This window comes from Turneriella parva DSM 21527 (assembly GCF_000266885.1).
In the GTDB taxonomy this organism is placed as follows: Bacteria; Spirochaetota; Leptospiria; order Turneriellales; family Turneriellaceae; genus Turneriella; species Turneriella parva.
Genome location: NC_018020.1, coordinates 515,266 through 976,638, shown reverse-complemented (window position 1 = coordinate 976,638; position 461,373 = coordinate 515,266). Strand labels below are relative to the sequence as shown.

At 53.7% G+C, this 461,373-nt stretch carries 452 protein-coding genes, 2 tRNA genes and 1 pseudogene (2 of these 455 cut by a window edge); 238 read left to right on the top strand and 217 right to left on the bottom strand.

The window, feature by feature from the left end:
- Together TURPA_RS04630 and TURPA_RS04625 are read left to right on the top strand one after the other, a co-directional pair.
- On the top strand, positions 1-90 hold the 3' end of the coding sequence (locus TURPA_RS04630) for a hypothetical protein (RefSeq protein WP_014802127.1). Its footprint begins 1,239 nt before the window's first position; the window shows 90 of its 1,329 coding nt (coding positions 1,240-1,329); the start codon falls outside the window, past its left edge; it ends in the stop codon at positions 88-90.
- A 9-nt stretch (positions 91-99) separates the two neighbouring features.
- Entirely contained in the window at positions 100-780 is a 681-nt protein-coding gene (locus TURPA_RS04625; RefSeq protein ID WP_041948304.1) for a FecR family protein, read from the top strand.
- Between the two features lie 8 nt (positions 781-788).
- On the opposite strand, the gene TURPA_RS04620 is transcribed toward TURPA_RS04625, so the two are convergent.
- Genes TURPA_RS04620 through TURPA_RS04610 form a run of 3 tightly spaced genes read right to left on the bottom strand, consistent with a single transcriptional unit; the run spans position 789 to position 5,507 of the window.
- A complete protein-coding gene (locus tag TURPA_RS04620; RefSeq protein WP_014802125.1) occupies positions 789-1,343 on the bottom strand; it encodes a tetratricopeptide repeat protein in 555 nt (184 codons plus the stop codon).
- Positions 1,340-3,829 (bottom strand): efflux RND transporter permease subunit, encoded by a 2,490-nt coding sequence (locus TURPA_RS04615; protein WP_014802124.1) that lies wholly within the window; start codon positions 3,827-3,829, stop codon positions 1,340-1,342. The genes TURPA_RS04620 and TURPA_RS04615 overlap by 4 nt, the downstream gene beginning before the upstream one ends.
- A complete protein-coding gene (locus tag TURPA_RS04610; RefSeq protein WP_014802123.1) occupies positions 3,822-5,507 on the bottom strand; it encodes a motility associated factor glycosyltransferase family protein in 1,686 nt (561 codons plus the stop codon). Before TURPA_RS04610 ends, TURPA_RS04615 begins: the two co-directional genes overlap by 8 nt.
- 38 nt (positions 5,508-5,545) lie before the next feature.
- On the opposite strand from TURPA_RS04610, the gene TURPA_RS04605 reads away from it, so the two are divergent.
- The 6 genes from TURPA_RS04605 (at position 5,546) to TURPA_RS04580 (ending at position 13,847) form a co-directional block, all read left to right on the top strand.
- Positions 5,546-8,302, top strand: coding sequence for a chromosome segregation SMC family protein (locus TURPA_RS04605; protein WP_014802122.1), 2,757 nt, complete (start codon positions 5,546-5,548; stop codon positions 8,300-8,302).
- 6 nt (positions 8,303-8,308) lie between these two features.
- The gene (locus TURPA_RS04600) at positions 8,309-9,217 is read left to right on the top strand and encodes a DMT family transporter (protein ID WP_014802121.1); all 909 of its coding nucleotides are present in this window, start codon (positions 8,309-8,311) and stop codon (positions 9,215-9,217) included.
- 74 nt (positions 9,218-9,291) lie between these two features.
- On the top strand, positions 9,292-11,637 hold the full coding sequence (locus tag TURPA_RS04595) for a beta strand repeat-containing protein (RefSeq protein WP_014802120.1): 2,346 nt from the start codon (positions 9,292-9,294) through the stop codon (positions 11,635-11,637).
- Positions 11,638-11,730: 93 nt separating this feature from the next.
- Positions 11,731-12,276 carry a hypothetical protein gene (locus TURPA_RS04590; RefSeq protein WP_014802119.1) on the top strand — a complete coding sequence of 182 codons (546 nt, stop codon included), beginning with the start codon at positions 11,731-11,733 and terminating at the stop codon, positions 12,274-12,276.
- A 28-nt stretch (positions 12,277-12,304) separates the two neighbouring features.
- On the top strand, positions 12,305-13,003 hold the full coding sequence (locus TURPA_RS04585) for a class I SAM-dependent methyltransferase (protein WP_014802118.1): 699 nt from the start codon (positions 12,305-12,307) through the stop codon (positions 13,001-13,003).
- Between the two features lie 214 nt (positions 13,004-13,217).
- Entirely contained in the window at positions 13,218-13,847 is a 630-nt protein-coding gene (locus TURPA_RS04580; protein WP_157210396.1) for a hypothetical protein, read from the top strand.
- 115 nt (positions 13,848-13,962) lie between these two features.
- Here the strand turns inward: TURPA_RS04580 and TURPA_RS04575 are convergent, their stop codons facing one another.
- Positions 13,963-14,382, bottom strand: coding sequence for a type II toxin-antitoxin system VapC family toxin (locus TURPA_RS04575; RefSeq protein WP_014802116.1), 420 nt, complete (start codon positions 14,380-14,382; stop codon positions 13,963-13,965).
- Positions 14,379-14,618, bottom strand: coding sequence for an AbrB/MazE/SpoVT family DNA-binding domain-containing protein (locus TURPA_RS04570; RefSeq protein ID WP_014802115.1), 240 nt, complete (start codon positions 14,616-14,618; stop codon positions 14,379-14,381). The genes TURPA_RS04575 and TURPA_RS04570 overlap by 4 nt, the downstream gene beginning before the upstream one ends.
- A gap of 120 nt (positions 14,619-14,738) precedes the next feature.
- On the opposite strand from TURPA_RS04570, the gene TURPA_RS21410 reads away from it, so the two are divergent.
- On the top strand, positions 14,739-15,359 hold the full coding sequence (locus TURPA_RS21410; RefSeq protein WP_014802114.1) for a TetR/AcrR family transcriptional regulator: 621 nt from the start codon (positions 14,739-14,741) through the stop codon (positions 15,357-15,359).
- Complete coding sequence (locus TURPA_RS04560; protein ID WP_014802113.1) at positions 15,359-16,204, top strand: sterol desaturase family protein; 846 nt, start codon at positions 15,359-15,361, stop codon at positions 16,202-16,204. The genes TURPA_RS21410 and TURPA_RS04560 overlap by 1 nt, the downstream gene beginning before the upstream one ends.
- Positions 16,205-16,213: 9 nt before the next feature.
- Here TURPA_RS04560 and TURPA_RS04555 read toward each other — a convergent pair whose 3' ends face one another.
- Entirely contained in the window at positions 16,214-17,479 is a 1,266-nt protein-coding gene (locus TURPA_RS04555) for a U32 family peptidase (RefSeq protein WP_014802112.1), read from the bottom strand.
- 139 nt (positions 17,480-17,618) lie between these two features.
- On the opposite strand from TURPA_RS04555, the gene TURPA_RS04550 reads away from it, so the two are divergent.
- Entirely contained in the window at positions 17,619-18,146 is a 528-nt protein-coding gene (locus tag TURPA_RS04550; protein WP_014802111.1) for a hemerythrin domain-containing protein, read from the top strand.
- A gap of 99 nt (positions 18,147-18,245) precedes the next feature.
- Positions 18,246-19,367, top strand: coding sequence for an SAM-dependent methyltransferase (locus tag TURPA_RS04545; RefSeq protein ID WP_014802110.1), 1,122 nt, complete (start codon positions 18,246-18,248; stop codon positions 19,365-19,367).
- Positions 19,368-19,378: 11 nt separating this feature from the next.
- Here TURPA_RS04545 and TURPA_RS04540 read toward each other — a convergent pair whose 3' ends face one another.
- On the bottom strand, positions 19,379-20,158 hold the full coding sequence (locus TURPA_RS04540) for a lysophospholipid acyltransferase family protein (RefSeq protein WP_014802109.1): 780 nt from the start codon (positions 20,156-20,158) through the stop codon (positions 19,379-19,381).
- Positions 20,159-20,324: 166 nt separating this feature from the next.
- On the opposite strand from TURPA_RS04540, the gene TURPA_RS04535 reads away from it, so the two are divergent.
- The 3 genes from TURPA_RS04535 (at position 20,325) to TURPA_RS04525 (ending at position 23,109) form a co-directional block, all read left to right on the top strand.
- Positions 20,325-21,191, top strand: coding sequence for a hypothetical protein (locus tag TURPA_RS04535; RefSeq protein ID WP_014802108.1), 867 nt, complete (start codon positions 20,325-20,327; stop codon positions 21,189-21,191).
- A 77-nt stretch (positions 21,192-21,268) separates the two neighbouring features.
- Positions 21,269-22,447 carry a hypothetical protein gene (locus TURPA_RS04530; RefSeq protein WP_014802107.1) on the top strand — a complete coding sequence of 393 codons (1,179 nt, stop codon included), beginning with the start codon at positions 21,269-21,271 and terminating at the stop codon, positions 22,445-22,447.
- Positions 22,448-22,482: 35 nt separating this feature from the next.
- Complete coding sequence (locus TURPA_RS04525; protein WP_041948301.1) at positions 22,483-23,109, top strand: hypothetical protein; 627 nt, start codon at positions 22,483-22,485, stop codon at positions 23,107-23,109.
- A gap of 4 nt (positions 23,110-23,113) precedes the next feature.
- Here the strand turns inward: TURPA_RS04525 and TURPA_RS04520 are convergent, their stop codons facing one another.
- Positions 23,114-25,144, bottom strand: a complete 2,031-nt coding sequence (locus TURPA_RS04520; RefSeq protein ID WP_014802105.1) for a SpoIIE family protein phosphatase — start codon at positions 25,142-25,144, stop codon at positions 23,114-23,116.
- On the bottom strand, positions 25,137-26,126 hold the full coding sequence (locus TURPA_RS04515; RefSeq protein ID WP_014802104.1) for a phosphate/phosphite/phosphonate ABC transporter substrate-binding protein: 990 nt from the start codon (positions 26,124-26,126) through the stop codon (positions 25,137-25,139). Before TURPA_RS04515 ends, TURPA_RS04520 begins: the two co-directional genes overlap by 8 nt.
- Positions 26,127-26,281: 155 nt before the next feature.
- Here TURPA_RS04515 and TURPA_RS04510 point away from each other — a divergent pair, with 155 nt between their 5' ends.
- Positions 26,282-27,157, top strand: a complete 876-nt coding sequence (locus TURPA_RS04510) for an alpha/beta fold hydrolase (RefSeq protein ID WP_014802103.1) — start codon at positions 26,282-26,284, stop codon at positions 27,155-27,157.
- Here the strand turns inward: TURPA_RS04510 and TURPA_RS04505 are convergent.
- The 4 genes from TURPA_RS04505 to TURPA_RS04490 form a co-directional block, all read right to left on the bottom strand.
- Positions 27,147-28,274 carry a fatty acid desaturase family protein gene (locus TURPA_RS04505; RefSeq protein WP_014802102.1) on the bottom strand — a complete coding sequence of 376 codons (1,128 nt, stop codon included), beginning with the start codon at positions 28,272-28,274 and terminating at the stop codon, positions 27,147-27,149. The genes TURPA_RS04510 and TURPA_RS04505 overlap by 11 nt on opposite strands.
- 73 nt (positions 28,275-28,347) lie before the next feature.
- Entirely contained in the window at positions 28,348-29,460 is a 1,113-nt protein-coding gene (locus TURPA_RS04500) for an FAD-binding oxidoreductase (protein ID WP_014802101.1), read from the bottom strand.
- 155 nt (positions 29,461-29,615) lie between these two features.
- Positions 29,616-30,518: a hypothetical protein gene (locus TURPA_RS04495; RefSeq protein WP_041948300.1), complete on the bottom strand. Its 903-nt coding sequence runs from the start codon at positions 30,516-30,518 to the stop codon at positions 29,616-29,618.
- Complete coding sequence (locus tag TURPA_RS04490) at positions 30,519-30,701, bottom strand: hypothetical protein (RefSeq protein ID WP_014802099.1); 183 nt, start codon at positions 30,699-30,701, stop codon at positions 30,519-30,521.
- 162 nt (positions 30,702-30,863) lie between these two features.
- On the opposite strand from TURPA_RS04490, the gene TURPA_RS04485 reads away from it, so the two are divergent.
- From TURPA_RS04485 to TURPA_RS04370, 25 genes are all read left to right on the top strand, one after another.
- Positions 30,864-31,157: a BolA family protein gene (locus TURPA_RS04485; protein ID WP_014802098.1), complete on the top strand. Its 294-nt coding sequence runs from the start codon at positions 30,864-30,866 to the stop codon at positions 31,155-31,157.
- Positions 31,154-31,564 (top strand): ArsR/SmtB family transcription factor, encoded by a 411-nt coding sequence (locus TURPA_RS04480; protein WP_014802097.1) that lies wholly within the window; start codon positions 31,154-31,156, stop codon positions 31,562-31,564. The genes TURPA_RS04485 and TURPA_RS04480 overlap by 4 nt, the downstream gene beginning before the upstream one ends.
- Positions 31,565-31,575: 11 nt before the next feature.
- Positions 31,576-32,223: a dihydrofolate reductase family protein gene (locus tag TURPA_RS04475; protein WP_014802096.1), complete on the top strand. Its 648-nt coding sequence runs from the start codon at positions 31,576-31,578 to the stop codon at positions 32,221-32,223.
- A 3-nt stretch (positions 32,224-32,226) separates the two neighbouring features.
- The gene (locus TURPA_RS04470; protein ID WP_014802095.1) at positions 32,227-32,643 is read left to right on the top strand and encodes an SRPBCC family protein; all 417 of its coding nucleotides are present in this window, start codon (positions 32,227-32,229) and stop codon (positions 32,641-32,643) included.
- Complete coding sequence (locus TURPA_RS04465; RefSeq protein WP_014802094.1) at positions 32,643-33,260, top strand: VOC family protein; 618 nt, start codon at positions 32,643-32,645, stop codon at positions 33,258-33,260. The genes TURPA_RS04470 and TURPA_RS04465 overlap by 1 nt, the downstream gene beginning before the upstream one ends.
- A gap of 15 nt (positions 33,261-33,275) precedes the next feature.
- The gene (locus tag TURPA_RS04460; RefSeq protein ID WP_014802093.1) at positions 33,276-33,758 is read left to right on the top strand and encodes an SRPBCC domain-containing protein; all 483 of its coding nucleotides are present in this window, start codon (positions 33,276-33,278) and stop codon (positions 33,756-33,758) included.
- 3 nt (positions 33,759-33,761) lie between these two features.
- Positions 33,762-34,238, top strand: a complete 477-nt coding sequence (locus TURPA_RS04455; RefSeq protein ID WP_014802092.1) for an SRPBCC family protein — start codon at positions 33,762-33,764, stop codon at positions 34,236-34,238.
- A gap of 1 nt (position 34,239) precedes the next feature.
- The gene (locus TURPA_RS04450; protein WP_014802091.1) at positions 34,240-34,599 is read left to right on the top strand and encodes a DUF1428 domain-containing protein; all 360 of its coding nucleotides are present in this window, start codon (positions 34,240-34,242) and stop codon (positions 34,597-34,599) included.
- A 13-nt stretch (positions 34,600-34,612) separates the two neighbouring features.
- Positions 34,613-35,017: a DoxX family protein gene (locus tag TURPA_RS04445; RefSeq protein ID WP_014802090.1), complete on the top strand. Its 405-nt coding sequence runs from the start codon at positions 34,613-34,615 to the stop codon at positions 35,015-35,017.
- Positions 35,014-35,127, top strand: coding sequence for a VOC family protein (locus tag TURPA_RS24305; protein WP_425358587.1), 114 nt, complete (start codon positions 35,014-35,016; stop codon positions 35,125-35,127). Before TURPA_RS04445 ends, TURPA_RS24305 begins: the two co-directional genes overlap by 4 nt.
- A gap of 25 nt (positions 35,128-35,152) precedes the next feature.
- Positions 35,153-35,635: a GNAT family N-acetyltransferase gene (locus tag TURPA_RS04440; RefSeq protein WP_014802089.1), complete on the top strand. Its 483-nt coding sequence runs from the start codon at positions 35,153-35,155 to the stop codon at positions 35,633-35,635.
- 1 nt (position 35,636) lies between these two features.
- Complete coding sequence (locus TURPA_RS04435; protein ID WP_041948299.1) at positions 35,637-35,924, top strand: YdeI/OmpD-associated family protein; 288 nt, start codon at positions 35,637-35,639, stop codon at positions 35,922-35,924.
- The gene (locus TURPA_RS21405) at positions 35,921-36,652 is read left to right on the top strand and encodes a DUF1801 domain-containing protein (protein WP_014802088.1); all 732 of its coding nucleotides are present in this window, start codon (positions 35,921-35,923) and stop codon (positions 36,650-36,652) included. Before TURPA_RS04435 ends, TURPA_RS21405 begins: the two co-directional genes overlap by 4 nt.
- Positions 36,649-37,038: a DoxX family protein gene (locus tag TURPA_RS04425; protein WP_014802087.1), complete on the top strand. Its 390-nt coding sequence runs from the start codon at positions 36,649-36,651 to the stop codon at positions 37,036-37,038. The genes TURPA_RS21405 and TURPA_RS04425 overlap by 4 nt, the downstream gene beginning before the upstream one ends.
- 15 nt (positions 37,039-37,053) lie before the next feature.
- Positions 37,054-37,506, top strand: a complete 453-nt coding sequence (locus TURPA_RS04420; RefSeq protein ID WP_014802086.1) for an SRPBCC family protein — start codon at positions 37,054-37,056, stop codon at positions 37,504-37,506.
- Positions 37,507-37,624: 118 nt separating this feature from the next.
- The gene (locus TURPA_RS04415; protein WP_014802085.1) at positions 37,625-38,110 is read left to right on the top strand and encodes an SRPBCC domain-containing protein; all 486 of its coding nucleotides are present in this window, start codon (positions 37,625-37,627) and stop codon (positions 38,108-38,110) included.
- Complete coding sequence (locus TURPA_RS04410; RefSeq protein ID WP_014802084.1) at positions 38,107-40,698, top strand: efflux RND transporter permease subunit; 2,592 nt, start codon at positions 38,107-38,109, stop codon at positions 40,696-40,698. Before TURPA_RS04415 ends, TURPA_RS04410 begins: the two co-directional genes overlap by 4 nt.
- A gap of 65 nt (positions 40,699-40,763) precedes the next feature.
- Positions 40,764-41,621, top strand: coding sequence for an outer membrane lipoprotein-sorting protein (locus TURPA_RS04405; RefSeq protein ID WP_157210394.1), 858 nt, complete (start codon positions 40,764-40,766; stop codon positions 41,619-41,621).
- A gap of 77 nt (positions 41,622-41,698) precedes the next feature.
- On the top strand, positions 41,699-43,054 hold the full coding sequence (locus TURPA_RS04400) for a hypothetical protein (protein ID WP_014802082.1): 1,356 nt from the start codon (positions 41,699-41,701) through the stop codon (positions 43,052-43,054).
- A 20-nt stretch (positions 43,055-43,074) separates the two neighbouring features.
- The gene (locus tag TURPA_RS04395; RefSeq protein WP_014802081.1) at positions 43,075-44,478 is read left to right on the top strand and encodes an MATE family efflux transporter; all 1,404 of its coding nucleotides are present in this window, start codon (positions 43,075-43,077) and stop codon (positions 44,476-44,478) included.
- A gap of 75 nt (positions 44,479-44,553) precedes the next feature.
- Complete coding sequence (locus TURPA_RS04390) at positions 44,554-45,810, top strand: EscU/YscU/HrcU family type III secretion system export apparatus switch protein (protein WP_014802080.1); 1,257 nt, start codon at positions 44,554-44,556, stop codon at positions 45,808-45,810.
- Positions 45,807-47,891: a flagellar biosynthesis protein FlhA gene (locus TURPA_RS04385; RefSeq protein ID WP_014802079.1), complete on the top strand. Its 2,085-nt coding sequence runs from the start codon at positions 45,807-45,809 to the stop codon at positions 47,889-47,891. Before TURPA_RS04390 ends, TURPA_RS04385 begins: the two co-directional genes overlap by 4 nt.
- Positions 47,891-49,156 (top strand): flagellar biosynthesis GTPase FlhF, encoded by a 1,266-nt coding sequence (gene flhF, locus TURPA_RS04380; RefSeq protein ID WP_014802078.1) that lies wholly within the window; start codon positions 47,891-47,893, stop codon positions 49,154-49,156. Before TURPA_RS04385 ends, flhF begins: the two co-directional genes overlap by 1 nt.
- Before the next feature lie 13 nt (positions 49,157-49,169).
- On the top strand, positions 49,170-50,024 hold the full coding sequence (locus tag TURPA_RS04375) for a MinD/ParA family protein (RefSeq protein ID WP_014802077.1): 855 nt from the start codon (positions 49,170-49,172) through the stop codon (positions 50,022-50,024).
- 25 nt (positions 50,025-50,049) lie between these two features.
- Entirely contained in the window at positions 50,050-50,559 is a 510-nt protein-coding gene (locus TURPA_RS04370; protein WP_014802076.1) for a hypothetical protein, read from the top strand.
- Between the two features lie 27 nt (positions 50,560-50,586).
- Here the strand turns inward: TURPA_RS04370 and TURPA_RS04365 are convergent, their stop codons facing one another.
- Positions 50,587-51,450 carry a DMT family transporter gene (locus TURPA_RS04365; RefSeq protein ID WP_014802075.1) on the bottom strand — a complete coding sequence of 288 codons (864 nt, stop codon included), beginning with the start codon at positions 51,448-51,450 and terminating at the stop codon, positions 50,587-50,589.
- A gap of 20 nt (positions 51,451-51,470) precedes the next feature.
- Positions 51,471-52,961, bottom strand: a complete 1,491-nt coding sequence (locus TURPA_RS04360) for a hypothetical protein (protein WP_014802074.1) — start codon at positions 52,959-52,961, stop codon at positions 51,471-51,473.
- 348 nt (positions 52,962-53,309) lie between these two features.
- On the opposite strand from TURPA_RS04360, the gene TURPA_RS04355 reads away from it, so the two are divergent.
- From TURPA_RS04355 to TURPA_RS04345, 3 genes are read left to right on the top strand one after another with little or no spacing between them, the layout of a single operon-like run.
- A complete protein-coding gene (locus tag TURPA_RS04355) occupies positions 53,310-54,464 on the top strand; it encodes an OmpL47-type beta-barrel domain-containing protein (protein WP_041948296.1) in 1,155 nt (384 codons plus the stop codon).
- A 10-nt stretch (positions 54,465-54,474) separates the two neighbouring features.
- On the top strand, positions 54,475-55,122 hold the full coding sequence (locus TURPA_RS04350) for a DUF1175 family protein (RefSeq protein WP_014802072.1): 648 nt from the start codon (positions 54,475-54,477) through the stop codon (positions 55,120-55,122).
- A gap of 39 nt (positions 55,123-55,161) precedes the next feature.
- On the top strand, positions 55,162-55,704 hold the full coding sequence (locus TURPA_RS04345; protein ID WP_014802071.1) for a hypothetical protein: 543 nt from the start codon (positions 55,162-55,164) through the stop codon (positions 55,702-55,704).
- A gap of 39 nt (positions 55,705-55,743) precedes the next feature.
- Here TURPA_RS04345 and hslV read toward each other — a convergent pair whose 3' ends face one another.
- From hslV to TURPA_RS04315, 6 genes are all read right to left on the bottom strand, one after another.
- Complete coding sequence (gene hslV, locus TURPA_RS04340) at positions 55,744-56,274, bottom strand: ATP-dependent protease subunit HslV (protein ID WP_014802070.1); 531 nt, start codon at positions 56,272-56,274, stop codon at positions 55,744-55,746.
- Positions 56,275-56,285: 11 nt separating this feature from the next.
- Positions 56,286-57,260 carry a DUF2804 domain-containing protein gene (locus TURPA_RS04335; RefSeq protein WP_014802069.1) on the bottom strand — a complete coding sequence of 325 codons (975 nt, stop codon included), beginning with the start codon at positions 57,258-57,260 and terminating at the stop codon, positions 56,286-56,288.
- Positions 57,261-57,286: 26 nt separating this feature from the next.
- Entirely contained in the window at positions 57,287-58,726 is a 1,440-nt protein-coding gene (locus tag TURPA_RS04330) for a glutamate synthase subunit beta (protein WP_014802068.1), read from the bottom strand.
- On the bottom strand, positions 58,719-63,371 hold the full coding sequence (gltB, locus tag TURPA_RS04325) for a glutamate synthase large subunit (protein WP_014802067.1): 4,653 nt from the start codon (positions 63,369-63,371) through the stop codon (positions 58,719-58,721). Before gltB ends, TURPA_RS04330 begins: the two co-directional genes overlap by 8 nt.
- Before the next feature lie 187 nt (positions 63,372-63,558).
- Entirely contained in the window at positions 63,559-64,215 is a 657-nt protein-coding gene (locus TURPA_RS04320; RefSeq protein WP_014802066.1) for a phosphatase PAP2-related protein, read from the bottom strand.
- A gap of 6 nt (positions 64,216-64,221) precedes the next feature.
- A complete protein-coding gene (locus TURPA_RS04315) occupies positions 64,222-65,118 on the bottom strand; it encodes an AEC family transporter (protein WP_014802065.1) in 897 nt (298 codons plus the stop codon).
- 227 nt (positions 65,119-65,345) lie between these two features.
- On the opposite strand from TURPA_RS04315, the gene TURPA_RS04310 reads away from it, so the two are divergent.
- Both TURPA_RS04310 and TURPA_RS04305 read left to right on the top strand, forming a co-directional pair.
- The gene (locus TURPA_RS04310) at positions 65,346-67,388 is read left to right on the top strand and encodes a hypothetical protein (protein ID WP_014802064.1); all 2,043 of its coding nucleotides are present in this window, start codon (positions 65,346-65,348) and stop codon (positions 67,386-67,388) included.
- 17 nt (positions 67,389-67,405) lie between these two features.
- Positions 67,406-68,200, top strand: coding sequence for an Ig-like domain-containing domain (locus TURPA_RS04305; protein ID WP_014802063.1), 795 nt, complete (start codon positions 67,406-67,408; stop codon positions 68,198-68,200).
- A gap of 134 nt (positions 68,201-68,334) precedes the next feature.
- Here the strand turns inward: TURPA_RS04305 and aroC are convergent, their stop codons facing one another.
- Positions 68,335-69,441, bottom strand: coding sequence for a chorismate synthase (aroC, locus tag TURPA_RS04300; protein WP_014802062.1), 1,107 nt, complete (start codon positions 69,439-69,441; stop codon positions 68,335-68,337).
- Positions 69,442-69,569: 128 nt separating this feature from the next.
- On the opposite strand from aroC, the gene TURPA_RS04295 reads away from it, so the two are divergent.
- The 3 genes from TURPA_RS04295 (at position 69,570) to TURPA_RS04285 (ending at position 71,119) form a co-directional block, all read left to right on the top strand.
- Positions 69,570-69,803, top strand: a complete 234-nt coding sequence (locus TURPA_RS04295) for a hypothetical protein (RefSeq protein WP_014802061.1) — start codon at positions 69,570-69,572, stop codon at positions 69,801-69,803.
- Between the two features lie 6 nt (positions 69,804-69,809).
- Positions 69,810-70,136: a type II toxin-antitoxin system PemK/MazF family toxin gene (locus TURPA_RS04290; protein ID WP_014802060.1), complete on the top strand. Its 327-nt coding sequence runs from the start codon at positions 69,810-69,812 to the stop codon at positions 70,134-70,136.
- Positions 70,137-70,249: 113 nt separating this feature from the next.
- Positions 70,250-71,119 (top strand): metal-dependent hydrolase, encoded by an 870-nt coding sequence (locus TURPA_RS04285; RefSeq protein WP_014802059.1) that lies wholly within the window; start codon positions 70,250-70,252, stop codon positions 71,117-71,119.
- A gap of 11 nt (positions 71,120-71,130) precedes the next feature.
- Here the strand turns inward: TURPA_RS04285 and TURPA_RS04280 are convergent, their stop codons facing one another.
- From TURPA_RS04280 to TURPA_RS04270, 3 genes are all read right to left on the bottom strand, one after another.
- Positions 71,131-72,360, bottom strand: coding sequence for a cation:proton antiporter (locus TURPA_RS04280; protein WP_014802058.1), 1,230 nt, complete (start codon positions 72,358-72,360; stop codon positions 71,131-71,133).
- 62 nt (positions 72,361-72,422) lie between these two features.
- Positions 72,423-73,232: a sterol desaturase family protein gene (locus TURPA_RS04275; RefSeq protein WP_014802057.1), complete on the bottom strand. Its 810-nt coding sequence runs from the start codon at positions 73,230-73,232 to the stop codon at positions 72,423-72,425.
- A 1-nt stretch (position 73,233) separates the two neighbouring features.
- The gene (locus TURPA_RS04270; protein ID WP_041948294.1) at positions 73,234-73,578 is read right to left on the bottom strand and encodes a hypothetical protein; all 345 of its coding nucleotides are present in this window, start codon (positions 73,576-73,578) and stop codon (positions 73,234-73,236) included.
- A 176-nt stretch (positions 73,579-73,754) separates the two neighbouring features.
- On the opposite strand from TURPA_RS04270, the gene TURPA_RS04265 reads away from it, so the two are divergent.
- The gene (locus TURPA_RS04265; protein ID WP_014802055.1) at positions 73,755-74,285 is read left to right on the top strand and encodes an OmpA family protein; all 531 of its coding nucleotides are present in this window, start codon (positions 73,755-73,757) and stop codon (positions 74,283-74,285) included.
- Positions 74,286-74,356: 71 nt separating this feature from the next.
- Here TURPA_RS04265 and TURPA_RS04260 read toward each other — a convergent pair whose 3' ends face one another.
- Positions 74,357-74,992 carry a hypothetical protein gene (locus tag TURPA_RS04260; RefSeq protein ID WP_157210393.1) on the bottom strand — a complete coding sequence of 212 codons (636 nt, stop codon included), beginning with the start codon at positions 74,990-74,992 and terminating at the stop codon, positions 74,357-74,359.
- A 192-nt stretch (positions 74,993-75,184) separates the two neighbouring features.
- Between TURPA_RS04260 and TURPA_RS04255 the strand changes: the two genes are divergently transcribed.
- From TURPA_RS04255 to TURPA_RS04245, 4 genes are all read left to right on the top strand, one after another.
- Positions 75,185-76,543 carry a cytochrome P450 gene (locus tag TURPA_RS04255; RefSeq protein WP_014802053.1) on the top strand — a complete coding sequence of 453 codons (1,359 nt, stop codon included), beginning with the start codon at positions 75,185-75,187 and terminating at the stop codon, positions 76,541-76,543.
- A gap of 52 nt (positions 76,544-76,595) precedes the next feature.
- Positions 76,596-77,804: a serine hydrolase domain-containing protein gene (locus TURPA_RS04250; RefSeq protein WP_014802052.1), complete on the top strand. Its 1,209-nt coding sequence runs from the start codon at positions 76,596-76,598 to the stop codon at positions 77,802-77,804.
- A gap of 51 nt (positions 77,805-77,855) precedes the next feature.
- Entirely contained in the window at positions 77,856-78,023 is a 168-nt protein-coding gene (locus TURPA_RS23335) for a hypothetical protein (protein WP_014802051.1), read from the top strand.
- Positions 78,024-78,109: 86 nt separating this feature from the next.
- Entirely contained in the window at positions 78,110-79,423 is a 1,314-nt protein-coding gene (locus tag TURPA_RS04245) for a lactonase family protein (protein ID WP_169314399.1), read from the top strand.
- Between the two features lie 12 nt (positions 79,424-79,435).
- Here the strand turns inward: TURPA_RS04245 and TURPA_RS21400 are convergent, their stop codons facing one another.
- The 3 genes from TURPA_RS21400 to TURPA_RS04230 all read right to left on the bottom strand — a co-directional run bounded on the left by TURPA_RS21400 (position 79,436) and on the right by TURPA_RS04230 (position 81,320).
- A complete protein-coding gene (locus TURPA_RS21400; protein WP_014802049.1) occupies positions 79,436-79,936 on the bottom strand; it encodes a cupin domain-containing protein in 501 nt (166 codons plus the stop codon).
- 4 nt (positions 79,937-79,940) lie between these two features.
- Positions 79,941-80,513 (bottom strand): RNA polymerase sigma factor, encoded by a 573-nt coding sequence (locus tag TURPA_RS04235; protein ID WP_157210392.1) that lies wholly within the window; start codon positions 80,511-80,513, stop codon positions 79,941-79,943.
- Between the two features lie 183 nt (positions 80,514-80,696).
- Positions 80,697-81,320 carry a DUF1554 domain-containing protein gene (locus tag TURPA_RS04230; protein WP_014802047.1) on the bottom strand — a complete coding sequence of 208 codons (624 nt, stop codon included), beginning with the start codon at positions 81,318-81,320 and terminating at the stop codon, positions 80,697-80,699.
- 244 nt (positions 81,321-81,564) lie between these two features.
- Between TURPA_RS04230 and TURPA_RS21395 the strand changes: the two genes are divergently transcribed.
- On the top strand, positions 81,565-83,544 hold the full coding sequence (locus tag TURPA_RS21395) for an adenylate/guanylate cyclase domain-containing protein (RefSeq protein WP_014802046.1): 1,980 nt from the start codon (positions 81,565-81,567) through the stop codon (positions 83,542-83,544).
- Between the two features lie 48 nt (positions 83,545-83,592).
- Positions 83,593-85,554, top strand: a complete 1,962-nt coding sequence (gene mnmG, locus TURPA_RS04220) for a tRNA uridine-5-carboxymethylaminomethyl(34) synthesis enzyme MnmG (protein WP_014802045.1) — start codon at positions 83,593-83,595, stop codon at positions 85,552-85,554.
- A 4-nt stretch (positions 85,555-85,558) separates the two neighbouring features.
- Here mnmG and TURPA_RS04215 read toward each other — a convergent pair whose 3' ends face one another.
- A complete protein-coding gene (locus TURPA_RS04215; RefSeq protein WP_157210391.1) occupies positions 85,559-88,234 on the bottom strand; it encodes a hypothetical protein in 2,676 nt (891 codons plus the stop codon).
- Between TURPA_RS04215 and TURPA_RS04210 the strand changes: the two genes are divergently transcribed.
- Positions 88,174-89,415, top strand: coding sequence for an addiction module protein (locus tag TURPA_RS04210; protein WP_014802043.1), 1,242 nt, complete (start codon positions 88,174-88,176; stop codon positions 89,413-89,415). The two genes, TURPA_RS04215 and TURPA_RS04210, sit on opposite strands and share 61 nt — an antisense overlap.
- A 65-nt stretch (positions 89,416-89,480) precedes the next feature.
- On the top strand, positions 89,481-90,428 hold the full coding sequence (locus TURPA_RS04205; RefSeq protein WP_041948290.1) for a hypothetical protein: 948 nt from the start codon (positions 89,481-89,483) through the stop codon (positions 90,426-90,428).
- Here TURPA_RS04205 and dtd read toward each other — a convergent pair whose 3' ends face one another.
- Entirely contained in the window at positions 90,429-90,869 is a 441-nt protein-coding gene (gene dtd, locus TURPA_RS04200; RefSeq protein ID WP_014802041.1) for a D-aminoacyl-tRNA deacylase, read from the bottom strand.
- 45 nt (positions 90,870-90,914) lie between these two features.
- A complete protein-coding gene (locus tag TURPA_RS04195) occupies positions 90,915-91,466 on the bottom strand; it encodes a hypothetical protein (RefSeq protein WP_041948289.1) in 552 nt (183 codons plus the stop codon).
- A gap of 79 nt (positions 91,467-91,545) precedes the next feature.
- On the opposite strand from TURPA_RS04195, the gene TURPA_RS04190 reads away from it, so the two are divergent.
- The 3 genes from TURPA_RS04190 (at position 91,546) to TURPA_RS04180 (ending at position 93,803) form a co-directional block, all read left to right on the top strand.
- A complete protein-coding gene (locus TURPA_RS04190; protein WP_041948288.1) occupies positions 91,546-92,514 on the top strand; it encodes a DUF4421 family protein in 969 nt (322 codons plus the stop codon).
- Positions 92,515-92,666: 152 nt separating this feature from the next.
- Positions 92,667-93,317, top strand: a complete 651-nt coding sequence (locus TURPA_RS04185; RefSeq protein WP_053332114.1) for an esterase/lipase family protein — start codon at positions 92,667-92,669, stop codon at positions 93,315-93,317.
- 12 nt (positions 93,318-93,329) lie between these two features.
- Complete coding sequence (locus TURPA_RS04180; RefSeq protein WP_014802037.1) at positions 93,330-93,803, top strand: SRPBCC family protein; 474 nt, start codon at positions 93,330-93,332, stop codon at positions 93,801-93,803.
- Here TURPA_RS04180 and TURPA_RS04175 read toward each other — a convergent pair.
- Both TURPA_RS04175 and TURPA_RS04170 read right to left on the bottom strand, forming a co-directional pair.
- On the bottom strand, positions 93,794-95,233 hold the full coding sequence (locus tag TURPA_RS04175) for an NAD(P)H-binding protein (RefSeq protein WP_014802036.1): 1,440 nt from the start codon (positions 95,231-95,233) through the stop codon (positions 93,794-93,796). The two genes, TURPA_RS04180 and TURPA_RS04175, sit on opposite strands and share 10 nt — an antisense overlap.
- Positions 95,234-95,235: 2 nt before the next feature.
- Entirely contained in the window at positions 95,236-95,934 is a 699-nt protein-coding gene (locus TURPA_RS04170) for an SDR family NAD(P)-dependent oxidoreductase (RefSeq protein WP_014802035.1), read from the bottom strand.
- Positions 95,935-96,124: 190 nt separating this feature from the next.
- Here TURPA_RS04170 and TURPA_RS04165 point away from each other — a divergent pair, with 190 nt between their 5' ends.
- Positions 96,125-97,657 carry a cryptochrome/photolyase family protein gene (locus TURPA_RS04165; RefSeq protein WP_014802034.1) on the top strand — a complete coding sequence of 511 codons (1,533 nt, stop codon included), beginning with the start codon at positions 96,125-96,127 and terminating at the stop codon, positions 97,655-97,657.
- A 23-nt stretch (positions 97,658-97,680) separates the two neighbouring features.
- On the opposite strand, the gene TURPA_RS04160 is transcribed toward TURPA_RS04165, so the two are convergent.
- The 3 genes from TURPA_RS04160 to TURPA_RS04150 are packed head-to-tail and all read right to left on the bottom strand — an operon-like array spanning position 97,681 to position 98,580.
- Entirely contained in the window at positions 97,681-97,905 is a 225-nt protein-coding gene (locus tag TURPA_RS04160; RefSeq protein WP_014802033.1) for a TIGR02450 family Trp-rich protein, read from the bottom strand.
- Between the two features lie 25 nt (positions 97,906-97,930).
- Positions 97,931-98,329, bottom strand: a complete 399-nt coding sequence (locus TURPA_RS04155) for a type II toxin-antitoxin system VapC family toxin (protein WP_014802032.1) — start codon at positions 98,327-98,329, stop codon at positions 97,931-97,933.
- Positions 98,326-98,580 (bottom strand): type II toxin-antitoxin system Phd/YefM family antitoxin, encoded by a 255-nt coding sequence (locus tag TURPA_RS04150; protein ID WP_014802031.1) that lies wholly within the window; start codon positions 98,578-98,580, stop codon positions 98,326-98,328. Before TURPA_RS04150 ends, TURPA_RS04155 begins: the two co-directional genes overlap by 4 nt.
- A 121-nt stretch (positions 98,581-98,701) precedes the next feature.
- Between TURPA_RS04150 and TURPA_RS04145 the strand changes: the two genes are divergently transcribed.
- The 4 genes from TURPA_RS04145 to TURPA_RS04130 all read left to right on the top strand — a co-directional run bounded on the left by TURPA_RS04145 (position 98,702) and on the right by TURPA_RS04130 (position 101,672).
- Complete coding sequence (locus TURPA_RS04145; RefSeq protein WP_014802030.1) at positions 98,702-99,520, top strand: SDR family NAD(P)-dependent oxidoreductase; 819 nt, start codon at positions 98,702-98,704, stop codon at positions 99,518-99,520.
- A 2-nt stretch (positions 99,521-99,522) separates the two neighbouring features.
- Positions 99,523-99,723 (top strand): 2-hydroxymuconate tautomerase, encoded by a 201-nt coding sequence (locus tag TURPA_RS04140; RefSeq protein WP_014802029.1) that lies wholly within the window; start codon positions 99,523-99,525, stop codon positions 99,721-99,723.
- A 48-nt stretch (positions 99,724-99,771) separates the two neighbouring features.
- Positions 99,772-100,053 carry a hypothetical protein gene (locus tag TURPA_RS04135; RefSeq protein WP_014802028.1) on the top strand — a complete coding sequence of 94 codons (282 nt, stop codon included), beginning with the start codon at positions 99,772-99,774 and terminating at the stop codon, positions 100,051-100,053.
- Positions 100,054-100,304: 251 nt separating this feature from the next.
- Complete coding sequence (locus TURPA_RS04130) at positions 100,305-101,672, top strand: flavin monoamine oxidase family protein (protein ID WP_014802027.1); 1,368 nt, start codon at positions 100,305-100,307, stop codon at positions 101,670-101,672.
- Positions 101,673-101,678: 6 nt separating this feature from the next.
- Here the strand turns inward: TURPA_RS04130 and TURPA_RS04125 are convergent, their stop codons facing one another.
- The 9 genes from TURPA_RS04125 to TURPA_RS04085 form a co-directional block, all read right to left on the bottom strand.
- On the bottom strand, positions 101,679-102,860 hold the full coding sequence (locus TURPA_RS04125) for a class I SAM-dependent rRNA methyltransferase (protein ID WP_014802026.1): 1,182 nt from the start codon (positions 102,858-102,860) through the stop codon (positions 101,679-101,681).
- A gap of 13 nt (positions 102,861-102,873) precedes the next feature.
- The gene (locus TURPA_RS21390; protein ID WP_053332113.1) at positions 102,874-105,051 is read right to left on the bottom strand and encodes a SpoIIE family protein phosphatase; all 2,178 of its coding nucleotides are present in this window, start codon (positions 105,049-105,051) and stop codon (positions 102,874-102,876) included.
- A 220-nt stretch (positions 105,052-105,271) separates the two neighbouring features.
- Positions 105,272-105,481, bottom strand: coding sequence for a hypothetical protein (locus TURPA_RS04115; protein WP_014802024.1), 210 nt, complete (start codon positions 105,479-105,481; stop codon positions 105,272-105,274).
- A gap of 219 nt (positions 105,482-105,700) precedes the next feature.
- Positions 105,701-107,914: a DNA/RNA helicase domain-containing protein gene (locus TURPA_RS04110; RefSeq protein WP_014802023.1), complete on the bottom strand. Its 2,214-nt coding sequence runs from the start codon at positions 107,912-107,914 to the stop codon at positions 105,701-105,703.
- Positions 107,911-108,240: a nucleotide pyrophosphohydrolase gene (locus tag TURPA_RS04105; RefSeq protein ID WP_014802022.1), complete on the bottom strand. Its 330-nt coding sequence runs from the start codon at positions 108,238-108,240 to the stop codon at positions 107,911-107,913. Before TURPA_RS04105 ends, TURPA_RS04110 begins: the two co-directional genes overlap by 4 nt.
- A 2-nt stretch (positions 108,241-108,242) precedes the next feature.
- Positions 108,243-110,102, bottom strand: coding sequence for a tetratricopeptide repeat protein (locus tag TURPA_RS22460; RefSeq protein ID WP_169314398.1), 1,860 nt, complete (start codon positions 110,100-110,102; stop codon positions 108,243-108,245).
- A gap of 124 nt (positions 110,103-110,226) precedes the next feature.
- Entirely contained in the window at positions 110,227-110,370 is a 144-nt protein-coding gene (locus tag TURPA_RS23330; protein WP_014802020.1) for a hypothetical protein, read from the bottom strand.
- Complete coding sequence (locus tag TURPA_RS04095; RefSeq protein WP_014802019.1) at positions 110,367-110,648, bottom strand: hypothetical protein; 282 nt, start codon at positions 110,646-110,648, stop codon at positions 110,367-110,369. Before TURPA_RS04095 ends, TURPA_RS23330 begins: the two co-directional genes overlap by 4 nt.
- Positions 110,649-110,844: 196 nt before the next feature.
- Positions 110,845-111,273, bottom strand: coding sequence for a GxxExxY protein (locus tag TURPA_RS04085; protein ID WP_014802017.1), 429 nt, complete (start codon positions 111,271-111,273; stop codon positions 110,845-110,847).
- Positions 111,274-111,392: 119 nt separating this feature from the next.
- Between TURPA_RS04085 and TURPA_RS04080 the strand changes: the two genes are divergently transcribed.
- The gene (locus TURPA_RS04080) at positions 111,393-111,596 is read left to right on the top strand and encodes a type II toxin-antitoxin system HicB family antitoxin (RefSeq protein ID WP_014802016.1); all 204 of its coding nucleotides are present in this window, start codon (positions 111,393-111,395) and stop codon (positions 111,594-111,596) included.
- On the top strand, positions 111,593-111,799 hold the full coding sequence (locus TURPA_RS24300; protein WP_014802015.1) for a type II toxin-antitoxin system HicA family toxin: 207 nt from the start codon (positions 111,593-111,595) through the stop codon (positions 111,797-111,799). The genes TURPA_RS04080 and TURPA_RS24300 overlap by 4 nt, the downstream gene beginning before the upstream one ends.
- On the opposite strand, the gene TURPA_RS04070 is transcribed toward TURPA_RS24300, so the two are convergent.
- Together TURPA_RS04070 and TURPA_RS04065 are read right to left on the bottom strand one after the other, a co-directional pair.
- Positions 111,760-112,431, bottom strand: coding sequence for an N-6 DNA methylase (locus TURPA_RS04070; protein ID WP_014802014.1), 672 nt, complete (start codon positions 112,429-112,431; stop codon positions 111,760-111,762). The genes TURPA_RS24300 and TURPA_RS04070 overlap by 40 nt on opposite strands.
- A 67-nt stretch (positions 112,432-112,498) precedes the next feature.
- Positions 112,499-113,530, bottom strand: coding sequence for a zinc-dependent alcohol dehydrogenase (locus TURPA_RS04065; protein ID WP_014802013.1), 1,032 nt, complete (start codon positions 113,528-113,530; stop codon positions 112,499-112,501).
- A 109-nt stretch (positions 113,531-113,639) separates the two neighbouring features.
- Here TURPA_RS04065 and TURPA_RS04060 point away from each other — a divergent pair, with 109 nt between their 5' ends.
- The 5 genes from TURPA_RS04060 (at position 113,640) to TURPA_RS04040 (ending at position 117,621) form a co-directional block, all read left to right on the top strand.
- Entirely contained in the window at positions 113,640-114,191 is a 552-nt protein-coding gene (locus TURPA_RS04060; protein WP_014802012.1) for a TetR/AcrR family transcriptional regulator, read from the top strand.
- A gap of 238 nt (positions 114,192-114,429) precedes the next feature.
- Positions 114,430-115,809 carry a hypothetical protein gene (locus TURPA_RS04055; protein ID WP_014802011.1) on the top strand — a complete coding sequence of 460 codons (1,380 nt, stop codon included), beginning with the start codon at positions 114,430-114,432 and terminating at the stop codon, positions 115,807-115,809.
- A gap of 77 nt (positions 115,810-115,886) precedes the next feature.
- The gene (locus TURPA_RS04050; protein ID WP_157210390.1) at positions 115,887-116,339 is read left to right on the top strand and encodes a GNAT family N-acetyltransferase; all 453 of its coding nucleotides are present in this window, start codon (positions 115,887-115,889) and stop codon (positions 116,337-116,339) included.
- A 29-nt stretch (positions 116,340-116,368) separates the two neighbouring features.
- Positions 116,369-116,815, top strand: a complete 447-nt coding sequence (locus TURPA_RS23325; RefSeq protein WP_014802009.1) for a hypothetical protein — start codon at positions 116,369-116,371, stop codon at positions 116,813-116,815.
- A gap of 5 nt (positions 116,816-116,820) precedes the next feature.
- Positions 116,821-117,621, top strand: coding sequence for an adenylate/guanylate cyclase domain-containing protein (locus tag TURPA_RS04040; RefSeq protein WP_014802008.1), 801 nt, complete (start codon positions 116,821-116,823; stop codon positions 117,619-117,621).
- Between the two features lie 4 nt (positions 117,622-117,625).
- Here the strand turns inward: TURPA_RS04040 and TURPA_RS04035 are convergent, their stop codons facing one another.
- Genes TURPA_RS04035 through TURPA_RS04025 form a run of 3 tightly spaced genes read right to left on the bottom strand, consistent with a single transcriptional unit; the run spans position 117,626 to position 121,293 of the window.
- Positions 117,626-118,492 (bottom strand): NmrA family NAD(P)-binding protein, encoded by an 867-nt coding sequence (locus TURPA_RS04035; protein WP_014802007.1) that lies wholly within the window; start codon positions 118,490-118,492, stop codon positions 117,626-117,628.
- 8 nt (positions 118,493-118,500) lie between these two features.
- Positions 118,501-120,669 (bottom strand): SLC26A/SulP transporter family protein, encoded by a 2,169-nt coding sequence (locus TURPA_RS04030; protein WP_014802006.1) that lies wholly within the window; start codon positions 120,667-120,669, stop codon positions 118,501-118,503.
- Positions 120,670-120,714: 45 nt separating this feature from the next.
- The gene (locus TURPA_RS04025; RefSeq protein ID WP_014802005.1) at positions 120,715-121,293 is read right to left on the bottom strand and encodes a hypothetical protein; all 579 of its coding nucleotides are present in this window, start codon (positions 121,291-121,293) and stop codon (positions 120,715-120,717) included.
- A gap of 162 nt (positions 121,294-121,455) precedes the next feature.
- On the opposite strand from TURPA_RS04025, the gene TURPA_RS04020 reads away from it, so the two are divergent.
- The 6 genes from TURPA_RS04020 to TURPA_RS03995 all read left to right on the top strand — a co-directional run bounded on the left by TURPA_RS04020 (position 121,456) and on the right by TURPA_RS03995 (position 125,788).
- Positions 121,456-121,932 carry a hypothetical protein gene (locus TURPA_RS04020; protein ID WP_014802004.1) on the top strand — a complete coding sequence of 159 codons (477 nt, stop codon included), beginning with the start codon at positions 121,456-121,458 and terminating at the stop codon, positions 121,930-121,932.
- Between the two features lie 95 nt (positions 121,933-122,027).
- Complete coding sequence (locus TURPA_RS04015; RefSeq protein ID WP_014802003.1) at positions 122,028-123,026, top strand: NAD-dependent epimerase/dehydratase family protein; 999 nt, start codon at positions 122,028-122,030, stop codon at positions 123,024-123,026.
- 1 nt (position 123,027) lies between these two features.
- On the top strand, positions 123,028-123,810 hold the full coding sequence (locus TURPA_RS04010; protein ID WP_014802002.1) for an SDR family NAD(P)-dependent oxidoreductase: 783 nt from the start codon (positions 123,028-123,030) through the stop codon (positions 123,808-123,810).
- A gap of 233 nt (positions 123,811-124,043) precedes the next feature.
- Positions 124,044-124,520 carry a rubrerythrin family protein gene (locus tag TURPA_RS04005; protein WP_014802001.1) on the top strand — a complete coding sequence of 159 codons (477 nt, stop codon included), beginning with the start codon at positions 124,044-124,046 and terminating at the stop codon, positions 124,518-124,520.
- A gap of 30 nt (positions 124,521-124,550) precedes the next feature.
- On the top strand, positions 124,551-124,727 hold the full coding sequence (locus tag TURPA_RS04000; protein WP_014802000.1) for a rubredoxin: 177 nt from the start codon (positions 124,551-124,553) through the stop codon (positions 124,725-124,727).
- Between the two features lie 95 nt (positions 124,728-124,822).
- A complete protein-coding gene (locus TURPA_RS03995; protein ID WP_014801999.1) occupies positions 124,823-125,788 on the top strand; it encodes an NAD(P)/FAD-dependent oxidoreductase in 966 nt (321 codons plus the stop codon).
- Between the two features lie 5 nt (positions 125,789-125,793).
- Here the strand turns inward: TURPA_RS03995 and TURPA_RS21385 are convergent, their stop codons facing one another.
- Positions 125,794-128,103 (bottom strand): putative bifunctional diguanylate cyclase/phosphodiesterase, encoded by a 2,310-nt coding sequence (locus TURPA_RS21385; RefSeq protein WP_053332112.1) that lies wholly within the window; start codon positions 128,101-128,103, stop codon positions 125,794-125,796.
- Positions 128,104-128,338: 235 nt separating this feature from the next.
- On the opposite strand from TURPA_RS21385, the gene TURPA_RS03985 reads away from it, so the two are divergent.
- From TURPA_RS03985 to TURPA_RS03965, 5 genes are all read left to right on the top strand, one after another.
- Entirely contained in the window at positions 128,339-128,935 is a 597-nt protein-coding gene (locus tag TURPA_RS03985; RefSeq protein WP_014801997.1) for a thioredoxin family protein, read from the top strand.
- Between the two features lie 225 nt (positions 128,936-129,160).
- Complete coding sequence (locus tag TURPA_RS03980; protein ID WP_014801996.1) at positions 129,161-129,595, top strand: arsenate reductase ArsC; 435 nt, start codon at positions 129,161-129,163, stop codon at positions 129,593-129,595.
- Positions 129,596-130,636, top strand: a complete 1,041-nt coding sequence (gene arsB / locus TURPA_RS03975; protein WP_014801995.1) for an ACR3 family arsenite efflux transporter — start codon at positions 129,596-129,598, stop codon at positions 130,634-130,636.
- 49 nt (positions 130,637-130,685) lie between these two features.
- Positions 130,686-131,021 (top strand): ArsR/SmtB family transcription factor, encoded by a 336-nt coding sequence (locus TURPA_RS03970; RefSeq protein ID WP_014801994.1) that lies wholly within the window; start codon positions 130,686-130,688, stop codon positions 131,019-131,021.
- Positions 131,012-132,166: an ATP-grasp domain-containing protein gene (locus TURPA_RS03965; protein ID WP_014801993.1), complete on the top strand. Its 1,155-nt coding sequence runs from the start codon at positions 131,012-131,014 to the stop codon at positions 132,164-132,166. The genes TURPA_RS03970 and TURPA_RS03965 overlap by 10 nt, the downstream gene beginning before the upstream one ends.
- 3 nt (positions 132,167-132,169) lie before the next feature.
- Here TURPA_RS03965 and TURPA_RS03960 read toward each other — a convergent pair whose 3' ends face one another.
- A complete protein-coding gene (locus TURPA_RS03960) occupies positions 132,170-132,454 on the bottom strand; it encodes a hypothetical protein (protein ID WP_014801992.1) in 285 nt (94 codons plus the stop codon).
- A gap of 123 nt (positions 132,455-132,577) precedes the next feature.
- Here TURPA_RS03960 and TURPA_RS03955 point away from each other — a divergent pair, with 123 nt between their 5' ends.
- Complete coding sequence (locus TURPA_RS03955) at positions 132,578-132,913, top strand: STAS domain-containing protein (protein WP_014801991.1); 336 nt, start codon at positions 132,578-132,580, stop codon at positions 132,911-132,913.
- A 17-nt stretch (positions 132,914-132,930) separates the two neighbouring features.
- Here TURPA_RS03955 and TURPA_RS03950 read toward each other — a convergent pair whose 3' ends face one another.
- A complete protein-coding gene (locus TURPA_RS03950) occupies positions 132,931-134,439 on the bottom strand; it encodes a flavin-containing monooxygenase (protein ID WP_014801990.1) in 1,509 nt (502 codons plus the stop codon).
- A gap of 154 nt (positions 134,440-134,593) precedes the next feature.
- Here TURPA_RS03950 and TURPA_RS03945 point away from each other — a divergent pair, with 154 nt between their 5' ends.
- The 4 genes from TURPA_RS03945 to TURPA_RS03930 all read left to right on the top strand — a co-directional run bounded on the left by TURPA_RS03945 (position 134,594) and on the right by TURPA_RS03930 (position 137,899).
- Positions 134,594-135,334, top strand: coding sequence for a DUF3592 domain-containing protein (locus tag TURPA_RS03945; protein WP_157210389.1), 741 nt, complete (start codon positions 134,594-134,596; stop codon positions 135,332-135,334).
- A 166-nt stretch (positions 135,335-135,500) separates the two neighbouring features.
- Entirely contained in the window at positions 135,501-136,325 is an 825-nt protein-coding gene (locus tag TURPA_RS03940; RefSeq protein WP_014801988.1) for an AAA family ATPase, read from the top strand.
- A 66-nt stretch (positions 136,326-136,391) separates the two neighbouring features.
- Positions 136,392-136,631 carry an addiction module protein gene (locus TURPA_RS03935; protein WP_014801987.1) on the top strand — a complete coding sequence of 80 codons (240 nt, stop codon included), beginning with the start codon at positions 136,392-136,394 and terminating at the stop codon, positions 136,629-136,631.
- Positions 136,632-136,714: 83 nt separating this feature from the next.
- The gene (locus tag TURPA_RS03930) at positions 136,715-137,899 is read left to right on the top strand and encodes a hypothetical protein (RefSeq protein ID WP_014801986.1); all 1,185 of its coding nucleotides are present in this window, start codon (positions 136,715-136,717) and stop codon (positions 137,897-137,899) included.
- Positions 137,900-137,908: 9 nt separating this feature from the next.
- On the opposite strand, the gene TURPA_RS03925 is transcribed toward TURPA_RS03930, so the two are convergent.
- Genes TURPA_RS03925 through TURPA_RS23320 form a run of 4 tightly spaced genes read right to left on the bottom strand, consistent with a single transcriptional unit; the run spans position 137,909 to position 141,353 of the window.
- Positions 137,909-138,535, bottom strand: coding sequence for a hypothetical protein (locus TURPA_RS03925; protein ID WP_014801985.1), 627 nt, complete (start codon positions 138,533-138,535; stop codon positions 137,909-137,911).
- 37 nt (positions 138,536-138,572) lie between these two features.
- The gene (locus TURPA_RS03920; protein WP_014801984.1) at positions 138,573-139,664 is read right to left on the bottom strand and encodes an S-adenosylmethionine:tRNA ribosyltransferase-isomerase; all 1,092 of its coding nucleotides are present in this window, start codon (positions 139,662-139,664) and stop codon (positions 138,573-138,575) included.
- Positions 139,665-139,718: 54 nt separating this feature from the next.
- Positions 139,719-141,164, bottom strand: coding sequence for a putative glycoside hydrolase (locus tag TURPA_RS03915; protein ID WP_014801983.1), 1,446 nt, complete (start codon positions 141,162-141,164; stop codon positions 139,719-139,721).
- Positions 141,165-141,203: 39 nt separating this feature from the next.
- Complete coding sequence (locus TURPA_RS23320) at positions 141,204-141,353, bottom strand: hypothetical protein (protein ID WP_157210388.1); 150 nt, start codon at positions 141,351-141,353, stop codon at positions 141,204-141,206.
- Between the two features lie 243 nt (positions 141,354-141,596).
- On the opposite strand from TURPA_RS23320, the gene TURPA_RS03905 reads away from it, so the two are divergent.
- From TURPA_RS03905 to TURPA_RS03895, 3 genes are all read left to right on the top strand, one after another.
- Positions 141,597-142,382 (top strand): SDR family NAD(P)-dependent oxidoreductase, encoded by a 786-nt coding sequence (locus tag TURPA_RS03905; protein WP_157210387.1) that lies wholly within the window; start codon positions 141,597-141,599, stop codon positions 142,380-142,382.
- Between the two features lie 48 nt (positions 142,383-142,430).
- The gene (locus tag TURPA_RS03900) at positions 142,431-143,324 is read left to right on the top strand and encodes a TolB family protein (RefSeq protein WP_014801980.1); all 894 of its coding nucleotides are present in this window, start codon (positions 142,431-142,433) and stop codon (positions 143,322-143,324) included.
- 124 nt (positions 143,325-143,448) lie between these two features.
- Positions 143,449-143,952, top strand: a complete 504-nt coding sequence (locus tag TURPA_RS03895) for a gamma carbonic anhydrase family protein (RefSeq protein WP_245536825.1) — start codon at positions 143,449-143,451, stop codon at positions 143,950-143,952.
- An 11-nt stretch (positions 143,953-143,963) separates the two neighbouring features.
- Here TURPA_RS03895 and TURPA_RS03890 read toward each other — a convergent pair whose 3' ends face one another.
- On the bottom strand, positions 143,964-144,500 hold the full coding sequence (locus tag TURPA_RS03890; protein WP_014801978.1) for an OmpA family protein: 537 nt from the start codon (positions 144,498-144,500) through the stop codon (positions 143,964-143,966).
- A 62-nt stretch (positions 144,501-144,562) separates the two neighbouring features.
- On the opposite strand from TURPA_RS03890, the gene TURPA_RS03885 reads away from it, so the two are divergent.
- Entirely contained in the window at positions 144,563-144,868 is a 306-nt protein-coding gene (locus TURPA_RS03885) for a DUF3467 domain-containing protein (protein ID WP_014801977.1), read from the top strand.
- A gap of 87 nt (positions 144,869-144,955) precedes the next feature.
- Here the strand turns inward: TURPA_RS03885 and rsfS are convergent, their stop codons facing one another.
- From rsfS to TURPA_RS03865, 4 genes are all read right to left on the bottom strand, one after another.
- Positions 144,956-145,576, bottom strand: a complete 621-nt coding sequence (gene rsfS, locus TURPA_RS21380) for a ribosome silencing factor (protein ID WP_014801976.1) — start codon at positions 145,574-145,576, stop codon at positions 144,956-144,958.
- Positions 145,573-146,721 (bottom strand): LCP family protein, encoded by a 1,149-nt coding sequence (locus tag TURPA_RS03875; RefSeq protein WP_014801975.1) that lies wholly within the window; start codon positions 146,719-146,721, stop codon positions 145,573-145,575. Before TURPA_RS03875 ends, rsfS begins: the two co-directional genes overlap by 4 nt.
- Before the next feature lie 247 nt (positions 146,722-146,968).
- A complete protein-coding gene (locus TURPA_RS03870; protein WP_014801974.1) occupies positions 146,969-147,430 on the bottom strand; it encodes a GNAT family N-acetyltransferase in 462 nt (153 codons plus the stop codon).
- A 70-nt stretch (positions 147,431-147,500) separates the two neighbouring features.
- Complete coding sequence (locus tag TURPA_RS03865) at positions 147,501-148,061, bottom strand: SPOR domain-containing protein (protein ID WP_014801973.1); 561 nt, start codon at positions 148,059-148,061, stop codon at positions 147,501-147,503.
- A gap of 139 nt (positions 148,062-148,200) precedes the next feature.
- On the opposite strand from TURPA_RS03865, the gene TURPA_RS03860 reads away from it, so the two are divergent.
- On the top strand, positions 148,201-150,897 hold the full coding sequence (locus TURPA_RS03860; RefSeq protein ID WP_041948286.1) for an OmpA family protein: 2,697 nt from the start codon (positions 148,201-148,203) through the stop codon (positions 150,895-150,897).
- On the opposite strand, the gene TURPA_RS03855 is transcribed toward TURPA_RS03860, so the two are convergent.
- Positions 150,894-151,472: a hypothetical protein gene (locus TURPA_RS03855; protein WP_014801971.1), complete on the bottom strand. Its 579-nt coding sequence runs from the start codon at positions 151,470-151,472 to the stop codon at positions 150,894-150,896. The two genes, TURPA_RS03860 and TURPA_RS03855, sit on opposite strands and share 4 nt — an antisense overlap.
- Positions 151,473-152,369, bottom strand: coding sequence for an ion transporter (locus TURPA_RS03850; protein ID WP_014801970.1), 897 nt, complete (start codon positions 152,367-152,369; stop codon positions 151,473-151,475).
- Between the two features lie 121 nt (positions 152,370-152,490).
- On the opposite strand from TURPA_RS03850, the gene TURPA_RS03845 reads away from it, so the two are divergent.
- Entirely contained in the window at positions 152,491-153,426 is a 936-nt protein-coding gene (locus tag TURPA_RS03845) for a hypothetical protein (RefSeq protein WP_014801969.1), read from the top strand.
- 56 nt (positions 153,427-153,482) lie between these two features.
- Here the strand turns inward: TURPA_RS03845 and TURPA_RS03840 are convergent, their stop codons facing one another.
- The 3 genes from TURPA_RS03840 to TURPA_RS03835 form a co-directional block, all read right to left on the bottom strand.
- A complete protein-coding gene (locus TURPA_RS03840; protein WP_014801968.1) occupies positions 153,483-154,046 on the bottom strand; it encodes a hypothetical protein in 564 nt (187 codons plus the stop codon).
- A gap of 84 nt (positions 154,047-154,130) precedes the next feature.
- Positions 154,131-154,529, bottom strand: coding sequence for a hypothetical protein (locus TURPA_RS23315; protein WP_014801967.1), 399 nt, complete (start codon positions 154,527-154,529; stop codon positions 154,131-154,133).
- On the bottom strand, positions 154,526-161,590 hold the full coding sequence (locus TURPA_RS03835; protein ID WP_169314397.1) for an FG-GAP-like repeat-containing protein: 7,065 nt from the start codon (positions 161,588-161,590) through the stop codon (positions 154,526-154,528). The genes TURPA_RS23315 and TURPA_RS03835 overlap by 4 nt, the downstream gene beginning before the upstream one ends.
- Before the next feature lie 439 nt (positions 161,591-162,029).
- Here TURPA_RS03835 and TURPA_RS03825 point away from each other — a divergent pair, with 439 nt between their 5' ends.
- Positions 162,030-163,175 (top strand): ACP S-malonyltransferase, encoded by a 1,146-nt coding sequence (locus TURPA_RS03825; protein ID WP_014801965.1) that lies wholly within the window; start codon positions 162,030-162,032, stop codon positions 163,173-163,175.
- A 40-nt stretch (positions 163,176-163,215) separates the two neighbouring features.
- Here TURPA_RS03825 and TURPA_RS03820 read toward each other — a convergent pair whose 3' ends face one another.
- Together TURPA_RS03820 and TURPA_RS03815 are read right to left on the bottom strand one after the other, a co-directional pair.
- The gene (locus TURPA_RS03820) at positions 163,216-164,025 is read right to left on the bottom strand and encodes an STAS domain-containing protein (RefSeq protein ID WP_014801964.1); all 810 of its coding nucleotides are present in this window, start codon (positions 164,023-164,025) and stop codon (positions 163,216-163,218) included.
- 35 nt (positions 164,026-164,060) lie between these two features.
- The gene (locus tag TURPA_RS03815) at positions 164,061-165,071 is read right to left on the bottom strand and encodes a hypothetical protein (RefSeq protein ID WP_014801963.1); all 1,011 of its coding nucleotides are present in this window, start codon (positions 165,069-165,071) and stop codon (positions 164,061-164,063) included.
- Positions 165,072-165,157: 86 nt separating this feature from the next.
- Between TURPA_RS03815 and TURPA_RS03810 the strand changes: the two genes are divergently transcribed.
- The gene (locus TURPA_RS03810; protein ID WP_169314396.1) at positions 165,158-167,806 is read left to right on the top strand and encodes a chemotaxis protein CheW; all 2,649 of its coding nucleotides are present in this window, start codon (positions 165,158-165,160) and stop codon (positions 167,804-167,806) included.
- A gap of 26 nt (positions 167,807-167,832) precedes the next feature.
- On the opposite strand, the gene carB is transcribed toward TURPA_RS03810, so the two are convergent.
- Entirely contained in the window at positions 167,833-171,198 is a 3,366-nt protein-coding gene (gene carB, locus TURPA_RS03805) for a carbamoyl-phosphate synthase large subunit (protein WP_014801961.1), read from the bottom strand.
- A 159-nt stretch (positions 171,199-171,357) separates the two neighbouring features.
- Between carB and TURPA_RS03800 the strand changes: the two genes are divergently transcribed.
- The 4 genes from TURPA_RS03800 (at position 171,358) to TURPA_RS03785 (ending at position 175,308) form a co-directional block, all read left to right on the top strand.
- Positions 171,358-172,122: a hypothetical protein gene (locus TURPA_RS03800; protein ID WP_041948283.1), complete on the top strand. Its 765-nt coding sequence runs from the start codon at positions 171,358-171,360 to the stop codon at positions 172,120-172,122.
- An 80-nt stretch (positions 172,123-172,202) separates the two neighbouring features.
- Positions 172,203-173,087 carry a phosphatase PAP2 family protein gene (locus TURPA_RS21375; RefSeq protein WP_014801959.1) on the top strand — a complete coding sequence of 295 codons (885 nt, stop codon included), beginning with the start codon at positions 172,203-172,205 and terminating at the stop codon, positions 173,085-173,087.
- A 58-nt stretch (positions 173,088-173,145) separates the two neighbouring features.
- The gene (locus tag TURPA_RS03790) at positions 173,146-174,318 is read left to right on the top strand and encodes a hypothetical protein (protein WP_014801958.1); all 1,173 of its coding nucleotides are present in this window, start codon (positions 173,146-173,148) and stop codon (positions 174,316-174,318) included.
- 81 nt (positions 174,319-174,399) lie between these two features.
- Complete coding sequence (locus tag TURPA_RS03785; protein ID WP_014801957.1) at positions 174,400-175,308, top strand: hypothetical protein; 909 nt, start codon at positions 174,400-174,402, stop codon at positions 175,306-175,308.
- A 3-nt stretch (positions 175,309-175,311) separates the two neighbouring features.
- Here the strand turns inward: TURPA_RS03785 and TURPA_RS03780 are convergent, their stop codons facing one another.
- From TURPA_RS03780 to TURPA_RS03760, 6 genes are all read right to left on the bottom strand, one after another.
- The gene (locus tag TURPA_RS03780; protein WP_014801956.1) at positions 175,312-175,734 is read right to left on the bottom strand and encodes a VOC family protein; all 423 of its coding nucleotides are present in this window, start codon (positions 175,732-175,734) and stop codon (positions 175,312-175,314) included.
- A 38-nt stretch (positions 175,735-175,772) separates the two neighbouring features.
- Complete coding sequence (locus TURPA_RS03775; RefSeq protein WP_014801955.1) at positions 175,773-175,964, bottom strand: hypothetical protein; 192 nt, start codon at positions 175,962-175,964, stop codon at positions 175,773-175,775.
- Between the two features lie 60 nt (positions 175,965-176,024).
- Positions 176,025-176,168: a hypothetical protein gene (locus TURPA_RS23310; RefSeq protein WP_014801954.1), complete on the bottom strand. Its 144-nt coding sequence runs from the start codon at positions 176,166-176,168 to the stop codon at positions 176,025-176,027.
- Between the two features lie 43 nt (positions 176,169-176,211).
- Complete coding sequence (locus tag TURPA_RS03770; RefSeq protein WP_041948282.1) at positions 176,212-178,074, bottom strand: tetratricopeptide repeat protein; 1,863 nt, start codon at positions 178,072-178,074, stop codon at positions 176,212-176,214.
- Between the two features lie 326 nt (positions 178,075-178,400).
- Entirely contained in the window at positions 178,401-178,637 is a 237-nt protein-coding gene (locus TURPA_RS21370) for a (2Fe-2S)-binding protein (protein ID WP_014801952.1), read from the bottom strand.
- Positions 178,638-178,708: 71 nt separating this feature from the next.
- Positions 178,709-179,089, bottom strand: coding sequence for a clan AA aspartic protease (locus tag TURPA_RS03760; protein ID WP_014801951.1), 381 nt, complete (start codon positions 179,087-179,089; stop codon positions 178,709-178,711).
- A 124-nt stretch (positions 179,090-179,213) separates the two neighbouring features.
- Here TURPA_RS03760 and TURPA_RS03755 point away from each other — a divergent pair, with 124 nt between their 5' ends.
- A complete protein-coding gene (locus TURPA_RS03755) occupies positions 179,214-179,555 on the top strand; it encodes a hypothetical protein (protein WP_041948281.1) in 342 nt (113 codons plus the stop codon).
- Positions 179,556-179,557: 2 nt separating this feature from the next.
- On the opposite strand, the gene TURPA_RS03750 is transcribed toward TURPA_RS03755, so the two are convergent.
- Complete coding sequence (locus TURPA_RS03750) at positions 179,558-180,310, bottom strand: hypothetical protein (protein WP_014801949.1); 753 nt, start codon at positions 180,308-180,310, stop codon at positions 179,558-179,560.
- A 135-nt stretch (positions 180,311-180,445) separates the two neighbouring features.
- On the opposite strand from TURPA_RS03750, the gene TURPA_RS03745 reads away from it, so the two are divergent.
- The 8 genes from TURPA_RS03745 (at position 180,446) to TURPA_RS03710 (ending at position 187,014) form a co-directional block, all read left to right on the top strand.
- Complete coding sequence (locus tag TURPA_RS03745; RefSeq protein WP_157210385.1) at positions 180,446-180,913, top strand: hypothetical protein; 468 nt, start codon at positions 180,446-180,448, stop codon at positions 180,911-180,913.
- Positions 180,888-183,575: an MSEP-CTERM sorting domain-containing protein gene (locus TURPA_RS03740; protein ID WP_014801947.1), complete on the top strand. Its 2,688-nt coding sequence runs from the start codon at positions 180,888-180,890 to the stop codon at positions 183,573-183,575. The genes TURPA_RS03745 and TURPA_RS03740 overlap by 26 nt, the downstream gene beginning before the upstream one ends.
- A gap of 78 nt (positions 183,576-183,653) precedes the next feature.
- Positions 183,654-184,037 (top strand): hypothetical protein, encoded by a 384-nt coding sequence (locus tag TURPA_RS03735; RefSeq protein WP_014801946.1) that lies wholly within the window; start codon positions 183,654-183,656, stop codon positions 184,035-184,037.
- A gap of 60 nt (positions 184,038-184,097) precedes the next feature.
- On the top strand, positions 184,098-185,135 hold the full coding sequence (locus tag TURPA_RS03730; RefSeq protein WP_014801945.1) for a hypothetical protein: 1,038 nt from the start codon (positions 184,098-184,100) through the stop codon (positions 185,133-185,135).
- Positions 185,136-185,207: 72 nt separating this feature from the next.
- Complete coding sequence (locus TURPA_RS03725; protein WP_014801944.1) at positions 185,208-185,591, top strand: hypothetical protein; 384 nt, start codon at positions 185,208-185,210, stop codon at positions 185,589-185,591.
- Positions 185,588-185,866 carry a hypothetical protein gene (locus TURPA_RS03720; protein WP_014801943.1) on the top strand — a complete coding sequence of 93 codons (279 nt, stop codon included), beginning with the start codon at positions 185,588-185,590 and terminating at the stop codon, positions 185,864-185,866. Before TURPA_RS03725 ends, TURPA_RS03720 begins: the two co-directional genes overlap by 4 nt.
- Positions 185,863-186,306 (top strand): GNAT family N-acetyltransferase, encoded by a 444-nt coding sequence (locus tag TURPA_RS03715; protein ID WP_014801942.1) that lies wholly within the window; start codon positions 185,863-185,865, stop codon positions 186,304-186,306. Before TURPA_RS03720 ends, TURPA_RS03715 begins: the two co-directional genes overlap by 4 nt.
- A gap of 21 nt (positions 186,307-186,327) precedes the next feature.
- On the top strand, positions 186,328-187,014 hold the full coding sequence (locus TURPA_RS03710) for a ClpP family protease (protein ID WP_014801941.1): 687 nt from the start codon (positions 186,328-186,330) through the stop codon (positions 187,012-187,014).
- A 3-nt stretch (positions 187,015-187,017) separates the two neighbouring features.
- On the opposite strand, the gene TURPA_RS03705 is transcribed toward TURPA_RS03710, so the two are convergent.
- The 10 genes from TURPA_RS03705 to TURPA_RS03660 form a co-directional block, all read right to left on the bottom strand.
- Entirely contained in the window at positions 187,018-188,214 is a 1,197-nt protein-coding gene (locus tag TURPA_RS03705; protein WP_014801940.1) for an HD-GYP domain-containing protein, read from the bottom strand.
- A 112-nt stretch (positions 188,215-188,326) separates the two neighbouring features.
- On the bottom strand, positions 188,327-188,584 hold the full coding sequence (locus tag TURPA_RS03700; protein WP_014801939.1) for an EscU/YscU/HrcU family type III secretion system export apparatus switch protein: 258 nt from the start codon (positions 188,582-188,584) through the stop codon (positions 188,327-188,329).
- A gap of 36 nt (positions 188,585-188,620) precedes the next feature.
- Entirely contained in the window at positions 188,621-189,178 is a 558-nt protein-coding gene (locus tag TURPA_RS03695; RefSeq protein ID WP_014801938.1) for a hypothetical protein, read from the bottom strand.
- A 42-nt stretch (positions 189,179-189,220) separates the two neighbouring features.
- The gene (add, locus tag TURPA_RS03690; RefSeq protein ID WP_014801937.1) at positions 189,221-190,198 is read right to left on the bottom strand and encodes an adenosine deaminase; all 978 of its coding nucleotides are present in this window, start codon (positions 190,196-190,198) and stop codon (positions 189,221-189,223) included.
- An 86-nt stretch (positions 190,199-190,284) separates the two neighbouring features.
- Positions 190,285-191,199 (bottom strand): patatin-like phospholipase family protein, encoded by a 915-nt coding sequence (locus TURPA_RS03685; protein WP_157210384.1) that lies wholly within the window; start codon positions 191,197-191,199, stop codon positions 190,285-190,287.
- Positions 191,178-191,903: a HesA/MoeB/ThiF family protein gene (locus TURPA_RS03680; RefSeq protein ID WP_014801935.1), complete on the bottom strand. Its 726-nt coding sequence runs from the start codon at positions 191,901-191,903 to the stop codon at positions 191,178-191,180. The genes TURPA_RS03685 and TURPA_RS03680 overlap by 22 nt, the downstream gene beginning before the upstream one ends.
- 10 nt (positions 191,904-191,913) lie before the next feature.
- Entirely contained in the window at positions 191,914-192,900 is a 987-nt protein-coding gene (locus tag TURPA_RS23305; RefSeq protein ID WP_014801934.1) for a hypothetical protein, read from the bottom strand.
- Positions 192,901-192,915: 15 nt separating this feature from the next.
- Positions 192,916-193,404: a HEAT repeat domain-containing protein gene (locus TURPA_RS03670; protein WP_014801933.1), complete on the bottom strand. Its 489-nt coding sequence runs from the start codon at positions 193,402-193,404 to the stop codon at positions 192,916-192,918.
- A 34-nt stretch (positions 193,405-193,438) separates the two neighbouring features.
- The gene (locus TURPA_RS03665; RefSeq protein WP_014801932.1) at positions 193,439-194,404 is read right to left on the bottom strand and encodes a polyprenyl synthetase family protein; all 966 of its coding nucleotides are present in this window, start codon (positions 194,402-194,404) and stop codon (positions 193,439-193,441) included.
- A 50-nt stretch (positions 194,405-194,454) separates the two neighbouring features.
- Positions 194,455-195,444 (bottom strand): SPFH domain-containing protein, encoded by a 990-nt coding sequence (locus TURPA_RS03660; RefSeq protein WP_014801931.1) that lies wholly within the window; start codon positions 195,442-195,444, stop codon positions 194,455-194,457.
- A 288-nt stretch (positions 195,445-195,732) separates the two neighbouring features.
- Between TURPA_RS03660 and TURPA_RS03655 the strand changes: the two genes are divergently transcribed.
- From TURPA_RS03655 to TURPA_RS03630, 6 genes are all read left to right on the top strand, one after another.
- Positions 195,733-197,016 (top strand): lectin-like protein, encoded by a 1,284-nt coding sequence (locus tag TURPA_RS03655; RefSeq protein ID WP_014801930.1) that lies wholly within the window; start codon positions 195,733-195,735, stop codon positions 197,014-197,016.
- A gap of 57 nt (positions 197,017-197,073) precedes the next feature.
- Positions 197,074-198,006 (top strand): lipase secretion chaperone, encoded by a 933-nt coding sequence (locus tag TURPA_RS03650; RefSeq protein ID WP_014801929.1) that lies wholly within the window; start codon positions 197,074-197,076, stop codon positions 198,004-198,006.
- The gene (locus tag TURPA_RS03645; RefSeq protein ID WP_014801928.1) at positions 198,003-198,443 is read left to right on the top strand and encodes a CBS domain-containing protein; all 441 of its coding nucleotides are present in this window, start codon (positions 198,003-198,005) and stop codon (positions 198,441-198,443) included. Before TURPA_RS03650 ends, TURPA_RS03645 begins: the two co-directional genes overlap by 4 nt.
- Positions 198,444-198,606: 163 nt before the next feature.
- Entirely contained in the window at positions 198,607-199,452 is an 846-nt protein-coding gene (locus tag TURPA_RS03640; protein WP_014801927.1) for a hypothetical protein, read from the top strand.
- Between the two features lie 118 nt (positions 199,453-199,570).
- Entirely contained in the window at positions 199,571-200,902 is a 1,332-nt protein-coding gene (locus tag TURPA_RS03635; RefSeq protein WP_157210383.1) for an adenylate/guanylate cyclase domain-containing protein, read from the top strand.
- 40 nt (positions 200,903-200,942) lie between these two features.
- A complete protein-coding gene (locus tag TURPA_RS03630) occupies positions 200,943-201,185 on the top strand; it encodes a lipoyl domain-containing protein (RefSeq protein ID WP_014801925.1) in 243 nt (80 codons plus the stop codon).
- A 30-nt stretch (positions 201,186-201,215) separates the two neighbouring features.
- Here TURPA_RS03630 and TURPA_RS03625 read toward each other — a convergent pair whose 3' ends face one another.
- From TURPA_RS03625 to arsC, 5 genes are read right to left on the bottom strand one after another with little or no spacing between them, the layout of a single operon-like run.
- Complete coding sequence (locus TURPA_RS03625; RefSeq protein WP_014801924.1) at positions 201,216-201,578, bottom strand: hypothetical protein; 363 nt, start codon at positions 201,576-201,578, stop codon at positions 201,216-201,218.
- A 32-nt stretch (positions 201,579-201,610) separates the two neighbouring features.
- Entirely contained in the window at positions 201,611-202,495 is an 885-nt protein-coding gene (locus TURPA_RS03620; RefSeq protein ID WP_014801923.1) for a DMT family transporter, read from the bottom strand.
- Positions 202,495-203,178, bottom strand: coding sequence for a 5'-methylthioadenosine/S-adenosylhomocysteine nucleosidase family protein (locus TURPA_RS03615; protein ID WP_014801922.1), 684 nt, complete (start codon positions 203,176-203,178; stop codon positions 202,495-202,497). Before TURPA_RS03615 ends, TURPA_RS03620 begins: the two co-directional genes overlap by 1 nt.
- Complete coding sequence (locus tag TURPA_RS03610) at positions 203,175-203,840, bottom strand: phosphopantothenoylcysteine decarboxylase domain-containing protein (RefSeq protein WP_014801921.1); 666 nt, start codon at positions 203,838-203,840, stop codon at positions 203,175-203,177. The genes TURPA_RS03615 and TURPA_RS03610 overlap by 4 nt, the downstream gene beginning before the upstream one ends.
- Before the next feature lie 26 nt (positions 203,841-203,866).
- Entirely contained in the window at positions 203,867-204,274 is a 408-nt protein-coding gene (arsC, locus tag TURPA_RS03605; protein ID WP_014801920.1) for an arsenate reductase (glutaredoxin), read from the bottom strand.
- A gap of 120 nt (positions 204,275-204,394) precedes the next feature.
- On the opposite strand from arsC, the gene TURPA_RS21365 reads away from it, so the two are divergent.
- Positions 204,395-206,719: a putative bifunctional diguanylate cyclase/phosphodiesterase gene (locus tag TURPA_RS21365; RefSeq protein ID WP_053332110.1), complete on the top strand. Its 2,325-nt coding sequence runs from the start codon at positions 204,395-204,397 to the stop codon at positions 206,717-206,719.
- Between the two features lie 36 nt (positions 206,720-206,755).
- On the opposite strand, the gene TURPA_RS03595 is transcribed toward TURPA_RS21365, so the two are convergent.
- Genes TURPA_RS03595 through TURPA_RS03585 form a run of 3 tightly spaced genes read right to left on the bottom strand, consistent with a single transcriptional unit; the run spans position 206,756 to position 210,563 of the window.
- Positions 206,756-208,012, bottom strand: a complete 1,257-nt coding sequence (locus TURPA_RS03595; protein WP_014801918.1) for a hypothetical protein — start codon at positions 208,010-208,012, stop codon at positions 206,756-206,758.
- 53 nt (positions 208,013-208,065) lie between these two features.
- Positions 208,066-209,019, bottom strand: a complete 954-nt coding sequence (locus tag TURPA_RS03590) for a hypothetical protein (RefSeq protein ID WP_041948279.1) — start codon at positions 209,017-209,019, stop codon at positions 208,066-208,068.
- A 59-nt stretch (positions 209,020-209,078) separates the two neighbouring features.
- Positions 209,079-210,563: a tetratricopeptide repeat protein gene (locus TURPA_RS03585; RefSeq protein WP_014801916.1), complete on the bottom strand. Its 1,485-nt coding sequence runs from the start codon at positions 210,561-210,563 to the stop codon at positions 209,079-209,081.
- A gap of 81 nt (positions 210,564-210,644) precedes the next feature.
- Between TURPA_RS03585 and TURPA_RS03580 the strand changes: the two genes are divergently transcribed.
- Genes TURPA_RS03580 through TURPA_RS03565 form a run of 4 tightly spaced genes read left to right on the top strand, consistent with a single transcriptional unit; the run spans position 210,645 to position 213,770 of the window.
- Positions 210,645-211,310: a hypothetical protein gene (locus tag TURPA_RS03580; protein ID WP_014801915.1), complete on the top strand. Its 666-nt coding sequence runs from the start codon at positions 210,645-210,647 to the stop codon at positions 211,308-211,310.
- 7 nt (positions 211,311-211,317) lie between these two features.
- Entirely contained in the window at positions 211,318-211,833 is a 516-nt protein-coding gene (locus tag TURPA_RS03575) for a DUF4833 domain-containing protein (protein WP_053332109.1), read from the top strand.
- A gap of 45 nt (positions 211,834-211,878) precedes the next feature.
- On the top strand, positions 211,879-212,451 hold the full coding sequence (locus tag TURPA_RS03570; RefSeq protein WP_041948278.1) for a LysE family translocator: 573 nt from the start codon (positions 211,879-211,881) through the stop codon (positions 212,449-212,451).
- Positions 212,448-213,770: a TolC family protein gene (locus tag TURPA_RS03565; protein ID WP_014801913.1), complete on the top strand. Its 1,323-nt coding sequence runs from the start codon at positions 212,448-212,450 to the stop codon at positions 213,768-213,770. The genes TURPA_RS03570 and TURPA_RS03565 overlap by 4 nt, the downstream gene beginning before the upstream one ends.
- A 21-nt stretch (positions 213,771-213,791) precedes the next feature.
- Here TURPA_RS03565 and TURPA_RS21360 read toward each other — a convergent pair whose 3' ends face one another.
- On the bottom strand, positions 213,792-214,397 hold the full coding sequence (locus tag TURPA_RS21360) for a TetR/AcrR family transcriptional regulator (RefSeq protein ID WP_014801912.1): 606 nt from the start codon (positions 214,395-214,397) through the stop codon (positions 213,792-213,794).
- 54 nt (positions 214,398-214,451) lie between these two features.
- On the opposite strand from TURPA_RS21360, the gene pdxH reads away from it, so the two are divergent.
- Positions 214,452-215,081, top strand: coding sequence for a pyridoxamine 5'-phosphate oxidase (gene pdxH, locus TURPA_RS03555; protein WP_014801911.1), 630 nt, complete (start codon positions 214,452-214,454; stop codon positions 215,079-215,081).
- Between the two features lie 41 nt (positions 215,082-215,122).
- Here the strand turns inward: pdxH and TURPA_RS03550 are convergent, their stop codons facing one another.
- A complete protein-coding gene (locus TURPA_RS03550) occupies positions 215,123-216,259 on the bottom strand; it encodes an ATP-grasp domain-containing protein (protein ID WP_157210382.1) in 1,137 nt (378 codons plus the stop codon).
- Positions 216,260-216,400: 141 nt separating this feature from the next.
- Here TURPA_RS03550 and TURPA_RS03545 point away from each other — a divergent pair, with 141 nt between their 5' ends.
- Both TURPA_RS03545 and TURPA_RS03540 read left to right on the top strand, forming a co-directional pair.
- Positions 216,401-218,638, top strand: coding sequence for a zinc metalloprotease (locus TURPA_RS03545; RefSeq protein ID WP_014801909.1), 2,238 nt, complete (start codon positions 216,401-216,403; stop codon positions 218,636-218,638).
- On the top strand, positions 218,638-219,294 hold the full coding sequence (locus TURPA_RS03540; protein ID WP_014801908.1) for a hypothetical protein: 657 nt from the start codon (positions 218,638-218,640) through the stop codon (positions 219,292-219,294). Before TURPA_RS03545 ends, TURPA_RS03540 begins: the two co-directional genes overlap by 1 nt.
- Positions 219,295-219,321: 27 nt before the next feature.
- Here the strand turns inward: TURPA_RS03540 and TURPA_RS03535 are convergent, their stop codons facing one another.
- Entirely contained in the window at positions 219,322-220,830 is a 1,509-nt protein-coding gene (locus TURPA_RS03535; protein WP_014801907.1) for a hypothetical protein, read from the bottom strand.
- Positions 220,831-220,938: 108 nt separating this feature from the next.
- Here TURPA_RS03535 and TURPA_RS03530 point away from each other — a divergent pair, with 108 nt between their 5' ends.
- From TURPA_RS03530 to TURPA_RS03510, 5 genes are read left to right on the top strand one after another with little or no spacing between them, the layout of a single operon-like run.
- Complete coding sequence (locus TURPA_RS03530) at positions 220,939-223,683, top strand: cation-translocating P-type ATPase (RefSeq protein WP_014801906.1); 2,745 nt, start codon at positions 220,939-220,941, stop codon at positions 223,681-223,683.
- Positions 223,684-223,716: 33 nt separating this feature from the next.
- Positions 223,717-226,110 carry a glycogen/starch/alpha-glucan phosphorylase gene (locus TURPA_RS03525; RefSeq protein WP_014801905.1) on the top strand — a complete coding sequence of 798 codons (2,394 nt, stop codon included), beginning with the start codon at positions 223,717-223,719 and terminating at the stop codon, positions 226,108-226,110.
- Positions 226,107-230,270, top strand: a complete 4,164-nt coding sequence (locus TURPA_RS21355) for a 4-alpha-glucanotransferase (protein ID WP_014801904.1) — start codon at positions 226,107-226,109, stop codon at positions 230,268-230,270. The genes TURPA_RS03525 and TURPA_RS21355 overlap by 4 nt, the downstream gene beginning before the upstream one ends.
- Before the next feature lie 5 nt (positions 230,271-230,275).
- Complete coding sequence (locus tag TURPA_RS03515; protein WP_014801903.1) at positions 230,276-231,091, top strand: hypothetical protein; 816 nt, start codon at positions 230,276-230,278, stop codon at positions 231,089-231,091.
- Positions 231,088-231,705 (top strand): hypothetical protein, encoded by a 618-nt coding sequence (locus tag TURPA_RS03510; protein WP_014801902.1) that lies wholly within the window; start codon positions 231,088-231,090, stop codon positions 231,703-231,705. The genes TURPA_RS03515 and TURPA_RS03510 overlap by 4 nt, the downstream gene beginning before the upstream one ends.
- Here TURPA_RS03510 and TURPA_RS21350 read toward each other — a convergent pair.
- Positions 231,673-232,239 (bottom strand): TetR/AcrR family transcriptional regulator, encoded by a 567-nt coding sequence (locus TURPA_RS21350; protein ID WP_014801901.1) that lies wholly within the window; start codon positions 232,237-232,239, stop codon positions 231,673-231,675. The genes TURPA_RS03510 and TURPA_RS21350 overlap by 33 nt on opposite strands.
- A 104-nt stretch (positions 232,240-232,343) precedes the next feature.
- On the opposite strand from TURPA_RS21350, the gene TURPA_RS03500 reads away from it, so the two are divergent.
- Positions 232,344-232,889, top strand: a complete 546-nt coding sequence (locus TURPA_RS03500) for a dihydrofolate reductase family protein (RefSeq protein ID WP_014801900.1) — start codon at positions 232,344-232,346, stop codon at positions 232,887-232,889.
- On the opposite strand, the gene TURPA_RS23955 is transcribed toward TURPA_RS03500, so the two are convergent.
- The 18 genes from TURPA_RS23955 to TURPA_RS03415 form a co-directional block, all read right to left on the bottom strand.
- Complete coding sequence (locus TURPA_RS23955; protein ID WP_014801899.1) at positions 232,858-235,038, bottom strand: M3 family metallopeptidase; 2,181 nt, start codon at positions 235,036-235,038, stop codon at positions 232,858-232,860. The two genes, TURPA_RS03500 and TURPA_RS23955, sit on opposite strands and share 32 nt — an antisense overlap.
- A 64-nt stretch (positions 235,039-235,102) precedes the next feature.
- Positions 235,103-236,926, bottom strand: a complete 1,824-nt coding sequence (locus TURPA_RS03490) for a glycogen debranching protein (protein WP_014801898.1) — start codon at positions 236,924-236,926, stop codon at positions 235,103-235,105.
- Positions 236,923-238,569 (bottom strand): glycogen synthase, encoded by a 1,647-nt coding sequence (locus TURPA_RS03485; protein WP_014801897.1) that lies wholly within the window; start codon positions 238,567-238,569, stop codon positions 236,923-236,925. Before TURPA_RS03485 ends, TURPA_RS03490 begins: the two co-directional genes overlap by 4 nt.
- Entirely contained in the window at positions 238,566-240,977 is a 2,412-nt protein-coding gene (locus TURPA_RS03480) for a carbohydrate porin (protein ID WP_014801896.1), read from the bottom strand. Before TURPA_RS03480 ends, TURPA_RS03485 begins: the two co-directional genes overlap by 4 nt.
- A 13-nt stretch (positions 240,978-240,990) precedes the next feature.
- Complete coding sequence (locus TURPA_RS03475; protein ID WP_169314395.1) at positions 240,991-243,501, bottom strand: alpha-amylase family glycosyl hydrolase; 2,511 nt, start codon at positions 243,499-243,501, stop codon at positions 240,991-240,993.
- A gap of 92 nt (positions 243,502-243,593) precedes the next feature.
- The gene (locus TURPA_RS03470; protein WP_014801894.1) at positions 243,594-246,098 is read right to left on the bottom strand and encodes an alpha-amylase family glycosyl hydrolase; all 2,505 of its coding nucleotides are present in this window, start codon (positions 246,096-246,098) and stop codon (positions 243,594-243,596) included.
- 118 nt (positions 246,099-246,216) lie between these two features.
- Positions 246,217-246,480, bottom strand: a complete 264-nt coding sequence (locus TURPA_RS03465) for a DUF2442 domain-containing protein (protein WP_014801893.1) — start codon at positions 246,478-246,480, stop codon at positions 246,217-246,219.
- Complete coding sequence (locus TURPA_RS22450) at positions 246,461-246,697, bottom strand: DUF4160 domain-containing protein (RefSeq protein WP_014801892.1); 237 nt, start codon at positions 246,695-246,697, stop codon at positions 246,461-246,463. Before TURPA_RS22450 ends, TURPA_RS03465 begins: the two co-directional genes overlap by 20 nt.
- A 23-nt stretch (positions 246,698-246,720) precedes the next feature.
- Positions 246,721-247,929 carry an extracellular solute-binding protein gene (locus TURPA_RS03460; RefSeq protein ID WP_157210381.1) on the bottom strand — a complete coding sequence of 403 codons (1,209 nt, stop codon included), beginning with the start codon at positions 247,927-247,929 and terminating at the stop codon, positions 246,721-246,723.
- Positions 247,930-248,012: 83 nt separating this feature from the next.
- Positions 248,013-248,840, bottom strand: a complete 828-nt coding sequence (locus TURPA_RS03455; protein ID WP_014801890.1) for a carbohydrate ABC transporter permease — start codon at positions 248,838-248,840, stop codon at positions 248,013-248,015.
- Positions 248,837-249,745: a carbohydrate ABC transporter permease gene (locus TURPA_RS03450; RefSeq protein ID WP_157210380.1), complete on the bottom strand. Its 909-nt coding sequence runs from the start codon at positions 249,743-249,745 to the stop codon at positions 248,837-248,839. Before TURPA_RS03450 ends, TURPA_RS03455 begins: the two co-directional genes overlap by 4 nt.
- Positions 249,746-249,765: 20 nt before the next feature.
- A complete protein-coding gene (locus TURPA_RS03445) occupies positions 249,766-250,137 on the bottom strand; it encodes a type II toxin-antitoxin system VapC family toxin (protein WP_217157613.1) in 372 nt (123 codons plus the stop codon).
- On the bottom strand, positions 250,134-250,430 hold the full coding sequence (locus tag TURPA_RS03440; RefSeq protein ID WP_014801887.1) for a hypothetical protein: 297 nt from the start codon (positions 250,428-250,430) through the stop codon (positions 250,134-250,136). The genes TURPA_RS03445 and TURPA_RS03440 overlap by 4 nt, the downstream gene beginning before the upstream one ends.
- 21 nt (positions 250,431-250,451) lie before the next feature.
- The gene (locus TURPA_RS03435; RefSeq protein WP_014801886.1) at positions 250,452-251,561 is read right to left on the bottom strand and encodes an ABC transporter ATP-binding protein; all 1,110 of its coding nucleotides are present in this window, start codon (positions 251,559-251,561) and stop codon (positions 250,452-250,454) included.
- A 144-nt stretch (positions 251,562-251,705) separates the two neighbouring features.
- A complete protein-coding gene (locus tag TURPA_RS03430) occupies positions 251,706-254,030 on the bottom strand; it encodes an Ig-like domain-containing protein (protein ID WP_014801884.1) in 2,325 nt (774 codons plus the stop codon).
- A 128-nt stretch (positions 254,031-254,158) separates the two neighbouring features.
- Positions 254,159-254,488, bottom strand: a complete 330-nt coding sequence (locus tag TURPA_RS03425) for a hypothetical protein (protein ID WP_041948273.1) — start codon at positions 254,486-254,488, stop codon at positions 254,159-254,161.
- A 35-nt stretch (positions 254,489-254,523) separates the two neighbouring features.
- Positions 254,524-255,540 (bottom strand): zinc-dependent alcohol dehydrogenase family protein, encoded by a 1,017-nt coding sequence (locus TURPA_RS03420; protein ID WP_014801883.1) that lies wholly within the window; start codon positions 255,538-255,540, stop codon positions 254,524-254,526.
- Positions 255,541-255,649: 109 nt separating this feature from the next.
- Positions 255,650-256,237 carry a hypothetical protein gene (locus TURPA_RS03415; protein WP_014801882.1) on the bottom strand — a complete coding sequence of 196 codons (588 nt, stop codon included), beginning with the start codon at positions 256,235-256,237 and terminating at the stop codon, positions 255,650-255,652.
- 90 nt (positions 256,238-256,327) lie between these two features.
- Here TURPA_RS03415 and TURPA_RS03410 point away from each other — a divergent pair, with 90 nt between their 5' ends.
- The 11 genes from TURPA_RS03410 to TURPA_RS03365 all read left to right on the top strand — a co-directional run bounded on the left by TURPA_RS03410 (position 256,328) and on the right by TURPA_RS03365 (position 266,552).
- The gene (locus TURPA_RS03410; protein WP_014801881.1) at positions 256,328-258,067 is read left to right on the top strand and encodes an N-acyl-D-amino-acid deacylase family protein; all 1,740 of its coding nucleotides are present in this window, start codon (positions 256,328-256,330) and stop codon (positions 258,065-258,067) included.
- A 220-nt stretch (positions 258,068-258,287) separates the two neighbouring features.
- The gene (locus TURPA_RS03405) at positions 258,288-258,524 is read left to right on the top strand and encodes a hypothetical protein (RefSeq protein ID WP_014801880.1); all 237 of its coding nucleotides are present in this window, start codon (positions 258,288-258,290) and stop codon (positions 258,522-258,524) included.
- Between the two features lie 12 nt (positions 258,525-258,536).
- Positions 258,537-258,878 carry a type II toxin-antitoxin system PemK/MazF family toxin gene (locus TURPA_RS03400; protein WP_014801879.1) on the top strand — a complete coding sequence of 114 codons (342 nt, stop codon included), beginning with the start codon at positions 258,537-258,539 and terminating at the stop codon, positions 258,876-258,878.
- A 288-nt stretch (positions 258,879-259,166) separates the two neighbouring features.
- Positions 259,167-259,415 (top strand): FeoA family protein, encoded by a 249-nt coding sequence (locus TURPA_RS03395; RefSeq protein WP_014801878.1) that lies wholly within the window; start codon positions 259,167-259,169, stop codon positions 259,413-259,415.
- Complete coding sequence (feoB, locus tag TURPA_RS03390) at positions 259,415-261,490, top strand: ferrous iron transporter B (RefSeq protein ID WP_014801877.1); 2,076 nt, start codon at positions 259,415-259,417, stop codon at positions 261,488-261,490. The genes TURPA_RS03395 and feoB overlap by 1 nt, the downstream gene beginning before the upstream one ends.
- Positions 261,491-261,761: 271 nt before the next feature.
- Positions 261,762-262,985 carry an exo-beta-N-acetylmuramidase NamZ family protein gene (locus TURPA_RS03385; RefSeq protein WP_053332106.1) on the top strand — a complete coding sequence of 408 codons (1,224 nt, stop codon included), beginning with the start codon at positions 261,762-261,764 and terminating at the stop codon, positions 262,983-262,985.
- A 587-nt stretch (positions 262,986-263,572) separates the two neighbouring features.
- The gene (locus tag TURPA_RS23300; protein ID WP_014801874.1) at positions 263,573-264,169 is read left to right on the top strand and encodes a hypothetical protein; all 597 of its coding nucleotides are present in this window, start codon (positions 263,573-263,575) and stop codon (positions 264,167-264,169) included.
- Between the two features lie 150 nt (positions 264,170-264,319).
- Positions 264,320-264,475: a hypothetical protein gene (locus TURPA_RS23295; RefSeq protein WP_157210379.1), complete on the top strand. Its 156-nt coding sequence runs from the start codon at positions 264,320-264,322 to the stop codon at positions 264,473-264,475.
- A 63-nt stretch (positions 264,476-264,538) separates the two neighbouring features.
- Positions 264,539-264,790, top strand: coding sequence for a type II toxin-antitoxin system Phd/YefM family antitoxin (locus TURPA_RS03375; protein WP_014801873.1), 252 nt, complete (start codon positions 264,539-264,541; stop codon positions 264,788-264,790).
- Positions 264,787-265,194, top strand: a complete 408-nt coding sequence (locus TURPA_RS03370) for a PIN domain-containing protein (RefSeq protein WP_014801872.1) — start codon at positions 264,787-264,789, stop codon at positions 265,192-265,194. Before TURPA_RS03375 ends, TURPA_RS03370 begins: the two co-directional genes overlap by 4 nt.
- A 92-nt stretch (positions 265,195-265,286) precedes the next feature.
- Positions 265,287-266,552, top strand: coding sequence for an adenylate/guanylate cyclase domain-containing protein (locus TURPA_RS03365; RefSeq protein ID WP_014801871.1), 1,266 nt, complete (start codon positions 265,287-265,289; stop codon positions 266,550-266,552).
- A gap of 52 nt (positions 266,553-266,604) precedes the next feature.
- Here the strand turns inward: TURPA_RS03365 and TURPA_RS03360 are convergent, their stop codons facing one another.
- Positions 266,605-266,925 carry a winged helix-turn-helix domain-containing protein gene (locus TURPA_RS03360; protein WP_014801870.1) on the bottom strand — a complete coding sequence of 107 codons (321 nt, stop codon included), beginning with the start codon at positions 266,923-266,925 and terminating at the stop codon, positions 266,605-266,607.
- Between the two features lie 102 nt (positions 266,926-267,027).
- Between TURPA_RS03360 and TURPA_RS03355 the strand changes: the two genes are divergently transcribed.
- Genes TURPA_RS03355 through TURPA_RS03335 form a run of 5 tightly spaced genes read left to right on the top strand, consistent with a single transcriptional unit; the run spans position 267,028 to position 274,171 of the window.
- Positions 267,028-268,413 (top strand): glycosyl hydrolase family 18 protein, encoded by a 1,386-nt coding sequence (locus TURPA_RS03355; protein ID WP_014801869.1) that lies wholly within the window; start codon positions 267,028-267,030, stop codon positions 268,411-268,413.
- A 34-nt stretch (positions 268,414-268,447) separates the two neighbouring features.
- The gene (thrS, locus tag TURPA_RS03350; RefSeq protein WP_014801868.1) at positions 268,448-270,460 is read left to right on the top strand and encodes a threonine--tRNA ligase; all 2,013 of its coding nucleotides are present in this window, start codon (positions 268,448-268,450) and stop codon (positions 270,458-270,460) included.
- 22 nt (positions 270,461-270,482) lie between these two features.
- A complete protein-coding gene (locus TURPA_RS21345) occupies positions 270,483-271,571 on the top strand; it encodes a GGDEF domain-containing protein (protein ID WP_014801867.1) in 1,089 nt (362 codons plus the stop codon).
- 17 nt (positions 271,572-271,588) lie between these two features.
- Positions 271,589-272,206 (top strand): hypothetical protein, encoded by a 618-nt coding sequence (locus TURPA_RS03340; protein ID WP_014801866.1) that lies wholly within the window; start codon positions 271,589-271,591, stop codon positions 272,204-272,206.
- Complete coding sequence (locus TURPA_RS03335) at positions 272,207-274,171, top strand: excinuclease ABC subunit UvrC (protein ID WP_014801865.1); 1,965 nt, start codon at positions 272,207-272,209, stop codon at positions 274,169-274,171.
- On the opposite strand, the gene TURPA_RS03330 is transcribed toward TURPA_RS03335, so the two are convergent.
- From TURPA_RS03330 to TURPA_RS03320, 3 genes are read right to left on the bottom strand one after another with little or no spacing between them, the layout of a single operon-like run.
- Positions 274,127-274,522, bottom strand: a complete 396-nt coding sequence (locus TURPA_RS03330) for an iron-sulfur cluster assembly scaffold protein (RefSeq protein ID WP_014801864.1) — start codon at positions 274,520-274,522, stop codon at positions 274,127-274,129. The genes TURPA_RS03335 and TURPA_RS03330 overlap by 45 nt on opposite strands.
- A gap of 1 nt (position 274,523) precedes the next feature.
- Positions 274,524-275,090 carry an SCO family protein gene (locus TURPA_RS03325; RefSeq protein ID WP_014801863.1) on the bottom strand — a complete coding sequence of 189 codons (567 nt, stop codon included), beginning with the start codon at positions 275,088-275,090 and terminating at the stop codon, positions 274,524-274,526.
- Positions 275,087-275,578 (bottom strand): copper chaperone PCu(A)C, encoded by a 492-nt coding sequence (locus tag TURPA_RS03320; RefSeq protein ID WP_014801862.1) that lies wholly within the window; start codon positions 275,576-275,578, stop codon positions 275,087-275,089. Before TURPA_RS03320 ends, TURPA_RS03325 begins: the two co-directional genes overlap by 4 nt.
- 53 nt (positions 275,579-275,631) lie before the next feature.
- Here TURPA_RS03320 and TURPA_RS03315 point away from each other — a divergent pair, with 53 nt between their 5' ends.
- Complete coding sequence (locus TURPA_RS03315; RefSeq protein WP_014801861.1) at positions 275,632-275,997, top strand: hypothetical protein; 366 nt, start codon at positions 275,632-275,634, stop codon at positions 275,995-275,997.
- A 49-nt stretch (positions 275,998-276,046) separates the two neighbouring features.
- Here the strand turns inward: TURPA_RS03315 and TURPA_RS03310 are convergent, their stop codons facing one another.
- Complete coding sequence (locus TURPA_RS03310) at positions 276,047-277,360, bottom strand: aminotransferase class I/II-fold pyridoxal phosphate-dependent enzyme (protein ID WP_014801860.1); 1,314 nt, start codon at positions 277,358-277,360, stop codon at positions 276,047-276,049.
- 237 nt (positions 277,361-277,597) lie between these two features.
- On the opposite strand from TURPA_RS03310, the gene TURPA_RS03305 reads away from it, so the two are divergent.
- The 6 genes from TURPA_RS03305 to TURPA_RS03280 all read left to right on the top strand — a co-directional run bounded on the left by TURPA_RS03305 (position 277,598) and on the right by TURPA_RS03280 (position 283,163).
- Entirely contained in the window at positions 277,598-277,960 is a 363-nt protein-coding gene (locus TURPA_RS03305) for a response regulator (protein ID WP_014801859.1), read from the top strand.
- A 58-nt stretch (positions 277,961-278,018) separates the two neighbouring features.
- Entirely contained in the window at positions 278,019-279,134 is a 1,116-nt protein-coding gene (locus tag TURPA_RS03300) for a hypothetical protein (RefSeq protein WP_014801858.1), read from the top strand.
- Between the two features lie 30 nt (positions 279,135-279,164).
- Positions 279,165-281,060: a Kelch repeat-containing protein gene (locus TURPA_RS03295; RefSeq protein WP_014801857.1), complete on the top strand. Its 1,896-nt coding sequence runs from the start codon at positions 279,165-279,167 to the stop codon at positions 281,058-281,060.
- A gap of 79 nt (positions 281,061-281,139) precedes the next feature.
- Entirely contained in the window at positions 281,140-281,634 is a 495-nt protein-coding gene (locus tag TURPA_RS03290; RefSeq protein WP_014801856.1) for a hypothetical protein, read from the top strand.
- 77 nt (positions 281,635-281,711) lie between these two features.
- Positions 281,712-282,287 (top strand): sterol desaturase family protein, encoded by a 576-nt coding sequence (locus tag TURPA_RS03285; protein WP_014801855.1) that lies wholly within the window; start codon positions 281,712-281,714, stop codon positions 282,285-282,287.
- Positions 282,288-282,350: 63 nt separating this feature from the next.
- Positions 282,351-283,163 (top strand): class I SAM-dependent methyltransferase, encoded by an 813-nt coding sequence (locus tag TURPA_RS03280; RefSeq protein ID WP_157210378.1) that lies wholly within the window; start codon positions 282,351-282,353, stop codon positions 283,161-283,163.
- Here TURPA_RS03280 and TURPA_RS03275 read toward each other — a convergent pair.
- Positions 283,150-283,773: a TetR/AcrR family transcriptional regulator gene (locus TURPA_RS03275; RefSeq protein WP_014801853.1), complete on the bottom strand. Its 624-nt coding sequence runs from the start codon at positions 283,771-283,773 to the stop codon at positions 283,150-283,152. The genes TURPA_RS03280 and TURPA_RS03275 overlap by 14 nt on opposite strands.
- A gap of 115 nt (positions 283,774-283,888) precedes the next feature.
- On the opposite strand from TURPA_RS03275, the gene TURPA_RS03270 reads away from it, so the two are divergent.
- Complete coding sequence (locus tag TURPA_RS03270) at positions 283,889-285,565, top strand: flavin-containing monooxygenase (RefSeq protein ID WP_014801852.1); 1,677 nt, start codon at positions 283,889-283,891, stop codon at positions 285,563-285,565.
- 10 nt (positions 285,566-285,575) lie between these two features.
- Entirely contained in the window at positions 285,576-286,010 is a 435-nt protein-coding gene (locus TURPA_RS03265) for an SRPBCC domain-containing protein (RefSeq protein WP_014801851.1), read from the top strand.
- An 8-nt stretch (positions 286,011-286,018) separates the two neighbouring features.
- On the opposite strand, the gene TURPA_RS03260 is transcribed toward TURPA_RS03265, so the two are convergent.
- The 3 genes from TURPA_RS03260 to TURPA_RS03250 are packed head-to-tail and all read right to left on the bottom strand — an operon-like array spanning position 286,019 to position 288,249.
- Positions 286,019-286,636, bottom strand: coding sequence for an NADPH-dependent F420 reductase (locus tag TURPA_RS03260; RefSeq protein WP_014801850.1), 618 nt, complete (start codon positions 286,634-286,636; stop codon positions 286,019-286,021).
- Positions 286,633-287,430 (bottom strand): DUF481 domain-containing protein, encoded by a 798-nt coding sequence (locus TURPA_RS21340; protein WP_014801849.1) that lies wholly within the window; start codon positions 287,428-287,430, stop codon positions 286,633-286,635. The genes TURPA_RS03260 and TURPA_RS21340 overlap by 4 nt, the downstream gene beginning before the upstream one ends.
- A 6-nt stretch (positions 287,431-287,436) precedes the next feature.
- On the bottom strand, positions 287,437-288,249 hold the full coding sequence (locus TURPA_RS03250) for a type 1 glutamine amidotransferase domain-containing protein (protein ID WP_014801848.1): 813 nt from the start codon (positions 288,247-288,249) through the stop codon (positions 287,437-287,439).
- A 135-nt stretch (positions 288,250-288,384) separates the two neighbouring features.
- Here TURPA_RS03250 and TURPA_RS03245 point away from each other — a divergent pair, with 135 nt between their 5' ends.
- From TURPA_RS03245 to TURPA_RS03195, 11 genes are all read left to right on the top strand, one after another.
- Complete coding sequence (locus TURPA_RS03245) at positions 288,385-288,744, top strand: winged helix-turn-helix transcriptional regulator (protein ID WP_041948271.1); 360 nt, start codon at positions 288,385-288,387, stop codon at positions 288,742-288,744.
- Positions 288,745-288,850: 106 nt separating this feature from the next.
- A complete protein-coding gene (locus tag TURPA_RS03240; protein ID WP_014801846.1) occupies positions 288,851-290,584 on the top strand; it encodes a thiamine pyrophosphate-binding protein in 1,734 nt (577 codons plus the stop codon).
- 21 nt (positions 290,585-290,605) lie between these two features.
- A complete protein-coding gene (locus tag TURPA_RS03235; protein WP_014801845.1) occupies positions 290,606-292,285 on the top strand; it encodes a long-chain-fatty-acid--CoA ligase in 1,680 nt (559 codons plus the stop codon).
- A 53-nt stretch (positions 292,286-292,338) separates the two neighbouring features.
- Positions 292,339-293,241 (top strand): NAD-dependent epimerase/dehydratase family protein, encoded by a 903-nt coding sequence (locus tag TURPA_RS03230; RefSeq protein WP_014801844.1) that lies wholly within the window; start codon positions 292,339-292,341, stop codon positions 293,239-293,241.
- A gap of 132 nt (positions 293,242-293,373) precedes the next feature.
- Positions 293,374-293,661 (top strand): nitrogen regulation protein NR(II), encoded by a 288-nt coding sequence (locus TURPA_RS03225; protein ID WP_041948270.1) that lies wholly within the window; start codon positions 293,374-293,376, stop codon positions 293,659-293,661.
- Positions 293,662-293,778: 117 nt separating this feature from the next.
- Entirely contained in the window at positions 293,779-294,303 is a 525-nt protein-coding gene (locus tag TURPA_RS03220) for a GGDEF domain-containing protein (RefSeq protein ID WP_053332105.1), read from the top strand.
- A 64-nt stretch (positions 294,304-294,367) separates the two neighbouring features.
- Complete coding sequence (gene rplS, locus TURPA_RS03215; protein ID WP_041948893.1) at positions 294,368-294,817, top strand: 50S ribosomal protein L19; 450 nt, start codon at positions 294,368-294,370, stop codon at positions 294,815-294,817.
- Positions 294,792-295,502: a ribonuclease HII gene (locus tag TURPA_RS03210; RefSeq protein ID WP_014801842.1), complete on the top strand. Its 711-nt coding sequence runs from the start codon at positions 294,792-294,794 to the stop codon at positions 295,500-295,502. The genes rplS and TURPA_RS03210 overlap by 26 nt, the downstream gene beginning before the upstream one ends.
- A 133-nt stretch (positions 295,503-295,635) precedes the next feature.
- The gene (locus tag TURPA_RS03205; RefSeq protein WP_169314394.1) at positions 295,636-296,541 is read left to right on the top strand and encodes a 3-hydroxyacyl-CoA dehydrogenase family protein; all 906 of its coding nucleotides are present in this window, start codon (positions 295,636-295,638) and stop codon (positions 296,539-296,541) included.
- A 3-nt stretch (positions 296,542-296,544) separates the two neighbouring features.
- On the top strand, positions 296,545-297,039 hold the full coding sequence (locus TURPA_RS03200) for a hypothetical protein (RefSeq protein WP_014801840.1): 495 nt from the start codon (positions 296,545-296,547) through the stop codon (positions 297,037-297,039).
- A 1-nt stretch (position 297,040) separates the two neighbouring features.
- Positions 297,041-298,450: a high affinity choline transporter 1 gene (locus TURPA_RS03195; protein ID WP_014801839.1), complete on the top strand. Its 1,410-nt coding sequence runs from the start codon at positions 297,041-297,043 to the stop codon at positions 298,448-298,450.
- 207 nt (positions 298,451-298,657) lie between these two features.
- Here the strand turns inward: TURPA_RS03195 and TURPA_RS03190 are convergent, their stop codons facing one another.
- The 9 genes from TURPA_RS03190 to TURPA_RS03150 form a co-directional block, all read right to left on the bottom strand.
- Positions 298,658-299,185, bottom strand: a complete 528-nt coding sequence (locus TURPA_RS03190) for a hypothetical protein (protein WP_014801838.1) — start codon at positions 299,183-299,185, stop codon at positions 298,658-298,660.
- Positions 299,182-300,612: a hypothetical protein gene (locus TURPA_RS03185; RefSeq protein WP_014801837.1), complete on the bottom strand. Its 1,431-nt coding sequence runs from the start codon at positions 300,610-300,612 to the stop codon at positions 299,182-299,184. Before TURPA_RS03185 ends, TURPA_RS03190 begins: the two co-directional genes overlap by 4 nt.
- 2 nt (positions 300,613-300,614) lie before the next feature.
- Positions 300,615-301,973: a tetratricopeptide repeat protein gene (locus TURPA_RS03180; RefSeq protein ID WP_014801836.1), complete on the bottom strand. Its 1,359-nt coding sequence runs from the start codon at positions 301,971-301,973 to the stop codon at positions 300,615-300,617.
- Positions 301,974-302,357 (bottom strand): hypothetical protein, encoded by a 384-nt coding sequence (locus TURPA_RS03175; RefSeq protein ID WP_014801835.1) that lies wholly within the window; start codon positions 302,355-302,357, stop codon positions 301,974-301,976.
- Positions 302,358-302,450: 93 nt separating this feature from the next.
- Positions 302,451-303,950: a glycosyltransferase family protein gene (locus TURPA_RS03170; RefSeq protein ID WP_014801834.1), complete on the bottom strand. Its 1,500-nt coding sequence runs from the start codon at positions 303,948-303,950 to the stop codon at positions 302,451-302,453.
- Between the two features lie 14 nt (positions 303,951-303,964).
- Positions 303,965-304,573, bottom strand: a complete 609-nt coding sequence (gene metW / locus TURPA_RS03165; RefSeq protein ID WP_014801833.1) for a methionine biosynthesis protein MetW — start codon at positions 304,571-304,573, stop codon at positions 303,965-303,967.
- A 14-nt stretch (positions 304,574-304,587) separates the two neighbouring features.
- Positions 304,588-305,718: a homoserine O-acetyltransferase MetX gene (gene metX / locus TURPA_RS03160; protein WP_014801832.1), complete on the bottom strand. Its 1,131-nt coding sequence runs from the start codon at positions 305,716-305,718 to the stop codon at positions 304,588-304,590.
- 41 nt (positions 305,719-305,759) lie between these two features.
- Positions 305,760-306,551: a hypothetical protein gene (locus TURPA_RS03155; RefSeq protein WP_014801831.1), complete on the bottom strand. Its 792-nt coding sequence runs from the start codon at positions 306,549-306,551 to the stop codon at positions 305,760-305,762.
- The gene (locus TURPA_RS03150; protein WP_014801830.1) at positions 306,552-307,199 is read right to left on the bottom strand and encodes a hypothetical protein; all 648 of its coding nucleotides are present in this window, start codon (positions 307,197-307,199) and stop codon (positions 306,552-306,554) included.
- 82 nt (positions 307,200-307,281) lie between these two features.
- Between TURPA_RS03150 and TURPA_RS03145 the strand changes: the two genes are divergently transcribed.
- Positions 307,282-307,617: an STAS domain-containing protein gene (locus TURPA_RS03145; protein WP_014801829.1), complete on the top strand. Its 336-nt coding sequence runs from the start codon at positions 307,282-307,284 to the stop codon at positions 307,615-307,617.
- Positions 307,618-307,762: 145 nt separating this feature from the next.
- Here TURPA_RS03145 and purB read toward each other — a convergent pair whose 3' ends face one another.
- The 3 genes from purB to TURPA_RS03130 all read right to left on the bottom strand — a co-directional run bounded on the left by purB (position 307,763) and on the right by TURPA_RS03130 (position 311,160).
- Complete coding sequence (gene purB, locus TURPA_RS03140; protein WP_014801828.1) at positions 307,763-309,067, bottom strand: adenylosuccinate lyase; 1,305 nt, start codon at positions 309,065-309,067, stop codon at positions 307,763-307,765.
- A gap of 77 nt (positions 309,068-309,144) precedes the next feature.
- A complete protein-coding gene (locus tag TURPA_RS03135) occupies positions 309,145-310,143 on the bottom strand; it encodes a fatty acid desaturase (RefSeq protein ID WP_014801827.1) in 999 nt (332 codons plus the stop codon).
- Between the two features lie 69 nt (positions 310,144-310,212).
- Complete coding sequence (locus tag TURPA_RS03130; protein ID WP_014801826.1) at positions 310,213-311,160, bottom strand: hypothetical protein; 948 nt, start codon at positions 311,158-311,160, stop codon at positions 310,213-310,215.
- Between the two features lie 133 nt (positions 311,161-311,293).
- Here TURPA_RS03130 and TURPA_RS03125 point away from each other — a divergent pair, with 133 nt between their 5' ends.
- On the top strand, positions 311,294-312,355 hold the full coding sequence (locus TURPA_RS03125) for a hypothetical protein (RefSeq protein WP_014801825.1): 1,062 nt from the start codon (positions 311,294-311,296) through the stop codon (positions 312,353-312,355).
- Positions 312,356-312,357: 2 nt separating this feature from the next.
- Here the strand turns inward: TURPA_RS03125 and der are convergent, their stop codons facing one another.
- The 3 genes from der to trxA all read right to left on the bottom strand — a co-directional run bounded on the left by der (position 312,358) and on the right by trxA (position 315,694).
- Positions 312,358-313,713 carry a ribosome biogenesis GTPase Der gene (gene der, locus TURPA_RS03120; protein WP_014801824.1) on the bottom strand — a complete coding sequence of 452 codons (1,356 nt, stop codon included), beginning with the start codon at positions 313,711-313,713 and terminating at the stop codon, positions 312,358-312,360.
- 40 nt (positions 313,714-313,753) lie between these two features.
- Positions 313,754-314,848, bottom strand: a complete 1,095-nt coding sequence (locus tag TURPA_RS03115; protein WP_014801823.1) for a site-2 protease family protein — start codon at positions 314,846-314,848, stop codon at positions 313,754-313,756.
- Between the two features lie 78 nt (positions 314,849-314,926).
- The gene (gene trxA, locus TURPA_RS03110; protein WP_014801822.1) at positions 314,927-315,694 is read right to left on the bottom strand and encodes a thioredoxin; all 768 of its coding nucleotides are present in this window, start codon (positions 315,692-315,694) and stop codon (positions 314,927-314,929) included.
- A gap of 72 nt (positions 315,695-315,766) precedes the next feature.
- On the opposite strand from trxA, the gene TURPA_RS03105 reads away from it, so the two are divergent.
- The 4 genes from TURPA_RS03105 to TURPA_RS03090 are packed head-to-tail and all read left to right on the top strand — an operon-like array spanning position 315,767 to position 318,589.
- Complete coding sequence (locus TURPA_RS03105) at positions 315,767-316,600, top strand: alpha/beta fold hydrolase (protein ID WP_014801821.1); 834 nt, start codon at positions 315,767-315,769, stop codon at positions 316,598-316,600.
- A gap of 60 nt (positions 316,601-316,660) precedes the next feature.
- Positions 316,661-317,071 carry a hypothetical protein gene (locus TURPA_RS03100; RefSeq protein WP_014801820.1) on the top strand — a complete coding sequence of 137 codons (411 nt, stop codon included), beginning with the start codon at positions 316,661-316,663 and terminating at the stop codon, positions 317,069-317,071.
- A gap of 39 nt (positions 317,072-317,110) precedes the next feature.
- Positions 317,111-317,476, top strand: a complete 366-nt coding sequence (locus tag TURPA_RS03095) for a hypothetical protein (protein WP_014801819.1) — start codon at positions 317,111-317,113, stop codon at positions 317,474-317,476.
- Positions 317,477-317,527: 51 nt separating this feature from the next.
- Entirely contained in the window at positions 317,528-318,589 is a 1,062-nt protein-coding gene (locus TURPA_RS03090; RefSeq protein ID WP_014801818.1) for a class I fructose-bisphosphate aldolase, read from the top strand.
- 28 nt (positions 318,590-318,617) lie between these two features.
- Here the strand turns inward: TURPA_RS03090 and TURPA_RS03085 are convergent, their stop codons facing one another.
- Together TURPA_RS03085 and TURPA_RS03080 are read right to left on the bottom strand one after the other, a co-directional pair.
- Positions 318,618-319,079, bottom strand: coding sequence for a Crp/Fnr family transcriptional regulator (locus TURPA_RS03085; RefSeq protein ID WP_014801817.1), 462 nt, complete (start codon positions 319,077-319,079; stop codon positions 318,618-318,620).
- Between the two features lie 3 nt (positions 319,080-319,082).
- Positions 319,083-321,137, bottom strand: coding sequence for a Na/Pi symporter (locus TURPA_RS03080; RefSeq protein WP_014801816.1), 2,055 nt, complete (start codon positions 321,135-321,137; stop codon positions 319,083-319,085).
- A gap of 185 nt (positions 321,138-321,322) precedes the next feature.
- On the opposite strand from TURPA_RS03080, the gene TURPA_RS03075 reads away from it, so the two are divergent.
- Complete coding sequence (locus TURPA_RS03075) at positions 321,323-322,264, top strand: bifunctional enoyl-CoA hydratase/phosphate acetyltransferase (protein WP_014801815.1); 942 nt, start codon at positions 321,323-321,325, stop codon at positions 322,262-322,264.
- A gap of 90 nt (positions 322,265-322,354) precedes the next feature.
- On the top strand, positions 322,355-323,539 hold the full coding sequence (locus TURPA_RS03070; protein WP_014801814.1) for an acetate/propionate family kinase: 1,185 nt from the start codon (positions 322,355-322,357) through the stop codon (positions 323,537-323,539).
- 45 nt (positions 323,540-323,584) lie between these two features.
- Here the strand turns inward: TURPA_RS03070 and TURPA_RS03065 are convergent, their stop codons facing one another.
- Entirely contained in the window at positions 323,585-324,412 is an 828-nt protein-coding gene (locus TURPA_RS03065) for a hypothetical protein (RefSeq protein WP_014801813.1), read from the bottom strand.
- Between the two features lie 130 nt (positions 324,413-324,542).
- Here TURPA_RS03065 and TURPA_RS03060 point away from each other — a divergent pair, with 130 nt between their 5' ends.
- Entirely contained in the window at positions 324,543-326,636 is a 2,094-nt protein-coding gene (locus tag TURPA_RS03060) for a TonB-dependent receptor plug domain-containing protein (protein ID WP_014801812.1), read from the top strand.
- A 28-nt stretch (positions 326,637-326,664) separates the two neighbouring features.
- Here TURPA_RS03060 and TURPA_RS21335 read toward each other — a convergent pair whose 3' ends face one another.
- The 3 genes from TURPA_RS21335 to TURPA_RS03045 are packed head-to-tail and all read right to left on the bottom strand — an operon-like array spanning position 326,665 to position 330,059.
- Positions 326,665-328,362, bottom strand: a complete 1,698-nt coding sequence (locus TURPA_RS21335) for a SpoIIE family protein phosphatase (RefSeq protein ID WP_014801811.1) — start codon at positions 328,360-328,362, stop codon at positions 326,665-326,667.
- A gap of 3 nt (positions 328,363-328,365) precedes the next feature.
- Positions 328,366-329,298 carry an ABC transporter substrate-binding protein gene (locus TURPA_RS03050; protein WP_014801810.1) on the bottom strand — a complete coding sequence of 311 codons (933 nt, stop codon included), beginning with the start codon at positions 329,296-329,298 and terminating at the stop codon, positions 328,366-328,368.
- An 8-nt stretch (positions 329,299-329,306) separates the two neighbouring features.
- On the bottom strand, positions 329,307-330,059 hold the full coding sequence (locus tag TURPA_RS03045) for a PhnD/SsuA/transferrin family substrate-binding protein (protein ID WP_014801809.1): 753 nt from the start codon (positions 330,057-330,059) through the stop codon (positions 329,307-329,309).
- A 149-nt stretch (positions 330,060-330,208) separates the two neighbouring features.
- Here TURPA_RS03045 and TURPA_RS23070 point away from each other — a divergent pair, with 149 nt between their 5' ends.
- From TURPA_RS23070 to TURPA_RS03030, 3 genes are read left to right on the top strand one after another with little or no spacing between them, the layout of a single operon-like run.
- Complete coding sequence (locus TURPA_RS23070; protein ID WP_014801808.1) at positions 330,209-330,412, top strand: heavy-metal-associated domain-containing protein; 204 nt, start codon at positions 330,209-330,211, stop codon at positions 330,410-330,412.
- A 7-nt stretch (positions 330,413-330,419) separates the two neighbouring features.
- A complete protein-coding gene (locus TURPA_RS03035) occupies positions 330,420-332,609 on the top strand; it encodes a heavy metal translocating P-type ATPase (RefSeq protein ID WP_014801807.1) in 2,190 nt (729 codons plus the stop codon).
- Positions 332,610-332,667: 58 nt separating this feature from the next.
- Positions 332,668-334,509 carry an AMP-binding protein gene (locus TURPA_RS03030; protein WP_014801806.1) on the top strand — a complete coding sequence of 614 codons (1,842 nt, stop codon included), beginning with the start codon at positions 332,668-332,670 and terminating at the stop codon, positions 334,507-334,509.
- Here the strand turns inward: TURPA_RS03030 and TURPA_RS03025 are convergent.
- Genes TURPA_RS03025 through pyrE form a run of 4 tightly spaced genes read right to left on the bottom strand, consistent with a single transcriptional unit; the run spans position 334,487 to position 336,821 of the window.
- Complete coding sequence (locus TURPA_RS03025; protein ID WP_014801805.1) at positions 334,487-335,353, bottom strand: DMT family transporter; 867 nt, start codon at positions 335,351-335,353, stop codon at positions 334,487-334,489. The genes TURPA_RS03030 and TURPA_RS03025 overlap by 23 nt on opposite strands.
- 1 nt (position 335,354) lies before the next feature.
- A complete protein-coding gene (locus TURPA_RS03020) occupies positions 335,355-335,729 on the bottom strand; it encodes a hypothetical protein (protein WP_014801804.1) in 375 nt (124 codons plus the stop codon).
- A complete protein-coding gene (locus TURPA_RS03015; protein WP_014801803.1) occupies positions 335,722-336,231 on the bottom strand; it encodes a DUF4199 domain-containing protein in 510 nt (169 codons plus the stop codon). The genes TURPA_RS03020 and TURPA_RS03015 overlap by 8 nt, the downstream gene beginning before the upstream one ends.
- Before the next feature lie 2 nt (positions 336,232-336,233).
- On the bottom strand, positions 336,234-336,821 hold the full coding sequence (gene pyrE, locus TURPA_RS03010; RefSeq protein WP_014801802.1) for an orotate phosphoribosyltransferase: 588 nt from the start codon (positions 336,819-336,821) through the stop codon (positions 336,234-336,236).
- Positions 336,822-336,916: 95 nt separating this feature from the next.
- Between pyrE and TURPA_RS03005 the strand changes: the two genes are divergently transcribed.
- The 4 genes from TURPA_RS03005 (at position 336,917) to lysA (ending at position 339,553) form a co-directional block, all read left to right on the top strand.
- On the top strand, positions 336,917-337,330 hold the full coding sequence (locus TURPA_RS03005) for a MamS/MamX family magnetosome protein (RefSeq protein WP_014801801.1): 414 nt from the start codon (positions 336,917-336,919) through the stop codon (positions 337,328-337,330).
- Between the two features lie 102 nt (positions 337,331-337,432).
- Positions 337,433-337,506, top strand: a tRNA-Arg gene (locus TURPA_RS03000).
- A gap of 128 nt (positions 337,507-337,634) precedes the next feature.
- Positions 337,635-338,225 (top strand): peroxiredoxin, encoded by a 591-nt coding sequence (locus TURPA_RS02995; protein ID WP_014801800.1) that lies wholly within the window; start codon positions 337,635-337,637, stop codon positions 338,223-338,225.
- A gap of 50 nt (positions 338,226-338,275) precedes the next feature.
- Positions 338,276-339,553: a diaminopimelate decarboxylase gene (lysA, locus tag TURPA_RS02990; protein ID WP_014801799.1), complete on the top strand. Its 1,278-nt coding sequence runs from the start codon at positions 338,276-338,278 to the stop codon at positions 339,551-339,553.
- A gap of 55 nt (positions 339,554-339,608) precedes the next feature.
- Here lysA and TURPA_RS02985 read toward each other — a convergent pair whose 3' ends face one another.
- Genes TURPA_RS02985 through folE form a run of 3 tightly spaced genes read right to left on the bottom strand, consistent with a single transcriptional unit; the run spans position 339,609 to position 341,864 of the window.
- Positions 339,609-340,292: a hypothetical protein gene (locus tag TURPA_RS02985; RefSeq protein ID WP_014801798.1), complete on the bottom strand. Its 684-nt coding sequence runs from the start codon at positions 340,290-340,292 to the stop codon at positions 339,609-339,611.
- A 2-nt stretch (positions 340,293-340,294) separates the two neighbouring features.
- Complete coding sequence (locus tag TURPA_RS02980; protein WP_014801797.1) at positions 340,295-341,305, bottom strand: metallophosphoesterase family protein; 1,011 nt, start codon at positions 341,303-341,305, stop codon at positions 340,295-340,297.
- Positions 341,306-341,318: 13 nt separating this feature from the next.
- Positions 341,319-341,864, bottom strand: a complete 546-nt coding sequence (folE, locus tag TURPA_RS02975; protein ID WP_014801796.1) for a GTP cyclohydrolase I — start codon at positions 341,862-341,864, stop codon at positions 341,319-341,321.
- A gap of 153 nt (positions 341,865-342,017) precedes the next feature.
- Here folE and TURPA_RS02970 point away from each other — a divergent pair.
- The 7 genes from TURPA_RS02970 (at position 342,018) to TURPA_RS02940 (ending at position 346,789) form a co-directional block, all read left to right on the top strand.
- Positions 342,018-342,089, top strand: a tRNA-Pro gene (locus tag TURPA_RS02970).
- A 73-nt stretch (positions 342,090-342,162) separates the two neighbouring features.
- The gene (gene cysS / locus TURPA_RS02965; RefSeq protein ID WP_014801795.1) at positions 342,163-343,590 is read left to right on the top strand and encodes a cysteine--tRNA ligase; all 1,428 of its coding nucleotides are present in this window, start codon (positions 342,163-342,165) and stop codon (positions 343,588-343,590) included.
- Positions 343,591-343,620: 30 nt separating this feature from the next.
- Positions 343,621-344,370: a TrmH family RNA methyltransferase gene (locus TURPA_RS02960; RefSeq protein ID WP_014801794.1), complete on the top strand. Its 750-nt coding sequence runs from the start codon at positions 343,621-343,623 to the stop codon at positions 344,368-344,370.
- Between the two features lie 43 nt (positions 344,371-344,413).
- Positions 344,414-344,644, top strand: a complete 231-nt coding sequence (locus TURPA_RS02955; RefSeq protein WP_157210377.1) for a hypothetical protein — start codon at positions 344,414-344,416, stop codon at positions 344,642-344,644.
- A 6-nt stretch (positions 344,645-344,650) separates the two neighbouring features.
- On the top strand, positions 344,651-345,826 hold the full coding sequence (locus TURPA_RS02950) for a sensor histidine kinase (protein ID WP_014801792.1): 1,176 nt from the start codon (positions 344,651-344,653) through the stop codon (positions 345,824-345,826).
- Positions 345,823-346,455, top strand: a complete 633-nt coding sequence (locus TURPA_RS02945; protein WP_014801791.1) for a response regulator transcription factor — start codon at positions 345,823-345,825, stop codon at positions 346,453-346,455. The genes TURPA_RS02950 and TURPA_RS02945 overlap by 4 nt, the downstream gene beginning before the upstream one ends.
- Before the next feature lie 58 nt (positions 346,456-346,513).
- Entirely contained in the window at positions 346,514-346,789 is a 276-nt protein-coding gene (locus TURPA_RS02940; protein WP_014801790.1) for a hypothetical protein, read from the top strand.
- A gap of 28 nt (positions 346,790-346,817) precedes the next feature.
- Here TURPA_RS02940 and folE2 read toward each other — a convergent pair whose 3' ends face one another.
- Complete coding sequence (gene folE2 / locus TURPA_RS02935; protein WP_014801789.1) at positions 346,818-347,645, bottom strand: GTP cyclohydrolase FolE2; 828 nt, start codon at positions 347,643-347,645, stop codon at positions 346,818-346,820.
- A gap of 152 nt (positions 347,646-347,797) precedes the next feature.
- Here folE2 and TURPA_RS21330 point away from each other — a divergent pair, with 152 nt between their 5' ends.
- Entirely contained in the window at positions 347,798-348,970 is a 1,173-nt protein-coding gene (locus TURPA_RS21330; protein WP_014801788.1) for a peptidoglycan DD-metalloendopeptidase family protein, read from the top strand.
- Here TURPA_RS21330 and TURPA_RS02925 read toward each other — a convergent pair whose 3' ends face one another.
- Positions 348,971-349,378, bottom strand: coding sequence for a hypothetical protein (locus TURPA_RS02925; RefSeq protein ID WP_014801787.1), 408 nt, complete (start codon positions 349,376-349,378; stop codon positions 348,971-348,973).
- A gap of 55 nt (positions 349,379-349,433) precedes the next feature.
- Here TURPA_RS02925 and TURPA_RS02920 point away from each other — a divergent pair, with 55 nt between their 5' ends.
- From TURPA_RS02920 to TURPA_RS02885, 8 genes are read left to right on the top strand one after another with little or no spacing between them, the layout of a single operon-like run.
- Positions 349,434-350,072 (top strand): AMMECR1 domain-containing protein, encoded by a 639-nt coding sequence (locus TURPA_RS02920; protein ID WP_014801786.1) that lies wholly within the window; start codon positions 349,434-349,436, stop codon positions 350,070-350,072.
- A 16-nt stretch (positions 350,073-350,088) separates the two neighbouring features.
- On the top strand, positions 350,089-354,492 hold the full coding sequence (locus tag TURPA_RS02915) for an alpha-2-macroglobulin family protein (protein WP_014801785.1): 4,404 nt from the start codon (positions 350,089-350,091) through the stop codon (positions 354,490-354,492).
- The gene (locus TURPA_RS21325; protein ID WP_014801784.1) at positions 354,492-355,190 is read left to right on the top strand and encodes a VanW family protein; all 699 of its coding nucleotides are present in this window, start codon (positions 354,492-354,494) and stop codon (positions 355,188-355,190) included. The genes TURPA_RS02915 and TURPA_RS21325 overlap by 1 nt, the downstream gene beginning before the upstream one ends.
- The gene (locus TURPA_RS02905; protein ID WP_014801783.1) at positions 355,187-355,906 is read left to right on the top strand and encodes a YfaP family protein; all 720 of its coding nucleotides are present in this window, start codon (positions 355,187-355,189) and stop codon (positions 355,904-355,906) included. The genes TURPA_RS21325 and TURPA_RS02905 overlap by 4 nt, the downstream gene beginning before the upstream one ends.
- A 39-nt stretch (positions 355,907-355,945) precedes the next feature.
- Positions 355,946-356,638 (top strand): hypothetical protein, encoded by a 693-nt coding sequence (locus TURPA_RS02900; RefSeq protein ID WP_014801782.1) that lies wholly within the window; start codon positions 355,946-355,948, stop codon positions 356,636-356,638.
- Complete coding sequence (locus TURPA_RS02895) at positions 356,635-358,662, top strand: transglycosylase domain-containing protein (RefSeq protein ID WP_014801781.1); 2,028 nt, start codon at positions 356,635-356,637, stop codon at positions 358,660-358,662. The genes TURPA_RS02900 and TURPA_RS02895 overlap by 4 nt, the downstream gene beginning before the upstream one ends.
- Positions 358,550-359,665, top strand: a complete 1,116-nt coding sequence (locus TURPA_RS02890; protein ID WP_483756776.1) for a peptidylprolyl isomerase — start codon at positions 358,550-358,552, stop codon at positions 359,663-359,665. Before TURPA_RS02895 ends, TURPA_RS02890 begins: the two co-directional genes overlap by 113 nt.
- 15 nt (positions 359,666-359,680) lie before the next feature.
- The gene (locus TURPA_RS02885; RefSeq protein WP_014801779.1) at positions 359,681-361,204 is read left to right on the top strand and encodes a spiro-SPASM protein; all 1,524 of its coding nucleotides are present in this window, start codon (positions 359,681-359,683) and stop codon (positions 361,202-361,204) included.
- Between the two features lie 19 nt (positions 361,205-361,223).
- On the opposite strand, the gene TURPA_RS02880 is transcribed toward TURPA_RS02885, so the two are convergent.
- Entirely contained in the window at positions 361,224-362,378 is a 1,155-nt protein-coding gene (locus tag TURPA_RS02880) for an MBL fold metallo-hydrolase (RefSeq protein WP_014801778.1), read from the bottom strand.
- Positions 362,379-362,418: 40 nt separating this feature from the next.
- A complete protein-coding gene (gene smpB, locus TURPA_RS02875; RefSeq protein ID WP_014801777.1) occupies positions 362,419-362,862 on the bottom strand; it encodes an SsrA-binding protein SmpB in 444 nt (147 codons plus the stop codon).
- Between the two features lie 324 nt (positions 362,863-363,186).
- Between smpB and TURPA_RS02870 the strand changes: the two are divergent.
- The 4 genes and pseudogenes from TURPA_RS02870 to TURPA_RS02855 form a co-directional block, all read left to right on the top strand.
- A pseudogene (locus TURPA_RS02870) lies at positions 363,187-363,429 on the top strand (RNA recognition motif domain-containing protein); the annotation flags it as partial.
- A 159-nt stretch (positions 363,430-363,588) separates the two neighbouring features.
- Positions 363,589-363,921, top strand: coding sequence for an MliC family protein (locus tag TURPA_RS02865; protein WP_014801775.1), 333 nt, complete (start codon positions 363,589-363,591; stop codon positions 363,919-363,921).
- 37 nt (positions 363,922-363,958) lie between these two features.
- Positions 363,959-365,224, top strand: coding sequence for an oxygenase MpaB family protein (locus TURPA_RS02860; RefSeq protein ID WP_014801774.1), 1,266 nt, complete (start codon positions 363,959-363,961; stop codon positions 365,222-365,224).
- A 94-nt stretch (positions 365,225-365,318) separates the two neighbouring features.
- Positions 365,319-366,032: a hypothetical protein gene (locus TURPA_RS02855; RefSeq protein WP_014801773.1), complete on the top strand. Its 714-nt coding sequence runs from the start codon at positions 365,319-365,321 to the stop codon at positions 366,030-366,032.
- Here the strand turns inward: TURPA_RS02855 and TURPA_RS02850 are convergent.
- A complete protein-coding gene (locus TURPA_RS02850; RefSeq protein WP_245536804.1) occupies positions 366,029-367,348 on the bottom strand; it encodes a hypothetical protein in 1,320 nt (439 codons plus the stop codon). The genes TURPA_RS02855 and TURPA_RS02850 overlap by 4 nt on opposite strands.
- 300 nt (positions 367,349-367,648) lie before the next feature.
- On the opposite strand from TURPA_RS02850, the gene TURPA_RS02845 reads away from it, so the two are divergent.
- The 8 genes from TURPA_RS02845 to TURPA_RS02805 all read left to right on the top strand — a co-directional run bounded on the left by TURPA_RS02845 (position 367,649) and on the right by TURPA_RS02805 (position 376,180).
- A complete protein-coding gene (locus tag TURPA_RS02845) occupies positions 367,649-368,209 on the top strand; it encodes a MarR family winged helix-turn-helix transcriptional regulator (RefSeq protein ID WP_014801771.1) in 561 nt (186 codons plus the stop codon).
- Positions 368,202-368,843, top strand: a complete 642-nt coding sequence (locus TURPA_RS02840; RefSeq protein WP_014801770.1) for a transglutaminase-like domain-containing protein — start codon at positions 368,202-368,204, stop codon at positions 368,841-368,843. The genes TURPA_RS02845 and TURPA_RS02840 overlap by 8 nt, the downstream gene beginning before the upstream one ends.
- A 74-nt stretch (positions 368,844-368,917) precedes the next feature.
- Complete coding sequence (locus tag TURPA_RS23290; RefSeq protein WP_157210376.1) at positions 368,918-369,310, top strand: hypothetical protein; 393 nt, start codon at positions 368,918-368,920, stop codon at positions 369,308-369,310.
- Positions 369,311-369,504: 194 nt separating this feature from the next.
- Complete coding sequence (locus TURPA_RS02825) at positions 369,505-370,518, top strand: MbnP family copper-binding protein (protein ID WP_014801767.1); 1,014 nt, start codon at positions 369,505-369,507, stop codon at positions 370,516-370,518.
- A 2-nt stretch (positions 370,519-370,520) separates the two neighbouring features.
- A complete protein-coding gene (locus tag TURPA_RS02820) occupies positions 370,521-371,735 on the top strand; it encodes a methanobactin export MATE transporter MbnM (RefSeq protein ID WP_014801766.1) in 1,215 nt (404 codons plus the stop codon).
- 7 nt (positions 371,736-371,742) lie between these two features.
- Positions 371,743-372,795 (top strand): transporter, encoded by a 1,053-nt coding sequence (locus TURPA_RS02815; RefSeq protein ID WP_014801765.1) that lies wholly within the window; start codon positions 371,743-371,745, stop codon positions 372,793-372,795.
- Positions 372,796-372,865: 70 nt separating this feature from the next.
- Positions 372,866-374,413, top strand: coding sequence for a CsgG/HfaB family protein (locus TURPA_RS02810; RefSeq protein ID WP_014801764.1), 1,548 nt, complete (start codon positions 372,866-372,868; stop codon positions 374,411-374,413).
- A gap of 51 nt (positions 374,414-374,464) precedes the next feature.
- Complete coding sequence (locus tag TURPA_RS02805) at positions 374,465-376,180, top strand: mucoidy inhibitor MuiA family protein (RefSeq protein WP_014801763.1); 1,716 nt, start codon at positions 374,465-374,467, stop codon at positions 376,178-376,180.
- Positions 376,181-376,235: 55 nt separating this feature from the next.
- Here TURPA_RS02805 and TURPA_RS02800 read toward each other — a convergent pair whose 3' ends face one another.
- Positions 376,236-377,216, bottom strand: a complete 981-nt coding sequence (locus TURPA_RS02800; RefSeq protein WP_014801762.1) for a Gfo/Idh/MocA family protein — start codon at positions 377,214-377,216, stop codon at positions 376,236-376,238.
- Positions 377,217-377,220: 4 nt separating this feature from the next.
- Positions 377,221-378,675, bottom strand: coding sequence for a hypothetical protein (locus tag TURPA_RS02795; RefSeq protein ID WP_014801761.1), 1,455 nt, complete (start codon positions 378,673-378,675; stop codon positions 377,221-377,223).
- A 135-nt stretch (positions 378,676-378,810) separates the two neighbouring features.
- On the opposite strand from TURPA_RS02795, the gene rseP reads away from it, so the two are divergent.
- On the top strand, positions 378,811-380,331 hold the full coding sequence (rseP, locus tag TURPA_RS02790) for an RIP metalloprotease RseP (RefSeq protein WP_014801760.1): 1,521 nt from the start codon (positions 378,811-378,813) through the stop codon (positions 380,329-380,331).
- 88 nt (positions 380,332-380,419) lie between these two features.
- On the opposite strand, the gene TURPA_RS02785 is transcribed toward rseP, so the two are convergent.
- Genes TURPA_RS02785 through TURPA_RS02770 form a run of 4 tightly spaced genes read right to left on the bottom strand, consistent with a single transcriptional unit; the run spans position 380,420 to position 386,743 of the window.
- Positions 380,420-381,739 carry a sodium/glutamate symporter family protein gene (locus tag TURPA_RS02785; protein WP_014801759.1) on the bottom strand — a complete coding sequence of 440 codons (1,320 nt, stop codon included), beginning with the start codon at positions 381,737-381,739 and terminating at the stop codon, positions 380,420-380,422.
- A gap of 21 nt (positions 381,740-381,760) precedes the next feature.
- Positions 381,761-384,649, bottom strand: coding sequence for an excinuclease ABC subunit UvrA (gene uvrA / locus TURPA_RS02780; RefSeq protein WP_014801758.1), 2,889 nt, complete (start codon positions 384,647-384,649; stop codon positions 381,761-381,763).
- The gene (locus TURPA_RS02775; RefSeq protein ID WP_014801757.1) at positions 384,646-385,494 is read right to left on the bottom strand and encodes an acyl-CoA thioesterase; all 849 of its coding nucleotides are present in this window, start codon (positions 385,492-385,494) and stop codon (positions 384,646-384,648) included. The genes uvrA and TURPA_RS02775 overlap by 4 nt, the downstream gene beginning before the upstream one ends.
- 22 nt (positions 385,495-385,516) lie before the next feature.
- On the bottom strand, positions 385,517-386,743 hold the full coding sequence (locus TURPA_RS02770; RefSeq protein WP_014801756.1) for a metallophosphoesterase: 1,227 nt from the start codon (positions 386,741-386,743) through the stop codon (positions 385,517-385,519).
- Positions 386,744-386,830: 87 nt separating this feature from the next.
- Here TURPA_RS02770 and rnc point away from each other — a divergent pair, with 87 nt between their 5' ends.
- Positions 386,831-387,595 (top strand): ribonuclease III, encoded by a 765-nt coding sequence (gene rnc, locus TURPA_RS02765; protein WP_053332101.1) that lies wholly within the window; start codon positions 386,831-386,833, stop codon positions 387,593-387,595.
- Positions 387,596-387,742: 147 nt separating this feature from the next.
- Here rnc and TURPA_RS02760 read toward each other — a convergent pair whose 3' ends face one another.
- The 4 genes from TURPA_RS02760 to TURPA_RS02745 form a co-directional block, all read right to left on the bottom strand.
- A complete protein-coding gene (locus TURPA_RS02760; protein ID WP_014801754.1) occupies positions 387,743-388,165 on the bottom strand; it encodes a type II toxin-antitoxin system VapC family toxin in 423 nt (140 codons plus the stop codon).
- Positions 388,162-388,458 (bottom strand): type II toxin-antitoxin system Phd/YefM family antitoxin, encoded by a 297-nt coding sequence (locus tag TURPA_RS02755; RefSeq protein WP_014801753.1) that lies wholly within the window; start codon positions 388,456-388,458, stop codon positions 388,162-388,164. Before TURPA_RS02755 ends, TURPA_RS02760 begins: the two co-directional genes overlap by 4 nt.
- A gap of 99 nt (positions 388,459-388,557) precedes the next feature.
- Positions 388,558-389,574: a quinone-dependent dihydroorotate dehydrogenase gene (locus tag TURPA_RS02750; protein ID WP_041948265.1), complete on the bottom strand. Its 1,017-nt coding sequence runs from the start codon at positions 389,572-389,574 to the stop codon at positions 388,558-388,560.
- A gap of 52 nt (positions 389,575-389,626) precedes the next feature.
- Positions 389,627-392,218, bottom strand: coding sequence for a penicillin-binding protein 1A (locus TURPA_RS02745; protein WP_014801751.1), 2,592 nt, complete (start codon positions 392,216-392,218; stop codon positions 389,627-389,629).
- 82 nt (positions 392,219-392,300) lie between these two features.
- Here TURPA_RS02745 and TURPA_RS02740 point away from each other — a divergent pair, with 82 nt between their 5' ends.
- Complete coding sequence (locus TURPA_RS02740) at positions 392,301-393,233, top strand: glycerophosphodiester phosphodiesterase family protein (protein ID WP_014801750.1); 933 nt, start codon at positions 392,301-392,303, stop codon at positions 393,231-393,233.
- Positions 393,230-394,030 carry an XAC2610-related protein gene (locus TURPA_RS02735; RefSeq protein WP_014801749.1) on the top strand — a complete coding sequence of 267 codons (801 nt, stop codon included), beginning with the start codon at positions 393,230-393,232 and terminating at the stop codon, positions 394,028-394,030. The genes TURPA_RS02740 and TURPA_RS02735 overlap by 4 nt, the downstream gene beginning before the upstream one ends.
- 21 nt (positions 394,031-394,051) lie before the next feature.
- Here the strand turns inward: TURPA_RS02735 and TURPA_RS02730 are convergent, their stop codons facing one another.
- Entirely contained in the window at positions 394,052-394,924 is an 873-nt protein-coding gene (locus tag TURPA_RS02730; RefSeq protein WP_014801748.1) for an early set domain-containing protein, read from the bottom strand.
- Between the two features lie 143 nt (positions 394,925-395,067).
- Between TURPA_RS02730 and TURPA_RS02725 the strand changes: the two genes are divergently transcribed.
- Positions 395,068-398,553 carry a tetratricopeptide repeat protein gene (locus TURPA_RS02725; protein ID WP_014801747.1) on the top strand — a complete coding sequence of 1,162 codons (3,486 nt, stop codon included), beginning with the start codon at positions 395,068-395,070 and terminating at the stop codon, positions 398,551-398,553.
- On the opposite strand, the gene TURPA_RS02720 is transcribed toward TURPA_RS02725, so the two are convergent.
- Positions 398,505-399,758 (bottom strand): TCR/Tet family MFS transporter, encoded by a 1,254-nt coding sequence (locus TURPA_RS02720; protein WP_014801746.1) that lies wholly within the window; start codon positions 399,756-399,758, stop codon positions 398,505-398,507. The two genes, TURPA_RS02725 and TURPA_RS02720, sit on opposite strands and share 49 nt — an antisense overlap.
- A gap of 185 nt (positions 399,759-399,943) precedes the next feature.
- Here TURPA_RS02720 and TURPA_RS02715 point away from each other — a divergent pair, with 185 nt between their 5' ends.
- Together TURPA_RS02715 and TURPA_RS02710 are read left to right on the top strand one after the other, a co-directional pair.
- Positions 399,944-400,330: a hypothetical protein gene (locus TURPA_RS02715; protein WP_157210375.1), complete on the top strand. Its 387-nt coding sequence runs from the start codon at positions 399,944-399,946 to the stop codon at positions 400,328-400,330.
- Between the two features lie 43 nt (positions 400,331-400,373).
- Positions 400,374-403,316, top strand: a complete 2,943-nt coding sequence (locus TURPA_RS02710; RefSeq protein WP_014801745.1) for a BamA/TamA family outer membrane protein — start codon at positions 400,374-400,376, stop codon at positions 403,314-403,316.
- Here the strand turns inward: TURPA_RS02710 and TURPA_RS22445 are convergent.
- From TURPA_RS22445 to TURPA_RS02645, 14 genes are all read right to left on the bottom strand, one after another.
- Positions 403,294-404,679 (bottom strand): transposase, encoded by a 1,386-nt coding sequence (locus tag TURPA_RS22445; protein ID WP_157210374.1) that lies wholly within the window; start codon positions 404,677-404,679, stop codon positions 403,294-403,296. The two genes, TURPA_RS02710 and TURPA_RS22445, sit on opposite strands and share 23 nt — an antisense overlap.
- Positions 404,589-405,638, bottom strand: coding sequence for an IS481 family transposase (locus TURPA_RS02705; RefSeq protein WP_014801227.1), 1,050 nt, complete (start codon positions 405,636-405,638; stop codon positions 404,589-404,591). Before TURPA_RS02705 ends, TURPA_RS22445 begins: the two co-directional genes overlap by 91 nt.
- Positions 405,639-405,690: 52 nt before the next feature.
- Positions 405,691-406,638, bottom strand: coding sequence for an HNH endonuclease signature motif containing protein (locus TURPA_RS21320; protein WP_014801743.1), 948 nt, complete (start codon positions 406,636-406,638; stop codon positions 405,691-405,693).
- A 17-nt stretch (positions 406,639-406,655) separates the two neighbouring features.
- Positions 406,656-407,273, bottom strand: a complete 618-nt coding sequence (locus TURPA_RS23285) for an HNH endonuclease (protein ID WP_014801742.1) — start codon at positions 407,271-407,273, stop codon at positions 406,656-406,658.
- A gap of 164 nt (positions 407,274-407,437) precedes the next feature.
- Entirely contained in the window at positions 407,438-409,759 is a 2,322-nt protein-coding gene (gene hsdR, locus TURPA_RS02685; protein ID WP_014801741.1) for an EcoAI/FtnUII family type I restriction enzme subunit R, read from the bottom strand.
- A complete protein-coding gene (locus TURPA_RS02680; protein ID WP_014801740.1) occupies positions 409,756-410,763 on the bottom strand; it encodes a Fic family protein in 1,008 nt (335 codons plus the stop codon). Before TURPA_RS02680 ends, hsdR begins: the two co-directional genes overlap by 4 nt.
- 79 nt (positions 410,764-410,842) lie before the next feature.
- The gene (locus TURPA_RS02675) at positions 410,843-412,183 is read right to left on the bottom strand and encodes a hypothetical protein (RefSeq protein WP_014801739.1); all 1,341 of its coding nucleotides are present in this window, start codon (positions 412,181-412,183) and stop codon (positions 410,843-410,845) included.
- Between the two features lie 315 nt (positions 412,184-412,498).
- Positions 412,499-413,776, bottom strand: a complete 1,278-nt coding sequence (locus tag TURPA_RS21315) for a DUF6161 domain-containing protein (RefSeq protein ID WP_014801738.1) — start codon at positions 413,774-413,776, stop codon at positions 412,499-412,501.
- Between the two features lie 18 nt (positions 413,777-413,794).
- The gene (locus TURPA_RS02665) at positions 413,795-415,072 is read right to left on the bottom strand and encodes a restriction endonuclease subunit S (RefSeq protein ID WP_014801737.1); all 1,278 of its coding nucleotides are present in this window, start codon (positions 415,070-415,072) and stop codon (positions 413,795-413,797) included.
- Positions 415,073-415,136: 64 nt separating this feature from the next.
- The gene (locus tag TURPA_RS02660) at positions 415,137-415,925 is read right to left on the bottom strand and encodes a hypothetical protein (RefSeq protein ID WP_014801736.1); all 789 of its coding nucleotides are present in this window, start codon (positions 415,923-415,925) and stop codon (positions 415,137-415,139) included.
- A 13-nt stretch (positions 415,926-415,938) separates the two neighbouring features.
- Complete coding sequence (locus TURPA_RS23735) at positions 415,939-416,118, bottom strand: hypothetical protein (protein WP_169314393.1); 180 nt, start codon at positions 416,116-416,118, stop codon at positions 415,939-415,941.
- Positions 416,119-416,137: 19 nt separating this feature from the next.
- Positions 416,138-417,592, bottom strand: a complete 1,455-nt coding sequence (locus TURPA_RS02655; RefSeq protein ID WP_014801735.1) for a class I SAM-dependent DNA methyltransferase — start codon at positions 417,590-417,592, stop codon at positions 416,138-416,140.
- A 51-nt stretch (positions 417,593-417,643) separates the two neighbouring features.
- Positions 417,644-418,300, bottom strand: a complete 657-nt coding sequence (locus tag TURPA_RS02650; RefSeq protein WP_014801734.1) for a hypothetical protein — start codon at positions 418,298-418,300, stop codon at positions 417,644-417,646.
- The gene (locus TURPA_RS02645; protein WP_014801733.1) at positions 418,284-420,512 is read right to left on the bottom strand and encodes a DUF262 domain-containing protein; all 2,229 of its coding nucleotides are present in this window, start codon (positions 420,510-420,512) and stop codon (positions 418,284-418,286) included. The genes TURPA_RS02650 and TURPA_RS02645 overlap by 17 nt, the downstream gene beginning before the upstream one ends.
- A gap of 146 nt (positions 420,513-420,658) precedes the next feature.
- Here TURPA_RS02645 and TURPA_RS02640 point away from each other — a divergent pair, with 146 nt between their 5' ends.
- Positions 420,659-422,413 carry a hypothetical protein gene (locus tag TURPA_RS02640; RefSeq protein WP_014801732.1) on the top strand — a complete coding sequence of 585 codons (1,755 nt, stop codon included), beginning with the start codon at positions 420,659-420,661 and terminating at the stop codon, positions 422,411-422,413.
- Between the two features lie 213 nt (positions 422,414-422,626).
- On the top strand, positions 422,627-422,923 hold the full coding sequence (locus tag TURPA_RS02635) for a hypothetical protein (protein ID WP_014801731.1): 297 nt from the start codon (positions 422,627-422,629) through the stop codon (positions 422,921-422,923).
- A gap of 61 nt (positions 422,924-422,984) precedes the next feature.
- On the opposite strand, the gene TURPA_RS02630 is transcribed toward TURPA_RS02635, so the two are convergent.
- The gene (locus TURPA_RS02630; RefSeq protein WP_157210373.1) at positions 422,985-423,866 is read right to left on the bottom strand and encodes an NADase-type glycan-binding domain-containing protein; all 882 of its coding nucleotides are present in this window, start codon (positions 423,864-423,866) and stop codon (positions 422,985-422,987) included.
- 70 nt (positions 423,867-423,936) lie between these two features.
- Here TURPA_RS02630 and TURPA_RS23280 point away from each other — a divergent pair, with 70 nt between their 5' ends.
- From TURPA_RS23280 to TURPA_RS02615, 4 genes are all read left to right on the top strand, one after another.
- The gene (locus tag TURPA_RS23280) at positions 423,937-424,077 is read left to right on the top strand and encodes a hypothetical protein (RefSeq protein WP_157210372.1); all 141 of its coding nucleotides are present in this window, start codon (positions 423,937-423,939) and stop codon (positions 424,075-424,077) included.
- Between the two features lie 31 nt (positions 424,078-424,108).
- Entirely contained in the window at positions 424,109-424,411 is a 303-nt protein-coding gene (locus tag TURPA_RS02625) for a hypothetical protein (protein ID WP_014801729.1), read from the top strand.
- Positions 424,412-424,564: 153 nt separating this feature from the next.
- Complete coding sequence (locus tag TURPA_RS02620; protein WP_157210371.1) at positions 424,565-425,011, top strand: DUF6573 family protein; 447 nt, start codon at positions 424,565-424,567, stop codon at positions 425,009-425,011.
- Positions 425,012-425,063: 52 nt separating this feature from the next.
- Positions 425,064-425,777 (top strand): DUF932 domain-containing protein, encoded by a 714-nt coding sequence (locus TURPA_RS02615; RefSeq protein WP_014801727.1) that lies wholly within the window; start codon positions 425,064-425,066, stop codon positions 425,775-425,777.
- A 34-nt stretch (positions 425,778-425,811) separates the two neighbouring features.
- Here TURPA_RS02615 and TURPA_RS02610 read toward each other — a convergent pair whose 3' ends face one another.
- The 10 genes from TURPA_RS02610 to TURPA_RS21310 all read right to left on the bottom strand — a co-directional run bounded on the left by TURPA_RS02610 (position 425,812) and on the right by TURPA_RS21310 (position 434,514).
- Positions 425,812-426,555, bottom strand: a complete 744-nt coding sequence (locus TURPA_RS02610; protein WP_014801726.1) for a hypothetical protein — start codon at positions 426,553-426,555, stop codon at positions 425,812-425,814.
- On the bottom strand, positions 426,545-426,856 hold the full coding sequence (locus TURPA_RS02605) for a hypothetical protein (RefSeq protein WP_014801725.1): 312 nt from the start codon (positions 426,854-426,856) through the stop codon (positions 426,545-426,547). The genes TURPA_RS02610 and TURPA_RS02605 overlap by 11 nt, the downstream gene beginning before the upstream one ends.
- Positions 426,853-427,992: a restriction endonuclease gene (locus TURPA_RS02600; protein ID WP_014801724.1), complete on the bottom strand. Its 1,140-nt coding sequence runs from the start codon at positions 427,990-427,992 to the stop codon at positions 426,853-426,855. The genes TURPA_RS02605 and TURPA_RS02600 overlap by 4 nt, the downstream gene beginning before the upstream one ends.
- A gap of 448 nt (positions 427,993-428,440) precedes the next feature.
- The gene (locus TURPA_RS24295; RefSeq protein ID WP_083847692.1) at positions 428,441-428,746 is read right to left on the bottom strand and encodes a tyrosine-type recombinase/integrase; all 306 of its coding nucleotides are present in this window, start codon (positions 428,744-428,746) and stop codon (positions 428,441-428,443) included.
- 6 nt (positions 428,747-428,752) lie between these two features.
- Positions 428,753-429,802 (bottom strand): IS481 family transposase, encoded by a 1,050-nt coding sequence (locus TURPA_RS02595; protein ID WP_014801227.1) that lies wholly within the window; start codon positions 429,800-429,802, stop codon positions 428,753-428,755.
- A gap of 86 nt (positions 429,803-429,888) precedes the next feature.
- Positions 429,889-431,481: a bifunctional N-acetyltransferase/class I SAM-dependent methyltransferase gene (locus tag TURPA_RS02590; RefSeq protein WP_083847691.1), complete on the bottom strand. Its 1,593-nt coding sequence runs from the start codon at positions 431,479-431,481 to the stop codon at positions 429,889-429,891.
- 204 nt (positions 431,482-431,685) lie between these two features.
- The gene (locus tag TURPA_RS02585; protein WP_014801722.1) at positions 431,686-432,084 is read right to left on the bottom strand and encodes a hypothetical protein; all 399 of its coding nucleotides are present in this window, start codon (positions 432,082-432,084) and stop codon (positions 431,686-431,688) included.
- A gap of 22 nt (positions 432,085-432,106) precedes the next feature.
- On the bottom strand, positions 432,107-432,775 hold the full coding sequence (locus TURPA_RS23275) for a hypothetical protein (protein WP_014801721.1): 669 nt from the start codon (positions 432,773-432,775) through the stop codon (positions 432,107-432,109).
- Positions 432,762-433,058: an HNH endonuclease gene (locus tag TURPA_RS02575; RefSeq protein ID WP_041948258.1), complete on the bottom strand. Its 297-nt coding sequence runs from the start codon at positions 433,056-433,058 to the stop codon at positions 432,762-432,764. The genes TURPA_RS23275 and TURPA_RS02575 overlap by 14 nt, the downstream gene beginning before the upstream one ends.
- Complete coding sequence (locus TURPA_RS21310) at positions 433,030-434,514, bottom strand: transposase (RefSeq protein ID WP_157210369.1); 1,485 nt, start codon at positions 434,512-434,514, stop codon at positions 433,030-433,032. Before TURPA_RS21310 ends, TURPA_RS02575 begins: the two co-directional genes overlap by 29 nt.
- Before the next feature lie 240 nt (positions 434,515-434,754).
- On the opposite strand from TURPA_RS21310, the gene TURPA_RS02565 reads away from it, so the two are divergent.
- The gene (locus tag TURPA_RS02565; RefSeq protein ID WP_157210368.1) at positions 434,755-435,591 is read left to right on the top strand and encodes a spermidine synthase; all 837 of its coding nucleotides are present in this window, start codon (positions 434,755-434,757) and stop codon (positions 435,589-435,591) included.
- 21 nt (positions 435,592-435,612) lie between these two features.
- Here the strand turns inward: TURPA_RS02565 and TURPA_RS02560 are convergent, their stop codons facing one another.
- A complete protein-coding gene (locus TURPA_RS02560) occupies positions 435,613-436,119 on the bottom strand; it encodes a TlpA family protein disulfide reductase (RefSeq protein ID WP_014801718.1) in 507 nt (168 codons plus the stop codon).
- Between the two features lie 97 nt (positions 436,120-436,216).
- On the opposite strand from TURPA_RS02560, the gene TURPA_RS02555 reads away from it, so the two are divergent.
- Positions 436,217-436,492 (top strand): hypothetical protein, encoded by a 276-nt coding sequence (locus TURPA_RS02555; protein WP_014801717.1) that lies wholly within the window; start codon positions 436,217-436,219, stop codon positions 436,490-436,492.
- Between the two features lie 6 nt (positions 436,493-436,498).
- Here TURPA_RS02555 and sigJ read toward each other — a convergent pair whose 3' ends face one another.
- From sigJ to TURPA_RS02525, 6 genes are all read right to left on the bottom strand, one after another.
- Positions 436,499-437,491, bottom strand: coding sequence for an RNA polymerase sigma factor SigJ (sigJ, locus tag TURPA_RS02550; protein WP_014801716.1), 993 nt, complete (start codon positions 437,489-437,491; stop codon positions 436,499-436,501).
- Positions 437,488-438,111, bottom strand: a complete 624-nt coding sequence (locus TURPA_RS02545) for a hypothetical protein (RefSeq protein WP_014801715.1) — start codon at positions 438,109-438,111, stop codon at positions 437,488-437,490. Before TURPA_RS02545 ends, sigJ begins: the two co-directional genes overlap by 4 nt.
- 50 nt (positions 438,112-438,161) lie before the next feature.
- Positions 438,162-438,566 (bottom strand): type II toxin-antitoxin system VapC family toxin, encoded by a 405-nt coding sequence (gene vapC, locus TURPA_RS02540; protein ID WP_014801714.1) that lies wholly within the window; start codon positions 438,564-438,566, stop codon positions 438,162-438,164.
- Positions 438,566-438,760, bottom strand: coding sequence for a type II toxin-antitoxin system VapB family antitoxin (locus tag TURPA_RS02535; RefSeq protein ID WP_041948257.1), 195 nt, complete (start codon positions 438,758-438,760; stop codon positions 438,566-438,568). The genes vapC and TURPA_RS02535 overlap by 1 nt, the downstream gene beginning before the upstream one ends.
- 103 nt (positions 438,761-438,863) lie before the next feature.
- Positions 438,864-439,172: a DUF1272 domain-containing protein gene (locus TURPA_RS02530; RefSeq protein ID WP_014801712.1), complete on the bottom strand. Its 309-nt coding sequence runs from the start codon at positions 439,170-439,172 to the stop codon at positions 438,864-438,866.
- Between the two features lie 3 nt (positions 439,173-439,175).
- Positions 439,176-439,832 carry a hypothetical protein gene (locus tag TURPA_RS02525; protein ID WP_014801711.1) on the bottom strand — a complete coding sequence of 219 codons (657 nt, stop codon included), beginning with the start codon at positions 439,830-439,832 and terminating at the stop codon, positions 439,176-439,178.
- 110 nt (positions 439,833-439,942) lie between these two features.
- Here TURPA_RS02525 and TURPA_RS02520 point away from each other — a divergent pair, with 110 nt between their 5' ends.
- The 3 genes from TURPA_RS02520 (at position 439,943) to TURPA_RS02510 (ending at position 441,434) form a co-directional block, all read left to right on the top strand.
- On the top strand, positions 439,943-440,185 hold the full coding sequence (locus TURPA_RS02520) for a DUF2191 domain-containing protein (protein ID WP_014801710.1): 243 nt from the start codon (positions 439,943-439,945) through the stop codon (positions 440,183-440,185).
- The gene (locus TURPA_RS02515) at positions 440,182-440,613 is read left to right on the top strand and encodes a TA system VapC family ribonuclease toxin (RefSeq protein ID WP_014801709.1); all 432 of its coding nucleotides are present in this window, start codon (positions 440,182-440,184) and stop codon (positions 440,611-440,613) included. The genes TURPA_RS02520 and TURPA_RS02515 overlap by 4 nt, the downstream gene beginning before the upstream one ends.
- 92 nt (positions 440,614-440,705) lie before the next feature.
- Positions 440,706-441,434 (top strand): SinI family restriction endonuclease, encoded by a 729-nt coding sequence (locus TURPA_RS02510; protein ID WP_014801708.1) that lies wholly within the window; start codon positions 440,706-440,708, stop codon positions 441,432-441,434.
- Here TURPA_RS02510 and TURPA_RS02505 read toward each other — a convergent pair.
- Positions 441,431-442,675, bottom strand: coding sequence for a DNA cytosine methyltransferase (locus TURPA_RS02505; RefSeq protein ID WP_014801707.1), 1,245 nt, complete (start codon positions 442,673-442,675; stop codon positions 441,431-441,433). The two genes, TURPA_RS02510 and TURPA_RS02505, sit on opposite strands and share 4 nt — an antisense overlap.
- Positions 442,676-443,038: 363 nt before the next feature.
- Here TURPA_RS02505 and TURPA_RS02500 point away from each other — a divergent pair, with 363 nt between their 5' ends.
- On the top strand, positions 443,039-443,665 hold the full coding sequence (locus TURPA_RS02500; protein WP_157210367.1) for an HNH endonuclease: 627 nt from the start codon (positions 443,039-443,041) through the stop codon (positions 443,663-443,665).
- Between the two features lie 65 nt (positions 443,666-443,730).
- Here TURPA_RS02500 and TURPA_RS02495 read toward each other — a convergent pair whose 3' ends face one another.
- The 4 genes from TURPA_RS02495 to TURPA_RS02480 all read right to left on the bottom strand — a co-directional run bounded on the left by TURPA_RS02495 (position 443,731) and on the right by TURPA_RS02480 (position 447,029).
- Complete coding sequence (locus tag TURPA_RS02495; protein WP_014801705.1) at positions 443,731-444,039, bottom strand: hypothetical protein; 309 nt, start codon at positions 444,037-444,039, stop codon at positions 443,731-443,733.
- 95 nt (positions 444,040-444,134) lie between these two features.
- Positions 444,135-444,812 carry a hypothetical protein gene (locus TURPA_RS02490; protein ID WP_014801704.1) on the bottom strand — a complete coding sequence of 226 codons (678 nt, stop codon included), beginning with the start codon at positions 444,810-444,812 and terminating at the stop codon, positions 444,135-444,137.
- Positions 444,813-444,840: 28 nt separating this feature from the next.
- The gene (locus tag TURPA_RS21305) at positions 444,841-445,821 is read right to left on the bottom strand and encodes an HD domain-containing protein (protein ID WP_014801703.1); all 981 of its coding nucleotides are present in this window, start codon (positions 445,819-445,821) and stop codon (positions 444,841-444,843) included.
- A gap of 599 nt (positions 445,822-446,420) precedes the next feature.
- On the bottom strand, positions 446,421-447,029 hold the full coding sequence (locus TURPA_RS02480) for a transposase (RefSeq protein WP_014801701.1): 609 nt from the start codon (positions 447,027-447,029) through the stop codon (positions 446,421-446,423).
- Positions 447,030-447,133: 104 nt separating this feature from the next.
- On the opposite strand from TURPA_RS02480, the gene TURPA_RS02475 reads away from it, so the two are divergent.
- A complete protein-coding gene (locus TURPA_RS02475) occupies positions 447,134-447,622 on the top strand; it encodes an FUSC family protein (RefSeq protein WP_014801700.1) in 489 nt (162 codons plus the stop codon).
- Positions 447,600-448,655 carry a hypothetical protein gene (locus TURPA_RS02470; protein WP_014801699.1) on the top strand — a complete coding sequence of 352 codons (1,056 nt, stop codon included), beginning with the start codon at positions 447,600-447,602 and terminating at the stop codon, positions 448,653-448,655. Before TURPA_RS02475 ends, TURPA_RS02470 begins: the two co-directional genes overlap by 23 nt.
- On the opposite strand, the gene TURPA_RS21300 is transcribed toward TURPA_RS02470, so the two are convergent.
- From TURPA_RS21300 to TURPA_RS02435, 7 genes are all read right to left on the bottom strand, one after another.
- On the bottom strand, positions 448,645-449,196 hold the full coding sequence (locus TURPA_RS21300) for a TetR/AcrR family transcriptional regulator (protein WP_014801698.1): 552 nt from the start codon (positions 449,194-449,196) through the stop codon (positions 448,645-448,647). The genes TURPA_RS02470 and TURPA_RS21300 overlap by 11 nt on opposite strands.
- Positions 449,193-450,176, bottom strand: coding sequence for a fatty acid desaturase family protein (locus TURPA_RS02460; protein WP_014801697.1), 984 nt, complete (start codon positions 450,174-450,176; stop codon positions 449,193-449,195). The genes TURPA_RS21300 and TURPA_RS02460 overlap by 4 nt, the downstream gene beginning before the upstream one ends.
- 68 nt (positions 450,177-450,244) lie before the next feature.
- Positions 450,245-450,784: a class I SAM-dependent methyltransferase gene (locus tag TURPA_RS02455; protein ID WP_014801696.1), complete on the bottom strand. Its 540-nt coding sequence runs from the start codon at positions 450,782-450,784 to the stop codon at positions 450,245-450,247.
- An 83-nt stretch (positions 450,785-450,867) separates the two neighbouring features.
- A complete protein-coding gene (gene gatC, locus TURPA_RS02450) occupies positions 450,868-451,188 on the bottom strand; it encodes an Asp-tRNA(Asn)/Glu-tRNA(Gln) amidotransferase subunit GatC (RefSeq protein WP_014801695.1) in 321 nt (106 codons plus the stop codon).
- Between the two features lie 18 nt (positions 451,189-451,206).
- Positions 451,207-451,926, bottom strand: coding sequence for a hypothetical protein (locus tag TURPA_RS02445; protein WP_014801694.1), 720 nt, complete (start codon positions 451,924-451,926; stop codon positions 451,207-451,209).
- 1 nt (position 451,927) lies between these two features.
- Positions 451,928-452,962 carry an ABC transporter permease gene (locus TURPA_RS02440; RefSeq protein ID WP_014801693.1) on the bottom strand — a complete coding sequence of 345 codons (1,035 nt, stop codon included), beginning with the start codon at positions 452,960-452,962 and terminating at the stop codon, positions 451,928-451,930.
- Positions 452,962-453,966 (bottom strand): ABC transporter permease, encoded by a 1,005-nt coding sequence (locus TURPA_RS02435; protein WP_014801692.1) that lies wholly within the window; start codon positions 453,964-453,966, stop codon positions 452,962-452,964. The genes TURPA_RS02440 and TURPA_RS02435 overlap by 1 nt, the downstream gene beginning before the upstream one ends.
- Positions 453,967-454,207: 241 nt before the next feature.
- Between TURPA_RS02435 and TURPA_RS02430 the strand changes: the two genes are divergently transcribed.
- The 3 genes from TURPA_RS02430 to TURPA_RS02420 all read left to right on the top strand — a co-directional run bounded on the left by TURPA_RS02430 (position 454,208) and on the right by TURPA_RS02420 (position 456,409).
- On the top strand, positions 454,208-454,654 hold the full coding sequence (locus TURPA_RS02430) for a hypothetical protein (protein WP_245536803.1): 447 nt from the start codon (positions 454,208-454,210) through the stop codon (positions 454,652-454,654).
- An 88-nt stretch (positions 454,655-454,742) separates the two neighbouring features.
- Positions 454,743-455,420 carry a SanA/YdcF family protein gene (locus TURPA_RS02425; protein WP_014801690.1) on the top strand — a complete coding sequence of 226 codons (678 nt, stop codon included), beginning with the start codon at positions 454,743-454,745 and terminating at the stop codon, positions 455,418-455,420.
- Positions 455,421-455,500: 80 nt separating this feature from the next.
- The gene (locus tag TURPA_RS02420; protein ID WP_014801689.1) at positions 455,501-456,409 is read left to right on the top strand and encodes an HDOD domain-containing protein; all 909 of its coding nucleotides are present in this window, start codon (positions 455,501-455,503) and stop codon (positions 456,407-456,409) included.
- Here the strand turns inward: TURPA_RS02420 and TURPA_RS02415 are convergent.
- Positions 456,376-456,858, bottom strand: a complete 483-nt coding sequence (locus TURPA_RS02415) for a tetratricopeptide repeat protein (protein ID WP_169314392.1) — start codon at positions 456,856-456,858, stop codon at positions 456,376-456,378. The genes TURPA_RS02420 and TURPA_RS02415 overlap by 34 nt on opposite strands.
- Positions 456,859-457,074: 216 nt before the next feature.
- Between TURPA_RS02415 and TURPA_RS02410 the strand changes: the two genes are divergently transcribed.
- The 4 genes from TURPA_RS02410 to TURPA_RS02395 all read left to right on the top strand — a co-directional run.
- Complete coding sequence (locus TURPA_RS02410; RefSeq protein WP_014801687.1) at positions 457,075-458,484, top strand: EAL domain-containing protein; 1,410 nt, start codon at positions 457,075-457,077, stop codon at positions 458,482-458,484.
- A gap of 78 nt (positions 458,485-458,562) precedes the next feature.
- Positions 458,563-459,708, top strand: coding sequence for a glutamine-hydrolyzing carbamoyl-phosphate synthase small subunit (carA, locus tag TURPA_RS02405; protein WP_014801686.1), 1,146 nt, complete (start codon positions 458,563-458,565; stop codon positions 459,706-459,708).
- 94 nt (positions 459,709-459,802) lie between these two features.
- Complete coding sequence (locus tag TURPA_RS02400; RefSeq protein ID WP_014801685.1) at positions 459,803-460,606, top strand: hypothetical protein; 804 nt, start codon at positions 459,803-459,805, stop codon at positions 460,604-460,606.
- Position 460,607: 1 nt separating this feature from the next.
- A protein-coding gene (locus TURPA_RS02395) for an aldehyde dehydrogenase family protein (RefSeq protein WP_014801684.1) crosses the window boundary here: on the top strand, positions 460,608-461,373 show its start. It continues 776 nt past the right edge of the window; 766 of the gene's 1,542 nt are visible here — the first part of the coding sequence; the start codon lies at positions 460,608-460,610; its stop codon lies beyond the right edge, outside the window.

Sequence of the window (461,373 nt, the reverse complement as noted above, 5' to 3'; positions counted from 1 at the left end):
GATAAGGTGAACATTGATTTTGCGATGAACGCCAATGCCTTTAAGCTCGACACGTTTTTCAGCGCTGTGTCGGCACGTTATCACTACTAGAGAGGTAATATGAAAATGCACGCGAACCTGAAACAAGTTTTTGCTGCCATCTTGCTGTTGGCGACAGGCACACTTTGTGCGGTTGAAGGGCGCGTGACATATCTCTCGGGCAATGCGGAAATTAAGAGTTCAGGTAAAACCACCGGGTTGAAATTGGGCACAGTGCTCAGAGAAGGCGACACGGTCGTCACCAAAGCCAAGGCCAAAGTTGGTGTGCAAATGTCTGATGGGGCATCGTTTTTCATGAACCAGAATACCTCGCTCGAAATTCGCCCCGGTTCGCAATATTACCAGACCGACGGTGCAATCAGTATGCTGTTCAGAAAGTCGGGCCGCGATGCTTCGGGTAAATGGGCGATCAAGACCCCGGTCGTGACTGCCGGCGTGCGGGGTACTGGCTTTACCGTCGAAGCGAGCAAGTCGCAGACCCGACTTGTTCTTTTTACCGGCAAGGTTATTATGACTGATTTTGTGCGCGAGACGGGTTTGCAGAGTGACCCGAACCTGATGATGCAAGACTTTTTGAATGATATTGAACTCAATGCCGGCACGGCCTTGCGCTACGATGGCAGCGATGTCAAAAAAGAGAAGATCGATCTCAAGGGCGAGCCGATGAAATCGCTGCACGACGAACACCAGCAGCATGAAAAATCAGACAGCTGGAAAAAAGCCAACCAAGACCTGAAATAGCGGCGCGATTAGAATTCGCTTTCTTTGCTCGCGCCAACGACGCGCAGGTAGCGGTCAAACGACCGCATCGACTCTTCGTTCAGGCCTTTCAGTTCATAAATAACTCCCAGATTGTACCAGGCAGAAGCCATACGGTTGTCGCGCGCCAAGACACTCCGAAAATGTACCTGGGCGCGGTCGAGATCGCCGAGCAGCATCGCGGCGAGCCCCATGTACTGCTCACCGTCAAGAGCAAGATAGAGTTGTTTTCCCGTGCGCTTGAAATCGCGAGTGGCTTTTTCGAGACGCACGTAGGCCGTGCGGGTATATGCGCGCGCCAGTTTCAGATCATTGGTCTTCACCGATAACAGATGTTTGCCGCAAAGAAACCAGGCATAGGCACTGATGTGGTGGTTTTCGAGCAGGCGGTCGCATTCGCTGACGAGGGTAGCGTTATCTGCAGATGCGGCCGCGGCTTCGATTTTGGCAATGGCCTCTTTTTCAGGCTTCAGCTCGTAGCTTTGGCCGCGCAGCGAAAAGGTCAGAATAAATCCGGTAACAGCCCAAACCGCCGAGCGCTTCAAATCTCAGCCTCAAGCTTTTGAAAGAATCGCGCCAGAGCGGGAAAAAGCAGCCGGTACGCGTAAAAAATACACAGCATGCCCACAAAGGTCACGAAGCCAAACGAGGCGAGCCCGACGTGGCTTGAGATCGTCAGCGACAAAAACCCCATAGCCGTGGTGAAATTCGAAATGAATATCGAGCCGCCGGTACTGGTCATGATGTGGTTCACCTGAGAAAGACCCAGTTCACGCGCGTGTGAATAGAGATAAATACCGTTGTCGATGCCGACACCCAAAAGAATCGGTATCGCGAGCAGATTGATGTAGTTAAATTCGAACAGCCAAACGTTCGCAATCTGGTGGCTCACCCCGACGAGCGCAAAGAGCCCCAAAAGGCCGGCGATCAGCGGCGCGAGAATCAGCGTCACACCCGCAACGCGGCGCGTCATCGACAGCACGATGATCGCTATGACAATTGCAATGAGTAATATTTCACGCAACAGATCGCTCATCACTGTCTGCAGAATATCGTCGAGCACGTAGAGGTCTGAAATACCGCGGTACCGCTTTTCAGGCGGGCAGCTCTTTGCATCGGTAATCGGAGCGCTGCACGCTTCGCGGTAGTTAGCTGCAAAATCGAGAACACCGCGCCGCATCGCGCTCGTGTCGCGCGTGAAAATATACAAGAAGTAATTTCCCTTCACAATCAGGTGCTGCTTAAACGCCTCGGGAATATCACTTACTGTCGGTGGCGGGGCTGAGGTCATCGCCAGACCCACGCGAATCTTGCGCAAATTCTCAGTGTCGAGCTTCAGCAAACTGTAGACTTCTGCCTGCCGCAGCTGCTGGTGAATAGCGCTCAAGATCTTTTGTTTCGCAGCTGTATTTGCCGGTATCAGGTCGCGTATGCTGTGAAACTCACCGCTGCCGGCGCGCTGCCGCAGATTCTCTTCTGTCGCCGCGAGTTCGGCCAGGCTGTCGAACTGGTAAATCACCATGTGGCGACGGTTCTCCATAATCGTGAACTGCGCATCTTCTGAGGTGAGTGCAGTCTTGCGCGCCGTTCTGTCGACCTGATCGAGTTCAAAGAAGTCATATTCAAAGGGCGGATTCACCACCGTCACGATGCCGATGACCGAGATCATGGCAATGAGCGTCACGTGCCAGCCGCGTATCTTGCGGGTCTTTTCAAGCATATGCGATGGTTCGGTCGTGCCCTGAGAGAATTTCTCTGTCAGAAAAACCAAAGCCGGAAAATACAAGATGAACGCGATAAAGAAGAACACAATGCCCGAGAAGGCGATCTTGCCAAATTCAGCAAAGGCGATAAAACGCGAAAAGCTCAACGTCAGAAACACCGCGGCGGTGCTGATCATGCCGAAGCTGAGCCCGCGAAACAGGTTGCGCATTGTTATTTCGAGAGCCTGGGTCATGCCGCGCTGTTTAAGCCTTTCACTTTTGTATCGGGCGAACAGGTGAATGCCGTAATCGACGCCGAGTCCGAGCAGAATTGCGGTCAAAAAAGAGCTGATGATACTGATCTGGCCCATGAAGTACCAGGCGGTAAAGTAGGTGTAGCCAAGCGCCGCGATCACCGGCAGTCCGATCACGAGAATGACCCGCATCGAACGAAAGAAGATGATGAGCGAAGCTGCCAGAATCAGCAGAGTAATCGTCGTCGACTGGTTGATATCTTCTGCGAGCTGTTTTTGTTTGGCGACATCGTCGGCGTACCTGCCGCTGAAATGCAGTTTCAGCGCATGTTCTTGGGCGTAAGGTGTGAGACTGTCTTTAAGCGTCGAAATGAGCGACTGTGAAAATTGAATATTGTCGGGCGCGGTCTTGAGCGACAGTAGAATCGAAATCCGCTTTTTTTCGGCGTCAATGAATGCGTTGCCGCTCAGATATTTCTTGCGGTATTTGTTGAGAATGTCACCGACATAAAAGCGCGACGGGGCCGCCTGTTCCAGATCTTCGAAGTATGGGTTCTCACTGCGCTTTGCCTGGTCGATCGTCGCCTTGAGACGGGCATAAACCTTCTCGAGGTCTTCGATCTCTGCATAATACAAAGAATATCGTTGCAAAAAGCCGCCGGGCACTTCATAGATCACGCGGCTGGTGTTGGTCTTAAGAAAATCGTTGGCGGCCACTGTTGCCTCGAGCTGTCGCGCAGCCGAAAGCAAAGTTTCTTCGTCGAGTCTGGCCTCAGATGAAAATGAAACGACGAGAACACCCTTGATGTCAGAGCGTTCGCGTAACGCCTGCAGCCGCTGCAGCGACTCGGTTTCTTTGGGCAAAAGATTCAGCAGGTTTGTGTCGATGCGAATGCGGCGGCCATAACGGTAGCCGATGAACGAAGTGACGATGAGCAGCGCGAGCACGAGCCACGCATACCGTCTGATATGAAAAAGCCAGAACGGCCAGAAACGGTCGGCGGCGGCGCTGATGATTTTCGCCAGTGCGCCCTTTGGCGTCTTCTCTGGTGTTGGCTGCAGGTATTCAGGCATTGGCCCCCAGCTTCGTCGCAAGTTTGCGCAAGAAGTTTTTCTGCCGTGTGCGTTGTTTCGTGAGCAGCGCGGGGCGGCTTTCGGGCGTACGTGTCGCTTTGATGGAGAACTTTCGGCCTACATAGCGCATGAAAGAAAGTGATTCAGCAGGCAGCTCGTGCCGGCGCGCTGACGCGATGCGCTTGCTGATCTCGCCGAGTTTTTCCGTGTCGACAGACAGAAGTGCTGAGTTCAAATAAGCTTTCAGCAAAACCTGCAGATCACCCGCCGGGGATGCCTCAATTTCTGAAAGCCGCTCGGCCCCGGGAATCTGCAGACCGTCACCCGTAGCATTGGCAACCTTGTTGTCGATGCGCTGCATTGCTGTCACGAACCAGTCGCGGTAAAGCGAGAGTATATAGTCAGTCACGATGGGCCTGCCGGTCAGCGAAACTTCGCGCTTGGTGTGGCGCCGGCGTAGCACCCGCTCGTTAATATTCTCAAGCGGCTGCAGGCGATTGGTCGTGCGCGCGAGCCATTCGTCGGTATGGTGCGTGCCCGGGGTGTGTATCTCGCGGTTCGTGTAAGCGAGATCTTGTCCAAGAAAAATGATGCGGTCGAACTGCATGAGGCGCAGAAGATCAAAGATCGAAGTTGCAACCGAGCCGCCCGACTGCAGGTCGCCAGGTATCAGCTCGCCGGCACCCGCAAAGATTCGCTGCTCTTCGAGGTAGTCGCACCCGGGGCTGACGACGCGGCGGTCATCGATGTATTGCGCGGTGAATGAAATTGCCATTTCGCCCCGCCAGTCGCGCGCCACCACAGGGTTCGAGACCGCATCGCAGACGAGCAGAGGAAAGTTACCCGGCTTGCCGCGCGGCAACAGGCCAAAATGTTTCGTCGTGTGCGCCTGGCTATCGAGCGAAAACACCAAATGAGGATTTATACCCGAACGCACGAGCACACGGTATGCCGAATCGGCGCACGCGATGAAATATTTATCTTTCACTGCCTTCAGATTCTCAATGGTCGACCGCAGCGACGGCCCGGTTGAAACCAGAATAGCTTCAGAACCTTTGCCGAGCCCAAAGAGTGCAGAGACGGGCCTTGCAGAAGAAAGCAGCGGCAACTTGCTGAGGGCGTTAAATACCCAGCGCTCTTCGAACTCCAACCTTGTAAAAAGATCAGAAAAGCGCGATGCCAGCTTTTGTTTAAAGTCGGCGATTGCCTGGGCGTAAAAAGAGCTATTCAGTTCGACGCTGCCGCGGTTTTCGAATGCCCTGTAGCCGATGAAGTTTTCGACGTCGAGCCGCTCAACGAGCTCGGCGATGACCGTGGCGTTTTCGGGAACAATGACTGCCACATCGGCGAAGATGTCGGGGCGGGCTTTTTTGAGTGCAAGGTACAGTTCGGTATCGGCCTCGAAGGCGATGATTAATCCCCCCTGGCCGTCCCGGGTGTTCAGCTGTTCGACCAGCATTTCGAGCATCGGCAGATGGCCGACCCCGGCGACGAGGGCCAGCATACCCGGTTTTAGCCTGAAGGTGCCGATGTGGCGTTCGGCTTCGCGCACGGGGTCGCGGGGGCTGACGAGCGAATGGCCTTTTAGCTTTTCGGTGTCGGCGAAAATAGAAAACCGGCCATCTTCATAGCCGAAACGGTAGGTGGCGAATTTTCCCGTAACTTGGCCGAGGGCCATAAGGTGATGAGAGAACTGAGCACACGGCTTCAAGCATAATGCTACTCAAAGAACTCGAAATACTCGGCTTTAAGTCGTTCGCCGACAAGATCAAGGTGTCGTTCAGCACTTCGGTCAGCGCCGTTGTCGGCCCGAACGGCTGCGGCAAGTCGAATATTCTCGATAGTCTCAAATGGGTGCTGGGCGAGAAATCGGTCAAGACCATGCGCGGCGAAAAGATGGAAGACGTCATCTTCGCTGGCACGAGCACCCGTAAACCAGCAAACTTCGCGCAGGTTTCTCTCACATTCGACAATCGTCTTCGCTTACTAAAAATCGACACCGACGACGTCAAAGTCGGCCGCCGGCTTTACCGCGACGGCCAGAGCCAGTATTTCATCAACGATAGCCGTGTGGCGCTCAAAGAGATCGAAGACCTGTTTCGCGACACGGGCATTGGCAAGTCGTCTTATTCGTTCATGGAACAGGGCCGCATGGACCAGATTCTGTCGAGCAAGCCCGAAGACCGCCGCCTCATATTCGAAGAGGCTGCCGGCGTTTCGCGCTTTAAGGCGCAGCGCGAAGAAGCTGAGAAGAACCTCGAGAACACGCAGCTCAACCTCACCCGCATTCAAGATATTCAGCGCGAGCTCGAACGCGAGCTCAAGATTAAAGAAGCGCAGGCGAAAAAGACCGCCGAGTATAATTCGCTCATGGCGAAATATAAAGACCATGACCTCAAGATTCGCTACCTGATGGTGCGCGATTCAAATGACAAGCTCGAAGACCTGAAAGAAAAGCTCAGCCGCCGTCATGGCGAGAAAGAAAAGATTCAGCAGAAGCTGATTCAGATGCAAGAGCGCCTGGCCGCGCTTGACGAAGACGAACGCACGCTTAAAGAAGAATTGCACAAGAAAGACACGTCGAGCCAGATGGCGAATCTGCAGATTGCGCAGCTCGGCCAGAAGATCGAAGAAAAAGAAACGCAGAAGGCCTCATTCTCGTCACAGCTCGCCGGCCTCAAAGAGCGCATCGGCAAGTTCGAAAAGCGTATCAAAGAACTCAAGGCCGAGGCCGCCGAACAGAACCAGTTCACGTTGAAGCTCGATCTGAAGGTGTCAGACATACAGAAAGAGATTGCGCGCCTGCAAAAACGCATCGACGAATGCGCAGAAGAATCGGCCGCTGCCGACGCCGACTTGCTGCGCCTTGAGGCTGAAAAGGCAGAGGCAACCAAGAAACTCAACGAGGTTCATGCCCGCCAAGAAGAAACGATTCGCGAGCTGCTCGACTCACTCAAAGCCGAAAAAAGCCGTTGGGAAAAAACCGCCAAAAACCGCGAGCAGGCATTTACTGAGATAGAGCTCTATTGCAACGAGACATCCGCATCGCTTGAAGCGATTCTCGCTGCGCCAGACGACCACCTACCGCAGATGCGCAAAGATCTGCAACGCGTCAAAGACAGCCGCATCTTCGAAAAGATCAGCGAGAAGGCACACCTGCTTGCCGAGATGAGCCGTGGTCTCTATGAGATCTTGTTCGAGAAGGGCGGAGTGCACTCACGCAAAGAAGAGCTCGACGAAGAGATTACCGCACTCGAGAAGCAGATTGACCTGACGACCAAAGAAAGCGCGAGGCTGACTGCCCGCAAGCTGCAACTCGCCGACGAAACATCTGCCAATAAACAAGAGCGTGAAAAGCTGCTCGGTGATATCAAATCACTGAATGTCGAGATCACGAGCGTTAAAGAGAAAGAAAAGAACCTCGCAGGCCAGATCGCCAACGAAGAGAGCAATATGGGCTTTGTGCGGGCTCAGTTTACCGAAATTGACCGCTCCGTTGTGCAGCTTGCACAAGAACAGAAAAACCTCACGCGCGAAGTTGAGAAACTCAAGAGCAGCATCGAGAAAGAGACGCAGCGCATTGCCGGCATCGAGCGCGATATTCAAAAGGCTGAAGAGAAGCGCCGCGAACTTGTGCAGACGATGAAGAACGAAAGCGGCAAAACCGATGAAGTCTTTACGGCGATCAACGAGCTCGAGGGCAAAATCGGCGCACTCGGCGGCTCGCGCGATATTCTGCTGCAGAATATCTACAACGATTATACATTAACCTGGCAAGAGCTCTCTGCACAGTTTACCTCGGGCAAGATGCAACTTGCCGATGAAAAAGAGAAGTTGACCGAACTGCAGCGCGGCATTTCTGCCCTGGGGCAGATTAACCAGCTTGCCATCGAAGAGCACCGGCATATAAAAGAGATGTACGACCACCAGCAGACGCAGGTCGACGATATTCTCAGGGCGCAAGAAGACATCAAAAAGGTGATGGCAGAGATTCAGGCTAAATCTGAAACGCTGTTTCGCGAATCTTTCGAGCAGATCAACCATAACTTCGCCGAAATATTCGGAAAACTCTTCAACGGTGGCCAGGCGAAGCTCGACCTGCTTGAACCCGACCGTCCGCTGGCGAGTGGTATTGAAATTGAAGCCACGCCGCCGGGTAAAAAGACCAAGTCGATGAGGCTGATGTCAGGTGGCGAGAAGGCAATGACTGCAATTGCGCTCATGTTCGCCATCTACATGGTGCGCTCTTCGCCGTTCTGCGTGCTCGACGAAATAGATGCACCGCTCGACGAGCAGAACGTCGGGCGTTTTCTCACGCTGCTCGATGAGTTCGCGCGAAACACGCAGTTCATTCTCATCACGCACAATAAGAAGACCATGGGCAAGGCGCAGGTTCTTTACGGCGTCACTATGAACGAACCCGGCGTCAGCACACTGCTCAGCGTCGAACTCAGCAAAGCCGTTGTCGGCTAGGGCAAAGTGCGAAAGGCACTTTACCGACCCGAGACGATGCTGGTGCTCTGCACAGTCATCTGGGGTGGCACTTTTCCCGCGGTCAAAGTTGCGCTCTCTTTCACGACACCCTGGATCATCGTTGCGTTTCGCTTCGCCGTTGCCGGTATCATTTTTGCGGTACTCTATCGCCGCGCGGCATTTCGTGTGGCGCCGGTCATTTGGCTGCGCGGCGCCATTCTCGGCTTCTTCTTTTTCATCGGTTTCACCCTGCAATCGATGGGGCTTGAATACACGACAACGTCGCGCTCCGCGTTTATCACTGAATTGCTCGTGCTGTTTACGCCGATTCTTTATTTTATTCTCTACCGGCGCCTGCCTTCGCGCTACACGCTGGCTGGCGCAGTGCTCGTGCTCGCAGGGCTCTATTACCTGACTTCGCCTGAAGGCTTCATGGACTGGAACTATGGCGACTGGCTCACCCTCGCGTGTGCTGCAGCCTTCAGCGCCTACATTATCGGCGTTGGTGCGTGGAGTAACGCCGAAACGCGCAGGCCGCTCGCGACTTTGCAAAGCCTTACCGTCGCTTTTCTGGCTTTACCCATGGCTTTCGGCAAGGGCGTCTATGTGCCCCCCGCGCTCGACCTGTGGCTAGCGCTCTTGTACCTGACTCTGCCGGGAACGGTGTTTGTGATCATGCTGCAGATGCGCTTTCAACCGCTCACGACACCCTCGCGTGCGGGGGTTATATTTGCGCTCGAACCGGTATTTGCGACAGCATACGCTTTCTTGCTTGCACTCGAGCCTTTCAGTAATCGCGGTGTCTTCGGTGCAGTTATCGTTACCGCAGGCGTGGTCTGGTCTGAGGCAGGGCATTTGTTCTTCTTAAGCGCACCGCACTCTAGTCAAAGTCAGAAAGAATTACCCCCTGATTAGGGGGGGTGCTTCAGATTCATATCGGTTGACGCGGTCAACTTCACAGCTTCGGTTTCAGCCGTAGAAATCGTACTATGGCCCGCAACGCATTTTATCGAACGATCTTCTTTTTGATCGCCGCACTGCTTTTCGCCTGCAAAGATTATTCTACGAGCGACATTCTCAATCTCAAATTTCCCAGCGGCGGCACGAAGGGTCTCAGGATCACCGCGCCGTCGCCGATTACCGTGGGGCAACCATTCACAGTGACGATAACGGCGACCAATACTGTGCGACCTGAAGGTATACAGCAAGAATACCAGAACCCGGTAAACCTCACGCTGCAGGTTGGCGGCGGTACACTCTCGAGTGTCACGGGCGGCGGATGGTTTTTGGGCACGCAGAATTTTACCGTGGTGTACAATAATCCGTCGTTGAGCCTTAACTCGACAGAAGTGATTCTGTTGAGGGTGACAGATTCAACCGATGCCTCATTCACCACTGTCAGCAATAACATCACTGCAAGCTCGCAGGTGGTGTTCAATCAATTCAAACTTGTTGCGCCTGGTACTGCGTTCAAAGGCCAGCCGTTTGATCTGACGATAACCGCGACCAATTCAGATAATACCACCAACACGGCGTACAATGGCACGGTCAACCTGAGTACATACCTCGTCGCTGGAACAATCACTCCTTCTTCGGTTACAGGTTTTGTCAACGGGGTTGCTACCGTTTCGGTCACGCTTTCCGATTCTTACACGAGCCTGCAGCTGAGAGCCGTAGACTCGGTCACGGCGACTCTGAGCGGACTGTCGAATACGTTTCAGGTCTACTTTGATAGCGTAGCGCTCGCGGCATTTGCCCAGTCCGCGGCGGCAATCCGCGTGACGTGGAACTATCCCACAGGTACAACGCAGGCACTGGTGTACCGCGATTCTGGCAGCGGGTTTCAGCTTCTGAGTACCATCTACCTGCCGACGGCAAACTATACGGATACCGCCGGACTAATCGCCGGCCAAACTTACAGCTACCGGGTCATCGTGCAGGACAATCTGGGCACCTTGCAGTACCAGGCGACGACGACTGCTGTACCCAGCGGCTGTACGACCTCAGTCGCGGGAACAGTGACTTCAGAAACGTGGACACCAGCCCAGAGCCCTTACTGTGTCACGGGAAATGTCTCGATTACAGGTGCCCTGACGATCTCGGCGGGTACGGTTGTCCTGGTAAACCCGACATTCTCGATAACGGTGGCGAGCGGTGGTGCTTTAACCGCGCAAGGCACTCAGAGCGCGCAGGTCGTCTTCACCTCAGCCAACGCCTCACCCACGCCGGGCAATTGGGGCGGAATTATTTTTGCCACAGGGGCCGTCGGCAGTACGATAACTTCAGACAATTACAGTAGCGGTAGTCTGCTGCAATATGTGATCGTTGAATACGCTGGTCCCGGCATTACGACGGCTGAGTCGCTCTATCTCGACAATTGCACCATTCAGAACAATCGCACGACAACCACAAATGGCGCAGGCATCTCGGCGAATCAAGCTGCTGGCAAGCAGATCGTCCTGAGAAATACGCTCATCCTCAATAACACCGTGGCCACGACTCTCTACGGTGGTGGCTTGTACGCCACACAGCGGGCAGCAATTTACTCTGCTAAGTTCTTTAACAACTCTGTAACGCACGTGGCCAATTTTCTTCGAGGTGGTGCAGCCTATCTTGCCGGCGACGCCAATATCATCACCTCGTCCCAGTTCATCAACAACTCATTGAGTTCGGCACAGAGCAATCATCAGGGTGGCGCACTCTACATTGTGGGCGATTTTAATGTGATGACCGGTAATACCTTTCAGGGTAATTTTATTTCTCTGACAAATACCGCTCACGGAGCTGCAGCCTACCTGCTATCCAATAACAACAATGTCATCAATAACATATTTTCAGGCAATACGGCGACAGCCGTGACAGCCGGCTCATTCGGCGGAGCGCTGGTAATCAACGGCTTCGGTAACACGCTGACGCGCAATACCTTTTCTGGCAATACCAGCACTGGCAACCTGAGTAATGGGGGAGCGCTCACGTTCGGGAACAACAATACAGTGACATACAATCTGTTCACGACAAACGCAGCTGTCAGAGGTGGTGCCATATTCGCAACCGGCACTACAGCGACTGTCAACCATAACCAGTTCGTCTCTAACACGGCCACGAACGGAAACAACGTATTTTATGCAGCCGCAGGTACTTTAAACTTCACAAACAACCACTGGGTTGGAGCCGTTTCGGGCCAAACGGCAATGGGCATCTGTGATGGCAGCAACACTGGCGGCAGCTGCGGAACCAGCAGCGGCACAATCGATGCTTCCAGTGCCCGCGCGACCGCATGGCCACTATGTAAAACCTCACCCTCAGACCCCGATTGCGTCGGGGCGAATTTCTGACAGCCGCCAGACCTCGACGAGCTCGGAAATGCTTAACCAGTGTAATCGCTGCTTTTCTGTTGACTCACTGCCCATAAGGTTTGCGAATGCTTCATGTCGAAGTCTATCATAACCGGTTTAATGTTCGCAACTGTATTTTCGCTGCAAGTATTCGCGCAGACCGCATCCGCTCAGCCGCAATCTGAAGGTGAGAATCCGTACAAACGTCGGCCACACGTTGTTGGCATTCAGGCCTCGAGTATTGGCGGGCTGGGAGTCACATACAAATATGCGTTTGGTGAGTTGGTGCACGCCCGCCTGACAGGCATGGCGTTTCCTTCGAAGTCACAGTATTCAACCGAGACTTTCTATAATATCGGCACAGATGTGCATTTTAATATCTTTCAGGTCGTTACCGGGCCGAACACATACATGCGTAGCTACATTGCCCCCGCGATTTCATATTGGGGTTACAGCTATAGCCAAAGCAGATTCAATACCCAGTATATTCATGCGGGCGTGAACCTGGGTTTCGAGCTCGTGCTCGCCTCGAGGTTTAGCGTGCATGGCGAGCTCGGCATGGGCTACTATGAATACGGTTACAATTACGGCTACACTACAGGCATCTCTGGTGGTTTGGGTATAGGATTGTTATTTTAAGAAGATTATTTTTTAGCTACGCCAAAACATGAAGGCCGACAATCCCATTATTGACCATTTCTCAAACACCGCAAAAGCATATGACGAGCGCAACCAACAGCTTTCAGCCATTTCAGAGAACATGCATTTTCTCATTCGACTGGTGCTCAAAGACGCACCGCTACGCGCGCGCGTGCTCTGTGTCGGAGTCGGTACCGGCGCCGAAATTCTGTCTTTAGCTGAGACGTTTCCCGAATGGACATTCGTGGGCGTCGACCCTGCGCAGGGAATGCTCGATGTCTGCCGCGAAAGACTTGCGGCAGCTGGTGTCTCTGGCCGCTGCGAACTCGTGCACGGTTACGTTCACGGGCTACCGCTGCGCGAGGACTTTGACATCGCCCTAAGCGTTCTGGTCGCGCATTTCGTGAAGCGCGGCGAAAGGCTCGACTTCTATAAGGCGATGTCTGATCGCCTGAAGCCCAACGGCATGTTGATCAACACTGAAATCAGCTTCGACCTCGATTCGCCAGAGTTTACGCCGATGCTCAAGAACTGGCAGGCGGTGCAGGCGCTCATGGGCGCCACACCTCAATCAATCGCCAACCTTTCGGTGCAACTGCGCGAAATGCTGACAGTCTTGCCGCCTGCAGAGACAGAGAGTATTCTGAGGGCCAGCGGTATTCGGCTACCAGTGCGGTTTTTTCAAGCGTTCATGATTTGTGCGTGGTATGGGGTGAAGGGAGTCTAGCGAGCTGCCCGTACACGCAGCGCACCCGCTACAAAATTTAAATTGACGCTCGTCGCTTATTTCTGCCGCATATATCATGCTCCAGCGATTCAGATTTGCTTCTGTTACGGCATTCATACTTTTCACGGCTTCTCTCCATTCAGTCCAAGTGATCTATGAGCGTGGAGACGGCGCGTTTGCATCCAGGCCTGTTCTCGGGCCAGAGGAGATTGATGTGCCAGCAGGTGCATTGGTCGAGTTTGAAACGGACTGGAAACACGAGAAAAAAAAATGGGACGGCAAAACGCGTTATGGATCGCACTTGCGTAAAATCACCAACAAGGGCACTCACATGATTATCGCCTATTTGCGCACATCGCCAACTGCAGAATCACAGATTCGCGTTTTTCCGGGTACGAGCGAAAGCGTGAAGGGAGATCTGCTCGCGCTCGAAGCGGCGCCAGAACCACTCGCCGCTGCAGATTTGCAGTTTCGCTGCAATGTCGTAGTCGAACGCTCTGACAATATGCACAACGGCAAGGGCCGCCCGTCTGCTAGTCTCGGCAAAGAACAATTTTCGCTGCGTCTTGGCGAAATGATCATCTTTGATACCGATTGGCAGCACGAAAAGAAGAAGAGCGCCAAGGGAAAATACTACGGGCCACACTTGCGTCGTCTGACCGGCACTACGTCGGGGGCGCGCGTCAACGTGCGCACAATTTCACCATTGCCAGCCGAAATGGCAAAGCGCGTCGGCCTTGGAGTACGAAAGATTATCGATAAGAGCTTTCAGGGCACTGAGCTGCAGCCTGGTGTGCCGATGGAATTTCAGGCAGATTTGCTTTCTCTACGTTGCAGTAGGTAGTTTACCGGGTAGCCGAAAGATCGAATCGTAATCAGGGTTTCTCTAAAAAGTCCCAAACCGCCGCTGGTCAGGCGCTGCGCGCAAGCAGAAGCCGGCCTGAATAGGCCATGAGCTTCTAAGATTTCAAGTAGACGTGTTTGATCGAAAGGTGCTTAAGCTGGCCTGCAAAATCCCGGTCGAAAGTCATGACGGGTAGCTGGCTTTTTTTCGCGTAATGCGCAAGCACTGCGTCTCCGTAGTCTTTGACTTTGTCTGGCCAAAACGCAAACTCTTCGGTCTCGTCGGTATTCACTGCATAGTTGATTCCCGGTGAGCTGAAAAGGTCTCTGAGTAGCTGGCCAATTGTGGGCTTTGGTACGCGGTAGACCCGATCTAATACGTAAACCATCTCGACCTTAACGCTCTCAAGAATAAAAAACTGAACAGTTCCATTGGAGCATTGTTCAAAATAAGGCTGCATTATTGCCTGTTGTTGCGTATTACGATCGGTAACGTACGAGAGTATGCAATTCGTGTCGATCACGTAAGATTTCATTTGCCAAATTTGCTCTTGAGATAATTGTCACGAGCGGCGGCGATATCTGCATCGATATCACCCGGTCCCGTTTTGATGAAGCCGCGGTATTTCAAAATCGGTGATTCTGCTTTTTTGACGACAACCTTGCCACCCTCAACTACCCATTCGATTGCGCTGTTGATCTCCAGGTGCATGCGGTCTCGAATCCGTTTGGGAATCGTGACTTGGTATTTCGAGGTAATCTTGGACGTCATTGTCCTTACAGTATCAGTACGTGGTAAGGAATTGTCAATAAAAAGCATTTCTAAACAAGCATTGAGATTTGAATTATAAAAAGTGACTAGTCACTATGTATAGAGCCAATAAACCGCCCTATGCGGCAGACCCAAGCTGAGCGGCGCCAACAGACCCTGAAAAAACTACACGCTGCGACCGTTGCGTGCATTGTGAACAAGGGCTTCAGTCGCCTCACCACCACCGACATCGCCGAAGCTGCGGGCGTTTCGCAGGGCGCGCTCTTTCGCTATTACCCCAGCAAGACTGCTGCCGTCGCCGGCGCCACGCACTATCTGTTTGATAAAGTTATTCGCGATTTTAACTGCTTGCTGGGCGAGGCGTGCGAACCCGATCTCATGCGCATCGTCGACGACCTTGAAACCTGGTTTCGTTCGGCGGATTTCATAGCGGTCTCAAGACTTTTTGCCGAATCGTCGGCCGATGCCGATCTCAAAGAAGCAATTCAGCCGATCATCGAGCAGCATCGCCTTAACACGCATGCGCTGATCGGGCAGGCGTTTCCGGCAGAGTCGCAGGCGATGCTGCGCAGCGCGGCGCACGCAGTCATTTACCTGATGCAGGGAATTGCCACTGAAAAGCACCTGATCGCCGACGATTTCATCGAGCGCGAAATTATGCGGCTCGTGCGCACCTTCGTTGCGCTCATCGCTGCGCAAGGCAACGCAAACTTAAGCGATTCAATAACCGGGAGAAAATAATGGAACAGCTGATTCAATATATTGAAGAAGAACCGACGATTCTCGCGATACCTTTCTACATCATCACCATGGGCATCGAGAATCTCGTGCTGTGGAAACAGAAACGCGCATACGAAGTCGCCGACACAGCCGCAAGTCTCTCCGGTGGGCTCGGCAGTCTCGTCGTGCGATTTTTCTGGAACTTTGTTTTTATCTGGCTCTTGAAGCTCTGTTACGATGCCGGGCCGAAACACTTTGAGAGTACGCCGGTCTGGGCCGCGTGGATTGTGCTCGTTGTTCTCGACGACTTCGCGTTTTACTGGATGCACCGTCTGGCGCACGAGATCCGCTTTTTATGGGGCACGCATGTCGTGCACCATTCAAGCCAACGTTACCATTTGGCAACTGCGCTCAGGCAATCGTGGACAGCGCCGATCATTGAAACACCGTTTTGGTTACCCGTCGCCTTTGTGGGATTTCCCCCGCACTGGATTCTGATACAGATGTCGGTGAGTCTTCTTTACCAGTACTGGATTCACACCGAGACGATTCGCACCTTGGGCCCCCTGGAATATGTCATGAACACTCCCTCGCACCACCGCGTGCACCATGGCTCGAACCCAGAATACATCGACACGAACTACGGTGGCATCTTCATAATTTGGGACAGGCTCTTCAAGACATTCGTACCCGAGACGCTGCCGGTGCGCTATGGCCTGACCAAGAACCTTGCGACGCACAACTGGTTCAAGATTCAATTTCACGAATTCGCCGATATGTTTCGCGACGCGTGGCGCGCACCGAAGCTCAGGCAAAAGCTGCGCCAGCTTTTTGCGAGCCCGACGGCTTTGGCGAAATCAGAATAACTCGACCGATTATTTGGGCGCTGCAGCGGTCAAATAATCGGTCATCACTCGCGCGAGAAATGCATTTTCCGGTACGGCAAACGGCAGGTACATACCCACCTCGCCGATGCCACCGCTCAGCACAGTGTGTTCGCTGCCATTGCGCAGAATCTTACCCGCCGTTGCCAACTTGGATTCAAATTGTCCCGGAAAAAAAACTTCGAGTTCGTCACCTTCGGTGAGCCGGGTTTTCAGGTCAAACCATGCGATACCGTCGGCATCCTGGCGTTTGACGCAGCCGGCGTAGTGGTGTGACTGGTAGTGCGTGTTCCCTTCTTCGTTTTGGAAATCGCGCTCATCTTCAGGCACCCGATCTTCCATGCCCCGGGTCAGAAAACCCGAGAAATACTTGCGCGACGCCACCTTGTCGAGTTCGGTCAGTAACCGGCGGTCGAACGATTTGCCGTCACGAATATCGTCGAGCGCGCGCCGGTATGTGCGCGCAATCATTGCGGCGTAGTAGTCATTCTTCGTGCGGCCTTCGACCTTGATCGAATCGACGCCGATTTCCGTGAGTTCATCGAGAAATTCGATCGCGCGCAGGTCTTTTGAATTCATGAGAAAAGTGCCTTCGTCAGAGCTGATGAGCTCCATTTGCGCATCTTCTTTCTCGGGGTTCATGAGATAGACCTGGTACTGGTCGCGGCACGCGTTGTTGCACGCGCCCTGGTTGGCGTCGCGGTTCTTGAAGTAATTGCTCATGAAGCAACGCCCGCTGTGTGCAATGCAGATCGAACCGTGCACAAAGACCTCGATCTCCATGTCGGGGCAGCGCTGGCGGATTTCCCTCACTTCTGCGAGCGTGACCTCGCGCGAGAGTATCACGCGTTTGGCCCCGAACCTGTGCCAGAACTCGACCGCCGCGAAATTCATCACGTTTGCCTGTACCGAGATATGCACCGGCAGGTCGGGAAAATTATCGCGGGTGATCATGATGAGACCCGGATCAGCCATGATGAGCCCGTCAGGTTTGAGCTCCGCCATGGCCTTGAGGTAGCGCAGGTAGCCGGGCACCTTCGAGTTGCGCGGTATCGCATTGACGGTGAAGTAGATCTTCTTGCCGCGCGCGCGCACGAATTCGACCGCCTCGCCCAGGTTGTGCAGGCGAAACTCGTTTTCCCGCGCGCGCAATGAGTAGCGGGGTACGCCGCAATAGACTGCATCGGCACCGTACTCAATGGCAACCCGAAGCTTGTGCGGGCTACCGGCAGGCATGAGGAGTTCAGGTATTTTCATTTGGGCGATGCCATGCCAGCGCAAACCGCGGGCATGCAGAGACTGGCCGTCAACCTAATTAAAGATATAACGCTCCATAAGTCGAGAATTGTTTGACAGGCTGATCGCTCCGCTCTATTCGTCGGCTACTGAGGTGTTCATGAAAACAGCTGACCCCAATTTCATCGGCAACGCGATTCCCGAGTACAGTAACGTGCAGGTGATGAGCTACCTGATCGCGACGCACCACGAATTCACCCGCAACATTATGGAAGAGATCGACGACCTTATTGTGCTCGCTCAGAAAGAAGTACAAGAGCCGCCTGAAGAGCTCGCCGAGCTCGCGGCGCTCTGGAAAAAATACCACCGCGACATGGTGATGCACCTGCACGACGAAGAGCAGATTCTGTTTCCCTGGATTCGCGAGCTCGATCACTCGGGCAAGAACCGCGACGAAGTCGCGCGCACCTACACCGGGCCGATTAAGCACATGCTCGAAGAGCACCAGCACCACGAAGAAGAGATTGAGCGTGTGAAAAAACTCGCTGACCAGCTTTCAAAAAAGGGCGGATTTATTCCCGTGCTCGCAAGGCTTTCTTACAAACTGCGCCAACTGACGAATGACCTCGAAGAGCACATGCAAATCGAGAGCGAGTTGCTTTTTCCCAGAATTCTCAAAGGCAACTAAGAAATTTAACAGCGTTAAATAACTGACGCCAGCGTCAGTTATTGCGAACGTTTGTTCAATTGAGTGTTGCCAGCAGGTCTCGCGTACAGTCTATCATTTATGAGAATAGCAGATTTCGTTCGCGTAAAGAAGAACTCTTTAACCCGGCGCTACCAACAGAAAACAGTACCCATCACGCGCGTTGTCGAAGACTACATCGCGGGTGATATAGACCTTACCGTCGACACATTTGCAAAGCTTTTGAAGCACAAGCATGAAATATTTGATTTCAGGTTTGTATCTTCACACTACAGCTTCTTGCTGACGAAATTTCTCCCGCAGGTAATTATTCATTCTAAAGCGCAAGACACGCGCATCGCGCAAGACCACTACGATATTGGCAACGATTTCTTCTCTTGGTTTCTCGGCAAACCCATGGTCTACACCAGTGGTATTTACAAGACGGGCAGAGAAACGCTTGAGCAGGCGCAGCAGAACAAGATTGACCTGATCGCCGAGAAGATTCTCCTTCAAAAAGGCGACAAAATGCTCGATATCGGTTGTGGTTGGGGCACGTTGCTCTATAACTCCGCTAAAAAATACGGCGCGCAGGTTACCGGCGTCACGATTGCAGAACAGGGTTACCAGTATATCAGCGAGCAGATCGTGAAACAGAAGCTTCAGGGCAAAGTTAACGTTTTGAAAATCGACTACCGTGACATACCGAGACAGAAGTTCGATAAAATTACCTGCGTTGAAATGGCCGAACACGTGGGCGTGAAAAACTTCAACAAGTTCATGAAGCAGATTTATAACCTGCTCGACGACGACGGTATCTATTACCAGCAGGTAGCAGGCCTCAAAGCGGGCCTCTGGAACATGGAGAGCCTCGTCTGGGGTCTATTCATGAATAAATACATCTTTCCGGGGGCAGATGCGAGCATGCCGCTGAAGTGGTACGTCGCTAAACTCGAAAAGGCGCGTTTCGAAGTGCGCAGCGTCGAGACGATTGGCATTCACTATTCCCGCACACTCAACCAGTGGCATGAAAACTGGCTGAGCAACGAAGACAAGATTCTCGGCGCGTATAGCCCCTACTGGTTCAGATTGTGGGATGCATTTCTCGCCTGGTCGACCAACATCGCCGAAGAGGGCCATGCGACCTGTTATCAGATTGTTGCGCATAAGAACCGACCAAAGTTCAATCGCAAACGGTTTATCGGAAAGAAGACTTTCGCTTAAGCGAAAGTCTTTTAAGCCCAGCGCGAGAAATTCTGTGAGATGAAATCCACCACTTTCTGGTGGGTTTCTTTTTCTCTTTTATCTACGTCGATTGCTTCACCAAACGCAATATGAATGCGCCGCTGGCGCTTCAACGGGCCGAACCCTTTGAGAATGCGGCCATTGCTCCAGAAGTCGGTTTTGAGTGCGACCGGCAGAACCTTGACCCCCGCGCGTTTGGCGAGTTTGGTGCCGAGCGAGTTGAAATTCTCAGGCACGAATGATTTTTGTCTCGTGCCTTCGGGAAACAAAATCACAGACAGGCCGCCTTTCAGGCGCTTCTCGCCTTCGCGCAGCACAATCTCCATATCTTCGCGTGCATTTTCGCGGCCGACGACGATCGGGTTACGCGACTTCATGATCTTGCCAAAGAAGACGCCGCGCATGAGTTTCTCTTTCACGACGAACGTCGTCGGCTTAATCGGCGTCACGATGCAGGGCAAGACGAATGTTTCGAGTGCGCTCATGTGGTTGGCGATGATGACCAGTGGCCCTTCGGCTTTGCGCAGGTTATCTATCCCGCTGATTTCGAAACGCCCGCCCACGGCCTCAATGGCACGCATGACATCGAGCGAGGTTTCGGCCCAGTTGTCATTACCATAACGATTCTCTTCTATCAGTTTGCGTGATTTAAAAACCGTGCCGACGAAGCGTGCGTAGAGCCACCAGCGCGAGCGCAGCAGCGCATAGTCTTGCCAGTCGGTGCGCTGGTCGGCAGGGGTGGCATAGGTGTCACCCTGAAAAAGGTTCATGTAAATTAGATGCCGGTTTTACCCGGCGGGTTGCAATATTAATCCTGTTGCTGAACGAGTGTTCACTACTATGTTTGGCAACTGAATGATGCAATGCTAAAATTTTTGGCGCTCTTATGGTCTGGTGCCGCATATATGTGTATCAAAATGTGAAGAGGATTCTTCGATGAAAAAAGTTCTGATCTTTCTGGCCACTCTCGGCTTTACCGGGGCGGCTTTCGGAGCGACGACCACGATCTACGTTCACGGTTTTCATTTCTCGGTACAAAAGACCGAAACGGCAAAGACCTGCCAGGGCAAATCGACCTGCACCAGCTACTGGGGTGTTCAGGATAATTCGACCCCAGTCGTGCACACCGGCTACGACGGCCGCTTTAACCCGACAGTTGCCGGCGCAGAACGCGGTTCAACACGCCTCTTGGCAAACCTGAATGCGCATTGCCGCCGCGACCGCGGCCAGTCGTGCCGCATCGTCAACCATTCAATGGGCGGATTAACCACCGGTTTCGTTTTGGCGAACTATAACAGGTCAAATATCTACAACGTGCTCTACGTCACTTCGCTCGTTTCAGCCGAAGGCGGTTCTGAGCTGGCGAACATCGGCAACCCGGTGCTGCAAACACTCAACGTGATCACTCTCGGCCTGTCGAATTTCTTTCTGAACTTTCCCGACGCGGTGAATGTGCTGAAGACCAGCGCAGCGCGCGCGTCTTATGACCACAACCTCACCAACGGCACGCCTTTCTATCATCTCGCAGGCAACACCCCAGAGTGGTATATCAACTGGATTTTCCCCGGCAGCCACGATACGGTGCTCGCGATGCATTCGACCTGCAGCTATCGCAACGTTGTCAGCTTCTCGCGCTGCGGCGGTGAAAGCGTCACCACCGGTATTTGGCCGTTTCGCAGCACCAAGTATTATTCTGCGCATTCGAACCATTACCAGCACCCGCGCCACAGTGCAGCTGGCGTCGCGATTAAGCACCTCGACTACCCGAACCGCTCAGATATAGCGCGCGCAGCGCCGAACTGATTGCCTTGGGGGATGTCTAAAAAGTCGCGAGCCGCTCCTGAGCGGCGACTTATTAGACATTCCCGTGGCTATTTCTCATGATCCATCGTAAAAATATCTTTATCATTGCAGGTGCTGCGGTAGCGCTGCTGCTTCTGGTCTTTTGGCTGTTCGGCAGCCGCAGTAGTGAGAGTTCTGCGAGCAGTGAAGCGGCGCGGCGAAAGCGCATCAGCGGCTTCGACGACCCGACGCAAGAGCTGGCTGAACTGGCAAAAAAATCTGATGTACCGTTTGCCAAGGTGCTCATGGATTTTCGCGAATGGGCGCAGTACCCTCCCGATTCGAGGCCCCTGACTGCTGGCGATGTCGATCAGGTGCGGCATGAAATTATTGAACTACCCATGCAGCCCATGCCGATCATTGAAGACGGCAAACCACAAGAGCCCGTGCACTCGTGCGTTCTGCAGGCTGAAGCGCATACGGTTTACGAAGACCAGACGCACGAGACGCAGCTGAGATGCCAGAATCTCAAAACGGGAAAGTTTGTGTTGCCCGATATCAAGGCCACCAAACTCACGCGCACCGCAGCGAGTGTTATTTTTCCCACACCGCCGCCCGATGTTGTCAAAAACGATGCGAAGTCTCCCATTTCAGTTTCATTCTTTTTCAAACCACGGCAAAGCGATTGGGGCGATATGGAGCTCACTGTTGACTTTGCGTTGCCCGAAGAGAAGACGTCTTATATCCACCAATTAAAAACGCATTTCTTTTCGTCGCCGCAGGCCCCGGCAAAATTCACCGGCAAGTTTCATGAACGGCTTGAGAATGGTTCACTCATTGTTTCAGCCGAAGTGCAGGTGCGCCTTTCGGGTTCTTACCGCATCGAGGCAAATTTGATGGCCGATAATCCCGAGCCGCTGGCGCATGCGCGCACCGACGTGAAGCTTGGTGGTGGCACGCAATGGGTCGATCTGCTGTTCTTCGGCAAAATTCTGCGTGACCGGCGTATACCCGGCCCCTACGTTCTGACCGGGCTTCGCGGGCAGCAGATGAATCTGCCGATCAGCCCCGATGACCTGAATTTACCGCCCGAGCAGGTCGAGCGCATTCTGGCAAACACTCAGCAGACCGAACCGATTAAACGGGGTATTCTGCCGTTTCTCGGCGAATACCGTACTGAAAAGTACCAGCTGAGCCAATTCTCTGACGCCGAATACGATTCTGAATTCAAGAGCGAGCGCATCGCAGAGCTAGAAAAGCTCGCCAACACTCCATGAGAGTGGGGAGCGCTATTCTGCTCACCAGTCTTACCATGGCTGTCTTTCAAGAGACGCCAGCGCAAATCGACGGCTCGGGCACTGAGATACCTGCCGCGACGCGGCTCAGAGATTATCTGCTGCGCAGCCGGTATCCCGAAACGAACCGGCTGCTCAAGAGCGACGATCCTTCGCTTTTTGAAACGCCTCTTTTAGCGGGCGATGCTTCGGCCGCCGCAACTATTACGGCGTTCGCCGGTGAAAAGTTACACCATGGTTCGCTCAGAATATTCTTTCGCGTCAGCGTGCGGCAACCTGGTTTTTACAGCTTTCGCACGCAGCTGATGGCAGAGACCGGCAGGCCACTCGTCGAGGCGCTGCTGCACCAAAGTCTTGGCGCCGGCGAACACCAACTGTACTTTTTCGTCTATGGCAAAGCGTTGCGAGATGCCGGCGCAAGCGGGTCTTTCGTTTTGCCCGGCATTGTGGGTGAAAAGCTGCCAGAAGACGGTATCACCGGTGCCGCGCAGCAGGGCGCGCTTTCGGCGCTGCGCTTAACTTACAAGACGCAGCCTTATCGATCAGCGGTTTTTACCGACAAAGAATGGACCTCGCCTGAAAAGCAAGCGACGATCAGGCGCCTGCAACGAGAGATTCGGCAAGAAAACATGCAGAAACGCTAATGCGTTAACCGAGAGATATGCGCACGAGCGACAGGTCGTCGGTGCGCGCTCCGGCCTTGTCGATTTCGGCACGAATTTTATTGAGATCGCCGCGCGCCGCCTCGACAATCTTCACGAACCTTTCGTCATCTGACTCGATGCTGCCGGCGATTTCGAGGTCGTCTTTGCCGTCAGAGCCTGCGAACAGCATGTCGCCCGGTTTCATGTGCACGTAGTGAACGCGCGCCGTTTTGTTGCCGGTCGTTGAGCCGAGTTTTGGCGTCCGCTGTGCATCTTCGACAAATCTGGCGCGGCCTTTGCGAAACAATACCAATCGCGGATGTTCTGCATTAATGTAATATGTCTCGCCACGGGCAGTATTGGTCAGCCCGAGAATCGCAGACATGTTCATCGAGCCTTTGAATAGCGTGAAAATATGGTCGAGCTCGCGGTAAACGCTTCGCAGCCACGTTTCGGGTTTCACTGAAGCAGATTCAGATTTGTATCTGGCCAGAATTGACTGTAGTGTTACCCCGCAAATCAACGCGCCGGCTGCACCCTGGCTCGATTTGCCCATTGCATCGCCATTAAAGAAAAACAGCCACTTGGTTTTTGTGCCCTTGAAGAGCAGCGGAGCAAACAGTGTATAGTCGCCGCCAATCTCGCCCGATTGCCCTTTAAAGTTGAACTTCTTTTTTTGCTCCATGTAGAATGAGGCCTGTAGCTTGCCGATTTTCAACTCTGAAGCGGTCAACGGGTTCAGCAGCAGCGACATCAGCAGATAGTCACCTTGCTGCATCTCTTCAAGTTGTGTGACGTGGTTGAGCGCGACGCCCAGGTCTTGTGTTCGCTCTGAGATGATTGTCTCGAGATTTTCATTGGTGTCGCGTATGTATTGAATGCGCCGTTCGAGTTCGGCAGCCATTTCGTTAAACCCCCGCGCCACGCGCCCGAGCTCGTCGTCAGAGACGCCGTCGACGCGAGTCTTTAGATCTCCGGCACTAAAGCGCGTCATGGCTTCTGACACGGCCGAAGCATACCCCGCAATGCGGTAGCCAATCTTGAATGAGAGCAAGACACCGAGAAAAATAACAAGCAATATCAGGGCGAATGCGCCCCAGAAAAGTGTATAGAGTAAGAACCGAGGGTACGAAGGTTTAAGGGCGACCGCGATACCCGCATTCTGTACATCAGCGGCGGTTGGGGTGGCGATGGGCACGAAGCGAAAATCCATCGTGTCAGATTGTTCGCTGCCATTGCGGTCTTTGAAGGTCACACGGCGTGAAATCGAATAGGTGCGGTTCGTTGCCGCATAGTTTGTATCGGTGATTTTTTCGAGGTCACCTGCGTACGAAGCTGCCACGAGCTTGCCACCTGCGCCGATAAAGATACCCGACTGCGTCAGGTCTGAAAGTGTGCGCGCAAATTGATGGTCGAGTACATACCCGGCGGTGATGGCCCCGATGCGGTCGTCGTCGAAGTAAACCGGCACGGTATTTTGCAGCACGACCTGGTCTTTTTCGAGGGCGAGCGCGGCCGTTGTCTCACCTTTTTTAAGCGCGTTCTCAATCGCGGGTACCTTGCTCTCGTCTTCGCCGAATTCCGAAGGTTTGTGGCTGCGCACGACAACGACACCCTTACGGTCATAAATTGTGATGCGGTTTAAAGACACACTCGATTGTACCTGCCGGCAGACACGCAGAATCGGGCCGACGTTTATCGTGTCAGCCAGCAGCTCTTTCTTTATATACATATTCTCAGAAAGAATGCGCGCATAGACAAGTGTCGTCCGTTCGTAAAAATTGTACGCGTTTTTTGTCGACACCATTTTCTGCACGAGTGTCGCTTCGATCTGGTTGCTGATCTGAAAGAACAGCAGCAAGAATATCATCGAGAGAACAAACAGCATCGGCAAAACTGCCGTGAGAATAATGAAATTGATCTTTGACGCGACCGAATATTTTTCGATGCGGCGTTTTATCCATCCCGGTACGCTGACTCGTTCGTCGAGAAGCTGCAATAACCGAATCGCCAGCGATGGTTTTGGCTCACTCATTCGGTGCCTCGGCCGGCTTGCGGTAATTGCCCACAGCGCGGCCCGTCTGCCGCACGATATCGTAAATGCGCGGCGAGTGCACGACATAACCCGAATAGGGAAAGCCAATCTGGTTATTCAGAATTTTCTCGCCCGCCTTGCTGAGACTGTCTGCTTTGAGCGACACCAGAATTTTTCGCAGGTTTGCCGCTGTGGGGGCGCGCTTGCGTTTGCTCACCACAATTGCATCGTATGGAATCGGGTCGGTCTTCAATATCACGCGCACTCCCGGAGGGTTCTGCGGATAGTTTTCCTGAATATAGCCGTCCCATGTGGCGCCTGCATCCACCTTACCGCCGACGACTGCTTCGACCACGTTCGGGTGTGAACCGAGAAAATATATCTTCGAGAAATGCCGGTAGGGGTCAATACCCTTGTTCAAAAACAGCGCCAGCGGATATTTATAGCCAGAAGAAGAACCCGTTTCGACAAAAGCAAACGATCTGTTCTTCAGCGCAGCAAGGTCGGCAAATTCTTCGCGCGCCAGAATGATTCCCCGGTAATAATTTTTGCCGCCGAGCTGTGCCGACGCCACATAGTCAGAGTCTTTGTCGATGCGTTCATCAAGTGCATCGGCGTACGCTCCCGGTGAAAACGACGCGATCTGCACAATGCCGCGCCTCAGGTCGGTCACGAGCTCGCGGTACTCTTGCACAATGATGAGACGCACTCGTGACTTCAGTTTGTCTGAAAGGTATGCCGCCAGCGGCTGATACGCGACGCGCATTTTTGCGGGGTCTCCCCACGGCGTGACACCGAAGTTGATCGCCTTGGAATCGGCGGTCGTTGGTTCGTCGTTGCGCGCCGACAGATCGAGATCGCCATAGACCTCGTCTTTTTTGCCGGCTGCTATTTCTGAAACGTCAGTGTGCCCCTCACCACGGCAACATAGCGCCAGAAGACAAAATAAGAAGGGGGATCTCAGAACGCGCGACAATCTCATACCCTTAGCTCAACCGCTTACCCAAAACGTACTAAAAAAACAACCAAAATGGACGCGGGCTTACTCAACCTCTAAAAATGAACAAGGCGTCATGTTCTTGACCGTGCAAGAACCTCTTTAATCTCTGAATTCACATACGCATTGAAGGGGCAAACATGAAATCAGAATATATCTCGGTTCCCGTATCTTACGGAAAAATCAGCATGCAGGTCGCCGGCCCTGAGTCTCAGAAGGCGATCCTCTTCATTCATGGCTGGCCTGATTCGCACGATACCTGGTCACACCAGATGGAACATTTTTCGAAAAAGTACCGTGTCGGCGCGATCGACCTGCCCGGAGTCGGCAATTCGGATGCGCCCCCGCAGCGCAAAGGCTACCACATCGATAACATTCTGCCGGTGATCGCCGCAGCAATCAGGGCGCTCAAGTCGCCCGAGGTTCATCTGGTCGCACACGACTGGGGCGCAATCATCAGCTGGGTTTTCGCTTCGCGTCCAGAATACGCGAGACTCATTACCTCGTACACTGCGGTGAGTGGCCCGCACCCGGCGCTCGCGCGCGAGAATCTGTTCGCCAAGTTCAAGTCGCTGAACCCCGGCAAAATTATCGAAGGCGTGCAGCAGGCTGCGAAGTCGTGGTACATCTACCTTTTTCAGATGCCGCAGGTGCCCGATTTTATCTTCAACAACTTCGGCCGCCTTGTGTGGCCGCGCGCGCTGATGCAGGGCGGCGTGCCGCCCGAAGACCCGATGCTCGAGGCTTCGCAAGACGACATTTCCCGTAATGTGGTGAATCCTCTGAATCTTTATCGCGAGCTTCTGCAGGGCGAATGGATTGAGATGCCGACGAGGATTGATACCCGTCTTCAGGTCATTATACCCAACCACGACCTGGCAATCACTCCCGAGATCTATTCGAACGTCACTGACGTGGCGCCGCAGGCACAGCTGCACTACGTCGACGCCAACCACTGGGTGCAGCGTTCGCACCCGGTGTTGGTGAATGAGTTGATAGAAAAATTTATCCGGTGAGTGCGTCGCCCTGAGCTGGTCGAAGGGCGCTTTGCGCAATTGTTAGAGAATTCTTACCAAACAAACTATCGGGCAGTGAATACCTGAAGATACGCTTCAGCACTTCGCCGTACTGTTTCACAAAGCTGCCGGTGTTGTAGTGCTGGCCATATTTTTCGCAGATGGCGCGCACTTTGGGGGCCATCTCTGCGTAGCGCCACGCGGGAATATCGGGAAACAGGTGGTGTTCGATCTGGTGGCTGAGGTTGCCGGTCAAGATGTGAAACCACCAGTCACCCGTGAGATTTGATGAACCCTTAAGCTGGCGCAGGTACCACGCGCCGCGGCTCTCGTCGATCACTTCTTCTTGCTTAAACGTCTCGGCGTCGCTGGTGAAATGGCCGCAGAAGATGATTGCATGCGCCCAGACATTGCGCATCAGGTTAGCCGCAACGTTGCCGGTCAGAACCGGTATGGCATTCAGGCCTGCAGTCGCAGGAAAATACAAATAGTCCTTCGCGGCCTGTGCAAATATCTTCTTTAATACAGGCACGAGTTCTTCAAGCGTCAGCTCTTTTTCGCCATCTTTGATGCGGTCGGTCTCGAGGTCGTGCAGAGCGACACCGTATTCGAACAGCAGCGAAAGTGCGGTATTGGAGATCGGCTGCAACAGGTGATGGGGTTTCCAAGGTTCGTCGTCGGTGAGGCGCAGAATGCCGTAGCCCAGGTCACGGTCTTTGCCGACGATGTTCGTGTATGTGTGGTGCAGATAGTTGTGCGAATGGCGCCAGCCGTCTGAGTGTGAGGCGGTGTCCCATTCATAGGTTTGCGAGTGGGTTTCAGGGTCGTTCATGAAGTCATATTGGCCGTGCATGATGTTATGCCCGATTTCCATATTCTCGAGAATTTTCGCGATACCGAGCGACCATGTGCCTTTGAGCCACGCCGCAGGGTTTTGCCCCTCGGCCTTTAGAAGTTCACGGCCAAGCAGTTCATAGTCACGGCACAGCTGAATAATGTCGCGAATATACTTCGCGTCTTCTTCGCCGACTTTTGCGAGCGTCTCGGCGCGCACCGCGTCGAGCTCTGCCCCGAATGATTCGATTTCTTCTTTGCTCAGTTTTCGGTTCGTTTTCATTGTTTTCTCCTGTTTTGTCCCCCACCGCCCTTACGGGCACCTCCCCCGCATGCGGGGGAGGTTGGGAGGGGGACTAGATATCCATCTCTACTTTTCCCACTGCCTGGCTCACACAGAGTTGAATATCTTCTTCACCCTGCGTGACTTTTCCCGTTAGTATATTCTTTACGGCACCGGATTTTTTATGCGCCTTGCACTCGTGGCAGATGCCGCGGCGGCAACCGTGTTTGGGCTTGAGCCCGGCAGATTCTGCTGCGACGAGCAGGTTGTCTGTTGTGACAAGTTCGGCTGCCGAGCGCAGAAAATTGACGACCGATGCCTCGGCGGTTTGCTGCGGCAGCGTGTAGAATTCACTGTGTACAGATGCGAACTTCTTTGCGGCAAAACCATCTTGCAGGTTTTGCACAAAATCGCCGGGGCCGCAGAGGTAGATTGCGGTCTTTGCCTGCGACAGCTCTGAACCGAGTAGTGGTGCGAGAGTTTCGAAATTTAGCCGGCGCTTTTCGCTGCCATCTGCTTCACTGAAAAAGAAAATCGGATAAAAATTCGCATGGGTCTCGGCCAGGTGTTCGAGCTCAGCACGAAAGATGACAGACTCAGCCGAGCGCGCCGCATGGTAAAAGTATATATCCTCCTTATTGCCGGCACTCAGAAGTTCGCGCGCCATTGCGTAAACGGGAGTGATGCCGCTGCCGGCAGAGCAGAAGATATAGCCTGAAGCCTCTTGGTCTGCAATAACAAAATCACCCTTGGGCACAGAAATTTCGAGGCGCGTGCCGACGAATGCGTGGTCGTGCAGGTAGTTTGAAACGAGGCCCGCATGTTGGCGCTTGACGGTGATGCGCAAAGGTTCGCTTGCAAAGCCGCCGTTGACAGACTGCGCAGGCGCCCCAGTCAGGGAGTATTGCCGCACGTGGCGTACGCCACGAATTTCGACGGCGACATCGATGTGCTGGCCTGCACGAAACGCGGGGTAGCCAGAGGGCGGCATGAGGCTCAGCGAAATCGTGTCGGCGGTTTCTGCCGCGCGGTGTGTGACGAGCGCGACCGGGCGGTACATCGATTGCGCAACGCCCGTGTAGCGCAGGCCGCCGGGGCTAAAGAGGCCCGTACGCGCAAAGCCGGGCAGAAAGCTTTCGAAGAGCTTAAAAGTATCCATCAGCGAGGTCTGAGCAGTTTGGTTCATTTATCCCCCATTTCAAAACCAAGTTAACAGTGTTAGATATAATGTAAACAATTGTTTATTCTTTCTTGGGTTGTTCGGTTGCCTATGGATTTCTATATCAGGGGTGGTTTCGCCCATCTAGGGCTGACCTGGCGCTCTTTCAGAATTGAATGATGTTATTGGTACACGCAGCGAAAGCCAAATTGGGCGCTGGTGTAACTGGCGTTCTGGCCGAAATCGAGGTGGTAGATACCCGCCTGTGCGTTGTTGCTGTAGTGGCCACCGCGCGCTGCATAGCCATTGGAGCCGTCAGTTGCCGGCCAGTAGAGGCCGATGCCGTTCGCAGAATTCAAAGCAGTTGTGTTGCTCTTGAAGGTATTTGCAGGCATTGAAGTTGTTACCGTCTGCGTGTTGAGCTCGACATAGCCACCCGCGCCAGAGCCCGCCCGATCAGAGGTGAGCTGCCAGTCGATAAATTCTTTCGCGTTGCCCGAAAAATCCCATATGGTCTGACCGTTCGCCAGCACGTGCGTGCGCCGCTGGTCGTTGAAGACAGTGCAACTTTGCCCGGTACCATTGCAGGCGTCATCATCTGAGCTGGCAGCGAGTGTCGCCCCGGGTGTCCCGTCTGTATGGCCGCGGTTGATCGCGCCTGAGTTTACCGTGCCGGTCGACCAGTTTGTCGCTGTTGCTTCGATGCTTCGCGCAATCGTCATCCACTCGGCATTGGTGATTAGGTGGTATTGACCGCCCATCGTTGCACAGGCTGTTTTCGCATCGGTTTGCGTGATGCTGACCCAGGGCAGGCCAGCCGCAGCTGAGATCGGTGCTCCCGAACATGTGCCGTTGCACTTCATTTCATACTTTGAAACACAGAAGTTCGCGGTCGTGCCCACGGCGTTGTTGAAAGGCACAGGAATAAAATTCGCGGGGCAATTGGCATTGCTCACGATTGTAATCAGCGAAGCCTGGCTCGTGCCTGCGGTGTCGCTGACCGTCACGACTGCCGAGCCAATCGCACTCGGGGCGGTATAGACAGAGCCCGACACCGAGCCGCCGCCGGTGAAAACCTTAAACAACTAAGGGGGATTTCCCCCTGTCACCGAAAATTGCAGCGTCTGCGATTCTACGACCGTGGCGTTTACTGGTGAGAGCCGCAGCGGGCCCTTTATCGACGTGGCCGCAAGCAATTCGTCGGTCGATGTGTTCTGGCAGCGAGTCAGCACAAAAAGCAGCAGGCAGTGCGTTGCAAGCGTTCTCATTGCGACATCCGTTCGGTGCGAGCGTCACTCAGCCAGCCACGGCGGTAAATCATAATTTTCACGAGTGGGCTCTGTATGCCGTTGAGTGCTTTTGGTTTTCACTTGACGGTTTGTGCCCATCGCCTTAATTCACCTAAAGGTTAATTAACTAATAGGTTAATAATGGAAAAGGCAGAAAACACCTCATTCAACCGCCAGGTTCGCCTCGAGAAGCTGCTGCGCGCTGCTTTTCCTGCGGCAGCCTTTCAATTGTTTGATGACTCGCGTGAACATGCCGGCCATGCGCATGGCCAAAGCGGCGAAACGCATTACCGTCTGCGCATCGTCGACGACAGTTTTCGCGGTGAGTCGCGCGTGCAGAGCGAGCGTCGAATTTTCAAGGCGATCAAACCCGAATTCGACGCCGGCCTGCATTCGTTTGTGATAGAAGAGGTTTCTGCGAGGCCACCCACATGACAACAACGACCTCAGGCGGCGATCATTTGAGCCTCACGTTCGCGGCGCTCGCAGACCCGACACGGCGTGCGATGCTCACGCGGCTCGGGCAGGGGCCTGCAACGGTGACAGAGCTCGCGAAACCCTTTTCGATCAGCGGGCCGGCGATCACGAAGCATCTTAAGGTGCTTGAAAAAGCCGGGCTCATCACCCGCGAAAAAGAGGCGCAGTGGCGCCGCTGCCGCATCGAAGCGCAGCGGCTCAGAGAGGCGAATGAATTTATCGAGAAGTACCGCAAGTTTTGGGAAGACAGTTTTGACCGCCTTGAAGTTTATTTGCAGAAGCTGCAGGCAAAGGACGCACAGCCTGCGATAAAGGCGAGCGCTGAACCCGGTGTCACGGGCGGCACTGAAGGTGAAGGTATTTAGGGGGAGCTACAATGGGTAAGGTTAAGGTTGCAGCATTTGCGGTTTCTCTCGATGGTTTCGGAGCTGGCGTGAACCAGGGCCTGGAAAATCCCCTGGGTGAACGTGGCCCGGAATTACACAATTGGTTTTTTCCCACGCGTACTTTCCAGTCAATGCATGCCGGTTCAGACCAGGGAACAACAGGTATAGATAATTCGTTCGCTGAAAAATCTTTTGAAAACGTCGGCGCATGGATTCTCGGACGAAACATGTTTGGACCGATTCGCGGCTCATGGCTCAATGACGACTGGAAAGGCTGGTGGGGTGAAAATCCTCCATATCATGTGCCGATCTTTGTGCTGACACACCACAAGCGCGAGCCGCTGCGTATGGCTGGCAATAATACGTTCTACTTTGTAACCGATGGCATTGAGTCAGCGCTTCAACAGGCCAAAGCTGCTGCGGGCAATAAAGATGTGCGCATCGGTGGCGGCGTTTCTACAGTCAGGCAATATCTGCAGACAGGCGCCATTGATGAAATGCACCTGGCATTTTCGCCGGTGCTTTTGGGCAGGGGTGAGAGCCTGCTGCAGGGGCTTGATCTGCCGGCTTTGGGTTTTTCGAAAGTTGAGTATACCATGGGCGAAGGTGCGCTACACCTGCTCGCAAAGAAGGAGTAAAGAATGGACAAAACAATAATCACCATTGAGGTGCAGGTCGCTGCCCCGGTGCAAAAAGTTTGGGATTACTATAATAAGCCGCAGCACATCACGCAATGGAATTTTGCGCACGAATCGTGGCAATGCCCGAGCGCTGAAAATGACCTGCGCGCCGGCGGTAAGTTGAAATCACGCATGGAGGCCAAAGACGGCAGTTTTGGTTTTGATTTTGAGGCGACGTACGATGAAGTTATCGACCATAAACGCATCGTCTATACCATCGCCGACGGCCGTAAGGTCGAAACCGATTTCGCCGAGGTCGGGGGCAAAACCCGCATTGTCACCGTTTTTGAGGCTGAGTCAGAAAATCCCGTCGAGATGCAGAAGGGCGGCTGGCAGGCGATTCTGGACAATTTCAAAAAATACACGGAGGCAAACTGATGGCAACGAAAAAGGCAAAGAAAAAGCCTGCAAAAAAAGTGGCGGCACCTAAATCTAAAAGCGGCGCCACAGGGCTCAAGTATGTTGGAGCGAAACCTCACCAGATTACACCGTTTTTGATGTTCAACGCGAACCCCGAAGAAGCAGCCAGATTTTACGCTAAGATTTTCAAGAATTCAAAGATACTCAGCGCGAACCCGATGCAGGCAGACTTTGTGCTCAATGGCCAACGGTTCTTCTCGTACAACGGCGGCGATCATCCGAATTTCAAGTTTAACTGGGGTGTGTCGTTCATGATCAGCGTGGAAACGCAAAAGGAAGTCGATTACTACTGGAATGCGCTCACGGCCGACGGCGGTGAAGAGAGCATGTGTGGTTGGGTGAAAGATAAGTTTGGCCTCTCATGGCAGGTAACGCCGAATATTTTGCTCAAACTTATCTCACATAAAGATAAGGCAATTGCTGACCGCGCGCAGCAGGCCATGTTGAAGATGAGAAAAATTGATATCGCTGCGTTGAAAGCAGCGGTTAACCTCACCCCCCAACCCCCTCTCCGAAGACGGAGACCCGAAACGGGTCACCTTAAGGAGAGGGGGAGCGCTTCGGCGCGGGGGTGAGGCAAACGGGAAAGTATGGAAAACATTAACTATCGCGAACTTCTTAATCGCGAAATTGTGCTGACGCGCGTCATTGCGGCCGAGAAGAAAATGGTCTTTGAGGCTTTCTCAACAGCCGAAGCACTCGGCGAATGGTTCGGCCCCGCTGGGTTCACTACTACCACGTTCGAATTCGACTTCAAGGTCGGTGGCCGCTGGCGTTTTGAATTTAAAGGGCCCGATGGCACCATTTATGGCAACCGCATTGAATATGCTGAAATATCACCATTCGACCACATTGCCTTTCACCACGGCTCTGACGTCGATGACGACCCCGGTCGGTTCTTCGTCACCATTACGCTCGATGAGCAGCAAAACAAGAAGACCGTAGTCTCGCTGCGGCAGTTGCACCCAACGGCCGAGCGGCGCGCTGCGGTGATTGGTTTCGGCGCGGTCGAATTCGGCATGCAGACACTCGACAAACTGGCGGCATTTGTTGCGAAGAAATCAAAGGATTGAATCATGGAAAAGAATTTCGAACTAAAATTAGAACGCGTACTCGATGCACCGAGAAACCTCGTCTGGCGCTGCTGGACCGAACCCAAGCACCTCATGCCCTGGTTTTGCCCCGCACCCTGGAAAGTGGTTGATTGCCGTATCGACCTGCGGCCGGGCGGCGAATTTTTCAATGTGATGCAATCGCCAGAGGGTGAAAAATTCCCCAACGACGGAGTGTTTCTCGAAATCGTGCCCGAATCGCGTTTGGTTTGGACCAATGCCTTCAGGACCGGCTGGTATCCGAATCCCGGGGCAAATCCCATGCTGACGACAATCGTGCTCGAGTTTGAAGATTCGGGTAATGGCAAGACCAATTACCGCGGCATAGCGAGGCACTGGACACCTGAGGCGACTGAGCAGCACGAGAAGATGGGCTTCTATGACGGCTGGGCGGTGGCAGCAGACCAGCTCGTGGCCTATACCAAGACGATGGGGGGATGACATGAGCTACATTGACGGATTCGTTATTCCAGTGCCGTTGGCGAAGAAAGATGCCTACTTCGAAATGGCCAGGATGGCTAAGGCACTCTATCTAGAATGCGGTGCACTGCGTGTGGTCGAGGCATGGAACGATGACTTGCAGAAAGGCAAGATCAACGACTTTCGCACGGCCGTGATTGCCGAAGCAGACGAGGGTGTTGTTTTTTCCTGGATTGAATGGCCCGACAAGGCTACCCGCGATGCAGGTAACCAGAAAATCATGAATGACCCGCGTATGGCCCCGGCCGGGGGACTGCCGTTCAGCGGTGCCCGCCTGATTTTCGGGGGCTTTTCCGTTTTTTCAGATACTGATAATACATAGGAGAGAAACACCAATGAACATAACACCGACAAGAAGAGCTTTTTGGGCCGGCTGGATAATGAGCGGCCTCGCGATTGCATTCCTCACCTTTGACGGCGTACTCAAATTCTTTCTCGACAAGATGCCACCCGAAGCGCTGGCCGATTCGGCGAAGCTCGCGTACCCGATGAACATCATGCCGGGCATTGGCGCGACGCTACTGGTCTGTGTTCTGCTCTATGCGGTACCGCGCACCGCGATTCTCGGGGCGATTCTTCTCACGGGGTATCTCGGCGGGGCGGTTTCAGCGCACGTGCGCATCATGAATCCATGGCCAAGCCACATACTTTTCCCGGTCTATTTCGGTATTCTCATCTGGCTGGGGCTCTATTTGCGCATGCCGGAATTCCGCAATTTTCTCCCATTGAGAAAACCATGAGACTCAACACTGTCGAGATGGCGATCGCTGACATGCCGTGGGGCGATTATTGGGGATGCTTCAGGGATAAGTTCGGCATCGGCTGGATGATTAATATTCCGAGTAATTGATTCCGCTGCCGGACGACCAATTTCCATGAGTAATGCGCCGGCCACAAACTTAACCTTTGCCGTCCGCCGACTGGGGCGTGGCGATGTCGGTGCATTCCGCGAGCTCAACCGGCTCTTTGCCGAGGCCTTCGACGATGCCGTCCACTACCAGCAGGCGCCGCCATCAGATGCTTATCTGCAGGCACTGCTGGCCAAACCGCATGTCATTGCCCTCGTTACTCTAGTCGAAGGAAAAATGGCCGGTGGTCTCGTCGCCTACGTGCTCGATAAATTTGAAAAGGAGCGCAGCGAAGTGTATATTTACGATCTCGCGGTGCTTGAGCAATTCAGGCGCCGCGGCATTGCGCGGTCGCTTATTGTTGAACTCAAGAAAATCGCCGCTGATATTGGTGCATGGGTAATATATGTTCAAGCCGACAAAAACGCAGAAGATTTTCCGGCGCGGCAGCTTTATGAATCAATGGGTGAGCGAGAAGATGTTTTTCATTACGATATCGCTATAGATTAACGTGTCAAAACTGGAAAACGCAGAAAGCCTCTACTTCGCCAATCGGCAGGCGCTCAGAACATGGTTCGTTGAGAACCATGTCGAAGAATGCCTTTGCTTTGGTTTTATCGACAGCGCGCCGCGCAAGATTTCTGATGCCCGAAAATGGTTTTTGCAGAGACTGGGCTCAGCGAAAACCACTGCGACGCGAGAGAAGCGTATGGAGTTTCTGATGAAATTACTGGATATCGAGATCAAGCCTGCCAAGTTACGCCTTGCCTTTACGAAGGGAATTTTACCCGACCGATGAAAAAAGTCTGTGCCAACGGCCACTCCTTTGAAAAATCGAGCGACTGCCCGGTTTGTCCAGTTTGTGAGAGGGCGAAAAAACGCAATGATGATTTTCCCAAATTGGGTTCACCGGCGCAGCGCGCCCTCGCCAACGCAGGCATCGCGACACTGCGCGATCTGGCCCGCTGGCGCGAGCCGGATCTAATGGCGTTACACGGCATGGGGCCTAAGGCGATGCTCGCCCTCAAAGTTGTTATGAGAAAGCATAGACTGGCATTCAATACAAACCCCAAAAATCTGAAACCAGGCATAACGAAGAGCAACTCGCGCCGAGAGAAGCCAGTTGGAGCAGCTACGGTAAACGCATATCTTGCAACTTTGCCGCGCCCCATGCGCGATGTTCTAAGAGCGATGCGTGCCACGATTCGCGGGGCAGCGCCCAAAGCTGAAGAGAAAATCAGCTACGGCATACCCACTTACAAACTGAATGGTCCGCTTATCCACTGGGCAGCCTTCAAAAGCCACGCCTCGCTGATCGGGATTGATAAAGGGCTACTGAAGCATTTTGCATCTGAACTCAAACCGTTCAAGGCAGCCGGCTCGACCATTCGCTTCACTGCTGAAAAGCCACTGCCGGTGGCATTGGTTAAACGAATCGTGGAGTATAGGGTGGCGCAAAACTTACGACAGACAAAGCTTCGTGAAACCATGAAATCCTCAAACAAAATAAACGGAGAAAACAAATGAACAAAGAAAAAATCAGGTTGATAGCGTATTGGGTGTTTACTGTGCCGCTCGCCGGCAACTATGCGATGGCAGGTGTCATGTACCTGCAGCAGGGCCCGCAGGTTGTCGAAGGCGCACAGAAAGCAGGATATCCCCTTTTCTTTTTCTCGCTGCTCGGTGTGTGGAAACTGATCGCCGCGGTCGTTCTGGTGATACCGCGTACGCCGCTATTCAAAGAATGGGCCTACGCTGGCATCTTGATAAACCTGACCGGTGCAGCGTTTTCAAACTACATGGTCAACTTTGGCACTGAACATGTCGTATTTCCGCTGGCCTTTCTGGTTGTCGCTGCGTTGTCATGGCACTTTCGGCCAGCAAGCCGTCGGTTTGCAGGGCCTCTGATCTGAATTAGATTACAGAAAATGGTCACCGCCGATTCTGAACTCGTTATCGAACGTGTCTTTGATGCTCCCCGAGAGCTCGTTTTCAGGGTTTGGACGACGACCGAAGGTATGCTTGAGTGGTGGGGCCCGACGTTCTGCCCCGCCAAACAGGTCAACATGGACATTCGGCCCGGTGGGGCCTGGCGTTGCTGCCTCGATTCAGAGGTTTATGGCGGCGACCTGTGGCAGCATGGAGTCTTTCGCCAGGTTAAACCTTACGAACTTCTCGAGTTTACTTTCGTGTGGGAAGCCGAAGGCGACATGGGTGTTGAAAACGTTGTCACGATTCGTTTCTTTGACGAGGGCGGCAAGACACGCATGCATTTTCGCCAGGCGCCATTCACTGCAGTTTCGCAGCGCGATGCCAATAACGGCGGCTGGTCGAATATGTTTAACCGGCTCGAAGATTATCTGAAAAGAGTGCGGCCATGAAATGGAACCTGAAAGCCGCCATCCGATACCAATTCGCGGAAAATGCTTTACAGGCTTACATTGTAAGCCGTTTCGCTCTTGTTTCTGCTTCATGCAGAAATGCAAGGTGGATTAACTGATGAGTGCAGATTCTTTGGTGGCACCCGACGATTCGCCGCATACAATCGTCAACACGCGAACTATTACGTATTCACGCGAATCGGTGTATGAAGGCTTCGCGAAGCCCTCGCTTCTCGCCGAGTGGTGGGGGCCGAACGGCTTTAAAAATACGTTTCATGAGTTTGATTTTAAGCCGGGTGGTATATGGCGTTTTACCATGCACGCACCCAATGGCAGTGATTTTGAGAATTTCTGCCGCTTTGTTGAGATCAGGCAGAACGAGCTTATCGTGTTCGACCACATCGAGCCCGTACATGCGTTTCGAATGTCGATCGAAATTACCAAAGCCGGTATGGGTACTCAAGTGAATTTTGTCATGACTTTTGTATTGCAAGAAGAGTATGAACGGGTTAAAGATTTTGTTCGAATAGCCAACGAAGAAAATTTTGACCGCCTTGAAGCGGTGTTGCAAAGAATAAATGAGGCTAAAATAGGGAACAGATGAACAAGACGACCGAACAAAAAGAGCGATTCATCGATCGCTGGCTAAACAAATACACGAAACTCATGACTGCAATACCAGAATTCTCGCATCGCCGCCGCTGGAGTATTCTTGGTTTCTTCGCGGCCCTCACTGTCGCGCTAAGCTTCGGCCTGGGTAATCTGAAGGTTGACCAGACATTTGACACCTGGCTCGACGCCGGTGATTCTTCGCTGCTCGACTACCATCGTTTTCGCTACTTCTTTGGCTCGGACGAATACGTACTTATTATGTTTAAGCCCGCCGGCAAAGAGGTGTTCGAGGCAGAAACCCTCAAAAAGGTAAAGGCTCTTGAAGATGAGTTGAACAAGAAGCGCATAGAGAAAGATTCGCCGCTGGGGCGCATTACGCGCATTCGCACGATTGTCAGCGCCGACTTTCTCGAGTCGAAAAACGATACGCTCAAGAACCGCAAGTTCATCGGGCTTACGATTCCCGACAATAAACTGCTCGCAGAAATAAAGAAGGTTGCATTCGCGCAGCGCGATTTTCCCGGCAGCTTCTTCTCAAAGAATTCGGAGTTCGGCGCGATCATGATTCTCACCGACTACGGTGCCCGAATCCAGAAGAGCAAAGAGCCTCAGAAGGCCGCTGGGTCTGCCGACGACTTCGACTTTTCTGAAAACAAGGCCGCGAAAAAAGACCGCAATAAGGTGCCGAAAATGGAGAGCGCCGACCCAACCGATTATATGGCATTTAACGCCGAGCTCGAAAAGGTGCTGAAGGCGCACAACTGGGCCAACCCAACCGTCGGCGAACCCTCGTCGCAGGTCATGGACTACCTCATAGGCGGCGGCCCCTGGGTGGCGTCGTTTTTCATGAATATCATGATGACGCAGATGGGCATGATCATGGGCCTCGCCCTGCTTTTGATACTCGTGACTCTCGCGATCGCCTTTCGTTCGCTTTCGGCGATGCTCTGGCCGACGCTGATTATCGCGCTGTCGGTCGTCTGGACCCTCGGCCTGATCGGTCTGGCCGATGTAACCATGACGATGATGATCAACATAGTCGTGATTCTCAACCTCACAGTGGGCATCTCGAGTTCGGTGCACATTATCTCGGGCTACAAATATTTCAACGTGACGCTCGACAAAAGGCCGGCATTGACGAAGGCCTATGAAAAGTCAGGCATTTCGATCATGTTGGCGACATTGACAACTCTTGCGGGCATGCTTTCGCTGATTGTCGTACCCATCGTGCCGATCAGAAATTTCGCCGTTGCGGCTTCGTGCGGCATTCTGTTCGCGTATATCGGCACCATTTTCTTGTTACCGGCCCTGCTCGGTATCTGGGCGCCGGGCGCTTCGCGCGACAAAGCAACGGGCGAAAAAGTACAAGGTGTGTTTGAGCGCCAGATTCAGCGCTTTATCGGCTTCATCATGGCGTCGACGCAGGCGAGGCCTAAGTTTATCATCGCGCTTTTCAGCGTCATTATGATTCTCAGCCTAACGGGGTATCCCCGGGTGATTGTCGATACGAATTTTCTCGAGTCGGTAAAGCCCGGTTACGGTTTCAAAGAAACTTTTGAAACGCTCGATAAGCATTTCGGCGGCACGACAAACGTTGAGATCGTCATCAATACCGGCAAGAACGATGGGCTAAAAGATGTGCAGCTCTTAAACGCAATGGACCAGCTCGCTGAGCGCGCGAAAAAAGAGCGGCCTGATTTCGTGACCAAAACAACGTCTCTTGTCAACGCCGTAAAAGATGCACACAAGAACCTTATGGGTCGCGGCGCTGTAAAGGCAGGCACAGAATCGCCTTTCTATTCGATACCCGCAGACAACCAGAAGCTAAAGCAGGTGCTGCTTCTGTATGATTCGGCCGACCCTGAGTCGCGCAAACTTTTCGCCGACGATGATTGGGAAAAGGGACGCATTACGCTGCAAGTCGTGAACAAGAGTTCTTTCGAATATGTAGAGTTCTTAAGCCAGGTTGAAGGCTGGCTCAAAGAATACCTCGAACCTCTCAAGAAAGGTAATGCCGATTTCAGCTATTACGCAACGGGCGGAATTCCCATCATGATGAGACTGACCGGCTTTTTGACCCAGTCGCAGATTTCGTCATTCGGCCTTGCGCTTGTTGTGATCACGATCATCATGTTTCTGATCTATGGCACCATACGCTTTGGCATCATCGCGATGTTGCCCAATATCTTTCCGATATTGGTGACGGTCGGCGTGACCGGGTGGGCGAAAATTCCACTCGATTCAGATACGCTGCTGGTGCTGCCGATTGCGATCGGCATCGCCGTCGACGATACGATTCATTTTCTCACGCACTACCGCGGCGAGCTGCACGCAGGCCATGACAGGCTAGATGCAATCAAGACGACCCTCAGAGAAGTGGGGCAGGCGATGATCTTCACCTCGGTAATTTTGTCCGTAGGTTTTCTGATTTTTCTGCCTTCGGTTTACGTTCCCTTCAGAAACTTCGGAATGCTCTCGGCAATCGCCATATCGAGCGCACTCTTCGCCGACCTGTTCTTCTTGCCGGCGCTACTCACCGTATTCGGAAAAACCAAAAAGGTAATAGGAGCACACTCATGACTGAAATAAAGACTCCCCACCCCCGTCCCCTCCCCGCATGCGGGGAGGGGTGCCTGAAGGGCGGGGTGGGGACATTGCTTGCCTTGCTGCTGATTCTTCCCCTTGCAGCCCAGCAGCTGAAAGAGCCAGCCAAGGCGAAAGAAATTGCGCGCAAGATGATTAAGCGCGATGACGGCAAAACCTCGTACAACCTGACGAAGGTCATCACCTGCGCATTTGAGGCGCAGGGTGAGAAGCGCAAGTGCAGCGGCCAGGCACGTACCAAGTCATTCGAGTCGATCAGCAAAGACGTCGGCCCGGCGCTCGAAGACACGATTGGCCTCAGCGTTATCAGCGAACCCGCCGACGAAAAAGGTTCGGCCTTTTTGCAGAAAGATTACGAACAGGCGGGCAAAGACACTGAACAATGGATGTATCTGCCAGCGCTCAAGAAACTCAAGCGCATCGTTGCCGAAAGTTCAAACTCTCCCAAGACCGGTACGCTGTTCGGTTCTGAGATTGCTTATGAAGACATTGAGAAAGTTCGCCTGAGCGATTACAACTATTCGTACCTGGGCGAAGAGAAGGTCGACGGTAAGGATTGCTATATTCTTGAGTCGTTTCCGACTGCTTCACGTGCGCCCAAATCGTCGTACGGTCGCGGTGTTCTGTGGGTTGATAAATCCACCTTTATCGCGGTCAAGTCTGACTCTTACGACCGGCAGAACCGTTTGGTCAAAACCTTTTTCTCAAAAGACATTCAGGTCGTGGGCGGTGTTCACGTTGCGCGGCAGCTGATTGTTGTGAACCATAAGAATAACCGCATGAGCCTTATGAAACTCGAAAAGGTGAAGATAAACTTGCCGATACCCGAAGCGTTGTTTGATACGCGCGCGGTACAAGACAGCGCGTTTCGTGAAAGCCAAATGGGCAGTATTCGCTAGTGTCTGACGCGATCTATGTCCCCCTCCCGACCTCCCCCGCAAGCGGGGGAGGTGCCCGATAGGGCAGAGGGGGACACTTGAAGAAATTAGCTATACTGCTGTTGGCGAGCAGAATTCTCTCTGCGCAAGAGTTCGAATTTGAGTCGCCGGCCGAAACCAAATCGGCAAGCGACGACTTCGAATTTGAAGAACCGACAGAACCTGCGAAACAAAAAGGTGACGGCAAGTTTACACTGCCGGTGCGCGGCAAGGCAGTCATGGAGCTGGGCCGCCAGATTGATAATCGTTTCGTTTTTCTCGGGCCTTTCACGGCGCTGACGCTCGACCACCAGGCTTCATGGGGCCAGATTTATGGCGAAGGTTGGGCGCGCTATAACGCCGCGTACCGCATCGAGAACGATAGCAGCTACACGCGTAACGGCTATGAATTCGAAGCGCTGATGAGCGAGCTCTATTACCGCAAGTCATTCGATAATGTTTCTATCTCGGTCGGCAAGATCATTACAGTGTGGGGCAAGGCAGATATTTTACCCGTATCGGATGTGATCTCGGCGCGCGATGCGACGAAAGCGTTCTTTGCGCAGCCACAAGAGGCGCGCATCGGGCAAAACACGGTCAGGGTCGATTGGTTTTTGCCGAATCAAGAGCTGCAGCTGATTTTTATTCCTTACCCGGTGTTCACGCGCTATACCGACCGCGATCATCCCTATTCACTGATACCTGGTGTGGAGATACATCGAGCCTCAGACTATGGCCGCGAAGTCGAGGGCGGCGCGCAGTACACCGCATACTTCGGGGGCGGTGCAGTCTCGGTCTTTGCCGGGCGGTTCTATAACCGCGACCCGCTGTTTCGCATCAACCCGCAGAACTTTCGCTTTGAGGCGCAGCACGCGGCGTACAACACCACGGGCTTTTCTGCAAATTTTCCCTTTGCGGGTCTGTTGTTAAAGGCAGAAGGCGCATACCAGTTTGGCCGTCTCAACCAGACAGTGGCGCAGCTGCCCAACCCGGCGACGGGTGAGCTCATCAGCATGCCTGCCGATGTGAAGAAAGCCGATGTCGTCGGGGGCACGCTCGGGCTCGACTACAATACCACTGCATATGGCAGTCTCATTCTCGAATACTCTGTCTCGGCGCCGACGCAGCGCGACCCCACGCTCGTGCGCGATACCGCGATGCACTCGTATGCCCTCGGCTGGTCGAAGAACTTTCTGCGCGATACGCTTAGCTTCAATTCTTTCGCATTTACCTTTCTCAAATACAGCAACCTGCTGATTCGTTTCAACCTGACGTACAAGGTGACCGATGCTATCGGCGCGTATGTACAATATACCGGGGTAGTGATCGCCTCGGGCGACCCTGATCTGAGAATTTTCGACAAGTACGACAGGGTTGACCTGCAGCTTTCATACGCATTCGACCTGGCCAAATAAACCACCATAAAGAGAGATTCATGTCTGAACCTGTCACAAACCTCGAACCCATGGCTGAACTGCCCGCGAGCCGCGCCGGCCGATGGAAGGCTATCTTAAAGATCGCGTGGCCGCTTATCGTCGCCAATAGTTTTTGGAACCTGCAGATGACAATCGATCGTCTGTTTCTCGCTGATTACGCCACCGAAGCGATGGGCGCAGCTGTGGCCGTCATGGGCGTCTTCTGGACTCCCATGGCGCTCTTACAACAAACAGCCTCTTACGTCACGACCTTCGTGGCGCAGTATTTCGGCGCAAACCGCAACGCAATGATAGGCCCGGCTGTCTGGCAGGCAATCTATGTGAGCATCATCGGCGGTTTGCTTTTTATCGGTTTGATACCATTTGCCGGTAGTGTGTTCGGTGCGATGGGGCATGCGAGCTCCATGCAGCGCCTTGAAGTTGACTATTTTGTCGCGATGTGCTTTTCGGCGCTGCCGACGGCGGTCGTCGCTGCCGCGAGCGGCTATTTCACCGGCCTTGGGCGCACGCAGGTGATCATGCAGATTAATGGCGTGGGTCTTGTCGCCAATGCCATTCTCGATTATTGCATGATTCTCGGGAAACTTGGCTTTCCCAAAATGGGAATCGCCGGTGCGGGTTATGCCACAGCGATCGGCACCGCGATCGCGGCGCTCTACGGCATGTATCTCGTGTTCAGCGACCGTGAGCGCCGCGAATATGGGCTGACCACAGGCTGGAAATGGAATAATGAACTCATGGCAAGGTTTATCCGCTTTGGCGTGCCGAGCGGCATGCAGTGGGCGCTCGAAGGCCTTGCGTTCAGCATCTTTCTGATATTCATCGGCCGCATGGCAGACGGCAGCGCCGCGCTTTCAGCATCATCGATTGTCGTGACCATCATGATGCTGTCGATTCTGCCAACGCTGGGCATGGCACAGGCAACTTCAGTGCTCGTCGGCCAGTTTCTGGGGGAGAAAAAACCCGACCAGGCCGAGCGCGCCGTCTGGGCCGGCTGGCAGGTCACCGTCATGTACATCTTAACGGCGGGTCTGACGTTTGTTCTTTTTCCCGGGTTTTACCTCAGCTGGTTCGCCAACAAGAACGACGCCGAAATGTGGGCTAAGGTCAGTGTTATCGCGCCGTATCTTCTCATGTTTGTGGCGACGTTTACGATTTCAGACAGCGTCAACCTGATCTTCTCGTTTTCGCTGAAGGGCGCCGGCGATACGCGCTTTGTGACGATTGTGGCGTTGATACTTCCCTGGCCGCTGATGGTTATGCCGGCTTGGCTCTTTCAAGACAAGCCTGGTGCAGTCTACTGGGCCTGGGGCGCCGCAACGGTTTTCAGCATTGTGCAGGCTTCGGTCTTCTGGCGCCGTTTCGTCGGGGGCAAGTGGAAGCAGATGTCCGTCATTAACTAAAGTCCGCAGGACCCTAAGTTAATGACTCGCCTCTAAAGCCTTGACAGCCCACGCATTCTGTATTATGTCGCATTATTGCGCTACTGGTGCATTCTATCCTTAATTGCGCTTTGGCGCCCGATTCACCGGCTCTTCGGCGGCCGGCCCGACGAACTGTTTCCTGACCTTCAGTACGCATCGATATCCTCACCTGCTTTGCCATTCGTCAATGAGGATCTAGACCTCTTGGCGATGTTTGCGGCCGAAGACGAGGGTCGCACCGAAGACCCCACCGAAACCCGTCGCCGCCGCGAACGCGAAAAAGGCCGCGTACCGAAAAGTGCCGAGATACCCGCCGCGCTGGGTTCGCTCGCTGGTCTCATCGTTCTATTCGCCAGCGCCGGCTGGATTCTCTCTTCAATCGCGCGCCTCGCAAAAGTTTACATCGGCAATTTTTCGAGCCTCGGCGCCATCAACGAAACCACACTCATGCCCATGGTACTCATGATTTCGCGCGAACTTTTTTTTATGCTCGCGCCGTTTTTTGCGGCTGTCATGATCATGGGCATTATCGGTAACCTGTCGCAGACTGGTTTTATGTTTTCGCTCGAACCGCTGCGTCCAAAACTCTCGAATATTTCTTTCAGTTTCAACCGCATGGTTGAGCGCATATTCTTTTCGAAGCAGATATATATCAATCTGCTGAAAACGATCGTGAAAGTTGTGCTGATTGGGCTTGTCAGCTACCTCATGATCAGCGACGATTTTTTGAGCATCATGAAAACCGGCCGCATGGGCGTGGGCGAGGCGCTGCGCACGCTCGGGTACATGTGCTTCAAGCTCGCTCTTGTGCTCATTGTCATCTTGCTACTGATGTCGATACCCGATTACATCTTTCAGCGCTCGCAGTTCATCGAAAGTCTGAAGATGACGAAGCAAGAAGTGAAGCAAGAATACCGTGAGCAAGAGGGTGACCCGCAGATAAAGGCACGGCAGCGCCAGCGCATGCAAGAAGCTCTGCGCAGTTCAATGCGCCAGGCAGTCGCCACAGCCGACCTCGTCATCACGAACCCCACGCACTATGCGGTAGCGATCAAATTCGAACTCGATTTCGAAGGCACGCCGCCGAAACTTGTGGCAAAAGGCGAAGATGAAATTGCGCGCATCATTCGTGAAGTGGCCAGGCAGAATGAAGTGCCGCTCGTCGAAGACAAGCCACTCGCGCGATTCATTTATGACAATGTCGCTTTGAATCAGATTCTGCCGCATAACCTGTTTGAGCTTGTCGCCAAAATCGTCGCGGCGCTGCCTGCGCTTACCGAGAAAATTACGCGTAACCGGCGGGTCGCATGAAGAAGTGGTACCAGCAGGGTGATATTATGCTCGGCGTCGCGGTAATCGCGGTTGTCGCGATGCTGATTGTTCCTTTGCCCGCGCTGCTGCTCGACTTTTTGCTGGCGATCAGTATTATGATTTCTATCGTCGCGCTGTTGACGGCGATGTTCAATCGGGAAATTTCAGAATTCTCTGTTTTTCCGACGCTGTTGCTCGTGACCACGGTCTACCGCCTGGCACTCAACGTGTCGTCGACACGGCTTATTCTGGCAAAGGGCCCGGCGTTTGAGGGCCAGCTGATTCGTGCGTTTGGTGAGTTCGTCGTCGGCGGCAATTATGTCATTGGCTTCGTCGTGTTCATTATTCTCGTCTTGGTGCAGATGATGGTCATCACGAAAGGTGCCACGCGAATCTCAGAAGTGTCTGCCCGCTTTGCGCTCGATGCGTTGCCAGGCCGACAGATGGCCCTCGAAGCCGACATGACTTCGGGTCGAGTCACTGAAGAAGAGGGCACGCGGCGAAAAGAAGCCCTGCAGCGCGAAGTTGATTTTTACGGCCAGATGGATGGTGCGACCAAGTTCGTTCAGGGTGATGTGCGCGTCGGGCTCATCATCACCGCGATTAACGTGATCGGTGGGCTCATTATCGGAATGGCGATGCGGGGTGAAAGCCTGCAAACCGCGCTGAAGACCTATACGCTGCTCACGATCGGCGACGGCCTCGTGGCGCAGATACCTTCGCTGCTGATTACCGTTGCGACAGGTATGGTAGTGACGCGTGCCGGCGCGAAGAATAACCTCACGACCGAACTTTCGTCGCAGATGTTTCAGAACGCCCGCGCACTCTATATTACTGCTGGCGCGCTGTTTGTCGCATCGCTGGTGCCGGGGTTTCCGAAACTTTCACTCTGGGTCATCAGTTTGTTTCTGGGCTTTCTGGCCTACAACATGCGCCAGCAGAAAATGGCCGAGAGCCAAAAGCAAGAAGCGATTCAAGAGCAGCAAAAAGTTGGCTCAACAGAGCGGTTTCTCGATGAGCTCGCTGTCGATCCGCTAAAAATCGAAATAGGATTTAACCTCGTGCCGCTGCTCGATCGAAAGCAAGGTGGCACTCTGCTCGACCGCATCACCAACCTGAGGCAGAAAATGGCCGCTGACCTCGGTATGATTGTGCCGCCGGTTCGCATCAACGACAACCTCGACCTCGACGGCAACGAATATGTGATTCTTATCGGCGGCATCGAGGTCGCCCGCACCAAAGTGTACCCTGAATACCTCGGCGCGCTCACGAACCCCAACGTGCGCGAAGAGATTCAACCGACTTCGGCAGACATGGTTGTCAACGACCCTGCGTTCGGCCAGCGCGTTGTGCTGATCGACCCCGAGAAAAAGCGCGAAGCTGAAGAGAAGGGTTATGTTGTGATCGATGCGAGCACGATGATGATCACGCACCTGCAAGAAACTTTCAGGGCCTACGCGCCGCAGATCATGGGCCGCGAAGAGGTCAAGCTGCTCTTAGACAAGACGAAACAAAAATACCCGAGCGTGGTCGACGAAGTGACCAAACTTTTTCCGAACCCGGGGGTATTGTTGTCGATCTTGCACAATCTGTTGAGAGAAAATGTCTCGATACGCAACCTGCCCGCGATTCTTGAGACGCTGGCCGATTATGGTGGCCGGGTCAATAATGCAGAGCTGCTAACCGACATGGTACGCCAGCGCCTTGCCCGGCAGATCGTCGCACCCTATCAAGATAAGAATAAGGCCATCTTCGCCGCAGTCATCGACCCGCAGATTGAATATGACGTGCGTGGCAGTATCACCATCGACGACCGCGACGGACGAATTCTCGCGATCGACCCACACTATCGCGAGCGACTGCGCAGCGTGCTCTTGAACGCATATAACACGATGCAAACGCAGGGCCGGTTTCCGCTCTTTGTCTGCGGCTCTGAGGTGCGTTCGAGTATAGCCGAAATCATTTCGCGTGAAACATCGACGCGGTCTTTCGCGGTAATTGCGTACGAAGAAATTCCACGCGATGCGAAATTTTTTGAACTGACAAAAGTGATTCTTGATACCAGCGAGGTAAATGCCTGATGCAATATTTCACCGAACGGGGCGATTCTCACGCTGAAGTTCTCGCGAAGGTTCGCAACAAATATGGCAGCGGCCCTGACGTGTTAATTTCAAACCAGCGCGAAGTGCCTGTGAAGAGCGTGTGGGGTAAAATTACCCGCGCAAAACAATGGGAAATAAGCGGCGCGATTCTTGAGAAGAATAAGGTTCAGCCCAAGAAGAAAGATGAATCGATCGACAACAAGCTGAAGTTGCTTGAAGAGATGCTGAACCGTACTTCGCCGAAGCGCAGCGCTCTGCCCGATCAAAACGGGCCGGTTACCCTCAGTCGCGAACTGACGCCGCAGCTCAAAAAAGAAGTGATGCCGATCAGCATCACCCCGCCCTCGGGTGAGCAAATACGCAAGCTCGAAGCCGAAGTGGCCGAACTGAAGGCGGCTCTGAAGAGCAAGGGCGGCCCCGATCTCGACCTTGTCAAAGAGCGCGAACTGATGTCGCTCTACGAGCATCTCGTGACAATCGGGTTTAGCTCGCCTTTTGCCGAGAGCATCGCCATGCGTACGCGGGCGCAGATTGCGCCGACCGATTACAAACTGCGCAAAAAAGTGCATGCAAAGGCACGCGAGATTCTGGGCGAACATGTGCGCACGACGACAACGGCCTCGCAGAGAATTATCACTCTCGTCGGCCCGACGGGCGCAGGCAAGACAACGACCCTTGTCAAAATGGCCGCGCGCCTGAGCGTTTCACAAAAGCGCAAGGTTGAGCTGATCACGATCGACAACTACCGCATCGCCGCAACCGAGCAGCTCAAAGTTTATGCGCGCATTATGGATATTCCCTGCCGGGTGTGCCGCAACCCCGACGAGCTGAAGGTGGCAATCGAGCAGAGCGAAGCCGAGTTTATTTTTGTCGATACGAGCGGTTCGAGCCCGGCAAATCAGGAATTTCTGGCGCGGCAAAAGACCTTTTTCGAGGCGATCTCGGCGCAGCACGACATCGAAACGCACCTCGTGATACCTGCAACAACCCGCCTGCAAGACGCCCGACTGTTGTTCGACCGCTTTGAGCTCTTGGATTACAGCCGTATCATTATCAGCAAGATCGATGAGAGTTTTAGTTTCGCGCCGATCGTCGAAGTGGCTGACACGTGGCACAAGCCGTTCTCGATGCTCACAAACGGTCAAGATGTGGCCAAAGACTGGCTCGACGCCGACCGCTTGCTCATTTCTGACGCCCTGCTTAAAAAATGGCTTGATGAAACAGACCTAATTGATCGAAACTAAAAGAAGAGGCTCAATGGATCAGGCAAGCACGCTCAGAAAAATGGTCGGTAAGTCAGACCCAGGCACTACCACACAAATCATCACGCTCACCAGCGGTAAGGGGGGTGTGGGCAAATCAACCATCTCTGTGAACCTCGGGCTTGCCCTCGCAACTGCCGGTAAGAAGGTGCTGCTGTTTGACGCCGACCTGGGCCTCGCGAACGTCAATGTGCTGCTCGGCGTCGTGCCGAAATTCAACCTCTATCACGTCATCAAGGGCCATAAAGAGCTCGAAGACATTATTATTCGCACACCCGAAGGTCTCGACATTATCGCAGGCGCCTCGGGCTACAGCATGCTCGCCAACCTTTCTGACAAAGAGCGGGGCACACTGGTCTCGGCCTTTGAAAAACTCTCGGGCTATGACATTATGCTGATCGATACCGGCGCCGGCGTTTCGTCGAACGTCGTCGGCTTTACCCTGCCGGCCGACAAGGTGATCGTCGTGACGACACCCGAGCCGACTGCGATTACCGACGCATATGGCATTATCAAATCGATCGTGCTCGTCGCGCCCGACAAAAACCTCAAGCTGCTCGTCAACCGTGCGCAGTCGTCACTCGAGGGGAAAAAGGTTGCTGAGCGCGTGATCAATATCTCGAGCCAGTTCTTGAATGTGCGAGTCGAAAATCTGGGTTTCATCTACGACGACGACAATGTCTCCAAATCGATTCGCCGGCAGAAACCCTTCTACCAGCTTTTTCCCGGTTGCAAGGCGGCATCGTGCCTCGACATCGTCGCGTCGCGCATTCTCGAGCAAGAGCTGCCGAAGCGCAACGAGTCGGGTGTCGGCGCCTTCTTTAAAAAAATCTTCAGCCCTGCCATGTAACATGGTGCTCGCGAGGTCGTGAACAATGCCTGCTTTTTTCACGGCCGCACACATTCGCCTGAGCATTCTGCTCGCCGTATTGGGCGCCATGGTCGCGCTCGTGTTCACGATAATTTCTGACAGCGGCGCCGTCGCGCTGGTATTCAGACCACTCGTCAGCGGCCTCTTGATGTTTGTGCTCGGCAGCGGTCTTTATGCATTGCTCGCGAAGAAAGTTCCCGAAGCGATTGAGGTGATTGAGAACCAACCCGACTCTGAAACTCTCGGTCTCGGTGAGAATTCAGACATGTTGCCCGAAGGCGACACGGGTGGCAGCGAACTTGCAGCCGACGGTGAGGATTTTTCAGGTACTGGCGAGGGCATGGGAAATTATGACTCGGCGCATTCTTCTGCGGGCAGCGCCAGCTCGATACCCCGCAAGGCCGGGGTGACCATCGGCAAAGAAGAGATCGTCGTCGACGGGGTGAAATTCAAGAACCAGCCCGAAGTTATGGCCGAAACCATCAAACAACTGATGGATCAGGATAAAGAATAGAATTTAGCGCTTGATGCCCAGAGGGCATCAAGCGCGCCTCAAGATCGTCACCGCCAGAAGCGCAATCAATCCGCCTATGAGCGTCGTTGCCTTCACCGGTTCGTGAAGGTAGAGCGCCGCGATTAAGAGCGCGGTAGCAGGCACGATAAAAACATAAGAGCTCGCGCGGGCCGACCCCAGTTGTTTGACCGCAAAGAAGTAGACGGTCGTCGCGAACGCGTTTGAGACGACTCCCAGGTAGAAAACGTTTAACCAATAGTTGTAATCATGCGCCGCCGGTGTACGGGAGAAATCCCCCCCGATGAGAGTCATGCAGATTACCGCGCCAAAGACATTCACATAGAATGAATAGACGACGATCGAGGTGGCGCGCGTCGCTGCGTTGGTTGTGAGCGTCACGAGCGCGTAGACGAGCGATGCGACGAGAAACAGCAGGTTGCCCGAGAGCAGCATCTGTTCGTACGAGAGGTGCCAGAACTCAATCAGAATCGCACCGCCAGCTACACCGAGGGTCAGACCCAGAGCATCGCGGGCTCTCAAAGTATGGCGAAACAAGACTCGGGTCAGAAAGTAGGTGAAGATCGGGTTCATTGAAGTTACCAGAACACCCGCAGCACCCGCGAGGCCGGTTTTGAGGCCAATGAAAAACATGAAAGTATAAACCGTCATGATACCGGCACCGAGCGCGGCCCACAATGCCTGCGCAAGCGTCACCCTAAAGCGGGCACCTGTCAGTGTCACGAGGGGCGCGAGGGCGATGGCAGAAAACAGGTATCGCCAGAAGAGCGTGATCTGCGGCGGGGCCGTCGACGCTATGAGTTTACCCGAAGTCCATGAGGCGCTCCAGATAACCATAGCGAAAATGAGCAGCAGCTCGTTGCGCAGTTTCACGACTGAATTTGTGGTGGCGGTCAGAGCCGCATGCGCTGCTGCAGCAATTTGCCGTCGCGCAGATAGATCTGGCGAATACGATCGGCTTCGTTTTCACTCAGGCCCCACACGCGCTGCAACGCGGCGATTTGCCATGATCGACCGCGGCGTGAGGCGGTGACGAGCCTCAGCGTTGTGGTGAAATAGCCGGGTTTTGCGAATGCTTCTTGCCCTTGCTTTTTCAGCACGTAAAAATCACGATCGGGGTAGAGTCTGCCGAGCGCCGTGAAGATGAGATTGCGCTCGGGTGATTCTTTGTTCTCGGGCAGGTTCAGCAAATCGTTCACGCGTTTCTGCATGCGGTCGGCAAGGGTCGCATCGAGCCTGTAATAGGTGAGTGCCTTCTTGAGGTTTGTGCGCACATCTGCAGCCGAATAGCCGGGGTAGGGTCTCTGGTCGAGTTTCACGATATCGGCTTCGCGCGCGAGCGGGTCATACCCGTCGGTGACAACAATGCGTCGCCGCTGCGAACCGCCAACAGCCACCGCGCGCCCGAAAGCGCTGCCGAGCACCCTGAGCGAGAGATCGATCGACGCAATTATCTGGCGGTTACCACCGGCGCGCCCACGCAGTGCCTGAAACTTGCCGATCATCGACTTATCCTGCGTGTTGACGGCGTGCCGGGTCAGAAAGTCGATAATCGCGATGCGTGCCGCCGGTTTTACCGAAGTTTTGCCTGCAAGGCCCAACAGGTAAGTGATACCATTCGAGCGTGCATCCGCAATGTTCTGCACTGCCCGGTCTTTGGCTTCAGGCGAGCCATCGCCCGAGAGGTAGTCGATGAGTGCCTGTTCGGGGTCTGTTTCGTTGGCGGTAGCTGCCGCCGGCTCGGCTTTCGCCGGCTCTGCGCTCTCGCCTTTGTCTGTCGAAATGTCTTCAAAGCTGATCTTTGCGCCCTGCCCGAGCGGTAGCGAAAAGTCGATCGGGCTGTAACTCGAGCGTTTTTGGCGTTTCAGAATCTTGCCCAAAGCATCGATCGTCATTTCGTCTTTGTTCGGGTCGCGCCCCATCTGCTGCCTGAGCAACCGAACGGCTTCGGGATTGTCTGATTCGCCGAGTGCCTGAATCTCTTCGCGAGTGAGGCCGCTGAATTCCTCTGCGTTTTTCGCCGCGGCCTCGACGATGAGTTTGTCGATGGCCTCTCGGTTAGATTCGTTGCGCTGTTTCATCAGCCCACCGATTGCCTCTGCGCGCAGGTAGCGGTTGTTGACGTTTTCAGTCAGCAGAACCTGCGAGCGCGGCGAGGGAATTTTGCCGACTTCGGCGAGCGCCTTGCGCTGCATGTCATAATCAGGGTCTTCGTCTTTCGTGCGAACCGTGCCTTCGAGCGCGACCCAGCCCTTCTCTTCGTTTGCCGCAGCTCGTTTCGCCGCCTCTTGCAGCTCGATCTCGTTGCGCACCTGACGCGCCGCGCAATTGACCGACGCGAGCAGCGTGCCGCCCACGAGCATCATCCTGAGAAATTGTGACATAAGACGCCCGCGCATGCTATATTATCGGCCAAATCATGGGGGGGATTGACCCCGTTTACGTGTCAATTTATTTTGCCATCTGGGCCACGAGGCGGCTCATATGGCAAAATAAATTGACATTGTGTGACTAAACCCGCGACTCGCAGTTAAGTCATCATACCCGGCGGGACGATACACTAAGGGTACTCTGAAAGACTGGTTTGCTTTTTGGTTTCGGCGGCGCAGCCGCCGAAACCAAAAAGTCGAAAACCGTTCTTTCAGAGTATCTTTATCAGAGTAAATCCCACGGGGTTTTGAAATGCAAATTTTTTTAGAGAGGAACCTATGCTACTGAACATGACACGTACCATGAAAATAGCGTTTCTGGTTCTTGTTGCCTCAGCTTCGTGGCTGATAGCTCAAGACCTGGATCCGTCTGGCCTTGATTCGGCCGATAAAGCTGCGCAAGACGCAGAGAAAAAAGTCGACGAAGCTGAAAAGGCGAGCGACGGGGCCGTTACGGCACCGGCGGCGACTGATCGCGCGGCAGGCAGCTCAGCACCTGCGGCAACAGCTGACTCACAGGTTGGCAACCTTTACAACGACGGCAAGAACACCTATGCAACGTCACAGGCCAAATTCGAACTGACTGCGACCGATAACATCTCGAACCTCGATTACATCGAATTCAAGATCAACGAAACCCAGTCATTCTCAGTGTACGGTCATCCGTTTTCACTCGAAAAAGAAGGCCCGCACAAGATTACTTACCGTTCGGTCGACCGCGTCGGTAACCGCGAAGAAGATAACATCTTCAACGTGATTATCGATAACACCGGCCCATACATGAACTTTGCACTGAACAAAGCGCCGATTATTATCGATGGTAAGCGCTATCTGGCACCGGGCACGAAACTCGAAATTCGCGCAACCGATAACTATAGCGGCGTGAAGAGCGTTGAGTACTCAACCAATGGTTCTGACTGGCAGCCATACAAAGACGGCATCGTGCTCGATAAGCCGGGTGCTGCGCAGCTGAAATACCGCGCAATTGACAACCTCGGCAACAAGTCAGAGAACCTCAGCGGTTTCTCAACTTCAAGCCCAGGCCAGGGTGCAAGCCCAGAAGACCTCGCGGTTATCAACTCTCTGTACGTAGAGAATACTCCTCCTGTCGTGATGATCACGCCAGCAAAACGCTGGATCAACGTCGACGGCAAGAAATATGCAATGCGTGACAACAGCTACCTCGTCGAGGCACAAGATGCTGAATCAGGTGTCGCGAATATCTTCGTAAAGGTTGACGGCGCTGCAGAATGGCAAATTTACAGCGGTAAGCTGGTATTCCAGACTGAAGGCCCGCACAGCATCGAAGCGAAGGCGTCAGACAAAGTTGGCAACGAATCTCAACCGGTTCGCGTTGACTTCATCGTCGATGACAATCCGCCAAAATCAACAATTCGCCCAGTCGGTGGCGCAACTGTTGAAAAGCCGGCAGAGCCAGCTGCTGCACCAGCGAACTGATCATCTCCCGATGATCTTTCGAAAAAGCCCCGCGTTTGCGGGGCTTTTTTTTACCCTGAATCTGGCATGCACGCCGGCCTACGCGGATAACCTGAAGTTAAGTGCTGACTCGCAACAGAAATTTCGCGCGTTCGTAGAAGCCTTTACCCCGCTTGTACTGCGCCTTGAGCCAAAGGGTGCAAACTACCGTTGGCACGCAAGCAACCGCGATTGCGCCGGCCTGGTTCGTTACGTTTTCTGGGAGGCCATGCAGCAGCATGACGATCGGTTTTATGACAGGTATCCGGCGATGCGGTCGGTCAATGCTCTGGCGAAATCAAAACTTCTGACCGAAATTGCATCGGCCTGGCAAAACGGCAACCTAACGGCCCAGCAGCTGATTCAGCATAGCCATCGCCTTGCACGCGTTGCGCGCCCGGCGCGCCTCAAGACAGGGGATCTGCTCTATTTTTATTCTGCAGAATTGAAGATTCGGCATGTGATGATGATAGTACGGGCAGGCGCAGGCGTGCTTGCGGTTTACCACACCGGCGATGCGCGCGCCGAGCTGCGAATTCGCACGCTACCTGACCTGGAGGCATTGCCCGAAAGCCAGTGGCACCCAGTGGCAGAGAACCCCGTTTTTCAGGGTGTATTCAGGCCCCAGTTTCTTGATTGATTTGATTGTCATTCTGTGTGACTCGTAAAAAGTGAGGGAATGTTCAGAATTTCTGTCGCACTATTTTGCGCTTTGGCTGTTGTCGGTTGTGGCAAGAAGAAGCTCGATACGCCCGAGGCAGCGTTGGCGGCCGTGCAAGACGCATACATTCGCCGCGACGCCAAGGCCTTTGTAGCCGTGCTCTCAAAAGAAACCCTGACAGAACTCGAAGAGAAAATCGAGGGCATGCGCTCGATGTTCCAGTCGATACCTGAAAACCCGCAAGCCGCGCAGGCCTTTGAGCACATGGCCAAGCAGATGAACATGTCGGTTTCAAAGTTGAAAGAGCTGACAATCGAAGATTTTATTGGCTATATGATGCGCAACGAAGGCGCGGGCAGTGAAACTACGCTTTTGCCAAAAGAGATGCTGCCTCCGGCTCAGGTATTGCGTCGCACCGAAAAGGGCAACAAGGCAACTCTCTACTTTGCCGACGACGAAAAGTTATCTTTCATCAAAACGGATGCCGGCTGGCGAGTGCATTTGGATGCCGAGAACGTTGCCGTCGGCAGAATTCCCGGTCAGAACGAAGAAAACGAGTAGGCTAACTATAGCTGCCCCGCCGGTTTTCTGCGGGGTAGATTAAAGAGTTTCGAGCCGGATATTGCCGTTGGTGTACACGCAGATTTCAGAGGCGATCTGCAAAGATTCTGTGCAAATTTCTGCGGCCGGCAATGTCGTTTTCTTCAAAAGTGCCCGTGCTGCAGCGAGTGCATAGTTTCCGCCTGAACCGATGGCGATTACGCCTTCTTCGGGTTCAATCACGTCGCCATTGCCGGTGAGCAAGAATATCTTGTCTTTGTCGGCTGCGATCAGCATCGCTTCGAGCCGCCGCAGCATTTTGTCTGTGCGCCAGTCTTTGGCCAGTTCAACCGATGCGCGCGTCAGGTTGCCGCCATAGGCCTGTAATTTTTCTTCGAGCTTTTCGATGAGCGTAAACGCGTCGGCCGTCGCCCCGGCGAAACCTGCCAGAATCTTGTCAGAAAATAACTTTCTGACCTTTATCGCGTTACCTTTCAGAATTGTCTGCCCGGCACTGACCTGGCCATCGCCGGCCATCGCGGTCTGCCCGTCACGCCGCACGCAGATAATGGTGGTCGAGTGTATCGCCATACTTAAGTTGCTTACCAGAGGGCCAGGTGGTCTTCGGTGACCCCGTAGCCTGAAAACTTTTCGAGCTGGCCGTCAATCTTGATCTGCCCGTCGAAAATGCCGTAAGGTTGTACAAACTGGCTGCGCAGAATGCCGATGTTGAGATTCTCACCGCGCGCGCCAAATGGTCTAAAGCGGGCTTCAAAGACATTGTCACGCGTCAGAATACGCCAGATCGACTTATCGGCAGGCCTTATATAGTGAAAATGAGCGGTGCTGAGCGCGGTCGGTTTGCCGTCGACCCACAATGCGTTCTCGATACCGTTGTTGAACTTGTCGACAAGGTTCACGCCGATGGATTTACCTGTTTCGGTTTTGCCGACAAGCGACAACCAGTTCCACTCTGTTTTGCGCGGGGGATATCCTTTCGTGTAATCTGAAATACCGCAATCGCCTGCAAAGCGCTGCCTGCGGCCCTGAAAGCTAAATTCGCCCTCGGCTGCCATGCTCATTTCTTTGTATGTGAAGTGAAACGGACGGTTGGCATCGCTCGGCGCTATCGTGCTCAGGCCGTTGCCCTTGAGCGCAAAGGTCGCGCTGAGGTCAAATTCGCCTCTGATGTTCACGACGATCTTTTCTTTCGTCGGCAGCATCTCATATGGGCCCAGGCGCCAGCTGTCAGAGAGCGTGGCATCGAACGCGTTGCCGAAGCCCAGCGGCAGAGTCAGTTTGTGCTCGTGAAAATACTTTTCTGCCGGTATATACACATAGCAGAATGCCGATGCAATATAACCCGCGTCGACGATTGCCATGCCAGCATAGAAATCTCTGCTAAAAAAGCCAAGGTATATCCACGCTTTGCGCTCGCTGCGGCGGCGGGGAAAAAGCCTGCTGTTGAAATCCCACTCGCGGGTAGTTGTGTCGGGAACAGGGCCTTCGTAAAGGCCGTACACGTTCTCTTCACCGGGTACAGGCAATTTCAGGCGTTGTGGTTTGAATTCAGACATACAACTCTTCTCGGCTGTCGCCTGCCTTATTTGGCGGCCATCAGATAGGCATTCACTGCGTTGGCACACTTGCGACCTTCGGCAATCGCCCAAACGATCAGACTCTGGCCACGGCGCATATCGCCTGCCGCGAAAACTTTGTCTACTGTCGTGCGGTGCGCGCCGGCATGGTCGCCGAAGTCTGCTTTCACGTTGCCTCGGGCATCGAGCTGCAGGCCGGCCTTTTCGAATTGCTCGATGAGTCCGCCTTTTTGCGGGCCAAGAAAGCCCATCGCGAGCAGCACCAGGTCTGCCTGCAGTTCAAATTCAGAACCGGGTACATCGACAAACTTGCCGTCTTTCATTTCTACTTTGACGCAAGACAGGCTCTTGACATTGCCTTTGCCGTCGTCGTTGAAGCGCAGCGTGTTGATCGACCACATGCGCTCAGCGCCTTCTTCGTGGCTCGAAGAAGTTCTGAGTTTCATTGGCCAGTAAGGCCACGGCGTTGAAGCTGCGCGTTCAGCCGGCGGCATCGGGAAAAGTTCGAGCTGGCTGACGCCCTTGGCCTTGTGGCGGTTTGACGTGCCCACGCAGTCAGAACCGGTGTCGCCACCGCCAATCACGACGACGTTCTTGCCGGTCGCTGAAATGGCATTGGCCACGTCGATACCGGCATTCTTGCGATTGTTCTGCGGCAGAAACTCCATGGCGAAGTGAATACCTTTAAGTTCGCGGCCGGGTATCGGCAGGTCACGAGGAGCTTCAGCGCCACCCGACAGAACTACCGCGTCATATTGCTTGAGCAGCTCGTCGGCTGTGATATCTTTGCCGACATTCACACCTGTTTTGATCTCTACACCCTCGGCGGTCATCTGTTCGGCGCGACGGTCAATCTGCCATTTTTCGAATTTAAAATCGGGTATGCCAAAGCGGATCAATCCGCCGATCTTCTCGTTCTTTTCATAGAGCGTTACCGAATGCCCCATACGAGCCAGCTGCTGAGATGCAGCCATGCCTGCGGGACCCGCACCGATCACTGCAACGCGCTTGCCGGTTTTGTGCTTCGGGGGTTGCGGCTTGACCCAACCATTCTTGAAGCCCGTATCGATGATGAAGCGTTCGATACCTTTGATGGCAACGGCCGGTTCATTGATACCCAGAGTGCAGGCCCCTTCGCACGGTGCCGGGCACAATCTGCCCGTAAATTCGGGAAAGTTGTTGGTCGAATGCAGGTTCTCGAGCGCGTCTTCGTAGCGGCCACGAAAAACCAGGTCGTTGAACTCGGGAATATAGTTATCAACCGGGCAACCGGTATCACCATGGCAGAACGGAATACCGCAATCCATGCAACGGGCACCCTGTACTTTTGCCACATCGGGCTCAAACGTGTGTTCGAACTCTTTGTAATGTTTTACCCGCTCTGCAACTGGGTCAGAAACCTGCGATGCCCGGGCGAATTCTTTGAAGCCTGTCGGCTTACCCATGTTTGCCACCCTTAGCGGCGCCTTCGCTGCCCACCTTTAACTTAGATTCGTCGACCATTTCATTCTCTTTCTGCGCCTCGTCTGCGAGAGCTGCGAGCGCCTTCTTGTATTCGCCGGGGATAATTTTTCTAAAGTTCTTGATCTGGTTTTTCCAGTCGCCGAGAATTTCAGCAGCACGCTTCGAGCCGGTATATTCTTTGTGGCGCGTAATCATGTGCAGCAGTTCATCGGCATCGCGCTCGTCGGTAACGGCTTCGATGTCGACGAGTTCCATGTTTACGAACTTCTCGTGTACATTCTGCGGATCCCACACATACGCGATGCCGCCAGACATGCCTGCGGCAAAGTTTCGCCCGATTTCACCGAGAACGACCACGCGGCCCCCCGTCATGTATTCGCAACCATGGTCACCGGTACCTTCTACGACTGCATGCACACCTGAGTTGCGCACACCGAAACGCTCGCCCGCACGGCCTTGAAAGTAGGCCTCACCCGAAGTCGCGCCGTAGAGGCAGGTATTGCCGATGATGATATTCTCTGTTGCGCTGTAGCTGGTTTTTTCTGGCAGGCGCACGACAAGTTTGCCGCCCGAAAGACCTTTGCCGCAGTAGTCGTTCGCCTGACCCGAAAGCTTCAGAGTCACGCCTTTCGCGAGAAAGCAGCCAAAACTCTGGCCTGCAGTGCCCTTCATATTGACGGTGATCGTATCGTGTGGCAGTCCCTCGTCGCCATAGCGTTTTGCCACTTCGCCTGAGAGCATTGCGCCGACGGTACGATCGACATTGGTTACCGGCAGGTTGATTTCGACCGGCTCTTGCTTGTCGAGTGAGCGTTTGGCCATCTCGATTATGCGGTTGTCAATCTGCTTGTCGATTTCGTGGTTCTGTGCCTTCGTGCGGTAGAGATCTGTCTTGTAGACAGGTTTCTGCATCGTCAGCAGTTTGCTGAGGTCGAGGCCGCGCGCTTTCCAATGGTCTTTGGGTCGCGCGGTGATCAGTTTTTCTGTGCGACCGACCATGTCGGTGAGCTTTCTGAAGCCCAGGCGAGCCATATATTCACGCACCTCTTCGGCGATGTAGAACATGAAGTTCACGACATGCTCTGGTTTGCCGTTGAACTTCTTGCGCAGCTCAGGGTCTTGCGTGGCGACGCCGACCGGGCAGGTGTTCAGGTGGCATTTGCGCATCATGATGCAGCCGAGAGTCACAAGCGGCGCCGTGGCGAAACCGAACTCTTCTGCGCCCAAAAGTGCGGCAACAACAACGTCGCGCCCCGTTTTCATCTGGCCGTCGGCCTGCACGTAAACGCGGTCTCTGAGGCCGTTGACAACGAGCACCTGGTGCGTCTCAGCGAGACCGAGCTCCCACGGGGTGCCGGCGTACTGAATTGAGCTGATGGGTGAAGCACCAGTGCCACCGTCGTGGCCGCTGATCAGAATATGGTCGGCGTGCGCTTTCGCGACGCCTGCAGCGACCGTACCGACACCGCTCTCTGACACCAACTTGACGCTGATGCGCGCACGGGGATTTATATTTTTCAGGTCGAAAATCAGCTGTTTCAAATCTTCGATCGAATAGATGTCATGGTGCGGCGGTGGTGAAATGAGCGTCACACCCGGCGTTGAGTGGCGTACTTTGCCGATGATCTTGTCGACTTTAAAGCCAGGCAGCTGCCCGCCTTCGCCGGGTTTTGCACCCTGTGCCATCTTGATCTGCAGTTCGTCTGCATTGATAAGATAGTTGGCTGTGACACCGAACCGACCCGAGGCCACTTGCTTAATTGCTGAACGCAGGCTGTCGCCGTTCGGCAGAGTCACAAATCGTTCGGCGCTTTCGCCCCCTTCACCGGTATTGCTTTTACCGCCGATGCGGTTCATCGCAATCGCGAGGTTGGTGTGTGCTTCCCACGAAATGGAGCCGAAGCTCATCGCGCCGGTTGCAAACCGCTTCACAATTTCTTTCGCCGGCTCGACCTCTTCAATCGGAATCGGGGTCGCAGCATAGTCGAACTCGAGCAATGAGCGCAGCGTTACACGGCGCTTGCTCTGGTCATCGATCGCCGCAGTGTATTCTTTAAAGGTCTTGTAGTCAGAGTTGCGCGTGCTAATCTGCAACTTCGCAACGGTAGTCGGGTTCCACAAGTGGGCTTCGCCGTCTACACGGTAGTGGTAAAGACCGCCCGATGGCAGAATACCTTCGCGCAGGTCGCCGAAAGCTTCTTCGTGGCGGCGGCGTGCCTCTTCTTCGAGCATCTCGAGGCTGACACCTTCGACCCGGCTCGCGGTGCCGGTGAAGTAGTGTTCAATAACCTCTGAGTCGAGACCGACGGCTTCGAAAATCTGAGCTCCGCAATACGATTGCAGAGTTGAAATACCCATCTTGCTGAAAATTTTGTAGAGGCCTTTACCGATTGCTTTGCGGTAATTTTTCTCTATATACTTTTCTTCTTTCAGCTCGGGCATGAAGCCGATTTTGTAGAGGTCGTGCAGGGTCTCATACGCCAGGTATGGATTGATGGCGTTCGCCCCATAACCCAACAGCAGTGCAAAATGGTGAACTTCGCGCGCTTCACCCGTTTCGATCACGATACCCGTGCGTGTTCTCAGCCCCGCTTTAATAAGGGCGTGGTGCACGGCGGCGACACCGAGCAGGCTCGGAATCGGGGCGATTTCACGGTTCACACCGCGGTCGGTGAGAATGATGATGTTGAAACCGAGGCGAACAGCTTCGCAGGCACTTGCGCAGATGCGGTCGAGCTGAGTGCGCATGTCGTTCTTCTTCGCCGGATTAAAATGCAGGCTGAAAGAGCGCGCCGAGAACTGGCCTTCGGCGATTTCTTTCAGCTGGGCAAGCTGGCTGTTTTCGAGAATCGGGTGCGGCAGCTCAATGCGGTGTGCATGTTCTGGCGTTTCGTCGAGCAGGTTTTGCTCAGGGCCGATGTAGGTCGTCAGCTCCATCACGAGTTCTTCGCGAATCGCGTCGACCGGAGGGTTCGTCACCTGCGCGAAGAGCTGCTTGAAATAGCGGTAGAGCAGCTGTGGTTTTTCTGAAAGCACTGCCAGTGCGGCATCGGTGCCCATGGAACCTACGGCTTCTTGCCCTGTGACGACCATGGGTTTCATGACCGTCAGCAGGTCTTCTTTAGTGTAACCGAAAATACGCTGGCGTTCGAGCATGGTTTTGTGCTCGGGCGTCGGCGATTCTTTGGGCTCTGGCAGGTCGGCGAACTTGATCATGTTTTCTTTGACCCATTTGCCATAGGGCTTCTGTTTCACGATCTTGTCTTTCGCTTCGTCGTCAGAAATGATGCGGTGTTCAGAAAGGTCGATGAGAAACATGCGGCCCGGTTCGAGTTTGCCGCTGAGCACAATGTCTTCAGGCGGCACTTCAAGTACGCCCATTTCAGACGCCATAATGACGATATCGTCTTTGGTCTTGATATAGCGCGCAGGCCTCAGCCCGTTGCGGTCGAGTGTGGCGCCGATAATGTTGCCGTCAGTAAACGCCACAGCCGCAGGGCCATCCCAGGGTTCCATCATCGTGGCGTGGTATTCATAGAACGCGCGGCGCTCTTCTGACATGAGGTCATTTTTCGACCATGCCTCGGGAATCATCATCATGATCGCATGCGGCAGGCTGCGCCCGCTCATCACGAGAAGTTCGAGCACTGTATCGAACGTGGCCGAGTCTGACTGGCCTTCCATAACGATCGGCAGCATGCGCTTCAGATCGCTGCCATAGTGTGGTGATTCCATCACGGCTTCGCGTGTGCGCATCCAGTTGATGTTGCCGCGCAGCGTATTGATTTCGCCGTTGTGCGCAATCATGCGAAACGGGTGCGCGAGATCCCATGTCGGGAATGTGTTCGTCGAAAAGCGCATGTGAATCAGCGCGAGCGCAGACTTCATTTCTTTATGGCGCAGGTCTTTGAAGAATGCCGGTACCTGAGCCGCAAGCAGCATACCCTTGTAAACAATGGTGCGGCTGCTGAACGACGGCACGTAGTACTGCGCGCGGTTCAGTTTGAGTTCTGCGCGAATGCGGTGGTCGATCACGCGGCGCACGAGATAAAGGCGGCGCTCAAAATCATCGGCGCTGCCTTTGAACTTGCCACGACCAACAAATGCCTGCACGACATAGGGCAGCGTGAGCTTTGCGCCATAGCCTGGCACGTTATCGTCGACAGGCACCTTGCGCCAGCCGAGAAATTCGAGGTCTTCATCGACGACGATCTTCTCGAAAATATTTTCTACTTGTTTGCGCAGACCATTGTCTTGTGGCATGAAGATAAACGCCACGGCGTATTCACCCTCGTTCGGCAGCTTGATCTTGGCTTCGGCTGCCGCGATCTTCATGAAGTCATGCGGCATCTGCAGCAGAATGCCCGCCCCGTCGCCTGTTTCAGGGTCTGCGCCCACCGCGCCGCGGTGTTCGAGGTTCATGAGCATCTGCACGGCCTTCTCAACGATGTCGCGTGACTTATTTGCCTTGAGGTCGACGATGAAGCCCACGCCGCATGAGTCTTTTTCAAACTGCGGGTCGTACATACCGATCGCCGAGGTAGGCATCACGCCAACCGCGTTCGAATCAGGGTGTACCTGCGGCTGCGTGGCCTGTGTAGGGGGCGTTTTGTCAGTTCTGCTCATAATTTCTCCCTTATCGAGGGGTCAAAATTTATCATAAAATGGCTCTGAGACAGAGCGTCAATATATTGCACAGCAAAGGCCGCACCAAAAAACAGAAAAGTAATTATGTCTCTTCTATATTAGAAGATTCTAAGGCAGTAAAAAGGATTCAGACCGCAATGTGCCGGGCGCCGTATTGCCGCTGCCCTCAACCATTCATGTCGCCTGACGCTCCGCATAGCTTGCGTACACGCAGCACCAGCCCCATCGCGCCATAACAATAGAACGGCGCAGACAAAACGTCGACCGTGTAGTGCACGTGCTGCACAATGAGTGTCGTCGCCATAATGATCACACCCGTGAGAAAGATCGGCCTGCCCCAACCCGGTGGCAAAATAAGATAGCAGATGAACATCGTCGACGTGTGGCCAGAAAAAAACAAATCTTTGTTGAGCTGGTGTCCGGTCTGCGCCCACGACATGAGTGGGTCGACAAGGGGTATCAGGCCTGCCGGTGCTTCGAGTGGAACCAGCCACATTCCCGTGAGTCGCAGTGAAGCGTAAACGGCATAAATTTGCAGACCGATCATGAGCCGCCTGGGGTGGCTCAGCAACATGCCGACGGTGCTGATGATGCCTGCATAGATGAGAATGAAAGTGAGCAGGCTCAGATCGACCGGGGTGATCATCGCAAGCAGCGGGTCTTGCAGCACGACGCCCGGGCGTGTTTCGTTATAGCGCAGATAGAAGAGCAGGCAGAACATCACGGTCGTAAGCACCGTTGCCGAGACGAGAAACTCAATGCGCTGCGGTGTACTTTCGGCAAAAGCCAGCCATTCGCTCTTTATTCGGCGCAGGTATAGCATATTTGATCAGCGAAACAGCAGCTTTACGACCAGCGATGTCAAGAGCGAAAGTGGAATACCGATCGAAAGCATGGCCGCAACCAGCGGTGGGTTTAAATTGCGCTGCATGGCGATAATGCCGCCGGTGATCATCGGCCCCATCGCTGCCTCGAGCACCACGATCTTGCGCAGATCGGCATTGTATTTTGCTGCCGCGTAAAAAGCATAGATAATCGCCGGAGCCAGAATCAATTTGAATGTCAGCCCCAATGCCAGCTCTTTGCCGAATTCTTTCACCTTGCCAGGCGCCCACTGCAAACCTACAGAAACGAGTGCGAGAGGTGCAAGCGTTTCGGCGATGCGTTCGGCAACGGCATAAACAGTTTCTACGGGGCGAAATACCTGAAAGACGAACGCGAGAAGCAGCGCAATAAACGGCGGAAACAGCAGCAGATTGCGTGCCGCCACGCGCAGGCTGAATTCACCGATGCGCAAGAAATCCACCAACGGTATAACGACCAGCGCCACGAGTAAGAATGTGCCCATTTGGTCGATAATCACCGCCACCGGAATGTACTGCTTGCCATACAGCGCTTCGATGACTGGTATGCCGACAAACGACGTGTTGCTGAGGCCTGCGGTGATCATGAGCGCGAGCGCTGTGGTGCGGTTGATGACTTTGAATCTTTCAAGCGCCAGAAAAAGCATCGCTGCGAGCAGAAACATAATCCACGGCATGAGGGCGGCGCTGAAGTAGGCGGGTGTCATCGGTATCAGCCGCAATGATTTGATCACGAGGGCCGGCAGCGAAACGTAAATAATGAAGGTATTGAGTACCGTATGCGCGTTTTCGGGAAACACCTTCAGCCGGCGCAACACAACCCCTGCGAGAAAGCAGGCGATGATGAGAATGAGAACTGTCATAGGTTTAGTGGATTATTTTCAATAGAGATTGAGGCTTGCAGCTATTAAAACGGCGGCTGACAAGTCTTCGCGAGTTGAAAAACGGACTTTACGCCAGAGCCATTTGAAGCCCCGTTGTCGAGAATGAGCAGCAATCTACCGGCAGGATTCTGAACAATGAACCTGCTCCATACCAAACAGCGAGTTTGGTATGGTTTTCGCTTTGAACTCATTACGCTCTAAACGAAATGCCCGCACCCATCATGAAATACACCAAGTTCATACTCCTGTACTGCGGGCTTGCCGCTGTCTTTACCCCGGTCAGAGCAGAGCTTGCCCGCATCGGCATGATCCATTATACAGGCAATGTTGAAAGCGCGGGATACTTGGCGGGTTCTCTCGCTTCGGCAATCGATGAATCACTAAAGCAGAAGTTTTCATACGAGAGAATTTCCGAAGAGAAAATCAACGAGGCAATGGCCGAGTTGAGTAAGGTTGGTATTTTCGACCCCCGAAAGATTCCTGAAAAGAATAACCTGCTGCGTATCGCAGTCGCGCTGAACGCAGATATCCTCATCTATGGCTCGTATGGCATCATCGAAAAGCCGCACGGGCACAAGCCGGCAGAGAATGAAGTCACGCAGATCAGCATGCGCACCTTTGTCTATTACGTCACGGAAAACCGTACCGCTGAACTGCCCGAACTGAAGCCCAATCTTGACGCGTCGCTCTTCGAAGCGATCAACACCTCTGCTGAAAACGTGGTGAGTGAGCTCAAGAAGATTACGGTTGAGACAGAGGGCGAAGAAGAATCCGCATCGATACAAACTGTTGGCACTTTGCGTATGGCATGGTTGCCACCTGCACCCGGCCAGAGCCACAAAGAAGTCACCAGTCTCTATGCAAAAATTTCGGCGAGTATTCGCGACGACGGGTATGGAGTTCAGATTTCAGCAAAGGGAGTTGAACGGTACGCCCGCAAAAGCGGATGGAGCACGGACCTGGCGGCCGATACGCAATACCTGGCGACTGCTGCTGAGGCATTAAAAAGTGATCTGTTGTTCTGGCCTGGCACGGCCAGCGAGAAGGGCAAAAAGTTCATCACGGTTTCGGCTTACCATGCCCAGTTGAAACAGATTCTGTTCACAGTGCGCGAAGAACTCGTGCAAGACAGCGATAGCCTTAGCGAAAAAATGAAAAGCGAGATTCTCGCACAGCTCAAAAGTCAGACTTTTGCAGTCACGGCGCAGATCGCCGGACTCAAGGGCACGGGGCTTGTGCTCGATTTCGGTGGAAAAGAATTTGCGGTGAACCCTGGCGAAACGGCAAAAGATTTTGGTTCGCGATTTAAGGGCGGCGAGTCTTATGTGCTGACAGTGAAAAATGCGCCCAAAGAACCGCGGCAATTCTGCCACGTGCGTAATGGCCGCAACAAGGTGACTTTCAAAAATACAGAAATTCTTATTAGCTGTATCACGGATACAGTTCCGGTGGTTGTCGTGCTAACAGATTTCCATGGGGGTGAGCTTGTCGTGTCGCTCGATGGCAAAGAAGAGCTCAAAATCGACGCCTTAGGTCAAAAGAAGTTTCAGACGCGGGTCGAAGACCTGCAACTCTTCGAGATCGGCCTCGTCAGTTTGCCCAAGATGCCCGCGCAGTACTGCAAGGTCGGTAAGCCCTCAAAGCTGGGTGATCGCGACACTATCGATGTCAATATCGGCTGCTACAAAGTGCCCGAACACCAGATTTCAGGGTATTTGGGGTACCCCGCGATGGGCAGTCTCGGCGGCAGCGCCGACAGTATCGCCGTAGATCAGAATTTTCCCGTTGGGCAGATGTTGTCATATTTTGTGGTCAGCGCCATTTATCAGGTGAAGAACATTCTGCCCTACGACCTCGTTCTGGGCGCGCAGCTGAATTTCTCTACCGCATCGGCGACGCTGCCGGTGCAGATGTTTTCGGGCGAGACTTCAACCGATACGGTAAAAACCAATCTGCTGCGCGCAGACCTGATCGCCTTCACAGCATACCCGGTGCCGCTGCCTTACAAGCTAGAGCTCTTGCCTTATGCCGGTTTTGGCTCTTCGTACCAGAACATTTGGCGTAGCGGTGGTGCCAATCTTTCAGCAGGATTCACCCCCGTCATGTCTCTGGGCGCGATTTTGCAATACGATTATACATCGAGCCTGAAGTTTCTCTTTAAGACCGGCCCCGATTTCTATTTCTATTCGGGCGGGCAAAATCTGCTGATTTGGAATTTCAGCGTCGGCGTGGGTAAGCAATTTATATGAAAACTTGCGGAGGATTTATGAAAAAGCTAATGGTTTGCGGCGTGATTCTGGGTTTTGCTCATTGTATGGGCGTTTCAGTGCCTGAAGACTTCGTCGTCGATAAGTATTATGCCTCGCCGACGCAGGTGCTTTCGACTTCACCTACAACGAGCATGAGTTGGACGACACTCACGCAATCGGTTCAGCTCAAGTTCAACAACCCGATGGAGGCAGCGAGTTTGACAGTCGATACTGTAGGTGACTGCGGCAGCGGCAATATACAGCTGTTGAATAATCGCTCTGGTGCCTGCAGCCCGCTAACCTTAACTTCTCTCGAAAAGCGAAACTCGATTCTCGTGGCCACGCCCTCTGCAGATCTAGACCCCAATACCGATTACACGATCACGGTGAAAGCCGGGGTAACCGATTTTCGCGGGGCGGCTTTCGGGTCAGACAAAGCCTTTCAGTTTAAGAGTGGCATACCCTTGGGTCAAGAGCTGCGTGTAGTGTCGGTGACAGCTGCCGCAGGTACTTTTACCGGTGGCGATATGGATATTACGGTTGTACTTTCGCGGCAGCTGCAAAATGGAACCCTTTTCGCCTTAAACGATTGTAATAGCATCTTCACAATAATCGATGCGCTCAATGCCTGCAATGCGGGCGGTTCATATCCGAATCACACCTTTCAACATACAGGTGGCGGAACCTATAGAATCTTTCACAAGAGCGGCGGTACTTTGCCAATAACCAGCCAGACTTTCAGAATCCGTCAAACTGCGATCGATCAGTATGACATAACTCTTGGTAACGATTATACCGTGACACTGCCTTGATTGCTCCTTGATTGCCGGACAACGATGTCGGTGCCTTAAACGGCGACCAGACCGCGGCTTTCGACCCTCGTAGGCTCTATGATTGCAGTATCGCACTTCTCTTGGCGAATAGTAGTCTGCGATTTCTTAAATAACTAGATACTCAAATTCTCATACCGCGCTGTCTGCGATAACAAGAATTGATCAACCAAAACCAGCGCCAGCATCGCTTCGACGATTGGCACCGCGCGCGGCAAGACGCAGGGGTCGTGGCGGCCTTTGACCTTGAGCGTCACATTCTCGCCGCGCTCGTTGACCGAAGGCTGCTCATGGCTGATCGTTGCGGTGGGTTTGAAGGCGACGCGAAACGTGACGGGCATGCCGTTGGAGATACCGCCCTGAATACCGCCTGAGTGGTTGGTACGGGTGGTAACTTTGCCGTTCTGCATTTCAAAGATGTCGTTGTGTTCTCTGCCGGTGAGTTCTGCCGCTGCGAAGCCACTACCGATCTCGATGCCTTTAGTTGCCGGTATCGCGAGCATTGCCTGCGCAATGAGGGCGTCGAGGCGGTCAAAGACCGGGTCGCCCCAGCCTGCGGGCACGCCGACCGCAGCGCATTCGACAACGCCGCCGAGCGAGTCACCCGCTTGGCGCGTGTCTTGTATCAGGCGCACCATTTTGTCGGCGAGCGCAGAGTCGGGCACGCGCACGGGGTTTGCCTCAATGGTTTCGCGCAGCGCCCTGATCTGTGAGAGGTCTATATCCCCCTCGAATTTCAAATTCTTGATTTGCGAGACGTAACCGACGATTTCGACGCCGGCCTTTTCGCGAAGAATTTTCTTCGCAATCGCACCAGCGGCCACGATACCGATGGTGGCTCGCGCCGACGATCTGCCGCCGCCGCGCCAGGCGCGATGGCCATAACGTGCGTGGTAGGTATAATCGGCGTGGCTGGGGCGAAAAATTTCTTTGATGTCGCTGTAGTCTTTTTCGCGTGCATTCTCGTTGAAGACTGCGATCGCTATCGGCGCGCCGATGGTTTTATCTTCGAACGTGCCCGAAAGAATGCGCGCCCGGTCGGGTTCGTCGCGCGGGGTGGTGATGCGGCTTTGCCCGGGCCTGCGGCGGTCGAGATCGGGCTGAATGTCGTCGACGGTGAGCGCAAGGCCTGCGGGGCAGTTTTCAATGACGCAGCCGAGCGCTTCGCCATGCGATTCGCCATACGTCGTGACACGAAAAATGCGGCCGAGGGTTGAGCCCATGCAGTGGGGTCAGAATGCACAGGCGAGAGGCCGTGTAAAATCATACGAATCAATCGCAGCTCTGATTACAAATCACAGAAAGTGCGCGAATAATTGCCAAAAGAATACCAGTTTAGTACTCTATTGGTATGGCAGCCACTACCATAAAACTTGAAGGCGAGGTTTTCAAAGAAATCCGCGGGGCCATTAGCGGCAAACAGAGCATCACGAGCTTCGTGCGTGAGAGCGTTCAGGCTGAGCTCAAGCGGCGCAAGTTTCGTGAAGCAGCGATTCAGTATCAGGAATTTCTGCGGGCAAATGAAAAAGAGGCCAGTGACCTTGCTCTGTGGCAGGCTGCCGCGCTTGAGGCGCCGGTCAAGTAGGGCGTCGTGCTGCGCGGCCAGCTTTACTGGGTGAACCTAACTGATGCGCATCCGCCTGAAATGGGTAAGGTGCGGCCGGCCATCATTGTCTCCAATACCGAGCAAAACCAGATTCTCGAAAGCGTCGTGGTTGTTCCGCTATCGACGCAGCCCGGCGAAATTTGGCCTCTGCGGGTCAGTCTCGCCACCGCTGTGAGTCCCAAAGAATCCTTTGCCGTTGTACCCGGCCTGAGGCAAGTTTCAAAATCTCGCCTTGTCAAGCAGGGCGGCCTGCTGCCAGCTCATTTGCTGGGGCGCCTCACCTCAGCGGTCACCGACTATCTGACGGATTGAGACCTGTCGCGGCCAAAAGATAATGAACACTTGTTTATTGAAAAAATCTTGACGGTCTGTTCGCTTTTGTGTCGAATGGTGCGTCGCCCCACAGTGGGTGAAAGGAGTTCACAATGGCAAAAGAGAACGTAATTCAAATGAACATGCCGCAGGTTCGGCGCCCCGAGTTCGGGCTTGAGCAGAACTTCACCAAGTATTACGCCGACGGCAATGCGGTGCTGACGCAGATTCTGAACAGCCTGCACGTTGTTTTTCCCGAGGGCGAAAAGCTCTTCATTCGTTCGGTAAAGTACTTTCAAGACGAAATTAAAGACCCACAGCTGAAAGCACGCATCAAGGGGTTTATCGGTCAAGAAACCCAGCACATGGCGCAGCATGAAAAAATCTGGGACACCCTCGAAAGCCAGGGCGTCAATGTGCGTGAATATGACGCTTGGTACTCAAAAAACGCGTATGAAACAGTAGAGGGTACAATCCGCAAAATCTTCGGCGAAGAGACATACAAGAAGCTCGCGCTGTCGGTGACCTGCGCGCTCGAACACTACACGGCGACGCTCGCAGAAGTGGCGATGGACCCCGAGCTCAACGCGATGCAGGGCTTCGATGAAAACATGAAGGCGCTCCTGATGTGGCATGCTGCCGAAGAGATTGAGCACAAGTCGGTCGCCTTCGACGTGATGAAACAGATCAACTCGGGTGAGGTCATCAAGAACGCCGGCATGGTGATCGGCACCTGGGCGCTGCTCTGGTATGGCGCTGTCGGCGCGGTGAAATTTCTCGCCGAAGACAAAGATATCAAGCTAACCGACATACCTGCGTCAATCGCAGAGAAGGCGCCGCTGACGGCGAAGCTGCTCGCGGCGATGGTGCCGAAGCTGGTGCAGTATTTCAGGCCAGACTTTCACCCCGACCAGATGAACAACGACTACCTCGCGACCGAATATTTCGACAAGAACCAGAAGTTCTTTCAAAAAGCAGGTTAATCCCCCACCGCCTACGGCACCTCCCCCGCTTGCGGGGGAGGCTGGGAGGGGGACAAACGCGGCATCACCCACCGCCTGAACATAATCGGCGTGATCATCGTTGTCACGACACCCATTACGACCAACACAGAGAATAGGCCCTGGCCGATAAACCCGCGCTGGTAGGCAATCGAAGCAATGACAAGCTCCATAACGCCGCGGCCGTTTAAGATAATGCCGATGCCGAGAGAGTTTGCGGTATTCAGGCCGATGATTTTGGCGCCGAGCCAGCCAGCGAAAAATTTCGAGAAAATTGAAACTGCGAGCACGGCTGCGAGAAAATCGAGCGATTTGACAGACGATGCGTTGAACTCGAGCCCCAGAGTCGCAAAGAAGACCGGCCCCAGAAAACCATCAGTGATAGAGCGCAGCGTGTGGTCGAGCTCGTTGAAGCGCGACGCGAGAAAAAATTCACGGTCGATCAAAAGCGCGGCAAAGAATGCCCCAATGACAAAGTGAAAACCGAGCGCTTCGCTGACAGAGCCGAAGAGCAACACGAACACCACGAGAATGCCGAAGAGGGCCTCGGGGCCAAAGAGTTCAACCAGCTTCTCAGACCAGCGCTGTATGCGAAAGCCACGGCGAATGAGTTTTTGCAGCGACCAGTTAAACCCCAGAATAAATGCCGCGAGCACCACGAGCTTCGAGGCGGTCACCGTAATCGAAATACCGACTTCACCGAGCGAGAATTGTACAGGCAGGTTGAGCAGTACCCCCAGCGCCAGAAGCGCTGTGATGTCATTTAAGACAGCAGTTGCCACTGAATAGCGCGCAATCACCGAGTCGAGCAGGCCGAATGTCTGCAGAATGCGCACCGCAACCGGCAGCGCAGTGATCGAGACGCAGAGGCCCAGAAAGATGACTCGCATCGTGTCAAAACCATAGAGCAGACCCACACCGATACCGGCGCCCATCGGTATCACAAAGCCTAAAGTTGCAATGACTAACCCGCGACCTTTGAATGCGCTGATAATGTCTTTGAATTCCATCTCAAGGCCGGCTGAGAGCACCACGAGAAAGACGGCGAGTTCAGAGATTCCCGAAAGCGCCAGGTTCGGCTGAATGAAGTTCAAGAGGCTTGGGCCGAGAATAACACCCGCGAGCATTTCACCCACAATCGCCGGCTGGCCGAAGCGCACGACGAGCCGGCCCATGATGCGGGCGACGACAATCAGCAGAAGCAACTTGGTTAGCAGTGACATATTGTTGGGCTCTTGGCGGCCTGAGGCGCCCGCTAGACCGGTGCGCGTCTCGCGCAACGCAACTACTTTTTGCTGCGTGTCGCAGAGTCTTCAGAAGCGTTCGGTATCAGCGGGTCGAGCATCTGCCAGAACCAGGCCTGCCGCACCGGCTCAGGAATTCCATAGCTATGCGGCCGCTCGGGTGGATTATAATACGTTCGAAACAAGATGTCCATGAGTGGTGAAAGGTTGGCGTAGTTCACGAGGCCGCGGCGGCTCAAATCGTGGTGCCAATGGTGCAGGTGCGGCGAACCGAGCAGAACTTCGAGAAATCCTAATCGTATATTGACGTTCGAGTGAATAAAGAGCGCCCAGAGACCACGAAAGGTCACGAACCCCGCGATGGTGTTCAGATCAAGGCCGAGCAACACCGCCGGCAGAGTCTCAAGGCCGCGCGTGTAGATATTGTCGAGCGGATGCTCGCGGTATGCCGCGATGTAGTCGACGTGCAGAGCGGTGTGGTGCACGCGGTGAAAGCGCCAGAGAATGCCGAAGCGATGCTGCGCGCGGTGCCCCCAATAGATGAGAAAATCGCTCAGCAATATCACAAGCACAATCTTCAAGGGCAGCGGCAGCTGCATTATCGTTGCCGGTAAAAATGAGGATGTCTCAATTTGCTGAAACAGAAATCCCAGAGCCAGCAGCGTCACGCTATTGAAGACGAGAATTTGTCCGAAATAGAATAGCAGGTCGTTCAACCATCCGCGCCGCAGCCAGGGTATTCGGCCGGTTTCAGCAGTGTCGGCGCGCCAGAAATATTCGAGTGGAATGAAGACGAGGCTGATGGCCGCCAGAAAAAGCACGGCCTGCGCGAGAAGTTCGAGCAGCCACACGTCAGGTCGGCGGTGGGGGTGGTTTTTTCACAGGCGGTTCGGGCACCATCGATTTTGAACTCGGCATAATGCGCTTGTGCTTTTCGTTTTCAGTTTTTGCGGGCGCATTCTCGCTACCGCCTTTTTGCTGCTTTGCCGATTTTTCGTCTGCCGCCTTCTGGGCGGCCTCTTCTTGAATCGCCGTCGTGCTCCCTTTGTCGTCAGGCCACGGTGTAGGTGCGCCCGATTTGCTCGTATCAAAAACCGGGTTTGGTCGGGGCTTTTCGCGCCCCTTCTGCTGCGCGAAAATCACTGCGCCGGCAAGCGCAGCCACGGCGAAGGTTAAAGAGGCAATACGGGCGACCATGGGCGAACGTAGCGCATGTATCTCAGGCTGCCAAGCCAAAATGCGAAAACACCCGGCAACCCTCAAATGGGATATTTTTCCCATAACTTGGGAACTCCACCTCTGTGGTGGGGGTTCACTTAGCATAGACCCGTCACGCACTACAGGTGTCGGTCACGGGTCTTAAGAGAGGTTTAATGGAAGTAAAGAAAATTAGCATTTTGTGCCTAATCTTGATTGCCGGTTTCGCCGCAGCCTGTGGCTCCACCGACAAAAAGGCCGACGCCAGCGCCGCCGGCGCAACGGACGGCACGGCGAGCGCGAGTTCAAGGTCTTTTGGCGGTGACGACCTGATCGTCGATCAGGCAAACCAGCAACTCGCCAAAGTGCCAGTAGTGGGATTTCCGCCGTTTTCAACGACGATGCCGATGACGCAGTTTGACCAGTATGGCGAAAACGCTGCGACTGTCGCGAAGGGTATTGTCGCCTCAATGCCCGCAGGCTATAAGCTGCAGATCATCGGGCATGCCAACCAGCACGCTTCGAAATCTGCCGCCTACACGAAGTCACTTTCGCAGCAGCGGGCAAAATATGTTTATAACTATTTCGCAAAGAAGGGTCTCGATAAGTCGAAGATGACTTATGTCGGCGTCGGCAATTCAGAACCAGACCCGAATCTGTCGCACGCCGACAATCGCCGCGTCACTTTTAAGTTAGTAAAGAAGTAAATTTCAATTAGTTGTCTCGAGTTTTCACCAACTGACTTTTGCCGGGCTAGCGGCAAAAGTCGGTTGGTTTTTTATGTGTTGGATGCCAGGTTGGGCCGGGAAATTTCGAAAAGATTGTCCCAGCCGAAATCGGTCTGCGCGCGAATCTCAGCGTGCCAGCTTGCGTCTTTCCAGCCGCCTTTGAGAGATTGTGCTACGGTGAGGCCTGCGATGGCAGCGAGCTTGTTGTTGCTCGAGAACTCGACGCTTGGCTCACCATCGACGAGATTGTAGAACGTGTGTAATCCATCGATCACCTTATAGACTTCACCGGGCCGATTGATGGGGTCGGCGAAACCGTCGATGGTCCAAGGAAAGGTTACGCCCGGTGGCACGGGGTAGACGCGGTCTGAATTTTCGCCTTTCACCCACGTGACGAACGGTGAGTGGTTCGTGTAGCTGCCGCCTTCGACACGGTCGATCGGCAGCACAACTTTTTGATAGTCATATTGCGGTTTTTTAGCTTCAGCGTTTGCAGCTGATTGGGTAGTCGCCTCTGCCTCAGCCGCCTGTTTTCTGGCTTCGAGTTGTTGCTCAAGCTGCAATTCGTCGAAGAGCAGTGCGGGCGAGCCATCGCGGTAATCGAAACCGCCGGGTTCTGCAAAAGTCTCACGCGCGTCGGCGAGTGCTGCCTCAGAATTTGTGGGAGCCGCATATGCTGCGGACATTGCCAGTGTCACCACAGCGAATAAAGAAAGAATTCGTTTCAACATCAATACCCCTTAGACCGAAGATCGGCAGATTGGGTTCCACCCAAAAGCCCATGCTACTTTTAGAATAACAAACTTTTCTCTCAGCTGCCAAAAAAGTGCCTGCCGGCAAACTGCTTGCCGCATCGATTACGGTTGCGAGGCAGCGCCATGATACCCACCACCGCATCGAAGGCAATACCCGGGCCGGCAGGGCTGCCGTTTCTCGGTAACCTGCTCGATGTCGAGCAAGACATCTTGTCTTTTTTGCAACAAGTTGCTACCTATGGCGATGTCGCGAAATTGACATTCTTCAACCGCCAGATCACCCTCGTGAACCACCCCGACCTGATTCAGCAGGTGCTCATTAAAGATAACGACGCATTCGAAAAAGATGCAGGTTCGAAGTTGCTCGCAAAATATGTGCTCGGCAAAGGTTTGCTCACGAGCGAAGGCGAAGAGCATAAGAAGATGCGCAAGATATCTTCGCCGGCGTTTAACCGCCAGCGAATTCTGTCATACGGCAAAATTATGGCAGACGCAACCGAACACCATATCGCTTCTTGGCGTGACGCATCGCGCATCGATATGCACCGTGAAATGATGGCGCTTACCTCGGCGATTGTCGCCAAGGCCCTCTTCAATATGGATGTAGGCGAAAAGGTCGACGCGATCGGCGAAGCGCTCGAAAAAGTCATGCGCATCGTCGAGGTGATACGCCTGCCGCTCAGCGACCTGTCGATGGCGTTGCCACTACCCCCCACAGTCGCGATTAAGTCGGGCATCGCGACCCTCGACAAAATTATCTATGAAACGATCGACGAGCATCTTGCCGATAGCGAAGACCGCGGTGATTTGCTCTCGATGATGATTGTTGCAAGAAAAGAAGCCGGCATCGACCCGAAAACGGCACGCAAGCAATTGCGAGACGAAGCCATGACGCTCTTTCTCGCGGGCCACGAAACCACGGCAAACGCGCTCACCTGGACTTTCTACCTCTTGTCACAGAACCCTGCGGCATATGACCTGTTGCAGGCAGAGGCGAAAGAGGTTTTGGGCAACCGCACCGCCACGACCGACGACATTGCGCAGCTTACCTATACCCGCCAGGTCGTCGCCGAGTCGATGCGTCTCTACCCGCCGGCATGGGTGATCGGCCGCACAGTCATGCGTGACTACGAACTCGGCGGCTATTGGATACCGAAAGGCAGCGAGCTCTGGCTCAGCCAATACGTCACGCACCGCGACGGCCGCTGGTTCGACCGACCGACCGAGTTTCACCCCGAAAGGTGGAAAGATGAAGAAACGGAAAAAAGACCGAAGTACAGCTATTTCCCTTTTTCGGCAGGTGTGCGCAACTGTATCGGTGAACAGTTCGCATGGCAAGAAGCGATCTTGTTGCTCGCCACGATCAGCCGCAGCTGGCGTGTGTCGCTCTCCCCCGGTTTTAAGGTTGTGCCCTTACCGCAGGTGACTCTGCGCCCGAAAGACGGCATGAAAATGGTGCTAAGGTCTGAACTCACCCCCTAGGCCCCCTCTATTCGATTTACCGCCCCATTAAAGTTGTTACTTCGCCTTCACGATGCACACCCCTCTGGCCACGCAGATCGACGCCGCAGCTGAGTCGGCGCCCGAACAAGGGGGATTAACCGCCGCACAGGTAAATGCCATCTGGAAAAAGCTGCAGGCGCTCTACGACACGAAGATTTACCCTGCAATATCGTTTTCGCTGCAGAGGCGCGGCAAGGTGATCATGCAACGGGCGCTCGGCCATTCGCACGGCCACGGGCCGGGTGACGTTCCGCAATCCCCCCGTCGCGTCATGACACCCGACACGCCGGTGTGTTTGTTCTCGACTTCGAAAGCGGTGACAGCGACGCTCGTGCACATTTTGCATGAGAGGGGTGCGCTCGATGTTAACCGGCGCGTTGCCGATTATATTCCTGAGTTTGCCAAGAATGGCAAACACGACATCACCGTCGCCGATGTGCTCGGCCATCGCGCGGGCTTTTCAGGGTTTACGCGAAAAGGCATGTCGGGTGAAATATTTGAGTTCGACCATGTTGTGCGGGTCTTGTGTGAGCAGCGCGCTGAACTGCACACGAAGGGTGCGGTTGCTTACCACGCGGTGACGGGCGGTTATATTTTGGCCGAGGTTGTGAAACGCACTACCGGCAAAGATTTGCGCCACGCACTTTATGAGCTCGTCAGGGGTCCCCTGGGCTTTGAGTGGTTCGATTATGGCGCACCCGGCAAAGATATTTCGCAGGTGGCGCAGAACTATGTCACCGGCTGGCCGAATATATTTCCGTTCAAGCAACTGGTCGAATACGCAATCGGCAGTTCGTTCGAGACGATTGTGGGTCTGTCGCGTGACGAACGCTTTTACAACTCGATTGTACCGTCGGCGAATATGGTCGCGACTGCGCCCGAAGTTGCCCAGTTTTTTCAGATGCTGCTGAACGGCGGTGAATTCAACGGCAAGCGCATTATGAAAGAAGAAACGGTGCGCGCGATGACGCTGGAAACCGGCAATACCTGGTTCGACCGCCGCCTCATGATGCCGATGCGCTATAGCCAGGGTTTTATGCTCGGCAATAGCCCGCTGGGCATGTTCGGGCCTGACACAAAGCAGGCATATGGACACCTCGGGTTCATGAATATTCTCTGCTGGGCCGACCCGCAGCGAGATATTTCTGTTGCGTTACTCAACACCGGCAAAAGCCTCGGCGGCAGGCATGTGCTAGCGTTCGCCGATGTGCTGCGCACGATTTCAGAAGAGTGTGGTTAATATTATTCAACTTGACGCGTGTTGCCATGGTGCGCGTGTTTGACCGTGAGTATGGGCAAGACAGCCAGCGCCAAGTTGGCGGTGAAGAATCGTCAGCTTGCAGAGATGACGCTCGAAGAAAAGATGATGCTGCCATTATATTTGCACTATCGCAGCCTTGAACTCACTAAGATTCTGAAGGCAACAGTTGAGCAGCGACCGAATAGCAAGAACTCTTGAGGTTGCCCGCCAAGTCTCGGGAATTCTCAGAGACGCCAATGTTCGCTGTATGGTGATTGGCGCAGCAGCGCTTGCAGTGCATGGTTATGCTCGGTTTTCAGGTCGAAACCATCACACCTGATGCAGACGATCCGCTTGGCGGTGTGATCAACGTGACGGGGTCTGATTTCGACCCGGTGCAAATCATCAATTTCATGAACCCACTTCGGCCGCAGCGTGTGCATAAACTTGTGGGTGAAGCGCTAGCAGAACTCACAGAAAATGCAGACCAGCTGCAAGTCGTATCGGCTGAATTGCTGATTTTGTTGAAGCTTTACGCGGGTGTTGTCTATATCCGCGTGCTTTACCAGCCGAAATTCATGTATACAGCCAATATTGGCACGAACAATATTTCTGCGTTCAGCATCAATTCAGGGGGGTCGCTCGCGTTTCTTGCAAACTACAATGCTGGTAATTCATGCCGCTTTGTCACGGTGCACCCCGGTGGTCGATATATCTACGCAGCGAACCATGGTTCGAGCAATATCTCGATTCTCGAGATCAACCAGACCACCGGGGCATTAACAACGCTAGTAAGTTCACCCGCGGCAACTGCGACAAACCCCTATTCGCTAGCCATCGACCCGCAGGGGCGCTTTCTTTTTGTCGGGCATGAAAACACTACGGTCGCTGCTGTGTCGGCGTACACGGTGAATGCGGCTACCGGTGAACTCACCCAGGTTGTGGGCTCGCCCTTTACCGTTGCTTCAGCCCCTGCCATCGCTTCGCCGGCTTCGGTACACGTCGACTTCACCGGTCAGTTTCTCTATGCAGGTTCGACCCAAAGCGCACCTGAACCCAATTCACTCGCATTCTCGATCGACCAGAATACCGGCGCCTTAACGCAAATTAGCGGTTCGCCCTTCGGCGCAATTCAAGATGCAATTTCTGTCTATGTGCACCCCTCCGGAAACTTTGTCTATTACGCGCAATACTTTGCGCCCCAAGGTGTTGTAGGGTATGCAAGAAACACGACAAGCGGATCTCTCAGCCTCATCGGCGGTTCACCCTTTGCCGCAGGCGCTGCGCCTGGGTTTGTAACGGGCGATGCGCAAGGTCGCTTCGTCTATGTCGCCAACAGTGGTGACACGAGCCTCACTGCGGGCATTTCTGCTTTTCAGGTTGCGGCCGATGGCGCGCTTGTGGCAATCAACGGGTCACCCTTTGCCTCGGGACTCAACCCCATCGGCTTTGCCATAGATGAAACATCGCGCTATGCGTACGCAGCAAACCAGCAATCGGCCAACACCACGGCCTACGCGGTTGACGCATCAACGGGGGCACTCTCGGTTATTAGTGGCTCGCCCTATGCCACCGGTACAAACCCGACGACCATTGCGATCGCTGGCAGTAATCCCTGAGTTCGTTTGGATTCACGGGTGAGCGATGACGAGCAACACGCAGTCTTCGATTGCGCTCACCGGCTCATGCCGCGTGCCCGCGTCGGCGATGAAAAAATCACCCTTCTCGAGTCGTGATTTTCCCGAGTAGCAACTTCCCTCGAGCACCATCGCCTGTTCGGTAGTTTTGTGATCGTGTGAGGGTAATGTATGTCCCGCTTTTATTCTTAACAACACGGAGCGATGCCCCTGCTTTTCGCTGAGCACGCAGATTTCGATTCCGGGTAACAGGTATTTCCAGTTTCGGGTCGTCGCAGGCATAACCTGCTGCTCTTCGCATTCAGCAACCGCGGCCAGCGTTCTTTCTTTCAGGCTATGGAATGGGGTAACGGCTTCAGCGCCGTAACACAGTGCGGTAGCGAGACGTTCGATTTCGGCAGCATATGCACGGCGGTGCCGAAAAAGCCGGTCTCGCCATGCGGGCTCTCTGCCTTGCGTCACGGCGTCGAGAATGCGGTGTTGCCAATTCTTCATTTCGTTAGATATCCTCACCTGATTGCCAGGCGCTGCCTAAGCCGTGCCGCAATTTTTTCAGCGCGGCAGCGATTCGGGTTTTGACCGTACCCAGCGGTATACCGCTCGATTTTGCAATCTCGCTGTGGCTTTGCCCGGCGAAAAAAGCCTGCTCGATGAGATTCTGTTCGGCTGCGCTCAGTGCTTTGAGCGCCAAATTGATTCGGGCCTGCAGTTTTTCCGGGTCGGTTTCGTTTTCTTTTGCAGGCTGCAGCAAAATTCGGTCGCTCAAGATGCCCGGTTGCAGATTCACCTCTCGCTCTTGCGCCGGTCTTTTCATGCGGTCAAGACACAGATTGCGGCATATGCGGTAGAGCCACGTGAGCAGCGCACCCTTTTCAAAGTTGTACAGATGTGCCTTCTGCCAAAGCGCCAGAAAAGTCTCTTGAGTAGCATCTTCGGCAGCGGCGAGATCGGTCAGCATCTTGCGCGCCAAACCAAGAATTTTCGGTGCGTATTTATCGTACAGCAACGCAAAGGCCTGTTTGTCACGCTGCAGAATACGCTGCAGCAGCTCTTGATCGTCTTGTTCGGCCATTCGTTCCGGTGCGCCCGCGCCCAGATACTGCAGAATTGGCTGCGTCGATAAAAGCACAATCAATAAACATTACGCCTGAAGAATGCATGTGGATTTACTTTTTTCATGGCTGCGAAAACGATCGCGGCAATCGTATTTCTGCTTAAACTTTTCGAGCTGCTGAGCCGCGAGAGAAAAAACCAACTACTGCTCTACGCAATAGAGGCGGTGCAGGTTGCTGCAGTTGATGTGAAAGTTGCCGATCGCTGTCGCGGTTGTCGAGCCCGAAAGCGCGTAGATCGCATCGGTCGTACCGCTGTCTGACCAGTCGTTGCAACGGTCGGTGAGGCTGGCTGAAGTCCAGTCGGCATAGGTGCCCGTCCATACGTTGCCGGCTCCATCGGCTATTGGTTGTGTAAGATTAAAGTTGAATAGGCCAGCGCCATTTGTCTGGCCGATAGGCGAGTTGTCTGTTCTGTAGTACGTTGTGTTCGCACGCAGCACCCAGTTGAGATTTTCGGCCTGCCCCCCTGGGCAGCTGGCAGATACGCACGCTTTGCGATCAGTAGCCGATAGCAGCGCGCGCCATTGGCCGCCCACAGATAGCGGGCGGTTTGAATCGTTTTGGCATTTTGCATCGGCCCCCGGTATGCCTCCAAGGTTTCCACTGTATGCCACCGCCGAAACGAATATGCGGCAAGCACTACTGCAGCTGCCAACAGCACCGCCATTGCCTGTTCCCGGATTCTCGAGGTGCGCCGCGAGGTCATAGTTTGCGCAGGCGCTCAGCCAACACGCAGCGGTGAGAGAATAGAGAAGTCTTCGCATTCTTTGTGGTGGCAAAAATGCTGGCAGCATGACGGCAATACGAGAGTATTTTTGGTTCGGATTGAATAATTTTAGGTATGTCTGCACCCGTTGAGACTGCGCTTAATACAGGTCGGCCATACTAGACTCCCCGTATCGCCGCTGTCTTAATCTAAAGCGGTAGGCAACTTGACGGCTTGATCGGGCAGGTCAGAAAATCACCTTCCCGCAATGCGCGGGCGCTCAACCCTGGTCTGGATCAACTGTGAAGAATTCTGCCCTCAGCGCCACCTCAATCGCAGAGCTCGAATCTGAACTCGATGCACAACTTTCAGCGGAGTTTAAGCCGAATCTCGCCATCGTGTTTGCCAGCGAGCACCTGATCGACTGGCAGATACAGCGAATCTTTGCCGAGCGGGGTATTGAAGTTTTCGGTGCGTGTTCGGCCGAAGAGATTAGCCTCGACCGAGTACACCAGAAATCGATCGCGTGCCTGCTGCTCGAACTGCCAGCAACGGCGATGCGGCTCAAAACTTTTGAAATCAGCGAGCCTGGGTCTGCAACGGCAGCGCACGACCTGGGAAAGACCCTCGCGGGCTTTGCGACCCAGCAATATAAAAATGCAGTCGTGCTTTTGCTCGTGGCCGGGGGCGGCATTGCAATACGCGTCGAGCAGGTGCTTTCAGGTTTCTTTTCCATCGCACCGGATATGCCTGTTTATGGCGGTCTCGCCAGCAGCTTTGCACTCTATGAGCGACCGCCGGTTTTCGGCGAGAGCGACCTGCGCGAAACCGCGGTGCGGGCGCTGGTTCTGAACCGCGACATTGTCGATGTACACGGCATCGCCGTGAGCGGCTGGCGCGAGCTGGGCACAACGAAAAAGATTACCCGCTCAGAGGGTAACCGCGTATTTGAAATCGAAGGAATGCCCGCAACCGATTTCTATCGCAAGTATTTTGACCTGCGCACAGTCTCGTCGCAGTCAGCAACAAATAATATCGACCCCGACCTGCTCGCTGCCAGTGAGTATCCGATACTGCTGCGCCGAAACAACGGTTCAGAAGTCATGCGCGCGGCCGTGCTGTTCGACCCCGAAACGAAATCTGTCACGTACGGCGGCGACATACCGCAGGGCTCGCTCGTGCGTTTCTGCTCGCCGAACCTTGCAGAGACGATCAGCAAGACCAAAGGTGAAATGGAAGAATTTCGCACAGCGCAGAACCTGAGCGATGCGGGGGCAGTGCTGCTGTTCAACTGCGCGATCAGGTCGCGCGCATTCGGCCCATACCTCGACAACGAGCTGGCGATGGTCCAGCGTATCTGGAATGCACCGGTTATTGGCTTCAACTCATGGGGTGAAATCGGCAACACGCGCGGCATGCGCTGCGACTTTCATAACACGGTGATATCGGCAGTCGTGCTGAGAAAGACAGGTCAGGGGCACAGCCACACCGCTGCGTCGGGCGGCCCGGCGCCGATGACTGAAGAACTTTTTGAAGCCCCGGTTTTTGATTCTACACCCGAGGCGCTGCGGCAAGAGGTCACGCAGCTGCGGCGGGAAAAGCGCATTCTGACCCATTTTCTGCACCTTACCTCTCGCGATCTCGAGCAAGAAAAACAGCGGAGTGAAGACCTGCTGCTCAATATTCTGCCGCAGAAGATAGCCGGGCGCCTGATGGCGGGCGAAACCGTGATCGCCGACCATGCACCCGAAACTTCGATTCTCTTTGCTGATCTGGTAGGCTTTACGAGCCTTTCTGCAAAACTTTCTGCTGCCGACCTGGTCGCGATACTCAACGACCTGTTTTCACAATTTGACGAACTCGCAGTCAGGTACGGCGTTGAAAAAATCAAAACGATCGGTGATGCCTATATGGCGGTTGCAGGTCTGCCCGAGGCTGCCGCAGACCATGCCGATCGTATCGTCGCGCTGGCACGCGCGATGTTTGCCGCGCTCGATGCCGTGAACGTGAAACACCATAGCTCCCTCGCGATGCGCATTGGCATCAACAGTGGCCCTGTCGTCGCAGGAGTGATTGGCAAGCGTAAGTTTTCGTACGACCTGTGGGGTGATTCGGTCAACCTCGCGCAGCGGCTCGAGTCGAACGGCGAACCGGGCGCGATTCAGGTGAGCGAGAGCACGCACCGGGCGCTGTCGAACCGCACCGGGTTCGTGCGCCGCGGACCTTTGCAGATTAAGGGATATGGCGAGATCTACGCGTGGTATGCCCCCGCCAAAACATGAGTTACAAGACATCGCTGTACGCGGTGTCTAAACCACCTGCACTGCCCCGTGCACGTCACTGACGAACACTTCAGGTACCCCCGGCAATACGATGCCATCGTCGTCGGCGCAGGCCATGCCGGCTGCGACGCCGCGCATATCTGCGCGAAGGCAGGGCTCAAAACTTTGCTCGTGACAATGTCGCTCGACACGATCGGGCAGATGAGCTGCAATCCTTCTATCGGCGGCGTGGCGAAAGGCCACATGGTGCGCGAGGTCGATGCATTGGGCGGCCTCATGGGTGTCGCCACCGACCGCACCGGCATTCATTACAAGATGCTCAACCGCAGCAAGGGCCCTGCCGTATGGGGCCCGCGCGCACAGGCCGACAAGAAACTTTATCAGAATGAAGTGAAGTTCATTCTCGAATCAACGCCGAATCTTGATATTCTGCAGGATAGTGTTGCGGATTTATTAATTGATCAGACGCCGACCCTTCGACAGGCTCAGGGTGACGGCGGAAAACGGGTGCTCGGGATTATCACCCAACGCAAACTGGAAATCCTCGCACCGGCGGTTGTCATCACTACCGGCACTTTTCTCCGCGGGCTCATTCACGTCGGTGACTTCCAGACGCAGGCCGGCCGCTATGGCGACAAAAGTTCGCAGGAGCTCTCCCCTTCTCTCACGCGCATCGGCTTTGAACTCGGCCGGCTCAAGACCGGCACGCCCCCGCGCGTGCATGGCGATACGATCGATTATTCGGTGATGCAGATCCAGGAGCCCGACGCAGAGCCGCAGCCCTTCAGTTTTTCCTTCGAATATGCAAAGGAAAAACTCTGGCAGAAACAGATCGACTGCCATTTAACTTATACCTCCGCCGAGACGCACAACATTATTCGCGGCGCGCTCGATCGTTCGCCTCTGTATTCAGGCAAGATCAAATCGGTCGGCCCGCGCTACTGCCCTTCAATCGAAGACAAGGTTGTGCGTTTCGCCGAAAAAGAACGCCACCAGATTTTCTTAGAGAAAGAAGGTCTGCGCACTCACGAAGTTTATGTGAATGGCATTTCGACCAGCCTGCCAGAAGATGTGCAGTGGAATATCGTGCGTTCTATCAAGGGCCTCGAGAACGCGCGCATCATGCGCCCCGGTTACGCGGTCGAATATGACTTTATTCAGCCAACCGAACTTTACCCGACGCTCGAAACCAAGAAGGTGCGCGGGCTCTACCTCGCCGGCCAGATCAACGGAACCACGGGCTATGAAGAAGCCGCCGCACAGGGGCTTGTCGCCGGTTACAATATCATCTACCGCGCGCAAGGCCGTGGAGAATTTATTCTGAAGCGCGACGAAGCTTACATCGGCGTCTTGATCGACGACCTCGTCAACAAGGGCGTCGACGAACCCTACCGCATGTTCACCTCACGCGCTGAGCATCGCCTCACCCTGCGCCAGGACAACGCTGATTTTCGCCTGATGAAGTACGCCGCAGAGCTCGGCATCGATGGTGGGCTGATGACACAGTGTACTGAAAAATACGAGCGCTACGCTTCGTACAAGAAGGCGATTGCGGCGAAGAAGCTCAGCACTCATCTTATAGAAAAACTTGCGACGCAGGAAATGAGCGTGCAGAAGGGCCTCACGTATGAGGCCGTGCTACGGCGACCGCAGCTCACCGAAGAGGCAATCCGACTAATTTTTGCTGATTTGTCCCAAACCCCCGGAGGGGGTCTGGGACAAATCAGCAGAGAAGAAGAATTCAAGATCGCGATGGAAGTCAAATACGACGGCTACAACGAGCGCGAATCGAACCGCATCGAACGCCGCCTCGGCAGTGAAGACCGGCCGATACCCGAAGATTTTGACTACGACCAGCTCGACAGCATCAAGTTCGAGGCGCGTGCCAAACTAAAGAAGATTCGGCCGCGCACCGTTGGACAGGCCGCGCGAATCTCAGGGGTTGATCCAAGTGATATTGACATTTTGCTCATTGTGCTAGAAAGCCAGCGGCGGGCGAAGGCAGGCTAAGCGCTCACGGCACCGGCTTATCCCAACTCGGCCCGACGCAATTCGCCGGCGTCGCCTGGCCTGGCGCAGTGCTGGCACAAAACGGCCACTGCACATCTGTCTTGAACAGATTCGGGGTTGGCGTTGTGCATGAGCTGGTTGCTCCAGTGATGAATGCGGCCGTGCAATCTGCCGCCCCGGTTTCAAAGTAGCTGTTGTTGATGGTTCCGTTCGAAACGCCGACCGGAGTCGGTGTACCTGTCAAAACGAATGCGACATTTGCCTCCGATTCAGCATCCGAAGCGGCTTTCTTAAAGACACTGTTGATAATGGTGGCAATATCATTATCGGTATCGGTTGCATCTCGGTTTTGGCGAACATATAGGGCCGAATTGCCGGTCGCATTGTCCAGGTAGTATTCTTGAAGTGAGGTGAACGCAATCGCGGAACCCGCTGTGTTAGTTGTATCGACGAAGACCGCGGCACCTTGTCCTGTGGCCGAATTTCCACGGTACCAATTATAGCGAAGGCCCTTGGTCTGCAGACCTGAGCTGTTTGAATACAAGAAGACCGCACCACCATTACCTGCCGTCGCGTTGTTTTCGAAGTAACTGTGAGTGATGACATTCGCGCCAACACTATATGTCCAAATCGCGCCCCCATTGCCCGAAACGCTATTTTCAGAATAATAATTTCTCAGCGCGACACCTTCGGCCTGCCCACCACCGAAGGTGACAGCGTAATTTTTTACGAAGAAGGAATCAATAACAGAGTTACACGAACCGACGCCGCCTCCCCCTTGTGAAGAACTATTTCCGATGAAGAAACTATTGGTTACTTGATTACAGTTTCGTAGACCACCACCATGGACCCAGCCTTGGGGGGCATTCGACGTGTTATACTCGAATGTAGCTGCGCTAACGCTGGTTACACCCGGAATGCCTGCCAGGCCGCCACCACCGCTTCCCGTGTTGTTTTGAAACGTGGCATTCGTAACGACTGTTTTGGTAGGCCCGTACGCTGCCAGCGCCCTGTTTAAATTTTGTCTGAAGAAGACGTCATCGACCTTTAGATTGACATCGCTCCTAAATTCTGCTCCATACTCATAGTAGATGTGGCGCAACACGCTGCCATTGGCGTAATCATCAGTCGCACCAGCGTACGCTGTGGGGCTCGCCGTCGACTCCAGTACTACGCCAAGGTGTGGAACTGGCGGACTTGCGTCACTGACTGAAGTAATGCGCGTCATGCCGCTGCCAGTGTCGGCAGGCAAAAACGCAGCGGCGTTGCGAAATGTTAGGCGTCCGGTACTCGACATCAAGATCAGTGCACCGCGTTCGATTTCCAGTCGCGCACCGGCATCAAAGATTACCGAACCCGTGATGCAATAAGGCGAGCCTGCGATGGTCCAGCTCTGGTTCGTGGTGTAAGTAATAGCTGCGATATTCGTGACGCACCCGCCCGTACCAAAGGTCGTTGCACTTGCTGTACCCTGTAAAAGAGTGACGGCCGCGTTATCTTTTATCGTCACCCTGTAAGAATGCGTACTGGCTGCCGCGAGCGCTGTGTGGTAATAATAATGCAGGCTACCCGAAAAATTGGCTATCTGGGCATAGTTGCCGGGCGTCAACTCTTCCTCCACGATGACATCAAATGCCTCAGGAATTCTTGTCCAGTTTAGACGTATCTTGTTGCTGGCAATGGGTATCGCCATCACGCGAAAGTTCGCAAGCGTGGCCAGCGCCGCTGTTTGTATGTTCAACGGGCCAGACTCGCCTTTGATAGCTGCATCTGACTGCAGCGCAACCCTTACTCTGAGGGCAAAGACTGCTATGTTATACAAAGCCGAGACAGTGAGGACCCCATTGACAAATCCCGAAGCAGGCGAAGTGACCGTCAGAGTGCCCGAGGCACTCGATGGTGTAATCAACACACCCGCATCGTTGGGAGTACTGAAGGATGTCAGCGTTGCGCCATTCACATCCTTTGCTGTGATCGTGACGTTGAACGAGGTGTTTATTTGCGTCGTGGTCGGTATCGTCACGTCGAAATGGTGCAACGTCGGCTCGTTATAGACAGAAATCTTGTTTGATGAGGCAGTGATCGATGTGCCGGCGGCCGCAAGCTGCAAGATGATGGTATCAAGGCTACCGACGCCGACAGTCGTCGTGTAAGATAGCGTGATGCGCGTTTTGCCCTGCGACCATGGCTCTATATTGCTGATGTTGAGGGTACCAGCACCGCTTGATGTCACCGACAGCTGGTTTTGGAAATTCAGATCCAGGGTGTTTATATTCCTCTTGCGGGCTGTGACCGTGACCACAAAGTTTTTGCCCGAACTCACGAGCGATTCCGTTTCAATCGCCAAATACGTATCGGCTTTAATGAAGGCGAGATCCAGCAGCTGCTCAGTCGATGTGCCGCTGCAGCGAGAGAATAACAAGACAAAAAAAGCGCCCAGCCTCCCGATATTCTCGCCAAATTTCCGAATTTGTGCCCAACACTGCATAGTGACGCCGAAGACGGCACACATTCGGTGTCGGTCAAGACATAGGTGTGTTATCCCACCCCCCTGAACAGGGGTGCAGGTATAACCGTAAAGAATTGACGCCAAATTGTTTTCTCTCGATACCCGCCACCGTGTCAAAAACTGTCCTGGCCTTGGCAGTACTCCTTCTGCACTTACAATCAAACTCCACATATGCGGAAGATAAACCTGCGGCCAGCCCAGCATCACCCAAGATCGGTATCGTGCAGCGCCGGGTGCTGATCTTCGATTTCGAGAACCAGACGGGCAAGATCGAATTCGACTATCTCTCTGGCAGCATCTCGGACGCGCTCGCCGACTCGATTAAAAAAACCGGGAAGTTCAGGCTCATGCTGCGCGAGGATGCGCGGGTGAATGCTATCGCGGACGGGTCACCGGCACCTGCTAATGCCGCTCCAGCTGAAGCGAATTCGGCTCAGAGCACGAGCAGCGAACCGACTATGGCAAACACCCCACCCAAGGTGAATGTAGCGGTGAACCGTAACGATGCAATCAAACGCGGCCGCGATGCCGGTGCCGATGTCGTGGTGCTGGGCAAGTTCAGCGAACTGAACGGGGTACTGCTGATGAGCGCGCAAGCCTATGAAGCAGACACCCGGCTGCTCAAGGTTGCTGAAGAAATACTCACCAAGTCAGACAGCGAGATGTTTAATGGCATCAATATACTCGCCAACAAGATCGCCGAATCGATGGCACGCGAACTACCGATGTTCGATGCCGCTGAGGCCGAAAGACGCAATGCCGAAGCAAACCGCAACAAAGCCGAAGCGCGTGATTGGGAGATACAAATTTTCGCTGGTATGCCGCTGCTACATCCACTCTACAGCAGTGACGGTACAATCACCTATGATAAAGGCATACCAGTGCAAAAACTGACGGGGTATTCCCTCGGCGCGGCGGGTTATTTCACCGGCCTTTCGCAAAAATTGTTCTTCATGCCGAAAGAATCACGCGTGGGCCTGCAGAGCAAGATCACGCTCTTGAGTGGCCAAAGTGACATAGTGGGAGCTAACTCACTCATGCTGGTTCAGTCCGCATCGCTGAGTGGCGTCTTTGTTTCGAATCATGCAATATTGGGAATACCCTACCTGCAATCGGGACGCTGGCTGGCATTCGCCGAAGCAGGCCCGGGGCTTGTTTACACACGGCTCGCGACAACCGACAGCACTGTCTTTTCGAGCTGGCAGCCGAGTGCCGTCATCGGCACCTCGGGCGCGTACCACTTCTCTTACTGGAGCCTTGGCCTCAGTTACCGCGCGCAAGTCACCATGTTCTCTGCCAATCAGGTGTTCATGCAGCACGATCTTTGGTTTTATGCGGGGGTGAGGTTATGAGACGCGCACGCCTCACCCCCTTCGCTACGCTCCTCTCCTTCGCGTTCCTGACCGCCTGCACAGCGATGGAGCAGAAGGACGCATTTCTCGACAGCCTGCCGAGGCCAGTGGAAAATGTGATCTTCAGAGATGATTTTGACAATGGTCTTGCCCAGTGGAATCAGACCTCGGGTACCTGGTTGACCTCCACACCCGCCATGAACGGCCTCGCATTGCAGGCTCCTTCGAGCGCAACGGCCGCCACCTTCAATATCTCGACGGCAGCGACACTTGACCTGACTGGAAAAACCGGCTGTGTACTCGAATATGACACACAGTTTCTGCTCAAAGGTGAAGTAGGCGTATCGGCGAATGTACAGTTTGGTTCAACCGTCGTCGGCACGTTTAAAGATACGAGCGGAGCATCTGATATCTCGAGCGCGACCAGTTTTGTCCGCAGAAAAGCTCTCTTACCGGCGAACGGTACTGGGCGCATTTCATTTGTCTCAAGCGTGACAAACAACACCACTGGCTTCGCCGATTGGCGCATTGACAACGTTGTCGTAAGGTGTAACGACAAGGCCTCAACGAGCACAACTGTGCTCGATGATAATTTCAATGTCTCAGCGGCCAACTGGTCTCTGAACAGCTTATGGACCTTTAATGCGACAGCAGGGTTCGGCGGTACAGGGGGGCTCGTGACTATTGGCGGTGGTGGCAACGCATACACAGGAACAAGCAACGCAACCTATGTTCCGTCGATTAGTCTTTCTGGCCGCTTCGGCTGTGAATTGCAGATGTTCTACAACCATTCGAACAGCGCAGCCGAGAACTGCCTGGCGATCAACTGGAATAGCAATCGCATCTGGGCGCATTGTGGTACCGGTACCGCCGGTACGCTCAGGTTACTGTTGACGGCGAACGAAGACACGACGGCAAATACCCTGCAATTCCGCTGCATCGATGCCAACGGGGCGCTCGGAGGCAATAATACCTGCACCGTCGACCAGCTGACGCTCACCTGCCAGCAGTAATTAAGCCTTGAGCCAAATCGTCACCGGCCCGTCATTGACCAGGCTCACCTGCATGTCTGCAGCGAATCGGCCGGTCTTGATCTCTTTGCCCAGTAGTTGGCCGAGCTCGGCGACGAAGAATTCGTAGAGCGGGATTGCAAGCTCTGCCTTCGCGGCATCGACGAACGACGGCCGGTTGCCCTTCTGCGTGTCGGCCATGAGAGTGAACTGAGACACAACGAGTACTTCGCCTTGGATATCAGCGACGCTCAGGTTCATCTTGCCGGCCTCGTCGCTGAAGATGCGCAGCGCTGCGGTCTTTTTGGCAAGCGCCGATGCCAGGGATTCATGGTCATCGTGACCGACGCCGAGCAATACGAGAAGGCCTGGGCCAATTTCTGATACGCGCTCGCCGGCAATATCGACGGCGGCTGAACGAACCCTTTGCAAGAGTGCAACCATAACGGATTAGCTGTTTAACGTCATGGCGGTTGACGGCCTGCGAGACTAACGCTTCTGTTTTTTCGGTTGTTTTCGGGCCAAGGCTTTATCAGAAAAGACCTTGCACAAGTGGTGAGAGTTTTCACCGAAAGTGTCGGCTATATTTTCGGCTTTGTACTTTTTGGCGTCGCGCAGCCAGGCATAGTTAAGAACCAGCAATTCACTTTCTAACTTGTATTTTGATTTTTCTTCGCCTTCGATTGCACCGCATTTTGGCATTTGAAATCTTAACAACACTTCGCCCGTGATATAGAGGGCCCGTTCATCGGCGAGACCTCTCACGTGACAAGGGCGAATTTCGGTCTTTGTCACGCGAATCATTTCGTACGCGGGCGTTTGGCAATGATAACATTCGCGATAAATGATAGAATTCTCGGGCATGTGCTCGGCAATCTGTTCAACCGCGCCCTCGACGAGGCATTCTTGCGGGTCTGCCATAATGGGCAGTGATAGAGCGAAAATCGCGATAACCAGAAATCTTAACATGAACCAGAGTAAAAAGATTAGACGCACGATAAAGAATTCGAAGCGGTCGCTGTGGCTTTTAAGAAAGATCAAGAATGTCTTGATGGAGTCTGAATCTTCTCTTCAACCATTTGACTTGACCGCGTTGATCGGGGTGCGCATTAGAATCAGTATGTCGTTCAGGCTGCGGTTTCGATTCTTTGTTACAATCATGATTCTGTTTACTGTGCATACCGAAGCGCAGGAAAAAAAGCCCGAGCGCGAACCACTTGTGATGCGGTTTGCGGGTGAAAGCCGTTCGCTTTCACTGAATCTAAGCGATCAAACACCAGAAGGGCTGATTCCGGTATCGTACGAACCCAATACGCCTTTCTTGGCAGGTTTGGGGCTAAACTATGGAGATTTTGGTTTCATGGTCGATTTTAAAGTTCCTGGAATCGACAAAGACACTTCGCGTTACGGCACTACGCGAGCTCAAGATCTGCAGGGCTACTATTACGCAGAACGGGTGGGGGTTGATCTGTTCTACCAAAACTATTCCGGCTTTTATGCCGATTACCCGAATGGCAAAACGGACAATAGCATCGCCGATATTCGCAGCGATCTGCGCGTCACCAATCTTGGCACAAACGTTTATTTTTCCCTTACCGATAGTTTCTCGTTAAAACCTGCATTCAGGCAAGCGGGCTGGCAAGATGGTTTTCATCTGGGTTTCTTACTCGGCGCTTCGGCGAACGCTTTCATGGTCAGCAGTTCAACGACAATTATTCCAGCGACTCTCGAGGCTCGGTTTCCGCAGTATACAGGCTACCGTGGTGGCCAGTACCTAAATCTCTCAGTGATGCCCGGGCTTGGCCTTTCATATGCCGACAAGGGAGCTTTTTTCATCACCGTAATATTGATGCTCGGTGGCGGTGCGACGCATGCGACGATAGATGTCAATGCAGGTAGTTCGACCACAGTCACAGATAACTTCAAGGGCAATGCCAAGATCAATCTGGGAGCGCGTACCGAATCGCTCGTCGTCGGCATTGCCATGATTGCAGACTTCACAGGTGTAAGCGCCTTTTCAGGTAGCACGTTTCAACTTGGCGCAGGGCTTGCCCTATTCAATGTGTACGCCAGTTACGCCATATATTGAACCCGGTTTCGGCTGCTGAAAACCGTACGCTGTTTTTGCTGGTCGTTCGGGACTCTGCGAGTTAGCTTGCGAAAGTGACGAAACCGCCGCGAAGTTATCTAGCCATAGACACCAGACGTGAACTCTCTCCCCAACCGCCGTCGCGTTGGGGATTGTGGCGAGAAGCTGCGGTTGCGCTCGAGCTGGCAAATCTGGCGCTGCGATACCCTGCACTCACGCGCGGTAAACGCCCCTTCAATCACCCCGTTATCCTTTTTCCCGGTTTCGGCACGGACGAAGTTGCCATGACTGTGCTGCACCATTACCTCAAAACCATCGGCGCCGAAGTGCACCACTGGGGCCTCGGTCGCAACCACGGTTATGTGCCCGATCTGCTCGCGCAGGCCATTCAGCGGCTCAAAGAATTTACAGCCGATGGCCTGCAGGTGCACCTCGTCGGCTGGAGTCTCGGCGGTTATATTGCGCGCGAGGTAGCGCGCGAACTGCCCGAGCAGGTGGCGCATGTGGTGACTTTGGGCTCGCCAGTAGTGGGAGGTCCAAAATTCACGGCGGTTGGCGAGCTCTACAAGAGTTGGGGTTTCGATCTCGAGGCCATGGCGCGCGATGTCGAAATGCGCTCCGCTGTGCCGATAAAAAACGCAATTCTTGCGATCTACTCCAAGGCCGATGCAGTGGTCGACTGGCGCGCGTGCATCGACCAGCGTTCACCCAACGTAACGCACGCCGAAGTGAGCGGTTCACATCTTGGTCTGGTGGTCAATGCAAAGGCCTTTGAACTCGTGCGAGATTTTCTGAGCGCCTAATTAGAGAGAATAATGACAACACAAAACTTTCAGAAAAAATCAAAAATGCCCGCGACTGCTGCTCGCCTTTTTGCTTTTCACGAACGGCCCGATGCGTTTGCACTGCTGCAACCGCCCTGGCAGACGACAGAGGTTATTCAGCCGCCGACCTCGCTCGCCGTCGGTACGCGCGTGATACTCAAGACCAAGATCGGGCCGCTGTGGCAAACTATAGAAGCCGAGCATGTGGAGTATGAGGCAGGGCGCATGTTTGCCGACCGCATGGTCAAAGGCCCTTTTCGCTACTGGCTGCACCGGCATATTGTCGAGGCGGTTTCAGAAAACGAATCGATCCTCATTGACGACATCGAATATGCACTGCCGCTCGGCCCCGTGGGTGCTTTTTTCGGCGGATGGTTTGCGCGGCGAGAACTCGAGCGGCTGTTTGACTATCGCCACCGGGTGACACGCGAAACGATTCTGGCAGGGCCTCAGCGTCAGGGTTGAATATCTCCTTTGTGCCTTCGACCTTTGAGATAATCCCTAAACCGACCCATCACCCAAGCATGAAACGGCGCCTGCGAGTTGGTGTAGATCGGCCAGGGCAGCGCGGGCTCAAAATCGTGAATCGCCGCGAGCGCCTGCGAACCCGACGCGAGCAGTCTGAACTCAAGCCGGCCCGAGAGTGAAGTGTGTTTGCGTGCGAGCGCGCCACCTGTGATGTAATAGAGCGCGCGCGTGCGGTCTGAGCGTTCGGCCGAATAGTCGAGCCGCAAGAGTTCGATGCCATTGGCTGCAAACACCAGATTGCGCTGCCGCATGGTCACGGTGATCAGCCCGCGAAAGAAGCGGCCGAGCCAAATGCCGTAGCGCCGCGCTATCCAGTCGGCGTCGCGACCTTGCGGCACATTGAGCCGTTGTACAGACCTGACACTGCGGTCAGTGGATGCGCCGGCCCGCGGCATCATAAGATTTACCGGTTTCGAGGCTTCAGCCTGCTCAAGCATGAGTTCGAGTGTTTGCGGTTCGCGGCCGAGAAGTTCGGGCAAGCCATTCGGTTCTGCGACCATGTCGTGCTTGAGACTTTCGACCAGCGGTTCAACGAGTGTCTTTGAGGCCCCTGAAAAGAAGCGTACCCAAAGCTTACTGAGAGCATATGAATTGACCGGCACGGTCAGCACAGCGAGCCTGCGGTTATAGACTCGCGCGGCCGTCTGCATCAGCTCAACATAACTCACCACGCGGCGCGTGCCGATATTGAATGCCAGATAATTCTCATGAGCGGTACCTGTGGTGTTGGCACAGAAGGTCTGCAGCTCTTTCCAGCTGCGCTCGCAACCGGCAACCAGCGCTGCCGTGGCGTCGTCCAGGCCCACCGGGTTTGAACGCGAGCGCGTCCACGCGGGGCAGACCATCACCGGCAGCCGCTTCACCAGCCGCGCGAGAATGCGGTACGAAGAACCGCCCGCGCCGATGACGAGGCCTGCGCGCAACGCCACGAGCGGTGTACCGTATGCGGCAAGAGTTTGTTCTACCTCGAGGCGGCTGCGCAGGTGCTGCGAGAGTTCACCTGGCGGAATAATGCCGCCAATGTAGACAATGCGCTCGATCTTGTTTTTGCGGCAGGCGCGCGCGAAGTTGTCGGCGACCAGAACGTCGAGGTCTTCGAAGTTCGCCTGCGTCATGCGGTTGTTCGGCAGCATCGAGTGAATAAGGTAGACGGCGCGGTCGCAGCCGGCGAGAGCCTCGTCGACCTGCTTCAGCGAAAAGACATCGCACTGCCGCGTCTCGAGGTTGGGTCTTGGGTTACCATTGGCGACTGAGCGTGCCAGTATACGCACCCTGTGGCCGCGGTTCAAAAGTTCGACAGCCAGCGCTTTGCCTGCAAAACCGCTGCCGCCGGCGATCGCAATTGTCAGAGGGCGCTGGATTTCCATAGCTATGCGCGGGCTTTCGGGTGCACCATACTCAGGCCGCCGTCGACGGCAATGACTTGCCCTGTAATGAAACTGTTGCCCGGGTCGAGTAAAAAGCAGATCGCGCGCGCGATTTCTTCGGCTGAGCCGATTCTGCCGAGCGCATGCATTGCCTCTGAAACTTTGCGCGCTGCCGGGTTCGTCGTCAATTGCTGCGTCAGTGGCGTTTCGGTGAGACCCGGCGCAACGGCGTTGAAGCGCAGGTTGCTCGCAGCATATGTCGCTGCGGCGGAGCGCACGAGGCCAATAATACCGGCCTTAGCAGCCGCAATCGCTTCGTGGTTGGCGTAGCCCGCCATCGCTGCAGCCGAAGAAACCAATACCACAGACCCTCCGCCGCGCATATGTTTACCGGCAGCGCGCACGACGGCAAACGCCGTCTTGAGCGATGCTACCATCACCTCATCAAACTGACCCGCAGTCGTCAGGTGTGCGGGCTTTAAGAGCAGCGAACCCGCGCAATTCACCACGCCGTCGACCGCACCCACACCCTCAAAGACCTGCTCGACAGCCTCGAAATCTGAGGCGTCGACGGTGAAGTCAGGGTTGATTTTAGCAGCGTTGCGCGCGGTGGTTACCACATCGTGCCCCTGCTCACGCAATTCTGCGACCACCGCCTGACCGATGCCGCTTGAGGCGGCGAATACGAGATATTTCGCCATGCCTATGAATCTAACAAACGAGACATGATTCGTGTGTTAGCTTTTTGGTAAACATTGGACATTGTTTTTCAACCGCGAATGAATGGGTGCGAAAGGCCGCTATGTTTTGCCAGAGCTGTGTGGTGGTTGGGCTGTCGAAGCTGGTTGAATCTTCGCCTTGCCGCGCGGCCGCGCCGGCATTCAACGCTGCATGGCCGGTGCACTTCGCCTCATCTTGGGCGATCAACTTTCACACGAGATCGCATCGCTCGCTGATATCGACGCGCAGCTCGATGTGGTGCTGATCTGCGAGGTGATGGCTGAGGCGACTTATGTGCGCCACCATCCGAAGAAGATTGCATTTTTGTTCGCGGCGATGCGGCATTTCGCAGCAGAGCTTCAGGCGAAAGGGTTCACGGTACGCTATGTGAAGCTCACCGACGCGGCAAATACCGGTTCGATCGACGGTGAAGTCAGGCGCGCGCTGGCAGAGCAATTGCTCACTCGCCTAGTTGCAACTGAACCCGGCGAATATCGCCTGCGCGAAGTGATGCGCAGCTGGCAGACGATCGACGGTGTGGATTTCGAAATGCGCGAAGACGTTCGCTTTCTTGCATCACACGCCGATTTTGAACGCTGGGCTGAAGGCAAGAAGCAGCTGCGCATGGAATTTTTTTACCGTGAAATGCGCCGCCGTTACAATATCTTGATGGACAAAGACGGTTTGCCCGAAGGCGGCGCGTTTAATTTCGATCGGGAAAACCGCAAGCCACCGCCGAGGGGCCTGGCATCGCCACGGCGCATTAGCCACAAGAAGTCGCAGATTACCCGCGAGGTGCTCGAACTCGTGCGGCAGAAGTTCTCTGGGCACTTTGGAAGGCTTGAGCCATTTCATTTTGCGGTGACACGTGACGAAGCGCTGCTTGAATTACAGCACTTCATCGCAATGCTCTTACCCCATTTCGGCGATTATCAGGATGCCATGGTTACGGGCGAAGCTTATCTCTACCATTCGCTGCTATCCTGTTATCTCAACGCGGGACTCTTGCAGCCGCTCGAAATCTGCCGCGCAGCTGAAAGAGCATACCGGTCGGGTGCTGTGCCGCTTGCGTCGGCAGAAGGTTTCATTCGGCAGATTCTCGGTTGGCGCGAATACGTGCGCGGTATCTATTGGCATGCGATGCCCGACTATGCAAAGCTGAATTTTTTTAACGCCAAAAGGCCCCTGCCAGAATTCTACTGGTCGGGCGAAACCGAGATGTTCTGCATCGCCGAAGCGGTGAGACACACCCACGAACACGCGTATTCGCACCATATTCAGCGGTTGATGATCACGGGCAACTTCGCTTTGCTCGCAGGCCTCGACGTCGAGGCAGTGTGCGAGTGGTATCTCGCAGTCTATGCCGATGCATTCGAATGGGTAGAGCTGCCAAATACTCTGGGCATGGCTCTTTTCGCCGACGGCGGCATCATGGCCTCGAAGCCTTATGCTGCGAGCGGCAAATATATTTCACGCATGAGCAATTTCTGCCGGCATTGCCGGTTCGACTCGAAAGAGACTACAACCGAGAATGCCTGCCCGTTCAATGCTCTCTACTGGGATTTTCTGGCCAGAAACGAGCGCTTGCTCCGTAAAAACCATAGACTCGTCTATACATACGCAACCTGGGACAAAATGGCTCAAGATGCGAAAGAGCTCATTCGCAAGAAAGCGGCGCAGTTTCTGGGTGATGGCATGGTTTAGAAAAATTATAGATCCCCATTTTGCTAATGCCAACCCGAAGTGTAATTCGCTGCGTTGGTCAGTTCTGACAACGGCAGAATGAAGCTGCGCCTCGTGACAACGCATTCAAGCTTGAGTTCGCGGCGCTTGTGATCGGCGATGCGGGTTACAAGAAAATGTTTCTCGCCATTGGTTGGGTTGGCCGCCGTCCATTTTGAACCGATAATTTTGCTGAACGGTACTTTCGCTTGCTTCGCCGGTTTGCCCATATTTGCAATCTTGGTGGGGCCTGGGTCACCAAACCCACTTCAGCCCCAGCGCCTGGTACTCGCTCAGTTGCGCTTCTGCGCTCACCAAAGTCAGGCCGCGTGAAACCGCCTGCCATATCAGCATGCGGTCAAACGGATCAGAATGGATATGCCGCGGTACGTTGGCAAACCCCAGCGCGTCTTGCTCGCTGACTGTAATAAATTTGAACCCTTGTTCTTTGGCTGCCTCAAGCAGACTATCTGGTCCGCCGCCTTTCAAATTCAGCTTTCCAATTGAAAACTTGAGTGAAATTTCCCAGAAACTGATGCTCGAAAAATAAACCGAGGTTTCTGGCATGAGAAGCCTTTTCATGGTCTTGCCAGAAATTTTTTTCGGCTCCGTCAAGAACCAGATCAATGCACGCGTATCGAGTAGGTAAGTCACGAGTCCAGAAATTCTTGATCGGTCATTTTGAAGTCTTTTCCAAAGAAGACTTCTACTTTGCCTGCCAGGGTGCCAGCCTGCCGTTTCGTTTTTCCCGCGGTCAGGCGCCGGTATTTTTCGTACGGCACCAACACGGCAATTTTCTCGTGGCGCCGCCCGTACTCGAGCACGACCTCTTCACCGTTGCGAACCTTCGCCAGAACATCGGAGAATCGTGCCTTGAAATCGGCAACCATCAGCGCATCTTGCATGACATGTTGACATTCTGTATATGTCAAGGTGTCAACTTAAAAGGAGGGTCGCCTGTAGGTAAAAGTGAACAAGGCGTCAGTTTTGCTTTGCGGCCTGTCGCATGCCACGAATGCATCCCATATGAAGAACTTTCAAGGCCGTGTGGCCGTCATCACCGGTGCGGGGTCGGGTATTGGCCGCGCACTCGCGCTCAACCTCGCTGAAAAAGGCTGCAAGCTTGCGCTCAGCGATATTCGCCTCGAGAGTGTGCAAGAAACGGCCAAACTTTGCGAGCGTTTCACGCGCGATGTCATTGCCGACGCGCTCGATGTCGCCGATAAAAATGCGATGATGGCTTACCCCGAAAAGGTGGTGGCAAAATTCGGCGGAGTTCATATCGTCATCAATAATGCCGGCGTTGCGGTATCGGCTACCGTCGAAGAAACGAGCATCGAAGACTACGAGTGGCTCATGGGCATCAACTGGTGGGGAGTTCTCTACGGGACCAAATTTTTTCTGCCTTACCTGCAAAAGGCCGACGAAGCACACATCGTGAATATCTCGAGTGTGTTCGGCATCATTGGCGTGCCCACGCAGTCGGCATACAATGCGGCGAAATTTGCCGTGCGGGGCTTTACTGAATCACTCAGGCAAGAGTTGGCTGACACCCACATCGGCGTGAGCTGCGTGCACCCTGGCGGCATCAAAACGAACATCGCGGCGTACGCGCGTTACAAGACCGGCCCCAACGGCGATACAAGCCATGCGACTGCCGCCGAAAAATTCGCCAAACTCGCGCGCACCACGCCCGAAGAAGCTGCTGCAACGATCGTGAAGGGTATTGAGAAAAAATCACCGCGCGTGCTGATCGGCGCCGACGCGGTGGCGATCGACGTTATGGCACGCTCGATGCCTGAAAGTTATACGACAGTTCTTGGTCAGCTTCTTAAGCTCGGCTGATTATGCCATACGTCAATATACAGATAACCAAGGGTGCCACGCGCGAACAGCGCTCTGAGCTCGTGAAAGATGTCACCGCCTCACTCGTGAGAATTCTGGGCAAGAAGCCCGAACACACGCATATCGTCATTCAAGAGATCGAAGAAGACCATTGGGGCTTCGCCGGTATGCTCACCGAAGATTACAAGAAACGCAATCCGTAATTTATTTCATCTGATTGACACATCGGCGAATCTCGGCAAACGGGAAACATGGCCGCCGGTGATGGAAACCCTCTGCAAAAGTTCGCGATGCAGATTCTGCTGCTCGTGGTCGGTGTCGCGTTGGTTCTCTCGCGCGATTATTGGGGCAAGCCCCATGCCGTTCTGCTGGCCGGCGTCTTCTTTCTGAACTTATTGTGGATTACCGTTGTTCTGGGCCACGACCTGCCGATCTGGTCGTGGCTGCGCAACAACATCGTGGGTAATCTCGCGATGATCTTGATTATTCTCGCGAATATTGTGGCAATTGTCGTCAGCGCGGTGTTTTACTGATTTTCTTGAGCAGGCTCCGGAAAAACTCCCGCAAGAGCGAAAAGCCTCGTCATTTGCCTGCGCAAATGACTGCTAAAGCGCGTCGTCGCTTGCTGGGCAAGCGACTTTGCTGCTTTTCGCTTTTGCGGTTCCGGATGCCTGCTAAGAGGTTTCTTTTTCAGCAACCCGTTAGAGCGTTGATGGCTGGCTATTTCTGTGGCTGAAGAGAATTTGCTTGCGCATTTCACGCGCGAGCGAAAAGCTTCGGGGTTGTGAAGGGCAATAAGTTATCACGACGATCGGGCGCGCGCAGTGTCGATGTCGTCGTCATCGGCGCGGGTTTTGCGGGCCTCACTGCCGCGCGCGCACTCGAGGCACAGGGTCTTAAGGTTCAGGTCATCGAAGCGCGCGATCGGGTTGGGGGTAGATCGCGGCCGGGAAAACTCTTCGGCCGTACGATAGATACCGGTGGGCAGTGGGTCGGTGTCGGCCACGAGCGCCTGACGCGGCTTGTGCACGAAGCGGGCGCTGAGCTGGTGCCACAGTATTCCGTAGGGAAAAAACTCGTGCAGATCAACAATAAAACCCGCTATTACTCGGGACTCATACCGCCCGTGTCTGTACGGGCGCTCATAGAAATGCAGTTCGCGCTGTGGCGGCTTACCGCACTGCAGAGAAAAATAGACCCGAAAGTGCCCTGGCAGTCAACTCTGGCAAATCTCGATACCCAAACCGTTGCTGACTGGCAACGGCGGTGGCTCAGATCAGACGGGGCGCAGGCGCTCTTTGACATTGGCGTGCGCGCAATCTTCTGCGCGAAGCCGGGACAGTTGTCGATGCTGCATTTTCTCACTTATCTCAGGGCAAACGGCTCTTTCAATTACCTTGCGTCTGCCGAAGGCGGCGCACAGGCTGCCACAGTCAAAGGCGGCATGCACCAGCTGAGTGTGCATCTCGCGAAAAAACTGCAGCAGAAAATTCTGTTTGGTGCGCCGGTGCAGAAGATTACGCAATCCTCAAAAGGTGTTGTTGTCACCCACTCACGAGGCAATATTCAGGCAAAGCGCGTCGTGCTCGCAGTCGCGCCGGCGCTCGCGCGCAAGATCGAAGGCGATGCGATGACGACAGCGCGCCGGCGTCTCGGTGAGCGTATGCCGATGGGTTCGGTGATCAAGTGCCTCATTGCATATAAGCGCCCGTTCTGGCGCGAGCAGGGTTTCACTGGAGAATTTGTCAGCAACACCGCAGGCTTCTCGCCGATGTTCGACGCGTCACCCGCCGACGGTTCGTGCGGTATTCTGGTCGGTTTTTTTGATGGCCCGACGGCCGTGAGGTGGAGCTCAGACGCAGACGGCAGGCGGCGCGAGGTAATTCGGTCGGTCGTCGCCGCGTTTGGTGCTGAGGGCGAAAACCCTGTCGACTACGTCGACCACGACTGGATCACCGACCCTTTCAGCGAAGGCTGTTATGTCGGCTTGCCCGCACCCGGCGCGCTTACCGAACTCGGTGCTTCGCTGAGAGCGCCGCATGGCCGCGTGCACTACGCCGGCACCGAAACCGCGAGCGAATGGATAGGCTATATCGAAGGCGCGATTGAATCGGGTGAGCGAGCGGCTATAGAGGTTTGCGCGGCGCTTTAGCGCCGCTCAAACCAAAACCAAATGTACAAACTTCAGATACCGCTGCTCGTGTGAGCTGTGCAGAAACGGGTGATCGGGCCCCTGGCCTGAGACGCGCAGAATCTGCCCACGGCGCCGCGCCTGCGACATTGCCTCGCGGATAATTTCGAAAAAGTCTTCGAATGAGATATGGCTCGAGCACGAGCAGAGCGACAGCTGGCCGCCGGTTTTGACGAGCTTTACCGACGCGGCGAAGAGGTCTGTGTATTTCTTCACAGCCCGTTCTTTCTGCTCTTCGCTGTGGCCCATAGAAGGCGGGTCGACGATCACATGGTCCCATTTTTCGGTGGCATTGGTGAGGTAATCGAAAACGTCGACGGCGAGCCCTTCGTGCTGCCCCGGTGGCAGGCCGTTCAGCGCCCAGTTAGCCTCGGCAGAGCGCACGGCGCCTTCGGCGACGTCGAGGCTCGCCACGCGTGTCGCGCCGCCGAGCCCGGCGTAAACCGAGAAGCCGCCCGTATAGCTGAAAAGATTCAGTACCGACTTACCGCGGCTGATGGCACGCACATACTGCCGGTTGTCGCGCTGGTCGAGAAAGAAGCCGGTCTTCTGCCCGTGCTCGATGTCGACTTTGAACTTCACGCCGTTCTCGGTCACCTCGATGACAGATGCCGTTGGGCTGCCGGCCAAGAGACTCAGACCACCTTCAGTATTGCGGCGAAATTTTTCGACCACGGACTTGACTCCCGTGGCTTTCGATATCCAGCCTGCGATTTGATCTTTGTTGTAGAATTCTGACGGGCCGCGGCCATCGAACTGCACGACGGCGGTCGAACCACTTGTGGTGAGCGAAGTCGAACCATAGATGTCGCAAACAAGTCCCGGCAACAAATCGCCTTCGCCGTTAATGAGGCGGTAGGCTGTAGTGTCGGTTAGATTCAAATCGCGGCGCAGCTGTGCAGCGCGCAGCAGCTGCTGCTCAAAGAACGCGGCATTGGGTGGCTTCTTCTCGAGGCTGACCATGCGCAGCGACAGCGGCCCATGTGGATCGTACATCGCCCAACCGAGCTCTTCGCCTTTTAGATCGAGCACCGACACCAGCTGTGCCGATTCAACCTTGGGTGGTTGTGCGATCGCCTCTTTATAGACCCAAGGGTGACCGCGCAGAATCGAGCGGCGCAGGTTGCGGGTGAGTTTAATCTTGAGCATGGAATCGGGTTCGTTACGCCGCGCGGTTGCGCAACCTGCGCTCGTACGCGTCTTCTAGTTTTTTCAGCGCCGGGGCGTTCGGTTCAAGCCGACGAATTTCGGCAATCAGCGCCCTGGTGCGTTCGCTATCGCCTTTCACAAGATGCAGCCCTGCAAGATTGATCAAATTGCGCGTGTCTTGTGGCAACCTCAGGCGCAGCCTTTCACACAGATCGATCGCGATGTCGTAGTTGCCGGCGAGGCGGTGGCAGCGCGACAAAAAACGCATGAATTCGTTATCCGACGGTTTGTTGCCGAGGTACGCTTCGCCCTCGGCGATTGCCTTAGCATAGTTTTTCGCTTCGTAGTGTCGCCCCGAAGCCGAACGTTTTGCCAGTTTTTCGGTTTCGGGCATCGTGTCGCCGTAGTAACGAATTTTTAGCAGCGAGAAGTCGTCAGTAATTTCGCCGATTTCTTGCGTCAGCTCAAATATGCGTTCGAGCTCGCCGTCGGCCTTTCTGACAGTTTCGAGAATCAGATCTTCTTGTTCGTTCATGCGCGGCTTGCCATCGGGTGAGGGCAGCATAATATCGTCGCGACCGTCTGAACCGCAGATGAGCATATCGCCGGGTTTGAGTTCAAATATGCGGATATAGATCGTGCCGCTGGCGGCGCTCATGCCGAGTTTGCGCACGTAGAGTTCTTGTTCAATAAACGTCGCCGTGCCGTCACGGTAAAGTATCGACCAGGGATGTTCGGCGTTAATGTAGTAGAGCAGCCCCGAGTCGTTATCGACTATGCCGAGCACGAGAGAGATCAGCATCGAATGATCAAAACTCTCGAACACCTTGTGCAGTTCGAGAAATGTATTCTTGAGCCAGCGTTCGGGCGACAGGCGCTGCATGGCAGCCACGGCCCGCGTGCGCTCAATGATCGAATAGTAGACTGCGCCCAGAACCAGCGCGCCGCCTGCACCCTGCATCGACTTACCCATGGCGTCGGCGTTCATAAACGCCGTGTATTCGCGGTCGCGTATACGTATCGTGTGCGCGCTGCAAAGGTCGCCGCCGAGGTCATGCGGCTTGCCCTTAAAATAAAACTTCTTTTTCTGCCGTTGCAGAAATTCTACGGTTAAACGGTCGCTCTTGACATAGTTCGTGTTGAGAGGCTTTAAGAGCAGTGAAGTGAGAAAGTAGTCCCCGTCTTGGTGTAGTTTCAGCCGGCGTACCTCTTCGAGAGTATTGTTCAACTCTTCAGTGCGCGTGATAACTTTCTGCTCGAGCGTGTCATTAAGTTCTTTGACTTCATGGTACATTTTGCTGAGATCGCGCGCGACGACAGCGATCAGTTCTGCCTGACGGCCAAATTCATCGGTCGTCGCGCGCGCGCTGTTGGCTTTGAAATCCCCCTTGCCTAATTGCTGCAGCACGTCGTTGGTGTCGTGAATGCTCAGCTTCACGGTCTTGGCGATGCGGTACGAAACGATGACGATTGCGGCGAGTGCCTCGAGTGAGAGCAAGACGATGTGCACCTCTGGGTGCTGAAATGAATTTTTGCCGGTCACCGTCGTATAAAGTATAAATCCGAATATAGCGATCGGCGTAATCGTCACGGCGGCGATGCTCAGCATAATGCGCGAGAAATAGCTCGTTTCGCGAATGCTGCCGCCCGCGGCAGGCAAGCCGGCAAACACCGGCTCTTGCAAAAGCGGGCGCAGTACGCTCTCAGGCATAAAGATGTACATCACATACGAGATGGGCAGAACAAAGAGAAGCGAATACACTTCGACACCAAGCGCATACCACGGTACTTCGCGCATTTGCCCGATATAGATGAGCGCGCCGGCGACGACGCCGACCGACCAGCGTGCGATAATCACCCGGCCCTCGCGGTAAGGGTATTCGAGCAGTTTATTGCGCAGCGCAATTTTTTCGTCGTCGCTCGCCGACGCCGCAGCCTTGAGCGCATCGAGCTGGCCGAGAAGACTTTTCAGCGCGAACCAGCGAAAGGCGAGCCCCCAGATTACCGTGCCGCCGCCGGCAAAAATGCCCGCGATCGCGACCGCCCAGATGCGCGCCTCGCCTTCGAAAGCGCCAGTGACCATAATAAAATAGACAAATGTCGGAATAGGTATGACACTCGTGAATGTTTCGAGGCGCCAGCTGAGCTGAAAAAACGGCGAACGTCTGAATTCGGGCGAAAGCAAGGGCATAGCCACCACGGTATGAGATTTATCGCGGCGGTAAATCGGAAAGGAACTCACCCCCCGGCCCCCTCTCTTTCGAAGGGAGGGGGGGCCATGAATTTACCTGGTGGGGTCATAATTTTACGCCCGCATTTATTTTGCTTTCTCTATCCAGTCTGCGATGTAGGCGTCGTCTTCTTTGCTTCTGTATAGAATGATTTCGCAGCGATTTCCATTACGGAATTATCTATTCTTCGCTGAATTGCTTGCGGGTATACTCATTTGCTCTTGCGGAGATCTCGTCTATGGTCATATCTTCAAACAAAGTCTTTCGCCATTCGGTATAATCGAATTTCTGCCGGTTTACGAGTGCAATGAAGCGCTCTACTTCCAGATTGTCCAATTTCGTATTCAGCGCGCTGAAGCCCGCATCCTTAATTTCTGTGTCCGTTCGCATTTTCACCCTCTAATAGTTTTTTGGCTTCAATGGCGCTCTTGATGGCAATACCCGCGGCCATAGCCCCAGGGTATAAGAATTAACGCGGCGGTAAATCTTTAAGGGAACTCACCCCCCGGTCGGTATGTCCCCACCCCCCCACGGGCTTGCGCCCGAGCGCAAGCGCCCTCCCCGCTTGCGGGGAGGGGAGGTTGTCATGAGAGCATCAAGTGCGGGTGACTAACAGAGGATTCGGACGAATTCAGCAATAACCTGCAATGAACCCTCTTGATCGGGGGATAGTTTGATAGGCTCATAACCAAATTCAGTTGATTCAGGCTTAAGTAAGATGCTCGTGTGTGTCCAAGAGCCATCTTCTGTCATGGCCTTTTCGCTCTCATACCTCTTAATCGTGTATCGTCCACCATAGTCCGGATCTTCAAGGTTGCGTTGCTGAACCAGGACAATCTTACCCTGCCGCGATCCTTGAGGATTCAACCTGAAGAGGCACCACGACCCGTTTGGAATTTTTTTGTTCATCGATTCGCCAATCACTTGGCAAATGAATAGATCTTTCTGTGGCTTCTCGAATTCGGCCCAAACTTCAGATTCAGCCAGTTGGCTTTCACTAAATTCCCCGGCCGCGACTTTGATGTCGAAGACGGGGAGCGCATTTTCGTAGGGTTTTAAAGAGCCGCCCTTTAGAAGCCGTAGACTGCCGTAGGAATTGGCAGACTTGGTTGTTGATTGCAGCTCGCTAATGGGCACGAACTTCTTGAAATACTCCCGCAGATCGGGATCACAGACATACACATAGGTGCCACGAATCGCCCGCAACAGTAATGTTTGGTAGATGTTGATGATATAGTCTCTGAGTTCCAGCGGATCGGAAATACCGACGTTACCGTTTCGATCATGATAATTCTCGCGCCTTATTACGATTTCACCTTTTTTGTGATCGTATGAAATTTCAGGCCCTAAGATTATCCCCGCATAATTCAGGTCATAACCCTGTGTTGTATGAATGCAGCCCACTTCTTCGGCGGCAGTGGGGCTATTTATCCAGTCTGCGGTAGTCCCGTTCCATTGCATTCTCACATCGTCGATTTCGATGTCGAATGCGGATTTATCGTTCTTCGATTTCCACGGCCATGCATATCCGGCAGCAAAGCGACTGAGACCGGTCTCTTTTTCTTTCTGCCGCACTGTTTCGATGAACTCGCGAATATCGGTAAAAAGCCTGAAGTCGTAATCCAGAATGTCATGGCTCTTGATCCCTCGAGTTAACTTTCCCGACATCAACCCGCTGACAAATTCTGTATAATCGTTGCCGCCTTTAACTCTTAGTTGCGACTTCAGTTCCAGTCTTAAAGTGTCTTTCTTTTTACTGAGCTTTTCAAAATCCTCGCGCCTTACATCCGTCGGCTTGATACTTTGCATCGGATCATAAAAAAGAATCCGTTTTGTGCTCTGGAGCATTACCCAATCTAGCTCATGGGCTTCTTTATCGAGGCCTAACCGCTCATTTGCCTGATCAAATGCTCCGAAAACGGCACCTAGATTCTTGCGCCGACGCAAACGGTGTGCCTCATCTACCAGTATGATATCATATTTGGCTCTTGTAATTTCCATTGGCCCCATTACCATCGAGGCATTCAGGCCTTTCACGTTGTTAAAAGCACGCTGAAGAGTGGCACGCAGCGACGCCATAGGTACGACCAGCGCCATGCGTGGATTCGGCCATTTTTTCTTAAGTTTTGCCAGGGCTGCATACAGCTCTGCATCTTCATCTGTCAAATCTTCAAGTGTCTCAAAATCAATTTCACTGTGCATTAATTTAAAAAAGTATATGGCTAGAACGGTTTTGCCGGTACCGGCACCACCTTGAATAAGAATCGTATCTGTTTTTTCTTTTAGCAGCGACCTGCAAATTTCCAGAATGCTTAGCAGCTGGTCACGGTTTAGAGATTTATAGGGTGAATACTTGAACAGGTCAGAATTGTCTATTTTTTCAAGGGATTGCTTCGCTATGTTTTCTCTACGCAACCCTTCCCAGATTTGATAAAAAAGCCGCGTATATTCCGGTTTCTGAAAATACCTATGCCTGGCCAAACCCGCATTGCCATTTTGTAAACGGTACTTACCATCGGCCGCAATATATTTGATCAGATTCGATTCTATATCCAGCGTCGCAGATTTATTAAAGAATTCGCAGGTAATCAATCTAAGGTCTTTGAGGTTGGCCCGTTTGGGACTGCTTAAGTGGCTGTTCATGCGAGAAATAGCATCAGTTGTCTCGCCAACATATATTTCACCCTCGCGGTCGTTGCTAATCAAATATACGGTGGGCCACATGTCCTTGGCCCAGGCATTCTTGCTTAATTGATCAACTAAAGAGCGGTCGAACGGATACTTGGTTATTTGGTAAGAATCGTTTTCGAAGGCAGCGGTCATAATTCGGTATACTTCTTCGCGCTACCGCGAACTTGATCTGCCGGATATTTTTCGTTATTCAAATGAAGCTTCGCATCAATGATTTCGCCGAGATCAAGCCCGTGCTTATCGAGAAGCAAGAGGCAATAAGAAAAAACGTCAGCCAACTCCGATCTGAGTTTTTCGATATCGACCTCTTCGGCTGATTTCCAGAGAAACAGTTCATTCAGCTCAGCCGCTTCGATTGAAAGGGCCAACGCGAGATCTTTTGAATTGTGAAATTGAGCCCAATCGCGGTCATCGCGAAATTTGCGTAGTTTAACGATGATTTCTTGGATGTCAGCCATAGCTATTTTCTAGCCATCTTCAATGCCATGGCATACTCACCGTCATAAGGTAAGCCAAGCTGATTCAACATTCCCGGGAAGGCCAGTGCAAACGTCACGTAGTAATAGGCGAGTAGATGATAGCCAGAGAAGGTTTTTTCGGGCACAGCTCTGATTTTGTACCCTTGTTTATCAGGCTGAATACCCTGCATGCCAAGCATGGCTATCTCAAGTGCGGTCTTTTTTATATGTTCATGGGATTTAGCCGAAAAATATTCGAGAGCATCAACCATGTACATTGTGACTGCCATGTTGAACCCGGCTTCAGCTGCGCTCTCTTGAAACTGGGCCATTTGAGCGGCTTGATGGCCAGATTCACGTCTCCCCTCGCGGCTTTCAGATTCAGCTATCAATATGAAAAGGTCATTGATCTGTAGTTGGCTTGCCCAGCCTTCGAGAAGCTTGTACTCATCGCCTGCATTTTTTTCGTCACGGTATTCGGTGAATTCTCTGAACATGTCGTATGCCTTGCTAATCTCGTCTTTCCGCGCATGAAAGTCTGAAATCATATCGACGCCATAGAATTCTTGGAACTGAAATGCCTTCAGAATGTTGTAAATGCGGTTTACTCTGAGAACGAATTCTGGCACCGACTGCAGAATCCTCTCATCTGTGCTCGCAGCGATGCCTTCTTGCACGTTGGCCAGAAGTGATAAGAATTGATGCGGCCGTAGCTCGGCGAATTCGTTGAAGATATCGTGTTCTGCGAACAAGGCTGCAGGCGTGTTAAAAATTTGCTGGTTCAAGCCCTGATAGAGCGCCTGCATTGCCTGTTCGGGCAGGGGTGATGTTAGTTTATTTTTGAAGTTAGCCTGCGTCTCGCTGGTTACGGCGAAGCGAAGATTCTTTCCTTCTGCTTTTGCCTGCAGAATGTACTGCAGTACAGTCAATTCATGCACTATCCAGTGTGCATGCGTCGGTATGGCTTCTTTGTAGCGGATGACATGTTGTTCACGGTTATAGAGCTCTGCCAACTGCAAAATTGCGGGCGAACCAATAGAGTCATCATTTACTATGTCAATTTTTACCCTAAACTCGTTACGCAGCTGTTGTGCTAACGAATCGTATACCCCCCCCCCCAGATTATTGACTAATTCTCTGCTGATGTCGATTGCGAGCTGAAGAGCTTGCCCATATATAGGGTCTGCTTTACGGGAAAATTTTATCGCCTGTATTGCACTGAAAAAAGCTGAATTCAGGTCGCTTTCTTCTTTCGCGATTAGTGCCAGGGCGTAATGTGTATTCGGATAGTCATCTTTCAGTTTGATCGCATCCCAGAATATATCTTTGGCCTGTTGCCACTTACCCAACTTCAGGAGGTTGCCACCCATGTTATTAAGAATTAGATGATCGTTCGGGCTGACCTTGCGTGCTTGCTCAAAGTACTTTTGCGAGGTAGCAATGTCTTTTCTGTAGTTTGAGAGAATATTGCCCATCATGACGAGCGCAGATTTATTTTTCGGATCCCATTTCAGAGCTTCTATCAAAAAATCCTGTGCTTTTTCTTGATCACCTTCGTCGGAGTATATTTGACCTAGAACACGATTCGCCTCAGAGTGCGTCGGATTTGCCTTCAAATAAGCTGTCAATAGCGGTTTGGCCTTAGTGAATTGGCCTGAGTTACAGAGATCAATAGCTCTTTCGAATTCATCATTCGATGACGCCGTATGCCCATCAGCGAGTTCAACAATTAAGAGATTGTCACGAATCGTCACTTTTGGCGCCAGCTGGCCAATCGTATAAAACGTTGTGACCGCTGGCACAAGTTTTTCAAGATTTGTATCAGAAAGACCAAACAACTCAAAAAGGAACGGATCGATCAAGTGGATTATTTGCATAGAGGCTTGTGGTCGCCTGAAACGAATATTTTTTGAGCATTCAGACGAAAACGCTTTTATGGGCCACAGAATTATCGATAGTCACGGTGCTCGTACGCGATTGAGCCATCTAGGAAGATGCCAATTTCAGGACCGAACACATGCGGTTCGGAAACTCGCGCGGGGTAAAGACTTCATCGTTTGAAAGGTTGGCAATACAGGTCAGAAGATCGGGGTTGCGGCCGCGCAGGGCAAAGCGGGCTTGAAGGCTCATGATCGCACACCCCCATCTTTCTCCGCGCCCTCCGCGGCGCCGCGTGAGCTTGCCTTCTCAAAAATCGGCCGTTGATGCATGACCGGAAAGCGCACGCGGAGGCGCGGAGACGCGGAAGGTGTCAGGGTATCCAACGATTTAAGCGCTTTGGGGATTTGCGGGTCCGCCCAGTTCAAAAAACGACCCTCGCCGCCACGCAACCTCATCACACCATCTTTCTCCGCGAACTCCGCGGCTCCGCGTGAAATCATCTTCTCCAAATTCAGCAAGAGATTCATGTGTGCAAAGCCCCATAGCTCACGCGGAGGCGCGGAGACGCGGAGGGTGTCAGGTTATCCCACAAGGCAAGCGCTTTGGGGCTTTGTGTGTCGTCCCAATGCAAGCTTCTACCCTCGCCGCGATACAACTCCATCACCCTATCTTTCTCCGCGAACTCCGCGGCTCCGCGTGAGGTTGCTTGCCTGAAGTGTCGGCTCATCCTGCCCCATCTCCCTGATTTACACGCAAACCGGGCGACGCTGCGGGATCGAGATTATTGACAACCCGGCGTAAGCCCGACTTCAAAGTGGCAGCCCCAAAGTTAATCAACAGACCAACAGGCAATTTCATTAGTCGTAAGTACGTCAACAGCTGCTTCCCATGCACCGGTGCCAGATTCTCTACAGATTTAAGCTCGACAATAACCATCCCGTTCACCAGTAAATCCAGACGAAACCCTTCGTCGAAAATCATGCCGTCATATTCAAAACGAATGAGTTTCTGACGCTCGACCTGCAAGCCACGCCTTTCCAATGCTCGGCCCAAGACTGCTTCGTAAACAGATTCCAAAAGCCCGGGCCCAAGCTCTTTATGGATTTGCATGCTCGAATCCACAATAGCCGCCGTAATACTATCCAACTCCATTACGCTATTTCACTCCGCGCTCTCCGCGCCTCCGCGTGAAACCATCTGAGCCATTCTCACCCGGACGATGCGGCGCGTTTTGGCTTGACGGGTAAAGTCGACCGAACCTGTCTTGAGCCATGAAACTCAAGGTTGTCGTACACGAAGCTGAAGAAGGTGGCTTCTGGGCCGAAGTGCCTGCAATACCCGGCTGTGCAACACAGGGCGAAACCTTTGAGGAGCTTTTAACAAATCTATATGATGCCATAGAAGGTTGTTTATCCGTCGAAGTGGCACCAGTCAATTCAGCAAAAGGAGACCGCATACTCGAAATTGCCGTATGAGAGCCATTTCGGGCAAAAAATTCTGCAAGATTCTGGAAAACAAAGGCTGGGTACTCAAGAAGATTAGCGGCAGCCACCAAATCTATATGAAAGAGGGCAGAGAAGATAGAATCTCGGTGCCCGTTCATAGCAATCAAGATTTGAAAATTGGTTTGCTGAGGCATCATATGAAGGTCGCTGGTATCGTCGAAGAAGAACTTTGAGTCTGGCTTTCTTGTAACCCAGCAAGGTCTCTCATTGTCATCGGCGGGTAACTTTTTTCCGGCACAAAAATCTCATGTTTGCCCATCTGCGCGAAGAGCGTACCTTCACCCGATATTGCCGACATCTGCGTAAGCATATCGAGACGAAAATCGCGGCGCTGAAACTTGCCCTTACCCAGATAGCCCCATTCGGCAAAGGTGATTGCCTCGCCGGTCGCAGTCCGCATCGAAAGGGCATCGCCGTGAATCAGATTTTGCGACAAAACATATGCAGCGGCATGGTAGACCTCGTCAGAGGTATTGACATTGAGATAATCTGCCAGAACCTCTAGCATATTGGCCCGGCATTCGGCGATATTATCTGCCAGGAGTTCAATACCGTAAGTGCACATTACTCCCAATAGTGCATAATGGCGCTTTTCAAAGTCTGATTGTCCGTACTTAAGTTCAACTGCGGCGAGCTTACGCTGCAAAACTTTTACGAGAAAATTGCCGCTGCCGCAGGCTGGCTCCAGGAAACGTGAGTCGATGCGCTCTGTTTCGCTTTTGACGAGATCGAGCATGGCATCGACCAGCCATTCTGGTGTGAAGACTTCACCATGATCTGCGACGCGCTGTTTTGATTTGATCATGCAATTCGCCCAAACCCGACAGACTCCCTATTGAATGGTATTTGTACACGGTCAATTGAATAGCAGATTAAGAATTCACCCCCCTCACCACCAACTTTCTTCCCGGTTGGGTCCACGCCTCGGCCGCATCTTTGAAGTCGACGATGCGGCTCGTGACGCGCGCGGGGTCGAATTTTTTCGCGGCGATCATTTGTAAAATCTCAGGCGTCTGCTCGCGCGCATGCGTGCGGCTGATCGTGAGATCGATGCCCTTCGTGTACATTTCGATATAGGGTATCGGCACGCTGTTGTCAAAAAAGATGCTCACCGAAATAGACTTGCCATAAGGCCGTGCGGATCGTAAGGCCATACGAAAGCCGTCGATCTGGCCCGAGCAATCGACCGTGACATCGAATTCGCCAGCGAGCCGCTGTGGGTATTTTTCGGCGTGCTCAACCGCTGCGCCGAGCGACGCGGCAAAGTCGCAGCGAGACTTGTCGGTATCGAAGTAGGTGATCTTGCCCGCACCCAAGGCTTGCGCTTCGAGTATCGCGTAGCAGGCGATGCTCTCGGCGACGCCACCGACGATCAGAATGTTGGCACCGGGCTGGGCCTTGAGGTATGGCGCAATAGTGCGGTACGCGTCGGTCATGTTGTCGCTGAGGCTCGCAACCGCAAGCGGGTCAATGCCCTGCGGAATTTTTTGCAGCATCGCGCTGGCATAGGGCACTTTCACGAGTTCTGCAATGCCGCCGCCGAATTGTACAGCCTCGCGGCCGAGGCCGAAGTTCGCGCCGAACGGTACCGTCGTGCATGCGGGTGAATGGTGAGAGCTGCAGGCAGCGCAGGTGCCGCAGGCAATTTGAAAATTGACCACGCAGGCGTCGCCGATTTGCAGATTTGAGATATCCTCACTGAGCGCGACAATTTCTGCCGTTATCTCATGCCCGATAGGGAAGGCGGGCCGAAACAGGGTGTGGCCCTGAATGATGGGCAGGTCGAGGTCGCAGCGCGCAATGGCGAGCGGGCGCACAATCGCCTGGCCTAAGCCGTCGATCTTGGGTGCGGGTACGTCACGCCATTCGAGTGTGTTTTTTTTGGCGAACCAGAGTTGTTGCATAAGAACCTCCTTTTGCTGCTTTTGGTTTACAGCAGCTCCTAAAAATAGACTGTGCGGTATATTTACCGAGGCGCAAATAGACGGGCAAGTCTATTTGTCAAACAGGTGTATGCCACGCAAACGTGATTACGAAATTTTCTCGCCCGAACGCTTGAAATCCGCAGCGGCGCTGCTCTTTTACCAACGCGGCTACGCAGTCGGCCTGCAGGAAATACTCGATGCCGCGGGCATTTACAAGGCGACGTTCTACCGCTATTATGAATCAAAAGAAGACCTGGCAGTCGAATACGTGCAGGCGAAAAAGGCAGAGCTGATCGAAGTGCTGCAAGCGTTGATGCAGAAACGCCCTCAGCCCGAAGAATTTTTTGCTACCTGGGCGAAACTTTTGGCCCGCGGCGCTGAAGCCGGCGATTTCTATGGCTGCCCGTTCTCGAACCTGTTTGCGCAGACCTTGCACGAATCTCCCCGCCTGCGCGGCGAGTTGCGCGGCGCGGTCGAAGAAATCATCAACGTAATGGCCGCTTTTCTCGGTGACGCGCAGCGCGCGCAGACGGCATTCACCTACTACGAGGGCACAATGACGATGTACAATCTCACCGGTGACAAACGGGTGTTTGCGCGGCTGGCTGAAGATATGCGGGTCATGCTTTGCAAACGTTAGCAATCGCAAACTGACACTATTTTGCGAAACAGCATGCACCATACTGCTGCACAAAAGCATCGGTATTTCGGGGAATCTGCGGGCGGGGCAGGGGGAACGAAAAGAGCTCCGGGAGCTGGAAAAGGCATGTGAAGACTTGCCTTCGACACACCGGAGAGGATAAAACCATCTGTTTACAGAAGCGTCAAAATCATGCTTGCGCTCATAACTGCCGTAATCGGTTACTGCATTTATCGCCATGCTCAATGAGATTCAGAATCACCTCGCGCAAGTTGACTTTTGGTATTGGTTTGCCCTCGGGGCAGTGCTGCTGCTCAAGGCGATCTTTCGCGCCAAAGTTCCCTGGTGGCTGGTGCTCGGTCTGCTCGGCTTCTACGGCGGTTTAACTTACCTCACTTTCAATGGTGAAGCACTGGCTTCGGGAGTCGCCATGCTGCTGCTGGGTGCCGCCTATCTTTTCGGATGGCCGTTCTTGTGGTTGCTCTTCTTTGTTCGGCATGACCCCCATTACGACAACCTACGGGCCAAAACGCAAGAACAGATCGAGAGGGCCCGCGTAGCCCTACGAAATTCGTTCGAAGTTTTTCCACTTGAGGGTAGCTTCTTTCGCGTGCGCATTTTGCGCGAGGGAATCGCGGCGCTGAACCTCATCGACGAAGATGGCAAGAAAATCTTCAACACCCACCCGATAACTTTTGAAAGTAGAAAAGGCAAGGCCTATGGCGAAATTCTCATTCGCGGTTATTGGGATTGTAACAAGTGCAACAATCGGCTGATCAGCGGGGTCATGACGCAATGCAATCGCTGTGGCGCAGCTATAGAAAAGGGTGTCCCTTATTATACGCCGAAGGACGACAAACCGTTTATCGCCTTCACACGCGCGCAGGCGTTCGAGCTCGCTAGGCACCCCGAATGGGTCTGCGAAAAATGCAGCCGGCTCAACCGTCATCTGCTGAAGAGTTGTCAAGGTTGTGGTGCGCAGAAACCGCGCAACCCGCGCTACGCTGAGGGTGTCGCGCATATGGATGCGGCGCTCGCCGCCCGCTGGAATTCTCTTTGGAAGCTCGAAGACTTTTTGCAATCGATACCGTTCGATACAATGGCGCGTAGCAAGAACTCATTTTATCTATGGGCCAAAATTCTGATCGTGGCATTCATCGCGCTCGTCGTCTGGTGGTCGGCAAAAATATTGGGCTGGCATTTGCCTCAGATCGCAGGCCTGCCAGAAGCTCCCGCCAGCGATCTTTTGGCTTATGATAATTTGACTACAGGTAACATCGTTGCCTCGCTGGTGATTCTGGGGTTATTCTGGCTTTACTTTGAATGGCTCTTTCTCACTGCACCGATAACCAGACTGGCAAAGGCGATTCATCTGCCGCGTATCGTTTGCAGTCTGCTACTCTTTGCGGTCTACTGGTTTTCCCATGTCTTGACACCGCCCTTCGGCCTCGTCTGGTACCCGGTTCTGTGGTGGTTTTACAATGCACAAGTGTGGCGCTATGTGAAAGAAAAAGCGGGCAGCACCCAGAGCCTGTCTGACAAATGGGTGGATTTTTTTCTCGCCTGGTGGTTTTATCCTCTGCTCAGACTTTCAGGCCACGCCAAAAAGCCAGTTTAGCGCAAAGGGTATTGAATCGGCTTTACGCGCAAAATATCATGGTGCGCCATACCGGTAATGAGGAAAATTCAATTTCTATGAAATTACAAGTCAGGCAGTTGCAGGCGAATGACTTCATCCGCTGGTTACCCCTCTGGCGGGGATACCTGACTTTTTATGAAAGCACGCTGACCGAACAAACCACACAAACCACATGGCAGCGCCTCACTGACTCGCAAGAACCCATGTTTGCCCTCGGGGCCTTTACCGAATCGGGCGAGCTGCTCGGCATCGTGCACTGCATCTACCACCGCTCATGCTGGACGATCGGCGACTATTGTTATCTGCAAGACCTGTTCACGTCTGAAGCGGCTCGCGGTCAGGGCGTTGCCACTGCGCTCATCGAAGCTGTTTATGCGCGAGCGAAGGCCGATGGCGCTTCGCGTGTGCACTGGTTGACGCACGAAACCAACGCTGTCGCACAGAAGCTCTATGAAAAGCTTGCCGCACGATCGGGGTTTATTCAATACCGAAAAATTTTGCGTTTGTGAAGAGAGAGAATAAGCGCCAGCCGCATAATATGAATTCAGCCGATCGGGTCTTGCGCCAGCGCGAGCGCTCAGGTCTTATGGTCAGCATGGCGTTCGGTATTATCATGGCGGCCGGTCTCGCGTTGGGCCATCTCTCCACACACCATTCAGAGCTCGAAGTGCTGTGGGTCGCGCTTGCTTCGGGCGGTATCACGCTCTATTTGCTCGTGCTGTTCTGGTACGTCTATCATGACCGCTATCTGACAACGATGGGATATCTCAGCCAACTGCCATCCGTTTTCATATTGATTTTTCTCCCTTACACATGGTACACTTCGGTGGGCGGGTACGAACTGGTGCCTGCGAGTTATCTCATGAAGACCAGTCTGCCAGTCTGGGCGTACCTCATGATTTTAATCAGCGGCCTCGCTCTTCGCCCTGCGTATCCATTGATTCTCGCCGCTGCATTTTTTCGATATGGGCGGTTTTGTTTCTGATAGTTATGCGCGACCCCCGAACGGTCATCACCTCTGACTTTGTGCAGAACGCGTTTTCCGCTGCCATCATACCGGGGTATGTCAACTTTTATCCATTCGGATCTTTACTGATCGGCGGCCTGCTCGCGTGGATAACGCACTCTTACCGAAAATCGATCTACCAGGCGGCTCAGCTTGAAGTTGCCAGCACCGAGCTCGGGCGCTATTTTTCACCCTCAGTGCGCGACACGATTGTGTCGCAGCAGGTGAGCTTCGGGGGTGTTCGGGTTGAAGCGGCTGTGCTCTTCTCAGATATTCGCGGTTTCACGAGCATGAGCGAAAAGCTGACAGCTGAAGAAACAGTTGCGTTTCTGCGCGCGTACCACGAACGCATGGTTGAGGTCATCTACCGTAACGGCGGCACAGTCGATAAGTTCATCGGCGACGGAATCATGGTGACTTTTGGCACTCCTCAACCCCGCTCAGACGACGCAGAACGCGCGGTGCGGTGCGCCATCGAGATGCTGGCAACGCTCGACGCAATGAATGCGCAGGGCAAGACGCCAGTCGCGATGGGCATCGGCATCGATTTTGGTCACGTCATTGCGGGCAACATCGGGTCGGCGAGCCGGCTGGAGTACACGGTGATCGGCGACACTGTGAACACGGCAAGCCGCATCGAAAGCGCGACCAAAGAATATGGCAAGAGTATCCTTTTTTCTGAGGCCGTGAGAAGTCGTCTACCCGCACATATGCATACCGTCGAAGTCGCCGAAGTTCACCTAAGGGGCAAAGCGATAGGGACAAAACTCTATTCTGTCAGCTAAAGCGCTAAACCAGCAGGCTCTTGTTTTGTGTGATAAATTCGGCGAAGCTTCTGGCGCGCCTGCCTGAAATGGTCTCGACCCATCGAGTGGTCTCTGGCTCTTTCTGAAATCTTGGCAGATAGTGAAGCATAATCATCACGAGAATGAGCATTCGCGGCACTCGCTCTTTGCGCTTGCTGCAGTAAAATGCAAAGGGGTTCGGCGATTCAAAATGAATCGTTCTCTCGAGTTGTCTGCTGAGAATATCTGTCATCTCCCGAAAGTTCAGTTTTTCATCGTTTGTCAGGTCATAAGCCTTGTTGATATGCGCCGTTGAATTTGCCAATATGGCGGCTGCCACCCGACCAATATCTGCCACATCGATCAGCGTGAATTTCGCGTCGCCTGCAGGCAGATACACCCGGCGTTTCTTTACGATGTCATCTCGTAAGGTCGTGGTAAAATTCTGCATGAAATATGCCGGCCTCAGAAAAGTATGGGCAATCTGGCTTTCGACAATCAACTTCTCGATCTTGTGATGCGGTATGATTCGGCTTTTTTCGACACCCTGAACCGACAAGAACACGATATGTTTTACGCCGGCCGCTTTACATTCACGAATTAAAGGCTTGAAATAGGTCTTCACATCTGAAATTTGCGGGGGCCTCAGCAAAAATAGAATATCGCAGCCTTGCAGCGCCGACCCGAATGAGTTTACATTCTCGAAATCGAATCGGGCAATCTGTATATTGTGGCCGGGTAGTTGCGTCGCGCCTGTTTGTTGATCGCGCACGCCGGCAATTATCTGCAATTCATGTTTGATGCCACTGAGTGCTTTGAGCACTTCGAGCCCCACGTTTCCCGTCGCGCCTGTAATCAGAACCTTCGCCATGTATTTGCTCAAATATCTGACTGTAGTTCGTGGTGCGACTGCCTCAGCCTGTGTGCAAGAATGCGTGCGAGGTTGCGGTAAAATATTTCGCCGAATTTGTGGTGTTTTGCGCAGAAATTTTCAAAATCAGCGCGGCTCAGCGCATGGAGCGTTGTACCCGCAGCTGCAATTGCGTCGGCAGAACGCTCTTCGCTGTCGAGAAATGCCATGTCGCCGAAAAAGTCACCCTGCGCAAACGTACTGAGTTTGCGTGCCGGGCCGTCGTGAGCCGGCAGAACAATATCGACGACCCCGTGCCCGATAAAGTAGAGCTCTTCACTGTGGCTGCCTTGAGAAAATACCTGTTGCGCTGATTCGTATTTCTGCGTCTTTACGATGTTTTGCAGCTCGCTGATCGCGTGTACTTCACAACCTGAAAAAATATCCATTTCGCCGAGAGCAAACGTCAGTTTCTTGTGAATACCCTGGCCGTGTTCGCTGAGTATTTTCTCTTCGAGATACATGAGCGAGGTATTCGCATCGGGAAAAATGCGCCAGTGCGGCTCTTTATGCGCCACAGCCGCGTGGCTCAGGTAACCTTCGAAATCCACACCGCGCGTCAGCTCACCGACAAGAGAACAGAGCAGCAATTCACCGCCCTGTTTGTGCACGACGCTATCAAGTAGTTCAAGCATGTGCACTGCGGTAAAGTCGATCGAGTGCACTTCTTTGAACGACAGCACCACGTTGCGGCTGGTCTTGAGTTCTGCTTCGATATCGCGGTAGAGCTGGTCGGTGGTACCGAAAAAAAGATTACCCCCGAGTGAATAGATGATGGTCTCGTGCCCGTGATCGCGCAGCACCTGCATCTCATCAGGCATGCGGCTCTTGTTCGAGAACTTGCGGTCGCCGCGGGTTTTGCTGCGAATCACCGTGTCGCGAATCTGGTTACGCACAAAGAGCAAAATCGAAAGCGCGATACCGGCACCTGCCGCGACAATGAGATTATACGTGATGCCCGTAATAATCACAAGCATCGCCACGGCAAAATCGAGCCGCGTGCTGCGCTTCTTGAGCAGTTGAAAGATACTCGTGTCAAACAGCCGAATCGAGCTCGCGACCAGAAGGCCTGCAAGCGCAGCGATCGGTATGTATGCGGCATAATCTGAAAGAAAAAGCAGGATCACCATGGCGAAAATGCCCGAATAGACCACCGACGACCAATGGCTGGCACCCGAGTTCATGTTGATGAGCGAAGAGTTGGCAGAGCCAGAACCAGGCATACCTCCCACTAATGATGAAACAGTGTTGGCCACACCGAGCCCCCTGAGCACCTTATCGCTGTCGGCGCGCACGTGCTTTAAGTTATCGAGAATCACCATCGTCTTCAGCGTATCGACCGAGAGAATCATCGCCAGCATCGCACCCGAGGCGAATATTTTTGGCCAGATTGCGGGGGAGATAGAGGCGATTAACTGCCATGGCGGCAGATTGATTATTTGCCCATCGGTTCTGATGCGGCCCACGAGGTAGGGGCTATTCGCCGTATCGAAGAGTGAACCGTCGGTGAGACCAATCAGAGCAAACGTCACCATGCCTCCACTCAGCGCAATGATCGGCGCCGGCACACGCTTCGATATTTTTGCCGCCAGGAAAACCATGGCGACGGTGACAACCAGCACCGGCAGGTTCACCCAGTGAAAAATCTGCCAGGAAAACTCTGACCAGCGCGAAATATGCAGTTCGGGAAAAGCACGTGCGATCTGCCCGAAGAAGATGATAACCGCGACGGCACTGAGATAGCCTGCAATCACCGGGTATGGCACAAACTTGATGAGCCTGCCACCCTTGAAGAGCGCGAGCAGCAGCTGCAGCAAACCTGCGGTGATGCCCGTCAGCAAAAGAATGAGCAGCAGTTGTTCGCGCGAAAGTCCTGTGAACTGGCCTTTGAGCTGAATTATCATCGCGGCGAGGTATGCTGTCGCTGCCGCCGAGGGGGTGCTGATCAGAATGGGGTTGCGACCGACAGAACCATTGACGATGCCCAGCACGATGACGCCGAGAATGCCCGCAATCGCACCGGCACCTGAAAGCGATGGGTCTATCGCTACATAAACGGTGACGCCAAACGCGATCGCCTGCGGCAGAGCCACCAGCGCTGCCGAAAAGCCACCGAGTATATTTTTGATACCAGGCATTTGGGTCACTGTGGTAACCGCGAAGGGTTACCGCAGAACTGAAAGTTAGAAACGGAAATCGACGCCGACTTCGAGTAGGGTGATGCCGTAACCGATTTTGCCGCGCAGGGCGATCGTGTCGTTAATAAAGTAGCGCGCGAGACCGAAGATGCCCCATGCGATGCCGCTGCCCGAGGCAGAAGCAAAGCCGACGCCAGAGACGTTCGTCTCGACTGACGAGTTCACCACATAGTAGCCGAGTGAAATGCCCACACCAAGGTCAAGGTTCGACACTTTCATCGGCAGGTGAAAAGCACCAGAAACTACGATGGGCACGATCGAGTAGCTGTATTTTACCGTGCTACCGCCCGCGTTGAGAGATTCGCTGTAGCCCCAATAGCCAATTGTGCCGCCGATGCCGATTTCATTGGTCAGCGCGTACTCTGCGTTCGCCATGAGCGCGGCGCCGCCGAGATAACCGAGACCCGAACCCAGGCCGATGCCGCCACCCAGGTAAAGCGCACCCTGGCGAAAAGCGCTGCCACTTGGCGGTGCGCTGCTTGTCAGCTTTTTGGCGCCAAAAATGGCGCTCTGGCCCAGCATCGAGGCCGCAATGGTGAGAATGAGAATTTTCTTAACAGACATGTAGACTCCTTATTTGTCGATAGGCCGAAGCGCAGACTCTATACCGAATGTACACGAGAATACGCGGCGATTCACCGCCGACTTTCACAAATTTGCTATTGACCGTATGGCGGCCCCATTGCCAGATTGCCGCAAACGAACACCATGTTTTAATGAGATTCAATGAGAAAATTTATCATGCTCTGTCTTGCGCTCGCTCTTGCGGGTACGGTCAGCGCCAAAAAGTACCCCCACCCAGACTCTGGCGTGGTCGTCGACATTCCCGGTAGCTGGGATGTCTCAGGCGATGCCAATTCGCTACATGCGCAGACCAAAGACGGTCACGCCCATATGTTCTTTCAGGTTATGGACGCAGACAATATGGAAGCGGCCCTCAGCGCACTCGACGGTGAACTCAACAAAGTTGTTCAGAACCTGTCGCACGACGAAGCTAAACAAACAAAAATTAACGGCATGAAGGCGTTGTCAATCGACGGCAAAGGCACTGTCGAAGGGCACAATGTCGAACTCGGTATTCTGGTCATTCAGACTCCCAAGAACAAAGAACTGCTGGTTTTCGGTATGGTCTCAGAAGAAGGCCTCAAGAAATACCAGAAGGGTCTGACGCGCATTCTGCGCGGCATTAAGCCGTTGAAATAAATCGCACCTGCGCCGATTCAGATTGAGAAAATCTGCATCGGCGTGTACCCTTACCATTTCGATTTTCTGCCTGTCTGCTATGCGCGGTATTGCGCATGCGTTTTCAAAACAGTAAGATTCTGGTCACCGGGGCTGCTGGCTTCATTGGCCGCAAGCTCGTCGAACAGCTCGTCGCTGAAGGGGCAAAGGTTACCGCGGTTGATCTGCCGGGTGTTGCTTTTCCGCAATGGAGTAGCGTTACCTGCGTGAACTCTGATCTGGGCGATGCAGCTGAACTGAAAAAACTCTGCTCACAGAAAGACTTCATCTTTCATCTCGCTTTTCCCGTCTCTGACTGGGAAAAAGAGGAAAAGTTTCAGCAGGCGCTGAAGCACAGTGAAGAGATCTGTCGCCTTGCCGCCGTCGCGGGCACGCGGCTCGTGATTACCACGTCAGTGGTCGTGTACGCAGACCAGATCGGCAAAGGCCCCATTACCGAAGAAACTCCTTATGGTAAAGCCAACGGCCACTACATGGCATACAAACAGAAACAAGAACGCATCGCGCTGCAGTACGCGCACGAGCATAAAGCTGACATTCGCATCGTGCGCCCGGCCAATGTCTACGGTGCCGGTTCGAAACCGTGGGTCGTTGAAGTGGCGCGTGTGCTCGCGAAGGGTGTGCCGGGTCTCATCGACGGCGGTAAGGGTCGCGCAGGCCTCGTGCTCGTTGACAATGTCGTCGAGGTGTTGCTGCTCACGGCAAAGGCGGATATACCCCGCGGCGAAATCTTTCTCGCAGTCGACGACAACACCGTGACCTGGCATGACTATTTCAGCTCGATCGCCGACTTCATCAAAGCAGACGCTCCCAAAAGTATACCGCGTTTTCTCGCAGAGATCGCAGCAACCGGTGGCGAGCTGACGTGGAAAACGCTCGGGCTTGCAGGTCGCCCGCCGCTCACGCGCCAGGCGCTCATGCTTGTCGGTGCCGACAACGATTTCAAAAACGAAAAGATCAAACGCGTGCTCGGCTTCGCCCCCGTGAAGACGCACGAGCAGGGCCTGTGGGAGATCGCGGCGTATCTCGCGAAAAACACATGGCAAGAGAAATAGCATGAACGACAAACCATTTGCTCTTGTCACCGGTGCCTCTGCCGGCCTCGGCAAAGAATTCGCGCTGCAGCTCGCCGAACGGTATAACCTCGTACTCGTCGCCCGGCGCGCTGACCTTTTGCAAGACCTGGCGCACCAGTGCGCAGGCCGCGGTGCTGAATGCGAAACCATGACCGCCGACCTGCTCAACGCAGAAGACGTGGCGCGCGTTGAAGAACGCGTTGCAAAGCCCGACATCGCATTACTCGTGAATAACGCAGGTTTTGGTACGTACGGCGCCTTCGCCGACCTGCCACGCCAGGGTGAAGCCGACCAGGTGCAGCTGAATATTCACACTGTCGTGCGGCTGACGCATGCGGCGCTCGGCACCATGACGCAGCGCGGTAACGGCAGCATCATCAACGTTGCCTCTGTGGCCGGCTATCAACCCGCACCCTACTCGGCGACGTATTCTGCCACCAAGACTTTCGTGCGCTACTTCACCGAAGCCATCGCCGAAGAAGTGCGGCCCAAGGGTGTCTACATGCAGGTGCTCTGCCCCGGCTTCACGCACACCGAGTTTCACGAGAAGGCTGATATTGCAAAAGGGGGAATTCCCGCTTTTCTGTGGATGGAATCGAGTGAAGTGGTGCGCGACTCACTCGCGGCTATGGAACCCCGCGAAACAGTCTGTGTGCCAGGGGCTGTGAATAAAGCCATCACCGCTGTGGGCGGGGCCGCGCCGAATGCCGTCAGCGCAAAGCTCGCAGCGTTTGTCATGCGCTCAACCATGGGCCTTCGCTAAAGCCGCTTAAAAAATTCATCCGCGCGATTTCGGCCGAAATCGCGCCGCAGCACGGCAACCCATAACCTATTTTCGCGCGGCGTCGATGCTGAGTGTGCCGCATTTCGGTGAATATTACCCGAATCCGCAGTTCAGCCGAAACTAAACAAAAATTAGACGAAGTCTAAATAAGGTATATATTAGACTTAGTCTAATATATAATCCGGCTCTGGCTGGGTTAATAGGGAGGAAAAATGACAAAACAAGAATCAGTGACCGTGAAAAACCTCGAGGCGGCTTTCGCCGGTGAATCGATGGCACACATGAAGTACCTGCACTTCGCGCGCATCTGCCGCGAGCAGGGCGACGAGGCGACCGCGAAGGTGTTCGAAGAAACTGCGGCGCAAGAGATACAGCATGCGCTCGGCCATGCGGAGCTGCTTTTCCCACGTGAAAAGCTCGGCGTGAAAGAGGTACTCCGCTATGCGATCGAGGGTGAGACGTACGAGTACACCGAGATGTACCCGAAGTTTCGCCACGCAGCAGTGGAAGAGGGCAACAGCGCGGCGGCTGCCGAATTCGACGAACAGATCGGCGAGTCGAAAGACCATGCGGGTCTCTTCAAGCGCACACTCGAAATTGCCGCAAAACGTTTCGCTGCTCTGGCGAAGGTTGAAGAGAAACACGCGAAGCGCTACGAAACGACGTTGAGTGCAGTGGCGGCGAAATAGCCACCGCAATGAATAGATAAGGAGAAGAAAATGCGTAAGTTCAAATGTGTTGTTTGCGGCTTCGTTTACGACGAAGCACAGGGTTTGCCCGAAGACGGTATCAAGCCCGGCACCCGCTGGGAAGACATTCCCGAAGATTGGGAATGCCCCGACTGCGGTGTGAGCAAAGCTGACTTTGAAATGGTTGAATTGGTTGAACGAGCTTAGTGAGGCGAAAGCCTCACTAAGCACGCGCAGACAAGGGGAGCACCCTTCGACGAGCTCAGGGTGACAAGAGTCTGAATATATCGAGGAGAGCAAACATGAGTAACGTAGTCATCATCGGTTCGGGCATGGCAGGCATTGGCCTGGCGGAGCTTTTGGCGCAAGACAGCAAATTTTCCGTCACGGTGGTCTCGGGTGAGACATCGGGGTATTACTCGCGCCCGCTCTTGTCGCATGCCTTCGCGTCAGAAGAAGTCTTCGGGCGCACCGTGCTCAGCGACGTCGCAAGCCTGCAGCAAAAGTTTCGCTTCATCGCCGGCAAGACTGTCACGCAGATTCTGCCCGAGGCAAAGCAGGTTCTGTTTGAGGGCGGCAAAAAAATCGACTACGATCTACTGGTGCTGGCGACCGGCTCTGAGGCGTTTGTGCCGCCGCCGTGGCTGCCCTACCAGCAGAACTTTCTGACCCTCAACCGCTACGATGACGCGGTCGCGATCAGAAAACTCCGCGACAGCGGCGCGCGCCGCTGGGCAATCGTCGGCGGGGGACTCATTGGCTGCGAGATCGCCTCAGACCTGGCGAAAGCGGGCGACGAAGTGGTACTGGTGCATGCCGTCGCCCGGCTGATGGAGCGCATCTTTAGCCCCGAAGATTCTGCGCGGCTTGCCGAACATCTGCAGCAGCAGAAGATCAAAGTTATGCTGAATACCATGGTGACTACGTTTACCCGCGAGAACGGTCGTACGCTGCTGAGCCACGCGGATGGCGACATCGAGGTTGATGCGGCAATTGTCGCCGTCGGCTTTCGACCGCGCACGGCACTCGCCGCAGCTGCCGGCCTCAAAGTGAACCGGGGCATTGTCACTGACGAAAAATTTCAGACCTCGGTTGCCGGTATCTACGCGATCGGTGATGGCGCCGAAGTCGACGGCAACCTCTTCCCGTTTGTCGCTCCCATCAGGGCGCAGGTGAAGCACCTCGCGGGTTTACTGTTGGGTACCGTTTCGGGCGGGTGGTCAGCGCCCGCGGTCAAAGTTCGGGTCAAGGTGCATGGTTTCGCGTGACAGGGTTATGCGGCGAATTTTCTTTCAAACTCGGTGACTGGCACCGGTTCGCTGAAGAAAAAGCCCTGGTAGGCGGGGCAGCCATGTTTAACGAGAAAATCCAACTGTTGCTCGGTTTCTACCCCCTCAGCGACGACTTCGAGATTGAGGTTTTGCGCCATGCCGATGATTGTCTGCACGAGCACCGCGTCGTTCTGGTCAGTCGTGATATCGCGCACAAAAGATTGGTCTATTTTGAGTTCGTTCAGGGGTAGCCGCTTCAAGTAGGCGAGCGATGATTGGCCCGTGCCGAAATCATCGAGTGCGATCGCAAGGCCGAGTTCGCGCAACGCAAGCATTTTCGCGACCGTCTCGTCGACTGAATCGAGTGCGAGGCTTTCGGTCAGCTCGAGTTTTATGAGCTTCGGGTTTGCGCCTGTCTGTTGCAGCAGCCTGCGCACCCGGTCGACAAAATCAGCCTGCCTGAACTGCCGCGCGCTGACATTGACTGCCAGAGTCAGAGCGCGGGTTATTGCACCGCCCGCCCACTTCGTCAGCAGCAGGCACGCCTGTTCGAAGACCCAGACGCCGATATCATGTATCGCGCCCGTGTGTTCGGCGGCGGTGATAAAATAACCCGGATAAACCAGACCCCGTTCAGGGTGGTGCCAGCGCAGCAGCACCTCGGCGCCGGTGACGCGACGGTCAGAGGCAAGCTGCGGCTGCAGATAAATTTCAAACTGGCGGCCCGCAAGCGCCTGTTTTAGGTCAGATTCGAGTGCGAGCCTTTCACCGAGCAGCTTCTGCATCTGCGGATCGAAAAAGCGAAACAGATTACGTCCGTCGGCTTTCGCCTGGTACATTGCCATGTCGGCACGGCGCAGCAGTTCGTCGACGCTGACGATGTGTCCCGAAAACATCGCCACCCCGATGCTGCAGGTGTTCTCATAGTCAGTCATCGTGCGAAACGTCAGCGTCACCGGCTCGCTCAGTTTCTGCAAAATGCGCTGGCAGAGGTCTGCTGCTTCTTCTGCCGCTTTTTCGGCCTGTGCAGGCAGCTCGCCCAATATCACAATGAATTCATCGCCGCCGAGCCGGGCGACGGTATCACCCTCACGCACACACAGTGTCAGCCGGCGCGCGTGCTCAATCAGTAACTGGTCGCCCGCCTCGTGGCCTTTCGTATCGTTCAGGTTCTTGAAATGATCGAGATCGATAAAGAGTAACGCGCCGTGCTGCCCCGTGCGGGTGCTCAGCGCACGCGCCTGTTCAAGACGGTCGAGCAGCAGTCGCCGGTTCGGCAGCGCCGTCAGCGGATCGTAAAAAGCGAGGTTTTCTACCTGCTCTTCGGCAGCCTTTCGCTCTGTTATATCGGTCACGGCACCCATGAGTTTCGTCACAGCTTCGCCTTTCGCATCGTAAACCGGCCTGATGCGGTCTCGCAGCCAGATGACCAAACCCGTTGCGCTGATGATACGGTATTCAGTGACGACAGTTTCGCCAGCCAGCAGCTTCGGCGTCACATGTTCGAGTCTCTGGCGGTCGTCAGGGTGAACCACCGCGAGCCAGCCCCCTTTTTTGCGCAGCGCGTCGAGCGTGTAACCGGTAGTGCGCTCGAAAGAGCCGGCAAAAACTTCGGGCATAAGCCCCGGCACACCGAGGTTGATCTGGTAAACATAGTCTGATGAAAGTTCGGTGAAGAGTTTTAGCAGCCGTTCGTTTTCTTCGCTGCGCCGGCGGCTTGTCTCAAGCACCGTGACAACGTAAGAGAGCGTTGCGGCGATGAGGCCGTTGAGCAGCAAGAAGCCGACCGCGGCATTTAGCCAGAGGCCACGCAGCGAAAATCCGTCGGGCAGCAAAACTTTGTTCGCCTGCGGATGCTGGTATGCAAGTTCCCCTGCGATCAGAAAGCCCGCAAAACAAATCGCCAGGGCAGGCAGCGTGCGCATGAAGCGAAAATAAATGGCCGAAAAAACCAACCCGGTGACGAGCACGAGCTGCGTAATGGTGCGCGGCTCGGGCAGATACATCTGTGCGACGCACCCGAGGGTGAGCAGACCGTACGAGACAACAAAAGCCAGTCTGTTTGCCGTGAATCTGAAAATTAAACCTACGCCAGATGCTAACGCGAGAGAGATGAGCGCGGCGTCTACCCCGCCGAACGCAAGACCGAGCACCTGCGAGCGCAGCAAAAAGAATATAGATGCGCCAACGACCCCAAAAATCGCGCCACCGCGGGCGAGACGCATTTCCCAGCTGGTTTCAGTCATGCGCGAATGTGAATCCAGTTTCGTCATGTCGATTATAGGCAGAAAATCAACTCTGCGCTTTATCACCGCCCGACGCTGACAAGCGCTTTGCGGGTTTCGCCATTATGAAAAGCCGGGAAGTTTCTGTGCGGTCTACCTGTCTCTTAGGGGCACCTCGGCGGCTGGCCGATATATCGGGACTAAATTTTCGCAGTTCATCTGTATTTGGGGCAAGACAGGCGAAGTATTATCCCATAGACGCGATCGCGACGATCGGGGAAAAACTCCTTTTCGGCCCAGGGCAAGCGGAGATCGCGAAGGTATGCCAACAATACGATGGCTCCATGACTACACAGAAGCACTCGCCGAAGCCGAACGCTCGCGAAAACCGATCGTACTCCAGTTCATCCGCGAGAACTGCGCGGGCTGCAGCAAGATGGACCACCTCGTGTTTTCCGATGCCCCAACCGTCACGATGTTGGGTGAACAGTTCGTGCCACTGAGACAGAACATCCTGACCGACCGCGCAGTGCGTTCGCGCTACGCCGCACTCTGGACCCCGTCATTTTATTTTCTCAACACTGACGGCAAACTGCTCTGGTTTTCCGAAGGCCCGCTCGACACTGCGGATTTCAGAACGGTCTGCGCCCTGGGTCGTTCGCGCTACCTGTTGCACAAGGGCCGTTACGAAGAAGTCATCGATTTCATCGATGCCCGCTTTGCAGCGCGCGAGAATGACCCGCGCGGCCCGCAGCTGATTTTTACCCGCGGCATGGCGTACTACCTGCGCTTCGGCGACAAGGACGCATTCCACGCGGCGATGGAAGAGATTGTCGAGCGCTACCCGCACAGCCCCGAGGCGCGCATGTGGCCCTGGGAAGGGCAATACCCGCTGCCGCCGGGCTATGAAAATCCATAGCGGGTGGTGAAATTCTTACCCCAATCTGCCTGCTATGGAATTCCACAGCAGGGGTCCACAATCCGGCTGGCCGTCTCGACAACGCCCCATCACCCTGCTATGGAAAGCCATAGGAAAGCGCGAAAGCCTTACCCGGCCCACCACCCTGACTAACTATTCAAGCCAACTCTCATATATCGTATATTTACGATATACAATATAACTCCGCCGTCTGAAGCGCCGCTCATGAAGAAGATTCTTGTTTTGTGCACCGGCAATAGCTGCCGCAGCCAGATCGCGCATGGGTACCTCGAGCACTTCGCGAAGGGTAAAGCTGAAATTTACAGCGCGGGCGTCGAGACGCACGGCGTGAACCCGCGCGCGATCGCGACGATGAAGGCCGACGGCATTGACATCTCGCACCACACCTCGAACAATGTGAATGAATACATGGGTTCGACAGGCTCACCACAGGCTTTCGATTTTGATCTCATCATCACGGTGTGCGATAATGCGAAAGAGCGCTGCCCTGTTTTCCCCTCGAAGGCGCAGAAGTTCCACCACAACTTTCCCGACCCGGCAAAGGCGACAGGCACCGAAGAGCAGATCACCGCAGAATTCGCGCGCGTGCGGCAGATGATCAAAGAATATTGCGAAAACTTCGTGAAGCAGAATCTCTAAATGACAGGCAAGCGACTTTCTTTTCTCGACCGCTACCTCACGCTGTGGATTTTCCTCGCGATGGGTATCGGCGTCGGTATCGGTTACTTTTTCCCCGATGCTCCCAAAGCGCTGGGAGCTTTCCAGAGCGGTTCGACAAACTACCTGATTGCAGCGGGCCTCATTCTCATGATGTACCCACCGCTTGCAAAAGTAAAGACAGACAAATTATCTGAGGTATTCCGGAACCGCAAGGTGCTCGCGCTCTCGCTGGTGCAGAACTGGTTGATGGGGCCGATACTCATGTTCGCGCTCGCGGTCATATTTTTGCCCGACAAACCCGAATACATGACGGGGCTGATCCTCATTGGCATTGCCCGTTGCATTGCGATGGTGATTGTGTGGAACGATCTCGCGCGCGGCGACAACGAATACGTTGCGGGCCTCGTTGCCTTCAACAGCGTCTTCCAGATTCTTTTCTACAGCGTCTATGCGTATGTGTTCGTGACCGTACTGCCGCCGCTCTTTGGCCTCAAGGCAGCCTCTGTCGACATCACCATGCGACAAATTGCGGAGAGCGTGCTCATCTACCTCGGCATTCCATTTGCGGCCGGCGTCGCAAGCCGCAAGGTTTTGATTCGCCTCAAGGGTAAAGAATGGTTTGAACAGGTATACCTGCCGAAGGTAAGCCCGGTAACACTCGTGGCACTGCTTTTCACGATCGTCGTCATGTTCAGCTATAAGGGCGAACTGATTGTACGCATTCCGGCGGATGTACTGCGTATCGCGCTGCCGCTCCTCATCTATTTCGGTATCATGTTCTTCAGCGCATTTTTCCTCGCCCGCCGTGCAGAGGTGGACTATGAAAAATCAGTCTCGCTTGCGTTCACGGCGGCCGGCAACAATTTTGAACTCGGTATCGCGGTGGCGATCGCGGTCTTCGGTATAAACTCAGGTGCCGCGTTCGCCGCGGTGATCGGTCCGCTGATCGAGGTACCGGCGCTGATTCTCCTGGTGGGTTTCGCGCTGCGCTACAAGAAGCGCTTGGAAGGGGCCGCATAGCTATGAAGATATTGTGGTCGATTCATCGTAAAAATACGATAATGAAAGTATGATCAGCAAGAGCGTCGAATTCAGCCGTGATGAGCAGCAAATCGCCTCGATGGCGAAGGCTCTTGCACATCCGGCTCGCATCGCCATTCTGAAATTGCTGGCAGCAAAGCAGGATTGTATGTGCGGCGATATCGTCGAAGAGCTACCGCTGGCGCAGTCGACCGTGTCGCAGCACCTGAATCAACTGAAAGATGCAGGGCTCATCAAGGGCGCGATCGACGGTCCCAAAGTCTGCTACTGTATCGACTACAAGGCGCTGGCGAAATTCAGGGCGAATCTCGATTCTGTATTCGCTGAAATCGACGAAAAACGCGAGGCCAACGAGTGCTGCTGAGCGCCGACTACCTCAACGAGCACTGCCACTGCTCGACTCTGGACAAAAGCAAAATAGAGCACGCGCACTATTTCAGCGAGCACCCGCACTTTCTGTCTTTAAATGACCTGCACCAGATGCAGACCTTCATCGAGGCCCATGAGAGGCTTACCTTCTATGGGCTGACGCCCGTAGAAGGTAAGCGGATAGAAAGAGGCATCTTCAATTCATACGATTTTCATATCTCCGATAACGGCCCGCAACTGATTGAAATTAACACGAATGCCGCCGGTGCATTATTGGGACTGCATGCTGAAAAAGAGATGATGCAGTGTTGTGAAGGCCTGCCGGGCTACCTGTCATACCCCGGCTTTGCTTTCGACAGCGTGAAGATTGTTGATATGTTCCGCCGCGAATTTGCGCTGCGTTTTCCCGGTCGGCCGCTGGGGCGGGTCGCAATCGTAGACGAAAACCCGGGCGAGCAATTCTTCTATTCGGAGTTTGTGCTCGTGCAGCAGATGCTGCAGAGCCACGGTATTGACGCAGTCATCGTTACACCCGAGGCACTCTCGATCAGGGAAAATGTTGCTTACGCGAATGAGATCCCCCTTGATTTTATCTATAACCGCCTGACCGATTTTGCGTTTGAACAACCATCATCAGCGACACTGAAGCAGATTTATGAACAGGGGCTCGCGACCGTGAGCCCCAACCCGGCGGTGCATGCGCTTTACGCCAACAAGGCGAACCTGACGCTCTTTTGGTCAGACGCTGCGACCAACATGCCGCAGACCGACCTGGCGACAGTGCGCGCGCACTTGCCCGAGACAGTTTTTGTCACAGCCGCGAACGCCGATTTGTTGTGGTCACAGAAGAAAGAGTGGTTTTTCAAGCCGCTTGACGGCTACGGCGGCAAGGGTGTCTACCGCGGCGACAAGCTGACCACAAAGGTCTGGCAGCATATCATTGCCGGGAACTACATTGCACAGCGTTACGTTGCGCCGCGCACGCGGCAGGTATCGGGCGAGACAAGCCTCAAGTATGACGTGCGCGTCTACACGTACGCCGGCGAAATTTTGGGGCTCATGGCGCGCTATTACCAGGGGCAGACGACGAACTTTCGCACCGAACACGGCGGTCTCGCCGGCGTGCTCGTCATGCGATAGAGTCTATTTGCCGGTGACTGCCGGCCAGCTTTGCGATTGGTTCGTGAGAGACTCAAGGGTGCCTACCTGGCTGGCACCGAGGCATGCATAGTGAATCTTGCGCTGCGCCATCTTCTTGACTGACTTGTTGCGCAGGGCTGCGAGAGGCTTCGCGAGGGCAACTTCGCACGATGCATTGCTGTTTTTCTTCGGCCCCAGTTCGGCCTCGGCGCGTGACATTTCAATCACTTCGAGCGATTGAAAGTTGCCGTTTGAAAAATAGACGAGAATGACGAATAGCATTTCCATGGGGCAATGCCCATACCATGACTCAGGTGCGCAAGACTGATTGCCAGAAACCATGGCCATTCAGCCTTGGCAAACAGCCCGTTTACTGTTGACATTTTCAACCGGCCGCCCGATTGTCGGCCTATGATCGAGGTTAGCCGCCACGACGAAGCACTCGTCATTCGCATCACCGAGCAGCAGTTGCAGATGTATGCGATCCCGCAGTTTCGGGCAATGGTCGCTGAGGCGCTGGCCGGTAAGCCCAAGATCGTGGTCTTCGATCTCGAACTCGTCGACCACATGGATTCATCGGCAATGGGCGCGATGTTTCATTTTCTAAAAGCCGTGCGTGAATATGGCGGCAATCTCGGCGTCACGCACGTCTCGAGCAAAGTGATGCAGGTCTTCAAAGTCACGAAAGCCGAAACGCAGTTTCCGATTTTCGAGACGCCCGATGCTGCGATTAAAGAATTCAGTTAGCAGGTTTCGGATGCCTGCTAACTGAATTCCAACGCTTCGTCGGCAATCGGCGAAAATTTCAGCATCGCGCTGTCAGAGATATAGTCGTTCGAAACCTTCCACACGCCATGCGTGCCTTGCCTGGGTAGCTTATCGATCGCACGGCGGATGTATCCCGAATTGAGGCCACCCATCACCGTGTCGGCAGTCTTGACCTCATCTTTTGCACGCGCAACAACCACCCGCTGGTGGTTTTTATCCATGTGTTTAAGCAGACGGCAGATGTATTCACAGGCAATGTCGACTTTCAAAGTCCACGAGGCATTTGTGTAGCCGAAAATAATCGCCGCATTGGGAACTCCTTCTACCAGCACTGCCTTGTAAGTCACGCGCTGTGTCACCGGAACCTTTGCCCCGTCGACTTCAACTTCGACGCCGCCCATGAGTTCGACGTTGAGGCCCGTCGCGCTCACGACGATGTCTGCCTCGAGTTCATTGCCCGACTTGAGTTTGATGCCGGTTTCGGTAAAGGTTTCGATCTGGTCGGTGACGACCGATGCCTTGCCCGATTTCAGCGTCTTGAAAAGATCACCGTCGGGCACGACGCAGAGTCGTTCATCCCACGGGTTATATTTCGGCGAGAAGTGTTTAATGTCGACCGCATCGCCGAGCTCGCGCTTCGCGCCGCCGAGAATGAGGCGGCGAATCGCATCGGGCCGGGCTTTGGCGAGCATGAAGATGAGGCGCTGCAGCGCGATGTTGCGCACGCGCGCCATCTGGTAAACCCACGACTTGGGCAAGAAACGCCTCAGTGTTTGCGAGAGAAAATCATTCGAGGGAATCGAAACGATATACGTCGGCGAACGCTGCAGCATCGTGATGTGCGCGGTCTTATCAGCCATCGCGGGCAGCAGCGTGACGGCGGTAGCTCCGCTGCCGATCACCACAACCTTTTTCCCGGCGTAGTCGAGGTTTTCTGGCCATTTTTGCGGATGGATCAACTGGCCCTTAAAACTTTTTTCACCGGGAAACTCAGGTTGGTAGCCCTTGTCGTAGTTGTAATAGCCAGTGCAGGCGATGATAAAATTCGCGGTGTAGGTCGCCGCTGCGCCACCGGTTTCACTCTGGGTTTCGAGGGTCCATGTTGCGTCTTTGCTTGAAAACTTCGCACTGGTGACTCTGGTACCGAAACGAATGTGGCGCGTGACGTCATATTCTTTCGCTGTGTCTTCGACGTATTTTTTGATAGAAGGCCCGTCTGAAAGCACACGTGTTTCTGTCCAGGGGCGAAAGCCGAAGCCGAAGGTGTTCATGTCTGAATCAGAGCGAATGCCGGGGTAACGGAATAGATCCCACGTGCCACCGATTGCCTGGCGGCGCTCGAGAATCGCGTAACTTTTGCCCGGCAGCTCGCGTTTGAGATAGCAGGCGGCGCCGATGCCCGAAATGCCGGCGCCAATGATGAGCACGTCGAAGTGCTTGTGCTGAGCTTGGTCGAAGTGCTCGCGCTGAGCGGGTTGGCTGTTTTCCTTAACTTTCGTTGCCATGTGGGGCTCCTTAGCTGCGTTTTTCCATAGCTACAGCTAGTGCGACGCATAAAGAAACTTGAACATTTCGTCAAGTTTTGTTGTTGCCTGACCCCCACGCGACGCTCGCATCCATAGCGATTGTCGCATAGCTATGGATTTTCACAGCTACCGCATGCTGGCTCGACTTAAGATCGGCAAGAAAACCGCAATCGCCATCATTTTGCTCTCTGGTTCGACTGCGCTCTGGTTCGGTGGGCACTTCATTCGCGACAGTTACCAACTCTACCGCGCGCAGAACTGGTCTGAGGCAAGCGGCGTCGTGACGCATGCTCTCTTTGACACTCTGCCCGATGACGACAGCGATGGTTTTGGCCCTGCAAACCTGCGCGAGCTGCTGCAATATTCTTATGAGTTCGACGGCAAGACATATAGCTCACGCCGCTATGGCCCGTTTGCGCGTTGGAATATCGGTTCGAATGTGGCGAAGTACGAAGAAGGACAGCATTTGAATGTGTTTGTGAATGATCATAACCCGTCAGAGTCAGTCGTCGACCGTCGCGTGCGATCGGGGTTCTGGCTCTATTTGGTAATTTCGACCATGGCTATTGTGTGGTTCGTCTGGGGGGTGCTTGCAATGTTCAGACATGAGCGGTTCTTTCAGGCTTTTCTGGGGCAAGCTCTGATGCTGGTATCTTTTCTGGCGTTTAATTTTGCACTGCTCGCTTCTGGCGGCGCTCGTGATGCCAACTGGTGGCTCGTCGCAGCTGGGTTTTTCGGCGGCTTGATACTCAGTGGGCTGTCAATGATTGTGTCGCTCTGGTCTGCAACGGGTCACGCAGTACTTTTTCTTATGGCCGTGGTCGGTGGTCTTGTTTCCGTCATTATCGGTGTCGTGCGCGGTGGCACTGCCTGAAGTCGGGTGTGCGCTTTGAAATCAAATAGCGCTGCCGCTACTTCACTTTCTTTTTCGCTGTTGTCAGCTTTTCAAGTAACGCAATTTTCGCCTTGTCTTTCTGCATGATGGCAAAATCAAAAGCCCGTTTGGCTTGGCGCAGCGTCGAAAAGTGAAAATTCAACCCATGCAATTCACCGGCACCGGCAAATACCACATTTCAGACGAGCTCGCAGAGATCGTCAACATGGCGCTCGCGATGGAAAAGCCGCTGCTCTTGACCGGCGAGCCAGGCACCGGCAAAACGCAGCTTGCATTTGCAATTGCCGAAGCGCTCGGTCTCGAAATGGAAATTTTGCGCGCGAAGTCGACGTTTCGCGGCGAAGAGGCGTGCTATACGCAAGACACGGTGCTGCGGCTCAATGACTCACGTTTTCCCGACGCGAAATCGGGGCGCAACGTGCAGAACTTCGACGACTATATCATTTGGGGGCCGATCGGCCGCGCGTTTCGTTCAGAGAAGCGCAAGGTGCTTCTGCTCGATGAAATCGACAAGACCGAGTCAGACGTGCAAGACAACCTGCTCGACGTTCTCGAAGATTCTGAATTCACGATTCGCGAAACCAACACACGCGTTAAGGCGACCCAGAAGCCGGTTATCATTATCACCTCAAACGCGAAACGCGAACTTTCTGATCCGTTTCTGCGCCGCTGCTTCTGCCATCACATCAGCTTTCCCGCCGTCGACGAAATGAAACAGATTCTCGCGCTCCATTTTCCTGAATTCTCAGGGCCGGTGCTAGAAGCAGCGTTGAGGATTTTTTACGAACTTAGGTCACGCTGCTTTGAGAAGGCGCCGGCGACGAGCGAGCTCATACAATACATCGATGCCATCAGGCGGCGCGGCTACAGCGTCGAAGAGGTCGAACGCACCCCACTGCCGGGCATCTTGCTTAAACGCGCGGCGGACCTGCTGGCATTTCGGGGACAAAGGAAAATCAAAGGAGAGTAAGCTAAGCATGAATCACATGAGGAGAAAAAGGCTTGCCCGCCCGGATAAATCGGCTCATACTGAACTATGAGCAGCGCTCTGGCACGAATTCAGGAAGCCACAAAAGAACTTGATCTGGCTGAAAAAAATGAGCTCGCAATGTATCTTTGGCGCGAGACCCAGACAATTCCGCCAAAGACGAAAGCCCACTGGCAAGAAGAGATGAAGAAAAGAACGGCCCGTTTCGACGAGGGGAAAACCCAATTCGTAAGCCTTGAAGATTTCAGAAAAAAATACGGACATCTTGAAGAAGATCGTACTCAGTGATCGCGCCGAAGAAGAACTAGAGAGTGCCGTCGAGGCGGTAGCTCACGCCTATCAGGATCGTGACGAGATGATAACCTAAACACATGTTTCTCAACTTCTTCTACTCCCTGCGCGACGCTGGCCTCGCGATCGGCGCCGACCAGGTGCTCGAGTTTTACCGCGCACCGGAAAAGGTACCGCTGCAAAACACCAACGACCTGTTCTTGCTGCTGCGCCTTGTGTGCGTCAAAAAGCGCGAAGACCTTGATACCTTTGAACGCGTCTTTCTGAATCACTTTTATGACATGAATATTCCCGCAGTTGCCGAAGACGACTATGCACTGCTCGAAACCCGCCAGTTCAGAGACTGGCTGCGCGAGGCGCGCGAACGCGGCGAGGTGCCGTTTCGCCACCACGAGATGGATATCGACGCGCTGATGAAGAAGTTTTGGGAAACCCTGCGCGAACAGATGAAAGAGCACCACGGCGGCAGCAAGTGGGTCGGTACTGGCGGCAACTCACCGTTCGGGCATTCGGGACATTCGGCGAATGGCGTGCGGGTTTTTGGCCAGAGCCGCAATTTCTCAGCGGTAAAAGTTATCGGCGAGCGACGCCACATCGCGTATTCTTCGCGGCAGACTTTGAGTCATGATAACTTGCGGCAGGCTCTGGCTCTGCTAAAGAACCTGCAGAAGCATGGTGCAGCAGCCGAGCTCGATGTTCACGAAAGTGTCTACCGTTCGGGCAGAACAGGTGACATCGAGCTTGTGTTTACCGAACCCTTGCGTGACCAGCTGAGAGTCATTTTGCTCATCGACAACGGCGGGCATTCGATGCTGCAGCATGTGCCACTCACACGCCTCATCTTTCAGAAAATGTCGGCGCAGCTCAAGTCGCTCAAGACGTACTTTTTCCACAACACGATTTACGGGTATGTCTATAAAGACGACACGCGCACCGAAGCGGTTCAGCTCTCACAGATTCTGAAAGAAGACGCGTCGACGCGGGTTCTCATCATTGGTGATGCGAGCATGGCTCCCGGCGAACTCTACAGCCGTTACGGCAACATCAACTACGGTGAAGAAGAGTACGAACCCTCAATCGAACGCCTGCGCGCGCTGAGGCTTCGGTTCAGGCATTCGGTTTGGCTGAACCCGCTGAGCGAAAAAGAATGGCGTACGCCGTTTGCGGCATCGACGCTCACAAGCATCGCTGAGATTTTTCCGATGTATGATCTGACATTAGAGGGGCTGAAGAAGGCAGTGGAATATTTGAACAGGCGTGGCTGACGCGGGCGCCTACTTCTTCAATTCAGGCGGCAGTTGGTACTTGTCTCTCACCTCAGCGGCAATTTCGTCGATGAGAATCAGCGGTAGTTTCCCTTTGGTGTATTTGGCTGAGAAGACGATCTCTATCCCAATGAGCTTCAGTGCCGACTTTTCACCAAGGTAGAGGTCGTGCTGGCGAATGCGCTGCGCGACGGGCAGGCGCATTTTGCGCCAGCCGCGAAACTGCAGGTCGCCGCTGTCAATGAAATGGCGCACCTGGTCGCTGTCTTCGACGATCAGAGTCAGGCGCGCGTGCGGCTTTTCAACATTTAGCCAGAAGGTGAATGCACGGCAATAGCCTTTCACCTCACGGGGTGTTTTGAACTGCAGCCGAACGCGGCGCGTTTCGGGTCCTTCTACGCGCACGCTCGCGTATTGCGTCGACTCGCTCACCGGGGGCGTGAGCTCACGCGCGAGGCGCACCGCGGCCTGGTTTTCTTGCGGCAAAAGAATTTCAGAAATTTCGCGCTCTTCGAAATTTTCGAGCATTTCGACTCGGTAGATGCGCGACTCGATCTCAGCGAAATCAGCAACCTTGTTGGGGTTGGGCGTCTTGATGGGGTCTGCGGCCAGCAGATAGATGAGCGCCAGAAGCATGCCGCGGATACTGGGCGCAAGCGCAGTGTCCGTGAAACTAAATTATCAGCATGGCATCGCCATACGAATAGAACCGGTAGCGCTCTCGAATGGCCGCGCGGTAGGCCTGGGCCAAAAGTTCGCGCCTGCAGACTGCGGCGGTGAGCAGAAGCAGGCTCGACTGCGGCAGGTGAAAGTTGGTGATGAGTCCGTCGATGCCTGAAACATTATCGCGCGGCGTCACAAATAGCGCCGTTTCGCCCTCGGCTTTACCAGAGCGCTGGTACGAAATCAGGCAACGCAGCGAAGTCGTGCCGAGCGCAATCTTTCTGCCGGTTACTGCACCGGCGAATTTCTCTGCAGTCAGGGGGGGGATATAGTAATGTTCTGCGTGCAGTTCACCCTGTGAAAAATTTTCGGCTGTGAGGGGCGCGAAGGTTCCGTAGCCGATATCAAGGCAGAGCGGGTAGAGATCCACACCCTGTTCGCGCAGCTTCATGTGCAGGCCTGTGGTGAAGTGCAGCGCTGCAGTCGGCGAAGCCGCTGAACCTTGAACTTTTTCTTTTTCTGCGATTTGGTGCTTAAAGAAGTTCTGGTAAGTGTCGGCCTCGTCGGCGGTTGCCGCGCGCCGCATATAGGGAGGTATCGGCATTTCACCGATGCGCGCGAAGTCTGCTGCGCCGAGCGGGCGATGCGTGGTGACGAATATCTTGTCGTCTGCGCGGTGCAGCAGAAATTCAAACGCAGGGTCTTTCACCGCCTGCAACACCTGGCCGTCTTTGAGCCGACGAATGCCTCGCATGAGTACTTGCCATGTCCCCCCTCTGCCTTCGGCACCTCCCCCCGCTAGCGGGGGGAGGTCGGGAGGGGGGACACTCTTCAAAAATACACATTCAAAAGTCTTCTCAGCATCGGGTTTCTTCAGATATACCCGCCGGGCTTCGACCTGCGTGGCATTGTAGAAGATGGCATCGCCGGCGCGCAGAATCTCGGATAGTTTATCAAAGCGCGAATGGGTGATCGTACCGCGCACGCGATCGATTATCATGAGGCGCGCATGGTCGGCGGGTTCTACCGGGTGTGTTGCAATCAGTTCTTCGGGTAAATCGAAATTGAGATCGGCATACTCTTCTGGCCAGAAGTCTTTCATTCGTGTCCCCACCCCCTGCCTTCGGCATCCCCCTCCCCGCGTGCGGGGAGGGGGTTAGGGGGAGGGGACAGGTTCTGAGAATCTTTCATATATGTTGCCTGCATTCCAGAGCAGGTAACCCTGGCCGCCGGCTTTTTTCGATCCGCGAATCTGTTCGGTGATGTACTGCGGGGTGTAGTTGCTCACGCGCCACTTGAATGCCTGCAGCCAGGGACGAATCACCTGTGTTTTGTTGATCTCGCGCAGTTTGGTTACGCCCGCTTCGAGAAAGAGCGCCGGTTTGTCGGCCGGGTTATTGACCCCGCCGAACGAGAAGCCGAAGTGAGAGGGGTAGAGCATCGGCGAGATCACGTCGGTTGCCTGGCCGAGAATATGCATGTTCTGCCCTGTGCTTTTGATATCGAGCGGCTCTTGCCAGGCGACGACGCCAAAAACGTCGAGCGACAGGTAGGCGCCATAAGACCTCGTGAGCGCGTGAACGCGCTGCAAGAAGCGAGTGATAACTCTTGGCTTTTCAGAAAAATCACCCAGGTCGTGGTAGGCCGCGATTTTCCAGTCGCCTTCGGCTGGGTAGCGCACATAATCGAGCTGAATTTCATCGACGCCTGAGGCGAGCACTTCGCGAATGATTGCGAGGTTGTAATCCTGCACGGCCTTTTTGTTGGGGTCAACCCACACGGTTCGGCCCTTGGTTCTGAGCGGGCCGCCTGCCTGCAGTTTAATCTGCCGGTCGGGAAACTTGCCCGCCTGCAGCTCGTCTTGAAACAGAGCGACACGCGCGATGGTGTAGATCTTCTTGCTTTTGTAATATGCCACGAGCGGTGCCAGATCGCCGAGCGGTGGCTGCGTCTTGCCCTGCGTCATTTTCACTTCTGGCAATTCGCTTTTATAGTTCACGAAGCCATAAACGTCTTTGATATCGAAGCAGACGCCGGACATGCCCTGTGCTCTGGTGAACTCGAGGTATTTGTCGACTTTGCCCGGGCGCGCCGAGGTGCCTGTGAGATAGATTGCCGTGACTTCTTCTGGCCCGCGCACGCGGGTGAGTCCCGCGTACGCCTGCGCGCGCGAGGGTAAAAAATTGCGCACGAATCTTTGCGCAGGCGCAGCACTTTTGAGATCCGCCTGGCGGGCCTGAGCGGTTTTCAATTCAGCAATATACTTCTGAAAACCTGCCTCTTCTTTGACGTGCAGTTCATAGTGGCGAATCGGCGAGGGAAAAACATGGCGGCAGATATTCGTGCCACAAGCCGCATCGAAGCCGCGCCAGAATGAGGCCAATGAAGATTTATTGCCGTCGAGGTGCGCATACCAACTGCCGAGAGCCGAGGGTATAACATGGTGCGCGAGGCTTGCGATGAGCACACCGCCTGCCAGAACCAGGGCGATGCTGACCGCTCGGGCTTTCAGCCAATTTGCCAATCCGGCGGCCGCGAGCCGCAGCAGCACCGCAAAGACCGCGCCAAGACCCTTGATGTAAGTGACAAAAGCTGAATGCACGGCAGTAGCATACAGTGCTCGAGACACACGGTAAAGAGTTTAGCGGTAACAGCTACTCAGCTTCAGGTTCGTGCCCGGCTGCGGTCGCGTGTCGAGTTCGCGCAGGGCTTCAGCGCAGAGTTTTTGGTGGTTACGTTCTTTTTTGCTTTCTTGACCATAGGTTGCCGCTGCGCATTGATTACTGCGCATACAGTCAGTCGGCGGCCTTGGCTCCGAGTCATAGCCGGTGCCCCGCGTCGATTGTGTGTGCAATCCCCCGGGTAAAGCATGCAGGCAGAGAGGGCCAGCGGCAAAACCGGCAGTGAAGAGAATAATTCTGCATCGCGCGAGCATTCACCCGAAACGACAGAAATAATGGTCGCACGTCAACGCAAATGGTCGAAAGCGCTACGAAATAATTGACACTCTGTTCAAGTTTTTATGCTGCGCACCATGCATTATTATGAAGGCAAAACCATTCTGCTGACCGGCGCGTCGGGCGGGCTCGGCAGCGAATTCGCCACGCAGCTCTTAGACCTCGGCGGCGAACTCATTCTCGCCGATGTCAAACTCGAATCGCTAAGCCGTTTCAAGACCTATAGCGGCAAGGGCAAGGTTCTCGGCACGATCGCCGGTGACATTGGCACCAAAGAAGGCACCGAGCGATTTTTGGCGGATGTAAAAAAGTTCACCCCCTGCCCAGACATGATCATCAACAATGCAGGCATTGCACAGGCAGGGGCTTTCGGCGACGTGCCGCTCGACCGCTGGGAAAAACTCATGAACATCAACCTGATTTCACCGATGCGCATCTGCCACTATTTTCTGCCCGACATGAAGGCGCGCGGCAGCGGGCATATCGTGAATATTTCATCGGTGGCAGGCATTGTGCCGCTGCCGGGTGGCGCGCCCTACACGGCTTCAAAACACGGCATCAAGGGCTTCTCTGATGCGATTCGCGAAGAGTACCATAAGTCGGGCATTTTCGTTTCGACTGTGCACCCGTTTTTTACACGCACAGCGATCCTGCAGTCAGAACGGTTCGGCGTCAATGTTGACGTGAGCGATTACCCGCAGTTTCTGATTGAATCCCCCGAAAATGTCATCAAAGAAACGATCAAGGCAATTGCGAATAAAACAGACTTCATTCTGCCAGGGCCGACATCGAAAGTGCTCGATCTGGCGCGTAGGCTCACCCCCGGGCTTATGGGGCTCTTCAGTAGAGGCTTGCTGAATTAAACCGCTTCTGTAGGTTGGCGTATGCCCCCGGCACGCCGACCACGCAGAATGAGACCCTTGGCCGTTGCAGGGCTGGCGCTTGCCCTGGCGGTCGTGCCCGCTTTTTGGATACTGCATGGCGCGGCGCTCACGATTGGCGAGCCGGTGCGCGTTTTCGGCGAGTATGGTAAGTTACAGACCCTCGCTGTCTCACCTGACGGCAAGCTGCTCGCGTTCAGTTCAGATTACCGCGACCAGAAGGGAGACATCGTTACCTACAATCTGGAAACCAAAGAAAAAAACACCGTCACGAAGACGCAATACCTCGAGACGCAGCCCGTGTTCTCGCGCGACGGCAAAGAAATATATTTTTTCATCAACGAAGTGGGTTCTGGCTCGATTAAAAAGGTGAACCTCGCCGACGGGGCGGTCACGCAGATTACCGACCGCCGCGTGTGGTGCGAGTTTCCTTCGCTGTCACCCGATGGCAAGAACCTCATCTACTATTCGAAACGGGAAAATAAATACAATCTCTATGAAATGGCGCTTGCTACCGGAAAAGAGACCCGGCTGACGGCAGAGCAGAATTTTGACTTTGGCCCGGTCTATTCGTCGAACGGGCAAAATGTGTTTTTCTATTCGAACCGCGCAGGCAGCTCGTTCTCGCTCTTTCAGCTCGAGAGATCGTCGCAGAAGATATCACCGATATTCGGGCCGGGTGGCTTCACGTTTCAGCCGACCGCCGATGTGCAGGGCCTGCTGATTTTCGCCGTTTCGAATGTTTCTGGCAACAACGATATCTATGCCGTCTCGCTGGGTAAGAACCGGGTCGACCAGATTACCCATTCGCCGGGCAACGACCTTTTTCCCGTAGTCGATGTGCGCAGCAAAAAGCTCTATTATATCAGCCAGCGCGAAGGCGATTACGCGATATACGAAAGAAAATTTACGGCAGCGCCCTGACAGAATGGCAACAGCGAAAAAAACCAAAACAGGCCCCGGCAAGAAAGCCTTGCCCTATACAGCCGACAAGATTCACCCCACGGCATTCATTCACGAACGCGCGACGGTCTATGGCGACATTACGATGGGTGAGAACTCTTCGCTTTGGCCGGGAGTCGTGGTGCGCGCCGACATGAACGCGTTTGTTCTGGGCAATTACGTCAATATTCAGGATAACTCGACGCTGCACAGCGACTCGAAGCGCGGCATCACGATCGGCGACTATACGCTCGTGGGCCACCACGCCATGATTCATGGCTGTACGATCGGCAGGGGCGTGCTCATAGGCATCGGCAGCGTCATATTAGACGATGCACAGATCGGCGACGGCGCGATGATTACGGCAGGCTGTATGATTCGTGGCGGTACGAAAATACCGCCGCAGGCGCTCGTGACCCCCGATGGTTCGTCGATCCGCATTTTTGAGAACAAAGCACGCACGGCCTATACAATAGCAGGTTCGCTCGAGTATGTCGAACTCGCGCGCCGCATGCAGAAGGGTTTGTGGGGGCCGTTCAGCCGGGACGAAGAAAATGCGTTTCTGGCGCGCGCCAAAGAAATCTGGGAACAGATCAAGGCCGCGCCATAACGCGGGGCGCTTTACCGGCGCCGGCGAAAGATAATGGCTGCGAGTACGAAAGTCACCAATAAAAAGAACGCCACGAGAATCGGGTAGAGCGAACCCGGCCTCGCGGCGGCAGTGCCATCGAGGTAGATGTCGACGCGGCGTTCGGCCTCTTTCGCTCGGGTGACGCGCACGGGGCGCGAATCGATGATGATGCGTTCGAGCTCAACCCCACGCTTTTCGAGCGCGATTGCCACACGCTGCGCACGTTCGGCCGCAAGTTCGCTGTTTTCTTCGACGCCGCGCTTGCGATCCGCGTAGCCGATAAGCACGACGCGCGTGCCGAGGTTGCGGCGTTCGCCGATGCGTGCTGCCATGCGGGCGAGGTCTGCGTTGGCAGCCTTTGACAGAGATGAGGATGCAGTGCCGAAATAGATGCTGCCGACGAACTGGTCGCGCACCAGGGTGCGCTCGGGCCCGTATTCGCGGTCAAATTCGGCGCGCTCGACGCAGCCTGAGGCCGAAAGTGTGCCAATCAGGGCGATCAACAGGTATTTTTTATGCAGCGACATGGCTCTATGATGCTTTTTTTTTGTCGTTGTCAAGCAGTAAGCCTGTCTTTTTCGTCCGCGCTATGTCAACGGCCCCCAACATACCCAACGAGAGCAAAATCGAGATTCATCTTGATCCCGAGATTCTCAAGGGCACGTTCGCAAACGTTACGAACATCGGGCATGCGAAAGAAGAATTTATTCTCGATTATCTCTTTATTCAGCAGCACCCGGCACCTTTCGGCAAGCTGGTTTCGCGCATGATTCTCACCCCAGGCCACGCCAAGCGCCTATTGCAGGCATTACAAGAGAACATTCGCCGCTATGAAGAGCAATTTGGCACGATCGACACGGGTGTTTCGGTGCCAACGAACAGAACCTTACAGTAAAATCAAAAAAAAGGCTCTGTTACGAAGCGCATGCGCTTCGTAACAGAGCCTGAACCAATGATCTCCCCCTAAAGGGAGAAAACAAAGTTATTTCTTCTTTGTTGTTTTTTTTGCAGCTTTCTTAGCTGACTTCTTTGCTGCTTTCTTAGCAGGTTTCTTTTTTGCTGTCGCCATTGTTTTCTCCTTAGTCGTCTTCTTCTTAATTGTCGTCTTTTTCTTCGCAGAGCTTTCAGATTTTACAGAAGTTTTTGCAGTTTTTTTCGCCACTGCTTTTTTCTGTTTCTGAACGCCCTGCGATTCTCCCTTTCGGGGGGTAAGGTCAGTAGAACGTTGTGAGAGCACGTCGATGCGTTTTGCATTTTTCCAGACGCTCTCGAGATCGTAAAATTTGCGTTTTTCGTCTTCGAACAGGTGAACCACGTAAAAACCGAAGTCGTAAGTCACCCAGCCGCTTTCAAATTGCGGATTCTGCGCACGCGGGCGCTCGATGCCATTTTCAACAGCTGTCTTGTGCAGCTCGTCGAAGAGGGTTTTGAGGTGTGTTCGTGAGAGCGAAGTCGCAATCACGAAGTAATTGAGGTATGAAGACTGGTCTCTCAGGTCGAGAACGACGATGTTTTCGGCCTTTTTGGCGTCGAGCGCCGCCACGAGCACCTTAATCTGTGAAAGGTCGTCTGATGCAGTTTTATGAGCGGCGGGGGTGCTCATCGTACTATATCCTCACCTTTGAGTTTGTTGTAATCTTTGCCGAGAACCAGAACGAGGTCGGTGAAAAGCGAGCGGTTGACTGCTGCATATGAGCGCTGCACGCCTATGATGCGTGCAATGCTCTCGAGGTAGAACGCGTTGCCGCTGGTGCCGAGCAGCACCGTCTGGTCGTAGTCGTTGTGGTCGGCGTTGGTAAATTCGAGAATCTGCACACCTTTGCGTGAAAGCTCTGCGCGCATGGTGCGCGCGAGGTTCGGCACGTGCGTACCGTTTTTCACTTCCATTTTGGGTGGTTCGTTAATGAAAGGGTGGTCTTTCTGCGTCAGTTGCTTGGTGAGATTGCGAAAGTAGAGCGCTGCAGAATCTTTATCGACATAGAAGGCGTCTTTCACCCGGCGCACCGGTACCTCGAGCAGAATTGGCACCCATGACTTCTGGTTGGCAAAGTGCTGCGCGAGAAAGTAGAGATCGTATGCCGCTGCGTTGGTTTCGACGTTCTTCACCGCGATGGCGAAAGTTTTTTCATCTTTCAGCGCCGGCCAGATTTTGCTGCGCTGGTTCCAGGCGTTCAGAAAGAGGGAGTAATAACGAAACAGCTTGAACGCCGGGGTATATTCATTCTTTTCAGGCGGGTTCAGCAGGCGCGGCACGAGGCTGCCATCGAGCACAAACTGGCCTTTCGGCAGGTTTTCGTCTTTCAGCTGGTCTGCGGCCGGCAGAAAATAGTCGAGGCCGCCCATGATATCGACAAACTGCGCCAATACGCTGTCGCGCACCTTTACATATACCGGTATTCGGTCGCCCAGAAACTCGGCCAGTGCGTCGCTGACGGCGCTGACGCCCTTGTTGCGGTAGATCTCTTCGAGGCTCGCTTCGTTGTCTTTGATGCGAATCGCCGGGTAGAACGAAATCACGCCCATGCGCTGCGTTGCGGGAAACATCTGCGCGACGGAGATTACCTGAATCTTCTTGTCGTCGTTCGCAGAGGTGACGAGAAACAGAACCGAAAAGCCATCGCGGCCATTCAAGGCCTTCTCAAGATTCGCGCGGTTGAAAAAACGAAAGACCTGAACCGTCGCAAAAATCGCCAGCGTGATCGCGAATGCGATCAGCAGAAGTGGTTTTATTTTTTTGAGCGCGTCCATCGTGTTCAGACGTTTGAAGCGCTCTCCGGTTTGCTGACAGAATTATGTCTCATCTGCAATATTATGTCACATCGTATTCATAACCATTAGGGTGTCAACTACTTCCTGAAAAAAATAGCGTGACGAAATTTTGCGATTTCATTTTTTGCGTTGTCGATTTTTCAAAGAACTTTCAGGCGAGTGCCAGAAAAATTCTCGTGATGATTTTTTTTACGGGGCCTGCGCGAGTGTCGTTGACGTCTTTGACTCAGCTGACTTGCTTCTGCACGGCAATTTCATGGCAGTCATCTTTTCGCAGGCAGAAATTGCAAACCTCATAAATCTTTTCGGGAAACTGATCTTTCGTCGTGCGCTCATAACCACAGCGTTCGAAAAATTCGGCAGTGTAGGTGAGAGCAAAAAAACGCATGGGCCTTGCGTTCTGCAGCCCCAGCGCCTTGGCTTCTGCTGCGAGCACGAGATCTTTGCCGATACCACGGCCCTGCGCCGACTCGGCAATCACCAGGGCGCGAATCTCGCAGAGTGTCGGCGAGAAGAAGACGAGGCTCGCAGTGCCCAAAATGCCTCCTGATTCGGCAAAAACCACCGTCTGGGCGGCATTTTCGCGAATTTCTTCAAGCGATCGGTGTAAGAGTATCTTCTTGTCGACGTAGGGCTTTAAGAGCGCCGCGATTTCAGCGGCGTCATCTTTTTCGGCATCGCGAATCACGGGGTGAGTATACCAAATAATCGCGCCGGCGACAACTCAAGTGTAGCAGGCAGAATATCGGGTGGGTTCGTTACTTGCGGTAGAGAATCGCGCCGGTGAACTCAGAGTTCTTCTTGAGCTGCGCAAGAGCTTCGTATGCGTCAGCTTTGCCGTCGATGGGGCCGACATAAAGTTTCACCTTCTTGCCATTGCGCGCCATAAACGCCTTCATGCCATTGCGCTTGAGGCCCAAGCCCGCGAGCGACGCCTCTTTTTCATCGGGATATATCTTTGCGAGAATGAGAAAGCTGCCCGTGTTGTCGGTTTCACGCTTTTCGGTGTTGATTTTTTCTTCTGAGCGTGTCACGCGCACGTTGTCTGAGACTTTTTCGGTTTCAGGTGCCGCATTCGCCGCAACGTTTGCTGTTGCGATGCTGTCGGGAACAATCTTGCCCTCGATCTCGCGGGTCATCTTATTCTTTTGCAACTGGGTGCCGCCGATAAAGCCGACGGCGAGTGATGAGAACGCAATCGCGAGATAGAGCGAAAGTTTGTTCACCGCGGGCCCTGAGCCCTGCGCTGCAGGCCTCTCTGCGACTGCCGAGGTGCCCCGCGGGCGGCGGTAATAACGGCTGAAATCTATGTCCTGCATGTTACATTTTCGAGTGTTTTGGGCGATTTTTATAGCATAAAATATGGCATTTCTGCAACACCTGTGCGTTCGCCGCGGGGGTACTTTGCGCTTTTCGACATGAGTTTCTTCTTTAATAGGAGCAAGGTTGACCCACGGCATGCGTTATCTCGCCCTTTTACCTGTTGTTGCGCTGTTTTCACAGCTCGGCGCGCTGAAAACGCGCGATTTTGCGCACCTGCCGCAGCGTCCCTTCAACGCGGCGCTCGGTGGGCAGTCGGCGCACACGATGCCGACGCAGGCCGCGGCCCTTGTCAACCCGGCTTTCTTGGGTTATGGCGACCAAAACACGTTCTTTACCGGTGGCGTATTTTCTCCGCATCTATATGGTTTTTACGCCGATGGTGCGCTCTTTAGTCCCTATGGAGGATTAACCCTTTCAGCAGAGTATTTTAAGGCAGACGACCAGACAGGCGCCCTGTCATTTTCATACGGTAGTTTTCTTTCACGCCGGGTCGCGACAGGCCTTGCGGTGACTCCGCGCTACACGACCGGCAATGGCCAGCAGGCTTTTGGTCTCGGCATCGACCCTGCGCTGCTTTTCGACAGCAAGTGGCATGCGAACCTCGCCGGTAATGACGGGCTTGGGCTCTATTCGCCGACTATTTTCTTGCGCACGCTGAATCTCGCGATACCGATAGGCGACACCGAGCTATTGGCAAAACCCTCGGCGCACGTGGGTGTCATGACCGGGCTCTACCAAAGCGCCGAGCTGAATTTTGCGGCCGTTGTCTCGACCTATGGCACCGATGGCTTCGACCGCCTGCCCTATCAGCTGGGAGTTCAGGGACAATACAAATGGGCCTTGGCCTCTTTGGGCTATGGCGGCAGTCATTTCTCGCCCACGGCAAATGGCGTGAGTCTCGGACTGGGTGTTGCGTTGCCGATGTCGTTCGGCGATGCCTTCTTGTTTTACAGCCTGCAGTTTGCAAACTCAGGCAGGTCAGATCTGCACGCCGTCACCGCCGGGGTAAGGCTCGGCGGCGTCGATACCGAAGCGCCCGAAGTTGTGTTTGCGAGTGAAGGCACGCACTTTTCGCCCAACAATGACGGAGTTCGCGACCTCATGGTTTTTACAGCCGCGGCCACCGATAAAAGTCCTATTGTGTTTTACGAGTTTCGTGTGAGCGATGCGAAAGGCAATCAGGTGTTTCGCCAGCGCGCCGATGAGCGCATTCGCGAAAAAGAGTTTCGCTGGGGTCTCTTTGTGCGCAGTTTTGTCGCCCCGCGGGCGCGAGCCGATATTCCCGAGCGCTTTACGTGGAACGGCCGGGCACTTGTCGAAAAGCAGAAAGCGCTCAAAGACAATGTCTTTGCCGAAGACCCACCTGACAAGGCGTTACCCGACGGCGTCTACATCTGGCACTTTCGCGTCATGGACGAGAAAAATAATGAGAGCAAAACGCTGAGCGGCGAGGTACATATCGATACGAAGCCGCCTGCCGCGGCGGTCGAGATCGGTGACGATCTGATATCCCCCAATGGTGATGGCAGGCGAGACCTGCTGCCCATCACGCAAGACACCAGCGTCGACGATGCGTACGAAGGTTATATAGAGAACGCAGAGGGTGCGCGCGTGCGTACTTACCGGTGGCCTGAGAACGCGCCCGCACGGCTCGATTTTGACGGCAGGCGCGATAATGGCGAATTGGTCGAAGAGGGAGTCTATCGCTACCACCTCGTGGGCAGCGACGCGGCGGGCAACCGGGCAGAAGCAAAAAGCGAGAACTTCTATGTCTCGCGGCGAGTTGACGCGGTCTACCTGCGCAGTTCTGGTCTGGGTCTGAATCCTAAAAAAAGCGAACTCTCAGAAATTCAGTTCGTGCCGTCGCTCGAACACGCCGACGGCTTCACGCAGGGCGAAATTCGTATTGGCAAAAGTTGCGGGCCGAAAGCCGAAGATGTGGTTTTTCGCCTGCCTGTGAGGGAGCTCGGGCAGAGCGCGAAGAAAAATGCAAAAAAACCGGCCAAAGCACTGTATGCCTGGAAAGGTGAATCCGTCTCGCAGACGACAGCAGCCGATGGCATTTATTGCGCGGTTTTTCAGGCGCAGTACGTGAACGGCAACGCACCCGAGTCACCGCCGATCAAGATTGCGATTGATTCAACCCCGCCGCAGCTCGATGTCGCCGCCGACCTCAGCACCCGGCAATTCGCCCCCGACGGTGACGGCGAAAACGAAGAGCAGGCGTTTCGCCTCAGTGTGAATGACCAGTCTGAAATTGTTGCGTATGCGTTGCAGGTGAGCGAAATATTGCCCGATGAAAAAGGCATCAAGAAAATACCTGTACGCAGCTTTCGCGGCAAAGGTTCTATACCCCAGACCATCTATTGGGACGGCAAAACCGAGAGCGGCGCGCTCGTTGAATCATTGACGCAATACGAATATACCCTCGAAGCGCAAGACTCTTACGGCAATGTCGCCGTGTCTTCGCCGCGGCGCTTTGAAACGGGCGTTCTGGCGCTGCCTGCAGGCAATGGCTTCTTGGTGCGCGTTGTCAATGCCGACCTCGACGAACCGGCAACCGACCGGCTCGCAGCGGTTGCGCGTCTGATGGAAAAATATCCGAAATATAAGGTGAAGGTTGAAGCGCACACCGGCACAGCGGGTGGTATCGAACGCAATCTGCGCCTCAGCGAACAGGCGGCGCGCAAGACCTATGAATTTTTGATCGAGAATGGCGTTGCCGCAGAGCGCGTCACCTACCAGGGTTTTGGCGAATCGTCACCGGCTTTCGATGTGCGCAGCGTCAACGCGCCCAAGAACCGCAGGCTCGACTTTATTCTCAGCCGTTAATCGTGAATCAGTAGTTTTTCTACCTGCGTGCGCAGAAAAAAGGTGTAGTAGAGTACGCGCTGCATGCCCTTTTTGAGGTCTTCGCGTTCGTCGTCGTCGATGATACCGTCTTCAGATGCTTCAGCGTAGCGCTTCAGCAGCGCGACAATTTCGGGCGTGAGCTTGTTGTTGTAAATCTCCTGAAAGTTTTTCACCGGGCGCACGAAGAAATTGGGTACGGTGCCGCTGGCATCCCACAGGCCGTTGCGTTCGTTAATGTTCATCAGAAAATTGACGTTCTTGTTCTCGATGACAATCATGTTGTCGTTACGCATTTCGAGCTTTTTCCAGACGAGAATGATGCCGTTCATGAAACGGTCGACCTGCATAAGAATATCGGTGCGCTCTTTGCCGACAATTTTGCCGTCGTTGCCGACTGCCTTTTTGTATTCGCGGTCTATGTTCTGAAAGAGGCCAATCGCCTTCGAAATGCCCTGTGCAAAGGTCACGTTGCCGATGATATTTTCTACCTCGAGCAGGGCGCCCTTGCCGGTAAAGGTGAGGTTACTCAAGATGTTAAATGATGTTTTTGCCATTTAGGCCTCCTCTTCGTCTTTTGCCCTGAATTTTATTTTCGTCACCTGCAGGGTTTTTAGTGATTCATTCAGCCGGGCGATTTCCGTTTCAATGCGTTTCAAATCGTATTCGCGTGGGTTCGCCGACGACTCTTTATTTTTCAGGTCGGCCAGCTCGTTGCGGGCTTCTTCCATGCCGGTCAGAATGACGCCTATAAAGAGGTTGAGCAGCACGAATGTGCCGACCAGTACAAATGAAATGAAGAACAGCGGGGCGATCGAGTGAGTCGAAGGTTGCGTGCATTGGTCTTTGAAGACTTCGTAGCCAAATTTGTCGCAGCCGTAGAGTTGTATGTTCAGCAACTCAATCCACCCTTCAAGAGTCACGGTCTGAAAGAGTGACAAAAGCGAGCTGCCGAGATTGCCAAAATGGACCGGATCATTCTTGCCGAAAAGCAGCACGCCCGCCACTGCGTACAGGTAAAACAGCAGGCCCATAAGCAGCGACACATAACCCATCGAGGGTATGCTCTTGAAGATGGCGCCGACCAGAACCTGCAGTTTGGGAAAAGCGCGCAGCAGGCGCAGCACCCTGAGCAAACGAATGAGGCGCAATACGGTGATGTACTGGTTGTCAAAAGGCAAGAAGCACGCAGCGACGATGACAAAGTCAAACACGTTCCACGGGTCTTTAAAATAGCGCAGCGGGTGCCGGCCTTCGGCGCCGATTTTCACCAGCACCTCGATGGTAAAAATGGTAATGATCGCGAGGTCGAGAGCGTGCAGCAGACGATGGTACTGTTTTTCGATCTGCGGGTAGGTTTCTACCCCGACCAGAACGCTCGCGAGCACAATGACCGTGGTGATAAAATTCTGAAACCACCGCGCGTGTGCAATTCGGCTCAAGACAGCAGGCATACCCACCTCACAGCTTATGAAATCAGTTTCACGTTGTCATGCGCGAAAAAACCGCAATGTCAGTTTAATGACCTGAGGATTTATATAGTGGACAATTAAGTCGACAGTTTGCAGTGGGCTTATGCGCATACCCGTATGGCTTTTATCAGTTACCTTGGCTCTCTGTTCATCGCAGCTAGCGGCGAGTTCATCTTCGTCAGAAAGCAGCTTTCAGCTGTCGCCCGCGCCGATACCGTATCCATATTTCGAAGCCGGCACGACAGACGGTAAGATCGACGTCAGCTACGTCAATCTCACCTTCAGCGAGTATACCTTCAATGGTCTCAGTATTTTTGGTAAGGGGCGCAAGGCATTCACCGAAAGTTTTGCCCTCGATGGCATGGCAGGGCTCATGTATCTCAGCGGCAAATTGCCCGGCGTCGGGCCGCTGTCGCCGCTGCCTGCATATTCGGCGACGGGTAGTTTTCTCGGCTATTACACACCCATACCCGCCAAAACAGCCAACGCCACTTCGGTGACCGTCAGCTTTTCGGGTAACGCCGAGGTTCAGGTCGTGCGCTCGCCACTCTTTAACGCCATTCTGTTCGCAGGGCCAAGTCTCAATATCACTTCGCTGACGCTCAAAACCCTTTACAATAAATATTATGCGGCGACGGGCACTACCTACACGGGCTTTACTGATACACTCACCACAACGATCATGCTCGGCGGCCTGCAGGCCGGTATGCAGATCGATATTCCACTGGGGCAGTTGGTGCGTGTGAGTCCCTTTTTTGTGGTGTCGAGCCTCAGTGGCAGTGCGACGATGACCGACGACCCCGGCACAAAAACGACCGACGCCTACAGCGCGAGCTACGAGGTGCCGGCGAGTACGACCTTCTCAACCGGTTTTGATATATTCGTCAACGAAATCAGTATCGGCGCCATGGCGCAATCGGGCAAGTCATCGCAAAACGGCGGCAATGCGAGCTATTACCAGTTGACGGTGGGCTATCGGTTCAGCAGTAAAGATACCGCTGCTGAAACGACTAAAGAAGAAGCGCAGCCGGCATCATAGGGGACGATTCCCCGTTTCGCAGGCCCTCAATTTCTTGACGCCGAGGCATTTTTCGCTCAATCTGATAGTATTTCAATAGTCATTTTCTCAATCATTAAAGCGGTTAAGCCGCGTTCTTCTGCGGTTGTCGCGACCTCGTAAAACATCACAGATTGATATCTATCTTGACTATCAACGATGTATACGTTTGTTATTTTACCTCGAACCGATTGATCACCGGTCTCCCCGTAGGCTGCCGAGTTACTTGTCACATAGAGAGTATACATTTTCGAAATTTTATTTTGGCGAAGAATTCTCTCATTTTTGGCCAAGTCTTTCCTAAAGGCATTCACGCTGGCGGTCGCTGTGGCGAAATAGCCTGAAAATTCTATTCGCTTGTCGATATCGCCCGTGGCCTGAATTACGGGGCCTGCTATATTGCCGTCAATTTGCCAGATTTGAGGTATGATCACAGTAACTTTTACGCGATCACCAGAGGGAAAAGGCAAAATCAGCGAGAAATTTTTACCTAATCCGAGCCTAGGACTAACAACGTTGGTCACAGATTCGGGTTTCTTGGTGCAGTTTGCCAAAAGAACCAGAACACCAAAAGCGACCATAAAAAATTTGTGGTTTTTCATGTTACCTCAATGCAGTTTGACTTGCATACCTATCGGCTACCGCGTACGTACGTGTTGCGCTTAACCATGAATTCCTCGAAGTTCTTAACGAATTCTTGAATAATAATCTAATGCGGCATCACATTCAGCAGCTATGCCGCAACCATAAAATGTTCGCTCTCTATCAAAAGGTATTATGCGGTTGCCTTCAATTTTGAATCGAAGCGTTCTGCTTGAAGGTGGCGCAAATCTAAACTCAATGGTGCTGTTCAAGATGCTATATGTTCCCGAGACTTGCCGCATCGTGTTGCATGTCCAGAACGCTGCCGTGAATTTTCCGTCTGAGGCGATTTTGAGGGCAGTTTTCTCTGGGCGGTCTGCTAGACACTGCCCCTGATGATAGTACGTGCCGATTATATTTGGTTGTTGGCTGCTGATGTCGCCTGAACATGCTGCCAGAATACAAAAAAAAACCAACAACGGATACCCTTTGAGACTCATCATGGCGCAGGATTAACTAAAACGCCCCTTATTCGTACACCATAATGCAAGTGTCTGCCAACACGTACATTACTGACGAAATCCCAGCCTGTATTACCCGTTCTGCCAATAACTTGATTCATGGAAACCCGGGCCCCGTGTTGAACATTAACCTGAGACAGGTGTGCATACATTGATTCACCACGGGCATGTACAACGCGCAGATGTAAACCATATCGTTCAGACACGCCTATGAAACCTTGCCCATCAGTCGTTGACGGCACTGGCACGCCCGTTGGCTTACCATAATCTATCCCGCGATGAGATGGATAGTCCGGATCGGCATACTTGAAGGTAATCTGTGACTTCTTGAATGGAAGCTTGGTTGGGCCATTTGAATTTTCATAGATGGGTGCCCATTCGACATCATCTAAACTCACCATACCGCAGCCCGCGCGCTCGCTTGCACACAACTCGTAGCCCTCGCGCAGGTTCATTTGAGCTTGAAGTTCATCCAATTCTGTTAAGTTAGCGGCGTAGTCTTTCGCGCGCATAGCATCCCAACCATACGCCACGCTTGCAAGCACCAGGCCGCTGAAAAGCCCTATCGAACCGCCCACCATACCCTGCGCGATGCCGTCCCAAAAGCTGGCCTCGTTAAGCCACGCATTTGCCGCGCCGCCAACGAAACCAGCTGCATAGCCAGCTGTCATGCCCTGCGTCACCGCGAGTGCGTACGTGCCTTGCGCAGCGAGGGGTGCGGCGGCTGCGACCGCCGTCGTGACCCACGCACCTGTGACAGCAGCGAGGCCGCCTGCGAGTGCACCTTTGACGGCCGCGCCCCAATTGAACTCCACTGTTCTATTGACCCAACCGGCGAAATTGCCACCAGTACCCGCGGCAATACCCCCTATGATCGCGCCGATGAGAAACGGTACAAACCACCAATGGCCGGTGGGGTCGTTGTACATGATCGGGTTGCCGCGCACGTACGCGTGGCGGTTGTATGCCATCGGGTCGCCGCCATCGGGTATTACGCTGTCGGCGCTGGTGAAGACGCCGAGCTGCGGGTCGTAATAACGGGCGTTGTAGTACATGAGGCCGACTTCGTAGTCAAGAGTCTGATCAGTGTAGCGGGCGGCGACGCTGCCCATCGCCACCTGCGCGGTCGATTTTTCAAGCTCGCCTGTCTCAAGATTCAATTTGCCGGTCAGATTTTGGTCGATCTCACCGAACGGCAAATAATGAATGCGCATCTCTTCGTCACCGCGCGAGTCGGTAATGAGCACGGCGGATTGCAAGTGGTTCTGGTGGTAAAAATGCATGCCCGGCGGCACGCCTGCAAGAAGCTCTGACATGACCGCGCCCTCGTCGAGACTCGCATAACCAGGTGCTTGCAAGGCTGGGTTCGTGCGCGCGCAGTTAGCCGTCAAGAACGCGCTCGCGAAAGCCAGCGCGAGAGTGCGGCGGGCGGCGCCAAAGGCGTCGCGCTCGTAGTGCAGCATCAAAATGAAAAATACGGCCAGACAGATTGCAAGTGCAACTAGCATCAATAACCGTTTGTTTGCGAGAATAAAGGTTTTGGCTTCGAGGGTGTAGGCCACTGCGAGGTAGCCTGTAAACTGTGCGAGGCCTGACATCGTGTTCATATTTGCCAGGTTCGCCTGAGCAACGTAAAAACGCGCGTCGCTGGTCATGGCGAGCATGCCGCCTTTTACTTCGTCGACGACCATGGCTAAGCGATCGCCAGAAGGCCCAAAAATGAAGCGCTGCTTCTGGGTCGTCCACTCTGGCTGATTGCCTTGAGCGTCGTACTTAGCAAGCTGCCGCACTTCAATACCGCCAAAATAGTATGTCTCAACTCGGGGATTATCCGCAGTTCTTGGGCATTGAAAGTTCTCAGGCCCGCCTGTGCAGCGCGGTAAAAGTATTTTCTTGTAACGCTGCCCGGTTTCATCGTACAAGAACTGAACCGCCTGGCCTGCAAATTTGCCTGCTGTTTCTTCGGCGTAAGCGAGCATATTGTGGCCGTTATAAATAAAGTTCTGCGATAGAGCATTCGAGGTTTTTCGAATTAGGTTGCCTTGATCATCATGCGTCGCCGTGATGGTCATCGCTTCGGCGGTCGGCGACGCGATGTCGCTGCGCACCAGGTGTGTAGTGTTAGGGGCATACACATTTCGCGTGTATTCTTTCTGTGTCAGGTTGCCTAAATTGTCGAATGCATAGCTGAAATGCTCGCCGTCGCCACGTGCGGCCGTCTTCAGCCGATTATGTATATCATAAGCGTAAGTATAGCTCGCTTCAGGCATGACGCTGTCTGTGATTTGAGTCAGATTACCATGCCCATCGAAAAGATAACCGAGGTCAGCGAGAATCTGGTTACCGGCGGAGAAAACTTTGAGGTGCGAGAGCATCTGTGTTTGTGCATCAAATGCGTATTCGTGTTTTACGCCGTTTGCCAGCTGGCTGCGTGTAAACTTTCCAGCAGGGTTGTAGTCGCTGTAATGGGCAATTGCGATACCTTCATGGTTGATGGCAGTGACCAAGCTCGTTGCGCCAGCGTACTGAAACTCGCTCACTGCCATATCAGGATACGTGACAGATTTCTTGCGGCCGAGCTCATCAAAATCGGTGGTGGTTATGGCATGGTAAGGCAAGGCGTTTGAAAGATTGCTGATATTGTCAAAAATATCCACAACTGTGCCCACCGTGTTACCAAGCGCATCGTAGTGAAATCGCTTCTTGATAGTATTGCTGCCTTCAACTAAGCTGGGTTTATCTTGCCAGAATGAACCATTGGTACGGGTTAAGTGGCTAACAGAAGTCAGCCGATTTGCGCCGTATGTGCTTGCTGTCTCGCCGTAAGCAAAAGTCGTCTGTTCCGTAAAGCCACCGATATTATCGGGGCCAATGTAATCTCTCTTTTCTTTGATACGGCCCCAATCGTCGTACTCGAATGTAGTGCCAATGCCCGCATTGGGGGTCTGGCCAAAACCATATCGCGCAATACGCGAGGGCTTCATGAAACCACCCTTGCCGGTTTCACCAAGAGCAGCGCCGACGTAGTCGTACTCAAGGCTTTCGATGCCATTTTTCTGGCTGGAAATTTTTGTCACGAGACCTGCGAGATGGTCGTATTCGTAGGTGATCGTATCTTGAGGTGATCGAATAGTCTTAATCTTACCATTCTCAAAGTAATCGAATGTTGTGACCAAGGGTGATGCGCTACGGGCACCATCGACAATGCGCAGAGGTTTACCCTGCGCGTTCTTATAGATATCTTTTCGTTTGCCATTGGGTTCAATCGTTGTCACGCGCGAAGCCACGCCAAGAGGCGGTGTGCAATAACTTTCGCCTTCACAACTTTCGAAAGGTTGGTTGTATTCCATGCGAGTCGTGCTGCCGTTGGCCGCGCGAACGCTTATGATTCGATCTTGTTCGTCGTATTCGTACACAAGCCATGCGGTTGGCGAACCGTTGCCTTCTTGATCAGAAAAGAATGGCAGTGATTCCCTTGATTTGCGGAATAGTGTATCGTATTCGATTTTGACAGCCGAATAGGTCTGCGAATTTTCAGCACCTTGCGCTGCAGGCGAAACACGTAGCATTTCACGGCCCATGATGTCAGTGCGCGTCAGATTGCACGAAACCTGTTCAAATGAGGCGCCAAAGTATTGGCATACTTTCAAAGTCTTGCCTTCGCTGTCTTCATTGTACGTCGTCGTAGCCTTGCGCAAAATGCGACCATGGTTGTCGTACCGCAGTTCTTCAACAGAGCGACCCTGGGTGTCATACTTGGTCGTCGCGAAACCATGATCATAATTGCCAGTGAAAATCACCTTGCCAAAGCGTGGGTCATATGCACTGCTTGAAGCGATGCAGTTACCCGGTTGATTTTCCTGGTCTCGGCTACCGCATTCAGTTGTCGATAACGGAAATTGGCCGTACTGCATATCGTAATATATGTGCTTTGAAGCGCCCGTATTGAGACTATATTCTGTAGATATTTGACCCGCAGAGTTATAGAGGTATTGAGTTGCAATATTCCGCGATATCGTGCCGCTGCCATTTAGAGGCACGAACCGGCCAAGTGACCGACTTATTGTGCGTGGTTTGTCAAAGGGCCCCGAGTTGAAAGCATAGGCAACCCGCTCGAAAGGTCTGCCATCGCTCGGGACAATAATTTGTCGCCAATCCAATGTCTCATTGATTGCCGAAAAATCTGAAAACCTTGAGGGGCGAAGTTGCGCGTCACTGTCTTCGATTGGCTGCGTCATTTTACTTGTCACGTGATTATCTTGGTACGCCACAATCGATTTGTATCTAATTTCGCCATCGCGATGAAAAAACAACCGCGTCTTCGGGTTTTCAAGTTCAAACGAAGTTGGTACTGGTTCTACGCTCTTTATAGTCAAATAGGGACTGTCGCCGATTGTTTGTGTCACGGCAGTGAGGGCCGATGACATTTCAGGTAGCTCTTCTGTCGGGTGTAACTGCTGCCAATGCTCAAGCAGCCATAGAGGCGGCGAATAAGTATCTAGTTGTAAAAGTTTGCCTGACGTTGAGTATATCGCGACGGCTTTGGGTTTCAAAGCATAACCTGGTTCTTGAAACCACTGAATTTCTTTGCGGCGGCCGCGCAGACGATCGTGTTCGGTCGTTTCGGCGAAACCCAGATACCGGGTGGCACTGGTACGTTCAATGTACGCTTTGGCATACCGATATTCGTAAGCCGAGTGGCTTTGAAGTAAACGATTCGCCAATAACTTATGTTCAGTTACCAGATTCTGTGGTGCAGGCCACAGGCGATATGGGTTTGAATACGTGCCGACTTTGGGTCGGTGTGCATCTGGCATCGAAGTCGAAACCCGATAGCTAATTTCTTCACGAATACCATAGAGCGATTGGCTTGAGGTCATCTGATCTGGTACAGGGCCTGCACTCAAGTCGAGCCCTGCATGTCCCGAATGCGGCAGTCTGTTTTTCGAAATAATCAGTAAGTCAGGCATGCTGTCGGCATTTAGATCGCCCGCCAAAAGCTCAAATTCCGCGCCGAGGCCACCACTTGTCATGGTCTGGGTTAATTGAGAAGTTTGCGCCTTATGGGTAAAGCTGGCGCCGGTAGAGAATTCTACGTGCAAATTGCCGTTCCACGGCTCGATGTGCGCACCTAGCCCGCCACTCCGTGCGAATACCAAATCAGTCTTGCCATCAAGATTATAGTCGATTGGCAACACCTTGTAGAAATCTAATCCATTGCCAGCGCGGGCCATGAGCGCTGGTGTTTCGGCAGCCCAAGCCTGACTAATGAAGCCTGTACCCGTGTTGAGGTCAACGCGAATATTTTTAGCCGATGAGAAATCCAAATTAGGGATCGTACATTGGTTCTGCTGCGTGCAGTTTGAATAATCTACCGTATTCACCTGCTGTATCGTCGCAATGTCAATGCGTCCGTCGCCGTTGAAGTCGCCTGGCAAAAGCATAAAGTCGCCAGAACCTTGAGCAATGACGCTCGCAGTCGGCGTTGGCCAAGTCTCTGAGGCAAAACCTGCGCCAGTTGATTTTTCAACGGCAAACCATGTTGACCAGCCACCCCCACCGCGCTTGGCAATCACAATGTCGGTAAAACCGTCGGCGTTAATATCAACTGGCAAAATCTTGTAATCGGCAATATTGCCCCCGCCATTGTATATGTGCCGAGCAGCGCCAGATCGCCAAAGTTCGGCGTGGCCGAGGCCTTCGCCATAACCACTCCGCAGAATCAGAAAATTATCTGCCCAAAAGCTCGTTGTGATATCAGGGCATTGCGACATCAAGCCACCAGAAATGAACATGTTTGCAATTGAACCGGTAACGTTACAAGCCAATCCATTCCAGTACCAGCCCGGTGGTGGCGAAATGGTGGCCGCAATTACGACAATGTCGGTTGTCCCGTTTTTGTCGATATCGGCTGGCAAAAACCGATAATCCCAGGTCTCACCTCCGGTGTCATACATCAACTTACCGACCGGGTTATTGGCGATCACTGTGGTAAAACCAGTTCCCGTTGAGTATTCGGTGATAATTGCTCGGTACCAGATATCGCCCGGGCCAATAGAACTTTTTCGTGCGACTGAAAAATCCGTTCGACCGTCACCGTTGAAATCACCAGGTACTATCGCATAATGGCCTAGGCCACCGCCGCTTGCGAACATCTGTTGCACGGCCTGAGATTGCCAAACCTCAGATCGAAAGCCGTTTTTCGTTGATATCTCCAGCGCAATCCAGCTTGCCCAGCCGTTGGCGACTTGGGGTTTATGGATCGTCGCAAGGTCAGTGATACCATCTCCGTTGAAGTCACCTGACATTACGGCATAACTGCGCATGCTGCCGCCGCCATTGTACATGTGCTCGGTTGTCCCAGCGGGCCACGTCTGATAGGTTGCTGTTACAGCAGCGCCTGAGTATGTGAAAACAGCACTGTTTGGCAAAAGATTATCGTCTTCGTCGCGAACTTCGATCGCTGTTAGCAAATCTCGGCCTGTCCCCTGGCTCTTTGCATAACTGAAAGAGTACCGCCGAAATGAATTGCCGCCGAAACAAAATGTCGTCACCCAGAGGTCCGCACAGTATCTATCCAATTTTACTTCGATTGTTTTCAGTCTCTTTCGAATTGTAACCGGTGCCCCATCGCTGTAAACAACCTGTGGCTCAGATAAGTTTTCGTACTCAAAATCAACATATTTGTAGAGTTGGCTGTTTGGGCTATATGTATAGGTAATTCTTTCAGGATAGATTTCACCACCGGACTCGAGATACTGTATAGTGTAAAAGAGGCCTGAGGCATTTGCGATCTTATCTGCGGCCCAAATGCGGTAAGCGTTCTTGCCTTGTGCTTCAACTCGGCTGTTGCTGCTCGAACCAAAAAAGACTTGCGAGCCATTTTCGGCGGCGCCTACCCAACTGCATGGTTCTGTTTCGATGCGGCCACAATCGGTAAAGAGCGGCGTAAACGTTTGGCCGGGTAACGTATAGCTGCTATTGTTGACTTTTCGCAGCTTCGTGCCAGCGAGATGATAATCGTCGCTACCGAGATACTGCATACCCCTGGCCCGGCCAATCATTGGCACGCCTGAGAGTGCCCAGCCGACGCCAGCAATGCTGCTCGCGCTATTTGCACTATTGTATGTCAAGGCCAAGTCAGTGGGCCCGACACCATCAAGAGCGGGCGGCATTACTATTGGTATTGTGTGAGTAAAGGTGCCGTTAGGGGTAACGATGCTGAAAGCCTGGGTAGTTGACAATGTAAAAATCGCAGTCACGATTCGCCATCGGGTTATCGCAACCCGGGACAATATGTTTAAGCCCATTAAGGCCCTCCGCACGATTAGCTGGCATCTATATTGTGCGGCGCGTCAGGCCGTAAAGTTGATTTCCGAGCTTGTGCCAATTCGAATAAATGCTTAGTAATTTCAAACGACGCATAAAGGCAGAAATAAAGACGTGCTCGACGCGGTGTTCACTTTCTCATAAGCGCTGCGAATGGCAAAACTACTCGAAGCCGCGAACGCGGGTCAGGCAAAGTTCTTTCTTCAGTTTGGTGGGCAGGGCGCCCCTTACCTCAAAGAAATGCAGAAGCTTTATACCGAAGCTTCCATGAAACCCTACTTCGAAATCGTCATCTCGGCGATCGAAGCTGCGGCGAAGATGGTCGAAGGTACCGTTGCGCATCCCGAGAAAGTCGACTTTCGTAAATGGCTCACCGAGCCCGACTCTGCACCCGCCGACGATGCGATGTCGATCGCCGGCATCTCTCTCGGCCTCATCGAAGCAACGCAGTTCGCGCACTATGAATATCTGCACCAGCAGGGTTTTGACCGCAAAGAAATGCTAAAACACACAGTTGCCGCCAGCGGTCACAGCCAGGGCCTCATCGCTGCAAGTTTCACTGCGCTCGGCCTCGAAGGCCAGGCTTACAACGATGCGCTGTACAAATATATTCAATACCTCTTTCTAATGGGTGTGCGCGCACAAGAGGTTTTTCCGCATATTTATGCAACGGCTGACGAGAATGCGAAGAGCGAAGCTCTGGGCGCGAAAGGCCCCGCGCCGATGGTCGCGGTTCTCGGCGAATCGCACGCGACAGTCGAAAGCTGGGTGAAAGAGTTTAACGGCGCGGCGAAGAAGATTTTCGTCAGTCTCTATAACACTCCCAACAACCGCATTCTTTCCGGCGCACGCGCCGACCTCATTGCATTTCATGAACGCTACAAGGCGGAGTTCGAAGCGAAGCAGATTAAGTTCGTCTATCTGCGGTCAACCTGCCCTTTCCACTGCGAGCTGATGACGCCCATTCTCGAAAAGTTCAAGCCCGACCTCGCAAAAATCGGTTTTGACTACAAAGGTGCGGATCTCAAGTTTCCTGTTTACTCTTTCTGGGACGGAGCCAACCTGCAGAACGAACCTGAGCTCGGCCTGCGCATGACTGACGACCTCATGGTCAAAACCCTCTTCTGGGAAAAATCGATGCTGCCAGTCAAAAACGACAAATCGATCACCGCAATTCTCGACTTTGGCCCTGGCAAAACCAGCCAGCGCCTGAGTATGGATACCCTCGCAGGGCTTGGCCACGAAGTGCCCGTCTATGCCATCGCTTTTGCGAAAGATTTGAAAACAGTTTTAGAATAGCACTTATGAACATCTCGTAGGGGTAGGTTTAAACCTACCCCTACGCCGTAGTGCCTTTATACGTAAAACGAAAGCGGCACGCGGGGCAGAGATAATCGCCTCCGGCCGCGACCCTGAGCACACTTTTACAGTTCGGGCAGGTGATAAGTCTTTTCGTACCCGTATTCACTTTTATTTCGCGGGCTTCGGGCGGTGCAGCTGGCTGGGGTGGCTCGGCGGGTGGAGAATCCACGACGGTTGCAGCGGCTGCAGGTGCAGCCTGTTCTTGAGAGCCGCTAACCATAGTCGCAGGCGTCGGTGTGGCACTTTCGCTGATCGGGTGTAACCCTTTCTTGTTCTCAGAAAAATTCTCTTCGACAACCATCTCATTTTGCGCATTGCCTTCTGGGGCCAACGCAGGTTGCGGCTCTTCAGGCTTGGCTGCCTGGGTTTCTTGCGCGGCTTCGGGCAGAACCCTGAGTTCTGCCATTTCGACCATCGCCGGGGCTTCGGGCTTCTCGACTTTCTTAAAGCCAGTCAGCGCAGCGATGGCTTCGTCATAATCATTGGCGAAATGCATTTTGGCCTCGAGGCCGAGAAAGCGCAGCAATTGGCGGGTTTCGCCCGAAAGCTGAAACAGTACCATCTTGCCCGATTGGTTGGCGAGGTGTGCCTGCAGGTCTATCAGCGAACTGATACCCGCAGAAGAGATGTATTCGAGGCAAAGGCAGTCAATGGCGAAAGCCCGGTAGCCTGCGGTAATTTTCTCCTGAAACCAGCCGCGAAAATCTGAGGCGCTCTGCGAATCGAGCGAACCTTCGAGTTCAATGACCAGAACATCTTTTTCCAGGGCTGTGTTGAATTCGAGCATAATGCGTTATAGTCTGCCTATAGCCAACTGGTCTCTCACTGTGCAGGTTCGATCAGGATAGCGTCAAGAATCTCGGTCTGCGGGCGCTGCTGCGGCAGTGCAGGCGGCGGCTGATTGACGCGCTTTTCGATTTCGCTGAGTTTGCCGCTCAGCGCCTTGAAACCATGCGAAACTTCGGTCTTGATGACCTCATTTTCCCACATATAGGTTAGCGCGCTTTTCCATTCGCGCTGTATTGCATTGGCCCTCAGCAAGAAGGCGAACAGAATAACGGCAGTTGCGATAAAGCCGGCGAGAAAAGCCATCGCGAAAAGCAGCAGATATTTGTTCAGAATCGCCGCGAGATAATAATACTCTGAAAGCCGGTTCATGACGACGTGCAGTGTCGCGTACGACTTCTCTTTGCGGGTGCGCGCATCGACTTCTTTCAGCGCGACGCTGAAGTCAGTCGAATAGTGCACGTCTGACCCCATGAGCGTGTCGACGATGAACGAATTCTTGCCGTGAAAAATACCCTCTGGCTTTTCGAGATTCTGCTGCTGCACGCTATTTGCCTCATAGAACAGCGAAGAGTGATAGAATTCGTTATTGTACTTGGCAGAAACGGCATTCGCAGCCTCTTGGGTCAGAGTGGTAACGAGCGACAGGTCTGAATGCGCGAGCACACGGCCATCTTTACGCAAAATGAAGATTTCCGTAACGGGTCTTTCACCCTCGAGGTACTGGTTCTTGTTGACGATGCCCGCGAATATCGCGCTGACACGCGCCATTGACTTCTGGTCTGTCGCCAGCGTGTTTGCCGACAGCGAAAGGGCAATTTCACGGCCGCGTTCCGTGTAGCCCATTTCGAACTGGCGGGCAGTTTCTTTCAGCGATATCAGGCAAAAGGTACTGAGCGCTCCGAGAATTACGAGTTCAACGAGCAGAAAGATACCCAGTGCGAAGCTGAACGTGAAGCTGCGTACGTTAACCTTGTCGCCGCGCAGCGCATGAATGCCCTGTGCCGGCGCCTGCTGTTCAGTTGAGCCCTCGAGCGATGGAACCATATTCAGTTATCGGCCGTCTGGTTTGGCCTTTACACAAAATTATTTGTCTCTGCCTGCCTGAAAAACACCGAAAATAGGGCATGGCCGTGAGCGCTGAAGTATCAGCATTTCTCGAAGATCTGACCGAAAATCTCGCCGCAATCGAGCAGGCGCTGGTGCAGCTCGAAGAAGCCCCGCAGAGCACCGAATATCTGCACGAAGTCTTTCGTGCCGCGCATACCATCAAGGGCAACGCGGCGATGATGAACCTGACGAACCTCGTTGCGTTGGGCCATGCGGTCGAAACCGCCCTGCAAGAGGTGCTCGCAGGTGGGGTTACGCTCACCCGCGACAGTATTGGCCTTTTTACCGAATGCCGCTCCGTTATGGCAGCGATCGGTCAGGCACTGAAGAAAGGCAGTGACCCGAATGCGATACCCATAAGAGAGCTGACAGACCGCATTCAGGTATTGCTTCTCGAAACCGGGCAGCGCGAGGCCAAAGAATCTTCGGCCGAGATGGAGCGCGAACTCACTGTCACGTTGCATATATCGCGTTCAGAACTCGCTCCTTCGGTTCGCGCATTTCTGGCCGAAACACGGCTCGCAGAATTCGGTACTATTTTGCGCAAAGAGCCGGGTGACGACGCGCTCGAAAGCCCTCAGTTCGCCGCGTCTGACCGGCAGCTGCTGTTCGTGCTGAAGACCTCATCTGATGCGGCAGAAATTCGTGAGAACCTGAACATTGACCTGATCGAAAATGTCGCGATCGCCGAAGGTTCAACGACCGCTGCCTCGGCGCAGGCGCAGGCACGCTCTGCGATCGCCGCCGCGAAAGTCGCCGATGCACCCGCTGATATCGCAGCACCCGCGAGCGATACAGTGCGACTATCGGTGCGCACGCTCGACCAATTGCTCAACCTGACAGGAGAATTGGTTATTACCAACAGCGGCTTGCAGCATCTGGCCGACGAATTTGCCCAGTTTCATTTGCCCGCCGAAGAATCGATTAAGCTGACCGACAAGAGTCGTGAAATTTTTCGCGTCGCCGCAGAAATTCAGGCGATCGTCATGAAAGCCCGCATGCTGCCGATCGAGCACGTGTTCTCAAGATTTAAGCGTTTCGTGCGCGACTATGCAGATAAATCGGGCAAAGCCCTTCGCCTTGAAATCACCGGAGCCGAGACAGAACTGGATAAGCGCGTCATCGATGAAATGGTGAAGCCGCTGACGCACCTGATTCGCAATGCACTTGATCATGGTGTCGAACTACCCGATGAGCGCATCGCGCAGGGTAAGACAGCAGAGGCGACACTGCGCATCGCCGCCGCACAATCTGGCAGTAGCATTCTGATTTCGGTTGAAGACGATGGTCGGGGTCTCAACCGCCGCAAAATTGTCGAGCGGGCCTTGGCAAAGGGCCTTGTTTCGGCCGAGAGGGTTGATTCTCTTACCGACGCCGAGGTGCAGGATTTCATTTTCATGCCGGGCTTTTCGACCAAAGAAGCGGCTGACGATATTTCAGGTCGCGGCTTTGGTATGGATATCGTGCGCGATTCGATACGCAAACTTTCGGGTGATCTGCAGATAACCTCGATTGAAGGGCAGGGAACCCGCATGGTCGTCAAGCTGCCTCTGACGCTCGCTATCTTGACCGCGCTCACGTTCAGAGTGCGTAACGATATTTTTGCGGCGCCGCTGAACTCGATTGAAGAGAGTCTGCGCGTGCCTGCGGGCAGTGTCGTGCGCGTACAGGGGCGCGAGTCTTTGCACGTGCGCGACGAGGTGATTCCGTTTATTCGCCTCGACCGGGCTTTGGGGTACCCTGCGATAGAAGACAGCGGAGAGCACGTGCATGTGATTCTGGCTGAAATTAACCGGCACCGCGTCGCGATCAGCATCGACGAGTTTCTCAAAAAGCAAGAACTCGTGGTCAAGTCGCTCGGTGAACATTACCGGCATGTACCGGGCATTGCGGGCGTGTCTATGCTTGGGGACAGCGACATCATTTTCATCGTCGACCTTGAAGAAATCGTGCAGATGCACCGGTCAAGAGGCCACATGCCAACACGCGAATCGGCGCAGGCCAAAAATAGTGATCGCCGAACCGAGTCTGAAAATGATATGCAGAGTATTGGCATCGAGGCAATTGAGGTTGAACAGAAAGCCGCTGAGGCCAGGCCCATGACACCCATAATCGACATCAACGACAAAGAATTTGTCCGCAACTGGATAGCGCAGAGTAACAAGACGGCCGTGCAGGGCATTCAGATGCTAACTGGCATCAGCACGATTGCGGTCAAAAAAAGCAAAGGTTCGCGGCTCAAGGCAGAAAAATCGCACGAGGCGACTCGCAAGATTCTCGACCGCATCAACGACATTATTCTGATCCATTTACCGATGCTGCCGGCTGCCGGGGCCATCGATCTGGTGCTCGGGCGCGACGCCGCAGAAAAGATGTCACAGATTCTGTTCAGCGCCGCGGGCATTGCGCACGAGGGCGAATTTGACCCGAGTCCCTTGCTCGAGATCACGAACATTCTCGGCAGCGCGTACACGAATACGCTGACCTTTTTGACTGAGAAATCGGTCGAGCCGGCTACACCCTCGCTCTTGGCGACACCTGAAGCGATACGGGGATTAATCGACGAGAGGCTTGCATCGCCCCGCTCTGAATTACTCGTGATTGAGAACCAGTTCAGAATTGGTGATGAAGATATCGAAATCGGTCTGATGATCTATCTGACCGGAAACTGATTCACGCGGCGCGGGTGCCGCATGAATTATGTACGCATCTGCGTTTCTTGCAAAACGTAAACTTCTTCACGCTTGCCGTTCATCTCAACCATACCGAAGAGGGCTTCACGCGCCGCTTCGACCGTGGTGAAGTAAGGGATAGAATATTGCAGGGCTGAGAGGCGAATTTCGAGCGCGTCGTTGCGCGTCTTGATGTCGGTCGGTATGTTAATAATGAGCTGCACCGAACCTGACTTGACGCTGTCGACCACATGGGGGCGGCCTTCGTGTACCTTGTTGACGCGCTCGGTTGCTATGCCTGCCTCGCTGAGACGCTGCGCCGTGCCATCGGTCGCCATGATGGTATAACCTGCCGCCGCAGCCGCCTTGAGTGCAGGCAAAAGCGGGGGTTTCGAGGCATCGTTCACCGAAACAAAGATTGTGCCCTTTTCGGGCAGCCTTTGGCCCGCAGCGACCTGCGCCTTGAAAAAGGCTTCGGGCACCGTTCGCCCGATGCCCATAACTTCACCGGTAGATTTCATTTCGGGGCCAAGAATGGTGTCGGCCCCCGAGAATTTCTTAAATGGCAGCACCACCTCTTTCACGTGGTAGAGTTCGGGCAATATTTCTTTCGTCAGGCCCAGGCTCTTCAGCGAGTGGCCGAGCATGATTTTGGTCGCGATCTTTGCGAGTGGCACCTTGATCGCTTTTGAGATAAACGGCACCGTGCGTGAAGCGCGAGGGTTTACTTCGAGCACATAAACATCGCTGCCGACGATGGCAAACTGAATGTTAATGCAGCCGATGACCTTGAGTTCGAGCGCAATTGCCCGCGTCGTCTTGCGCAGCTCGTCTAAAATTGCATCGCTGATGTTCTTGGTCGGCAATATGCAGGCGCTGTCGCCCGAGTGTACCCCTGCTTCTTCGACGTGTTCGAGAATGCCCGCAATGAAAACGTCGTTACCGTCGCTGAGTGCGTCGACATCGACCTCTAGGGCACCCGACAAGAACTGGTCGATCAGCACGGGGCGCTCACGGCTCACCTCGACGCTCGTCTGCATATACGCGCGCAGCTGGTCTTCGGTGTGCACGATCATCATCGCCCGGCCGCCGAGCACGAACGAAGGGCGTGCCAACACCGGATAACCAACTTCGGTCGCCGCCGCGAGAGCCTCTTCGAGCGAAGCAGCCATGCGGCCGCGCGGCTGTTTGAGTTTTAGTTTATCGATGAGATCGTTGAATAGCCGGCGGTCTTCGGCCCGCTCGATATTCTCAACGCTGGTGCCGAGAATCTTGACCCCGTTCGCGCTGAGCGCTTTTGCGAGCTTCAGCGGTGTCTGGCCGCCGAACTGCAAAATGACGCCCTTGAGGTCGCCGCTTTGTTTCTCTTGGTCGTGAATGTGCATCACATCTTCGACGGTGAGAGGTTCAAAGTATAGCCTGTCTGACGTGTCGTAATCGGTAGAGACCGTCTCAGGGTTCGAGTTCACCATGATGCTCTCTATCCCAATTTCTTGCAGCGCATAGCTGGCGTGGCAGCAGCAATAATCGAATTCGATGCCCTGGCCGATGCGGTTCGGCCCGCCGCCGAGAATCATGACCTTTGCACGGTCTGAAATTTCGGCCTCGTTTTCGGTCTCGTAGGTACCGTACATGTAGGGAGTGAACGATTCGAATTCTGCTGCGCAGGTATCGACACGCTTGTAGACGGGGGTCTCTTTGGCCTCGAGGCGCGCGCCGCGAATCGCAGCTTCTTGAGCTTGCAAGATCTGCGTGATATCTGACATGCGCGCCATGTATGCCGAAGAGCCGGGCTCCATGCGCGCAAGTTCATGCGTCATTTTTTCAATTTGGTCAAAAGCGCTCAGAAACGCCAGCTGGCGATCATGAAAGCCTGCCTGCTTTGCTTCGCGCATCAGCTCTTTCGAGATCGTCTTTTGGCTGCGGTACGCTTCGCGCACGCGGTTCTCGACGTCGAGAATGCGTTTCAGCTGTGTCAAAAACCACTTATCGATAAAGGTGCGCTGGTAGACCTCGTCGAGAGCAAAGTTGCGCGCCAATGCCTCGCGCAGATATAAAATGCGTGTGTCTGACGGAACGCTGATCTTCTCGAGAATATGGCGGCGCTGCGTGGCCTCGTCGCCGATGCGCAGAATTTCGAGCGTCGTCTCGAGGTTGCCGTCTGCACCCCAGCCATAACGGCCGGTCTCGAGCGAGCGCATCGCCTTCTGAAACGACTCGGCAAACGTGCGGCCGATCGCCATCGCTTCACCGACCGAGCGCATCTGTGTGTCGAGCACACGCTGCGTTTCGGGAAATTTCTCAAAAGTGAAGCGGGGTATTTTCGTGACGACGTAGTCGATTGTCGGCTCGAAGCTCGCCGGAGTTTTTTTGGTAATGTCGTTTGAGATCTCGTCGAGCGTATAGCCGACTGAAAGCAGGGCGGCAATTTTCGCAATGGGGAAGCCCGTCGCCTTTGAAGCCAGGGCCGACGACCTTGAAACACGCGGGTTCATTTCGACGATCATAATCTGGCCGTCGCGCGGGTTCACGGCGAACTGAATATTCGAACCGCCGGTTTCAACGCCGATTTCACGGATTATCTTGATCGAGAGGTCGCGCAGGTTCTGGTACTCGACGTCTGAGAGTGTCTGCTGCGGCGCCACCGTGATCGAGTCGCCGGTGTGCACGCCCATTGGGTCGAGGTTTTCGATGCTGCAGATAATCACGACGTTGTCGGCGACGTCGCGCATAACCTCGAGTTCATATTCTTTCCAGCCGAGAATGCTCTGGTCGATCAACACCTGGTGCGTCGGGCTTTCAGTCAGAGCTTTTGTCACCATCGCGATGTATTCTTCACGATTGTAGCAAATACCGCCGCCGCTACCGCCGAGTGTAAATGACGGCCGCAGAATTGCCGGCAGGCCGATGCGGTCAATCAGTGCAAGCGCTTCTTCGAGGCTGGTGACGATACCCGATTCGGGCATCGCTGCGCCGATTTTCTCCATCGCTTCTTTGAAGAGCTTGCGGTCTTCGGCTTTCTTGATTGCGGCTTCGTTGGCGCCGATCAGCTCGACACCATATTGTTTGAGCACGCCTGCATGTGACAGCGCGAGCGCGGCGTTGAGGGCTGTTTGCCCGCCGACCGTCGGCAGCAGAGCATCGGGGCGTTCTTGTTCGATAATACGCGTCAGGTAGGGCAGTGAAATCGGCTCGACATAAACCCTGTCGGCAAGCTCAGGGTCGGTCATGATCGTCGCCGGGTTTGAATTGATAAGAATGACTTCGTAGCCTTCTTGTTTAAGGGCCTTTACGGCTTGAGTGCCCGAATAATCAAATTCACAGGCCTGACCAATAACGATTGGCCCAGAACCGATAATCATGATTTTCTTGAGATCGGTGCGGCGTGGCACGCGTCATACCGTGCCTTCGACACAGGCGGTCAAAGAGAAGGAACTTTTAACCATAATTCTGGGTCAGCAAGGGCAATCCGCCGGGTTTTGCCGTCTACCAAATGAACCGGCAGCGAGGCATAAATGACGACGCGAACACTGTCTGGTAGGGGCACGCGAATGTGGCCGGCCAGATTTGCCAGACAAACGCTGCTATGGTTGGCCTTGTGCTGCATTAACCCCGCAATTTCTGCGTTCTCATACAGCCCGAGGCCGCACCTGGTTTTTGTCGAAGGTTCTCTCGGTGGCGGCTGGAACTCGGCCTTCAGCCGCGAGGCAGACATCGTGAACGGTGCCGGGCCGTTTTTCTGGTCACACGACGGTAGCTTTTACCGTTATCGATCCTCCGATCTGATGCTTTCTGCCGGTTTCGGCTACGAGTTTCTCATGCTGCCCTGGGTCGGCTTCAGGGCCGCGTACGCATACCATTCATACCTCAGCAACTGGACAGCCCGCACGGGCACAGGCCGTTACAGCCGCAGCTCGGTCATCGGCGGGCAGGTTGCCGAAACCGACGGTTACTTTATCGGGCCCGTGTTTCGCTATAACCCATTCGGTTGGCCGATTCACTTTGAGTTTCCGGTGCTTTGGGGCATGCACAGCGGCAGCTACAAACCGCTGCAGGGTTATACAGAATTTCGCGAACGCAATACCTCGCTGCCACAACTCACAGATGAATACCGTGAACAACCGCTCGAACTGTCTAAGTGGCGCTTTGGGTTGGGTTTTGCTTTTCTTCAAGAAGGATTTCCCCTATACTTGAGCATGCAGTTCTTATACGAGGCTGCCGTCACCCTCACGACAGTTGGGCCGGGCGATGTGATGCCCGCCGGTTCTGCGTGGCAGTCATTCATGGTTACGTTCGCCGGCGGCTGGCGATTCTAGCATTTACCAAAATGTTCGCCTCTCGTGGCAAATCGGCTTCACAGGAATAGTCATAATGAAAACAGGGTCTGTTTGCTTCTATGAATCTCAAATGGTCAATGCTTCCATTTTTGTTAGCGCCGGCCCTCTTTGCTGCGCCGGCGCCAGAGCCAGATTCTCAAGAATCGAAAAACAAACCATTCAGCATCATCTATCATCCGTTTCAGGGATTATGGGATAACAGCCTCGCGGTCTTTTCGCTCGAGAATACTCTCTATTATCATCTGCCCTCGGTGGCATCGACGACGCTTCTCGTACAGACAAACTGGGACTATGACTACCAGCTGTTCAGTCAGAAGAACAACCTGATGCCCAAGACCGTGTCGCAAGGCATGCTCGACGCGGGTTGGTATATGCCGCTCGTGTTGCCTGCCGCCGTCTATGGCTGGGGTTTCGCCTGGGGCGATTCTAGCTGGCAGATGCATGGGGCATCTGCTTTACAAGCGCTCGGCCTGACCGGGGGGTTCACCATGGCACTCAAATCTCTCACCGGACGCCGCGGCCCCGACAAAGACCTTGCGAACCCCGGCACCACGAGCAGCAGTTTTCGCCGCACGACCGATGCCGCAGACTTTCAGTTCGAATTCTGGAAAAATTTCGAACGTGGCGACGGGCGTTTCTTCTGGCCTTCGGGGCATACCTCGAGCACTTTCGCCCTTGCAGCTTCTTTCACCGCGACGACGCGCAGTTGGGTAGTGGGTGTCTTGAGTTATGGTCTCGCGACTACAATGGGGTATGCCATGATCGACGGCGACCACCATTGGCTGAGTGACGTAATCTCGGGCGCGCTTTTGGGCCACGTCGTGGGTTGGACAGTCGGCACCTCATTTCGCAACCGCGACCAGCCTGTCAAAGCCGGTTCATGGCGCCTGACCCCGATGACGGGGTTTGGTTATACCGGCATCGGTGCCGCTTGGTATTTTTGAGGCGGCGCCGGGAAATTGTTGCTCGTCAAAACGCCCAAAAAGTGAACAATGGTTCAACATGAACGACCTCGATTTAATGACCGAAATTGAAAAGTTGGCACACGTTTTGAAGGTAACGCCTGATAAGTTGCAGTTCTTGCGCAATCTTTCACTCGACGAATTTCGCAACCTCAATCAGTCGATATCTGACCGGCTTCTGACCGACAGCTCAGATGTATGGGCGCGCCTTGCGGGCGTTGCGAAGTTCATGCCCAACTTTATCAACGCGCAGGTAGCGAAATCTCTGCTGGGGCCCAACATTACGGCGAACCTGACGTACCATGTCGATGTGAAGCAGGCGGTCGCGATTTCAAAAAGTCTCAACATCGAATTTCTCGCGCAGGTGGCTGAAAATCTGGTGCCGGCGCGCGCGATTCACATCATTCAGGCTTTTCCTATGGATATTCTGGTGGGCCTGACGCGCATTCTCACGCGCGACAAAAAATATTTCACCATGGGCGCCTTCGTCGACTACATGGACAAAGACAAAATTCTGACTCTTTCGAAAGAGATTCCCGACACTGAGTCGCTGCTGCGCGTTGCGCTCTATACGCAGAACAAGGCGCATGTCGCAACGCTGACTGACGGCTACAGCGATGAGAAGATCATCGACATGGTTGAAACTGCACAGCGCAAAGACTTGTGGCCGTCTGTCATCGGTCTTCTCGCACACTTTCAAGAATACCAGCACCAGCGTCTCGCAAGTCTGGTAGGCCGCGTGTCGGTCGACGCGCTACTCGGTATGGTGCCGTTCGCAATTGAGCACGGTGCGCTCGTGCATATATTTGCCTTTTTGAAGCACCTCAGTAACGATATGTACGCGCACATGGCGACTATCTGCGCGAAGCTCGATTCAGAGGCACTATCGAAATTGATTCATGCGGCAGACGAATCGGGCCAGCTCGCCACCGCTCTGAAGATAGCCGACTATCTCGCCGAACGCGACGTCGAACGCCTCGCCGCGATGTCTCACCGGTACGACGACGAGCTGCTAAAGCGCGTCATCTTAACTGCGCACAAAGAAAACCTGATTCCGTTTGGTCTGCGTCTGCTCGCGCTATTGCCCGAGGCAGAGATTCCCCGTGCCGAACGCATCGCAGGCACAATCGACAAGAAAATCATCGCCGATGCGCAGGCGCAGATCGACCAGTCGTTGTTGAAAGAAAGATTGGCCTGGCTGAGAAAAATCTAACGCGCCGGCGGCTTTCACGCAAGTAACGCAGCTGGCGCATTATCATTGACCGGTCGTGTTGTGCGCAGATTATTTGCGCCTATGAAGCGTTCCCTTCTCTATATACCTGTCGCGGTATTGGTCTTTTCGTCTCTGCTCAATGCCCAGGCTGAACCGGTTAAGCCCGCAGTTAAAGAGGCAAAGGTATTCTCTCTGAACATCAATGCCCCTGCAGATGCGGTCGCAACCGATATCGAATTTTCTGACATCGATCTGTCGAAGGCAACCGACGCCGAGAAGATTGGCGGCGCGCGTGTAAAGGTCGTGCGTACTAAAGAAAAGGTGTTTCGCGAAGCGCTCGCGCCAGAGGTGCAGTTTTTTCGCGTGCGCTCTATCCACAAAACCGGGGTTGCCGGGGCTTATAGCCGCAGCTATGCCGTGAAAGATTATCTGCGCAAGGCTTACCGCGAGCCCAAGCTACCGCTCGTGCAAGAAGGCCAGACAGAATATTTGCTGGGTAGCCGCATTGAACTTCCCGTTCAGCCGAATCTCGTGACCAAGTACAAAATTGGTGAGGGTGAATTTATCGAATACCGCGAGCCGTTGGTGTTCGACAAGCCCGACACGTACAAGATGCAGGTAAACCTCGAAAATTCAGCGAATGAAGTCGTCTTCACCAAGAATTACGTATTTAAGGTTGAACTGAACCCGCCCAAGACCCGGGTCGTCATCGCCGAGCCGTTGCACACCAAACGCGGCATCACTGTCGGTAAGAACAGCAGCGTGGTGTTTTTGGTCGAAGATGCGGAGTCAGGTCGCGCCAAAACCTTTTACCGTATTGTGACTTTTGGCAAAGACATGAATGCACTGCCGTTCATTGAATACGGCAAGCGCCTGACCTACACCGACCTCAAGGGCATTGGAGACATGGGTGTTCTGCAGTTCTATTCGATCGACAAAGCGGGTAACAAAGAAGAAGTCAAGACAGAGACGTTTTACACAGAAGAGTAGGTCTCATTCAACCGGCAGCATCTGCGGGTTGTAAACTACCTCCCACAGATGACCGTCGGGGTCTTGAAAATAGCCCGCGTAGCCGCCCCAAAAAGTTTCAGCCGCTGGTTTCACAATTTTGGCTGCGGCGCGCGCTGCCTGTAGCATCACCTCGTCGACCTCGTTGCGGCTCATGACGTTGTGGCCCAGGGTCATTTCTGTTGCAGAGGGCATTGCAGGTGAAAGCCCCGAGTCGTGCGCGATGCTGCTTCGTGGCCAGAGCGCGAGCCTGAGCCCACCCGAAAGCTCGAAGAACGCAACGGCGCCGTGCGCAAATTCTTTGCCGATGATGCCTTGCGTCTCGAGACCAAGTCCGTCACGGTAAAAGGCTACAGAACGTTCGAGATCCGCAACACCGAGTGTAATCACCGAGATGCGCGGTTTCACAGAAATTTTTCAGCGGGTTTTCAGATGGCCAGAATCCATTAGACCGGCTGCTTTGCTTCGCTTCCCGGGCCATCGGCCACGGGCAGCGCTGACATATGCATCTGCCCCGTCGGTGCCTTCGCCTTAACCGGTGCCTTGGCGCCTGATTGAATGCCGACGAAAAAGAAGAGCAAGAGTGCCGGGCTGAAGATCGCGATGATAAACCAGAATGGCATGAGTAATGATATCATGGGGCAGCGCAGAATGCTCCTTACTGGTGGCAAGCGAGATCGCTCCGCGCCCGCCCGTATTTACGACGGATACTTCTCAATCAGGGGTGGTTTTTGTTTGAGCGCCGGTGCGGTGAACATGCCGACGCCCAGCACCAGCAATAATATGAGTACCGGGCTCACGACTGAGAATATTATCCAAAAGGGAAACGAGAGCACTGTCATGGGCCAACATGCCCGCGAATCAGCGCGCGGCAACCATTATCAGTCACTGCAGGTACTGCGCGCGCAGCCGCCCCTGTTCACGCCGCGCATGGTCGGCGCCGAGACCGTGTTTTTCAGCTGTGCCATAGACCGCGAGGGCACCCTGTATGTCATTTTCTGACTCGAGAAAACCGGCGTATTGCGAGTAAAACTGCGCGAGCGGTAAACTATTGCGGCCCGCTTCGATAATCGCGAGCTCGCGCTTCTGCTTTTCAAAGTCAGATTCGAGCTTCAGGTAATTGTTGAGTTCGCGGCTGCGCACGTCGTCGAAAAGCGCCTTTTTCGCCACCTGCATGTCGTTGTAGGTTTTGTTATTGCGCTGCCGCAGCTCGGTGATCAGCGTTTCAAGGTCTTGGTGTGCAGCAGCGGCGCCCTGCATCGTGCGCATCACCTGCGTCTTGTCGCTCTTTTTGCCGTAGATGTGCATGAGGTATTTATTCGCTGTGAAGCGTTCTTTTATCCATTGTGTGCGGTCGCTCACATCGCTTGGGTTGAGGGTCGCGATGCTTCTGAGGTATTCTTCGAAAAGCGCCGCCGCCCGTTCATAGTTTCCGGTTTTTTCGACGTGCAGTTTGCCGAGCTGCCAACTGAGGTTCTGCTTCTCAGGGCTATTCGGCGTCTCGGCGTGCGCCTTTTCATAAAAAAATGCTGCGTCGACGTACCGGCTTTTGGCATAATAAAGCGCCCCGAGCGAAGCGTGAGCCTTGCGAATCTGCTCGTCTTTCAGCTCAAAGCCTGGCCGCGGTTTTTCATTGGCCGTGAGCGCACGCTCGTACGAATCGATGCTGCGCGAAACGTCTTGCGATGTGCGGTATTCTTCAGCGAGCTGAAAATTGATCGCGGGATTTTCAGGGTCGAGCCGTGTCGCCGCTTCGAGCACGTTGGCGAACGCCGTGAACTGTCGATTCTGGCTGTAGTCGTGCTGCAGCGTCTGGTTGAAGTTGGTCTTGTAGAGTGCCTTCTTGTTCAAAACTTTCGAGCGCTCTTTGATCGTATCTTCGATCTGCCGCACGAGCGCGGCCATCTCGATCAGCATATCAGACGATTTTCGGTTGTAGGTTTTCTCGTGTTCGGTGTACTTTATTTTGGCGTTATCGAATGCCTGTTTCGCCTTTTCGAATTCGTCGCGCACACGCTGAAGTGCCTGGCGACTCTTTTCTCTCTGGTCGGCGATCAGTTGCTGCTGCTTTTGCCGCTGAGCCTCGACCGAATTGCCCGTGGTCGATGGGGCATTCAACTCAGGCGAACGCGAGCGATCATCGAGTAGCACAAGTTCTTCTTCGAGCCGGCGCTTTTCACGCGTTTTTTCATCGAGCTGCTTCTTGGCTTCGCGGTAGGCATCGGCGTCGGCAATTTCAGCAGCGCCCGCCTTCGTCAGCTGCAGCCGATCTCTATCGACATAAATTTCATCGTCGAGCCTGAGGCTGCGATAGCGCAGCGACTGTGCAAAATGAAAAGCCGCATGGTACGGCTTTTTCAGCTTCATCTGCGCAAGCGCAAAGTTGTAGTGCAGCACGGCGAGATTAGGAGCTTCTTTGATAATAAAGGACTTCTGCGTGCGCGCGAGCAGGTCGCGCATGAAAAGTCGCTGCAGGTTAACGTTCCACTCTTTGCGGTACCAGGCTGCATTCGAATCATTGTCTTGCCGGTTGGCGATCTTTTTTTCTGACGGGTCGCTGAGGTAAAACTGGTCGAGTTTTTGCCCAAGTTCTTCAGCGACCAGACGGGGGTTAAAATTGATCGAGGCCGCTGAGGCCTCAATTTCGTCGATGCTATAGGGCAGGTAGCGTTCGAGCTTTTTCTGAACCGGGTTTTCCCGAATCTCTTTGGCGCGCAGGTTACCTGCAAATACGGTCAGGGCGGCCAACAAAGCCGCAGCAGGGTATAAGGGGGATATCCTCATTATCGCGGTCTCTTCTTATTATACGGCAAAAAACCGCATTTGGGCAAGCAATTGTGCCCTTGCCAGAAACTTGCCTAAGTGACCAGGCGGGAACTCGCCGACGCGCATTATCTTGCCCATGCGAACTGCTCATCAAAGTAAATTCCTCCGCGAATCGAAGCGATTCGCTATGCGAGGGGCGCAAAGCCGCCCGAATTTGCGCTGATTTGCCGCGCTTGGCGGCATCGCAATTCGCATAGCCAAGAGAATGCGCCTTGTGTGTTATGCTTCGCGAGCTCCCGCCCGGTCACCTACGGAAATTTCAGGCCGATTTGGCCCGTCAGGGTACATACCTTCTGCTCGCGGGCTTCGCGAAATGCTGCGTAGACGTCTCGGTAACATGTGCCGCAGCCGGTCGTGGCGTGGGTTTTGGCGATCAGCTGGCGAAAGTTGTCGGCGCCGGCTGCAACTGCCTCTTCGATATCTTGTTTGCTCACGCCTTTGCAGAGGCAGAGCTTTCGGGGGCGCATGAGGCATGCGAGATCCATCGGTTAAAGGGTATTATAGCCGGGGCGGGGCGGCAAGTATATTTCGCTATGGGACAGCCAGGTTTGCCTGGTTACTTAATTTTGTGGTGGGGAAAATTCGGGCTTTCGGGGTTAACTGACAAGGTGCGCGAAAGCGGGTGCACGACCAGGTCCATATCTTCCATCGGCACTGCGCCGAGCAAAGGTTCGTCGCCCATAACCAGCGCGCCCACAAAGCAAAGGCGGTCGCCAAACCTCACCTTCACCGGGCCGACGTAAGGCACCTTGTGAGACCGGCCATCAGCGGTCGAAACGTCGCGTGTACCATTTTCATCGAGGTCGAGTTGTGTCACCAGATGCTCAGGCAGGCAGAGCATCACCGCCTCCGTATCGACGAGACTCTTGACTTTGAGCGATTTTAGGTCATCGCGGCGTGGGTTACTGAGTTCAATGTCGGCGTAGGCGAGCCCCATAGCCCATCGGGGCTAACATTTATGGCATGTCGACCACAATTGATTTTTCGACGCTTTTGCTGCAGCGCTGCGACGCCGTATTGCGATTGACGCCGACTGGCTTCTTGGTCTGATTAGCATACGCATGCGGGCCATCATGTCTTTTTTGCTTGTGGTATTTGCTCAGGCCTGCGCGAGCCCCGAGATGGTTGCGCCCGGCGATGAGAGTACTGCGCGGTCGCGTGTCTCAGCGGCAGAAGCTTTGAGGCTTGCGAAGCCGCACCTCGAGGCTGTTTTTCGCCAGCGCTGCGAAAGCCGAATCGACAAGCACTGGTGCGAAAAGCCAGCGCGCGATCACGTGCTGATTCTCGGCGACTACTATCATGTAACGCGCGAGAGTTATCCATACAAGACGATTCAGGCCTATGTGAAGCCGGCGGTGCGTGTGCACCGTGATACCGGCGCCGTGAGTTTTACCGATCGGTAAAACTATTTCTTACGGTTAAGCGATTCGCTTCCGGGGCCGCCGGTCAGCTCTAACAGGCCCTGAAACCTATCGGGTTTACCGGCTTCGGGGTAAACTGCAAACATCTGCAACTCGGTGAGGTTAACGTTTGCGAGTGAAGCAACCTTATGGTCGAGTGCGACGCGCACTCCCGTTGCCGATTTCTGGTAATTCGCGAAGGTGGCGCGTGCCCCCTTCAAAGGCAGAGTCGACACCCACATGCGCATCTCGCTGAGTTTGCCCTCGTCGTCTGTAGTGAACAGGTAAGAGTCGCCGGGTGTCGCACCGCCCGATTTAAAGGTCACCAGCAGTTTGTTTTCTTCGGCGATTGCCCTAACCGCATTGGGCGTATCGATATGGAAAGCGGGGTTCAGCCAATACGTGTGGTTGTAGAAGCGTTTCACTGCCGCCGCCGTGAGTTCACCACATTCGTCGGTGAGGCGTCTTTCGCCTTCAAAGCAGAGCGACTTGCCGGTGATTTCACTGAACTGAACCAGATTTTTCTTGAACTGCACTTCGATGAGTTTGCGCTTTTTGTCCCAGAAAATGCGGTCGTCGCCGCGAAAAACAAACGTCACGGCGCTGGTCGCTTTCCATTTTTCATAGTCGGCGGCAGCCAGAATGCGCTGCGTCATTTGTTCGGCCGCTTCGCCTGGCTGGCCTTTCGGCAGGCTGCTGCAGCTCGCGAGCAGAAGAAAAATGAACGCACAGATATATTTCGGAGTCTGATATTTCATGGCTGAAAGACTGCCGCGAGCATACGACGGCAATCGAAATCGCGCTTGCAGGTTGGTCGCGTGACCCGACGTTCGCCTGCGATGCGTTGCGCTGCGTGGCTTTTGCCGGTAGGTTTGCTGGGGATTGCAGCCGCGGTGAAATTGGCCGCGATGACGGCCTCTGTGGGTGTGCACCGTGTGTTTCTATATCCGCTTGCATTGCTGCTCTCTGTATACACCGGTGAAGGTTATGACGAGCGTGCCGGTCAATTTTACTTTTCAGATTTCTTTCTTGATTTCAGTTGTGCCGGTATCAATTTCTTCGTGATCGCCGCGATCACGACTGCCTGGCTCTTTCCCGAGGCGCTGCCTTGGCCCAGTCGATTCAAACTGGTGCCCGCGCGTATATTGCTGCATCTGGGTTTTCTGACAGCCGCTGTTTACGCGGTGACGCTCGCGGCAAATTTCTTGCGGGTCGCGATCTTTTTGAATCTGCAGCCGTTCGCCATCGGGCGCGCGTGGCTGCACGAGGCTGTGGGCATCGCGGTCTTTCTGTCTCTCTTAATTTCATATTCACTGCTTCTCTATAGGATTAAAAATGCACAACAACCATCGAACCCTTAACATCGGCCTCATCGTCGCGGGGGCCTTGCCTTCCCTGGTATCGCTTATTGGCGCTATATCGATGCTCAGTATCGCCTGGCCCGACCTGACAATGCAACAGAGATCGGGATTCAGTGTCGGCCTGTTGTTGACGATGTTGCCAGGTTTCGCAGCAGCAGCGGTCGGCTTCTGGTACTTGATGCGGCAGCAACTTGTGCCGGTGAAAATCTTGATTAGCCTCGCCGTTGCAGTTGCTGCGGGCGTTTATCTCTACCTGCGCTACGTGCACGTATCGATTACTGTCGCAGAATGGATATTCGATCAAGGCGATTATATGACGCTCATTTTTTCAGCGGTTATACCAATATTCTATTTTGTGTTGTTTTATCTGGCAACGCATTTTCAGATTTCGAGCCAGCGCAATCTCGTAGCAAACATTATTGCCGCGATTGCATTACCCGTTGTGGCATACATCTCGTTTAATGTGTTTCGCAATTTCTTTGGGACCGGCATCGGCGCAGATCTGCAGCAGATGTACCTCATTGGCCTCACGACAGTATTTTCGTTCGTGATGCTGCGCCTGCTCTTGCATGTTGCCTCAAAACACACCGCGAAACTGGCAGAGCCGGGCGTCAACTGGTCGCTGCGGCTTGTCTTCATAGGTGTGTTGCCGCTCGTGGGGCTCTTACTCAATGCCTACGGGCCCGTTGCGCGCGAAAGCCAAATGGTGCTCGGTAATTTTAATGCGCCCGAATTCTGGCTGCTGGCCGCCTTCAATGCGCTTGTCTATCTCTTGCCCGACAGCCGGCACAGAGCGCTCTTCACGCTCTGCGTGGTGGCGCGGCTTTCAGGTTTTGTTTTTGTGCTCTATTTTTGCGTCGTCTTCTTGCTCTACGTACCGCTTGCATTGCTGCTCATCGCGGCCATCGGCCTTGGGTTCTTGCTGCTCATACCATATTTTGCGGCTGCGATGCAGCTAATGCGTCTGAAAAAAGATTTCGTGGCCCTGAAGGCTGAATATTCCAACGCCAGAATATTCGCTCTTGCTGTGGCAGGTCTTTCGCTTCTGCCCGCGCTGGTGCTCACCGACACTTACCTCGACCGGCTGATGCTTGTGCGCGCCATTGAGTATGTACAACACGCGCCGCTCTCAGTGAACCAGCAGCCAAACGTGAATGCGCGCAAGATCATTGCGCTGACCGAGAAGCGCGCGGCGAAACCCGGACGGCAGTTTATGAACGATGCCGGTGTACCAATCTACGATCGCCTTTACCGCAATATAGTTCTCGATGGTGCTGAAATTTCTGAAGCATTGCGCAGCCAGCTGCGCCTCGTCTTGTTGGGTGAAAAGCGCAGGGCAACCGCGCAGCCGCCGGCGAGCGTAACGCGCGTTCGCGTTGCCGATGTCACCGTGCAGAAAAATGACAAAGGCATGATGGCTGAGACAGTGTTGCGCATTCGTATAAAAAATGAGGATCTCTCACGCAACGCAGAGCTCGACACCTATATCAACCTGCCCGACAATGTTTTTCTGTCACAACATTGGCTGACGATTGACGGCGTCGAAGTGCCCGCGCAAATCACGACGCGCAGTCTGGCGCTTTGGGTTTACAACCGCGTTACTGAAAGAATGCGCGACCCAAGCCTTATCTACTACGAAAAAGCGAATTTGCTCCGCTGGAAGGTATTTCCCGTGCCAGCAGCTGGCTTTCGCGATGTGAGGCTGCACTTCACGCATGCGGGTGATGCAACTCTGAACCTCGGTGGCCGGGTCGTGAATCTCGCGGGCAAAGATTTGCAGGCACCGTTAACCGCAACGACGGGTGATTATGCGCTGCTACCGGCGGCAAAACTTCATCAGCTCGGCAGCCGTACCCCATACCTGCATTATATTGTCGATTGCAGCGCCGATGCCGGTACTTCTTATGCTCAAGACGCAGAAATCGCCGCCCGGTACCTCGGTCTCAATAATGCAGGTGCGCGCATCAGCTATGTGAATTCGGGCATCACGACGCAGGCTTTGAGCCCGGGCAATGCCATTACCTGCCCAGAGAACCGTGAGGGTTTTTTTCTCGAGTTGGCCCTGCGTGCGCTCATTTATGAGCAGATGACAAAGGCAGACTATCCCGTCTTTGTCGTGCTGACGCAGCAACCGCCTTTCGCCGATTGGCACAACCTCTCGTATCTGATGCCCTACTACGGTGATAGCGACGGCTTCTTGCAGGTCTCTGCCGGCAAAGCGCAAACATGGAGTTTTGCGGGGCAGCCTCGCGCTGACAGGCCACGGCTGCGGCTGCCGGTGCGTAAGGCCGGCGACCGGTATTTTGCGCCGGCAGCGCGCCTGGTGGCAGCCAATGTCGCCGGCGAGAAGAATAACACCATAGACGGTGCTGCCCACCACCACAGATTCGTGCTCGGTGATTTCGGCTCGAGACCCCGTGCTGTCGTCGCTGCGCTGCAAACCGGAGTGCTCAATGCGGCGACGGGTTCCATTGTACTCGAAACCGAAGCACAAAGACTGAAACTCAGCGAGCTGCACAAAAAGATGCTGAACGCGAAAAATGAACTCGATACAGGCGAACGGGCGCGTATGTCTGAGCCATCCTCATGGTTATTGCTGGTGCTGCTTTTGCCCGCCTGGTTCATGCGAAAAAAAATGCGCAGAACCCGGTCAGAGTTTTAACTTTTTTTCTGTGGCGTGAGAAAAAATCGGCGTTTTTGGGTATTTAATCATTAAGGGGCCACCCTTTGAGGAGATACCATGGCAACGATTGAAATGACCTTTGCACTGTCTGCGCCCGCGCGCCGGGCGCTCGCGCATTTACCCAGCGTGCGTTCGCTTGAATTTATCGCAGACCGATTTTTTGACAAGGTGCAGAACGAGCGCTACCGCAATTTTGCGGTTGAACCCGTTTATTACACGAGTCCGCACGGGCACCGGCTTGCCCGGTCGGGCGTGCAGCGGCCGCGGGGTGAGAAGCTGCAGGGTACCCGCGCAACGCTGACAATCAAAACGCTGCGCGGCATGAAAAGGCTGCAACAGCGGGGGCTCAGCCTTACCTGGCAGCTCGAAGAAATCCTCTATTTTGCGTTCACGCAGGGCTTTTTACCCGCGCTCAGGGAAACCCCGTCACCGCATCCGTAAATAATGACACAGGTGTCATAAAATAATGGACGGGCTGTCGCTCGGTCAGACAATGAGCGCATGCAGGTACAACTCGAAAAAGCAAGGGCGACGGCGAACTTCACCCGGTTTCGCGGCGCGCAGAGCGGCGGCCATTATGAAAGTTATTTTATGCGCGCGAACGACACTGCAAGCGGCACCGCTTTTTGGATACGCTATACGATCTACCAGAACGATAAGGGGGCCGGCATAAAAGAGCCCATGGGCGAGCTTTGGGCAATCTGGTTTGAAAAGGGCAAAGCGCCGGTGGCGGCGAAATCTGAGTTTCCCCTGGCCGGCGCGCGCTACTCAAACACCAATTTCGATTTGGATTTCGACGGCGCGACGCTGAACTCCACTTCGCTCAAAGGTTCAGCGCAAAATCGCGGTGAAAACAAGATCGAGTGGAATCTTTCTATCGAACAGATCAAAGGCGCGAAGAACAACCAGCCGATTTTTCCGATGCCGCTCGCTTCTTACGATGCACCGCTGCCGCGGGCAAAGCTCTTGATCGCGCAGCCATTCGTGACCTTTAGCGGCACCTTTGTCGTGAATGGCAAGAAGCATGCGATCGATGCGTGGCAGGGCAGCCAAAACCATAACTGGGGCTCGCGGCATACCGATGAATATGCCTGGGGTCAGGTTGCAGGTTTCGACGGCGAACCCGATTCATTTCTTGAGGTAGCCTCTGCGAAGCTCAAGTTCGGGCCCCTCATGACACCTTATCTTACACCGATTACCCTGCGCCACAAGGGCAACGATTATGTGCTCAATACCTACTGGCAGGCAATTCGCAATAAAGCGAATGTGGATTACTTTGACTGGTCTTTTTCGGGCGAAAATGCGGATCTCAAAATCGAAGGGCGCATTTATGCCGACAGGCAAGACTTTGTCGCGCTCAACTATTACAACCCGCCGGGTGATGTCAAAACCTGTCTCAACACAAAAGTCGCAGCTTGCGAGGTCTCTTTAACCGAAAAAAGCCGCATCGGGCTGACGGCGAAGCTCAGCACCCGCAACCGCGCGGCATTCGAGATTCTGACGAGCAAGACCGACCACGGGTTTACTCCGCTTTTTTAACATCGAGGGGCTTGGTGACCAGGCGGGTGCTAAAATCGATTGCCATAGCATTGGGGGCAATGGCCTTAGCGCATGCTTATTCAACTGATTGTCATGTTCGGGGTTTTCTGCCTCCTGCTCTACGCGCTCAATAAGGCGATGCCTGATTTTCATATCGAAGCCGGGGCGATTCCCGTGGCGGCGCTGATTCTTGTCGGGGTGAATGTGGTTGTCGGGTTCTTGCTCGGCGGTACGGCGACTGTGCTCAATATTGCGACCTTAGTCATTGTGAAAAAGCTACTCAACTTCATTTCGCTCGGGCTCTTTAGCCTGCTCGTCAGTTTCATCTTTAACGTCATCATTTTCTGGGTGGCCGATAAGCTCACCGATCGTCTCACGATTAAATCTGCGCGCACGCTGATGGTGAGTGCCGCTGCGCTGCAATTCACGAACTTTATAATCAGAAAGTTTGTATGAAACCGAGCAGCCTATTCGCTTTCGTTCTGTTGACGGTCGCCCTGGCAGCGCAAGAACCTGCAGTCCCTGAAAAACAACCGTGCAAGACACCGGCCTACAACAATGAGCGGCCAACACTCTCAGGGCTCGACCTAACACCGCAAGAAAAAAAAGACATAGCAGCCCTCGCAAAACGCGGCCGCAAGATCGATGCGATACGCATCATGCGCCGTTGCGGCGACATGAGCCTCAAAGAGCAGAAGGTGATCGTCGACGCGCTGTTCTCAAACTATTGATCGGCGCAGAGATAAGGGTCGCCACCCGCGGCGATCTACCGGTCATTGCTTGGCTCGATGCGCAAATTTTCGGTTCTTCAGCGTATTCAGACGAACAGTGGCAATCTGAAATTCAATCAGACGCCGTGACCATTTATCTTGCCATAACCGATGGCTCTGCCGTTGGGTTTTGTTCAGCTGCCCGGGCTGGCGATGATTACGAGATCCACAAAATTGGTGTGCTCACTGCACACAGGCGTCGCGGGCTCGCAAACGAGCTTCTGCGTTTAACGGAGTCGCAGATTTCGGGCGGGCGGTGCCTCATCGAAGTAGCAGCCCAAAATATCTCTGCCGTTCGATTTTATGCAAAGGCCGGTTTTAGCGAATTTGCGCGGCGCAAACGCTATTACGCCAACGGTGACGATGCGATACTGATGCAGAAATTTCTGTCCGTCCTGTGACGCAAATCGTATATTGCAGGTATGCAGCTCAACCCGTTTGAAATCCGCTTCGACGAAGAAGAAGGCGAAAATAAAAAAGAAGACCGCCCGGCGCCGCTGCGCGAGCGCTTGGCAGAAGGTTTTCTTGAAAAGCGCCAGATTTTTCTCTGGGGGGCAGTCACTGACAAAACGGCTGAAATGCTCGTCGAGCGCATGATGTTTCTCGAGGCGACCGACCCAGGTAAGCCAATTTATTTCTTCATCAATTCACCAGGCGGAGTGATTTCTTCGGGCATGGCAATTTACGATGTCATGAACATGATCTCATCACCGGTTTATACCATCACCATGGGCATGGCAGCTTCGATGGGGGCTATTCTTCTCACCGCAGGCGAAAAAGGCCATCGTTACGCATTCGAGCATGCGAAGGTCATGATACACCAGCCGCTCATCAGCGGGCAGATTATCGCACCCGCAATCGACATCAAGATTCACGCCGAAGAAATCAAGAAGACCCGGGCAGAACTCAATCGCATTCTGGCAGAGACCACCGGGCAGCCGCTGTCACGTATTGAAAAAGACACCGACCGCGACTACTATCTCGACGGCAAAGGTGCAGTCGAATACGGCCTCGCCGACAAGGTGCTGACGAATTTCAGCGAACTCGGTATGGTGAAATCGAAGGCTGAAAAAGCCGCGAAAGAAACCAAACCTAAGAAGGGAAAGTAATTCTCAGACGAGCTGCTTCATCAGCTGCTCGTATTCCATGTCGAGATTCAGATCGGCATCTTCGGGATATTTAGCTTTTGAAATGAATTTGTCTGCCGCATAGAGCAGGTGCGCAAACTCCACTTTCGTCGGGCGGTTGTTCTTGGCGTCACGCAGAATCCAGACGACGGGGCGCATTGGCTTGCCTTTTACAGCGTAAACGACCATACCCGTAGAACCGTCAGAGAGCTCGACGATTGAACCCAGCGGGTAAATTGCATGCGAGTCAAGAAATGTCTTCAGGTAGACAGGGTCGTAGCGATAGATGCCAAGCGTCAGAAGTTCTTTCATCGCGTCGTAAGGCAGACGGTTTTTGCGATAGGGCTTGCGCGAGATAATGGCGCTGAACGAGTCAATGATCGAAGCGACGCGCGTGTACTCTGACATTTCTGCGCCCTTGATTTTTCGCGGGTAACCCGACCCGTCGTAATGTTCCTGGTGTTGCAGCGCGACTGACGCAATCGTGTTCTTAATTTTTGCAATCTGCGTCAGCATCTGGTAGCCATGCACGGGATGCGCGTGTATAATCTGCAATTCGGTCTCGTTCAGCTTTTCAGCTTTGTCAAGAATCGTCTGCGGTACCTTGAGCATACCGACATCCATGAGTAATATGGCAAAAAGCATTTCGACTATCTTCGGCCGCGAAAAATCAAGCGCGAGCCCGAGCCGCGCCGCGTACATGGCGCAACCAATAACGTGCTTGTAGACGTTTGGGTCGACGATGTACTCTGCGACAAAAATGACAATCAGCGGATTATCGGTAACCAGATTGGTAATTTCTTCAGCCTTGCTGCGCACTTCATTAGACTGCGGGTTATTGTTGCTGTTGATGCGCTCGTAAAAGTTTTTGAGCACAATCTCGGTTGAAGCCGCGAGGTTGTTGAACGAAGGTTTGAGCTTGATCAGGTTCTTCAGGTCTTTTTTCAGATTCTTGATGTCGAGTTTCTGCTGCCCGTCCATAAACTCGGCTTCGTCTTTCTTCGAGGCATAGACGGGTTCACCCGCCGACAAGACCTCTTCGATTTTCCACTTGTTGAGGCGATCGAGGTCACTCTGCGTAACGATAACGTTCGCCGCGGCGAGCATGTTCGTCGGGTCGATATAAACCGGTTTCGTGAAAGACACGCCCGGGCGCAAAAGTTTGACCTGATAGCGGGTCATATATAAGTTTCGGTATGTGCCACTGCAATTTCAAGCATAATAGTAAAATCTGGCGCCCGTACGCGTTCTCTCTTAGCTTATCGGCCAAGGGTAAAGAGTCCGCAAAAAAAGGCTACTTTCGTGGCTTTTCGCACTCCGCGATAAGATACGCATAAATTCGGGCAACTGCAAGATAAATGTCTTTGGGTATCGCACTATTGACTTTGACCGATTTTAGAGTCAACAACAGCGATTCTTCTTGGTCGGTTTCAATCTTGACGCCCCGCTGTTTTGCCACCTCGATCAGATGCCGGGCCGCGTCGCCTTCTGCGTACCAGCGTACAACCGGGGCTTCGGCACCGTTAAACTCGAGCGCGCAGGCCCTGAGCACTTCGCGCAGCTTGTCTTTCGTGTGGATTTCGATCGTCTAGTTTACCAGACTCTGTATGGCTTCTGGGCGCAGTTTCGAGAAAATATCTTTCGTTTCGCTAAAATCTTTCATGATTTTAGAATTGTCGATGGCAACATCACGCTCTGTGTCAGCCGATGCGGGCTCAAACATGCCGGCAGAGAGAATATTCTGAATCTGAATTTCTTTCTTGATGAGGTTGTTGCGCAGATTCGACACAATCTGCGCCGCTTCGCTGCGAAATTCATCCATATTTTGCCCTTCGCGCAGGTCGATACTCGTCTTCGGAAACTGCTCGTTCATGAAGCGCTTCAGCTCTTTCTGCCAGCTAGAACCTTCGTTAACCTGATTCAGAAAACCGATCTGAATCTGGCGCATCGAAATACCTGTCTGCAGGTCGCGAATCTCTTGCTGCAGGCTTAAGACCTTGCTGCGCATGGTGTCGAGGCTGACCTGCGAGCGGTTTTCGACTTTAACGCCGTCAACGGGTTTGTCGAGGGCTTTAGAATCTTCGCTGCCTGCATTGAGCTGGGCACTCTGGGCCCATTTCAGCATGTCGCTTCGCTTGACGTCCATGCGTATGGGTAACACGGTATATTCAACGTGTCAATACTTTCGTCAGCTGAGCCGGGCCGCGACTTGCTCTCTGAGGGTCGCCTTCAGGGTGGCGTCGCAAAACGCCTGGTCGATCGAGTTTAGCAGCAATTCTCTCTGGTCGGCCACCGAAAGATTGTATTCTCTTAATGCGACGGCCCACTCGTGGTTCAGGTCGATGCCCGATACCGAAGGGTCGTCGGTATTCAACGTCACCTTAAGGCCGGCTGCCCTGAGCTTCATGAAAGGGTGCGCAGCGTAGCTCGCGGCGTTGCCCGTCTGCAGGTTGCTCGTAAGGCAAACCTCAAGACCAATCTTTTCGTCGGCGAGGCGCCGCATGAGCCGTTCGTCTTCTATCGAGCGAATGCCGTGGCCGATACGCCGCGCATGAAACAGGTCGATTGCGTCGTAAACAGATTGTGGCCCGGCAGCTTCGCCTGCGTGGATAGTTATGGGTATGCCCAGCTGGTGTGCTCTGTCAAAAACCGGCGCATATTCCCGGCAGGCATATTTCGATTCGTCACCCGCAAGGTCGATGCCGCACACACCGTGCGCATGAAACTTCTGATAAAGGTCAACGAGTTCTTGAACGTGCTGAATCGGGGCGTTTCTGAGAGCACACAATATGACCCTCACGGGTGCGCCTTTGCCTGCGGCGATGCCCTCGACGACTGCCTGGGTAACCTGCTCCGCACTGTACGCGTCGCCCGTAAAAAGGTGCGGACCGAACCGGGTTTCAAGGTAGAGCACGCCGCCTGCTGCCATGCGCGCCGGCAGTTTCTGTGCCTGATCGCGCAAAAAATTCAGATCTTGCGCAATATCGTAGAAGAAATTGAAAACTGCAAGAAAATCGGTGAGAGTATTGCAGTCTTGCGGTACCTGGCATCTCGCAGCGAATTCTTCTGCTGACAGCTTGCCCTGCGCCAGATTGCGGCGCTTCGCTTCTTTATAGAGGGTTTCGGTTTCGAATGCTCCGTCGAAATGGTGATGTAAGTCAATCATACAGAGCCTGCCCTGAGCGTAGTCGAAGGGTCAAAATGGTGGTGAAGATCAATCATATGGACGTACGTGGTGCAGCCAGAATCTAATTACCTCAGCCTGTTGTGGCGAATAAAAAGCTGTGCCTCATGATAACCCTGTTCTAGCAAGCGCACAATCTTTTTCTGATCGAATTCGTATTGCTGCATTTCGAGCGGCAGCTTTGGGCGCAGTAATAAAAGTTTTTTGGCCTTGCGTTTGCGCGAGTTTTCGGCCCTTGTTATCGCGTCGTCGGCCTGGCTGCGAAAGAAGATGCTGAGCGTGCGCAGGGCAATCTGGGCTGTGTTCACCAGCGGTTCTTTCGGGTACGATTCAGGTTCCATGCTGATCGCAATCACGGCATCGACTTTTTTATGTTCTACCGCCTCAACCGGCGTGTTACGCACGAGGCCGCCATCCATATAGAGTTCGTGGCCGATCTGCACCGGTGGAAAAACCCCCGGCACTGCGGCAGATGCGAGAATATATTGCTGCAGCTCGGTATCAGTTTTCGCCTCGCCGCCAGAGAAGTAGTGCAGCTTGCCCGTATTGAGGCTGATCGCGGCGCAGATATATTCACAAGATGCCTGTTGAAGGTCTTTGATGCGAACATGCTCTTCGACGAGCTTGCGCTGCAATTGGTCGGTGAGCAGTGACGGGCTTGCCGAGAAGAATAATTTCGTGAACGATTGAATGGTGATGAGTCGCCTCTGGTCGATCTCTTGCCAGAATTTGAGCATGGTGCCAATGCTTCGGGTGGCCGTCAGGTAACCGTTGAGAGCGCCGATTGAACTGCCGGCAACGCAGCGCACTTCAAGACCGGCTTCAAAAATTGCCCTGATCGCACCGGCCTGGTATGCGCCCAGAGCAGCGCCGCCCGACAAGACCAGCGCGTAACTTCTTGCAGGCGGGCGCCGTGCGGGCTTTTTCGCCGGTTTGCGCTTGGCTGTTCGGGGCTTTTTCTTCATAAAGTTGTGTTCGGGCAATCTTGTCTTTTTTTAACGCGAATGCTTCGGCAATTATTTTTCTCAAACAACCAGAGCTTACCTTCTTCTTGCGGGCTCAGAATCTGGCCAATCGCAATCTGCGCCGCAGTCGCCGCCACCACGGCGGGAAAAGTCGTCAGAATGCCATCGCTCGCGCAGGTCGGCAGATCTTTTTCATCGACGCTGCCGAACAAACAGGCATAACAGGCCGCACGATGACCGTTGATAAGCATAGCATGGCCCTGCGCATTGCCCAAGGCCGCAATCACAGCGGCGCGTTTAGCAGAAAGTGACAAACGGTTCACCAGAAGCTTTGTTTCGACGCTGTCGCTACCTTCGCAAACGATGTCTGCTGCAGAGAATCTTGCTGCGTCGGCCTGAACAAGGTGGCGATCGAGGGCAATCACCTGAATATGAGGATTCAGATCTTTCAAAATTTCGGCCGCGACAATTGCCTTGTTTTCACCCACATGGCGTTCACGAAAAAGTAACTGCCGGCCGAGATTACTCGTTTCAACCTTGTCACCATCAAAAATTTCGATAGAGCCGATACCCGATGCCGCGAGAAGCGGTAGAAGGGTCGAGCCAATGCCCCCGGCGCCCACGACAAGCACCCGTGCATCTTTGAGTTTTTTCTGCCCGGCGGCACCGTGCAGCAGAATCTGGCGGCTGTAGCGCTCGAGCTCTTCTTTGCTGAAGTTCAAGGCGGCAGCCTCAGTTGCTGTGCTTGCGCAGAATGGCCGCCCAACCTGTAAGCATTGCCTGCTGGCTACCCAGCAACCGGTCGCGGTCAACAGCTTCACGCGCGAATGCAATGACAAAAGCTATGCGACAGAATTTCTTTTTGCCGCCAATAGTCACGGGTGCTACGACATAACAATAATGGCTCAGACGCGTGCCATTATCGGTGAAAAGCAGGCAGGCAACGTCATGGTTTTTTACCGTGTTGTCTTCGCGTTCGGGCCGCCACGGGCCCTGGCGCGACAGAAAAGATGAAATTGACTTTCGGTAAACTTTGTGCGCCAGATCAGAATCAAGGGCAAGTTCAGAAAGTTCGTAAAATACTTCCATTTCGGCGAGCCCCGCTGCATCGGTAAAGAGAGCGCGATTATCGCGGCGCGTGACTTCGACATAACCCGCAGGCATCGTCAGCGCGAGCAGGGCGGGTTCGCGCGTTTCATTCTCTTCAGTGAAAACTCTCTTCTGCGCAAACAGCGGTGCAGATTTCAGCAACGGCGATTTTTCAAGCTGCATCTTGCGAAACTCGGTGAGCAGAGACAACACCAGCGATTTTGCCCTTTCAGTGTTTTCACCGATTTGTGGAGAGCAGATATCGATGGAATACTGTTCGCGCGAGTGATAGCCACAGATGAGCGAGCGCTGCTGGTTCTTTGCATCGCCCTGAATTTTGTAGAGGCGGCCCGAAGCCCATTTGTCAAGCGTTTCAGCCTTGAGGCTCTCGGCCATGGCTTCAAATATCTTGCCGGTCAGTTGCCAGTCGAGGGTGCGCGTGACAGTGCCGCGTAAAAAAAAGTCGTCGCTCTTGCACAAGAAGGCTATTCGCCCAGCCTGCACTGTGAACTGTATGTTGCGGGGCGCTTCTTCTGCGAGTGAGAATTTGCAGTCGGTTGCGGTCTGTGACTGGGCGCTAAGGCTCAGGCAAAAAAAAAGGAGCAGTGCTAACCCCGCTCCTTTTTTCATGAAAACCGGCACGAATTATTTCGGAGCTTCGGCTGGTGCTGCAGGCGCAGCTTCTTTTTTAGGCACAATCTTGCGAATGCGGGCGACGATGTCGCTGATATAGATATCGGATGCGCCTTTACTTTCGCAGAATTCAACCGCCTTCAACAGGTCTGCATTGTCAGTGTCTTTCAGGTTCAGCAGCGCGAGCAGACCGGTGTAGATGACGTGGTTGTCTTTGTCGTTCTCAATCGCTTCTTTCAGAATTGTCGTTGGGCGGCCTTTGGTGTCCATGCGGCCGAGAGCTGAAGCTGCGGCGATTCGAACCGCTGTGCTGCGGTTGCTTTTAACGACTTCACCGAGCGGTTCGATGGCGTCTTTGACACCGTCGCTTCCGAGGTTTTGCGCTGCTGCGATCGCGACCCCATCATCTGCAGACTTCAGGTCGGCGATATATTCGGCTTTATCTTTGGCGCTGAGAGCCAGTATAGGTGCAACAAGTAGCAGCAATGCGATCTTTTTCATGAATGATTCCCCCTTCGGAATGCAGCATAATGGGTTAGGGCGGCGCTACGGCAAGAATTTTTTCAAACTCAGTGCGAATGGTCTCGCGCGGCGCTTTCTCGGGTAATCGGGCGAGGCCCGCCAGAATCTCGCGCTGCATTCGGCCGAGGTCTTCGCCGCACCGTTCGGCGACATTGTGTTTGGCCATCAGCGGCATTATTTCGCCCAATGCCGCTGCCGCGTCACCGGCTTCGGCTCGCCGCCACAGAACTTCAATGCGTGCCCGCTCGGCCTTATTTGCAGCGGCGAGCAGGTAGTGTAGCGGCTGTGTCACGATGCCGTTGCTGAAATCTTGCAATCCGCGCTTTTTGAGCCTTGCGGCGTCGAAATAGTCGAGGTAGTCGTCACGGTATTGGAAAAAGCGGCCGAACGCAAGCCCCAGCTCTGCAGTTTCTGAACGGTAGAAATCCCCCTCGCCGCGCATGACTGCCACGAGCGCCCCCGCAGCGCGAAACAAGACTGCTGTTTTGCCATCGACGACCTCGGCATGTGTCTGGCGCGAGGTCTTGAGGTTAAAGTGCTGCTGCATCTGCAACAGTTCGGCAGCCGACAGCGCCTTAATCGCATCGGTGAAGATATTCATGTAGTCGCTGTTGCCGAGGTTGCTCAACGCCTTGAGCCCCGACGACAGCAGATGATCGCCGCCGAGCACGACCGCCTTGTTGCCAAAAAGTTTCGCACCCGTCGGTTTCGAGCGGCGCTCTTCTGCACCGTCGACGACGTCGTCGTGCAACAGGCTGGCTGCGTGCACAATTTCGAGCAGCGAACCGAGTCGAATCAGTTCACGGTCGTCGAGTCGGTACGACTTGCCGAGGTAATACTGAAACAGCGGGCGAATGCGTTTGCCGCCGCTCGCCACGACGTAACGCTGCAGCTGTTTGAGAATGGGCATCTTGCCCTGCAGAATCTGCGATATTTGTTTGTTCGTGTCACTGATGACACGTGCGGGCGAAAGCAGCACTCGATTTCAAATACCGGGCCGTTGCGTAGAGATGCAACGGCCCGACGGAATCACATCGATTCGAGAATCTTCGCCTTTTTCGCGTTGAACTCGTCTTGCGTGATGAGGCCCTGATCGAGCATGCCTTTGAGCTTTTGGATTTTAGCCATCGGGTCATCTGCCGCCGGTTGTGCGGGTTGACCGCTGACGTTCATCTGGCCCATCATGTTGCCCATCATCTGGCCCATGCCCATGCCCATGCCGGCCTGCATCATGCCACCGCCGGCGCCTTCGTTCTTGGCAGACGCTTCGCCGATGTCGAGCATGCGCTTCTGCGCGTACTGGTCGCCGAGAATGTTCATCTGTGCCTTGTCGGCTTTTGCCTGCTGCAGCGCCTTGAAGCCCGGGTCGTCTTGTGGAATGTTGAGCGATTCGATTTCGAACTGCTCGATCGCAATGCCGAATTTTTCAAACTTCTTCGCGAGCAGCGGCTTGAAGGCCTCTTCAATTTTTGAACGCTGCGTGTTGATGCGAATGATGTCGATGTTCTGTTCATGCACAACCTGCGACAAGAGTTCTTCGATGTCAGACACGATCGTGCTCAGCATCAGGTCTTGAATACTGTCGGTTGTGGTTTTACCCTGTGTGCCGATCACTTCTTTGACGAAGACGCGCGTGTCGACCACGCGAATGCCATAGACGCCAAAGGCGCGCAGGTTGGTGATGATGCCGAATTTAGGGTCTTCTACCTGAATCGGGGTTTTGGTACCCCAGCCAATGCCCTGTTTAATCTGCTTCGAAATAAACCAGACTTCGGCCGCAAACGGTGTGTCACCGCCGAAAGCCATATTCACAAACTTTTCGAGCAGCGGAATGTTGTTCGATTTAAGGGTATAGGTACCTGGCCCAAAGAGGTCGTGGCACTGGCCGCCTTTAAAGAAAATAGCCTCTTGCGATTCGGCTACGATCAGCTGTGCGCCCCAGGTAATACCTTCGTCGGGAAACTTCCACGCGATGTCGTCAGCGCCGCCGTTAAATTTTAATCTGTCAACTAGTGCCATTTTTTTACCTCTTTCGGGATCAAAGTTACAAGACCATATAACAATAACTGCATGGCGTTGCCAATAAATTTGTGAATTTGGCACCTAGTTACTGTTTCGCCGCGAAAAATGCAAAATCGCAACTATGTACCTCAAAAATGGGGCGGTGCCAAAAAATTATGACGATTTTTGACGGATTGTTCATTGTTCGGCGGGCGCTTTTTTTGAAACATATTGACACTTTGACGCGGGTGGTGTCAGTTCTTGCCGGGCAAACGCCCAATAGCATGTGAGGGAGTTAACAATGATATGAAAGCAACACGAGGTGTTCTATTTTTACTCGCGCTGGGTGCCGCATTTTTCGCGGTGAATGGCTCAAGCAGCAAACCCAAGCCCGAATCGCCGGTCGACATCTACCAGCGTTCGTGGGAGAAAAAAGCGCTCGGTCAGCAGCGCGCACTGGAAGCGAACCTTCCTTTAAAAGACAGCACGTTTCTGCACTCGCACAACACCTATAACGCCTCGGCGTATACAACGGCTTTCAGTTATATCGACCCAAACCACAATTTTTCTGTGGGAGACCAGCTGCGCCTCGATATGCGCGCGATCGAGTTCGACGTTCACTGGTATTTCAGCATGGAAGGCTGGCCATGGGAATGGGGTAACCGCCCGCTGTTGTGCCACGGCCAAAGCAACCACGTCGGATGCAGCACGTACGACCGCCATTTGTCGAAAGGTGTGGCCGAACTCAATTCGTTCATACGCGCCAACCGATCTGAAGTTGTCATTCTTTACATCGAAGAGCATCTCGACGGCAATTACCAGGCGGCGCTCAATGTCTTGAAATCGGCATTCGGCGATCTGGTCTACCGGCCCACTACCACCTGCCAGGATGCACCGGTTAACGTCACGCGCCAGCAGGTGCTGAACGCCGGCAAAAACATCATACTGTGGAGCGGCAGCTGCGGTACTGGCGAATGGCAGAACTGGGTGTACGTCAAAAACAACGCAGTGCCTGAATCAAATGTTTCAAAATTCACTTCATACCCCGATTGCGGTTCGGCTGCAATGGGCGCAGACGCGTACGCGAACAAGATGGTGCGTTTCTATGAAGACCGTACCAATCTGACAGCCTGGTTCGGCGGCGGCTCAGGCAAGACGACTACCGCAAATATTCCTGAAATGCTGAAGTGCGGCGTCAATCTGCCGGGTTACGATATGGTCAGCCCCAACGACGGCCGCCTCGCTGCGGCGGTATTCAGCTGGGCGCCTGGCGAACCGAACGACTATGGCAGCAACGAAGACTGCGTTATGCAATATTCGAACGGCCGTTGGAACGACGCCAACTGCAACAACCGTTACCGTTTCGCCTGCGTGAACGCCGCTGGTCAATGGCGGGTTTCAAATGCCGCTGGCGTGCATAGCGACGGCGCTGCTGTCTGCAGCAATGAGACCGCAGGTGCTTACCAGTATGCTGTACCCAAGAATGGGCAGCAGAACCAGCGACTCGTCGAGGCGAAGCGCGCGGCAAATGTCGGCGACGTCTGGGTGCGCCTGAACGACCGGGCGACCGAAGGCCGTTGGGTCGAGTAAGCCAGAAATTCAGTTTTTAGGGGTAGCTCCGCTACCCCCAATTCTCTATACATCCTCATGGAAATTTTGAAGCGCTACCGCTGGCCGCTGTTGATGGTGGTCGTCGCGTTGCTTGGCTATCGGCTGTTCTTTCATGACCCGGCGGGCAAGGCGAACATGGCAGCGGTGGGCATAGAGCGGTTTCCTTACCCCACTGACCGGCTGCAAGAATCGCAGGGTGAATACCTTCTAAAAGAAATTCAAGAGGGCAGAATTGATCTGCCGCTCGAGTTGGTGCGCCTACGGCGTGATTGTGCCGGCGAGCTCGATGAAACCGCGTGCCACGAGAAGATAAGGCAGCTGATTCAAGACCTGCCGGGCAAAGACAAGGGCAGGTTGCTCGAGCTCTTCGAGCAATATCTGCAGTTCGAAGAAAAAATGAGGCAAAACCTGCCTGCAAATTTCGCGCAGCTGTCGAACCAGGAAAAATACAAACTCATGAAAAAGGCGCGCCGCGAGTTTTTTGGCGAGGCCAATGCGAATCTGATCTTCGGTCTCGAAGAAGCGCGCATTGCCCTGCAAGAAGAACAGAACAAGTTCGGCTCTTTTGAGTATACGAATCTGCCGGCAGATGAGCGTATGCGGCTCTATAGCGAGCGCAAGAAAGAAATTCTGGGTCCGTATTTTCAGGCGACACTCGAGCGCGAGCCGCCCGACATCAAATATGGCACCGAGCTGATGCTGGTGCAGACTGACATTTCCCGTCTGCCCGAAGTCGAGAGGGCAAGAGTTCTGGGTGAGCTGCGCGTGAAACATTTCGGCCCCGTCGAGGCGCAACGGCTCGAACAGCAAGAAAAACAGGCGTTGCAGGCCGATGCAGAATCGCTTGCGAAAATGGACAGGTTTCTCGCAGCCGAAAAAGAATATCTGCGCAATAACCCCGCCAAAAGCGACAGCGAAAGGCAGGCGGCTATCGAAGAGTTGCGCCGTAAGTATCTGGGGCAACCATGAGATATTCTGATACCCTCACCGTCGGCGAGCTGATGCACCGCAACGTCGTCACCGCGCGCGCGGGCGATAACGTTGAAGCGACCTACACGGCGATGATCGCGGGGCGTTTCAGGCACATGCCGGTTGTCGACGCAAAGGGCAAGTTGCTCGGTATTCTCTCAGACCGCGATCTGCGCAACGTGCTTGTTTTTATCAACGAGGCAGACGGCAAAAAATCGGTTGTCGGTGATCGCCAGCTCACCGTCGAGAAGGTGATGACCCGAGACCCCATGACTGTCGAGAGTGAAGACTCGGTGCGCACCGTGGTCAAAATCATGGTAAAGCATAAAGTCGGATGTCTACCCGTATGCGATGCGGCCGGCGTATTGCAGGGCCTTGTCACAGAAACGGATCTACTGCGCCTGCTCGAAGAGCTGCTCACCACGGGCGCGAAGTGACATAACGAGGCAGTCGCAGCTAAACATAAGTTTCACTATTTCGATTTAAGATTTACGTTTCGAACGCCGACATAGAATATAGTAAGCTCTGAACAGAACGCAGGCACTTAAAGTGCCCAGGCTGTTTTAGGGCATGACATAACGGCAACGGAAGGAGAACGAAATGAAAAAGCTATTATCAGCAGTTGCGCTGCTCACAGTATTCGCAGCATCAGCAGCTCTGTATGCACAGCCTGCGGCGGCTAAGCCAGCGGCAGACGCAAAAAAAGACGAGAAAAAAGACAATCCGGCGGACGAAAAAGAGGCGAAATGGTATAACCCAGACTACCGCCCTTACGTTGCGTCATTTGACGAACTCTATAAACTCGGCGACGACTTCGCGAACAACAAATTTCGCCTCGCGCTCTCGAACTACCAGACCGGTCGTTCAATTCTGGATAAAATGCGCGAAGAAGTTCAGCGCAACAAAGAAGAGTGGGCAGACGCAAAGTACCTGAACGAAAAGTGGTACTGGCAGACAATCGACCGCAAAATGCGCGAAGAGCGTATTCTGCTCGAGAAAAAAGGCCGTGCCAAAATCAAAGCCGTTACCTACTTCACACGCGCTATCAACCACCTCGACGAGATTCAGAACCGATCTTTCCGTGAAAAGCAGCAGATGAAAGATCTGACAGCTGCGGTTTACCGCGACTGGATTATCGCTCAGTACGACCTCGGCAACCTGCCGCAGACTATCGACCTGCTCGAGCGCTATCTGAAGATCGACCCCGCATTCGAAACAGAAATTTCTCCGCACAAATACCTGGCCTCAGGTTATGGCTTTAAAGAAGCTGTAGCAGAGAAATACAACAAAGGCACAGAGGCAGAACGCATCTTCTTTAAGAAGAACAAGAACAAGCACCTGCTGCGTGCAACCGAACTGAAGTACAAGAAAGATTCTCCGGAGTACGAGCATATTCTTGAACTCGTAAACCGCGACGAAATCATCGCGACGAAACCTTCTCCGTAAGACATGGATGTCTGAGGTTTTCGCCGCACACGATGTGCGTTTAAGCGAAAACCTTAAGACAGTCTTCACGGGGTTGCCGGATAGTCGAAAGCCTCGCCAGAAATGGCGGGGTTTTTTTGTGTTTGCAGCGCGCGATAAATCAAATTATCTGCAGCGCGTGCGGCATACCGAACAAGAGAACATCGACTCGCTTGTGAACCGGCAAATGAACGACACCCTCAAAAAAGGGTCACTCGCTTCATGCCTTATGGGCTTCGTTTGTGGCGGAGTTCTTTATGCTATGACGCTGGCAGGCCTCGTCAAGGGTATCGACGTGCCCATTCTGTGGACTATCATCGGTGGTGCCTATTCGGGCGCGGTATGGCTTTTGGCGCGAGCGCGGCGTATTCAAAGCCGCAGCACCTGGTTTGTCATGCTGGGATTCTGCACACTGCCAACGTCGATCTATGTGATCGCGTGGTTTATGCTACCTTCGGGCACAGCGACCTATATCACGGGCCCGCCGGGATATCTCTATTTTTTTCTGATTGTGCTTACAGGTTTCGCGTTCGATTTCAGGTTGTCGCTTGTCGCAGGTATTTTTTCAGCCATACAATACAGCGTAGCCGCCCATCTTGCGGTTGAAAGCCTTGCGCTCGTTAAACATCCTGATGCGTTGCTTCTGCAAGATCTGACGCAAGAGAGTTTCTACCATTTCAAGTCGCTGATGATGGCGATGACTGGCATGACAATCGGGATAGTCAGTCGTCACGTGCGTAATCTCATTGAAGATTCGCTCGAAAAGCAGCGCGAAACCTTGATGGTGTCGCGGCTTTTCGGCCAGTTCGTCTCGAACGAAGTCAAAGACAAGATTTTGCTTTCAGCGGGGCATGTGAGCGCGGGCGAAAAAAAGACCGTCGCGATTCTGTTTTGCGACATTCGCGGCTTTACAAGTTTCAGCGAGAAAGTTGCGCCTGAGCACGTCGTCGAATATCTTAACGAATACCTCGACGCGATGGTGCGCGCGATCAATGCGGCAGGCGGCACGATCGATAAATTTATCGGCGATGCCATCATGGCAGTTTTCGGGGGAGTTATGCCCGTCGAAAACGCCTGCGACGCAGCGTTGGCTGCGGCACTGCTGATGCGCGCCGCGCTGAACGAGCTGAACGCCCGGCGCAGCGCGGCCGGACTCAGCGAGATTCGAAATGGCATAGGCCTGCACTATGGCGAGGTTGTTCAGGGGGCGATTGGCAGTGCTGAGCGCAAAGATTTCACGGTGATCGGCGACGCGGTGAACTCGGCCTCGCGTATTGAAGGGCTGTGCAAAGAGCTGAAAACCGATCTGGTGTTTTCAGATTCCATTTACCGCGCCGCATCGTCTGCGGTGCAGGCGCGTTGTCGCCGCATTGGCGAAGCGCAGGTCAAAGGGCGCGAACAGCCACTTGCGCTGTGGACAATCGACGCCTGAATTGTTGTTTACGGGTGTCACACAAAAACAACGCGAATTCATGGCGCGCATCATTGAGCTGAAGATTCCCGATATTGGCGGCAACGACGGTATTGAACTCGTTAAATGGAACAAGCAGCCGGGCGACACTTTCAGCGCGGGTGATGAGCTCTGCGAACTGGTCACAGACAAGGCAGCGTTTGCCCTTGAGGCGCCGAAAGAGGGAAAACTGGTAGAGATCTGTATCGCCGAGAAGGCTCACCCGAAAGTGGGCGAGCTCGCGGCGCGGGTTGAAGTCGAATAGGTTCTGATTGGTTGCTTTTTCAGAAGTTTTTCAGAGCTCTTTGTTCACGCGTTGCACTGAGCAGAACTTCTGTTCGAAACTGCAGTAGAATATACGGCCCGTGATTCGAATCGGGCCCGATTCGGCGGGCAGTTCAATACCCTTGAGCTGGCTGAAATACTTCGCGTCTTCTTTCGCTGTTGCGCCTTTGAATGCCTTAACGACTTTGAGTGTTTTGCCCGTAGTTACCGAACTGATCGTCAGTTCATGTTTGCCATCTTTCTGTACCCCATAACCCTTCTCAATCGACAGGGCGATTGTGCCAGGTTCGCGCACGAGGCGCACAACTTCGGCGCCAAACGCGAACAGGGAATAAGTTAAGGTTAAGGCTGCCAAAGCAAAGACTTGTCGCATAGGCATAGGTTATACAATTCTGGGCGTTGGGGTCAACTTTTTTGTTTGGGGTGGCCCAGAGACAGCAAAACATTCGACGCCAGCACGAGAATCGCGCCCAGACCTGCGCTGTACGTGAAGGCTTCGTTAAAGTAGAAAAGGCCGAAAGCCAGGGCAATCAGAATGCGCGTTGAAGATAGTATAGAGCCTTCAACAGCGCCCACCCAGGCGAACCCGTAAGTGAAGACCCATTGGCCGATGACGCCGCACACACCTGAAGCGAGCAGAAGCAGCCAGAATTTCATACTCGCTGCACTGTAATCGCTGACCGGGGTCAAAAGTGTTTCGGCGACAACCAGCAGCACCGTCACGAAGGTACCTAACAGGAATGTATAGTAGAGTACATTGAAGGTCGAGTCTGTCTTGCGAATCTGGCGAAGACTCATGACGCCCACGCCGGCAGTGACGCCCGAAGCAAGGCCCAATATGTCTGCTTTCTGAAATTGCAGCGCCGCGCCGCCGGTAGTGATGAGTGCTGCACCGGTGATTGCGGCAACGACCGAAAGCCATGCGGTCACCCTGTTTTTCTCACCAATAAAGATCGGTGAAAGTAACGCCACGAATGCCGGGTAAGTCATATTGAGTACATTGGCGTTCATCACAGAGCCGAAATGCGCTGCGTAGAGAAAGAAAACCACCGCAAGCACATTGCAGGCTGCGCGCAGGCTGAGCCACAGCCGGTTCTGTACCGCGACCCGACGCCGGTGAAAAAACATATAGAACAAGGGTAGCCCGAGCGCAAACCGGGCAACCGTATACCACGAACCTGGGGCAGAGAACTCTGTGCTTGCGAGGCGCACGAAGAATGTTGCGAGATAGAAAAGCAGCGCCGAGCAAAGAATAAAGAAAATGCCGCGCAGGTGATGGCGGTGCTGCATTAAGACTTAAGGTTAACCACGAGCCTCTCTGCGGCAGCGGCGATGGCGCGTGCGACCCGGTGCCGGCGCCAGAGAATGCGTGAGTAGTCCCAGATGCCGAGGCGCAGAATGTCGCGAAGAGTCGGGCGACCGGTGGGTCTGCGTAAGGTCATCTCGCGCAGCATCTGCTCTTTTTTCAGGTAAAGCTCTTCGCCTGCAAGGTCGTCGACGACACGCAGAGCATAGAATGGCACTGCAGCAAATTCTTTTTCAGCCGTGATGCCGGCGATTGTGTACGTTTCCATATCGAGAATATCAGCGCCGGACGTTTCGCGCAGCAATGCCTTCGAATCATCATCGGCGACGAGATGGCTAACGCTTACGCACTTGCGTACGCCCGTGGCAATTGTCAGCCACTTATGCCCGGGAGAAACGACTGCACCGACAAGAGCGCTATGCAGGTGCGCCATTTCAGCTGTTAGGCTTGCGCATGATCCACAATTGATGATGGCGTCGTAGCGGTGCAGTCGCAGAAAACGCCTCACCTGTTCGCGCGAGTGCACTCCGGGCCGCGTGAGAAAGAGGGCAGCACTCTTGCCGGCGAATTGGCCGCGGTAATGGAAGATGCCGGCTGACTTTACGCCGCGCATTTCTTTCAGAAAAAAGTGCGCTTCGGCGCGGGTTGCGACCAGCAGCGCGATCACAGGTTTAAACCGGCGTAGCTGGCGATGCAGCCGATAATGGTTCTGCCGAGTTGTTCTTTCGGCGCGTTGGCGAGTTCTTCACGCCGGCCATCGCGGTAAAACACAGTAAATTCATTGGTTGTCGATGCAAAGCCAGCACCGGTCTTCGACACGTCGTTCAAGAAGATCATGTCGAGTTCTTTGTCTTTCAGTTTACCGAGCGCATATTTTTCGGTCTCGTGCGTCTCAGCTGCAAAACCGATCAGAATTGCGCGCGGGGACAGCGATCGATTGCGTGCAGCCATGGTCTTTAAGATGTCTGGGTTGGGCACGAGGTTAATCTGCGGATTTTCCGTTTTTTTGATTTTGACCGGTGAACGAAACTGCGGTTTGTAATCGGCAGGCGCCGCTGCCATGACAAGTATACATCCCCCTGAGAGGTGGTCGCCGACAGCTGCCTGCATTTCATCTGTGCTTGTGACGCTGAAATTCTGTGCGCCGGTGACAGTCGCAAATTCGACGGGCACAGGGCCGGCGATGTAGACGACTTCGAACTGCCCGGTGGCAACAGCGGCCGCAGCGATCGAGTGGCCCATGCGGCCCGTACTCGGGTTTGATAAAAAACGGATCGGGTCGAAGTGCTCACGCGTCGGACCCGAGGTAACTATGATTTTTGTTTTCACAGATTACCCCGGCGAGGGTATGCGCGTCAGATGATGCGGCGAACGTCTTCGGGGGGGCGACCAAGCACTGCGCGCTGGCCTTTCACCACGATCGGGCGTTCGATAAGAATGGGATATTCGTTGAGATAACTCAGCAGCTCGTCGTCGGTCAGGTCTTTGTTTTTCAGCCCGAGGTCTTTATAGAGCGGTTCAGACTTACGAAAGATGTCGCGCGGGCGGCGGCCCATTTTGCGCAGCACTTCAGAAAGTTCTGCCTTCGTGGGTGGTTCTTCCATGTAGTTGCGAATTTCAGGGTCAATGCCCTTTTCTTTGATGATCTGAAGCGCTTCGCGGCTTTTGCGGCATTTCGGGTTATAGTAAATAGTTACTTTTGCGTGTGCACCCGCGTTTCCGTTCGCAGTCCCCTGCGGGGGAGCGCCTGAAAGTTTCGCCATATCGACAGAAAACGCGATTTAGACATGCTGTCAAGGAGAATGGGGTTTCACAGCCCGAAGTGGAAAGAATTGCCTATAAGGCTTTACACAAAGCGGCGCGCACCGTATATAGAGGGTTCGGTGAAACTCTTCAAGCGCCAGATTCTACCGGCACAGACGACAATTTCAGCCTCGACTATTGTGGGCGAGAACTATCAGAACCTGTGGAAGCTAAGATTGCTGACGCAGGCCCTGTGGATTGTTGCGGTGGGCAGCATTCTCATGATTGGGCTTTGGCTGATCAGAGTTGGGCGTCTCGACGTGGGCGGTACACTCGGGCTGGTGATGCTTTTTGCCAACCTGGCAGTGCTCGGTAAGCGCTCGAGCTGGCAGCTCAAGGGTGTGGTGCTGATTGCCGAGCTGACAATTGTCGGCATGTACTTTCCCCTGCTGATCGGCCTGCGCTACACAGCGCTCAGCATTGCCGGCGCCGGTGTCATGGTGAGTGCCGCTTTTTTCAACCGCCGTTCTGCATTCGCGCTCATCGCCATCGATGCGGCGCTAATTCTGCTTTATGGTCATCTCGCACAGACTGGCAGAATATTTCCCCAGACGGCGCCGCTTGCCGATGAAACAATCTTTTTGGCGTGGTTGAAGTCAGCCATTGTCTTTGTCACTGTCGGGTCGATGCTCACCGTGCTCATCGGCGGCCTCGTCGACTCACTCGAATCAGGCGCAGTGCGGTTGCGCCGACTTTCAGACATCGCGGCGGCCAGCGAGCTGAAATACCGGCAACTCGTCGATAGCGCACCTGAGGCGATTGTCTTGCTCGATATCGAAAGCGGCAAGTTCATTGACGTCAACCCGCAGGCAGAAAAGCTATTGGGATACACTGCGCAAGAATTGCTGCAAATCGGCCCGATCGATCTCAGTCCGCAAAAACAGGAAAATGGCCGAGAGTCAGCTGAACTCGCGCGCGAATATATTGCCAGTGCGATTGCAGGGGAAACGCCCGTATTCGAATGGTTGCACCATGATCGCGACGGTGTCTTATTGCCCTGCGAGGTAAGGCTGCAAAGACTCGAAACCGCCGATGGTATCTTCATTCGCGGCACCATGATTGATATTCGCGAGCGGCGAAAAGCGCAGGCGATCATACAGAGTCTTGCCCTGTACGATAATCTTACCGGTCTACCCAACCGTAAATTATTTCAAGACCGGTTGCGCCATGCGATTGCCACCAGCGAACGCGACCATAAGTATAGCGCCCTCTTCTTTATAGACGTAGACAATTTCAAGAATATCAATGATTCCAGTGGCCATGCAAGCGGCGATTACCTGTTAACCGTTGTCGCAGAGCGCATTACGGCTTGCGTCGGCGAGGGCGATACCGTTGCGCGCTGGGGCGGCGACGAATTTGTCGTGATCGCTGAAAACCTCAGCGAGTCGCTGACGCAGGCCGGTAAAAGCGCTGAGCTCATCGGTGAAAAGATTCTCAGCGCCCTGCGAGACCCGATTGAGAACCCTCACCAGCGCGGTCAGTTCTTTCAGAACACGGTGAGCATCGGCATGACGCTTTTATATGGCCATATACACACGCCCGAAGAGTTGCTCAAACGGGCGGATATAGCAATGTACCAGGCCAAGCTCGCAGGCAAGAACCGGCAACGCAATTTCGACGTCGACATGCAAAAACAGGTCGAAGAGCGGCTCGCGCTCGAAGGTGACCTGCGCCGTGCGGTGCAGAAAAGCCAGTTTGTTCTGCATCTGCAGGCGCAGTACAATAACGACCGCCGCATTTTCGGCGCTGAGGTGCTCGTGCGCTGGCTGCACCCGCAGCGGGGGTTGATTCTGCCGGGTGAATTTATTGCCGTCGCCGAAGAGACGGGCGATATCGTCGAAATCGGCAAATGGATTATCGAGACTGCCTGCCGCCAGCTGAAATCATGGCAGGGAAATGAAAAATTCAGAAATCTGGTGCTGGCGATCAATGTCAGCCCCAGACAGTTTCACGATCAGAGTTTTGTCGATTTCGTCAGCGAAGCCATAACCCGTTGGCAGATAGATCCCACTTTGTTGAAGCTAGAAATTACCGAGAGCCTCATGCTTGATAACATCGAAGTTGCACTTGAAAAGATGGCGATGCTGCGCGAATCAGGTGTCAGCTTCAGTCTCGACGATTTCGGGACAGGGTATTCGTCGCTGAGCTACTTGAAGCGCCTGCCGCTCAGCCAGCTGAAGATCGACCAGTCATTTGTGCGCGACGTCGCGCGCGAGAAGAACGACGCGACCCTCGTCAGAACGATTATCGGCATGGCCGAGAACCTGAACCTGAGTGTTATCGCAGAAGGTGTTGAAGAAGAGGCGCAGCTGCACCTGCTCGCGAAAATGGGCTGCCATGCCTATCAGGGATATTTTTTCAGCCGGCCTGTGGCCCTGACCGAATTTGAGCAGTTATTTGTCTGACAGGTTGCTGAAAAGCAACCTGCAAAAATCTTTTCCCTACTTGCCGTGCAGCGTTTCGTTGCCGAGAAGATCGATGACCTTGATCTGTGTCGCCTCGGCAGGTACTTTCACGTAATCATTGGCTTTCCACATTTTGTAATACTTGTCTTCGATCAGTTTTTCGCCCGCATAGATGCGTATGATAATCGGAAAGTTTTCGTCTTTCAAAGCGAGCCGCCGCTCGCCATTTTCAGCCGGCAATTCTTCAACCAACGGGCCACGCGCGTCGACCAGCATGCGGCGTTGTTGCGGTGCCTCGGTGTTGCCGGCCATATTGGTCGTGCGGTATTCGATGATATAGAAGCCTGACTGGTTTTGCGCAAATGAGTTCACTTCGATTTCATTCTCGTAATTCTGCCAAGCGCCTGCTGTGCTACCTTCAGCAAAGATGCGGTATTCGATCTTGTCGACGGCAGCGGGTGAATATTCGGGCATCAGCGCGATGCGAGTTTTGCCGCCCACGGTGAAGCCGCCGCGGCTATGCAAAAACGGCGCATAAAATTTCACGTAAGTTCGCGGTATGTCGGTATAGACCCAGAATATCCATGTATGGATCGGCTCACTGTCGCCCGGGTCGGCCGATTTGAAGAGCGTCATTTTGTACTGACCGGCGCGCAAGAACTGCACGGGGGCTTCGTACAGTTTTCTGCCATTCGTATTCTCAGGTGCGTCTTTTTCGGTGAGGCATTCCACTTCGTAATAAAGGGGTTTCACCGACGACAACTGGTCGGCGGCCACGCTGTTGCCGCGCAATATGTACTTTTGCCGGCCATTTCGATCGACAACTGCGGCGAAGATGTTTTGTTCGGGGACAGTCTGTGCGTCGGGCTTTTTGGGGGGCTTCTTGTCAGTATCGGTCTTTTGGCCATTCGTTGCAGGCTGCTTATCTGGTTTGGTCGAGTTCGCGGCCGATTTGACGGGGCGCTGAATTTGCACCACGTCGCCCCATGGCCCAAAAAGATTATCGCGGTAAGCAGAGCGCAGGCGAAAATAGCGAAAACGAACCGGCAGGTTACGCTTGATTTCGGTGCGCGTCACCTTCTCGCGCAGCGCTGTCGGGTCTTTTGCCTCTGAGTCTGTCGAAACTTCGTCGTTCTCTAGCCATTCGATCTGGTAAAAACGCGCATCGGGCCGGGCTTCAAGAATAATTCGAACAGGGTACGTTTCTTCAGAAGGTGCAGCCTGACCCACGAGGTTCACGGTAGCGAGAATGGCCAGAAAAAACAGGCCGAGCCTGAAGACGAGGGTGCGCATGTGCGCTCTCACTAAAGAAGCAAATCTTGATGTCAACCACAAGCCCTCGTAAGCTATTTTAGCTGCACTACCTGCGCGTTCTGCCCATCGGCCAGAATAACTTTAACCTGAATGCTACGGTCATTACTCGCCCTATCGGTGGCGAGCATGCCGATGAGCTGATTATTGTCTGTCTCAAGGTATAGTTCACCCTGTTCGGTCACTTCAACGAGACGCACTTCGAGGCTGTTTTCGCCGGGGGCGAGATCGACCGGGTTGAGGTCAATCTTCTCGTTCTTTGCCTGACCGTCGTGCTTCAACAATATTTCGCCGGCGAAGAGTTCATTGCAATAGATTTTCAGTTTGTACGTGGCTCCCGGTTTCAGGCGTTCGCTGCGCGCAGTGGCGCTGACGATGACACCGAGCTTATCTGCAAGTTCGGGCTGGTCGCGCACCTTCTTGACGAGCGTTACCAAACCTTTGATTGTTTGCCCCCGCATTTCGGCCGGGGGTTTTATTTTCGAATACAGATCGGTCGCAACGATCTGCTCGAGATCGAAAGACGACCGGTCGCTCAGGTACACCTTTTTCACCTGCAATGCGCCGTCTTGCCACACAATCTCCAGTTTTTTGATGAGTGCGGCGCTGATGCCGGTGAAACCCGTCGTGCCGGCAATCTGGGCGGCGACCTCGGCGTTTAAAACCAGCTTGCGCTGCTGTTTAGGCTGGCCATCAAACTGCACCTCGGCAATAAATTCATGCGACTGCGCACCCGTGACGGCGAACGAAACACGATGAACCTTTGGGCCAGCCTTCGGCGCCTTTGCAGTGTTTGTGACATCGTCGCCAATTTGAGGATTTCCCTCTGTCATGCGGGCAATCGCCTTCGTGTGAAATGCCTGAGTAATCTGCGCGGAGCCTTTCGCCTTGCCGGCGCGATAAAAATACACTTTCGCACCCATGCCAAATTCGCCGGCTTTGTTTGTCACAATCGTCACCTGGTTGCGCTGCGTGTTCACATCACGCACGCGACCTAAAGATGTGATTGCACATGGAGCACAAAGCGCTCCAAAGGCAATCACTAACCTCACAGAGAACATTTGCCTTCCAGGCAGTCGCGCGCAAATTCGGCGGCGGTTGTGCCAGCGTATTGGTCGGTCAGCATGCGAAAAATGGCGTTTGACTTTTCACCGTCACCCTCAGCCCGGTAACCGAGCGCCATGCCGACATAGGCTTCGCTGCGAATTTCGGCGTCGGGCTTGCGCGCGATGACGTTTTCAAGAATCTTACGCCCGTCTGCGACGCGCTTCAATCTCAGCTGCGTTACGTAACCCTCGCGGTACATCGCGTAAGAGGCCATGCGGTGTTTCGGGTACTTGGTATAGAATTGCGCGTAGAGGCCATTCGCTTCGGCAAACTTGCCAGAACTTTCAGCCGATGAGGCCTGTTGAAAAAGTGACATGTCGATGTCGGGCAGGGCGATCTTGCCGAGCTTTAGTGTCTCGACAGGTTTGATCGTCACACTCTTGGTGAGCGTATTGCGTTCTTCGTGCTTGAAAATGAGAGTATATTCACCAGCGGGAATATCTTCGATCAGCAGCGGTGATTTGCAGATAATTGATTCTGCTGCCCGCGATGCGTCTTTGAATTCGAACGTGATGACTGCATCGCCTGGGTCGCAGCCGCTGATCTCGAGTTTGCCCAAAACCTTCATGATGTCGTTCTCGGTGTACTCGGCAATCTTGTCGAGTGCCGCCTGAGGGTCTTGACCGACAGTCCATTCGATAATATCGCTGATAATCGCGGTTCCGGTTTTTTTGCTCACAACCTGATACGCGAGAATGCGAGCCTCGTCTGCCACCTGTATGGTCGCCGTAACAAAATGTGTGTAGTCTGAACCTGCAGGTGCAAGCGCCCCTGGCGCCATTCCCGAAAGCGAAAGCATTTTCTCTGCCTCGACGATGTCGTCTGTTTTCGTTTCGATGAGGTCGAAGCTTGCGCGTTTTGCCAGCGCGTGCAGAAGCATTGAGTCAAGCCCCGCGAGTTCGGTAAGTTTTTGCGCTGCGGCGTTCGCCGCGCGCACGGGTTGCACCGCGAGTTTCCAGCGCTCGCCAGAGCCTTTGTCAGTGTTCTTTTGTGCGGCAATTTTTTTCGCGAGGCCAGCCGCCGCCTCTGCCATGCTTTTCTCAAGCGAGTCGGCGCTGCCGACCGCGAGTGCGGCGATCGTCTGGTCGCCGGTTTTGACCGCTCGCAAAACGATCTGTTTCTGTGCAGCCAGCGTAATTGCTTCGCCCGTCACGTACATATCGAGCGTCTTGATTGCGCCCGAAAGCTCGGGGCACTCACGAAACCCGGCCGCACATTTTTCTTGCTGCGTAATTATATTCTTTATTGCCAGACGATCGCGAATCGTCAGCGACTTATCTTGCTGAATTTCGGCCTGCGCCAGATCGGCGAGGCGGCCGCCTTCTGAGCCGACATCCCCTTTAATATCAAAAACGCCGACCGTGAGGCCGTGCACAAAAAGCACGGGGTAAACCATAAAGGTTATCAAAAGAACCAAATGTCTCATGCCTGTACGTCGAAGTCTGGCATAAGGCTTCAAGTAAAAAAGACTTGCCCCCACCGCTTGGCTCGAAGTAAAGCCAACCTTATGGTAACTCTCGAACAGCTTGAGCAACTTGAAGGGCGCATCGTCAAGGCGCTCGAACTCATCTCTGACCTGCGGGTAGAGAACAGTCATCTTGAATCAGAGGCAGAGCGCCTTAAGGCCAGCAATGACCAACTTCGCCTCACCGCCGAAGAGCGCGAGCGTGAAGCGCAGAAATGGCAGCAGCAGCTGCAAGAGGCAACGCAAGAGCTCGGCCGTCTCAAGGCAAAAGAGCAAGAGCTCGAAACGCGAATTCTTTCGATCATCGCCAAGCTCGACAATCTCAAGTCGGCAGACAAGCCTGCTGCGAGCAGCCAGACTGTCACGGCTAGCCCGGCAGCGGCCCCGGCGCCATCGGCAGCCGCTGCACCCGCAGCTGAAGCGCCGCGCAGTGAGCCTGCTGCTGCCCCCGCAGCCGCCGCGGGTCTTGCGACTTTGAATGAAAAAGATGAAATTGTTATCGACGAAGACGACGATGAGATTATTCTGCTTGAAGACGAAGAAGATATCGTCGCTGAAAAATCTGCGACTACCGAAGAGAAAAAAGAAACCAGCAGCGGCCCCTCAGATGAAATTATTATCGAAGACGACGACGTTCTCGGTGTCTTTGACGACGATGATGAAGACTTTCTGATAGTCGAAGAAGAGATGGTCGACAAGAAGAAATAACAGCGGCATGGTACAGAAGGTTATGAAATCCACCGCTGCGATACTGGCGCTTGCGATCGCAGGTTCTGTTTACGCCGAATCGCGCGCGAATCTCTTTCACATCAAAAGAAACAAGAACAGAAACCAGGTGCACTATGCTGTTCGTTATGACGAAGCAGCTTGTAAACCGGTCGGCGACGAAGCCGTTTATGGGTATTGGTTAAACCTTGAAATAGGCCCCAACTCATATGAGCCCATTGGCCGCTTCGAGCGCATGGCTTATGGCATTCAGTCGCAGACCGCAGACGGTGATAACCTGCTCGTGAAGCTCAAAGCTTTCCCTGACCGTGTCATCAAAATTGTATTCAGCAAGACAGGCGCCGCCTGCAAGCTCACCCCGTTCATTTCGATCAACGGTCAAGAGTCGATATTTAAAGAGATTTACGTGTTTGCCGAAGAAGGCCTCATCAAGCCAACGGTGAAATACGTGGATATTCTGGGTACGAAAGGCGGTGCGCCCGTAACTGAGCGCATCAATCGTTGATTGCTCGGCGCTCTTTTCGGTTTTGGTGCAGGGTTCTTCGGGTCAATGCCCGTTTCGGGGCCCATTGCGCTCATTGTATTTCGTAGTAGTCTCAAAGGCCATTTCTCAAAAGCGATTCGGGTCGTAACCGGCGCTGCGGTGGCCGAGGGCATCTATTGCGCGATTGCCACTTTCGGCTTCGTGCAAATCAGTACCGCTTATCCGTTTCTCGCGAAGTACATTCGATACGTCGGTGCAGTTTTTCTGCTCGTTCTCGGAATCGTTTTCATGTTCCAGAAGGTCCGCTTTGCTGACGAGATGGCGCCGATACCAGAAAACAAGAATTCGGGTCTGGTTTCGGGTTTTCTTATAGCCTTGTTTAACCCAACGCTTTTTTTAACCTGGGGCAGTGCAAGCAGTACGATATTTTCGTGGTTCGACACGATCAGTTTCTGGGACATGCTGCTTTTTCCCATTGCGGCGAGCACCGGCATCATCAGCTGGTTTGCGATTCTGCTCGAAATTTTTAAGAAATACCATGGTCGCATCGGTGAGAAGATCGGCGTTTACGCCATTCGAGGCGCTTCGGTTATCATGCTTGTGTCAGGCGGTTTTCTTCTTTATCAGGCTGCGAAATGAAGCGGTCTTTTGGCCTTGCGATTTTTGCAACCGTTCTTTCAGCCTGCCGCAGCGCACCGGTGACCCTGGGCGACAACCGCCTTGAGCCCGTATACGAACAGGTGCTGCGTGATTCAGCGATCAAAGCTCGCCTCTACGAGATCGACGCGCAGAAGCAAAAGTTCACCATCGAAGAACTTTTCGTGCTTTCGCTCGATCGCACCGAACAGATGGCGATTACCGCTGAAAAATCTTTTGCCGCCGACGCGAAAGTGCGGCGCAGTTATGGCGCCTGGCTGCCGCGCCTGAACCTGACGGCAGCGCAATACGCCCCAGAACGGCCGGGCTTTGTGGTGCCGGGTATTCGTTTCACTGCACGGCAGAACATCATGACGGGTCTGACTGAATATACCGGCATTGTCGGTGCGCGCCTTGAGCGCGTCGCCGAAGAGCAGGGGCTCAGAGCCGAGCTTTCGGCGCATCTGCTGAATATTGCCGACGCGGCGTTGCAGATGCAACTGAGTGAAAGTCTTGTGACACAGGCAAAAGACGCCGTCAGCGTGACCGAATCGTCACTCTCTGAAATCCGCCGGCGGGTCGCGATCGGGCGCAACAAGCGCGGTGACGCGTTAAAGGCAGAGGCGCGCCTCAAGCAGAAGCAGGCAGACCTGCTGGCGCAGCAAGAAAAGCTTGCTCAGCTGCGCCGCTACCTGGGGTTTTTGACCGGGCTTAGCCGTGAGTTTGGTGTCGATGGTGCGACCGAAAAATACGCCGCCGAAGTGCAGCAGAAAGATGTGGATCTCAGTCGCAGGGCAGACATCGCGCTCGGCAGAACTGTCGTCGACATTCGCAAGAATGAAGTTGATGCTGCCCACGGCGGCCATCTGCCCAACATCTACCTCGACGGTTCGTACCGGCCCGCTCTCGAAGCGAACCAGCAGACCTCTTATTTCGGTGGTGTGGTCGCCGAGCTGCCGCTCTTTCAGGGCGGGCAGACCGTTGAGAATGCCAACATCGCGATTTCGCGGCTGCGCCAGGCTGAGCTAGAATTGAAACAGGCCGAGCGCAAGGCGCGTGTTGAAGTCGATGACGCACGCGAGGCGCTGAGTAAAGCGCAGGGTGAATACGAGGCATACAGCGAGTCAGCAGCAGCCGCTGAAAAAAATTATCGGGCGCAGCTTGCCGATATGCGCCTCGGCATCGCTACGATTCTCGATGTGTTGCAGGCAAGTGAAGATGTGCAGCTCGCGCGCACCGCGGCGGCGCAAGCTGATTACCGCAGGCAAATCGCCCGGGTGCGCTTCTTTGTTGCGCAGGGCCTCCTGTTTCCGCAGCAATAATCTGTATCAAAAAACGCCTGGCTATTTGCCGGTGTGAACAAACAAGAGCTGCGACAGGGTTTCGATCGCCTTCTTGACGTCGAAACCTGGCGTAATCACCATCGTCGCGATGATCTCGAAAACGGCACCGAAGACCGCAATGGCGACGATCTTGACCGGTAAGGCGGGCAGCATGCCGTTTTTGACGCCGTCATCGAGCGCCTTTTCGAGGTCTTGCAGCATGCCGTCGAAGCGCCCCTTGCTGCGCAGTTCGCGCAGGTAAGACTGGTTGCGCGAAAGAAATTTCATGAGGCGAGGGTTGCCAAGAAAAATCTGAAAGAATTTCTCGAGTGATTTCATGATCTCTGCGCGATCCATCTTTACGTTCTTGTAGCTGACCTGAATCTGCTCGCGCACTTCGCTGATAATTTCGTCGGTAAGAACCTCGAAGATTTCTTCTTTGCTCTGAAAGTAGTTGTAGAATGTGCCTGGTGAAAGGCTGCTCTCGTGAATGATGTCGCGCACATTGGTGGCTTCAAAACCCTTGTCGGCAAAAAGATTCTTTGCCGCTTCGAGAATCTGCTGCCGGTTAACGAGCTTGGTCTGATCGCGTTTGCCTATAGGCTGTTTAGCGGCACTTTTTGCCATATTCCGTTTCTTTTTTCTGCGGACGGCCTGTATAGCAAAACTGAACGAGTGCTCATGAAACTGGCATCCATTCGCAGTGAATATAACGGCGAGAGCATCGAAGCGCTGCCTGCAGACCCTCACATCGGCGCCGAAATCTGGCTCGAACATGCACTAAAAGTTGAAGCCGAGGCGACTGCCTTTTCGCTGGCGACTGCAGATTCGGCAGGACGGCTTTCGGTGCGCGTGGTGCTCGCCAAGGCAATCGACGCCCGTGGCGTGACGTTTTACACCAATGGCAATAGCCTGAAAGGATTGCAACTCGAATCACAGCCGGTCGCCGCGGGTGTGTTCTTCTGGCCGAGGCAGCACCGGCAGATTCGCTTTGAGGGGCGAACCACACGCGTCACCGATGCCGAGGCCGATGAATACTTTGCGAGCAGGCCGCATGCCTCGCAGGTTGCTGCGGCCGTTTCGAACCAGAGCAGCGAACTTGCGCATTACACTGAACTGCAGGCGCGCTTCGAAAAGGCACTCGCCGACTTTGCCGGCCTGCCTGTGCCGCGCCCGCCGCACTGGGGTGGGTACACAATTGCATTTGAGCGTGTGGAGTTCTGGCAGGGGCAACCCAGCCGGTTACACCAGCGCATACTTTTCGAGCGGCAGAAAGATGGTTCGTATAAACGAAGCTGGCTTGAGCCGTGAGGCAGCACAATCAAAGCAGCTCAGCTGCTTTGATTGTGGAGTTAATCTAGAAATCCTGCTACACCGTATCGGTCAAGGTTCGACGTGATCGTCTTGGGTGGGTTGGCGTTGATGACTCGCGCGAAACTTGCTTTGCGGGTCTCTTCTTGCCATTCGCCCCAGCCAGGGTTCTCTGCCCAGTAACGCACGCGCACGGGATGCAGATGTTTTTCTGAAACCGGTTCGATTTTTTCTCCCAATGTCAACCTGACGAGATTGGCAAAATAATCATAACGCAGGCCTTTGGGTATCATAAAGTCGGCAACGTGCTCGCCGGGAATCTGTGCGCTCAGCTCGACAAGGTAGATACGGTCGGCGACAACTTTCCATTCGCTGACAATCGGTGTGTCAGAGAGCTGAAGCCGCATGCAGATCTGTTCGTGAATCTGCTGAATGCTGGCGGCAAGGTGCGCATAACGCGAGGGAAACCTGTGCTCGAGATCGATGTAGGGAGGGCGGGTCGCGGCGATGCGGTCGTGCACCGATAACAGCTGGTAGTGAAAATTTTGCGCGAAGCCGGTGACGATTATTTCATCACCCTCGATGAATTGCTCGAAAATAAACTCATGGCCTTTAACGCCGAGCGCTTCAAGATTGCGGCGCGAAAGAAAGTTCTTCACCTCGAGCCAGTTTTCTAACCGGTAAATATGCTTTTTGGAAGCCCCGCGCCGCGTTTTTGCGATCAGCGGAAAGCCGAGCTGTTCGATTTCTTCGCGGTGCATGCTCTGCGAGATTTCGAGAAAATTGGGCTGGGCAAAGTTGGAGTGCTCAAGACCTAAGAGCCTTTTGCGCACCTGCAATTTGTCGAGCACAGTTTCCATCAGTGTTCGGCTGAGGCCAATAATGCTGAGGCGCTCACAAAGAAATGCGAAGCTGGCCAAAGCTTCGCCATAACTGGCTGCATAGCCACCCGCGATCTGGCTTGGTTCAACGAGGCTCGAAATCTTGTAATAGATCTTGCGGTAGTTCAGAATCGATTCTTCAATCTTCAGATCGCAGAGTTTAAGGCCCACCGCCCCCAGGTTGCGGTCGACGCCGATAATCTTCAGCCCCTGGTCGCGCGCTGCGCGAATCAGAGGCAGCTGGTTTTCACCTGCCCCCAAAGATAAATAAAACCCGTCTCTTTCGGCTTTGGCCACTCTTTTGATTATCGGCGGGTTTTGGCTGGTGGTTGTAGAGAAAAATCTATCGGCGGTCATGCCCGTAAGGTGTAGAATCACCACCACCAAAGCACCGGCTAATCTGGTTGACAGTTTGCGCGGTTGGCATGCCACTTCACTATGTTCAACGCCAAAATCCCCGTCTTGACGCTGCCCCAACGGCACCGTTCGGGGGTCTGTTCGACCGTGCGCGCGCTGGTCGCGGGCCTGCTATTGGCCACCACCCTCATGCGCGCGCAGTGCCAGCAGCTGCTCGAAGAAGAGACCGATGTGAGGGTGTCGAAGCAGGTACCTGATGCGGGCGGCTGCGGAACGATGCCGACGACAATCAGCATTGAATTTTCCACTGCGATGAAAGCGTCGACTGTTTCGGCAGTCAATGCGGGCGGAGCATGCACGGCAAATGTGCAAGTTTCCGGTGACAACTTCGCCTCATGCATAAATTTCTCAGCTGCGCCACAAGAAACGAACGGCGGGACAACATTTGCCTACACGCCAGTCAATCCGTTTCCAGCCGGTGGGTCATATAAAATTCGCGTCAAGACTGATGCTGAAACCAGCAGTGGCAAGAAGCTCAGCCACGAATACACTTCACCTTCAGGCTTCGGTGGCCAGGCACAAATACTAATAACAGAAGTTGGTATGTGCCGTTGGACAAATCGTTCATGCTGGATCGAAATTCACAACAAATCTAGTCAATGCACAGCTAATCTTTCCGATTACCGCCTTAGGTCAACCTACAGGGAGGTTGGTGGGTCGGGCTTTACGAACGCTGCTGTAAATTTCACTCTGCCGTCAGTACCAATGGCTCCTGGTACATTTGTCGTGTTGCGAGGTAAGGCCAACAACTATGGTGACTATGTGAATGGGCCAGGGTTAATCTACATAGCACAAGATATTAATCCGCCTGCTGATCCCAACGTAACACCATCGGTCGATGAGATTCCGTGGTGGAACCTGAACGGTTCGATGGAGATAATCCATGTACCATCTGGTAATTCAACAGATTTTGTCCGCTTCGGTGCCAGCACGGTCACGCCGTCGGGGACAGGCGGGGCTTGGAATGCAACTGGAATGCCTGCCATGTGGGCCATAGATGACGCGAACTACGGCAAGAGCGTGGCGCGAAATGCTTCGCTGAGTGATTCAGATCAGGGGAGTGATTGGGCTCAACAAGCGTACGCGACCCCCGGCGCACCTAATGATGTTACCTGTGATACAGATAGTGACAATGATGGAATTCCGGACTGCTCTGAGGTTCAGGGCTCGACATACTCTGGCCTAAACCTTTATGCCATGGGCGCGCGCGTGGGTCAGCGCGACATATTTATAGAAGTGGATTATATGGATAGTGCAGATCCGGGCGTCATACCACATAAAGCCGCTCTCGACAAAGTAAAGGCTGTTTTCAACGCTAAAGGCTATAAGTTACATTTTGACGTAGGTGATTTATACCATCCCACTTCAGGTATCAATGAAGCAATGCATGATTTAGGCAACGCTTCAGCAAGAGTGCCATTCGCGCAAGGTATTTCGCTCGGAGCATCGGCCGATTCCGCGAATTTTTTTAACTACAAAGCAGGCCATATGGACATTGGCAGACGAAATATCTTTTACTACATGCTTTTCGCGTATTCAAGAAATCCTGATGGGAGTGCAGGTTCGAGCGGAGTGGCAGAAATTGAGGGCAACGACTCGATTGTCTCACTCGGAAACTGGGGGCTCGCTGCTGACAGCAATCGGTTAATCAATTATCAGGCTTCGACGCTGATGCATGAGTGGGGTCATAACCTTGGCCTCAGGCATGGCGGTAACGACGATGTGAACTACAAGCCCAACTATTTCAGCATCATGAATTATCACTATCAGCTTGCCGGATTACCCACATTAAACAACAATCCGGGCGACAGGTACTATCTTTATCGTCGCAATACTTTTGGTGATTGTTCGTTGATTACCTCGGTGTCACAATTGACAAACAATTTCAATTCGGCGACCTTTTTGATGGATTATTCTGCAAGCGCTGGTTCCTCAATTACCGAAACAGCAATCAGCGAAAGTTCAGGGCTGTATTATCCTGGTAGCGCGGCAGTCGATTATAATTGTAACGGTAGTATAAATGGTTCAAACATAAATAAGAATTTGAATGGAACGGGAAATGGCGATGAAACCCTTAACGGTTTCGATGATTGGACGAAGGTTAACGCATCAGGCATAATTTTCCATCGAAAAAGTGCCGGCACTGATTCCGGATACTTTCAAACTATAGACGGCGAAAAACTGCATATCGATCCGGTGGGCAACGACCGGCAGCCGGTGGTTGACGAACCTGACATGGCATGGGCGCGCGAGAAATAGTGTCGCTGCGATCCACTGTTGTTTCGGTTGTGGCTGCGTTCTGCGTTGCAGCGTGTTTTGGCCCCAAGGGCGAGAACGGGCTGCGAGCAGAAGAGCAGATGCGGGCTGGTGCAAATCGTCTGAGCATTACGGGGGCAGTCGGCGATCAGGTGTTGGCGCGCGTCTACCAGATTCAGAGGCGCGAACAGAACGGGGCGCCGGTACTTGATATTACCATGAGCCTCAGTGACGGTTCTAAATCCGCATTGCGCATTTCGCCCTGGCCTCTGGCTGCAATCACATGTGCGCCTGCTGAGTGCGGCATCGAAGTTGAACTGATACAATACCCCGATGGGCCTGAGTCGCGGGTCAAGATCAGCCGCAAGGGGCGGCTCGTGGCGATGGCTGCAGCACAGAGCCGGCTGAGGGCGTTACCGGGCGCGGCGCAATTTAAGTTGCTGGTGCCCGCGACGCCCAAAGTGCCGGGCCGACGCGTGCCGATTGATCTGCGCCTTGCCGATACGCTGCTCGAGCGTGGCAAGACGACCGGCATAGCTATGGAAAAACAGAGCTGCGAGTTTCATCTGATGGATGCGAGTGTTGCCGCCGACGGTAGGCCCGGCATCGCCGAAGAATCTCCCGCGTTTACCGCAGATTGGGTTGTTTCATGTAATTGATCAACGCCCCTTCGGTGCGTTGATCAATTACTTCTTCTTATTGCCTGCGGCCTTACCCAGCGCGCCTTTCGCGGGTGCAGGCGCTGCAGCCGGTTGTTCAGCTGCCGCGTCGGGCAGGCTCGGCGCCGCAGCAGCTTCGGCGGCTTCTTTGGGTGCATCGGGCGCAAACACGTAGTCGACGCCGACTGAGACCCGGCTGACATCCACGCGATCGGTTTGACCCACTGCATCAGAGTTGGTGATGGTGGTAAATAGCAGGTGAATTTTCAGGCGATTCACCGGGGTGTAGGTGAGGCCCGCACCGTATTTTTCGACATTTGCCTGCAGGTAGCGCGAGCTGCGCGCATCGACGGTTTTCGCGGGTGTGGCGAGGCTGTCGGTCTGTTCGCGCACCGTCTGCGAATACACAGTTATTTCGGGGTACCAACCTGCCTGCAGTGTCAGAATATTCGTGACGACGGGCAATTGAAATACAATCGGCAGGTTGAATTTGCCTGCGAGCGTTGAAGTGTTCTCTTGCAGGCGCTGGTTGTTGCCGGTGAAGCCGAGAATGCCGCCGCTGAAACCCTGCGCGCCATTCGTCGCCATTGTGGTAATTGCCGAGTAGGTTGCTCCGATCTCGGGGCCGATGTAAAAACGCGCCACATCTGAGAGCGGCCAGGCCATCGCATAGCCGAGGTATGCTTCACCGCGGTTGTCGTTCTCGTCGAGCTTCGCAGTTTCAACAGTTGTGCCGCTCGTGCGGCGCACGTCGACGTCGCCTTTCAGTTGGTGCGAAAAATTACCACGCCAGTAAAGGCGCTCGCCGCGTTTGGTCAGGGTTATCCAGCCGAAGGTGGTGGCTTCGAGGTATTGTGTGTTCTGCGGTCTGCGCAGCTGGCCAGAGGTCAGCGCCGAGGCGAGTGTGCCTGAATTGATCGCGCCCGCAGTTGTCTGGTCGAATGTGCCGCCGTTTTGGCGCATCGCGACACCGAGCGACCAGACGATCTTGCGGTCGAGGCTCTGGCCGATGTTGAGCCCTGCGCGCATGCGGTTTGAAGTTTTGTCGTTAATCTCGGCGCCTGCCGAATACGTCGTGCCGTCGTTCGTGTCTTTGCGCACGATTGCATTGTCGAGGTATTCGCCGATGAGCCCGACGCCGAATGTGCCAAACTTTGTACCGAGCGAGCCGCGAAAGTGCGACTGGCCCGTTGTGCTCTCAAAACTCGCCTGCTGCGTCGGGTCATAGTTTTGTGATTTGGATCTTTCATTTTTCAGGCCGACTGCCCAGTAGAGCGGAAGCCCCACCGTGTTGCGCCCACCCATGACAAACGTCTGCCGGTCGTATTGATCGGGAGTGTATACAGAAGAAATTGCGTCGTCGTTCTGCCAGCTGTAAAAGGCCGGTGTGACCAAGTAATCCCACGTATCGAAAACGAACACCGAATTGACCGCAGCCTGCGCGGGAATCGATGTTCTGAAAAGGTTAATCGAAGCATGCACGGGCATCGCCGCCAGCAGGGCTGCCGCGACGGCGGCGCGCAGGGTATTTTTCATGCATTAGGTTTGATTATCCCACGCGTTTGACAAGTAAATTTGCAATGGCGCGCCGGGGGCGACACACATGGTTTGCGCCGGGTGCAGGCTCATGAAAATGGCGCTTGCATGGCCAACGGGTTTCACACCGGTCTCGCTGAAAAGTGGCTCGAGAGCTTCGGCACCGACAAGACCCGTGGGCTCACGGCGGGCGAGGCCCACCGGCGCCTCACGACGCACGGCGAAAACCGCATCACGGCAAAAACAAAGCGCTCAAAACTCGACCTGCTGGCAGAGCAGTTCAAGAATCTTCTCGTGCTGTTGCTGGTGGCGGCGTCGGTGCTGTCATTCTTGCTCGGCTCGGTCAACGACGGTGCTGTGCTGATGGCGATAGTCGTGATCAACGCGCTGGTGGGTTTCTTTCAAGACTGGAAATCAGAAAATATTGCGGCGCGCCTTGGGAGCCTTGTTACCGAAAGTGCGATCGCAGTGCGCGACGGCCAGCGCATTGAGGTGCCGGTCGTTTCGCTCGTGCCGGGCGATGTCATCTATCTGCAAGAAGGCGAGGGTGTACCTGCCGATTGCCGCCTTATCAGCGCAACGACTGTAATGGCGAACGAAATGGCGCTGACCGGCGAGTCGGTATCATCAGAAAAGAGCCATACATTTTCAAGCGACGACGATGCACTGCCGCTGCCCGACCGGCGCAACATGCTCTACTTCGGTACGGCGCTCGTGAGAGGTGAGTGCACGGCGCTCGTCTGCGCAACGGGCGACAAAACCGAACTCGGCAAAATCGCGGTGTCGTCAGAGAACATGACGCGTGAACTTTCGCCGCTGCAGAAAGAGCTGAACACGCTCGGCGGCAAAATCACGCGCTTTGCCCTGACACTCGCAGTCTTGCTGTTTGCAGTGCAGCTGCTGCGCGACGAACCGCTGAAGACGGCGCTCATTTTTGCGGTGAGCATCGCTGCGGCGATGGTGCCAGAAGGTTTACCCGCGCAGATTTCGATGGGGTTATCGCTCGGGGTCGCGAGACTTGCGCGCAAGAACGGTGTGGTCAAGAGGCTGTCTTCGGTTGAAGCCCTGGGCGCGGCGACGGTCATCGCGTCAGACAAAACCGGTACGATCACGCGCAATGAGATGACAATCACTGCCGCGTATTTCGAAGACAAGAATTACCGTATTACGGGCACGGGCTACAACCCCGGGGGTGAAATATTCGATGAGTCGGGCAAGGTCATGAACGTCGATTCTCTGGGCGAAGCCAAAATTCTTTTTTTAGCCGGATTTCTATCGTCAACGGGTACCGTAAACCCACCCGATGAGTTTCACTCTGAGTATTACGCGCTCGGCGACCCGACCGAAGCTGCGTTTGCAACTCTGCTCATGAAAGCCGGTTTTGTGTCTTCTGAAATTTCAGCAGCCTACCCAAGGTTGCAGCTGTTTCCGTTTGATTCGGTGCGCAAGCGCGTCTCTATCGTGCGCGAGCATAACGGTAAGAACATCGTCTTCGTGAAGGGCTCGATCGAGTCGCTGCTGCCGCTCTGCACCTATCGCCGCGTGGCAGGTGCAGATACCCCGATGACCGATGCACTGCGCGAAGAGTTGCTCGCAGTCTCGCGCGCCTATTCGGCGCAGGCGCTCAGAGTCATCGCGTTGGCCTACCGCGACCTCGCGCCGGGTGAAAAAGTCACAGAAGAATCTGCCGAGTCGAACCTCATTTTTTCGGGTTTCGTGACGATGATAGATCCCCCCCGCGATGAAGTCAAAGATGCCGTAAAGGCCGCGAGAGAAGCTGGTCTAAGGCTTATGATGATCACGGGTGATCACCATGCGACGGCGCGCTCGATTGCCAATGCGATCGGCATGGCAGGTCACGATAAAACACCATTGCCGGTTGTGAACAGCGATGAATTGCACGCGATGAACGCACAAGAACTGGGTTCAACCCTCTCTGCGCCCGCCGTGGTCTTTTCGCGGGTTTCGCCCGATGAGAAGCTGCGCATCATCGAAGCATTGCAGGCACGCGGTGACGTGGTGGCCGTGACGGGTGACGGGGTGAACGACACCTTGAGTCTCAAGCGCGCCGACATCGGCGTCGCGATGGGGCACGGCGGCAGCAAGGTTGCACAAGAAGCGGCGAGCCTCATTCTGCTCGATAACTCATTCGCGACGATCGTTGCCGCGGTGCGCGAGGGCCGCACGATCTTTCGCAACCTGCAGAACAATGTGGTCGCAACTCTGTCGTCGAACTTCACCGAACTTTTGTGCGTGCTGGCGGGGTTTGCGCTCTTGCCGTTCGGCTTGCCGCCGATTATTCTGCCGGTACAGATTCTTCTCGTTGACCTGGTCGGTGAAATGCTGCCGCTCTTGATGCTGACATACGACCCGGCATCACCCGGAATCATGCGTGAAGCTCCGCGAAAAAAGGGGGCTTTGCTCGACAAGCGAAAGCTGGTGCATGTCGGCGCGACGGGACTCGTCAGGGGAGTACTTTCGACTCTGGTCTTTATTGCAGTCTTTCGCCGGCACACAGGTGAAGCTGCGGCATGGGAGACCGGTCTTGCAGCGACTTTTGCGACGATCGTCACGACACAGTTTGTCGGCATCTTCTTTTTGCGGGCGCGCGGCGCTCTGCCCGGGCGTGAATTTTTTAGCAACCCGTACCTGTTTCTGGGAATCGCACTTTCGCTCGGTGCAATGCTGGCGCTGATTTACGTGCCGTTCTTCAACACATACCTGCATACGAATCCACTTACGCGGGCCGATTGGCAGATTATCGGGCTTGGCCTGGCGGTATTCTGCGCGTTTAGCGTACTCTACGGTTTAATCAGGAGTTTTCTCGCAAAGAAAACTCCTAATCAAAAATAGTGGCACGGCTCAGCGCGCTTTGCAGCATGGGCCGTGATTCCACTTTCGACAGACCTCAAATCTGAGCTCAAAACCGGATTCCAGAGGCACCTCAACTATTCGCTCGGCCGCAGCCTTGATGAGCTGACGCCCACAGACGCATACATATCCCTCTCTCTGGCGCTACGCGATCTGATGATGCACAGGCTGATCGTTAAGCGCCGCAAGTCGCGCCACCACAAACGCGTCTATTACCTGTCGATGGAATTTCTTATGGGCAAAATGCTCAACACCGCGCTGGTGAACATGAATCTGCGCGGTGAGGCGAAAGAAATTCTCGAAGAGTTTGGCTGCCGTCTCGACGATCTGCTGAGCATTGAACCCGACGCTGCGCTCGGCAACGGGGGCCTCGGCCGCCTCGCGGCCTGCTTTCTCGACAGCATGGCGCATCTCGACTATGCCTGCATCGGCGCTGGCCTATGCTATGAGTTCGGTCTTTTTAAGCAATCGTTCAAAGACGGTGCGCAGCAAGAATCGCCCGACGTTTGGCTTACGGGCAATTATCCCTGGCTCATTGACCGCCACGACAAACGCTACGAAATTCGCTTCGGCGGCCACACACACCGCGACGGAAACAAGACCGACTGGCACAGCAGCGAAACAGTGATGGCGCGCGCGCGCGATATGCTGATTCCCGGTAACGGCTCGGCTGGTATTGCGATGCTGCGCCTGTGGTGGGCCGAGCACAGCGCCGATTTTGGTCTCGACTACTTTCAGCACGGCGATTACATTAGGGCTATGGCCGATCAGGTACATTCAGAATCGATTTCGAAGGTTCTTTACCCGAGCGACAACAATCTCAAAGGCCTGGAGCTGCGCCTCAGGCAAGAGTACTTTCTCGCGAGCGCCACGATTCAAGACGCGATTGCGGCCTTTAAGCATGAAGAGGGGGATCTATCGCTTCTTCCCGACCGCGTCTTCTTTCAGCTGAACGACACACACCCAGCGGTCGCGATCGCCGAAATGCAGCGCATTCTCGTCGACATCGAACTATTACCGTGGGACAAAGCCTGGCAGATTACCCGTAGCTGCATGGGCTACACAAACCACACGATTATGCCCGAGGCTCTTGAAAAATGGAACCTTGACCTGTTCGGTCGTCTTTTGCCGCGCCATCTTGAGATTATCTATGACATCAACTTTCAGTTTCTGAAAGATCTGCACCAGCAGGGTTTCAGCGAAGAAGAAATTGCGCGCGCATCGATCATTGAAGAGGGACATCCCAAACGCATTCGCATGGCCGCGTTGTCTGTCGTCGGTTCGTCTGCCGTTAACGGGGTCTCAGCGCTGCATAGTGAACTCGTGAAGACGCGGCTTTTTCCCGAGTATGCAAAACTCTGGCCGCAAAAGTTTTCGAATAAGACCAACGGCATCGCCTTCAGGCGCTGGCTCGTCGCCGCGAACCCCGGGCTGACCGCGCTCATCAACGATGCAATCGGCACGAAATGGCACAACGACCATACGCTTCTGAAAGATCTGCCGCCGATGCGCGGTGACGCCAGCTTTCAGGGCCGCTGGCAAGAGGTGCGCCAGCAGAACAAACTTCTGCTGCATGAAATCATACGCGAGCGTAACCATATCACTCTGCCGACTGAAACCTTTTTCGATGTACATGTGAAGCGTATTCACGAGTACAAACGCCAGCTGCTGAATCTGCTGCGCATTTCGCGCATTTGTCTCGATATTCTCGCGGGCACATACAAACACGAACGGCACCGCACTTTTATTTTTGCGGGTAAAGCGGCGCCGGGTTACCACCGTGCCAAGCTGATGATTCGCCTTGCGCATGCGCTGTCGTCGTACATCGAGAAGAACCCGCTGATTCGCAAGCGCATTCAGCTCGTCTTTTTACCGAACTTTTCGGTTTCTCTTGCCGAACGCATTTACCCTGCGTCTGATTTGTCAGAGCAGATCAGCACTGCGGGCACCGAAGCTTCGGGCACCGGCAACATGAAGTTCATGCTGAACGGTGTTGTGACCTTTGGCACGCTCGACGGTGCGAACATTGAAATCGGCGAAGAAGTGGGCGAAGGTAATATCTACATTTTTGGCAAAACCGTCGAAGAGCTGCGCCAGCTGCACCTCGAGGGTTATAACCCGGTAGAACTCGCGCGCCGCAGCGACCTGCGCGAAATCTTTGACTTTATTGAATTGCTCCATGCTGACTTTCGCGAGTTCACTGATGCCCTTACTTACCAGGGCGACGGTTATTATCACCTCGCTGATTTTGACAGCTACTGGCAGGTGCAAGAGCAGATTATGGTGGATTACGAAAATACCACGTCATGGGTCGCTAAGGGAATCACCAACACAGCCTGTTCAGGAAAATTCTCGTCAGACCGCACCGTGCAGCAATACGCGCGCGAGATTTGGCACATTATCGAATGATCTTTCCCGTTACGGGCTTTGCTGCCGCTGCTTCAGCGCAGAAGCAGGTTGCACCTGTTGTTGCATTTCGTACAGGGCGCATTCTTGTGCGCGATTTCGAAGACAGCGTCCATTTTCGCGAGGCGCTGAAAATCGAAGCCGACGACCTCTACATTACCAAAGCGGCCTGGCTCTCTGAGATTCTGCATCGGGTTCTGTTGCGTACCGTATTTCATGCTTCGCTACAGACAGAAACCCAGGCTGGTGTCGCCGAATTTCTCGGCATTAAATCCACCGAAGTCGACCTGAATCTTGCGGGTCTGTTGTGGCTGAGCCACGCCAACCCGGTTTTTAACCGGCTTCAGGTCTGCTTTGCCGGTGCTGAGAAAATTCAAGAGCTCGGTTTTCTTATCAGAACAGCCGCCGGTAAACGTTTGCTGCAGCTGTTGCTTGATCACAGCGCATCGATCGACGCGCAGCTGAACGCTCTGGTATTGCATCTGCCAGGCCTGTTGTCTGCAAAAGAGCGGCAGCTACTGCGCCAGATCATGCGCTACGATCATAGCGCACGTTTCGTTTCCGGTGGCCCTGCAGAACCCTTGTACCGGCATGCATTGCCAGAAGGTGGCACGATCAGCCGTAGCGCCGACGCGCCCTGGATGCGTGAGCTCGTGCTCGTCGCAAAGATTGTCTCGGTGTGGCTGGCCGATATCAGCCGGCGCTTTGGTCACGAAGTGCACCGCCTCGACGATATTCCCGAAGCCGAAATTGCGCGTATCGCCGGGTTAGGCGTCAACGGCATCTGGCTCGTGGGTCTGTGGCAGCGCAGCCCTGCATCGGCGCGCATCAAGACGCTCACCGGCGGCAAGAATTACGGCTCTGCCTATTCAGTGTTCGACTATCGCGTTGCCGATGAGTGGGGTGGCGATGAGGCGCTGCATCGGTTTCGCGAGCTCTGCGATCGTCACGGCGTTCGGCTTGGCTGCGACATGGTGCCGAACCACACCGGCATCGACTCGAAATGGATGCGCGAAAATCCTGACTGGTTCATGCAGACTGAGGTGAACCCGTTTCCAGGGTATACCTTTCAGGGCGAAAATCTTTCGGGCAGCGCAGCGAATGAAATTCGCCTTGAAGACCATTATTATGAAAAATCTGATGCAGCAGTTGTATTCGCGCTCGACCGCGACGGGCGTCGCCGTTACATCTATCACGGCAACGACGGCACCGGCCTGCCGTGGAACGACACGGCGCAGCTCGACCACACCAACCCGGCTGTGCGCCATGCAATCATCGACACCGCTGTCGCGCTCTCGCAGAACTTTTCGATCATCCGTTTCGACGCGGCGATGACGCTCACGCGCGATCATTACCGCAGGTTGTGGTTTCCGCATGCCGACGAAGCGCCGGCAATCGCGAGCCGCTCTGTCTATTCGCTGCCGCAGCATGAATTCGACGCGCGCATGCCTGCCGAATTCTGGGCCGAACTCGTCACCGCGTTTCGTGCACGCAGCCCCGACACGCTTCTCGTCGCTGAAGCGTTCTGGATGACTGAAATGTATTTCGTGCGCGCGCTCGGCATGCACCGGGTTTACAACAGCGCCTTTATGCACGCGCTGCGCGATGAAAAAAATGCGGAGTTCGAAGCGAACTTGCGTGATTTCAGGCAGAACGATGCCGATACTCTCTGCCGCTTCGCGAACTACCTCAGCACCCCCGACGAAGAATCGGCTGCGGTGCATTTCGCGAATACCGAAAAGTATTTCGGCGCAATGACGTTAATGGCCACGCTGCCCGGTTTGCCGATGCTTGCGCCCGGGCAGCTCGAAGGTTATCGCGAAAAGTATGGTATGGACCAGCAGGCGCCGCTCACCGACGAACTCATCGACGAAAATTTCACCTGCCGTTACCGCGAGCAGATCACGCCGCTGATGCAAAACCGCCGTGTATTCGCTTCGCCCGAGTCGCTTTCGTTTCCCGCTTGCAGCAAGTCGGGAAATGTGATTCTCTATTTCGCGGGTGCTGCTGCGCGGCATCTGGTCGTGTTCAATAATTCGCCGCGCAGCGAGTCAGTGCGGCTTGGCGCTGATGATTTTCTGGCGGTGTTTTCACCGGGTGCAGAACACCTGCAGTGGATCGACCGAATCACGCAAAGAGTCACCTTAGCCGCGCGCAGCCACATCAGCGCAGAGGGTTTACAGCTCGAACTTGCGCCATACCAGACTTTGGTGTTGGCCGATTTTCGTGCCGCGAAACCGATAGAACAGAAGCCAGCTGGTCTCTACCCTTCTTTTGACAGGCGGTACAGCGGTGTAGCGATACCTGTTTCTGCGCTGCGCTCACAGCAGAGCTGCGGTATCGGAGAATTTTCTGATCTGAAGTTACTCATCGACTGGTGCGCCGAAACCGGGCAGCAGATGATTAATCTCTTGCCGGTGAACGATACGGGCCTGAACAGCAGCCCCTATTCGGCGCTGAGCGCGATGGCGCTTCACCCTGTGTACATTCGGCTCTCTGCGCTGCCGCTCGCCGCAGAGCTTCAGGCCCGGGTTGCCGAAATGCGGCAGCGCCATGAGAAAAGCGAGCGGGTAGCATTCACAGAAATTGTGACGTTTAAGGGAGAAATCCTCAGAACTTTTTTCGCGCAAAACCGGGAAACCCTATTTGCTCAGGTGCCTGAGAAATTCGCACAGCAGCGATGGCTGCTTGAATACGCCGTATTTTGCAGCATCAAGCATTACTTCGATGGTGCGGCGTGGTACCAATGGTCGGCCGACACTGCGACGCCCGCAGAGCTGCGCACAGCTATCGAGAACCCGGGGGCTGCGACGTTCGCTGCGTACAGGTCGGCGCACCCCGCTGAAATCGAATATTACATCTGGGTGCAGTACCTGCTGCACGAGCAGCTCAGCGAAGCGAAGCGATACGCCGACTCGCGCGGTGTTTATCTGAAAGGCGACATGCCGATTATGCTCGAGCGCGACAGCGTCGATGTTTGGCTGAACGGTGCGCTGTTTAACCATCACCTGCGCGCTGGTGCGCCGCCCGATATGTTTTCACCCGAAGGGCAGAATTGGGGGTTTCCAGTTTATAACTGGCCCGAGCACGAACGCACGGGTTATGCCTGGTGGCGTGAGCGCATCGCGCAGCTCGCACAATATTTTGCGGCGTACCGCATCGACCACGTGCTCGGCTTTTTCAGAATCTGGTGCATCGACGAGAATAACCAATCGGGCCTCGGCGGGTTTTATTTGCCCTCGCAGCCGGTCACACGCCAGGCGCTTGCTGATCTCGGCTTTGATATGGTGAAGCTGCCGGCCCTCAAGAGTGTTCGGGTGCATGCGCATGAGCGTAGAGAAATGAACGCAACGTTAGTCGAATGTTATGGTGAAACTTTTCTGAACGACACGCTGCTGCATGAGAAAGGCGTCCATTCGCTCGAAGTGAGTGAGGATCTCAAAAACGAGCTCTTGCGCCGTCTGCACCGCCGCGCATTTGTGCAATTCGGCGAAGATCTTTACCCAGCCTGGGACTTCGCAGAAAAGATCGCGGCGACTCCGCTGCTCAGTGACTCTGAAAAGCACCAACTGGCTGCGTATGTCGCGTCGCTGCAGGCCGCAGATGCGGGGCGGCAAGAAGCTCAGGGTAAACGTATTCTTACGGCGCTGCGCGAGGTATCAGAGATGCTGCCCTGCGCCGAAGATTTGGGTGTCGTGCCCGATTATGTGCGCCCGGCGCTCGCCGACATTAAAATTCTCGGCCTCAAAGTTTACCGATGGGAGGCCGAAAACAATCAACCCAAAGACCCTCAAGGTTACCCTTACCTGTCGCTGGCGACGAGCTCGGTACACGATTCGTCGAACCTGCGCGAATGGCTCGCCTCTGAGCCTGCTTCAGTCACGGGCGTCGAGGTGCACGGCGGCAATGCGACGGCAGAGCAGGTGCGCCAGTTTCTCGAAAGGCTCTACCGCTCACCGGCGATGGTTGTGATGGTGCCATTACAAGACCTGCTCGCGCTCGACGAGAAATTTCATGGGCCTGCAGCGGCCGAACGCATCAATGTGCCAGGTACAGTTTCAGATTTCAACTGGACATACCGTATGCCGGTGGGGTTAGAAGAGTTGCTGCGCGAAGGACGCTTCAACCTTTTCGTAAAAGATCTCGCATTAATGAGAATTTAGAAACAATGAAAAGCGTTTCACTCACATTTCTTGGCCTTTGCACGATCGCATGTTACACTTCGCTATTAGCGAAAAATACCCCCAAAGCAGCGTCAGATGCCCGCCTGTTTTCAGCGGATAATGCGCACTTCGATCTTTTTTTCGATCGGCGCAACATATTTTCGCTCGATGCTCGGCTTGGATTTCTCTCAAGTTCGCTTCGCGATCGGGAAGACGAGCTCATTCGAGAGAGCAATCTAACCTTGGACTTCGGTGATGGTCGGGTTGAGCAGTTTCAGGGGGTGCGACTTGATCAGGCATTTGCGTTCAACTACGAACGTGCAGTCTCACGATTCTTTGGCTTTCGCGCCACGTATCAATATGGAGTTTTACGCCATGGCATGTCTATTGGCGGTTACGGCGATTCCTATGCTCGGGAGAGTGCCCTGAAGACGATGATGGAAACCCATACCGTTCTCATTGGCACCAATTTTCGTTTTCCGATTGAGCGTATTCATGGTTTTTACCTCGAATTTCCCCTGCAGATAGGGCCGACATCGGGGCGTTATCGGCCGCTGGTATCTTATACCAATGCCCGGGACGAATATTCGTTTAATCTTGCGAATCGGGAAAATGAGAATACTCTGCGGACTTTTCTTGGCTTTCAGATGAGAATGGGTGTACAGTTTGCCTGGTATTCAGCCTTCGCATCGGTATTTGCGGTCACCGGTCTGCACTATAGTTATGCCTACAATCAGGTTGAGGCCGGGTATAAGGGGTCTGCTTCTGACCGAATATTCAAGAGATTTGAAATGTCGATTGGCGCAGGGGTGTTTTTATGAAGAGTGAACTTGCCAGCATTATTTTCATGCTATCACTTCTTTGCATCCAATGCAGTAGAGCGACTGGTCAGAATTTTGTACGAGAGAGTACTTTGCACGATTTCGAAAAAATTCCCGGCATGACGACGGAACAACTTATCGAAGCATTCGGCGATCCGATTGAAATTCAAAAGCGCATACAGCCAGGTTTTAACCGCACCGTCGCGACATACTATTACACTCTCAGAACCGGCAGTTCGCTTTCAAGCAGACTATTGAGTGTAGAACTCAAAGACGGTAAAGCCCTGGGTTACATCTATTCGAGTGGTTTCCCCGAAGATAGCACGCGCTTTATCGATGAAGACGTGACCTTATTGCGCATAGGAATGACTGAGGCAGAAGCACGGCGTACAATAGGTCAAACCTCGGGAAGATCGGTAATGCCCTCGCAATTGGTGGATACTGAATTCTTGCCTATACTGCAATTCAAAGCCAACGACAGGGTTCAGTTCTCGTATTATGACTCATACCAACTGAAAGATCGGCGGGCGATTGCATACAATCGCAGGTTAATCATGATTTTTGATGCGAAGACAAACAGACTAAAAGACTTTCTTTTGACCGGCAAGGAGTAAACCTACCGCTTTTCGATAGTTCTGATTTGCAGAAAGCAGCTCGCGCCTTGTAAAGTACCGCGCTGCAATCACGTAACCATGCGTGTAATCGATCAGTACGTCGCGCAGAAATAAGGCCTCGTCAGCATTTTCGCATTGGCGCCCGATCGCTTCGAGCAGATGCCTGTTAAAATTTTCTAGCGGCAGCAGTGAATGGTCTCGCTGGCCCATGAGATAGATCATCAGCTCGACATACTTGCCCGAAATCGCGCAATAACTTTCGAGTAAATACGTTACATCATGCGTCGCATTGCCAATCGGTCTGTAATCTGCCGCCAGGCTGCGGTACGCGTGGGCGAGCGCGGCCGAAAGTATGGCAGTGCGGTCGGGAAAGTAATGGTAAATGGCCATCGGGTCAACCTTCAGCTGCCGGGCAAGTGCCCGCAATGTCATGCCCGCAACCCCCGATTTCGCGCAGAGTGCCAGGGCGCTGCGCAAGATTTTCGCACTATCCAGTTTTGCGGCCAGCGGCCGACCTGACTTTTTCTGCCCCATGCAGGCGCATCTCAAGGCAGACGGCGGGCGGGTAAAGCAAATTCATAAATCTACATTGTAGAATTATTTGCCAGCTTCTACAGCATAGAGTAACTTATGGACAAATGAAAGCAGCAGTATATATAGCGGTGAGTGTCGATGGATTCATTGCGCAGAAAGACGGCGACGTCGCCTGGTTGCACGACCCCCGATATGCCATACAAGGCGAAGATTTCGGCTATTCGCAGTTCATGGCCGATGTCGACTGCATCGTCATGGGCAGAAATACATATGAGAAGGTACTTGAATTTGAGGCCTGGCCATTCACCGGTAAGCGCGTAGTGGTGCTGAGCCGTTCTTTACAAAGCATTTCGCAGCCGGGCGCAGAATTATCGTCTGAAGACCCTTCGGCTCTGCTGCGACGGCTCGAAGCCGAGGGTGTGAAAAAAGTCTATGTCGACGGCGGCAAAACCATACAGAGCTTTCTGAGCGACGGTCTCGTGTACGAAATCACGATCACGCGCATACCTATTCTGCTGGGCAGCGGATTACCGCTCTTTGCAGAGCTGAATGCTAGCGTGCATCTGCAGCATTCGAAATCTCACGCGTTCGCCAATGGTTTTGTTCAGAGCACCTGGTTCACGCCGCCTGAATCAACCCGTTATGCCTGAGCAGCGCGTCGATCGTTGCATCGCGCCCTCTGAACGCCCGATACACTTCAAGCGGATGTTCAGAGCCGCCGCGCGCGAGCACGGTCTCGCGGTATCGCCTGCCGAGTTCACGTATCGCGCCATCGTCGTTTAACCCTGCCTCTTCAAATGCCGCGAATGCGTCGGCGCTCAAGACTTCTGCCCATTTGTAACTGTAATAGCCGGCAGCGTAGCCGCCGGCAAAAATGTGCGAGAAAGAGCAGAGAAATGCATCTTCTGGCAAAGGCGGTATCACGGTGTACTCGGCGGCGATGCGGCGCTGCACGTCGCGTACTGTTTCTCCATGTACTTCAGTCGGCTTGCCGCCCTCCGTGGCTACGCCGACCAGCGTACCTCCATGTACTTCAGTCGGCTTGCCGCCATCCTTGGCTACGCCGACCAGCGTACCTCCATGTACTTCGTGCAATTCAAGATCGAGCAATGAGAAATAGAGCTGGCGTAACAGAATTGAGCCGGCCATGTAGTTTTTCGCGGCGATGATTTTTTCGAAGAGGGGTTGCGGCAGGGGCTCGCCGGTTTCAACGTGACCCGAAATCTGGTCGATGACGCTGCGCTCGTACACCCAGTTTTCCATGAACTGCGAAGGTAGTTCGACGGCATCCCACTCGACATTCGAAATGCCTGATGCTTCGTATTCGTCGACAGTGGTCAGCATGTGCTGCAGCCCATGGCCGAATTCGTGAAAGAGCGTCTCCACTTCTGTAAATGTCATCAGTGAAGGTTTTTCGCCCACAGGCGGAGTTCCGTTGCAGACGAGATACGCCACTGGCAGAACCAGGCTCTCTTCTGTAGCTTCGCGCTGGCGGCAGACATCCATCCAGGCGCCGCCGCGTTTTTCTCCCGAGCGGGCGTAAGGGTCAAGAAAAAAGCCGGCAATCTTCTTGGCGGTCGTGTCATACACGTCGAAATATTGCACGTCGCGGTGCCAGACCTTGGGCTGTGTGGGGGCTGCTGCAATTTTGACGGTGAAAAGTTTTTCGGCTAAGTCAAACATGCCCGACAAAACTTTGGGTAACGGAAAGTAAGGCCGCAGTTCTTCGTCGGTAAAACTGTACAGCTCTTCACGGCGACGCTCGCTGTAGAATGCGATGTCCCATAACTGCAGTGAATCCTCATGGCCTTTTTGCTTCGCGTATTCGGTGAGCCTGACGAATTCGTTCTGCGCCTGCGGCTTCGCGACTTTGCCGAGGTTTACAATCATTTCGCGCACGTTTTTCGTCTCGGGGGCCATTTTTGCGGCAAGCGAGACCTGGGCATAATTCGCAAAACCCAGAATCTGCGCGTTTTCATGCCGCAGCCGCAAAATCTCATCGATCACCGGCCAATTGTTTAATTTTTCTGAGCTCGCCCGCGTTACGCTCGCACGGTAAACCTGTTCGCGCAGCGCGCGGTTTTGTGCGTGTTGCAGCACAGGGTAATAAGAAGGATAGTCAAGTGTCACAAGCCATGGCCCGTTTTCTGCAGTGGCCCCCGCATGTCCCTTTGCCTGCGCTGCATGCGCAGCGCCGGCAAGCCAGCTCTGCGGCAGCCCGGCGATTTCTTCAGGTTTTGTCAGAACGATCTGAAAGGCTTTGGTCGCGTCGAGCACTGCATTCGAGAATTTCGTGGCGAGCGCCGCCAGATCACGCTGTATTTCATTGAAGCGTTTCTGTTTTTCGCCTTCGAGCGCAACACCCGAAAGTCTGGCATCTCGAATCGCGGCTTCGACGATGCGTTTTCTTGCAGCAGTGGTGATTTCTTTGGGGCCTGCCGCCTGCAGCGCTTGCCAGCTCTTGAAAAGCGCAGGGTTCTGCCCGATCGACAATTGAAACTCGACGACCTCGGGCTGCACTTCTTCGTGCGCCGCTCGCAGCGCATCGGAGTTTTTGACGCCTAACAGGTGGCCGACCGTGCCCCAGATACGGTCGAGCCGGCGCGAGATGTCGCGTAACGGCAGTACAAACGCCTGCCATGTCGGGTTTTGCAGCTGTTCAAGGGTCTTGAGCTTTTCTCTACCGACTCTGATCGCCTCGCGCACCGCAGGCACGACGTGTTCGGCCTGAATCGCAGAAAAATCGGGAAGTTCGCCCTGGTTAAAAAGTGGATTTTCGGGAAGCGTGTTGTCGTTCATGTTGCAAATACTGTGCTAAATCTAATTCTGCGATTACCCGTCGTCCAAAAACAAGAGCGGGCTTTTAATTCTCGTTGCGCAAGAGCAACACCACCGATTGTGCGGTCAGCAGGTAGATGTCGCTGACTGTTTCATGATGAATCTGTCTGCCGGTATGCAAAACTTCTCGCATCGCGCTGCCGGGCACTGAAAAGAGCACATTTTCACTCGCCGAGTTCATGAGCAGGCAATAACGGTCGAACCAGATACCGAAGGCGCGTGCGGCATTCGCGGGTGCTTCGATCACGGCGGGGTGCGTGGCCTTGTGCAATTGCCTGCGCAGCCTCAGGCATTCGGCGACGAATTCGATCATGTCTTCTTCGCGATTTGCCCATTTGAGCCACGAAATTTCGTTGTCCTGGCAATAGGCGTTGTTGTTACCGAACTGCGTGTTACCCATCTCGTCGCCGGCGAGCAGCATCGGAATATCTTGCGAGAAGATGAGTGTTGCGAGCAGGTTCTTGCGCAGTTTCTTTCGCCGGGCGCGAATCTGCACGTCAGGCGTTTCGCCTTCAATGCCGCAATTGAAACTGTGGTTGTGGTTTGACCCATCGCGGTTGTCTTCGCCGTTGGCGACGTTGCGTTTTTGTTCGTAGCTGACCAGATCGAGCAGCGTGAAACCGTCGTGGCAGGTGACGAAGTTGATGACGGGCCTGCCACGGTGCACCATCAATGCCGCCAATTCAGCTGCCGGCCTCTCGCCTTTCCAGAATTGGCGCGACGCATCGCGAAAGACATCGTTCCATTCGAGGTATGGCTGCGGAAAACGCCCGCGCTGGTAGCCGTCGGGGCCTAAGTCCCAGGGCTCAACGATGAGCTTGAGTGAACTGAGCACCGGGTCATTCACGATCATGTGGTGCAGCTCATGGTCGAACGTGACGATATCGCGTTTTCTGAACAGCGTCGGCGCCAGATCGAATCGAAATCCGTCTACATGCATTTCGTCTGCCCAATAGCGCAGGCTCTCATGAATAAGCAGCCGCACCAGCGTCTCGTCTGTGTTCAGCGAGTTGCCGCAGTGCGTGTAGTCGAGGTATGCGCCGTTTTCATCGGTGGTGTAATAGGTAGAATCGGCGAGGCCGCGGTAGCTGACGGCCGGCGCGCTCTGTGGGCCTTCGCCGGTATGATTATAGACCACGTCGAGAATCACCTCAATACCGGCAGCGTGCAGCGCCTTTACCATGGTCTTGAATTCGGTCACGGCGTCGTCGGTTGCATATTCGCTTTCGGGAGAGAAATAGTTCAGCGTGTTATAGCCCCAGTAGTTGGTGAGTCCTTTCGCGAGCAGAAAAGCATCTTCTGTCTTCGCGTGAACCGGCAGAAGTTCGAGCGTCGTGACGCCGAGTCGCTTGAGGTGTGAGATCACGGCAGCGTGTGCGGCACCCCGGTAGCGCCCGCGCTCCGCTTCGGGTATGCCGGGTAATTCAATTGTAAGGCCTTTGACGTGCGCTTCGTAGATCACCATATCGGGCAGTGCGATCATCGGGCGCCTGTCGTCTGACCAGTCGAACACGGCATTTGCCGGGGCGGCGACGGGCGCAGGCCAGGCCTTGCGTTTGCGCCACTCAGCCAGAAGGTTCAGATTCTTTGCAAACGGGTCACAGAGCTGCTGTTTTATTTCTGCGCGCTCAACTTCGAAGCAATAAATGAGGTCAGGTGCGCCGCCGATGATTGTCAGGTGCCACACCGATTCGCTGCGCTGCATCGGTAGCGTGTGCAAGAGTTCGCCTGACCTTGAGTAAAGACAGAGGTTCACCTGTGTCGCGCCGTCGACATAAACCGCGAAATTATACCCGTTGCCGTGGGCGCTGGGCCCCAGCGGCGATGCGTTACCCGGCTGTGTTGTCACGGTTGCATCAGTGCGAGGTAGGCCGCTGCGGCCTCTGTCCACGAAAAGTCGGTGAGCATGGCATTTTGCTGTAGCTGCAAGAAAGTCTTTCTATCGTTGGTGATCATTTTAAGCGCAGCGTGGATTTCACTCAGAAACGCCTCGGCTTTGCTTTTGCGGTCATGGCCCGTGTACAAGAAGCCATTGTAGCCGTGCCGAATCGTGTCTTTGAGACCTCCCACTGCGGCGGCGATCGGCAGGCAGCCATAGCGCATGGCCTTCATTTGGCTGGTGCCGCAGGGTTCAAATTCAGAGGGCATCAGCATAAAGTCGGCAGATGCGAAAAGCCGCTTCTCGAGGTTGTCATCGAAACCGCCGAAGAGCAGAATGTTCGGCGCGGCGCTCGTTTCTTCAACGAGGCGCGGCAGCAGATCGCCTTTACCGAGAAACACCAGGTGTAATTTTTCGTTGGCAAAGTGCTGCAATAGCTGGTTGCCTGAGGCCGACTCGAGAAACTGTTGAATTTTCTGGCCTGTGAGCCGCGTGACAGCGACGAGCAGCGGCCGTTCGATAAATGCATCGCGGTTCAGAGCCTGCAACTTTTGCCGCAGAGCCATCTCTGTGCCGCTGATCAGAGCTTCGGTTTCGAGCATCGCGTCGATTATGGCGGGCATTTCATCGAAGAGAGCGGCCCGATTTGCTCTGCAACCCTCTTCATGATTCTCAGGAGTGTATGGCAGCGGTAGAGCCCTTGGGTCATAGAAATCAATATCAATTCCGTTCGCGATACCACTCAGGCGCCCCAGCCTCGCGAGCTCGCTGAAATCGTCTTCGAGGCCACGGCCGCCCAGAAAATCAGTCTCGTGCGAATCGGGTCGGCAAATCTCTTCGGCGTAAGTGGGTGATACGGTCGAAACGCGGTCTGCTGAATGCAGCGCTGCGCGCATCGGGTTGATACAGGCGATGTCGGCATGGCGGTCGAGGTAAGGGGCGAAGAGTTCCATCTCGATGCCGGCCAGATCGGGGTACCAGTCGAGAAACCCCTGGAGATTGCCATGGTTCACGGATGAACCGGGGTGCGCGCTGGCATGGATGCCATCGTTGCGCACACTAAATTTGGCGAATGGCCTCGTGCCCTGGTACTCGAGGTTATGCACAGTAAAAAGACGATAGATATCTTGCAGGTTTTGCAGCCCCGGGTGTACCTTGATGAGTAATGGCACGAGGCCCGTGTGCCAGTCGTGGCAGTGTATCACGTCGATACGTTCTTTCTTCTGCAGATGCTGCAAAAGTTTGCACGCCGCGAGCGAGAAAAAGGCAAAGCGTTTCGCGTCGTCTTCGAAATAACCGCGCCGCAAACGGCCGCTGTCGATGTACACATCAGAATATTCGCCGCGAAAGAATCGGTCGCTGTGTACCAGAAGAACACGAATGCCGAAATGCAGCGTTTCAAACACCGATACCGACAGTTCTTCACCGCCATACGAACACGAGAGTGTCGTATAGAGATGTACCTCGTGGTGAATCTCGGCGTAATAAGGCAAAATGATCGTCACGCGATGGCCGCCCTTGCGAAACGCATCGCTGATTCCCCAGATGACGCTGCCGAGGCCGCCGCGCTGTGCAAGGCCCGAACATTCGCTGCTGATTTCAATGATGTTCATAGATGGTAGCTGGCGCCGACTGTGGGTATAATCGCGAGGCTCACCGGCGACGTCGGCATAAAAACAAACCGTGCTGCGGCTTCGAAGCTGATTTTCTCCGAGAGTCTGTACTGGTAGCCGAGGTTACCCGTGACAATCACGTATGTACCCAGATCGACCGATTTCGGGCTGCCGCGCACGCTGTATTGCAGCAACGGAATGCCATAGCCGAGCTCGCCGCCGACAAAAATGCCCTTCAGAGACTCGGGCACGAACGGCAGGTAATAGCGCACGCCGGCGGTCACAGCAAAGAAGTTGAGGCTGCTTTCGGTGTTACCGGTCGTGCGGTCGACTGTGAACTGGTAGACCGGTAAGAACCACATGCCGCCGGTATACGCAATATCACCCGAACGCGCTGTCACGTGGCCGCCACCGCTGACCCCACCGGTAGAATAGTTGATCACGCACTGCCGGCTCGTGAGGCCGAGGCAGCCATCGGCGTCGTTCACGTACCTGTCGGCAAGCCCCGTGGTCATTGGCCCCACCTGCAGCGCCCAACCGCCCCACAGAGTCGTGAAGATGTCGTAGCGCTTTGGTTTAGAAGGGTCGATATCCTCACCTTTATGAACCTGCGACAGGCGTTCGGTCTGCTGCGCCATGGGGGGCATGTAGCCTTCTTCCCATCCGCTGACTGAGAACCAGTGTTCGAATTCGACGCGCACCATGTGGTGCCAGTGAATGTCGCGGTTGAGGTTGAACTGGTTGCGGCGGTTAAGGCTCTCTTCAAAACTGTTGCCGAACGCACCCTGAACGTTTGAATGCTGCACGCCATAGAGCAGGCGAATCACCGGGCGCGAATAGATGCCGCGCCCTGCAGGGTTAATCGTGAAACCGGTTTTGATCTGGTATGTGTGTTTTGTGTCGGTGTCGCCCCATTCGAGACCATCGACGTCGGGTATGCCGCCGGTGTTCGACTTGATCGAGTTGAAGTGTTCGCGGTAGCGGTTACCGATGGTCGATTTTTCGCGCGAATAGACGAGCTCAAGCAGGTAGTGCAGGTGTTCGGTGATGTACCACATCGGGCGAACGACAACCGAATAGCGCGTGCTGTTGTGGTCGTCGGGACGAATGCGGTTGTCGTTATCCCAGCTTTTGCCGAACGCAAAACCCGCGTTCAGGTCGAAGTGATTCGGCAGCAGGCGAATCTGAATTTCGTCATAGAGTGTGAACTCGTAGCGTTCATCGGTAAATGAGGATATATAAATGTCTTTGCTTTCGTTGTCGTACGTTTCGCGTACCGCGATCTGCGGCGCTTTTTTCTCAAAGCGAACGCTGAGATCGTTCCAATAAATTTTGAGCGGGCCAAACTCGGGGCCGCCAAAACCAGTCCACAGCGTGCCGCGCCAGTAGTTTGCACCGGTCGACTGCGCCCAGGGAAAAAAGTCTGAATTGCCGGGATTCTCGAGCATAAACTTTTTGAACGCTTCACCGCGCATCACATCGGCATAGGCGACAGACGGCGTTTGGTTGGGGGCGCCGCGGTTCGTCTCGCTTTCTCTCTCCCACATCATCTGAAAGGTGGTGCCGAGTTGCCACTTGGGCATAAACTTGTTGCTGAAACTCTTCAGCGCCTGCATCTCGTAAAGATTCAGTTTCACGAGACCGCCCACTGTCGGTATCACTGCGTACTGGTGGCCTTGCCAGCCGTCGTAGCTGCGGTTGCGGTAGATCGACCAGCCCGAATCGCCGACGCCGGCGAAATATTCAAACCACTTGGTGCGTTGGCCCGCGCGAAAGCCGATCGTGTCATAGAAAACCTGCGAGGTAAAATTGTCGAAGATACCGATGTAGCCCATGTTGTACCACAGGTTGCCCGTCTGCGTCACGAGAGTTTTCGCGAGCACATTCTCCGTTTCAACCCAGATGTGGTTGATGTTAAAATTGCCGAGCGAACCCTGGCCTTTATCATAACCGCGAAAGCTGCCGCCTTCGATTCGCATGAAGAGCGTCGCGCGCGGCGCTCCCGGTGTTTCGGGTCGCACGACATGGTAGCCAAAGTCGGCCATGAGCCACGGTGTCTCGTTCATGAGTCGGCCATAAAACGGCGACCAGCCGAGTGTGGGGGAGTTATAACCAAAGTCATCTTGCGCGCTGGCGCGAAAGTACATGTTAAAGAAAAACGGCTTCGGAATTTTAAAGCCGCTCTTCTTTTCTTCAAGGTCGGTAGCGTCTTCTGTCTTGACAGCGGTCGCCGCGGCCGCATCTGCCTTAGCCGCTGCTTCGGTGGACTCTTCTTTCGCCGCGTTGAAACTTGCGGGCGCAGCCGGGCGATTGAGTCTGATCTTGTCAGCGTTGCCCTGTGCCCACAGCCAGAAGGTGGGTATGGCGGCGACGATGAATAGAAGTTTCTGAGCCGTCTGCAATTTCATCGAAGAGATTCGCTTATTGCTTCTGTAAAATTAACACACTGCGCGGCGGCAGCGAGTATGTGCCTGTCACAGTGCTCGCGTTGCATTTTGGCGCCGCCGGGTTAAACGTTGAGTCTGAACTATTGGCGCAGTAGTTACCGCTTAGGTTCGCATGAAATCCTTCAAAGTAGTATTGTGTGTCGACGACGACGTTCCAGGTGCCGGTCGGCAGGTTTATATTGTGCGTCGTCGTGCCACCCAGGTTGAAAGCGATGTAAATTTCAGTCTTGCCGGTTGGCGGGTTCTTGTAACAGAGCGCGATCACCTTGTCGGTGCCGCCCCATGCGGCCGTGCCGGCAAGGCTTGCGTCGCAGTTATTGGGTGATGCGCCGATGTCGTGCCAGCTGAGATCATTCATGCCGGGGTAAGTCGTCTTCGCGAACGCCCACAGGTTATCTTTGCGAAAGCGTATCATCTTGCGTGTAAAGTCGTACATGCGGTACGCATAGGGGTCTGATACCCACACACCCCAGCGGTACCAGTTGTACTGGTTGTCTGAACCTGTGCTGTAGGCGTTGTTGTTACCGAATTGTGTGCGCATCCATTCGTCGCCACCCAAGAGCATCGGTGTGCCGTTCGCTACCATGAGCAGGGTGATGAGGTTGCGAAAGTTTTGCCGCTTCAGGTTCTCGTTGAATCCCCAGTCGCGCGAATAGTTGCTGCCGTCGTCGCCCGAATACGGGTCGGTACCGAGTGGGTTCAGCGGGCCAATGCCATTGCGTTTCTGGTTATAGCTCAACAGGTCGTACATCGTGAAACCGTCGTGCGCGGTGATCTTGTTGATATTGTGGTATGGTTGGCGACCGTCGAAACTCTCATTGAACTTCGCGGCGCTGCCGGTGAGCGCGCCACCGAAATCAACCGGCGAATCGCCGTTGAAGCGGTAGTCGTCGTTGTTGATGATGCGGCGTGAGACGCGCTTGAAAAGATCTGACCATTCATACCAGGCATAACCCGTGGTGTAGGTGGTGTCCTGACTCGCACAGCCCGTTTCATAGCCCGCGTAGTGCTGGCCGTCGGCGCCATAACAATAGGCCTTAGGGTGGTCGCCGAAGCGATAGCCGCCAATCGACCATGGCTCGGCGATGAGCCGCGTGTCATAGCGTTGCAGAACCGGGTCGTTGACAATCCACATCGAGGCTGACATGTTCTTGCGCGTCGCCGCAATGCCCGAGGTGCTGTCGGCGCCCCATTCTTTCCAGTAGCTGTAACCGTTCCAGTTGTTGGTTGCCTGTCCGTCTTTTTTTTCGAGCACCTCGCTGAGGTCGAAGCGAAACCCGTCGATGTGCATCTGCTCGACCCAGTAGCGCAGGCTGTCGATCACCATGCGGCGCACGGGCGGGCTGCCGGTGCGTACCATGTTACCGGTGCCGGTGTGGTCGTAATAAAATTCTTTGTTGGGGCCAGTGAGCGCATAGTAGCTGTAGTTATCGATGCCGCGATACGAAAGAATCGTTGCGGTTTCTGCCGGGTCATAACCCCAAAAGTTCGAAGGGTCGTTCGGGTTCGTCGGCACATTGCCCTCGATGAGCGGCACCTTCTCGCGCCACAGACCACCCTCGCCGGTGTGGTTGTAAACGACGTCGATGATGACTTCGATATTATATTTGTGAAACTGTTCGACCATCTGCCTGAACTCATTCACCTGCGAACCCTTTTCAGGTCGGTATGCATACGTGAACTCAGGCGCGAAAAAGTTGAGCGTCCAGTATTTCCAGTAGCCGCCGTCGCCACCGGCCTCGTGCACGGGTAGAAACTCAACCGCTGTAATGCCTAAGTCTGCGAGATAAGGCGCAAGTTCGCCCGTGCCGCGAAACGTACCGGGAAACCGCGCGCGGTAATCATTTGCAAGACCGGGAATTCCCGGTAATGAAGCAGCAGAAATACCTTTAGGATGTACCTCGTAGAAGATTATCGAATTACGCGCGCGGCGATTGGCCGTGCTCTGTTTACGCGACCAGTACGACTGTTCGTCGCCGCTCCAGCTGTAGTTGTTGTCACGCAGCACGATACCTTTTCCCGCGGCGGCAGTCGTGTCTTCGTGGCGGTAAGGGCCCGAGGCGGCCATACCCTTTGTCCAGTCATGCTTGCGGTGCACGGCCTTTGCATATGGGTCGAGCAAGAGTTTGTTGGGGTTAAAGCGATTACCCTGGTTGTCGAAGTCTGATTTGAAACCATAAAGCGTGCCGGGGTACCATGAAGGGTGATAATCGAAGTTTGGCCCCCAGGCGCGGTAGCCATAATAAGTACCATGGCCGACGCCGTTCACAAAAACCGACCAGACGTTGCCGAAGCGCGACATTTGAAATTCCTGCACAGGATATTTGCTTTCGGGGTCTTCGAAGATCAACAGGTGCACGCGTGTCGCGCGTTCAGAATAGAGGGTGAAGCTGACCCCGCCGTCGACGATCTTTGGGCCCATGACTTCCATGTTCTTGATCTGCGTCGTATTAAACGACGGCGCATGCGGCTCGGCGTCGTACATGCGGTAGAAGTCTGACTTGGGCCCGGCGCATTTTGCAACAAATAATATGCACAGCAGCGCTGTGCATATTGTTTGTTGTCGATCATGTTTTTTCATTGTTTCACCAACACCACCGCGCTGTAGCACGGCAGGCTCCAGTTATTTGTCGTTGGTCCCCAGCCGCTGATGAGGTTCGTTCCGGTGCCATTCGCAAAGCGCAATGTCGCCGCTGCCTGGTCTGAACAGTTCGTGTTGTCGTTACCGCCTGTCGCCGCTGCGACCGCGCGCCAAGATGCGCCACCCGTTTCAACGACGAAGTTCTGCGCGCCACCCGTCATGTTCGCGAGAATACGAAACTCTGATTTGGCGTTGATGAAGCCTGCGTCTGTGCCCGTGAAACCCGAACAGCTCGTGCCGCTGCGCGTGAAGAACGAGATCGTCTGGTTGGGTGTCGTCGTGTCGAAATTTGAAAACGTGTTCGTCGGGTCAGATGCGTAGCGCAGCGCCGGGCAGGACCTGCGCAGCTTGACGAGCGTAGCGACAAATGCAAGCATATCGGCGTTTGTTGTCGCGAGCTGCCAGTCGAGGTTGTTACCTGTCTTGCTTTGGTCTTGAATCTGGCGGTTGCGCATGAACTCCTGCCCCTCGTACAGCATCGGTATGCCGTGTGCCGTCAGAAGCAGCACGCTGCCGATTGCCGATTTCGACTTTGAATCGAGCACCGCGCGCGCGACGGTCTCTTCGTCGTGGCTTTCGATATAGTTCAGCGTGTCAGGCGGATGGTTCGAGATGCCCTGCCAGACGCCGTCGTCGCGGCTCTTGCTGAAATACATCGCGGTCTTGCTGCGCGTCGTGTACAGCGTGTCGGTGTTACCTTGAATAAACTTTTTCAGAGATTCGCGAAAGTAGTCGTTCCACTGCGAGAAACCCCGGTAGTCGGCGGTGCGCTGAGCAGCAAAATCGGGTGATGTCCATGTGCTCTGTACCATAAAACCGTGGCGCTGCGCGCCGAGCCAGTTTTCACCCGTCATGAAATTGGGTAACTTGATGACATTGTTGAAGTTGTCACGGGTGTTGCCGTCGGTGGCATAGGTTTCAGCAGCCGATGTGCGAACAAATTCGCTGTCCATAATGAGGCTCGATTGTGTCGCCGAAGGTGGCGTCGTCGTTGTCCAGACTCCCGGCTGGTTGGCGTCGTTGACCATGTTCTGTATGTCGCGCAGCGTTTGTTCAGCGGTGCCGACGGCCAGATCGAATCGAAATCCGTCGACGTGAAAATGCTTCACCCAGTATTTGATGTTGTCCATAACCATCTTGTATGCGAATGGCCGCTGGTTGCGGTCGTCGAAGATCTGGTTACCCGTGCCGATATTCGACCAGTTAAGCCCGTTCGTGCGAAAATAATAACGGCCATAAGGGTCTGCCTGGTACAGATAGTTGAATGCATTCGAGGTGTGGTTCAAAACCACATCGAGAATCACGGCAATACCCTGAGAGTGCAGCTTCTTTATCAGGCGCTTGAGTTCAAGCACCTGATAGCCCGCGCGTGCGTCGGCGTACGTGCAGGTGTCGTTGGCGTTGGCGCGCGTGCAGTATGAAGAATAAGACGATTCTGGCGCGAAGAATAGTGAGGGCAGGTAGCCCCAGCTGTAGCTCTCGGGGTTGTCTTTGTTGTCGTTCGAAGATTCGTGCAGTGGCATCAGGTGCACTGCATTGGCACCGAGCGTTGACGACAGGTGAGTGGCCATCGCCTCGAAACCCGCGTATTTGCCCGAAAGATTATCGGCGCCAGTTGCGCCGATTGCCGTCATAAAAGCCGCATTGCCCGTGTAATAGTTCTGCAGGTTTGTCTTGCACGTGCTGCCGGCATGCGCCTGCAGGCACGATGCACCGCCGCTCATGTCGTCGAGGTGCGTTTCGTATACGATGTATTGCGATGTCGGCGGCCGGGCGGTGCCAAACCAGTTGGCGCCGCCGATGTCTGAGGTCACTCCGTCTGTGGCATTTGCCCAGCCGCTAAAGACATTATTCACGGTCCACTGGGTGTCGATGATGATGCCATGGCCGTGCGAGCCGGCGCTCGCCAGCGCGTAAGGGTCGGTGATATAGCGATCGCGGTCAGCGATCGTCTTGTTTTCATAATTCTGCATGCAGTTGATGCGGTAACGGTAATAATACCTGCCCGCGCCTGCAACCGAGACCGGGCGCGCGTCGGCAACTGTCAACGCGGCTGAGCTCCACACGCCGAAGCCTGCATTGCCGACACCGTCACGCGTCATCGGCACGACTGCATTCGGGCTGAAGAGGCTCTGTGCCGCGTTGTCGTATAGAACAACTTCGACCTGCTGCGCGGTAGGAGCGAAAAATCTGAAGGTGATATTCGTGCCATCGTAAACGGCGCCCATTTTCACGTCGCGAATCGTCGGCCACTCAGCCGCTGTCGGTTGCGCGTACGCGTTCGGCGACTGCGGGTTAGTGCAGGGAGTGTCGATGACGTTACCCTCTGCGTCGGTCAGGTCGATTACCGGAATATACTGGCGTTGTTTTTGTTCACTGTTGCAGGCAGCCGCGGCGAGCGCGAATGCCGATGCAAAGAGAAGTTCGACACCGCGCCGCATGGGCGTCAGTCTAGGCGCGCGATCAGCAAGTAAAGTAAATAGTTTGTAGGGGTTGGTAGCATTGTGCCACGCGCGGCGCACAGCTATGAAATTCCATAGCTGCGAGATGTGACATAATCTACAGCTGAAATCTTCCAGCCACAATGCCCTCGACGGTAAGGTCTTCGTCCAGATTCTCCCAACGCAAAGCGGTGCCGCCAGCTCGCAACGTCACTGCTTTCAGTTCGTGGTCTTTAGCTTTGTGTAGAATCTTATATCGATCAGCGGGAAAGCTGACCGTGCGACCGTCATACAGTTCTACGATAATAGTACGCCCCTCTGCTCTAACGGCAACAGCGACTGTTTCCTTCTCTTTTGTGACTTTATCTGCCGTGGTACTCATGAAATTTCTCCAATAAGAACCTTTCATTCTCCAAAATAAGACTCTGTATTTCCCGCAATACTCGCGGCGGCAACCCACCGGCGCGAGCCAATTCTACGGGATTCAGCCAGAACTTGCATTCGCCATCGGGCGTGTCAACGTGAATGTGAGCCGGTTCGATGCCCTCGTTCGAATAAAAGTGGAATCGAAAGCTTCGTATTCGCAGTACAGTTGGCATAATCTTTCAGCTCTGCTTGGCGTTCACCTATTGGGTATGAGCAAATTCTTCTCGACATCGGTACACGCGCGCTTCAACGCCTCGCGGCTGGTGAGCGACCCGTCGAGCGCAGCGTAGAGGTAGGGCGCCACAATGCTTTCGAGTGCGTCATAGCCGGGAAGTGCGGGCCGCGCACCTGCGTAGTCGAGCTGCTCGAGAAAGACTTTAAGTTCTTTCGAAAACAATGCCGCCATCGCGCGGTTCGCCGCAGGGTTCACGCTTAGCTGGCCCGTACCCTGAATCCATTTTATTTGCACGGGCTCTGACACCAAATATTCGAGCAGCCGGTAAGATTCTTGTTTTTCGCGTGAGGCGGCGAAGACAACCATTGCCGAGCCGCCGATATTCGATGCCGAACGAAGTTTGCCATTGCCCGGCACGAGACTCAGGCCGAAATTAATCTTGCTGAACGTCTGCAGGTTCCACGGGCCCGACAGAATCATCGCGTAACGCCCGGTCATAAAACCCTGATCGGGGTTGATCGCGCCCGAAAGCCACGCTCCGGCCTCGACACCTTCGGTGTAGAGCTCGCGCAAATATTCCAGCGTCGCGACCGCTTCGCCAGACCCCAGAAGGCACTTGTCGAGCTGCGGCGAGAGCACCTGCGCATCGTGCAAGAACAGCCACGGCATAATCCACCACAGCGACGAGTTAATCGCGAGCGCTTTTGAGGATTTTCCCCGTGCTGAAAACTTTTTGCCGATAGCGCGTAATTCACCGAGTGTTCGCGGTATCTGCACAGCCGCAGCAGCCATGAGGTCTTTGTTATAGTAGAGTGCAACCGTTGTGAGCTGGTCGGGTATCGCAAATATTTCACTGGCCGTTTTGCCCGGCATAGTTACCGAAGCCACGGGTTTCGCAATGCGGTGCATGCCCTGCGTAAGTTTTTCAGCACCGTAAAGGTCGAGCGGTTCAATCGCCTTACCCCACGCCAGCCGGGGTATGTGGCCAATGTCTACCCGCGCAATGTCGGGCGTGCGGTGCGCAATGGCCGCCGATGTGAGTTTCGGCAGCAGGCCGTCGAAGGGTACGCGCTCGGCAATGATCTTGATGTGCGGGTTTTGTTTTTGGTAGTCGGAGAGCAGCTCGTTAAAGACACGAGTTTCTTCATTATTGTAAGAATGCCAGAGGGTGAGAGTGCGGGGGCCGTTACTCTGTGACCTGGGCCGTTGCCCGCACGTTATGGCAGACAAAATAATTGCTGCAAAGGAAATCCATAGCAGCATTCCATTTGCCCCCGAATTAATTCGGGGGCAAATGGAGAATATCTTTGCGGTCACTCCTTCACCCCACCTTGCGTTAACCCGCTGATGATATAACGCTGCAAAAATAAGAACAGCAGCAGCACAGGCAGCACAGAAATCACCGATGCCGCCATCATCTTCTCCCACGCAATGGAATACTGGCCTTTGAAAAGGGAAATGCCCACCGGTAGTGTAATCCAGTTTGAGTCGGGTGTGTTCACGATCAGCTGCCACAGAAAGTTTGACCACTGGCCGAGAAAGGTAAGCAGCACCAGAGTCAAGAGCACTGGCGACACGAGCGGCACGACGACGAGCCGCATCGTTTGCCAATCACTCGCGCCGTCGACTTCGGCTGCCTCAAAGAGCGATTTGGGTATGCGCTCCACCGACTGCCTGAGCAAAAAAATGCCAAAGACGTTTGCCGTGTGGGGTATCACCAGCGCCTGCCAGCTGTTCATCCAGCCGAATTCGGCGATAAGCGCAAACTGCGGCACCATGAAAATCATGCCGGGCACCATCATCGACGCCATGAGCAGACCATAAACGAGCTCTTTACCGGGAAAAGTCTTGCGCGCGAATGCATACGCCGACATGAAGCAGATCGTCGTTGAAATGAGTGCGGTTGATCCGGCGACGACGGTACTGTTCAGCAAAAAGCGAAAAAACGGAAAATCAGGGTCGCCCAGAATGGCGGTGAAGTTTTTGAACGTGTAGAGTTCTGAAAAGCCGCCGGTAGGCAGAACCTGTGTGCTCAGCCCCATGCCCTCTTTTTTGAGCGCGGTGATGACCATCCAGAAGAGCGGCAGCAGCGCGAACGCTGCGAGTGCGGCTATGGAAATCCATAGCAAAATTCTCTTCACGCCGCTTTCTCCCGCAGAAAACGCCAGTTCAAATAAGAGACAACGAGCGCGAAAATCAGCAAGAAGTAAGACATCGCGGCAGCCGAGCCATAGTTCATCTCGGTGAAGCGTGTATAAAGAAGATAACCCGAAACGCGGGTGGCGCCGACGGTTTCATTCGCAAACAAAGTAACCGGATTTCCCTCGGTCATGATATAGAACTCTGTAAAGGCATTCAGGCACCCTAGAATTCCCGTAACAGTCAGAAACAGAATTACGGGCTTCACGAGTGGCACCCGAATGTAACGAAACTTCTGCCACCAGGTCATGCCGTCGAGGTCTGCGGCTTCAAAGATATTCGGCGAGATATTTTTCATCGCAGTCATGAAAAGCACCATGCCAAAACCACAGCCCTTGAAGACCATGGCAATCGCGACCGCCGCGAGCGCAGTATGCGCGTCACCCAGAAAGCCTTTTGCATGAAAGTACTGAATCCCCACTTTCATAAACGCGGTGTCGAGCAGGCCGTCGGGCGAATAGATGAGCTTCCACACGAGGCCGATGACCAGCATGTCGAGAATATTGGGCAGAAACAGCGCCGAACGAAAGAAGCGGCTGCCGGGAAGGTTTTCACTGAGCAGCGTTGCGAGCAGTAAAGAGAGAAATATGCCGAGCGGAATCGTCAGCAGCATGTAGATGAAGGTTGCGATGAGCGACCACCAGAAGTCGGCGCGGCCGATGAGTTCGCTGTAGTTGGCAAAGCCCACCCACTGCATGTCAGAAAAGACGTTATAGAAATTTGTCTGCCACGTAACCTTTTTGAGACTGATAATAAATGAATATATCATCGGGTAAGCGAGAAAGACGCCGAATACCGCGAGAAAGGGCGTGAGCCAGAGGTAGGGCGTCACTTTATGCAATCGCATTGGATAAGCGAAGTTACTCTTCATCTACCTGGTTTCTTTACGGCACAAGCACGAGTCTCTACAATATTCTGTCTTGCAATATGCTCATCATTCGTAAGCAGCAGGCACTTATGCACCTTTGCGGTGGCGACGATTATCGCATCTGGTAGTTTCAACTGATGCTTCCGTTTAATCGCAATCGTCTCGCTTTTCACAGCTTCACTCAGGGGTACGATATCGAGAGTCTTCAGCAGCATCTTGATATTTTGCTCCTCAGTTTTCGTGAGGCCGGGATATGCAAGCAGCTCAATTTCAGATATGACCGAAAGAAAATATCTGCCCTCAGACAGCTGGTTGACGAGTCGGTTCTGAAGCTGGTAGATCGCAATGTTCGTGTCTTTGAGGTTATTCACGACCATTCGCTTCGGAGACGCTTTTGGAACTCGAGGCCGTCTTCGCGAACCTCCAGCGAGCCTGCGAAATCTACCCAAGGATTACTTTTGACGCTTCTTTTCGGCGGTTCGCCGGTCGAAATTTTTCTCGTTGACCGAGACCCCAATTTTTGCTTCGATTCTTGCCAAACCTCGTAAGGGACCAGAACGAAGACGGGTTTACTGTTCTTGTTCTTGATAACGCTATAGGGTTTCATCGAATCTGAAACTTTTGGCATAGCTTGAGTATTCGCGACCTTGATCTTTTTTTTCATATTCGCCTCACTCAGACTATTTTATGCCAGCCTCACGCCATTGCCATCAAAAAAATGGATATTCTCGGGCTCGGCATACACGCCGAGCGTCTCGCCCGCCTGCACCAGCGGCTCGAGCACAGTGTCGTCGCGCATCACGAACGACGCATTGCCGCTTTTGAGATACAAAAATACCTCTGGCGCGGCCGGCTCAACGACTTCGACAAGAGCGTGTATAGAAGGTTTGGTGGTGCCAGCCCGCGCAATTTTCAAATGCTCGGCGCGAATGCCGGCCGTGAGTTTCGGCGCACCCGCAAAACTTTTCAGCAGCGGCGCCGCAAGTGCGTGCGATGCAGAAAGAGACAGACTAAACACGTCGTTCTTGAGCAATAGCTGCTCGCCCTCGTGGTAAAGGGTGAGTTCAAAAAAGTTCATGGGAGGGCTGCCGATAAAACCCGCGGTAAAAAGGTTTTGTGGCTTATTGTAGACATCGATTGGTTTACCCACCTGCTGAATTTTGCCCTGGTTGATCACCACGATGCGGTCGCCGAGTGTCATCGCCTCAAGCTGGTCGTGCGTTACATAGATCATCGTCGACGCAAGCTGCCGGTGCAGGCGCTTGATTTCGACGCGCATGCCGGTTCGCAGTTTCGGGTCAAGGTTCGAGAGCGGTTCGTCGAACAGAAACACTTTGGGCCTGCGCACAATCGCGCGGCCAAGTGCCACTCGCTGGCGCTGGCCGCCCGAGAGCTCGCGCGGTTTGCGGTCCATGTACTGCTCAAGACCCAAAACTTTCGCCGCCGCCTGCGTGCGTGCCTCGATCTCGGCGCCTGGGGTTTTGCGCAGTCGTAATCCCAAACTCAGGTTTTCGCGCACCGACATGTGCGGGTAGAGCGCATAATCCTGAAACACCATGGCGATATCACGATCACGGGGATTTACCTCGTTAACAATGCGGTCGCCGATGCTGATGCTGCCGCGGCTGATCGATTCGAGACCTGCGACCATACGCATCGTCGTCGATTTGCCGCAACCCGAAGGCCCGACAAAAATGACAAATTCGCCGCTCGCGATATCGAGGTTAAAGTCTTCTACACCCACATAGCCATTGGGGTAGATTTTATAGACCTGATCGAATTTTACCGCAGCCATTCAGCACAGCATTCAGAAGCGATCGGCCTACGTCGATTGTTTTTGTTAGCGGCTGCGCGGTCGCTGCGTGAATGTAGCGAAAGCTCAAACGGTTGTAGACGCCCGCTTTCGCGGGCACGACGAGTGGCATATTCGCCCTGCGAATTAAAAGTTGCCGGTCGCGGTCGCGTTCGGTGTGGTCGACAACGTGCGATTGTAGTCGATGTATTTCACCAGATCGCGCGCGACGCTGCCCGAACCCTCAGTAGCGCCTGACAACAAATTATAGACCCAGCCGTTACCGCTGTCGCCGTTGTAGTCAACAATATATGCCGCTATCTTGATGGCACTGGGTGCCGTGCCGCCAAATTCCGTCAAGAGTATGCGCGCTTCGACATATCCGGCTGCCCGCCAGTCGTTCTTATTATCATTCCAGGTGGTAGACCAGTTGGTTCCGTTCGCTTGCTGGTATTCTGTGTAGTTAGCACCGTCGATGCGGGTTTTCCAGTGCCAGCGCATTTTCGAAGCAGCACCAAATTTGGCCTTACTATCGCTTGAAGTGTTTAGACCGTTCGCATCATTCAGATCGGTGGCAAACAAAATGTAGGCAAACTTATTGCCCGCGCCTGCACCTGAAGCCTGAATGTCGGTGTGTCGCACGCCGACATACAAGTACGTCGAATCTGCGGTTACGTATACATCACCAGCTACTCCTTGAGTGGTCGCAAAAGTCTCACCCGCCACAAAGTTGTTCGTGCCGTCGATAGACTCGGTACGGTAATACCGCGTCGTGAAGCCTGTTGCATGCTCAAAGGCTGTCGCGGCGTTACCCGACGTGTCTTGTGCGCCCGTCGTGACCTTCACTTTATACGTCGTGGCGCTTGCGAGCGTAGCTGCAGGCGTCAATACGAATGACGAGGCGTTGCCGGCTGGTATTGTGAAGCCGATACAATTGGTGAAGTTATCCGCCGAAACCTGAATATTGCCAGAGCATGCACCGGCTGTAGCATTGAAGCTGAAGCTCGTACGGTTCATCGTCTTACTAAAGCCAATGGTTATAGTCCCCGCAGGGTCGGCACCCGTATCGCCGTTTGCCGGCAAGGTTCCGGTCACAGCCGGGGTGATGGTGTAGTTGCGCGTCGCTACCGCAGAATTCGTGTGACCGGCCTTTGTCGCGAGCACCTTTAGCGTGAGGGTCGTGCCGATTGCAATCGTCTGGCCCTCATTCACGAACGAAGTGTCGCATGTGCCCGGAGTACCTGCTGTCGGGTCGACACCGTTTGTCGTATAGCAGATCGATGCGCCGGTTTCCGTCGTGGTTGCTGCAGCTGCCTGCGCTGTGCTGTACGTACCCGATGCAGGTGTGAGGCTGTTGATTGTCAATGCGCCAGCGAGTGCAGTCGTAAAACCATTGGGGGATGTATACTGTGCTGCGATGGCATTGCCTACTACATCTTGCGCGCCAGTTGTCACGCGAATCTTGTAAACCGTAAAAGTGCTGAGCGCCGACGCGGGTGTCATGGTGAACGTAATATTGTCGCTTGTCGAGAGCGTTGCCGAGGTCATTGGTATACAGTTCGCAAAGTTATTGGTCGAGACCTGAACTGTCGGTGAATCGGTGAGACAGCTCGTCGTCGTGGCTGCCTTAAGCGTCGAAGGTGTCATCGCTTCAGAAAAGGTAACGGCGATTGTGCTGCCCGTTGAAATGCCGGTTGCGCTGTCTGCTGGCGTCGTCGAAGCGACAGTCGGTGCAGTTGTGTCGATGGTGTAGAGCCCGCTGGTTTCAGATGAATCCGTATTACCGGTCTTGCACGCGATGGCTTTGTAAGTCGCGGTTGCCGCGACTGAAATTGCCGAAGAATAGAGTATACCGGTCGTACAACCGGTTTTTGCACCATTGCAGACGGGGGTTGCGCCATTCGATGTATAACAGATGACAGCACCGCTGGTCGACGAAGTCATCTGCAGGTTAGGTGCCGTGCCGAAGGTGCCAGGTGCAGGGTTGAAGACTGGTGAGGCGGTGGTGCCTGCAACTGAGGTCGTCGCGCTCGCAGGGGTGTAGATCGCCTTATTGCCGACTGCATCGCGGACCACTACGGCAAAAAAATACGTCGTGCTAGCAGCAAGACCAGTGACATTGCGTGACGTGAGTGCAGCTGTATAGTTGTCAATGACGGTGACACCTGCGGCTGCATCGTCTACTTTTGCAATGGTGTCAATTTCGGCTGCACTCGCAGCGCGCACCAGACGGTACTGTAGATTTGCCGTCGCAGTCCCGGCGTCCGATGCCGCCCCCCACGAGACAGTGATAGTAGTGTCTGAGATCCCACTAAAAGAAATTGCAGCACCCACAGTAGGAGCTGTCGTGTCACCGGTCTGACCCGAACCGCCGCCCGGGTCCGCTGCAGCACCCGATGCGCTACCTCCGCCGCCGCAGGCGGCGAGCAGGGTTGCGAAGATAATCGGTACAATCAGGCGGATTTTTTGCATTTACTTTCCTCTAGCAGGTAGGACGATGCGGTGCAGAAGGTTACGACGGGTCAAGTTTTTCTTGGGGTTGATAATCCCTTCCATTGCCCCCGAATTAATTCGGGGGCAATGGAAATTCGGCTTTGCCATTACCGTTCCGTGCCTAATTTCAGCCCCTCGTAATAATCGTTTCCTAAGAGTTTTCGTTGGCACTCTTCGAGACTCGCTTGGACTTGCCCGCCAGTCTGGGTTTGCCCATGGCAAGCCTTTTCGACCTTTTCTTTTCGCACCGGTACTGGGCTAAGATTCACCCCATAAGTCGTTGGATTTCGCGACGTAAGGCAGGCTGAGAGAAAAACGGTTAAGGCCAAAATCGCGATTCGTAATTCCAATTGCATTTGATTATTGCCACTGATTCTGCAATGCGCAGCCGGTTGCCACTGTCGGTCAAGTTCTTCTTGGGATTGATAGCCTTTCATTTGCCCCCGAATTAATTCGGGGGCAAATGAATTCTCTACCCCACCTCGACTACAACCTTTCCAAAATGGCTGCCGCTCTTGAGGTACCGTATCGAATCCTGCAATTCGGCAAAACCAAACGTCTTATCAATTGCGGGTTTGAGTCCATTCGCCGTAACCGCGCGGCACATGTCTTCGAATGCCTCGCGGCCACCGACGAGAATGCCCTGCATGCGCACGTTCTGCATCAGAATCGGCAGCAGGTTGAGCTCTTTCGACGAACCGGCGAGAATACCGATGAGATTGATGACTCCGTCCATGCGCACCGCGCGAATGGACTGCTCGAGCGTGCCGGCACCGCCCACTTCGATGATGTGGTCGGCGCCCTGCATCTTCGTAATCTTGCGCACCTCTTTTGCCCAGTCGGGTTTTTCTTTGTAGTTAATGACGTAGTCGGCGCCGAGCTCTTCGGCCTTCTTTAGTTTGTCGTCGGAGCTCGAAGTTGCTATAACTTTGCAGCCGAGCATTTTGGCAAACTGCAGCGCGAAGATCGAAACGCCGCCGGTGCCGAGCACCACCACGTATTCGCCTGGCTTCGCTTGGTTCATCGTCACAAGCGACGACCAGGCAGTGAGCGCAGCGCATGGCAGCGTCGCCGCTTCGGCGTAGCTGAGTCCCTCGGGAATCTCGACCGCCGCCCATTCGGGTACCTGCATGATCTCGCAGGCAGTACCGTCGAGCGGGCCGCCGAGCGTGCTCTTACGTAAATCGTCGCTTACCGGGCGCTTCGCAATCCAGTTCTGTGAGAAGGTCGGCATCACACGGTCGCCGACCTTGAAGCGCGTGACCGACTTGCCGACCGCGACAACTTCGCCCGCGCCGTCAGAGAGCGGTACCATGGGCAGTTTGAGTTTGGGGTTATAATTGCCGGTGACCATCAGGTAGTCGCGAAAGTTGAGCGATACCGCCTTCATCGCGATGCGGATTTCATGCGAATCTAGATCCGCCACCTCGCGCTCGCGCAAGCTAATGTTCTCAATGCCAAAACTGTTTTCGAGCACATGGGCTTTCATGGCGGGAAAAATCAGCTGCGCAATTCAGCGCGCACAGTAAAAAAGGATGCATGTCCTTTACAGGGCTCGCTAAAGGCATCTAGCCGAAGCCGCACCGCAGGGGCAGAGATTAGTCGCCAACGGGTATCCGATAGGCAAATGAAGCTGTCAAAATAAGAAAATGCGTATACCTTTCAGTGCCCACTTGATTGGAAACAGCGTCGAAGAACACATTCTTGAAATCGACAATCAGGTAGATATTCTCGGGAAACTGGATATTCAAACCGTAGGCAAGGTGCAGTCCGAAACGATCGACAACATTTGCTGTACCGAGCGAGATGCCGAAATAATCGATACCGGCTCCGACAAACGGTGCATTGTACCAATCGAAGGGAAACCACTTGTAGGCCAGACCACCCAGGGCAAGCGAGCGGTGGGTAAACGCGAGATCGGTCTCCAATGCACCTGAGAACGCGTGCTGCTTTGTGAGTTTCAGATCAAAACCGAGTGCGAACCGGTCTCCCTGTCCAACGGCGTTTGCCTTTTGACCCGTTGATGCAGATGCCCCCGATGAAAGTGGAGTGGATGCAGGCAGTGGTTCTTCATAGAACTGCCAGATGCCGCCGTAGCCCAGCTTGAGAAAGACAGCTTCAGCTGAGATTGCCGTGGGCACCAAAATGCAGAGGATTAGCAGGCGAAAAATGTTTCGCGAAATCACAGACCATTCACGTTTCTGATCGCCGATTGAAAAGCACTTGATTTCAAAATGGCGGTTGACGCCAAATCGGCTACGTTGCGGGCATGAGCCATGGCTGCACGTCTGCTGATCCAAAATGGTACTGTCTACGATGGTACCGGGGCACAACCGAGCGCATCGGATGTCCTCATCGAAAACGGCAAAATTGCCGCGATTGCCCCCCGTGGCAGCATCAAGGCTGCAAATGCGAAACGCATCGATGCCAAAGGCATGTGGGTCACGCCGGGTTTTCTCGATACCCACACGCATTACGACGCGGAGCTTGCGCTGTCACCGGGACTAACCGAATCGGTGCGGCACGGTGTGACGAGCGTGGTGGTGGGCAGCTGCTCGGTGAGTTTTGTGGCTTCGAGCCCCGAAGACTGTGCCGATATGTTCACGCGTGTCGAGGCGGTGCCGCGCGAAGTGGTTCTGCCCTTATTAAAGAAGATTAAGAAATGGGATTCGCCGCTCGGCTACCGCAAGTGGATCGATAAGCACCCGATTGGCCCCAACGTAGCGAGCTTCATGGGCCACAGTGACCTGCGCGCCCGCGCGATGGGGCTGCACCGTTCGGTCACGGGCGAACGCCCCACGCCGGCTGAACAGAAACAGATGGAGACGCTGCTCGCCGAAGCGCTTGATGCCGGCTTTCTGGGTATGAGCTGCATGACTAACCCGTGGGACCGCCTCGACGGCGAGCGCGAGTGGTCGGCGTCGCTGCCGAGTTATTATGCGCGCCGCGCTGAAAAAAAGCCGCTGCTCGAACTGTTGCGCCGTCGCCACCGCATCCATCAATCCGCACCGAACCTGATCACGCGCGTCAACGTGCTTGGCATGGCGCTCGCGAGTGGGGGCATTGTGCGCGAGCCGCTGCGCACGACCGTGATCACGATGATGGATCTCAAGGCCGACCCGTACGTCTTGCAGCTGGCGCAGCTGGTGTCGTGGCTCGCGAACAAGGTCTTTCGCGGCAACTACCGCTGGCAATCGCCACCGGTACCGTTCGACCTCTATTACGATGGCTGGGATTCCGTGCTCTTTGAAGAGTTTTTCGCCGGGCAGAAAATACGCGACGCCGCGAAAAATCTCGAAAAGCGCCACGCGCTGCTGGAAGACAAATCATTTCGCCACCGGTTTAAGAAGGACATGCTGCGCAAGCTCGCGCCGAAAGTCTGGCACCGCGATTTGTCTGACACGACGATCTTAAGCTGCCCCGACAAAGCGCTCATCGGCAAGAGTTTCGCCGACGTCGCCGCGGCACGCGGCCAAGATGTCATCGATACGTTTCTCGACCTTTTGCTCACCTACGACCGCGGCATTCGCTGGCATACCTGCCTCGCGAACCACCGGCCCGAGAAGGTCGCCGAGATCATGCAGAACCCGGCGACGCTCATGAGCTTTGCTGATTCGGGCGCCCATCTCAGGAACATGGCGTTCTACAATTTTCCGCTGCGCATGCTCAAGCAGGTGCGTGATGCGGAGCTTTTGGGCAAACCGATCATGCCTGTTGAAAAAGCGGTATGGCGGCTCACGGGTGAGCTCGCCGGCTGGTTTGGCCTCGACGCGGGAGTTCTCAAACCCGGTGCGCAGGCCGACGTGGTCGTGATTGACCCGAAGCGCCTCGACGACTCACTCGAAAAAGTGAAGCTCATGCCGTGGAGCAAAGGCTTCAAATTTGACCGCATCGTGAATGAAGGCGCGGCCGCGCGGCACGTCTTTATTGCGGGCCAGGCAGCGATTGTGAACGGTAAGCCAGCCCCAGCGCTCGGTAAGAAGCGCATGGGTAGGTTTTTGGAGAGTGTGTTCTGAATTCAATACCACAGCGATTGGGCGAGTCTTCGGCTCATATGTCATTCCCGCGAAAGCGGGAATCTGGTCGCCGCACAAATGATTATAGATGCCCGCCTTCGCGGGCATGACGCAGAGGGCAGGTTTTGTTTGCGATGAGGCCGCAGTGTCCCATGAAAGCCATGCAAATTATCTTGACGAGGCTTTTAGATATTATTAAAGTGTCACTAAAGGTGATACCATGCAAGCCATGTCTCTCAAGGTTGAAGACGATATCTTACAAGATGCGGAGCATTTTGTGAAACGGCGCAAGATTTCGCGCAATGCATACATCAACGAAGCCATAAGGGCCTATAACGCACTGGAGCGTAGGCGCGAGCTGAGAGAGAAGTTGGCGGTTGAGTCAAAACTCGTCGCCGCAGATTCGTTGGCCATGCTCAAAGAGCTTGAAATGATCGTTGATGGCACGCCGCGGTGAGCTTGTCGAACCGTGAGAATTGAGAAATTCGGCGTTTATATTGCTGACTTGAATCCAAGATATGGTACCGAGCCCGGTAAGAAGCGGCCTGTTGTTGTTGTGCAGACCGACCTGCTGAACGGGGTACATCCCAGCACTATTGTTTGCCCGATATCGACCAAGGTAGCTCCCAAAGCAGAGATACTGCGCGTGCATATCGACCTGAAGCCTGCCGGGTTGAAGCGCGCTTCTGACATTCTGGTCGATCAGGTGCGCTCGATCGACAATCGCCGTTTCGTCGAGCAACGCGGTGTGCTGTCGGCGAAGAACCAGCGGCAACTGCTAGAGTCATTGAAGATTCTGCTGCTGGAATAGGATCCCCCCAAACTTAATTGACAATCATTCTCAATTGGCTTGACGGCGCGTCGGTAAACGCGGGCTGAAAGTATGGTCGATTATCTGTTTGCGGGCGGGGCAGTGGCATTAGCTGCCGCTTATTTGGTGTTCAACTATATATCTCACCGGCGCAGAGCGGCATGTGCGAAGTGCCCTTCGACAGGCTCAGGGCAGGCTCCTTCGACAGGCTCTGAGGCAGAGACCCGAAGACGGGTCGCATAGCAGGCTCAAGCTTAACGGAGACTACGGTTAAATTAAAGGTCGAACATGAAACGTGAGCCAAAAAAGCAGAACCTTCCCGTCGTGCGGTTTTTGACTGAGCTGATGCCAGGCGAAGGTGGCACGATCGTCGCGACGCCGGTCGCGAACGAGCGCCTCGCCGAAATCGGATTGGTGAAAGGCGAACATGTTCAGCTCGTCAAGCTGGCCCCGTTTGGCGACCCTGTTATTTTGCAGGTACTCGATGCCCCGATTATTGTCAGGCGCGCCGATCTCGCGGGAATCACGGTCGCCTAATGCTGCGCGCAAAATCAAATAAGAAAAAGTCAGGTCAAACTCGTCAACCGCAGGTTGTCGCGCGACCGTCGCAGCCCGCATCGTTTCGCGTCGCATTGATCGGTAACCCCAATGCGGGTAAGACCACGATCTTCAACGCACTCTGTGGCGCGCGGCAGCATACGGGTAACTATGCCGGCGTCACCGTCGAAAAAAAAGCGGGATTATTAGAAGGCCACGAAGGTTTTGAGGTTATTGACCTACCGGGCACGTATAGCCTCAAACCAAAATCAGCCGACGAAGAAATCACCTCGCGCGTCTTGCACGGCGAAGCGGGCGGTGAACAAAAGCCCGATCTCGCGGTGGTGGTGCTCGATGCAGGCAACCTGAAACGTTCGCTCTACCTGTGTCTGCAGGTTCAAGAAACCGGTGTGTCTGCAATTGCCGTGCTGACGATGAGCGATATCGCGAAACGGCGCGGTTACACCGTTGATGTGCAAGCACTCGAAAAGGCGCTTGGTTTTCGCGTCGTCGAAGTGACGCAGGCCACGAAGCAGCACATTGCGTCGCTGGTCGAAGTGATCGTCGGTGAATGTCCCCACCCCGCCTCTGGCACCCCTCCCCGCATGCGGGGAGGGGTCGGGGTCGGGGGAGGGGATATTGACGAAACCTACGCGGCGATCGATAAGATACTGCGCAAAGCGGTGCAGAAGGCAGAAGTTAAGAGCTCCCCCACGAAAAAAATCGATGCCTTGCTGACGCACCGCGTTTTTGGTTTGCTCGCGTTCACTTTGATAATCGGCGCGATGTTCTTCAGCATCTATGCCGGCGCCAAGCCGGTTATGGACGCGATAGACGGATTTATGAAAGGCATGGGCCAGGCTGCCCGTTCAGGGCTTGCCGGCTACCCCGTGACCGCATCGCTCATCGCCGATGGCGTAATTGCCGGCGCCGGGTCAGTGCTGGTGTTTGTTCCGCAGATTATGATTTTGTTTCTGTTTATTGCGATACTCGAAGAGACCGGGTATCTGGCGCGCGCGGCATTCTTGTCAGACAAACTGCTCGGCTGGACAGGCCTGAACGGTCGCGCATTTATACCGCTGCTTTCAAGTTTTGCTTGCGCCGTGCCGGGTATTCTTTCGGCGCGGGTGATGCCCACTGACCGCGCGCGCATGGCAACCATTCTGATTGCACCGCTGATGTCGTGTTCGGCGCGGTTGCCAGTCTACGTACTCTTTATCGGTGCATTTATCGAGCCGCGCTTTGGCGCTTTATGGGCCGCCGTCGCGCTCTTTGCGATGCATCTCGTGGGTATCAGCGTCGCGATGCCGCTCGCGTGGTTGCTCAACCGGCATGTGCTCAGAAAAACCAGCGAGAGCCCGTTTATTCTCGAGCTGCCCGAATACCATTTGCCGCGTCTGCAAAATGTGTGGCGCCGGGTTTACGATGCCGCGATGAATTTTTTGAAGCGCGTCGGCGGTATCATCTTTGCGCTGTCGATTGTCATCTGGGCGCTCGCATATTTTCCGCACAGCCAGAAACTGACCAATCTGACGACAATGCAGTTTGCCATCGAAAAGGGCATCAAGGTTACGCATCTGCCGACGCACATTGCAAACCTGAAGGCAGACGAGCGCAAGGCATTCGAAGAAGAGCTGCAAACTCGACTGCAGTCTGTGCACCTGCGCGATAGCTATCTCGGACGCTTTGGCGTCGCTGTAGAACCGTTCTTTCGCCCGCTCGGCTTTGACTGGAAAATCTCGGTCGCGGTGCTGGCGGCTTTTCCCGCGCGCGAAGTTTTCGTGTCGACCCTCGGCATTATTTTCAGCGTCAACGATGCCGATGAATCACCCGAGGTGCTCGGCAAGCAGCTCATCGCCGAAAAAAGACCTGACGGCAAACCCACTTACGATGCGCTGCTGGCTATTTCTGTCATGATATTCTTCGCGCTGTGCGCGCAGTGCATGAGTACGCTCGCGACAATTCGCCGTGAATTGAACAGCACTGTGTGGGCGGTCACGGTATTCGTGGTGCTGACGAGCCTTGCGTATGCGGCGTCGTTTGCGGTGTACCAGACGGGTCGGTGGATTGGGTGAATACTTCTGATGGATAACGGTACGCCCGCGTCGGCCGAAGACAAGTTCAGCGGGCTCATTTTGGTCGACGTGCGTAGAGGCACCTTACGGTCATTCCCGCGAAAGCGGGAATCTAGCCTTAGTTTGCATGGGCATAGATGCCCGCTTTCGCGGGCATGACCGAATGGGTAGAAATTGCAAAGAGTATAGCACGTATGTTGCATCACGAGAGTCGCGAGCAGAGTGCAATTAGCCGATAATATTTGATATGCGTTATAGATCCTCATTTTGCTTGAAGACCTTGCTACTCGTCGCCGTCTTTTTTACGGCTGTCGGTGTTGAGGCGAAAGGCAAGGCGAAGGGCGCTGGTAAACGCGCGAAGGTCAAGACGGGGCTCGACATGCTGATGCAGAAGCCCGATGCGTTGCTAAAAGACAAACGCCTGGCGCTGATTGTCAACCACAGCGCCGTCGACAGCAAAGGCCGGCACATCATCGATCTGCTGCACCCGAAATTCAAGGTGGCGAAAATTTTCGCTCCCGAGCACGGTGTGCGCGGTGAAGTCGACGAACATGTCTCGGGTGAAAAAGACAAAAAGACCGGGCTGCCGGTGATTTCTCTCTACACTCGCCACAAGAAGGCACCCGACAACGCCGATCTGGCCGACGTCGATCTGTTGATCTTTGATATTCAAGAGATTGGCCTGCGCTATTATACTTATGCCACGACGATGGTGCTCGCCATGAAAGCAGCGAAGGCGGCGGGCAAGAAGATGCTGATTCTTGACCGCCCGAACATGGCGGCGCCGCTCGGCGTCTACGGGCCCGTGCTCGAAAGCAAATTTCATGGCGGGTTCGCCGGCTATTACCCGATACCGATTTCGCACGCGATGACGATGGGCGAACTCGCGAACTACTATAACAATCGCTTTCAAATTGGTGCGGATATAGAAGTCGTAAAATTATCTGGTTACAAGCACAGCCTCTTCTATGATGAAACAGGGCTGCCCTGGCGCAACCCGAGCCCGAGCATCACCGGAATGCAATCGGTTTTGGGCTATCACCTCGCAGGCTCACTCGAAGCCTTGAACATTAGCGTCGGTCGGGGCACTACAAACCCTTTTCAGTTTTTCGGCGCGCCGTTTTTCGACATGAAAAAAATCGTCACGGCGCTCAACCAGGCGAAGCTGCCGGGTGTGAAGTTCTACCCTGCGAAGTTTAAACCCAAACGCTCGGCTTACAGTAAAGAGACGTGCCGCGGCTTCAAGCTGGTGGTGACGAACCGGCGCAAGGTCGACCCGATGCGCACCATGGTGACCATTGCGGGCATTCTCTACAATAACCTGCCCGAAAAGAACCGCGAAAAAAACTGGGCCCGCATTGGCAACGGTATCGGCGACATGGCATTCATCGACGCCATCGCCAAGGGCGAGAAGCCCGAGATTCTGGTGCAGAAGACGCAAGCCGATGTGAAGGCTTTTGAAGAAGAGCGCAAGAAGTTTTTGTTGTATCCTTAGTCGTTTCCCGACGGGAAACGACGCGCAAGCCGGCGGCTGCCATTTTCAGAAGGACTGCCCCTAAGCTATTACGGCTGGCCCTACGGAAAAACTAACATCGCGAATGTAGTTCAAACGCGATTCTGATTTCGCTTTTCGCTGGGTATGGGCGCGGCTGAGCAACACCCTACGGGCAGTTTGCTCGATTTATGTGTGCGTGTTAAGCGATTTGAGCGATCGTTTTGCCGGAGGCAATGTGGCTCAAAGTCTATCAGCGCAGAACTTGATTCTCGCCAAAAGAAAAAAAGGAAGCTAAGGTTTTGATCGCAGACAACAAGAAATCGGCAAGGGTGCCGACGGAGACCGCATGGCATTTGGGGCTGATGATAACTCTGCGTTTTGGAGCTTAACACTAGGTCAACACGGGCTAGACAGTTTATTGGCACGAGTTGCCGGCCTGAAGCCAACGAGCGTGATGCATGATAATTTGGTCGTCACGCGCAAGATGTCGCTGAGCAAATGGGAGGGCTTTTGGAGCTTTTTCGGTTCAATGCCTGCATCCGCTGCTATCGCACAACCTGTCGCACATATGTCCTTCCGGGCAAATAATGGCTACCGAAATTATCACTATGGCATCCGGTAGGCATAGACTTTCGGCGATGACGCTCGTTATGCTCAGTGCTCAATTGCTGAATTGTTACTCGTATGAAGTAAAGTTAATCACTCAAGCAACGTATCCAGCGACTTACGCCGTGCCGAAGCCGTGCGTAACCCAAATTGATGAGGCATTGGAGCCAGATTCACGATTACGAAATGCGATTGAAAATTATTTGGTCAAGAGAGCTTTATTGGGCAATCAATCAAATGGGCAAGCTGCCTCTGCAAGATGTCTTATTAAGTTCTTGCGAATAGGTCGTAACGAATTCGATGGCAAGCTCTTGCTAACCATTTTTTCGCTTGGCTTGATACCGGTATACAACGAATATCCAGATGGCCAAAAAGTGGAAATAGCATACTCAAAGAACGAGGCTGTTATACACAAAAAAGTTTATACCATCAGCTCGACCGCTGTGATCTGGTTGCCGCTCATAGTTTCGGGCCTTTGGGAACGTGAAAAATATGAGAAGGCAGTCGATTTAATGCTCGACGATTTCTTTTTCAACGAACTGCCGCGCGCGCAGGCAGCAGCAGCGCACCAGGACTGATGGCGCGCCAATGGCACACGATTGCGGTGGCGAAGCGGGTCATTAAAAAAGAAAAGGGCGCACAAATCCACCTCTCTTTGCAAGAGAGGGGGCTAGGGGGTGAGTTAACCTTCGCCAGTCGGCGGTGGGGTATCGATTGCCGCTTCTTTCTTGTTCGCCGGGGTCGCCGACAGCAAGTTTGCCGCAGCAAGCCGTCTTTATAACAACGATCTCTACAAAGCACTCGACCTGCAACAGAAAACCAGCGCGGTCAAGCCGCAAGAGCAGTTTGCTCATTATACCATGAGCATGCAGCACGCGTTTTGACAGGCGCCCGCTGCAGACTATAAATAATTGACGCACCAGACCATATATGACTATATATAGTCTATGCAGACGATAACCATTTCGAAGCTAAAAACACACCTCTCGGCCGAGATTAAGAAGCTGAAGAAGACCGGGGGGGTTGAGATCGTTCAGCGCGATGTGCCGGTGGCGCGCCTCATGCCCATCGAAGCGAAAGCGACGTTGAAATTCTACTCAAGGGCAAAAGCGCCCTTTCGCTTCTTGAAACCTGTCATTGAAGTCGATTTTGACCCGGTTGATCTGCTTCTTGAAGACCGGCGCAAAGAGCGTATATGAAAGTCTATATCGACAGCTCGTGGCTGCTTAGAGTCATGTTGCGGCAATCGACTGTTGCAGCCTTGCCCCCAGGCGCCGAAGTCTATTCGAGCCTGCTCTTGAATGTTGAATGCCGCAGAACACTTGACCGACACCACCAGCGTCGGCTGATCAGTGATGAAAGCTACGTCAGCATCGGCCAGCAGCTGCAGCAATACCTCGATCAGGTGAACATGCTCGATCTGAGTTCTGACATTGTCAGCCGTGCAGCAGAACCGTTCTTTTTACCAGTCGGTACGCTCGACGCGCTGCATCTGGCGACCGCTTTAAAAATTCGCGAAGTTGAAAACGAAGTTCTTCATCTGGCGACTTTCGACGATGAGTTGGCTCTGGTTGCAAGGGCGCATGATCTAAGAGTAATTTAGCGTTTGGCTTTGGGCGTAGGCCCAAAGCCAAACGCATAAAACGACAATCCGTCACCCGCTTGCCAACCGCCCTCTCTTTAAAAACTTCGCCTGTGAAGTTTCGCAGCTACCTTTACCCCAGTTTTGACGACCGTACACTCGAGCACCGTTTTATTCACGACAACAATGAAAAAGCAGCCCGGCAGGCGCGCTGGGGTTTTGCTTTCGGCACGTTCGGCTATGCCGTACTCGGTGTCATTGCCTACCTCATTCAACCCGAGATGTTTGAACGCACCTGGCGATTCATTTACGGCTTTATTTTTCCGACGCACCTGATGGCGGCGATCGTGATTCCGATGCTGCGGCGTTTCTTTTATCTGCAGTGGGTGCTCGTTTCTGCCAATGTATTCAGCAATACGTGCGCGATCTTACTGATGCACCTTTCGCCCGACGAGTTTTACATCAAGTACGGTTATGGATTGGTGATCTGTATCATCATCTACACCTTTGCGATGCTGCGGCTGCGTACTTTCTTTGCGGTTATAGCGTCGACGCTGGTGATCGGCCAGTACATCGCCTATCTCGTGTTCGGCAGGCCCCTGCCGCTCAACGATGCGGTGTTCGGCATTGCCATTATTGCGTTCGTCAATACCGCCGGTCTGGTGTCGGTATTTTTCTTCGAACAGAACGCGCGCATCGAATTTATGCAGAGCCGCACAATCGAAGAGCAGAGCCGCCAGCTCGGCGAAGAGAAGAAGAAGTCTGAAGCTTTGCTCTTGAACATGCTTCCAGAAACTGTCGCGAACCGGCTTCTTTCGGGAGAGCGCACGATCGCCGATTATTTCGATAATGTCTCGGTGCTGTTCGCCGATATCGAAGGTTTTACGAGTCTGTCTCGCCGCATGAATCCGCATGAGCTTGTGGCATTACTCAACCGCATCTTCAGCCTGTTCGATGCCCTCGCGCAGGCGCTCGGTCTTGAAAAAATCAAAACGATCGGCGACGCGTACATGGTCGGTGCGGGGTTGCCGCACGCAGTCGACAATCACGCCGAACGCTGCTTCAACATGGCATTGGGCATGATGAGGATCTTAGAAGAAGAAAACGCGGCGGTACCCGAAAAACTGCGGCTTCGCATCGGTATAGCTTCGGGGCCTGTGGTCGCGGGGGTGATTGGGCAGAACAAATTTATCTATGACCTTTGGGGCGATACCGTGAACACCGCAAGCCGCATGGAATCTTCGGGTGTCGCCGGCGAAATTCACATCACAGGCTCAACACGCGAAGCGCTAGGCGACGCGGCAGAATATGTCGATCGCGGTGAAATTGAGATAAAGGGTATCGGTAAGATGCGCACGTATCTCGCGCGCGCAATTTAACGCCTATCTCAGTGGCCTTCTGGCTACGCGTCTCGATCTACTGAGATAGGCCTTAAGAATCGAGAATACCGGCGAGCAGATTGCCGACGGTCTTGTGCTGTTCGATCGGGTGCCGCAGGTGCACCTGGCGGTTGATACGGTACGTATTTCGCCGGCCATTTTTCGCAATCGCCAGCACGCCCGCTTCGTGCAGATCTTTGACAATCGCCAGAACGGCACGTTCGGTAATGCCGACCTTGAGCGCGACTTCGCGCAAAGTAATACCGGGATTTGCCGCCAGCGAGATCAGCACATGCGAGTGGTTGGTCAGAAAAGTGAAGCCGTGAACCGGCAGTTCGCGGGCATTCGGCGCCTTAGACTTGCTTGCTTTCACCCGCTTTCAAAGTGCAGAGCAGAGTCAAAATTGCAACCATGAATTAGTTTTCAGGTAGTCTCATTCACCTTTCTTGCCGATAGATTTCTAAAGGATACTTCAGTGAAGAAGAAACAAGTGCAAAAACCCGAAGCAGAGCCAGTCGCCGAGGCTGAGCAAAGCGAGGTGCCTGAAAGTACAGAAAACAATCCGCTTGCGCGAAAGAAAAAACTGTTTCTCGGCCTTTCGGGGCTTGCCGTCGCTTTACTCATTGGCGTGCCGCTTGCTTTGCGCCAGGCCCACAGTAACCCGCAGGTGCATATTGAGAAGGCGCCGGGGGTTGATGCAAAGAAGCCCGCCGAAGACACGGGGCCAACAGGGCCGCTCAAGGCTTCAAGCTGGTCATTCGACTACAATGTGATGCTGCAGTATGCGCATCTTTATGATCAGTTGCACCCATTTATCTATTCTCTCAAGGGCCGGCACAATAACAACGGCGAGCTGGTCTCGAGCTGGGGACATACGCAGAAACTGGAGCGCGTGGCGGCGCTGAGGGCGAAGAATCCCAATCTGAAAATAATCCCCACTATTTTTCGCTGGGAGAACCCAGGTGAAAAAATCAACGAAGCGATCGGTCTCGGCGGCCGAACCGACATACGCGACAAGCACATCGGTATCATCGTCAAAGAGGTTGAGACCTACGGTTACGATGGCATCGACATCGACTACGAAGGCATGTCGTGCAGCAAAAAAGAAAAATTCGAAGAGTTTATCGTGAAACTATCGGGCGAGCTCAAGGCGCGCGGCAAGTTGCTGTCAGTCGCCGTGCACCCGAAGACGCCCATCGACAGTGAAACCGTGAAAAAGAAAAAATGCGGCGGGCTCAAGCAAGCCATCGATCTTGATTTTCGCGAGAACTGGCGCGGGCCGCTGACGCATGACTATACTTTTCTCGGCAAGCATGCAGACATGGTAAAGATCATGGCGTACGAACTGCATCCCCGCAAATACCGCAACCCCGGGCCGGGGCCGCAGGCGCCTGGCGCGTGGCTCGAAGAGATTATCGAATACGCCGGCGACAAAATACCGCGCGAGAAGCTCTACATGGCGATACCGACCTATGGTTATGACTGGGGGCTCAACTGCAAGGCGCCGGTCAAAGCAGTCTATTACAACGACGTGGTGCGCATCAAAGGCGGTGTGCATAAGCGCGTGCAGCCGACCGACATTGGTAAAATTCTCGATACCGAGAAGGGCGCAAAGTCGTGGCGCAACCTCACGAAGTTTCGCGAAATACACGAAGACAAAATTTACGAAGACCCGACACTGTGGTACAAATCGGGGGGCTGCCAGCGGGTAGCCTTCTACATGGACAAAGTTGCTTTCTCAGAAAAGATGGCGCTGCTGCAAAAGAGCCGCATCGCCGGGTTTTCTTTCTGGCAGCTGACAAAAGATAACGACCCTGAGATTCAGGATTACCTGTCAGGGCTGCGCGGCGCGTTGAAATAACTTTATCCCCTGTCTGATTTGTTCGGCCTGCACCATGCTTCGACAAGACTCAGCACAAGTGGCAATGGTGAAAGTTCAGATCGGCGATCAAAGTGGGGATTTCACAAGCGAGACGACTTTTGCCGAAGTTGTCGAGCAGCTCGCACCCACTTACCGCAAGACCGCTCTGGGCATTGAAGTCGACAAGGTCAGCTATGACCTGAGCAGGCCACTGGCGGTGGTAGCAACCAGCGGGCAAATCTCTGCTCGTCCGCTGACGTTTGACGACGAAGCCGGCAAAGAAATCTTCTGGCATTCGAGCGCGCACACTCTGGCACAGGCGCTGAAACGTATTTATCCGCATATTCAGCTCGAAGACGGGCCGGTGGTGAAGAATGGGCCGGGTTTCTTCTTTTACGATGTCTTACTCGAAGACAAGATCACCGAAGCCGATTTTGAAAAGATCGAGGCAGAAATACAAAAAGTCACGCGCGAGAACCATAAGGTTGTGCGTTCTGTAATGGAACGATCGGCTGCGGTCGAAAAATTTCGCGCCATGGGCGAGCATCTCAAAGTCGGTATTATCGAAAAGCTGCCTGCCGACAAAGAGATCAGCATCTACGAGCAGGGCGAATTTGCCGACCTCTGCCGTGGGCCGCATGTGCCCGCCACGGGTAAGCTCGGTGTGTTTAAACTCACGACGGTTGCAGGCGCATACCTTGGCGGCAATGCCGAGAACCAGATGCTGCAGCGCATTTACGCGGTGAGTTTTCCCGATAAGAAACTTTTGGCAGAACATTTCAAACGGGTCGAAGAAGCGAAGAAGCGTGACCACCGTAAGCTCGGTACCGAACTCGAACTCTACACCACCAGCGAAGATATCGGTCCGGGGCTCATTCTCTGGCTGCCGCGCGGTAACATCATTAAAGACGAGCTCGAAAACTGGGCGAAAGAGACCGAGGCGAAGAACGGCTACCAGCGCGTCACGACCCCGGTGCTGACGAAAGAAAATCTCTTTTTTACCAGCGAGCACCTGCCGCACTATATGGATAGCATGTTTCCGCCGATGCAGATGGATAACGAGAACTATTACATCAAGCCGATGAACTGTCCGTTTCACCACACGATCTTCGGCCACCGCCCGCGCAGCTATCGCGAGCTGCCGCTGCGCCTCGCGGAATATGGTACCTGCCACCGCTACGAAGATTCGGGCGCACTCATGGGCCTAATGCGTGTGCGCGCAATGCAGATGAACGATGCGCATATCTATTGTACCGAAGAGCAGGCAGTCGAAGAATTCAAAGCCGTCATTAAGTTACACGAGTATTATTACCAGGCGCTCAATATCACCGACTACCACATGGTGCTGTCGCTGCGAAATCCCAATAACAAAAAATACCACGGCGAAAACGAAATGTGGGATAAAGCTGAGGCGCTGACGCGGCAGGCGATGGAAGAGTCGGGTGTGCAGTACATCGTCGAAAACGACGGTGCGGCCTTTTATGGCCCCAAGATGGATTTTCAGATTAAGAGTTCCATCGGGCGCGAGTTCACTTCTTCTACCTGCCAGCTCGACCTCTTCATGCCGATGAAATTTGATCTGAAATACGTCGACAAAGACGGCACGCTGAAACGCCCCGTGTGTATTCACCGGTCACCACTCGGCACACACGAGCGCTTTATCGGCTTTCTGATTGAACATTTCGCGGGGGCTTTTCCGACTTGGCTGGCCCCCGAGCAGGTGCGCATATTGCCCGTGAACGCGGCGCACATGGAATATGGAACCAAACTTGCTGCCAGCCTGCGTGAAGCCGGTATTCGTGTGCACATCGAAGAACCCGAAGAGAGTCTGGGTAAGCGCATTCGCAGCGCCGAAAAGCTGAAGGTGCCTTACATGCTTGTTATTGGTGACAAAGAAGTCGCGGCAGGCAATATCAACGCACGAAACTATTTTTCGGGTGAACAGCGTGAATATTCGCAGGCGGAGTTCTTAGAGACATTAACGTCAGAAATCCGCGCCAAAAAAATTACCGAGATCGTCAAAACCCAGGAGACGAAAACCGCGTAGCCGCGCCCGTTCTTCTGAAGGCATGCAGATCAAAGACATTATTCGCCACCACGATCTGCCAAACCACGAGCCTTGCCGCTCGCTGGTCGACGAATTGCGTCGCTCAAATCTCGCGGCGATTACGCAGAATCTGAAGCTGCTCAGTTACTTTGAGCTGGGTAAATCGTTGCACTCGTCGACGAAACTCAGTGAAGTTTTCGAAGATGTCATTATTCAGATTCGTCTGATCACGAAGGTGAACAAAGCCTTTATCGTTTTGCACCAGGCGAATAAGAATCATGAACAGCTCGTGTTCACGACCAACAAACAGAACCGCGTTCGCGAATTCAGGCTCTCGCAAGAGAAAGCTGCACGGTTCATGACGCTCACTGAAAATCATGTAGCAGTGATTCGTTCGTTTGAGAACATGAAACAGATTTGGGATAACAAGCCGCAGATTGCCGATTCTGAATCGCGCGACGGCATTCTGGTTTTGGTATGCCCCATCGTCGTGCGCAAGAAACGCCTGGGCGATTTTGTGCTCATGGGCGGACGGTTTCTGGATATTTTTGGCCAGAATGATATCTACCTGTTCTCGAGTTTTGCCGAACAGCTCGGCCACGCGATCATTAACAGCCAATATTACCAATGGTCGTTCAAAGATTCGTTGACGGGCCTTTATGTCAGACGGCAGCTCGATGAAAAATTCGCGCAGCTCGTTGAAGAGTTTCAGCTGAAGCGGCGCAGCTTTAGCCTGATTCTGATTGATTTTGACTTCTTTAAGCAGATTAACGACGAGTTCGGGCACAGCGCAGGCGATCAGGTTCTGCGCGACTTTTCATCGTTTCTTGTGGGGCAGCTGAGAGATAAAGATATTCCGATTCGTTACGGCGGTGAAGAGTTTGCCGTGCTGTTGCCCGACGCTTCGGCCGAGCTTGCGAAGCGGGTGGCCGATCGCCTGTCTGAAAATCTCGTCGACTTTACTTTCAGCACCGGTCGCAAGCACACGATTTCTCAGGGAGTCGCCGAATATCGTGGCGAACTACACCTCGACGCCTTCATTGTTCGCGCCGACCGTGCTCTTTACCAGGCCAAGACGAGTGGCCGCAATCGTATCGTGGTCGCCGACTGAAAGCGAGAGGCAGTAATATGAAGAAAAATCAAAAATTCACTGAAGCTGAATTGCAGCATTTTTACGATCTGCTCGACGAGAGCCTCACACCCTATGATTGTGGAAAACTCTGCGCGCCCAAAAACGGCGGTGAACCGCTCTGTTGCAGCGTCGAGAACGCGGTGCCGATGCTCTACCGTGAAGAATTCGAATACGTCTCACGCCGCAGCGAACTCTGGCACCGCTGGAAACCCAAAACCGAGGTAGACAAAAAACAAAAGCGCGAAGATGAAACCGAAGTGCTGATATTTTGCGAATGCAAAGGTATTGCGCACTGCGAACGCGAAAACCGTTCGATCTGCTGCCGCACTTTTCCGCTTGAGCCCTATCTCGACAAGAGCGGTGAGCTCGTGGGGCTGATCTTTATGAGGGAGTTTCGCAACAAATGCCCGCTGATGACCCGCCTGCCAGATATCAAGCAGAGAGTCATCGACAAACACTTTGAATTCTGGACATTGATGCTCGCCAAGAAGGGCGACGAACTCGACCTCTACAAGGCAACTTCACGCGGCTGGCGCATCTCGGCGACGAAACGCGGAGTTAAATTGCCGATTTTGGTACCGTCACACCTCAAGGCCACAAAAAAATCTGCATAAATGTCAGAGCTGACGCTTTCTGAACGCATCGCCCACGCGCCCGACAGCTGCGGCGTGTACCAGTGGTTCGAAAGCGCAGACAGCAAGACACCGCTCTATGTCGGCAAAGCTAAAAAGCTGCGCGCCCGCCTGCGGCAATACCTGACCTCAGACGATCTCAAGACGACTTTCTTGATGAAGCGTGCACGCGAAATCAGGTGGATTGCGACTGAAAACGAGACCGAAGCGCTGCTGCTTGAGAACAACCTCATCAAGAAGCATCGTCCGGTTTACAATGTTCGGCTCAAAGATGACAAACAGTATCCCTATATCTGCATTTCGATGAGCGAAGCCTACCCGCGAATTTACCTGACTCGCCGCCGCCTGCCAGGTAATCTCTACTTTGGGCCGTTTTCAAAAGCGCAGGTGGCTCGCGAGAAGATTCAGCTGACGCTCGATATGTTTCCGCTGCGGCGCCGGCCTCTCAAACTGCCGCTCGCCAAACCTGCGAAACCCTGTTTGAACTACCATCTGAAGAAGTGCCTTGCGCCCTGCGCTGAAAAGATCAATCGCGAAGACTACGGCAAAATTGTGCAGCAGGCGATCGACTTCATCTCAGGCGATGACGCCGAAATGCGCCAGCAGGTTGAGCAGAAAATGCATCTGCTGGCGTCTGAAACGAAATTCGAAGAGGCCGCAAAACTGCGTGATATTCTCGCGTACTTCAATGAGCGCAACCTCAGCCCGCAGGTTGAAATGCAAAACGTAACTCCTGCGTTCGATATTGTCGGCATCTATTCAGCCGATTATGAAACGCTCAAATCAGAGCTGTCGCTGCGCGACGAAGACATAAGCCCTCACCCCCTGACCCCCTCTTCTTCAGTAGAGGGTGAGGAGCGTAGCACAGGGGGTGAGGTGCGGTTTGCCCAGATTTGCCTGCTGAAGTTTCGCGACGGCAGGCTCATCGCCAAAGAAAATTTTTCAGTGACCGAGACCGACATGGCAGCCAGTGCGCTCACCGATGCCGATTTCGCCGAGACGTTCTTCAGAGATTACTATCTCGGCATGCTCGATTTGCCGGCATACATTGTTGTGCCCAATGGTCTTGAGCTGGGCGAGTGGAGTAAAGCCCTGTCGGCAAGCGTGCGGGTGCTTCAGCTGGGTGAGTTTTCAGAAACAGCGGCACTCAGCGGCAGAGAAATCAATCCGCAGGCATTGATGCAGATGGCGACCAACAACGCACGGCTTGTGATGCGCGAACGATTGCTTTCAGAAAATCTGCGTAACCAACGAATCGGTCTGAAGCAGTTGCAGAAGTTCTTGGGCCTCAAAGCGCCGCCGCAGCTGATTGAATGCTACGATATCTCGAATATTCAGGGTAGCGAACCCGTCGCAAGCGGAGTGATGCTGCGAGATGGCATGCCGTACAAGTCAGGTTACCGCAAATACCGCATCAAGACCGTTGAAGGGGCGAACGACCCTGCAATGATGTACGAGGCAATCTCGCGGCGGCTCGCGCGCGTGAAGACTGGCGAAGTTGCCGCAGCAGATCTGATCGTCATCGATGGTGGCAGCACCCAGCTGGGCGCGGCGATGCGCGCCCGCACTGAGGCTGGTCTGACGATACCCATGATGGGGCTTGCCAAAAAGCTTGAAGAGATTTACACCGAAGACGGAAAAATTCTGCGCTTCGATAAAGAAAGCCCGGGTATGCAGATATTGCGGCGCGCCCGCGATGAGGCTCACCGTTTCGCCGTGAGCTACCACCGCAATCTGCGCATGAAGCGCAATTTGCGCTCAGTATTCGACGGTATCGAAGGTATCGGCGAAAAGAAGCGGGCAGCGATTCTGCTCGCGCTGCGCAAAGCTGACCTCGGTGGTATGACTGCCGAAGCTCTCGCCAAAAAAATCAAGAAAGAAACGGGCGTCAGCGCCGAGGTGTCAGCGGCGCTCGCGCAGAAAATTTTCACAGGCCTGCCAGGGTAAAAGCGCACATTTGTATCGCGCCGGCAGCTTGTAGACTGGCGCCAGTGGCCCCTCGGGTGTCGATTTTGCTTCAACCTCGAACGTGCGCATGAACTCGCTGACCCGCTGCAGAGCTGCCTCTCGCGAGATGCCTTTCAGCGTACGCGCGAGATATGCGGCGCTGGCCTTGAGAATCGCGCAACCCTCAGCCTGCCAATGAATTTCGAGCGCGCCGCCAACCTGAACAGCGGCTGCAATGATGATACGATCGCCACAGAGCCTGTTCGCCAGCTCGACCGTGGGTTCACCCGGCAAGAGCGGTACCATGTTGGCTTCTGCGAGGCGCAGAATATCATCTGAATAGGTGGGCATCTTATTTGCCCTGGTTGTGTTGAAGCGCCTGCTGCATTACCTTGCGTAACTCTGCCACCGGCGCATCGCTGCGAATCAGGTGAATCACCCGACCTTGCCGGTTGAGCACATAAAGATACAATGAGTGCGAAATGGTTTTGTCGGCAGGTTTCGAGAATGCCCCAAAAGATTTTTCTGTCTGCCGCAACTCTTCAGCGCTGCCCGTATAGCCCCGCGCATAGCTGAAAGCAGAAAGGTAGCGCTTTAACTCCGCAGGCTTGTCGTTCTGGGGGTCGACGCTGATGAAAATCAGGCGCAGGTTGTCTTTGAGTTGGGCATCGTCGCCCACGGCTGCGTGCAGCTTGTGCAGCGTCATCGGGCAAAAGTCGGGGCAGCGCGTGTAACCGAAAAAAAGCAAAGTGATCGGTTTTAAGGCTGCGGCAACCCGTTCGCGTGCGCCATCTTGCGATTCGAGAGCTGTGTCTGCACCAAGGCCGAGCGGCAACTCTTGAAATTGTATACGGTCGCCGCAGCCTGCCATGAAAATCCATAGCAGCGCGATTTTGGGCAGGTGGCGGTAACGGCTCACTTCAGCTCTCGGGCGCGTATCGGTATCGCGAAGGTGGGGGTCTCGGCACCGAGAGTGAACTGTATCTTGCAGTCTTCGTTCTGCCTCAGCCCAAATACCATCAGATGTTTGCCGGCCGGCGCAAAGCGAACTTTCTCATTCGCGCCTATGACTACTGAAGGCAGAGCCCGCATCGACACCCTGCCCGCCGCTGCGGTGGTTTCATGCATCTCGACCGAGTCGGCGCATGAAAGCGAAACGGCAACCAAATGCCGTTCAGCCGCACTCTGGTTTTCAATCACGCCATAGGCAACTGACATGGTGCCCTTGCCCATCGGTGTGGCAATGTACCAATCGCGAAAGGCAAGGCCCGCTTCGGCATGCTGGGGTTTGTTGCATGCGGGCAGAAAGCCCAGAAAGACAAATAAAAGAGCGGTGACGACCCGGCTGATAACCAACTGCCCCCTTTTGACATGAATCGAATCCATAACTTTGAGCCTTAAGTGCATCGGTGTTTATCTCGAAGGGTCAAGCTTTTTTGGCAGCAGGTCGAAAATAGAATATGCAGAGTCAGGCGCCAGCAGCACAAGAACCGGGTGGCAACGACGAGTGGGCGCGCGTCGGTGCGTATCTCGACCGCCTTGCCTTTGAAAACGATCGCCTTGAGGCGGAGCTCAAACTCAAAAAACAGCGCCGCTTAGACCGTGAAGCGGCCTCGGCCCCACAGCCGGCGCTGGCAGCCGCCCAGGAAAACCGCTTTGACGAACGTGCTGCGACGCATGACTATGAAAGCCGCGCCGCCACCGAAACGACTACGGGAATGCATATTTCTTACGACGCACTGCGCAGCGACCTTTCAGGGCTCATGTCTGACCTCAACGAGTTCAAATCGACCCGCGCCGGTCTTGAGTCACGGCTGGGCCTGTAAAAAAGGCCCCTGACGGGGCCTTCTGATTATTTGGCCCCAGGCCAGATAATCAAGCGTGTTCTTCTTTCTTGACGAATTTGTATTTTGCCTCTGCTTCGTCGAGCAGCGCGATCACCGTATCGAGGTCTTCGCGAGTGTGCAGCGCTGAGAGCGAAAGTCGCAGACGGTCTTTCTTGCGGGGTACAGCCGGGTATGGTACCGGGTTCACAAACACGCCGCGCTCATCGAGAAACTTGGTGATCTCGCGCATCACGAATGAATCGCCGATCACAACAGGCGTGATAGCTGTTTGTGTGCGCTCGATATCAAAGCCGCGCTTTTTCAGTTCAGCATGAAAGTATTTGATATTCTCCCACAGTTGGGCGTGCCACTGCGGTTCATTTTTCAGAACGTCAAGCGCCGCAACCTGCGCCGCAACCTGCATCGGGGTCGGTGACGCCGCGAAGAAGTATGCGCGTGAGAAGAAGCGCAGGTAGCGCACGACTTCTTTTTTGGCAGAGATAAAGCCGCCAACACCGCCGAGCGATTTCGAGAAAGTGCCCATGACGATGTCGATTTTGCCTTCGAGGTCGAAGTGCTCCGGTGAGCCTTTACCGGTCTTGCCGAGTACACCCGTTGAGTGCGCTTCGTCGACCATCAGTTTTGCGCCGTGCTTTTGCACGAGGTCGTAGATGTCTTTCAGGGGAGCGATGTCGCCGTCCATCGAATAGACACCTTCAACCACCACGAGTCGGTCACCGAGACCTTTTTTCGTCTGGATGAGCACGCGCTCGAGTGAATCCATGTCGTTGTGGCGAAAGGTTGTGATCTTGGCGCCAGACAAGAGCGCACCGTCGATAATCGATGCGTGCGCAAGTTTGTCGATGATGATCGTGTCTTTGGGGCCCAGAAAGCAAGACAGAACGCCGACGTTGGTTGAATATCCCGACGGATACAGAATTGTGTCTTCAGTACCTTTGAGCTCCGACAGATTTTTTTCGAGCTCACGGTGCACGTCGTAATAACCAGAAAAGTGCGGGGGAGAACCGGCACCCGCGCCGTATTTTTCTGCCGCCGCGATCGCCGCTGCGCGCACTTTTGGGTGGTTGTTGATGCCGAGGTATGAGTTCGAACCCATCATGATCATTTCTTTCGGCTTGCCGGTCTTTTGGTCTTCGACAACGACGCGGTTCGCGTTGGCCGAGAGCATCACGCGGCGGTACATGTGGTGGCCGATCGAGATCTGGTAGTCTACCGATTCAGCGAAAGGCTTGCACCAGGCGAAAAGGTCTGGCTGTTCGCGGCGCTGCAGCACGAAGTCGGCGAGCGTCTTGTGCAAGTGCTCTTGGTTGTATTGTGACTCGAGGTTTTCTGCTGTATTCATGTTGCTCCTTTAATAACCATCAGGTATAAGGCGGATGGATAACTATTAGACGTATCTCTACTGATTTTCGGCATTTTTTTCGCACCGCACAACGCGTCAAGCCGATTGACCCCTGCCGAAATTGCCCCCAGCAGGGGCGAGCATCGGTAAGATTACTAAGATGACCGGGTAGTCTCGGTAATTGACATTTGCCCAATTTCGTGTTAGAGACCCTTATTCCAATTGCGGAGGGTTCAAATGCAAACAGTACTCGCGGTAGATGATTCAGAAACAATGCGCCAAATGGTCAAAATGACGCTGCAAACCGGCAACTATCAGGTTGTTCTGGCGAGCGATGGCGAAGAGGCCCTGGCGAAGTTCAACAGCACGACTGGCAGCGGTTTTGACCTCGTGGTCACCGACATTAATATGCCCAAGCTCGACGGCATTGGCCTTATCAGAGAGATTCGCTCGCGCAACAAAGATGTGCCAATTCTCGCGCTCACGACGGAATCTGAAGACTGCATGCGCAAGAAGGGGGCAGATGCCGGCGCCAACGGCTGGATGACCAAGCCCTTTAAGCCTGCCCAGTTCATGGAAGTCGTTTCGCGCATCATTTAAGACGGCAGAGTCCGTAATCAGGCTTGCCAGCGCAATGCGGCACGGCATATGATCGTGTATGCGGCGTTCGGCTCTGGCTTTGATCATTCTATTCGCAGCCTCTGCATGCCGCGGGCGCGAGTACCTTGCCGCTCTGCCGAATGCGGGCGGCGAAGTGCCCAGCGGTGTTGTTGCGCTGGTCGCCGCCGCTGAAGCACCGCACCGTGCATCGCGCGCAGTGCTGATTCACCCGGCGAGCGGCGCAGCGACAGAACTTGAGCTGATTCAAAACGCACAGCTCAAAGAAATATATCAAGACACAAAGCTCATCGTCGATCAGTATGCCCTGTCGCGTCTCGGCAAAATTGCACAGCTGGCGCCGCATGCTCATGGCAAAAATAAATCCTACTTCGCGTGTTCGCTCTCACCGCAGCGGTATTTTGTTGCCTGCCAGATATCGACGGGCATCAGCGTCGTCGACGTAACAACTGGCGCCGAACAGGTTCACAAAGGTTCGTACCGCAGTTGTAGCTGGGGCGCAGCGAAGCGACTCATCTGTCTCGAAGGTTCGTACCAAAAAGAGAATCGTATCGTTGCCATCGACCCGCATGAGAAGCCGATAACGACCATAGCCCAAAACGATAAAGACCGCATTACCGGTCTCACTGCAGACGCCGGTACGGGGCGCATCGCCTATGCAACCGGCAAAGACCAAAGCTGGATTTTTTGGCGAAAGCAATCTTTAACCGCTGCGCCCGAACGGCTCGGTGAAATTTCTGGCCATTATATTTTTGATGCTCGCATCTCGCCGCTGGGTGTGGTCGCGGCGCGCGTGGCTGCTGCCGAGAACCGTGAGGGCATTCTGCGTCCGCGCAATATCTGGGTGTCGCCTGAATTCGGCGGCCGCAAGGGCCAGTTGCTTGACCTCGCCGAATTACCGGCGCCGGGGTTCTTTTCGGGGTCGGGATTTGGTGGTGTCGAGAGTTTTGATTTTTCACCCGATGGCATGTCGCTCGCAATACTCATGTCGGGCGAAAATGACTGCCGCATGGTCGACGAAGGCGGCAATATTGCGTGCCGCCTGAATGTGCATATTTTTGACTCACGCGCGGGCGAGCTCAAGCAGCTGACACACTTTCGCGCAACCGAACTGCGCAGCGTTCTGTGGCGCAGCAGCCTGAAGGCAAATGATTGACGGAGTAATGCGCGCCGGCTAGGTTGAGATATGAAATACAATCGCCTGGGACTTTTTGCCCTGCTTTTGTCTACCTATTGTTCCCGACCTGTCGCCGAAAAAATCGATATCGACAAGGCCCGCATCGGCCTAAGGCTCGCCGACGGTTCTACCATTTCGACCGACGAGTACGATGAGTACAACCCGGTGCTGATACAGAGGCCCGATTCGAAGCTGGCCCTGATTTTCGCCTCAGACCGTGATTGCGCCAGCTGCAGCGCCGGCATGCATAACCTCTTTATTGCTGTTTCGGCGACTGCTTATAATAATGACCTGCAGATGCCGGTGTTCGAAAGCCCGGTGGTCGTGCGCCCGAACGGCAGCGCGCCTCTGAACAGTGCGCAACGTATACGCTACAGCGCGCTGCCTTTCAGCACCGATATTGCGTTCGCCTACGAAATTGGTGCGGGAACCTATTCGTTTGAACTAACCCCTGCCACGCAGCTCACCGGAATCGGCAGCGGACTCGGCGGCATTGGCAACTCGACGCGCAGTGCCGACACGTTTCTGGGCTTTGGGCCTGAAATACCCAGCATGATTTCGCGCGACGGTACGATGACAGTACGCTATTCAAAGGTCGACTCTGCGCACAACGGCGGTACGCTCAACAATTTTCTGTTAAACTTTGCTGAAAATGTCAGTCGGGTGCCGAGCTCTGTCACCGGTTACAATACCAGCATGATCTTTGCCGACCCCAGCGGCATTTGGTTCTCTACGCTTGATTTTCCGGTTGCGCCTTCGCTTTCGGTGAATATTTCGCTTCTCAGCGAAGGTCTCTTTCTCAGCAACGCAAACGTTTCGGTGACCAATGCGGCAACGAATGATTTTCTGCTTTTTTCAGCCGATGATTTTATTTCAGACGATCTCTACGTCGTCACCAGCCACTCGATCGGAGATTTATGGCTGCAAGACACCTTTATGCCGCCGGGTGATCTTTCAGACTCAAAGGCTTTCCGCAATAATTGGAGAATCTTGTCAGCAACGTTGCCCGCATCGCTGGGTCAAATGGCTGCAGCTGTTGTCGGCGATAAAGCCTACCTCATCGGTGGTACGGCCGATGGCAGCACAGCGACGAACACTATCTATGAATTTGATTTTTTGACAGAGACTTTCACCAATTGTGGTAGTAACTGCGGTACCTGGCCGACCAACATCATGAACGCCGCAGGTATCGAATACAACGGTCGTGTTTATGTTTTCGGCGGCGGCACAGCCGCCGGCGCTGCCAACGGAGTTGCCAATGTCAGGTATTTTGATCCGACCGGGCCGTCAGTCACATCAGCGACCAGCCATAGCCTCGCCAGAGCCAATATGTCGGTGACGGCAGTCGGTTCAAGAATCTACGCGATGGGTGGTATCAGCACGACGACTGATTGTAATGCGGGTACCGCATTCGGCTGCACGAACAATCATTACTTTGAACCCGATCTTGATTCATGGTCGGCAGCGCAGGTAGCGGTCTCGCACAACTTCAGTTCGGGAGCGACGGCCGGCTTTGGCGATACCATTTTTGCATTCGGTGGGTTCATTAACTCGGGCTCAACCCTCACCGATGCCGTCAGCCAATATGACGCGAACGGAAATACCTGGACAAATTGCGGTTCGACTTGCCCAGTGCTTGCGACCCCGCGCTACGGCCTGGCCGCAGTTAGCATTGGCAACTCAGCCTATGTGATTGGCGGCCAGAATGCATCTGCCACCCAGTACACCCTGGTCGAAGAGTATAACTTTTTGACAAATATGAAAACTGATTGCAGCGGTGGTTGCACTGCGCTTCCAAGCCCGCGGTCGCTGGGTGGCGTAGTGACTCGTAACGGCAAAATATACTACTTTGGTGGATTGTCCGGCTCTGCGGGCACAACAACCATCTATGAGTACACGCCATAGTAATTACATAACATTGTCTTGACGCATATTTTGCTGAAGTTATTCTGAGCACAATTCATAAACTTGACGGGAGGCCAAAATGGCAGTGGTAAAACTGAAAGATTACGTTTTTTCACCTGCGGTGAGCGTCGGTTTTGACGCCGCGACAGAAGAGATAAAGGCGACATTCGTCGGCACGCGTACAAACTTGTACCTGGTACCGGGGCGGCGAGAAGTTGAAGAAGGCTTCTGGAAGTCAGTTCTGTCAAATACTGTTACGATGGAATCCATAACCTTAGGTGATAAATCGATACCTGAAGTTGTGCAGAGTATGCTGCTCGCCCCAGACACGACTCTCGAAAGCCTCGATGCGTTCTTTCGCCGGTTGCAAGAAACCTGGAGCAGCACAAAGATTGTCGCGATACAAGACCTCAAGAATCTGAATGTGTCGGCCTTCTGCGGTGGCTCGATGGCGTTTCGCAAGCAGGGCGATCTGGTCTATACGCCATTCATGCTGAGCCTCGGCAAGGCTTACAAAAACGACATCAAGAATTTCTATGCGCCAATAGCTGCTGAACTCAAAAACAAAAGGTGAGTTCGCGCTCACCGTTATTTGTGACACACGTGTCATTAAATTCTTGACCGCCTGCATAGCCATGAAAATCCATAGCTATGCTCGGTATACCCCTAGGCCTTTTAGCGGCGAATGCATTTGAATGGTTTGCGCACAACAAGCTGCTGCACGAATATGGCAAGAGTCGCAGCGGCAGCGCGCACTTTCACTGGGATCATCACCGCGAGGTGCGGCGCCATGATTTTTTTGAGCCGCAGTATGAACATTTGCTCGGCGAAGACTACGCGCGCCATCGTTACGAGATAGAAGCGCTGGTGCGCGTTTCCCTGATCGTCTCACCGCTTTTTCCCATCGCGCCATTCTTCACAGCAACACTCTGGTATTCTGCGTTCAATTATTACCATTGCCACCGCAAGGCGCACGAAGATCCCGAGTGGGCGCGCGAGCATCTGCCGTGGCATGTCGACCACCACATGGGCCGCAACCAAGACACCAACTGGTGTGTAACCAAACCCTGGTTCGACTACATCATGGGTACGCGCGTGCTGACAAACCACAGTAAGCCTGAGTCGAATCCGTTGGGTATACCTCTGCCGAAACCCGTCAAAGATTTTCTCTGGCAGCTGGTGCCGCGCCCCAAATACGAGCCAGCGAGAGCGACGGCCGCTGCCTGATACGATTTACGCGGCATGACGCTTGAGTAACGAAGCTCAGGTGGATTAATAAGCGTAATGTCAGTGAACCCATTAGCAAATCCAGAACCCTGGAATCTGGTAGCAGGCGGCTACCAGAGTGAGACTGTTCCCGCTTTCAGGCAATATTGCCAGAAAGCGCTCGAACTCATTGGTTATGAGCCGTACAAGAAAGTTGTCGATATTGCCTGCGGCCCGGGCACCCTCTCGCTGATGCTCGCCGAATCGGCGGCAGAAATCACCGCGATTGATTTTTCAGCGGGCATGCTCGATATCTTTCGCCGCCTCGCAGCAGAGCAGCGCGCCAAGAACATCATAATCCACCACATGGATGGGCAGACGCTTGATCTGCCCGACAACACCTTTGATTTTGGCTTTTCGATGTTTGGCCTGATGTTCTTTCCCGATCGTATGGCTGGCTTCAAAGAGCTGTTGCGAGTGCTGAAACCCGGCGGCCGCGCAGCCGTTTCAAGCTGGGCGCCGGTCGCAGAATCTCCCGTGATGCAGCTGATGTTTGGTTCACTGCGCGCTGCCTTTCCTGAACGGCCAGAACCCAAGACAAATATGCTGAGCTTAGAAAACCCAGAATTCTTTCAGAATGAAATGACGAACGCGGGATTTCAACACGTCATGGTGACGGCGTTCGACGGTGAGTGGCGCATCGAAAACGCCGATACGTTTCTTGAATCGATGGTGAAGGGCAGCGCGCCGCTTGAAATGATGCGGCATAACCTTGGCGCCGATGTCTGGGCTGAAAAGCGTAAACTGATCGTTGCATACCTGCAAGAGAATCTGCCGCCGCTGCCCGCAGTGCTGCATTCGCGTGCGCTGATCGCGGTGGGTTCTAAACCTGTTTAGCCAAGGCACCCTTCGTAAAAATTTCAATCACCGTCATCGCGATGAGAAGAAGATTATTGGCCGGCGATTCCGGTTCTGTCGATGCACGCATCGCGTCGAGAATCATCGCGTTCAAGATACGCGCGGCGCTCGGTATGTGCAGCTCGGCGCGAATGAAGCCTTTGTCGCGGCCAATCAGCAGAAATCGTTCGGTTGCTTTCTGAAATTCGATCTGAGAAGCATCGAAGCGCTTGCGTATCTCTGGGTCGGCGTGAACCTCGTCAAAGAAGATGCGCATATGGCTGATCTCGCGTAAAAAGACACCGCCGAACTCGGCGTAGAATTTTTGCATCTCGGCGATATAGTCTTCGACACAGGTTGCCGTCTCAGGCTGCGTGCCGCGCGCGATTCGCAATAGCTCCTCATTGAGCGCATCGTATAAGGTGAGAAATATATCGAGCTTGTTTTCGAAATAGCGGTAAATGGTGCCATGGCCGACGTCGAGTTTCGCCGCGATATCGGCGATGCCGGCCGCGTGAAAGCCTTTCTCGGCAAAGACCGCACGGGCGGCACCCAGAATCGCCTCGCGTTTCGCCTGGCGTTGTTCTCTGCTGACTTCGGGGCGGGCCATTAGCTGCTCGATGGCAGTTTTTGTTTACGGAATGACGTGTCATTCTATTTATGTCTTAGGTGGGTGCCTGCCGTGCAAGCCTCCGCCTAAGACAACCCGAACAAGTGAGGGCAAAATGAAAAATAAAGCAGCAAAAACAGCACAGGGTTCAGTCCGCGCCGCAGGCGCGAATGCTATCGACACAGACGTTTTGGTCGGCGGGGCCGACCCCCACGCTGTTGACACAGACGTTCTGGTCGTCGGCTCGGGCTTCTCGGGCATCGGCGCGGGTGTGCGCCTCAAGCAGGCGGGCATTCCGTTTCTTGTGCTTGAAAAAGCCGGCGATCTCGGCGGCACCTGGCGCGACAACACGTACCCCGGCATCGCGGTCGACATCACTTCGTTCACCTATTCGTTTTCTTATGAGCAACTGCCCGACTGGTCACGGGTTTTTGCGCCGGGTGCGGAGCTCAAAAAGTACGCAGACCATTGCGCCGAGAAATATGGCGTGCGCGAACACATGCGGTTTAACGCTGAAGTCGAGTCGAGCACGTTTGACCCGGCTGCGCACGTCTGGGTGACCACTTTAAAAGGTGGGGATATATTAAGGTCACGCTACCTTGTGCTCGCGACGGGCGGGCTCACGATACCCAAACTGCCTGACATCGAAGGCATAGAATCTTTCAAAGGCAAGAAAATTCACACCGCAAGGTGGGATCACTCATATAACCTCGCCGGCAAGCGTGTCGGCATTATCGGCACCGGCGCGACGAGCGTGCAGCTCGTGCCGGCGCTCGCGCCGATTGTGAAAGAGCTGCACGTCTACCAGCGCACCCCCATTTGGATTCTGCCGAAACCCGACGCCGAGATCGCGAGCGCGGTGAAGCTCGCGCTGAAGTTTGTTCCTGGCTTGCAGTGGCTGCTGCGCGGTGTGACGAATTCGATCACCGAAGCCGTGATGGTGCTCGGCGTGATCAACTACAAGAAATACCCGCAGATCACAAAGTTTTTTGAGAATATCTGCCTCAGGCATCTCGAGAAGCAGGTGAAAGACCCGGTTCTGCGCGCGAAACTCACGCCGACCTATGGCTTCGGCTGCAAGCGCCCGAGTTTTCATAACGACTATCTGCAGACGTTTAATCGCGACAACGTCGAGCTCGTAACCGATGGTATTGCCATGATCACAGAGAGCAGCATCGTCACCAAAGACGGCAAGGCTCGTGAAATTGACGTGCTCATTACCGCTACCGGGTTCAAAACTTTTGAGAAAGGTAACACTCCGCCTTTTCCCGTGAATGGTTTGGGCGGCAAAGAGCTCGGTACGTTCTTCGATGAAGAGCGCTACCAGGCCTACGAGGGCATATCGGTGCCGAAGTTTCCGAACATGTTTATTATGCTGGGGCCATATGCAGCGACCGGTGCCTCGTGGTTTCAGATGGTCGAGAACCAATCGCACCACCTCGTGCGCGTGATTACAGAAGCGAAACGCCGCGGGGCGACCTGGGCAGAACCCAAACAAGAAGCGCACGACCGCTACCACGGCGACATTATGCGGCGCATGGGCGACACGGTCTTTTTCAACAACAACTGCGCATCGGCGAACAGCTACTATTTCGACCGCCACGGCGACGCGCCGTTTATGCGGCCGATGACGTACGCCGAGGTTTGGTGGCACAGCCACTTTTTTGATTTGGATGATTATGCTTACCGCACGCCAGCGGCGTTGTCCCCCTCCCAGCCTCCCCCGCACGCGGGGGAGGTGCCGAAGGCGGAGGGGGACAAAAGACTGTCCGCGACATTTACAGAAGCATAAGAGGTAACCCATGGAAATACACACAGAGATCGAGATCAACGCGTCTGCCGACGCGGTCTGGAAAGTGCTGACTGACTTCGCGAGCTATGGCTCGTGGAACCCGGTCATCACCAAGATTGAAGGTTCGCCGAGCGTCGGCGGTTCTGTCAGCTTTTCGCTCAAGGCCGCGCCGATGGTTGAGCTGCCGATACCTTCATGCGAGGTGCTGGTGGCTTCGGGGCGTGAACTGCGCTGGCGCGGCCCGTCGATTCCGGTGCTCGACCTGGTGCTGAGCGGCGAACATTATTTCATTATTCAAGAGGCCGGTGAGAAAAAGGTGCGCTTTGTGCACGGTGAGCATTTCTCGGGCTTTGCCGCGAAGGCGCTCGAGCCATTGCTGCAGCAGCGCATCACCGAGTCTTACAGCACCATGAACCGGGCGCTGAAAGACCGTTGTGAGGGGTAACCTTGCGGTTACCTCTTTAACAACTTGAAACCAATATCGCGTCCCTGACCTTGCATCATCGCGAGGTTAATCCAGAAAAACGCAAACTGTTCCATCAGTTCGAACTTGTCGTTGCCGCCGACGTCGTAGCACTCGGCAAAGCCGGCGTCGAGTGCAAGCTGTCTTATCCGCTCTTTCGCACTCTTGCTGTCGCCTGCCATGAACATGTCGATGCGCTCATTGCCATAAACTGTGTTTTGCATGTTATTGAAGCCGGTCGTGTTGAAGCACTTTACCACTTCGCGCGACGGCGTGTTGGCCAGAATCGCTGCGGCCGCTGAGCGAAAACCCTCTGGCCCGCGGCCGCCGACAATATTCATCGCATCGACAATCACCTTGCCGGTCGTGTCGCCGAGAGACTTCGCAACTTCGACAGCGGCTGTCGCGGGTGTTGCGAGCAGAATAACTTCGGCAGAATTCACCGCTTCGGCTATAGTCTTCACTGCTATGCTGCTGCGCTGCGCAGCGGCTTTGCCTTTAAAGTTAGACCGTTCGCGCGTGCCAAAGACCACGGCATGGCCTGCGGCGCTCCATTTTTCGGCGAGTGCGGACCCCACGTTGCCGCTGCCGATGATTGCGATTTTCATTTTGTATCTCCTTTTGTTTGGTTTTTTTCTGATGCAAATTTTGCCGAGGCACCAAACGTGAACGCGAAGTCGTCGCGCACAACACGCTGCGGTACCGCGGATTCGTGATGATAGACGATCAGGGCCTTAAGGCTCAGAGTCTTGCCTAGTGCCCATTCGATTCCGGTCTCCCAGTGCCAACGGTAGTCATTCTGCGTTTGCAGCGCCTGCTGGTACCATAGCTCAGAAATCAGCGCCGTATTCTCGCTACCCAGATTCTGGCGAAAGTACAGCCGCGGCGTACCGCGCATCAATGGCCTTGCCGTCGATTGCGGCGTACCATCGGGCAAATTTGCCTCTGCACCGTAATCGGTTGCCTCGCCCGAGAGCATCAAAGAAAATTTGAGGATCGTCTGCGGTGCTGAGATGATCGCCCAGGTTGCGCCGGCGCCCACCTGGTTACGCAAATTAATTCTGCGGCGATAACTTGTTTCTAACCAATGCATTGCAAATGGGTAAAGCCGCGCTTCGGGAAAAAGATAAAAATGGTTGCGACTCGACCAGTCGTTTTCTGTACGAAAGGCGCCGAAAGTGCCCCACAGATACGAATTTGTCGTCGCAGCAGCCCAGACCGGGTTATGGTGCGACAGGGCAGCGTCGCCACGAAGCAAGATACGTTCGACATTGCCGGTATTCACGAACGCCGTGCCTGAAACCTTCGCCAGAAGCTCGGGCGAATAGACGTCGATTGGGTTGGCAAAAAGCGCCGCACCGAATGGTGCGGCGACAAGCGCAAGCGTCAGGCGCTTCAGCATGCGCTGTTATTTCTTATCGAGCAGCTCGACGACGTATTCGGCTGCCAGTGCGCCGCTGTTCTGCTGCTGGCCCGTGACCAGGTTGCCATCGATAATTGCATATGGTGTAAAGGCAGGCTGTACCTTGAACGTCGTGTCAGAAATCTTGCGCGCTTCGCTCTCTATCCAGTAAGGTTGAATTTTCATTTTCACGAAGTCATCTGCATATTTTTCTTCGGCGTCGGCGAAGCCTGTCCAGGTTTTGCCGTTTACGAGCAGGTCGCCGTTAGACTTCTTTGCTTCGAGCAATAGCGTTGTTGAGTGGCAGACGGCAGCGGCGGGCCTGCCTGATTCATAGAACGCCACGAAGGTTTTCTGCAGTTCGGTATTGCCTTTGAAGGTGTACATGGGCGATTGGCCGCCGACGAGAAAGATCGCCGCATAGTCCGAAATTTTGACGTCTGTGAACTTACGCGTGTTTGCCAGTTTGGCCTGAAAATCTTTCTTCTGCAGATAACCCAGAGATATCACGTCATGCGCAGAGTAGCCGCTTTTGTCGGTGGGGTTTGAATACGCGTCCATTTCGATCTTGCCGCCTGCGGTGCTGGTGATGTCGATCGTATAGCCGGCCTGTTCGAAGATGTGCATTGGGTGCGTGAGTTCGGCGGCCCAAAAGCCAATCGGCCATTTGGTCTGCTGCGAAATCGTCGGGCTACCAACGACCATGAGTATCTTTCCCTTTGGTGGTGCGCCGTGCGGGTGTTGGTAGCTAATTTTTTCTGTAGTCTTGCAGGCTGCCATAGCCATGAGCGCTGAGAGAACTAATGTCCGTATTTTCATAGTGAGGCGAATATATATAAGTGAGACAAAAATGGCTATATAATTTATTAAGTTAGTACTATCCAAAAAGTAAGTATGACGCAATTTCGTTATATATCCCCTTGTCGCCGCATCTCTGCCGACCAGCTTAACCTTGTGCCCAAGTTCGTTCAAGATGGAAAAACGTATAATAACCCTGTTGAGTATGCATTGGGCAAAATCGGCGGTAAATGGAAAATGCCGATTCTCTGGCGCCTCAGAGAGCAGAAAAAACGCTACGGTGAACTGAAAACAAGCCTCGACGGCATCACGCACAAGATGCTGTCAACGCAGCTCAAAGAGCTCGAAAAAGACCAACTGCTTAAGCGCATTGTCTACGAAGTGATACCGCCTAAGGTAGAGTACGAACTCACGGCGCTCGGCAAGACTGCAATACCCATTATCGAAACCCTGCGCAATTGGGGCATCGCCATGATGAAACATGACGGCGTGAAGCAGGGGCTGCCCAAAGCCTGAAGCAGGTGACATACCTGCCGGGCGAAAACTGCTTTGCTATATTCAGAAATAAAGACCTTCATATCTATTTAGTTGACGGGGTTAGGCGCAGCTGGCAGCCGTGCGCATGAATGGTGCAGAAATAGCGGCAAGGGTGATTGCCGCGCACAAGGTAGATGCTCTCTTCACCCTGATCGGTGGCCATGTGTCGCCGATTCTGGTTGAAAGCAAAAGGCGGGGCATTCGCGTCGTCGACACACGCCACGAGGTGAACGCGGTTTTTGCTGCCGACGCGTGGGCGCGCCTCAGGGGTGTTCCCGGTGTGGCTGTCGTTACGGCTGGGCCGGGAGTCACCAACACGATCACCGCAATGCGCAACGCGCTCATGGCACAGTCGCCTGTAGTTTTGATTGGGGGCGCGACGGCGACAGCGCTCAGAGGCAGGGGCTCGCTGCAAGACATCGACCAGATTAAACTCATTAAATCGAATGTGAAGCGCGCGTTTCGCGTGAATCGCCTGAAACAGATTGCGCCGACTCTCACGAAAGCTTTCGCCGTTGCTGCGGGTGGCGTGCCTGGCCCTGTCTTTGTCGAGATTCCGGTCGATTTGCTTTATGAAGAAAAAATTGTGCGCGAGTGGTACGCTGAAGCTGCACCTAAGGGCAAGAGTCTTGTGGCGAAACTCACTCGCAGCTACCTGAAGTTTCATGTCGCACGCCTTTTTGGCGCCGCGAAGAGTGTCACGATTCCGCAACCGACTGAAAACCAGCCGCATTTTATTTCTGACAACCTGCTCAGCAAAATCGAGCGCGCGCTCGCCAAAGCTGAACGCCCGCTCGTACTCGCGGGCAGCCAGGTGCTGCGTGACGCTCGTGAGGCAACCCGCGTGCGTGATGCGCTTGAGCACCTCGGGGTTCCTGTGTACCTTTCGGGCATGGCGCGCGGGCTTTTGGGTGAAAAAAATCCGCTGCAGTTCAAGCAAAAGCGCAAAGAGGCGTTGCGTGAATGTGATCTGGTGATTCTTCTGGGCGTACCGGCAGATTTCAGGCTTAACTACGGTGCGCACATCAACCGACGCGCATTTCAGATCAACGTGAATCTCGATCGGCACGACCTGAAGAAAAACAAACGGCCCGATATCGCCGCGCGCGTCGATGCCGGCACGCTGCTCATCAAGCTGCGCGAAAAAGGTATCAGAGCCGACGCTCAGCGCCTTATCGGTTGGAAAAACACGCTCGCCGAACGCGAGAAAGCGCGCGAGGCAGAGATCACAAAGTCAGCACAGCAAAAAATGAAGTTCATCAACCCGGTGGATTTTTTTCTCAAAGCTGCGCCGGTTCTCGCGAAGAAGACAATCCTCATTGCTGATGGTGGCGATTTTGTCGCAACCGGCGCTTACGCACTGCGCCCCGGCGGGCCGCTCACGTGGCTTGACCCCGGTGTCTTCGGCACCCTCGGTGTCGGCGCTGGTTTCGCGCTTGGCGCAAAAGTCGCGCGGCCCGACTACGATGTCGTGATTCTGTATGGCGACGGTTCGGCGGGTTATAGCATTATGGAGTTTGACACATTCGTGCGCCACAAGCTGCCCGTCGGCGCAATCATCGGTAACGACGCCTGCTGGACACAGATCTACCGCGATCAGATCGAGTTCTTAAAAGACGACGTCGCCTGCATGCTGAACTATTCACACTACGAAGAGATCAGCAAAACCTTCGGCGGCGCGGGCATGACGATTTCAAAGCCCGCGCAGATCAAGACCGGTCTTGCAGCGCTCAAGAAAAGCCTCGCGAAGAAGCAGCCGTTTATTCTTAACGTGCTGATTGGGCGCAGCGAATTCAGGAAAGGATCTATATCCATGTAGCGGCGAAGCGGCAGGAGGAACATGACAATAAAACCAGACCCCGACAAAATTCCAAAACCCTGGCTTAAACACTACGACAAACATGTGCCGCACAGCCTCACGTACCCGAAAGAGACGCTGCCAGAACTTTTTGCGCAGAGCTGTGCCGAGAATGCGCACCGCGTTGCGCTGCAGTTTATTGGCAAATCGTTACGCTACGGACAGATCGAGGCTTCTGCAAGCTCCTTTGCGGCTTACCTCGCAGAGCAGGGGGTAAACAAGGGTGACCGGGTGTTTCTCATGCTGCCGAATAGTCCCCATTTTGTGATCGTCTACTATGCGATTCTGAAACGGGGTGCTGTGGCGGTGCCGGCAAGCCCGCTCGACACGCCGACTGAAGCCGAATACAAATTTAAAAACTCGGGCGCTAAGCTGGTGGTCTTTCTCGACCTGCTCTATGATAAAGTGTCGCAGCTGTTGCAGCAACATCCTGATACGCCAGCGGTGGCGGCTGATGTCAGTGAATACCTGCCTTTTCCCAAGAGTATGCTCTTTCGCCTGAAGAAAAAGTCCCTGGGCAAGCCGCTGCCCGATTTCACGCGCGCGAACCTCAGCACATTCGCCGGCGTGCTGCGCGAGTACCGGCATCGCTCAGCTGAAGCCGTTCAGATTGCCGGCTCTGATACCGCGGTGATGATCTATACCGGCGGCACAACGGGCGTTTCAAAAGGCGTTGTGCTCTCTCACCACGCGATGGTCGTCAACATGACGCAGGCGCGCACCTGGGGTGATTTGAGCAAAAACGATATCGGCCTCTGCGTGCTGCCATTTTTTCACGGGTTTGGTATCAGCATTGGTCTCAACCTCTCGCTTAGCTCAGGCGGAAAAATGGTTCTCATGCCCAGATGGGACGAAGCGCAGGCAATACGCCATTTCGAAAAAGATGGCATCACTGTTTTTGCGGGTGTACCGACGATGTACAACGCGATGCTGAACCATAAGAATTTCGCCAAACTCAGAAAGGCAAATCTGCGCGCCTGTTTCGTCGGCGCGGCCCCGGTGCCCGAAGCGCTCAAAATTGCCTTCAAAGAAAAAACCGGCGGCACGCTGATCGAAGGTTATGGTCTCACCGAATCGGTCACAGCCAAGTGTGCGAACCCCCTTTATGGTGTCAAAAAAGAGAGGTCGATTGGCCTTCCCTGGCCCGACACGCTCATGGCGATCATCGACCAAAAGACCGGCGAACTTTTGCCGCCCGATAAAGAGGGAGAAATAATTCTGCTAAGCCCCGACCTCATGAGCGGTTATTGGCAAAACCCCGAAGCAACGGCCGCGACAATTCAAGACGGCTGGCTCTACACGGGTGACATCGGTCGCATGGACGAAGACGGCTATTTCAGTATAGTCGATCGCAAGAAAGACCTGATCATCACCGGCGGCTACAACGTATACCCCGCCGAAATCGAAGAGGTGCTCTACCATCACCCGGCAGTGCTCGAAGCCTGCGTCGTGGGTGTGAAAGATGACTATCTGGGCGAAGTGGGCCGGGCATTTGTTGTGATCAAGCCAGGCATGCAGGCGAGCGGTGAAGAAATCAGGGTATATCTCGCTGATAAACTGATTCAGTACAAGGTGCCCCGGCAATACGTGTTCAAAGATTCAATGCCTAAAAGCCCGGTGGGGAAAATCTTACGAAAAGAACTGCGCCACGACGTGCCATAGCGCGCGAATCGTTTTCTGCTCGCCACGCTCTCGGCTGCACCGTCAGGTAGCGTATGGTACTCAAAGACAAGACAATTGCCGTCACCGGCGCGTCGGGCATGATTGGCGCGTATATTTGCCGCGCTCTGCTCGCGCGCGGTGCGAATGTCGTTGGGGTTGTGAGAAATCCTGATAAAGCGGCATTCTTGACCCGCGAGGGTGTCACATTTCGCCGGGCCGATCTCGCCGATGCGCGTTCGCTTGCCGACGCATTTGTCGGCGCCGATGCAGTCGTCTCAAACGCGGCGCTCTATCGACTCACGAACCTCGATTGGGAATCGAATTATCTGCCCAACAAAACCGGCACCGAAAATGTTTTCAACGCAATGCAGAAGCATAACATCAGGCGCGCGGTGCATATCAGCACGATTGGGCTCTACAAGTTTACGCTCGCGTATGAAATTAACGAAACGTCAGAGCAGCTGAACGGTGAAAAGCGCGAAGGCGGCGCGTACCGCGCGACGAAGCAACTGAGCGAAGAGCTCGCGTGGCGGCTCGCGACGCAGTACGGCATTGGCCTAACGACGCTGCGCCCATCGGGAGTCTATGGCGCGCGCGATGAGAATATTATGCCTTACTTCAAACTGGCGATGAAGCTGCCTTTTCTGCCCCTGCCAGCGATCGGCTGGCCGCTTGTTTACGCAGGCGACGTCGCCGATGCAGTCGTTGCTTCGCTCGAAAGCGAAAAGGCAATCGGGCAGGCTTATAACACCAGCGGCGACACGCGTGATTTCGCCGATTTTTTGTCGGCGTGGCACGAGGCCTCGGGCAAAGGTGCGCGGGTCTTCAAGATACCCGTGGGCCTCGGTATCAAAATCAGCAGCGAAAAAGCCGCGCATGATTTAGGATTTCAAAACCGTCCGTTTGTCGATGCCCTGCGTGAGATATTCGCTGAAGAGCCTGGGTTGCTGCGCTAGCATAGAAAATCCATAGCCAGTTTGATTCATACATACCCATGCTCTAGCCCGCCGCGTTGGTCAGCGCCGGGGCCGCGCTATTCTGCGCCGTTCGTGTCGTTAACGCAGACGAAAAGTCGTCCAATCATTCATATGGAATCAGACAGCTTATTACTTGCTAACCTGCGCCTTGGTCAGCACCGGTTCACAGGCTTGCTCGATCAGCTGCACCTCGCAATTCTACTGGAAGACGAAAACCGGCAGGTCAGTTTCGTCAATCAGGCATTCCTAAACCTTTTCAACATTGGTCTATCGGCGACTGAGTTCGCAAGTATTCCCTGCGAAGTTTCAGCCTCAGCCGCGAAAGAGGCTTTTGTTGAACCCGAAATATTCCTGCAGAGCATTGAGACCCGCCTCGCCGAAAAGCGGCCTGTTAAGTGAGAAGTATTTTCTCTAAAAGATGGGCGCTGGCTTGAGAGACATTATTATCCCATATTCATCGCATCAGATTACCGTGGTCATGTGTGGGTCTATACTGACGTGACAGAAAAGATACGAATGCACCGGGCACTGAAGCGGCAGGCGACCACAGACATTTTGACAGGCCTTGCCAACCGCAGGCGGATAGAGGCAGAATTGCGCCGGCAATTGCATATAGCCCGGCGGTATGAACGGCCCCTGAGCCTCATCATCGGTGATATAGACCACTTTAAACAAGTGAATGACCGTTTCGGTCATAACATGGGTGATCAGGTGTTACGCACCGTTGCCGCCCGTATGAATGGGGCCAAGCGCATCGCAGATTTTGCCGGTAGGTGGGGCGGTGAAGAATTTCTGGTAATTCTGCCCGAAACTGATCTTGCGGCGGCCATGCGATTGGCCGAACGGCTGCGCCTTTCTGTGGCCACCGAGCCCGTTTCGGCCGGGGGGCTTACCGTAACCATGAGTTTTGGGGTGAACCAATGCAGTCCCGATGACGATCTGCAGACGGCTGTGGCCGCCGCAGACCATTGGCTGTACTGCGCAAAAGAGCGGGGTCGAAATCAGATGGCCGCGTGCGCTACCCCAATAACGACCATCTGAGACATGCCGCCATTGAGTTCAACAAGCGTTGACGCCCTGTCTCAACCCTTAACAAAGACGGATGCTGAATCAGATTCTCCAGAAACTCCACTACGACGTGGTGAACCGCCCGGTCGACTTTTCAGTCGGCGATACGGTCAAAGTACACTATAAAATCAAAGAAGGCGCGAAAGAGCGTATTCAGATCTACGAAGGCCTCGTGATCGCCATTCAGAACCAGGGTGCAGGCAAGACCTTCACCGTGCGCCGCGTGAGCTTTGACGTGGGCGTTGAGCGTATTTTTCCCCTGTATGCCCCCACGGTTGAAAAGGTAGAAAAGATCCGCTCGAGCAAAGTGCGCCGTGCGAAACTCTACTACCTGCGCGACAAGTCGGGCAAGGGCAGCCGTCTGAAAGAAATCGTGCGCAAGCCGGTGAAAGACTCGCTCTTCGCGGCGGCTCAGGCGTACAAGGCAGCCAAGCCGAAAGCAGCACCAGCAGCCGAAGCACCTGCCGCGGCCGAAACACCTGCGTAAAACAGCAACACAGTTTGCCGATAAGAACCGCGCTCTGGCGCGGTTTTTTTTTGACGAAACCGGCAAGACCTGGCAGGCGATCATAGGGGTCGACGAGGTCGGGCGCGGCTGCCTCTTTGGGCCGGTGACAGTTGGCGCGGTGATGGTGACACAGGCAAGTCTCGCCGCGCTCGAAACAGAAGCTTGGGCCGGGCAGGTTACCGACTCAAAACTGCTGTCTGCAAAACGGCGTGAAGAACTCGCGCCCAAAATTGCCGCAAACCTGCCGCACGCGACAGCACATATCGCGGTGCGCTATATCGACAGGCACAATATCAACCGCGCGATTCAATATGGTATCTACCGGGCGGTGCAGTCATTATTGCGCGCAGCCTCGATGCACCCCGAAGCCGTCAGAATAATCGCCGACGGTAACTACAGGTTTAAATATCCCGTATTGGGCATGGCTAAACCCATGCCGAGGCTAGATACAGAAACCAAAGCCGACCTCAGGTATTTTCCCGTGTCTGCAGCCTCGGTGATCGCCAAAGTGAGGCGCGATGCCCTTATCGCCCGTGCGGCCGACCGGTTTTCGCGATACGATCTGGCTGGTAACGCAGGCTATGGCACGCAAAAGCACCGCGATGCAATTGCCGAACACGGTCTGACGGCCTTTCATCGAAAGTCATTTAAACTGAAGGGGTAAGCATACTCCCCAAAGGGCCGCGCTGCAAGTCATGCCATTTCACACTTCTGAGCTCATAGGTAGCGTTAGCGACTCGCAGCGCGGTCCTATTGAAAATCGCGTGTCGCCGCAAATGAGCATCGGGCTCTGTCGCATGCTTCGACAAGACTCAGCACAAGTGGCTGAAAGTGCTTCTCTACAGAAAATACTCATCGCAGGCGGCGGGGCGATGGGCGCCGGTATTGGTTATATTTTCGCGCGTGCATACCCCGAAGCGCAGGTCGACGTCATGGACACCAACGAGAAAGTGCGTGCGCAGGCGGCCGAGAACTTTGAAAAGTGGTCGGCGAAAGACAAAGAGCGCGATGAAAAGGCCGGTAAACCCTTTGTCTCGATTGAGGGCCGGCTTAACATTCTCGGTGGGTTTGGCAAGGCACAGCTGCAATACGACCTGATGCTTGAGGCCGTTACCGAGAACATCGAACTCAAGAAGAAGATTTTTGCCGAGTTCGATCTGCGCGCGCACGACACGTCGCTTTTTGCGAGCAACACCTCGTCGCTTTCGATCACTGCTCTCTCGGCGGCGGTAAACCCGAAACGCCAGGGGCGGGTCGTGGGCCTGCACTTTTTTAATCCTCCCCGAGTGATGAAGCTACTCGAGATCATTACCACCGAAGCAACCGAACCTTCGGCGCTCGCACTCGCGCGTGAACTCGCGATTCGGCTCGAAAAGACCCCTGTTATCTGCAAAGACGCACCGGGCTTTATCACTTCGCGCCTTGGCATCGTGCTCATGAACGAAGCGATCTTCGCGCTGCAAGAGGGGCTCATGTCTGCCGAAGACATCGACACTTCGATGAAACTCGGGTATAATTTTCCGATGGGGCCGCTGCAGCTTGCAGACTTCATCGGTCTCGACGTGGTTTTTGCAGTCACCCAGACGCTTTACGAAAACTACCAAGACCCGAAGTACCGACCGTGCATGCTGCTCAGAAAAAAAGTCGAGGCCGGTCATCTTGGGCAAAAAAGTGGCCGCGGTTTCTACGTTTACGGAAGTTGACGCATGCCATCTGCAAGGCTCACCGACACCGAAGCGCTCATTGCCGAGTTCAAATCGTACGAGACGCACGAACTCGAGAATCTGTTTTCGAATACCGATGCCTCGCTGCGGCTTGAGCCAGGCAGTTATCGCGGTACTTGGCTGAAACGCATCGAGCATTCGGGTTCATATAAACCCTTTAACCTCGTGTCGCAATGGCTGCTCTTTGAGGTCACTCCATTTGGTATCACCTTTCATGCCGACGGCACAGGTATCTGGTATTTTTTTCACCCCACATTCGCGGCCGGCGAGTTCAGGCTCACCGAAGAGAAATCGCAGTGGCGCAACACTGACGCGCTGACGCTGCGCTACGACCAGGCGAGCCTGCCTGGTTTTGTGCGTGCATTGCTCTACGATGAGATCAAGCCGCTCAGCAACCTGCACGCGATCGGTATTGGCGGTTTCAACGAGCCGACAGGCGAGGGAGATAACTTCTTTTTTCTGCTGACACCGGCTTAACGTGCTTGTCGGCGGGGTCATATCTTATCTTGCACTGACGCTCTTCATTGGCGTTTGGGCTGCGCGCCGCGTGAAGAACGAGCGCGACTTCGCTCTGGCGGGCAAGAATCTGCCGTTCTTCATGGCGACGTCGACCGTATTCGCAACCTGGTTCGGTTCTGAAACAATTCTCGCCTCGTCGGCAAACTTTGTGCGCGACGGGTTCTATGGCGTCATCGAAGAACCGTTCGGCGCGGCGCTCTGCCTCATTATCGTCGGCGCGGTGTTCGCCCGCAGGCTCTACGCAATGAACCTGACAACGTTCAGCGACTTTTACCGTGTTCGTTTCGGTGTCACCGCCGAAGTTGTATCTTCGGTCTTACTCTCGTTCTCGTACATCAGTTGGGTCGCCGCGCAGTTTCTGGCACTGGGCATCGTCTTGCACACGATCACTGGCGCATCGCTCGAAGTTTCTGTCGTGATCATGGCGGCGCTCGTCGCGCTCTACACCACGATGGGTGGCATGTGGGCTGTTTCGATGACTGACACTCTGCAGATGACAATCATTGTTCTGGGCCTGACTGCCGTGTTTTTTATTCTCAGCGATCAGGCCGGCGGATTCAGCAACGTACTCGCCAAAGCGCCGCCGACGCACTTTTCGCTCTTGCCGCAGGGCAAAATCAACTGGCTTCACTACATTTCGCTGTGGTGTGTGCTGGGCCTCGGGTCTGTGCCCGGGCAAGATGTCTTTCAGCGCATTATGGCTTCGCGCAGCGCGTCTGTCGCCGCGACGTCTTCGATCGTCGCCGGGTTTCTTTACCTGACGGTCGCCATGATTCCGCTTTTTCTCGGGCTGACCGCGGTCAAACTTCTGGCACCGGCCGAGTTACCGAGGGACATGCAGTTCTTGCTACCGCAGCTGATCTTGAGCAAGACCCCGGTCTGGGTGCAGATCATCTTCTTCGGCGCGCTCGTTTCGGCGATACTCAGCACCGCGAGCGGTGCGCTGCTCGCACCATCTGTTCTGGTCAGCGAAAACCTGCTCAGAAAAATCGTGCGCGACCCGCAAAAAACGCTGTTGCTCGCACGAGTGAGCACGGTGCTCATCGCGCTTTGGGCGCTGCAGATGGCGCTCGCACACCGCCACATTCATGGGCTCGTGACCGAGTCGTCGTCTATCGGCCTTGTCGCGCTGCTCGTGCCGTTTCTCGTCGGCTTCTGGCGTCAACAGTCGTCGGCTGCGGTTGCAGTCATCAGCATGATCAGTGGATTCACAGCCTGGCAACTCTGGGCAACTTTCGCCAAAACTCAGGGATTCAGCACCGACATCTATCCGGCTGTTATGGTGGGGCTTGTCGCAAGTGCGGTACCCTATGCGGCCTATTTCAGCTATGTTTTCATAGTTAAGAAGATTTACAATAAACTCGCGTAGGCGGTAAGAGTAGATCTTCAGAGCAGACTCCGGAAAACCCCTGAAAAAGCGAAAAGCCACCGAAGCTGAGACCCGAAGACGGGTCACGTCGTTTGCAAGAGCAAACGACTGCTAAAGCGCGTCGTCGCTTGATGGGCAAGCGACTTTGCTGCTTTTCGCTTTTTCGGTTCCGGGAGTCTGCTAACGGTTTCCTTTTTCAGGAAACCGTTAGAAAAAATTCATCATGTACCAGCGTTCGCCGCGTTTTCGCAGCACAAGGTTTGCCATGATGCCCATTGGGGGGCGGCCCTTAAAATCGAGCCGCGCTTCGCACTCGGTCGCCGAATAATAGAACAGCCCTACGCGAATTTCGCCGGCCTTGCCGAAGAGGGTGCGGTAACTTCTGATTGTCTCTTCTGGCGAGGTCTTTTTCCAATACGCGTCGTCCCACAGTACGCGGTAGAGCATCGAGTTTTCATCTTCGAGCGCCTGACCGACCTGGGCCTGAGTCACGAATGCCTTGGCGTCAATTATGGCGCCTTCTTGCGCATGCACATATTGCATAAGTTTTGCGGGCTGCTTCTCATAAATGGCGAGCACAATTTCGCTTACGGCCTGCATCAACCTGCCATTTTCAGCAACGGCGTTCTTTTCGTCGCTTGCGCCGATGAAATAATAACCCTGCAGGCTGAATGTCGGCACGCGGCCCGAACACGCCGAAAGAGCCAGGCATACCAGAACGGGCTTGAATTTCATGGCTGCACCTGCTCGAGCACGGCGGCGAGTGCGTTCGGCTTTTGCAGCGTGATGCGTGCAGATTTCAACACCTGGTTGAAACCACTGCGGGCCGCAAGTGTCATCAGGTCGTCGGCAGTTGCGGCGCCAGCCGCGGCGATGCGCGTCAGCCCATGGTTCACGGCCGGTATTACCCCCGCGGGAAATATCGCCAGAGCGCGCAGCTCGGCTGAGCGCGGCAGGCTGACGATCATCGGGTTTGAATTGACTGAAAGCAGCGTGGTGGCGGCGCGCTGCGGCAGAATCGATATTGCCTTGAGAGCAGAGCGCTGGCTGAAAAATGATGAACCAGGATAACGCGCGCTCATTTTCTTTTGCAGCTTGTTCAAAATCTTATCGGCTGCGGTCTCATCTTCACGGGCGTAGTGAAAATAAAGGTTGATTCCCCAGAGAATGTCGAGAGTCATTGGCGAGGTGCGGCGTGCGCCGAGCGTCAGCCTGCGCGCAGACACAAACTGTTCAATGGTTTCTTGCAGAACATTCAGGTGGGGCGCAGGTTCTTGCCACAGAGTCGGGTCGGGCAGGCGTGCAAATTCTTCGTTGAGGTGCGGCTGGTATTTGTCGCGGCCGGGCGCCATGAGTACGGTGTGCAATCCCCCTGAGTGGCGAATGAGGGCTGCGAGTTCTGATTTGTATGAACCATCGGTAATGGCATAATTCTGTTCGGCATTTGCCGACAGCCAGGCGCTCTTCAGCCGACCTGAATAGATGATGACGCTATCGAAATCTGCATCGAGCGTGCCGACGATGCGCGCGAGTTCTGCGTCGCTGAAAGGCCTGAGGCTCGTCGCCTGCATATTGAGGTAGCTGAGGCCATTCGCCAGTTTCAGAATGCATCTCTGCAGGTCGGCTTTGAAAGATGACGGTTTCTGTAGCTGTTCAGTGAGAACCGGCGGTGCTTCTGGCAGGCGCAGCAGGGGAAACACAAATTGGTTTGTGGTATCGAGATCGACGAGCAGCGTTTCGCCTGCACCAGTCGCTTTGACGCGCTGCGCGAGAAATACCGCAAACGATGCAGCAGACATGCCGACGGTTTCAGTCGATACCTGATAGAGGCGGGCCTGTGACAGATTGCCGACGAGCGTGAGGCGTTCGGCGCGTGCAGCCTGCAGGTAGCACCGAAGCAGAGCGCGATTCAGCGCGAGAAAGCCCGCGAGCTGTTCGCTCTTGAGCCACTGGTAACCGGCATATTCGCGGCGATCGATTCGCGTTTCAAGAAAAGGCAGCGCGCCCGCAAGAGCGGTGACGCCGAGCCCGGGTTCGATTTTTGCAGCGACCGCTTCACCTGCAATCTTCTCGGCCTGCCAAGGCAAGGCCTTCAATGCTTCAAGTTCACTAGTTGAAATACCTCTGAGCAGCGAGGCAAATTCTTGTGACGCACCTGCCACGGTTAAATGGCGCGCAGCAGGGCAATCAGCTGCTTGCGGTCATAGAGTTCAATCGGGCGCGATTGAATGAATGCATGCGCCTGGCTCGAGAAATCTGAAGTGCTGATACACGCGCCTTTATTCGCGCCTTTACTGCGCATCTCTTCGTGCAGCTGCCGCACCGTGCGTTCAGGCACGAGGTCGGTCGTGCGCAGAATATAGATCAGACGGTTTGACTTCTTGCTGTTTCGGCGATTGCCTTCTTCTTCAGTTGCGAGAATATGAACTTCTGAATCGTCGACGACATTGAGGTCGACGACCTTAAACGTCATCGCTTCGACGATGGCTCGTGTCTGCGCTTCAAACTTACCCGGCGGCGCGATCATAAAGTCTTTGATTGTATCGTCGGTTCTGAATTCTTCGTAGGCCTTGAGCTTTTCAGCGACATCGCGAAACTTTGGGTTCACATCGGTGATTCTTTCCCAGTTGGCGATCGCCGTGTGAAAGTCACGCTTACGCTCGGCGCAGGCGCCGATTGCATAGCGAAGATTCAGCTCGAGTTCTGAACCTTTGGGTGCAGTCAGTAATCCCTTTTCGAGTTCTACCTGAGCAGTGGGTAACTGGCCTTTTTCCATGAGGCAGAGGCCTTTGGCGAGTAGCGCGCGTCCCTTAAAATTTTCGTCTTTGCTCGCGAGTTCGAATTCTTTCACCGCCCAGTCATAATCTTTCTGGTTCTTGAGGCACATGCCGAGGTAATAGTGCGCTCCGTGCAGGTTGCCGTTCAGTTTGACGGCTTCGGTGAGCGCCATTTTGGCGTCGTTCACGTTGCCGAAATTATATTCGATAATGCCGATGTGATGAAACGAATCGGCGTGTGTCGGTTTGAGTTTCGCCGATTGTTTGAAATAGGGCAGCGCCTTGTCGTTGAGCCCGGCGGTTTCGAACAGTACACCCACCTGGTAAAAGTTTTCGTTGTTGGTACCGTCGAGGCGCGTGAGAATTAGGTACTCTTTTTTTGCCTCGTCGTAGTTGCGGTTCGTCATGTAGATCTTCGCAAGGCGAGATCGCACCGCCGCTTCTTTGACCTGAGCTCCCCATTTACCAATTTTGATCGTCTGTCGGTATTCATTGGCAGCGCCCTGCAAATCGTTTTGTTTCGAATAGGCTTCGCCGAGCAGAAAATGCAAATAGGGGTCGCGTTCGTTTTCTTCGATCATTTTCGTGAGCTTGCTGATCGCAGGGCCTGTGTGCCCCTGCTTGATCATTTCTGCCAGCTCTTCGACGCGCTTGGGCACAAGGTAGGTGCGCACGACATAGTACGCGAAAATGCCGACCACCCCGATGATACCACCGAGCAGTAATACGCTGATCAGGTCATCCATTTACGAGTTCAGTTTTTCGCCGGCAGCGAGACGCTGTTCTTTGAGGCGCTTATTCTCCATTTCGAGTTCTTTGATGCGCGTCATCGCATCGATCAGTTCATCACGGCTCATACGAGAGACATTTTCAGACGCTTCGACCGTCTGTTTGGCACTCTTGAGTTCTTCAACTGTAAGACCCGAGAGTTTTTCGGTCGCCCTTTGCTCTTCGCGCACCTGCAGCAGCTCGACACGGCTGTATTCGATAATACGCTCGTACATCGCAACCATTTGCTCGAGCTGGCTGATTTCTTCGTCGTTCAGCCTCACCACGGTCTCGTAGCCGCGTAAGGTCTGGCGCAGCGACGCGTTTTCTTTCTTCAGGCTTTCAATTTCAGCAGAATCCATAACCTTAGTCTCGTAAGAGCAAAGTCAATCGGTGCGTCAAGTTTAAGTTAAGCGAATAAGAGGCCTCGCGCCGGTGAGCGCCGCTTCACCCACTTACAGGCGCGTGCACTCGTAAACTGTCGTGTCATTGCGGCGAAAGTTCATCGCAGGGTTCAGCTTAATCGAAATGCGCTCGAGAAAATCGGGTTTGAAGGCCTTTGCCAGCCGGCACGAGATGCCCTTCTGTTTGAGTCGCTGTTTTTCCGCTTCGGTGAAATACAAAAAGCGGTAGACGCTGAATCTGGGCCAGTTTTTTTCCAGGGCGGATTTTTCAAGTTCTGCGAGCGTAGGCACAAATTCGGGTGAGGGTCTTTTTAACCCATAATATCCCCAACGCCATGGGTCGATGCCATACACGATCTGCGGCGGCTTGAGGCTGCCGGCGTAGATCGCGCCGTCGACCCCCGCACGCTGCAGCATCGTGAGCGCCACCGGCGCTATAAAAAGTGTGTTTAAGGTAAAAAGTAAAATGACAGCAATGCGCATGAAGCGCCGGTCGGCATATGCTTCGATGCCCGCAAAGAGCCACAGCATCATGATCGGCACCACCGGAATCACATAACGTTCGAGCTTGAAGGCAATCGCCGAATGCGAAACCAAAAACGCGAGAAACAGCACTGTCGGTCCCATGAACCGGCGTGCAGCCTTGAGCATCGGCCACCAGAATACAAATGCCAACACCGGAATCGGAAAAAGCAGAATGATGCCGAGGTACATATGCCACGGCATGCTGCCATAACTCTGCGTCGCAATGTGTGCGTCGAAATTATACTTCACAAACTCGAGTGCGGTGCTGAACGGCATTTTACCGTTCAGTAGTTCGAGCAAAGACATGAGCACAGCAGTCATCGCGCCACCGATGCCGAATTGCAGCAGCCCCCTGAGTCGCCCGCCTTTGGGCAGTGCAAACACCAGATAGCCGCCGAGTGCAAAGTACAGAGGCGCCAGGGAAAAGCGAAAGAAAATTGCGAACGAGAGAAAAAAACCGCACCACACGAGCGGCGCGCGAAGAAAAGATAGATCCTCATCGCGAAATTCGCCCGCAGTTCGGTGCGTTGCCCGCAGCAGATACAAAACCGCAAATGTAAGGCAGATATAAGAAGGCCCTGCGATATCGGCGCTGTTGGTAAATAGCGGGGCAATCGCCCAGGTCGCTGCAAAGAGCGTCATCATTCGCTGAGCTGCAGGCTTGAGCACGAGGGAGCCGATGCGGTGCATTGCAACTATCTGCAGCAGCGAAATGATGCCCATGATAAAATAGGCGCAGCTGACGAGATAGTCGGCGCGTTTGACACCTATCAGATAGAGCGGCTTCATGAACCACGCAAATGCGTAGGGCAGAATTTCAAAGCGCAGCGCAGGTATCTCGGGCTTTTCGCCGAGCATCAAGTAACGCAATGCCGGTTCGATGACATTCAGGTAGTCGTCGACCGCAAACGGCCCGTAGTTACTATATGCCGCGACACTGCGAATGATGAAGGCAAGCCCCAGAGCGAGAGCCAGCGTGTGGTTTTCGTAAAGACTTTTTATGGTATTTGCGATTCGGCTTAGCATGAAGTTTCGGCTAATCAGCGCGTGATCATGAAGATGCCCCACTGCGCGAGCAGGTTAGGGCGCAGGCTGATTTCTTTCTGGTTTCTCACATAACGCTCGCTGATAATGCGGTATTTGCGTTTGCGGCAATATTCTTTAAAATCGTCAATCGTCAGCAGATGTAAATTTGGGCTTTCGTACCAGGCGAAGGGCAATGACGGTGTCACGGGTGTTCGGCCAGAAAAGAAAAACTGCAGCCGTGCCTTGTAATAGGCAAAATTCGGAAAACCCACAATCAGGCGGCGACCGACGCGCAGCGCATCTTTAATCACATCATCGGGGTAACGCAGCTCTTGTAATGCATTGTTCAAAATCACGTAATCGAACGAATTGTCCTTAAAATCCGTGAGGCCGCTGTCGAGGTCGCCTAAGAGCACGTTAATACCCCGCTCGACGGACTGCACAATCTGGTCATGGTCGATTTCGATGCCTTGCGATCGCGTTGCCAGATTCTTGTTGAGCAGATAGAGCAGTTCGCCATCGCCGCAACCCATGTCGAGCACCCGGCTCTTGGGCTCGACCAACGTCAAGATGATGCGGTAGTCGATGCGCTCTGTCTGCAGCTCTTGAATGGGGATTTCCATAAGTTCTGTCTGATTCAGCTGATCTGCTCGTCGACGCGTGTCAAGAAATGCCGCACGAGCTGCGATTGTTTTTCGGTTTCGACCAAAAACGAGTCGTGGCCATAATTGGCTTCTATCTCTATATAAGACACGGGCACACCGGCGACCTTACACGCTGACACGATGTCGAGCGACTGGTAAGCCGGGTACAGCCAGTCCGACTTGAACGCCAGAACCAGCAGCTTGGCTTCAAGCTCGTAAAATTTTTCACTCAGGTGCCTGCCGTCCGATACGTCGAAAAGATCCATCGCTTTGCTGATATAGAGGTAAGAGTTGGCGTCGAAGCGGCGAACGAAAAAATCGCCCCGGTTTCTCAGGTAGCCTTCGACCTCAAAGTCGGCGTGAAACTTGGTGGTATCCTGGTCAGATTTCTGGCGGCGACCGAACTTTTCTGCCATTGACTTTTCGCTCATGTAAGTAATGTGGCCGACCATGCGCGCTACCGACAGGCCCGCTTTGGGTATTTCAACGCCGTAATAGTTGCCGCTGTTCCACTTTGGGTCGGCCATGATTGCCTGCCTGCCGACCTCATTGAACGCAATTTGCTGCGGCGAATGGCGCGCCGTGGTTGCGATCGGTATCGCCGATTTCATCGCGTGGGGGTAACTCACCAGCCACTGCAAAACCTGCATACCGCCCATTGATCCGCCGGCGACGCTGTAGAGTTTTTCGATGCCGAGATGCTCGGTGAGACGCTTCTGCGCGCCGACCATGTCTTTGATCGTGATTTGCGGAAAATCGAGCGCGTACTCTTTGCCCGTTTCGGGGTTAATCGACGAAGGGCCGGTTGAGCCAGCGCAGCCGCCCAGCACGTTTGAGCAGATCACAAAAAAACGATTGGTGTCGAAGGCCTTGCCCGGGCCGATCATTTTGTCCCACCAGCCGGGGCGGGTTTCATTCTCATGATAAAACGCGGCGTGCGCGTCGCCCGAGAATGCATGTTCGATCAGAATCGCATTCGACTTGTCGCTGTTCAGTTTGCCATAGGTCTCATACGCAATGTTGACCTCGGCGAGACGATCGCCGTTCTCAAGCGCAAAATCGCTGAACGAAAAGTTCTGCGGTGCGACAACAATTCGTGTCTGTGGCGAAAGTTCGTTACTCACTAAGCTGAGCGGTGAGACAAAGACATGTTACAGGTTGTCATTCAAAACTTTGCGCGGCGCGTTACCGAGAGCACGCCCAAAACCTGCGTGACTGTGAGCGCAAAAATGCTCAGCGTATAGAGCAGGTACATCTGGTCTACCTGGCCTGCAAAAAGCGGCAGCGCGATTTCGGCGACCAACGGTACAAAGATGAGCACCAGCACGAGCGGCAACAGATCAAACACAGCGTAGCGGCGCACGTCGTACGTGAATAGGTCGAAGAGCGCGAGCTTGATGCAATAGAAGCTGAAGAAGCCGCCGAGAACGAGCCCGCCGGCGTTGGCGATGCGCATCACCGTAATGTTCTCTGAAAAATTCGCCACGACAAAGTAACCGATGATCAGCGCCGGTATCGTGTAGAGTAAAGAGGGAATAAAATAAAACCACTTCGCATGCCGGCGCTTGCCATTGATGCGGTCGGCGCTGATCTTGACGCCCCAGATGCCAATGACGGCAAAGAGGCCGATGCCGACAGCGAACAGGGCAAAAATCAGAGTCACGCTGCCGATGAGATAGGGCAATACGATCAGCGGCGCGGCAAAGCTGGGCCAGACGAAAAGCAGCATCGCCCAATCCATCACGTCGCCATATTGTTTGACAGCAGGGTCAGTCGGTGCCGGCGGACGGGGTATCAGATAGCCTGAAAGCTTCAGTGAAACGGCCATGACGACGATGCCGATGTACGTGGTGATCGCCACCGCACCGAGTGAGTCTTTGTTGAGCGCGACGAGAATATAACCAATGACTGCCATTGCGGCGGCATTGCCGAGAATAAAAGCCTGAGCTTTCAGCATCTAGCGTATGCGAACGCCCATGTTGAGCGCATTGTTCATTTTTTTACCGGCAAATTTCTTCGCCGCAAGCACGCGGTCGTCGAGGTCGCGAATCGCCCGAAGCAGCCCGTCGATATAGATCGCGAGCAGTTTGGCGCGGTCGGTAGAGCTCATGTTCACGAGAACCTCAGATTTCGAAACGTCGCCTTCGGCGTGGTAATAGAGGTTGATATGGCCGTAACTGGTCTTTTTGATGTCGTCGTTCTTGATAGACCGTTTGTGAATAAACTGCCGGCGCAGTGCCGCCTCTTCGTATTTCAATTCAATCGCGACAACGTTGCTGCCCGCCATTTTCATGATGACTTCTTCAAGAACGACCGGGTTGTCCCTGTCGCCCGCTGTACGCATGCCGCCGCGTTGCAGAACGATGCGAAACTCGTCGGATGGCCCGGTGTTCTGGGGTTTGTCGCCCTTCACTTTGGCCTGTTCGGCATTCTTGCGCTTCTGGTCTTCGTCTGCCTTGAAGCGGCTCACCAGCTCATTCAGCTTCAAATGCAGTTCATCGACAGTCGGGTGGCTGAGATCGCCTGTCCCGTTCATCTGCGCGTGTGCGATGCCAAATGGCAAGCATAGGGTCAGCAGAAACAAAATAAATGCTTGGCGTCTCATGGTACTCTATTATCGACGTGACAGATGCATATATGTAGTGTAAACGATATTTGCATCGCATTGCTGAGTTAGGGGAAATGGAATGGATATAAAGCTGCACGAAAAACAGGGATATTATGTCGTCTACCTCAAGGGCAGCCTCGATATGTACACTTCTGTCGAGCTCAAGAGTCAGACAGACTCGATTCCCCTGAAAACCGGCGAAAAAGTCATTCTGCAGCTGAATGATGTGAGCTATATCGACTCGAGCGGTATTGGCGTACTGATCAAGATCGTGAACGCGGTGCAGGCACAGAGCGGCACGGTGCATCTGACCGGCATTAAACCGATGATCGAAAAGATCTTCAAGGTCGCCGGCTTAATGAACTTCTTTTCTTTTATCACCGAAGACGAGTTTAAGACAAAATATCCGGTCTGATTCGTTCGAGAAGCGGGCTCACCCTTCGACAAGCTCAGGGTGACAACCTCGGTCCTTTTAGGCCAGCCGAAAGCACAACCGGAAACACATAGAACCTGCCTTATCGTCACCCTGAGCCTGTCGAAGGGCGACGATTTCGAAGAAACTAATTTGGGTTCGCGACCCTTGCAAAAATCGTATCGACATGCGCCAGAAACGATCTGGCATCGAAAACATTATCCCATTCAGCCTTGGGTATTGCTTTCAGAGCTTCATGCGCTTCTAACCGTGAGCGCAGGTTGCCCGAACCGGGGTTTTCCCAGGTTGCCATCGCCGCCGACTGCACGATTGCATAGGCATCTTCACGGCTCATGGCCGTCTGCGCGGTGACGGTGAGCAATGCGCGCGAAGAAAATAACAGGCCATGCGTCGCGTCGAGCACGCGCTCGATGTTTTTGGGGTGAACCTGCAGATTCTCGATGACAAACTTCGACCTGAGCAGCATATATTCGATGAGCGCTGTCGCATCGGGCAAGATGACACGTTCGGCTCCCGAATGCGAAATATCGCGTTCGTGCCAGAGTGGTATGTTGAATTCTGCAGTGGTTGCATAACCCGAAAGCACACGCGCGAGGCCGCAGATGCGCTCGGCGAGAATAGGGTTGCGCTTATGCGGCATCGCGCTCGAACCTTTTTGCCCCTTTTGAAAAGGTTCTTCAACCTCACGGCCTTCGGTTCGCTGTAGCAGGCGAATCTCTTGCATCAGGCGGTAAAGCGCCTGGCCCGTCAGCGCAATCGCCTGCAGAAAGTATGCATGGCGATCACGGGGGATAACCTGTGTGCTGACGGTTTCTGGCTTCAGGCCAAATTTGCCGAGCACATACGCCTCAAGTTCGGGCGGCATCTGCGAGTACGTGCCCACCGCGCCCGAAATTTTTCCGTAGCGGCAGTCTTCGATGGCGTGCGCGAGGCGTGCATCGGCGCGGCTCAGTTCAGCGTAATGCCCCAAAAACTTCAGCCCCAGAGTCGTCGGCTCGGCATGGACCCCATGCGTGCGGCCGGCAACCACAAGATCTTTGTGGTCTACAGAGATTTTGTAGAGCGACTGCAAAAGCCCGCGCATTGCTTTGCGAATCAATTCGCCCGCTTCGACAATCAGCAGCATCTGCGCCGTGTCGCCGACATCAGAAGATGTCAGACCAAAGTGCACGTGCCGCGAAGCTGGCCCAATATTTTCAGCGAGCGCCGTCAAGAAGGCAATCACATCGTGATGAATTTCCGCTTCGATTTCGTTGATGCGTTCAACAGTAAAGGTAGATTTTGTGCGAATATCGTTCAGCTCGGCGTCGGTGATGTTTCCCTTCGTGTGCCAGTATTCACATGCCGCAATTTCAATATCGCGCCAGACTTCAAATTTGCGCTGCAGCGACCAAAGGCGGCGAATTTCGGGAGTGGAGTAGCGGTCGATCATAGTCTTTGGCCTACGGTGTTCGCTTCGAGCGCCTCAGCGAACGCGGCAGGCGCAGCCTGAGGTGCTCGAAGGCTGCCTCACGCATTCGCAATTCTTACATCAGGAATAACTTCATCATCCAAGCCCACGCCGCCGCGTTCTTTGCGTACGACGCGGTTGGCGAGAGACATGTTTTTGTCGAAGATGAACTTCAGAACGAGTGCGCCCCATGAGGTGTGGTACTTGATGTTATTGTAGAACTCAGGCGCGGCAGCACGAATCTGCGGCAGGTAGTTCCATGCCGCAGACGGAAAGTCGTGGTGCTCGTTGTGGTACCCGACGTGGCAAGAGACGAGCGAGAGCGGGCCGTAGTAGCTGTAGGTCTCTTGTGGTTCGGCGACCATGTAGTGTTCTTGAATCAACCTGCCGCCGACGATCGAAAGACCGAAGCCGAACCAGAACGACGCGGCGACGTAAAGAAACGCCATGGGGCCCATGAAATAGAAAACAAGAAAATCCGTCGCAAAGGTGGTGACCCAGTTTGCGAGCACCCAGCCGTCAAAAAAGGCAACTTCGCGCACACGCATCGTGCGCAGCGTTTGAATGAGGGGGTAAAAAGCGAGCCATAGCATTTTACGGTACCAGATATTCTTTACGGCCTTTACCTCCCATAACGCCGGTAAATCCGCATCGAGTTCATAGACACCCTGAAACGCATGGTGCTTCATGTGGTATTTTTTGAATGAGACGTAAGACGGCACGAGCATCGGGGCATTGACAATGAGGCCAAAAACGTCGTTCCAGAATTTGCCGCGAAAGATGAGGCCGTGCGAGGCGTCGTGCAGCAGGCCGATGTAGCTGTGGTTGATGATCGTGCCGACGAGCCATGCTGCGGGCAGAATAATGTACCATTCTTGCTCGCGCAAAAACCAGGCAATGGTGAGCTGCAGCGCGACGGTGAAAAGAATGACGACCGCGCTCCACGGGTTCTTCTTGCCGATGAATTTGCGCATCTCGGGATGCTTTTTCAATATCGCAGCCGTGCGGCCGAGGTGAGGTTCTTGGTTCTTATCGAAGAGAAATTCAGTACGCGCCATGCGTCCTTTTGTGCGTCGCAAACAGGGTGTAAAGTTATTCACCGGCAGCCAGTGGCTGCCGGTGAATTATCAGAAGCTATAGCCTACCGAAAAGACACCGTAAAAATCATGGATAAAGACGTTCTTGTCTACCGCATTCCATATCTTTTCAGAGGCCATTGAATATGTGCCCTGGTAAAATGCAAGCAAGCGCATCTGCCACGTTGGGCTAAATCGGAAAGTCACGCCACCGCCGAGGCGTGCAGTAGGGCCCTGAACAGTGATGTCGGTCGGTCCGGGATATGCTACGGGCACGGGTGTCAGCTTAGTTCGGTAATCGACATAAGTTGCCAGAGGCCGGTAGTTTCCGAATTCATAGCCGATTTGACCGATTAGGTCAATGGTGCTGAGCCCGTCTGCCGGGTAGAAGCGCAGCTCTTTTCCGATGAGCGCTGTGTGCCGGTTTGTAATTGTTTGCGAAGACAACTCTTCGCGGTTGTATTTTTGACCATCACCAGTATAGATGCTGTGTGAAGTCGATCGAAACATATACGTAAATAGCGTTGCCCACCGTGCCGAGCCTGCATATTGATAGTTGATGCCAAAGCCGACTGACATCATCGTCTGTTTTGCCTGTTGGCGTGAACCGTCTGAGTAGACCTTATAGATGCCCAACGCGTCTACGAACTTTTCCTCTTCAGAGTAAAAGCCGCCGCTCGAGCTGCCGACGATGCCGTCGATGATAATCGAGTGCGTCAGTGGCTTTTCTGCTGTCGCCGTTGCTTCTGCTGTCTGTGTTGTCTCGGGACCTTTTAGGGCTGGCGACACCCACACGAGCTCGCCGTTATCATCAAAAATCTGAACAATTTGGTCGCGCGCGATTTTCTTCTCGCCTTTCGCGCGTTTGATGGTGACCGTTTTGTCATCTTGTGCGAGAATAGTACCTTCGATACGCTCTTTGGCAGTTACAACTGTCGCTGCGTGCGTCGCAGTGCAGGCTACCAGAAATATACTCAGCAATTTGTGGTGGGCATGCATGCGTCCGGCTCGAACGGGTGAGACAGGTCGTATAGCTGATTTAGCCAGTTTCGGCAGACTGTTAGTGAACGATAGTTCGCCCCGACCAAGTGGTTGACGGCGTGAAAAAGCCTTAAGTATTATGTCTCATCTCATGGCCTACGCATTCGAGCGCTTTGTCTTCTACCAGGCCTCGGCTGCAGACCGCGAAACGATCAGCGCGATTGCCGTTGTGCACGAGCGCTTAAAGCCAGCGGCCACCGCCTTTTTTCATCACCCATACGAACTCGCCGATCTGCGGCCGCACGACCTGCTTGTCTGTTGCGGCCCGAGCCTCGCCGTCGCCTCGCGCGCCGCGCACGACCAGGGCCACGTGGCAATCTTGCGGCTCGCAGAGTTTCAAACAGCCGCTGAGGTTTTTCTGCAGCTGCAATCCACCGCGGTTTTTGGCGAGGTTGTACTCGCGTTTTTACCCGAGGTCTTGAAACGCCAGGCAATGAGGATCTTTACTCTGTTCGGTTTTAACGCCGTTTCGGTTGATTCGTCGCAGGGCCTCATGAAAGAACTGAAGCATGGCGCAGGGCTTGTCGTCTTCGACCAGGATATGCCCGGCCTCAAGGGCCGCGTCGCCGAAAGTCGCGAGAAAATCTTCTCGCTGCTGCGCGCCGAAAGGCGGCAGCACCGGCAGCTCGCCGTTATCATCATCAAAGACTTTGATCAGGGCAGTCTCTTCGGCGACATGGTCACGATGGCAAAAGACGTTTCAAACGCGATGCTGTCGCCTGTCGAGTTTCTCGAGTTTATACGCAACTACCTGAGCGACTTTCATACCGCGCACGCTACATGGCGCGTGCGGGTCGGCAATGCCACGGGGCTCGCGCACTCAACCTATACAGGCAGGCCTTCGGTCTCGCTGGGTCTCGCCGACGTCAAGAGCGCATTTCAACTCTCGCAAGACAAGGCATACCATGAGTTCGCGCATGCGCGCGAGCAGATGCTCGCAGAAACGCGCGATCTCGCGGCGCGCATGGCCGTGACTGATTGGCTGTTCGACAAGGCGCTCGCACAAGAAGCTGACGCACAGGCAAAGAGCCTCATTATAAAAACGGAAATACCGCGCGTTTTCGCGCCGACGCCCCACACGCCTCAACCGTGGACAGAGAGTCAGACCGAATCTGCCCCCTTTCTGCCCTTGGGAGAAGGCGATGCCCGTTGAGGTTATTTTTTCTTTCTTTCTTCAGTGCGCACCTGTAAAAGAATCGGCACTTCGGTCATGCCGAGGCGTTTGCGCAGCTCATTGTTCAGGTGCCGGCGCACCGGCATGGTTACCGGTTTATTCGTGAACAGAATAAACCGATTCAACGGATTGCCCTGCGTAATGTATTTGAGCTTAATGTTTTGGTTGGCGAGCACATGGCTCTTCGCGAGCTCTTTCAAAATTGCGTTCAGTTTGGGCGTGCCGATTTTTTCGACCACCTGACGGCGCAACTCAAAGGCTTTGGTGATTGCTTTAACGCAATTTTCACCCGTCTCGGCACTAACAAAAAACCAGGGAAACTTCCAAAAGGCTTTTTGCGATTTTTCGACTTCGACCGCGACTTCGGCCTTGAGCTCTTTGTCTTCGCGAAATTGATCGTACTTATTGATGAGCGCTATCAGGGGTTTGCCGGCCTCGGCGATCAGGGCAAAGAGTGTCTTGTTCTGCTTATCGAGATTCTCTTTGTAGTCCATCACGAGAAAGACGACCTCGCAGGCTTCAAGCGCCTCACGCGCGCGCTTGACGCTAATCGATTCGACGTCTTCGACGACATTGCGCTGGCGCCTTAGGCCTGCGGTGTCGACGACTTCGATGAGCTTGCCCTCGAAATGAAAGAATTCGTTGATGCTGTCGCGGGTCGTGCCGGCCACGGGTGAGATGAGCGCGCGTTCTTTGCCGGTGAGCGTATTGAACAGGGTGCTCTTGCCTGCGTTGGGTTTGCCGAGAATCGCCAATTTTAGGTCAGGTTTGAGCACGTCGTCGGCAGTATCATTATGATCGCCGTCTTCGGTTCGGGGTAGATCTACCTTCTTGCTGCCCGACTTGAACTGCGCCTGAATGCGTTCGCGCAACTCGCCGATGTTACGGTGGTTGAGCGCCGAGACGAAAAAGAGTTCGGGAAAACCGAGCCGGTAGAATTCACTCGCTTCGGCCTCGAGCTGCGGGTCGTCGATGAAATTGACGACGAGCCACACGGGTTTTTTCGCGCGGCGCAGACGGCTCGCGAGATCTTGTTCATAGGTTGTGAGCCCACCGCGTTTGACGACGAACAGCAAGAGGTTAAACTTTTCGAGCTGCTTTTCGGCCGCGCGAATCGCTGCGAGAGTCAGTGCATCATCTTTAATTTTTTTTTCGCTCTCGAACCCGGGAAAATCAGTGAGTGTCCAGGTGCCTTCACCCCACGGAACCTTTTCGGTAATGAGGTCGCGCGTGACGCCTGGCTGGTTGTAAATGATGCTCTTGCGGTGGCCGAGCAGCACATTAAAAAGAGAGCTTTTGCCCACGTTCTGGCGGCCAATAATTGCAATCGCGGGCATGGGTTTTTATAGCACTCGGTCAAGGGAATGTCAAGAGTTATTAACTTGCCTGAGGTGGCTGCGTTGCCTTTTGAATCAATAGAAACTCGCTGATATTTTCTAGATCGATAACGCCGAGCAGTTGACCCGGGTACCCAACGGGCAGCAGCGGCAGGTTAGATTCTGTCAGAATCTGCAGCGCCTCGGTGAGCGGCAGTTGCGGCGGCAGGTATTGTATCTCGCGGCGCATGATCTGGCCGATCGCGACACTCTGCCCGAATTGGTTGAGCCCCGCGAGCATCGCGTCTCGCGTCAGCACTCCGGCGACTTCGCCGTTTTCGGTGACAAGAAACTCACGTTCCTGGCTGTCGAGCAGCGCGGCGAGCGCGGTCGAAAGCGGAGCTTCGGCGCGCAGCAGTGTAAACTTCGTCATCAGCAGGTGACCGACTCGGTGGGCCGAAAGGTCGCGCTTCACGTATTCTTGACTTGCCTCAGCGCCTGCGCCGAGGTAGATAAAGATGCCGATGAATACAAGCCAGATGTTATAGAAGAGGCCCAGAAACACAAAGCCAATCGCGAGCACCTGACCGACATTCGCCGCGACTTGCGTCGCGCGCGTGCGCTCGAGTTTCATCGCGAGCAATGCGCGAAACACCCGACCGCCATCCATCGGAAAAGCCGGTATCAGGTTGAAGACCGCCATCACCACATTCACCAGAAAAAGAGTGGGGATAAACATCTCAGCCGTCATCGGCCCTCTGGGAAAACCAATCGTGTAAACCGTGGGTGAAAAATGCATGTAGGCAAACAGGGCACCGGCGATCACGACATTGACCATCGGCCCGGCAATCGCCACGAGCAATTCTTGTTTCGGCGAATCGGGCATTTTCTCCATGCGGGCCATGCCACCGATCGGGAAAAGTGTAATGTCGCGCGTTTTGATGCCGAAGCGCTTCGCTGTCAACGCATGGCCAAATTCATGCAGCACGACGCAGGCAAAAAGGGTGAGAATATAAGCAAGCGAGAGCAAGAGTTGATCGGTGCTGCCTGTCTGGCGGTAGTTGGCAAAACCAATGTAGAAGAGTAATAAAAGAAAGGTCCAGTGTATATAGACCTTGATACCCTTGAATTCTCCGATTGCTACTGACCAACGCATGGCTACCTGTGCCTGCGGGCAAGACCGCCCGTCATGTATAAATGAATTTTGGGAGTTGAGCTTGCTCAACTCCCAAAATTAATACAATGCGCGGGATAATTTGCGTCTGAAATCGAGCGTCAGCGGATTTTCGTTGCCGAGCAGGTGAAACGCCGCAATCATGAGGCCTTTTTCTGTTGCGTGGTTCTTGCTTGCTTCGATCTTTTCGAGCAGATTTTCGAGGTAGCCCGTTGCCGTGGCCTCTTCGCCTTCGACGAGTGCGCGCAGGGTCTTGGAATCAATATTTGCGTCAAGGTATGCCAAGAGCGCACCGCGGGCTTCGGAGTGGGCTGAGCCAAACTCGGCAATTTCGGTCACAGCAGCGCGTAGAAGCGATAAATCCACCTGAGGTTGCTGCAGCGCACCGCGCACAATGGCCCACGCGGCATCGTCCCGCCGCCTGCCTTTGGTATTGCCCTGCTGCAGTGCCGGCAAGGCCTCTGCAGGTTTGTTCGCAGCAAGTGCGAGCAGAGACTCAAACTCCGCCGAGGGAATGTGCTCGTCGAGAATGTTGCGAATCGCGGCAGCGGGTTGCGCGCCGACGAAGCCACCGACAACTTTACCGTCTTTGAATATACGCACGTCGGGAATGCTGCGAATCTGAAACGCCTGCGCGAGCGTGGGCTCGGTCTCTGTATTGACTTTGGCAAGCGCGAACTTGCCGGCGTATTCGGCTTCGAGCGCCTCGAGCGTTGGGGTGAGAACCTTGCACGGGCCGCACCATTCTGCCCAGAAGTCGACGAGCACGGGGCGCGTCTGAGACTCGATGATCACTCTTACTTCAAAATCTTTTGCGCCAACGTCCATAAGCGCGAGTTTGACAGAAAGACGCACCGTAAATGAGTAATTGCACCCTGTCAGCCCGGTGAATTGTGGCATATGCGTCGTTCGCATTTCAGATTTTCGGGCCTCAAGCTTTCATACCTCGAAGCAGGCCGCGAAAGTTCTCCCAAACTCTTTATCGCGCATGCCAATGGCTACGCTGCGGGTATGTACGACTACCTGATCGAATCTCTGAGCCAGCGTTATCATGTCTGTGCCCTCGATTTTGCCGGTCACGGCGAATCAGACAGCACGCTCGATTTCAATTCGTGGAATTTCTTCAGCGACCAGATTCTCGCGTTCTTTGACCACAGGGGCTGGCAAAAGGTTTCGGCGATCGGCCATTCGCTCGGCGGCGGCAGCCTCGTGCGCGCGGCGATTCAAGACCTGAACCGCTTGGAAAAACTCATTCTGTTCGACCCGGTCGTGCTCGGGTTTCTCGCGATCACCTACGTGAAACTTTTTGGCAACCCGATGGCGCGCACCGCGCTCGGTCGCCGCGCCGACTTCAAGAACAAAGACCAGGCACTCAAAATTTTCATGCGGCATCCGGCGAACAAAAACTGGCAGAGAGAAGCGGTGAGGGCATACGTCGACTATTGTATCAAAGAAGATGCAGAAGGAGCGATACTGTGCTGCCTGCCCGAGGTCGAGGCGCAAATCTTCTCGCAGACGAACTACGGCCACCTTTTTAAACTGGGAAAAATTCGCGCCGAGACACACTTCGTGCTGCCACCGCATTCGAATGTGTGCCCGACCCGCGTCGCCCGGCGTATTGTGCGTAACAATGAGAAATCCTCATTGATACGCTTACCCGGCACCGGGCATCTGCTACCATTTGAAGACCGTGCACTCACTTTGCAGACAGTCGAACGTCTGCTGGGCATCTGAATCGCCGGGCGGCAGAGGCGCATGGCTTGACACAGCGGCAGATCGCGCGGCCGCTGCCACATGGAATTTTTAAACGACCCCTTCTGGCAGCTTGGCCTTGTGCGCTCGCTGGTACCGCTTCTCATGGTAATTTTGTTCACGCAGTCGGGGCTCGATAAAGTCTTCGATTTTCGCGGCAACCTCGAATGGATGACTGCGCATTTCAGCAAGACGATTCTGAAAGGCGTGGTGAAACCAGCTCTGATTGCGATAACGATTCTTGAGCTATTGTCTGCGGCACTCTGCGCGGTGGGTGTGGTCTACGTGTTCGCGGGCATTTCGATTATGCCCGCGTTCTGGGGGCTGATGCTCTGTGCTGTCACGCTGCTGAAACTCTTCGCCGGGCAGCGCATTGCAAAAGATTACCCGGGCGCCGCCACGATTGCGTTCTATCTTTTTCTGGCGGTGTTCGGTATGTTCGTGCTCAGATAATTCAGTTGACGGGCCGTTTTTGCCGAGTCGGATTCAACCATGGGTCGTATCGTTCAGCGTGTCAAAATTCAATCGTTTGTCAATAAAGACGAAAAAGTCGAGGTGGATGCCCTTGTCGACATGGGCGCTTCCATCATGGCGTTGCCCTCGAAATACAAGAATATCTTTAAGTCAACGGAGCTCTACGACGCCGAAAGCGTGACCGCTGCGTGGTTTGTGCCCGTGAAGATAGGGGCAGGCTTCATCGTACAGGTCGCGGATTTCAGACCTACAAGCGCAGATATCGCTTTCATTGACGGCCTCGATGAGCCGCTTATCGGCTACACATTGCTTGAGGCGATTCCGGTTGCGGTTGATATGTTGGGACACCGACTCGTGCCGGTAAAGTATCTTGATATGAAATAAGCGCAATGTGCATCGCGCTTGCCGCCCTGTCATAAATATATACCCTTTCCCATGGCACTCACCCTCAACGACATTGAACAGCAACTCGGCCCGCATGCAGGCCTTTTGATACACAAGTGCGAGACGATTCATAAAGAAGCTTTGCACCTGCCTACGGGCGACGTCGTCGATACGATCTACGCGCAAACGAACCGCAATAACAATGTATTGCGCTCAATTCAGTCGATTATCGGCCATGGCCGTCTGGCGAATACTGGCTATGTTTCGATTCTGCCCGTTGACCAGGGCATTGAACACTCCGCTGGCGCGTCTTTTGCCCCCAACCCGATCTATTTCGACCCCGAAAATATCGTGAAGCTCGCAATCGAAGGCGGCTGCAACGCCGTTGCGTCGACCTACGGTGTGCTCGCAGCGGTTTCACGCAAATATGCGCATAAGATACCGTTCATCGTCAAGATTAACCATAACGAGTTCTTGTCATACCCCAACAAATTCGACCAGATCATGTTCGGCTCAGTCGAAGAAGCCGCCGCACTGGGTGCAGTCGCGGTCGGCGCGACCATCTACTTTGGCTCAGATGAGTCAGCGCGCCAGATTGTCGAAGTGGCGCAGGCGTTCGAGCGCGCGCACGAACTCGGCCTCGCAACAATTCTCTGGTGCTACTTGCGCAACGGCGAGTTCAAAAAAGATGGTGTGGATTACCATACGTCGGCAGACCTTTCGAGCCAGGCAAACCACCTCGGCGTTACCATACAGGCAGACATCATTAAGCAGAAGCTGCCCACGAACAACGGCGGTTACAATGCGCTCAAGTTCGGCAAAACGCATGCAAAGGTCTATTCAGACCTCACCAGCGACAACCCGATCGACCTGACGCGTTATCAGGTCGCGAACTGCTATATGGGCCGCATGGGACTCATTAACTCGGGCGGCGAATCAAAAGGTGCAACCGACATGGCAGAAGCAATCACAACTGCAGTCATCAACAAGCGAGCCGGCGGCATGGGCCTCATCTCGGGCCGCAAGGCATTCCAGAAGCCGATGAAAGAAGGCGTGGCGCTCTTGAACGCAATTCAAGACGTCTACCTCTGCAAAGACGTGACAGTAGCATAATGAACGTGTGTTGCCCGTTCATTATGCGTTAGTGTCTTTCCCACATTAGGCTTGAGCGCAGTTCATGCGCGGTCTGGCGAATGCGCCGGGCCAGAATGCGCGCGAGGTTGCGCATCGTGATATAACCCATGTGGTTGTCTTGCTCGAATATTTCATAGAGCGTTGCGCTCGGTATCTTGAAGACTGTTGTTTTCTGTATCGCAACCGCAGTCGCAGAACGCGGCTGGCCGTCGATAAAGGCAAATTCGCCAAAGAGTTTACCCGGCAAAATGGTGTGTATCGTCGCACTGTCGGTTTTGCCGAGTGCGCCGATAATCTGCACGCGTCCTTCGGTGAGAATATACAGGTCTGACTCGGTGCTCTGTTCGTGAAAGATCTCTTCGTTCTCGGCAAATTCGACCTTGAAAGCCTTAGCCCCGATGAGCGCGAGCTCGGTTTCTGAAAGACCCTTGAAAAGTTCAAATTCGCCGAGTAGTTTTTGAATGTCCATATATTAATCCTGATTTTCTAGAATCGTTTTGCTGATCTGGTGTACATCGGTTGCAGCGATACGCAGCCCGTCGAGCACGTCGACGAACGTGTTCATTGCGGCACTGTCCTGGTCGGTGGCCGAAAGCAGACTTTCGAGGTTCTGGCTCTGGACTTTTTTTGACATGAATTTTAGTTTCTTGTAGAGCAGGCCCGATTCTTCGGCCAGTGGTATGTTCTTCGTTTCAAACGCCTGCAGGTTCTTCTCGAGAAGTTCGGCGATCTTGCTGAGCAGGAATTCCAGGTCTTTTTTCTGGTTTTCGTTGAACGTGCTGTACTTGTCGGTAGCTCCTTTCATGACGGGCAGCACCTCCATCTGGAGTGAGTTGGCCAGCTGCCGCATGTCTTCAGCGAGGTGGAGGTAATACGTGGCTTCGCGCGATTCATTGTTCGTGAGTGTCAGCTTGGTCAGGTCGCGCAGGTAGAGTTTGATGGCATCTGACAAGATCGCAACCTGGCGGTTCGTCGTTTCAATATGACTTTCAGCTACCACCGCTGCCTGCGGATTAAAGAGGTTGCCCAGGTCCTTCACGGTATCAAAGACAATCTGGCCTGCGCGCATGAGTTCGCGGCGCGTCTGCTCGAGCGAAAGACTGGACGACTTGATATCACTGGGTTGTATGAATTGTGGCTTAAAGACAGTGGGTGCCGGGCCGGTGTCTTTGATAATCGCTCGAACAGCTTTCTCGAGCAGTCCAACGAACGGCAAGAAGATGATGGTGTTGATGCCGTTGAAGAACATGTGCGAGTTCGCAATGGCGCGCGAAATATTGCCGGGTTCCATCTTGTCAGACAGGTATTTCATGAGCTCAGTAAACTGCCCGATAAAGGGCATAAAGACAAGCACGCCGACTGTGTTAAAAATGAAATGAATCAGCGCAACGCGTTTGCCGTCGCGGTTGGCCTTCATGCTGCCGATCATCGCGGTGACTGTCGTGCCGATGTTCGCGCCGAACGCGATGACGATTGCAGCTTTAAGGGTCAGAATACCCTGCGTGGCCAGTGCGATTGAAATACCGATCGCGGCGCCGCTGCTGTGAATCAGGCCGGTAAAGACGGTTGCGACGAGCAAGCCGAGAAACGGGTTTTCGCCGAACGAGGCGAGCAGGTTCGTAAATGCGGGCACTGAGCGCATGGGGCTCATCGCCTCGCTCATCAGTCCCATACCAAAGAAGATCAGACCGAAGCCGAAAATAATCTCGCCCCCGAATTTGAGGGCCTGAGATTTCGCGCCAAAGATGACTGAAACAAAGAAGCCCAGCGCAATCAGCAACGGCGCATATTCGTTGATGTTGAACGCAATCAGCTGTACTGTTACGGTTGTACCAATGTTACAGCCGAAAATCACACCGATTGCCTGTTTGAGCGTCATCAGCGTCGAACTCACGAAACCAATCACCATAACGGTCGTTGCGGTTGAACTCTGTATCGCAGCGGTAGTCACCGTACCGACCAGAACCCCCATGACGGGCGTGTTCGTCAGCTTGCCCAAAATGACGCGCATCTTGTCGCCGGCGGCCTTTTGCAGACCTTCGGAGCTTACGTCCATACCGAAGAGAAAAATTGCCATGCCGCCAAAGAGGCCAAGAACCAGAAAAAAGATCCAGCCACCGCGCAGGGCCTTGGTGCGAATCTGGATGGGGGGTGTTTCCAGTTTGCCATTGTGAAAAGCTTCGACCAGGTACTCGCCAGGGGCATCACCGATCCTGAGCGTTGCTTTAATGATACCATCTTTGTCTGTGCGCCCTTCTAACGGGCTCACTTCGGCATTCTTTCCTGCGGCATTGCTCAAATGGAAGCGAACAAGTTCATTTGCAGCGGGTTGGCCATTCTTGAGAACCTTCACCATCAATCCCTGGTTGATAGTGCCTGACTCCAGGCCTGTCAGCGTTTTTTGGCCAACGGGGTAAGAATGGTTTTCGAGCTTAAAGACATCGGCGGCCGCAAGGTCGCCGACCAAAATTGCAGCCAATGCGAACAGCTTCGAGAGGCGACGGAAATTCAAAAGAATCAAGAACATGCGGCTGCTCCTTGCGTTAGGGCGATTCAGCGAACACGCCCGGCTTTCAGGTGCCATCGGGGGTATACGAGACACTCTGCATATTCATTTGAAGACAATTTTGTCGCCTATTCCCACGCGTGGGCTTTACGGCATGGGCCTTGTTTTGAGTCTATGGAGCGGCCGTTCACGCCACAAGGGGATTCATGATTACAAGTTTTACTCAGGTTGAAGAAAAGATTCATTCATACCCGATGCAGAAGATTGCGGTGGCGTCAGGTACTGATTCTGAAACTCTGCATGCCGTGCAAATGGCGCGCGAGAAGAATATTGCCGAGTGCGTGCTCGTGGGCGACGAAGCAGTCATTAAGTCAACGGCCGAGAAAGAAGGTATCAGCCTCGCGGGCGTTGAAATTATCAACGTGGCAGACCCGATGAAAGCCGGGCTTGCGGCAGTGCAGCTCGTGAGCGAAAACAAAGCGCAGATTTTCATGAAGGGGTATATTCACAGCGACGATTTTCTGCGGTGCGTGCTCAACAAAGAAGTAGGTCTGCGCGCCGACAATTTGCTCAACCACGTCTTTATACTTGAGGCGACGCATCTCGGGCGGTTGCTCTTCATCACCGATGGGGCCATGAATATTGCGCCTTCGCTCGAAGAAAAAGCGCGCATCATCAGTAACACTGTGGCGCTGGCGCAGATATTCGATATCGAAAAACCCAAAGTGGCGGCCGTTTCGGCGGTCGAGGTTGTGACGCCCGGTATTCAATCGACGATCGATGCAGCGCTGCTTGCCAAGATGAGCGACCGTAACCAGTTTCATGGCGGCATTGTCGACGGGCCGCTCGCACTCGATAACGCTATAAATCCTCTTGCTGCGAAATATAAGAAGATCGGCGGGGTGGTTGCGGGTAACGCTGACATTCTGCTGATGCCCGACATCGTTTCGGGCAATGCGGTTGCGAAGGCCTTTGCGCATATTACCGGCGGTACCACCGCGGGGCTCATTTTCGGTGCCAAAGCGCCGGTGATTTTGCCTTCGCGCTCTGACTCAAAGCAGTCTAAGCTCATGGGCATGGCCTGCGCGGTCTACGTCGCAGGGGCGAATGCGCAAAAGAGAGTAAAAATTGGCAAAGTGCATTTTTGACCGGTGCCCTTCGAGCACCTCAGGGCACGCCTTTGAGCACCGCAGGGCGCGACCTCACGGAGCGTTCGCTGAGGTGCTCGAAGCGAACGCATGAAAAAGCTCCTCGTCATCAACTCGGGTTCTTCGACGATCAAGGCGGATGTCTTTGTTATCGAAGCCGGTGTGCCCGTGCGCACAGCCAAGGCGCTCGCCGACAAAATCGGCAAGGCCGATGCTTCGCTTGTGCTCAAGGCGGGTGGCAAGACTCTTGCCGAGGTAGCGATCGGTTCGCTCAGCGTGCCTCAGGTATTAGACCGCCTGTTCTCAGAACTCGCTTCCACCGGTATTTGCCGCACCGATGAGCTGCTGGCCGTAGGCCACCGTGTCGTGCACGGCGGCACGGCGTATTCTGCCCCGGTTGTCGTCGAGACAGATGTCATCGCGGCCATTCAGCGCATGGTGGTCTTTGCGCCGCTGCACAACCCGGCTAACCTCGCGGGCATCGAGCACTGCCGGCGTGTGACAGCGTTGCCGCAGGTTGCGGTTTTTGATACCGCGTTTCACCAGACGATGCCGGCTGTCGCGTCGACTTATGCGATTGACCGCAAACTTTCAGAGCAACACGGCATTCGCCGCTACGGCTTTCACGGCACTTCGCACGAATATGTGACGCGCGAATGCGCAAAGGTCATGCAGATCGATTACGCACATTTCAACGCCATCTCGCTGCATCTGGGTAACGGCGCGAGTGTCTGCGCGGTGCGAAATGGCCAGAGTATCGACACGAGCATGGGCTTCACCCCGCTCGAGGGGCTTGTCATGGGCACGCGCAGCGGAGATCTTGACCCTTCGGTGCCGCTGTTCTTGCAGCAGGCCACCGGCTTCACTGCCGGCGAAGTGGAGTCGCAGCTCAACAAGAAGTCTGGTCTTTTGGGGCTGAGCGGTGTAAGCGACATGCGCGAGCTTTTGAGCCGCGCCGATGCCGGCGATGAGCAGGCTGCGCTCGCGAGAGATATCTTCTGTGCGCGGGCGAAAAAATACCTGGGTGCATACCTCACCTGGGGTATGCCGCATGCAATTGTTTTTACAGGTGGCATCGGCGAGAATTCGCCTGAGATACGCCGGCGCATTGCGTCTGGTCTCGAACACCTGGGCATTACCCTTTCGGCTGAAAGAAATCAGTCTCCTTCGGCAGAAGGATTAATCAGCGCGCCGAACTCGGTCGCTGCGTATGTGATCGACACCGACGAAGAGATGATGATTGCACGCGAGACGCTGCGGCTCTCGCGAGTTTAATTCAGGCGTTCAGGGCTTCATGGTACGCGTGAACATACTCGAAGGTCAAAAAACATAACTCACACCCGCGCTGATCGATGGGGCGCCGAGAATGTTGCGCACCAGAAAGCCACTCTTGTAAAACAGATTGAATGCCAGACGTTCGCCGGCATGCAGCACAATGCCCGGTGCGTAGCTGAAAAAGCTCGCATTGTTGTAGTAAAGCGGGTTTGTGCTGAGCAAACCTGCGTCACCGTTTTTTAAAGACTGCCTTGCCTCGAGACTGAAGATGAAGGTGACGAAAGACGCACGAAATCCCCCCATGAGTTGGCCATAGATCTCATCAGAAAAACCGACAGTACGCTTATGGTAACCGGTCGAGAGCAGGTAAAAAACCGGCAGACCGATCTGAAATCCGCCAGCGGCTGAAACTTTTGGCATGAAGCTGAATTCACCGTCACCGGTAGCAATCGCAGCGTTCTTGTTGCCGGTCGGCAGGCCGAGGTCGAGCCCCGCACTGACGAGCACCGGCCCCTGAACGAGCAAATACTGGCCGCTCGCAACGCTGTCGCCGATGCCGGTATGGCGTCGCTCATTCGCAAGCAGCGTGGTGTTTTCTGCCGAATGCAGGTTGAGCACGGGCAGCATCGCGCCGAGCGTTAACCTTTCGCTGACGCCATGCTCGCCGTAGAAGTTTGTTGCAATTTCTGTAAAGCGCGGTATGCCGGGGGTGTTGCCCGCATCGTCGTAAACCTTGTTGGCGGATGTATAACTCACACCCAAGGCCATCAGTGTTTCACCCGGCGCGCGTACCCACGCGGCGGCGAGGGTCTGGCATGAAACTGCCAGCAGCACCATTATGACACCGTATTTTTTATTCCAGATCATGCTCATGAGTCGGTCTCCTGCGCAAAGTCTTACGCGCATTCCGTGTCTCTTATCGTGAAATCGCGAAAGCGATTTCACGGCAAGTCAATTGCCGAAAAGCCGTTGACGCAGGCGTGGTGCCCGCTTAGGCTTCCGCATGCGGTGCATTCGTTGGTTTGCAATTGTTTTCGCCGTCTTGGGTGCGCAGTTCCTTCAGGCGCAAGAAACCAACGCCACCGAAGAACTCGGTTATTATTATCTCGAAAATCAGGTCGTCGTGACCGTCACGCGCAGCGAAGTGAAACTCAAAGAAGCGCCGGCCGCAGTCTACGTCATTACCGACAAAGACATTCGTGAACGCGGCTACCGCACACTTTCAGAAGCGTTGCACGACGTTCCCGGATTCGACTTTCAGCACACCTACGGTACTTTTCCCGAAGTGGTACACCAGCGCGGCCTTGTCGGCAATAACCAGCGTAGTCTGCTCTACATCGACGGTGTGCCCGATAACAACATTTCTGAAAACGCGATGCTCGCAGGCAGCCTGCGCTTTCCGCTGCACAATGTGAAGCGCATCGAAATTCTTGCGGGGCCCGCCTCGGCGCTCTACGGGGCGAACGCCTTCAATGGCATTATCAATGTCATCATGAACGATCAGGACCAAGGCTCAGAGGTCGCGCTCACCGGCGGTTCTTACAACAATTCTTTCACAAACTTAGGGGGAGCTCTAAGTCTCTACACGCGCGGCCGCGCGGCCGATGTGAAGTACAGCCTGAGTGGATATTATTACAATACAAAAGGGCCTGACTTTCGTAACGTGCAGAATCTCGATGCCCAGGGCAAGGGTTATTACTGGTCGCCCGTCTATGACAACTCGAAAGAAGATACGTACAATATCTCTGCAAAATTCACCAAAGGTAATCTGCGTTTTCAGACAGTAAACTGGCAATACCTGCAGGGCCTTGGCACGTTCGCCAACGCGACGCAGAGTATCGACACAACTGCCGGCGGTGTCGGCGGTTCAGCATGGGATTTTCGCAGCAACTCGTTTGCCCTCGGCTACATCAACGAGTTCACAAAACAGCTGAGCCTCGACAGCGAGGTGATCGTGCGCCATACCGATGTCTTGAGTTCAAGCCACGACCAGACGGCGCAGACGGGCAAAGAAGGGCCTACGTTGTATCAACGGCCCGGTGACCTGGTCTATTATACGTCGTACTCTCGGCCCGACTATGCTTATGAAGTGCGCGAGAAACTTACCTACAACCACAGCGACCGCGCCAACACGACGCTCGGCTTCGAGGTGAACCATTCGGTTGTGCCGACGGGTTATGGTGCAACGACACGATATGACTACCAGAACTACGGCACGTACATTCAGCAGGTCTATAAACCGATTGGCATGCTGGCGCTCACAGGGGGATATAGATTCGACCACAATACCATTTCGGGTAATTCGCATACACCGCGTTTGGGCGCAGTCTTGAGCCCTGTCGAAGATCTGACATTCAAACTGCTCGCGAGCACCGGCTTTCGCGCCCCCACCGCATGGGAGCTTTTCAACGCCACGAGCAACAGGCTCGCGAACACCGGGCTTCGCCCTGAACGGCTCATGGCCTTTGAACTGGGCGCAGGCTATCGACTAAAAAAGAAGTATTACTTCGGTATTCAGAGTTATTACAACCGCATCACCTCGCTGCTTTTAGAGGTGCAGACCAGCACGGCGAAGCCGACAACCGGGTTTTACAACCAAAACCAGAATGTCGGTAACGCAGAGATTATCGGCGTCGAGTTTCAAAGTGACCTGCAGCTTATGCGCGACCTCAATGTGTTTGCGAACTACACCTACACGACCGGGCGCTATTTTGACCTGCCGGCGACGATCGCCACCACCCCCGCTACGGCAGCAGGCGACCGTATGCCCAACATCGCTCCGCACCACTTCAATGTCGGTACGACCTATTATTTGATGAAAGACCTATCGCTGCACATGCGCGTCAACTACGTGCACGAGCGCGAGACGATTGCGATGAATCCGGTGCGCAGCGTGCCGGGCTACATTCTGCTGCACGCGAATATTCGGTGGGAGAATGTCGGGGTGCAGGGTTTCTATCTGCAGTTGATGGTGAGAAATCTTTTCAATCAACTGGTGTTCGACCCTGGCATACGCACGGCAGACGGCGGTTATTACCCGACGCAGCACCCGCTCGAGGGGCGCAGCATCTGGCTGACCGCCGGATACAAATTTTGATTTTTCTGGCGGCTTGCCGCCAGAAAAATCAATGGAAGTGAATGCGCAGCAGCGAGAGGTCGTCGGTCAGCTGGCCCGAATCAACGATGCGGTTCAGAATTTCATTCAGATTGCCCTGCGTCGCCGTCACGTGGCGCAAAAACAGACCTTCATCTTCGTTGATCTCGGTATTGTTTTCCACACTGCCGAGAATGATGTCGTCGCGGCCGTCTGAGCCCGCGATCACGATGTCACCCGGCAGAAGTCTCGTTTGCCGCACGACCACCGTATCTTCGGGTATCTGAAAGCCGAGGCGCCTGAGACGAAATTCTGAATCGATGAATTCTGCCTGACCGCCGCGATAGTGCACGATGCGGGGGTGGTCGGCGTTAATGTGAAACATGTCGCCGGTTTCTTCATCGACCGCGCCCAGCACGAGCGAAGCATACGTGGCCCCGTCGAAACTCAAAAATACTTTGGATAGCTCAAGAAACGTCGCTTTGATCCATTCTGCGGGTGGCAGGCTCTTGACGTTCTCAGTCATGCGCGTGCGTTCAATAATCGACTGAAACACTGCGCCGAGTACCAGCGCGCCGCCTGCGCCCTGAATTGATTTGCCCATCGCGTCGCCGTTCATAAAAACTGTGAATTGGCTGCCCCTGAGCTCGATGCTATGGGCGATGCATATATCCCCGCCGATTTCGACTGTCCATTGCCTGAACGGAAACCGTTTCTTCTGGCGCACGACAAACTGCACGTTGACGTTCTTGTTGTTCGCAAGGTTGACCCGCAATGGTTCGACGAGCAGTGTTGTGAGGTAATAATCCGCGTCTTGCTGGTTCTTAAGCGCCTGTACCTGTTCGAGCGTCTCGCGCAGCTCTGCGGTCTGCTCTTTGACCATGTCTTCGAGGTGGTCTGCGTATTCCTGTATTTTTTCTTTGCCTTCGTTGACCTCGAACAGCATGCGCAGAATCGATGCCTGCATGCGCTCGACATCGGATATCAGCTGCCCGATCTCGTCTTTGTTGCCGGGCTCAATCTTCACTGCAAGATTTCCTGACGCGATCTGTTGAACGTCTTGCGCGAGGCGCGTGATCGGGCGCGCGAGGTGCAGCCCGGCGCGGTAGGCGGTGAAAAACGCGAGGGTCGTGAAAACGAGCGTGAGCAACAGCGAATAGAGCCAGAGATTGCGCACCGAGTTTTCGAGAAAATCGGTTGTGACGACGACGTAAAGGGTGGCGACAATCTCGCGGCTTTCTGTCTTCTCGGCGACTTCGGTGGGTGCAGCCGCGTGTATCAGGTGCATGCTTTCGATGACCCCCTCGCGCTTGAGCCGCCGCAGCACATTCTTGCCGCCGCGAAAAAGGTCGCCAGGGTGCATGGAACGCAGATCGCCGAACAGCGGATAATCGTTCTCATTGTTCGTCGCGATGATCGTGCCGCGGGCATTCACGATGACCAGCGCCCGTACTTCTTTTTGCCGCAAAGCAGCATCGCGCACCATACCCTGCAAAAAAGAAAAACTATTCTCTTGCAGGCTGTTGCGCGTCAGAATCGAAAAGTTACTGTTCAAAAGCTCAATGCGCTCTTCGAGCGATTTAATCAGCAGCTGTTCAGACTGGCTGATAAAGACATAAGAGAGCGCGGGCACGGCGATCATGAGCACGACTGCCATAGTCAGAAAAAACTTGTACCTGATCTTCAGGTTGCGGTAAAAGTTGCGTATTCGGTAAAAGCTATTCAGCACGTATTACTCTTCTTCGGGATAAACCTTGTCGGCATTGCCAAACAGGTCTTCGTTGAAATTATCGCCGAATATCTCGCGGCCAGTCTTCTTGTTAACAACAGTAAACGTGCCAATCGGCGCCTGAATACCGATTGCGGCCGGCGTCAGTTTGTCTTCGAGAATCTGCCGGGAAACCAGTGCGAGCTGCGACCCGAGGGTTTGGTAGTTGATAGATACCGAGAAGAGCGCGCCGGCTTTGACAAATGCTTCCGATGCACCCATCAGCGGTTTGCGCGTCAGCAGCGAAAACTCGAGCAGCTGGCCAAAGGCAGTCGATTCGTTGTAATAGAGTTTGAAGTCGGCGACCATCCAAAGCGCATTAAAGTTTTCAGGCTTTTCGGCTTCTAATCTTGAACCAACGGTATTTGGGTCTGCGAGTGGCACGCCCCACACACCTATTTTCAGGTTCTGGGCAGCGGCCGTTGCGTCGCGCACGATTTCAGCCGAAGCGTCGGGGTTGTAAGGCACGGCAATGGCCTTCAGGTCAGGGTAGAGCAGCCGAAACTGCGTAAGCCATGCCTGCGCGGGAATCTCCATCGACACACCCGCGACGTGCGCTTTTTTTAGCTGCGCATAGCGGCGGTGGTTCAATACCATACCAAATATGACCGGAGTCTTGCCGTCGAGTGAGGCGGCTGTCGTGGCGGCAATGCTGCCGAGCGCGATGATCATCGCGGGTTTGTGCCGTGCGACGAATGCCCTTACGGCTGCCTTATCAGGTTTGCCGTCGAGGTTAATGCGCTCAATCGAAGCCTGCGGATAACTTTCGGCGAAACCCTGCACGACCTGTTCAAACTGGCGTATGTCGCTGTCGGTGACAAATACATAGACGGGTTTAGTCGCCGCGTTTAGTACCATCGGCAGGCAGATTGCTAATGCGCGCAATAACGTATGCATACTCACTCCTATTGAAATCCCGTGATGCCCAGGTAGCGCAGAAAATCGGCACCTTCGCTGCTGAGCGTCAGCCGGCGAAATGCCTGGCGTAATTTTGCCGTGTCCTGTGCCTGCTGAAACTGTACCAACTTGGGGTATTGAATCGCAGGCAACCTGCGCAGCTCTTTCATCGACTCGAGCGCTGCGCCGTTGATCGACTTCAGTTTTTCAATGCTGTCTTGAGTCACAATCGCACCTTTCACCTGGCCGACCGCGAGAGCCATAAGGCCATCGATATCTTTCGAGACTGTGATCAATCGCACCTGCGAGGCATTGAGACCGAGCGGCTGCAAGAACTGTGCGCTGACAAAACTAAAGGTCGCGGCACCAAAAGAAGTCGTTGCTACCGCTTTGTTTTTCAGATCTGCCGCTTTGCCCACCGACTGATCGACCATAAAGACCTTGCGAAAAGCTTCTTCGCCGTTGCGATGCCCTGAAAGCAGCGCCCGCCATTGCATGTCTTTTGCGGCGGCGCTGTAATAATACGATGCGACGATTGCATAGTCGGGCTTCGCTCTGGCGACGGCGCGCTCAAAGTCGATGGCGTTGGCAAAAAGAGACACCTGCGCTTCGATGCCCTCTGCCGCCATAAAGCGCACGAGACTCACCCGCGCGGACTGCGTCTGGCCCGATTTGCTTTCTGGGTTAAAGACAAATATATCGAGCGAAAAGCCCGCAGTCAATGGCCAGGCGAAAATGATAGGTAAGAGGCGCCAGCGCATCTGCCTCCAGAGGGCATACGGGGCATATTTTGGAAAGACTTAAAAGCCACAACTGTGCATTACACCGGATAGCAGAAAAAAAATGTGAAGTACCCGCGAATTGACTGTAATATTCGGCAGTGCCGGGTGTCTGTTCGTAAGGGGGATATATGAAAGAAATAGAACTTAAAATTGAGGGCATGACCTGCGGGCACTGCGAGCGCACGGTCGAAGAGGTTATTCGCGATGCCGGCGCCACGGGCAAAGCCGACCGTGTGGCCGCCGTAGCGCACATCACCTATGACGAGAGCACCGACCAGCTGGCGAAAATCCGCGAGGCCATCGAAGAGAATGGCTACTCGGTGAAAAATTGAGGCCAATATGAGCCAGCAAAAGACGCTCGATATTTCGGGCATGACCTGCGCCAACTGCGCGCTGCGGATTGAGAAAGGTTTAAGCAAACTTCCCGGTGTGCAGTCGGCGACGGTCAACTTCGCGATGGAGACGGCTTCGGTCGAGTATGACGAGGCCGTCTGTGAATTGCCGCAGCTGATCGGTAAAGTCGAGCAGCTGGGCTACGGCGCGGCAGAACAAAAAGAAGAAGAAAGCGACCAGCGCGCCGCAGAACGCTACCGCGAGTACGTGCACACATTTCGCCTGTGGCTCGTCTCGGCATTTCTGTCGCTGCCATTGGCCTACACCATGGTCGCGCACCTTGGCATCTCTTTTTTGCCGATGCCCGCGATTCTTATGAACCCGTGGTTTCAGCTTGTGCTCGCCGCGCCGGTGCAGTTCATTATCGGTGCGCGCTTCTACGCCGGCGCCTGGCGTGCGCTTTTAGACAAGAGTGCCAATATGGATACTCTGGTCTCATTGGGCACGTCAGCCGCTTTCTTCTATAGCTTGTGGATGACCTTGCAGCACGGGGGACACGCGCAGCTTTACTATGAAACCAGCGCAGTCCTCATTACGCTGATTCTTTTGGGCAAGCTGCTCGAGGCGCGCGCGAAGGGTAAAACCTCTTCGGCGATCAGCAAGCTGATGCACCTGCAGGCGAAGAGCGCCTTCGTCGAACGCGACGGGGCAGTGCTCGAAGTACCGATCGAAAAGGTGCGCGTCGGTGATGTTGTGCGCGTGAAACCCGGTGAAATTATCCCGGTGGATGCCACTGTCATCGACGGAGCGTCTGCGGTAAACGAGGCCATGATCACGGGTGAAAGTATGCCCGTTGAGAAGAAGGCAGGTGATGCCGTTATCGGCGCCACCCTCAACCAACTCGGGTCACTGCGCATTCGCGCCGAAAAGGTCGGCAAAGATGCGACACTCGCGCGCATTGTGCGGGCAGTCAAAGAGGCGCAAGGTGCGCGCGCGCCGATACAGCGTTTTGCCGACCGTGTCTCCGCGGTTTTCACTCCGACTGTGCTGCTGGTTGCCGTTGCCACATTTGTCGCCTGGTACTTCATTGTCGATACCGGCAACTTTGCCCGGGCGCTCGAGAATGCTATTGCGGTGCTCGTAATTGCCTGCCCGTGTGCGCTCGGCCTCGCGACACCGACATCGATCATGGCGGGTTCGGGCCGTGCGGCCGAGGCGGGGGTTCTCTTTCGCAGCGGGGTGCACCTCGAGCATGCAGGTGGCGTGCAGATCATCGCACTCGACAAGACCGGCACGATTACCCGCGGCGAGCCCAAGGTGACGGCGATCGTCACTGGCGAAAACGAAGCGGAGTTTTTGGCTATGGCGGCGTCGGTCGAGCAGTTGAGCGAACACCCGCTGGCACAGGCAGTGGTTGCCGCCGCGAACGAGCGCAAGCTCACCCTCGCCGAAGTGCAGAACTTTCGTGTCTCGCCCGGTGGCGGTGTCGAGGCGATGTTCTCGGGCACGCCGGTGCTGATCGGCTCACCCCGCTTCATCGCCGAGCGTGGTCTTGATCTCGCCGCGTTCGCCGAAAAAACCGCCGCGCTCGAAGCTGAAGGCCAGACAGTCGTGGCAGTTGTCCGTAACGCGACGATTGCCGGACTCATCGCAATTGCCGACGAAATTCGCCCTGAAGCACGCGCCGTGATTGCTGAACTCAAAGAGCTCGGCGTCGAAACCGTGATGATCACCGGCGACAACGAGCGCACCGCGGCGGCGATTGCAGCGAAAGCCGGTATCGACCGCTATTACGCGGGCGTGAAGCCAGAAGGTAAGGCAGGCATCATTGCTGAGCTTAAAGCCGGCGATAGACATGTGGGAATGGTTGGGGATGGAATAAATGACGCCCCAGCTTTGGCCGCAGCAGACGTCGGTATCGCAATGGGCGGTGGTTCGGACATCGCGATCGAAACGGCCGATGTGGCGCTTCTGGGCAGCGATCTCAAGGGCCTGGTGCGCGCGGTTCGCATGTCGCGGCTCACGATGCGCAATATTCGGCAGAACCTGTTCTGGGCACTTGCCTATAACACCATCGGCATTCCGGTGGCGGCAGCGGGGTTTCTGGCGCCGTGGCTAGCGGGTGCCGCGATGGCGCTCAGTTCGGTATCGGTGACGCTCAATGCGTTGCGGTTGCAGCGGGTGAAGCTGCGCTAGCTGCATCGGCCAGCTTCGGCTTTACAGGCGAAGCTGGCCTAAGAATTGATTTCTCACCGTGCACGACCATTCTGTCTATCGAAAGTTCTGCGATTCTGCGCGCCGATTTCCCGCGAGTGTCTGCCTTACTGCCGAAGGTGAGAGTCTTAGCTATGCCGAAGTGCACCAGCGTGTGCTGTCGCTTGCTCGCTATCTGCAACACGAACTGCATGTATCGCAGCACGAGGCGATCATTGTGGTGGCCGATCAGAGTCGATGGTGGCTGATCGTCAGCCTGTCAATTCAGGCAATCGGCGCGGTTGAGTTTCCTGTTGAATCGGCTAAGCCCGCGAATGAAATAGCCGCGCTCGCCGAAAAAACGGGCAGCAAGGTGATCATCGTGCTCGATACGGCTGCCGCGGGCCAGCTGCTTTCGCTGCGCATCGTGCAGCGATCTTTGGCATTGATTGTGGCTTCGGGTACCGAGCCCAACGCAACCACCCTCGGCAACATATTCGAGTCAGGTGTGGGCAATCAAAGGCTATTGAGCGAACGTACAATTGCCGTTTCTGCCATCATCGCAACCTCGGGCACAACGGGCGTGGCCAAGCAAGTGCCGGTTTTACAGCGTTCGTTTTTGCATGCGATGCGTGTTATTCCGCGCGTACTGAAGCTGAGGCGCAGCGATGTTTTTCTCTCGTGTTTGCCCTCGTGGCACCTTTATGCCCGACTTGTCGAATACGTTGCCATTGCGACCGGCGGCTCGGTCGTCTACTCTTCAATACCGGCTCTGGCAGGTGCCCTTAAAACTTCGGGGGTAACGGTGTTTCCGAGCTTTCCCGAAATCTGGGAAGCTGTTTATCGGCAGATTATATCGCAGATCGAAAAAAGCAAAATGAGGATTATTCTGCGTTCTGCGATTCGCACTGTGATCAAAACTGACCGCATATTCGAGTACTGGTTCAGCCGCACCCGCTATGACAAACAGACACCTTCGATCTTTGCCATTGTCAAACTCGCATACCTCTTGCCTGTACGCTGGGTCTTGCAGCGCACGATTTTTCGTGCAATTCGCCGGCGTGTGAGCCCGACGCTTAGGTACGCCATCATGGGTGATGCCCCGCTGCCCCTGGTAGTCGACGAAACGCTCAGAGCGTTGGGGTTTCAGGTACTTGAAGGTTATGGTTCAACCGAACAATGTGTTACGGCGCTCAGAAGGCCGACGCGCAACTTTCCCGGTGCGGTCGGCAGGGTATTGCCCGGGGTGCACGTGACGATCGAAGCACTCGAAAATTCGGGTTCGGGTGCAGCGTTGCTCGGCGAGATCTGTGTGACCGGGCCCAACGTGTTCGCCGGTTATTTTGCCGACATGCAGGCATTGAAGAGTAATCCGCAGCCGCCACTGCAATACAAGACTGGCGATATCGGCTCGCTCGACTCGCGCGGTAACCTGGTAGTTGTCGGTCGCAAAATCAATGCGTTTCGTGTCGCGACCGGAGAGAGGGTGTTTCCTGAACTTGTCGAGAATGTCTTGCGCGGCAGCCGGTTCGTCGGTTGGGTTGTAGTTACCGAGAGCGGTGACAGAACACCGGTCGCGCTTGTGGTGCCCGATTTTCATGAGTTGTTGCAGTGGCTCGCGCAGCATTCGTATGCCCCGGCACTTGCCGAATATGCCGAAAGGCCTGAAAAGCACGGTGACTTCTGGTTGCCGCTTCTTGCGGGTGTTGCCAAGGGCCTCTACCAGAAAGAATTTGAGAGACTGCTCATCGACTCAGGTTTGTCTGCAGCGGCGCGGCCGACACGAATTCACGTGCTGCCCCGGCGCTTTCACCGCGGCGCCGAGTTGACACAGACATTGAAGCCCCGCCGCGAATTCATTCGCCGTGAGTTCAAGAGTGTTATTTTCGCGAAGCGAGAATAACACCGAGTACGACTATCGATCCGCCTATAAAGTGGAATGCATGCAGCGGGTGGCCCAAGACCCATGAGATGACGATCGCCGTCACGGGAATCAGGTTGATAAAAACCGAACCGCGGGCTGCACCGAGAAGTTCAATGCCCTTGTTCCAGCAGAGGTAGGCGACGCCGGTCGCCATAACGCCGAGAAAGACGACGGGCCACCAGAATTTCGCCTCACCCGCCCAGGCAAAACCGTCGAGCTGCAACAAAGCGGCAAAACCCTGCAGTGGCAGCGAGAGCAGCAGCACCGCGGGCGTGAATACCATGGTCGGCACGCGCTGTAAGACTTCGCGGCTCTTGATCGAATAGATTGCCCACACAAACGGAGCGCCGAGTAAAATCAGGTTGCCGGCGCCAAGTTGCAATCGGCCGAGATTCGCCGCGCTGCCTTCAAAGACGATAAACACGAGACCGAAGAAAGCGAGCGCAATGCCCACCCAGCGAATCGGCGAAATGATTTCTTTTTTCCAGAGGCGCGAAATGAAGGTTGTCATCGCGGGGTTGGCCGCAATAATCAGCGACCCCGTCGCGGGTTCTGACAGCGCCATGCCATAGGTAAAGAAGGTGTTGTACGCGCATATGCCGACGAGTGCGAGAAAGATCAAATCTCCCAGATTTTCACGGTTGAATGCGCGCCGGTAGTTGTGGCGCGCGATGAGCCATGGCGAAAGCAGAAGTACCGTGAGGGCAAAGCGCACGAAAATCACGACGAACGGCGGCGCCACCGACAGCGGGTATTTGATCACATGAAAAACGCCGCCCCAGAGCACGGCGCTGACGATCAGAAGCAGCCAGGCATTTTGCATGTCAGTTCAAGAGCGAGCGAATCTGGCTGGCGCGAAAGGTGTTTGAGGTGCCAAGCTGCTCATAGACCTGCAGAATCTTTTTGCCGTCAAATTCGATATTGTAATAGCCTTCGCCTATATGTTCGCGGTGCGAGTAGACGAAGCGAATGAATCCCTCGGCGAGTTGAACCGGGGGCGCTTCGTTCCAGAAATCGTCTAACCAGGTGGCAAGCGCCTGTAAATCTTTGGCCGCCACAGCAATTTCGCGGCTAAACTGTTCTTTGCCGGCACGCGTATAGCCTGCAATCAGTATCACTTTCTCTGCAGGGCCCGTGCTTTTTCGGTTTAGTGAAAAGAACTCATCATCACTATTACCGTAGAACCGCGCTTCAGCCATTCTTCACCGGGTTTCTGAATATTGCTGCTGCAATCGCCGACAGAATAGCTCCGCCCATCGCCATGTACAAGAACAGTAAAACATAAGTCGGGAAATCACCGTTGAAGCTCATGTCGAACTGGCGCATGCGCGACGCGATCAGGTCTGGCGAAAGTTTTGCCGTAACCAGACGGTCTTCGAAAAATTTACGATAGGTTGGGTAGAACTGGGGGTTGATCACGCGCTGGTAGAAAATCATGAACAGGGCAAAGGCTGCCGAATAAAACGCCGAATAGAAAAAGCCGAGACGAAACGCGGTCAGAAAATTATGGTCATCGCCCGAAACAGCACGAATCTGCACGATTGTCAGAAATATCGAACACCAGAAGATCACCGTCACGGTATGGCGCGAATAATCGCCGATGTCGTGACGCTCTGTATTGAAGCCGAGTGCATGGTTCACGAACACGCTGATAATCGTGAGAAGCAGCGCGTAGCCGAGGTTGCGAAACAGAATCTTCATCGTTAGCGCTCCTTAAATTCTTCGGCTGTGAAAACCGAAAGCAGGGTAACGCCGTTTTCGGCGAGCGCTGCGGCGCCGCCTTCGCCCCGGTCAAGTATGCACACCGCATGCTTGATCGCGAAACCCGCTTCGCGCATCGCCGCGAAGGCCTTGAGCGTAGAGCCTGCGGTCGTGATCACGTCGTCGACCATGACGCAGGGGGTAGCCGTGTCGATACCCTTGAGCATCTCAATCTTCTTGCCCGTGCCGTGGTCTTTGGCTTCTTTGCGCACAATCGCGGGTACGAGTTCAGGTTTGCCCGCGCCGGGTGCGTAGTCGACCGCTAGAACTGCTGAATAGATGATGGGGTCGGCCCCCATCGTGAGCCCCGCGGCGATGACCTTGCCCTGGTAGTGCTGCGCAATGATCTGCGAAACAATACGGCCGGCAAGGGCCAGGTATTTCGGCTGTAGCAGCGTCTGTTTCAGGTCGAAATAATACGGGCTCTTTTTGCCTGACGCCAGTGTGAACGGCTCGGCATGGTTTTCGCGATAAGAAAATTTGCGGATTGCTTCTTTTAACAGGGCTTTGTCGGCGGCCAGATCGCTCATCGCCGACACTAACGCGGGTTTAGACGCGGCGAAAAGACCATAATCGCTGCGCTGCGTTATGGTTGCTGTGCAGCCTGAACTACCGTAAATGGTATATGAAGAGAATATCGTTCTTGATTCTGCTGCTTACGCTACCTCTGCTCGCCGTGGGTAAGAAACTGAGTGTCAGCGGCAAGGTTGTCAGCGTCGAAGAAGACTATTGCGGCAAATCGATGGATTACGTCTTGCACGCGATGCTTTCGACCAAAGACAAAGGTGTTATCAATCTGCACCTTGCACCCAAATGGTATCTGCTGCAGCGCCAGATTGATATAAAAATCGGTTCTGAAATCGAGGCGAAGCTGCTCGTTCAGAGCGATGCAACCGCGCTGGTCGTACAGCTGAAGCTCAGCGGCAAGTCTTATGCCCTGCGTGACCCCAAAGGCCGCCCCTTATGGAAAGCCGAGCCCGGCAGCGAAGATCTTTTCAAAACAATCTGCAGCGCACCGAACAAGAACAGCGGCGGTTAATTTGCCACATCTGTTTTCATTGACCGCGTGTCTAAAAAACAGAAATTTATCTAAGCAATCGCGGCCATAGTTCGTCACATAGATGAGCTACAGCCGCCGAAAGCGGCTGTAGCTCATCTGGATAGAGTATTTGGCTTCGAACCAAAGGGTAGCAGGTTCGACTCCTGCCAGCCGCACACGAGCATTAGGTTACCGAAGGCGTAGCCTTCGGTAACCTAATGCGTTTACTTTTGTGGCCAAGAATCGTGAGATCAGCTATATTTTACGAAGTAAAATAAAAGACTAAGTATAATAAGGAGTTTCTATGTTAATGATTGGTAAGAAAGCCCCCGAGTTCAAGGCGACTGCGCTCGTAGGCAAAGATTTTAAAGATGTTTCACTCAGCGACTATAAGGGCAAATATGTTGTGCTCTTTTTCTATCCGCTCGACTTTACCTTCGTGTGCCCGACAGAGATTATTGCATTCTCTGACAAAGCGGCAGAGTTCGAAAAACTCGGTGCGCAGGTTATCGGCTGCTCGGTAGACAGCAAGTTCAGCCACCTGGCGTGGACCGAAGTGCCCCGTGACAAAGGCGGTATCGGCGAAATCAAATACCCGATTCTGGCAGACATCACAAAAGACATCGCGCGCAGCTATGGTGTGCTGATCGAAGAAGCTGGCATCGCACTGCGCGGTGTGTTCATCATCGATGGTAACGGCGTGCTGAAATCAGCGACTGTGAATAACAACAACGTTGGCCGTAACATCGACGAAGTTCTGCGCACAGTACAGGCAGACCAATTTGCCGAATCTCACCCAGGCGAAGTTTGCCCCGCAAACTGGACACCCGGTGCGTCTTCAATGAAAGCCGACACGAAGGGTTCAAAAGAATACTTCGCAAAAGTCGCGAAATAAACAATTCAATAGTTGGTTGCGGCGCTGCTGCAACCAACTATTGATACCACATGTTCTCATACCAAAATAATCAACTCATCTGGCATGGTCATGATACGGCCACACTGCTGGCGCGCGCTGCGAAAGAGCTGGCCGAAAAGCATCATTACACTGGTCCTTTTTGGGTCTACCAAGAGGCACTGCTCAGCGAGCGTGTTAAGCTGCTTGAGCAGGGGCTGCCGGGCTGTAAGTTCTACTTTTCTGTAAAGTCACAATCCAACTTGTCGCTGCTGTCGCTGATCGCGGCGCATGAACGTTTCGGCGCCGACGTCGTCTCGGGCGGCGAACTTTACCGCGCGCTCAAAGCCGGTTTCGCGCCTGGCAAGATCGTATTCGCGGGCGTTGGCAAGAGCGAGGCTGAAATTGCGGTGGGCCTTGACCTCGGCATTCGCAGCTTTCACGTCGAGAGCATCGCCGAGCTCAGCGACATCGCGCGCATTGCTGCTGAAAAATCAGTCGTGGGTTCGGTCAGTTTCAGGCTCAACCCCGACGTCGAGGTCGACACGCACCGCCACATTACCACAGGCAAAGAAGAAAACAAATTTGGGCTGAGCGAAGCAGATTTCGCCGAGGCGCTGAAGATCGTGAAAGCATCACCGTCTTTGCGGTTGGTGGGGCTGCAGGCGCACATCGGTTCACAGATTTTCGACGTCGGGCCCTACCTCAAAACTGCTGAATACCTCAGGCAGAAATTCAATATCGCCAGCGAAGCTCTCGGAGCCAAACCCGAGTACGTTTCATTGGGCGGTGGTTTTGGCGTCAATTACCAGCAGCTCGAAGGCAACGCTGTTAATTTTGACTTTGCTGCTCTGGCCAAGGCGGTGCAGGGCATATTTGCGAGCGAAACTGAAATACATTTCGAGCCAGGGCGTTTTATCTCGGCGCCGCTGGGCATTCTTGCGTCTCAAGTGCGGCATCTGAAGCAGCGCACCGGCAAAATAATTGCGATCATCGATGCGGCGATGAACGACCTGATTCGCCCAATGCTCTACGAGGCATACCATCCGATTCTGCCAGTGCAGCGCCGGGAGAAAAAACTGGTCTATGACATTGTCGGGCCTGTATGCGAATCAACCGATACTTTTGCGCACGCCCGTGAATTGACTGAACTTGCCGAAAAAGACTGGCTCGCGATTGGTTATGCCGGCGCCTACGGTTCGGTGATGAGCTCAACATTTAATTCGCGTCTACTTATACCAGAGGTGTTGCTGACAGAAAAGGGTGAAATCCGCATTATTCGCAAGCCGCAAACGCTCGAGCAGCTGCTGGCAAACGAAGTGGTAAATTAATTGCCTAAGCGTGAACTCGCGTTAACGTGTTCACGCTCGCGCACATAAGCCGGCTTTACCCCGGTTTATCAGACATGTTCAGATATTCCTGAATTTTTTCGAGCATCGAAGGCGGTATTTTAATATCCTGCTCTTTCAGTCGCGATATGTATTTATTAAAAGACATGCGGTGGCTCGACGAGCGCGTAAATTCGACGAGTGCCATTGTCAGGTGCTCTTCGATGCGCTTAAAGAGTTCTTTGTTGCCTGAAATTGCCTGCTCATATTTGCGTATGGGTAGCTTGTTGACACCGCGGCAGATGGTGCGGTAAAATACAAAACGCGCGAGAATGTCGTCGTCAAAGCCGGGTTCTTTAATCGCACGGTCGAGGCGGCGCAGGTTGATAAAATCGACGATCTGCAGTTTGAACGGGTTATGGCTGATTTCTTTCAGAATCGTTGCGAAAAAGAGCGATTCGTAAATGCGCAGCATCGGTGTGTTGTCGTAGCGGGCCTCTTCGTCATGGCCGCAGTCGAGATACATGACGATGTCGACGTCTGAATTTTCAACCGCCATGCCAAAGTTGACTGACCCGAGCAGGTCAAACGATATCTTTTCTCCCGTCGACTGAATGAGCCTTGCCGCGCGCGCCAGTTCGCGCGTGCGTTGCATAGTCTCTTTGGTCGTGAAATTTCTAAAGTAGTCTTTTAAACCCAGAAACTTGCGAAACGTCTCGTTTTCCGGGAAGGGGTTGCGCATGGTCAGAGCAAGAATTTTCCCATCGCGGCATATTCGTCGGCGTCGTTGACAGTCTCAGTGGCGCGATTCTTCTTGTCGATTTTGATATTGCAGATTTCGCGAATGTTGCCCGAGACCAGACGTTTCCAGGTGACTTCGCGCAGGTATTTCTGGCCATCGCCGTCAACCTGCAGCTGAAATGTAGCGAAATACCCACCGGGCTGCTTACCTTCCATCGCTTCGACGGCGCCAAAGTTCGATGGATTCAGAAAAAAAGTCGTGCCGAGCTTTAAGAGGCCATAGCTCTCATGCACATGGCCCGAGAGCACAAGGCGCGGCGCAACTTCGTCGATGGCTTCCCTGAGCCCATGAGAGCCGCAGTGGCCGTAACGCGGCAATTTGTCGAGTGTGCCATACGCGGGGTTGTGGAGTACGAAAATATCGGCCTTGGCTTCGGTGAGAAAATCACGCGGCTTGCTGATCATTTTCGCGCCGCTGCCCGCTTCTTCAAACGGCACCGCGAGCTCTTCGGGAATACCCGGAGTGAAAACCGGCGCGCTGCCATATCCGGCAAATTTTAGTCCATCAAATTCTGCTGTCTTCTGGTGCAGACTGTATTTGGCGACTGCGGTGCCGTCGAGCGAGATGTCGTAGTTGCCGGGAATAATAAAGCAGGTCTTCTGCGTCGCGACGACGGCCTTGTTCAGCGTTTCATATTTGCGGCGCAGCTCGAGGTGGGCCTCTGCGGCAAGTTCGCGGTATTCTTTGCTCTCGGCGGCAGAGAGCAGATCGACTTTTAATCCTCCTTTGAGGTCTTCGGCGAGGTGCAATGTCTTTGAGGGGGATATCCCCTTTTCTGAGAGTGCCTTGATTTTCTCTTGCAGCTCGATAAAGCGAAACAAATTTTCGTCGCTGCCGAAAGCATGGTAGGTGAGGTCACCCGAAAGAATATACAGGTCGGCAGAAGTCTGGTTCAGTACGCTGCTGACACCGGCGAAGTTGTCGTGAATGTCTGTGAGGTAAACAACGGTCATTTTTTCGTTTTACTTACCTCGCTCTGCCAGGGGGCTGCAGGTAACGCTCGAGCAGAGTGCCCATCGCGAATTCTGTGTCTGTCTCTGCTGTGTGGTCTGATGGGCCACGGCTGCACATGCACATGTGTCTACCCGTCGATTTCACGTAAACGCCACGGGCTTTGCCCGAGGTCATGATTTCTTCAGCGATCTCTTTCACCATATCTTCTTGAATCTGAAAGCGGCGTGAATATGCCTGCACCAATCGGGGAAACTTACCCAAGCCGATAATAATCTCACCGGGCTCGTACGTGATGTCAACCTTTCCGTAGAAAGGCAGAAAGTGGTGCGCGCAGATCGAAAAATAGTTGATGTCGCGCACGGTTACACTGCCGGTGAATTTTTCATTTTTGCCGATTTCGCGGGTAGTCTTGAGCAAGGTTGAGGGGTCGATCGAATAGCCGCTCAGCAGTTCTTGATAGGCCTTGCGTATGCGCGGCTCGGCCTCTGCATCGTCGAACCAATCGAGCGCCCGGACATCTTTGGTGATATTGGCAGCAAGCCAATCCTTTATCAGCATACGCCGCTATTGCTTGTTTAGATATAATGACAATGATAGCATGGATGGAACCCGCGTCAGCGGGTTCCATCCATGCTATCATAATGATTGACGCCATGTCAAAAAGCCCGTTTGCAAACGGCAGTCCGAAGCGTCAAAACTTCGGCTCTATCGCGGGCTGTGGCGCAGTGGTAGCGCACACGCCTGGGGGGCGTGGGGTCGCTGGTTCAAATCCAGTCAGCCCGAAGGTTTCTTAAGGGGGCGGCCTACGGCGTTTGCGGGCAAACGCCTTTGCCCCCTTAGCAACCCCCGCATTGTTATGCACATCCAGTTATTTAATACACTATCCAAGCAGAAAGAGACTGTCTCTTCGCGAGAAGTAAAGATTTACTCCTGCGGGCCGACGGTTTATAACTATGCACACATCGGTAATTTTCGCAGCTACCTGTTTGCCGACGTTCTGAACCGCACGCTGCGCCTGGCGGGTTACCAGGTTCAGCACGCGATGAACTTAACCGATGTCGACGACAAGACGATTAAAGGTGCAATTGCCCTCTCTGAAAAAGAACCGGGAAAATACGCCGATCTGAAGCAGGCGCTGGCGGCTTACACAGAGCCATACACAGAAGCTTTTTTTGCAGACCTCAAGACCCTCAATGTCTGCAAGTTTGATTTTCATCCGCGGGCGACCGATTATATACCGGCGATGCTCGATCTCGTCGATCGGTTGATTGCGCAAGGTGTCGCATACGAGCAAGACGGCTCGGTGTATTACCGTATCAGCGAGAAAAAAGATTACGGCAAACTTTCGCGCATCGATCTCGAAAAAAACAAGACCGGCACCCGCTACAATACCGACGAATACGACAAAGACGACGTGCGCGACTTTGTGCTCTGGAAAGCCGAGGGCAAAGAGGGGGTGCACTGGCACTCAAGTCACGGTGACGGCAGGCCCGGATGGCACCTGGAATGTTCGGCGATGATTCATGAAATCTTCAAAGGCGCAATCGACATCCACACCGGTGGGGTTGATCTGATTTTTCCGCACCACGAAAATGAAATTGCGCAGAGCGAGTCGGGTTATGGCGATGGATTCGTGAAGCACTGGGTGCACTGCGAGCACCTGTTGGTCGACAACAAGAAGATGTCGAAGTCAGCTGGCAATTTCTACACGCTGCGCGATCTGCTGGCTCAGGGCAGGCGGCCCGAAGTTATTCGCTATTTTTTACTCGCGGCGCATTACAGCCAGAAGGTGAATTATACAGCCGACGCTTTGCATCAGGCAGAAGCCGGGGTTGAGAAATTCTACGGCCTTTTAGCGCGGCTCGACCGGCTGCAAAAGATCGATGCGGCTGCCGATGCGACGCTTGCCGCGACGGCGAAAGAAGCGCGCGAGAAATTTATGGCAGAACTCGCCGACGACCTCAATACTCCCCGGGCGCTTGCAGTGGTGCTTGAATTCATTCGCGCCGCAAATACAAACATCGACGCAAAAAATGACCAGCTTTCGAGTGCAGATCTCGAGGTGATACGGCAGACGCTTACGTATTTTGACCAGGTTCTGGGTCTCATCGACCTGATGCCAAAGGCGCAGGTCGGCGACGACCTGCAGCAACTTCTCGCCGAGCGCAATGCGGCACGCGCGGCAAAAGATTTCAAACGTGCCGACGCACTGCGCGACCAGCTGCTCGCCGCCGGTTACAAGATACTGGATACCAAAAGTGGTTCTCATCTTGAAAAGGTCTAAGCGCATAACACTGCGCGGCGGAGCGGCGCGGTGTTAGTCATTGGCTTTCATGCAGTCAGCGATCTGATTGAAAAGACGGGCTTTGCAGCCGGCGATAAGCTTATTATTGCAAGGCAGGCGCACGACGGCCGCATGCAAAAGATCTTGGCAAAAGCCGAGCGGGCGAGCGTGCAGGTGATTCGCAAAGATTACGGCGCGCTGAATAGCATCGCCGGCACCAAGAACCACCAGGGTATTGTGCTCGAACGCGAGGGCGAAACCGACCTCAAAACTTTTACCAAACAGGATTTTGTCGAAGCAGTGGGTGGCATCTACCTCGCGCTCGACGGCGTGCAAGACCCGCAAAACCTCGGGGCCATTTGCCGCACGGCGCTGGGGCTGGGTGTGCATGGTATTTTTCTGCCGCAGAAAGACAGTGCGCCTGCCGGGCCAACGGCGATCAAGGCATCAGCAGGTGCACTGCTTGAAATACCCCTTTGTTTTACGGGCAGCATCGCCTCTCTGATGCAATACATCGACGACAAGCGGCCCGAGATTCCGCGCGTTGCACTGGACAAAACCGGTGAACTCTTTGCTGAGCGTGACGCGGCCGATCTAAACGGCACAAATGGCCCGGTGTTGCTGGTGGTTGGCTCTGAACATGGTATTAGCCGGCTCGCGCTCGAAAGGGCAACGCACCGCCGGCGGCTGCGCATCAGCGAACGGCTTGAAAGTTATAATGTTTCCGTTGCGACAGCGCTCGCGCTGTATGAGATAACACGCGCGGCGAAAATCGAATAGACAGCGCAGCGCACTCATTCACCGGCGGCAAGTAGACATGCGCATGCGACCGATTGTGGTGCTTCTCGTCTTTGGTTTTGTGGGGTGCTCGCCCAGGCGCGACCCGAATTCGTGTGCGGATGTAGGTGCCACGGGCGCCCGCATGCGCTGCGATGGCAACCGGCTCTTGTACTGCAATGCCGGCACTGGCTTTGCCTACCGTGCGACGAATGGCTGCGCCGCAGGCCAAACCTGCTATATCGGTGAAGACGAAAAAACCGGCGGCTGCAAGTAAACCTAAGTGCGCCGTTTCAACTACCAAACGATCAGCCGCATCTTGTGGCCTGACTATTCTGTTTCAAAGGCTGCGTCGACAATCAACCGCCGCTGGCTACAGAAGCAGGCGTTCGTGCTCAGCGTTGCATCGAGCGCGCTGACCCTAGTGGTTTTTCCGGTCTATCACATTTTAACGGTGCGCTTTGGCGAAACGGCGCTCGAAGGGCAGCCGCAGCGACTTATGGTGCTGCTGACGTCAAGTTTGTGCCTCGTATTGCTGCTCGGTTCAACGCGCATGCGCAGCCGGGCCGAGTGGTTTTCGTTTCTGAATCTGGTGGTATTGTTGCTCTGCCTGTCGATAGACATTGCCTTCAGTGCCCGGCAGCGCCGTTACACCACGATCGGTCTTTTGCCGCTCTTTGGCAGCACATTCATTTTTACCAACGTGCGCATTATGACGCTCGCCTATTTCTCGTCTGTCGCGATCTTTGTTTCGCTGACGCTCTTGAACGGCCGCGCCACTGAAATTATTCTGAACTATATCGCTGCCTATATGATCGCCTGGTGGATGGCTATTGTTCGCATACGCAGCCTTTATCGCATCAGCCATGACCAGGCGCTGCTCTACCAACGTAAAATTTCTGATGAAAAGGTTAAACTGGCGCGCGATCTGCACGATTCGCTCGGCGGCGATCTAATGCAGTTATCGCTTCAACTTCGTGGCGACACGCCGCGCGAACAGATGCTTGAACTGGCGCAGTCGGTAATCGCCCGTACCCGAACGCTCGTTACCGCACTCGAGCCCAGAAGCGAAATTGAACGCTTCGGAGTCTATGCAAAAAGCTACGCCGAGAGGCTCAACCAAACGGGCAAGATTTCGGTTACGGTTGTAAAGCACAACCCGTGGCCCGATCTGCGCCTCGACGATAACATCAATTTGCAGGCGATCTTTTCAGAGTGGATGACAAATATCCTGAAGTATTCGCTCGCAAAAGAAGTCACAATCGCCCTCACGACACGGCGGGAGTATTGCTACCTGACCATTCGTGACAACGGCATCGGTTTTCGCTGGCCCGGCGATCGCCGCGGGTCGGGCCTCAGAAACATTTACCTCAGGGCACAGCTTATCGGCGCAAAAGTCTTTTCAAGGCGAGCGCGAAATGGTACTGTATTCTTCGTCAAATTCAGGAGCAAACAATGATCGATGTCATTATTATTGAAGATAACCACAACGTGCAAGATGCCCTGGCCACGCTGCTCAAAAAAACCGGGGATTACAAGCTGCTCGCAGCCTATTTCGATTTACAGTCGGCGCGCGCTGAAAAAAATACATTCAAACCGGTGCTGATTATTCTCGATCTTGCGCTGCCCGATTCGCGCGGGCCTGAAGCCATTACGGTGCTCCGCGAAATGTATCCTGAGGCGCGCATTGCGATGTATACCGCCTATGAGAACGAGAGCGACATTATCGCCTGCGTTATGGCAGGCGCCAATGGTTATATCATGAAAGACACCCCGTATGAACGCCTGCTCAGCGAATTGCAGGTGATTTGCCAGGGTGGGTCGACCCTCACCCCGCGAGTCGCCGAAAAGATCTTGAAGCAGCTGAACACCCCGAAGCTCGCCGAAACGACTCTGACCGGCAGAGAGCTTGAAGTGCTGAACCTCATTTCGCTCGGCCTGAAATACGAAGATATCGCAGAAGAACTGGGTATCAGCGCACATACTGTACGCCATCACATAGAGAAAATTTATAAAAAAATGAATGTCAACAGCCGTGGGCAGGCAGTGGCGCACGCCGTCAGAGCTGGCATCATTCAACTCAAATAATTCGCGGGTCTTTTTTATTTCTTGCCGCTCTGCCTGTGCCGGGTCAGGGTGTCCGACTATGAAAATGAAACTGATCATTGCAGTAACCCTGCTCGCGCTTTCGGCCGGCGCGTGCAAAATGAAAGGCCAGATCGACAAAGCAGACCTCAAAGAATCGAGCTCTGGTGGCGATTGCAAAGACCTCGACGCGAGCAGCGCGCGCATGCGTTGCAACAACAACGCGGTCGAGTTCTGCTCTTCGTACAGCGACTATAAGTTCAAAGAAACGCAGAAGTGCCCAGAAGGCAAAACCTGCTTTATCGCACCCGACGGCAAGTCAGGCGGCTGCAAATAGCAAAAATAAACGGGGGCAATGCCCCCGTTTATTTTTGCTTCTCTATCAATGCGTAGGCCGAATGGTTGTGAATCGATTCGAAGTTTTCGGCTTCGGCGATGTAGTGGCTGATGCGGTCGTCTAGGTTTAGACGATGCGCCACGTCGCGCACGAGGTCTTCGACAAATTTCGGGTTTTCGTAAGCCTTCTCAGTCACGTATTTTTCGTCGGGGCGCTTGAGCAACCCGTAGAGCTCGCATGACGCACTCTCTTCTGCGATGCGAATAATATCTTCGATCCACAGGGTATTATGGCCTTCGGCAAATTCGCTGAGCCGCGCCGTGATGGTGATGTGGCTGCGCTGGTTGTGCGCGCCGTATTGCGAAATTTCTTTTGAGCAGGGGCAAAGGCTTGTGACGGGCACGGCAACTTTGATCTGCAGGTCGGTGATACCTTCTTCACACTTGCCGATGAAGGTCACGTCATAATCCATAAGGCTTTGAACTCCGCTTACTGGCGCAGTTTTATTGACGAAGTACGTAAAACGCATTTCGATCTGGCCTGCACGCGACTCGAGGCGCTCGAGCATTTCGGGTAACAATGCCTTAAACGCAGGCACATCGAGGTGTTTTTTTCGCTCGAGAATTTCAACGAAACGCGACATGTGCGTGCCCTTGAAGTGCTGCGGCAAATAGACGTACATGTTCAATTCGGCAACGGTTGTCTGCGTATCGCCCGTTTTGTCGCGAATCTGAATCGGGTAACGAATACTCTTGATGCCTACCTTGTCGATTGCGATGCGGCGGGTGTCGGCGCTCGATTGCACGTCGACCAAGGGCGCTGTGGCGCCGGTGGCCACAGTTTGCACAGAACTCATGGTCAAATTGTACTAAAACCGGCACCAAGCAGCCATAAAGTTTTGAATTTGTCCAAGCTTGCTCGCGTCATTTCGCCTTTTTGGGCGTCGCAGTCGCCAAAAGAGGCGAATATAACTGATTGACCCGCCAACCTCACAGCGAAGAGGGCGTTATGCGATTCGTGGTGAATGCTGGGTTGGTTATTGTCACATGCGGTGCGTTGGCGGCGCTCGAACTCGAAGACCTTCGAAAACAATCGCAGACGAAAACCGGTCAGGTGCTCGACGAGAGCAACAAAAAGCGCGAGAAGTTGCTCGCGCGCTTTGCAGAATTTCAAAAAGACCTTGAGCAGCTGAAACCGGGCATGGGCATTCAGATGCCGATCGAGGCGCGTAGCGCGGCGAAGATGAGGCTCGTCGACCACAACGAGCTGACCGGAATTCCCGAAGCAAAGAAGGTATATGCGATTGTGACGAGCCAGTATAAGCTCAAGACCTGGCATTCAGAAAGCGACTCGCAGAACCTCGACACGGTGAAACCTGGCGATAAGGTCGAGGTGGTCTTGATGATCAACACGAGAGACGCGAACGCTCCGAAGTTTGGCTGGGTGATGGTGCGCACTGCATCGGGCAGCGAAGGTTATATACCGCAGATGTATCTGAAAAATATTCCCGAGCAGGCAGTGCCGTCGACAGCGAAAAAAGAAAAGAAATACGTCTACATCACGACCGGCCTGCGCATGCGCAGTGAGCCTTCGCTTGCGGGTGAATTTATTGCTCTGGTGCCGGCAGATGCCGAAGTGGATGTGCTGCGCTATTCAAAAGCAAAAGACACCGTCGACGGCCTCAAAGACTTCTGGGCCGAAATCGATTATGGCGGCAGAACGGGCTGGGTGTTTAACGGCTACCTGCGCGCTGTCGGGCAGAAACCGCCGCCAGAGCCGCCGTCAGTGAACGCCGGTGGGTTCACTGTGCCCGTCGATGGCCGTGTCAGTTCAAAGTTCGGCCCGCGTATCGACCCGGTGACGAAAAAGAGCGGAGACTTTCACCGCGGTATTGATATCATGGCGCCTGTCGGCGAGCCGATAAAAGCGGCGAAAGAGGGAGTGGTATTTGAGAACTCCTCAAATAAATGGTGGGGCCATTACATCATTGTGCAGCATTCAGGTAACGTGTTCACCTATTATTGCCACCAGTCGCGCACTAAGTCGCGTAAGGGGCAGCAGGTAAAGACGGGTGAGGTGATCGGTTATGTCGGCAAGACCGGCAAGGCCACCGGGCCGCATCTGCATTTCGAAGTGCGTTCAGGCAAAGACCCGAAAGATCCGCTGAATTATCTGAAATGATCAGCGCTGCGATCGTGCCGCAAACAAACCATCGTGGTAGAGATCGATCAGCGCGCGGTAGCACTTGTCGCCAGCCGATAGTTCTGCGCGCCTCGCGGCATCTGAACCTGTTTCAAGCGCGTCGATGCGGTTCAGAAGTTCGTCGTTCAGCTCTTTCAGATCGCGGCGTTTCGCGAGCAGACTCGGGCGCGGTTCGAGCGCGCAGCAGCGCGTGTCTTTGACTTTCTGATCATACGCGACGAGCCATGCGATCGCAGCGCGGCGGGAAGTGTCGTGGCTCACGGTATCTGTACGTGCGAGGCAACTTTCGATCTGCCCTTCTGTTATCTGGCGCGAAGTGCAGCCCACCGCCAGATTCATGAGGATATAGAAACGTAACGCAGCGGGCGCCGTGAGAAAATGCAGCACGCAATCGCCTCATGTTTTGGCTCGACCGCGGCAAGCATTCGTTTGGTTGTACTGCATGCTATGGCGCCATAAGGGTCTTATCCTTGTTCTTTGCCTCGCAGGCACAGGGGGCATCGCGGCTGAAACCCCCGAGAACATGCGCGCGGCGCTCGAATCGGTTTCTGAACGCGTTGTCGCCGCGATGCTTGCGGGTGACCCAATTATAGAAGATGCGCCGGCGCGTGCCTTGTTGAAAACGCAGCCGAGCCGCAAGGGCATGTTCGTTTCTATCTTTGATAAGAAAACCCGCCGTCTCAGGGGTTGCATGGGCTCACTCGTGGCGCAGCGGGCGAACCTCTATGACGAAGTCACGCACTGGACGACGATGGCGCTCATGCACGATACGCGCACGGCTCGGCCACGGAAAAACGCCGAGTACCTTGTCATCATTTCATTTGTCGATCACATCGAACCGGTCGTGAATGTATACGAAATTAACGCGATTCAGCACGGTATTCTGGTGCGCCAGCGGGGCCGCGAAGAGCTGGTGCTACCCGGTGAAGCCTTTACGACTGCCTACGCACTGAAAATGATCTCGCAGAAACTGCAGAACAGCGCCGAAGCCGAGGGCAGTGAATATTTCAGAATTCACGCCGAAAGGTTCGGCAAAGCGATCGCGCTTTTTAAAAAATTTGACGGTGGATACGGTGGCTAATAAGTGTGGCGGGCCTATGCGTCGCCTTGTTCAGCTGGTATTCTTGCTGCTCGCGGTGACGGGAGTTTCGGCAACAGGCAACTATCTGACTATATATCCCCAAATGCGGAGTATTGCGACTTCGGCGCCGCTTTACCTGAGTGCCTTCGCGCGCGGCGGCAAAGAACTCGAGGTGATGCTCGTCGGTATCAGTCGCACAGACTATGAAAAATACAACGTCGACCCTTGGTCGCGATCATACCAGCAGATTTTGGCCAAGGCGAAATATAAAGAAAGCAATGCAGCATTCAAAGCAAAGTTCAAGGCAAAAACCGGGGCTAATTATCTTCAGCTGAAGCACGGGGTGAAGCCGGGTTATTATCTCATCGTCGCGAAACTCGACGGCGATACCGTGGCGAAGAGCACGGTGCTGGTTTCAGACATCGGCATTGTCGCGAAGCAGAGCGACAGCGAGCTCTTGATTCAGACGGTGAACCTCGTGACAGGTAAAAGCCGCGGCGCAACCGACGTCACAGTCTCTTCACCTTCGGGCAGCGAATCAAAATCTCTGAAGACAGACCCGAACGGGCTTGTGCTGCTTTCATTCAAAGACTTCGAGATAAGCAGAGACCAGATTCGCATCACTGCGACCGATGGCAAACAAGAGGCCGAACTCTTTTCAGGGCAAACGCCTTACCCCGACAGCAAGTACCAGGTTTTCATAGACAGCGACCGGCCGATCTACAAGGGCAATGATGTAATCGAATGGTATGCTGTGCTCAAAAAGCGCAAAGGCGACGGCACACTCGCCGCGCTCAGCAATACTTCGGCAGAATACCGTGTCACGCTTCCCGACGGCAAAGTGGTGAAGAAGGGCACGCTGAAAGTCGGCGAATGGGGCAAATGCAACGGTACATTCAGAGCTCCACCTGAGACTGGCGGGTTTGCAGCCATCACGCTGACCGTCGCGGGTGAAAGCCATCAGGCAAATGTCTTGATCAAGGACTATGTGAAACCTTCGCTTTTGGTCGAGGTAATGCCCGACCAGAACGCCGTGATTTTCGGTTCAAAGATTCGCGGCAAAATTCGTTCGCGCTATCTCTACGGGGCGATACCCGAGGGCGCCGAAATCGAATACGAGGTCTACAAGGGCATCTACCGCAAACCTGAATTCGAGATTCGCAGCGAAGAAAAGTTTTTTGATATCGCGGGCCCCGGGCGTTCGGGAGGCCGTGGCGACATTGTCGATCAAGGCAGGGGCACGCTCGACAAAGACGGCGAGTTTGATTTCGTCATCAAAACCTCTGACGAACACAAAGGCAGCGTCTTCACTATTCGCGCGACGGTGATTGCAAAAGGCACGCAGAACCAAGAGGTTGACCGCGGCGGCGGGCAGGCCCAGGTGAAGGTGCTCGCCGGCGGACTCGTGCTTTCGCTGCGGCAAGACAGGTTCATTTTGCAGCCTGCCGTTTCAGAAACATTACGCGCGCGGCTGATCGATCTGGCCGAAAAGCCCGCGATGGGCCAAAAGTTAAAGCTCACCATCTATCAGGAAAAATGGAAAACCAAATACGAAGGTCCTGCTTCGGGTGAAGTCGAGTACACCAAAGTCACCGAGCTCGCCGCAGAGACCGATGCGGCGGGAGTCGCCGAGGTGCCGCTCACCATCGCCACCGAAGGGCATTTTCAGGTGACGGCGACGGTGAAAGACAGTGCAGGCAATGAAATCAGCGAGAGTGTCTTCTATTGGGTCGCCGGTTCTGCGTTTGCGCTCGCGGGGCCAGCGCTAGCCGAACTCTCAGTGAAGGCAGATAAGCGCTTCTACAACCCCGGCGAAACTGCGCGCTTTATGATTACCTCGGCGATCAAAGACGCAGAGATTCTGCTGACCGCAGAAGGCGACCGCATCTACGAGCACAGGCTTGTGCGTCTCAAGGGTAATTCGTCGCTCTATGAACTGAAGCTGAGCGCTTCGCACATGCCAAACGTCTATATCTCAGCGAGCCTCGTCGCCGATGGGCGTCTGGTGAGCAGCGTGCTGCCCGTTTTTGTTTCGCCGCAGAGCCGCTTCATTAAAGTCGAAATGCAGACTGCAGAGCCGCAATACCGCCCGGGCGAAAAGGTGAAGCTTGCGGTGCGCACGCTCAATGCAGAGGGCAAAGGTGTCGCGGCGTCGGTGAGTCTCGCGGTGGTCGATGAGGCCGTCTATCTCGTACAAGACCGCCTGGCGCCATCGATTGAGAAATTCTTCTACGGCCGCCGGCCGAACCGCACACGGCTCAGCTATTCGTTTCCGCAGGTTTTTACCGGGGGCGATTCGAAAGACTCACCCGAACCCGAAGCCGACCGCACCAAGTTCAGAGATACCGCGTTCTTTTCTGCACATGTCGAAACCGACAGCGCAGGCAAAGGCAATGTGGATTTCATTCTGCCGGGAAATCTGACCACCTGGCGCGCGACCGGCATCGCTTCTGATAAGACTGACCGCGTGGGCTCAGGGACGCTCAAATTCATCTCAACCAAAGAGCTGGTAACGCGGCTTTCTGTGCCGCGCTTTCTGAACACGGCTTCGAAAGGCACTGTCACAGGCATCGTGCAGAATCTGACCAATGAACCACTCGAAATCGAAGGCTATTTTGTTGGCAAGGGGCTGAAGCTCTCGGGCAAAACAAAGTTCTCTGGCACCGCCAAACCGCGCCAGCTCTTGACATTCGAGGTGGTGGCATCGGCCGACGCAGAAAGCGCCGACGGTAAAGTGCTCTTTTTTGTCGAATCGAAAGATAAACGTTTCAAAGACAGCCTTGAAAAACCGTTGCCCGTGCATGAAACCGGGCTCGACCACACCTTTAGTACCGCGGGCCTGATCCTAAAGCCGGGTGCGCAGAAGGGTGAACTCACGCTTGAATTGCCGAAGAATCTGGGCTCGAAGAATTTCGTCATCAAAGAATACGGATTCAGCGTCGTGCCTAACCTCGGCGCCGCAGTTATGGGTTCGCTCGAATACCTGATCGAATATCCGCATGGTTGTGTTGAGCAGACGACCAGCCGCTTTCTGCCGAACATCGAGGTTCTGCGCTTCATGAAGAAACACAACCTGCAGTCAGAAAAGCTGCAGGCGCGGCTGACACAGAACATCAAGGCCGGTATTGCGAACCTGCTCGCGCTGCAGAATGAGAAACGCGGCGGCTGGGGCTGGTGGCAGAGCGCCGAAGAACACGCAATCAACCACTGGATGACCGCTTACGCGGTCTATGGCCTCGTCGAAGCGCGTAAGGCAGGTTACGAAGTCGACGCTTTTCGTTTGAAAAAGGGAATCGCCGCGCTCAAAGATATGCTGCTCGAAACCGGCGGCGAAAAATCTTCGTCGCTCGACGAAAACGATTACCCGCAGAAAGAATCGTTTGTGTATTTCGCGAACTATATTCTCACCCGTGCGGGCGAGGGTGATGCTTCGGTGAGCGACGCCGCGGTTGCGCTCGCGAGCAGCTCGCGCATCGAATCGCTCGGCTGGTCGGCGCAGACACTGCTCGCTGAACGCCGCATGGTCGAATATTCGCAGCTGCGCGGTATTCTGCTGAAGCGCGCGAAAGACGGTCGGTTCAGCGAAGACCTCGGGTCTGACCGCCCGAACACGAGTGACGCACACTACAGCGCGATCGCGCTCACGGCGCTCGCGCTCGATGGCAAGGCCGACTTTTCTGCCGAATACATTGCGGCGCTGCTCGCGAATCGCGATATATCGGGTAAGTTTGTCTCAACTCGTGATACCGCGGTGTCGGTCTACGCGATTCTGGCGTACCTCAATGCGAACGTGAAGCAGCTTTCGGCTGCGCAAAAGATCAAGATTGAATATGCATCGGGAAAATCAGAAACGGTCGAAGTGGGCGCAGAGCAGAATCTCGGCGAACCGCGGGTTGTAAAGGTCAGCCCGGCAGAATTTCGCTCTGGCAAACCGATTAAAGTCAGCTACGAGGGCGATGGCATTGCGCAGGTCTATGCCTACGTCAAAGGCTTCGAAAAAACCACCGATTTCGTTGCCACCGAAAATGGAATCAAGGTTGAGCGGCACTACGTCGAAGCCGGCAAAGACGCCGAGAATTCAAAATTTACCGGCAGCCTCGTTGTCGGCGACGCGGTCGATGTGATTGTGAAGGTTAACCCAGGCAGCGGGTCGGGCAATTACCTCTATGTCAATGAAAATGTGCCGCCGGGTTTTGTCATCGAATCAGATTTTGATTACAGTTATGGCCGGCGCAATGTCGTCGTCACCGGTAGCAAAATCTATTTCTATGCCGAGAACTATTATGGTAGCGAAACTTTTCGTTACCGCATTCGTGCGGTCAACGCAGGCAATTACCTGATACCGCCTTCGCGCGCCGAACTCATGTACCGCGACACGGTCAATGGCTCTTCGGGCGCCGAAGTGATAAAGGTGGAGTGATGCGAGTACTGATACCTTTCACCCTCATCTTACTCACCGCAGCTTCGACCCTCTCTGCGCTGCAAAAAAAGGTCACGCTGCCGATTACCCGTTACTCATACCCCGTCACCGCGAATCTCGACCGTGCGGCCGCGACGCTCAAAACCATCACGATCGCGCCGGGCGCAACGTTCTCGTTGAATGACGCGCTCGGGCCCCGCAACGCAGCGACGGGTTACCGCATGGCACCGGTCTTTGGCGGCAATGGTGTGAGCCTGTCTGAATTCGGCGGCGGGCTCTGTATGGTGTCTTCGATCGTTTACAATGTCGCTCTTGCTGCAGGGCTCGAAATTCTGGAGCGCCACCCGCACCAGCGCGTTGTGCGCTATGTTGCCCCGGGGCTAGACGCCGCTCTCGACTACGGTCGCAAAGACCTGAAAGTACGAAATCCTCATTCTACACCTGTTTCGTTCAGGCTGACACGCCATGGCAAATATCTGACAGCAGAACTATTTGCCGAAGGCACAGAGAGCGCTTCGATTCGCATCGAGCGCGAAGTCGCGCAAGACCAGATACCCGGTTCTCTCGAACCCGGTTTCAGGGTGCGCACGCTGCGGGTTTACACTGCGCACGACGCGACGCCGGTGAAAAAAGAAATTCTTTCGCAAGATACCTTCTTGCCGATTGATGCAGCATCTGAGGGGGATCTTCAGCGATGACGAAACTGCGCGCTCTGGTGATTGTCTTTACCCTGGTTTCGCTCGGCCTCATCTCGGCTAAAGGCAGCGAAGGCGCTGGCGGTAAGCGCAAAGCTTCAGGTCTGCCTGAGATTACCATTTCGGCACCCGCGAGCGGCTGGACAGCGCTTAAGGTCGTGAAGATCGAAGGGGAAGTCGCGAACGCCCCGAAAATTGAAGAAGTGCGCTTTTTCCACAACGGAGTGCTGCGACACCTGCCGATCATTGAAAGAAAATTTTCACAAGAGATTGTGCTCGGCAGCGGCGCCAATTATATCAAGGTTGAGGCCGACAACGAAAACGGCACAGCGAGCGCGGCGCTGAAACTCGTCACCAACAACGAAGCGATGGACATCAAAGTCATCTTGTACTGGGACACGAATTTCACCGACGTCGACCTTTGGGTGACCGACCCAGCGAACGAGCGCGTGTTCTATGGCAACCGGCGTTCGAAAATCGGCGGCGAGCTCGACATCGACATCACCACGGGTTATGGCCCCGAGACCTTTACGCAGAAGGCCGCGCTGCCGGGTGAATACCTGGTACAGGTGCAATATTATGGCGGCGCACAGCCGACGATGGCCAAGGTGCTCGTAATTTTATACGAAGGTACTGAGCGTGAAAAGCGCCTCGTCATGCCCGCTCTCTTGCACGAAACCGGCGAAGGCATTACGATCGGCAAATTTAAGGTGGATTAACATTTGAAACAGCGCACATTACTGATTGCATGTCTTGCGGTGACTCAGCTTATCGGTGCGGCCGCGCCTGAGCAAATTATCGGCCGAATTCGGTCGGGTGACAGGCGCGTGCTAGCGACGGTCAGCCTCGCAGAAATCGAAGCAGTTCAAAATCACAATGAAACTTTTTTCTATATTTCGCGGGTTATTGGGCAAAAAGCCGTGCGCAGTCTCTTCGGTTGCTTTGAGAACAGAATTTCGGGTGTGCGCAAAATCTGTGCAGATTCGCTGTATCAGCTGAAGCTCAACTATGTGCACAAAAAATACATCGTGCTGCTGCTGAAAAAAGAAAAAGACCCTGCGGTGCAGATGGCGCTGCAAGATGTCGTCGTGCGCATGAACGAAGAGCGGTTCTATGCTGCGAGGGCAGCGCGCGATAACCGCTTTCTCGCCAAAATCACGTACGACGAGCTTTCGGTGATCGCCGACAAGGGTGTGCCTGCGAGCAAGGCGTTTGCCGGCGAAGACCTCGCGTTTCTCGGTGGCGGTCTTGAAAACACCGATAATCAGGTACGCATCTTTTGCGCGCGCATGATCGGGCGCGTGGGTGACGCCAAAGACCGCGCGAGAGCCTTGCTCGCGAGGGCAAAGGGCCGTGAAAAGGTCAAAGCAGTCGCGAAAGAAATTGATATCTCGCTTGCCTGCCTTGCCGGGTCAAAATGCCCTGATATCTATCTGCAAGACGAGCATTGAAAAACCGCCTGCGCCGCTATGCACTGATCTCACTCGCGATCGGCTCAGCTCTCGTTGTAACAATATTCTTGCTCCTCTGGCACCAGACCAGCGCCGATTTGGCTTTTCTCATTTCTGCCGTGCAGCACCCGCCGCAGACAGGTGAAATCACATATCTTGATGCTGCGGGTGTGGCCTTCGACCATGAGAAATCGGGCACCAGCTACCGCAGCGTTGAGCTTGAAGAGATCGACACAGAACTTATCGCCGATCTTGTTGCAGTTGAAGACCGCAATTTCGCAAGCCACCGGGGTGCCGATTTCTGGCGCACGATGCGCGCGGCATTTTCTTATGTCGTCGGGGCCGGCAGCAAGGCTTCAGGTGGTAGCACGCTGACGCAGCAGCTGATCAAAAACCTGCTTAACCATCGCGAACGAACGCCCGCGCAAAAAGCAAAAGAGATCTTGCTGGCGCTGCGGCTCGAAAATGCCCTGGTTGCTGCAGTGCCAACCGGCGGAGGACTTAGCGTCGGCAAGCGGCAAATACTCTCGGCATACTTCAACCATCTTTTTGTGGCAAACCGCTACCGCGGACTTAAAAATTTCGCCGAACTTGTGCTCAGAAAAAACGTCGCACGGCTAACTGCTGGCGAGCGCGTCGCCGTCTTAGCAGTTCTGCGTTCGCCGGCAGCGTTTATGGGGCCTGAGGTGCGTCTGACCGAAACCCTGCGGCGTATTGAATCAGCATTGGGGCGCGCTGGTCGCAACGCGGCGAATACAAAGCTCACGTCGGCAGCAGAGGCCGCTCGCTGGTTGCAGAATTACACAAAGCTGATCACGGGGCCGGTTTATCTCGCAGAGGCGAAGCAACCCCAAAGTTCGCTCGCGAAGTCGATTGGCAATCTATTCAACCTGAGCACCGCCCGGCGTGAATATAGTTTTACTTCAACAAAAGTGGCTACTCAGCGCATCGGTGCGCTCGACGAGATTCTGCAACAGAGACTTGAAAACCGGCTTGTGAAACTGAACCGCGCCCCGGCAGAAAAATGCAGCGTGACGGGGGCATACCTGCTCGTTCGCCTCACCGATGCGTCGGTGGAAGCGGCAGGCGAAGACCGCTGCAGCCAGTTTAATGAACTGGTGCAGGCAAAGCGCCAGGTTTCGTCGACAATTAAACCGTTCTTGTACGCATATGCTTTCGAGACGCTGCAGCTGACCCCTGCGAGCATCTTCGACGACCGGCGCGTGACTGTGGCCGCGCGCGATGGCAGCAGCTATGCGCCGGCGAACCACTATAAGACCTTTCGCGGCAAGATGCACCTCAAGAATGCGCTACAAGTCTCGGCCAACACGATCAGCCTGCAGCTTTTCGATAAAGTTAACAAGGCTGGCTTCTCAGAGCGAATGGCGCGCGCGTTCGCGCGATATCCGCAAGATGAGGTGGCTCCATTGCTGCATCGAGACTATTCGCTGGCACTGGGTACTGTAGACCTCTCGCCGGTACACGTGGCTTCGGCATATCTGGCGCTACTCAGCAGAGGGCGTAAAGTTTACCCTCACTGGGGCAGTCTCGTATCGGGTATAGATCCTCATCAAGAAATGAGTCTGCCGGTGCGCGCAAACCCAGAAATTATTTTTGACCCGCTTAGGGCAGAGCAGGTGCGTGAAATGCTCACGGCGGTTTTGCGCCCCGAGGGTACCGGCGGCGAATTCATGGGTGCACGCGACGAGATTGTGATTCAAGAGCTGGGTGCGAAAAGTGGTTCGGGGCCGGTCGACACCTGGTTTGTCGGCTATTCGCAAGACGTGTTGCTGCTCGTTTGGCTGGGGTTTCGTGAGCGCAGCGAAAGGCCGCGTGATTTTCATGCGGCGACCTTGTGGTACGATCTCTACCTGGCGACATTGCCGTGGTTCAGACCGAAACCCATGGTATATGCTCCTGAGCTCGAGAAGCGATACTTTTGCGCCGAAACAGGATTACCCCCGACACCGGCCTGCCGCCGTATCGCGTCGGCTCTCTTCAGACGCGACCCGGCCCGCTGGTAGGCAAAGGGATTTCAGTTTACGGCACATGAAGAGGGCAAGAAGAAACGCTATGCGTTTTGCTGGTTTGGTCTTTATTTCTCTAATCTTTTTCGTGCTGACTGTTTCTTCGGCTTTCGCGGCAGTCGTGCTCAATGACGTGATCGCGGTTGTGGCAAATGCGCCCGTAACGACGATCGACCTGTCGCAAGAACTCGACCGTCTCAAGAGGCGCAAAGCCCCCGCCAAAGACAAGCGCGGTGCAAAAAGCCAGGCGCTCGATAATCTTATCGGCCGCGCCATCATCGACGTCATCGCGCGCGAAGAGTCGGTCACAATCTCGCCAGAACGTATCAACAACGCAATCAAGAAAGAAATGGATATGCGGGGCATTCTGCGCGAAGAAGATTTCAAGAAGGTCATTAAGCGTGATACCGGTATGGAGTTTGATGACTACAAAGACGAACTTTCGCGCCAACTCAAGACTCAACAGGTGATGCAGCTGAGGGTGTCAGTACCCAACCCGACCCCTTCGCAGGTCGAAGAGTGGTACCGGCAGAACAAAAGCCGTGTCGGCAAGAAATACACTTTTCGCATGATCTACATACCCGTCGCGGGCAATGAACTAAAAGTCAGCAATACGATGAAAGCGGCGCGCGCCATGGGCGCTTCTTCAAGCGCCGGCTTCGCGAACGCAGCGACCAAGTATTCTGCGCATGCCTCGAGGGGCAGGGGCGGCCTCATGGTCGACATGCGTCTCGACCAGGTTGCGCAGATCGACCCGATCTTAGCCGGAGCGATTAACGGCACGCCAATGGGCACGACTTCGCAGATTTTCGTCGGCTCAAACGGTGGTTATTACTGCGTGCGCGTTGAGAGCGCGCGTGCGATTGGCCTCGACGAAGTCTACGACAATGTGCGCGCAATCATCTACAGCCAGAACGAACAGATTGAATATGGCCGCTGGCTGAAAGAACAGCGCAAAAAAGTTTCAGTCACCATCTATCTCAAAGACTATCAGGAATAGCACCGGCAGCCAGGCATGACCGACGCCGCGATTCTCATTCACCTTTCAGCATCTTATGCGACGGGTCTGGCGCTTGAAGCACAGGCGTCTTTGCTTGCAGCCTTTACCGATAAGATCGCGGCGCTGAACCTGCCGGTGTTTCTTGTGCCAGGCAATGCGGCGCTTGCGGGCGCGCTGAAGCCAAACCTAAAGTCAACGGAGCTTGAACCGGCAGCCAGCGAAATTGCAGCGATCAGGCAAATTTTCGCCGATCGCGGTGTTGCGCACATCTTTGTATTTAACGGCATTTTCCCGCTCTTCGATACAGAGCTCAATGCACACCTGTTTAAGATTCATCACGAATACCGCGCCGATATCACCTACGGTGAAAATCTGCCGCCGGGCATAGCTCCGCATCTCGTCAGCCGCGACCTGCTCGAATCGCTCGATGTCATGGAGGCAAACGACGCTGACGTCGCCGCCGCGGGGGTCAGAGCATTCGTTGAAAAGAATATCAACCAGTTTCATGCCGAAGTGCACTATCAAGAGCCCGACCTGCGGCTCATGCGTCTCGATTTTTCACTTTCGACACGGCGCTCGCTCGCAAAAACTTTGGCCTTTTTCGCGAAGCTCGATGTGGGCAAACCAGCTTACGCGCAGCTGCAGCCGCTGATCGTCGCAGCGCCAGAATTACTGCACACTTTTCCGTCGTATATCGAACTCGAGTTCTCAGCAACCAGCGAACACAAAAGCTTCTTCTCACCGCTGCGATACGTCGAGCAGCAAGCAGCCCGGCTATCGCGTGAAAACTTCGACCAGGTAAAGGCGTATATCGCGACCGGGCTCAAAGATACTTCGGTTTGCGCCTCGGGTCTCGGCGAACCGTTGGAGCATCCGCTGGCAGCAGAGTTTCTGAGCGATTTACTCGGCGATGACAACATTCGCTACGTTTTTGTCGAGACGAATGGTATTCAGCTGAACCGGCTGTTGCCTCTCGCCGGCCATGCGCAGGCGAAAAAACTGCGGGTGATCGTGCTGCTCAATTCACTGGCGAAATATCAGGAATATTCTGGCGCGCCCGAATCGACGCTCTCGCAGGTGAAGTCGAATTTCGCCGCTTTCGCGCAGGCACTCACCGCAAACAAGCTGAATGCGCAAGAACAGCTTTTTCTGCAGGCATTCAAAGTCGAAGAAAACGAAACCGAAATCGATGCGCTGTATGCGCTTGCCGACGAACTCGGCGGCTCTTTCTTGCTGCAGAAATATAACCGTTATGCAGGTCTGATGCCCGAACGGCGCGTCTCAGACATGACCCCGCTTGAGCGCTATTCGTGCTGGCATTTGCGGCGCGACCTGTTCATTCGCGCGAACGGCGATGTCGCTTTCTGCAAGCAGACAGTAGACCCTCAAAAGCCGACGGCGCGCGGCAACTTAAGTAAAGACGCTCTTGCCGAAATCTGGCGCGCGCAGCGTGATGATTTTGTACTGAACTTTCAAGAGAAATATCCGGCGCATCTGCCTTGCGCGAACTGCGACGAATATTTTACGTTCAATTTTTAAGCATTGAACGAATCAATCCTCATTGCTCATTCACCTGAGTCGAGACTATAGGGTGTTCTTGCGCTGTCTGCCATTCAACCTGCGGCCACCAGCGGTTAAGTCTAGTGATGCCGGGTTCGAAACTCTGCCCCGGCCTCGGTGTCGCGACGGTGACAGATCGCAGTGAGGCTTCTTTGCTCACGCGTTCTATCGGCTCTGTCCAGCTGTGGGCGGCGAGCACGAAAAGGCCCCAATGCACCGGCAGCATCACACGGCCGCGAACCCAGTTGTGTGCCTTTACCGCTTGTTCAGGGCCGATATGCCAGTCAGGCCAGCTGCGGTGGTACTGCCCGACTTCGATCATCGTGAGGTCGAAAGGCCCGAGTTTCGTACCGATCTCTTTCATTGCGGGAAAAAGGCCCGTGTCGCCCGAATAGTATACCCGGTGTTTTGCCCCGATGAGCGCGAACCCACCCCAGAGTTTCGCATTGTTGTCGATCAGCACGCGACCCGAAGCATGCCTCGCCGGCGTGAGTACAATCTTGAATGCGCCGGCGCGGCTGAACGCCTTCTCTTGCCACCAGTCGAGCTCGACGATGCGGCTTTCGGGTATGCCCCAGTACGCGAGATGCGCGCCCATACCAAGCGGCACGACGAAAATGTTTCGCCACGAACGCATCTGCCGAACCGTCTGCATGTCGAGATGATCGTAGTGATCGTGCGAAATAACAACTGCGTCTATTTCGGGAAGGTCGTCCAGCGCAACCGGGGGCGCGTACCAGCGTTTCGGCCCGGCAAAGGGCAGCGGAGAAACCCGTTCACCGAAGACCGGGTCGGTGAGCACCCGGTAGCCATCGATTTCAACCAGCGTCGAAGAATGTCCAAACCAGGTGACGCGCAGGCCCGATTCGGGGGCGATACGAAAATCTGCCGATGAATGGGTAAGCGCAGGTACGGGCCCCGACGGCGCGACGAATTTACTCGCGCGTGTCATCGCGGCCATGGCGCCCCAGAAATCGTTTTTCAAAGGTTGAGGATTTTCAAATTGCGAAGCCTGCCATTGCGGTGACGCGGCCATTCTCTGTCGCCTTTCGCCCGAAGCACGCTTGCCAAAAGCAGACCACCCTGTGATAATCAACCCGGTCAAAGCGACGAGCAGCGCCACCGCCACAAATCGCGTGATTTTTTTGAACATGGTGTTACCCTTTTGCGATGCGATGCAGCGACGAGAAAAACTATTTGTAATCTTTCATCTCGCGCTCGGTGTCGCGGCGAATGTCTTTTTCACGAATCGATGAACGCTTATCATGCGACTTTTTACCTTTGCCGAGCCCGATCAGCACTTTCACATAACGGCCCTTAAAGTACATTTTGAGGGGCAGCAAAGCATAACCACGTTCGTGCATCTTGCCGCGCATGCGGTCGATCTCTTTCTGCTTCAGCAGCAGGTTGCGGGGCCGCAGCGGATCATGGTTCATGATATTGCCCTTTTCATAGGGTTCGATGCGGCAGTTGATCAGCTGCACCAGAGGCCCGCGCAACAGCACATAACCATCTGAAATATTCACCTTTTTCTGGCGCAGCGATTTGACTTCGGTTCCCGTGAGCGCAATGCCGGCCTCGAAATCTTCGACAATTTCGTAGTTGAAGCGAGCCTTACGATTGACGGCAATTTCCATAGCGAGATGAACCTCAGGCAGCCGGCCGTTTTGAGACACGCCGCAAAGAGAGTTTATGCCTGAGAATGTCTAAAAAGTCGCCGCGCCTGTGCAGCGCGGTTCGCGACTTTTCAGACGACCCCAATTGTCTTTATGCTTGACGCCTTATTACTGCAGGGCCAAGAGCAGCTGAACCGAGAATTTAGTAATGCTCCAGATCTTTAGTTGTCTTTGAACGAAGTTTAACTACCTTTCCGAGAATTTACAATCAGGTTTAATTAAGGCAAGTTTGCCATACATACAGCTGTGTGTACAGGTAAGCTTGTTGTTGTGTAAGAGGAAAAAATGAACATCTATGTAGGTAACTTAGCTTATTCAGTGACAGAACAAGATCTGAAGCAAGCTTTTTCAGAGTTTGGCACCGTTCAATCGGCGAAAATGATTATGGATCGCGACACAGGCCGCCCAAAAGGCTTTGCTTTTGTCGAAATGGAAAACAAGTCAGAAGGCATCAAGGCTATTTCTGGCATGAACGGTCGCTCAATGAATGACCGCGAGATCGTGGTAAACGAAGCGCGTCCACGTGAAGAGCGTGGCGGCGGCGGTGGCGGCGGTGGATACCGTGGCGGCGGCGGCGGTGGTGGTCGTGGTGGCAACCGCGGCGGCAGCGGCGGCGGCGGTTACAACCAACGCTGGTAAGAACGAAATAGACTTCACGCTGCCGCGACGCTCCGGCGTCATGGCAGCGTGAAGTCCAGAATATTCACTCTTCTCTCTCTGCTTTTCTTTCAACATTCTCACAATCATCTTCAGGCTGAAAGCCAGCCGCGCGAAAACAAAGTCCATTACCGATGTGCCGCGGGTAAAACCGTCTATGCCGCATTCTGGCTGGGTGAACCCGGCAAGGTAAGGCTGAAGCTCAGCGACGGTCGTTCGTATCGTCTGCCACAGGTCATGTCAGCTTCGGGCGTCAAATACGCAAAAAATGAGGATCAATTCATTTTCTGGAGCAAGGGCGACTCAGCATTCATTCTCGAAAACGATGTCATGACCTACCGCGACTGTAAAAGCCGCAAATGAAAGTTGACGAGATGTTCACCTTGTGCGTGAACAGGCCATGCCACATGTAGCTGCTTCTGCATCGCCTGCGTACCCTGCGCGCTTTCGCGACCCGTCTCAAAACAAAGATTTTTTTCTCGCACTCACCGAGCGCCTTTTTATTCGGCGAAAAGTGACGCCGCAAGAGGTCGCGCGTTACGGCACCTACCTTTGGCAAGGCGACAGCGATGCCGATGCACTCGCGCTGAAATTTCACGACTTGGGAATGGTTCGGCAAGGCTCACCACAAGTGCAAACGCCGATGGCGATGCTGCAGCAGGCAGTCACGGGTAATCTGCCGCAAGACGCACCGCGTGAGCTTGAACAGTTGATGAAAAATGTTTCTCAAGACCCAGCGTGGCTTGACAGACGACTCATCGATATCGGCGCACGGCTGTCGCAGCGCAGCGGTATGCTCGGCGAATATGTGCTTTCGTGCGTGAGTCTTATGGGCGGTTATCGATCCGCCGCTGCGAATAAACCCATCGCCTTCACCGGCCAACTCGAGTACATGGCACCGCGCCGCCTCGCCGAAACTGCAAAGTTTGGCTTTGATGTGACGCGCACGGGCGCGATGGCTGTCGGTGCGACAGGGTATCAGGCCGCACTCAAAGTGCGCATGATGCACGCGCATGTACGGCTGATGCTCGACCGTTCGCCCCGCTGGCGTCATGCCGAGTGGGGGCTGCCCATCAATCAGGCGGATCTCATAGCGACGAATGTGCTTTTTTCTGCGGTCTATCTCGGGGGCCTCAGGGTTCTCGGGCTGCAGATATCTGACGAAGAATCGCTCGGTGTCATGCACCTGTGGCGCTATATCGGCTGGCTGATGGGCGTTGCTGACGAGCTGCTGCCTGAAAACGAAGAAGAAGGCACGCGTATGGCCTGGCTCGCGGGCGTAACTCAGCCCCCTGCCGATGAAGATTCGCGTATGCTCGGCCACGCGCTGATGCAGGTGCCGCTCGCGCGCGCAGAAGGTTCGCTCGCCCGGGCAGCTGCGTGGCTTGAGATGCAACTGAGATCGGGCTTTAGCCGCATTGTGCTCGGTGACCCCGCGGGCGACGATCTCGGCCTGCCGAATAATCCGTTCAAATACGCGATCGCTTTTACAACTCCGGTAATCTTCGCGGCCGAAACATTGCGGCGGCTGGTGCCCGGCGCGACCGAACTTGCCGTTCAGCTGGGCGATGCGTTGCAGCGCCGCATGGTCGAGAGGCCCCTCGCCGGCAAGCCTGCAACCTTTACCCCGCCGCAATCGCTGAAGCGCGAGTCGGCGTATGCCTGAAACCGGCATAGGATAAATATCTTACAGCGAAAAGTTTCACCCGAAGTAAACTTGTGTACACAATATCGGCGACACAGAGTTTTTTCGCAGCTGTATGAAAGCGACGAACAGAGAGTTGCCGCAGGCCATCATTGAGGCGGCAGAAAAAACCCTGCACGCGAAAGACCGGCTTGTGGTGCGCGCTTATGGATTTATTCCCGTGACGGAATATTTCATGCGCGATTTTATCAAAAAGATACTCGCAAAATTCAATCGGCCAGAGTTGGCGCCTGCAATCGGTATGATCATCAAAGAACTTACCGTCAATGCAGCCAAAGCCAATTTCAAGCGCATTCTATTCATCGAGAACAACATCGACGTTGAGAATCCTGCTGATTTTGAGCGCGGCATGAAGATATTTCGCGAGGCCATCTCTGAATCGATGGCCCTTGAATATGGCAAGAAAGCGAAAAATGCCCGGCTGAATGTTCACGCAACTTTCGATTTTGACGAAAACAGGCTGATCGTCGAAATTCGCAATAACCTGCCGATGTCGCGTATCGAAGAAGAGCGCGTGCGCGAAAAGTTCGCGCAGGCGATGCGCTGCAACGACATCGCCGAATTCATGATGGAAAACGTCGATGAAACAGAAGGTGCAGGTTTGGGGCTCATTTTGAGTCTCATGGCGCTCAAATCTTCACAGATTGACCCTCACGTACTGACGATATCGACCAATTACGAAAGCGAAACCATCGCCAGGGTAGAAATACCCTTTAATGAAAAATACCAACCGCGTCGCGCGCGGGCTCACGACTCTGCGGTCGCCTAACTGTTATTGCAAGCCGCTGAATTGCGGCATTTACGCAGATCCATCACGGCTTTTTCATTGACCAGAGCCATCGCCGCAATCCCGTTCTGCATCGCCCAAGTGACGACGTTGCGCCAGACTCCGGTGTTTGAAGTCGTCATCTTGTCGTAGCCCGATCTGAAGCGTATCAAGTACGTATTGAACGCCTGCTCGACGATCAGCTTGTGCACATTGCCCACAGGCAGATTATAGCGATTCTGCCGTGCATTCTGGTATGCCTGCGAGTTCAGGTAGTTTTCGAGATTACGGTTTGCATCATTGCCACCGACGGTGCGCGCGCCGTATTGGTCTTCTGCCCAGCCTTCGATGTCGGTATGGTTGTACCCCGTCGAAACCCAGACGTGGGTCATCTGCACGATGTCTCCGGTGTAGTGGTGCGAAAGGGCATAATAAAGCACCTGGTTGCCGCTGATGTTCCAGTAGCGGCCGACGACGGCTGCAGTCTGCAGACTGTTATTGCGGCTCGCGAGACCTTCGAGCCAGGCTTCGTTGTAGTAGAAAGTGGCTGCGTTGTACGAGGGTTCCCAAATCAACCAGTCTTGATTGCCGACAAAAAAGTCGTCGATGCCCCCTGCGCCACCCGGAATCACGTTCGGCACCTGGTACGTGTCGTCGAGTTTGACACCGAGGTCAGGGCAGTTGCCGATGATGGTCGTGTCGCTGAGGCAGTTGTAGTTCGTACCGTCGTCGGCGCCGAGCCGCTTGTCGCCGCTCGGGTTACCGCGTGGCGTGGTTGAACCGTTCTGCATATAATCGCGTGTCGGGTCTTCGCCAACGCCGAGCGCGACTTCGATGTATTCAGAGCACGCCGAGTGTGTGCAGTTGCGCACGTCGATCGAGAATTTCGAAGAGTTGAGGCCGGTCGCGATCAGTGAGTCGAGGCTGCCGAACTCTTCAAAGCCGTAGGTCGTGTTGTATGAATAGCCATCGATGAGGTTGTAGTTGTTGGTGACATGCCGGTTGCCGCTCGCGTCGCCGGTCTTTAGGTTAATAAAGTGCGTATAGCTCGTGACGTTGATGCCGATGACGTTCCAGCTGAAGGGCAGAATCGGGTGGTCGATAAAGACATCTTGTACGTAGTCGGGCTTGTCGCCGCCGACTCGGTTAATGCCAATCGCGCCGCACTGTACGTTCTCGGGTTTGCCCGCAGCGGCGCCGCCCAGAATGACGCAGGTGCCTGTGTAACGCCCGCCGGCTTTTGCCTTGAGGTAATCCGCAGCCCAACGCTGCTGGTTAGTGCCCTGAAACTCCATATAAAGCACTGAGTCTTCAGACATATTCTGGTGCACATGAAAAGAGTACGCAGACAATTCGCCGGCGCCCAGGCACACAAGCGCCGAAATAACAAATTTTCGCAGTGATGAGTGCATGAATTTCCCTTTAGTCTGGCCGTAAGACGACAAATATAGATGCCCTTCGCGCACATGCATGGGCCACTTTTAAGGTAAACAGGCGTTCATTAATAATAGGATCTACCCCGTTCTGGTGTCGGCCCCGGTAGTTGCGGGCGGCGCGCCTGTCATGCGGCAATTTTGAAGAGTGTTGACTGTGTATATGCACTGTATTTTATCTGGCCTATGATGCGCGGTGGGGCAACACAACTCAACTGGCTCAATGCAGGTGCGGTCTGCCTCAATTTCAACCTGCGCCGCACCTCGCGCGCGGTCACGCAGTATTATGACGAAGCCCTGAAGCCCACGGGCGTCAAAGTGACGCAGTTCACCATTCTCATGGCAATCGCTTCAGAATCCGTCGCGCGTAGTGGTCAAGAGGGCCATGGCGCAGGAGGTGCCGGGGTTCGCCGCGTCCAGGATGGCCAAGCGGTGAACCAGGGCGCGAACCAGACGGGAGGCTCCATTACGAACATCGCCCGCCTCGCGATGGTCGATCGCACAACCCTTACGCGCAGCCTCAAGATTCTCGAAGACGACAAGCTGATCGAGATTCGCAAGGCGCAGCCGGGTAACAAACGGCGGGTAATTATCACAGCCAAGGGAATAAAGAAGATGAAAGAGATTTATCCCTATTGGTTTCGTGCACAGCGCGAGCTGGTGAAGAAGCTCACGCCTGTAAAAACCCGCGAGCTCAGGCACCTGCTCGGTGACGTGAAGAACTCCGCCGAGGCGCTGCATGGTTGATGAAGTCTACCTCAGGCCAACCTGGACCATCGATTCAGACCACCCCGAAGTCGTCACCTATGCAGAAACGATCACGCAGGGCTTAACCACACCGCGTGAGAAAGCCGTCGCACTCTATTACGCGGTGCGCGATCTTGTCATGTACGACATGATGGTTGAACATTTCTCGCGCGAAGTATTCAAGGCTAGCCAATGCCTGCACGCGAAGCGCACGTTTTGTATTCCGAAAGCGGTGCTGCTCGCCGCCTGCGCGCGCGCGGTGGGTATACCCTCGCGTTTAGGCTTTGCCGACGTCACGAACCATCTCGCGACACCGAAGATGCTCGAGATGTTGGGGGGTGACTACTTTGCATTTCATGGGTATACCGACCTCTACATCGATGGCAAGTGGGTGAAGGCGACGCCGGCGTTCAACGAGCGGCTCTGCCGTTTCTTTAAGATCAAGCCGCTCGAATTCGACGGCCGCAGCGATTCGGTTTTTCACGAATTCTCAGCCGATGGCAACAAGCATATGGAATATCTGCACGACCACGGTACGTTTGCCGATATGCCATATGAGCTGATGATCGAAACGTTTCGCAAGCACTACCCGCACTGGTTTCAGGCGGGCGGTTCGCTTGCAAAATGGGCGTGAAAAGAAGAATATCTGCGCTAATTCTCCATGTTGAAGAATCATTGACGCTCGGGTTCTGCAAACGGGTCTGCCGTGTGCTCTCCACCCGCTGGAAAGTTATTCACGGCCTCGGTCTCTGTCTTTTTTTCGTGCAGCTCGCGGGCGCTTTTGAAGTTGCCTCTATGCAGCGGCCAAAGTTTTACCTCTGCGTGCATACGAAGCAGAAAATAGAAAAAGGTAAACCTTGTCCCTGCGGTTGCGACAAGCGCATGAAGGCCCTGGCGAAAGTAAGGCTTTTGAGCGCCGATCATGCCTGCGCGAACGAATCGGACGATGCAGTTGTTCCGGCATATTCGCGCTGGCTATTTACCAACGAGGCGCCTTCACTTGTCGCAAGGGGCATGACTTCAACCTCGTACTTCACTCCGATCACATTCCTTTCGTCGATTAATTCTGAACTCGAAACTCCACCACCCCGAATCGGCTGATACCTGACGAGGCTTAGCCCCCTACAGGTAGGCCTCTTGTGCATGTGCATTCGCGGCAATGACAGCCGTATTGCGGCCAACGCGAAAAGTTTTGGTGCGTAGCGACTATTGGCGCCGGCTTTGCCGGTCAGACAGGGTCGTTGTGCTCCTTTTCGCCGGGCTGAATGCTAATAATTTACCGGAGTACAATACATATGAAAAGAGCAATCCTAATTTTTGCAGTCCTGCTTTCTTATCTGCCGGGCTGCGCTAACACCGGCGACAAGGCACCGGAGAGCACAGCCTCAAACTCGGTGTCCACGCCGACCTACGATGTGACGCTTAATTTTCAGGCTAAGGTTGGTACAGCCGACTTCGCCTGCGGCACGACCTACACGGGAGCCAACGCGGTTGGCACGGCTAACACTGATCTCGTGGCCCGGGACTTTCGCATTTACGTGCACGATGTGCGTCTCGTGAAAGCGGACAACAGCGAGGTTTCGGTCAGTATGACGAACGACGGCACCTGGCAGTACCAGAACGTTGCGCTGCTCGATTTCGAGAACGGCACGGGCGGCTGCGCTTCGACCACCGGCCCGACGGCGGCAACCAACTCGCAGGTTAAGGGAACAATACCACAGACCGGGGGTGTCGCGTTTACCAAGATCAAGTTTCGCCTCGGAGTACCGCTGAGCCTGAACCATCTCGATGTCAATACTGCGTCTGCACCACTCAATGTCTCTGCACTGTACTGGGCATGGACCAGCGGGCGCAAGTTTGCGCGCCTTGACTTTCTGACCTCAGGTGGTGGAGCTTATAATTCCACTGCCTTCAACATTCACCTGGGCAGCACGAGCTGCACCGGCACGAATCCTGTTTCATCGAATGCCGACTGCAATTCGGCCAATCGCCCTGAGATCACGCTGAATATCCCGGCTGGCAGCCAGACCGATCTCACAGGAATCGCCAACATGCGGTTGGTCGCCGACGTCCGTGAATTGCTCAAGGACCTCGATCTGACCGTTGCCGATGCCGGTGCACCGTCTGGTTGCATGTCAGGCAACGGCGATCCCGAATGCCGTAGCGTCATGCCCCGTTTTGGTCTCATGTATAGCTATACAGGTACAACGCAGGCAACCCGCAATGCAACGAATAGCACTGTGTACGCGGCTGCGACCGGAGGTCATGCCACGCAGGTCAGCGCACAGTCGTTCTTTCGCGCTGAGTAAATATGTGTAGCAGCCGCTGGGCTGTAATCATTCTCGCAGGCAGTCTCATTGCCTGCGAGAACTTTGATCCACAGCTGACAACGCCGAGCTCAAGATACGTCTGGCAGATACCGGCGAATATACCTGCGCCGCGCGAGCTGGCCGACAACCCCATGACCTATGAAAAGGTTGCTTTGGGGCGCCACCTATTTTACGAGAAACGCCTCTCGGGAAACCGCACATTTTCGTGCGCGACCTGCCACCACCCGTCGCACGCATTTGCCGACGACCCCAACATTGACGACGGCAGTGCCGATTTCAGCAAGAGCGGTCTCAATCGTATCACTGTCGCGAAAGGTTCAACGGGGGAGTTTCACCCGCGTAACAGCATGCAGCTCATAAACCTTGCCTGGCAACCTGTGCTGACGTGGGGCAATCCGCTCATGGTGAGGCTGCACACGCAGGCGCAGGTGCCGCTCTTCGGAGAAAATCCCGTTGAGTTGGGCCTGGTCGGCCTCGAGGAAAGCCGCTTGAGTGAGCTCAGGTCTGATCCGGTTTACCAGAAGTTATTCGCCGCAGCCTTTTCGCAGAGTGGAAATCCATACACAATGGGCAATGTGACCCGTGCTCTCGAGGCATTTCAGCGTTCCATTATCGGCTTCGATTCTCCATACGATCGTTTCTCGCGGGGTGAATCGGGGGCTATCAGCGCCTCTGCTGTGAACGGCTTCAATATGTTCTTCAGCGAAGAGTTTGAGTGCTTTCATTGCCATGGCGGCATCAACTTCACCAACAGCGAAGACCATTCGCGCAAGGCATTTGCTGAAATCGATTTTGCCAACAACGGCCTCTATAATATTGGCGGCACAGGGGCATACCCAACCGGCAACACGGGTATCAAAGAAGTCACGGGTCTGGTGAGTGACATGGGCAGGTTCAAAGCTCCCACCCTGCGCAATATTGAACTCACAGCGCCCTATATGCACGATGGTTCGATCGCCGATCTCGATGGTGTTCTGGATCATTACGCACGCGGCGGCCGCCTTATCTCCAGTGGCCCAAATGCGGGGGATGGTTCGCTTTCACCATTCAAGAATTCGTTCGTCAAGGGTTTCACTCTGACCACCCAACAACGGGCCGACATGATAGAGTTTCTTCGCTCGCTGACCGACGCGAAGTTCATAGCCAACACGGCTTACAGCAATCCATGGCCTCAGGGTCATCTCAACAATCCATAGGAAAAATATGAAAAACAAGTTTCTTCTTTTATTTGCTTTCTTTATCTTGGCGCATTCGATTTTCAGTGATCACGGCCCGCTCACCACCGGTGCCGGCGCAACTCTGATCGAACCCACAACGCTGAAGCGTTTTCAACTTTCGGCTGCGCTGGCAATTGCCGTAAGCCAGTACGAACGTCTTTCTGATGCCGATATTCAGGAGCTCACCCTGCGAATGAATCAGCGGGGTAGTCATGTCGATTCGATCAGACAGAGCCTCTTGTCCACTGTCTCCGCTGCAATAGGCGTTACCGATTCGCTCGAAGCCGGTATGCGTTACCGGTACTACCGCGGTGAAGAGGTACGTGAGGGACTGATCGATTCGGGGGGCACGTACCGCAGTATCAGGCTGGGCAATATTGGCGGCACGGCAGACCCGGACTTGTATCTCAAGTACCGTGTCCTGAAAACGGACAGGCATACTCTCACGTTTGCAGGTTTTGCCAAAGTGCCACTCGGGAAATATTACACGACCCATGAGGCTAAACCGCTATCCGCGTATGCTCCCCAGCTTCAGCCGAAGCTGCACCTGACGGGTGGTGGAAACGCCGGCGACCCGCTTTCAGAAAAGTACTCGATAGAACCTTCACTTACACCCGGCAGCGGTGCGTGGGATTTTTCAGGTGCAGTCGCATGGTCGATGTGGCTCGGCGAAGGCGCTTCGCTGACTGCCTCGGTGCTTTACACGCGCAGAACAGCGGCGCAGAATTACAAAGTCGGCGACAGTGTTGAAGGTGGATTCTCTCTGCAGCGGCGGTGGGGCTCGCGTGACGAAGCGAATTTTTCCCTGTTCACTGAACTCACGGCGCGCCATCTCATGCCTGCAGTTTCCTTTTCTGAAGCCATAGGCAATACCGGCGGCACCATGTTTTTTCTTTCACCCGGTGTTGTATTCGCCTGGCCTGCGGGGCTGTCGGTATCGTGCTTCGTTCAGTTGCCGGTTCTCCGTTATGTCAATGAACCGCAGCAATACCTGGCATATCGCGCTGGGTTTTCGGTGGCCTACATGTTCGGCATCTGAACGGGCGGAGCGCAGCATCCATGCCAGCAGAAAAAGTGAACCGCTTATGACTCGGCGGCGTCTAAGCTTCATGAAACACAAACTCCGTTTAATGTGCTCGGTGCTCGCTATAACAACGCTCACCGGCCAGGCCAACGCCGCCACGCTCAATGATGCCGCAAATGATGTCTCTGCCTTCTTTGCGAAAAATCCCGGCAAGACGGTCGCGGTACTCGCCTTTAAGCACGGCGATGCCAAAGCTATAGCTGAAGTGACCGGTGTGCAAGACCGGCTGACAGAACAGCTCGTTGCTGCGGGTAAAGTCACCGTAATTGAGCGCGATCGTATCGAGCAGGTCTTGCGCGAGCACCAGATCGACCAGTCGGGCGCCACTGCGAAAACGCGTATCGGCGAACTCTTGCAGGCAGATTATATTCTGACCGGCAGCATTACCCCCGGCAAACGCAAGAACCTCGAGGTGACCGCGCGGCTCGTTGAGATCGCGACTTCAAAGATCGTACTGACTGCCCGCGCGAACGTATTGCGGGCAGACGTGAGCGAAGTCATCACCGTACAGCCGCGCGGCAACTATCTCGGTGAGCCGTTGGTACAGATCGCAATTCTGATCGATACATCGAGCAGCATGGACGGCCTCATCGATCAGGCGCGTACACAGATCTGGAAAATCGTGAACACCCTCGCGAAAGGCAACCGCGAAGGGCGCCGCCCGCGTATCGAAGTTGCACTCTACGAATATGGCAACAGCAATCTGCCGACAGAGCAGAACTATATACGCCAGGTGCTGTCGTTCACTTCGAGTCTCGACAAAGTCTCAGAAAAACTATTCGAGCTCAAAACGAATGGCGGCGAAGAATACTGTGGCGCTGTTATAGCGCGCGCTCTGGCAGAGCTCAACTGGAAAAAGTACGACGACGTCTACCGCGTGGTCTTTATCGCCGGTAACGAACCCTTTACGCAGGGCCCGGTAGACTTTAGAGCGAGTGTGGATGCAGCACGCCAGCAAGGCATATTCGTGAACACAATTTTCTGCGGCAGCCGTCAAGAAGGCATCGCCACGCAATGGCTGACTGGCGCACAGCTGTCGCAGGGCGACTTTCACGTGATCAACCATGACCACATGGTGCAGGTCGTGGCGACGCCGTACGATGAAGAAATACAGCGCCTCGGGGCCGAATATAACTCTACCGTGATTCCCGTTGGCCGCGCGGGTGCAGAAGAGAAAGACCGCATGAGCGTTCAGGATGCAAAAATCGCCGCAGCACCCGCCGCAAGCGGAGCGTCAATAGAACGGGCTGTTGCCAAGAATTCTGAGCAATACTCTGAAAGCAATGAATGGGATCTCACGACGATCTTTAGCAAAAAGAAAAGTGTCACAGCGGTGAAGCGTGAAGAATTGCCGGCCGAGCTCAAAGGCAAATCAGAAAAAGAGATCGAGGCGTATGCGAAACAGAAGAGCGAGAAGCGCAGCAAAATTCAGGCGCGTATTGACGAGTTGAGCCGCAGGCGCAACGAATACCTCAGCCGCGAATCGGCGAAATCGGCAAAAGGCGATGACCTCGGCAAGGCAACACAGGCTTCGGTCAAAACTCAGGGAAAGAAGTTAGGGTTTGCATTCTAACCACCTCGCTGCGGCAAAGTAGTTAGGTCAAACAACGAATAGAGAGGCTCTATGAAAAAAATAATCGTATCAATCCTGCTGCTTAGCGCGGTTCTGCCGCTCTTTGCCTTAACCAAAGTTACGGGCAAGGTCGACTCGGTGACGGTGTTTACCGACCGGGCAGTCGTTAGGCGGGTGCAGGCCGTTGAATCAGCCGAGCCGACAGGTACGCTCAGGTTTATGGCGCTACCGCAATCGTTGCTGCCCGATACCGTGCGAGCCTCTGGCACGGGTCTCACTGTGACAGGCGTGGCACTGCGCCACGTTGAAAAGGTTTATGGCGACGAATGGGCTGAGCATCCTCTGAAGAAGAAGATAGTAAAACTCGAGGCACAGATTCGCGAAGAAGGCGACCAGCTTGCGAATGCGAAAGACCAGTTGCGTGTGCTCGATTCGATGATGAAATTGACGACGAGCCAGAGCGACCGTGAGGCGCGCGCAAACGCCCTCAACGTCGAGTCATGGGAAAAAGCGCTGAGATTTCTCGAAGAGAAAAGGTCAACGTACCAGGGGAAGATCCGCACAAGTGATGAAAGGCTTGAGAAGCTGCGCAAAGATCTGAACAGAGTGACGCTCGAGTTTAATGCCGAGATACAGTCGGCGAAGACATCGGGCACCGAAGTCGAGGTGTCTTATGTCAGATCGGGCCAAGAAGGTGGCAAGGTCGAACTCGAGTACATGGTCACCAATGTTTCGTGGATCAGTGTCTATGATCTGCGCGGCTCGGCAGAAGGCAGTGAGTTTCAGCTCGTGTCGCATGCAATCATTCGGCAGAATTCAGGCGAAAACTGGAAAAACACGAAGGTGACGCTTTCGACAGCGCGGCCTTCGACGGCTTTAACGCCTGGCATTCTGCAACCCTGGCGCGTCGCTGCTGATTCGCTCTTTGGTTCACGGCCGACGAAAAGTGCGATGGGTAAGCTGAGTGCGGGCAGTGCTGCGCGCGATGAGGCCGGCGAAGAAGCTGACGCACCGGTTGAACCTGTTGATTCATCAGAGACAACGACAGTTTCGATCGCTTTACCGGGACGTGAAAACATACAGAGCGACAATTCTGACCATAAGGTAACGCTCAGCGCATCGCCGCTTAAGGGAACGTTGACGCATGTCGCGGTACCTTCGATGTCGTCTTACGTTTTTCTGAAGGCACGCCTCAAGAATACGAGCGCGGCGCCGGTGCAAGGTAGTCTCAACGCCTTTCTCGACGGCAGTTATGTCGGCAACATTACGCTAAAGAACGCTGCCGCAGTGGGCGAAGAATTCGACGTTTTTCTCGGGCCCGACCAGCGTATGCAGCTCAAGCGGGTGCTCAAACGCGGCGACGTTGAGAAGAGCGGGCTTTTTGGTGGTAAAGTTGAGGTCGTAAACCAGTGGGAGATCGAAGTTTCTAACTTCACGAAAAAAACACGCCAGGTGACTGTGTACGACCAGTTTCCGGTTGCGGGCGACCCGAATATTTCGACCAAATATATTGGTGCGAGTCGCGCAGAGACGCAGAAAGATGCGAACGGCATTTTGAACTGGAAGCTCGACATCAAGCCCGGCGAAAAAATCAAGTTCGACTTCAGCTACTCGCTGACTTTCCCGAAAGAAACCTGGGAGAAATTCACGCGCTCATACGACACGGGCAACACTCTGCAAGAGCAGAATATGTATGACCAGATGTCGCCGGCAGCAGCGCCCGCAACGCGGCAATATAACCTCGAGAAGATGCTGCAGAAGCGCTAGCGTTTTTGTCTCCTTGAGCCTGTCGAAAGGTGGCTACAAGCACGCTTCGACAAGCTCACCGTGACCTGCGCGCGTACAGCATCTCAACATTCGCCAATGCATCGAAGAAGTGCCCGTTATCAGGCTTGCCATAAAGCGCCTCGCGGTAAAGCCTCATAAACGGATTTATCGCCACAGTCATCGGCTTGTCGTTTGTGCGTCTCGCGGGCGCATAACCCCGAAGCCTGCGGTAGTGCGGGCTTGCGACGATCTTTTCACGCTGCGTGAAGCCGTTGCCGACGGTAATGCGCTCGTTTTGCCGCATGACCTGCAGTTCAAGATGAAACGCCCCGACGCCGAGGCTCGTCTCTACAATGCCCTCAGAACCATTCTTATGTTTCAGGTACAGCAGATGCCTGCGCTCGCCGGCAATCACGCGGTGTGCTGTAACCGTGCCGAATAAGAACTGCGCCAAATCGACGAGATGCGTTGTGTCATGCAGCAGAACTCCCTCGTCGCTGCTTTTTTTATCGGCGTAAAGCGAGCTGCCGCCGGCGGCGAAAAACGCGCGATAAGCGGGGGATCTACGTTCGTTCTGGATCAGGCGCTGTAGCGCAATGTATTTGTCATGGTAGCGCCGCTCGTAGTTGGGTAAGATAACCGATTTACTGCTCTGAATCGCCCGCCTGAGTTGCGATACTTCTGCTTTGGTGGTCACGAGAGGCTTTTCAGCGACAATGCGATTAACCCCTGCTGCGATCGCGGCGAGCAGAATCTTATGGTGTATTGCGGTGCTGGCCGCGATGATGAGCAGCTCGGGTTCAAGGTCCAGAATTTCTTTGTAGTCTGTAGTCACACGGGCGCCGTCGGCGCGCATGAAGCCCGCGGCGCTGACCGCGCGTTCAGGCGCTGCGTCGCAGAAGCCGATGACCTGCAGACTGCGGTCACGCCGCTGCAGATTTTTTAGAGCACCGAGATGCGTACAGGGTTTATAACGCAGCGCGTCGCTTTCAAGTTCGTGCGCAATGCGACCGCAGCCAACAATCGCGACGCGCATCGTGCTAGTTGCGCTCGCGGGGCACGAAAAGCAACGCGACGATGTTGCCGCCGATAAGGCAGAGAAGCACGAGCGACGGCAAGCCTGCGGTTCCCAGTGCAGGCAAATAGGCCGTGAAAAAATTGGTAAAGCTGCCGAGAGGTTCACGTGTCATCGCGACCAAAAGCGCCGCAATCGCCGCCAGACTCAAGAGTCGTAATAACTTGCGGGTAATGGCCGCGCGCACGAACGCCGAGGCTGCAGTCAGCGCGAGAAGCCCGATAACTGCAGTTATCGGGTTCATGAAGCAGACGACGGTCAGCAGGGCCTGCACCAAAAGATGCAGGCTCGCACGATTGAGTTCTGCGCGCAGCATCGTCTTCTGCAAGATGCGTACGGGAAAAAATACCAAAGGTACCAAAAGCAACACGACCGCGCCGAGAACCAGATCAGATTTCACGTAGCGCAGGCTGAGTTTCAAAATGAGCACATAGCTCAAGAACGCCATTCCGTAGAGCACGAGCGAGGTCGCCGCCGAGCCCAGATCGAGTCGTTCACGAAACGTGCCGAGAGCGTTCGCGAACGGAATCACGGCCAGCAGCCAGATCAAAGCCAGCAATACATAAAACCCACCGACATGAAGCTGCGTCGAAGAACCCAGATAGAGCGCAACCTGCCGGTAATCTGCCGTCGATGCCGACTTGCCGGCAAGCGGGTGGCGCAGCAGCGGATTTTCGGCGACAATTTGTTCGGGGCCGTTGCCAAATTTCTCGTTCACAATGATGCGCACGGCGGGGCCTGCCCCCTCAGATAAGAGGGCCGTGGCGTTTGCCCAGGTTGCGCGATCAGGGGCAAGAAATGCCCCGGCAAAGTGGCGGCGCAGGTTCAGGTTTTTCAGATGGCCAATTCGGTTGAAATCCGCATTGTCGCTGACCGCATCGCCTGCCGCGAGTATAATGGGCAACTGCATGTCGCCCGTAAGCCAATCGACGAGTAAGTCTCGGGGTTCACAGTTCTTTTGTGCGACTACCAAAGAGACGGTGATTGCGCCAGCTGGGTTTTGTGCAGCGAGTTTGTCGAGAAAAACCAGAGCTGCAAATAGTGCCTCGCTGCGATTACCTGACATGATGGCAGCGATGCCAAAAGGCTTCGCGTTACCGCGTTCAATGGTCGTGATCTGGCAACCGCCAGCTCTTTTTTCGCGCACTGAATAGCCATGCTTCTTTTTGAGGCGGGCAGCGTAAGCGCCAATGATTTCGCCCTGGCTGCCGCTTTCAGCATCGCGTAGCTCATAGAAGAGGCTGTCGGCAAAACCATTAACGCGCGTCGGCAACGCCTCGGGGCTTTCAGGTTTTACAGTCTCAATCGACGTGAAAAAAATGGCAATGAGGGTAACGGCTGCGACGACACCCCACAGCGCATAAGGCTGTGCCCAGCCGGGCATCTTATAGCGGCGGTTGTAAAAAACCTTTTTCGCCATGAATTGAGGCAGACGTTCTCGGCAGAGTACACGGCAAAGCAAAATAGTTCGGCGCGGCAGCAGGGGTAGGTTTCAACTACCCCTGCCGCAGCATAATTTCCTTTCCGCCGACTCTCGGCGATAGTATCTTGAATCGTGCTCTCGATACTTGCTGGCATCTTGCTTCTCGGCATCTGCGTCTTTTTTCACGAACTCGGTCATTTCATAATCGGCAAGCTCGCCGGGGTAAGGCCCCGCGTCTTCTCGATCGGTTATGGCCGCGGGCTGCTCTTTCGCCGCCGTAAAGGCACAATCTACCAGATCACTGCAATACCCCTCGGCGGTTATGTGCAGTTCTATGGCGACGACCCTTCAAATCAAAACCGCAAGATGCGCAAGGGGGATTTCTTTTCGGTCGGCCCATGGCGCCGCATCGCGCTGGCCTTCGGTGGGCCGCTTTTCTCAATTCTGCTCGGCTTCATCGTGGTATTCGTGCTGCTGCAGACTGGCTATCGCCCCATGGACAACATCGTGCGCGTCGACCCCAAATCGGCGCTCGCCAAAGCCGGCGTCAAAGATGGTGACCGCATCGTCAGGGTCGAAGATAATGCAACACCGTCTTTCGACCGTATCATCTATGAGTTTGGTTTTGCCAAAGGTGACACGGTTGAAATGACCGTCGAGCGGGCCGGGTCGCGATCGACGCTGACTGTGCCGGTAAACCGCAGCGAGCCTGGTACACCGGGAATTTTCACGGGCGCGCGGCCGCTGGCGCGGCTGACGATGGTCGATGACGGCCCTGCGGGTTCGGGCTTGCTTAAGGGTGACGAAATCGTCAGCGCCAACGGTGTCGCCCTCTATTCGATTGAAGATCTGATTCGTGTCTTGAATGAAAAGCCCGGCGACAAGGCCGAGCTTGCGATACGCCGCCCTGATGCTAAGGGCAATTTCGAAGACAAAGCGCTTTCGGTGCCGCTCAAAAAAGTGCCCCGTGTCTTGCTCAAGAATATCATTGATGTGCAAACCGGTAAGCCCGGGCCAGAAATCGTTGTCGAAGAAGGCGCCGGCACAGACTTTCAGAATATTCTCATTAACGGTGAAAGTTTCAGTACATTCACCGAATTTCGCGCTGCGCTCGAGGCGGCCGGTGATGACGCGAAGCTGCGCATTGGCCCGGTTGAGATCAAGGCAGCCGTCGAGCTGACTTACCGCCGGCAGATTGGTATTCGTCCGGCTGAAAAGCACCTGAGTGCACTGCGCGAGATGTCTCTCGTTGAGCAGGTAGCCCTCAGTTTTGACGAGACTGTCTTTATTACCAAGTCGACATTTGTGGGTTTATGGCGCATCATTCAGGGAAAGCTGTCGTTCAACAAGAGCGTTTCAGGCCCGGTGAAGATGGTGGCAATCGCTGCCAAAACCGTTGAAATGGGATGGCAAACGTACTTTTTGCTTATGGCACAGATAACCATTATTCTCGGTGTCATGAATCTATTGCCGATTCCGGTGCTCGACGGCGGACACATCGTTTTCTATCTGATCGAGGCTCTGTATAAACCGGTCTCGCTCAAGGTTCAGGCCGGTGCAACTCGAATCGGTATGGCGGTTATGCTCGCGATGGGCATTTATGTCATTGGTCTTGATATCATTGACGTCTTCTTTCGCCGCGTGTTCGGTTGATGGGCTGACTGGCCGATGCCGGCGCGCTCTGGCCGGGCAGTGCTTGAAGATCTGGCGCATCACCGGCGCAAACGTCTGCGACGGGTCTTTATGACGAAACGGATTCTCTTGCAGAATCGCGGCGAATACGCTTCGCCGTCGCGAGGCCGAAGAACAGCCAAAATACAAGAAGCCCTGCGAAAATAGCAATTGAGGCGACAGGCGAAAACTGCATCACGATAAAAGGTGTCAGCAGAGTGAGCAATCCCCCCGCTATGAAAGGTTGAGTGAGCGCAGAGCTTTCAGCAAACACCTGCACGGCCGGGGTTTTGAATTGTGGGTCAACCATTCGCGCGAGCATGAGGCCGATAGCAGATGTGCCGTTCAGCATTCCGAAATTAATAAGCGCGAGTTCTTCGCCGTAGGGCATCGGCAGCATATGTTTGCGCAGATGAACCTGGCAATAGATGTTCCAGACGAGACCCAGTGCGCAAAGAATCAGCAGCGGCACGAGGCCAGCCGCCAGCAGGCGCACGTCAATTATGGCAATACCTGCGAAGATCAGTACTTCAAGAAAAAAATCGCCGAGCAGCATGATCGTGTGATTGTCGATATACCGCTGTTGGCCTGACACGCGGCACAGCAGGTTCACAAAGATGCCCCCGACGAGGGTATACGCAAATAGGGGCAGACTGAACGACTTCAGCGACTCGCTGACTGCAAGTCGCGGCAGAACCTCTTGTTCTGCGACACCCTTTAACAAAACACCGAAGCCATAAGCGGCTGCGATCAGCGCCAGGCTGACGAGCAGCTTATTGACGTCGAGCCGTGCGCTTTCTGCGTCGGTCATGGCCGCGGTTGGCAATGGTGCTACGGGAACCATGCGCTTTGCAAAGAAAACGCCACCGGCGATGCCACATATAAGGCCGAGCGTGGCACTCGTTAAGCCGAGTTCGAGACCTGCAGCAATACCGTTTTGCACGAGTAGCGGCCCCATAGCGACTGCTGTTCCATGGCCACCCGCAAAGCCTGTCTCAAGCAAAGCCGCGAATGCGAGCGGAAAGCCAAAGACTGGCTTCACAATGCAGATAGTCGCAATGAGTGCGAGCAAAACCTGACCCATCACGGCGACCCAGACATAAGACATTTGCGCCATTACCTGCAACAGGCCATGCCGTGTGCGTGCACCAGGCTCGGGTTTACGCAAGAAAAAACAGGCAAAGACCAATGCGATAAATTCGGCGGGCAGCGATTTCAGGTGCCCGTAAAAAAGACCTTCTTTTGCGGTCGGGAGAATTGTAAAAAACAGCAACAGCGCAACGCCGGTGAAAAGCGACGGTGGCACGCGCAGCCGTGCCATGGTGCGCGAATTGAGGCCAAACCATGCGCCCGCGCCAAGCAAGAATATCGTCAGTAAGAAATATTGCATACTCAAATCGCCGTAAAACGGCTACTTGCGGGTGACTTTCGCCGCGGGTGCGTCAAGCCACTTCTTGAGAAACTGGCCGGTCAAAGAGGCCTTTTGCGCGGCGATCTCTTCAGGAGTACCCGTCGCAATGACTTGCCCACCCTTAACGCCGCCTTCAGGCCCCATGTCTATGAGATAATCGGCGCACTTGATGACATCCATATTGTGTTCGATCACAACGACGGTATTGCCTTCATCGACGAAGCGCTGCAGAATATTCATCAGCAGACGAATGTCTTCGAAGTGCAGGCCTGTCGTCGGCTCGTCTAGAATGTAGAGCGTTTTGCCGGTCGAACGGCGCGAGAGTTCAGTAGCGAGTTTTACGCGCTGCGCTTCACCACCCGAAAGTGTCGTCGCTGCCTGACCAAGCTTTATGTAGCCGAGGCCAACATCGAAGAGAGCCTTCAGCTTTGAATGCACGGGAGGTATCGCCGCGAAGAATTCTACTGCCTCTTCGACGGGCATGTCGAGTACCTCAAAAATATTCTTTCCTTTGAACCGAACCTCGAGAGTCTCTTGGTTGTAGCGTCTGCCCTGGCAGACTTCGCAACGCACATAGACATCGCTCAAGAAGTGCATTTCGATCTTCTTTACACCGTCGCCTGTGCAGGCTTCGCAGCGGCCACCTTCGACGTTAAAGGAAAATCTACCCGCTTTGTAGCCGCGCATCTGGCTCGCGGGCAGCGCGGCGAACATGTCGCGTATCGGCGCGAATGCGCCCGTGTAGGTCGCAGCATTCGATCGCGGAGTGCGGCCAATCGGGCTCTGGTCGATGTTGATGATTTTGTCGATATGCTCTATGCCGTGAATCGCCTTGTGCTTGCCCGGCAGCTCTTGCGAGCCGTTCAGTTTTTTGTTGATGCCCTTAAAGAGTATCTCATTGACGAGAGAACTTTTGCCACTGCCCGATAGCCCGGTTACGACCGTAAGCACAGAAAGCGGAAAATCCACATCGATGTCTTTGAGGTTATTTTCTTTTGCGCCAGTAATGCGGATTGTTTCTTTGCCGGGCCGGCGGCGCTCTTTTGGTTTCTCGATCGTGCGTTTACCGGTGAGATAATCAGCTGTGAGTGAATTCTTTGCCTTTTTTAGCTGCGCATACGTGCCGGCAAAAACCACCTGCCCGCCGTGCCTGCCGGCGCCGGGCCCCATGTCGACGATATAGTCTGACTCTTGCATCGTTTCTTCATCGTGTTCGACGACGACGATCGTGTTGCCGAGGTCACGCAGCCCTTTGAGGGTCGCGATCAGCTTTGCGTTATCAGACTGGTGTAGACCAATCGAAGGTTCGTCGAGCACGTAGAGCACGCCCATGAGCGCCGAGCCGATCTGCGTCGCGAGGCGAATACGCTGTGCTTCGCCGCCCGACAGCGAGCCGGCGATTCGGTCGAGCGTGAGATAGCCGACTCCGACTGAATTCAGAAAGCCGAGCCGGTCAAAGATCTCTTTCATCGCCTGCTTGGCGATTTCGGTTTCTGTTTTGTTAAACGAAATTTTCTTGAAATAATCGTAGGCGCCTTCGAGCGTCATTGCCGTCGTCTCGGCGATATTCTTGCCTTTGAGTTTGACCGCGAGAGCAACCGGTTTCAGGCGCTTGCCCTTGCAGACAGGGCAGGGCATGTGTTCCATGTACTGCTCCATCTTCTGGCGCATCGACTCTGACTGTGTCTGCATATAACGCCGGTGCAGGTTGGGTATTATCCCTTCATAACCGCGTGAGAACTGGTACGTGCTGTCGCCACCTTTCCATTCATAGTTGAGTTTCAAAGACTTGTCACCGTAGAGCAACAGATCAATGATCTTCTTGGGCAGTTTATTCCAGGGTGTATCGGGGTCGAAGGGGACTTTTTTTCTGAGCGCGTCGATAGAGGCCTTAAACCAATAGCCATCGCCGCCAAAGCCGAGGCCTTCGCCCAAACCATCGCGCACTGTCTGTTTATCGCTGACGATCAGCCGGTCGGGGTGAAATTCGAGCATGTGCCCGAGACCGCTGCAGTTTTCGCACGCGCCGTCAGGGCTGTTAAAAGAAAAGAGCCGATGTGTAATCTCAGGAAAGCTGAGGTCGCACGCAGAGCAGTACAGTTTTGCCGAAAAATTTTCTTCGACGGTTTGCCCGTTATCTGCCTCGAACAGAATGCTCGCCTGTCCACCACCGGTTGCCTGCTTGAGAGCGAGTTCGAGTGACCCCGCAAGGTGCGTTCTTTGTGACGCGAGGGTACCCGGTTCAAGCACCAGACGGTCGACCACGATGTCGATGTCGTGCTTCAGATTTTTCTTGAGTTCAATCGGTTCGTCGAGGCTGTGCATGCGGCCGTTCACCCGCACGCGCACGAAACCCTCGCGCTGAATACGCTCGAACACATCTTTGAATTCGCCCTTTTTGCTGCGGGCAATGGGGGACAATATCTGCGTGCGCACTGATTTTGCCGATGGCATGCGCTCGAAGATGCCGTTGACGTGCGCGACCATCGTGTCGATCGACTGCGCTTCGAGGCGGGCACCGCATTCGGGGCAGTGGGGTTCACCGAGTCGGGCAAACAGCAGCCTCAGGTAGTCGTAAATTTCGGTGACGGTGCCAACGGTCGAACGCGGGTTGCGCGCAGTCGTTTTCTGCTCAATCGAAATCGCGGGTGACAAGCCTTCGATCGAATCGACGTCGGGTTTTTCGAGCTGGCCCAAAAACTGCCGCGCATATGCGGATAGAGACTCGACATAACGCCTTTGCCCTTCGGCGTATATCGTATCGAATGCGAGAGAGCTTTTGCCGCTGCCCGAGAGACCCGTAATGACCACGAGTTTCTCGCGCGGTATCTCGAGTGAGATGTTCTTGAGGTTATGCTCGCGCGCGCCAGTAATCTTAATGCTGCTCAATCAAACTCCACATATTTACCGATATATTTCATGAACTCTGCCGATGCGCGCTGCGGCCGTGCCTTCGATAGCGACACGATCAGCTGTTCGTCGCGCATGGTCAAGAGCAGTTTACCGTTGTGGAGTACATCCTGGCGAAAATAGTAGCGAATCTTGTCGATTCGCTCTATCCAGGTTACGACTTCGAGCGTACGTCCCGCGGGTACTTCGGCGAAAAAATTGTAAATGCTGCCCATGTAAAAAGAAGTCGTGTCGAGTTCAACGATGCGCTCGTACGTGAGGCCAATTTTCTCGACGAACATCCAGCGGCCTTCTTCGAAGATTTTCCATAAGGCAGCGGCGTTATATTTGCCGGCAAAATCTCGGTCGGCGTAAGGAATCTGGTATTGGCTGATCACGCGCTGGTTGCGCCCCGACCAGGGTTTAAGGTTTTCGTAAAGAATCTGACCAGCGGGTTCGCTCGAATCTTTGGTGACGACTTCAACTGAAAAGGGAACGCCCGACTTTTCTGCTCGCGTCGATTGCTGTAGGTGAGCAACCAGTTCACCCGAGGTATCAAGAATTTTCTGATCCCAGTGTTGCTCCCCTCTCCCTTCGGGAGAGGGGGTGAGGGTGGTTTCAACCTTCAGCTCGGCGCCGGGAAATTGCTGGCGGTGAAACTTGCAGTAGCCGTTTATGGTGACGAGCGAGATCTGTTCGTTTTTAATCTGTTCAAAGGGTATACCGAGTTTTGCGAGCATGCGGTAGCGGCCTTCGAGTGCGAATGATTCGTAGGTGCGGCTGGTGACGTGGCGCTGTGTGTCGAGATCGGCAAATCGGGTGATAGCTGTATATTCGTCGCGCATAGACTCCCTTTCAGAAAATCAATCAGGTGTCTGAGATATCCTCATGCCTGAGATAAATATCGAGAATGGTAATTTCGAGCCGCGTGCCGATACGCACGGGCGCACCCCAGTAGCCGGTGCCGTCGTTCACGTAGACGAGCATTTTGCCCGAGCGGTAAAGGCCGCTCGCAAACCGGTAGACGAGATGCACGACCCACGACCACGGAATGTACTGCCCGCCATGCGTGTGCCCCGAGAGCATCAGGTCATATTTTTTCTGCGCGGCGCTGCGCGCGAAGATAGGCTGGTGCGCGAGCAGAATCGAAACGTCTGCGGGTTCAATGTCGGGAATCTTCGGCAGGTCTTCTGCAAAACGTGCGGCGGTCGGGTCGCTGACTCCCGCGAGAAAAACTGAGCCGGCGTCTGTCTTGATTGTTTCGCCACGGTTAATGACTGGCTTAAAGCCGTGCAGCTTAAACGCGTTCAGCCATTTTTGCATACCCCAGTAATATTCATGGTTGCCGGGAATGTAATACACGCCGTGCTTTGACCGAATTTCGGCGAGCGGCGCAGAGTCTTCAAACAGGTGTTCGATATTGCCGTCGCCGATATCGCCTGTGAAGCAGACAATATCGGCATTTTGTGCGTTCAACATCTCGACGACGCGAGCCACATAAGGTTTCTTGATCGCGCGGCCAATATGCAGGTCGCTGACCTGCGCGATGCGGATTTTCTTCGGTAACGCCTTGTGACCGCGAAACCGGGGCCGACGCCGTGGTTTACCGTGCAGCGGATAAACCACGTTGACAAAACGGTAGCGCGGCCCGCGCACAACGGCGAACCGACCCCACATAAAAAAGAGCGTCGCGACGACAGCTACCGCGATCGCCAGAACCGAATCGAGGTCTTGACCGGCCGGCACGGCAGCGAGAATGTCGCCCTGCAGGCTCTGCGGCAACACTCTAAATGCCAGCCGCAAGACGTCGCTGACGACTGAGAAAAGCAACAACAGGCTCAAGAGGCCCATGAGGTTGTAGGCACTCGCCTCGAGATATCGCGCCACGGTTTCGGTATTCGGGTTTGGGCGTGACGCCATCTGTCGCCGCCAGCGTTTGAAGGGTAACCACAGCAAATTGGCGATCATGGCTGCCAGAATAAGCCACAGCGCGATCTGCAGGTTTTGCGGCCAAATATCGGCGATAAGCCTCTGGCCCAGATAAACAAAGCCGAGTAAAACTAAAATGGACGCGGTGACCAGAAAACGGTACATTGTTCGCAGAGTAGTCGTCTAACGTTTGCTACGCGTTTATACATTGCGTATCAAACGTTAAATGACTCCCCTTGAAAGGGAGACATTGTGGAAACGAGTAATTCTGATCAGGCGCGCGACAAAATGCTCGCCGAATTTATCAAACGCGAAGGCTTACCCGATAAGGTATTGCCGGCGATCAACATTGCGCTGACGCACAAAAGCTACAGCAACGAATTTCGGGCCGGCCTCGACCCCGGTCTCGATCGCCATAACCAGCGGCTCGAGTTTTTGGGTGATTCGGTGTTGGGCCTCGTTATTGCGCACCATTTTTATGCATCGAAGCGAAAGACCGCAGAGGGAGGTTTGACTCGTCTCAAGGCAATGACCGTGTGCGAGTCGGCGCTCAAGCAGATTGCAGACACACTCGAACTGGGCAAGATGCTGCGCATGGGCAAGGGTGAAATCGCAACCGGCGGCCTCGCGCGCACCTCGAACCTGGCCGACGCGATGGAGGCAGTCATCGGTGCGATTCACCTGACTGCCGGCTTTGAAACTGCGCAAAAATTCGTGCTCAGGCATTTCAGAGAAATTCTCGATAACCCCGAAACTGTCGAAGGCAGCAAAGACTTCAAATCGGCGCTGCAAGAGATGCTCGCGAAGAAGAACCACCAACGTCCCGAATACCAGGTTGTCGCCGCCGAGGGCCCGGATCACGACAAAGAGTTCACCATTGCGCTCTACGTCTCGGGTGAAAAGAAATCAGAAGGTGTGGCGCGCACCCGCAAGCAGGCTGAGCAAAACGCTGCTCAGGCTTATATGGAGAAGTTGGGCGCGAAGCCAGCGAAAGGGCGTTCGCCTGCAAAAGGTTAGACGATTATTCTTCAGACTCTTTAGCAGGCTCGGGTAAAACTCCCGCAAGACCGAAAAGCCTCGTCATTTGCCTGCGCAAACGACTGCGCTGCTTTTCGCTTTTGTGTTTCCGGATGCCTGCTAACAGGTTCCTTTTTCAGGAGCCTGTTAGAGTTTTAGACGCAATCCCTCTCGCTCAGCTGCCTCATTAAGCCGGTCATCGTAGCTGAAGAAGTTTACCTGCGATGGGTCATTGCCACCTGCTATAAGCGCGGCGGCGAGTTGAAGCGAGTCGGCCGTCCGCAGGGGGTGTGTGCGCAGCAGGCGGGCAGAGAGCAGCACTAGCCGATCGGAAAAGAGAATCTGGTCCCAGGCTTGGGTTAGCTTTTTCAGCCGTTCTTCGCCAGCGCGAAAATGGCCGAAATGAATTTCTTCGGTGCGCAGGCGACGATTCAATGCCGATGTTGCCTCAAGATAAGTGAGGCACCAGACTGTCAGGTTGCGGTCTTTTTTTAAGGTTGTCTGTGCCTCTTTGGTTTTGGGTTCGTTGACCAGCAGGGGTACAATGGCAGAGCTATCCCAAAAGATCATCGGCCTTCACGCCGTTCAGCGATCAGTGCTTCGCGCACCGAACCTTTTTTGTCTTCTGGCAAAGGCATGTCGAAAAAATCGTCACCGAGTTTCATCTTGCGGGGCAGCAAGTCGCCGGCTTTGGTGAGTCGCGCCGCCATAAGATGGTAGGTCTCGTCATCCCACGAATTGATGGGCTCAAAGCGTGCTACGGGAATGCCGCGATCGAGTATAATGACAGTTTCGCCCTGTCGTACCTGCCGCAGTAAACCACTCATGTTAGAACGCGATGTGGCTATATTCTCCGCTACCATATGTACAAGTTGTACAGGTTTTGATGTTTCGGCAAGTTTTTTTGCCACTCTTCATTTGGACTGCACGCAGATCGCCCCGGTGCCTACCGTGCAGCTCTGTTACGCTACGCGCAAAGAATCCCGCGCGAAGTCGGGGCCGTAATAAACAAATCCCGTGTAGACCTGGACGAGATCAGCACCCAGGTCGAGTCGTCGCCTCGCCTCTTGTGGCGAAAATACCCCGCCGCTCGAGATCACCGGCACTTTGCCTTTCGTGTGTTTGAGCGTCAGAGAAAGCAGATGCCGAGCGCGTTCGGCGAGCGGTTTGCCTGAGAGTCCGCCACCAAAATCTTTGAGAGCAGGGGGCACCGAGGTGAGCGAGTGGTTCGTGCTCGTGTTGCTGATGATAATACCCTGAGCGCCGGCTGCGAGGGCGGCGTCGAGAGAGTCGCGGTATAGCTTGTCGCTCACAAAGTCAGGGGCAAATTTAACGACAACCGGGCGCGGTGAAACGGCGACGCACTCTTTCACCAGGGCGCGTATTGCTTTGCCAGTCTGGAGGGCGCGCAGGTTCGGCGTGTTGGGCGAGCTGACGTTGATCGCGATGTAGAACAGGTATTCGCTCATCACATCTCTCGCCAGCAGGTCGAGACAGCTCACATAATCATCTTGTGCGCGCTCGACCGGCGTGTCTTTGCCTTTGCCGAGACTCAGTGCAATCAGGTAGTCGCGCGGTGCTGCCGCGAGGCGGCTACGCAGCGAGCGCCAGCCTCGCTCGAACCCCGGGTTGTTGAAACCCATCTTATTGATGAGCGCCTCAGATTCGGGCAGGCGCACAAGTCGCGGTTTTGCATTGCCAGGCTGCGGCTTTGGCGTCAAACTGCCGCTCTCGACAAAGCCAAAGCCCAACCGGTGCAGGTATTCGGGCGCTGCGCACTTCTTGTCAAAGCCGGCGGCAATACCCAGTGGTGAATACACTTTGCGATCAAACAGAATCTTCGGCGCGCGTTCGTGAATATGCGAGTGTGATACAAACGGCGTGACCGCGCGCATCGCCGCTGCGGCGATCGCGTGCGCACTTTCTGCATCCGCCTTAAAGAGCAGAGGTTTGGCGAGTCGGTAAGATCTCTGAAGCATGGATTGCTTTGTCATGGTGAGCTTGTCGAACCATGACAAAGCGCATTAATCATCACGGCGGCGCTGCCCCATTAGTTGGCGCAGGTGCTGGTGCCGTACCATTCGGCGCAGGGGGTACGGGCAGGTCGCCCCCGAGTTGGCCGAGCTTTTGCACACGGTCGCCGTCGACGAGACTGTACGCACGGTTATTCTCGCGGCCGACTTCTTCGTTCGCGAGGTTGTGGTCGGCCTGCAAGAGATCGAGAAAACTCTTCGATTCGGCATGGTGGCAATTGCAGGTTTCGCCGCCGACCCCGCGGCGTTTGCCGTTTACTGTAATCGGTTCGGGAATCAGCGTGCCGGTGAGGTCTTCGGGTTTGTCGCACTGCGCGTTCGGCCACTTGCCTGTGTATTTGCAGACGCCGCCCGAGCGAACGGTGCGCGGCAGAGTCTGGTCAAATGGCTCGGCGAGCTTGCCGCGCGCGTTGTAGATGTCGCGCATGAATGCGCCCCAGACGGGGGCAATCACGTCACCGCCTGAAACACCCCGGCCGAGTGTCATGTTGCCGTTATCCATACCCGCCCAGACGACTGCAGCCATGTCGGTGGTGTATCCCCCGAACCAGACGTCGTTGAACGAATTACTCGTGCCCGTCTTGCCTGCGCCGGGGCCTTTGTAGCCGGCGCGGTTACGAATCGCGTCGGTGGGGGTACCTGAATTGACCACGTTCTCCATCATCTTGCGCAAGATGAAAGCCGGGCCCTCTTCGATGACCTGAATCTGGCCGGTGCGGCGCTTGTAGTTGAGGGCCTGAATCACGTCATTCTCAGGGTGTGCTGTGACGTTACCGTCGCGGTCGGCGATGTAGATGATCGCATGGGGAATAATATCCTGACCTTTATTGCCGATGATCGCATAACCAAGCAGCATTTCTGCCGGGGTCAGTTCAGAGGCGCCGAGCGACAGCGCCGGGTTCGGTTGAAAGCGCGATTCGGGCGCTTTGGTGAGCCGGCTGATGTAGTTGATGATGGCGTCGGGGCCCACCAGATCGTAGATCTGCACGGACACGAGGTTCAGCGACGCGGATAGAGCGCGATATGCGAGCACGTAGCCGGTGAAACCCGAGTCGAAGTTTGCCGGGGCCCACTGCTCGCCGTTCGGTTGAATGTTCACAATCGGTGAATCGATAAAGCCCATGCCATAGTGTATCGCACGCGCTTCGAGAGCGGCCCCGTAAACGAACGGCTTAATCGCCGAACCCGGCTGGCGTTTCGCCATCGTCGCGCGGTTGAACTGGTCTGATGATTTGAATTCGCGCCCGCCGATCATTGCGGTGTAGCGGCCCGTTTTCATGTCGAGCGCGAGCATCGCGCCCTGCACGTGCAGATCGCCGCGAAATTCACGGTTCGCCGACATGAATTCAGAAGAGACGTCGTTTACCTGCTGCGATGGCATCGCCAATGAAACGAGTTCGAATGCGTCGGCGGTTTCGTCTTTGAATTTTTTTCTGAAGTCGTTGCGCAGCGAATATTCGCGCTTGATGCCTGGCAGCGGCACGATGTTCGCCAGCGCGTAATAGGTCGAGAGCAAAGAGCCATCGATACCGCCGGTCATGAAGCGGTTATAGTTGCGCGCAATCGGGTCCATTTTTTCGAGCTGCGGCAAGAATGCGCGCTCTGCCGCCTGCTGGTGATCGAGATCGAGAGTTGTATAAACCTGCAGGCCCTTCGAATAGACCACATCTTCACCATAAAGCGCGATAAGCTCTTGACGTACGTGTTCGGTGAAGTAGGGCGCGTTGTTCACCTTTTCACCAAAAATGGTTTTCGACGGCGGGGTTGTCACGATTTTTTTCCAGTAAACAGGCCAGAATGTTTTGTAGAGAGTGTCCGCTTCTTGTTTCGTGATGTATCCCACTTCGACGAGACGGTTCAACGAAACACGGTTTTTGCGGTAGGCGTCGTGCGGGGCACGAATCGGTGAATAGTTGTGCGGCGACTTGGGCAGCGCTGCGAGAATCGACGCTTCCATAAAGTTGAGCTTCGAGACGGGTTTATCGAAATAGAACTGCGCCGCTGCAGAGATACCATAAGCACCGTGGCCGAAGTATGTCTGGTTAAAATACATTTCAAGAATTTCATCTTTCGTAAATGCCTTTTCAACCTGCAGAGCGAGAATCGCTTCGTAGATCTTACGGTAGAGCGTGCGCTCGCTTTCGGTATAAAGCCCCTTCACCAGCTGCTGCGTGATCGTCGAACCGCCGGCGACGACTCGCATCGCGCGCAGGTTCTTCAGGCTCGCGCGCAGAATGCCCTTGAAGTCGATGCCAAAGTGATCGTAAAAATTCGAATCTTCAATTGCGAGAAATGCGGCAATGACCGGGCGCGGTATCTCGTCGAGCGATACGAGTTTGCGCTGGTGGCGAAAAAGTTCTGAAATCAGGCGACCTTTCTGGTCATAGAGCCGCGTCGGTATAGTCGGGCGAAACGACGCGAGCCGGTCGAGGTCGCCGGTTTTTGAGTGAATGCGAAAGTGCAGAAAGCCCAGAAACAACCCGCCGAAAAAAGCCGACAGAAAAAATGCATAGAGAGAGATTTTTTCGAGTTTCTGCCACCACGGCAGAGTTTTTAAAGGGGGATTTATTTCTGTAACGTCAGCGGCCATCTGGGTGAAGGTTTTGCCCGTTCGTCATGCCGAAAAGCGGGATTTCAGCAGACGCGCCACGGCACCTCTGTCGAATCGCCACATGAAAATCTGGTCAATTCTGTCTGTATTTACTTTTATCAGCTGCGCTTCGGTGCAGAATCGCCCCCTTCTGGCAGAGCTTGAGCTGCAGGGCCACCGCGGTGCGCGCGGGCTTGCACCCGAGAACACCTGGCCTGCCTTCGAAGCGGCGCTCGCGCATGGTATGAACGTGCTTGAGCTCGATACCGTGCTGACAGCCGATGGCAACCTGATCATTCACCACGACACAGAAACCAACCCGGCGCTTTGCCGCAACGACGATGGCAGCGCCATTCAATCGCAGCCGATTCGCAATCTGCAAACGGGAGAGCTGAAAAAGCTCGATTGCGGTTCGAAAGCCGACCCGAAGTTCGTCGAGCAAAAGCCAGTGCCCGGCACGCGGCTGATGACTCTCGACGAGTTTTTCGCCGCGATCAAAAAACGTGAGGCCACCGACCCGGCCGCGCGCAAAGTCGCATTCAACGTCGAGGCGAAATTCGCCGAGGGCGCAACCGACGCCGATGTCGAAATATTCGCCGCGACGCTGCTCAAAAAGGTGCGTGCGTCAGGCTACCAGAAACGCGTGACGATTCAGTCGTTCGACCACCGCATTCTGAAAAGCATCAAGACCCTGCAGGCAGACCAGCGCACCTCGGCCCTGGTGACGCTGACGCGCTGGCAGGGTCTAAAAATCTATCTCGGCCTCGGTGGTGGCGTGCGTGCCGACGCGATTGACAAGGCGCTCGCGGTGAAGGCAGATATTCTTTCACCTTACCGGCTCTACATTAATGCCAGCTTCGTTGCCGATGCGCACGCAAAAAATCTCGCAGTGATTCCGTGGACAGTCAACGACGCGGGCGAAATGCAGCGGCTGCTCGAGCTCGGCGTCGATGGTATCATTTCTGATTATCCCGACCGGCTGCAGAATGTTTACAAAAGCCGTGCGGCAAAATGAATATTTTATTCATGAGGATCTTCACCGTTCTGCTCTTGGTTGCGCCAGCTCTGCATTTCGCTGACGCCACGCGAGTGACTGCAAAAAGGCTGCCTGCCGTTTTTTTCCCCGTCAAGAATCTTGAGGTGAGGCTGAGTGTTGTCAATGGCAGGGTCGTGGCGAAAATGAATGGCGGCGCGGCACAAGACCTCGGTGCATTCGATCGGGCTGAAATGGAGCCTGCAACCGATGAAGTGGTTTTCGCCGATTTCAATTTTGACGGCACAACTGACGTGGGCATTCTCGAAGGCGTCGGTTATGGCGGAGTCAATCTCTTCTACAGACTTTTTCTTTATGACAAGATTGGCCACAAGCTGGTGCAGTTCAAAACGACTATAGGCAACCCTTCGCTGCTTGTAGCGAAGAAGCTGCTGATCTCTGCGCAGCGCTCAGGCCCCCGCTGGTACCAAACCGTCTACCGCAGCGATGGCGGTAGCCTTATTCGGGTCTACGAGGCTGAGATGCTGAATCACCCGACGCTGTGGGGTGTAACAGAGTATGATGCAAATGACAAGCTGGTCGGCCAGCGCGTGCTCGACGGAGGAACACTCGAACGCGACCCGACGTCGAAAGCCCCGCCCGCCGTGCACCTCAAAGCGGGGGAGTGCAGCGATCGAATTATTAAAGGACCAAATACTCAAAGGCCCAATGTTGAGGTGATTGATTTTCGCGATAACGGGGAAAGTATTAAGGTGCGCGTCGCACCCGGCGGTGACGGTGTCTGGATTTCAGCTGAGTGTCTCGCTGAAGAACAGTGAAACTCAGACCACCCTCTCGGTCTACTTCACGACAAAATAGTTCACGCGCCCGTAAACTGGGTGCATGCGACTCTTTGCAGTGGAGACCTTCTGCGTCAGTTTGCCGTCGACTCTGTAAAGAAACGTATACTCACCCGGCGGAATTATTTTTTTGAGTTCGAAGTAACCTTCTTCGCTGCGCACGAGGTAGTCGCGCTGCCCGCTCCAGCGATTGAAATCGCCGGCGACGCTTGCCGTTTCTGCGTCACCTGCGGGAATGCGAAAGAGAACTTCGCGGCCATGGTTTACCGGCGTGTCGAGCACGAAGACCCCTGAGCTCGCCGCGAAATGGTCATGCAGCAGATGAAAGACCGAGGCGATTGTGCCTGAAGAATCTTTCTCGTGCTGTTCGTGCGTGTCGTCTACCGTGAAAAGGCCGTCGACCCAGAATTTATAACGTACCTTTTTTGTGGGTGCCGCGTGCACTATTTCAGGCGGTACGTAATAATAGATCCACACGCCGTACTGGTTGCGGCGCATGGGCTGCGGCGACATGCCGGGAATATCGGCGACGAAGCGTACCTCACGGGCAGCACGGTTCTGGTAGGTAAAGAGCACGCCGCGCTGCGCCAGTGCCTGGCCGCGGGCATAGCTGTGCGCATCGATCAGCGTGACGAATGCGGGCTTTTCGGCCTTTCGCATCGTGTCGAGTTTGTATCCGTATATAACATTGGGTTTGGCCTCACGGCCTGCTTCGAGCTGGTCAGACGTGAGGTCGAAATTTTCGCTCTGCGTTGCCTGACGGCTGGCCTGCACATCACCGTCGTCTGCGGCGAAAACCGCCGTCGCCGACAGCATGCCGACGAGCCCTAAGATTTGTATTGTGCGGGTGTTGAGCCTGGGTTGAAGCGACATAAATCCCTCAAATTATTTTCGGAAGTTCCGATATTTTCTTTAGGGATAAAGCTTGCGTGTCTGCGTGAAACCAGGCATTTTGCGCCAGAGCCGCAAAATACCTGGTTTCATGGGTTACCTGCGAGCGGCACGCGAGCGAACGAATGGCAGAAGAGCAACCAAAAGAACCGGTAACTTATACCGAAGAAGAACTCGCCACGATCAGCGAGCTGACCGATTTTTTCAAAAGAGCCCCTGGTCAGGTTGAGCTCGATGCCGGTGCACAGGGTGACGATGAGGGCATTGGTGAACCCGATGAGACGCTCAACATCGACGGCGGCGACGATGCGCCGGCAGTCGATGCAGCGCCGCCGAAGCGGCCTATAGCCGACCTCTCGAAATTTGACGACGTACTCGATCTCGATCTGAATAACTTTGACACGCCGGCTGCAACAGCCGAGCCACAAGACGTGCCGCTTGAAGCAGGCGAGGCGCCTGCTCCCGACTTCGATGCGGGCGCGATGGATTTTGGTGCGCCGGGCGATTTGGGCGACTTGCCAGCGGGCGGCGGCGATCTGGCCCCCGCAGCAGATTTTTCAACTGACCTGCCAGCAGATGATGCGGCCGCCGCCGGTGGTGAACTTGATTTTGCCTTTCCCGATAGCGGTGATGCAGCACCTGCTGCCGACGCCGATGCGTTACCGGGTTTGCCAGATGATGGTTTCGACCTGCCACCGGCAACGTCCGATGCGCCCACTGCCGAAACAGGCGAGGGAGATTTTGATTTTGCCGCACCTGCTGACCTGCCTGCCGACACCCCGGCAGACGACTTCGGTTTGCCCGCAACCGATGACTTCAGTTTTGATGCCCCGGCACCGACTGCTGACGCTGATCCCGGTGCAGGCACTGATGATTTTGGCGCTGATTTTGGTGCACCTTCAGCCGATGCGGATTTACCCCCTGCTGATTCTTTTGATCTGCCTGTTGATTCAGGCGCCGATTTGCCCGGCGCTCCCGACCTCGGCGATACGGGCAGCGATTTCAATTTCGATGCACCTGCCGCAGACAACTTCGGTGCAGGGGGAGATGACTTCGGCGCCGCATCGCCAGATATGGGCGACTTCTCTTCGGCGCCTGCAGCGCAAGACGATGCTTTCAACTTCGAATCTTCGGCTCCGTCGCTCGATGATCTTTCACCCGAGGTTGCGCTCGGTGGCGGCGCCGCTGCTCTCGGCGCAGGCTCTCTATCATCTGACTTAAGCTCACTGGCCGCAGAAGAGTCGGCAACGGTCGACCCCGCAACGCTGCGCCGTGTAAGAGAAACGCTGCGGTCTTTTTCTGCACCGTTGCGGCGCAGGCTCAGTAAGGCATTACTCGACGAGAACATGAAGCCGGCAGATTCTGCCGAGCTCATGCGGCTGCTATCTGAAGAAGCCTCGGCGCATGAAGTCGGTGCCTGGCTCGACAGCAAGGCCATCGCTGAAGTGGCCGATGAGTCTGAATCGGGTAATGCTGCAGGGCCGCGCATCATTATGGCGCGCCCGGAATACACCGACGAGGGGCTCGCGCGGCAAGAGCGGCTCATTAAGCTCACCCGTTTTGGCGCAATCGCAGCCTTTGTGTTGATTACGCTCGTCGGGGGTGTATACTTCTCGCTGCTGAAGCCGATGTTTTATCGCAATGCAGTTGCCAAAGGCCGCGATATGATTATGCAGCGCGGTGCGTCGGCAATACCCGAGGCTGAAAAGCAGTTCGAGAAAGCGCTCAGTTATTATGACAAAGACACGTATGCGTATTTGCAGTACGCTGACGCTTACCGCTACAAAGGCCTCTATGAAGAAGCGTTCAGTAAACTTTTTGCTGAGCTGAAACTTCCCGGCAATGCGCCGGCGGCAAGAGCAGGTGACAAAGAAATACGCTCGAGCGCAGAACTTTTCGGCAGTGTCAAACGCGTGCCGGTCGTTGCCTATGCAGGTGGTGACAATGCGATCGCGGTCAACGGCACACAACTCGCGATGGGCAAAAAGGGCGCGTATGTTATTTCGCACCTCGACAACAAGAAAGACGAAGCCCAGGTGCTGATCGCGCTCGGGCAGTTTCACAGCAATCCGTCGCGACGCTTTGCGCGCGAAGCCTACAAGAACAACTTTCTCGGTGCTGACTATTACCGCCGTGTACTGATGTCGAACCCGGCGACACCTGCATTTAAGAAAGAAGAGATGATCGATCGCGCCGTGATGGGAATCGGCGACATCTTCTACCATGAAAAAGAATATGACCGGTCGCTCGACTATTACAAGAAGATCGTCGATAAAGACCATGACCATGTGGCGGCGCATGCCGGCATTCTCAAGGCCCTGCTGAAACTGCATAAACTCAACGATGATCCGCGCATGGTCATACAACACCATACACTGGTGCGCTCGAAAAAGATCGAAAACAAGCTGCCGATGTATATCAGGGCACGCCTTGCCGCCTTTTACATCGATTTGCCGGCAGAAAACGAGCTCCGTGTTAAGTACAATATTTCGCCTTCGAACATGCTCTCGGGGCAGCAACTCAAGACACGGGCCGACGACCTGCTCAATTCAATATTTGCCTCATCAGAAACCGACAGTTTCGGCGTAAAACATGAGGGCTCAAAATTTGCCGAGGGATATTACCAGCGCGCCCGCTCTTTTGCAAAAGACAAAAACCAGGTGCGCATGGCATTGAAGCAATTTGAATATGCGTACCACTATGATCCACGCCACTTTATGGCCCTCAACGACCGTGCCGAAATTCTGATGTCGCTGAGCGACTATTCAGGCGCGCTCGAACTCTTGAAACTCGCGAAACAGCAAAGCACCCCGGAAAAACTTGCAGAGCTCGGCGAAAACGAGCAAGACGAGACTCTTTCTGATGCGCCGGTGGGCATAATTGCCTTCAACACCGGTAAGTCGATGTACCTCGACGCGATGCGCGATCTTTCGAATTCAGCAACCTGGTTTCGCCTGAAAGAGGTGCAGAAATACCGCTCGCAGAGCGATACCGGCACCGGGGCACTGATGGCGCAGCTTGACCGTGTTGAAACCGAGTTCAACGAAGCGCGGTCTTTAGGGCTTAGCGGCACCAAAGTTGAAAGCGAACTCTTGTATTTCTCTGGCTGGTCACGATTCGTGCGCAACGACCATCGGGGAGCCCTCGCCGATTGGGAAAAAATCGACCCTGAAAAAGCGGCCTCGCTGCCCAACCTAAGCCTGGCACAGTCGCACTGTTATTACCGCCTCGCTGTCGAAGAAACCGCCCGAGCGCAGCGAGAGAAATATCTCGACAGCGCGCTGGGGCTGCTCTTTTATTCGCAAGATCGCTACAATGCCCGTGTCAATTCAATCACCCGAATCGATTCGGGCAACGATAAGCACGCGCGACTCGTCTCAAACCTCGCGATTATAGAAAACAACATTGGCGCCATCTATGAGATGCTCGATGACGAACAAAAATCGCTGATGCACTACTGGAAATCTGTAGAGAACAGTAAGCGCATTGGGCAAGAGAACGAAATCGCGAACCTGAATATTCGCCTCAGCTTTAAACGCAAATCGCTCGGCGAAAGCGAAAGTTACCCGGTTATTATGGACTTCGTGCCGCCGCTGCCTGACGAAATCTGACCACGGTTAAAATACCAGACTGCGAGGGCGAAAGCCACAAACTGCAGAGCCGCGCTCGCAAAAAAGGGCATGCCAGCCTGAAGTGTGTTGAGCGCGCCTGGCGCGTGCGTAAACTTCGACAATATGCTCAGGCCAGCGAACGGCGCGATCACCTGTGTGATGCTGCCGATCGATGTCAGCGACCCCATGGCAATACCCTGTTTGTGCGGCGGTACGGCGCGCGAAACGTGCGCCTGTAATGCCGGCCCCGCAGCACTCGCGAGAATTGTCACCAGCATAATGATATACATATAAAAGCCCTGCGGTGCCAGACCCATCAGTATAAATTGCATCGCCGCAAAAAATAATCCTACTTTTGCCAAACGCACTTCACCCAGCGTCTTGATCAGCACGCCGAGCAATCCCCCCTGCACGATGGCCGCCGACATGCCGACCGCAAACAGTGCGACACCGTTATCTTTCGGCGACCAGAGAAAACGCGTCTCGGTATAGCGTACCCACACCGAGTGCATCATGAACTGCGCGAGGTTTGTCAGCGCAATCGCCAGAATAAACATGCCAAGACCTTTGAGTTCAACAAGACCCTTTAACGCAGAAAAGGCGTTGGCTTTCTTCAGCGAAAACGCAGTGCGCAAATGTTTGGGCAACGACTCGGGCAATACAAACAAGCCGTAGAGCGCGTTCAGCAGCGAGAACGCAGCAGCGGCAAAAAATGGAAGCTCTGCGCGGTAGTCGCCGAGAAAGCCACCGAGCATGGGCCCTAGAATAAAGCCTATGCCGAATGCCATGCCGATCATGCCAAAACCCTTCGCACGGTCTTCGGCTGAGGTTACATCGGCGATGTACGCGCTGCCGACTGAGAAACTTGCGCCGGTAATGCCGCCCAGCACGCGCGCGGCAAACAAAACCGGAATCGACCAGGCAATGCCCTGTAAAATAAAATCAAGACCGAGACCGACGATGGAAATTAAAATGACCGGCCGTCGCCCAAACTTGTCGCTCAGCGCGCCGAGAATTGGCGAAAAGAAAAATTGCATCACGCCATAGCTTGCAGTCATCACCATGTACCAGTAGTTAGTCTCGACGTCACTCGAGGTGAATTTCGAGACCATCTTCGGCATCACGGGAATGATGAGTCCGAAACCGATGACGTCTAAGAGAATTGTGATGAAGATGAACGAAGAACTTGCACGCGTGCCTGCCATGGTGGTCGCTAATCAATAGGCAATCATGCGGTCGATTCGATGTATATCGCAAAATCCAGTAGAGAGACACGGGAAGCTCAAGATTTGTGGTAACTACCACAGTTACTTTTTTTGTCACGGAATGAGAAAAAATCACGCTTTTCTGGTATTTAATCTGTATAGGGATGTTCTTAAGCAGCATAAGTTTGACCCCACTTGCGAGGAAGAAATGGGATATCTACCGTTCTGAATTTTCCGGAAATCTGCGCGCGCATTGTGCTCGCCTGACCCGATTGAAAATGCGGCGAGATCGGCTGGTAAAGTATAACCGCGATCGGGGAGACTACGTCAAGCTGACCGTGCGGTGGAATGCGGAGCAGGCCAATATACTGCGTTTTTATTCAACAACCCTGCGAGTAAGCATTTCGCGAATAGTCGATTTTTTGCTGCGAACAATGACGAAAGAAAAGGCTCAGCAATTTGCACGCCAGCCGTGTGGTAGCTACCACGTACAAGAGTTCCGAAAGCAAAATGAACACCTGGGTGTTCATGAAATCTACCGGTTTAAACCATACCTGAATTTACCTCCTTGACGGAGTGATCGGGCGTCGAAGCGTAACAGAGCGCAGCCGACCCATGAAACGCCTCTTGCTACTCGCGCTTCTCATCAGCAGCCCACTTGCTGCCGCACAAAAAATCAACTGGGAAGAAATCGAATGGAAAGTGCTGAAGAGCCAGCACTTCGATATTTACTTTCCCGAAGGTTATAATCACCTGGCGCAAAAGACCCTGCAATACGCCGAAGAAGCGAACATCATGCTCAGTAACCGCCTGGGGCATCGGCTGTCGATGGTGACACCGATATTTGTCTACCCATCGCACGGCCATTTTCAGTCCACAAACATTATTCCGTTTGCGATTGATGAAGGCACAGGGGGCTTTACCGAGCGCATTAAACGACGCGTCGTCGTGCCATACCTTGGCAGCAACGATGAGTTTCGCCATGTGGTTGTGCACGAACTGGTGCATGCGTTTCAATATGACATTTTGCTGGGGCAGACGATGGGCAGCACCATCTCACTGGTGCAAGGTGGCCAGCCCCCGTTATGGTTTGTCGAAGGCATGGCCGAATATTTTTCGCTGGGGTGGGATTCAACAGCCGACATGCAGATGCGCGACGCCGCGCTGACCGACACCCTGCCTTCGCTCGAAATGATGAATGAGTACCGGGTGCAGACCGGCTTCATATTTTACAAAGGCGGCCAGTCAGTGATGCAATATATCGCCGACACCTGGGGGGAGGCAAAACTCGGCGAAATGTTGCGCGACCTGCGCGATCTGCGCGGTATAGAAGATGCGGTCAAAACGAATCTGGGGCTGCCTTTCGACGAATTTGACGCAGGCTGGCGCCGCTGGGTGAAGCGAAAATACTTTCCCCTGGTGAACAAGAAATACGACGACGAAGAGGGGCCGCTCATCAGTCGCCATCTTGACGACGAATCGATCATCAACCTGCACCCGTCGATTTCTCCTGATGGCGCGAAAGCGGTCTATCTGACCGCACGCGGTTTTTACCCCGTGCTGGTCATGCGCGATATTAAAGGTGTAAAGCGCAAGACCGACTTTTCACTGGAAAAGCCGAAAAAGCCTACGGAAGATGAAACCATCTTGTTGAAAAGTTCAGATAACCCGACATTTTTTCAGCTGCACCTGATGACGAACCGCATTTCTTTCACGCCCGATTCAAAACGCATTTTTTTCTCTGCGCGCAGCCAGGGTAAAGATCGGTTGATTTTGTTTGATATTGAGACGCGGCGAATCGTACAGCGACTGACGCCGCCCGTCGACATGATTATGCACCCCCGTCTGTCACCCGACGGTAAGTATGCTGTGTTTGTCGGCGCAGTTTTAGGCGTGACCGACATCTACAGGGTTGAGCTCGCGACACAGAAGACTGAAAAACTCACGCACGATGCTTATTCAGAAAAAGATCCGGCTTTATCAGGCGACAACACGCAGGTTGTTTATGCATCCAACCTGAACGCTGAAGGTAATCTTGAAAGCGCCGAATATCACTTATTTTCACTGGAGATCAAGACCAGACAGGTGCGGCAGCTGACGCGCGACGCACAGAAACAGATGTCGCCGCAGTTTTATGACAAAACGTCGAATGACCGTATCTTGTACGTCTCAAACCACACAGGCATTCACAACATCTATCTACTCGACACCAAAACATTGCAGAAGAAAAAACTGACCGACACCGGGGGGGGCGCGCTCGACGCGCAGATATCTGATGCGCCTGTGGCAAAAGATGCGCCGCGCCGCATTATTTACACACAGTTCAGGCAGCAGGGTTTTGATATCGCGCTGCGTGATGTCACGCCGGGTGATGAAAAGTTTTACGCCGACGATACTATTGTGCACACCTATAAGCCTCTGGCGCTGCCAGGCTATGACACAACGGGTAAGGTAATAGGCGTCGAACCTTATCGTGCGCGCGTCGGCCCAGACTTTATTTTCTTCTTGCTTGGCATGGGCGCGTACGACGGCGGAACCTATTTTGCCGGCATGGTTGCGCTCACGGGCTCTGACCTGACGGGTAACCACCAATTCAGCATGGTCGGCAACTTTCTCACGAATGGGCTCGGCATTTTCAATTTCGATTATGGTTACATGAAAAAACGCGTCAAGATGCACTGGGGTGTCTACCGCACGACGTTTGCCATATCCCCCGTGAACCTGATTGATCTGACGTCGCTCAACGGGCTGTTCTACTATCCGCCTTACATCGGTTCGGTCTTGAAGATTGGCGGTTATTTTGGTATGGATTATCCAATGACGCCATTCGATTCTCTGCTGCTGCAATTCAATATGGCGCGCGCCGAAGAATCGTTTTTATACCCGCGCAATTTGCCCGAAGAGCGCATTCGGCCCGATACGTACACCAACACGTACAGCGTACAATACGGCGTGCGGCACAACAATGTGCTCTACTCGGTGATCGGGCCGCTGAAGGGCTGGCATGCCGCATATGTAGGAGAGCAAAGCGTCAACGTTTCTGGCCGCGATTTCATTTTTAACCGCAATACCGTCGAGGCTCGGTTCTATTGGCAGATCTGGCAGCGATATATTCTCGCCAGCCGTGTTTACGCGGCGACGACAAACGGGCCCGATGCGCAATACTTTCCCTGGATCATCGGCGGTTTTAACACGATTCGTGGCTATGACTTCATGTCGCTGCGCGGCTACCATGCATTCTTTTTTAATCTCGAGTTTCGTTTTCCGCTGCTCGACGCGCTGGCTTTTGGTATGCCTGTGCCCTGGGTCATGCGTGGCTTTTCGATGGTCGCGTTCATCGACGGCGGTAGCACCTTCGACAACCCTCGCACGTGGCGCGGCTTCAACCCCGATAAGAACGAGTTTCAAAACCTCAAGATGTCTTATGGTCTCGGCGTGCGCTTTATTCTTTATCCCGGTCTGATGCTAAAGTTCGACTGGGCAACACCCTGGACATGGCGCGACTCGCGGCCAATAGGTGATTGGCGCGGTGTTTTCAGTATTGGTTATGAGTACTAAAATTCATACCCGACAAACCCCACCCTTGTTGTTTCGTCTTTGGTCGCTGATTTTGCCCCAATAGACTCTGATTCTGTGATGTAATGCGTTCAGCTCCGTAGTATTTCAATGCTCCGAAGAAACTGTATTCGTTCAGGTATAATTGTGAGTGTTCTGGCTTGATATAACGGTATGCTCGAAAGGCTGTCTTTAAGGCTCCCTGTCTTCCTTCTGCTGCTTGGGTATGTATTCCATTCTGTTGAAATCGTCTTCTGGATTTACCGGTGCCTCTTTTTGATTGAAGGTTGTGGTTTACTGTCCTATGATTGCGATTATAGGGTTTTAACCAGTCCATACCCATATCTGTGAAGAAGGGGGTGTTTTTGGGGATTTGTCTCTGTATTATGGGGAGTATGGTCTTGGTCTGTTGGTTGGGGATTGATTCATAGAGAGCAGGGCCGCCTTTCCATGTGGTGGTCTGTACCATTACTCCTACTTGTCTTCCGCCTAAAGAGTCAGTTAAGTATATAGAGGCTGTTTGGCCATGATGACGAAAGCGTTTTCGGCCTTTATTTGAGCGCTCTTTTGCACTAAAGAGAACTACTGAATCACTCTGGGGAATAGGTCTGTTCCCTACCGGGGTAGTTACTCTTTTGTTTATATCCTTCTTGTCTGGTTCAAGTAGGTCTTTGGATTTATGGAAGCGCTTCTTAAGTTCAGAGTAAAACAAGCTCTCTACGGCGGACTTGTGTTGGGACGCAAAAACCTGAACCCGTTTCTTTAAACGTAAAGCAGCATCTTCAGAAATATTCAGGCAGCGCTTGATCTCTGCGCCAGTGATAACCTGAGGATACTTTGTGGCACTTTGGTCTAATACCCAACCAACTGTCCAGAGAGGTAGTTTCAAATAGGCGAAAGGAGTATGGCTGATTCGTGATACATGCTTTCTGCACTTAGGGCACTTTGCTACATAAGAGCGCGTGCTTACGCGGCCTGTCATTTTCACATTGCAAGAAGAGCAGGTCGATGGGTAGAATGAGTCGAGAATGATGTCCGTCAGCTGGCCATAGTATTCGTGGGAATGGGGTGAAACTGATAAATTCTGGACGGTGGTGGGGATTAAAGGGGAGCGATATGGATTTCGGAGCACAGTTCGGGCACCTGTTTTTCCAATTGCGGATGCAAGTCTGATCTTGGGATGCAACGCAGCCTGCGCCGCAAGTGGGATTTCCCGATTCTGTGTTGCTGTTTGATTACGTGTAAAAGTCTGAACTTGACCTGACACACCCATTTTCATGCTGTCTGTAATTTCAAATCCAGCATTTTGTCTTTCGCTATACTGAGCGAGTCTTTGAATGTTGCCAGAGGCGTTTTGCCGAAGCAATATTTCCCCTGATGAGTGCGCTGCGTGTTGTAATCGTAAATCCACTCATCAAGGTCTGCCTGCAATTGCTCCAAAGAAGTGTAAACCTTCTTTCTGAATGCAACATTGTAAAACTCATTCAATATAGTCCGGTGAAAGCGCTCACAAATGCCGTTCGTCTGCGGGCTCTTGGCCTTGGTTTTTGTGTGGTCGATATTCTCCAAGGCCAGATACAGCTGATAATCGTGCTCTTCCCGGTTGCCACAGTACTCGCTGCCACGATCGGTCAGAACGCGCAACAGCGGAATCTCATGCTCGTCAAAAAACGGGATGACTCTGTCGTTAAGCATATCGGCTGAAACCAGAGAATTCTTGCGATCATAGAGTTTCGCAAAAGCGACTTTCGAATACGTGTCGATGAAGGTCTGCTGATAAATTTTACCCACACCCTTCATATTTCCCACGTAAAACGTGTCTTGTGACCCCAAATAACCAGGGTGCTCCGTTTCAATTTCACCGTGACTTTCCTTCTCATCTTTTGCGCGTTCGAGCGCAACCAATTGTGCCTCGGTAAAGATCCCCTTTTCCTGAGCCATTCGCGCTTCAAGGTATTTCAGCCGTTTTTTAAACGTCGCAAGATCATGGCGCAGCCAAACGCCGCGCACGCCAAAAGGGGAGATGATGATACCTATCTTGCGCAACTCGTTGGACGCCCGAACCTGACCGTACGCGGGGTATTGAAATGCAATTTCCCGTACCGCTTCCTCGACCTCTGGAGCTACACGATTTTTCAGCAAAGGCTTCCTGCGGCTGATCTCCTGCAATGCGAGCTCGCCACCCTTGTCGTAAAGCTCCTTAAACCGGTAGAAACTGTCTCTTGAGTAACCGAAAACCTTGCAAGCTTTCGATACGCTGCCCAGCTGCTCTGCCAGTTTCAGCAGACCAACCTTGTTCTTGATAATTTTCTGTTCTGTCGTCATAAACACTCCTTTTTGTTAAGAGAGTGTCAGATAAAGTAAAAACTATTACAGATTACGCGGCATTAGGTATCCCCAGAATTTTTCGCGACCAAGGAGAAAGTAGGCTAAAGTCTATCTCCAGCCAACACTCGTCACGACGATCATTGTAATAGTGGCGGATTCTCCCATTATCCAAAACCGCAACTGTTTCCGATCTGTCTGCTCGATTTTCCGCAATCATATTTAAGGTATGCCGAAATCCTTGGTAAGTGGACTCTCCATAAATACGCGCGACCAATGTGATATTGTTGTGCTTAAGCCCGCGCACAATATGTCTGACCTGTGCTCGCGAGAGTTTGTATTTCTTTTGGATTTCTTTAGTGCTTATTCCGTTCGCAGCCATTTCACGGATCAGGGCGATTTCAATTACCTTTAGCCTTGTATTTCCGTGCCCTTCACCTCTAATTCGAGGCCCATTCAATAGCCCGTCGCGCTGGGCCATCAATTTGTTCTCTGCGGGCGTTACGAGCACCAAATGTTCTGGGTTTATGCAAGCTGGTGTATTGCAAGTATGATGTACCTCCTTTCCTGTCTCTATTTCACTTTTGAAGAGTCGGTAGGCTTCGCGGTGAGCGAGCAAATATCTTGTTTCATGCAGAATCTGACAGTAGCCTGCGAGATTATTCCGACCCTTGAGCACATGGCACCCGGTCTCCGCAATTATTCGGTAATTACCAAGTTTCTCTCGCATTGTTTTGCGTTCGGAGGCTCTGGCGCAGTGTTCGGGGTCAATGCAAAGGGCGTTCATGGCGCATCCCTTTACGCGTTTTGGTCGGGATTTTAGAACTGTGTCCATGAGAAATGGGCGCACCCTGATTTGTTTTTTGATGCCTGAGACCTTCAAAATTGGCGTCCCATCTTTGCCATGAATCGAACCTTGCCAGACTAAACAACCCGCAACGTCCCTCACACATTTTGCCAGTATGCGCTCTTTGATTTCATTATGTTTTTGTGAACTCATATGGTCTATCCTTCTCGTTAAGCTGCCGTCTCCCGCTTGGCCGAAAGATTGCGGGGTTCACGGAATAGTCGTTCAGTTCGAGGTGCCTCTGCGCGCAGGTGTCTCGGATTGATGCAAGCGGGCGTCCCGCAGGTGTGCTTGATGTGCCATCCGACGGGAATTTCGCCGTTAGCTTGAATGTAAGCGGCTCGTGACGCACTTATCACGTTGCCTTTGACACGCACCTTTGGCTGTGTATTTAATGCAATCTTGTGGGGGAAAACGTAACACCCAGTATCAGTAACTATGTATTGTCCAAGTTTCTCGTCGCACGCTCTTGCTCGGCGGTTGACACTTGCATGTTCGGGAGCAATGCATTTCTTATTACCGCAAGTATTAAAAATCTTCTTACCCTCTTGGCCCGGATTTCTGAGCCGAAAGATACGCGAACGGACATTAACTTTTTTGTTTCGCTCGAGAATAATCGGCCGCTGATCTTTGTCAAACTCGCCATGCCAAAAGATGCAGCCATTTTCGTCTTTTTCGGCGAAAATCCCAATTAGCCGCTTAATCCCATCTTCGGCTAGAGTTCTTGCAGTGGCCGTTTGCTTGCCTTCGGATAGAGCAGGGGCTTTCCGTATCGTCATCGAATTCATTGAAAGTTTTCCTATCTCAATGAACCTTGCTCACTGAGAATTTGCGAAACAAATTCGCCAGCTCAAGTAAATGGGCCTCGAATGTTGCGTCAAACCCATTTCAAGATTATGTCCCATTAAGTTTGCGTTAATTCTGCAAAACTTTTCTTGGCGCAATTCGGTATTTAAACAAAATACAAATATTTCTGAGATTCAATAAACGTGCTGCGGATAGCTTTCACGTCACCCAATGCCGCCGTTGCGTCGCTGAGCGATTCATATTTCAACTCGAGCAGGTTGGGCAATTTCTCATCGTCGAGTTCTTCTACCCCTGATTCTATATACTTGGCCAAGACGAAGTCCAGAAACTCGCGCTGTCGTTCGTCGATTGACTGCAACATTTTGACTCTGGCTTGGTTAACTCGCGCTTCACGAGTGATGGGTTTAATCGCAAACGCGATGTACTCGAGCACATCAAACAGGTCACTCTTTTCGGCCTGCACGAGCGCCTGTAAGCTGGCCAGTTCGCTTTTGCCGTAGCCGGCGTCGGCCAGTCTTTCGAGCAAAGCCCGACGGGTTGTGGGGCTCGACCAGATGCTGCGCAGTTCGGCTTCGTTTTTGAAAAGCTCAGGCAACTTTCCATATAGATTCTGCAAGAATTCTTCGACCGACAGAGGTTTCCCGTCTGCGCTCCAAAAAGAGGTCGAAACCATGTGCTGAATTTCGCGTTCTTTGCCGTCGCGCAGGCGAATCTTGATTTTGCGAGGTCTTGTGCGCTTTTCACCTTCTTCATCTGAAGGGGGCGCCTCTTGCGGCGCTTCGGTCGCCTCTGGTGCCGGCTTGGGCTCTGTTTCTTCTGGTTCTAACGGATCACCGTCCCATTCTGGGTCTAAGAAGTTGAGCGAGGCGTTTACAAAGTCATAGATCGTAAAGAAATCCTTACCATCAAAGAGCCGCGTGCCTCGGCCTACGATCTGTTTAAATTCGATCATGTTTCTGACGGGCCGAAGTAGCACGATATTTCTAATGTTGCGTGCATCGACCCCGGTCGAAAGCTTTTGCGAGGTTGTGAGAATTGTTGGTATCGTTTTCTCGTTGTCGCGGAAATCTTTTAGGTACTGATCGCCGATGCTGCCATCGTTTGCCGTCACGCGAACGCAATACAACGGATCGGGGTTCTTCTTGAGTTGGTTCACGATGTCGCGCACCGCAGCTGCATGATCTTGCGTTGCGCAGAAGATGATCGCCTTTTCTTTTGGATTAGCATCAGCTAAGAAAATTTGCACGCGCTTTTCTTCGCGTGCCTTGATCTCGATGATGCGGTTGAAATCGGGCTCTGTATAGAGGCGGCCCTGTTCGACTTCACCTTCGAGCACTTCGTCGTCTGATGTGTAGAAATAATCATCAAGCGTCGTTTTAATGCGCTTCACCTTGAAGGGCGTCAAATAGCCGTCATTGATACCTTCTTTCAACGAGTAGGTATAAATCGGTTCGCCAAAGTATTTGTAGGTATCGACATTGTTATTGCGCTTTGGTGTTGCGGTTAGTCCCAATTGCACAGCTGGCGCAAAATATTCGAGAATACCACGCCAGTTGCTTTCGTCTTGTGCGCCGCCGCGATGGCATTCGTCTATGATTATGAAATCAAAGAAATCGGGCGGATAGCTGCCGAAGTAAGGCGCAGGTTTACCATCTTCGCCCCGGCCCGTCATAAAGGTCTGAAAGATGGTGAAGAATACACTACCGTTAGTCAAAACCTTGCCGGCTTTGTTGATTTCCTTTGGGTTTATCCGCACCAGAGCATCTTCGGGAAATGCCGAGAAGTCGTTGAACGCCTGATCTGCCAGAATATTGCGATCTGCCAAAAATAAGATTCGCGGCTGTCGCGAGCTGTCTCGTTTCAGGTTCCAGCGGGTCTTAAACAACTTCCACGCAATTTGGAATGCTATAAAGGTCTTTCCCGTACCGGTTGCCAACGTCAGTAAAATGCGCTCTTTCTTCTGCGCAATGGCTTCGAGCGTACGATTGACGGCTATCTCTTGATAAAATCTCGCACCTTTCTTGCCACCAACAAATTCAAATGGAACGCTATTGAATCGATCACGCCATTCATTCTGTTCTTCAAAGGTCTTGTTCCAGAGTTCATCTGGCGAGGGAAATTTGGTAAGCAACCCCTCGCCGCCCGATTGCATGTTGATGCCATAAATTTCCCGGCCATTGGCGGCGTAGGCCACATCGAGGGCGAGCTTCTCGGCATAGAGCTTTGCCTGCGCCACACCCTCGCCGACCTCAAGGTCATCACTCTTTGCTTCGACGACGGCCATCTTGAGATTGCGATAGACCAATACATAATCTGCGGTGAGCTTCTTGCCTCTGCCACCGCCGAGTTGTATCTTACCTTCGTTGATATGGTATTCGCGCAGTATACGCGAATCAGGTATAACTCCCCAACCTGCGGCCACTAATTGGGGGTCGATGATTTCAGCACGTGTCTGGGCTTCGTTCATGGTCGGTGCAAACGATAACGGCCTACCTTCTTGTTGCCTTCTTTTTTCACCAAGCCTGCTTTGAGAAGGGGCCTTAGCAAATCCATTGCTCCCTGTCGTGAAACCTTGAGAGCTGACCACAATTCGGCCGGCGCCATAGACCCGTGGTCGCGAAGTAGCGCCAACAATTTTTCCTGTTTGGGCCGTAGTATCAATTTCTTCGGTGATTTGTGTTGTAACGCCTTGACGCGCACCCAAACCTGTTCGAGAGTTTGGCGCAGCCCCTCTGTGGCGTAAACGAGCCAACTTGTCAGGTCTTCGCCATCATGCCTCACGGCATTGAGAGCTGCGTAATACGCAGGGCGATCACTCCAATAATATTCATCAACCGAAAATATGTGGTGTGTATCAAACCCCCGGCGAAAGAGTTCCCAAAGGGCAAGGGATCGACCCGTGCGGCCGTTGCCATCGGCAAAAGGGTGTATTGACTCAAAGCGGTAGTGCAAGATCGCAGAGCTGAGTATTGGCGAAAGCTCGCGTGACCGGGTGTTCCACCAATCGAGCAACTCGAACATGAGGCCCGACACGTCTTGCGGGGCCGGTGGCATGTAGTCGCCGACGCGCACCGCAATCGAGCGATAGCGGCCCGCTTCGCCCTGATCCATGACACCTTGCGCCAAAACCTGATGCAACCTGAAAATGTCTTCGTGGCGAATCGTCTTCTTGCGCATCTGTTTTTCGACATGGCGCAGACCGGCAAAATAGTTGAGCACTTCGCGTTCGCCGCGCTGGTCGTTAATGACCAATTTCTTGCCTTCACCGAGCTTACTGACCTGTGCCAGTGTCAGGGTATTGCCCTCAATTGCCGTCGAGGCATGCACATTGCGGTCACGGCTTTCTCTCTGAAGGGCGGGTATCCATGCCAGCTCGACTGTTGATAACTGAATGCGTTCGCGCAGCGCCACAACCGATTCTACGAGAGAAAGCAGCTTTGGGGTGATTGTGAAGAATGGTTCGTAAGCCATAACCGGGCCGCCTGCGGCTCAGAAGATCAGTCAAGTATTAGTCAAGTAATGTGTCAAGTGAGATTGGGTTTGAGAGTCCCTAATTGACCATGGCCGCTTCTCTTCTGATCTGAGCGGCTACGCCTTCAGCCAAAAGCAAATTATCGCCTGCAAATGTAATGGCAAATTCCAAAAATTCGGCGGAGTATTTTTTGTAGAATGGATGCTTTTTCCCGGAACTCGAGGACTTTATGGCAATCCAATTTGCAAAATCTAACGAAAGCACGTTGCCCAAACGTCGGTGTGTTTTTTCTGGGTTCTCTTGGTAAGACCTGTAGTCTTGCAAGATTTTGAAAATATGCTTATTCGCGTTTAGGGAGAAATCAAGAAGATTGCAGTAGCCCAGCAAGTCCATACAGACATTGAGCTCAGGGGTCTTGTCAAACTTGCATTCTCTCTCAGTAATTTTCTGTCGTATGAACGCCCGGATTGGCTCTTCGTTTAAGTGGATGAACCCCTCCGTATGTATCACGACACTAATGAACTTGAATGTGGAATTAATCCCCGGAATTTCGGAATAGAAAATGTCGCGATCTCTTATCACTTTGAGATTTTGCTCATATTCTTGGATTATTGATTCATCAATTATCCTCTTGTAATCGCCGACGTCGCCCCAGTGAACAGAAAGAGGCGCTCTTCTATTCTTGATTTGTATCAGCGTTAACCAATCTTGCTCCAGAAAGTGCAAATCGGCCGAATGTATGGGACTCCCTTTCTTGAGTTTTGTGAATTCTGATAGAACCTTCGTCTTCTTCGGGTTAAGGGTCATTTGGGCAACGTGATCAATGAGCCTCTGTAATGCGATGCCAAAGTGTTTTGTGAACTTATTTGCAGTGTTTTCATCCTTGGCCCTGTTGAACCTAAGTAAGTCATAGTAAATTTCATCCGTGACTTTTCTGATTAGCAGCCCCGATATTGGCATGAAATAGCCATCCCTGATTTTTAAGATCGGAAAATCTCTGAGAATACTATACGAAGCTGACTCGCGATTCACTGTTCTATACTTGGGATCAGATTCTTTTAGTTTTTTGAATTGCTCTAACGATATGGCGAACCTGTCTAATAGGTGTGAAAATGTCGAACGGGATTCTGCACGGCATCTATCAAAAAGTGATTTGGCTGATACGTAGCCATTGTCATCGAAAAAGTTGAGAAGAAGAAATATTCCTCCAAAGGCGTTTTTTGCATCCATTCCGAAATATGCATCGGCATAGCCTTTAATCGTTTCATCGCGTAGCAGGTACCACCAGAAGGCAGAACCGTAGTAAATATTCTGAAATTGGTAAGCCTGTTGGTTTGTTGCGATTGTTAACAGGAAAGAAAACTTTTCATCGGTCGTCGAGTTTGGTTTGAGAATATTGTTCTCCAGCGAATTGATCATTTGGCATAGTTTCCGCAGATCATCATCACTGATAAGCTCATTGGGTAAAGAATCTCCAATTTCGCAGTGCAGGAGGGCGAAATTCGACAATTTTGAGAGGGCAGAATGATTCAGCGAACTGTTCTGCGGTTTGGCTCGCAAAGTGTGAAAGTATGGGCTTATCTTCGCGCAAATTTGTAACAGGGAGAATCTTTTAATTTTCCTTATTACATCTTCTTCTGTGACACCGTGAAAACTACCAATATCGCTCGGCTGAACGTATGACAATTGTAGCCCCGTAATGTTCCTTGCTATAAATCTGGTGTTCAGAATCCGCTAAGATTTCCCACCTTTCAAGAGAGCTGCCACATCAGCCCCCGGCATCGTAGGCGAAGAATCGCCCGCGAGCAAGCCCGTGTCTGCCCGGCTAAACAGAGATTGCAGAATAATCGTGCGATCCGCATCTTGAATCAACTTCTGCTCAGAGTTTTGCCCCTTCTCGATAAGGGCCAAGTATACATAGGTCAGTTGTTCGCGTTCAGCCGCATCCAGCGATAAATGGAAAGAGCTGATAGTCAATCGTATGAGCATTCGCAAAACAAAGAAGTATAATGATGCCAGTACCGAGAACCCCACAAGGCTTCTAATATTCTTTGCCGATGAAAAATAGGCCAATAGCGAATCTTTGCCTGCGCCTACTGCCGTGACCTGAGTTGCCAGCTCCTTGGCATCGACGAAGGTACTCGGAGCAATAAAATTATTCCACAAGACCCAACCGATAGCGACAAAGAATATTACAGAGAACGTGAGCCATCCAAATCCCGCCCACCGCATTCGAGTGGCTCGGGCTTTCCAATATTGGGCAGGCGCTTCGAGTTTCAATTTTTCAGTATAGAGGTCTTTTAGCGCACGAAAATCATTACGCAAATTGTTTAACTCGGCATCAAGATTTTGTACCTTTTCAAGCCGCCATTTCTCCAACGCGACCTTATTTTCTTTATTCTGATTCTCAAGATTCTGTGCAAGTTCGCCAAAGCGTTTTTGCAGTTTCTGGGTTTCAACACTTCGTACCTCAAACTGTTTGCGCAGTTCTTCATGCGCGTTGCCCAAGAATGCGCTTACAATTTGCGGTTCGGCAAACGCGACGCCTTCCATAAAGCCCATGACTTCTTGCGGTTGCCGCATGTTAGCTGTTCGGTTCGGATTAATCCCTCTGAGCGCACCAGCCAGAAAACCATGCCATCGAGCAACGTCGTCAGGGTAAGGGCAGGCAATGGCCTTTACGGCAAGCAATGAGTCAGCTGGTGTATTCGGCCAGTCATTCTTTTGCAAATCGTGAAAGGTTGCTGACATTTGCTCTGTGGTTCTCGGCTGTGTGGCTTTAGGGTCGGCCAGATAATCCAATCGGCTGCGAATTGTATCCCAAAACGCCCGAACATCTTGAGTGATCGGAATCGGGTGTGCCGTCCAGAACTGATGTTGCTTTTCGACGAAATCATACAATTCGGCAAAGTGCCCAAATTCCATTGGCTGAGCCATAAACGGCGGTTGGTAACGCCATTCAAATCTGGCAAATTCTTGATTGACGGCCTCGCTGACCTGACTGCGCTCCATACGCGGCTTTCTCGAGCCTCAGCGGGCCGTCAACTCCCCTCTAAACGCCTTCTGCAAAATCGACTTCTTCAACTCTTCCAGATCGGCAAGCTTTTGCTGGTAGATGACTTCAAGCCTTCGCGACATCGATCGAAGCATCTCAATCCGATAGACTATTTCTGTTTGAAGGTGGCTTGGAGCTAAGGGAATTGGCACTTCCTTCAAATTTTCCATTTCGATCTTGAGTGTACCATGTGCCGCCATATCAGTCATTTGATTATGGTTCTTGAATTGAGCTTGCAAGGCGAGTAGCAAATATCTTGGCTGAATACCACTGTTAACCTGCATCGCCTTAATGTCTTGATTGAAAGCACAAGGTGCCATTAATTCCGCAATGGGGATGCCGTTCGCAAGGCCCATGCCTCGAACCAGTATCAGCAAAGAACCTATCGGAGCAACGCGAGCTGCAGTCTGAGAAATTGCTCGCTGCGAAATATGGAGGATTGAATCATTTATCCGATCCGACTTCATATCCTTCCCGGAAACCCAAGGGACATCCCCTTGCCAGAACTCGTGATTACTCTTAGATGGGGTGCCTCCGCTTGAAAAAGTGACCACCTCCCCCAACTTCTTCTCCTCCCACCCCTCACCCGGATTCGCAAACACCCCCTGCAAATAGCTCTCAAACAGCTCCTTCGCATTGCGCAGGTTCTTCTCGGCGTTCTCTTTCGCCTTGGCGATGGCGGTAAAGGCTTCGTCGAGAATGGCGACGATGCGCTTTTGTTCAGGGAGTGGGGGGATGGGGATTAGAGTGTTTTTTGCCTTAATGATTGTGAAAGTGCCTACCGTTGCTCCAATTGAATTATCTATCTGTTTTCTCAATATGTCTGATTTAAATGCATACTCGACAAACCGGGAATCTACACCGCTCGTATTCTTCAGCCAGATTATGTTGCCATCCTTAAAATAGAATTTATCATCTCTTTGAACAACATAGCAAATTCCGAGAGTGCCAACACCAGTGACCATGATGTCACCTTCTTGCGGAATACCGTATTTTTTCGAGTATTGATTGTACATCTCTGTGGAGATGAACAATTCGTTGTCTACGAAGCCTTGTTTTGCAAGTTTCACAATTTCTCGAGCGCGATAGAATGGGATTCCGGTCTTTTTCCAATCTGCTTCAAAAACTCTTCTGCTTGAAGTTATCTCAAAAAGATCTCCCAAAGTCTTCACTTCCCAGCCGGCAACAGTTTGAAGCGCGGATTCGATCGGATATGAGGATTTGACGGATTTTCGGATTTTGTGAGTTTTCATTTCTATACGGGAGGCAGAACGGTGCAGCAGCGACTAACGCAGATGAACTTCATTGTGCACATCTTCACTCGACTGGCGTCTCAATAACAACCGTCAAGCTTGTTGGTTTCGATACATCTGTGACGATATGTGGGTCGTCGAATCCAGTGTAAAGTAGCCAAGTACTTTGGCTCGGTGTCGAGAATTTTGGAGTTTCTGTAATTTGTAGCACCAAAACTTTCTCTTGGAAAACATCCGAAACGCTCGGAGAAATAAGAATATTCGTTTCTTGAAGGCCCTGAGGATTAGTCTGAGTAAAAACTGGCCCGAGATTTGTCTTTCCCAATTGAGGCATGGTATTGAGAAAAGCCTTTTTTATCGATAGCATCCCTACAATTTTGTACATGCGGCCATCAATAGAATTTAGACGTAAGTTTATCTTTTCTTTTCGTTTCTGACTAACGAATGATGCTTCTGACACAGAGGTGAAATGCTGGATTCCCTTTAGCTGAATAGTAAATAGATGACCAGTAAAATCTCTTAGTGAAGGCCCTTTCTTGCGCACGAACTTTTGGCGAGAGCCAATTTGTTCCGTATGTGAATGGCCACTTGTGTGGAGTGAAGTCTTAACCAATTCATCGAGTGAGCCACCAATGTGCTTGTATCGTCCTTGTTGAGTCCGAGTTCCAGCACCCTCAAGCATCATATTCGATATGAGCCTATTCGCTTTCCCGTAATATGGATTTGAAAGATAAATGCTGCCGTCCTTACCAAAAACCAATTTTAAGACCTGATAAGTCTGCTTCTCGTAAGAGAAACCGAGGGTGTAGTTATCTGAACCAAAATGCAGAAGTGTTATTTCCGAGGCCGACATCTCTTATTAAATTTCACCCACCAATCTTTCGCGCAATCTTTGAACCAGCGTCATTCTCGAATCGGTCATCATTCGCCGCCTGAAATTCGTGGGATAAAAAAAATCCGCCAGATTTGAGCTTGCTTGCGCAGAAGCTTGGCGGACTTGCTAAAGTCAATATCGTAAGTTTCGCTTCCGGGGTAAATTCTTTCACGGTTGTGGTCATCGGGCTATTAGATTAGCTTGCGGATAGATGAGAGAATCGAGGCACTTTCGCGATCCAGCTCTGCAATTTCCGTGAGTATTGCCGCAGGCTCGCGCAACGCCGCTTCTTCTTTCTTGTTTGGATTCTTCACCGAAAGATCATAGCTCGCCGTGTCGATGTCGGCGATCTTCACACTCCATGAATTGGCCGAATCAGCCTTCGTTTTCTGCAACATAACAAAATCAGCGAGATCATTTTCGTTGAGCGGGTTGCCTTTACCCAGATTGCGGTCGAGATTCAGTTGGTAATACCAAATCTTCTTTGTCGCAGAGCCTTTATTGAAAAACAGGACAACGGTCTTCACCCCGGCACCAGTGAATGTGCCACCGGGTAAATCCAACACCGTATGCAAATTGCAGCTATCGAGAAGATGCTTGCGCAAAGCCACAGAGGCATTGTCTGAATTCGAGAGAAATGTATTCTTGATAACGATGCCCGCTTTTCCCCCGGCTTTCAAGAGCTTGATAAAATGCTGCAAGAACAGATAGGCTGTTTCGCCCGTCTGAATCGGAAAGTTCTGCTGCACTTCAGCGCGTTCTTTGCCACCAAAAGGCGGATTCGCCACCGCGATGTCAAAACGGTCTTTTTCTTGCACATCGGCGAGGTTCTCGGCCAGCGTGTTCGTATGAATCACATTCGGCGCTTCAATGCCGTGCAGAATCATGTTCATGATGCCAATGATGTACGCGAGCGACTTCTTCTCTTTACCATACAGAGTTCTCTTCTGCAAGGTTTCCATATCGGCCGTCGTCAGCTTCTTGCTCTTCTTCAGATATTCATGCGTCTCAACCAAGAACCCCGCAGAGCCCATCGCGCCATCATAGCACTTGTCGCCGATCTTCGGCGCCACTACCTGCACGATCACCTTCACCAGCGGGCGAGGCGTGTAATATTCACCACCATTGCGGCCCGCATTACCCATGTTCTTAATCTTTTCTTCGTAAAGATGACTCAGCTCATATTTCTCGGCATGCGTCCGAAAGCGCAGCTCATCAATGCGATTTATTACCTCGCGCAGGTTGTACCCGCTCTGAATGCGGTTTTTCAGTTCACTAAAAATCTCTCCAATCTTATACTCAAACGTATCAGCACTCGTCGCGTCGGTCTTAAACTTCGTCAAATACGGGAAAAGTTTACCGTTCACAAACTCGGTCAGGTCATCGCCCGAAAGAGCCTTGTGGTGATCGAGTTTGCCGTCTTTTCCCTTAGGCGCGGCCCATACTTCCCACCGGTAACCCTTTTCAATGATGGATTTATATTCCTTACCCTTCAGCTCCGCTGCTGCGGCCTTGTCTTTCTCATAATCATCAAGATACTTCAGAAACAGAATCCACGAGGTCTGCTCTACGTAATCCAGCTCTGAGCTGCAGCCAGCATCTTTGTGTAAGATGTCGTCGATATTCTTGAAGGTTTGTTCAAACATGGGGGCTTTTGATGGGACGATCCTGTAAGTTACTACTCCCGTAAACTGATGCTATTTTCGAGCCAGTATTATAGCGTACCTCTTGTCGATCTCGCGAATACATCCTATGATCTTTTCGTCAAAGTCAGGCAGGGGCATTATTTCCGCAGCGTCAAAAATGAAATGGCCATAAATCATCTGGTTGCGCTCTATTTCTACCCGACGATGTGTGTCAATGTCGTAGCTCCAGACCTTTTCGTCTGGGAACAATAGTTTGGCGAGGGATTCCCAGCTGCTTTTATGATATGTATTGTCATCGATCTGAATCGCTTTGGGGCCAACGAGACAATATCTGATTATCCATAGTGTTCTGCACTCCTCTGCGGGGGGCATTGATTGCGGTTCTTTTCGTAAACTTTCTTGGGCTGCGAGAATCCCTGAATCCGAGATATGACTGATGTATATGCCGGCCCATGGTGGCCTATTAGGTTCAGAATGTTTCGAGAAAGTTATACTCGGAAATGCCAACGGTAAATAATCCCAAGACCAATTGGTCTGCCAATGGCTCTGATTTGGCCAAGAGAAAAGCGGGGTTTCAAGTTTTCCGGTTTGCCAACCTGCGGTCTCTAAATCCTCTGCAATTCGCGTCAAGGCCGCGCGCAACTGGTCATTGTACATGGTCACGAAACGCACCGCATTTCGCAGTTTTAGATCAACTGATTCGGACATAAATCTCCATTAGCTTCGAGTCTGTTTCTCCAATGATGGGAGAGTCACTCAAATCCACAAACCATGTTTGCTTCAGAGCGAACTTCCCCCAACTTTCCCATTCTAATTCGCGATAGATCTGTTCGTAGAGGTAGACAGAACGTCTGGTAATTGCTTTCACAACAGCTCCGATGCGGTCTTTCTTTATCCAGTTACGCTCATCGCCCATGGCCGCAGCCTCTCGCCATAGATCAACGTCCTCTTCAGCAAATGCACTGGCGGCTCTAATCGCGCCAAATGTATCCAGCATAAATGGTTTCGCCTTCAAATACGCAATTTGTGCCTGATATTTATCGTCCTCAGGAAAGAATTCATCCCTTTCTCCCAGTAGACCTTTGTATTCAAGATTGGCATCCTGATCGGCGCGGTTCAAATGCTTGGGCCAAATGCGCAGATTTCCCGTGCTGTTATGTAATTGATTATGCGGAAAGGCCCAATCAAAATCGGGATGTCGATGGCGTACGTGCTGGAATTTTGAACCAGCTATAAGGTGATCGACATCATACGGTAGATCGTCTGAGCCAAAGTATAGCGTCGGATCGTAGTCCTGAAACCAATTATGCAACGATTCACGCTGAGCCCAAAATAGCAAAATAATGTCATTTATCGTGAAAAGGTCTCCTTTCGCATCACAAGCCTTGGCAAGACTTGCGGCGTAGGTGGCAGCTGTTTGAAATACAAAATCAGACGCCATGATGCCTGTAGCGAAGTATTTGCGGAGTATAAGCCCCGATGGGAAAGGAATACCGATGGCTTTTGCGGCTATGCCGAATGCAAGCGTATTTGCCCGGTGCTTGCGGGTACTAATGACGAAGAGTCGATCAAATATTGCCTGTTGCAGCACATTTCGTTTGCTGATGTCGCTTGAAATTAACGCTTTATCTTCGTAGTTATGGTCAAGCCACACAACCACGGTGTGCCAGAATTTTGGTGACAAGAGGCTAAGGGCTGGCAACGGCAAACCTCTCGGATTCTCAACCGGATGGTACTGTAACATCGCCTTGGCGTGCCTGAGAATAGCATGAAAACGACCAATTTCAGATTGTGGTTCGTGTGCAAGGTATGCTTTAATCTTCGCGAGAAACGAGCCGGTAGCTTCACTGGGGCCAATCAATCGCTTAAAGTCTTTCAATGTCAACTCAGGAACATCGTCTCCTTGAACCTGCTTGTCGCTCGCGGCTGCAAGTCGCACGACAGCGTGCACAATGTCTATTGGTTCGAGAAATCTTCCCGTAGCAGGGTCGCTGTATATTTGCCACACTAAGTCATGGGCCGCCGGCCAATGCATCTTAAGACCTGAAAAGAATAGTTCAGCTTGAGACATACGAGTCCCTTGATTATTCAGGCGCTCAAAGGCTTCACCCAGTTCTTCGACGCTGGTGATCTCACGCACGAGATGGATGGGTATTTCAAAATGCGAGAGCCGTTTATGCCATTCGCTCAATGCCTTTCGGTCAATTGGTAACTGCATAATCTGAGAGATTCGCTCCTGAGGCCATTCAGGCGGAATCAGATCATGCCAGTTATGTTTTTGCCCATCATAGAGGGTCAAGAAGTCTGCGACCGGCACAGGACATTGCGCTTTCAAAGGCCAAGTCAGGCTAAGTAATTTTTCATTGTGCCTGTCGAAAATTTCTTCCGATCCGCCTTGTGCCAATTCAAGTTGGGCTTGCGAAATCTGGTAGTTGGTGGCCTCGCGGCCCCAAGGTGATTTGATATTGCAGACATGAAAAAGTCTATGTGCGCCAGCTTCCGCCGCAGTTCCTATATCTATCCAGAGTCTCGCCTTGTCCCCTGAAACCCATGCCATATGGCCCAACCTCACGGCAATGGCTCTCTGTTGCCCATCAATGATGAGGTATTTGGTGCTTGAATCAATCGGGCGCATTTCCCCGGCCTTCGTAACAGAGGTGTTCTGCAACGTGCGCGTCGTTAGGTTTAGTCGGCTAAAATTCGCCGTTCCCGAGAATATCAGCGAGCCTACGGGGTATCCGCGAAGCATCGAGTCCCAAAGAAGTTCAATCTGCTGCTCATTCCACACGGCGTCTCTTTGAAAAGACGGCAGTTGCACCAAGCCATGTTCACCGATGGCTACCGCCAGATCGCTTATCGTGACCTTATCAATGTTGCTATTCGATGAAAACCATTCCATGATCGGGATACGGCTCTTCATGCATCCGAGCAGTATGGCAGATTTACATAGCGCTTTCTCGTAGGCAAGATTGTTTTTCGTTTTTGCGCGCGGATATTTTTAATTTCCCATTTTCTTAGTATAGATTTGACACATTGTGAATAGTCTCCAATTGAAAATTTTTCAGCGTGAATAGTAGCCAAATTGAACAGCGGGGCATCCACGCGCTCCGAGATTTGATATTAAAAAGCAATATATTGGCCTCTGAAATTCTGGAGAATGACCGTCATCCCCATTGGGATGGGCATATTCTCGTGTATAAGCAGCCCCGGCTAAAAGCCGGTGATCTGCACGGTCGAATCCCTGTGCAAGTTAAGTCGACAAACGGGAGGCTAAAACAATCCATAACGCGTGATCGACTTGAAGTATATTTGCGCGACGGTGGGCTCTTGTTCTTTATGGTTCAGCTTGGCGATCTCCCAAAGATTTACCTGTCTTTCCTTTTGCCCATGGATATTCGGAAATACATGCAAAAGAATCAGAAGAGTTATGCACTTAATTTTCAGTTAGTTAGTGATGCGCTACATCTCGAATCCATTTGCTATTTTTTTCTTCAGAACAAGCAACTTCAGGTTGGTACTGATCGCAGCATTTCGATCAAAGACCTTGCAGGCAAGCAGACCGATATGGTATTATCGTTCATGCCTGAGCGGAATTTCATCGAGAATTTCGCTAAAGGCAATTTTTACGTGTATGCCGATCTCGGGAAAAACCTAACTGTGCCCTGTCACTTGGACGATGGACTCTTAGCGCTGAGTGGCCCGGCACAGGTGGTTGTCGCTGAGAAGACATATTTTTCATCGGCGTCGCTCGTGCGGAATTCTATTGGTGAGACCCGTCTGTTCTTAAACAATGCGCTCGAGGTCAAAATCAACCGAGATAAATCACTAACCATTGCTCTCAACGTAGATGGCACGGCTTCAATACCAGCGAATCTCGCTGATCTGTTCGCTGCACTGGAATTTATGGAAGCGCTCTTGGTGCACAAGAGGCTCAAGCTCAACGGACGTGATTTGGCAGTAAGCATGCCGAAAATGGCCGATACCTTTGACAGAAATATTGCATGGGCAAAAACCCATCGTCAGCTGTTCGATATATTGCAGATCGATTACTCTCATGTGTCCTTTAAAGATTATGACCAGAATAAAGATCAAGCAAACGTAATCAGAATATTAATCGCTACGTTGCTAAATGGCGAAAAAGCCGTTTTGCAGGTTGAGCGGCCTCTGTTTATTCAACGATTTCGGATATTCCATCAGGACATTCTGATAAAATTTGAGCGGCAAAAGGATAATCATTTTGTTTTGCATGATTTTAATGCGCCCTTTCCCAATGAAGACACCTTAGAAGTGAAACAGCGAGACCAGACTGGCGCAGACATTAAATTCCGTATCTCAAAGTACCTGTTGCTCAACAATACCGATTTGATTAGGGGTGTGGGCAGAATCACAAATCAAGTTGCGGCCTCATTGCGAGAGTACTTCGATCCCATGGCTCAAGATATTTACGCGCAGTTCATGCTATTATGTATACATGTGTACGATCAGGATGCCAGTGAACAATTCTTGTCGCTCGCTGAAGATATTTGTTCCCTATTGACCCACAAAGGGATTCTTGATCCGTTGACCTCTGAGGTGAACCAGCTGCAAATTGTTCGGCGTCGGCGGGCCTTCACGCCTCGCGAAATTCGACGTATGGGCGAGATCATTAGTGACTCTAAAAGCGAAAACGATGTCATTTGCTGTCTCCATATTCTTCTCGAAGAATACGCGGAGTTCGAGCAACTGTTCTTGAAGATGACCGAAGACCGGCAGACCACCTTTAGGAAATGGCCGATCTATACGCTCTACGTACAATGGAAGCAGAAAAATCAAGGCGGGTGAAGGTTAGAACGGCTCGATCCGGCGCGGCGGGTTTGCAAATCTCGCATAAAGAATTTCAAGCCACGTGACCCACTTCCGAGCTCTAACTAAGTGTTCGGCAGTTTTCGGCATTTTGCCACGGCCGTAGGTTGTATTCGGCTCCGGTCGCAGGCATGACCATGACAAGAATAGAATCCCGCCAGAACGGGACACGCCTATTGGCGTGGAGGTACTATGACCAATACTAGAAGAAAAATAAGTTTCTTGGGCGAGGAGCTTACCATCTGGAAAAGCAAATACGCCGAAAACAACCGAGTCGCCTTAGAGTTGGTTACCGATGATGATGAGCCATTCATGACGGCCACGGTGAATACTCGAGAGGCAATTCCTGAGGGGCATGTGACCATCAAGAATTATTCAGAGAACGAAGGTCTGCTTGAGGTACTCATTGAAAATGGCATCGTCGAGCGGCCCGCACTGAGCATTGCCACGGGATTCGTACATATTCCCGTTTGCAAGTCACTGCTTTGAAAAGGTTTGAATCCGCTTCGGCGGATGCGCCAGTTGTGCGAAGTGTCTATCGGCCCAACGCTTACCGTCCGAAAAAATGAGCCTCCGCAATACAGGTGTCATCCCACCGCTTACCTTTGTGCACAGAAGTGATGCTGATCTTGGCCCATGAAGATCGGTGCGCTCTGTTGAACGCCACTGTCTGGTACCCCTTGACTTTATCATTGAATATGACTGTTTCAGCACCATCTTCAAATTCGATGCGCAAACCTTTGACGCGATTATTCAAGAAGTAAAGATCACCGAATACTTTATGTAGGGCAGAAAAGCCATTCACGATCTCAAATTTGTGAAATGTGTGCGTTCCGCCAAACTTGAAGAGCAGGTAATCGCCGATCCCATCTCCCTTGCTGCCCTCGGCCCAAACTGAATTGAAATAATCGTCAGTTACCATTTCAGGGCCGTAAGTGTAGTTGGTCGTCGGCGGCAATATTGAACTCGCTTGAATAGCAGTCGGTCGAAGCTTTTCAAAAGTCGTCTCCATGGCGGCGGCCCTTTCGGTTACTGGCTTTAGGTCAACATTGAATGCCCCGAGTAGACTATAATTAACCTTATGCACTTTGATGTCTGCCGTATCCAAGGTTTCTGGTACGACGATGGTGACGAAGAAATCGGGCATGGCGATTTGAAACGCATCGTCTCCGCTCGTAATCTTTGATTTGCCGGCAGTGCCGAGTAATTGCTGGTTCTCCATGATCTTCATCACTGCGGGGTTTGCGGTGAGGTCTGTCTCAGTGATAACAACTTTGGGGCTGCTCGCCAAATCCATTTTTACTAAATTTTCAAAGTCGCCCATGCTCTGCTCGGCTTTTTTGCTTATCTTTTTCTTATTTGCTGATACAATGCTTACAGCGAGGTTGTAATTCTTTCCTTTGGGGTCGCCTTTGTCAGCGATAATCTGCAATACCTGTTTGGTAATGGACTTTGCGAGGCTCGAATATTTTCGGTCATCGGCGCTAATAGTAATTGCAAGCGTGAGCGCCACGATTGCGAAGCTGAATTTCTTTGCCATAGATGAGGAGATATTTCCGGTCGCGATCGGTGGCGTCACGCCGAATAATTCAGTACAGCGTTCGGTTGCCATCTCTTCTGGCGGGTTTGCATATCTGGCATAGAATCTCTGGGTGAACAACCCAAGGAGCGACTATGAACCTTTTAGAAATTACCTCACGCTGTACTCAAGTCATCGACAAGGGCCGGTATGTGCAGGCAACGCGGGCCGACGGCCTCGAAGTCTTCTTTGACACGGCATCTGATCCGGTATCTACTTGGCTGAATGCAGTCAGAGCTAACGGCGAACGCAAGACGGTCTTTCTGACTGTCGGGCTCGCCCGTGGCTTGCAGATTGCATTGAACTACGCGGAGAAGTATGGCGAGGAGGCCGAGCGCGAAGCAATTCAGGTGCAGATTGAATCATTACTTTCGGGCCGGCTTCTGGCGGCCCCATGAAAAGCAATGAATCCCGGCCCCACCGGGATGCGTCATCGACGCGGAGGATTCAATGCGAACATGCTATAGCTGCCAAAAACGATACTTCTTTCTGTTTGGCCAATTCGGCTTCTGCAAGGAGTGTCTTGTCGAACTTGTGAAGATTAACCCAGATTGAAAAGACTCGAATCCCGCTACGGCGGGCTTGCCCTGTGCGCACGAGCATGCACAAGGCAAGGAGTCAGTATGTTTAGTGAAGAAGATGTGATTTCAAGGTACTCTCAGGCGCAGGCAATTGAAGATGGCGTGCTGCATCTGGTACCGAATGAAATTTCACGGGTGTATTTCAAATATCCCGTCATTCTCTCCGACAAGGTTTTTAGGCTGATCGAAGGGGCTGTTGCCAATGAGCATGACCTCACAGATTATCGAGGCGTCGTACGCAACCTGCTATTCGCGTGCGCGTCCGAAGCGCGCAGAGCGCGTGGTGAAAGCGGTCTCAAGGCCAAGGTCACTATTGGCGCAGCGGTGGTGAAGAATATCCATGAGGTATTTATGGTCTGCGGCCCCGCTGATACGCCTGAGCCGACAATAACGATCATGCTTCCAGAAGATTATTGAACAGAACCGAATCCCCGTTAAGGGGATGTACGTAAGTACAGGAGGTTTCTATATGAAACAACAATTAGTGCCGGCGGTTTACGCAGAGCGACCGATAGGTGTCTCGTCGAAATACACGTTTATTCCGACGGTGCGGCTTATCGACGATCTACAAACCCTTGGCTGGTATCCGGCAACGATCATAGGCAATCGACACAGCGATGTGGCAAAACACTTGATTCGCTTTCGACGCCTTGATATTTCAGGGGATGAAGTCCCTGAAATTGTCATGGTCAATAGCCATGACGGGCTTTCGAGCTTTCGTCTGATGGCGGGCGTGTTCAGGCTGGTTTGTGGTAATGGATTGATAATTGCAGAATCGTTATTTTCTGCCATATCAATTCGCCACATCAGCTACAGCTACGAATCGGTGCAATATGCCGTGTCAGAGTTCGTAGAGAAACTACCGGGCCTGATGCATTCTGTCGAGCGGTTTAAGAGTCGTGAGCTAAAAATCGCCGAACGTTTAGTATTCGCCAAGTCTGCTCTGTTGCTACGGTTTCCAGAAAAACTGCCTGATATTGATCTCGCACGCTTTCTGGCACCGCGCCGGCCGAGTGATGCAGGTGAGGATTTATGGCGAACCCTCAACATCACGCAAGAAAAACTGCTGAACGGTCGTTTCTATGACCGGTCTGGCAACAAGATCAGACCCTTGCGAAATGTAGATCGAACCGTGAAATTGAATCAGGCCCTGTTCGATCTGGCCAATTCATTTGCTGCTTGAGAGTTTATGGGGAGGCTTCGGCCTCCCCCTTTTTTTATTTCATATGGAGTTTAACATTCAATTCGTCATTAACTTCCAGAAATACAATCTGTCCCGAGACAGCATACGCTTGCCCTTTCTTGTATCGCAAAGCAGCCGCCTCAGATTCGACGACTTTCACAACCTTATGCCATGTAAGATTGGCCTCATCGAACGTGAAGGTCACTTCAAAGCGACCCGTGGGCGCCATACACTTCTTGCACGCCATCAGCTGTAAGCCAACCATGAGAGCAAGAACCGGATTCTCTCGCGGGTCGTCACCTCCCGAAGCACTTATGAGTTCTCGTGTTTGTGGATCACGCCTTAACTTTTGAATAATGCTCCGCGCCTTCGTCTTACCATATTTCGTGATGCTCTGCTCCGCCTCAACGTCATATACGTAAATCTGCGAAAACCTGATGGTGCGGCCGATGTTCTTTTTGTTTATTGCGGCAATTTTCTTTTTCAACTGACGGCCTTTCTTCTCTTGCAATGCCGTTGAATCTTCGTACGAACTCTTATAATTTGCCGCATCTTCGAGCATCGCGGTGATGAGTTTTTCGTCGGCTGTTCCTTGATTTTCTGTTTCATTGCCAACTTCACCGGTTTGCTCAGGTTGATTCTCCGTCGTCTCTTCAGTCGCATTGCTATCAGGTTGTGCCGTATCTTCATCCTGAGCGCTGGCCCCTGATGTAGCCAATAGAAAGGCAACCAATCCAGCCCAAGCGAGCCTCACCACTGCACCCTTTTCAATTTGCATCTTTCTTAGCTCCAATCAATACCATGACTCCACCACCAAGCATTAACAACTCAACGAATCCAGTAAATTTTGCAGAAGTCAATAGACTGATGACGACCATAATTGCACTCGTCACGATGATACCCATGCCAGCAGCCTTGGCTTTGAAAAAGCTGACTATCCCCAGTATGAATTGCACCGATAAGAAGCTGAGACCCAGTAGAGCGGTCAGAGCAGCCTTATCAGACCATAAATCTGCCAATGCTATGATGCTCCCAAAAATCGCCAAGACCAATGCTAATATTGCACCTGCTGTTTTCATATTTTTCTCCTTACACTTTTCTTCGTTTTTGTTAATTTCGTTTTTCGCAGAGCGGCCCCCTTACGGGTTTTCGTCTGGGATTCCTTTACGTCGCCCATCAGCGCATGTATGACCTTCATATGCAACGCATGCTTCTCCAATAGACCCATGAATTTTCTATCGAAGAAATCCTGAATCTCACCAGCGTCGGCTTCAATACCAGCTTCTTTAACTTTTTGGAAAAACTCCAGACGGGCGCTCTCATCCAATGGGAGCGTAGAGGGTCGCCGATTCGCCGTCTCGAAAGCCTCGGTCAACAGCTGCATCTTATGGCGACCAAGGGTAAACGCCTTGTAACGCCCCTCATTGATATAGAGTTGTTCGCAATTGCGCTTTCGCTTAAAGAGTATCTGCGTATCTTTCTCGGAAAACGATTCCTTTAGAAACGAAATATTCTTCAGGATAAACTCATCGTGCAGTTCCCTGAAAGCATGAATTGTATGACGCCGATTTTCTTCAGAGTCGTCTTGCCTGAATTGTTTTGTCTTTTTCAGTATGTCACCATAGAATTTCTGATAAAGCGGCAAATAGTCCAATAGTTTCCGTCTATCGATCAAGAACAGGGCACGCTTCGTACCGGGCCGCCGGTAGACTCTCTCTAATTCTGCTACCGGTGCCGAATACCCACTCGCTGTGATATATACTCCGTAGGTTTTGGCGCGATTGCCGTTCTTCCGCTCGAAAAGGTCAACGGCCCCGAGAAACTTCGTTATTTCATCGTGGCCGATCTGGTTTTTGTGAAGCTTCACCTGTACCACAGTTTGATAGACGGCCGAATGTGCATGCATACTTCGGCGATCAATACCTTCATCGCCAAACGCCGTTTTGTGATACGGGCTGAAGTATTGCAGTAGCAATGGCGACAAAAAGTATTCGGCCACATAGCTCTCAAAGAAAGTCCAGTGATGTAAATTCCGGTAATCTTCTGTGAGAATTATCTTTTCTAATGTCTGGCCGACGGCAGTGGCGTGCAGCTTAGGCGCAAAGCCTTGATGCACAAAATTGAGAAAATTTCGGTAAAAACCGATGTGCTTGAGCGCAAATAAATCGGGAACTTTCAATGCGACCCGCCCTGCCGAAGCCTTATCTTCGAGCATTGGGAAAAGCCGTGCGTAGCCAATCTATCGTACATGATGTTCATATCCAAACCTCTGGGGTTGAGAATCTTCCAGCGTTGGGCATATGAAGCGGGCCCTACCTGAAAGTTCGTTCGCCCTTATACGCTACTTCCGTAAACGCAGAAGAGCCCTTCCAGATAGAGCCCGGTTCTCGGAAGTAGTGTCTGAGCGGGAACGAACCGCTCGGCTTTTCAGCCGCGACTTCAATCATGTGAAAGCTATACTTATATCATTTTTTCTCCACGATCTTTCGCAGTATGGATGGCTGTGATCAAACAGTACGTGCGAGCAAGCGATTTTTGGTGCAATCGGTGATGCACGGAAAGCATATGCAAACCCGCCATAGGTCATTCAGTTCAAATTCGTCGTCCTTAGAGACCGCTGTGCGCCTCTGAACTAATGTCAGGCATTGCTTCAGGCGGCCCGTTTAATCCAATCCGCTCATTATCCTGCTGGCTTTTGGCAGGCCGTGCAGGTAGAACCGCGCCGTAATTTCCGGCGAGCTATGCCCCATGTAAGCGGCGACTGAAGAGAGCGGTTCACCCCGGTTGAGCAAATCTGTTGCCCGTGTGTGACGCAGCATATGGGGGTGTAGTCGCCGACCGATTTTGCGGCCAGCGCGGCTCAAGAGCGTATGGGCCGTAAACCGGGAGATAGGTTTTCCCGGCGACGATTCAAACAAGTAAACCTTCGAACCGTACAATTGTAAAAGTCTGAACTTGACCTGACACACCCATTTTCATGCTGTCTGTAATTTCAAATCCAGCATTTTGTCTTTCGCTATACTGAGCGAGTCTTTGAATGTTGCCAGAGGCGTTTTGCCGAAGCAATATTTCCCCTGATGAGTGCGCTGCGTGTTGTAATCGTAAATCCACTCATCAAGGTCTGCCTGCAATTGCTCCAAAGAAGTGTAAACCTTCTTTCTGAATGCAACATTGTAAAACTCATTCAATATAGTCCGGTGAAAGCGCTCACAAATGCCGTTCGTCTGCGGGCTCTTGGCCTTGGTTTTTGTGTGGTCGATATTCTCCAAGGCCAGATACAGCTGATAATCGTGCTCTTCCCGGTTGCCACAGTACTCGCTGCCACGATCGGTCAGAACGCGCAACAGCGGAATCTCATGCTCGTCAAAAAACGGGATGACTCTGTCGTTAAGCATATCGGCTGAAACCAGAGAATTCTTGCGATCATAGAGTTTCGCAAAAGCGACTTTCGAATACGTGTCGATGAAGGTCTGCTGATAAATTTTACCCACACCCTTCATATTTCCCACGTAAAACGTGTCTTGTGACCCCAAATAACCAGGGTGCTCCGTTTCAATTTCACCGTGACTTTCCTTCTCATCTTTTGCGCGTTCGAGCGCAACCAATTGTGCCTCGGTAAAGATCCCCTTTTCCTGAGCCATTCGCGCTTCAAGGTATTTCAGCCGTTTTTTAAACGTCGCAAGATCATGGCGCAGCCAAACGCCGCGCACGCCAAAAGGGGAGATGATGATACCTATCTTGCGCAACTCGTTGGACGCCCGAACCTGACCGTACGCGGGGTATTGAAATGCAATTTCCCGTACCGCTTCCTCGACCTCTGGAGCTACACGATTTTTCAGCAAAGGCTTCCTGCGGCTGATCTCCTGCAATGCGAGCTCGCCACCCTTGTCGTAAAGCTCCTTAAACCGGTAGAAACTGTCTCTTGAGTAACCGAAAACCTTGCAAGCTTTCGATACGCTGCCCAGCTGCTCTGCCAGTTTCAGCAGACCAACCTTGTTCTTGATAATTTTCTGTTCTGTCGTCATAAACACTCCTTTTTGTTAAGAGAGTGTCAGATAAAGTAAAAACTATTACAAATCAGTCTCACCTCTGCATCATAACATCTTCTGCTTCATTGATGTCTCACTATAATTAACAACTCTTTTGCTCTGGGGTGCGTTTCGTAAAGCTCTGAGTTGAAGCGTCCAGCTTGGACGTAGCGGGAATGAATCACTTCTAATCCATACCGGTTAAATATTGAAGTGAGCTCGGGTAGCGTATACCTGCGATCACGGATCAGATACTCCGCGCTCAGGAGACCATCATTTCGGAACTGCTCTTTGCGATAGAATGTATCGGTTTTTTTCTCATATAGAATGTATTTGGGGTCAAAAACATTCCCCGATGCCTGCATAGTGTTACTGGGTTTGAGTCTCATCAATCGCATGGGTTTCTTACTTAGATCATGAACGATATGCTGTTTAGTTTTCTTTAGTAAATTCAGCGTAAGGGCTTTATTCATTGTTGAAATCACGGCGACTCCATTTCTTGCCAGATTTCTCCTGATATTTAGGATTATTCGTTCGTTGTCGCCTTCTTTGGGAAAAGAACCAATTACATCATACAAACATAAGATGAGGTTAAATCTGCCAAATTTTTCCCCAGAGCGAATGTCTGCGACTTTGAACTGAACATTCTGGAGGGAAGCTTCACGTCGAGTCTCCTCGGCATGCTGAATAAAATTAGGCCCATAGTCGATACCAATCACTGAGTGTCCCAGTTTGCCCATCGCAATAGAATGTCGGCCGATACCACACCCAAAATCCGCTACCCTTTGAAAATTTACCTCAAGACCGAGTTGTACAAGAAGCTCAAGAATTTGATTTACCTCTTTTGCAGCATGCCGCGCCCAGCCGTGCTCTGTAATTTTCATTCTCTGATAGGCTTCTCTAAGGTTTTGCTCTGAGAACTCAATAAAGTCCAAAAACTTTCTACCTTTTGGTATGACTAACGGTTGGCCTTGAAAGGTAAATGCAAGCCATTCTTCACCACGGTTCAAAGAACCCAATTGCCAATTTCTATCCTTGAAGGCTTTCAAAAGGTCACCACGTATATTCGATTGATCGACGTAAAACTTTGAATCTATCTTGGCGTTTTGACTGTCAATTTTTAGATGCGCAGAGGTGAAAAAAATCATTTGTTTCAGGCATTGCTGAATGAGCGGTCGGAACTCATGCACAATCTTGGCCTTTACGTGCCGCATTGTAGCAGATTCTAAAGTGCGGATGGTAAATGGATTCGATGTGATAATTCCCCATGCCTTATCGTTTGAAAAACCCCAAGCAGAGAAAAGGAGCCGCGTGCCTATTCCGAGTCGACGGTAGGATGCACCTACGACCAGTTGAATGACGATTGATATAGCTCCTCTTTTTGTGCCGAAACGATAATAAATCGCGTATCCAACCAGTTCTGTCTTGACCATAGCCAGCGCAATATATGTATTCTCTTTCTTACTCAAGTCAAATAGCATTTGGTGTGGCATCTTGACGCGCCTTTTCGCAGAACTAAATGTTCGATCAAAGAAACCATAATTACGGTCATACAAGGCCTTTACCTGCGTCAACTGCGACATAGTAATTCGTCGCAATAAATCCGTGCGATATGTAATTGTTTTACGCCTTTTGTAAAGCGATGTGGCATTAAAGAGTCTTTGAAGCAAGCCCATGAGATTTGGCCACAGTTGAATGCTTTAGGTGTTTGCGCTACAACTTTACCAGAGGTTCGAAGGGCAGTCCGTCCCGGCATGCTTGCATAATTTGCCATGAAAAGAACCAGCTTATGCATGCCCTACTGGAGTGAAGTGTTCTTGGGATGATTCTATTCGATTATATTAAGCAGGTTCAAGAGCCTTTCTATTTAGCATTCCATGTTATACTCGGTTCATTTTCCATTTCGCGTATGTATTCCCAAGTGAAGCCATTTGGATATTTCTCTCAAAGAAGCTTTTTAACTGTATGGCTACGATGCCGATTTGCACCTCATCGGGTCGGAGATATTTGTCGTGTTTGGTGTCTTTTGGAGCAAGCCGAAAAAATCCCGGAGCTATTAAGGCATTCATTGGCAGTAAGAACTTCACCTGCCGCCGCTTATAACCACCAATAATGGTCAGCTGTTTTGCTTTAGCCATACTCTTCACCATGCGATTGATGTTCTGAGGCCTGAATCCCGTTTCAATCGCAAGCTGCTTTACCGTCGTCGCCGTGCCTGTAGCACAATAGTATTCGGTGATTTTCTGCAGAATTACCCCACGTATGGCTGTTTTTCGCATCTTAATGGGTTACCTATGAAACCTATGCATCGGCTTCCACCTCCAACTGTGCTGCGGTACTATACCCTTGAACCAACCGATCGAGCCTACTTTTTACATTCCTGTGCCAGCCATCTTCAACTGGTGGCACGTTCTTGAAGGTCAGACCCGCGTGGCGAATTATCAAATCCCAAAGGTTGTACCTTGTATCGCGAATATCATCTAACGAAGGTCGTCTACGCTGCATTCTGACGGCCGCTGCTTTTTGTGCCACCTTCCAAGTTTTACGGGCTCGCAAGCCGTCGCCGTTCTTCTCTATCTTTGACCGGGCATTACATTGCAAAGTTTCGTAGACAGCTTTAGCTTCCCAAAGAGCGGATTGCGCCTCTGGTTTGGGCTCATAAGCCCTTTGATTAATTTGGAACGACATACGGTATTCGACACCGTACCAGATTGGGCGATTCCGTTTTGCTCTTTGGTCTAATTGCAATCGGTTCTTAAGAGCCGTTGGCTGCCAGAGAGCCTCACGGGGCTGATAAGTTACATGGCTCAACGTAATGAGGCGTGATGCGTTATAATCTTGGCATTCACCCCAAGATTCTGGGGGATTACCAGCCGCTCGGACGAACTCGCCTGAGCGATTCTGTAAACTGCGAACGACGTGACGAGCATGCCATTCATCGAATTTCTCTACTCGTTTATTTTCTGGCACCTTTTTGTTTTAACGTCTTCATCATATCAGCCACGAGCTGCTTGACCTCTTCATCGGTCATGTAGCGTTTTAAGTAGGCAACTTGATGATCTACAAGAACAATATTTTTGCCTTCGTGCTTGCCTCCTTTCCGCAATGGCACGCGATGTTCTGCGATACAATTTGTAGGCGTTAGTTCGCGATCTGTATAAGGACAGCGATAATGCTGCTTCTCGAGCAATTCGTAAAAATCCCTTGCCCTAAATATATATCGATTAGCTGGTTTGGAGCCATCTGCGCTCATACTTTCTCCCCCTAAGTGTGTTATTGATTTTAGCCCTTGGATAATCGCTCTTTATATGACTCTGCCATTCCTTGAGGGTCGTGCGCCGAGCAGGCCCGGTGACCATATACAAAACATGAGGTAAATTCGGCAGAATCCGCTGCACATCATACACGTGCTCCTTATTGTTTCGACTGATGACTGTCCGATCTATGACGTTTGTGAGTCCGATATGGCTCCATCGTGCTACAACTCGATGGCACATCCTTTTCGATAGACCATTTTCGCGGCAAATCAAGCTCAGGTCAGCATAGCCATTATCCGGCAAAGCCTGCCAAAGCTTCTGGGCCGTGTGCGCATATTGTCGCTCTCTGCGTCTCTGGTGCGATACCGTCGGGGCAGCGTAGAACTTTTGATACTCTGTAAGTGCATTTGCAAGCTTCTCGTTAGATGATCCGATTGCTTCCATTATCTCTCGATTCTCACGAAAGGCTTGGGCTCTCGGACTTAGTTCTCTCCGATCATCCATTGTCGGTGGTCGGTAGAAAAAAGGTTGCGTTAGAGCAGTGATTGTCTCGGCTTTTTGTCCGACATTCATACCCGACAAACCCCACCCGGCTTGTTTCGTCGAACGATCCAAATTATTGCCTAACAGGCTCTGATTTTGGGCCGTAATGCGCTCAGCTCCATAATATTTCAAGGCTCCGAAGAAACTGTATTCGTTCAGGTATAATTGTGAGTGTTCTGGCTTGATATAACGGTATGCTCGAAAGGCTGTCTTTAAGGCTCCCTGTCTTCCTTCTGCTGCTTGGGTATGTATTCCATTCTGTTGAAATCGTCTTCTGGATTTACCGGTGCCTCTTTTTGATTGAAGGTTGTGGTTTACTGTCCTATGATTGCGATTATAGGGTTTTAACCAGTCCATACCCATATCTGTGAAGAAGGGGGTGTTTTTGGGGATTTGTCTCTGTATTATGGGGAGTATGGTCTTGGTCTGTTGGTTGGGGATTGATTCATAGAGAGCAGGGCCGCCTTTCCATGTGGTGGTCTGTACCATTACTCCTACTTGTCTTCCGCCTAAAGAGTCAGTTAAGTATATAGAGGCTGTTTGGCCATGATGACGAAAGCGCTTTCGGCCTTTATTTGAGCGCTCTTTTGCACTAAAGAGAACTACTGAATCACTCTGGGGTATGGGCTTATTGCCTACGGGGGTGGTGACTCTCTTGTTTATATCGCTCCTGTCTGGTTCAAGGAGGTCTTTGGATTTATGGAAGCGCTTCTTAAGTTCAGAGTAAAACAAGCTCTCTACGGCGGACTTGTGTTGGGACGCAAAAACCTGAACCCGCTTTTTTAAACGTAAAGCAGCATCTTCAGAAATATTCAGGCAGCGCTTGATCTCTGCGCCAGTGATAACCTGAGGATACTTTGTGGCACTTTGGTCTAATACCCAACCAACTGTCCAGAGAGGTAGTTTCAAATAGGCGAAAGGAGTATGGCTGATTCGGGATACATGCTTTCTGCACTTAGGGCACTTCGCTACATAAGAGCGCGTGCTTACGCGGCCCGTCATTTTCACATTGCAAGAAGAGCAGGTCGATGGGTAGAATGAGTCGAGAATAATATCCGTCAGCTGGCTATAATATTCGTGGGAATGGGGTGAAACTGATAAATTCTGGACGGTGGTGGGGATTAAAGGGGAGCGATGTACTAAAATCCCTTGCAGCTAAAAACCGATCACCGTACCGTCAGGCTTGTGCAGGGTGACCGCGAGCAGTCAGTCTGGCGCAAAGACCAGCCCGACTACCTCGTGCACTCGTACGTGCAGCTCTGCGCGCTCGCGATGCTCACGTGGGTTGGCTATGCACCGAAACGCAAAGGCCGCGCGCTGATTATCGGTCTCGGCGGCGGCATTCTCTGCCGTTTTCTGCGCCGGCATTTCCCGAATGTAGAGATCGAGGCGTGCGAACCCGACGCGAAGGTGATTGCCATTGCACGCGAGCATTTTGCGCTCGACCCAAAGGTCATGGTGCATTGCGCCGACGGGCGCACGCATATGTCGGGCCGCACGGGAAAATACGATATCGTGCTGCTCGATGCATTCGACAGCACCTATGTGCCGGCGAATCTCATGACGTATGAGTTTCTGCAGCTCGTAAAGCAGCGCCTTGCACCCGGTGGCATTTTTATTTCAAACACATGGGTTCTGCCCGAGATCACCGCGCACGAAGACGCCACGTACATTTCAGTTTTCGGTTCAGCGTGGGATATTCGCCGCCGCCCGAATATCGACGGCAACCGAATTCTTCTCATCAACGGCGGCGCAGCAAATTCGGCCGACGCGCTTTACGACCTGCTTGCAGCCCGCACCGCAGAGCTCGATATACGCACGAAGTTTCACTCGACACCGCGCAAACCGGGCGAGCGCCGCATGCTCTCGTATTCTGAAATGGCCGAGCGCCTCGCGATCAGGCCGGTTGTCATGCCCGAAGATGGGCGCATCATGAACGACATGAACATCAAACGCATTCGCGCGCAGAGTTCGTTTGACGTCTGATTGTTGTCCGCAGGACAACAATCAGAGTAACGTTCTGATCCAGATGCCGAAACGGCTGGTATAGCCGACGATCACATGCGCAACCGAGCCGTCATTGTTTAATATGTAGACAGCAGGAAAGCGATCTACCATGAACCGGCGTTGAAGTTCGTGACTACCCGCGTAGACTGGCACGTTGACTTTAGTTTGGAATGGATTGAGCTCCTCAACATTTTCATAGTCAAGCCCGACGGCAATCGCCTGCACACGCTTGCTATCCTCAAAAAAATTCAGAGCGTCCATGCTGACCTTGCAAACGGCGCACCATGGCGCAAAAAAATAGATCACGGTCTTTTTACCACCGGTAATTACAATCTGGTTTTTTTCACCGCTAAGCGATGCGAGCTTGAGCTGGTGAATCGGAGCAATGTTCTGCGTGGCGGGTGCTTGGTACCAATTCACCGCGGCGGCGAAGAGAAAGATGCCTGCGAGGTATAGAACGGAGCGCCCTGCCCTGAGTAAGATTGTGCGCGGCGCTGGTAGAGGCATGGGTATATTGTAGATAAAAAATCAGGCTGTGGCGAATATATGCGGCAGTGGCGCGTAGAAAAAAATCGCAAATGTCTCTCTGCGGCGTCTAAGTGTCATGAAAGAATTAATTTTTGGGGCGCCCGCTACGGTGTTGCTGGCAGCTTCGATCGCCGGTGAGGCGCCGAAGTCGAATTCGCTGCCTTATTTTTGTTACTGGATGGAGAACGCCTCAGGTCGATACGAATGGGTGCCGGCAGAAGTCGGTGGTATCTACCACGGCGAAGGTTATGAGCGCTGCCAGGCGCTTGACTCGTGCAGCGGCGGGCTGAGTGAATCAAACGGTGGCTGCTACAAATGGGCCCGTTCTGCCCAGTCTGCCGCGGTGAAATAGGTTGGCTCACCGAAGCGCTGAAGGCGCGCGGCGCGAGAACAAAAATCGCATCAAGCTGTTTGCGGCAATGAGAAGGGTTGCTTTAGCGCCCAGAAATTTAGCCACAGGCTGCAGAATGCCCTGGCTCAGTAGCTTCTCACGGTCAGCGAAAAGCGTGAGCTTATTTGGGTTTCTGACAATCAGCGTACGCGTGATTCTCCCGTGACCATATTCAAAAAACTGCGCGGCATACGGTTTGCCATCAGCGTAAATAATGATCGCGTCGGTATTATTCATTCGCGCTGCATAGTAGAGTTTACGACCACCCTTGTGCCGCACGGCAAATATAAACTTGGCCACTTTGCTTTTGCCCACCACCGGTATTGACGACGCATTCACCTTGCCACCGCCATCGCTGAGAAGCGTCGCATCGTGCCCGAGCATCTGCACCAGTTTTTCCAGGTTGTCGCCGCTGCAGGCGGCAAGAAACGCTGCCAGCAACTCTCGTTCGTGCGGGCCGGCAGATGTTTGAACACCGAGTTCGCGGCGCAGTGACTTTTTCGCCCGGTGAAATACCTGGCGGCAGTTGTCAGCACTCTTGCGCACGACCTTGGCGATTTCTATATAGTCATAGTCAAAAATTTCACGCAAGATAAAAACCGCGCGTTCTGCCGGCGCAAGCTTCTGCAGCAGCAGCAAGAAGGCATAGCTGACCGTCTCGCGCTGCATCGCATCTTCGTGAGCGAGATAAAGATCGGGCATCGGCTCGGGAAGCCACGGGCCCACATAGGTTTCGCGCTTTTTGCGCGCACTGCGCAAGAGGTCGAGGCATAGCCGCGTGACGATGGTCGTCAGCAGTGCGGCTGCCGAACCTACTTTCTCTGCAGGTACTTGCGCGAAGCGCAGCCATGCCTCTTGCAGAATGTCTTCGCTGTCGGCCAGGCTGCCTGTCATGCGGTATGCAAGCGACAAGAGCCGTGGTCGCGTCTCGGTATAGAGTGTCAGGTGAGAGGCGCTCATAAAAACTTATAGCCTGCAGGCAGACGAACTTCATAGAGTGCGCCGCCGAAGCAAAGCAATATTAGAACTGCGGCACCCATACCCGTGACGAAGAGGGTGCAGACTGCCAAGGTGCGCGCGAAGCCCGGCTGCATGCGTAGCCGCAACGCCGCAGCAAGGTGCACAAAGACGGCGGTTAATCCTAAAAAATAATAGGGAAAGAAATAATATTTGTGCAGACCGCCCTGCAGCACTGCGGCCGCAAAATAGAAGTTCGTGTCGAGTTGCTGCAGGTAGCGCCCGACCATCACTGCCGGCACATGCTGCAGCAAGAATGTCGCGATCGCAATGCCTGACCAGGTCTGCAGTCGTGGCCAAAAGCCCAGGCGTTTATGGCGGCCATGGTAGGCGAGCACCAAACCGGTAACCACCTGCAGCAGTGCTGCGGCAAGCAGCAATACCTCAACCGCAGCAAAACGGTAAACGGCCCGCAGCTGGCGCATCGCCGCGATATGCGTCTCAATGCCCGTTAGTGCCATGAGGTGGTTCGCGATGTGCGGTAAGATAAAAATTAAAAGCACGACTGCACTCGCCCTGTGCAGCACGCGGGTCAGATCAAAGCCATGGAATAACGTTTTCATAACCCTCTGACGGGGCAGGGGGCATGTTTGTGACAGCGCGCTGTATTTTTCTATTTTTTCAGCACTTTGAGTTTTAGGGGCTTGGCCATTAGATCAAAATCGCGGTCGCGGTGCAGCACTGCGCAACCAGCCTGCAGCGCATACCATGCGATGAGGCAATCATTGGTCTTTCTGATTGTGATGCCTTGTCTGCGCAATGTGCGATAAAGGTTCGCTGCCCCCTCTGCTGCGTCGTATGGATTAAAGTGAAGGCGTGGCATTGAGCTGAGCAATAATTTCGTATGGTCAAATTCTTGCTGGGATTTCAGGCCCTGTAATATCTCTTGCACGATCAGAGGACAAATTACCACCTGATCATTGCTTAAGAGTTCATTCATCTTGCCTGCGGTCTCAGATTCACGACCCAACAGGTAGTCTATCCAGGCAGAGGTGTCGACGAGAACCGGGGCAGACATCACCGGGTCTTGCGCATTTCATCGAGATCGCCTTCCCAATGCAGCTTGCCCCTTAGATTCAATAGCGCGCGGCGATGGTGTAGCTTAACCAGTTCATGCAGCGCATGGTCGATCAGTTCGCGTTTTGTCTTTTTGCCGCTTAGTCTCATCGCTTCTTTGACGAGTTTGTCGTCGAGTACAATGTTGGTGCGCATACACATAAAATAGCCAATTTATACACATTGTCAAGAATCTTGTCCCATTCTTGCTGAAGTGGTCACGCTTGCGATACTTGAAGCAGGGGGTTCGTTAAGCGAGTCACCGCTTTTGCGGCGGCACGTGGCGCAGGCTCGCTGAAAATTTTTCGTGTTCAATCTCGTTGACCGGTCGGTGCTTCACGACCGTCGAAGCCGGGTCTTTGCCGAGATAATTATCGCCCTTATGGTTCTGCGCCGGCCGCACCGGCCGCGGCACGAAACCGCCGCCACAGTTGGGGCAAACATTGTGCAGCACGTGGTCGACGCAGTGCACGCAGAATGTGCACTCATAAGAACAAATGCGAGCCTCGGCCGACTCGGGCGGCAACAGCCGGTTACAGTTCTCGCATGTCGGCCGCAGTTCGAGCATGGTTCAGAACGTATGCAATCCTAATTTTTTATCAAGCCAGTTCGCCCACATGATCACCGGCGTGAGAGCGAGCGCGCTGACTGCCAGCACCGTTTGGTCATTCGGAGGTGGTGGCCCGAAGATTGCCGCAACATACATCACCAGAAAAAAGACGATGAGGATTGCGAAATGAATCCAGGCACTTCTTGCCGCGTTGCGAACCATGCGCACATAGATCGCGATACCGACCGCAAAAATACCCAGCTCGACGACGAGCGTGCCTGCCAGGGAGTTCCAGAGTTCAAGGCCCATTCTTGCGCCGTGCGGCGCGAGTGTCATGTCGGCGGTGTGGGTAACATAGTCGAGCAGCCAGTGGCTCATGACTGCGAGTGCGGTGAGAAGGAATGCTTTCGCCGTGCGCACGCGCCAGTAAACGACCGCGCCGAAGAGCGTGCCCCATACCGCCGACATGAGTAAGCTGTGCGACCAGTGCACGATTTCAAGATTCAGCGGCGTGACGACCGTGATGCCCGGCACGACGCTCGCCTTTTCAATGCCGATCAGCAGAAACACCGGCCAGAGAATATCGAGAAACATCGCGCCGGCAAACCACACACCGAGCGGCACCTTAGGTTCGGCTTTTTTCAGCGCAAAGCCAACAGCGAAGTGTCCGATGAACATGCGCCAGTCGAACCCGGCTGTGTCAGGTGGTCAAGCGGGGTTGGGAAGCCTGCCTATGGCATTAGGTCAAAAAAATTGCCATATAATATGGCTGTTTATATACTGCCCATATGAAAACAACAATGATCTTGCCTGATCAGCTGATGCAGAAGGCTAAACTGCATGCCCGCGAGAACCACACGACGATGACGAGGCTCGTTGAAGATGCGCTGCGTGCATACCTTGGCGCTGCGCGTGCTCCAGTGAAAAAAACATGGCGCATAGAGGCGGTGGGCAAAGGCGGGTTCGTTTCACCAGACCTTGAAGCGAACTGGCCGAAAATGCGCGACCTGCTTTACGAGCGTGAAAAGTGAACGCTATCGATACCAATATTCTGGTCTATGCACATCGCGCCGATAGCCCGTGGCATGAAAGCGCAAAAGCTTTTGTTGAAACGGCGCTTACATCAGACGAGAAGCATGGCATACCGTACCACTGCCTCGTTGAATTTTTCGGCATCGTCACCAATGCGCGTATTTTTAAGATACCCACCGCTCCCGAGACGGCGATGAGGCAATGCCGAAATCTCATCGCAGCCCCTGCGGTTCAGATTCTCACAGAATCAAGCTCTAGTTTCGAAATCTTTGCCCCGCTGCTGGCGAAAAGCCGCGTCGCAGGTTCGGCGGTGCATGATGCACGTATTGCCGCGGTGTGTCTCGAGAACGGCGTGCGGGTCATCTACACACTCGACCGTGATTTCAGCAGGTTTGCGGGGTTGCGGGTGAAAAATCCGTTGGGGTGAGGGGTAACTTGTTTGCCTGCCCACCGAATTAATGCACATGCGCAAAACTAAAAATATCTCGCAAGTGTATGCGAGACAGATGAATTTGCCCGATGAGGCGCATCATTAGTTCAGGTAATCTTGCCGCTTTGGTGCAACAGAGCCGCGAAATTTTCGAAATGCAGCGTATCGATGCAGACATGCAAGCAGTAACCTGCCTGCTAGGCGTTCTGATCCAGAATCCAGATCTGGCACCCGAATATAAGTCATTGCCCCCCGATCCGCAGCGCATTCTCTTATGGTGGTTGGGCAAGTACCATTCTAGCTATTCGAACCGCATCTCGCAGAGGTCGTCTCGATATCCCGGTACAATGCCCGATACGATGGTTTCGAAAATCATCAAAGCACGGCTAGGGCGATTGTCTGACGAAGACCTAAAGAAAATCAGCGACGCTCACCGGATATCCATGTCTTCAGAGAATATTCTTGGTTTGCTTTTGGAAGAATTTCTTGCGACACACCTCAAGAAATATGGCTGGCACTGCGCATGGGGCGAGAGCATCAAGAGCGTCGATTTTGTCAGTGCCACTGGCCTTTTGCTGCAGGTTAAGAATCGAAGCAATTCTGAGAATAGCTCTTCAAGTAGAGTGCGAACTGGCACCAGTATCTTAAAATGGCACCGGGTCAATGCCACAACGGGCCGTTACAATTGGGAAGCTCTGAATAAGATCATTGGTGGCAACTGCGCCCTGTCAGAAGAAGTCTTTGAGGCTTTCGTCAAAGAAACGCTCAGGGCAAACCCCGCGGCATTGGCTGTTGAGCCAGATAATCTGTGGCTCTAGGCGAACAACACGCTTTGTTTATCGGCTTCGATTGTTTTTAGATAATTTCTCTCCCATGAAATGTGGTCTGTCATCTTGTAGCGTGAATACTCGAATCCAGTCTGTACGACAAATTTTTCATTGTTGAGATATTTCATCACATGCCTGCCAACGGCTCTGCCCAAAGAAATCGGCACGGCATTGCCAACCTGCCGGTATTGATCAAGCAGCTTACCTTCAATGTGCCAGCTATCGGGAAATTCTTGCAGCTTCTTATATTCTTGAACACTCAGCGGCCGGTCTTCTTCAGGGTGCGCCAGATCTGTCGCAGGCATCGCCGGGTGCGTCACCAGGGTTGGCGAAGCTTCGTCCCAGGGTAAACGGCGTAAGAAGCCGGTTTTACCGCCACCTGCATAATATGAAGCGCCCAATGCTTCTTTCTGCAGATGTTCGGGCAAATGCTTCCAGTACTGGCCCGCCTTTAACAGCCGATAGTATTTCAATCTCTTCTCGGGAAATTTAACAAAATCATGCTCTTTAATCTTTAATTTGCCGATTGCCTGACGAACGGTTCGCCATCTTGGTAAATTCATCAATCCATCTTTTGAATGCGTTGGCTCAAGATAGGGCAGGCTGACACCGTCACGACTGGCAATCAGAATCACGCGCTCTCTTTTCTGGGGTGCACCGAAATTTGCCGCGTTGTAGAGATTAAACGAAACGCCGTACTTCGCTGTGCGCAGCATATTCAACGCAAACCACAAAGCCCCGCCGGGCATCTCTTCAGGGGTTAGGGGCGCAAAGCCGCGACCGCGCTGCTGGTGGGGCCGGTGTATCAACGGCGCCGAGAGCAAACCGCGTACATTTTCAATGACCGCGAGTTTAGGCTTCAGCTGAATGATCATTTCAATAAAATTCAAGAAGACGTTGCCTCTGATATCTTCAAAGCTCAGTCGTTTACCGGCGGTGCTGAATGGCTGGCATGGCGGGCCGCCGACGACCAGGTCAATTTCGTCGCGAGCACCCAAGCCGGCCGCCTTGCGAATCTGAGCGGGCGTATATTCGCGAATGTCGCCAATGACATTTAAATCGGGTTTGTTGCGGCGAATCGTTGCGATACAGCTCTTGTCGATTTCTGAAACCAACAGAGGTTCGATACCCTCGGCTTCAAGCCCAAGGTCGAGGCCCATCGCGCCAGAGAAGAAGCTCAGGCTGTGTATTTTCTTGCGAAACGGGATAATTTTTGCTGCTTTCGCGGGCATGTATTATGTCTCTAAGCATGCGGATTGCAACAGTGCGTCAAGTTGAATGGGGGTGGTGAATGTTGAGATGAACCGCGAAGGACACGGAGGTTCGAGGTCAGAAATTGCAGAGCTGCTTTCATGGCTACGCTGGATTGTTCTTTGCGTGCTGGTCATAAGTAATTGATTTGACTCAAGCTTTCCGCACACAGAAGCTGTATTTAGGTAAACAGTTTGGCTGCCCGAAGAAATACTTGGACTCGCAAGCAGTTGATTGTTGCCTTAGAGTTCTACTGTCGAACCCCTTTCGGCAAGTTGCACAGTAGAAATCCTGAAATCATAAAGCTCGCAAAGGTAATCGGGCGTACTCCAGGGGCGTTGGCAATGAAGCTGGTGAATTTTGCCAGCTTTGACCCAGTGCTGCGTGAGCGGGGGATTCGCGGTTTGGCCGGCGCCGGCGCCGGTGATCGTTTGGTGTGGGATGAGTTTAGCGGCCATTGGGAAGAACTAGCCCTGCAGAGCGCACAAATCAAGTCGTCTTTGGGTGAAGAAAACAAAACCGATGAATTGCCCGATTTTATTCTGAAGGAAATTCACCCGGACCAGACAGAGTCAAAGAGTCTCGTCAAAATTCGCCGGGTACAAGGTTTCTTCAGGGATGCCGTGCTCAGCAGCTATGAATACCAGTGTGCGTTTTGCGGTTTTGCGGTGGTGCCCATGCTGAATGCCAGTCATATCATACCGTGGAGCCGCACCACAACACAGCGGGCAGACCCGCAAAACGGTTTGGCCCTTTGCGCATTTCATGATCGGGCATTCGATCGGGGGTTTATGTCACTGCAGCCCGATCTACAAATAATGCTATCACCCGAAGTCAAGAAGGCGAAGCCATCTAAGATGCACCAAGTCAGCCTTTTGGGGCTCGAAGGTAAAGTAATGACAGCCCCCATTCGTTTTTTGCCCGACAATGCGGCCTTGGATTACCATCGCGCAAATATCTTCCGAAGTTAGTCGGCATTCAGCTGCCGCCGAGATTATTTGTAATCGCATATTTGAAGAGGTGACAGAGACAGTTTCTATGCCAAATTTGCTCCGAGCGAGGCAATAAAATCCTCAATATCTTGGCTCGATGTGCTTGACTCTGGGGTCTCCCTAAGACTATGAAACTCCAACCATGTATAGTCTAGCTCCTCATCGAAATCATGCTCCGGTTCAATCGGCAATGGCGCCAAAGCCTTATCAAAATACTGCCCCGATATCAGGTGCTTCTTGATCTCTTCTGTTAGCTGCTCAGCCGTTTTGCCCGTGCGGTTCGGGAACACTACATCGTACCAAGTCTTATAATTACCCGCATCGCGGTAAAGGTATGTGAATTTAACGTTCATCACCTGGCTGAATGCGCCAAGTTACGTTGTCAAATGCAACTTTGAGTACGTGATTAATCCTCAACACCTCACTATGCACATCTGCCACAGGTCATCTACCCAATCGCTGCTCTAAAAAGCCACACGTACGCGGCGATGGCGGTGGCAATTTCGAGTGGGTGAAATGGTGGTTGCACCATGAGAAAAATGCGCAGCGGTAGAAATGTGGCGAGGCCCCAGAGAAAGAAGCCGATGCGAAACGCAAGGCCAGAGTTGCCGCTGCCGGCGGCGTCGATGACGGCAGCGAAGCACGCTTCGAGTGCGATGAAGCCGATGGTGACCTGCGCCATGACGAGCGCGTGCACGGTGAGTTTGCGAAAGCGCAGCTTGTGAAAGAGCGCGCCGAGGCGTGTGCCATAGAGCGCTACCCAGAGCGCGGCGAAAAAATGCCCGAAGAAATGAATGCCGAAAACCCAGTTCTCGGGTTTTTTCATTTGAAAGCCGGCAAACATCAGCCACAGGCCGCCGAGCGCGACAAACCCATAGCCGACCTGGGGTATTGAAGACGCGCCGAAGTTTTCGTCGATGACGCTGCCCGCATCGGCGCGGTCATAGACATAACGCGCGACCATAAGCATGAAGATGTAGAGTTGAATGCCCTCGACAAACCAGTAATAGGTGTTGAAGCGCGCCACGAAATACGATTCGATCGGCGCATAGGCGAACTGAAAGAACGCCATCACCATCACATCGAGCAAGATGTTGTCCCACGAAATATTTTTGAGCAGGGTCATTGGCGTTACCTATTTGTTATTTTGCCCGCTATTTGATTTTACCAAAATTCGGGTAGGTGCGGTAGTGGTTGAAGCGCGGCTCAAGCAGCAGAGCATTCAGTGACTCGCACACTTCGGCGAGCAGCGGCTCGTCTTCGGCGCGTTCTGCCATCATGTAGAAGCCGCTCGGGCCGTCATAGCCCCAGTCAAGCGTGACGCTGCCGTTGCTGCAGGTGCCGATTATTTCAGCCGGGCCCTGTATGGGTTTAGAAAAATCGGTGAAGCCGAGGTTTATCTGCAGGTGCGCCTTGATGCTTTCGTAAATTTCTGCATTGGTCTCGTCGATTTCGAAGACCGTGCGGCCCAATGCATTGCGAGTGAAGCGCCCGATAAACGTGTCGGGCTTTTGCAGCAGACGAATCTCGTCGGCGAGATTCTGCCGCGCCTGCGCTTCGAAACGCGTTCGCGCTGTTTCGGTGAAGTAGAGCTGCGGCCGCGCCAGAAATTTTTTCAGCACCGCGATGCGGCCCTCGCGGTACGCGTTCTCAGTCACATGCGCATATTCGCGGCGAATCGCGACGAGATAGTCGTGGTAGCGATTCCGTTCACTGCCCAAGACCGCCAGGTCGGCGTCGAGAAAAAGCTGCATGTCAAAACTACCATTCGCCGGCTGGTGCTTCTTTGTCGCATTGATGAGGATTGATATTTGTTCTGTCTGCTCTAGCCCGAGCCCAAGCCGGCCCGCATCACGGCGCCAAAGAGCGGTACTCGCTTCTTCGTTATCGCTGCGTGTGGCGTCGTAAACGGCATCGTGGTAGAGGCAGGCAAATAGAATATTTTCATAGCTCTCGAAGTCGTCGCGGTGCTCAGCGAGCAGCATCGTCATTTCTGCCAGGTGCAGTTCGGTGTGATAGAATCGCCCCGATTCGCCATACGCCGACAGAACTTCGCTCAAGACAGCCGGGCCACCGTCGTGAAAATGCATGAGCTGCCGCCATTCACGGCGCGCTGCGGTCAAAAGGTCGCTCATCGGGGGAGTGATTCTCCCGTTGCCATAAGATAGCTATCGTTTTTTATACGATAAACCCTTCGCCGCGATCTGTAGAGACGCCCTTCACGGGCGTCGCCTTCGCTTTTTGGCGTGAATTTAAAGAGACGCCCATGAAGGGCGTCTCCTCCGTTTTCTGCCGTTAATTCAAAGAGACGCCCATGAAGGGCGTCTCTACAGTTTTGTCGTGGTGACTATTTATTGTAAATTCTACGACCTCGGCCCGAGACAGATGATGTTTCATTTCTGAATGCAATCCTCCTTGTGCCGCAATCCGTAGAGACGCCCTTCACGGGCGTCTCCTCCGTTTTCTGCCGTCAATTCAAAGAGACGCCCATGAAGGGCGTCTCTACAGTTTTGTCGTGGTGACTATTTATTGTAAATTCTACGACCTCGGCCGAGACAGATGAAATCTCATTTCTCAAGGCAATTCTCCATCTACCGCAATCTGTAGAGACGCCCTTCACGGGCGTCTCCTTCGTTTTCTGCCTTGAATTTAAAGAGACGCCCATGAAGGTCGTCTCTACGGATTTAAATCTTGAGAATTCTGTGATTGCGCTCTGGTATGCGTCATAAACGGATTATGAACCATAATACTCATCTTTTGTCCAGTTTACCGGGTTTTGCTGAATGTATTGCCGAATTGCTGTGAGGGACGCGTCATCGCGAATAATGTGCTCGTAAAACCTGGTTTGCCAGGAAAAATCAGGCGCGAAGTTGCGTCTAATGCCCAGGGTGCACGCGCGTTTGAATTGATTCGTGATTATGGAAATATTCGCGTTGGCGCGATCTGTAGAGACGCCCTTCCCGGGCGTCTCCTTCATTTTTTGGCGCGAATTCAATGAGACGCCCGTAAAGGGCGTCTCTACGGTTTTTCTGTCGGCAATTGATTGTATGCCAAAGGTATTGGCGTCAATGGATTCACCGATGATTAGAATACCATGCACATGGTTTGGCATGACGATAAATTCATCGACCTTCAGATTTTGTACCAATTGGCCAGTTCTGTGCCATTCGCGCCAAACGAGGTTACCCGCCTCGTTCAATGCCATGATACCATTTCGTATTTCACCAAACCAAGAACGGCGGCCTCTTGCGCAGATGGTGACAAAATATGCACCCGGCTTTGCATAGTCGTACCCCGGTAGCCTGGTCGATTCAACGCGAAACGTATGTTTGAATAACGCCATTTCGACCCTGCTTTTTCTGGGTTACATGCTGCAAATTCGGTTGCTTTTTGCAATCTGAATTCTTATGTTCGCCCCATTGCGCTCCTCGGTTTTGCGAAAGCAGCATGACCCCGCAAAAGCGCAACACCGCCATTTACCTCTTAAAAATGGTTATCGCAGTTTCGCTTTGCTATCTACTTTCGCTCTGGGTAAGCCAGGTCGACTATATCTGGGCGCTCATCTCGGCTGTGCTCGTCATGACACCAGAGGGCAAAGACGCTGTTCAGCTTTCGGTGATACGCATCAAAGGCAACATCATCGGTGTGCTCGTCGGCGTGCTGTTTCTTTTTGCTGCGCTCGAGAATCCCGTGAACATTATCGCCGGCGCGACCGTTGCGCTTTTTGCCTGCCATCGCCTGCAGTTGATGGCGGGCGCTCGTTCGACCCTGGTGGCGCTGATCATCACGCTGATGCAGACCGATTCGACCGATCACTGGGGCGCTGCCGTATCAAGGGTGGCGGCGGTCGTCGCCGGCTGCGCGATCGCACTTTTCGCGACGCATCTGGTACACAATGTGTTTAAGTTGCAGTATGGCACAGAAGCCAATGGTTGAGTCGCGACCCGAAACTGTCGATAATAAGCGCGTAGGGTCGTCATATATGCCAATCATGTATAAGGGGTTAATCCGCGCTTTTATCTTGCTGCTCGCGCTGGCGGCCATTTTACCCCTAAATGCCACGGTGAATTTTTCAGGCCTCAGTGGCGCTGAACTGACACAGGCGCAAGAACTTGATGCTAAGTACACACAGTTGGCTCAATCTTACTCGCGCTATTATGGTGACGCGATGGCGTTCTCATCACACCTCTCGGCGCCGATCGCGCGCGACAACCTTGGCAAGTTTCCTTCGCTTTATGTAGGCCTTGGCATCGGCGGCTCGTTCGGACGTGTCACGGCAATGAAGAGCGAGGTCGATTCATCGCTTCAGGGCAACGTGCCGTCATATCTGGTGGCGCCGAATATTTCATTCAATTTCGGCATGGGCATCACCCGCAAATGGGACCTGCGGTTTTCATTTTTTCCCAACGTGCCGATTGCGCTCAGTTCTGACGCCTTCGGCAGCAACACCTCGGCAGAGATTAAATTCGGTACATACCGGGCGCGCATGGGCTACCATTTGGTTGAGGGGGGATTTCTAAAGCCCGGCGTCACGATCGCCGGTTTCGCCTCTTACACGACCGGAGCGATGTCGGTCACGCAAACAGGGCAAAGTGTTACCTCGGGTTCAGTTTCGCTCACCAATGTAACCTCGAAAGTGGCCACCAACTGGCAGTACCTCGGCATTGGCCCAGAGGTTAGGGTATGGTATGACCTTATGTTCTTTCATCCGTTCTTGGGATATTCGCTCGGCTTACAGGTTGGTCAATACACCACGGGGTTAAACATCAGTGGCGATATGTCCGTGGGTGCTTACACCGGCACCGGCTCAATTGATATCTCAGAACGCCAAGCGGCACGGCTACTTTCGCACCGTCTGCTTCTCGGTTTTGAAATCTCACTCTTTCTCATCGAAATCGGCGTCGAAGCACAGGTCGACATGGTCAACGGTCTCGTCGGCGGCGCATTGGGTACTGCATTTAGGTTTTGAAGGTTTCCCTTCGGGAAACCTTCAAAACCAAATCGTCGATGACACCTCTATACGTCTGAACAAGATCAATCTCCGTCTTTAGTACATGTCTCTGCAGTTCAATGCTGAATGCAATCTGAATAATAGCGTTCACGCAAAACAGCGCGAGCGCGCGTTCGTGCAGGTCGCCGTTCGGCGTCAGTTGCTCGAGCAAAGGCCGCCAATAGCGGCGCGCTGCGAGAGCTGCGCTTTTGGGGTTGTCCATAAAAACCCGGTTGAGCAGTTTCGCGTGCATCGGTTCGGCGAGCATCGCTGCGAGCAAGTGCTTGAGTTTGTCGGCGAGCGTGGCGTGCGCAAGCTCGGCAGGCGCTGCTGCGAAGAGCGCGATACTTTCATTCACGACCTCTTGGTAGAGTCTTTGTTTATTCGCAAAATGGTGCAGCACGGTTGACTTTGCCATTTTTGCCTCTTTAGCGATGTCGGCAATGCTGACGCCGGCGTAACCGCGCAGCGCGAAGAGCCTCTGCGCCACACTGTAAATACGCTGATGGCCTTCGGTCATTTTGTGGTTGCAAGTCTCAAGATTTCACCATAGCCGTACGCGAGAGGGGCATCGGCAAAAACGCCGCGCTCTTTCAACAGTCGGTGCATTTTTGGCAGGCGATACGAAGGCACCGCCATCAGAAAGTGGTGCTCGAGATGGTAGTTCACGTGGTGCGGCGCGAACGTCAGGCGATGCCACCAGCTGACCTCGGTCGTACGCGTGTTCTTTAGCATGTCGGCAACGCGCGGCAGCATACCGTGTTCAGCTATCGAGCGAATGCGCGTGAAAAATTGAAACGTCGTGAGCGCAGCGCCAACCCAAAGTAAATATAACCAACCATTGCCGGCGAGCCAGAGCGTTGTGAACATGAGCGCGTTCGTGAACAGAAACGGCCCCACCTTGCGGATTGCTAACGTCACCCAGCCGAATGCCGTGCGCTCAGGCTGCGGCAACATGACGACTCGGCCCGACAGATCGAACTTCATGAGCCCTAAGTTCATGGCTAATAATCCCAAATACAGGCGTGGGGCTGAACGGCCTGTCAGGTCGCGCAACACCCAGCGCCAGAGGCTCTTTTTTGAAATCGGGTAGTTGCGTGTGAGAATAATGTCGGGGTCGCCTTTTTCACCCTGATAATCTTGCCCAGTGTACTTATGGTGCTGCAGGTGGTAGTTGCGGTAGCCATCGAGATCTTGCAGCACCGGCGCGGCGGCGAACCACTTGCCGGCAAATTCATTCAGCCAGCGCGTCTTGAAGAGTGCATGGTGGCAGGCGTCGTGCACCAGAATCGCCAGAGCGAGGTGGCGATTGCCGAGAATGATCAACGCCACCACAACCGGAATAAAAATCGTGGGCAGGTGTGGCCAGAAACCGACGATCGCAAATGCGGCGACGATGAGCCCCCAGCTTGTCGCAAGCTCAATGAAGCCGCGAAAGTCTGATTTTGCGAGCAACGCCGACATCTCATCTTGACTTAGAATATCTTTGGGTTTGACCATTGGTGACCGAACGATCGGTCAGTATTGCCGCGTAAAGCTGATTTGTTTGCTTCAGAAACAAATCAACTTTACGCTTTTATGGCGCGCATGACGTAACAGGGGTGCTTGCCGACCTCTTCGTACTGCAATTTAAGGCCGCTCATTTCTATGAGCTGTTTGAAGTCGGCCGGTGTAATTCTGCGCGCCGGCGGAAAATAAATATCAATAAATGGATGCGACTTTTCAGGGTCCCATTCGACAAATATAAACTGCGTGCCGCCCGCCATCTGTCGCGCCAGCTGCGGCAGGCCAATGTCGGGGTGCTCGAGCGCGGCGATGCTGAACGAGCAGATCACGTAATCCATTGCCGGCAACCACCCGGGCAGCGAAATCTGCGAATAGTTGGGTAAGTGAAACGCGGTCAGGTTTTTCACCACGCGGTGGGCTATGCGGCCCCAGAGTACATCGAGGCATTCTTCGTCGGTGTCGCAGGCGTAGACACGAATGCCGGGTGTCGGCAGAATCGCGAGCTGCATCGCGACATAACCATAGCCGCAGCCGAAGTCGAGAATATTCAGGTTCTCGCGGCCGTCGCGCTGAATCTGCGAGGTATAGATTGTTGGCTGCACCAGCTTTTCGCGCTGGTCAGAAATCAGATAGTTCTGGTAGATTGCAAATTCTTCGGCGTGCTGCAGGTCAGCCCCCTGCTTGCTTAACCGTCTGTCTCAATGACGCGCGGCACGACGAAAAAGCCCGATTCGAATTTCGGGGCAAATTGGCGTATTGCATCTTGCCCGATCGACGCTTCGGGCTTATCTTCGCGCGCTGAATTGGTGAGGCCCAGCGGGTGGTCGATCGCCGGCGCACCTTTGGTGTCGGCTTCTTTGATCTGCGCCACGAAGCCCAGAATGCCATTAAAGTCATGCGCCATTTTTTCGAGCTCATCGCCCTCGAGACGCAGCTTGCTCAGCGATGCAATTTTCTGTACTTCAGCTAAGCTCAGCTCTGAGGTATTGGGCGACTTGTCAGACATAAGGAAATTAAACCCGATTCACTCAGCGCGCAAAGTAGAAAATGGGTTCGCCGGTGCCCCGAAAGAAGAACCATGCGCGAGGTGAATCCACCACAGAAATACGCTGTAGTAGAGAAAATTGGGCACAATGCGGATTGCATAACCTGCTTCGACACCGCGCAAAATGAGTATGTCGGCCAGTGACCACAGACCATAGAAGAGAAATACAGGCAGAGCGGCAGATTTGACAAAACGGGCAGAGGCCGCCGATAGGTTCTTTTGCGGCAGTACGATATAGATCCACAACACTGTTAAGATGAAAAAGATCAGCTCATAAGCCAGAAATTTATGGCGCGCTTCGGTCAAGAGGTGCGGCTTTGCGAAACCGACGGCACCCACCAGAATTGTCGGAAAAAGTGTAAAGATAAACGCGGGTTTAATGACGCTGCCGGGCAGCGATAGTTGCTGCAACTCGGTGGCTCCGAGACCGGCATAGAGAAAGTATGCCAAAAGCAGTATAAAGCGCAGGTCACCGATCAGCACGAAGACATATTCGACTGCGGTCTGCAAGGTGTCGTCGGGCATGGCAACGATTTTACTCGCAACCAGTATGTCAGCAAGCGTCGTCAGCGCAAATACCAGCAGGTATTTAAAGAGCGGCGGGCGTTTGAAAACGACAAAAAGCACGAGAACCAGATTAGAGAAAATGGCAGGCCAGGTCTTGAACCAGAATGACTGATCGATGCCGACAAGATTCATGTTACCTCGCGAAACGCTGGCGCAAACGGTCGCCGATTTGGTTGAACGTAATCACAGTGAGAAAAATCAGCAGGCCGGGAAAAAGCGTCATCCACCATGCGATGTCGGGAAAATCTTGCGCGGTTTTGAGCACATCGCCCCATGACGGCTCAGGTATGGGGACGCCGATGCCGAGAAAGCTGAGTGCCGATTCTGTGAGCACCGCTTCGGCGACGTCGAATGCAGCGGTCACAGAGAGTGGCCCAGCGGTTGCCGGCAAGATATGGATAAAGATAATGCGCCAATGCGACGCACCCATTGCCCGTGCGCTTTGCACGTAGTCAAAGTTGCGCACACGCATCACCTCGCCGCGCACGAGCCGCGCAATACCTGTCCAGCTCGTGAGGCCGATGACGATCATGAGGTTTAAGAGAGAAGGCTTCTTGAGAGCCATGACGGCAATAATCAGAATCAGTTTGGGAAAACAAATCACCACTTCAATGAGGCGACTGATCGTCGCATCAACATAACCGCCAAAATAGCCGGCCGTCGCGCCGACGATAATGCCAATCATGAGTGCAAGACCCACGGCCACGAGTGAAACAAGTAGTGAGTTGCGCGTGCCGCGAATGAGTCGCGCCGCGACGTCGCGTCCATTCTCGTCGGTGCCGAGATAATGTTTGAACCTGCTACCCAACAGATTGGGGGCTTTCAGATAGTTTTCGAGTTCCGTTTCATAAGGTGAATACGGCACCAGCGTAAACACCGCGCCGATTTCACCTTTTGTGACCAGTCTGCGGTATTCTATTTTCTCGACCTGTGCGTCTGAAAAAACCAGAGAATAGAGCAAAGGTGATCTTTTGAGCGCAATGCCCGATTTGGCTTCGTAATCCGCCTTGTCATAAATAAACAATGGCTGCGAAGAAGAAAGCACCGGGGCGCAGGTACCCGTGAACACGAACATGAACAGAAAAAAATAGGCCCAAACTGGTGCGCCGTCGCGCCGCGCAGTGGCGAGGCGGTCGGCGAGTTTTGACAACAACTTAGGCGCACGCATCACATTTTCTCGTTCTGCATTCCATAACGAATGCGCGGGTCGACGGCCATGTAGGCGATGTCGCTTAGAAAAATGCCAAGCATCGTCAGCACTGACGATATGGAAACAACCGCGATGATCACCGTGTCGTCATTGGCGTAAAAACTGTCGTAGGCGAGCTTGCCCATGCCGGGTATCGTAAAGATACGTTCTAAAATCACCGAACCACCTATGAGAGAAGGCAGCAATCCCCCGAGCAGCGTCACGAGGGGAATCACCGAGTTGCGCAGTGCGTGCACGTAAATAACCGTGGAGCCCTTGAGACCCTTGGCTTTTGCCGTGCGCACATAGTCAGAACGGAGTGCATCCAAAAAAGAAGATTTCATATACCGGCTCAAAAATGCGAATGAGCCGTAGACCATGACAAATACGGGTAGCACAAGGTGCCAGAGAAAATCGGCAACCTGCTCATACCACGCGAGCTTGCTGAAGTAGGGGCTAACCAAACCCGAAAGCGGAAACATATCGAGATATTCGGCTGAACCGAAATATTTGAGCACCATCAGCGCAACCCAGAAACCGGGTAGAGCATAGAGAACGTAGAGCACGGTGGCAATCAAGTGCTCTCGTCTGGCACCGTCGTGTAATGCCATATAGATACCGAGCGGAATCGAAATGGTATAGACGATGAAGACCGAAAGCAGATTGAAGAAGAGTGTTATCGGCAGCGCCTCTGCAATTTTACTCAGCACGGGTCGATGATCAATGCGGCTTTCAGAAAAGTCGAGAGTCAGAATATTTTTCCAGAGCTTTAGGTATTGAATATGGAGCGGCTGATCGAGACCGTAGTACGCGCGCATCTTGGTTTGAAATTCATCGAGACCAGAACTTTCTTTCAAGCCATCGGGCCCCATGGAGGCAGTCGTTAGGGCGTCGGGTCGTAATTTGATCAAAAAGAACGTAATCGTAATGATGCCAACAAAGGTCGGTACCATGAGCAGAAAGCGGCGAAGGGCAAAGCGCACGTGCGAGCGAACACGATGTAAAGAGAGAGTGGGTCAACAAATAAAGGGGTGTAGGGAAAAAAATAACGAGACCGTGAGAAAAAGGCGAATATTTCTGGTATTTAATAGATAGATGCAACGCATAAATGCTCTACATTACTACTATACGTCCGTTACCCTGCGCGCCCGGTCGGTAAGGCGAGTGCGCGCCCTGCGCAAACTGCTATCGCGCGCGGGTATAGAGTTTTCAGAATCACGCGTCATGGATGAGTTGCTGCGCCTCTACTTGCGCCTCTGGCGGGGACAGGGTGTTAAGCCCGCAACTCTGCGCCGGTACAATATCGACGGGCGAGGGTATCAGGTGCGCCCGTTTTATATAAATCGCGTTCTGCACGCAGCGGCCACTCACCGGGCGATGCATTCCGGAGAGTCGCTCTCGCGCATGCTGGATTTTGCGATAAGAAATTATGCTCGACGACTGCTTGAGGGTTTTTTGCGATCGGGCCGTCTTCTGTCGATTCAGCAAAGAAAAAACTGGAGTGCCCGTTATGCTCGGCGTCGGAATCGTGAAGAATTTTTTATTAGCTATAAATGCAGGACGGACGAAAACCAATTTGCGAACCTAAGCTGGTTTCAACAATGTTCTACGATCATGAAAAAGGGCCTCTCGGCTGAACGAATAATCGAGTGCTTACAAAACACTGCCTAACATAGGGATTCATAACCGAAAAAACTGCACATTTCGCTGTGCAGAGCATCTATTCCCTTGGATAATGCTACCGTTGTCGCGGACGCCTATGCGCAAAATCATTCGTACAATGCTGATTCTAAGTATTTCGACCGTAGTTCTCGTCGGAGGCATACAATTGGCGTTTATTTGGGCCACGCGAGATGTCATTTTCGGCTCAGTTAGCAATCCGAATCTGCCCCACCCAGCCCAGGTGGCGCTTATACCGGGCGCAAGCGTCTTACCTAATAAAAAACCCTCGAATACACTGCTCGGTCGCCTGCGCGCGGGAATCGACCTCTATAACAAGCAGCTCGTCCCCAAGTTGTTACTCTCCGGTGACAATACGCGTAAGTTCTATGACGAGGTCCACACTATGCGTGACTACTGCCTGCGCCATGGCGTGAAGGGTGAAGATATATTTCTCGATCACGCCGGGGTGCGCACATACGACACGATGAGCAGGGCAAAAACCTCATTTCAGGTTCGCACAGCGATCGTGGTCAGCCAGCAGCTTTACTTGCCAAGAGCCCTGTTTCTCGCCCGCGCGCAGGGGCTTAAAGTGGAGGGCTATGTAGCCGAATCGTCGTCCTTTGACAACACGTGGCAGGCGATAGGTCGCGAATATCTGGCCAGGCTCAAATCGGTGTTGGATGTTTACCTGCTGAAACCCGATATCACACAAGATGAGCCAAAACCCGTCTCAGGCGATGGCCGATCAACCTGGAAAAAAATCGAAGAGAACTAGCCAATTGGGCTGCGAAATGCACGCTCTAAAGCAAAAAAGTTTATTATTGAACTAATTACAATTGACACTGCAAAATTGAAATGGACGTCGGGAAACAGATGCTCACCGAAAAGCTCAAGAATCTTGAGCTGCCTCCGATGCCGCAGGTTGCTGCGCGCGTGATGCAGATCGACGAAAGCCAGATCAGCGTCTCTGCTGAGCAGATCAAGAATATCGTACAGGCAGATCTGGCGCTTTCGACCAAAATTTTGAAACTTGCGAACTCCGCATTTTACGCACGTGGCAACCGCATCAATAATCTGTCGCAGGCGATAGCCTTATTAGGATTTAAAACCGTAAAGGGCCTTTCGCTGCTCGTTTCTGCTGCGTCGATAATTCCCAAGAAGGGTAATTTCAAAATCATGAAAGAGCTCTGGATGCGTTCTGTTTTGAGCGCCCTCATTGCCAAGATTGTCGCCGAACGTGTCGGCAAAGAAAAGGTGAAAGACGAAGTTTTTATGATTGGTCTTTTGCGTCAAATCGGCAAGTCGATTCTGGCGAACCAGTTTCCCGAAGAGTATGCAATCTGTTTTCAGATGTCGGGCGATGCCGCCGATGAAGAAAAATTGCACCAGCTTGAAATGATGAAGTGGCAGTTTACCTCTGCCGATGCCTCTGCGTTTGCGATGAAAACCTGGAACTTTCCACCTGAGCTGGTCGACTCAAGCAACGTGCTCAGATATAAAATCGCAGATGCGCAGCAGCTTGAGAAAGACCAGCCGCTGCTTATGCCGGTTATTCTGGCCGAGTACATTGTATTGCTTTCAGGCTATACGGATTCGTTCAAGCCTGATCAGAAGTTAAGGGACAAGCTACTCGCCGAATTCAAGCGCATCTGCCCGGTTTACCAGATCGATGAGGTAAAACAAAAATATTATCTTGAAGAGTTGCGGCAGGTAATTAAGCAAGACTCGTTTTATTCTTTCTGCGGCGAGCTCTTCTCTGACTGATCGGTAAAGGCCTCGCGTTTCAGGTAGTCGCCGCTTTTTTGCACCAGATTCAGAGATTCCATACGTTCGCGGGCGCGCTTGGCGGCTTCTGAATTGGGGTCGATTGAATTCAGCTCTTTGTAGATTCTGACAGCGCGTTCTTCTTCGCCCTGCAATTCGTGCAGGCGTGCGGCTTCGAGGTTATAGGCCAGGCCGAGCTGGCTTACCCCGAGCGCACGGTAGAGTTCTTCGTATTGTCTGGCCGCCAGATCAAACCTTTGGCGCTTCTCATAGATTCGGGCCATGTTTTCGCGCGCTTCGCGAACGCGAATATGCCACGGAAACACGCGTACGAATTCGCGGTAAGTCTGCAGCGCTTCGTTATATCTTTTTTCTTTTGCGAGCGAGTGCGCGAGGTTCACCGCCAGATCACCTTGTTGTTGCTCGAGGGGTGTTACCGTATCGGTCATTTCTACCGGATGGCAAGACTCGGTGGGGCCGCCCGCGCATGTGAAAGGGTTCGTATTGCCATTTGGCGTCGCCTGCGCGAAAGGCATGCTCTCCAGCGCAACCCACGCGACGCATATCTTGATCAATCCGCACCTTTCCATATTATGTCACATCGGCTGATTGCACGAATACCTTGAGCAGGTTTCGCAAACGAACTATCAGGGCCGCCATTTTCGATGTTTTGGCCTTTGCGGCGAGTCCCGTGCGATCTAATATGGACAACGGTGACCTCTCCCTTGCGCTCTATATTACAACGAACCGTCGAAAACTTTGGCCTCGCCGATGCCGAAAAGAATTTTCGCAATACGTTTATCGATCGCAACCGCGGCAAACCGCTTTTCTTGATGCTCGTCGAGAAGCTCAAGGGCATGCGCATCGACGAATTTCTGCAGCAGATACCTGAATATGTCTCGAAGGTCAACACCGAGGCCAACCAGCATATACACTGTTATGTTCTCGGCGACGAACACCGCTTCTATGTCGGCATCGTGCCGGCCGATGACGCGCCCGGGTTCTTGCCGAATATCGACGGGGCGATGGGCAAGTTTCACGGCGAGGCGCCGAAAGACGGCCATGGCAGTTTTGACTTCGGCATCGGGCGTACGCAGTGCAATTATATTTCTGATGCGCAAGAGATCTTCGACGAGCTGGTGCGTGCTGCACATAAAAACCTCAAAGACAACCTTGTCCGCTGGAGCTGGACATACCTGAACCGGGCCAACGACTATTTCGCCAACGTCGAGGCGAATGCGGTGATTCAACCGATTATTTATTTTGACCCCAAAAAAGAACTCTACTCAATCAAGGGCGGCGAAGTTTTTGTCGGCGGAGAACTTTACGCGAGTTATTCAGAACTGCTGCGCGACATACCCGATGATCAGGATATAAACCGTGTCGAACTATTGATTCTTGAGAAAATCGTCATGGCCTGCCACGAAGCACCTGGGCTTCTGAAATTCAATGTGTCGCCGCAGACTCTGATCGATACTTTTCCGTCAGCCGAGAAGGTTTTTCGTTTCAACGAACTCTTGCTGCGCCAGAAGCTCAACCCGCAAAACGTGCGCCTTGAGCTGGTTGAAAAACCTTATGAAGAGCACGAAATCAAATTGAAAGACGTCTGCCGTTATTTCTTTCAATTCGGTATTTCATTTGCAGCTGACGACTTTGGCGTCAAGAGCCAGAGCCACCAGGTGATTCTTGACCTGGGTGAAATGATCAAAGAGTTCAAGCTCGACCCGATTAGCTTCAAATTTAAGCCCGAAGAAGACCAGACCAAATTTTTGGATAACCTGGCGTTTATCGACTATTGCATTCGTCTCGCCGACAACCGCGAGGCGATCATCACTGCCGAAGCCGTTGAAGACTATGACACCATGCGGTTTCTGATCGCGCACCAGGTATTCCATTTTCAGAGCCACATCTTCTGCAAGAAATTACCCTTGATATACTACCGGGAAAACTTCCATAAAATGCAGAATCTGCCCGAGAGCGCAGTGCGTAAGATCTTGTCAGAAGATGATTTGATTCAGCGGCAGAAAGATGTGGGCAATATCTTTGAACTCGCCCGTGAATTGAAGTTATTCTAACGGTTTTCCTGCGGAAAACCGTCAGAATCAATTGCCGAAAAGACTCCACGGCGTGTCTGTCTGGCCGAGAGTGTCTCTGTGAGCTCTGAAATCCGCCCAGGCGTAATCGTCTTCGCAGACGGCACGTTCTTTGAGGGCAGGCTGTTTGGGGCCGCCCCACAGGGTCAGGGGGCGTTTGGCGAGGCCGTCTTTCAGACCGCCATGTCGGGTTATCAAGAGATACTCACCGACCCCAGCTACAGCGGCCAGATCGTTTGCTTTACATATCCCTCATTCGGCAATTACGGCATCAACAAAGAAGACTTCGAATCGAAGAAAGCCTGGCTATCGGGTGTCGTCGTGCGTGACCTTTGCGAGATCCCGAGTAATTTTCGCTCGACGCAGACCGTCGCAGAGTTTCTCACCGAGCAGAATATTTCGGGCATAACGGGCGTCGACACGCGGGCGGTCGTGCGAAAAATCCGTGAGGGGGGAGCGCAAACTGCAGGCATCTTTGCCGGCACAGGCAAAGACGCGGCTCGCTTTGCCGCACTCGTGGCTGCCGAGCCTTCCATGGACGGCAAGAATCTTGTCAGGGGTTTTGACGGTGTCGATGCCAACGCTTTTGTCGTCACTTATCTGCAGGCGCAGAATATTGCGAAAGAAACGCTTACACCTATTGCAGTACTCGATTTCGGTATAAAATACAACATACTCAGAGAATTGATTCAGCAGGGTTTTTATCCTCAGGTATTTGCGGGCGATACACCATTGGCCGAACAGGGTTTTGACGCGAACAAGTTTCAGGGCTTCTTTTTCAGCAACGGCCCCGGTGACCCGGCAGTCGTCACCAACGGCGTGGCAAACATTCGCGACCTGACGGCGACGGGCAAACCCTGCCTCGGTATTTGCCTTGGTCACCAGATGCTCGCGCTCGCGCTCGGCGCAAAGACCTACAAGCTCAAATTCGGTCACCACGGCGGTAACCAGCCCGTCAAAGCTGATTACCGCAAACAAGTCATCATCACGTCACAAAACCATGGTTTTGCCGTCGATGAGGCTTCGCTCAAGGCGGTCACCGAAAGCGACGCCCGGTTTGAGGTCAATGCGAACGACCTGAGCGCCGAAGGTTTTCGTATTCTGGGCGGCCGTTACAAGATTCTGAGTGTGCAATACCACCCTGAGGCCGCCCCCGGCCCGCGCGATGCGGCCATTGTCTTTTCTGAGTTCCGCGGTCTTTTTTGATTTCAAGTGAGCCGTAATGGCGCCTGGCGTCATTACGGCTCACTTGGCAGCTTTTTGCTTTACAGCAAAGCCTATGAGTAGGCCCACGTAGCACATGTCTCTCAGCGAAGCTCAGAAAAACGAGCTCATGACCCTGCAAAAACTGGCTCGTCAATACGAAGGTATCATACGTACCTCGCGCAACGCCGATCAACAAGGCAAAGCGAAGATCGAACTCAAGAAAATACGCGACAAGATGGAGGCGATTGCCCCGGGCGGCAGTGCCGACCAGTTCTTGCAAGCCAACCCCGGCACCGTGCCGACTTATGGCAAAAAGAAAAGCATTGAGGATATAGGCGAGACATATCCAACGCTCGGCAAATTGCCCATGGCGCGCATTTCGCCCAACTCAGACGAGCTCGAAATCAACGTCCTGGGTTCTGTACTCGTCGCCTGGGAAAACACCTTCTACCCGGCGCTCGGCAAAATTAAACTTGATTTCGCGCTCTCTGCTGAACGCGACAGCCATTTTTCAGTGCTTGAAAGCCTCAAACGCCAGATGAAAATTCTATGCGAAACAATCGAAGATATTCCACGCGCGGTGCGTGAAGATTCCAAAGCGCAGCTCAAAGACATGCGCACGCGGCAGCAGCGCCAGTTCATGTTCGACGGTGGCGCGTTTCTCAAGAAAATTCACGAATTCTGGAAAAACGTCTACGAAGATATTCAGGCCAACGGCCCTAAATGCTTCAATAAAGACGACCATATTATGGTCGACACGCGTCTCGAAGTGGCGAACTTCTTTCAGGGCAAATCGGTGCGCGAGACGGCGCGCTTCACCGTCATGTTTTTGCACGAAGCGATTGAAGCGCTGAACCTGCCCGATCTGCCGGTTGATAAAAATAAAAATCTGAGGTAACATGGCTGCGAAAAAGAAAGCGAAAGCAAAGACCCCGGCGCCGGTAAAAAAGAAAACGGCAGTCGTCGCTGCGGCGAGCGCCAAAACCGACATCATTCAATTTGGCAAAGCCTGGGAATACTCTGAAAGTATCGAGTCGGCAGCGATTGTCAAGATTGCCCCGAAATACAATCTCTTCATCAACGGCAAATTCGTCGCTCCCAAAAGCGGTAAATATTTCGCCTCGATTAACCCGGCAACCGAGCAAAAAATCGCCGACGTCGCCGAAGCGGGCGAGGCTGACGTCGATCTCGCCGTGAAGGCCGCGCGGCAGGCTTACAACAAAGTCTGGTCGAAGCTTCCCGGCAAAGAGCGCGCAAAATACATCTACCGCATTGCGCGGCTCATTCAAGACCATGCGCGCGAACTGGCGGTGCTCGAGTCGATCGACGGCGGCAAGCCGATTCGTGAATCGCGCGACGTCGATGTGCCGCTCGCGGCTGCGCACTTTTTCTATTATGCGGGTTGGGCCGATAAACTGGACTATGCGTTTCCCGGCCGCACACTGAAGCCTCTCGGTGTCGCGGGGCAGGTGATACCCTGGAACTTTCCATTGCTGATGGCCGCTTGGAAACTCGCACCAGCGCTTGCGTGCGGCAATACGGTTGTGCTGAAACCGGCTGAAACGACGCCGCTCACCTCGCTTTTTCTCGCGCAGATTCTGCAAGAGGCAGAACTGCCAGACGGTGTGGTCAACATCGTCACCGGCGCCGGCGCAACCGGGGCAT

Coding starts and splice junctions, on each gene's coding strand:
- TURPA_RS04625 (WP_041948304.1), top strand. CDS start 100: ATGAAAATGCACGCGAACCTGAAACAAGTTTTTGCTGCCATCTTGCTG.
- TURPA_RS04615 (WP_014802124.1), bottom strand. CDS start 3,829: ATGCCTGAATACCTGCAGCCAACACCAGAGAAGACGCCAAAGGGCGCA.
- TURPA_RS04610 (WP_014802123.1), bottom strand. CDS start 5,507: ATGGCCCTCGGCCAAGTTACGGGAAAATTCGCCACCTACCGTTTCGGC.
- TURPA_RS04605 (WP_014802122.1), top strand. CDS start 5,546: ATGCTACTCAAAGAACTCGAAATACTCGGCTTTAAGTCGTTCGCCGAC.
- TURPA_RS04595 (WP_014802120.1), top strand. CDS start 9,292: ATGGCCCGCAACGCATTTTATCGAACGATCTTCTTTTTGATCGCCGCA.
- TURPA_RS04590 (WP_014802119.1), top strand. CDS start 11,731: ATGTCGAAGTCTATCATAACCGGTTTAATGTTCGCAACTGTATTTTCG.
- TURPA_RS04585 (WP_014802118.1), top strand. CDS start 12,305: ATGAAGGCCGACAATCCCATTATTGACCATTTCTCAAACACCGCAAAA.
- TURPA_RS04575 (WP_014802116.1), bottom strand. CDS start 14,382: ATGAAATCTTACGTGATCGACACGAATTGCATACTCTCGTACGTTACC.
- TURPA_RS04570 (WP_014802115.1), bottom strand. CDS start 14,618: ATGACGTCCAAGATTACCTCGAAATACCAAGTCACGATTCCCAAACGG.
- TURPA_RS21410 (WP_014802114.1), top strand. CDS start 14,739: ATGCGGCAGACCCAAGCTGAGCGGCGCCAACAGACCCTGAAAAAACTA.
- TURPA_RS04560 (WP_014802113.1), top strand. CDS start 15,359: ATGGAACAGCTGATTCAATATATTGAAGAAGAACCGACGATTCTCGCG.
- TURPA_RS04555 (WP_014802112.1), bottom strand. CDS start 17,479: ATGAAAATACCTGAACTCCTCATGCCTGCCGGTAGCCCGCACAAGCTT.
- TURPA_RS04550 (WP_014802111.1), top strand. CDS start 17,619: ATGAAAACAGCTGACCCCAATTTCATCGGCAACGCGATTCCCGAGTAC.
- TURPA_RS04545 (WP_014802110.1), top strand. CDS start 18,246: ATGAGAATAGCAGATTTCGTTCGCGTAAAGAAGAACTCTTTAACCCGG.
- TURPA_RS04540 (WP_014802109.1), bottom strand. CDS start 20,158: ATGAACCTTTTTCAGGGTGACACCTATGCCACCCCTGCCGACCAGCGC.
- TURPA_RS04535 (WP_014802108.1), top strand. CDS start 20,325: ATGAAAAAAGTTCTGATCTTTCTGGCCACTCTCGGCTTTACCGGGGCG.
- TURPA_RS04530 (WP_014802107.1), top strand. CDS start 21,269: ATGATCCATCGTAAAAATATCTTTATCATTGCAGGTGCTGCGGTAGCG.
- TURPA_RS04525 (WP_041948301.1), top strand. CDS start 22,483: ATGGCTGTCTTTCAAGAGACGCCAGCGCAAATCGACGGCTCGGGCACT.
- TURPA_RS04520 (WP_014802105.1), bottom strand. CDS start 25,144: ATGAGTGAGCCAAAACCATCGCTGGCGATTCGGTTATTGCAGCTTCTC.
- TURPA_RS04515 (WP_014802104.1), bottom strand. CDS start 26,126: ATGAGATTGTCGCGCGTTCTGAGATCCCCCTTCTTATTTTGTCTTCTG.
- TURPA_RS04510 (WP_014802103.1), top strand. CDS start 26,282: ATGAAATCAGAATATATCTCGGTTCCCGTATCTTACGGAAAAATCAGC.
- TURPA_RS04505 (WP_014802102.1), bottom strand. CDS start 28,274: ATGAAAACGAACCGAAAACTGAGCAAAGAAGAAATCGAATCATTCGGG.
- TURPA_RS04500 (WP_014802101.1), bottom strand. CDS start 29,460: ATGAACCAAACTGCTCAGACCTCGCTGATGGATACTTTTAAGCTCTTC.
- TURPA_RS04490 (WP_014802099.1), bottom strand. CDS start 30,701: ATGAGAACGCTTGCAACGCACTGCCTGCTGCTTTTTGTGCTGACTCGC.
- TURPA_RS04485 (WP_014802098.1), top strand. CDS start 30,864: ATGGAAAAGGCAGAAAACACCTCATTCAACCGCCAGGTTCGCCTCGAG.
- TURPA_RS04480 (WP_014802097.1), top strand. CDS start 31,154: ATGACAACAACGACCTCAGGCGGCGATCATTTGAGCCTCACGTTCGCG.
- TURPA_RS04475 (WP_014802096.1), top strand. CDS start 31,576: ATGGGTAAGGTTAAGGTTGCAGCATTTGCGGTTTCTCTCGATGGTTTC.
- TURPA_RS04470 (WP_014802095.1), top strand. CDS start 32,227: ATGGACAAAACAATAATCACCATTGAGGTGCAGGTCGCTGCCCCGGTG.
- TURPA_RS04465 (WP_014802094.1), top strand. CDS start 32,643: ATGGCAACGAAAAAGGCAAAGAAAAAGCCTGCAAAAAAAGTGGCGGCA.
- TURPA_RS04460 (WP_014802093.1), top strand. CDS start 33,276: ATGGAAAACATTAACTATCGCGAACTTCTTAATCGCGAAATTGTGCTG.
- TURPA_RS04455 (WP_014802092.1), top strand. CDS start 33,762: ATGGAAAAGAATTTCGAACTAAAATTAGAACGCGTACTCGATGCACCG.
- TURPA_RS04450 (WP_014802091.1), top strand. CDS start 34,240: ATGAGCTACATTGACGGATTCGTTATTCCAGTGCCGTTGGCGAAGAAA.
- TURPA_RS04445 (WP_014802090.1), top strand. CDS start 34,613: ATGAACATAACACCGACAAGAAGAGCTTTTTGGGCCGGCTGGATAATG.
- TURPA_RS24305 (WP_425358587.1), top strand. CDS start 35,014: ATGAGACTCAACACTGTCGAGATGGCGATCGCTGACATGCCGTGGGGC.
- TURPA_RS04440 (WP_014802089.1), top strand. CDS start 35,153: ATGAGTAATGCGCCGGCCACAAACTTAACCTTTGCCGTCCGCCGACTG.
- TURPA_RS21405 (WP_014802088.1), top strand. CDS start 35,921: ATGAAAAAAGTCTGTGCCAACGGCCACTCCTTTGAAAAATCGAGCGAC.
- TURPA_RS04425 (WP_014802087.1), top strand. CDS start 36,649: ATGAACAAAGAAAAAATCAGGTTGATAGCGTATTGGGTGTTTACTGTG.
- TURPA_RS04420 (WP_014802086.1), top strand. CDS start 37,054: ATGGTCACCGCCGATTCTGAACTCGTTATCGAACGTGTCTTTGATGCT.
- TURPA_RS04415 (WP_014802085.1), top strand. CDS start 37,625: ATGAGTGCAGATTCTTTGGTGGCACCCGACGATTCGCCGCATACAATC.
- TURPA_RS04410 (WP_014802084.1), top strand. CDS start 38,107: ATGAACAAGACGACCGAACAAAAAGAGCGATTCATCGATCGCTGGCTA.
- TURPA_RS04395 (WP_014802081.1), top strand. CDS start 43,075: ATGTCTGAACCTGTCACAAACCTCGAACCCATGGCTGAACTGCCCGCG.
- TURPA_RS04385 (WP_014802079.1), top strand. CDS start 45,807: ATGAAGAAGTGGTACCAGCAGGGTGATATTATGCTCGGCGTCGCGGTA.
- flhF (WP_014802078.1), top strand. CDS start 47,891: ATGCAATATTTCACCGAACGGGGCGATTCTCACGCTGAAGTTCTCGCG.
- TURPA_RS04375 (WP_014802077.1), top strand. CDS start 49,170: ATGGATCAGGCAAGCACGCTCAGAAAAATGGTCGGTAAGTCAGACCCA.
- TURPA_RS04370 (WP_014802076.1), top strand. CDS start 50,050: ATGCCTGCTTTTTTCACGGCCGCACACATTCGCCTGAGCATTCTGCTC.
- TURPA_RS04360 (WP_014802074.1), bottom strand. CDS start 52,961: ATGTCACAATTTCTCAGGATGATGCTCGTGGGCGGCACGCTGCTCGCG.
- TURPA_RS04355 (WP_041948296.1), top strand. CDS start 53,310: ATGAAAATAGCGTTTCTGGTTCTTGTTGCCTCAGCTTCGTGGCTGATA.
- TURPA_RS04350 (WP_014802072.1), top strand. CDS start 54,475: ATGATCTTTCGAAAAAGCCCCGCGTTTGCGGGGCTTTTTTTTACCCTG.
- TURPA_RS04345 (WP_014802071.1), top strand. CDS start 55,162: ATGTTCAGAATTTCTGTCGCACTATTTTGCGCTTTGGCTGTTGTCGGT.
- hslV (WP_014802070.1), bottom strand. CDS start 56,274: ATGGCGATACACTCGACCACCATTATCTGCGTGCGGCGTGACGGGCAG.
- TURPA_RS04335 (WP_014802069.1), bottom strand. CDS start 57,260: ATGTCTGAATTCAAACCACAACGCCTGAAATTGCCTGTACCCGGTGAA.
- TURPA_RS04330 (WP_014802068.1), bottom strand. CDS start 58,726: ATGGGTAAGCCGACAGGCTTCAAAGAATTCGCCCGGGCATCGCAGGTT.
- gltB (WP_014802067.1), bottom strand. CDS start 63,371: ATGAGCAGAACTGACAAAACGCCCCCTACACAGGCCACGCAGCCGCAG.
- TURPA_RS04320 (WP_014802066.1), bottom strand. CDS start 64,215: ATGCTATACCTGCGCCGAATAAAGAGCGAATGGCTGGCTTTTGCCGAA.
- TURPA_RS04315 (WP_014802065.1), bottom strand. CDS start 65,118: ATGACAGTTCTCATTCTCATCATCGCCTGCTTTCTCGCAGGGGTTGTG.
- TURPA_RS04310 (WP_014802064.1), top strand. CDS start 65,346: ATGCCCGCACCCATCATGAAATACACCAAGTTCATACTCCTGTACTGC.
- TURPA_RS04305 (WP_014802063.1), top strand. CDS start 67,406: ATGAAAAAGCTAATGGTTTGCGGCGTGATTCTGGGTTTTGCTCATTGT.
- aroC (WP_014802062.1), bottom strand. CDS start 69,441: ATGGGCTCAACCCTCGGCCGCATTTTTCGTGTCACGACGTATGGCGAA.
- TURPA_RS04295 (WP_014802061.1), top strand. CDS start 69,570: ATGGCAGCCACTACCATAAAACTTGAAGGCGAGGTTTTCAAAGAAATC.
- TURPA_RS04285 (WP_014802059.1), top strand. CDS start 70,250: ATGGCAAAAGAGAACGTAATTCAAATGAACATGCCGCAGGTTCGGCGC.
- TURPA_RS04280 (WP_014802058.1), bottom strand. CDS start 72,360: ATGTCACTGCTAACCAAGTTGCTTCTGCTGATTGTCGTCGCCCGCATC.
- TURPA_RS04270 (WP_041948294.1), bottom strand. CDS start 73,578: ATGGTCGCCCGTATTGCCTCTTTAACCTTCGCCGTGGCTGCGCTTGCC.
- TURPA_RS04265 (WP_014802055.1), top strand. CDS start 73,755: ATGGAAGTAAAGAAAATTAGCATTTTGTGCCTAATCTTGATTGCCGGT.
- TURPA_RS04260 (WP_157210393.1), bottom strand. CDS start 74,992: ATGTCCGCAGCATATGCGGCTCCCACAAATTCTGAGGCAGCACTCGCC.
- TURPA_RS04255 (WP_014802053.1), top strand. CDS start 75,185: ATGATACCCACCACCGCATCGAAGGCAATACCCGGGCCGGCAGGGCTG.
- TURPA_RS04250 (WP_014802052.1), top strand. CDS start 76,596: ATGCACACCCCTCTGGCCACGCAGATCGACGCCGCAGCTGAGTCGGCG.
- TURPA_RS23335 (WP_014802051.1), top strand. CDS start 77,856: ATGGGCAAGACAGCCAGCGCCAAGTTGGCGGTGAAGAATCGTCAGCTT.
- TURPA_RS04245 (WP_169314399.1), top strand. CDS start 78,110: ATGCTCGGTTTTCAGGTCGAAACCATCACACCTGATGCAGACGATCCG.
- TURPA_RS21400 (WP_014802049.1), bottom strand. CDS start 79,936: ATGAAGAATTGGCAACACCGCATTCTCGACGCCGTGACGCAAGGCAGA.
- TURPA_RS04235 (WP_157210392.1), bottom strand. CDS start 80,513: ATGGCCGAACAAGACGATCAAGAGCTGCTGCAGCGTATTCTGCAGCGT.
- TURPA_RS04230 (WP_014802047.1), bottom strand. CDS start 81,320: ATGCGAAGACTTCTCTATTCTCTCACCGCTGCGTGTTGGCTGAGCGCC.
- TURPA_RS04215 (WP_157210391.1), bottom strand. CDS start 88,234: ATGTGGAGTTTGATTGTAAGTGCAGAAGGAGTACTGCCAAGGCCAGGA.
- TURPA_RS04205 (WP_041948290.1), top strand. CDS start 89,481: ATGGAGCAGAAGGACGCATTTCTCGACAGCCTGCCGAGGCCAGTGGAA.
- dtd (WP_014802041.1), bottom strand. CDS start 90,869: ATGGTTGCACTCTTGCAAAGGGTTCGTTCAGCCGCCGTCGATATTGCC.
- TURPA_RS04190 (WP_041948288.1), top strand. CDS start 91,546: ATGTCGTTCAGGCTGCGGTTTCGATTCTTTGTTACAATCATGATTCTG.
- TURPA_RS04180 (WP_014802037.1), top strand. CDS start 93,330: ATGACAACACAAAACTTTCAGAAAAAATCAAAAATGCCCGCGACTGCT.
- TURPA_RS04175 (WP_014802036.1), bottom strand. CDS start 95,233: ATGGAAATCCAGCGCCCTCTGACAATTGCGATCGCCGGCGGCAGCGGT.
- TURPA_RS04170 (WP_014802035.1), bottom strand. CDS start 95,934: ATGGCGAAATATCTCGTATTCGCCGCCTCAAGCGGCATCGGTCAGGCG.
- TURPA_RS04165 (WP_014802034.1), top strand. CDS start 96,125: ATGGCCGGTGCACTTCGCCTCATCTTGGGCGATCAACTTTCACACGAG.
- TURPA_RS04160 (WP_014802033.1), bottom strand. CDS start 97,905: ATGGGCAAACCGGCGAAGCAAGCGAAAGTACCGTTCAGCAAAATTATC.
- TURPA_RS04150 (WP_014802031.1), bottom strand. CDS start 98,580: ATGCAAGATGCGCTGATGGTTGCCGATTTCAAGGCACGATTCTCCGAT.
- TURPA_RS04145 (WP_014802030.1), top strand. CDS start 98,702: ATGAAGAACTTTCAAGGCCGTGTGGCCGTCATCACCGGTGCGGGGTCG.
- TURPA_RS04140 (WP_014802029.1), top strand. CDS start 99,523: ATGCCATACGTCAATATACAGATAACCAAGGGTGCCACGCGCGAACAG.
- TURPA_RS04135 (WP_014802028.1), top strand. CDS start 99,772: ATGGCCGCCGGTGATGGAAACCCTCTGCAAAAGTTCGCGATGCAGATT.
- TURPA_RS04125 (WP_014802026.1), bottom strand. CDS start 102,860: ATGCTCAAGATTAAACTCACCCGCAACCTGCGCCGCTCGATTCTGCGC.
- TURPA_RS21390 (WP_053332113.1), bottom strand. CDS start 105,051: ATGCCCTTGCTTTCGCCCGAATTCAGACGTTCGCCGTTTTTTCAGCTC.
- TURPA_RS04115 (WP_014802024.1), bottom strand. CDS start 105,481: ATGCGAACGGACACAGAAATTAAGGATGCGGGCTTCAGCGCGCTGAAT.
- TURPA_RS04110 (WP_014802023.1), bottom strand. CDS start 107,914: ATGACCGCTGCCTTCGAAAACGATTCTTACCAAATAACCAAGTATCCG.
- TURPA_RS04105 (WP_014802022.1), bottom strand. CDS start 108,240: ATGGCTGACATCCAAGAAATCATCGTTAAACTACGCAAATTTCGCGAT.
- TURPA_RS23330 (WP_014802020.1), bottom strand. CDS start 110,370: ATGAGCCTTCAAGCCCGCTTTGCCCTGCGCGGCCGCAACCCCGATCTT.
- TURPA_RS04095 (WP_014802019.1), bottom strand. CDS start 110,648: ATGAATCTCTTGCTGAATTTGGAGAAGATGATTTCACGCGGAGCCGCG.
- TURPA_RS04085 (WP_014802017.1), bottom strand. CDS start 111,273: ATGGAGTTGGATAGTATTACGGCGGCTATTGTGGATTCGAGCATGCAA.
- TURPA_RS04080 (WP_014802016.1), top strand. CDS start 111,393: ATGAAACTCAAGGTTGTCGTACACGAAGCTGAAGAAGGTGGCTTCTGG.
- TURPA_RS24300 (WP_014802015.1), top strand. CDS start 111,593: ATGAGAGCCATTTCGGGCAAAAAATTCTGCAAGATTCTGGAAAACAAA.
- TURPA_RS04070 (WP_014802014.1), bottom strand. CDS start 112,431: ATGATCAAATCAAAACAGCGCGTCGCAGATCATGGTGAAGTCTTCACA.
- TURPA_RS04065 (WP_014802013.1), bottom strand. CDS start 113,530: ATGCAACAACTCTGGTTCGCCAAAAAAAACACACTCGAATGGCGTGAC.
- TURPA_RS04060 (WP_014802012.1), top strand. CDS start 113,640: ATGCCACGCAAACGTGATTACGAAATTTTCTCGCCCGAACGCTTGAAA.
- TURPA_RS04055 (WP_014802011.1), top strand. CDS start 114,430: ATGCTCAATGAGATTCAGAATCACCTCGCGCAAGTTGACTTTTGGTAT.
- TURPA_RS04050 (WP_157210390.1), top strand. CDS start 115,887: ATGAAATTACAAGTCAGGCAGTTGCAGGCGAATGACTTCATCCGCTGG.
- TURPA_RS23325 (WP_014802009.1), top strand. CDS start 116,369: ATGAATTCAGCCGATCGGGTCTTGCGCCAGCGCGAGCGCTCAGGTCTT.
- TURPA_RS04040 (WP_014802008.1), top strand. CDS start 116,821: ATGCGCGACCCCCGAACGGTCATCACCTCTGACTTTGTGCAGAACGCG.
- TURPA_RS04035 (WP_014802007.1), bottom strand. CDS start 118,492: ATGGCGAAGGTTCTGATTACAGGCGCGACGGGAAACGTGGGGCTCGAA.
- TURPA_RS04030 (WP_014802006.1), bottom strand. CDS start 120,669: ATGCCTGGTATCAAAAATATACTCGGTGGCTTTTCGGCAGCGCTGGTG.
- TURPA_RS04025 (WP_014802005.1), bottom strand. CDS start 121,293: ATGTCTGTTAAGAAAATTCTCATTCTCACCATTGCGGCCTCGATGCTG.
- TURPA_RS04020 (WP_014802004.1), top strand. CDS start 121,456: ATGAGAAAATTTATCATGCTCTGTCTTGCGCTCGCTCTTGCGGGTACG.
- TURPA_RS04015 (WP_014802003.1), top strand. CDS start 122,028: ATGCGTTTTCAAAACAGTAAGATTCTGGTCACCGGGGCTGCTGGCTTC.
- TURPA_RS04010 (WP_014802002.1), top strand. CDS start 123,028: ATGAACGACAAACCATTTGCTCTTGTCACCGGTGCCTCTGCCGGCCTC.
- TURPA_RS04005 (WP_014802001.1), top strand. CDS start 124,044: ATGACAAAACAAGAATCAGTGACCGTGAAAAACCTCGAGGCGGCTTTC.
- TURPA_RS04000 (WP_014802000.1), top strand. CDS start 124,551: ATGCGTAAGTTCAAATGTGTTGTTTGCGGCTTCGTTTACGACGAAGCA.
- TURPA_RS03995 (WP_014801999.1), top strand. CDS start 124,823: ATGAGTAACGTAGTCATCATCGGTTCGGGCATGGCAGGCATTGGCCTG.
- TURPA_RS03985 (WP_014801997.1), top strand. CDS start 128,339: ATGCCAACAATACGATGGCTCCATGACTACACAGAAGCACTCGCCGAA.
- TURPA_RS03980 (WP_014801996.1), top strand. CDS start 129,161: ATGAAGAAGATTCTTGTTTTGTGCACCGGCAATAGCTGCCGCAGCCAG.
- arsB (WP_014801995.1), top strand. CDS start 129,596: ATGACAGGCAAGCGACTTTCTTTTCTCGACCGCTACCTCACGCTGTGG.
- TURPA_RS03970 (WP_014801994.1), top strand. CDS start 130,686: ATGATCAGCAAGAGCGTCGAATTCAGCCGTGATGAGCAGCAAATCGCC.
- TURPA_RS03960 (WP_014801992.1), bottom strand. CDS start 132,454: ATGGAAATGCTATTCGTCATTCTCGTCTATTTTTCAAACGGCAACTTT.
- TURPA_RS03955 (WP_014801991.1), top strand. CDS start 132,578: ATGATCGAGGTTAGCCGCCACGACGAAGCACTCGTCATTCGCATCACC.
- TURPA_RS03950 (WP_014801990.1), bottom strand. CDS start 134,439: ATGGCAACGAAAGTTAAGGAAAACAGCCAACCCGCTCAGCGCGAGCAC.
- TURPA_RS03945 (WP_157210389.1), top strand. CDS start 134,594: ATGCTGGCTCGACTTAAGATCGGCAAGAAAACCGCAATCGCCATCATT.
- TURPA_RS03940 (WP_014801988.1), top strand. CDS start 135,501: ATGCAATTCACCGGCACCGGCAAATACCACATTTCAGACGAGCTCGCA.
- TURPA_RS03935 (WP_014801987.1), top strand. CDS start 136,392: ATGAGCAGCGCTCTGGCACGAATTCAGGAAGCCACAAAAGAACTTGAT.
- TURPA_RS03930 (WP_014801986.1), top strand. CDS start 136,715: ATGTTTCTCAACTTCTTCTACTCCCTGCGCGACGCTGGCCTCGCGATC.
- TURPA_RS03925 (WP_014801985.1), bottom strand. CDS start 138,535: ATGCTTCTGGCGCTCATCTATCTGCTGGCCGCAGACCCCATCAAGACG.
- TURPA_RS03920 (WP_014801984.1), bottom strand. CDS start 139,664: ATGAAAGACTTCTGGCCAGAAGAGTATGCCGATCTCAATTTCGATTTA.
- TURPA_RS23320 (WP_157210388.1), bottom strand. CDS start 141,353: ATGCGCAGTAATCAATGCGCAGCGGCAACCTATGGTCAAGAAAGCAAA.
- TURPA_RS03905 (WP_157210387.1), top strand. CDS start 141,597: ATGCATTATTATGAAGGCAAAACCATTCTGCTGACCGGCGCGTCGGGC.
- TURPA_RS03900 (WP_014801980.1), top strand. CDS start 142,431: ATGAGACCCTTGGCCGTTGCAGGGCTGGCGCTTGCCCTGGCGGTCGTG.
- TURPA_RS03895 (WP_245536825.1), top strand. CDS start 143,449: ATGGGTGAGAACTCTTCGCTTTGGCCGGGAGTCGTGGTGCGCGCCGAC.
- TURPA_RS03890 (WP_014801978.1), bottom strand. CDS start 144,500: ATGTCGCTGCATAAAAAATACCTGTTGATCGCCCTGATTGGCACACTT.
- TURPA_RS03885 (WP_014801977.1), top strand. CDS start 144,563: ATGTCAACGGCCCCCAACATACCCAACGAGAGCAAAATCGAGATTCAT.
- rsfS (WP_014801976.1), bottom strand. CDS start 145,576: ATGAGCACCCCCGCCGCTCATAAAACTGCATCAGACGACCTTTCACAG.
- TURPA_RS03875 (WP_014801975.1), bottom strand. CDS start 146,721: ATGGACGCGCTCAAAAAAATAAAACCACTTCTGCTGATCGCATTCGCG.
- TURPA_RS03865 (WP_014801973.1), bottom strand. CDS start 148,061: ATGCAGGACATAGATTTCAGCCGTTATTACCGCCGCCCGCGGGGCACC.
- TURPA_RS03860 (WP_041948286.1), top strand. CDS start 148,201: ATGCGTTATCTCGCCCTTTTACCTGTTGTTGCGCTGTTTTCACAGCTC.
- TURPA_RS03855 (WP_014801971.1), bottom strand. CDS start 151,472: ATGGCAAAAACATCATTTAACATCTTGAGTAACCTCACCTTTACCGGC.
- TURPA_RS03850 (WP_014801970.1), bottom strand. CDS start 152,369: ATGCCTGCTGTCTTGAGCCGAATTGCACACGCGCGGTGGTTTCAGAAT.
- TURPA_RS03845 (WP_014801969.1), top strand. CDS start 152,491: ATGCGCATACCCGTATGGCTTTTATCAGTTACCTTGGCTCTCTGTTCA.
- TURPA_RS03840 (WP_014801968.1), bottom strand. CDS start 154,046: ATGAAAAACCACAAATTTTTTATGGTCGCTTTTGGTGTTCTGGTTCTT.
- TURPA_RS23315 (WP_014801967.1), bottom strand. CDS start 154,529: ATGATGAGTCTCAAAGGGTATCCGTTGTTGGTTTTTTTTTGTATTCTG.
- TURPA_RS03835 (WP_169314397.1), bottom strand. CDS start 161,590: ATGCAGTATCTCGGTAGCGACGATTATCATCTCGCTGGCACGAAGCTG.
- TURPA_RS03825 (WP_014801965.1), top strand. CDS start 162,030: ATGGCAAAACTACTCGAAGCCGCGAACGCGGGTCAGGCAAAGTTCTTT.
- TURPA_RS03820 (WP_014801964.1), bottom strand. CDS start 164,025: ATGCTCGAATTCAACACAGCCCTGGAAAAAGATGTTCTGGTCATTGAA.
- TURPA_RS03815 (WP_014801963.1), bottom strand. CDS start 165,071: ATGGTTCCATCGCTCGAGGGCTCAACTGAACAGCAGGCGCCGGCACAG.
- TURPA_RS03800 (WP_041948283.1), top strand. CDS start 171,358: ATGTGGCCGGCCAGATTTGCCAGACAAACGCTGCTATGGTTGGCCTTG.
- TURPA_RS21375 (WP_014801959.1), top strand. CDS start 172,203: ATGAATCTCAAATGGTCAATGCTTCCATTTTTGTTAGCGCCGGCCCTC.
- TURPA_RS03790 (WP_014801958.1), top strand. CDS start 173,146: ATGAACGACCTCGATTTAATGACCGAAATTGAAAAGTTGGCACACGTT.
- TURPA_RS03785 (WP_014801957.1), top strand. CDS start 174,400: ATGAAGCGTTCCCTTCTCTATATACCTGTCGCGGTATTGGTCTTTTCG.
- TURPA_RS03775 (WP_014801955.1), bottom strand. CDS start 175,964: ATGATATCATTACTCATGCCATTCTGGTTTATCATCGCGATCTTCAGC.
- TURPA_RS23310 (WP_014801954.1), bottom strand. CDS start 176,168: ATGACAGTGCTCTCGTTTCCCTTTTGGATAATATTCTCAGTCGTGAGC.
- TURPA_RS21370 (WP_014801952.1), bottom strand. CDS start 178,637: ATGGATCTCGCATGCCTCATGCGCCCCCGAAAGCTCTGCCTCTGCAAA.
- TURPA_RS03760 (WP_014801951.1), bottom strand. CDS start 179,089: ATGGGGCTCGCCTACGCCGACATTGAACTCAGTAACCCACGCCGCGAT.
- TURPA_RS03755 (WP_041948281.1), top strand. CDS start 179,214: ATGCGGGCCATCATGTCTTTTTTGCTTGTGGTATTTGCTCAGGCCTGC.
- TURPA_RS03750 (WP_014801949.1), bottom strand. CDS start 180,310: ATGAAATATCAGACTCCGAAATATATCTGTGCGTTCATTTTTCTTCTG.
- TURPA_RS03740 (WP_014801947.1), top strand. CDS start 180,888: ATGCACAACAACCATCGAACCCTTAACATCGGCCTCATCGTCGCGGGG.
- TURPA_RS03735 (WP_014801946.1), top strand. CDS start 183,654: ATGGCAACGATTGAAATGACCTTTGCACTGTCTGCGCCCGCGCGCCGG.
- TURPA_RS03730 (WP_014801945.1), top strand. CDS start 184,098: ATGCAGGTACAACTCGAAAAAGCAAGGGCGACGGCGAACTTCACCCGG.
- TURPA_RS03725 (WP_014801944.1), top strand. CDS start 185,208: ATGCTTATTCAACTGATTGTCATGTTCGGGGTTTTCTGCCTCCTGCTC.
- TURPA_RS03720 (WP_014801943.1), top strand. CDS start 185,588: ATGAAACCGAGCAGCCTATTCGCTTTCGTTCTGTTGACGGTCGCCCTG.
- TURPA_RS03710 (WP_014801941.1), top strand. CDS start 186,328: ATGCAGCTCAACCCGTTTGAAATCCGCTTCGACGAAGAAGAAGGCGAA.
- TURPA_RS03705 (WP_014801940.1), bottom strand. CDS start 188,214: ATGACCCGCTATCAGGTCAAACTTTTGCGCCCGGGCGTGTCTTTCACG.
- TURPA_RS03695 (WP_014801938.1), bottom strand. CDS start 189,178: ATGGACGTCAAGCGAAGCGACATGCTGAAATGGGCCCAGAGTGCCCAG.
- add (WP_014801937.1), bottom strand. CDS start 190,198: ATGATTGACTTACATCACCATTTCGACGGAGCATTCGAAACCGAAACC.
- TURPA_RS23305 (WP_014801934.1), bottom strand. CDS start 192,900: ATGAAAAAAGGAGCGGGGTTAGCACTGCTCCTTTTTTTTTGCCTGAGC.
- TURPA_RS03670 (WP_014801933.1), bottom strand. CDS start 193,404: ATGAAAAAGATCGCATTGCTGCTACTTGTTGCACCTATACTGGCTCTC.
- TURPA_RS03660 (WP_014801931.1), bottom strand. CDS start 195,444: ATGGCACTAGTTGACAGATTAAAATTTAACGGCGGCGCTGACGACATC.
- TURPA_RS03655 (WP_014801930.1), top strand. CDS start 195,733: ATGAAAGCAACACGAGGTGTTCTATTTTTACTCGCGCTGGGTGCCGCA.
- TURPA_RS03650 (WP_014801929.1), top strand. CDS start 197,074: ATGGAAATTTTGAAGCGCTACCGCTGGCCGCTGTTGATGGTGGTCGTC.
- TURPA_RS03645 (WP_014801928.1), top strand. CDS start 198,003: ATGAGATATTCTGATACCCTCACCGTCGGCGAGCTGATGCACCGCAAC.
- TURPA_RS03640 (WP_014801927.1), top strand. CDS start 198,607: ATGAAAAAGCTATTATCAGCAGTTGCGCTGCTCACAGTATTCGCAGCA.
- TURPA_RS03630 (WP_014801925.1), top strand. CDS start 200,943: ATGGCGCGCATCATTGAGCTGAAGATTCCCGATATTGGCGGCAACGAC.
- TURPA_RS03625 (WP_014801924.1), bottom strand. CDS start 201,578: ATGCGACAAGTCTTTGCTTTGGCAGCCTTAACCTTAACTTATTCCCTG.
- TURPA_RS03620 (WP_014801923.1), bottom strand. CDS start 202,495: ATGCAGCACCGCCATCACCTGCGCGGCATTTTCTTTATTCTTTGCTCG.
- arsC (WP_014801920.1), bottom strand. CDS start 204,274: ATGGCGAAACTTTCAGGCGCTCCCCCGCAGGGGACTGCGAACGGAAAC.
- TURPA_RS03595 (WP_014801918.1), bottom strand. CDS start 208,012: ATGCGCACCCTCGTCTTCAGGCTCGGCCTGTTTTTTCTGGCCATTCTC.
- TURPA_RS03585 (WP_014801916.1), bottom strand. CDS start 210,563: ATGAGACATTTGGTTCTTTTGATAACCTTTATGGTTTACCCCGTGCTT.
- TURPA_RS03580 (WP_014801915.1), top strand. CDS start 210,645: ATGGTAACTCTCGAACAGCTTGAGCAACTTGAAGGGCGCATCGTCAAG.
- TURPA_RS03575 (WP_053332109.1), top strand. CDS start 211,318: ATGGTACAGAAGGTTATGAAATCCACCGCTGCGATACTGGCGCTTGCG.
- TURPA_RS03570 (WP_041948278.1), top strand. CDS start 211,879: ATGCCCGTTTCGGGGCCCATTGCGCTCATTGTATTTCGTAGTAGTCTC.
- TURPA_RS03565 (WP_014801913.1), top strand. CDS start 212,448: ATGAAGCGGTCTTTTGGCCTTGCGATTTTTGCAACCGTTCTTTCAGCC.
- TURPA_RS21360 (WP_014801912.1), bottom strand. CDS start 214,397: ATGGCAAAAAGTGCCGCTAAACAGCCTATAGGCAAACGCGATCAGACC.
- pdxH (WP_014801911.1), top strand. CDS start 214,452: ATGAAACTGGCATCCATTCGCAGTGAATATAACGGCGAGAGCATCGAA.
- TURPA_RS03545 (WP_014801909.1), top strand. CDS start 216,401: ATGTTCAACGCCAAAATCCCCGTCTTGACGCTGCCCCAACGGCACCGT.
- TURPA_RS03535 (WP_014801907.1), bottom strand. CDS start 220,830: ATGAAAAATACCCTGCGCGCCGCCGTCGCGGCAGCCCTGCTGGCGGCG.
- TURPA_RS03530 (WP_014801906.1), top strand. CDS start 220,939: ATGGCCAACGGGTTTCACACCGGTCTCGCTGAAAAGTGGCTCGAGAGC.
- TURPA_RS21355 (WP_014801904.1), top strand. CDS start 226,107: ATGATCTTTCCCGTTACGGGCTTTGCTGCCGCTGCTTCAGCGCAGAAG.
- TURPA_RS03515 (WP_014801903.1), top strand. CDS start 230,276: ATGAAAAGCGTTTCACTCACATTTCTTGGCCTTTGCACGATCGCATGT.
- TURPA_RS03510 (WP_014801902.1), top strand. CDS start 231,088: ATGAAGAGTGAACTTGCCAGCATTATTTTCATGCTATCACTTCTTTGC.
- TURPA_RS21350 (WP_014801901.1), bottom strand. CDS start 232,239: ATGGGGCAGAAAAAGTCAGGTCGGCCGCTGGCCGCAAAACTGGATAGT.
- TURPA_RS03500 (WP_014801900.1), top strand. CDS start 232,344: ATGAAAGCAGCAGTATATATAGCGGTGAGTGTCGATGGATTCATTGCG.
- TURPA_RS23955 (WP_014801899.1), bottom strand. CDS start 235,038: ATGAACGACAACACGCTTCCCGAAAATCCACTTTTTAACCAGGGCGAA.
- TURPA_RS03485 (WP_014801897.1), bottom strand. CDS start 238,569: ATGAACATCATTGAAATCAGCAGCGAATGTTCGGGCCTTGCACAGCGC.
- TURPA_RS03480 (WP_014801896.1), bottom strand. CDS start 240,977: ATGAAATTGCAGACGGCTCAGAAACTTCTATTCATCGTCGCCGCCATA.
- TURPA_RS03475 (WP_169314395.1), bottom strand. CDS start 243,501: ATGTACGACGCCGAGCCGCATGCGCCGTCGTTTAATACGACGCAGATC.
- TURPA_RS03470 (WP_014801894.1), bottom strand. CDS start 246,098: ATGCGGCGCGGTGTCGAACTTCTCTTTGCATCGGCATTCGCGCTCGCC.
- TURPA_RS03465 (WP_014801893.1), bottom strand. CDS start 246,480: ATGAGTACCACGGCAGATAAAGTCACAAAAGAGAAGGAAACAGTCGCT.
- TURPA_RS22450 (WP_014801892.1), bottom strand. CDS start 246,697: ATGCCAACTGTACTGCGAATACGAAGCTTTCGATTCCACTTTTATTCG.
- TURPA_RS03450 (WP_157210380.1), bottom strand. CDS start 249,745: ATGCGATTGCATAAAGTGACGCCCTACCTCTGGCTCACGCCCTTTCTC.
- TURPA_RS03440 (WP_014801887.1), bottom strand. CDS start 250,430: ATGAAAAAAAAGATCAAGGTCGCGAATACTCAAGCTATGCCAAAAGTT.
- TURPA_RS03435 (WP_014801886.1), bottom strand. CDS start 251,561: ATGGCTGCGGTAAAATTCGATCAGGTCTATAAAATCTACCCCAATGGC.
- TURPA_RS03430 (WP_014801884.1), bottom strand. CDS start 254,030: ATGCAAAAAATCCGCCTGATTGTACCGATTATCTTCGCAACCCTGCTC.
- TURPA_RS03425 (WP_041948273.1), bottom strand. CDS start 254,488: ATGAAAGGCTATCAATCCCAAGAAGAACTTGACCGACAGTGGCAACCG.
- TURPA_RS03420 (WP_014801883.1), bottom strand. CDS start 255,540: ATGAAAGCCCATGTGCTCGAAAACAGTTTTGGCATTGAGAACATTAGC.
- TURPA_RS03410 (WP_014801881.1), top strand. CDS start 256,328: ATGGCTGCACGTCTGCTGATCCAAAATGGTACTGTCTACGATGGTACC.
- TURPA_RS03405 (WP_014801880.1), top strand. CDS start 258,288: ATGCAAGCCATGTCTCTCAAGGTTGAAGACGATATCTTACAAGATGCG.
- TURPA_RS03395 (WP_014801878.1), top strand. CDS start 259,167: ATGAAACGTGAGCCAAAAAAGCAGAACCTTCCCGTCGTGCGGTTTTTG.
- feoB (WP_014801877.1), top strand. CDS start 259,415: ATGCTGCGCGCAAAATCAAATAAGAAAAAGTCAGGTCAAACTCGTCAA.
- TURPA_RS23300 (WP_014801874.1), top strand. CDS start 263,573: ATGGCTACCGAAATTATCACTATGGCATCCGGTAGGCATAGACTTTCG.
- TURPA_RS03375 (WP_014801873.1), top strand. CDS start 264,539: ATGCAGACGATAACCATTTCGAAGCTAAAAACACACCTCTCGGCCGAG.
- TURPA_RS03370 (WP_014801872.1), top strand. CDS start 264,787: ATGAAAGTCTATATCGACAGCTCGTGGCTGCTTAGAGTCATGTTGCGG.
- thrS (WP_014801868.1), top strand. CDS start 268,448: ATGCTTCGACAAGACTCAGCACAAGTGGCAATGGTGAAAGTTCAGATC.
- TURPA_RS21345 (WP_014801867.1), top strand. CDS start 270,483: ATGCAGATCAAAGACATTATTCGCCACCACGATCTGCCAAACCACGAG.
- TURPA_RS03340 (WP_014801866.1), top strand. CDS start 271,589: ATGAAGAAAAATCAAAAATTCACTGAAGCTGAATTGCAGCATTTTTAC.
- TURPA_RS03335 (WP_014801865.1), top strand. CDS start 272,207: ATGTCAGAGCTGACGCTTTCTGAACGCATCGCCCACGCGCCCGACAGC.
- TURPA_RS03330 (WP_014801864.1), bottom strand. CDS start 274,522: ATGCCCACCTATTCAGATGATATTCTGCGCCTCGCAGAAGCCAACATG.
- TURPA_RS03320 (WP_014801862.1), bottom strand. CDS start 275,578: ATGCACTTAAGGCTCAAAGTTATGGATTCGATTCATGTCAAAAGGGGG.
- TURPA_RS03315 (WP_014801861.1), top strand. CDS start 275,632: ATGCAGAGTCAGGCGCCAGCAGCACAAGAACCGGGTGGCAACGACGAG.
- TURPA_RS03310 (WP_014801860.1), bottom strand. CDS start 277,360: ATGAATACAGCAGAAAACCTCGAGTCACAATACAACCAAGAGCACTTG.
- TURPA_RS03305 (WP_014801859.1), top strand. CDS start 277,598: ATGCAAACAGTACTCGCGGTAGATGATTCAGAAACAATGCGCCAAATG.
- TURPA_RS03300 (WP_014801858.1), top strand. CDS start 278,019: ATGCGGCGTTCGGCTCTGGCTTTGATCATTCTATTCGCAGCCTCTGCA.
- TURPA_RS03295 (WP_014801857.1), top strand. CDS start 279,165: ATGAAATACAATCGCCTGGGACTTTTTGCCCTGCTTTTGTCTACCTAT.
- TURPA_RS03290 (WP_014801856.1), top strand. CDS start 281,140: ATGGCAGTGGTAAAACTGAAAGATTACGTTTTTTCACCTGCGGTGAGC.
- TURPA_RS03285 (WP_014801855.1), top strand. CDS start 281,712: ATGCTCGGTATACCCCTAGGCCTTTTAGCGGCGAATGCATTTGAATGG.
- TURPA_RS03275 (WP_014801853.1), bottom strand. CDS start 283,773: ATGGCCCGCCCCGAAGTCAGCAGAGAACAACGCCAGGCGAAACGCGAG.
- TURPA_RS03270 (WP_014801852.1), top strand. CDS start 283,889: ATGAAAAATAAAGCAGCAAAAACAGCACAGGGTTCAGTCCGCGCCGCA.
- TURPA_RS03265 (WP_014801851.1), top strand. CDS start 285,576: ATGGAAATACACACAGAGATCGAGATCAACGCGTCTGCCGACGCGGTC.
- TURPA_RS03260 (WP_014801850.1), bottom strand. CDS start 286,636: ATGAAAATCGCAATCATCGGCAGCGGCAACGTGGGGTCCGCACTCGCC.
- TURPA_RS21340 (WP_014801849.1), bottom strand. CDS start 287,430: ATGCTGAAGCGCCTGACGCTTGCGCTTGTCGCCGCACCATTCGGTGCG.
- TURPA_RS03250 (WP_014801848.1), bottom strand. CDS start 288,249: ATGAAAATACGGACATTAGTTCTCTCAGCGCTCATGGCTATGGCAGCC.
- TURPA_RS03240 (WP_014801846.1), top strand. CDS start 288,851: ATGAATGGTGCAGAAATAGCGGCAAGGGTGATTGCCGCGCACAAGGTA.
- TURPA_RS03235 (WP_014801845.1), top strand. CDS start 290,606: ATGACAATAAAACCAGACCCCGACAAAATTCCAAAACCCTGGCTTAAA.
- TURPA_RS03230 (WP_014801844.1), top strand. CDS start 292,339: ATGGTACTCAAAGACAAGACAATTGCCGTCACCGGCGCGTCGGGCATG.
- TURPA_RS03225 (WP_041948270.1), top strand. CDS start 293,374: ATGGAATCAGACAGCTTATTACTTGCTAACCTGCGCCTTGGTCAGCAC.
- TURPA_RS03220 (WP_053332105.1), top strand. CDS start 293,779: ATGCACCGGGCACTGAAGCGGCAGGCGACCACAGACATTTTGACAGGC.
- TURPA_RS03205 (WP_169314394.1), top strand. CDS start 295,636: ATGCTTCGACAAGACTCAGCACAAGTGGCTGAAAGTGCTTCTCTACAG.
- TURPA_RS03200 (WP_014801840.1), top strand. CDS start 296,545: ATGCCATCTGCAAGGCTCACCGACACCGAAGCGCTCATTGCCGAGTTC.
- TURPA_RS03190 (WP_014801838.1), bottom strand. CDS start 299,185: ATGAAATTCAAGCCCGTTCTGGTATGCCTGGCTCTTTCGGCGTGTTCG.
- TURPA_RS03180 (WP_014801836.1), bottom strand. CDS start 301,973: ATGGATGACCTGATCAGCGTATTACTGCTCGGTGGTATCATCGGGGTG.
- TURPA_RS03175 (WP_014801835.1), bottom strand. CDS start 302,357: ATGGATTCTGCTGAAATTGAAAGCCTGAAGAAAGAAAACGCGTCGCTG.
- TURPA_RS03170 (WP_014801834.1), bottom strand. CDS start 303,950: ATGCTAAGCCGAATCGCAAATACCATAAAAAGTCTTTACGAAAACCAC.
- metW (WP_014801833.1), bottom strand. CDS start 304,573: ATGGAAATCCCCATTCAAGAGCTGCAGACAGAGCGCATCGACTACCGC.
- TURPA_RS03155 (WP_014801831.1), bottom strand. CDS start 306,551: ATGCTGAAAGCTCAGGCTTTTATTCTCGGCAATGCCGCCGCAATGGCA.
- TURPA_RS03150 (WP_014801830.1), bottom strand. CDS start 307,199: ATGAGACGCCAAGCATTTATTTTGTTTCTGCTGACCCTATGCTTGCCA.
- TURPA_RS03145 (WP_014801829.1), top strand. CDS start 307,282: ATGGATATAAAGCTGCACGAAAAACAGGGATATTATGTCGTCTACCTC.
- purB (WP_014801828.1), bottom strand. CDS start 309,067: ATGATCGACCGCTACTCCACTCCCGAAATTCGCCGCCTTTGGTCGCTG.
- TURPA_RS03135 (WP_014801827.1), bottom strand. CDS start 310,143: ATGGCGCGTACTGAATTTCTCTTCGATAAGAACCAAGAACCTCACCTC.
- TURPA_RS03130 (WP_014801826.1), bottom strand. CDS start 311,160: ATGCATGCCCACCACAAATTGCTGAGTATATTTCTGGTAGCCTGCACT.
- TURPA_RS03125 (WP_014801825.1), top strand. CDS start 311,294: ATGGCCTACGCATTCGAGCGCTTTGTCTTCTACCAGGCCTCGGCTGCA.
- der (WP_014801824.1), bottom strand. CDS start 313,713: ATGCCCGCGATTGCAATTATTGGCCGCCAGAACGTGGGCAAAAGCTCT.
- TURPA_RS03115 (WP_014801823.1), bottom strand. CDS start 314,848: ATGCGTTGGTCAGTAGCAATCGGAGAATTCAAGGGTATCAAGGTCTAT.
- trxA (WP_014801822.1), bottom strand. CDS start 315,694: ATGGACGTTGGCGCAAAAGATTTTGAAGTAAGAGTGATCATCGAGTCT.
- TURPA_RS03105 (WP_014801821.1), top strand. CDS start 315,767: ATGCGTCGTTCGCATTTCAGATTTTCGGGCCTCAAGCTTTCATACCTC.
- TURPA_RS03100 (WP_014801820.1), top strand. CDS start 316,661: ATGGAATTTTTAAACGACCCCTTCTGGCAGCTTGGCCTTGTGCGCTCG.
- TURPA_RS03095 (WP_014801819.1), top strand. CDS start 317,111: ATGGGTCGTATCGTTCAGCGTGTCAAAATTCAATCGTTTGTCAATAAA.
- TURPA_RS03090 (WP_014801818.1), top strand. CDS start 317,528: ATGGCACTCACCCTCAACGACATTGAACAGCAACTCGGCCCGCATGCA.
- TURPA_RS03085 (WP_014801817.1), bottom strand. CDS start 319,079: ATGGACATTCAAAAACTACTCGGCGAATTTGAACTTTTCAAGGGTCTT.
- TURPA_RS03080 (WP_014801816.1), bottom strand. CDS start 321,137: ATGTTCTTGATTCTTTTGAATTTCCGTCGCCTCTCGAAGCTGTTCGCA.
- TURPA_RS03075 (WP_014801815.1), top strand. CDS start 321,323: ATGATTACAAGTTTTACTCAGGTTGAAGAAAAGATTCATTCATACCCG.
- TURPA_RS03070 (WP_014801814.1), top strand. CDS start 322,355: ATGAAAAAGCTCCTCGTCATCAACTCGGGTTCTTCGACGATCAAGGCG.
- TURPA_RS03065 (WP_014801813.1), bottom strand. CDS start 324,412: ATGAGCATGATCTGGAATAAAAAATACGGTGTCATAATGGTGCTGCTG.
- TURPA_RS03060 (WP_014801812.1), top strand. CDS start 324,543: ATGCGGTGCATTCGTTGGTTTGCAATTGTTTTCGCCGTCTTGGGTGCG.
- TURPA_RS03050 (WP_014801810.1), bottom strand. CDS start 329,298: ATGCATACGTTATTGCGCGCATTAGCAATCTGCCTGCCGATGGTACTA.
- TURPA_RS03045 (WP_014801809.1), bottom strand. CDS start 330,059: ATGCGCTGGCGCCTCTTACCTATCATTTTCGCCTGGCCATTGACTGCG.
- TURPA_RS23070 (WP_014801808.1), top strand. CDS start 330,209: ATGAAAGAAATAGAACTTAAAATTGAGGGCATGACCTGCGGGCACTGC.
- TURPA_RS03035 (WP_014801807.1), top strand. CDS start 330,420: ATGAGCCAGCAAAAGACGCTCGATATTTCGGGCATGACCTGCGCCAAC.
- TURPA_RS03025 (WP_014801805.1), bottom strand. CDS start 335,353: ATGCAAAATGCCTGGCTGCTTCTGATCGTCAGCGCCGTGCTCTGGGGC.
- TURPA_RS03020 (WP_014801804.1), bottom strand. CDS start 335,729: ATGGCTGAAGCGCGGTTCTACGGTAATAGTGATGATGAGTTCTTTTCA.
- TURPA_RS03015 (WP_014801803.1), bottom strand. CDS start 336,231: ATGAAGATTCTGTTTCGCAACCTCGGCTACGCGCTGCTTCTCACGATT.
- pyrE (WP_014801802.1), bottom strand. CDS start 336,821: ATGAGCGATCTGGCCGCCGACAAAGCCCTGTTAAAAGAAGCAATCCGC.
- TURPA_RS03005 (WP_014801801.1), top strand. CDS start 336,917: ATGAAGAGAATATCGTTCTTGATTCTGCTGCTTACGCTACCTCTGCTC.
- TURPA_RS02995 (WP_014801800.1), top strand. CDS start 337,635: ATGTTAATGATTGGTAAGAAAGCCCCCGAGTTCAAGGCGACTGCGCTC.
- lysA (WP_014801799.1), top strand. CDS start 338,276: ATGTTCTCATACCAAAATAATCAACTCATCTGGCATGGTCATGATACG.
- TURPA_RS02985 (WP_014801798.1), bottom strand. CDS start 340,292: ATGCGCAACCCCTTCCCGGAAAACGAGACGTTTCGCAAGTTTCTGGGT.
- TURPA_RS02980 (WP_014801797.1), bottom strand. CDS start 341,305: ATGACCGTTGTTTACCTCACAGACATTCACGACAACTTCGCCGGTGTC.
- folE (WP_014801796.1), bottom strand. CDS start 341,864: ATGCTGATAAAGGATTGGCTTGCTGCCAATATCACCAAAGATGTCCGG.
- cysS (WP_014801795.1), top strand. CDS start 342,163: ATGCACATCCAGTTATTTAATACACTATCCAAGCAGAAAGAGACTGTC.
- TURPA_RS02955 (WP_157210377.1), top strand. CDS start 344,414: ATGCGACCGATTGTGGTGCTTCTCGTCTTTGGTTTTGTGGGGTGCTCG.
- TURPA_RS02945 (WP_014801791.1), top strand. CDS start 345,823: ATGATCGATGTCATTATTATTGAAGATAACCACAACGTGCAAGATGCC.
- TURPA_RS02940 (WP_014801790.1), top strand. CDS start 346,514: ATGAAAATGAAACTGATCATTGCAGTAACCCTGCTCGCGCTTTCGGCC.
- folE2 (WP_014801789.1), bottom strand. CDS start 347,645: ATGAGTTCTGTGCAAACTGTGGCCACCGGCGCCACAGCGCCCTTGGTC.
- TURPA_RS21330 (WP_014801788.1), top strand. CDS start 347,798: ATGCGATTCGTGGTGAATGCTGGGTTGGTTATTGTCACATGCGGTGCG.
- TURPA_RS02920 (WP_014801786.1), top strand. CDS start 349,434: ATGCTATGGCGCCATAAGGGTCTTATCCTTGTTCTTTGCCTCGCAGGC.
- TURPA_RS02915 (WP_014801785.1), top strand. CDS start 350,089: ATGCGTCGCCTTGTTCAGCTGGTATTCTTGCTGCTCGCGGTGACGGGA.
- TURPA_RS21325 (WP_014801784.1), top strand. CDS start 354,492: ATGCGAGTACTGATACCTTTCACCCTCATCTTACTCACCGCAGCTTCG.
- TURPA_RS02905 (WP_014801783.1), top strand. CDS start 355,187: ATGACGAAACTGCGCGCTCTGGTGATTGTCTTTACCCTGGTTTCGCTC.
- TURPA_RS02890 (WP_483756776.1), top strand. CDS start 358,550: ATGCTCCTGAGCTCGAGAAGCGATACTTTTGCGCCGAAACAGGATTAC.
- TURPA_RS02885 (WP_014801779.1), top strand. CDS start 359,681: ATGACCGACGCCGCGATTCTCATTCACCTTTCAGCATCTTATGCGACG.
- TURPA_RS02880 (WP_014801778.1), bottom strand. CDS start 362,378: ATGTTCAAAAAAATCACGCGATTTGTGGCGGTGGCGCTGCTCGTCGCT.
- smpB (WP_014801777.1), bottom strand. CDS start 362,862: ATGGAAATTGCCGTCAATCGTAAGGCTCGCTTCAACTACGAAATTGTC.
- TURPA_RS02860 (WP_014801774.1), top strand. CDS start 363,959: ATGCCACATGTAGCTGCTTCTGCATCGCCTGCGTACCCTGCGCGCTTT.
- TURPA_RS02855 (WP_014801773.1), top strand. CDS start 365,319: ATGAAAGCGACGAACAGAGAGTTGCCGCAGGCCATCATTGAGGCGGCA.
- TURPA_RS02850 (WP_245536804.1), bottom strand. CDS start 367,348: ATGTCTGAAGACTCAGTGCTTTATATGGAGTTTCAGGGCACTAACCAG.
- TURPA_RS02845 (WP_014801771.1), top strand. CDS start 367,649: ATGATGCGCGGTGGGGCAACACAACTCAACTGGCTCAATGCAGGTGCG.
- TURPA_RS02840 (WP_014801770.1), top strand. CDS start 368,202: ATGGTTGATGAAGTCTACCTCAGGCCAACCTGGACCATCGATTCAGAC.
- TURPA_RS02825 (WP_014801767.1), top strand. CDS start 369,505: ATGAAAAGAGCAATCCTAATTTTTGCAGTCCTGCTTTCTTATCTGCCG.
- TURPA_RS02820 (WP_014801766.1), top strand. CDS start 370,521: ATGTGTAGCAGCCGCTGGGCTGTAATCATTCTCGCAGGCAGTCTCATT.
- TURPA_RS02815 (WP_014801765.1), top strand. CDS start 371,743: ATGAAAAACAAGTTTCTTCTTTTATTTGCTTTCTTTATCTTGGCGCAT.
- TURPA_RS02810 (WP_014801764.1), top strand. CDS start 372,866: ATGAAACACAAACTCCGTTTAATGTGCTCGGTGCTCGCTATAACAACG.
- TURPA_RS02805 (WP_014801763.1), top strand. CDS start 374,465: ATGAAAAAAATAATCGTATCAATCCTGCTGCTTAGCGCGGTTCTGCCG.
- TURPA_RS02800 (WP_014801762.1), bottom strand. CDS start 377,216: ATGCGCGTCGCGATTGTTGGCTGCGGTCGCATTGCGCACGAACTTGAA.
- TURPA_RS02795 (WP_014801761.1), bottom strand. CDS start 378,675: ATGGCGAAAAAGGTTTTTTACAACCGCCGCTATAAGATGCCCGGCTGG.
- TURPA_RS02785 (WP_014801759.1), bottom strand. CDS start 381,739: ATGCAATATTTCTTACTGACGATATTCTTGCTTGGCGCGGGCGCATGG.
- TURPA_RS02775 (WP_014801757.1), bottom strand. CDS start 385,494: ATGCGCGACGAATATACAGCTATCACCCGATTTGCCGATCTCGACACA.
- TURPA_RS02770 (WP_014801756.1), bottom strand. CDS start 386,743: ATGTACCGTTTTCTGGTCACCGCGTCCATTTTAGTTTTACTCGGCTTT.
- TURPA_RS02760 (WP_014801754.1), bottom strand. CDS start 388,165: ATGATCTTTTGGGATAGCTCTGCCATTGTACCCCTGCTGGTCAACGAA.
- TURPA_RS02755 (WP_014801753.1), bottom strand. CDS start 388,458: ATGGTAGCGGAGAATATAGCCACATCGCGTTCTAACATGAGTGGTTTA.
- TURPA_RS02750 (WP_041948265.1), bottom strand. CDS start 389,574: ATGCTTCAGAGATCTTACCGACTCGCCAAACCTCTGCTCTTTAAGGCG.
- TURPA_RS02745 (WP_014801751.1), bottom strand. CDS start 392,218: ATGGCCGCTGACGTTACAGAAATAAATCCCCCTTTAAAAACTCTGCCG.
- TURPA_RS02740 (WP_014801750.1), top strand. CDS start 392,301: ATGAAAATCTGGTCAATTCTGTCTGTATTTACTTTTATCAGCTGCGCT.
- TURPA_RS02735 (WP_014801749.1), top strand. CDS start 393,230: ATGAATATTTTATTCATGAGGATCTTCACCGTTCTGCTCTTGGTTGCG.
- TURPA_RS02730 (WP_014801748.1), bottom strand. CDS start 394,924: ATGTCGCTTCAACCCAGGCTCAACACCCGCACAATACAAATCTTAGGG.
- TURPA_RS02725 (WP_014801747.1), top strand. CDS start 395,068: ATGGCAGAAGAGCAACCAAAAGAACCGGTAACTTATACCGAAGAAGAA.
- TURPA_RS02720 (WP_014801746.1), bottom strand. CDS start 399,758: ATGGCAGGCACGCGTGCAAGTTCTTCGTTCATCTTCATCACAATTCTC.
- TURPA_RS02710 (WP_014801745.1), top strand. CDS start 400,374: ATGAAACGCCTCTTGCTACTCGCGCTTCTCATCAGCAGCCCACTTGCT.
- TURPA_RS02705 (WP_014801227.1), bottom strand. CDS start 405,638: ATGACGACAGAACAGAAAATTATCAAGAACAAGGTTGGTCTGCTGAAA.
- TURPA_RS21320 (WP_014801743.1), bottom strand. CDS start 406,638: ATGAGTTCACAAAAACATAATGAAATCAAAGAGCGCATACTGGCAAAA.
- TURPA_RS23285 (WP_014801742.1), bottom strand. CDS start 407,273: ATGAATTCGATGACGATACGGAAAGCCCCTGCTCTATCCGAAGGCAAG.
- hsdR (WP_014801741.1), bottom strand. CDS start 409,759: ATGAACGAAGCCCAGACACGTGCTGAAATCATCGACCCCCAATTAGTG.
- TURPA_RS02680 (WP_014801740.1), bottom strand. CDS start 410,763: ATGGCTTACGAACCATTCTTCACAATCACCCCAAAGCTGCTTTCTCTC.
- TURPA_RS02675 (WP_014801739.1), bottom strand. CDS start 412,183: ATGATCAATTCGCTGGAGAACAATATTCTCAAACCAAACTCGACGACC.
- TURPA_RS21315 (WP_014801738.1), bottom strand. CDS start 413,776: ATGGAGCGCAGTCAGGTCAGCGAGGCCGTCAATCAAGAATTTGCCAGA.
- TURPA_RS02665 (WP_014801737.1), bottom strand. CDS start 415,072: ATGAAAACTCACAAAATCCGAAAATCCGTCAAATCCTCATATCCGATC.
- TURPA_RS02660 (WP_014801736.1), bottom strand. CDS start 415,925: ATGTCGGCCTCGGAAATAACACTTCTGCATTTTGGTTCAGATAACTAC.
- TURPA_RS02655 (WP_014801735.1), bottom strand. CDS start 417,592: ATGTTTGAACAAACCTTCAAGAATATCGACGACATCTTACACAAAGAT.
- TURPA_RS02650 (WP_014801734.1), bottom strand. CDS start 418,300: ATGTCCGAATCAGTTGATCTAAAACTGCGAAATGCGGTGCGTTTCGTG.
- TURPA_RS02645 (WP_014801733.1), bottom strand. CDS start 420,512: ATGAAGAGCCGTATCCCGATCATGGAATGGTTTTCATCGAATAGCAAC.
- TURPA_RS02635 (WP_014801731.1), top strand. CDS start 422,627: ATGACCAATACTAGAAGAAAAATAAGTTTCTTGGGCGAGGAGCTTACC.
- TURPA_RS02625 (WP_014801729.1), top strand. CDS start 424,109: ATGAACCTTTTAGAAATTACCTCACGCTGTACTCAAGTCATCGACAAG.
- TURPA_RS02615 (WP_014801727.1), top strand. CDS start 425,064: ATGAAACAACAATTAGTGCCGGCGGTTTACGCAGAGCGACCGATAGGT.
- TURPA_RS02610 (WP_014801726.1), bottom strand. CDS start 426,555: ATGCAAATTGAAAAGGGTGCAGTGGTGAGGCTCGCTTGGGCTGGATTG.
- TURPA_RS02605 (WP_014801725.1), bottom strand. CDS start 426,856: ATGAAAACAGCAGGTGCAATATTAGCATTGGTCTTGGCGATTTTTGGG.
- TURPA_RS02600 (WP_014801724.1), bottom strand. CDS start 427,992: ATGCTCGAAGATAAGGCTTCGGCAGGGCGGGTCGCATTGAAAGTTCCC.
- TURPA_RS02595 (WP_014801227.1), bottom strand. CDS start 429,802: ATGACGACAGAACAGAAAATTATCAAGAACAAGGTTGGTCTGCTGAAA.
- TURPA_RS02590 (WP_083847691.1), bottom strand. CDS start 431,481: ATGGGCTTGCTTCAAAGACTCTTTAATGCCACATCGCTTTACAAAAGG.
- TURPA_RS02585 (WP_014801722.1), bottom strand. CDS start 432,084: ATGCGAAAAACAGCCATACGTGGGGTAATTCTGCAGAAAATCACCGAA.
- TURPA_RS02575 (WP_041948258.1), bottom strand. CDS start 433,058: ATGAGCGCAGATGGCTCCAAACCAGCTAATCGATATATATTTAGGGCA.
- TURPA_RS02560 (WP_014801718.1), bottom strand. CDS start 436,119: ATGCCTCTACCAGCGCCGCGCACAATCTTACTCAGGGCAGGGCGCTCC.
- TURPA_RS02555 (WP_014801717.1), top strand. CDS start 436,217: ATGAAAGAATTAATTTTTGGGGCGCCCGCTACGGTGTTGCTGGCAGCT.
- sigJ (WP_014801716.1), bottom strand. CDS start 437,491: ATGAGCGCCTCTCACCTGACACTCTATACCGAGACGCGACCACGGCTC.
- TURPA_RS02545 (WP_014801715.1), bottom strand. CDS start 438,111: ATGAAAACGTTATTCCATGGCTTTGATCTGACCCGCGTGCTGCACAGG.
- vapC (WP_014801714.1), bottom strand. CDS start 438,566: ATGTCTGCCCCGGTTCTCGTCGACACCTCTGCCTGGATAGACTACCTG.
- TURPA_RS02535 (WP_041948257.1), bottom strand. CDS start 438,760: ATGCGCACCAACATTGTACTCGACGACAAACTCGTCAAAGAAGCGATG.
- TURPA_RS02530 (WP_014801712.1), bottom strand. CDS start 439,172: ATGCTCGAACTGCGGCCGACATGCGAGAACTGTAACCGGCTGTTGCCG.
- TURPA_RS02525 (WP_014801711.1), bottom strand. CDS start 439,832: ATGTTCATCGGACACTTCGCTGTTGGCTTTGCGCTGAAAAAAGCCGAA.
- TURPA_RS02520 (WP_014801710.1), top strand. CDS start 439,943: ATGAAAACAACAATGATCTTGCCTGATCAGCTGATGCAGAAGGCTAAA.
- TURPA_RS02510 (WP_014801708.1), top strand. CDS start 440,706: ATGAGGCGCATCATTAGTTCAGGTAATCTTGCCGCTTTGGTGCAACAG.
- TURPA_RS02505 (WP_014801707.1), bottom strand. CDS start 442,675: ATGCCCGCGAAAGCAGCAAAAATTATCCCGTTTCGCAAGAAAATACAC.
- TURPA_RS02500 (WP_157210367.1), top strand. CDS start 443,039: ATGAAGCTGGTGAATTTTGCCAGCTTTGACCCAGTGCTGCGTGAGCGG.
- TURPA_RS02495 (WP_014801705.1), bottom strand. CDS start 444,039: ATGAACGTTAAATTCACATACCTTTACCGCGATGCGGGTAATTATAAG.
- TURPA_RS02490 (WP_014801704.1), bottom strand. CDS start 444,812: ATGACCCTGCTCAAAAATATTTCGTGGGACAACATCTTGCTCGATGTG.
- TURPA_RS21305 (WP_014801703.1), bottom strand. CDS start 445,821: ATGAGCGACCTTTTGACCGCAGCGCGCCGTGAATGGCGGCAGCTCATG.
- TURPA_RS02480 (WP_014801701.1), bottom strand. CDS start 447,029: ATGGCGTTATTCAAACATACGTTTCGCGTTGAATCGACCAGGCTACCG.
- TURPA_RS02475 (WP_014801700.1), top strand. CDS start 447,134: ATGACCCCGCAAAAGCGCAACACCGCCATTTACCTCTTAAAAATGGTT.
- TURPA_RS02470 (WP_014801699.1), top strand. CDS start 447,600: ATGGCACAGAAGCCAATGGTTGAGTCGCGACCCGAAACTGTCGATAAT.
- TURPA_RS21300 (WP_014801698.1), bottom strand. CDS start 449,196: ATGACCGAAGGCCATCAGCGTATTTACAGTGTGGCGCAGAGGCTCTTC.
- TURPA_RS02460 (WP_014801697.1), bottom strand. CDS start 450,176: ATGGTCAAACCCAAAGATATTCTAAGTCAAGATGAGATGTCGGCGTTG.
- gatC (WP_014801695.1), bottom strand. CDS start 451,188: ATGTCTGACAAGTCGCCCAATACCTCAGAGCTGAGCTTAGCTGAAGTA.
- TURPA_RS02445 (WP_014801694.1), bottom strand. CDS start 451,926: ATGAATCTTGTCGGCATCGATCAGTCATTCTGGTTCAAGACCTGGCCT.
- TURPA_RS02440 (WP_014801693.1), bottom strand. CDS start 452,962: ATGCGTGCGCCTAAGTTGTTGTCAAAACTCGCCGACCGCCTCGCCACT.
- TURPA_RS02430 (WP_245536803.1), top strand. CDS start 454,208: ATGGATGAGTTGCTGCGCCTCTACTTGCGCCTCTGGCGGGGACAGGGT.
- TURPA_RS02425 (WP_014801690.1), top strand. CDS start 454,743: ATGCGCAAAATCATTCGTACAATGCTGATTCTAAGTATTTCGACCGTA.
- TURPA_RS02420 (WP_014801689.1), top strand. CDS start 455,501: ATGGACGTCGGGAAACAGATGCTCACCGAAAAGCTCAAGAATCTTGAG.
- TURPA_RS02415 (WP_169314392.1), bottom strand. CDS start 456,858: ATGACCGATACGGTAACACCCCTCGAGCAACAACAAGGTGATCTGGCG.
- TURPA_RS02410 (WP_014801687.1), top strand. CDS start 457,075: ATGTTTTGGCCTTTGCGGCGAGTCCCGTGCGATCTAATATGGACAACG.
- TURPA_RS02400 (WP_014801685.1), top strand. CDS start 459,803: ATGTCTCTCAGCGAAGCTCAGAAAAACGAGCTCATGACCCTGCAAAAA.